This window comes from Halosolutus sp. DAT137 (genome assembly GCF_059736405.1).
Window position 1 is genome coordinate 447,332 of record NZ_JCAQID010000001.1, and the last position, 458,480, is coordinate 905,811.

Here is a 458,480-nt window from a genome sequence, read left to right on the forward strand (position 1 = left end):
TGGGCGACATCAACGTCGCCGCCTACCGGACCGACGGGGACGTGACGCTGGTCGACGACGTCGAGGCGGAGGCCGAGGAGGACGACCCGGCCACAGAGCCGGACGCGATCGTCGTCGGCAAGGATGGCGAGGGGGACGGAACGATCGACCTTCCGGACGATTTCTCGGGGTCGGCCGACCTCTCGACGCTGCGCCGCGACGGCGGCGAGGGTCTCGAACGGGGCGCGTACGTACGAATTCTCGGCAAGGAGTACGAGGGATTCGCGGAGACGGCCGCCCAGGAAGCCGACCACACGATCGTCGTCGGCGAGGACTGGACGATCATCCCGCTCGAGAACCTGATCGCCCGGATCGGCGAGGAGACGGACCTGGTCGCGGGCGTGACGACCGCCGACGAGGCGAAGACGGCGTTCGAGACGCTCGAGATCGGCGCGGATTCCGTGCTGGTCGACTCGGACGACCCCGACGTGATTCGGGAGACCGTCGAGGTCCGGGACGAGGCCGAACGCGAGTCGCTCGACCTCGAGTACGCAGAAGTGCTCGATATCGAACGCGTCGGCAGTGCCGATCGGGTCTGCGTCGATACGGGCAACCTGCTCGAACACGACGAGGGGATGCTCGTCGGCTCGATGGCCCGCGGCCTGGTCTTCGTTCACGCGGAGACCGCCGAATCGCCGTACGTCGCCTCGCGCCCGTTCCGCGTCAACGCAGGTGCCGTCCACGCCTACGTTCGCACGCCCGACGGCGGGACGAAGTACCTCTCAGAACTTCAGAGCGGCGACGAGGTGCAGATTCTCGACACCGACGGTAACACCCGCGAAGCGATCGTCGGCCGCGTCAAAATCGAGAAACGGCCTATGTTCCGCATCGCACTGGAAACCGAGTCGGGCGATCGAGTCGAGACGCTCCTCCAGAACGCGGAGACGATCAAGGTCCCGACCAGCGAGGGTCGACAGGCTGTCACCGACCTCGAGGCCGGCGACGAACTCCTCCTCTACTACGAGGACACCGCGCGACACTTCGGCGAGGCCGTCGAGGAGAGTATTATCGAGAAGTAACGAGGTCTGAGAGAGTAGTCTCGAGGGCAGGAACCGTCTCACGGTCTCTCTCGAGAAATCGGCACCTCACCTCGACGGCAACGAGTCCGCTCAGTGTCGAGTCGGTTCTTCCGGTTCTGGCATATCCTCGACGTCCTCGTCCGCCGGGGGTTCGAGCCGAGTCGTACACCAGTGACAGAACGTCAGGTCTTCGTCGAGTTCCTTACCACACGCCGGACAGGACGGGCCGTCGCCGCCGTCGTTCGATCCCGGCGGAAACCCCATCGCCCGGAACGCCGAATCGATCGTCGCGAACAGCACGATAAACGAGAGCACGAACCAGCTTCGCGTGCTAATGTCGTTCGTGACGCTCAGTGCCTCCGAGATGGAGCTTGCGGCGGTTAGCTGGTCGGTCGATACGAGAAAGGCGATCGTCGCGAAGTACAACCCGGTGAAGATTATGGCGCGGGCCCAGTCACGGATGAGGGCGTGGCCCGCTCCGGGCAGGAGCACGGAGAGGCCGGCGGCGAAGAGCGCGCGGAGCCACGTCATTGTAGAAGGGTCGTGACTCCGTGCCCTTAACATTCCGATTTTCTTTTCCGTTCGCCGTACCGACTAATGGAGGATCGACAGGGTCGCGATCATCGTCACAACGTACCGCCACGTCGACTCCCTCGACGGTAGCGGCCACCTACGAGAGCGTTGCGACGAGCGCTGATAGCGTCGCCAAATCGTACTGCCCCGGCGCAGTCGCATCCGCAGCATCCACGGGCGCGTAGCCGATGTTTGACCCGTAGACGGGCGCAACCGCACGCGTATGACTTCCGATTTCGCCCATCGCCATCGTCGCAACCGTCTCTCCGTGGTACGTCAACTGCTCCGTCGCCGAGAGCAGCGCGATCGTATCCGCCTTCGATTCCGCCGTCACGGCAACTTTCGCGACATCGCCGTACTTGCCGGCTTCGGTCAGCGTTCGCACCAATTCGTGGCGGGGCGGCGTTCCCTCGAAGTCGTGAGCCGACACGACGATCGCGACGTCCCGCTCTCGAGCCGTTTCGAGGAGGGAATCGGTGTCGATCTCATCGTCGAGGATCGCCTCGAGTTCGACGTCGATCGCTTCGACGGAATCGAGCGCAGTCGCCTCGGCCAGCGCGCCCAGCCGATTCTCGTCGCTGCCGTCCCACTCGCCTCCCTCCCAGATGGCGCGATTGGTCGCCAGAATCGGCAACTCGCCGTCGTAGCCCTCGAGGGCGGCCAGTGGCTCGTCGGCAAGGTCCATGCGGAACTCGATCGCGTCGGCGTGTTCGCGGGCGGCGGGCTCTTCGCTCAGGTCGGCGGTCGATGCGGCGAGGACGAACTCGTCGAACTCGAGACTCATCGCTCTGACGTAGCGCGAAGAACGGAAAAACGGTGTCGTTTCGGTACGTGACCGCGGGTCGAGAGCGATCGACCTTACGCGAGTCCGAGCGTCTCCTCGGCTTCGAGCAGTTCGTGGTAGCGGTTCCGGATCGTCACTTCGGAGATGTCCGCAACGTCGCTGACGGCGGCCTGGGTGGTCTTCTCGTTGGTCAGCAGTGCTGCGGCGTAGACTGCCGCAGCGGCGAGGCCGACCGGCGACTTTCCGCTGTGGACACCCTTCTCTTTCGCGTTCTGAAGGAGGCCGCGAGCACGGTGCTCGGCTTCGTCCGAGAGTTCGAGTCCCGAGGCGAACCGTGGCACGTAGCTCTCAGGGTCGGCCGGCTGGACTTCGAGCCCGAGTTCCCGGACCACGTAGCGGTAGGTGCGGGCGATCTCGTTTTTCTCGACGCGAGAGACGTCAGCGATTTCGTCGAGCGATCGGGGGACGCCGGCCTGTCGCGCAGCGGCGTAGACACACGCCGTCGAAACGCCCTCGATCGATCGACCCGGAAGCAGATCCTCGTCGAGTGCTCGTCGGTAGATGACGGAGGCGGTCTCGCGGACGTTCGTCGGGAGACCGAGCGCGCTGGCCATCCGATCGATCTCGCCCAGCGCCTGTTTCAGATTACGCTCCTTGGAGTCTCGCGTGCGGAAACGCTCGTTCCACTTGCGCAGGCGCTGCATCTTCTCGCGCTGGCGGGAGCCAAGCGAGTTGCCGTAGGCGTCTTTGTTGCGCCAGTCGATGTTCGTCGAGAGCCCCTTGTCGTGCATCGTGTTCGTCGTGGGCGCGCCCACGCGGGACTTCTCGTTTTTCTCGGCGGCGTCGAACGCTCGCCACTCGGGACCGCGGTCGACGGAGTCCTCTTCGACGACCAGTCCGCACTCTTCACAGACCGTCTCGCCGTGTTCGTCGTCGACGACCAGGTTGCCCGCACATTCGGGACATGCGAGGTCGTTGGTCTCCTGCTCGGTTGTTTCCTCGGTCGATTCCTGTTCGGTTCGCCGTACTCGGGTGTTCGATGGTGCGTTTGTCATGCGGGAGCGAGTGCTGTCCGGCTAAACCAGTCGCAAAAGCCGGACGGATTCGTTACCTACGTCGTTCCGACAGCCACGGTTTAACAGTTTCGAAATTTTGTCCCGACAACGCCCGAAAACGGATAATTCGAGGGGTATGGTATGAATAACCAAAACAGTAAAGTTACCGATCGCGTTCGAGCCGTGGGAGTCAACTCTCTCCGCTGGAAAGACAGCGTATGCACGTCGCCGTTGGGAGTACGAACCCGGTCAAAGTCGCCGCCGTCGAACGATCGCTCGAGCGGTTCGAGCCGACGATCACCTCGATCGCAGTCGACTCGGGCGTTCCCGAACAGCCGTGGTCGATCGAGGAGACCGTGACGGGTGCGAAAACCCGCGCTCACCGATCGCTCGCTGAAGCCGGCGGGGAGTACGGCGTCGGGCTGGAAGGCGGGGTCGCCCGGATCGACGGCGTTTCGGGGCTCTCGCTGATCATGTGGGCTGCCGTTACCGACGGCCAGCGACTCGAGTGCGGCGGTGGGCCGACGCTTCGCCTCCCCGATCGGGTCGCGGACCGACTCGAAGCCGGCGAGGAACTCGGCCCGGTGATGGACGACGTTCTCGATACCGAGGGAATCGCCAGATCCGTGGGTGCCGCCGGCATCCTCACCGACGGCCTCACCGATCGGACCCAGGCGCTGGGCGAGGCCGTCGCGTGTGCGTTCGGGCCGTTCCGTCAGCCAGAGTACGACGAGTAACCCCTCCCACCGGCCGGGACTGCCGCTTGCGAGCCGTTCGGTCGCGATCCGGAAATCCGGTAGGCAGCCATTTGCCCCGAAACAGTCACCGCTTCCGGACCGTCACCCGATCGGACGAATTAACTGGACGTACCAACGCTCGCTTTCCCCTCGGTTATTCCGCGATTACTTTCCGAGAAAACCGCACGACTGCGGAGGGTTAGCCACGCGTACCAAACCCCCTAAGCATGGCGCTGTCTACTGGGTGAGTATGAGCACTGCAATGGCGCCCGACCTCACGAGCAAACAGCGGCGGATTCTCCGATACCTCCGGGAGAACGCGGCGACGAAGACGTACTTCAAGTCGCGTCTCATCGGGAAGGAACTCGGGATGACGGCCAAGGAGGTCGGTGCGAACATTACCGCCTTGCAGGAGGGTGACTTCGACGTCGACATCGAGAAGTGGGGCTACTCTTCGAGTACGACCTGGAAAGTCGACATCTGAGCGGGCGATTCGAGGACTTTAGTGGTCCTCACGTCCCGTTCGACTCACCCACACCTCGTCAGCCTCTGCTCGTTCGCGGACGTGTACTTTCAACTGGCGACAGCCGGCACCGCCGATCGCTCAGCCGCTGTACTCGAGATACCCGTCGGCGTCCCGTGCGAGCGTCATCGCTCGCTGGCCGAACGAGTCGGCGTGGCGGACGATCAAGAGCAACACCGTCGCGGGACGTTCGACGGCGTAGCCGTCTTCCCTGGAGAGCAACCCCGCCGCCTCCAGTTCGCCGGCGTACTTGCTCACGGTCGGTGGCGACACGTCGAGTGCATCCGCGAGGTCGCCAGCGGTTGCATCGGGATCGAAGAGGAGTTCGATCAGCATCCCGCGCGGTGTGGATCGACGGAGGTAGCCGAGGGCGTCTTTTTCGAACTCGTCGAACCGGTTCGCCGGGACGAACCGCTTGTAGTCACCGTCGCTGTAGCGCTCGATCGCGCCGGCGTCTTCGAGCTGGCGTAGGTGGTGTTGGGTCTCGCCGGTTCCGAGCTGGAGGTCGTCCCGTATTTTCGAGAAGTGAGCCCCGGGCGTCGTCGAGAGGTAGCCGGCGATCGCATCCCGCGCGTCACTATCGCCCGTGTCGGCGGCAGCCGTCTCGGAGAAGCGAGCGAGCGGCGCGGCCGCACCCAGTGCGGCAAACCGGCGAAGGGTCGCGCGCTTGCTGTCGTCGACTCCATCGGACGGGCTCATCGTGTGTCTGTATTCCGAAAGGGGACGCGACCTAAAACCGGTTTCGTTACAGTTCCATCACTGTACTGAGACATTCAGCGGTCCCAACAGGCGATACCGCGCGGTTTCGCGGACCGTTCGACACGGGACGATCGATCAGCGATGCCCCGACTGTGTCGGTCCGTTCGCTGGACGATCAGTTCGTCTCGGTGTCGCCGTCGCTCGCGGCGGTGTCGGCGTCGGCACCGCCGTCGGTCTGGAACTCCTGGTCCATCTCTTCGATCACTTCGTCCGGATCGGCGATCTTCGCCGGATCCTTTCCTTCCTTGATCGCCTGGGCTTCCTGTTCCATCGCCTCGACGTCCATGTCGGCCTCCTGGTCGATCTCGCCGATGATCTCGGCGATGTCGTCGAGACCGATCAGTTCGCGCGTCTCCTCGTCAAACTCGAGGCTCTCGAGTTGCTTGCCGTCTTCTTTGACGTCGCTGCCCGAGAGGTGTTTGCCGTACCGGCCGACCATCGAGGTGAGTTCCTGTGGCATCACGAAGGTGGTCGATTCGCTCTGGCCGATCTCGGTCAGGGCATCCATCCCCTTGTCGATGACGGCGCGTTCGCCCATCGATTCGGCCGATCGGGCGCGCAGAACGGTCGAGATGGCGTCACCCTGTGCTTCGAGGATCTGGCTCTGCTTTTCACCCTGGGCGCGGATGATGTCGGACTGTTTGTCACCTTCTGCCTTCTCGACGGCGCTGCGGCGTTCACCCTGCGCTTCGAGGATCATGGCACGGCGTTTTCGCTCGGCGGAGGTCTGTTGTTCCATCGCGCGCTGGACGTCTTTTGACGGGTTGACCTCGCGGACCTCGACCGATTCGACGCGGATCCCCCACTCGTCGGTCGGTTCGTCGAGTTCCTGGCGGATCTTCGCGTTGATCTCCTGGCGCTTGTTGAGCGTGTCGTCGAGTTCCATGTCACCCAGCACGGCACGCAGGGTGGTCTGGGCGAGGTTCGAGACGGCCTTCTTGTAGTCGTCGACCTCGAGGAAGGCCTTCTTCGCGTCCATCACCTTGATGTAGACGACGGCGTCGGCGGTGACCGGCGAATTGTCCCGCGTGATCGCTTCCTGGCGGGGCACGTCGAGCGTCTGCGTTCGCATATCGAACCGATACGTGTTCGAGACGAACGGCGGCACCCAGTTGATCCCGGGTTCTAACAGCTTTCGGTACTCACCAAAGACGGTCAGGGCACGCTTTTCGTACGCGTCGACGATCTCGATCGCACTGAGCAGTGCGGCGATAACGACGACGAGGACGAGGGCCCCGATAAACAGCAGGGCACCACCGGTTTGCATGGGGAGCAATTCCATACTCCGATGTTACGGTGGCGTCATGAAAAGCGTTCCCTTGTCGTACTGACATTCGGGAGGGAATATCGCCTCCTCGAGTGCGATCGCCTGCGTTCGCGAGGGATAGTTACCCGGAACTACTCGATTCGGTTTCAGTCATCGAATCGTCTGGTTCCTCCGATGTGGCCGGGTCATCGGATTCCGTTTGCGGGGCTGACTCGTCCGACTCGGACTCGGTCGCCGAGTGCTGGGCGAGCGCGCGATCGATCTCGTCGTCGCCGATCGCACCGAGGGATTCGACCGTCAGCACGTTCCCGCCGCCGGGATCGAGGACGATGATCTCCTCGCCCTCTTCGATCGTGCCACTGGTCGATCGCGCGCTGTAGTAGGGCGCGAAGCCGCCCTTGTCGAGTTTGACCTCGCCGCCGCGGCTGGTGACGGTTTCGGTAACGTAGCCGGTCGTGCCTGCGAGGGAGTTCGAGTCCGAGGTCTGTGCCGTTCCCTTCCCGCCGTAGAAGTCGAATTCGCGGTAGACGTACGTCGCGGCGATCCCGATTCCGAGGGTCAGCGCGGCGAGTACGAGCACGTTGGCCGCGGGCGGGAAGAGCATTCCGACGACCCCCGCACCGACCAACGCGACGCCGATGACGATGAGGTGTGCCCCGGGCGACAGCGCTTCCAGGCCCATCAGGACGAGGCCGGCTGCCAGCAAGACGAGGGGCAAGTTGTCGAAGAGGAGTTCGAGCATATTGGGGGCTAGGGTCTCAGCCCGATTAAAGGTTTATTGCAGGCGAAATCGGCGTTCACCAGTTCGGTTCAGTCAGCCAAGCGGTAACGCGAGCAATCGAACGATGACGAGGATCATCGCGACCGCTCCCAGCAGGATGAAGAGGGCGTGCTCGAGGTCCGGATCGCCCGGTTCGATCGGCGTCGAACTGGGCTCGGGACCGTACTCTTGGGCGGCCGCCTCGCCCGTCTCCGCGTCGGTCTCGGTCCCGGAGATATCGATCGGTATCCGGTCGCGGAGTGGTGATTCGTCGTCGGTCGCCCGTACATCGGTAGCTCGGTCGTCGCTCGCGCGGTCGGTACTCGTGGCGTCCGACGACGGGGCCGGCTGGCTGTCCGGCCTGTCGTCGCTGTTCCGTGGCCCGTCGTTGCCGTTCCACGATCCGTCGCCCCCCCATCGTTCGTCACGGTGGTCGGCTCCGTCGCCGGACGCGTCCTCTGGCATACGCAGGTCTAGCACAGCCGTCGTCAAAAGTCCGCGGTCCGAGCGCGATCCGATCGTCGATTCCGGAGTCTCGCGTCGCTCGGTTACTGGCGCTCGACGCTTCGGTCTCGGGTATCGCCGCCGTAGACGACGCCGCGTTCGGCGTCGAGCGTGACCGTCAGTCCGTCCGCTTCGTCCGTGAGGTCCGCGCCGCTGATCATCGGAATCCCCATCTCGCGGGCGACCAGCGCCGGATAGCCCGTCATCCCTCGCTGGGCGTCGACGATACCAGCGACTTTCGAGAGGTCGCCCTCAAACTCCGTCTCGAACTCGGCGGGTAGTGCGAGCACCGCGCCTTCGGGAACGTCCGAGAGGTCGCCGTCCTCGACTACCACGAGCGGACCGGATGTCCGGCCCTCGACGACGACACGGCCGGTCGTCAGCGCTTCGGCGGCCACGTGGACCTTGAGCATGTTCGTCGTGTTCGCGCCTTCCAGTTCGGTCATCATTCCACAGAGGACGACGACCGTGTCGCCGCTTTCGGCCACGCCGGCATCCAGCGCCGCCTGGACCGCTTTTTCGACGACCGCACCCGCTCCCTGATTGGAGACGTTCGCATACAGCGGCGTGACGCCCCAGGAGAGTGCGAGCTGGCGGCGCACGCTGTGACTCGGCGTCGACGCCACGACTGGGACGCCAGGCCGGTATTTCGCGGTCTTCAATGCCGTGTAACCGGATTCGGTCGCGGCGACGATCGCGTCAGCGCCGATGTCCCGGGCCATGAACCGGGCCGATCGAGCCAGCGCGTCCGTCCGCGCCTCACCCGAGGCGGGGACGCGCTGTTCGAGCAGCTCGGCGTACTCCTCGGAGCGTTCGACCTGGCGAACGATCCTGTCCATGGCGCTGACAACCTCTACGGGATGGTCGCCGATCGCGGTTTCCGCCGACAGCATCACGCCGTCGGTGCCGTCGAGGACGGCGTTGGCCACGTCCGAGGCCTCGGCCCTGGTCGGGCGGCGCGCGTGGACCATCGAGTCGAGCATCTCCGTCGCCGTGATGACCGGCTTGCCCGCCTCGTGGCATTTGCGGATAATTCGTTTCTGGACCATCGGCACGTCCTCCATCGGGCACTCGACGCCGAGGTCGCCGCGGGCGACCATCACGCCGTAGGAGGCGTCGATAATTTCGTCCAGATTCTCGACGGCACCGGCCCGTTCGATCTTCGAGATGATCGGAATCTCCGCGCCGAGTTCTTCGAGCACCTCGCTGACCTCGTAGACGTCTTCGGCATCCCGGACGAAACTCGCGGCAACGAAATCGACCTGTTTCCGGGCCGCGAGTTCGAGATCCTCCCGATCGGAATCGGTGACGATGTCGAGGTCGAGATCGACGCCGGGTACGTTGACGCCCTTGCGGCCGCCGAGGTCGCCGCCGGTGTCGACGTGCGCACGGATGCTGTCGTCGTTTCTTTCCAGAACCGTGGTTTCGATCAGGCCGTCATCGAGCAGGATTCGATCGCCCTTCTCGACGGCGCCGATCGGGAGCGAGAGACCAACTCGCTCCGGCGTGACGTCGTCACCCTCTGCGAACTCGATCTCGGAACCGGTTTCGAGCGCGACCGTCTCGCCCTCCGGAAGGGGCGCGGTCCGGATTTCGGGTCCTTTCATGTCGAGCATGACGGCGACGGGTTCCTCGCGTTCGTCGTCGACATCTCGAATTCGATCGATGAGTTCGGCTCGATCCGTGCGACTTCCGTGGCTCGCGTTGAGCCGGGCGACAGACATCCCGGCGTTGGCGAGGCTGCGAATCGTCGATCTGGTGTTCGACGCAGGCCCCAGCGTGCAGACGATTTTCGCGTTTCTCATGTCGAGAGCTATCGGTGGCACCGGCAAAAAGATAGGTGATTTACTCGGTGACGAGTTTTCGTTCGTTTAGGGCACTATCCCGTCCTGTGCCACGTCAACCGTTTTGCATGCGGCCGTCAACGCGTGACGTATGCCCACCTACGCCTCATTCATTCGACTCACCGATCGAGACATCCAGAACGCCCAGGAGATGGCGTCGACCTGGGGCGAGATTCGAACCGAATTCGAGCAACACAACGCCGAACTCCTGGATTCGTACGCGGTGCTCGGCGAGCACGACTTCCTCGTTCTCTTCGAGGCGGGCGACCACGAGGCGGGGTTCAAGTGTGCGTTGACGCTCTGTCGCCACGGACTCGACGGCCAGACCATGGAACTCATCGATACCGACGACTTCTCGAACTTCGTCGACGAAATCTGAAGGAGCGTCGGCGTTCGGTCCCGATCGACGACCCGCGCGTCGATCGCTTCGATCCGGCGGTCTGTGCCTATGGCGTTATTGTACTTTCTCACCGATCGCGGCGTCCCCGTGGGTCGTCAGCAGGTCCGCGTCGTCGCCGGCGGCGAGGATCATCCCGTTGGATTCGACGCCGAACAGCTCCGCGGGTTCCATGTTCGCCAGCAGGATGCACTTCTGGCCGGGGAGTTCGTCGAGGTCGTGGAGCTGTTTGATGCCGGCGACGACCTGCCGGGTCTCGAAGCCGATGTCGACTTCGAGGCGTGCGAGGTCGTCCGCACCTTCGATCCCTTCTGCGACTTCGATCCGGCCGACGCGCATGTCGACGTTCTGGAACTCCTCGAAGCCGATACGATCCTCGGTTAGCGGCTGGAGGTCGTCCGTGTCGGCATCCGTCTCCGTCATGTCGTCGACTTCGTCCGCCCCGGTGTCGTCGCTTTCGGTTTCAGCGTCGTCGGCTTCGTCCGCGTCGGTGGCCGCGGCCGCGATGCGGTCTTCGAGTTTCGCCTCGAGTTCTGTGACGCGATCGTCCTCGATCTTTTCGAAGAGTTCGCCGGGTTCGTCGAAGTTCCGCGGCGGCGCATCGAGTGCCGCTTCGAGGTGGGCGTCTGCCACCGCGCCCTCTTCTCCCAGCTGTTCCCACAGGAGTTGGGCCTTGTCAGGCGCGATCGGTTCGAGCAAGACGCCCACCGCCTTGGCGATCTGGACGCAGTCCCGAATCACCTGTGCGGCTTGCTCTGGTTCCTCGTCGGTGAGCTTCCAGGGTTCGTTGCGCTGGATGTACTCGTTGCCGAACTGTGCGAGTCGCGTCGCCGCGTGACCGACGCCACGAAGCGAGTAGTCGTTGACGCTCTCGCGAACCTTGCCGATTGCATCCTCGATCCGTTCCTGGACGTCATCGGAAACATCGGCGTCCGGCGTCCCCTCGTAGTTCCGGTAGGCAAAGAGCAGCGATCGGTACCAGAAGTTGCCCACGGTGCCGACGAGTTCGCCGTTGACCTTCTCCTGGAACGCCTCCCAGGTGAAGTCGACGTCCTGTTGGAGACCGCCGGTCGTCGTCAGATAGTACCGCAGCAGGTCGGGGTGGAACCCTTCGTCGAGGTACTCTTTCGCCCAGATGGCGCGGTTGCGACTCGTCGAGAGTCCCTTGCCGCCGATCGTGATGAAGCCGGTCGCGGCGATTCCACGCGGCGCGTTGTAGCCGGCCCCTTCGAGCATCGCGGGCCAGAAGACCGTGTGGTGCTGGATGATGTCCCGGCCGATGATGTGGACGATCTCTCCGTCATTTTTCCAGACCTGTTCCCAATCGTACTCGTCCGCGCCGACGCGCTCGGAGTACTGCTTCGTCGAAGAGATGTACTCGATCGGGGCGTCGACCCAGACGTAGAGCACGAGGTCTTCGGATTCGCCCGCATCACCGTCGGCTGGGTAGTCGATCCCCCAATCCATATCGCGCGTGATACACCAGTCTTGCAGGCCGTCTTCGATCCACTGGCGGGGCTGGTTACGGGCGTTCGAGGTCCCCTCTAGAGTGTCGAGAAAGTCGGTCAGGTAGTCGGCAAACTCGGAGACCGCGAAGAACTTGTGCGTGCGCTTGCGGTACTCGGCGGGGTTCCCGGTGATCGTACTCTCCGGGTTCTTGACCTCGCCGGGTTCTAAGTGGCGCTGACAGCCCTCGTCGCACTCGTCGCCGCGGGCCTTTTCGCCGCAGTAGGGACAGGTGCCCACGACGTACCGATCGGGGAGGTACTGATCGGCGTCGGGATCGTAGGCGACCTGAATCTCCTTCTCGTAGACGTACCCTTCCTCGTCTAGCGTCCGGACGATCTCCTGGGTCGTCTCGACGTTCGTCTCGTCGTGGGTGTGGCCGTAGTTATCGAATTCGACGTTGAATTCGGGGAACGTCTCCTCGTACTGGCGGTGCCATTCCAGTGCGAAATCTTCCGGATCGACGCCTTCCTGTTCCGCGTTGACGGCCACCGGGGTACCGTGCATGTCCGAGCCGCAGACGTACGCCGACTGCTGGCCGAGCGTCTGAAGCGCGCGGTTGAACGCATCTGCACCGATATAGCCCCGCAGGTGACCGATGTGGAGATCGCCGTTGGCGTAGGGCAATCCACAGGTCACGACGGCGGGACTGTCCGTCGGAAACTCGTCGTTGCTCATACTCGCCACGATGGGACCGTGGGCGTAAAACCCGCCGGTTTCGATCGCCGCTGGCAGTATCTCGGTGGCACCGCACCTCGCCGAGGACGGCTCAATCGGCACCGCCTGGATCTGGGCGGTCCGGATTCCCGTTGTCCTCGCGCTGTTCGCGGCGCTATACCTCGGCATCCTCGAGTACATCGAGTCCCTGCAGGAGGGGTTCTTCCCGTGGCTCGAAGACGAGTTCTAACCATCCCTCTGTGAGGACTCTACGAGCCGTCGACGGTCCAGACATCGACGAACAGGCCCGATCGACTACCAAGCAACAGAACGAGCCCGACGAGTAAAAAGCCGAGAAAGGCGGTCAGAAACAGCGCGCTCCCGCGATCGAACGCCAGCGAGACGGCCGCGCCGACCCACGCGAGCCAGCCCAGCGCTTCCCAGGGCCGGCCGCCGTAGAGCCGCCAGAGCGCGATCGAGAGCAGGAAGCCGCCACCCATCGCCGCGACGACGATCCCGTCGAGGACGAACGCGGCTGCCACCAGGCAGCCGATCCCGGCGATCGCGACGGCATCGAGTCGATCCATCGCCATAGCTGACGCTTGCGGTGACGCGTCAAACGGGTATCGATTCGATCGTCAGTCGTCGCTCGCGATCGGCACGCTCGCACGGACCTCGAGTCGATCGAGGTCACCGATGAAGGAGGCGAGCATCTGTCGGGTTACGTGGGGCATACAGACAATCCGAAGTTCCCCGGATGCCGTCCGCGAGATACGCCACCCCTGATCGCGAAGCGTCTCGAACGTCGATCGGGGAACGTCGGCCGCGACCAGCGGGAGGGTCGGATCGACGACCTCGTAGCCGCGTTTCTCCAGGGCGTCGGCGAGCCAGTCGGCGTTGTTCTGCGAGCGGACGTACTGCGCCCGATACCCCGTCGGCCACAGTTCCTCCATCGCGGCGACGGCGCTCGCGACGCCCGCGCCCGACCGGGTTCCCGTCAGCGTCGCTTGGGCGGTCGACTCGAGATACGGCGTACTGACGGCGAGTTCGTCCAGCAGGTCCGCAGATCTGACGAGCAACCCGCCGGCCGGGACCGCGGCCTGTCCCATCTTGTGGGGGTCGATCGCCATCGTGTCGATCGGCGCGTCGGCGAAGTTCCACTCGTGGTCGGTAAAGGGGAGGACGAAGCCGCCCCACGCGGCGTCGACGTGACACATGGCCCCGACGTCGTGGGCGATCTCTGCGAGGTCCGGAATGGGATCGACGCGGCCGTACTCGGTCGTGCCGGCGACGCCGATCACCAGCGCGGTTTCGTCGTCAACACAGGAGCGGACGGCGTCGAGCGCCGCACGGTGGTCGTCGTCGGTCGGAACGATTCGGAGGTCGACGCCGAGCACGTCGGCGGCCTTCTGAAAACTGAAATGTCCCGACTCGGGCATGACGACGTTCGGCGTCCGCGTCCCGGCCCGTTCACGGGCGATCCGGACCGCCTGAAGGTTCGCTTCCGTTCCCCCGCTTGCGACGTATCCCGTCGGTTCGTCGAGACCTGCAATCTCGCCCAGCAACGCGATCGCGTCGTCTTCGAGGGTGCTGACGGTGGGATAGGTTCCGGGGTCGCCGGGGTTCGTCGCGAGAAACCGCTCGGCCGCAGTCCGTGCGACCGGGTGTGGCTCCGTACACATCGAAGAGAGCACCCGATCGAACGTCTGCGGCTCCGCGTGCATGTTCCGGAAATCGTGCGGTAACGATTTATTAGTTGCGTTTACTACTGGCTCGAAGCGTACGCAATAACGATTCGACGAAGTCGGAATTCGTTGAGGTGGCTGTGACTTTTTGAGGGACCGGATTTCCGCCGGGTATCGCCTCCGCATCCCAGTCGTCCGTCATAACGAAATATTGATAGCCCGGTATTCGAAACGCTCGAGTATGCGTTTTGTTCCGTCCCGGCTGCTCGAACAGGGTGGAACTGCCATCGGGGTCGCCGTCCTGTTGGCCGTCGGATTCGTCCACGGGACGGAGGTTCAGACGCTGACCGTCGACTTGCTTATTATGACCATCCAGTTCGTCTTCCTCGAGGCACTCTCGTCGGTTGTCGTGTTCACGGGATTCGTCGCACTCACCGGCGGGCTGTTGGTTCGGGAGGTCTGGACCCCAAGGAATGCGATCGATCCGGTCACCGACGGCCCGACGATCACCGCAGTGGTGCCGGTCTACCGCGATCACGACGTGATGGCGACCAGCGTCGAGAGTCTTCTCGAGAGCAAATACGAGAACCTCGAAATCGTGATCGTCGCCGAGCCTGGCGACGAGGCGACCGTCGAACGAGCGCGCCATCTCGCGCGGGCATACGACTCCGTCGACTACACGATCAACGGCTGCCCAGGCTCGAAGGCTGGCGCGGTCAACCACGCGGTTCGTGAGTACGACGCCGCGTACGTGGCGGTATTCGACGCAGATGAGTGGATCGCTCCCGAATTCCTCTCGATCGCGATGGGATCGTTGCTCGACGGCGCTGACGTTTTTCAGGGCCGGCGAATCCCGCGCCCGACGGGCGTCGTGGAGACGATCGCCTACTGCGAGCGCATCGTCTTCCACGCGAGCTACAAACTCGTCGAACTGTTCGGCTTTACGAACTGCCGGAGTTCCTCGACGGTGATCAGTCGGCGCGCCTTCGAGCGCGTCGGCGGCTACGACGACAGGCTTACCGAGGACCTCGATTTCGCACACGCTTGCTACCGCGAGGGCCTCGACGTAAGGCAGGCCCGACAGTGTACGAACACCATGGAGGCCCCCCACACGATGGGCGACCTCTGGGGGCAGCGAAAGCGCTGGCGCGTCGGGCAGATCGAAGTGTTACACGCGACCGCCGTCGACGTGCTTCGCGGGCAGGCCGGACGACGCGGTCTCATCTCGATCGGACGGATGTGCTCGAGCCTGTTCGGAAGCCTCGTTACGCTCGCACTCGCGTCGAAACTCCTTTTGTTGCTCGTTCTCGATGTCGAATCCGCGTTCCTGATCCCCTCGGCCGTGTTGCTCGCGACGATCGGTCTCGTCGCGTGGCGAGACACCAGAGACGACCGGATCGACGGCCTCTCCTGGAGCGTACTGTTGGTCCCCGTACTTTACCCGGTCTTCGGCGTCCTCACGCTGAAATCGGGACTCGAGTACGGCCTGAGCTGGGATGGAAGCTGGTATCGAGTCCAAAAAACCGGGGCGTGACGATCGATCGGTAGCAAAACGGTTCGTAACGGGGTCGGCTGGTAGTTCGTTACCGCACCGAGTCGAGCAGCAGTTTCTGCTCGACCCGTTTCACTTCGTGCTGGACGTCACGGACGGCGTCGATGTTCGCGGAGATCGAACTCACGCCCTCGTTGACGAGGAACTGGACCATCTGGGGTTTGGAGCCAGCCTGCCCGCAGATACTCGTGTCGACGTCGTGTTCGCGGCAGGTTTCGATGACGTCACCGATCAGTCGCAAGATCGCGGGGTGGAGTTCGTCGAACCGATCGGCGACGTGCTCGTTGTTGCGATCGACCGCGAGCGTGTACTGGGTGAGGTCGTTCGTTCCGAAGGAGGCGAAATCGATGCCAGCACCGGCCATCTCTTCGACGGACAGCGCGGCCGCGGGCGTCTCGACCATCACGCCCCACTTTCGCTTCTCGGGGTCGATTCCCGCCTCTTCCATCAGGGCCTTCGCCTGATAGACGTCTTCGGCGTCGTTGACCAGCGGGAGCATGATCTCGACGTTGTCGTAGCCCATCTCGTAGAGCCGGCGGAACGCCTCGAGTTCGTGGGCGAAGACGTCCGCCCGATCGAGCGATCGACGGATGCCCCGGTAGCCGAGCATCGGGTTGTGCTCGTTCGGCTCGTCCTCCCCGCCCTCGAGCTGGCGGAACTCGTCGGTGGGGGCATCGAGCGTCCGCACCCGAACGGGTCGCGGGTAGAACTCGTCGGCGACGGACCGGATTCCCTGAATGAGTTCTTTCGTGTAGGCGTCCGCGCCGTTCTCCTCGATGAAGTTCTCGGGGGTCTGGTTCAGCGAGAGGATCATGTGCTCGGTCCGGAGGAGGCCGACGCCGTCGGCACCCGTCGCCGCCGCGCGCTCGGCGGCTTCCGGAATCGAGACGTTGACCTTGACTTCCGTCGCGGTCATCGGCTTGATCGGCGACTGCGGTCGGACCTCCTCGACCGGTTCGGTTTCCTCCTCGGGTTCGACCGCTTGACCCTCGAGAACCCGTCCCTTCTCGCCGTCGAGCGTGACGACCTGTCCGTCTCGCAAGACCGTCGTCGCGTTCGTCGTCCCGACGATCGCCGGGACGCCGAGTTCGCGGGAGACGATCGCGGCGTGGCTGGTCATGCCGCCCTCGTCGGTGATGATCCCCACCGCGCGTTTCATCGCTGGCACCATATCCGGCATCGTCATCTCGGTGACGATGATGTCGCCCTCGCTGACTTTCGCGAGATCGTCGAGCTTTTTGACGATCTTTGCGGGGCCGCTTACCGTGCCCGGACTCGAGCCGAGACCGTCGACGATGACCTCGCCCGATGCCTCCGCCCCGGTTTCCGCCGTCGCGTCGCCCTCGTCAGCTTCGGCCTCGGCAGCTGTGACGCTCCCGCTGCCGTCAGTCAGACCCGTCGTCGCGTCGAACCCATCCGCCGTTGGCGTCGATTCGGCCGATTCCTCCGTGTCGTCGATCGTCGTAATCGGCCGGGACTGGAGCATGTAGACCACTCCTTCGACGATCGCCCATTCGACGTCCTGTGGCTGGTCGTAGTGATCCTCGACGCGTTCCCCGAGGTCGAGCAACTGCTCGATCTCCTCGTCGCTGATGACGCGAGCGTTTCGTTTGTCCGTCGGGACCTCGCGTTCGACCGTCCGGCCCGTCTCCTCGTCTTTGACGTGCATCACCTTCTTCTCGGCGATGGTCACGTCGATCGATCGATCCTCGCGATCGACGACGTAGTTGTCCGGGGAGACAGCACCGGAGACGACGGCTTCTCCGAGGCCCCATGCGGCCTCGATGATCATCGTCGGATCGCCCGTCGAGGGGTGGCTGGTGAACATCACGCCCGATTTCTCGGCGTCGACCATCTGCTGGACGACGACCGCGATGTTGACTGACGCGTCATCGAACCCCTGTTCCTGTCGGTAGTAGATCGCTCGCTGCGTAAAGAGCGACGCCCAGCACTCTCGGACGCGATCGAGCAGGTCGGTCTCGGTGACGTTGAGGAACGTCTCCTGTTGGCCCGCAAAGGAGGCGTCAGGCAGGTCCTCGGCCGTCGCGGAGGAGCGAACCGCGACGAACGCCTCGTCGCTTTCGGTCCCCCCGTCGGAGCCACCGTCCTCGGACGAATCGTCTCCGTCCGTCCCGATCTCGCGGTAGGCCTCGAGAATCTCCTCGCGCAACGCCTCGGGAAACGGCGTCTCCATGATGAGTTCCTGTGCGCGAGCCGCAGCCTCGGCGAGCGCGCTCGAATCGTCGACGTCGATGTCGACGGCATCGAACAGCTCCTCGTCGATGTTCGCCCCTTCGATGAACGAGCGGTAGGTCCCGGCGGTTACGACGAATCCGGGCGGGACGGGTAGCCCAGCGTCGGTCAACTCGCCCAGGGACGCGCCTTTCCCACCGACCGTTTCGAGGTCGTCGGCGCTGATTTCCTCCAGCCAGAGTACAGCCATTGGTATCTGGGTGGTCACCAGAGCGAATAAAAAGGGTTGCGAACAGTTCCCACGAATCACAACTCGGCATCGAATGAGTTTTCGGGAAACGGCGTCCATTTTTGCCCGTCAGAGGCGCCGCGAACGCGGCAGAAAATCGCACCGAGACGCTCTACAGCGGCTGTTTACCGATCGGTTCGACTGCTAGAGCGTCGATCGAACTTCACATCTAGAAACGAGATAATCTTCCGTAGCGACTTTACAGTGTGGCTGACTGAATGGGGGTATGAATCTCGACCTTCGAAAGCCGTTCAGGTGGGCCGTCCTCTATCGCGCGTTCGCGACGGCTGCCCTGGGTCTCGGGTTCGTGCTGGTCGTCCTCGGCATCGTCGCCGGCTTCGGAAGCGCCGCCACCCAGCTCCTTACCAATCCGCTCGATCCCGGACCCGCGATCGAACAGGCGAATCCGATCGTGACGCTTGCCTTCGCCGTCGTCGCTCTCGTCGTCTGGCAGATCGGCAAGACCTACGCCCTGTTTATGACGCTGCCCCGCGCCGCCGGTCGCTCCGCGGCACGACAGATCGACACGGCGAAACTGCGAAGCGAGGTTCTCGACGGACTCGACGATCGTCTCGCGGATATGCAAGCCGACATCGAGGAAACCCGACGGAGCGTCCAGGAACTCAAACGAGCCGATCACGCCCAGCAGTTCGACGAGAGCGAGTACATCGAACGGGACGACGGTCGGAATCGAGACCGATCGAACGGCGGGACCGACGGCGGTCACAGTGCGATCGATCGACCGGACGCTGCCGTGACGGGGACCGTCGCGGATGGGACGTCCACCGAAACGGGAGCGTCGTCTCAGTCCGCAGCCTCCCGATCGGAGCCAGAAGCCGAATCCGACGACGACCCGCTCGCCTGATCAGGCTTCGATGATCTCGTCCGCGTCGTCCTCGGGGACGACCATCGTTCCGTCGAGGACGGTCACGCCCCGGCCGCCGACGCGGACCTCGCTCCCCACGCGGACGAAGACCGTTCCGGGACGGTCGACGTAGTGGCCCTGTTCGAGACGCAGTTCCTCGGGCAGGTCGCCGTCGAACGCCCCGAAGCGATCGAGGTAGGCACCGACGGCACCGCTTGCGGTTCCCGTCACGGGATCTTCCGGCACGCCGGCCCCGGGTGCGAACATCCGACCGTGGGCCGTCGACTCGGCGTCGAGCGCGTCGAACGTGAAACAGTAGATCCCCGTCGCGTCGACGTCGTCGGTGAGGGCTTCGATCGCCTTCAGATCTGGCTCGATGCTTCCGACATCCGAGAGGTACGTGATCGGAACGATCAGGAACGGGAGTCCCGTCGAGGAGACCGCCAGCGGGAGGTCTCTGCGCGCACCCTCGAGTGCGGCCTGATCCACGCCGAGTGCGTCCGCGACGCGATCGTAGCCGACCTCGACCTCGCGAACCGTCGGCGCGTCCTGGGTCATCCAGACCGTTCCGTCGGCGTCGATCTCGATCTCGAGGACGCCGACGTTCGTCTCGAGCGTCGTCGTTCCCGCGTCGAGTCCCTCGTCGTAGAGGTGGGCAAAGGAGCCGATCGTCGCGTGGCCACAGAGGTCGACCTCCTGCGTGGGGGTGAAGTAGCGTATGCGTCGATCGGCGTCCACGCTCGGGCGGAGAAACGCCGTTTCGCTCAGCGACAGTTCGGTCGCGATTCGCTGCATCTGCTTCTCAGAGAGCCCCTCGGCGTCGGGGACGACGCCGGCCGGGTTCCCCGCCAGCGGTTCGTCGGTGAACGCGTCGACCTGGAGCGCGCGAACCGTGTTCATACACTCGCCGTTGGCCGGCGGCGGCATCAATCCATCGTCGGCGCTGGGGCGGTCACCCCCGCGGGTTTTCAGCCCACTTATGAGGGACCCAGTCCTGCCCCCGAGTAGGTGCCACCATGTCCGACCTACCGGACGATTTCGACTGTACGATCACGAACTGGGAGTACATCTACGGTCTCTGTCGCGACGTCAGCGAGGACGTTCGACGCGATGACTTCGAGCCGGATGTCATCGTCGCGCTCGCCCGTGGGGGGTGGTTCGCGGGGCGGTGTCTCTGTGATTTCCTCGGTCTCGACGACTTGACGAGCCTGAAGATGGAACACTACGTTGGAACCGCCGAAAAAAGCGGCGAACCCACAGTACGCTATCCGATGCCGGAAGGCAGCGTCGACGGGAAAGACGTGCTCATCATCGACGATATCGCCGACACCGGCGGCTCGATCGAGCGGGCCTTCGAGTACGTCGACGATCGAAACGCCGGCGAGGTTCGGACGGCGACGTTACAGTTGCTCGGAACCAGCGAGTACGAACCTGACTACGTTGGCGAGCACCTCGAGGACTGGACCTGGATCGTCTATCCCTGGAACTTCATCGAGGACATGATCGACCTCGTCTCGGGAGTGATGGCCCAGGCCGACCGGGAGACGTTCGCCCAGAACGACATTCGCCACTTCCTCGCGGAATTCCACGGCATCGATCGCATCGAAATGGAAATCGCCCAGCCCGATCGGCTCCCGGAGGTTCTCTCCGAGATGGAACGCCGCGACGTCATCGAGTCGGACGGTCCAGGCGAGTGGACGCTCGCTGAGAACTGATAGTCGCCGGCCGAGTGTTCGACGGCGAATTGACCGTTCGCGGGCCAAGACGGCCCTTGCTCGCACACCCGCAGTCGCTTATTCTGCGGTGACCGTCTCTTCCGATCGCTCTCGGTCGCTCCCGGACTCGCCGCCCTCGTCGACGATCGACTCTTTCCAGGTTCCTCGCGTGAACCACGCGACGGCCGCGATCGTGCCGACGACGTCGCCGACGACGACACCCGTCCAGATGCCAGTCGTTCCCCACCCGGCGACGAATATGAGGTAGTAGGTCACCGGCACGCGGACGACCCACAGTCCGAAGACGGCGAAGGCGAGCGCGGTCTTCGTGTTCCCGGCCCCGCGAAACGCGCCCAGAATCACCTGCAACACGCCCATGAAGACGAACGCGAGCGCGGCGAATCGCAGGTAGGTGACGCCGTAGTCGATCGTCGCGGCCCGTCCTTCGGCTTCGGCCGTGAGAAACACCGAGACGAACGGTTCGGGAAACAGGAAGGCGATCAACGCGGCGACGAACATGATCGCACCGATCACGCCCGAGGCGATCCACGTCGCACGCGCCGCCCGATCGGCCCTGTCTGCCCCGAGATTCTGGCCGACGATCGTATCCGTCGCCTGTCCCATCCCGAGCGCCGGCAGGAAGGCCAGCGAGATGAGCCGATTCCCCAGCCCGTAGGCCGCGACGACCGCCGGCGGGAAGGTGACGACCATCGCGGTCATCGCGATCAGCGCGAGCGCGGTCATCGACTGCTCGAGAGCGGTCGGGACGCCGAGGCGAGTGATCTTCGAGACGTACTCGAAGCGCGGTGTGAGGTGTTCGGGTCTGATATCGGGACCGACGTCCGTGAAGTAGAGGACGTAAAACCCGATCACCGTCGCGAGACCCCGCGAGATGACGCTCGCGACTGCAGCCCCCTGAACCTCGAGTCGGGGGACCGGACCGAGTCCGAAAATGAACACCGGGTCGATGGCGAGGTTCACGACGACGCTGACGAGCATCACGACCATCGGCGCACGCGTGCTGCCGTATCCACGCATCAGCGCGACGAAGACGAAGAACCCGAAGAGGAAGGGAAGCCCGAGGAAGAACACCCGCAGGTACTCGGCGGCAAGCGGGATGATCGCCGCCTGGGTCTCTCCCTGAGCGGGGAGCAACGCGAGCATCGGATCCGTCGCGAAATAGCCGACGATTCCGAGTCCGATCGCGACCAGCGAAACGAACGAAATCGTCTGGCCGGCGATCAGCCCGTCGTCGCCGCTTTCGGCACCCGTGTGCTGGGCGATCAGAATCGCCCCGGCGGCGGTGAAGCCGCCGCCGACCGCGATCAGGAGAAACAGGAGCGGAAAGGCGAGGCTCACCGCGCCGACGGCGTCCGGCGAGAGCGCCCCGAGCCAGAACGTGTCGCCGACGTTGTACGCGACCTGCAACAGCTGGATGACCACGAGGGGCCACGCCAACCTGAACATCGGACGGAGAAGCGCACCCTCGGTGAGACTCCCAGTCGTTTCCTGCTCCGACATACCAGTATCCTTCCCGTGGAGACACTTGTGTTCTCCTGAGCGATGGTAGCGCTACCCACTCTAACCAGGCTCCGAAGGCTCGTAGACGGACGATTCCGAATCAGAACCGTCGAACGGCAACCGCGACCATACGCGGGCCTCGTCCGTCCCCTCCATTCCCCTCGTTTGACTCCGTTATTCCCCCTCGACTCCGTTATTCCGACTCGAACGCGCGCTCGAGTTCGATCGCCGTTCGATCGTCGCTCGGGTCGAGGCGTGTGACTGGCCTCGGCAAGGCCGAGTCGTTTCGGGCCGGGGTCTCTCCGGACGGCGGCCGGTTCCGGCCCGTTCCGGCTGCCGTTGCGGTCCGATCGCGCCGCGTCGGTTCGTCGTCCCCGTGCGAGCCGATCGTCTGCGTCGCGGAGTCGACCGTCTCCGAGGCTGCGTCCGCCGCTGTCGCCGCGGATCGCCGTGCCGTTCCGGCCGCGGCTGTCGCGGATCGCCGCGCACTTCCCGCCGCTGTGGTCGTCGTCTCCCGCGTTGCGTCAGCCGTCTTTCGCGCCACACCAGCCGTACTCGCCGCGGATTTCTGGGCCACTTCGGCTGCCCCTGCGGCCGTCGATTTCGCAGTTGCGGCGGCGTTCGCCGCTCGCTGACGATACGTTGGCGGCTCGTACCGGGTTTCGAGACAGGCGTCGCAAAAGTCGTTCTCGCCCCACGCGATCGTATAGAGGGGGATGCCGAGCACGACGAACTGGCGGGCGTACCGACGGTTCACGCCGGTTTCCGTCTCCGTCTCACACCGCACACAGCACCGCGGGTCGTCTCCGAACGTCGACTCCTCGACCCGGTACTCGATCCCGAACGTGTGCGCAGGGTATTTTGGCAACTCGCTTATCGTCCGCAGTCCAACCAGACTGGCCAACAGGAGTCCCGCCGAGAGCCACATCGCCTCGATCGGCTCGAGAACGACCAGCGGCCCGACCAGCGCGCCCGCGACGATCGCGATCGGAAGCAACGCCCGGAGCAACGCGAAGACGTGAATGTAGACTCGAATCGCCACGTCGTCAGGCCTCGCCATCGACCTCACGTTTCGGGGCTCGCCGCTAAACGTTTGTGGCACCCCGGAAGAAGCCGAGGCGGTCGGACGATCGCGTTTTCATCGGGGACTCCCGGCAGTCGAACAACCGCGTCTCAGTCGGCGATCGCTTCGAACGTCTCGACCTCGACCGACGCGTCCTGTACCCAGAGATCACCGAACAGTTCGTCCTGTTCGAGACGGATGCGACCGCGGTGAGCCAGAAAGAGCAAGGCGAGATACGTCATCACGCGCGACCCGCCAACCTGGTCGATCTCGGCGTACAGAACCTCCTCGCGCCCCTTCTCGTACTGTCCCGCGAGCGTCGTCTCGACGTCGTCGATCACCGTCTCGATGTCCTCCTCGTGGGTCGTGTGGGTCACGTCATTGCTGGTCGGTTCGTCGGCGACCCGAACGCCGTCGTCGGCGTGATAATTGAGTTCCTGGATGCCGCGATCGTAGCCCCGCGGCGAGTCGCTCGTGTCGTAGCTTCTGGAGTTTTTCCACCAGCTTCCCCGTTCGGCCTCCCTGAGGTCCCGAACGAGTTCGTCGAGCGTTTCGGGCTTTCCGCGGGCGTGTTTCCGATCGAGTCGTCGCTCCATCTCCGCTTCCAGCCCCTCGACGGGGTCGAATCCGGGTGCCGGTCCGTCGCCGTCCGCACCGTCCATCGGCCCGTCGTCGACGAAGGGTGCCTCCCAGGGCGGGAGTTCCTCGTCGTCGGGTTCGTCGGGTGCGAACAGTTCGTCGCTTTTCATCCGCAGGAGGACGCTCGCGTAAAACAGCGCCCGACCCGAGGTCCGCAGGTCGGCGTCGTCCAACGCCCCGAGGAACTTATCCGTCACGCGGACGACATCGATATCCCACGGATCGATCTCGCCGTCCTTTGCGAGCTGGACGAGCAGTTCGACGGGTTCGACTTCCTCCTCACCGTCTTCGGATTCGCTCCCTGTACCGTCGATGTCGGGGTCGCCCCCGTCGTCCGAAAACTCGAGGACTGTCCCGTCATCACCCGGTCGATTGCGATCCTCGTGGCCAGCGATGTCCAGCGGGATTTCGTCTGCTCGCGAATCAGGTTGCTCCTCGCTCGCTTCCTCCGAGGGACGCGGACCCTCGCTGTCTCGCGGGTCGTCACCGGGTTCCTCCCCGCTCGACTGTCTGGAGCCCCGTGGCGGCTCCTCTTGCTCACGGGTCGCTTCGCTCCCCGTTCGCGTTCCCGAGGACTCCTTCGTCGCCTTCGGCTCCTCGGACCCCTCGCTAGTCATCAGCCGGCACCTCCTCACCACTCAGATCGATTCCCGTCACCGCGCTCACGTTGTCCTGTTGCATCGTCACCCCGATCGCCCGCTCGGAGCGATCGAGCATCGCGCTGCGGTGGGAGACGACGACGAACTGGGCCTTCTCGGAGAGTTCGTCGACCATCTGGCCGATCCGCTCGGCGTTGACGGCGTCGAGGAAGGCGTCGACCTCGTCGAGCGCGTAGAACGGGGCCGGGTTGTGGCGCTGGATCGCGAAAATGAAGGCGAGCGCGGTCAGCGACTTCTCTCCGCCGGACATCGCGTCGAGTCGCTGGATCGGCTTGTCGCCAGGCTGTGCCTTCATCGTGAGTCCGCCCTCGAACGGATCGTCTTCGTCTTCGAGGTGGAGGGTGCCGGTCCCCTCCGAGAGCTTCTCGAAGATTTCGGTGAAGTGTTCCGATATCGCGTCGTAAGCATCCATGAACGTCCGCTTTTTCTGAGTCTCGTACTGCTCGATCCGATCGCGGATCCCCTCCGCTTCCTCGACCAGCGTCGCCCTGGCGTCTTCGAGGTCCTCGAGTGCGTCTCGGACCTCGTCGTACTCGTCGATCGCGAGCATGTTGACCGGCTCCATCGCCTCCATATCCGCCTGGAGCAGGTCGATCATCTCGAGGACGATCTCGTGGTCCGGCACGTCCTTGGGGTCGTAATTGCCGACCTCGGCCTCGAGGGAATCGACCTCCCACTCGAGGCTCTCGGCCCGCTCGCGGCCGTCCTCGAGTTTGCTCTCGACGGTTTTGACGCGATCCTGTTGTGCGTCGCGGTCCGTTCGCGCGTCGGTGAGCGTCTCCTTCAGGTCGCTGCGATCGGCTTTCAACTCGGCGAGTTCCGTCTCGAGTTCCTCGACGGCCTCGTGTTTCGCCTCGAGCGTCTCTCGCTTCTCGCCGATCGTCTCCTCGTACTCGCTGATCCGCTCTTCGTGTTCGGCCTTGCGATTCTGGGCCGTCTCGATGTCGTCGTGAAGGTCGTCGATCGCGTCTTCGGCGTACTCCTTTTCTAAGGTCAGTTCGTTGAGCGTACCGTCGATCTCCGCGATCCGGTCCTCGCGGTCGTCGATCTCACTCTCCAGATCCTCGATCTGTGCGGTTAGCTCGGGAATCTTCGAGTCGGCCAGTTCGCGCTCCAGGTCGTCGATGTCGGTCTCGATCGCCTCGATGGCGGCCGTTTTCGTCTCGATCTCCTCGCCGATTTCGGTCATCCGCTCGTCGACCGACTCCCGTTCCTCGCGGAGGTCGTCGAGTTTGCCCTCGAGCCTCTCGATCTCGCTCTCGATCGAGTCGCGTCTGTCGTCGAGTTTTTCGATCTCGCTCTCGATCGATCGCACCTCGTCGGCCGCGTCGGTCTGTCGGTCGCGGGCGTCGTCGAGTCGCCCCTCGAGGTCCCGGAGGTCCTCTCGGAGCGACTGGCGTTCCTCCTGTAAGTCGGTGATCTGCGTGGCGACGCGCTCGAGTTGGCCCTCGCCCCCGCCGGTAAAGGAGTATCGCGACCCCTTTCGGGAGCCGCCGGTCATCGCGCCGCTTTTCTCGACCAGATCGCCGTCGAGGGTGACCATCCGGTAGTCGCCCATGTACGATCGGGCGGTCTCGATGTCCTCGACGACGAGCGTATCCCCGAGCACGTAGGAGAAGACGCCCGCGTACTCCTGATCGAAGTCGACGAGATTGTACGCGAAGCCGACGACGCCCGGATCGCTCGGGGCGTTCGGGAGTCGACGCTGGCTCATCTGGGTCAGCGGCAGGAAGGTCGCGCGGCCGGCGTTGCGGGATTTGAGGTGTTCGATACACTGCTGGCCGACCACGTCGTCATCGACGACGACGTTCGCTAAGCGACCGCCCGCGGCGGTCTCGCAGGCGACGGCGTACTCGCCGGAGACGGTCCCGAGCTGGGCGACGGCCCCGTGGACGCCGTCGATCCCCGAGTTGAGGATCGTCGTCACGGAACGCCCGAACGAGGAGTCCCCGCTCTCGCCCGCCGTGGCCTCGAGTTCGGCGTACTCCTGTTGTTTCGCCTGAATCTCGTCGTCGAGGTCGTCGACCTCCGACTGGATGTGGCGCTTCTCGGTTTTCAGGTCGTCGACCACGTCCGCGATGTTCTCGCGGTTCGTCTCGGCCTTTTGCAGTTCTCGCTCGAGATCGTTTCGCTCGCTTTCGATCTCGGGAAGTTCCTCGCGTCGCTGTTCGATCGTCGCCTCTTTCTCGCTGATTGCGTTCGATCGACGCCGGGCTTCGTCCAGAAGCCGATCCTGTTCGCGTTGCAGGTCGTTTTTCTCGGTTTTGGCGTCTTCGAGGTCGTCTTTGCGCGCGGTGAGATCGGCTTTGAGTTCGTCGAACTCGGTGTCGACGGCCTCGATTTCGGCTTCGAGGTCGTCGCGTTCTCCCTCGCGTTCTTGGATCTCCGTCTTGACCTGCGCTTTCTCGAGTTTTTGCTCGCGGATATCGTCTTCCAGATCCGCGATCGTTTCCTGTTTCCGATCGATCGTGACGAACGCCTCTCGCCGGGTGGCTTCCGCGTCCGCGATCTGGTCGTCGCTGGCTTCGATCTTGTCCTCGAGTCGCGAGATGTCGCCTTTGATCTCCTCGATTTCGCTCTTGATTCGGAGCTGTTCGTCCTCGCCTTTGCGTTCGATTTCCGCATTCAGGTCCTCGAGGTCCTCTTCCAGGCGCAGTACCTTCCCTTCGCGTTCGTCGAGTTCGCGCTGGAGATCCGCGAGTTCCGTCTCGAGGTCGTCGACGCGGGTCTTGGCGGTGTCGAGTGCCGCCCGTTTCTCCTCGAGTTCGCTCGCCTTCCTGTAGCCCTCGTACTCCTCCTTTTCGCGGCGGAGTCGGCGGTAGCGAAGTGCCTGCTGGCGCTCGTCTTCCAGTTGCCCGAGTCGATCGCGTTTCTCCTCGATCCGTAACTCGGCTTCGTCGATGCGTTCCTGGACGACCTCGAGTTCCGCGAAGGCGTCTTCCTTTTTGGCGTCGAACTCGGCGACGCCCGCGATTTCGTCGATGATCTCCCGGCGAGCGTGGGGCGTCATGTTGATGATCTCAGTCACGTCGCCCTGCATGACGACGTTGTATCCTTCCGGCGTAACGCCCGCCTGTGCGAGCAGGTCCTGAATGTCCGAGAGGTTGACCGATCGATCGTTCAGGTAGTAGTAGGAGTAGTAGTTGTCCTCGGTTTCCTTGACGCGCCGGCGGATACGGATCTCGTCGACATCGCCGACATCCTCGCTGCCGGCGGCGTTGACGACCTGCGATCGGTCGAGCGTGCCGTCGGCGTTGTCGAGGATCACTTCGACGGTCGCCTCGCGCGGGCCGCCGGACGCGGATTCGCCCTCGTGACCGGGGTTGTAGATGAGATCCGTCAGTTTCTCGGCGCGGATGCCACGGGTGCGGGCCAGTCCGAGCGCGAAGAGAACAGCGTCGATGATGTTCGACTTGCCGGAGCCGTTCGGCCCGGTGACGACGGTAAAGTCCTCGTAGAACGGAATCTTGGTTTTTCGGCCGAAGCTCTTGAAGTCGTCCAGAACGAGCGCCTTGATATACATACCCTTCTCGAACCCTCCGTCGGCCGAATCGCAGTCATCGTGGTGTGGCCGCGGTGCAGTCGTGCGGTTATGCGACTATGATGTCGTCGCTACCTGAGTCTTCCGCTTCGTCACCGCTTGCGGACTCTTCGGCGTTGGCCGTCGCCTCGGCGACCTCTTCGGCTTCGGCTTCCGGAGTTCCGTCGGCGGGGGTCTCAACTGCCGCTGTCGTGGTGCGTCGTTCGGGGACGCGCGTCGGCGTATCAGCGTCGAGTTCGGCTTCGAGAACGCGGATGCGTTCTTTGGCTTCGATGAGCTCGTCCGTCAATCCCTCTACCGTCGACTCGAGTTCCGAAACCGTCGATTCGAGCTGCTCGACGCGGTTTTTCGACATACCTTCTAGGGACCTGTCCGGACACATAAACGTACGTCAGACACTACTAGTCATACTGATACGTGTGCCGGGCTGAGCACGTTGTCGCGTCGACCCGGCGGGATGAGCGGACTCATACGGTCTGTTGTCATTCGTTACTGGTGACCGCCCGACCGGGGCGGAAGTACCGGTAACACGGGATACCGATCCGTATCAGAGCCACGTTCGGAGACGGGTTCGAACGGGCAGCCTCAGAACTCGTCGGCGTCGTCTAGTCCGTCGAGTGCGTTTAGCGCTGACTTCAGGATTTTGCGCTCGCCGCGCCGGAGATTCATCGACACGCCCGTTTTGGAGATGTCGAAATGGTCGGCCAGTTCCTCGAGCGTCGTCTCTCGTGGCGTCTCGTAGTAGCCTCGCTTCGACGCGACCTCGAAGGTCTCGCGTTCGGTCGCGGTCAGCGAGCGACAGCCATCGAGCAGGTTCATCGCGCTGTCGGCGTTTTCGAGCAGATCGAACAGCGTCGTCGCCCCGAACCGATCCCGGCCGTCGACGGTATACTCGTTGTGACGATCGAGTTCGGCCAGCGTTCGATCTTCGGCGTCGTCGCTGTCGAATCCGACGTGCCAGTGTTCTCGCCCGTTCTCGATCTGGAAGGGACCGGTGATGTACCCGCCGTTTTGCTGGATCGTCCGCATGGCGTTCGTTTGCTCGATCGTCGTCCCGATCTGGGCGACGGTACCCTGTTTCGAGAGAATATAACAGTCCGTCATATTCGGATGGTGCCGGAGCTGGCGTAATCCGGCGTCGAGAGCACCGGTCGAATCTCCGCGTGCGATGAGTCGTGTCTCGAGTTTCTCGGCGTCGGTGTCGAGTTGCCACTGGACGGCTGAAAACGCGATGCCGACGTCGTCCGTCGTGTCGATAAACGGACAATCGTACTGGCGCATATCGAGATCCAGATCGATCATCAGTTGTGTGCGTCACACTGTGACGAATCGGATTAACTGTTCTCATCGGATCACGGCGATCGCAAACGTATGGGACCCGCAAATGAACTCATAAACGGACACTCGCGTCGCCGGCCGCTTTCGTTCTCTCACCGGTGAACCGCCGAAATTGGCCAGCCCATCGTGGTTCCCATTGCTATGTTAACATACCCGTTTTAGCGTGTTGCGAGCGAACAGTTCGCGTGTTCGAGCCATGTCTCAGGATCAGGTTACGCCGCCAACTGTTTCACGGGACGATATACACAGAATCGACGACGACGCCTTCACCGATCGCAACGTCTGTCTCGTCACGGGGGCCGGATCGGGAATCGGTCGCGCAACCGCGCTCGCGGCCGCCGGGAACGGACTCACCGTCGCGGCGACGGACATCGACGAGGACGGCCTCGACGCCACGGTCGATCGCGGGGCAGACCTCGACCTTCCGGGGGCGATCGAACCGATCGCGGGGAATCTTACAAGCGACGACGATATCGAACGGATCGTCGGGGAGGCCGCCCAACTGGGCGACATCAAGTACCTCGCAAACGTCGCGGGGATGCAACACATCGACTCGATCGAGAACTTCCCGATGGACGCCTACGATCGGATGCACAGGGTAATGCTTCGGGCACCGATCTACCTCTCGAAGCTGTGTATTCCTCACTTCCGCGAGACGGAGGATGGCCGCGGCTGCGTCGGCAACATGGCCTCCGTCCACGGCCACTACGTCACCAGCGACAAGGTCGGCTACAACGTCTCGAAGTTCGGACTTCGCGGACTCACCCAGTCGATCGCCGCGGAAGGTGACGGCGAGATCCGGGCGTTCTCGATCAGTACGGGCTACGTGAAGACGCCGCTGGTGACGAACCAGCTCGCGGATACCGCCGAACAGCGCGGGATCAGCGTCGACGAGGTGGTCGAGGACGTGATGCTCGGCCAGTCGCGGGTCACAGAGATGATGGAGCCGATCGACGTCGGGAACCTCTACCTCATCGGCTTTTCGGATCTCGGCCGACATCTCGACGGCGGCGACCTGTTGTTTGATGGTGGCATGACTCTAACCTACGAGTGACAATGTCCGGAACATCCAGCCTCGAAGACGTCGACGAGATCGTCCACGAACCCGACGAGGCGTTCGTCGAGTCGACGAACGTCGCCGCGTTCATGCGCGAGTACGGGATCGACAGCTACGAGGCCCTCATCGAACGGACGACGACGGAACTCGAGGACGAACCCGAAAGCGGGGTCGACTGGTTCTGGGACGAACTGGTCGACTACCTGGGTATCGAGTTCTACGAGGAGTACGACCGGATCAGAGACGATACTGACGGACCGCAGTTTACGGACTGGTATCCCGGCGGCGAACTCAACGTCGCCCACAACGTCTGCGATCGACACGCAGCCGTCGACGCCGAGCGACGAAACACGGTCGCGACGATCTGGGAGGGCGAAGACGGCGAGATTCGGGAGACGACCTACCACGAACTCCACCGTCAGTCGAACAAAGTGGCGAACGCACTCGAAGCCCGCGGCATCGAGACGGGCGACACCGTGGGTCTCTACATGCCGATGGTCCCCGAAGTTGTCTCGATTCTCTACGGCTGTTTCAAGATCGGCGCGATCGCGGTCCCGATCTTCTCCGGCTTCGGCGTCGACGCCGCCGCCACCCGGATCGCGGATTCGGAGTGTTCGGTCCTCGTTACGGGTGACGGCTTCTACCGGCGGGGCGATCCGATTTTTCTCAAGTCGGCAGCCGACGAGGCGATCGAGGAGGCGGGGTACGTCGAGCACACGATCGTCTTCGACAGGTTAGGGTCCAGCAGTCGCGAGAGCGAGCACGAAATTCCCTGGAACGATCGCGACGAGTGGTGGGCCGACGCCGTCGAAACGCAGGACGACGCCTACGAGACGAAATCGCTCGACTCGAGCCAGGAGTCGATGCTCCTCTATTCGTCGGGGACGACGGGCAAGCCGAAGGGAATCGTCCATACGCACGCGGGTGTCCAGATGCAGTGTGCCAAGGAACTGCACTTCGGGTTCGACCTCAAGCCCGCAGACCGCTTTTTCTGGGTGAGCGACATCGGCTGGATGATGGGGCCGTGGACCCTCATTGGCACCCACACCTTCGGCGGCACCGTCTTCATGTACGAGGGCGCGCCGGACCACCCACAGCCCGATCGTTTCTGGTCCGTGATCGATCGTCACTCGATCACGCAGTTCGGCATCTCGCCGACGGCGATCCGTGCGCTGCGCAAACACGGGAACGACTGGCTCTCCGGTCACGATCTCTCCTCGCTCCGAATTCTTGGCTCGACGGGCGAACCCTGGGACCCCGAATCCTGGCGCTGGTTCTACGAGCACGTCGGGGGCGGCGAGACCCCGATCATCAATATCTCCGGGGGGACCGAAATCTGCGGATGCTTCCTGATGCCGATGCCGTCCGAACCGCTGAAACCCTGCACGCTCGGCGGTCCCGGCCTCGGGATGGACATCGACATCGTCGATTCCTCGGGCGAGTCGATCGCGGAGAGCCACGAACGCGGCTTCCTCGTGGCGCGGGACTCCTGTCCGTCGATGACCAGATCGCTCTGGTCGGGTGACGAGCGCTATCTCGAGGAGTACTGGTCGTCCTTCGAGGACCCGCCGATGTGGGACCACGGCGACTGGGCCCAGAAAGACGAGGACGGCTTCTGGTTCCTCCACGGCCGCGCGGACGACGCGCTCAACGTCGCGGGCCGGAAAGTCGGCCCCGCCGAAGTCGAAGGCGCGCTCATCGACCACGACGCCGTCAATCAGGCCGCGGCGATCGGTGCGCCCGACGAGACCACCGGGACGGCGGTCGTGACCTACGTCATCTTGGAAGACGGCTACGACGAGTCCGACGAGTTGCGCGAAGAGTTGCGCGCTCAGGTCGGGGAGGAACTGGGCAAACCCTTCCGTCCGCGGGAGGTGCTGTTCGTCGACGAGTTCCCGAAAACCCAGTCGGGGAAGATCATCCGACGGGCGATCCAGGCAACTCACACCGGCGAGAATCTGGGCGACATGAGCAGCATCGAGAACCCCGAGGCGCTCGAGAATCTCGAAGACGCGCGGTGACTCGAGGCCACACGACGACCCGAGAACGCAGTTCGTCACCACGTCGGCGGGTCTCTCACCGGGACGTCCTGTCGACGGTACGGTCTCTCCCGCCGGCGTGAAAAACCGTTATGATCTGGCCGAGCGTACGAATACGTGATTCGGGTCGCCCGGAACGAGTCGGCATTTTTCACGCCGTCGTCAGACGGCCCATAATCACCGCGGTGAACAGTCATGGCAGCAACACCCAAAAAGCAACCAGAAGAGTCTCGAGTCGTCGACCTCGACCAGTTCGACGGGACCGACGCGTACCAGACCAGCGACGACCGCGCCCGGGTACGCGCGTACTTTCCGCTGACTCCCGGGATGCCGAACGGAGCCGACGCTGGGGCATCGGAGACGATGATCGTCAGCATCGAGATCGAACCCGGCAACCACCTCCCGATCCACCGGGATAGCAACGAGGAACTCCTCGTGGCAACCGCCGGACACCTCGAAGCGACGATCGGCGACGAGACGATTTCCCTCGAGGCGGGTCAGTGTGCGGTCGTCCCCGAAATGGAACCGCACGGACTCAGGAACGCCGGCGACGAAACCGCCACGGTCATCGGATTCTTCCCGGCCACCGAACTGACCGCGACGTTCGAGGAGACGATGGAACCGTTCGGAACGGCAACCGTGACGATTGGGCCGGCTCCGACCGACGAGCCACGTGGCGAGTAGTCACGCACGCCCGTTCACTTCCGCCATTTTTATCGATACTTGTCAGCGGAGCCGCGATCGCGGATCGAGTACCTCGATCGGATGAGTGGCCTCGCGGTCGAGTAGATCCCCGAGCTGTTCCTCACAGGAAGTGCCGCTGGCGACGGCCAGCCGATCCCGCGTTTCGGGTTCGGTGAACTGGGCCGCGAGTCGATCGCCCACGTCCATGCTCAGTTCGTAGTACTCGCGTTTGTAGCCGAAGGAGCCGGCCATTCCACAGCACTCGACGTCGCTTTCGACGATATCGTAGTCGAGGTCCTCGAAGACGGCTCTCGTGTACCGATCGAGCCCGAGCGTGCGCTGCTGGCAGTGGGAGTGGTAGGCGATGTCGGGACCGTCCGCTCCAGACTGAAGGGCAGACGGGTCCGCGCCGTTTGCGAGCAGCCCGTAGACGTACTCACAGACCTCATAACTCCCCTCACTGAGGCGGTCGAACGATCGCTCGGGCAGCAGTTTCTCGTACTCTCGCTGGAACATCGCGAGGTCGCTGGGTTCGATTACGACGACGTCACGGCCAGCGTCGAGGTGTTCTGCGAGGCCGGCGTAGACGCGACTGGCCTGTTCGTCGGCCGTCGCGATCATCCCCTGAGAGAGCGGGGCGCGCCCGCTCTCGCCGACGTCGGGGATTCGGACGTGGACGCCGAGCGCCTCGAGCACGCGGACGGCCGCCTTCCCGCGATCGACGTCGACGTAGTTCGTGTAGGTGTCGGGGTAGAGGACGACCTCGCGGTCAGCGTCGGCGGCGGTGACCCGAGTCCCGCGCGCTTCGTACCAGTCCCGAAGCGTCTCGCGCTGGAACGCGGGAAGCTCACGGCGACTGTCCACGCCGGCGACTCGTTCGAGGGCCGTCCGGACGGAGCTGAGCGACCCGATCCAGTTCGAGACCGGCGCGGTCGCGGAGCCGAGTTTCGCCAGCGTCTCGTAGTTGCCGAAGAGCCGCTTCTGGAGGTCGACGCCGCCCGGCTCCTCGTCGGGCGTCAGCCCCTCGACCAGGAACTCGAACTGGCCCTCTTCGCCCTCGCGATTGACTCGATCGCGAACCACCGTGTTGATCCAGGGAATGTCGATTTTCACCGGGCACGCGTTCACACAGCGCGAGCAGCCGGTACAGAAGTCGTTGAACTCGGCGGCGACGTCCTGCCCGTGGACGCCGGCCTCCCAGCCGGTCGCGATGCCACCCGAGTAGGTCTCCCCGCCGAAGGCGTGGCCGCCGACTGACTGGAAATTAGCACAGGAGTTCGCACACGCAGAACAGCGGATGCAGTACAGCGTCTCCCGCAACTGGTCGTCCTCGCGCATCGCCATGCGGCCGTTGTCGATCAGGACGAGGTGGAACTCCCGATCGTCGTCGCGCTCTGCGAACGCCACCTCGGGCTCGTCGAAGTCGACGACCGGCGAGTCGACCGGCGGCGTCAGCAGCGAAATGTAGGAAGTGATGTCTTGCCCGGTGCCCGATCGGCCGATGAGTTCGATGAAGGGAGCGAGGTCCTCGACGGACGGAACGATCTTTTCGACGCCCGCGACGGCGACGTGAGTGTCCGGAACCACGGCGGACTTCCGGGCGTTGCCCTCGCTCGTGACGAGCATGATCGACCCCGAGTCGGCGGTGATGAAGTTGGCACCCGTCATCCCCACGTCGGCCCCGCGGATGAGTTCTCCCAGTTGCTCGCGTGCGAACATGGTCAGTTCCTCGGCTGTCTCCAGTGGTTCCTCGGGGTCGAACTGCGAATTGAAAAGCTGGGCGATCTCCTCGCGGGACTTGTGGATCGCGGGCGCGACGATATGAGATGGGGCGTCGTCTGCGACCTGCAGGACCCACTCACCGAGGTCGGTTTCGACGACGTCGACGCCGTCGGCTTCGAGGGCAGCGTTGACCTCGAGTTCCTCGCTGGTCATCGATTTCGATTTGACCAGTCGCTCGGCGTCGTTCTCGGCCGTGACCTCGCGGATGTAGCGGTTTGCGTCGGCGGCGTCGTCAGCGAGGTAGAGCGTGCCGCCGTTTTGCTCGACGGTGTCGCGAAGCTGATCGATCAGGTCCGGCAGGCGCTCGATCGCGTCCTCCTTGATCGCGCGAGCCTCGTCTTTCAGCGCCTCGTAGTCCTCGAGATCGGCAACGGAGTCGTAGCGTCCCTGGTTGAATCCGAGCGTGTTCGCCTCGACGGCGTCGCCCTCGGTGTCGAGGAGGTGACGAATGCGATCGGCTTTGGCCTCGCGATCGGTCTTACTCATCGGCCTCACCCGTCTCGAGGACGACGACGTGGACGTCTTTCGGGCCGTGTGCGCCTTTGACGAGCGACCCCATGTCGGCGGTGGCGCTCGGGCCGGTGGCGACGATCGCGCTGGTGCCGTCCCGAAGTTGGGGTCCCAGCGCGTCGATCGCCGTCGGCATATCGGCGACGATATCCGCCTCGCGGAGCACGGGAACGTGCAGGTCGGGGAAGAGGCTCACCTGTTCGGCACCCGAGGCGGTTGCCGGGAGCACGACGCTGCCGTAGTCGGCAATCCCGATCGAGGCAGCCGTAATACCGGTCGTAGCCGACTCGAGGGTCGCGGGGGTCGGCTCGTCGTCAACCCAGTCGGGAAGCGAGATCGACTCGAATGGTAGTGAAGTCCCGACGGCGGGTTCGCGGGCGATCGACCTGAGTGTTCGATCGAACTCCGACGGTTCGATAGTGGTAACCGGAACGTCAAGCTCCGCGAGTGCGACTTCGAAGTGGTCCGAGACAGCCCCTGTTTCGACGCTCATGGAACGATGCTACGACCGTGCCCATTTTACTGTTCTGTTTGTTCACGCACGCCACACCGCGGTTCGGGACAGTTGCGGTGTAGTAATCCAGAACCTGTCAGTTGTTTGTCGGTGAGACGGTTTTTACTGAGGAATTCAATAGGGTGGTTCGGTCGACGCCGCAAGCACCTACTCGCCAATCCGGATCGGTTTGAGGCCAAGCCTGCGGTTCGGTTTTGAGACCGATCCTGTAGTAGTCGGGACCGCGCGCCAGCCGATGTGGCCTGGTTAGTCGACTACAAAGGCCTTTACCGTTGTCTGTATATCCTCTATAGACGTCTGTACAGGTGAACCGATCACGATACAGTGAGTGGTGTTCACAGACGACTCGGACTCATCGTGGGGGAGTTGGTACCAAAAATCGAAAGACACAGCCAAGATAGTTGACTATAAAGGTAACTCCCGGTCGGTGTACACCACCGGCGAACAGGTACCGAGACGGTGAATCGTGGTCCCGTACCGCACATTCCGTCTTATTTTCTCACCACTCGACTCGAATCATTACAAGATAGGGAGAATAATACGGATTTGAGGGGTCAAAAGACCCAAACGGTCGAAGGGTATAAGTACTGATTCGACAGCCCTGATTCCATGCCAGTTCCGATTCCAAATGGCATCGATCGCACCTGCATATCACCACCGACCGGGACGAGATCAGGAGGTGAGTTGCGTGGCTAGCCCGATCGAGATCGCGCTCGCAGCGATACCCCTTCTTCTCGCCGGCGTCTTGCTCGTCGGGTTCCTGTGGCCCGCGACGCGGGCGATGCCGATCGCGTACCTCACTGCGGTGGTCGTCGGCCTCGGCGTCTGGGGTATGCCGTTCGAGTACGTCGCTGCAGCGTCGATCGTCGGGGTGATGACGGCGATTCAGATCCTCTGGATCGTCTTCGGCGCACTGTTCTTGTTATACACGCTCATGCAGGCGGGGGCGTTCGACAGGATCAACCAGGGTTTCGCGAGAATCAGCGACGATCGCCGCGTACAGATCGTGCTGGTTGGCTTCTTCCTCGCGGCTTTCATCGAGGGCGCAGCCGGCTTCGGGACGCCGGCAGCGGTCGTCGCACCGCTGTTACTGGCGCTCGGATTCCCGGCGCTCGCCGCGGTGATTGCCGGCCTGATCGGCCACGTGCTGGCGGTCACGTACGGTGCGGTCGGGACGCCGATCATCGTCGGTATCGAGAACCCGCTCGGCTCGACGGCGGCGACGGAAACGGCGATCACCGACGCCGGCTTCACCGTCCAGGCGTACTCCGTCGAGGTTGCCGTCTGGGCCGCGACCTACCACGCGCTGGTCGGGTTCGTCATGCCGCTGTTCGCCGTCGGGATGGTCGTCTATTTCTTCGGCGACACGGAAGAACGGAGCCTCGAACCGGCGTGGGAGGTCGCACCGCTGTGTCTGTTCTCCGGACTCGCGTTCGTGATCCCCTATTGGCTCTCGGCCCAGATCAGCGCGGAGTTCCCCTCGCTGATGGGCGCGATGGTCGGCGGCGCGATCGTCATCGGCGCGCTCAAAGCCGGCTACTTCGTGCCGGACGAGGAGTGGGAGTTCCCGGATCGCGAGGAGTGGCCCGCTCACTGGGTCGGGACGATCGAACCCGGACAGGCGAACGCGCCCGGTGTTGGCAGCAGTGACGGCGACGCGGTCGCTGCTGACGGCGGCGTTGGGACAGCCACCGTCGGAACCGCTAACATGTCGCTGCTTCGCGCCTGGGCGCCGTACATCCTGCTGGTCGCCCTGCTGGTCGTCACGCGCGTCGTGGATCCGCTCCCGACGATGTTGCAAGAGAGCATCCTGAGCGTCGGTGACTTCTCGATCCTGTTCGGAACCGCGTGGCCGGACATCTTCGGAACGGGTCTCGACGGCGGCATCGACTGGGTCTACGTCCCAGGGTTCTGGCTCGTCCTCTGTGCGCTGATCGCGATCCCGCTGTACGGCATGGACGGCGAACAGATAACGGCTGCCTGGACCGAGACGGTTCAAAAGCTTGTTGCGCCGCTGATCGCGCTGGTGTTCGTCATCGCGATGGTGCAGGTGATGCTTCAGTCGGGCGCACACGCCGAGAGCACCGAGAGCATGATCTTCGTCCTGGCACAGACGACCGCCAACATCGCCGGTCCGGCCTATCCGTTCATCGCCGCGCTGATTGGCGCTCTCGGGGCCGCGATGGCCGGCTCGAACACGGTCTCGAACATCACCTTCGGTGGCTTCCAGTTCGAGGCCGCCACACAGCTCGGCCTGCCGACCCAGCTGATGGTCGGCGCACAGGCCGTCGGCGGCGCGATCGGAAACCTCGTTGCGATCCACAACGTCGTCGCCGCGCTGGCGACCGTCGGCCTCGTCGGACAGGAGGGCCGCGTGATGCGACTGAATCTGATCCCGCTGCTCTACTACGCGATCGGCGTCGGTATCGTTGCAACGATCTTTAGCTACGTCCTGTTCCCGGGCCTCTTCTAGAAGCCCGGTCGCCGCCCCCTATGGCGGTGGACGGCCACATCCATTCGAGAGACACAGATGCCAACCGAAAACGACTCAATCGAACGACAGTACGGCGACGAGACGTCTGCCGCCGTCGCGATCGACGACGAGTATCGGGTTTCCGTGGTCGATCCGGGACGCGTTCTGGCCCGGTACGGGGAGATCGATCAGTAGTGCAGCCGTCGATCGATCGTTGGAGCCGGGTACTGCAGGCCGGTCTGTCAGTGATTGGGATCGCCGTACCGGTGGCGGTGATCGTCGGTCAGGAAGCGGTGGCGATCGTCGATCGGGCGCTGATGTGGACCGAGTTACCCGAGCGTCGGCGTAAACCGGTCCTTGCCGAGGAAGTTCCAGATGTGGCCGCGTTCTTCGGGTGGGTCGACCCCCGGCAACTGCTTGAGTGCGGGTTGGATGGCGTTCCACCAGCCTTCGTCAGTCTCGAACTCCGCCGGATACTCCGGATAGACGTTCTCGAGAAAGTCGGACTTGCGCGCGCTAGGGTGGTCGATGAGATACTGGTAGGAGGCGAACAGTGCCTCCCGTCGGGCCTCGAGAATCGAACCGGAGCCGGGAAGGTCGACTGCTGCCATCGCCTCCTCGACCGCGGGCGGGGGAGACCGGGAGTCGGACGGATCCGCCGCCGACTCGGGTTCGGGTCCGGGGTCGCGCTCGCCCGTCATCGGAACCCACCAGACCCGCCCGCGAGCGCCGACTTTGCGCGTTTCGAGGGTCCCCTCCTCGACCAGTGTGTTGAGTTTGTTGTGTGCGGTTCGCCGCGCACAACCGAGGTGGTCCATGACGTCGGCGGCGGTCAACGGACGACCCAGATCGTCTCGCTGTTCGAAGGCCTCGAGGGCAGCCTTCGGGGGGATCCGATCGGCGTACTGACCGTGCCTGTTTCGATCACGATCGTTACTCATAGTGTGTGCCAGTACAGTCGACTGTATATGTCTTTACATTGGGGTGTGTTCTCGGCCGGACGTGGGCGAGACGCGACGGTGGCGGCTTCGGTTCCCGGTCTGAGGACGTCGATTCATCGGCACGTCCGGCGCGACCGCGCCGCCGTGGTACGGACCTCGGTCAGATATCTGTCGCGAACCCGGAGGGCAAAATCCGCTGAGACGGTTGATGCTCTCGTCCGATATCCTACAAATGACAATTGTCACAAAGTTATTAAACAGTCCGCTACTTATGTCCGAGATATTACCCGAGGTGTCTCGTAGCATGATCTACCCACGGTTGTGTTCGTCGAGGTGGCTCGCTGTGACGGGTGGAGCTAATGGGTGATGCGATCTCTGTCGTCCTCGCGGCGGTACCGCTTGTCGTCGTCGGCGTGTTGCTCGTCGGCTTGCTCTGGCCCGCGACGCGAGCGATGCCGATCGCGTGGCTCGCGGCGCTCGTCGTCGGCTTCCTCGCCTGGGAGATGCCGATCGCGTGGCTGGCCGCCGCGACGATCGAGGGGGTGCTCACCGCGGTCCAGATACTCTTCATCGTGTTCGGCGCGCTCGTGTTGCTGTACACGATGTTGCGGGCGGGTGCGTTCGACGTGCTCAACAGCGGCTTCGCGACGATCAGCGAGGATCGACGGGTCCAGATCGTCTTGGTCGCGTTTTTCCTCTCGACGTTCATCGAAGGCGTCGCGGGGTTCGGTGCGCCCGCGGCCGTCGTCGCCCCGCTGTTGCTCGGTCTCGGCTTTCCCGCGCTTGCGGCGGTCGTCGCGGCGCTGATCGGCCACATCATCGCCGTCACCTACGGGGCCGTCGGAACGCCGATTATCGTCGGCATCAGGGAGCCGATGGCGGGCGTCTCCAGAATTCAGGCTGCGATCCAGACGGAGGGGCTGACGGCGACCGAGTTTGCGGTCAACGTCGCCGCGTGGGCGGCGACCTACCACGCGCTTGTCGGCTTCATCATGCCGCTTTTCGTCGTCGGGATGATCGTCTACTTCTTTGGCGACCCGGCGAACCGATCGATCCGACCGGCACTCGAGGTGTGGCCGCTCTGTCTGTTCGCAGGGGTGGCCTTCTCGATTCCCTACTGGCTGTCCGCGTGGTTTCTCAGCGCCGAGTTTCCCTCTCTGGTAGGCTCGATGGTCGGCGCAGCGATTACAATCGCCGCGCTCCGGTCGGGCTACTTCCTCCCCGAAGAGGAGTGGACGTTTCCGGACCAGGAGGAGTGGCCCGACCACTGGGTCGGTTCGATTCAGCCGGCCGATGCCAGCAGCGTGCTGGCACGGACCCACGACATCTCGCTGTTGCGGGCGTGGTCGCCGTATCTGCTGTTGCTCGTGCTCTTGCTCTGTACGCGCATCTTCGATCCGCTCCCGGCGTTGCTTCAGGGAGAGCCGGTCCAGCTGTTCAGCAGGCAGATTTCGCTGACGTTCGGGACGATCGCGACCGGAGCCGGCGAGTTCACCGTCGGTCTGCTTCTTTTCGAGTGGACGAACATTCTCGGAACCAGTCTCGGTACCGGCGTCGATTTTATGTACGTCCCCGGATTCTGGTTGCTGGTGACCGCAGTCGTGGCGATCGGTCTGTTCGATATGGACCGCCGACAGGTGACCGAGGCCTGGCTCGGCGCGACGACGAAGCTCGTCTCGCCGCTGATCGCGCTCGTGTTCGTGCTCGCGATGGCACACGTGATGCTCCAGTCGGGGTCGCACACCGAAGGCACCGAGAGTATGATCGTCGTCCTCGGAACCGCGACGGCGAACGTCGTTGGGCCGGCGTATCCGCTGGTCGCCGCGCTCGTCGGTGCGCTGGGGGCGACGCTGGTCGGCTCGAACACGGTTAGCAACATCACGTTCGGGCCGTTCCAGTTCATCGCCGCCGAGCGCCTCGGTCTCTCGCGAGAACTTGTCGTCGGCGCACAGGCCGTCGGCGGCGCGATCGGAAACCTCGTTGCGATCCACAACGTCGTCGCCGCGCTGGCGACCGTCGGCCTCATTGGCGAGGAAGGACGGGTGATCCGGCTCAATCTTCTCCCGCTGCTGTACTACACGCTCTTCGTGGGTATCTGGACCGTGCTGTTTACGTACGTCTTCTTCCCGGAGGTGTTCTGATCACGGATTCGGGGGCTTGCGGGCGACGACGGTGGAACCCACGCACGGGTTCGGCAGCGGACGACGACCGACACGCAACGAGCGACCGACTATACCCGACAACCGACAGCGTACACCTATGGCAACAGACCCCATCGATTTCAACGACAACGCGGCAACCGTCTCGGACCCTGCACTCGATCCGCAGGCGAACTACGACTATCAGAGCGACGCCGTCGAACGACCGCGACTCGTCGACGACCTCGAGAGACTGGTCGCAGGCGAGGTCCGTGCGGACTCGTACTCGCGACAGCTGTACGCGACCGACGCGAGCATCTACGAGATGACCCCGATCGGCGTCGTCTTCCCGCGATCGACCGCCGACGTGGCCGCAGTCGTCGAGTACTGTGCCGACCGGGGGATCCCAGTCCTCCCGCGGGGTGGCGGGACGAGTCTCGCCGGCCAGACGGTCAACGAGGCCGTCGTCCTCGATTTCACGACGCACATGGACGGCGTCGTCGACGTCGATCCCGACGACCGACGCGCGACGGCCCAGTCCGGAATCTACCTCGGAACCCTCAACGAGGCGCTCGAACCGCACGACCTGAAGTTCGCACCCGACCCCGCCTGGGGCGACAAGAGCGCGCTCGGGGGCGCAATCGGGAACAACTCGACGGGCGCCCACTCCCTGCAGTACGGCAAGACCGACGCCTATGTCGAAGAGGTCGAAGCCGTCCTCGCCGACGGCACCGTCACGACCTTCGGTGAGGTTTCCCTCGAGGAGCTTCCGGATCTCGCGGCTGGCGACGACCTCGAAGCCGCGATCTACGCCGAAGTCGCTCGCATCCTCGACGAACAGGGGGACCTGATCGAAGCGCAGTATCCTGATCTCAAGCGCAACGTTTCGGGGTACAACCTCGACTGGCTGGTCAGCGAGGCGCGACGCGGCACGGGAGATACGAACGATACAGCCGTGAGCGACAACGCCCGCAGCGGCGGTCGCGGGGTTGCCAAACCTGACACTGAGGGCGGGACGATCAACCTCGCGAAACTACTCTGTGGCAGCGAGGGCACCCTCGCGATCGTTACCGAGACCACCGTCTCGCTCGAACCCATTCCCAGCGAAAAGAGCATGACGCTGCTGGCCTACGACAGCGTTCTCGACGCGATGGACGACGTCGAGCCGATCGTCGACCACGACCCGGCCGCAGTAGAAGTGTTAGACGACGTGATGATCGACCTCGCGCGGGACACGCCCGAGTTCGCCCCCGTCACGAAGATGCTACCCGACGGGACGACCGCCGTTCTGATCGTCGAGTTCTACGCCGAGGACGCCGCCGACGGGAAACGCAAGGTCGCAAACCTGCTGGCCGATCGCTGTCCGACCGTCGATCCAGAAGGCGAGGACGACGACGAGGCCGACCGGGTCGTCAGCGATCGGGAGGTGCTCGCCTTCGACGCGATCGAAGCCTACGACGACGAGAGTCGGTCGAAAATCTGGAAGCTCCGGAAGTCCGGGCTCCCGATCTTGCTCTCGCGGACGACCGACGAGAAACACGTCGCGTTCATCGAGGATACCGGCATTCCGCCGGAAAACCTCCGGGCGTTCGTCGAGGACTTTCAGGAGGTGCTCGAAGACCACGAGACGTACGCGAGCTTCTACGCTCACGCCGGGCCGGGGGTGCTCCACATTCGCCCGCTCGTGAACACGAAGACCGAGGCGGGTCTCGAGGCTATGGAGTCGATCGCGGACGCCGTAACCGATCTGGTCGTCGAGTACGACGGCTCCGTTTCGGGCGAACACGGCGACGGGCGCGCCCGGACCCAGTGGAACCGCAAGCTCTACGGCGAGGAACTCTGGGAGACGTTCCAGGAACTCAAGTCGGCGTTCGACCCCGACTGGCTGCTCAACCCCGGTCAGGTCGTCTTCCGTGACGACAATCCGACGGACATGACGGAGAACCACCGATTCGGTCCCGACTACGAATTCGACGCCGGTTTCGACCCGGTGCTCGAGTGGGACAACGACCAGGGCTTTCAGGGGATGGCCGAACTCTGTCACGGCTGTGGGGGCTGTCGCGGCGAGCAGTCGACGACCGGCGGCGTGATGTGTCCGACGTTCCGGGCCGAAGACGAGGAGATCCTCTCGACGCGCGGGCGGGCGAACGCGCTTCGCCAGGCGATGAGCGGCGACCTCCCGGACGACCCAACGGACGAGGAGTTCGTCCACGAAGTCCTCGACCTCTGTATCGGCTGCAAGGGCTGCAAACACGACTGTCCGAGCGGGGTCGACATGGCCAAACTCAAAGCCGAGGTGTCCTACGAACACCACCAGCGCCACGGGACCTCGCTTCGCGATCGGTTCTTCGTCAACTTCGAGACGCTCGCGAAACTGGGCAGTGCGACCGCGCCGGTCTCGAACTGGGTGTCGACTCTTCCGGGCAGCGACGTCCTCGCGGAAAAACTCCTCGGCATCTCCCGGGAGCGGGACCTGCCGACGTTCCAGCGAAACACGTTCGCAAAGCGCGTTGCAGGGCACGAACCCGCAAACTCGGCCGCGGATGCCGATCGCCGCGTCGTCCTCGTCCCCGACGTCTACACCAATCACGAGTACCCCGAGGCGGGCGAGGCGGCCCTCGCCGTGCTCGAAGCGGCCGGCGTCCACGTCGAAGTTGCAGCGCCGCGAGACGTTGGCCGGCCGGCGTACTCGAAGGGATTGCTCGATCGAGCCGCGAAAGACGCGAATCAGACCGTTCACGACCTCCTCCCGTATGTCGAGGACGGCTACGACGTCGTCCTGATCGAGCCTTCCGACGCCGTCATGGTCCAGTCCGACTACCTCGATCTCTTCACCCATTCGCAGGTCGAGGCGGTCGCGGAGAACACCTACGGCGTCTGTGAGTACCTCGACGTCTTCGGGCTGGACGCCGAGATCGAGTTCGACGCGCCGGCGACCCACCTCACCTACCACGGCCACTGTCACCAGAAGGCCCACGCCAAAGATCACCACGCCGTCGGCGTCCTCCGCCGGGCCGGCTACGCCGTCGATCCGCTCGACTCGACGTGCTGTGGCATGGCCGGCAGTTTCGGCTACGAGGTCGAACACTACTCGATGAGCAAGGCGATCGGGCAGGTGCTCTACGACCAGGTCGAAGACAGCGAGGGAGACCGCGTCGTCGCGCCGGGCGCATCCTGTCGGAGCCAACTCGGTGATCGACCCGGCGCGGTCGAGGAGCCGCCGACGCCGATCGAGGCTCTCGCGGACGCACTCGAATAGCGCGAGCCGGAAGCGTCGTCGTCACGGCCTGTCGTTGCGACGAACCGCCGTCGCCACAGCGCGTCATCCTCGGGGAACGTCGTCGCCAGTCGTTACGCTTTACCCCCGCCGGCCCGAACCGAGGCGCAATGACTGCCCAGACCGTCCAGCAGGGTGATCTCGTGACCGTCATCGGTCTCGAGGTCCACGTCCAGCTGGAGACCGACACGAAGATCTTCTGTGGCTGCTCGACCGACCAGACCGACGAGCCGAACGAACACGTCTGCCCGGTCTGTCTCGGCTTGCCGGGTGCGCTGCCGGTTCTCAACGAGGCAGCCGTCGAAGCCGCCGTCAAGATCGGGAAGGCGATCGACGCCGACATCCCCGAGGAAACCCGCTTTCACCGGAAGAACTACTACTACCCCGACCTGCCGAAGAACTTCCAGATCACGCAGTACGACGAGCCGATCTGTGCCGACGGAGACCTCGAAATTTCCGTCGAGGGCGATCGCCGGACGGTGACGATCGAGCGCGCCCACTTAGAGGAGGATCCGGGTAGCCTCCAGCACGTCGGCGGCGGTGGCGGGATCGATTCGGCCGACTACACGCTCGTCGACTACAACCGCGCCGGGACGCCGCTGATGGAGATCGTCACGGCACCGGACTTCCGGAGCCCCGACGAGGTGCGGGCGTTCCTCGCGGAACTCGAGGAGGTCCTCGAGTATCTGGGCGTCTTCGACGCCGAACGCGACGGCAGCCTGCGTATCGACGCCAACCTCTCGATCATCCCCGAGGAGGAGATCGAAAGCGACGACGTGACCGAGATCGGTGAGGCGGCCCTCGCCGCGGCCAACCGGACCGAGGTCAAGAACATCTCCAGTCACAAAGGAGCACAGAAGGCCCTGGCCTACGAGGAGACCCGCCAGAAAAACGCCGTCCGGCGCGGCCGCGCGGTCGAACAGGAGACTCGCCACTGGGACGAGTCCCGCGGAATCACCGTCTCGATGCGATCGAAAGAGGAAGAAAAGGATTACCGCTACTTCGAGGAGGCCGACCTGCCGCCGCTTCGCGTCTCGGGCTGGAAAGACGAGATTTCGATTCCGGAACTCCCGACCGCCCGCCGCGAGCGGTTCCAGGCGGAGTACGGCCTGAGCGAGGAAGCCGCCTCGAAACTCACCTCGACGAAACAGGTCGCGGACTTCTACGAGGAGGTGGCGGGCGAGTTCGATCCGGATCTGGCCGCCACGTGGGTCGCGGACGAACTGCTTGGCGAACTCAACTACCGCGACATGGCGATCACGGACCTCGAAGGCCGACTCGCGGAGGTTCACCGACTGGTCGAACTCGTCGCCACAGACGAGATCACAGCCAAAAACGCGAAAGAGGTCGTCCTCCGATCGATGCTCGACGACGACGCCGACCCGGACGCGATCGTCGAGACCGAAGGGCTGGGCAAGACGGGCGAGGACGAAGTCCAGCAGGCCGTCGTCGAAGCGATCGACGAAAATCCCGACGCCGTTTCCGATTACGAGTCGGGCGACGACGGCGCGATCAACTTCCTGGTCGGGCAGGTCATGCAAAAGACCGGCGGGAGTGCGGACCCGGGCGACGTCAACCAGCTTCTGCGGGCAGAACTGGATTGACCGCCGGGCGAACGAGCTTCGACGGCGGATCGTCCCTCGTTTCTCACTCTACCCGTCGTAACCGGTCTCTTTGTCATCCATCGTGATCGATTGTTCCGTCTCCCAACCGTGGTCGATTTCACTACAGTCGTATTCTGTACGACTTCTCCGCACAGCACGTTAACACAGTAGCACCAGCATACCCGGCTGTTTAATATTGCTCAGGCCGTCCCCGGTGAGCATGGACCGGATCTCGCTGGGGAACGACGAATTCGAGGGGCGAAACAACGCCTACGTGCTCGCAGACGACGATCGAGACGAACTCGCACTCGTCGACACGGGGATCGCGATCGACGGCGTCCGATCGGAATTGCGGGCAGGATTGGCAGAGCGAGGGTACGCGTTTGCGGACGTCGACGACATCGTCCTGACGCACCATCACGTCGATCACGCGGGTCTCGCGGGCGAAATCCAGGCCGAAAGCGGGGCGACGGTGTACGTCCACGAGGCGGATCTTCCCCTCGTGGAGGGCGACGAAGACGCGAAAGCCGCCGCCCAGCATCGCCGGAACGCGATGCTCGATCGGTGGGGCGTTCCCGACGACGCACAGGAGGACCTCCGCGCGTTTCTCGAGAGCGTAAGCCACGTCGACGGCGAGCCACCCGAGGCGACGCCGATCGAGGATGGGACCGTTCTGGAGGTCGGCGGATACAGGCTCGAGACGGTCCACACGCCCGGCCACGCGGCCGGCCTCTGCTGTTTCGAGACGACCGGTGCGTCGGAGACGCGACGAACGGGCGGCGATCCCGCCAGAGAGGGACGCGAGGCGTTCGTCGGCGACGCCATCCTGCCGGTGTACACGCCGAACGTCGGCGGCGCTGATCTCCGCGTCGAACGTCCGCTCGCGACGTATCTGGACTCGCTTTCCCGAATCGTCGATCGCGACTACGATCGCGTCTGGCCGGGCCACCGCGAGCCGATCGCGGCGCCGACCGATCGCGCTCGGGCGATCGCTGACCACCATCGCGAGCGAACCGAGACGGTTCTCGAGGTCGTACGCGAGATCGAACCGGTAGACGCCTGGACCGTCAGCCAGCAGTTGTTCGGAGACCTCGCCGGGATACACGTCATCCACGGGCCGGGAGAGGCCTACGCCCACCTCGACCATCTTTACCACGAGGGCGTTCTCACTTTCGAGGACGGAAACTACCGCCTCGCGGACGCTTCGCCCGACGCGATCGGCAGTGAGGAGGAACTCTGCAAAGCGGATGTCGACGGTCGGTGACTGCGAGAGGAACGTTGGCCGTTGGTGACTGCGGTCTCTGTCCGTCGCTGGTTGTCACCCACCTGTCGTTGTTGATCGTCTACCGTCGTCGCCCGGCGATCGCCGTTACAATCCATCCTGAAGCGCTGTGAGATCTTCGGCGTCGTGGCCGCAGAAAACCCGGGCGTCGTCACGGCGCTCCTCGTCTTTGAGCAGGCGCAGGCTCTCGACCCACGCTCGCTTGCTCCACAGTAAACTGCCACCCATCGGGTGTTCGTCGTCGTAGTTCGCCCGAACGTAGGCCTGGTCGCCCGCGAGGATCACGGTCCCGGCGTCGTCGAGATCGAGTCGCACGCCGAGCAGACCCGGCGTGTGCCCCGGCAGGTGGAGGAATTCGAGGCCCTCGAAGTGTTGTTCGCGCTGGCCGTGGACGATCTCCCAGTTGAGGTCTCGATCGAAGTCCCCTGGGACGTAGGCGACGCTTCCCTGATCGGTCTTGGCGCTGTAGTAGGCGTACTCGAGTTCGCGCTTGTGAACGAACACGGGAACGTCCGTGTCCTCGAACGCGTACAGGCCGCCGGCGTGGTCGAGGTGGAGATGTGTCTGGATCACGGCGTCGACGTCCGAAATGTCGTACCCAGCGTCGGCGAGGTCGTCCTCGATCGGGCGCAGGCCGGTGTGCTCGAAGGCGGCGTACAGTTCGGCCGGCCAGTGGCCCGCGTCGGCGTCGGGGTGGGACCCGGTGTCCCAGAGGATCGTTCCTTCGGGGTGGTCGATCACGAGGTTGTAGACGGGGCCGTCTCCCATCGTGACGTCCGGGTTCGGGTCCGCGGCCGTCCCGATCGAGTGGCCCTCGATGATGTGGTTGAAGTCGGTGGTGATGGTGCCCCGATCGATCGGCGTGATGGTTGCGTCGACCATATCCCGAGCACGAGGTGAGGGGGGTTATACGTGGCGGACACATTGACATGTCTGTCCTGCGACTGCCGGCCGTGCCACTACCAGTTCGCAGCCCGACGGACGCACATGGTCAGAGCTTCGACGATCGTGATCCTCCTCGGTATCGGCTTGCTGTTCGTCCCGATTCCACCGATCGCGACGATTCTCGGCGTGCTCGTGATCTTCCTCGGGGTCGCGCTCAGAGTGCTCGCTGGTATGTGAACGCCAGGCCGATCGGCGGCCCGTCGATGGCCGAATCGACCGACGACTACGATTCGGCGCTGGCGAGCATCTCGGGTTCGTCGAGGTACTCCTGAATCCCCTCCGCGGCGCGGAACGCGAGCGCGCCGACGGTCCCCGTGGGGTTGTAGCCGCTGTTGTGGGCAAATGCCGACGCGCCGGGGATGAACAGGTTCTGGGCGTCCCAGCACTGGAGGTAGTTGTTCACGACCGATTCCTCGGGACCGGCTCCCATGATCGCGCCGCCGGTGTTGTGCGTCGACTGGTAGGGCGTAATGTCGAAACTCCCCTCCAGCGTCGTTGTGGCGTCGACCGTGTCTGCGCCCATTTCCTCCATCAGTTCCTCGAGTTGCGGACCGATGTGCTCGACGAGGTTACGATCCTGCTCGCGCCAGTCGAAGGTCATCCGGAGCAGCGGCTGGCCGTACTGGTCGGTGTAGGTCGGATCGAGGTCGAGGTAGTTCTCCCGAAACGGGAGCACCGCACCCTGGGCCGACACGCTGATCGAACTGTGGTAGTAGTCGATGCTCTGTTCTTTGAACTCCGAGCCCCACGACGGCGTGCCCTCGGGAACCGGATTGTTGGCGATCGGTCGATCGCCGGTCTGGTTGATCGCGACGTTGCCGCCGTGGAGAAAGTCGAGGTCCTCGTGATCGAAGTTGTCGCCGTTCAGGTCGTCGAACGACGCGCCGAGCGCGCCCGCCCCCATGTAGAGATTCCACTCCTCGTCGTCGAAGAAGCCGCGGGCGCTGGCACCGAAGTTCTGGTAGCAGTAATTCTTCCCGACGACGCCCTCGCCCGTTTCGGGATCGTACGGCTCACCGATGTCCGACAGCAACAGAAGCCGGACGTTGTTGAGGACGTACGCGGTCAGCGCGACGACGTCCGCCGGCTGTTCGTACACCTCGTCGGTCTGTCGATCGACGTAGCGGACACCTTCGACTTCCTGTTCGTCCTCGTCGTAGAGCAGTTCGACGACGTCAGAGTGAGTCCGCAACTCGAAGTTCCCGGTCTCCTGGGCCGCCGGCAGGACGGTGGTGATCGGCGACGCCTTCGCACCCCACTCGCAGCCGAATCGCTCGCAGTAGCCGCAGTACTGGCACTGGCCCTGCTGGATGCCGTCCGGATTCGTGTACGATTCGGTGAGATTCGCGGAGGGTGCCTGGAACGGCTCGAAGCCGAGGTCGTCCGCGGTCTCTTTGAATCGCTCGAGTACCGGCGTCTCGATCATCGCCGGCAGCGGGTACTCCCGCGATCGCGGCCCCTCGTAAGGGTTGCCGTCGTCCTGGGTCTCTCCCTCGATGTTGCCCGCTTCGCCCGCGATACCGGCGGTGTACTCGAACTCGTCGAAGTAGGGTTCGAGTTCCTCGTAGCTGATCCCCCAGTCTTGCAGTTGCATGTTCTCGGGAATCTTCTCCTCGCCGTACTCCTCGATCGTTCGCGATCGGATCTCGAAGTCGTAGGGGAGAAAGCGCCAGGTCTGGCCGTTCCAGTGGACGCCCGCGCCGCCCTCGCCGCTTCCGGGGAGGAACGCGCCGTACCGGCGCATCGGCAGGGCGGGCTCGTCGACGCTATTACGGAACGTGATCGTCTCCTTCGAGAGGTCCTGCATCAGCTTGTACCGCAGCGCGTAGCCGAGCTCGTCGTGAACCGTAAAGAAGTTCTCCGTCTCGCGCTCGCCGCCGCGTTCTAAACTGACCACCTCGTAGTCGTTCTGTGCGAGTTCCTTCGCGACGATGCCGCCGGTCCAGCCCGCGCCGATCGTGACTACGTCGACGGGGTCGAGTTCTTGCACCATTCTCACTCACCTCCGTCGGCGTCCTCCTCCTCGAGATCGACGCTCGTTACCTCGGCTTCGGTCTCGCCGCGAGCGGCCGCCTCGTCGACGACGTGGGGATACTCCGCCTCCGCCGCGTCGTGAACGTGGGCGTGGCCCTCCTCGCTCTGGTCGTTTGCCGGCTGTTCGTTTTCGTCCCCGATGCCGAGTGACTCGATGTCGTCGGCCAGCTTGCGGTAATCTCCCTCTTCGAGTTCGATGTACTCGCCGTCCTCGAGCGACCCCCGGTAGCTGCCGAGGGCCCCTGGCGTCCCCGGGAACCCTTTCAGCCGCCAGCCGATCATCTCTCGATTGCCGCCGTACATCGGATCGGAGAACATCCCCTCGAGCGTGTTCTGGCGAACCAGGAGAAAGAACCCGCTCGCGTCGATGTCGGTGTCGTCGAACTGCTCGATCTCGTCGTTCTCGAGCGCGGACACGACCTCTTCCTGCTGGTCATCCTCGAGGTTCGCAAACGAATCCGCGTCGTACGCCGATTGCGTGTACTCCTCGATCGCGTGGATGCCCTGATCGTAGGCCTCGTTCGGAGTGAGCGCGTACTGCCAGCCCTGGGTCTCGGACGCGTTCTGCTCCGCCCAGGAGACCTCCGTCTCCGGGTCGACGTCCTCGGGCTGCTCCGCCTCGTCCTCGAACGGTTCGGTCGGGTCTTTGCCGGCGAACGGCCCTTGCATGTACCACCGCTCGCCCCGCCCCCACGCCGAATTCATCTGCCCGTCGATGAAGTAGACGACGCCGGCTTCCGGCGCGCCCGGACCGTTGTCGTCGGACGGGTAAATCTGCCCCGTCAGGTCGTGGACGACCCGCGCCTGCTGGATGGTAAAGTACTCGAGTCCCTGTTCTTCGACCTCCACCTCGTCGACCTCCTGCATCGGTGCGACGTCGAAGTCAGCCGCGTCGAACGTGCCCTCCGCCGGCGCGGCGATTCCGAAGACGGCCAGCCCGCCCCCGACCTGCATCATCTTCCGCCGCGAGACGTCCCGCGTGAAATCGACCTTCGCATTGGTATCGTCTCCCATACAGCGGTTGAACTTCGAAACGCGAGTTAGTCGATATCCCTGCACACGACGGCATCACCCGCAGTCGCCTCGACGAAGCGATCGATTCCCGAACCGACGTCGGTCGATCGATTCCCCTGTGCGGGCGACCCTCGCGGCCGCGTGTTTGCCGTAGCGTTCAGGATTTTGTGTCCCCCCGCCGAACGGACGCCTATGACAGAGACGCCCCGAGTGGTCGTCGTCGGTGGAGGACTCGCCGGCCTCGTCGCCGCGCGCCACCTCGCCGCCGGCGGTGTCGACGTGACGCTGTTCGAACGCAACGAGGAAACCGGCGGTCGCGTCCGAACGCGCGACCGGGACGGCTTCCTGCTCGATCGCGGGTTCCAGGTGCTGTTTACCGCCTATCCGGCCGTCAGGCGGGAACTCGATCTCGACGCGCTCGAGTTGCGCCGGTTCGCGCCGGGGGCGACGATCGCCCGTCCGGGCAGCCGATCGACGCTCTCCGATCCGGTCCGCGATCCGACGGCTCTTCCTGCGACGCTGTTCAACACCGAGGTCTCGCTTGGCGACAAACTTCGCGTCGCACGGCTCCGATGGGACCTGCTCCGAACCGATCCGGAGACGATCTTCGACCGCCGACATGGCGGGAATTCCACCGGCTCGGACGACATCTCGATCGGCGCGTTCCTTCGCAACCGCGGCTTCTCCGATCGCTTCGTCGAGCGCTTCGCCGCTCCCTTCTACGGCGGGATTACACTCGATCGATCGCTGTCGACTTCGGCGCGCGTCTTCGAGTACACGTTCCGATCGCTCGCGGCAGGTGAGACGGCCGTGCCCGCCGCCGGAATGGGGGCGATTCCCGACCAGCTCGCGGAACACGCCCGCGACGCCGGCGCGACGATCGAGACTGACACCGAGGTGACGGCCGTCTCGCCGGAGGGAGACTCGACGAGCAACGGCGGCGGTGCGACGATAACTGTAGGGGACGAGTCGATCGACGCCGACGCAGTCGTCGTCGCGACGGACCCCCCGACGGCTCGCGACCTCACGGACGTCGAATCGATTCCGACCGAGCCCCGCTCGTGTGTCACGCAGTACTACCGGCTCCCCGGCGAAGCGGATCTCGAGACGGGGACGCGACTACTACTGAACGCCGGCGACGCGGGGCCGAATCACGTCGTCCCACACAGCGCCGTCGCACCCGAGTACGCCCCGGCGGATACCACACTGTTGAGTGCGACGTATCTGGGCCAGCGCGAAGAAGACGACGAGGAACTGGCCGACCGAACCCGCGAGACGCTCGCAGCGTGGTATCCGGAGCGCCGGTTCGATCGACTCGAGGCGATCCACACCGATCGTATCGCGTTCGCCCAGTTCGCCCAGCCGCCGGGCATCCACGATCGGTTGCCGGACCCGCGCGATTCCGCCGGTGCGGTCTATCTCGCCGGAGATTACACCCAGTGGTCGTCGATCCAGGGCGCGATGGAGAGCGGCCGAACGGCGGCGAAAGCCGTGATCGACGACCTCTCACGGTGAGGTGTGCGTGCATCTCGTAATCCTCGATCACAGTCGCTATTCGGCGGCCGGCGATCACCCCCGTTGTTCGGCGGCCGGGGATTTGTTACCGGTCGAGCCGGGTCACAGTAACCGGCGACACTCTCCTAATGGCGGAAACCACAGCGGTCCCTCGCTCGCCCCGTCCCAGACCGCCGGGTAGAACGCGTCGACGTCGGTGATCAGCGGCGACTGGAAATCCTCGGCGGACAGTCGATTGACCGTCGATCCCCGTGCCAAACGGGTAAATGCGGGGAGGACGAGAACGTCCGCCCCCTCGTACGTCCCCGGCCCGTAGAGGAAACACGGCCGCTTGCGCCCGTCGATCGACAGCGCCGGGTGGTCGTGGCCGATGACGTACCGATCGACGGCTCCGTCGGGACCAGGAGGCTGTTCGTGGCCGTGACAGACGATCGTCGTTCCGGGGTCGGTCGGGGGACCGATCTCGATCCGGTGGGCGTCGACGCACTCGCCGTCGAAAATCGACTCGAGCATCGCGTCGTGGTTTCCGCGCGTGACGACCAGCGACGCGCCGGCACGATCGACGGCCGCAACGAGCCGGGAGAGGTCGTCTTCGATGCCCCGCGGAACGCGGGAAAACGAGTGCAGGAGGTCGCCCGCGACGACGACCGTTTCCGGCGTCGTTCCCTCGAGGACGCCCTCGAGTCGATCGATCGCGTCCGTACCGTCTTCGATCGGTGCCTCGACGCGCGAGGCTGCGCCGCGGCCGAGATGGATGTCTGCGAGGACGAGCATTTCTCCGTCGGGCAGGTAGACGGCCCGATCGCGGATCGAGAACGGGACGTCGACTGCGGTATCGCTCATCAGTCGGGCTTCGATCCCGACGCCGAAGCGTCTTCGGTGGAAGTCGACTGTCCGCCGGTCGAACTCGGCTGGCCGCCGTCGGTTCGCGCGTTCGTTCCGAGGGCCTCGTAGAGGTCGTACTCGGAACCGGTGAAGATGAAGAGCGCTTCCTCCAGGGGCTTGAGAATCTCGGGGAGAATCCGGATCAGGAGCAAGGTGATTCCGATGAGGGCGACGACCGACAGCAACTGAGCGATGTAGTTGTGCGCGACGAGGAAGGAGACCCGGTTCGCCTCGGCACCCATGTACGTCGTCATAAACGAGACGAGCCACTCCTGTTGGAACCAGCCCCACGGCGACGCGAGACCGATGAAGACGTTCCGAACGAGGTTGAGAAACCAGATGATTCCGACGGCCGCGACGAACGCGATCGCTTTCCGTCGGAGCGGGGCTTTCACCGAGGCGATCAGGCCACCGAAGATCGCCATGCTGCCGATGCCGGTGCACGCGAGGATGATGTAGGTGGTCCGCCCGGTTACCGTTTCGTCGGGATCGAAATTGAACCGACTCTGGTAGCCGTCTACCCCCTCGTTGATGCCCGGGCTGTATCCGAGCAGTTCCATGCCGTAGTGGGTCTGTGCGGCGGTCGTCTCGATCAGCCACGTCCGGACGAACGGGATCATCTCGGCGGGCAGGTAGATCAGCCCCATGAACATCACCGCTTTCGTGAGAAGCATAAGTGAGTCCCGACCGCCGTAGAGGAGATAGCCGGCGTACACGCACAGCGGGAGCGCAGCGAGCGCCAGCACTGTCTGTAGCGGACTCTGGACGTCGGTGTAGTAGTACGGCACCATCGTCAGCCAGAACACGCCGAAAACGACCCACGCGCCCGCGGCGACGTGGCGGGCCCGTTCGGTCGCGCCGCGCCGCTGGAGGAGAAGTGCAACCAGGAACGCACCGATCGCGATCCAGGCAAGCCCGTCCGTCAGTCCGGAACTGAGAAGCGTCGGCGTCAACGTAACGGCGTCTGCGGCTTCGACGCCGACGATCGAAGACGCGCCTGCAGTCGTTACAAGCGACGACATTGTCATGCAAATCCGACGGACTCTCGGGCTATCAACTTGACGCCTCGCCGCGACCCGTGGATCCGCCCCTCCTGCGCCGATCGAATTCGCCACTCCGGAACTGATCGCGATCGGATACCTTTTTGCCGCGCTCGTCAAACGTGATCGTATGGTCGATGTCCTCGACAACAAGCGCTCGGCGACCCGGTTCCGGATTCTCGTCCAGATCGCCGAACGCCAGCCAGCGGTCAGCCAGGGGGAGATCGCCGAGGAGGTCGGCGTCACGAGCCAGGCGGTCAGCGAGTACATCCGCGAACTCGTCGACGACGGTCTCGTCGAAAAAGAGGGACGATCGCGCTATCGCGTCACGAACGAGGGCGTCGACTGGCTCTTTCGGGCCGCCGACGACGTTCGCCGGTTCGCAGACCACGTGACCGGCGACGTCCTCGGTGCGATGAGCGAAGCCGCCTACATCGCCACCGACGACATCGAGGAGGGCAATACCGTCACCCTCTCGGTGGAAGACGGATTGCTCCACGCGACGCCGGGCGACGACGGGCCCGCAACCGGCGTCGCGACGACCGACGCCGAAGCCGGCACCGACGTCGGCGTCACGAGTTTCGAGGGCGTGATGGACCTCGAACCCGGCTCCGTCACCGTCTTACAGGTACCCTCGGTACGATCCGGCGGCAGCCGTGCGATCGACGATGTGACCATTACCGAACACTGTGCGAACGCTGATCGCGTCGTCGCAGCTGGAATCGAAGCGATCGTCGCCTGCCGGGAGGCGGACATCGAACCGGTCGTCACGTTCGCGGCCGGCGAGGTCGCCGCCGACGGTGCCGAGCGCGGTCTCGAAATAACCGCCGTCACGACGACCGACGAAGTTGGGAGGGTGACCGATCGGCTCCGGGACGCTGGCGTCTCCTACGAAGTACTCGAAGGGTGAGCCGCGCCGCCCCGGATGGAGAGGATTCCCGATCGATGTCGGAATACTATGGTTACTCCTCTCATCGGTGCATACCTGATCGTGCGATGGGAGCGCTGTTCGGAACGAGTGCGACGCGGTAGGCTGTTCTGAGTTGTGGAAGTACCGGCGGGCTTCAAAGCCATCGTTGGCCTATCTATCGTATTTATGCTAATACTATCGGCCATTAATATTGTGGAGAAGATACAATGATCCCTGAGTCGAACTTGGAGGTCGATACTGCAGTCTTCAGACGAGAGGGAATCGGTCCAGCCGCTGCAGTCGTTCACAGAGTGGCCGAGAATGCGACTTCTCCGTGCTGTGTTTCTGGTTGATTGCGACGGAACCCTAAATTCTCTTTCTCTGTCCGATTTGAACGAGTAACTTCACTATATCGTACGAAACCAGATTTCACGCCCACAAAATGCGCGTCCGCTTCCATAACTCGTGGTCGGCCAATGAGGTGAACGTCCGAATTAGTATTGTGATTGTTAAACACTATTACTGCCCACTTTTGCTATAATACTAAATTAAATGGTGTTTATTCCAGAGGTGCTAAACGAGATGACCTCCGGGAACGATACCGCTCTGATCGGTACCCGAAACATCGTGGCCGCGGACACGTGCTGTGAGAGATCACTTCCACAGTTCTCGGTTCAGCGCGATTCCACGAGCGAGACGACGGCGTGGAATCTGTCATCGGTCATCGGTTGAGCGTGTGGATGGCTTCGCCGCGGGCGTTTGCGACTGCCTCCATAACAGCCTCGTTGAGGGTCGGGTGTGTGTGAACTGTTGTCGCAACGTCTGCGAGGGTAGCTTCCATCTCGATCGCCAACGTGAGTTCAGCGACCAGTTCTGCGGCGTCGGGACAGACCATCTGGGCCCCGAGGATGGTCTCTGTGTCACCGTCTGCGACGATGCGCACGAAGCCGTCGGTCTCACCGAGTGTCAGTGCACGGCCCGACGCTCGCATGGGCATCCGTCCAACGACAGGTTCGTGACCAGCGTCCCTCGCTTCGGCTTCGGTCATCCCGACCGTAGAGATTTCAGGGTCGGTGAACACGGCAGCGGGGATCGCCCGAGAGGAGCGTGTAACGGACTCCCCAGCGATCGCGTCGGCGGCAACTTCACCCTCCGTACTCGCCTTGTGAGCGAGGAGGGGCTCTCCGGCAACGTCACCGATCGCAAAGATGTGCTCGGTGGCAGTCCGTGTCTGGTCGTCGGTCGGAATGAACCCCTGTTCGTCCGTTTCGAGCCCTGCTGCTTCCAGGTCGAGCGTCTCAGTAACTGGGTTGCGGCCGACGGCGACGACGAGGCGGTCGGTGTCGTACTCGAACTGTTCGCCGTCTTCAGTCCCGGTGACGAGGCGGACACCGCGGTTCGTCCGCTCCCAACTGTCGGCTGCTTCACCAAACCGGAAGTCGATCCCGAGGGCTTCGCCACGTTGCCTGACAACGCGAGCGATATCCCGCTCGTACCCTGGCAGTACCTGATCGAGCATCTCGACGACCGTCACGTCGACACCCAGTTTGGCGAACACCGTCGAAAGCTCCATGCCGATGTACCCGGCCCCGACGAGAACCAGTCGTTCGGGGAGCGATTCGAGTTCGAGTGCGTGTGTCGACGAGAGGATGTGCTCCCCGTCGAACGGAAATCCGGGGAGTTCGGTCGGGCGCGATCCGGTGGCGATGATCGCGTTGTCGAACGAAATCGATCCCTCGTTTGTCCCGTTTCGAGTGATTCGAACCGTGCTCTCGCCCGAGAACGCTGCGGTACCGTCGACCAGCGTCACACCGTTTGCCTTGCAGAGTTTCTCGACGCCGCCGGTGAGTTGGGTCACGACACTGTCTTTCCACCCGATCATCCTACCGAAATCCACATCGAGGTCATCGAGGTCAGCGCTGATACCCATCTGCTCGGCAGTGCTGGCTTCGTGTGCGATCTCAGTCGCCGTAATGAGCGCTTTCGAGGGAATGCACCCCACGTTGAGACAGGAGCCACCGTACGCGTCTTTCTCGACGAGTGTCACATCGAGGTCGGACTGGGCCGCACGGATTGCGGCGACGTATCCGCCAGGACCAGCACCGATAACGAGGACATCCGTCTCTGTTGGAAACGAGTTTGTAGGCATCTTCTAGCGCTATCAACCGGGTGGATAAAAAAGAGTCCCATTTCTGACCCTCCCGCACGGACCGCTGTACGTATCGCCCACGATCGCGGCGTTGTGAAAGGTACAATTATACTGTTCTATGCGAATAGTGTACCAGAGGCAATGTCATCGACGCTCAACTCCCAAGTCGAGGCGTATCTCCACGGGCTCTCGGACCAGGGGCTCCCACCGCTGTACACGCAGTCACTGGCGGATGCCCGTAAAACGTACCGCGATCTCGCTGTTCCCGACGAACCACCGAGTCCCGTCGCGGCTGTGTCAGAACGCACCGTGCCGGGCCCGGAAACGGATATCCCTATCCGAGTTTACACGCCGGATGCGGACGGCCCACTACCACCACTCGTGTTTTTCCACGGCGGTGGGTGGTTGCTCGGCGGTCTGGAGACACACGACGCCCTCTGTCGAGAACTGGCGAACGCAGCCGAGTGCGTCGTCATCGCAGTCGACTACCGACTCGCCCCCGAACATCGATTCCCGGCCGGCCTCGAAGACTGTTATGCCGCGACCCGCTGGGTGGCCAACAACGCCGAAGCGGTGGGTGCCAGACCCGATCGGTTAGCGATCGCTGGAGACAGCGCCGGAGGTGCCCTGGCGATGGGTGTTGGGCTCCTCGCACGAGATAGAGACGGGCCGAACATCGATTATCAGGTGCTCGCCTACCCCGCTACAAACTACGCGTTCGATACGGACTCCTACGAGGAGAACGCCCAGGGGTACTTCCTCACGCGAAAAGACATGGAACGGTTCTGGAATGGGTACCTGCGGAGTGAACTGGACGGAAGACATCCATACGCATCACCACTTCGGACACAGAACCTGGACGGACTCCCACCGTCGTTCGTCCTGACGAGCGGGTTCGACCCGCTTCGCGACGACGGACGCAACCTCGCAAACCGCCTGTCCGAGGCTGGGGTCCCAACACAGCACGTCCAGTACGACGATATGATCCACGGATTCCTGACGATGCTCGCCGACCCGGAACTCGATCGGGCCCACGAGGCGATTGAGGCGATCGGTGAGGCGGTGCAAAACGAGATCCAGTGAGATCCCGTAGCCACTGACCGTCAGTACGCACCGAATCGATCATCGAGAACCGGCTACAGCGCTTCGATCACTCACCGGTGAACTGAACGATCGCTCCTCGTCATCCGATAGTGATTCGGAACGCACATCTCTGGAGCCAGGGCATCAAACTGAGATTGAAAACTCGATGAACTTCAAGAGATACGTTTTAGTAGGCTGCCACACATCACTATGCTACATGGCAGTTATTATCAAGATGCCCAAGCTCGGGCTCGAGATGGAACAGGGGACCGTTCTGGAGTGGTTCTTCGAGCCGGGCGACGAGGTGCCGGAAGGCGACAAGATGACAGAAGTCGAGTCCGAGAAAAGTATCGGTGAGGTCGAAGCACGCGAAGACGGTACCCTTCGGCGCATCTATATCGAGGAGGGCGAGGCCGTTCCGCCCGGCACACCGATCGGGATCCTTGCGGAGGCCGACGCCGATATTTCCGACCTCGAGGCCGAGGCCGAAGCCGAACTCGAAGGAGAGACGAACGACGAGACCGCAGAGCCCGAACCGTCGGGTGCGGACGCCGACGCCGGTGCGACCGACGAGCACGCGGTTGCCTCCACCACCTCGTCCAACGGCGGGGCGGTCGAAGTGAAAGCGTCCCCACGTGCACGGAAACAAGCGGAAGAACTCGGCGTCGATCTGACAACCGTCGACGGAACCGGGCCGATGGGGTCGATCACAGCCGACGACGTCGACGCAGCCGCTGGCGGCGCTGGAGGAAGCGCGGAACCAGTCAAAGCCTCGCCACGGGCGAAAAAGCGCGCAGACGAACTCGGCGTCGATCTCGCGACGGTCGACGGAACCGGACCGATGGATTCGATTACGGCGGACGACGTCGAGGTTGCCGCTGAAACCCCGCCGGCGGCCGATGCCGCGGGAATCGAACAGACTGGATCACTCCGGTACCAACGAGCCACGACCGTTGGGGACCCTGCGGCAGGGGCGGCGTTGCTCGAGACGACCGAAGCGGTTCGATCGGCGTTCGAGGAGCGCGTCACGATCACCGACGTGCTGCTCGTCGTCGCTTCGGCGGCGCTCACGGCGCAGCCAGTCGTGAACGGAACGTACGCGGAATCGACTCATCAGCTCCAGGCGAGTCACGACATCGCGCTCGTGACCGAGTTTGACGACGATCCTGACTCGACCGTCATTCCGACCGTCGACGACAAGTCACTGACCGAAATTGTCGAGGCACGCGAGGAATCCCACGGCGCAAGCGGCGAGCGCCCGTCCTTTACGCTCGCAAACACGACCGAGACGGAGTCGGCGACAGTTCTCGTCAATCAACCGGCCGTCGCAGCGCTCGAAGTCGATCCGTCGGGCCAGCGGGCCGTGCCGACTGACGACGGCGTCGACCTACAGCCGCTCGTCACCGCCAGCCTGACCTACGATACACGCGCGATCGATGGCTCCGACGCCGACGCGTTCCTGGAGCAGTTCTTCGACCGAGCCGAACGGGCATCCGAGCTGATCCTCGGCTCGTATCACGGAAAAGAGTAAACAACCGGGGTACAGGCTGTCTCCGACTGGTACTGGTGTGTTACTTTCCAGCTGAAATACTATTCTGGACGCCGCCGAACTGCCCCGGAGCGATCGCTCGAATAGGGCGGACGGGTACCGCAACCGACGGACTCTCTTGTGGAAAACCAAACGGAGAGTTATAGTAGCAACTGAAACGATTTACACACTGATCGCACAGCCATCCTGCGATCAGGTGTGCATTGACTTTCAGTTGCTACTATAGCCGTCGTCGATCGGTTTCCTGTCGCTGTTGCTGACGAGTGAGCCTGCCTCCGGAGCCGTCCTCAGCGCAGCTTCCACATCGACGAGACGCGGTCCGTTCGCGGTGGGCGTTATATCGACGGTGGCGTCGGTGAGTTCGAGTTCGCGCTCACCGTCTGCACCGATGACACCGTCTTGCACCTCGAAAGTCGCTGGCTCGTCCCAGTCGAGGGACTCGTACGATTCGAGACCGACCGTCGTCGTCATTCCGGGGGCGAGGATCGAACGGACAGACTGGGGGGTCTCGTCGGGGTCGCCGAGGCGGAGCGCGACACCACCAGGCGCATCCGGGGCCAGTGGTTCGACGCTCCCTGCGACGCTTGTGAGTCCGATTTCGGCGGGGTGAGCGCGCGAAACGACGCCACCGAGCAGTTCTGACGGATCGATGATGGCCCGCGTCCCGACGAAGGGCCGATCGGTAATACCGATCGTCGCCAGGCCGGTGAGTTCTTTTTTTCCGGACACGTCATCGGCGTCGACGTCGATTCGTCCGTGACGGTAGGTGACGGCCTCGGTGTCGACCACGCCGGTTGCGATCACGGAAGCGGCTGCGCCGGCGACGGTCCCGTCGACAGGGGTCGGGACGACGTTGTTCGTTCCCGTCGAGACGGACACGAGCGGGACGTCTCCGAGTTCGAGTGCGGTGTCTCGGCTCGTTCCATCGCCACCGAGGACGACCACGACATCTGCGTTCTCGCGGAAGTATGCTGCAGCCCGTCGCGTATCCGCAGCGGACTCCTCGATCGGCATCTCCACCTGTTCGGCGGCTATTTCCGGGGATGCCTCTTCGATCGCGTGTGCGGCGATTCCAGCCTTATCCGGCATGACTTCGACGCTGGGTGGAGTAGCGGTGACGCTCAGACCGCCGATAACACACTCCGCAGTGCGGCGTTTCGCGTAGTTGTCTACGACGCTCGCGCCGCCGGTCAGACGGCGGATATCACGACCAGCCGACGGGTTGACGATAAGTCCAACGTGGCCCACGTCTGGTTAGTGTATCCGCTGGATGGCGTTCTGGACATCGTCACCGTCGGGAAGGACCTCCTGTTCGAGCGGCGGACTGAACGGCATGTGCGTGTCAGGGGTTCCGACACGCTGGATGGGTGCATCGAGGCTGAAGAACGCTTCTTCCTGTACCCGGGCGATGATTTCCGCGTGGGTACCGTACGAAAGCGGACTCTCATCGGCGACGACCATCCGTCCCGTTTTCTGGACGCTCTCGACGATCGTTTCGGTGTCGAGCGGATAGAGCGAGCGCGGGTCGATGACCTCGACGCTCACATCACCGGCCAGGTTTTCTGCGACCTCGAGCGATTCACCGACGAGTCGCTGCGTCGCAACGACGGTGACGTCCTCGCCCTCGCGTTCGACAGCGGCCTCGCCGATCGGGATGACGTAGTCCTCGTCGGTCGGGACTTCACCGCGTTGCTCGTAGATCATCTTGTTCTCGAAGATGAAGACGGGGTCGTCCGATCGGATGGCAGCCTTCGTCAGTCCCTTCGCAGATGCGGCAGTACCGGGTGCGACGGCTTTCAGTCCCGGGAAGTGTGAGATCCAGGTGTGGACCGTCCCGGAGTGCTGGCTGGCTGCACCCATTCCGCCACCTTCGGTTGCCCGGATAGTGACCGGCATCTCGGTCTTCCCGCCGAACATGTACCGCATCTTTGCCATCTGATTCATGATCTGTTCCATCGAGACGCCCATGAAATCGGAGAACATGAGTTCTGCGACCGGTCGGGTTCCGGTCGCGGCAGCACCGACGGCCGCACCGACGTAGCCGGCCTCGGCGATGGGCGTGTCTCGGACCTGTTCCCCGCCGAACTCCTCGTAGAGGCTGCCGGTCACTTCGAGGACACCGCCGAACGCACCAACGTCTTCTCCCATGATGTAGACGTCCTCGTCGCGGGCCAGTTCCTCCCGGAGGGCCTGGCGGATGGACTCCCGGACCGTCATCGTCTCCGTTTCTTCCTGGCCGAGTTCTGCCTGAGCGCTCATCGGGAATCACCTCCGGTGGAACCGCCGTCAGTGCGGAGACGGGTCGCAAACTGTTCGATTTCGGGAACCGATTCGTTGAACATGTCGTCGTATGCTTCTTCGGGCTTCGGGTAGGCAGATTCCTGCGCAAAGTCGACCGCATCGTTGATCTCTTCTTCGACCGCAGCCTGCATCTCCTCGAACTCCGCCTCGGTGAGTTCCTCGCGGTCGATGAGTCGCTGTTTGAACGCGTCGATCGCGTCTCGCTCCTTCCACTGTTCGAGTTCTTCGTCAGTCCGGTAGTTCTGTTCGTCGCCCTCGTAGTGACCGTGATACCGGTACGTTTCGGCTTCGATCATCGTGGGTCCGTCACCGGCTCGTGCCCGCTTTCGCGCCTCTGTGACGGCCTCGTTGACGGCCGTTACATCCATCCCGTCGACGGTAACGCCGGGAATATCGTACGCCTGTGCGGTGTCACTGAGTTGGTTGACGTTGTGTTGATTCTCGACGGCGGTTGCCTCTCCGTACTGGTTGTTCTCGATGAGGAAAATTGCCGGGAGATCCCACGTCGATGCCATATTTACGGCTTCGTGAACCTGACCCTGTGCGACCGCACCGTCGCCGAGGAACGCCAGCGCGACTTCGTCGCGACCCTGGTGGTCGATCGAGAGCGCCGCACCGGTCGCCAGCGGCGGACCCGCACCGACGATACCGTTGGCACCGAGCATCCCGGAATCAACGTCGGCAATGTGCATCGAGCCACCCTTGCCGTTGCAGTATCCATTTTCTTTGCCGAACAGTTCGGCCATCATCAGCTTGGTATCCAGTCCTTTGGCGATACAGTGACCGTGTCCTCTGTGCGTACTGGTGATGTAGTCTTCAGGTTCGAGCGCAGCGCACGTTCCGACACCAACTGCTTCTTCACCGATGTACAGGTGGACGAACCCTGGAATTTCACCGTCTGCAAAGTACTGCCCGGCTTTCGTGTCGAATTCACGGATAGTCAACATTCGACGCAGGGCTTCGAGTCTCCCGTCTTCGGTATCTAGCGAATAGTCTGCCATACTCCGTTAGTGTCTATCATGCATTGTCGTATAATATTATCGATTTATTATGTGGTACTACCTCGTTGTGATTATTACAGTGTATATTCATGCGCAGTATTATACTGTTCGCGTACAGGCCGGCATGTGTCCGGCAACGCGTTCCTGGTGACACCGGATCGAAACCAAATCGTTCGTGATCTGCGGCGTGTTCAGGTCTGTGTATTTCAAATCCGGCGTCTTCCGTTGTAACGGGTAATGTACTCACCGGCTCATTCCTGCTGAGATCCGAGACTGCCGACAGAATGTGTCGTCTACATCGGTCGTTGCCGCTGATCCTCGCGACGTTCGAGTCGGTCGTCACGTCACCGATCCACCCGAGAAAACGCTGATTGGCTACTCTTCGGTCAGTATTCGAGGTTCCCCTGAATGATATCCGCATATTCTTGCACTACCGACGGGTATTCGTCGAAGAACATCCGATCATCGAGGCGATTTGGCGGACCATAAAGCGCGATTCCACCGATGAGATCATCCGTCTTACTGATGATTGGTACGCCGACACCTCGCATTCCGTCGAAGCACTCCTCATCGTCGAGAGCATATCCTCGTTCACGAACGCGATCCATCTCCTCTAACAGAGGGGCGAGTTCGGTTATCGTATTATTTGTTCTCGGGTGAAGTCCGTATTGTTCTGTCACAGATTGAATTTCTTCGTCGGATAATTGAGCCAGAATCGCTTTTCCGTAGGCTGTCGTATTCAGCCGTGACTTGACCCCCGGATACGTCCGATTGACCTGCAGTCGCTTCACTTTCTCTCCTTTCTTCATCGACAATAACACGCCAAGATTGTTTTCTTCGATCATCAACCCTGCAAACTCCCCCGTTTCCTCGACTAACCGACGGATTTCTGGCTCTGCCTCGTTATAAATATCGTAGTTGTACCGGACTTGATTGCCGACCTCGAGGAAGTGTGAACTCACACGATACCGGCCGTCTGAACCCCTGGTAATATGGTTAATCGTTTCCAGGGTGTTGATGTATTCGTACATCGTACTCAGCGGCATATCAAACTCAGTAGCGAGTTCACGAACAGTCGCTGCTTTCATTTCGACGAGGCGCTCTCGGATACGGTTCGCACGGCAAAGAGACTTGAGAGGTGTCGAGGACATGCTACAGTGGTTGTGCGGCAATTGGCATTATAGTTCCGGTTATTTCGGAAACGGGGAAAGAGGGAACGGCTGTCTATTCGTTCTGGGGGTGTCTCCGCCGGGAAGACGAACGCCACACACGCCTCATTCGAGATGCTCGGAATCACCGTGGGATTTGCCATCGCAGCGTGGTATGAGACGGCAACGCAGAATCAATCATTATGATTATCTCGAATCCGCTAAAATAGCGGGCTCTGACCGGTAGTGGCACTAGCCGGTTATCCCACCGAGACCACCAGTCGGCTCAGTCCCCGCCGCAACCAGCTCTGTTGCCGTGAAAACCGATCGACCGGACGGAATCTCGGCGAGAACGGTACCGGGCGAGTTTTCAGTACGACGAAGCCGTTGCAGGTCGAGTTCGGTCTCCATCACACACGCAGGCATCTGTGGGTCGGGCTCCGTTGAGAAACGACACCTCTCGATGAACGATCCGTTTGATTACAATCGTATGGGTGTAATTATCTGCGTTATCGATCGCGGAACTGTGAACACGAAATTACGTACGTGCGACTGTAATATATTTCGGCAGTGAACGGAGGGCGCCGGGAGAACTATCCGTTTGCAGGACACAAACGGAATCAAAACCAATCGCGAACAGGGAGGGATTTTCGATCATAGTGTTTGTACACTACAAACGCTACCGCACCTGTGCCGCGTTCACTTCGATCACGTTCGAGGTGTGCTGGACCATCTCCGCGACCTCCTTTTCGAGTCGGTCTCCCTGCATTCGGCTGGTCGGCCCGGTGACGCTGACCGCCCCGATAACGTCACCGTTCCGATCGAGAACGGGTGCCGCGACACACTGCAGTCCCTTGAAAATCTCCTCTCGATCGAACGCGAGCCCCCGTTCGCGGACGGTTTCGAGTCGAGAGAGGAGTTCCTCACGATCGGTGATCGTATTCGAGGTCTTCGCCGGCATTCCGTGGCGATCGATGATCTCTTCGACGCGCGATTCGGGGAGGTGGGCGAGGATCGCTTTCCCGAGAGCGGTACTGTGGAGGGGGTTACGACCTCCGACGTACGAGGCCGTCTGAACGGCGTTTTCGCCTTCCGCTTTGTACAGGTAGACGCCTCGACCGTGCTGTTCGACCATGAACTGCGCAACCTCCCCGCTGACCTCGGCGAGTCGTTCGATTTCCTCTTCGACGACGTCGTAGATTTTGATCTGTTCGCGGACGTACTTGCCGAGGTCGAGAAACCGGAGACTCAGCCTGTATTCACCGTCGCGATTGACGACGAGCTCGTTGGCCTCGAGCGTGGCCAGGTGCGTGTGGACGGCTCCCTTCGAGGCGTCGACGTAGTTCGCGATTTCGGTGACTCCTGCGCCGTTCAACTGCTTGAGGGCGTCGATGATGTCACAGGAGAACTGGACCGCGTTTACGGTCCGACCCGCGTTGGCGGCGTTTTGCTGATCGTTCATATCACGTGATGATAGCACCGGACACATAATTGTTTGCATCTGGAAAACAGGAGCCGACTTACCGGGATGCGTCTCGATCCGTCGTCGCAGTTATTTCACCACGTCACTGGGAGCAAAATGCCGATTTTGACGGTTTATCCGGGTTCGAAAACGATCGCAATGGTCTCCGGAGGACCCGTATTTGTTCACTACTCGCAAACAGGGCTTCCGTCGGTGCTCGAACGCAGACGCGTCTTTCCGTTCTCGAGTGAGCGACCAAGTCCGAACGAAACGCAGCGAAAAAAGACGACGTCAGTTCGACGGCGTGACCATGTGTTGTTCGAGGTCGTCGCCTTCAGCGATCGCTTCCCGGTTTTTCACCGCGTCGCCGGTCGCGCGATCGAACAGGTGAATCCGGTCGGCGGGGAAGATGACGTTGATGTCCTGGTTGGGGTCGATGACGAGTTCGCCGCTGACGCTCGCCGTCAGCGTCTGATCGCCGATATCGAGATAGAGGTTGGAGATTTCGCCCATCGGCTCCATGACGCTTACCTCCGCGGCGATCGCGTTCTCGACGGACGGCTTGGCGAGTTCGATATCCTGTGGACGAATTCCGAGCGTGAGCTCCCGGTTCGCGTCCTCGAGTTCCGCGGTGATCTCCTCCGACAGTTCGTACTCGAACGTCGGCCCGACGAGGGTGCCATCCTCGTGTGTGACGTCGATGAAGTTCATGCTCGGTGACCCGATGAAGCCGGCGACGAACTTGTTTGCGGGCCGGTGGTAGCACTCGAGTGGCGTTCCGATCTGCTGGAGCTGGCCCCCGTCGAGGACGGCGATCCGATCGCCCATCGTCATCGCTTCGGTCTGGTCGTGGGTGACGTACACCGTCGTTACGTCGAGATCCTGCTGGAGTTGCTGGAGTTCGGTTCGCATCTGGGAGCGAAGTTTCGCGTCCAGATTCGAAAGCGGCTCGTCCATCAGAAAGATTTCCGGGTCGCGGACGATCGCCCGTCCGAGTGCGACGCGCTGTTGCTGGCCGCCGGAGAGTTCTTTCGGTCGTTTTTCGAGCAGGTCGCTGATGCCCAGAATCTCGGCCGCTCGATCGACCTTCTCGTTGCGCTCGTCTTCCGAGAGATCCGTCGTCATCTTCAACCCGAACGACATGTTCTTTCGGACGTTCATGTGTGGGTACAGCGCGTAGTTCTGGAACACCATCGCCACACCCCGTTCTTTGGGCCGTTTCCGGGTAACTTCCGATCCGTTGAGACTGATGGTCCCCGCGGACGGCATCTCCAGTCCGGCCAGACAGCGCAACGTCGTGGACTTCCCACAGCCCGATGGGCCGACGAGGACGAGGAACTCGCCATCTTCGATCGTGATATTCAGTTCGTCGACAGCAACGATCGTGTTACTGTTCCCATCGTCGTACACTTTCGTCAGTTCGCTAACGTCAACCTGTCCCATGGATGTGCTCTTGCTATGCGGCTTTGAGTGGATTGCTAATAAATCCCGTGGTAACGGTATTCGATCGCTGAAAAAACAGTTCGGGCCGGTCTACTCCACGATCAGTCGAACGGTCTCGCCGTCGATCGTCCACTCACCCGCCTCTGGCCCCGATTCGACGCGTTCGAGCGTCGCCCCGGCCGCCGTCACCGTCTCCGGGAGGTTGTCGAATCCCTCGACCACGTACTCACAGACTGGTGACGTCGAGTCGGCATCGACGACGAGCGCGCCTGCGTCCGCATCTGCGTCCGTTTCGACGTGGATCTCGATCTCGGCCAGTTCGTCGCGCGCTTCGTCGTAGTACCGGCCGCCCGCAGCGCCGTCCGCAAGGGTGGTCTGTAACGTCAGTCGCTCCGGCGGTCCCTCCTGGACCGTCTGCGCCGGCTCGCGAGTTGGCAATACAGAGCCGGCACGGACGTACAGCGGGATGCGATCGAGCGGCACGTCGACGTGTAACGTCTGTTCGCCGGCGTATCGATCGCCGGACCACCACTCGATCCACTCGCCCTCGGGGAGGTAGACCGATCGCGACTCGCTGTCGTCGAAGACGGGCGCAACGAGTAGCGATTCCCCGAGCAGGTACTGGTCGTCGATCTCGTGCGTTCGCGGGTCGTCCTCGAACTCGAACAGGAGCGGGCGGACGATCGGGTAGCCCGTCCGGCTGGTCACCTCGGCCTCGCTGTAAATGTACGGCAGGAGTCGGTAGCGAAGGCGGGCAAACTTGCGGAAGATGTCGACGGCGTCCTCACCGAAGGCCCACGGTTCGCGCGGGGTCGTGCCGTGACACCGGGAGTGACTCGACAGCAGGCCGAACTGCGACCAGCGGATGTAGACCGCCTCGTCGGGTTCGCCCTGGAACCCACCGATATCGTGGCTCCAGTAGCCGATACCCGACAGCGACGCGCTCAGACCGCCCCGTAGGGCGGCCGACATACCGTTGAACGAGGTCTGGGGATCGCCGCCCCAGTGAACCGGGAACCGCTGGCTGCCGGTCCAGCCGGCACGACCCCAGACGAGGGCCTCGTCGTCGCCGTTGACCTCGCCAACCGTCTCGTAGACGGCCTCGTTGTACAGGTACGGGTAGAGGTTGTGCATCGCTTTCCCGGAGAGGCCATTGTCGAAGACCGCGTCTTCCGGAACGTACTCCCCGTAGTCGGTTTTGAACGTGTCGACGCCCATCTCGAGCAGGCGGCGGTGTTTGTCCTTCCACCACTCGACGGCGTCGGGGTTGGTGAAGTCGACGATCGACCCGCGGTAGTCGCCCTGACAGGTGCGTTCCATCACGTAGGGCTTGCCCGTCCCGTCCTCGATGAAGTACCCCTCGTCGCGGGCCGTCTCGAAGGCCTCGGTGCCGACCGGAACGTGGGGGTGTTCCCACAGCGACAGCCGAAAGTCGTTCTCGTGGAGGTCTTCGAGCATCCCCTCGGGGTCGGGGAACTGTTCGGTGTCCCAGACCAGATCCGTCGACTTGTTCTCGCGCATCCAGAACGGATCGAGGTGGACCACGTCCGCCGGAATCTCTTCCGCTCGCAGGCGTCCAGTGATCTCCTCGAGTTGTTCGCGCGATTCGTAGCCGAGTCGGGACATCCAGACGCCGAAACTCCACTTCGGCGGCCGACCGGGACGGCCGGTCAGTGCCGTGTACTGGCTGTGGATCTCCTTGATCGACGGCCCGTGGAAGAAGACAAACGCGAAGGTATCGTCGTCGACGGCGACGGTCGCGCTCGCGGTCGACTCGTTCCCGAGGTCGTAGTTTACTCGATGGGTCGTATCGACGAGCAGGCCGTAGCCTCGCGTCGAGATATGGAACGGGATGTTCTTGTAGGCCCGCTCGCTTTCGGTTCCGAGGGGTTCGACGTGCCAGGACTCGACTTCTTGTCCGCGACGATCGAACCGGGTAAACTTCTCGCCGAGGCCGTAGATGCGCTCGCCGGGATCGAGGGCGAACGCGGTCCCGGTTTCTGTCACCGGGTGTGGGCCGTGGTTGATCTCCTCCTCGCTAAAGCCGAGGGGTTCGACTCGATCGTTCGCACGGACGTCGAGATCGTCACGCTGTTCCTCGAAGAGCACGTCGCCGTCCATATCCTCGACGCGGAACGACCACGAGTCGAGACCGATCTGGAGCCGGAGTTCCCCGGTGTCGATCGTCAGTTTACCATACCGTTCGGTTACGTCCAGTTCGACGTCCTCCCGAAGCGCGTCCTCGTCGAAGATGGGGTACTCGTTGCGATCGCTCCCCGCCTCCGGGTTCGCGCGCAACTCGAAGCGGAACGTCGAGGGGTCGAGAAAGCGGATCGTAACCGGAACCGGTCGATCGTCGCTGCGGGGTTCCTCGAGGCGTCGCTCGACGTCACAGGTGAGCGTGATCGTGTCGCTGGTCCGTTCGTACTCCCGGACCGCGCTGACGGTTGTTCTGACCATTGGTTCTCTCTCGAGAGAGTCGGGCTGAGACTATTAAATCTATTCACCGCGGCCGGTGCGCCGTAGCCGCCGGTGCGCCGTGCCTGCCGCCGGGCGAGGGGTTCTGGTCGCCCGGCTGCTCGACGCTCCGCGTCAGTACTCTCTGCAACCGCAACTATTATCACGATATTGTGACTCCTGTCGAGTGTACTCATGGACACGAACGACGAGCCGGACTACCGGATTCCGCAGGGCGGCGGCGTGCCGTGGCGAGACATGGGTCTCGAAGAGACCCACAGACCGCCCGAACGCGACATCGAGATCACCGATATCAAGACGATGGCGATCGCCGGGAACTTCACCTGGGGGATCGTCAAGGTCGAGACCGACACCGAACACTACGGGCTCGGGGAGACGTTCCGGGCCGAGGCCGCTCTCGACATGGCCGGGCGGATGGACGTCGATCTGGTCGGGGAAAACCCGCTCGACACCGATCGCATCGTCGAGTTGCTCAACCAGCGCTACACCGGCTGTGGCCGCATCGGGCAGGCCGCGTTCACCGCGATCGAGACCGCCTGTTACGACATCAAGGGCAAAGTTTTCGACGTGCCGGTGTACGAACTCCTCGGGGGCAAGTACCGCGACGAGATCAAGATCTACTGTGACACCCACGGCGGCGAATCGCTGGGGGAAGCCGGGAATCACGATCCGATCGACGTCTATACGCCCGAATCCTACGCACGGGCGGCTCGCGAGGTCGTCGACGAAGGGTTCGACGCGCTGAAGTTCGACCTCGACGTGCCGACCCACGCCAGCTACGACGAGGCCAACCGGCGGATGGACAACGAGGCGCTCGAACACAAGGTCCAGCTCGTTGAGGCGGTGCGCGACGAGATCGGCTACGACATCGACCTCGGGATGGACCTCCACTGGAATTTCACGAAAGAGACGGCGATCCGTCTCGGAAAGAAACTCGAACGCTTCGACCTCGCGTGGCTCGAGGACCCGGTCCCGCCGGAGCGACTCGACGCACAGCGCCAGGTCACCGAAGCCCTCGACCTCCCGGTGCTGACGGGCGAGAACCTCGTTACCCCGCCACAGTTCAACAAGTACGCCCGCGAAGGAGCGATGGACATCGCCGCCCCGGACGTCAACAAGTGTGGCGGCCTCGGCGAAATGAAGAAGATCGCGACGATCTGTGACCTCTACGGCATTCCGATCGCCTCGCACAACATCTCGAGTCCGCTCGGAACGGTCGCCGGCGCACACCTCTCTGCGGCGGTTCCGAACTTCCTCTGTATGGAGTGGCACTCGCGGGACGTGCCGTGGTGGAACGACCTCGCGATCAGAACCGGCGGGAGCGGGCCGATCCTCGAAGACGGCTACATCGACGTCCCCGAAGGCCCCGGACTCGGCGTCGAGATCAACCGCGACCTGGCCGAACAGTATCTGACGGACGGCTCGGAACTCATCATCTAGGGCGATCCGCGGCTTCGATCGCACCGATCATCTCCCACTTCGGCCGCCGACGACCGATACCTTTTTTGAACGCATCTCACCACGTTTCACTGTATGTCACCATATACCGTCGTGGTCAGCGACCACGATTTCACGGATCTTTCGATCGAACGGGACGTTCTCGACGGCGTTGCCGAGGTTCGCGACGCCGGCGGAGACCTCGACGACGACGCGAGCGTTACCGACGAACTGCTCGACGCCGACGCCGTTCTCAACCTCCGCCACGAGATCGACCGCGGTGCGATCGAGCGACTCGAGGACTGTCGGATCATCGCCCGGTACGGGATTGGGGTCGACAACGTCGACACCGAGGCAGCAACCGAGCGCGGCATCTACGTCACGAACGTTCCGGATTACTGTCAGGAGGAGGTCGCAACGCACGCGCTGTCGCTGCTGTTATCGCTCAACCGCGAACTAACGCGCTACGATCACTCGGTCACCGGGGGGCAGTGGGATCGGGACGTCGCGACGCCGATTCACCGGCTCTCGACTCGGACGCTCGGCGTCGTCGGCTTCGGCGCGATCGGCCGTGCGGTCGCGGATCGTGCGACGGCACTCGGCTACGATGTCGTCACGAGCGATCCGTTCGTCGACGAGGAGACGGCCGCCGACCACGGCGCGGAACTCGTCGAGTTCGAGTCGCTGCTCGAGCGATCGGACGCGGTGACGATCCACTCGCCACTCACGGACGGGACGCGAGGGATGTTCGACGACGACGCGTTCGCACGGATGCGGGAGTCGGCCGTGCTCGTCAACGTCGCACGCGGGCCGATCGTCGACGGCGACGCCTTGCTCGCCGCCCTCGAAAACGGCGAGATCGCGGGGGCCGGCCTCGACGTCTTCCCGGATGAACCGCCCGCGAGTGACGATCCGCTGCGGACGCACGATCGCGTGGTCGCAACGCCACACGTCGCCTGGTACTCCGAGGAGGCAAACGACGAGCGGCGTCGCAAAGCCGCCGAAAACGTACGGGCGGCGCTGCAGGGCGATCGGCCGACGAACGTCGTCAACGACCTGTAAGCAGCGAGTTCCGCCGTTCTCTTATCGTCCGCCGGCTCTCGGAGACTGCGCTCTCCGGGCTATCCCGTGATTGCTACAAAAACGATCGCAAAAACGCGGTCGAACGCCGATCGGTCGGTCGATCCAGCGATTAGGCCTTTCCGACGCCGGCGGTCAGTCCTTCGACGATCTTGCGCTGGAAGAACAGCATGAGCAAGATCAGGGGGATGATCGACATGAACACCGCCGCGGAGATCGTCGCCCACGGGTAGGTGTACTCGCCCTGATAGAGGGCGATTCCGACCGTGATCGTTCGCATCGAATCCTCGGTCATGAACGTCAGCGCGAACAGGAACTCGTTCCACGCGTAGATGAAGACGATGATCGCCGTCGTCGCCATCGCGGGCGCGGAGACGGGGAGGATGATCCGGAACAGCACGCCGATATGCGAGAGCCCGTCGATGAGTCCCGCCTCCTCGAGCGAGTCGGGGAGTTCCTTGAAGTACGCCTGGAAGATCCAGATCGCAAACGGCAACTGGAACGCCGAGTAGGGGATGATGAGTCCGAGGTAGCTGTTGAGGAAGCCGGTCGATCGCGCCAGATCGAACAGCGGGATCAGCCGGCCGAAAAACGGCAGCATGGCCGAGACGAGGACGATCATCAGCACGTGAAGCTTGAACCGGAAGTCGAGCCGGGAGAGCGCGTAGCCGGCCATCGAGCCGAGGACGACGCAGACGATCGCGGTTCCCGAAGCGACGATGAAACTGTTGATCAGGTATCTGAGGAACGGTGCCTGCTGCAGCGCGATGACGTAGCTGTCCAGCGTGACCTCCGTCGGGAGATACTGCACGGGGAACTGGATAATTTCCGTCGATGGCTTGATCGAGGTCAGGAAGATCCAGATAATCGGGAAAAAGGAGACGAGACACAGCAGAGCGACCGAGCCGTAGAATCCCAGCTTCTCGCCGACTCGCTGTGGGTTGTACTGCTCGAACACGGACTCGTCCTCGGTAACCGATTTCGTCGGATCGTGGGTTTCGGAACTCATGTTAGCGCACCTCGGGTTCGTACAGCGTTGCGACGTAGATCAGGCAGATAAGCATCGCGACGAGGGTAATGATCGTCGCAGCGGCAGCCCCCTCACCGAACTCGAGTCGGGTGAAGGTGTGGCTGTGTGCCCACAGGACCATCGTCGTGGTCGATTCGCCGGGTCCGCCGCCGGTCAGCCCGTACGGCAGTCCGAAGGCCTGAAACGCCGGCAGCGTCCGGAAGATCAATGCGACGAGAATAACCGGCTTCAGCAGGGGAAGGGTCACGTACCAGAACTGTTTGATCTTCGACGCGCCGTCGATACGTGCGGCTTCGTAGAGGTTGTCGGGAATGCTCGAAAGGCCCGCAATCAGGATCAGCGCGACGAACGATGTCGTCTTCCAGATCGTCACGAACAGCATCGATGCGAGCGCGATGTCCGGGTCCGAGAGGAACGGGTACGGCGACTCGAGGATGCCGACACGGATGAGCAAGTCGTTGATGACGCCGTACTCGCCGTGGAACAGCCAGGCCCAGATCCGCGCGTTGATGATCGTCGGCAGCGCCCAGGGAAACAGAATCGCGACGAGGGCGACGTACTTCCCCCAGAATTTTCGGTTGACGAGCAACGCGACGCCGAGTCCGAGTACCATCTCGATCGGGACGCTTACGAAGGTGTAAATGAGCGTGACCCAAAACGAGTTCCAGAACGACGAACTCGAGACCACCGATCGGTAGTTCTCGAGACCGACGAACTGCTCTTCTCGGGTCGGCAGAACGCTTCCCGAGTGGAGACTCGTCCACACCGTATCGAGAATCGGGTAGTACGAAATAACGAAGAGGTATGTCAACACTGGGGCGAGCAACAGCGCGGCCATCTCGCCGTCGGTAAAGCGGAGCTGTCTATACCGTCTGTACCGCTCTTGTAATCTTGCATCCGCCAGACGTGACGTTCCGTCTGACGCATCTGGTGCTTCAGCAGCCATCTATGGACATGAAATGCCATACCATGTATATAAAATTACGGTCTCCCGCGCGCGGCGAGACGATGCTTCGTAACCCGATGATCCGGGCGGTGTGACTTCACTCGACGATCCGAGTGGAACCTCTCCCGGTGGCCCGAACGAGCAGCGTCGCCCGGATTGAGTCAGGCCGTATCGGATTGGGTCGAACCGGGCCGGACCGTATCGGATGGGTGGATCGGGTCGGGACCGGTTGGGGAAGAATCGTCCTCCGACGGTCGGCAATTCTTAAATAGTGGCCGGGCAGTACACACAGATACGCACAATGGGAGACGCAACGCCGCGCGTCACCGACTGGTATCGACTCCGGAAGAGGCTCGTTCAGTGGTGGCTGACGCTCGATACCGACTGGAAGAGTCTCGTCTGTGGAACCATCATCGTCGGACTCGTGCTTGGTTTCGACGTCCCGCTGCCAGGGTAATCGATGGGAAGAACGCCCTCGCTCCGCCGATCGATCGTCGACTACGTTCCGGGCGTCGCCGTGCTGGTAGCCGGTGCGACCGTCGCCTGGACGTTCGGTTCGTTGTTCTCGAGCGTCGATGCGTTGCTCGTAGCGATCGTTATCGGCGTCGTCGTCACGAACACGGTCGGGGTTCCGGAGTGGGCCGGGTCGGGAGTTCGAACTCACAAGATCTGGCTCGGAACTGGCATCGTTCTCATGGGCGCGTCGCTGGCGCTCGATCAACTGATCGACAACGGGGTAGTCGTCTTGCTGTCTGTCGTCACCGTTACGGCGTTTACGATCCTGTACGTCGAGACCCTCTCGCGAGTCGTCTTCGGACTCGCCGACCGTTTCGCCTCCGTTCTGGCGGCCGGGGCGAGTATTTGTGGCGTCTCGGCCGTCGTCGCCGTCGCCGGCAGCACGAACGCGAGAGAGGAACACATCGCCTACGCCGCGGCGACGGTGTTGCTATTCGATGCGCTTACGCTCGTGGGGTACCCGATCGTCGGTCGCGTGCTCGATCTGCCGGCGCAAGTGTTCGGCATCTGGGCCGGCGTGAGCATGTTCAGCACCGGGCCGGTGGTCGCTGTCGGCTTTGCACACTCAGACGCCGCGGGCCAGTGGGCGACGATCACGAAGCTCACGCGAAACGCCTTGATCGGGTTCGTCGCCGTCGGCTACGCGGCTTACTACGCGCGCCGTCGACTCACAGATGGTGGCGACACGAGTACCGTACGCTGGCGAGAACTCTGGCACCGGTTCCCCAAGTTCGTCGCCGGCTTCCTCCTGCTCGCGGTGTTGGCCAGCGCCGGCCTCTTTTCCTCACAGGAGATCGCGGTCTTCGAGAACGCCTACAACTGGCTCTTTTTGATCGCGTTCGTCGGCCTGGGAACCGATCTCGAAGTCGAGAAACTTCGCTGTGCCGGCGTCCAACCGATTCTGGTCGTGTTGATTGCGTTTCTCACGGTCAGTACGATCTCGTTGCTGGTGTTGCTGGCCGTCCTCGGCTGAACTGAGTTCTACTGTACCGGTCGTGCGTGACCGGTTTCAGTCCCGCGAAGGTGAACCGACGGGAATAGGATCGCGAACGCGCCACCCCGGACCGATACCGCCGGTATGGTAAGCTATTTCAACTGAGAGTCAGTTGCGTTTTCCTATGGGTGATTCCCACATCGTAGCGGTAGAACCAGCAGACAACGTTGCGACCGCCATCCGTGAACTGGAGGGTGGCGAAACAGTGACCGTCGACATCGGCGACGAGGAGGTCACCGTCGAGGTGACCGAGGACGTCGGCTTCGGGCACAAGATCGCACTCGCGGAGATTCCCGAGGGCGAAACCGTCCGCAAGTACGGCCTCAGCATCGGCAACGCCTCACAGACGATCGCACCGGGCGATCGCGTCCACGTCCACAACGTCGACAGCAACTACGGTCGCGGCGACCTAGCAGAAGAAACCGCATAACATCACTACACGTTTCACACTATCATGACTGACTTTCTCGGATACGAACGAGACGACGGCAGTATTGGCATTCGAAACTTCGTCCCGATCATCGCGACGGCACCGTACGCGAACGATACGGTAAAACGAGCGGCGGACATCGTCGACGACGCGATTCCGATCACGCACCCGCTGGGTCGGTGCCAGACGAAACCCGACGTGTTCCAGACCTACCGAACGCTTCTGGGATACGCCACGCACCCGAACACCTACGGCGCGGTGATCGTCGCCCACGCCGGCGAGATCGTCGACGGTGACGAACTCGCAGCGGACGTCGCGGAGACGGGCCGCCCGAGTGCGAGCGTCAACATTCACGACGAGAAGGGCGTCATGAACGGTCTCAAGGCGACGGTCGACGCCGCCCAGGAGATGGTCCAGGACGCGAGCGCACAGCAGCGCCAGCCCCACGACGTCTCGAATCTCACCTTCGGGATCAACTGCGCGACCTCCGACACCACGAGCGGTCTCTGCCAGCACAAGGCGACCGCGGGCGCTGCCTGGCGACTGATCGACGAGGGCGGCCGCGCCGTCTTCGCGGAAACGCCGGAGTTCTTCGGCGGCGAGGAAGGACTGGCCGAGCGAGCCGTCAACGACGACGTCGCCCAGAAGATCCTCGACTACGTCGAAGGCTGGGACGAGCGCCTGCAGGCGACGGGCTTCGACGTTCGCGGCGCACAGCCGACGCCCGACAACATGGACGGCGGCCTGACGACGATCGAGGAGAAGGCCCTCGGCGCGCTCGTCAAGTCCGGCGACGGCCCGATCCAGGATCTGGTCGACTACAGCGAGAAGATTCCCGAAGAAAGCGGGATGTACATCATGGACACGCCCGGCCACGGCGCGGAGTCGGTCACCGGGATCGGTGCCGGCGGCGCTCACTTCATGATCATCTCGACCGGTCAGGGCCACACGCTCTCGAACGCGGTCATGCCGACGATCAAGATCACGGGCAACCCCGGCAGCGCAGAGCGCGTGCCCGAGGAGACCGACGTGGACGTCAGCGAGGCACTCGTCGGTGATCAGACGACCGAGTGGGCGACCGATCAGCTCTGGGACGAAATCCTCGACGTCGTCAACGGCAAACTCACGCTGAGTGAAGTCCTCGGCGAGAGTCAGTTCGCGATCCACCGCATCGGTCCCTCGACGTAACACGATGAACGTAGACAGAGCACGCGCTCGAGAGGTTGCGACCGAGGCCTTCGAGGCCCACGGCATCTCACCCGAGGATGCGGCGGCGACAGCGGAGATGCTGGTCACGGCCGAAGCGCGCGGCAAGTCCTCCCACGGACTGATCCGCCTGCCGCGCTACCTCCGCGGGGTCGAACACGACAACGTCGACCCCGATGGCTCGATCGAGGTCGTCCGCGACGCCGGCGCAGCGGCGACAATCGACGGCGGCGCGCGCTTCGGTCCCGCGGTCGCAGACCACGCGATCGAGGAGGCCACGCGTCGAGCCGACGCCCACGGCGTCGGACTGGTCGGCGTTCGAAATACCACCCACCTGGGGATGCTCGGCTACTACACCGATCGCCTGCGACGAAGCGGCTACGTCGCGGTCGCGATGACCAACACCGAGCCTGCGATGCCGCCATACGGCGGTTCCGAGCCGGTACTCGGGACGAACCCGATCGCGATCGGGCTTCCGACAGATCCGCCGTTCAATCTCGACATGAGTACGTCGGCGATCGCTCGCGGCTCGATCGATCGCGCGGCAGAGCGCGGCGAGTCGATTCCCGAGGGTGTCGCGCTCGACGCCGACGGTGAGCCGACGACCGATCCCGAGGCCGCACTGGAGGGAACGATCCTTCCCTTCGGCGGGCCGAAAGGCTCCGGGCTGGCGATCGCCGTTGAAGTGCTGGCCGGCGCGCTCGTCGGCGCGGCGACGGGGACCGACGTGACGGGGACCTACCATACGGAAGATCCCTGTACCAAGGGCGACCTCTTCGTCGCGATCGATCCCGGAGCAACGGCCGGCGAGGAATTTACCGGGGAGACGAACGCGTTTCTCCGATCACTGAAGCGGATCGAAACGGCTGCCAACGCCGACGAAATCCGCCTGCCGGGCGAGACATCGCTTACCGGGGAGTCCGAGGAGACGATCGACGTCGACGAGGAAACCTGGAACCGCGTCTGCGAGCTCGCCGGCGAAGACTGAGCAGCGGTCGATCCGCGGTGCTCACTTCATTTCTCACCCTCGTTCTGGCTATAATTGGAAAGATTATTATAGTACCCTCCTAATATGTCACGTGTGCCAATGCAACGCAGACGGACTTTTGTCAAGGGTGCAGCGATGGCCGGCCTCGCCGGTCTTGCAGGATGTCTCGGCGGCGACGACGGCGACGGTGACGGTGGGTTGAACTACGTCCATCCGAGCTACTTCGGTGCCGACGCAGAGGACATCGTGCCGATGTTCGAGGAGGAAGCGGGGGTCGAGGTCTCGACGCAATCGTCGCCCGGTGAGGCGACGTCGACCCGCGAGTACTACGTGAACCAGTTCGTCGCAGAGAGCGGCGATTTCGACATCGGGAACATGGACATCATCTGGCCGGGCGAGTTCGCAGGACTCGGCTGGGCCGCAGAGATGAACGATCCGGAAGGCCACACCGACAACATGCTCGAGACGCCGGTCAACGCGGTGACCGTCGACGGCTCGATGTACGGAATGCCTCTCCACACGGACGCCAACGCGCTGTACTACCGGACCGACAAGCTCGAGGAGTACGGATACGACGGACCGCCGGAGACCTACTCCGAACTCGTCGATATCGCACAGGACATTCTCGATCAGGACGACGAAATCGAGAACGGCTACGTCTGGCAGGGCGGGACCAACGAGGGTCTCACCATCATGTGGCTCAACTGGGTCTGGGGCATGAACGGTCAGGTCTACGACGGCGACGAAGTGACCGTCAACAGTGAGGAAGGCGTTGCGGCGCTCCAACACGCCGTCGACCTGATCCACGAGTACGAGGTGACGCCGGAACACATCCCGTCGAGTGCGACCGACGAGAACCGAGAAACGTTCCAGCAGGGGAACACGCTGTTCATGCGCAACTGGCCGTACGCGGTCTCGCTGATGAACGAGGACGGCTCGGACGTACAGGATAACTTCACCGTCGCACCGCTGCCGACCCACGAAGACCACCCGGACGCATCGAACTCCTGTCTTGGCGGCTGGAACCTGTTTATCAACTCGTACTCCGACAACCAGGAACTCGCCCAGGAGTTCGCCAACTACATGGCCTCACTCGAGATTCAGGAACACCTCGCACTCGAACACAGCCGCCTCCCAGTCCGTCAGGAGGTCTACGAAAACGACGAGATCCGCGACGAGTTCGAGGAGCTAGCGCTGTTCGAGGAAATTCTCAACCGAACGGAAGCCCGTCCGGCACTCGAGAATTACCCGACGTTCTCGGAGATCGTGTTCACCGAGGCCAACAACGCGCTCGTCGAGAGCAAAACGCCACAGGAGGCACTCGACGACGCACAGGAAGAGATCGACTCGGAGATCAACGGCTGATAACGAGTCCGATCACCGATCGCCCGACGGCCGGCTAGCCGCTGACGCTATCGCCGTCTCGATCGTCGCTTCCCGCCGAGCAACTGCTTTCTTTTGACCGAAATTGCTTAAAATGAGTTCGACCCCGAGGATGACAGTCGAACGGTCAAAAATCGAATCGTCGAGTCGCCGCGATCAGACGGAGACGGTCATCTGGACCGAGTCGTAACATCGATCGAGCGCTTCGCGCTGTCGATCGGAGAGGCGTGGGAGCGGCGGCAGCGGTTCGCCGATATCGTATCCGCGCCGATTGACGAGGTGCTTGATCGCTGCCGCCGTCGGTGGATTGTTCGTCGCGCTGACGATCGGATTAACGACCTCGCGCATCAGCTGATTGGTCCGATCGTGGTTCTCACGTCGGTAACTCTCGTACAGCTGGACGACCGCGCCCGGGAACACGTTTGCAGGGCCGGCGATCATCCCGTCAGCACCGGCATCGAGCGAGGCGACGGCGAGTTCCGTTGCGCCCTGGAAGACGGAAAACGACGAGGGCGTCGCTTCGATGACGTCGTAGAGGAACGTGAGGTCTCCGGAGGTGTCTTTGAGTCCGACGATGTTCGGATGCTCTGCGAGTCGACTGACAAGATCGAGGTGAAGCCCCTCGCCGGTCAGACCCGGAATGTTGTAGAGCAGGATCGGCAGCGGGCTGTCGTCGGCGACGGTATCGAAAAACCGGTGGATCCCTTCCTGCGTTGTACTCAGGTAGTAGGGTGTGACGACGACGGCCGCGTCCGCACCCGCGGCGACGGCGTCCTCGATGTGGGCCGCCACTTCCGGGGTGTTCGTATTCCCACAACCGGCGAGAACGGGCACGTCGCCCGACTGCTCGGAAACGGTTTCTAGCACGCGACGGCGCTGTGCTCGCGTACAACTGGAGAATTCGCCGATCGATCCACAGGGAAAGAGCCCGTGAACGTCGTTGTCGACGAGGAACTCGGTATACGCTGCGAGCGTTTCCGTATCGATGCTCCGGCCGCTGGTCGGGGTCGGCATAGGACAGACTGTCCCCTCGAGTCGCATGCGTAGTTGGTTGCATATCTGGAATAAAAACGTTTGGGAAAACGCAAAGAAGACCACGAGTCGGCCGGTGGTCCCTGCCCTCGGGGACGGTCGAATCGGTGACTGGTCTCTGGAGTCGACGCTACACCCAATTCCGAACTGCTTCCCCGGGATTGTATTGTGGTCTGTCGGTCCCGTGTCGGCTCTCGCAAGGGACTACCGAACGGATCGTCAGCGCCCGATCGCGTCGCCTGCGACGCCGGGTCGTTTCTCGAAAGACTCTCGCTCGTCCCTCAATACAAACGTTTATCACGTCCGCTGAATCATGCTGTAGACGAGAGCCAATCATGAGCGTCGAGATCGAACTCCACGACGAGGAGATGCTCGTCGACGGCGAGTGGATCGATGCGGACGAGCGAGCGGACGTGATTCATCCCTACGACGGCGAGGTCGTCGGGTCCGTCCCCGTTGCGTCCGAAACACAGGTACGCCGCGCCGTCGAGGCGGCCGATCGAGCGGCCGAAGCGTCCGAACTCTCCGCCTATCAGCGGTACGAACTGCTGTATCGGGCGGCCGAACTCCTCGAAGAGGAGGCGGAGGACGTCGCCCGACTGATGACCGCCGAACAGGGCAAACCCATCACCGAGTCCCGCGGCGAGGTCGACCGAGCGATCCAGACGCTGCGCCTCTCCGGCGAGGAAGCCAAGCGTCTGTTCGGTGAGTACGTCCCGATGGACGCCCAGCGGGGATTCGATCGGACCCACGCCTTCACCCAGCGAGAGCCACTCGGGGTCGTCGCCGCGATTACACCCTTCAACTTCCCGTTGAACCTGATGGTGCACAAGGTCGGCCCCGCGCTCGCGGCGGGCAACGCCGTCGTCGGCAAACCCGCCACAAATACGCCGCTGGTCTCGATCAAACTCTTCGAATACCTCGATCAGGCGGCCCGGGAACTCGATGCCCCCGACGGACTGGTCAACGTCGTTACCGGCAGCGGGAGCACGACCGGCGACGTCTTCCTCGAACACGACGCGGTCGAGGCGATTTCCTTTACGGGCAGTACGGGCGTCGGCAAGTACATCGCCAACAACAGCGGCATGAAGGAGGTCACGCTCGAACTCGGCGGAAACGACCCGACGATCGTCTGGCACGACGCCGACGTTGATTCGGCGGCCGCACAGCTAATCGGCGGGGCCTGCTCGAACGCCGGGCAGGTTTGCAACAGCGTCGAGCGCGTGCTCGTCCACGAGTCGATCGAGGACGAACTCGTCGACGCGCTCGTCGACCACGCCGAGTCGCTGACCATGGGCGATCCGTTCGACGAGGAGACCACTATCGCGGCGCTCATCGACGACGGGGCCGCAGAGAAGGTCCAGCGGATCTTCGAGGAAACCGTCGAGGCCGGCGCGACGGTCGAATGCGGCGGCGAGTACGACGGCCGGAAGTTCGAGCCGACGGTCCTCTCGGGGGTCACTCCAGAGATGCCCGCCGCCAACGAAGAGGTGTTCGGTCCGCTCGTTCCCGTTATCAGCGTCTCGGACTTCGACGAGGCGATCGAGGAGGCGAACAATACCGAGTACGGACTCGAGGCGGGGCTGTTCACCCAGGACATCGATCGGGCGAAACGCGCCGCGAACGCGATCGACGCCGGCGGCGTCAACGTCAACACCGTCAGCGGGTTCCGCACCGACCACATGCCCTACGGCGGCTTCAAGGACAGCGGTGTCGGGAAGGAGGGAATCAAGTACGCGGTCAAACACTTCACTCGCGAGAAGCTGGTCGGCTTCCACGCCGGCAAGAACGCCTGACCCGGGCAGTCTGCCGTATTTTGTAGTTTCAGCCGATAACGTCCGAATTCAGTAGCTCCTTCGCGGTTTCGCTAGGCGCTCGAGTTTCGGGCCGCTCGTGTCTCACTCCACCTCGGCGCGTCCGACGTGGGCCCGCGTCTCGACGATCGTTCGCTCACCGACGACCTCGAACGACCCCGTTTGTCGTACGTCGGCCGCTGAGGCGCCGACGCGCACCTCGAACGTGCCCGGTTCGATAACCGGCTCGCCGTCGCGATCGTAGAAGGCCAGTTGCTGGGTCGGAACGGTACACGAGACGGTTCGGGTTTCTCCCGGCTCGATCGTCGCCCTGGCGAAGCCGACGAGCTGTGAGGCAGGTCGGACGCGGCTCGCGACGGCGTCGGTCGCGTACACCTGGACGACCTCATCACCGCGTCGAGAGCCGACGTTCTCGACGTCGACGGCCACAGTCACCTCCTCGCAGGGGGCGGCCGACTCCGGCGAAATGTCGAGGTTGCTGTAATCGAACGAGGTGTAGCTCTCGCCGTGGCCGAACGGATACAGCGGCTCCGGGTCGGAGAACGCGTACCCTTGCTCGCGTTCGGCGGGTGTCTGGCCGTGGTAGACTGGCAGCGAGCCAACGCGTCGAGGAATCGAGACGGGAAGTTTCCCGCCGGGTGTGTAGTCGCCAAACAGCACGTCAGCGATCGCCGTCCCGCCCTCTTCGCCGGGAAGCCAGGCTTCGACCACTGTCGGAACGTTCTCTGCGATCCACTCGATCGCGAGCGGGCGGCCGTTGATCAGCACCACGACCAGAGGCGTGTCGGTGTCGTGGAGCGCCTGGACGAGGGCCAACTGATCGCCCGGCAGATCGAGTGCGGCCCTGTCGATTCCTTCCCCGGCGGTGGCCGCCGAATCGCGTTCGACGTCGATGCCGGAACTCCCGCCGACGCAGGCGACGACCACATCCGCGTTCTCGGCAGTCTGGACGGCGTCAGCGATTCCCGCCTCGTCGTGGTCCACAGCTACACTCTCTGCATCGGAATCGTCCATACTCGCGCTTTCAGGGTCCAGATCGTCCCTGCCGTCGTCTCGGACGGGACACCCCCTCGCGTAGGTGACGTCGACGTCGTCGCTGACCCGTCGCTCGATCGCCTCGCGTGGCGTGACGATCCGAACACCGCTGTCGCGGGACTCTGCGGCGGCGTACGCGTAGTTGCCGAGCAGGTGTCGTGGTTCGTCGGCGTTCGGCCCGACGACGGCGACGCGCTCGACGTCGTTCGACAGCGGAAGGTGATCGTCATGGTTCTGTAGCAGGACGATCGACTCGCGGGCTGCCTTTCGTGCAAGAGTACGTGGTCGCGTCGTTATCGTATCTGTTTCACCCGCGTCCGTCCCCGAAGTTGTTCCGGCGCGCTCGAAGGCGTCGTCGACCGTATCCTCGCCGGCGAGCCCATCGCGTACTCCGGCCCGCACCTTCTGTCGAAGGTGTCGCCCGACCGCGCGATCGACTGCCGCCTCGTCGACGTCGCCGTTCCGGACCGCGTCACGGAGTCGCTCGCCGAAACAACACGTCTCGGGCAGTTCGACGTCGACGCCCGCCTCGATCGCCGCCACCCCGGCTGCCTGCTTGCTCTCGACGACGTTGTGGGTCGTTGCGAGCAGTTCGATGCCGCGTCCGTCGGAGACGACAGTCCCGTCGAACCCCCACTCGTCTCGCAGCAGTTCGGTGAGTAACTGATGCGAGGCGTGACAGGGAATGCCGTCGATATCGTGATAGGCGGCCATGACCGAGGCAATGTCGGCGTTTCGCACCGCCGCCTCGAACGGGAACAGGTGCGTCTCCCGAAACACCCGCCCGGAAAGATTCACCGAGGCCCTGTTTCGACCGCCCGCGGACGCGCCGTGGCCGGCGAAGTGCTTGATCGTCGCGTCTATTCCGGTCCCGTCGGGTTCGCCCTGGAGGCCGTCGACGTACGCTGACGCCATCGACGCGACCAGCAACGGATCTTCGCCGTACGTCTCCTCGATCCGCCCCCACCGCGGATCGCGAGCGACGTCTGCGACGGGGGAGAGCGTCACACCGATACCGAGCGCCGAAAGCTGATGACCGATCGCGCTCGCCACCTCGCGGACTCGCTCTGGCTCCCAGGTGCTCGCCATACCGATGCTCTGTGGAAACACGCTTCCGCCGCGTCCCGCGTAGCCACAGAGACTCTCTTCGCGAACGAGAGCCGGAACGCCGAGGCGCGTCTCGGTCCGAAGAAACGTCTGTGCGTCTGCGACGACCTGCGCCAGTTCTGCCGGTGGCAAGTGACTCTCCCGACCGACCCGCGTGATCCGGCCGATCCCGTGGGGAATCCGATCGCGGGCCTTCCGTTCCGAGAACGACCCCTCTTCCAGAAGCGTCCCGATCCGAACCGTTCCGAGCTGTGCGACTTTCTCCTCGAGGGTCATCCGGTCGATGAGGTCTCCGACCTCCTCGACGGACGAGACCCACGCCGTGCGATCGTCCATTACCTCGTGGATTCGCGCGGGGGCTAATCAGGGTTCGGGCGAGCGGGATAGAGAGGGACGAACGCGAAACCGGAAGAGTACGGTAGTCGACCCGCTCTGTGATTCGCTGGGACTGAGAAACGGGCAGCGACGCCAGTCTTACAGCGAGACCCACTCGCGTCGCTCGGCCGATCGATACACCGCTTCCATCGCCTCGACGTCGACGAGCCCGTGTTCGCCATCGGGAAGAATCGAGCCGTCCGACCGGATTCGATCAGCGAAGTAATCGAACTCCTCTTTCATCTGGTCGACCGTCTCGAGGTCGACCGACATGCGCCCGTCGCCGCGAGAGACGTGCAAGGCTCGCTGCTGGTCCTGGAAGAACGCCGGTTCGATCGCGACCTGCCCGTCGGTCCCCGTGATCCGGAGGGTACTCGACTGGCGCGCGTTGTGACTCGCCGTACAGGTAGCGTACACCTCGCCGGGGAACTCGATCGTACACGCAACCGTCTCGTCCACGTCGGCAAAGGCGTCGTGCGTGCTCCTGGTTCGGCCGACGACCGCGACGGGATCCTCACCGAGGACGAACCGGGTCGTATTCAGCGGGTAGAGACCGATGTCGAACAGCGCGCCGCCGCCGGCGAGTTCTTCGTCGAGTCGCCACTGGTCCGGGTTCGGATTGACGCGATCGAGCAGGCGCTGGCTCATCGAACCGTACACCTCGACGGGGTCACCGATCAGTCCGGCGTCGACGATCTCACGGGCGCGTCGGACGGCGGGTTCGGTGTGCATCCGGTAGGCGATCATCAGGGGGACGTCGTGGTCGGCACAGACGTCGATCAGTTCCTGCGAGCGATCCGAATCGCGTTCCATCGGTTTCTCACAGAGGACGGCCTTCCCGAACTCGGCCGCCGTCTCCGTGTAGGGGAGGTGCAACGCGTTCGGCGTACAGATGTAGACGGCGTCGTACAGATCGGTCGCGGCACCGGCGTGGAACTCGTCGTAACTGATTCCACGCGCCATTCCGTCGACCGTCGCGGCGACGCCGGCCGCTTTTTCAGTCGCGCTGCTCACCGCCACCGTCGGCTCACAGAACTCGCTGTCGACGAGGGCCGGCAACGCACGCTCGCGCGTGAACCACCCGATACCGATGACCGCGAACCGAACCGGCTCGATCGTTTCGGGGTCCGTCCGCTGCCAGTCTCGACGACAGCCGCTATCGAGTATCGACTCGAGTTTCATACTCGACCACTCTCACTACCGGGAAATGAAACTACCGCTCCCCGTTCTATTCTCTCGCGGACTCGATCGTCGGGAACGGGGCTTCCGACTTCGTCGTCGGTGCGTGTGGAACGATCGCGTCGGTCTCACGGAGACGTCGTCATACAGTTCAAATAGCAGATAGAAAAGAGAACATGTTTGAGTACAAATAAATACCTCGTAGAGGTAGTTATCCGCTAGTTGTGGTTCCCTTCTCGTTCCATAGTTCTACGTACAGTTGTTATCACGCGTTGCACGTAGATAATTGTCTGTTTTAATCCGGAGATCGAGTTTTATTTTGCCAAAGTTTCAAAATCCATCTCTTATTCGGTTCGGAACTGCACTCTGACCGCTCGCACGTTCGTTCGAGTGAGAGAAATACTCGTCTGGGCCGCCAAACACCCGTCTCTGGCATCGAGTCACGGGTCGGTGTCGGGCAGTTCGTTTCGTTCTGTTCGCTTCGTGTGGTCAAACATATCGTTAATGATACAGTACTATTCAAATGGTATGTAAGCGGGAGTGTTAGACCGATTAGCTGGAACGAAATACGGGTCTGTTTCTGAAGGTTATTCTCTGACTGTCCCTTCAGATCACGCTACTATTGCTTCCGTGCCGTCTTTCTTTGTGCACCTGCTGTCGACAAAGACTTCTTTCGATAGCTGTCCAAAAACTACTGTTCGTTTATATCGCCACTCCAGTTCGCTACTCGGCTACCGAACCGGCGGCGATCGTCCTCCGTTCTGGAGTGGACAGCAAAAACGAGCGGATCGATCGATCGCCACCCGTTGCGTTCCACCGACGTGGCTACCCGATATAGCGCAAGTCGTCGTCGGTCGGGACGTCCATCTGCTGTTGTTGTTCCATCTCCTGGATCTTCCCGATGACGTCTTCCATTTCTTCTGCTCGTTCGTCGAGGGTCTCGTAGTCGAGTTCGAAGCCGAGCACCGCTTCGAGCACCTCGAGCACCGCGCGAGCGCTCTTCGGATCGACGAGATAGCCGCTGGTTTCGCCCATGAGACAGACGGCATCGAAGCCCCGGCGTTCGCCCAGACCGAGAATGAGCCCAGAGACGCCGACGATGCCGCCGGCGGGTTCGTCCTCGCGGAACTCGACGCCGGCCTCTTCGTGGGTCTCGCGGAGCGACTCGTCGCTGACCGCGCCGACGACGGTGTACTCCTCGATGAGTTCGCCGGTGGGTACGCCGCCCAGCGCGTACGCCTCCGTCGCGCCGAACTCCTCGGCGATGTCGAGGAACGCACTCGTCAGCACGTAGTGGCCCTCATTGGTCTGTGCCTGGTGGTCCCCCGTCAGCAAGAGCATGTCGCGACCGTCGGGAACCGAGACGGCGTAGAGTTCGGCACACGTCAGTTCGGAGACGCCGTCTTCGACGCTTACTTTCGGCGGAAATTCTCGGGAGTAGACCCGCCGTACCAGCGTGCTCTCGGCTTCGAGTTCCTCGAGCAGGTGCTCGACAGCGAGGGTTCCGACGTGTCCGACACCCGGCAATCCCTCGATGAGAACGGGGTCGGTGAGGTCGACTTCGGCGACCGCGTCGATCTCGAGTTCGTCCATACCGTATCAGCGGTTGCGACGTTTAAGAGACCGTCGGTACTCGCCGTAGGGGTCTTCGGGATTGAACGGTGCCGGGGCGCTGTTTTCGGCGTCGGCATCGCACTCCGGACAGCGCTCAGAAAGGGTATACACCGGGCGATCGTGGGTTTCGCGCCACTCCGAACACACCCGGATGTCCGATTTCATTACTCGTCGTCCGTGTGGCGTTCGCGGTGGTAGGTACCGGAGCCGCCTTCCACTTCGATCGCGGCGATCGCGCGGTCGGCGCTTTCTTCGAGGTGGGACTCGGCGGTCTTGTAGTTCGGTGCCTTTACTTTGATCCGGTACTCGGGTGCACCGACGTAGCTTACGTCGAGTTCGACTTCGTCGGGAATCTCGCCGTTGCCTTCGGCGGCCGTAAGCGCGTTACGGATGCCGTCGACGCCGCTTTGCGATGGGTTTTCGAGGTCGACGTAGCCGGTGACGTTGACGTAGGGCACCGAGACGTTCTCGCGAGCGGTGTCGACGATCGCGTCGATCTCGTCTTCGGAGAGGTCAGTTCCCTCGAGTGCTTCCTCGCCGTGGATCGCGGCCTGCTTGAAGCCGTCGTAGAGGCTCCCCTGGGCACCGATGAGTTCGTTTGCGATCGCGGTGTACTCCTCGTCCTCGATATCCTCCCCGAGGGCGAGAGCCATCCAGTTGTCGGCCTTCTGCTCGTTTTTCCACTGCTGGATCTTCTCCGAGCGCTGGTGATCGTTGACGTCTTTCAACGAGAGGTCGATCTGCTGAGAACTCTCGTCGACTTCGAGGACCTTACAGACGGCGATCTGGCCTTCTCGGACGTGATCGCGGACGTTTTTGATCCAGCCGCTTGCGACCTCGGAGATGTGAATCAGGCCGCGTTTGTCCTGGTACTCTTCGAGATCGACGAAGACGCCGAAGTCCTCGATCTCGTCGATCTTGCCGACGACGAGTTCGCCGGGGTCGGGCCAGCCGCTGTATTTCATCGTGACTCGACTGTTTCTACGATTTCGTGGTCGATCTCGGCTTTCCCGCCGGTGGGTCGGGCGAGCGTCGTTCCGCAGACGGCACACGAGACCTCCGTAGCGGCCTTGCCGAAGACGATCTGTTCGTTCTCGCAGTCACCGCATCGAACGCTGTAGAAATTTCCTGCCATTGAAATCACTCCTGGAACTCGAGTCGGCCGGCGCGCCATCCCTCGCGGAGGTGGGCCTTGCCACATTCGCCACAGCGATACTTGAGGTCGGTCTTCTTGGTCGGCTTCTCGCCACCGGGCACTTTCGAGAATCGACCGGAGTTCCCGATCGTCGAACTGTTACGCCGGGTGCGGCGAGCGTCCCACTTCATCCCCGACGAGCGGCCGGTTCGAGTCTTTTCGACTTCGTGCTCGTGGTGTTCGTTACAGTGCGGGCAGTAGGTGTTGAATCGGCGTGGCATCTGCATGGGTTATCTCACTTGGCGTGGGCTAAGACAGCCCTGTTTAAAACCCGTTTGGTTCGCCGGCGTCGATCGCCAGAGGCGAAACCGTCGGCTCGGCGTCGGGGTCGCAATCACTTCGAGAGTCCGAAACGCTTACTCCCCTCTCACGAGAAGTCGCCGGTATGAAGCGGCTCATCATTCACGGGGACCCCGGTATTCGGAAAGGGGCAATCATTGAGTACGACGGGGCGGAAGTGGTCTGTTTCGCCATCAGCCGCAACGGCGAGTACCACGGTCCCGACGAGGTTCAGCTCTGGTGTACGGTCGGCACCGACGACGAGTTCGAGGACTTCGAGAAGCGCAACTTCCAGCCCCACTTCCTCGACGTCGATCGCGTGGACGCGGACGAAGTCGACGTTATCCGGCCGAAAGGCGAACTCGCTCTGTAAGGCTCTCGTCGATCGACGATCCGGCTGATCCGTCTCCGAACGTTTTTCTTCCCGTCGAAAAAGAGTGTGGCACAATGGATAGAACGATCTGTCGAGTCGCTTCAGTGGGTTGCCCGGTCAGACCGTTCGTCCAGCCCCAGAGACTCGGTCGGTCGTCGCAACATCTAATCGATCCCCTGCGGGCGTACACGGGGATGGCTTATTAATGACCGATTCGCTTTCGGAAGCCATCCGAACCCGGCTTCGGGCGCTGCAGTCGACGGCCAGATTCGGCCAGTTCGCCGGCGTCGGCGTCGTCGGTGCGACAATCGACATCGTCTCGCTCTGGCTGCTGGTCGAGTTGACCGTGCTCGGTCCCGTCGTCGGGAAAGCGATCGCCTGGGAACTCGGGATTATCGTCATCTTCGCGATCAACGAACGCTGGACGTTTTCCGGACACGGCGACGACGGTCGTCGGGCGCTTTTGCGACGCTTTCTCCGATCGAACGGTGTTCGGTTCGGGGGATTTCTGGTGACGCTGTCCGTGCTTGCTGGCTTATATTACGGCTTCGGGATCTGGTATCTGGCGGCAAACGTCGTCGGCATCGCTATCGGCTTTTTCGTCAACTACGCCTGCGAGAGCCTCTATACGTGGAAGGTCCACCGGGACTGACGGTAGAAACCCACACACGGCGGTCGAATCACAACCCTTAACTAGTGCACTCGGGTATGAAGAGATAGCGGGATGGGATAGCCAGGAGATTCCGGCGGGCTCATAACCCGCAGATCGGTAGTTCAAATCTACCTCCCGCTATACTTTTGCTGCGAGCAAGTTCGTGAGCAGCAAGTATGGCACGTGGTAGTTTGAACCAGACGGCTCCCGAACGCAGTGAGGGTGACGGCGTGGTTCAAATCTACCTCCCGCTATTTTCGAGACGAACAACAACGAAGAACGAAGTGATGAGTGTTGTGAGCGTCGAAAATCGTTTAGAGTGGATTTGAAGTAGACGATGAGCGATCGGCGGAAGCGAAGTAAACGTGGTTCAAACCTTCCCCGGGTCCGTAGCGGAGTACGCACTATGAGACGCGATCGGCTCGGGATCGGCGTCAGTCGATCAGCCCCGAGTCACGTCCGAATGGGGACTGTCGACCCCCCGATGTCGACGGGTCGATCGCCCGGTGCGGTCGTTTGTGATCGGTAATTACTGACAACTATCTAGAGTGCGTTTACTGTCCGGATAACTGCAGTATGTCGGCAAAAGCCGCGGTGACGTAATAGATCCGATCGCTCCGCGTCTACATTTCATAGAATTATTGATAGTAGCTAAACACTGACTGTCACCCCCATCGGTAAATATATATGGTGCTGATCATGACCGACTATCATGTCGAATCGTTTCGCGACGAATAACCATCGGAAAACTCCATCACAGAGTTCCCGCCGACGAGTCCTCCAGACGGTCGGGATCGGTGCGACTGCTGCACTCGCAGGCTGTTTTCGGTCCGATACTGACGACGATGCGGATCCGGGAGCGGGCCTCCCCGAGGTCGAACTGTACGGGGCCGACGGCGATCGGATCGCGCCGACGCTGTTTTTCGATCAGGGGAACGATACGGATGGTGATATTGCGTCCCAGATACAGACCGACCTCGAGCGGATCGGTGTCGATTTGCAACTGGAGGCCAAGGCGCAACTCGTCGCGGATCACTTCGGTTCCGAACCGCTGCCGGGCGAGGATCCGGCGGCGTTCGAGTACGCGCCGGGACTGTTCAACGCCGGCCCGCCGGACCGGACGCGAACCCTCTCAGATTGGGATTTGCTCTACGGAATCTCCGCGAACTCCTATCCCCGAACGCCGGGAAACACCGACGCGTTCTGGCTCAAAGACTCGGGTGCAAACGCGATCGGTTACGTTCCCGAGGTGGATATGGCGGGGCTGTACGACGGGTTTCGGAACGCACAGACGGAGGCCGAACAGCGTGAGTACCTCGGAGAGATCATGGGTGCGCTGACCGAGGAGTTGCCGGCGAATTTCATGTCCGAATCGTTGCGGTTCTGGGGCTTCGAAGACCGCATCAACACGTCCGAGGGGTTCGAACGGTACGGCTACACGCCCGCCACCATCCATCGGTATCGGGACGGCCAGTCGGTTGGCGGTGATTACGTCTGGCTGACGAACACCCAACTAAACGAGCCGTATCTGCCCGAACAAGAGGATACGGGGTCGAGCGACAGGACCACACTCGTCTCCGATTACTCCTATGCGATCGATACGAACGACGAGGTGTTTCCGTTGCTTATGGACATCGAAGACAGCGGAGACGGGCAGGTGTGGGTCTGTACCCTCCGGGATAATCTCGAGTTCGGAACCGACGCCGACGGCACGCCCTACGGGCAGATGACTGCGGCGGACTGGGTCTACCAGATCGAGTACGTCCACGGTGTGGCCGACGACGCGGGGGACGTCTGGGACGAGACGCAACCGCCGGGCCAGCCCGAACAGTGGGCGGACGTCGAGACCGTCGAACAGACGGGGCCTCTCGAGTTTCAGCTCGAACTCGACGAGCCGGACCCGCTGTTTCCGGTCCGGCCGCTACTCTGGGACGAGTATTGCTATCCACAGGCGCTGTACGAGCAGTACGCGCCCGATGCGACGGCGCTGCGGCGATCGGCGGAAGTACAGGAATTTACCTGGACCGGCAACCTCGGTCCGTACACGTACGACGAGTGGACGCCCGGACAGACTGGATCGTTCACGGCCGTTCGCAACGACGACTATTACATGCGCGCACACACCGAGGACAGCAACGTCCGGGTGATGGACGATGCGTGGGCGGACGCACCCTACTTCGATCGGTTCCGGATCGACGTCGAGTCGGAGCAGTCGACGCGGGTCGAACGGTTCCGCAACGCGGAGGCCGATCAGATGAAACTCCCGAGCGAGAACGTACAGGAGTTTCGGGACGCTGTCGACGACATCCGCGTCGAAGCGCAGCAAGATCCCTTTATTACGTTCCTCTTTTTCAACCATCGATCGAACGGGAGCATCCTGACCCGCGAGCGGGACGGCCGAGAAGCGATCGCGCGCGTCGTCGATAAGGAGACGATTACGCGAGACATCCAGCGCGGCCAGGCCGAACCGGCGGTTACGTTCCAGCCGACGTGGTCCGAGTGGTACGACGACTCGGCCGTCACCGTCTACGGTATCGATATCACGGAAGACGATATCGTCGCAGCACGCGACCTCCTTCGTGCAAACGACAAGTTCCGACTCGAAGAGCGGTGAGCCGTCGGTAGCCGATCGCCCCCACGACAGCATCCATGCTCTGGTACGTCACTCGCCGGATACTCTGGGCCGGTTTCGCGTCGGTGCTCATCCTCACGATCACGTTCGTATTGATGGAGCAACTGCCGAACCAGCAGCTCATGCAGGCGGAGTTTCAGGCGGCCGTACAGGACGTCGACGTCGAAACCGCCGTCCAGGCCGAGGTGGAGCGGCTCGGCCTCGATCGGCCCGCTCACGAGCGGTACGTCGATTTTCTCACGAACGTCGTTCAGGGCGACTGGGGCTGGTCGTACGAGTACAACCAACCGGTCGTCGACGTCGTCCGTGAAACGGTCCCCTACTCGCTGCTGTACGGGGTCCCCGCGATCGTTCTCTCGACGGTTATCGGGACTGCGATCGGACTCTACTCCGCGGTCAACCAGCACACGAAGACGGATTACGCGGCGACGATGATCGCCTTTGTCGGGATCAGCATTCCCAACTTCTGGTTCGGAATTATCCTCCTCGTCGTCTTCGGGGGATGGCTGGGCTGGGTGGATATCGGCTGGAACGCCGCGCTCCCGAAAGCGGCCGACGGAAGCTGGACGCTGCTCGAGACGGCCGGGTCGGATCATCCGGCGTTCTTTCGCGAGGAGTTCGAAGGCGAGCGCTACGTGGGCATCCTGAGTCCGGCAAATCTCGTACAGCTCGTGTTGCCGACGGTCGTGCTGATGACCGGTGCGATCGCCTCTGTCATGCGATACGCCCGCGCGGAGGCGCTCGAGTACGTCGACGCTGAGTTCGTCAAAACCGCGAAATCGAAAGGTGTCAGCACGCGGCGGATCGTCGCAGTGCACATTTTCCGCCCCGCGTCGATCCCGCTGATAACGATTCTGGTCGGGCGGATTCTCGGCCTCGTCCTGTTCGGGTCGTACCTGATCGAGGTGGTGTTCGGAATCCCCGGTATCGGACTGGCGTCGTTTCAGGCGATCGTGAGCCAGGACACTGATCTGGTCGCGATAACGATCCTCCTCCCGACGTTCGTCGCGATCGTCGGCAACCTGATCGAAGACGTTCTGTACGCGGTACTGGACCCGCGGATCGAGTACGGTGATCGCTGATGAGCGAGCGGACGGATCGCCGGGGAGAGACGAGATCTGCCGCCGAGCCGAAGACGGATGCGGACGTCGAACGGACGGACGCGACGTTCGAGCACGTCGACTGGGAGGAGATCGACGCGGATGGGATGGGACGATCGAGCAAACAGACGGTCTGGTTCGCCGTCGTGGGTCTGTGGGCGATCGGCGCAGCGGCAGACCTCTACTCCCGGTTCGTCGCCGGAAGCGGCCCGGCGGCGATTCCGGTTCTCGGCCCGGTTTCGGCCGTCGATTGGTTGTGGTCGATGACGCTACTCGTCGGTCTCTACTACGGCGTCGTCCCGCTATACGAGAACCGTCGGCTGACTCGGTACTACTGGCGGGAGTTCGAGCGAAACACGGCAGCGGTGCTCGGCGGGGCGTACCTCCTTGCCATCTTCGCGATCGGGATCGTCGGCTCTCGCGTTCTTCCCGCACCGGAGCCGACGCCGGGCCTCGAGAATCAACCGCCCGTCTGGGGATCGATCGAGACCTATCACACCGGTCGGCACTGCCCCGGCGGGACGACGACGGTAGACGGCGTGACGATGTGTCAGGGAAGCTGGCAGCATCCGTTCGGGACGACCTCCTCGGGAGAGGACGTCCTGCTTGCGAGCGTTTACGGGATGGAGGTGAGCATGCAGGTCGGACTGATCGCGACCCTGATGAGCATCGCCGTCGCGGCGGCGGTCGGTCTGACGGCTGCCCACTACGGCGGCATCGTCGACGAGGTGTTGATGCGGTACGTCGACCTTCAGATGACGTTCCCGACGTTCTTTTTGTTCTTGTTGCTCGCGTACACGATCGGGAGCAGCCTGTTCGTGCTCATCCTCATCTTCGGGCTGTTCGGATGGGGGTCGTCCGCCCGAATCCTGCGATCGGAAGCGCTCCAGCGCCGTCAAGAGCCGTACATGCGGGCCGCGAAAAATGCCGGCGCGTCGGGCGTCTGGACGATCAGGCGACACCTCTTGCCGAACGTCTCGAACAGCCTCATCACGGCCGCGACGCTGACGATTCCGTCGATCATCCTGGCCGAGGCCGCGATCGCGTTCCTCGGGCTCGGGGATCCGTCGGTCCACTCGTGGGGGCGACTGATCGCGGGCGGCCGCAACCAGCTCGCCACCGCGTGGTGGATTTCGACCATCCCCGGTGTGTTCTTGTTCTGTACCGTTCTCGCGTTCAATTTCCTCGGTGACGCGCTCAGGGATGCATTAGACCCGAGACACGGCGGACATCGGGAACACGGAGGACAGGAGGAGAGAAGACGATGAATGGGAGAGAGCGAACGACGAGTTCACGAGACGGTGGTCCAGCCCAGCAAGGCGACAGCGGAGCCCAGCAAGACGGTGCCATAGGCCGGCGAGACGATGACACGGCCCGGCGAGACGGCGACCCAGTCCAGACCGGGCCCGAATCCAACCGCCAGCACGATCGCCCGCTGCTCGAGATTTCAGGCCTGCACACGTATTTCCGGACCGACGGTGAGGACGTGAAAGCGGTCGACGGCATCTCCCTGACCGTCGAGGCTGGCGAAACCGTCGCGATCGTCGGGGAGAGCGGCTCGGGAAAGACCGTCGCCGGCGAAGCGATTACGAGACTGTTCGACTCCCCGCCCGGCTACATTCCAGAGGGATCGATCAGGGTCAACGGCCGCGAAACTACGACCATGTCCGAGCCGGAGCTTCGCCGTGTCCGGGGGAGGGACGTCAGTCATGTCTTCCAGAACCCGGACGGTGCGTTAAATCCGGTGTACACGGTCGGCTGGCAGATTCGCGAAGCGATCCAGCTTCACGCGGACGTCTCGAAGAGCGAGGCTCGCGAACGCGCCGCCGAGTTGCTCTCGGAGGTCGGCATTCCCGAGGCGAGATCCCGGCTCGACGACTACCCCCACGAGTTCTCCGGCGGGATGAAACAGCGCGTGCTCATCGCGATTGCGCTGGCCTGCGACCCAAAACTGTTGATTGCCGACGAGCCGACGACGGCGCTTGACGTGACCATACAGGCCCAGATTCTGACCCTGCTCGACGAGCTTCAGGCACGCCGAGAGATGGGACTGCTGTTCATCACGCACGATATCGGGGTCGTCGCTGAAATCGCCGATCGCGTGGCGGTGATGTACGCCGGCAAGATCATGGAGGCGGGACCGGTCGAAGCCGTCCTCGAATCGCCAGCACATCCCTACACGCGGGCGCTCCTCGAGTGTCTCCCGGGACGAGGATCTCTCGGTGGCATCCCCGGAGCGCTTCCGGACTCCCGATCGCCGCCGGCCGGCTGTCGGTTTGCCGATCGCTGTCCGGACGCCGTCGACGCCTGTCGGCGCGGCGAGCAGCCGCCGATGTACGCAGTTGACGATTCCCCCGAGCACGCGGCGTCGTGTCTCCACCTCGAACCCGAACGCGGTGATCGGGGATGACTCGGTCCGAGGCGCCGCTGTTCGCCGTTGACGGGCTAAAAAAACACTATTCGATCACCGAGGGAATACTGAATACCGACGTCGGCCGGGTCCGTGCGGTCGACGGAATCAGTTTCGAGATCGAACGCGGCGAAACGTTCGGTATCGTTGGCGAATCCGGCTGTGGGAAATCGACTGCGGCGTCGTCGATGGTTCGCCTCGAAGAGCCGACGGCGGGCGAGATCCGATTCGAGGGCGACAGCGTTCTCGCGTACGACACGGCGCAACTCCGGCGGTTCCGACGGGACGTCCAGTTGCTCTTTCAGAACCCGGATTCGAGTTTCGACCCCCGGATGAGCGTCGGTGAGTCCGTCGCAGAACCGCTCGTTGTCCAGGGAATGGCCGATCGAGCACGCCGTCGATCGATCGTCACCGATCTCCTGGAGCGAGTCGGCCTCTCGGCGGCGGATACGAAGCGGTATCCACACGAGTTTTCCGGCGGGCAGAAACAACGAATCGCGCTCGCTCGTGCGCTCGCGGTGAACCCGAAACTCCTCGTCGCGGACGAACCCGTCTCCGCGCTCGACGTGTCCGTCCAGTCGGAGATTCTGCGACTGCTCGAGGAGTTCCAGCGGGAACTCGGACTGACGGTGGTGCTCATCAGTCACGACCTCGGCGTCGTCCGCGAGGTCTGTGACCGGGTTGCGGTGATGTACCTGGGTGAGTTCGTCGAAGTCGGTCCCACCGAGGAGCTGTTCTCGAATCCCGGCCACCCCTACACGCAGGCGCTTCTCTCCGCCATCCCGACGCCCGACCCGACGGGTCGAGGGGTCGGCGTCGAACTCACGGGCACCCTTCCAGATCCGGCAGACCCGCCGTCCGGCTGTCGGTTTCACACGCGATGCCCGGCGGTCATTCCGCCGTCGGGAATCGATCTGGAACAGGAGACGTGGCGCTCCATCCACCAGTTTCACACCGCCGTCGAGCGCGAGTCGATCGATATCGGGCGAATCGTCGAAGTCGAACCGTCAAGGACGGACGGCACGGGCGAAACACAGATTGGCGGCACGGACGAGGCGCTGGCGAACGGAACGGCCGAACCGCCCTCGGAGGGAGTCGGCAACGCGGATCACAAACGCCGGATTCGATCCGAGTACGGCATTCCCGCTCGACTCGGAGATCCGCGCGCGGAAGCGGCGATCGACGACGCGCTCGATGCGCTCCTCGACGCCGCGGACGATCGCGCGAAAGCGCGTCTCGCGGAGGTGTTCACGAGCGTTTGTGAGCGCAAAAAACCGGCTCTCGAAAGGTGTGGCGACGGGCGGGCCGCATCTTGTCACCACCTCACAGAAGGGCGCACCGTCGATGAGCCGTAACCGAGAGCGGCGATCGTTCGGTGCTGACGGTGGTCAATCGTCGCCGTCTTCGTCGATGATGACGACTTCGCCGTCGACGACGTCGACGTTGATCAGCGTCTTGACGTGGTATTCTGCGTCGTCGACTTTGTTCTCCCCACCGACCTTCTTGATGACGGCGACGGTGTCGATGACTTCTGCGCCGATTTCGTCGAGCGCCTCGAGGACGGACGCGAGCGTGCCGCCCGTCGAGAGAACGTCGTCGAGGACGAGCACGCGCTCGCCCTCGCGAACGTCGTTGATGTACATCTCGTTCTCCGAGTAGCCCGTTTTCTGAGAGATGGCGACCTCGTCGTCGAGGCCGTACTGGCGCTTGCGGATCACGGTCAACGGGATGTCGGTCATCAGCGAGACCGCAGTCGAGATGTGGATGCCCATCGCCGCGGGCGTGACGATTCGATCGACCTCTTCGAGTTCGGCTTTGCGAATAATTCGGATGACGATTTCGCGAAGCAGTCCCGGATCGAGTTTCGGAACGCCGTCGCTAATGGGGTGAACGAAGTAGTGATAGCCGTTTTTCTCGATAATCGGGGCCTCGAGAAGCGATCGTTTCAGCTGATCCATGCCGTGGGTCGGTGGGTATCGGAGTAAAAGTTGACGATACGTCGGAGCGAGACGGGCAGTCGCCAGCCAGCAGGTCAGTCGTCGGACCGGTAGCTGAGCTCCGGGGGCTGTTCGCCGTGGCCGAGGCGCATGTTCCGTTCGTGGTAGATGTGAACCGCTGCAGTCAAGGTGAACGTCACGGCGATGAGGCCAGCCCACGCCAAATCCGAAAGGAGCGTCATAGGATAGATTCCGAGCCACAGCGCGGCGACGAGCGCACAACTAATCGCCCCCAGCGAGAGGTACAGTTCGCGCCAGGCGAACTCGCTTCCCGGCACGATTTCGAGATAGATACTGATGTCGCGCGTCCGATCCGTCGGTTCGATGAGCCCCTGATCGGAGTCAAAAACGAGAATGCCGGCCGTATCCATCTTCGGAAGGTGGGTCTGCTGGAGGGTCGTGTAGACGCGTTTTCGCTGCTCAGACGTGACGCCCTCGAGTGTCGTCTCGTACTCCCAGGCGGCGACCTGCTGGGCGAGATCGCCGAGTTCGACGGGCCGGCCGTCCTGTTTCAAAAACTGGAGAACGTAGCGCCGCCGCTGGTTCCTGAGAACCTCGAATATGTCACCTTTCGAGAGGGGGGCGTCGGGTTCGGTGCGTTGTTGCTGGGCCACCACAGATCACCTCATTTCGTCGTTCTATCTCGGCCGTCCGGCCGTTAATTTGTGGCAGGAACGCCACCTATATAATTCCCGTGACCGGTCAGTTTCACTGGGAATTTGCTACTGGCTCGTAGACAGGTCTGCACCGAGCACCGCCGCGATCGAGGCCGCGATCTCACCACCGAGACCGAGTTTCGTCCCCTCGTACCGTGCGGCGTTGTTTTCGTGGACCAGAAGCGCGCGCGTCCGGTCTTCGCCCATGACGCTCGCATCGTTAGCGACGACGAACGCGAGTCCGGCCCGTTCGAGGGTCGTCCGCGCGGCGTCGATCATCTTCTCCTCGTCACCCGACGTCTCGGTTTTGAACCCGACGATCGGCAGGTCGGGGTAGCGATCGCGAACCTCGTCGATGACCTTCGGCGTCGGTTCGAGGTCCAGCGTGAGATCCTGACCAGACCGGATCTTTTCGGCGCTGGCTTCGACCGTGTAATCGCCGATCGCGGCGGCCGACACCAGCGTCTCGGCGTCGTCGCAGGCGTCGATCGTCGCCTCGAGCAGATCCGCGGCGGTCTCGACTTCACGGACGTCGGCGTACGGGAGATCACCCTCTGGAAGCCCGCCGCCGCCCGAAACCGGGTGCGGACCCACGACCCCGTGGACGAGCGTCACGTCGGCCCCGCGGGCATAACAGGCCGTCGCCACGGCACGGCCCATCCGCCCGGAGGATCGGTTCGTCAGCACGCGGACGGGGTCGATCGACTCGGCCGTCGCCCCACTCGTGACGACGACGTGCTCGCCGGCAAGCGGGCTCTCGCCGGTGGCGCGGGCGACGTCGCAGACGATCGCCTCCTCGCTCGCGATCTTGGCTTTCCCCTCTTCGATTCTGGGATCGACGAAATCGACGCCCCAGCCGGCGACGGTGTCGATCGCCTCGAGCACGCCGGGGTGATCGTACATCGGTTCGTGCATCGCGGGCGCGATGACGACCGGCGTGTCCGCGCCGAGTGCGGTCGTCGCACAGGTCGTCACGGGCGTGTCGTCGACCGCGTTCGCGATCTTTCCGACCGTGTTCGCCGTCGCCGGGGCGATCAGGAGGACGTCCGCCCAGCCGTCGTACCCGCACAGTTCGACGTGTTCGACGCTGCCCGTAATTTCGGTGACGACGTCGTTTTCGGTCGCGAACTCGACGGCCCACGGGTGGATGATCCCCCGGGCGCTCCCGGTCATCACGCCGCGGACCTCGGCTCCCTGGCGTCGCAACTCGTGGGCCAGTTCGACCGTCTTGACGGCCGCGATCGAGCCCGTCACCCCGAGTGCGACGTTGACTCCCTCGAGCATACGATCGTGTTTCTCACGACGGGGAGTTAACTTCGCCGCTCCGGCGGTTTCGGTCGGGGATCGATCGCGACAGCCCGATTCGGTCGACGGTCGGAGTCGTTACTGGGAGTCGACAGTCAATTCGTTACTTCGACTCGACGCTCGGATGCATCGTCGGCTGCTCGTCCAACGGGTCTGCGAACGCATCGAGCATCGTCTGCCGAGCCCGCTCGTCCCGCGTCCGGCGTTCGTCGTCGTCGATCTCCTCACAGCCTGGGGGAACCTCGCGGCCGCGCCCGGTGAAGTAGCCCGCCGGCGCGACCCAGTCGTGATAGAAGTTCGCGTCCGAATCGTGGATCACCGCGAGGGCGACTTTCGCGCCGTGGCCGGCGGCCACGATCGCCTGGTGGGGTTCGTCCGCGATCCGGCCGGCCGCGTAAACGCCGTCGACTGCCGTCCGCCCGGCCTCGTCGACGGCGACGAAGTGCTTGCTGCCGCGCTGTTTGCGGCCGACGTCGAGGGGCACGAGGTAGTCGCTGTCAGACCACGAGGCGGCGATCACGCGCCGAGCTTCGATCGGCTCGCCGCCCGCCGTTTCGAGCGAGAATCCCTCCTCGAGTGCACCGTCCGCGATCGGTTCGGCGCTCGTGACTCGCCCGAGTTCGAAGGTCGCGCCCGCCGCACGAGCCTGGTCGCGAACCAGTTGCAGGTACCGGCGGGCGTCGACGCCGTTGGGAAAGCCGGGATAGTTTTCGAGGCTCGCGTTGCGCGCGAGGATCGATTCGCCCCCGTCGACGACGAGGGTGTCCAGTCCGGCCCGGGCGGTGAAGATCGACGCGGCGAGTCCGGCGACGCCGCCGCCGACGATACAAACGTCTCGCATATTCCTCAGTTGTCAGTCGCGGGTATAGAAGCGTGTTGACTCGTGTCGACTCTCGCGGCTCGCGAGGGGGAATCCTTACTATCGAACCGTTCGTATCTGTCCGTCGTGGATAGAATTCTCCTCAGCACGCTCGCCTACCGCTCGCCCGAGGAGGTATTCCCGTACGTCCGATCGTTCCGGGACTACACCCGGTATACTGACCACCTTCGGGAGGTCCGGGTTCACGGAGAAGGTGGCGTCGGCTCCGTCTACGACCTGGTCCTCACGTGGTGGAAACTGCGCTACACCGCCCGATCGAAGGTGACGGCGATCGCTGCACCCAACTCGTTGCAGTGGCGACTGACCAACGATATCGACGCGCGGGGAGAGTGGCGCGTCGAACCCGAACCGGAGTCCGCTCCCGAGGGTGAGCCGACGGCCAGCCGAATCTACTTCGAGGCGACCTACGATCCGTACTCCGCGGACAAAAACGCCATCTCGCTGCCCCGATTCGTCTCGCTCGACTGGGTGATCGACAAAGTCGAGCCGCGACTCGTCGACGAGGCCGAGACGGTCGTCGAGCGACTGGTCAGCGACATCGAGGGACAGCGACGGGACGTGGAACTCTCGATTCACGAGTTGCCCTGACCGCCACCCGTCGATCCGCTCATCCTGGTCCCGCCGACTCGGTGTGCGTCCCGACCTGCGTCGTCTCGACGGCCGCCGGGCGGCATCCGGGTCGACCGCGATCGTTCGGGTTCCCTGCGCGTTCCACGCAAACCGACTTCCTGTTCGGCGTCGTTGGTCGGTTACATGCGCCCGACCGGGCTTTGGCGAGACCGACTATCGAACGATCGGCGGGTGGTCGATCCGTGCACGTAATCGTCGTCGGTGCCGGCGAGGTCGGCACCACGATCGCCGAGAACCTCGCCAGTTCTCACGACGTGGTCGTCGTCGACCGGGACGGCGATCGCGTCGAATCGATCATGTACGCACACGACGTGCTCGCGATCGAGGGCGACGGCATGTCGGCGGACACGCTCGCGGAAGCGGGAGTCAACCGTGCGGATATGCTCATCGCCAGTACGGACGTCGACGAGACGAATATCGTCACCTGCGGCACCGCGGTCGCCGTGGGCGACCCGTTTACGATCGCGCGGGTCAAACAACCGACCCTGTTTCAGACCTGGGCGGGTTCGGAGCGGGCCTTCGGCGTCGATTTCATGGTCTGTACCGATCTCGAGACTGCCGAGGCGATTGTCCAGATCGCGGGGTTGCCGGGTGCCCGCGCGGTCGATCGGTTCGCGGGCGGTCTCGTCACGATGGCCGAATTCGCGGTCCCCTCCGAGAGTCCGGTTGCCGGTGAGACCGTCGCTGAGGCCGATCGCTACGAATCGTTGACGTTCGCGGCGATCATCCGGGAAGACGAGGTCGCGATCGTCCGGGGGGAGACGACGATCCGCCCCGGAGACGCCGTGGTCGTCATCGGTCCCGAAGCGAGCGTCCGCACGTTCGCGGGGTCGCTGACGCCCACGCCGACGCTCGAGGATGCAGACGAGATCGTGATCGTCGGCGGAACGGAGATCGGTGCCCAGACCGCCCGACTTCTCGAAACCCAGGGGCTAAAGCCGCGACTGGTCGAGGAGAATCGCGACCGTGCACGACACCTCGCCGAGCGACTGCCGGGGACGCTCGTCCTCCAGAGCGACGCGACCGATATCGATTTTTTAGTCCGCGAACACGTCGGCGAGTCGGATATCGTCCTCGCGACCCTCGACAGCGACGAGCGGAATCTGCTCGTTTCGCTGCTCGCAAAACGGATCGGGGTCGAACGAACGATCGGTGTCGTCGAAGCCGCGGATTTCGTCGACCTCTTCGAGACCGTCGGCATCGACGTCGCGGTCAATCCGCGGCTGGTCACCGCCGAGGAGATCACCCGATTCACCCGCGCACAGCGCACCGAAAACGTCGCCATGCTCGAACACGATCGGGCGGAGGTACTCGAGTTCGAGGTCGAGGAGACGAGTCGGCTCGCGAACAGCCAGATCGCGGACGTGATGGCGGAGTTGCCCAATCGCGTCGTCGTGGGCGCAGTTTCCCGAAACGGCGAGTTGATCACGCCGCGCGGCGAGACGGTGCTCGAGGCCGGCGATCACGTGGTCCTGTTCGTCGACACCGAGGTACTCGATGCAGTCGTCGCGTATCTGTGAGTTTCAGAACGTGTACTCGCGTTCGCCGTCCTCGCTCTCGAGAAACGCCGCCAGGAGATCGATCGTCGCCGCGACGTCGTCGACGTGGGCGGTCTCGGTGACGGTGTGGAGGTAGCGCGTCGGGACGGAGATCGCGCCGACCGGTTTTGCGCCCGCGCTGTGCTGGAAGCCGGCGGTATCGGTCCCTCCCGCAGGGAGGATCTCGCGCTGATAGTCGATCCCCTCGGCCTCGGCGACGGCTGCCATTCGACGGTGGACTTTGGGGTTCGTGATGACGCTCGAATCCTTGAGTTTGATCGCGGTCCCCTCACCGAGTTCCGTGACGTGGTCGCCGTCGTCGAAGCCGGGAACGTCGTTGGCGACGGTCACGTCCAGTGCGATCGCGAGGTCGGGATCGACGTCGACGCCGAGTGCCCGTGCCCCTCGAAGACCGACCTCTTCCTGGACGGTCGCACAGCAGTGGATCGTCACGTCGGGGTCGTCGATTCGTCGGGCGGCTTCGAGCATCGCGAACAGGCAGACGCGATCGTCGAGCGCCTTACCCGTGATCGTCTCGCCGACGCGTTCGGTCGTCTGGTCCATCGTCACGAGGTCGCCTGGCGAGACGCGCTCGTCGACCTCCTCGTAGGGGAGGCCGACATCGACGGCCACATCCTCGACCTTCGGCGTCTTCTCCCGGTCGTCCTCGTCGAGCGTGTGGGGCGGAGGGGAACCGATGACGCCCGGCAGGTCACCATCCTCGGTGTGGATCGTCACCCGCTGGGCCTTGAGCACGCGGGCGTCCCAGCCACCGAGTGCGTCGAGTTCGAGGAAGCCAAAGCCGTCTTCGGACCCCTCGACGTGGCGTACCATGAAGCCGATTTCGTCCATGTGGGCCGCGACGGCGACCGAATACTCCGAGTCGCCCTCGATCGTTCCCACCACGTTCCCCATCGCGTCGGATCGGATCCGATCGACGCTCTCTTCGAACTCGCGGCGGACGATCGCGCGAACCCGGTCCTCGTAGCCGGGGACGCCGCTCGTCTCGGTGAGTTCGGTGAGCAATTCGAGGTCGAACGGAGGCGGTGACATACGCACGTTTGTTCCCCGTTCGGTAATAAACTCGCGGGAGGTCAGAGCGGTCCGGGTCGAACCGTCCACACTCTCGTCGACGTGTCCCGTTTTCGATCGATCGCGATGAGATGGAACCGATCGTGAGTGTGTGAACGCGAGTGTGTATATGTGAACCACGGAGTATTAGCCCATCCGCCTGCTAGTGTTGTCTATGAGTGACGTACGCGTGGCAGGTGTCGGCTTGACATCCTTCGGGAGCGCTCCCGAACGGACGAGTCGCGACCTCTTCGCAGAAGCGAGCATCATCGCGTTCGAGGACAGCGGCGTACCACGGGAGGACGTCGATGCACTCCTCTATGGCAATTTCATGGGCGAACTCTCGGAACACCAGGGCCACCACGGTCCGCTGATGGCCGAAGCCGCGGGCGTACAGGCTCCCGCCACCCGGTACGAGTCCGCCTGTGCCTCGAGCGGCGTCGCGGTTCGGGACGCGGTCAAACGAATCCGAAACGGCGAGGAGGACGTGATCCTCGTCGGCGGCGCGGAACGAATGACGAACCTCGGCACCGCGGGCGCGACCGAGGCGCTCGCGATCGCCGCCGACGACCTCTGGGAGGTCCGGGCCGGCGTGACCTTCCCCGGAGCCTACGCCCTGATGGCTCAGGCCTACTTCGACGAGTACGGCGGCGAACACGAGGACCTGGCCCACATCGCGGTCAAGAACCACGCGAACGCGCTGAACAACGACAAAGCACAGTACCAGCGCGCGATCGAAGTCGACGACGTTCTCGAGGCCCCGCAGGTCTCGAGTCCGCTCGGACTCTATGACTCCTGTCCGATCTCCGACGGGGCGGCCGCCGTCGTCCTCACGAGCGAGGCGTACGCCGAGGAACACGACATCGACGCGCCCGTCGCGATCACCGGCACCGGCCAGGGCGGCGATCGAATGGCGTTGCACGATCGAGACTATCTCGCGCGCTCGCCCGGTGCCCGCGAGGCCGGCACGGAAGCCTACGCCGAGGCCGGTATCGACGCCGCGAACGTCGACCTCGCGGAAGTCCACGACTGCTTTACGATCGCCGAGGTGCTCGCGATCGAAGCGCTCGACCTCGAACCGATCGGTGAAGGCATCGCGGCCGCCCGCAACGGTCGAACGACGGCCGACGGCGAGACGCCGGTCAACCTCTCGGGCGGGCTGAAAGCGAAGGGGCATCCCGTCGGAGCGACCGGGGCCTCCCAGATTGCCGAGGTTGCCGACCTCCTCGCGGGCGAGCATCCAAACAGTGAGCACGTGCCAGATGCGAGGGTCGGGGTCGCCCACAACGCGGGTGGCACCGTTGCCAGCGTCACCGTTCACGTACTGGAGGTGGTGGAATGACCGACGCCGAACCGGGCGTCCAGGACGCCGGCTTCGACGACTGGATCGACGCCGCAGAGGAAGGCCAGGCGTACTATCTCGAGTGCCCGGAGGGGCACGGCTCGCTGCCGCCCCGGCGCGTCTGTCCCGACTGTGGTGCGACGGACCTCGAACAGGTCCCGCTCCCCGAGACGGGCGAGATCGAGACGTTCACCGTCACTCACATCCCGACTCCGGCCTTCGGGGAGGACGCCCCCTACGCGACGGCGATCGCGGACTTCGGTCCCGTCCGCCTTACCGGCCAGGTCGTCGGCGTCGACCTCGAGACGATCGAGAACGGACTCGAGGTCGATATCGAGATCACCGTCTCGGAGACGACCGGCGAGCGCGTGCTGGCGTTCTCGCCCCAATAAGCTGCCAACTCGATTCTGCTGACTTCGGGATGTTTGGCGATTCTTCACGGCTCGAGAAGCGCCGTTAGCCGCGACGAGAGCGCCGAAAACCCCTCGTCAGTCACCGCGTGTCTTGCCCCCTCGGCTACTCGAACCGTCACGTCACCGTCGAGCGCCTCGAAGACGCGAGCGCTCGCTCGGACGCGATCGATCGAGAGGTACGGATCGTCGTCGTGACACTCGATCCAGACCGGCGTTCCCGCTAGGGACGGTTCCGTCAGCGACGCGCCGGCGTGCGGAGACCGTCCGCCGATCGAGGGGCCGGGAATCGTCCCCGAGAGGACGAACAGACCCCCGTAGCGACGCGGAACGCGGCGCGCGAACTCGGCCGCGACGCAGGCCCCCTGCGAGAAGCCCGCGATCGCGGTTCGATCGGCGGGGACGCCCGCTTTGCGCGCCATCTCGAGGGCGGCGTCGACGCGATCGACGGCCGAGGAGAGCCACGGCTCGTTGGTCTCGATCGGCGCGTCGGCGGGGTTCGCCAGCCACCGACTGCGTCGGCCCTGCGGGGCGAGTACCGCGAGTCCGTGCTGAGAGACGGGTTCGAACAGGTTGATAACGCCCTGCGCGGTGGCCCCGCGCCCGTGGAGAACGACGAGAGCGGCTTCCGCGGCCGCGGCCGGCGCGCCGGCCGTCAGAATCGGCTCAGTTCCGTGGGGGTCGGCGGTCTCACCGGGATCACTCATCGTCTGACTCGTAGCAATCACTCATCGCCGGTTGATCCCTCGTTCCCGTCGGGCGATCGAATCGGCGGCAGTTGGCTCTCGATCAGTTCCCGATCGTCCTCGAATCGCGGGGGGAGGTACAACGAGTCTCCCGTCAGATCGCCGCCGGATGCGGCCAGCCCCGGCGTCTCCGTCGCCAGCTCGAAGAGGATACCGCCGGGGTCGCGGACGTACAGCGAATGAAAGAAGTGCCGGTCTTTCACCCGAGACACGTCGTCGTCGCGCTCCCGGAACAGGTCGTGCCACGCGTAGAGGTCGTCGACGCTCGGGACGCGCAGGGCGACGTGGTGGAGCGCTCCCGCCCCCTCCCTGCCGAATTTCGGGGGCGATCGTCTTTCTCCCTCTTCCGCTTTCCCTCCCGACCTCGGGTTCGAACCGGCTCCACGATCGAGAACGTCCACGACGGTTGCTCGATCGCCCCGGGCGCGATACCGGACGCGATCGCCGTCCTGACCGACGCGATCGAATCCGAGCGTTTCGAGCGTGGCCGCCGTCGCGTACGGGTTCAGGGAGTCGAGCGTGACGCCGGCTATCCCACGAATTGCGGCCGACTCGGGAACCGAGGCGGTCCAGGGGTCGGTTCCCGCTGTCGCGACACCCGAGCCGGCAACGAGTTCGATCGGGGTTCCGTCCGGGTCCGTAAACGCGAGCACCCGCTCGTCGAATCGACTCGCCGGCGTTCGCGACGCGAGGTCGACGCCGCGATGCTCGAGTCGGTCGGTCCAGTAGTCGAAACTTCCCCCGGGGACGGCGAACGCGACGGCCGATGGTTGAGGAGTGCCGACACGTCCCGGATCGCTATTGGTGGCTGGAAAGAACGTGACGACGGTGCCCGGCGTGGCCGCCGCGTCGCCGTAGTAGAGGTGGTAGCCCAGGATATCCTCGAAGTTCACCGTTCGCTTACAAAAGCGAAGGCCGAGGGTGCCGGCGTAGAAGTCCGCGTTCGACTGCGGATCGCCGGCGAGGCCGGTGACGTGGTGGAGTCCGGGCGGGTCCGTGCGATCGCTCACGATCGAACCGAGGCGAAGCGAGTGCAAAACGGTTGCGGGCGGTTCGGAGGTCCCCGGTACCGTCTCGTCAGATTCCGCGTTCGCGCCTCTTCACGCCGTGCTACCGGTCCGTTCGCGGTTACCGCTCCGCGCGCGGAATTTCGGCGGTGAGATACTCCACGAATTTCTCGGGGTGTTCGGCGTGGGGGAGCAGCGTCGAGTAGTCGATGACGACGAGTTCGAGGTCGGCCGCATCCGCGAGCGTTCGACCGTCTCGAAGCGGAACCAGTTCCGCGTCTCGTCCCCAGACGAGCGTCGTCGGCGTCTCGAGGGCGGCGAGTTCCGTCTGGAGGTCGAACTCCGGATCGAGCGTCCCAGACGCAAACGATGCGGGTGCGTACCGCGCACCCGGCTGGTGGGCGCTTTGCCAGGCGTATTCGACCTCGTCCTCGCTGATTCGATCGGCGTCGTAGTAGCCGTCTCGATCGTAGAAGTATCGAATCGAGGGTTTGCTCGCGAGGAGGTTGAACAGCGTCGTGCCGACGACCGGTGTCCGAAGGAGGGTCCGGACCCAGGGTCGCTCGTCGGTGGTCTCCTCGGTCGGACAGATCAACACGAGGTGTGCGAAATCGCTTTCCCCGGCGGCGTCGGCGGCAAACGCGCCGGTCAGTGAGGAGGCGACGACGATCGGTTCGGCAGTGACGTCCGCGGCGAAATCACGGAGAAACTCGGCGTAGAGGGTTGAGGAGTAGACCAGCGGCGGGCGGTCAGATCGTCCGAATCCCGGCAGATCGACGGCGATCACGCGGTAGTTCTCCGCGAGCCGTTCGAAGATCGGCCGGAACTCGTGGCTGCTCGCCCCGGCGTGGATCCCGTGACAGAGCAGCATATCCGGGTCGTCCGGATCGCCCGCCACGGTGTAGGACACTTCGATGCCGCGCCATCGGTAGGTGCGTTCGACGCCCGGAAGCGGCTTCTCCAACTCGCTCGCACGGCTCTTGAGGACGCGGTTCCCGAGGACGGCACCGCCGACGATTCCGGCGGCTGCGCCGAGGACTGTTCGGGCTTTCATACTCCCTTCGTAAGGTGTCTATCGTCTTAGACCTGCGGTTCGGACTCAGACTGTGTGGTCCGAACGCGGCGGCTCCGTTCTCCGCGTGCGAAACGGAAACACTCCCGGTGACGACTGTCGACCCAGCGGTCAGTTCGATCCGGTGACGTCTCCGTCGAGATCGTCGAGACAGCGTTCGACGGGGGCGAGAAGGTCGTCTACGATCGTATACGGGTCCGTCTCGCCAGTCCGAACCGCGTCCGCGAGGTGGTCGATACCGCCGGCGCGATCGAGTTCTTTCTCTAAGATCGTGTGGATGTCCTCGCGAAGCAGCGCCCGAATCTCTTCAGCGTAGCGCGTTCGGACCATCTCTGACCGGGTTCCGGAGGCGACCAGATGCCGCTGGTGGGCGGCGAGTTCGTCGATGAACGTCTCGACGCCGTCACCCGTCGTCGCAACGGTTTCGACGATCGGTGGACTCCAGCGTTCGATCCCCCCGTCTCCGTCGGCTTCTTCAGGGCCACCCTCGTTGCCACCCTTGCCCCGATCGAGCCCTCCTGTACCCGTCGTGTCGCCACCGTGGTGGCCGCTGTCAACGGTTGCTGTCCCCTCGCCCAGATGGATCATCTCCTTGAGTTCCTGGATGGTCCGGTCAGCACCGGGCCGATCGGCCTTGTTGACGACGAACACGTCGGCTATTTCGAGAATGCCGGCTTTCAGCGTCTGGATGTCGTCGCCCGATCCCGGCGGAACGAGGACCGCGACGGTGTCGGCGGTTCGGACGATGTCGATCTCGTTTTGCCCGGCACCGACGGTTTCGATGATGATCTTGTCCTTGCCGAAGGCGTCCATCGCTTTGACGGCGTCGGCGGTCGCCGTCGAAAGCCCGCCGAGAGTGCCGCGGGCGCTCATCGATCGGACGAAGACGTCCATGTCGCCCACCGTCGACGCCATCCGAATGCGATCGCCCAGCACCGCGCCGCCGGTAAACGGCGAGGAGGGGTCGATCGCGATGATGCCGACCGTCTGGCCGCGATCGCGGTAGGACTCAGCGAGTTTGTCGACCAGCGTCGACTTACCCGCGCCGGGGCTGCCCGTGATCCCGATCACGTCGGCCTCGCCCGTGTGGGCGTACAGTGCCGAAACGAGGTCGCGGTAGCCCGGTGACCGGTTCTCGATCTTCGAGATGACCCTCGCGAGCGCGCGGTGTTCGCCAGAAAGCAGGGCCTCGAGGAGTGCGTCGTCGTCGCCGCTCATCGCTCGGGTGCGTTCTCGCGGACGAAGGCGATCGTCTCCTCGATCGAGGTTCCGGGGCCGAAAATCTCCGCAACCCCCAGCGCTCTCAGTTCCTCGCGGTCCTCGTCGGGGATGACGCCGCCGGCGAGGACGAGCGTGTCCGCTTTGGCACCGTACTCCTCGAGACCGTCCATGATCTTCGGAACGAGCGTGTCGTGTGCCCCGGAGAGGATCGAAATTCCGAGGACGTCGACGTCCTCCTGGACGGCCGCCTGCACGATCTCCTCGGGGGCTTTGTGCAGCCCGGAGTAGATGACCTCGAAGCCGGCGTCGCGAAACGCACGCGCGATGACGTGGGCACCTCGATCGTGACCGTCGAGACCGACTTTGGCGACGAGACACCGAATCGATTCCTGACCCTGTTCGCTGCTCATACCACTCTCTTTCGGTGCCGGCTGTTTGACTTTAACGGAAGATGTTCACATTTCGAAGGGGCGAAAATTCCACTGCGGGGCGCGTACCCGCCCCGTCCAGATTCGAATTCGATAGCTGTCATCTGTGGCCGGCTTTGGTTGCTACCGACCGGATAGTGTACCGTCGTCGATCGATCCGGGACCTCCTGAGGCGTATCGGTCATTTTCCCACGGACGGACATCGCGAACTAGACGGTGCCACCCTGAACCAAAGGCCTAAGAGCGAAACTACCTTACATTCCCGTAATGACTACCGTTCATCTATTGCGGAGGGATCTCTCGTGGGCGTCGAAATAAAAGAAAACAGGGTATCCGACGCCGAGTTCGAGGAAATGAAAGGGTTCGTCTTCGAGTATCTCGCGGCCAGCGTCAAGAAGGAAGACGAGGGCGGCCGGATGCGCTGGTACCCGTGGCACTCAGCGGAGTACAGACACAACCACATCCTCAACGTGGTCGAACTCGCCGAAGAGATCGCCCACAAGGAGGGTGCCGACATCGACGTGACGCGTGTCGCCGCGCTCTTTCACGACGTCGCCAAACTCGAGACGGATCAGGAACTGCACGCCGAGGCCGGCGCTCGCATCGCTCGCGAGTACCTCGAATCCCGGTCGGAGTATCCCGAATCGTTCATCACACAGGTGTGTCGAGCGATCGAACACCACTCCTACCAGGGTGATCTCTCCGACGTCACTCTCGAAACGCAGTGTCTGATCGAAGCCGATATGCTCGACAAGGTCGGCGCGAACGGTACCGCATTGATGCTGTTGCGAATGGGCTACGAGGCCCGCACTCATATGGATGCCGACGAGATGGTTGCCCGCGTCCTCGAACGCGGGTACGACGCCGCCTCGCGCGTTCAAAGCGAGACGGCCGAGAGCATCGCTCACCAGCGCCTGAAACGGGTCACGTGGTTCCGTGAGTGGCTCGAAGACGAAATCGCCGCGATGGGCGAGTAACCGATCGACGAGCGGCGACGAAAGCGAAATTTCCTAACCGTCGGGAGTGGTGGGGGTAGGTATGCACGCCGTTCCCGAAGTCACCGTCCTTCGACTCGGTCACCGGCCCGGCCGGGACGAGCGAATGACGACCCACGTCGGATTGACTGCGCGAGCGCTCGGTGCCGACCGCGTCGTCTTCCCTGAAAACGCCGGCCAGTCAGAGGAGACGGTCGCGGACATCACCGATCGATTCGGCGGTCCGTTTACCGTCGACCGCACCGACTCGCCGTCAGGGATGATCCGCAACTGGGAGGGGCGGGTTGTCCACCTCACCATGTACGGCGAGCGGGTCCAGGACGTCGAAGCGGCGGTTCGCTCCGCGACCGTCGACGGCGACGACCCGCTCCTGATCGTTGTCGGCGCGGAGAAAGTCTCCTTCGACGTGTACGAGAACGCCGACTGGAACGTCGGCGTCACTAACCAGCCCCACTCCGAAGTGGCGGGGCTTGCGGTCTTTCTCGATCGACTCTTCGAGGGCCGGGAACTGGAACGGGAGTGGGAGGACGCCGATCGTCGAGTGGTGCCGATGGAGACCGGGAAACGCGTCGAGTCCGTCGAGGAGAACTGACTCGGGATCGATCGACTGCCGACGACAGCCGACGACCGCCGACGACAGACGACGACCGCGACGGATCGCGCGAGTCGATCGCAACTGGTGGCGTGGTGGTGCGTAACGTATATCCGGTCCCTGAAAAAACTCCAATGTAATGACTCGCGAGGGATCACCGTGCGCGTAATTATCGTCGGTGCCGGCGAGGTCGGACGGACGATCGCTGCCAATCTCGAGGATTCACACGACGTCGTCGTCGTCGACCGCGATCCCGACGTGGTCGAGGATCTGACTTACTCGATGGACGTTCTCGCCGTCGAAGGGGACGGGACGGACATCGAGACGCTCGAGGAGGCCGGACTCGGGAAGGCCGGACTGGTCATCGCCTGTACCGACGACGACGAGGTCAATCTCGTCGTCTGCGGCGCGGTAAAAACGAGAACCGACGCGTTCACGATCGCACGCGTCAAGCGCCGGACGCTGCTCGAGACCTGGCAAGGCTCCGAGGGTGCCTTCGGCGTGGACTTTATGGCCTGTACGGACCTCCTGACCGCGCAGGCGATCTTCCGCATCTCGGGGTTAGAGGCCGCCCAGGACGTCGAGATGTTCGCCGGGGGACTGGTTCGAATGGCGGAGTTCGACATCCGACCGGAGAGTCCGGTCGCCGACAAGTCCGTCCGCGAGGCCGACCAGTACGACTCGTTGACGTTCGCCGGCATCTTCCGGAACGGCGAAATGATGGTTGCGACCGGTGACACGATGATTCGCGCCGGGGACAGGGTGGTCGTCATCGGCAGTCCGGAGTCGGTTATCGGATTCGCGACCGACATCGTGAGCAAGCGACCGTCCGACGACAAGGAGGTCGTTATCGTCGGAGCCAGCGAAATCGGGTTCCAGGTCGCGCGCCTGTTCGAAGAGCAGGGGAACTACCCGCGGCTGATCGAACGGGATCACGATCGCGCCCGAGAGGTCGCGGAGGCGCTGCCACACACGATGGTCATGGAGAGCGACGGGACGGACGCGGAGTTTCTCGCCCGCGAACACGTCGACGAAGCCGACATCGTCATCGCCGCCCTCGACAGCGACGAAAAGAACCTGCTCGTCTCGCTGCTGGCCGGTCGACTCGGCGTCGATCGAACCGTCGCCGTCATCGAGCATCCGGAGTACGCCGACGTCTTCGAGACCGTCGGGATCGACGTCGCGGTCAACCCGCGCGAGGAGACTGCAGAGGACATCATCCGCTTTACTCGGGCCGACCACACCGAGAAAGTCGCGATGCTCGAACACGATCAAGCGGAGGTGATCGAAATCGAGGCTGGCGTCGAAAGCGCACTCACCGGACGCCAGATCGCCGACGCGATGGGAGAGATGCCCGACGGCGTCGTGATCGGAGCGATTTCTCGCGGCGGCAACCTCATTACTCCCCGCGGGACGACCGTCGTACAACCCGGCGATCACGTCGTTCTCTTCGTCGATGCCAACGTCCTCGACGAGGTCGTCGACCTCCTGTGACCGACGCCGTCTCGATCCGTTCACCGAGTCGCACAGTTTGCGGACCACGGGATAATCGTGCGATCGGTTCTCACGTTGCACCGACCGGAGGTAGATTCAAGTCGATCCGTGAACCAGTTACATACAGGATGGGGGTCCTCGATACAATTCGCACGATCGTCGACGACGGTGTGGTAGACCTGTACGAGTGTCGGGACTGTGGCGCACAGTTCGACCACACCGTCGAGGAGTGTTCCCGGTGCGAGTCGACGGAAATCTCTCACTACGAGTTTTGAGCGGTCGTCGACCGAGGTAGCGAGATTCGGTGTCGTGTCTCCTGCCCGCTCCGGCGAGTGCCGTCTTCGCGCCTGCGTCTCGCTGAGGTTCGGTGAGGGCGACCGGTACCCGTGTATCCCGGGTTCGGGAACGACCAAGACAGCAGAATTATGTGGGAAAGCGGGAGTATTGAACGCAACTATGAATCACAGTTCGGATCCGGCAGCATCTGTTATATATCGGTTTGCGATTCGGTTACGACCGGCGTCGGCCGGTCGACGCTCGCGGAGGTCTCTTCGGTGATGATCGGGTTCGATCGGGAACTCGCCGGCGACCTCGGTTGCGTCGAGGGTGGCGCGCAGGGATGTGGTACACCGGTTGGCGGAGCGATCACCCTGCGGGGCCCGCTTTCGTTCGCCGCTGCTCGGTCAGGTCGTCCGTTTGACCGATCGACCGAGAATCCGATCGACCGCCCACACCGCCCAGGCGAAGACGAGCAACACGAAGACCAGCATCTCGTACCGAACGATCGTTCCGTGCCAGACGCTCACCACGGCAGCCATCAGCCCGACCGAAATGACGATGATCCCGAATACGTCGAAAAATGTCCGGGGGTGACGGAGGCTTGGCACTCGGCGGTCCATGGTAGGTGTCAGTACGGCACGAGCGTTCTTAGCTCTCTCCCCGGTCACGTGGCCAAGTGCAGCAGGGGTGTGATATTGCGATCGGTGCCGTCGATCGATCGATCGGAGGTGTGGCGCTGATGGTCCGCATCGACTGGCGGGCGAGCCTCTCGCTCACCGGGACGATCATGAAGTACCTCGCAGTGACGATGTTCGTCCCGCTCGTCGTCGCACTCGTCTACCGGGAAGACATCCTCGTCTTTGCGGGGACGATCGCCCTCACGGTCGGACTCGGGATCGCACTCGAGCGATTCGACCCGGATCCGGATCTCCAACCCAGAGAGGCGTTGTTGCTCGTGGCTGTCACGTGGTTTAGCGTCGCCGTCGTGGGTGCGGTTCCGTACGTGCTCGCGGGCTACGGGACGGCCTCGACCCTCTCACACCCGGTCAACGCCCTGTTCGAGTCGATGTCCGGATTCACGACGACCGGGGCGACCGTCCTCGGGGAAATATCGCTCGAACGCCACTCCCACGCGATCCTGATGTGGCGCCAGCTCACACAGTGGCTCGGCGGGATGGGTATCATCGTGTTGATGATCGCGATCCTCCCCGAGCTGGCGGTCAACGGCGCACAGCTCATCCGGGCGGAGGCTCCGGGACCGGAACTCCAGAAACTCACGCCGAAGATTGCCGAGACGGCCCGGATTCTCTGGCTCGTCTACTTCGGCTTTACCGTGCTGTTGATCGGGCTCCTCTACGGGCTCCACCTCCTCGGGTTCGCGCCCAACATGGGATTCTATAACGCGGTTGCCCACGGGTTCTCGACGCTGCCGACCGGCGGATTCTCCCCGGAAGCCAACAGCATTGCGGCGTTCTCCGCCGCCGTCCAGTGGATCATCATCCCGTTCATGGTCGTCGCCGGAACCAACTTCGCGCTGTTCTGGTTCCTCCTCCGGGGCGAGCCGAGACGGTTCCTCCGCAACAGCGAGTTCCGCGCTTACGCCGGTGCGATCGCCGTTCTGGTCGGAATCCTCGCCGCGCTCCTCTACGGCGGAGCGGCACCGGCGCTGGGTGCACTCGGCGGGACGACAGAGGGGACGACCGAACCGGCGCTCCGTCAGGCCGCGTTCCAGATCGGCTCCCTGATGAACTCGACGGGATTCGCCACGAGCGACTTCGCCCAGTGGGACACGAACGCGCAAGTGCTCCTGTTGTTCGCGATGTTCATCGGCGGCAGCGCCGGTTCGACCGGCGGGGGTATCAAAGTCATTCGGTGGCTCATCATCCTCAAGGTCGCGCGCCGAGAACTCTTCACGACCGCCCACCCCGAGGCCATCAAGCCGATCAGACTCGGCGGCATCGTCGTCGACGAGGACGCCGTTCGCGGCGTGCTCGGCTTCACTATCATCTACCTCCTCGTCTTCGCCGTCGCGACCGTCCTGATCGCACTCGATGCGGCCCGCGTCGACACCATCGAACTGAGCGCGATCGACGCGGTCAGCGCGTCCATTGCGACGGTCGGGAACATCGGGCCGGGATTCGGCGAACTCGGCCCGTTCGGCGGCTACAACGGGTTTCCGATGACCTCCAAACTTCTGATGATATTCCTCATGTGGATCGGCCGTCTCGAAATCATTCCCGCCCTCGTCGTGTTTACTGGAGCGTTCTGGAAGCGGTGATCAGGGACGAACGGTCAACAGAACGATCGCTCGAACGAACGAATTCCGTCGTCCGTGCCGACGACGACGAGTTCGTCGCCGGGCCTGACCTCCGTCTCCGGCCCGATATCCGTGAGGACATCGCTCCCCCGCCGAATCGCGATCACCGTACAGCCGGTTTCGTTGCGGATATCCGCCTCGGCGATCGTTCGCCCGACGATGGTCGGGGCGGGCGTCCTGATAACCTCCATTCGTTGTTCGAGTGAGAGGACGTTCCGGCCTTCGAGGAGATGTGACGCGGCCATGCGGCCGGTTACCGTCGCCAGCGACAACACGTAATCGGCACCGGCGCGGAACGTCTTCGAGACGTTCGCATCCTCCTCGACGCGACCGATAATCTCCGTGTCCGGGGCCAGATCGCGGATTACGAGCGTTGCGAACTCGGTCGTAGTATCGTCGGGCAGCGCCAGAACGACCGTCGCAGCGTCCTCGACGCCGGCCGCAGCGAGCGGTTCCGTTTCGGTCGCATCGCCGACGATATCCACGCCGTCCATCTCGCTCCGATCGAGGACCGTGTGCGAAATGCCCGCCGAATCGAGTTCGGCGGCGACGGTTTGCCCGACCTGCCCGTAGCCGACGACCACCGTTTCCCCGGTTTCGAACGTTCGAACCGTCGACTGCGTCATCCCGACGAGGCGATCGAGTTGGTCGGACCGACCGGCAACGAGCAACACCGTTCCAGCGGCGAGGGTCTTCTCGGGCGGGACCGAGGTCTCGAAGCTGCCTCGAATCCACGCGCCGACCACGTTGACCCCCGATCGCTCTCGAATGGTGCTCTCGGCCAGGGTCGTCCCGGCCATAGCGCTCCCGTGGCGGATCGGCACCTCCGCGAGCCGTAACTGATCGCTGATCTCGACCGCTTCGTCGATCTCCGATCGCAACGCGGTGGTCACTTTGGCCGCGAGACTCTCACCGAGCAACGGCCGCGGCGAGAGGACGTGATCGGCGCCGGCTAACCGATGGTACTTCGCCCGCTCTGGGTCCTCGACGACGCTGACGATCGACACGCTTTCGGTGAGTTCCCGTGCGGCGAGGACGATACTCGCGTCCACCTGATCGGACACGTCCGCGAGCAGCGCGCGGGCCGAGCGTAGTCGTGCGGCTTCCAGCCCCGCGGTCGATTCCGGGTCCCCCCAGATCACGCGATGACCATCCTCGAACAGTTCGTCCGCTCTGTCGCGGTCGGACTCGACGATCACGTACGGCACGTCCCGAGAGTCGAGTTCGTCGATCAGTGTTTCGGCCCGTGTCGTGTACGAACAGATCACGACGTGATCCGAGAGGGGGCTATCGAGTTTCCGCGGCGCAGCCGTAGAGAGAAAGGTTTCCAGTAACGGCGTCGCCACCACCGGTAACGCGCCGACGAGCGCCGCCATACCGAGCAGATCCGTCACGGTAACGAATAATTGCATCTCCGGACTCTCCCAGGGAGCGTCGCCCCCGAACCCCGTCGTCGTAAACATCTCGACGGCAAACTGGAACGAGTCGAGAAACGTCCGCGGTCGTCCCTCGTAGACGGTCATTCCCCACTGATACCCGAACGCAGTCGCCACCAGCGCCACGCCCAAAAAAACAAAGTATGCGATAACGCGCCGCTTCCATCCGTCCATACCCGTAGACAAACACGGCGCTCACAAAAACGTACAGTTGCCGACGCTACCGGTCGCTCGACGGCCGATCCAACGACGGGTGAACCCGCTGCATCCCGGCCGTGCTCTCAGCGCCGTCGCTCAAAAGACTTAATGGCGAGATGGCGTTACGGATAGGTAATGGCTTTTGAGGACCTGCTCGAGGACCCGGTAATTCAGAAGTACTTGCACGAGCTGGTCGGTCCCAAGGGGATGCCCGTCGCGGCGGCACCGCCGGACGGGGAAGTGACCGACGAGGAACTCGCCGAGGAACTCGACCTCGAGTTGAACGACGTTCGCCGGGCGCTGTTTATTCTCTACGAGAACGACCTGGCGACGTACAGACGGCTGCGCGACGAAGACTCGGGGTGGCTGACCTACCTCTGGACGTTCGAGTACGACAACATCCCGGAGAATCTCGAGTCGGAGATGTACCGCCTCCACGAGGCCCTCGAGGCCCGTCGGGAGTACGAGCGCAACCACGAGTTCTACCTCTGTGAAATCTGCTCGATCCGCTTCGAGTTCGGGGAGGCGATGGACTTCGGCTTCGAGTGTCCGGAGTGTGGCTCGCCGGTCGAATCGATGGACAACGATCGACTCGTCACCGCGATGGACGACCGACTCGATGCCCTCGAGGACGAACTCAATATCGACGCGGAAGCCTGATGGTCGTCCTCGCAACCAAACTCTACGTCGAGGGCGACGCCCGCGAGCGATCGCTCGACTCGCTGCGATCGCTCGTCGACAACGAGATCGGCGACCTCGACGTGGAGTACGAGATCGGCGTCCGCCACGACGACTTCCCGTCGGTGACGATCGACGGCGACGACGCGGTCGTCGCGCGAAACGTCCTGGGCGAGGCGTTCGGAGAAATCGTCCCGACCCTCGAGGCCGGCGAACCCTACGTCGGTACCCTCGAATCGTGGGACGACGACGGGTTCGTTCTCGACGCCGGCCAGGGAGACGGCGTCCGGATTCCGGCGGACGAACTCGGTCTCGGTCCCGGAACCCCGGCACAGATTCGCGATCGGTACGGGCTGGTCCAGCACATGCCGCTGCGGTTCGTCTACGGCGGCGACCGTTCCAGCGGCGACGCGGACGCCTCGCGGCTTGCCGACGAGGAAGTCGATCGCCTTTACGAGTGGACCCGCGGACGCGGCCGACTCAACGTCAACAGCGCGACTCGGGGCGAGGTCCGCGCCACGCTCAACCGGGCGGGACACGCACAGGATTACGTCACGATCGAGCGACTCGGACTGCTCGAACAGAGCGTCATCTGCGGTGACGAAACCGATCCGCCGGGACTCCTTTCGAGCGTGGGGTCGTATCTGCCGGCCGAACTCCGCTGTGTCGTCCCCTGAACCTTCGTCTCTACGTATGAATCGACGGTTCGTCCTCGCGGTGGTCGCGGTCGGATTCCTCGTGGCGTTAGCCGGCTGCTCGGCAATTTTCGGCGGCATTTCCGACGAAGAACTCGATCGCGAGCAAGAGTACGACGATTTGCGTGAGAGCGACGCGGACGTGGCAATCGACATCCAGGGTGGCGGGCTGCTCGGAAGCGGCGAGTTCCGGGCGGTCTACGATCTGAACGAAACCGAGGAACTCTCGTTGTACCGTTCGAGTTTTTACCGCGACGAAGCCCTCGACATCCACAGCGTCCGGTACTGGCATCCCGATGGGACCGAAGTAACGGGGTCGGAGCTGGACGTCGACCAGAGTCGATCGAGTACCGAAATTCGCGTCCCCGACGGGAACGGCACGCTCGCGTTCTCGGGAAGCGCCGGGAGCAAGACGTTCCGTCTGCCGGCGTTCGTGGCAGGTTCCTACGAGGTAACGCTCCCCGAGAACCACCGGAGTTCGAACTTCCTGTTCGGTGATGTTACTCCCGGAGGATACGAGCGCGAAACGGTTGCGGACGGCGATCGCGAACGGCTGATATGGTCGGATGTCGACAGCACGCTCTCGATCCGGTTCTATCACACTCGGGACATCGCGCTGTTTGCCGGGCTCGTGGGAACGGTCGTCCTGCTCGGCGGTGCCGGCGTCGGCTACTACTACCGCCAGGCAAAACGACTCCAGAAACGGCGAGAAGAGATGGGAATGGACGTCGACATCGAAAACGATTCGCGCGACGGGCCGCCACCCGGAATGCGGTAGCCACCCCGTCTGGTCGTGCCCTGGCAGTCACGTCGAGGAGCCGTGCATCGCGGCGTGGTCGAGCCAGACCACGCCCTTACCGTCGATTTCGAGACGCCCGTTGATGTGTCGGGTAGCTGTTGCCGATCGCGTGGGTTCGAGACCGTCAGTCCGAACCGTTCTGGTGACGTCGACGTCGTCGACGAGCCAACCGTAGTAGTCACCGTCGTCGTCGGTGCGTCGAAAGACGAGGAGTTTCGGCTCCGCGATTCGCGAGACGGTCCGCATCGACGAAGCGAACAGTCGCGGCAGGTCGATGACGCGAACCCGATCGGTGCCGACCGTGACGGTTCCGGCGTGCCACGGATCCGCCGTCGATCCGAGCGTTTCGTTCCCGGTAACGCTTACGACGGACGCGACGGCGTCGGCGGCGACGCAGAACCGCCGTCCGTCCAGATCGAACGAAAGAATCGTCACTCGTTCGGACTCGTCTCCGTCATCGCTGTCGTCGTCCGCGTTCAGCGCCGACATCGTTCACTGAATTCAGTGGATCGATTTTGAGATAACCCTTTCGGAGAATTGGGATGAAGAGGCCATACGGGATCCCACGCAGCAGCGATCGATCCTGCCACCAGTACGGGGCTGGAATCGACTGTTTCGTCGGCATGCGATCGGTCTGGGTGATCAATCCGAGAGTCAATGTTTTAGTGGTGGAATGTGATAGACGAATAGGAACATGGCCCCGGATCTGCCCGACAAACTTCTCGGAATTGGTAACGACGATGCAGACGCCCGGCGGGAAGCGTCGGATGGGGCGAACGACGAGGAAGAACGCAGGCAGTTCGTCGTCGTCGGACTCGGAGAACACGAACTCGCGATTCCAGTCGACGACGTCAAGACGGTCACCGAAATACCGGCAAACCCAACCCGAATCCCCCGTTCGCCGGCCGCGATCGAGGGCGTGACGGACCTTCGGGGGGAGATCACCGTCGTCGTCGATCCGACCGTTCATTTCCCGACGACGGAAGATCGACGGGATCGCGAGCGACTGCTCGTGTTCGATCGATCCGCAGATCAGCAGTCAGCAGCCATCAGGGTCGACGAGGTGATCGGCGTCGAGACCGTCCCGGAGGGAGACATCCTCGACGAGGGAACGATCGAAGACCGATCGGTGTCTGGTGACGCACTCGAGCATCCGCTCGTCGTGGCGCTCCTCGAACAGGAGCACGAACCCGAGCGTGATACCGTGGTCGCCACGGAGTCGACGGACGTCGACGGACCGGGCGTGGGTGGGGACGTTTCGAGCCGAGCGGGTGGGCTAACGACGGTATCTTCGACGGGGCGAACCGCTGGATCCGGGTTCGGTGCCGTCGGCGAAACGTTCGAGATCGATACCGAAGACGAAACTGACGGCGTAGAGCAGTCGGACTCGTCGGATGAGCCTCGAGAGATCGTTGTCGAACTAACGGCAGTCCTCGACGTCGACAAATTACTGTTGGCGTCGGGTCACAGTATCTGATCGCTCCCGTCTGGACGAGTCAGACTGTCGAGTAGCGTTTGTTGTCCGGGATCACGGTGTGTAATTGATTTTCACGCAACTGCGTATGTCGGGGTTTTAGCCCGCTCTCTCCCTCGTATTCGTCACTTATCATGACTGATAATCGAGAGACAGCATTTATGGTAGTTGTATTTCTATCAGCGGTTGGTGTACTACTGAATGTCGACAGGGGTGCTCATCGTGGACGACTCTCATTTTATGCGGAACTTACTGCGGCAAATCCTCGAACAGGATTACCGCATCCTTGGAGAGGCGTCCAACGGCGCTGAAGCGGTCAAACTGTACAAAGAACACGATCCCGACATCGTCATGATGGACATCGTGATGCCCAAGTGTAACGGTATCAAGGCGACGGCGGCGATCAAAAAACTCGATCCCCGCGCACGCGTCATCATGTGCACGAGCGTTGGACAGCGTGAGAAAATGAAACTCGCCGTGAAAGCTGGCGCGGACGGGTACGTCACGAAACCCTTCGAAGAACCCAGCGTCAGAAAGGCCCTTTCAGACGTCGTTGCTGCATGACGCGAGTACTCGTTGTCGATGACTCGACGTTTATGCGGACAGTCATCGGCAACGCACTCTCCGAGGCTGGCTACGAGGTCGACACCGCAGCGGACGGCTCGGAAGCGATCGCCGCCGTCGCGGCGTCCGACCCGGATATCGTCACCATGGACGTCGAGATGCCCGAACTCGACGGTATCGACGCCGTCGAACGGATTATGGCGACGAACCCGACGCTAATTCTCATGCTCAGTGCATACACTGAATCGGGCGCGGAGGCGACCCTCGACGCGCTCGAGCGGGGTGCGGTAGATTTCATTCACAAGCCCGGTCCCGACGACGCGGCGTCACGGAATATTGCAGACCTCGCAGACGAGGTCGTCGACGCGGTTCACGACCTCGCCAACGCGAACATCTCTTCCCATGCGCTTGCACGCACCACGGCGAGTGCTCGCTCTGTGGGCACCGACGGATCGAGCGCGGCACGCAACGGCGAACCGATGCGAGAGACAGCCGGGACGATCGCCGGAAACGGCGCGGTTTCCGAACTGACTGGGCCGGACGCGGCGACTGGGGCGGAGCCGACGCTGACGCCGAACTCGATCGACAGTGGCGACCAACCGGTCGAGATGCAGTGCGATGTCGAACCAGTTATCGTCGTTGGCGCGTCGACCGGTGGGCCAAAACTCATCGAACGACTGCTCACGCAACTTCCCGGAGCACTCGGCGCGAAAGTCCTCGTCGTCCAGCACATGCCGGCGAGTTTCACCGGCCGGTTCGCCGAACGGCTCGATCCGTTGAGCGAGTACGACGTCTCAGAGGCGAGCGATGGTGACCGGCTTCGAGCCGGCGACGCGGTCGTCGCTCCCGGCGACCGGCATCTCGAGGTCGCGGCCAACACGAACGGAACCGTTCGGCTCCGCCTGACCGATGGCGATCGCGTTCACGGCGTCCGTCCCTCGATCGATATCACGATGAAAACCGCGGCTGCAGTGGTCGAAGACTCGCTCTGTGGCGTCGTGCTAACCGGAATGGGACGGGACGGCGCGGCCGGCATCGAAGCGATCGCAACTGCCGGTGGCCATACGATCGCTCAGGACGAGGCGACGAGCCCGGTGTTTGGCATCCCCTGTCAGGCGATCGAGACGGGTTGTGTCGACGCGGTCGTCCCTGGCGAGGAGGTTCGCAACGCGATCGTCGCCACGTATGCAACGGACGGTGAGAACGATGACTGATTATGTGACCGACTTCGTCCAGGAGAGCGACGAACAAATCACGGAGTTGAACAACGCCCTGCTCGCGCTGGAGCGAGACCCCGACAGCGACGAGGCGATGGAGAACATCTTTCGCATCGCACACACACTTAAAGGAAACTGCGGTGCGATGGGCCTGGAGCCGGCGAGCGAACTCGCACACGCGATCGAAGACTTACTCGACGCGGTTCGCAGCGACGATCTCGACGTCTCGCCCGCGGTGATGGACGTCATCTTCGACGCCGTCGACGAACTCGAGACGATGGTCGCGGAGGTCGACGCAACCGGCGAGATCGAAACCGATCCGACGGCGACGATCGACGCGCTCCGAGACCCCATCGACGCGCCGGCGAGTCCGGCGTCGATCGCGCCGCCGACCGAGCGCGAACTCGACGCCGTCGTCGATCGATTCGACCCACCTGCCGACGGTCACGAGGCCTACTTCGCGCGTCTCGCGATCACTCCCAACGAGGAGGTCAACAACGGTCGACTGGTCGTCGAGGCCCTGATCGACGCGTTCGATCTGCTCGGAACCGACCCGCCACGGGATCGGATCGACGCGGACGAGTTCGGGACCCGCTTCGACGCCGTCTTCGGCAGCGCCGTCGGCGTTGGGGCGATCGAGTCGGGGCTCGAACCGGTCGACGAGGTCGACGAGTTCGAGATCGTCACCGTGACCGATCGGTTCGAGGCCGCAAGAGCCGACCGGGAGAGCGCGCCGGACTCCGGGAGCGGGGGCGAATTCGAGGTCGGTTCCGCCGACGCGCTCTCCGGTGAGGAAGCTCAGGATTTGGACGTCGACGAACTGCTCGACGAGTTCGAGGAGTTCGATAATCTGGACGAGCGAGTCGAGGAACTCGCGGACGACGATCTGGAGGCCTTCGACGACATGGGCGAGGCCGGCAGTTTCGACGACTTGCTCGGTGGCGCGGCCGGCGGCGAACTGGACGACGCCGTGTCGATCGACGACGGCGGCGAAGACGAATCGACAGCTGTGGACTCCTCGTCGACCCAATCGGAGCCGGCCGCTGACGACGTCGACGACGCCAGCGCGGTTTTCGACGAACTCAAAGACGAAGTCGAGATGGTCGGGTTCGACGAACTGCAGGACGAACTCGACGAACTCGAATTCGACGAGTTTGACGACGAGGACGAAGTCGACATGGACGAACTCCTCGGAGACGATGTCGACCTCGAAGACGACTCGTTCCTCGACACCGACGTGAGCGAGGCGGATGTCGACGCGATCGTGGCCGGCGGCGAATCCGATCTCGACTCCGACGTGGAAACCGCACCAGCCGGCGAGTCGGGTTCTTCGGAGCCACGCTCGGAGGCAGCGAGCGCGATCGACGCCGGTGCAGATTTCGATCCCGTGGCCGACGAATCCGAATCCGAACCCGAACCCGAACCGGCGTCCGAAGACTCAGACGACGACAGCGAGGACGCCGAGACGGCCACGTCCGCCACAGCAGCCGAGTCGACAGCGAGACCGGAACACGACGACGTTGCAGACGACGGGGCCGCTGCCCGCTCCAAGGCGACTGCCGATGCAGATGAGGACGACACGATTTCCGCGACGGATTCGGAGTCTCCGAATTCTGAGTCGGTTGCCACGGAGACCAATGATCTCCCCGAAAAAGGTGAGGTGGCCGTTGATAGCGAGGACGTCGAAACGCAGATCGACGATCCGGCCGAAGATGACGCCGAGGACCTGACAGCGGAGGCGATCGACGCGAACGATGGTCTCGATAACGACGAGGTGGCGGCTGGTCTCGATGAGGTGGATGATGGCGGTGCCGTCGACGACGGATCTGAAGATACCGGCGTCGCTGACGTTGGGTCCGGATCCGTAAACGACGAACTCGATTCTGACGACGGCTTCGGAACGGGCGACGAACTCGATTCTGACGACGGCTTTGCAAACGATGCGTTGGACATCGACGACGAGTTCGGCGCAGATGACGGGGTCGCTGACGAGTTCGGGGACGACTCGTTCGGTCTCGACGATAACGTCGAAGACGACGGCTTCGAAGAGCAGGCGACCACGGACAACGCATTCGGTGACGATGACAGCAGCGTTGCGTTCGATGACGTAGTTTCCGAAGCCGACGAGAGTTCTGGGGACGAGTTCGACGACGGGAACGCAAGCATCGACGACGAGTCGTTCGAGACCAGCGAGATCGACTTCGATGACACCGACATCCCGACGAGCGACCCTGTTGATTTCGCAGTGGATGACGACGAGGCGGATTCCTTCGCAGACGCGTTCGGTGAGGACGTGCTCGACGACGAGACGACCGACGAATCGATCGTCGACGAGGAGTTTGCCATCCCGGATACGTCGTTCGATCAGGGCGAGGACGCGGTCGACTCCTTTGGCGATGACGCCGTCGAGACGAGCGACGACGAGGACGCCGTCATCCGAACGTTCGACGAACCGTCGATCGAGATTCCGGATATTACGCTTCCGGACGGTCTCGATCGGCCGGACGCCGACCAGCAAACCGACGAGATTCAGTCAGTGCGGGTCGACGTCGAACAGATCGATTCGTTACTTACCCTCGTCGAGGGGCTGGTTACGAGCCGCGTCAGGCTTCGTCACGCGATCGAAACCGGAGAAGACCTCCAGACGATCGCGAGGGAGCTGGACGACGTCGAGGACCTGACGACGGATCTTCAGGAAACGGTGATGGACGTCCGCCTCGTCCCGCTACAGACGGTCGCGAACCGACTCCCACGGGTCGTCCGCGACATCGCCCGCGAGCAGGACAAAGACGTCTCCTTCGAGATGACTGGCGAAGACGTCGAACTCGATCGCAGCATCCTCGATCGCATCGGCGATCCGCTCATCCACCTGGTTCGAAACGCCGTCGATCACGGGATCGAATCACCAGAGCAACGTGAGGACACCGACAAACCCCGAGAAGGGACTGTCGCGATGATCGCCGAGCGATCGCGCGATCAGGTCCGAATCACGATCTCGGACGACGGGAGCGGACTCGATCCCGATCGGTTGCGATCCGAAGCCGTCGACGCCGGCGTACTCACCGAGGAGGAGGCAACAGCCCTCTCGGAGGAAGACGCGTACGAACTCGTGTTCCACTCCGGTCTCTCGACGGCCGACGAAGTGACGGACGTCAGCGGCCGCGGGGTCGGCATGGACGTCGTCAAGCGGACTATCGAAGACCTCGAGGGTACGATCGAAATCGACAGCGAGCGAGGGGCCGGTACGACGGTCACGATGTCGCTGCCGGTGTCGGTTGCGATCGACGATATCCTCTTTTTCGAGTGTGGCGGCGAGGAGTTCGGCGTCCCGACGAACGCTGTCGGCGACATCGAAACCGCCGCCGCGATCGAAACCGTCGACGGCCAGTCGGTTCTGCCCGGCGGAGAAACCGACTCTCGGGTCGTCGACGTCGCGGAGGTCCTCGAGACCCCACGCACGGGTGCCAACGGCGACGGAATGGTCGTCCGAATTCGCGACGAGGTTCGATCGATCGCGTTGCACTGTGACTACGTCCACGGGCAACAGGAGGTCGTCGTCAAGCCCTTCGAGGGGTTCATGCGTGATATTCCTGGACTCAGTGGGGCGACGGTGCGGGGTCGGGGAGAGGTAGTCAACATCCTTGACGTGACGACACTATGAACGAACACGAACACCCACGGAGGAACTAATGACGATGAAAATCGACATTCGGAAGCTAAGCTTTATCAACGAAATGGCAAAAGTCGGGACGAACGGCGTCGCCGACAACATGAGCAAACTGACCGGCCAAGACGCCCAGATGGAGGTGACGAAGACGAACTTCATCGACGTCGACGATATCGAAAGTCAACTCGACCCCGGAAAACGAGTCGGCGTTCGGGTCCGTCTGCTCGACCCCCCACACGGCCACATCCTGATCCTCTTTCCCGAAGCCAGTGCGAAGAAGATCACGGCGATCATGCTCCGTGACGTCGTCGACGACATGGGCGACGTCTCCGGGAAGATGGCCCGCAGCGCCGTCGAGGAGATGGGGAACATGATGGCGAGCGGCTTCATCGACGGCTGGGCGGACGTGCTCGGTCGCGCGATCGACATCGCCGCCCCGCAGCTCGTCTACGCGCCCGCAGGAGACATCGTCGTCCGGACGGCCGGTCTCGGCGGCGACGACCTCGCGTTGTTTTTCGACTCCGATCTGACGGTTCCGAGCTATCAGATCGAAGCGGAAATCTACGCGTTCCCCGACCTCGAGGAGTTCGTCGAAATGGTCAACGGCATCGAAGTCCACCCCGCATGAAACTCGACGTCAACGCACTCGGAACGTTCTACCGAATGGCCCGCGAAGGTGCGGGACTGGCCGCAGGTAGACTGACACACATGACCGACGTCGAAACGCGGGTCGGCGTCACGAAACTCAACTTCATGCGGGGCCGCGAGATTCGGCGCGATTTCGACGACTCGATCGACAAGGTCGGCGTCCGCGTCAAACTCACCGGCGCGATCGAGGGGTACTCCGTCGTCGTGTTCGAGCGGGAGAACGCGCTTCGGATCGTCGGCACTCTGCTCTCGGAGAGCGATACCGACGAGTTCGACGACATGACCCGCAGTGCGGCGACCGAGGTGGGTCACATCATGAACAGCGGCTTCGTCGACGGCTGGGCCGACGTGCTCGAAGCCGTAATCGACGTTTCGACGCCGGAGTTCATCGAGGGGCAGTCGGCCGAACCGTTCTTCGGAGACATCGAGGAAGCGCCCGACGACGACGACCTCGCCTTGCTCTTCCAGAGCCAGATCGAGATGGTCGGCACCGAAGTCGGCTTCAGCCACTATCTGTTCCCGAAACCACAGTCGATGTCTCAGCTGTTAGAACAGCTTCGGACGAGCGAGGGAATCCCCTACGACAAACTCGACGGCTTCGATCGGATGGCAGAACGCGGTGCCGAGGAGGTCGCCAAGACGGCGACGACGCTCACCGGAATCGAGACGAGCGTCGACATCCGGCGGCTCAATTTCGTTTCGCTCGAGACGATCCCCCAGCAGGTCGCAGACGAACGCCTCGTCGGCGTTGCCTTCGAATTCGACGGGATGCCGAGTGGCTATCTCCTGTTCCTATTCGACGAGGAGTCGGCACACGAAGTCGTCGACGCGATGGTCCCGATGGAAATCGACGAGGACGGGTTCGGTGAGATGGGAATCAGCGCAATCAAAGAACTCGGAAACATCATGGCCAGTGGCTTCCTCGACGGCTGGGCGAACGTCCTCGATACGACGATCGATCACTCCACGCCCGAGTTCATCCACGATATCGGTGCCGCGGCGGTCGACCCCGTCATTATCCAACTCGGTGAACACCAGGACTTCGCGTTCGTCTTCGACACCGTGGTCATGGCCGACGGCCGCGAGTTCGACTGTGAAGTGTACGCCATCCCCGACGAAGACGACCTCGAGCGGGCGCTAAACGACCTCGACGTCGATCGGATCGAAGAGACGCCGACGACCGCGGAGTTTCAGGAAGTCGATAACGCATGAAGACCTACGGTACAGAACCTGGCCTCCCGACGCCGGTCCAGGTCGGCATCTCCGAACTGGCGGTCAGCGAGGGTGAGGACACGCTCAAATCGTACGGTCTCGGCTCCTGTCTTGCGATCGCCCTCTACGATCCCGACACCGAAATCGGCGGGCTCGCACACGCGATGCTTCCCGATGGAGACGCCGCCGACAACAGCGACGTCAAACCCGGAAAGTACGCCGATACGGCGATTCGAGCGCTGCTTCGGCGGATGGTCGAGCAAGGAGCCAGCTACACGACGGTCGAAGCCAAGATCGCCGGCGGCAGCGATATGTTCGAGTTCGAGAGCTTCGGTGACGGCGTCGGGCAGCGAAACATCACCGCCGCCAAGCAGGAACTCGAGAAACTCGGCGTTCCCCTCGTCGCTGAAGATGTCGGCGGAGAACACGGCCGCACCGTCGAGTTCACGCCCGGATCCGGGGTACTCGCGGTCAAAACCGCCGCAGACGACGTTGATGGAGTAACGGAGTTATGAGCGACGACCGCGGCAAGGCCTTTGCCGACTTGCTCGAGTTCGTCGAGGCGGAACTCGCGTTCGCGACGAGCCACTACAACGACAGCTACCTCGATCGACGGATCTCCTCACGGATGCGCCGGATGCGAACCGAGACGTACGACGCCTATCTGGAGCTGTTGCGGGAGGATCCGGAGGAACAGACGGCACTGCTCGACTCGATGAGCATCAACGTGACGGGATTCTTTCGCAATCCGGACGTCTGGGAGGGGATTCGCGAGGTGCTTCGATCGCTGTCGGGGACCGAATCAGAGATTCGCGTCTGGAGCGCCGCCTGCGCCGACGGTCGCGAGCCCTATTCGCTCTCGTTGCTCGCCCATACGGACCCGGAAATCGACGAGTCGGCCGTCGAGATACTCGGCACCGATATCAGCGAACCGGCCCTCGAGACGGCACGTACTGGTGTCTACGAAGAGTCCAGGACCGTAAATCTCGGTGATCAACTCGAGTTTCTCGACGACCACGCCGAGTACATCCACAGCGACGATCGACGGTACGAAATCGACGCCGCCGTGCGACGAAACGTCCAGTTCGAGCGACACGACCTGATCAACGACGACCCCAAATCGGGGTTCGACCTCGTGGTCTGCCGGAACCTGTTCATCTACATCGACAACGCGTACAAGCAGCCGATACTCCAGACCATCTCGAGATCGCTTCGCCCCGCGGGCTATCTCGTCATCGGCAAGGCGGAGACGATACCACCGACGCTCAAATCGGCGTTTACCGTCCGCGATCCGAGACTTCGGATTTACCAGCGAGACACACCGGACGCGGATACCGACCCGAGCGCTAGTCGGGTCGACACCAGTTCCCGCTCCTGATTCTTCTCGAACGGTCCTGGCAGCGACTCACGGGACGCCCCGATTGTGACCTCGAACGCTCGTCGATTCGATACCGGTAGCGTCGTCTTCTGGCCTCGCGTTTTCGCGATCGGATAGGTAACCGGACCTTACATAGTGGTGAAACGAGTACGTCCGATCGATGGCCGATCTCGACCTCCACGCGTTCGTGGCCCGTACGCGGGCCCTGGTCGGTCGCGCTCCGCCGACGACGCGCGGAGAAACCCGTACCTGGATCGTCGACCCGCTGCTCGAAACGCTCGGCTGGGACGTCCACGAGAAGGCCTGTCTGGCCGACCGGTGCGTCGACGAAACCCGCTTCGAGTACGTCTGTACGATCGATTCGATTCCCGCCCTGTTCGTCGCCGTCGAACCGTACGAAGCGGCGCTCGATCGCGATCGGGCGTCGGGGATCTGTCGCACCATGGCCTGGACGGGCGTCGACCGGGCGATCTACACGAACGGTCGACAGCTGCTGTTTCTCGCGGGGACAAGCGACGTCGAATACGGGAGTTGCGAACTCACCGCGATCGACGAGCACGAGGCCTCGATTGTGCGATTCACGAAGGCAAGAATCGAACGACGTCTCGAACGCCACGACCGAACGCACATCGCCCGACAGCTCGCAGTTGACCAATCGGGCCTCGTCGATGCGATCGTCGAGCAGCTCACGACCGCCACTGACGGCGCCTACGAGAACGAGTTCGCCTCGGCAACCGATCGATTTCTCGAACACCTCGTCGCGTCGTTCACGACGGATACGCACGCGTTGCCCACGGACGACGAGGGGGGCACAGGCGACGACTCGGGGGTAGCAGTCGAGTTTACAGACGGGGCGACCACCGACTCGGCCGGGCCCGCTGACGACCCGATGGACAGTTCGACCGACTCGTCGTCCGCCGAGTCCGGAACGATCGATCGACCCGAGACGGAGCCGTCGCCGGCGGCCACAGACGAGCAGGCAGGCGATCCAACCGCAGCCGAGACCGACGTCGATAGCAGTGGTGACGACGATCGAGACGAGACCAGTACGGCTGGGGCGGAGATCGATCGCAGCCGTGGTGGCGATCAGGACGACGGAACGGAGACCGAGACCGGTGAGTACGTCGTCCGCTTTTTCAACGACCGGACCTCGGTCGGCGCGATCGGTCACGGAACGTCCGCACAGGCGCTGGCGTCCGCCGCGGAGTACTGTTTCGATCGCGGACTCTCGGGCGTCAGGGTTCCCTGGCCCAACGAGGAAGCGGAGACGAGAGAAACCGACCAGAACGACACCGTCCTCAACGAGCGTCCGGTTCACGCCGACGGGATGCCAATGGGGGACATCGAGCAACTGTCGAACGGGCTCTATCTAAACACTGACGGGGACGTCGGCGACCATGCGGCTCGCGTCGAAGCACTCGCCTCGCGTGCGGGGTTCAGAGTTATGCTGTCCGGTGACTGGGAATCCGAACAACGCTAACGTGTGCAAGCCGTGCAGGAGCGAGATGGTGGGAAGAACGATCGAGCAACGGACGCGTTTTCTGGCCCCATACGGATTCATGTCCGTTGGTACCGCCGGACGGCGAACCGTCCTGGCCGATCGGCGGTAATTGATGACACGAATCCGTATCAGTAGTCGATTTCGGCCGTGACGATCTGCATTTCGACGTCCGCGACATCTTCGCACGTATAGGTGTTGGAGCCCTCGTCGGTCCATCCGTTGCGTTCGAGTGCCTGGCCCCAGCCGTTTTCATACGGCGTGTCGTCGGGGTTCCCGATCGTGATCGTCACGTTGCCGTCCGGCTTGTGATCGATTTCGGGTATTTCAGTCGCCCGCGTCGTGTTTTGCTCTTCGATCGTCAACCCGATGCCGTCCGTGCTCTGGAACGATCGCTCACCGTCGTGATCGAGTTCCAGAATCGAAATGACGACCGTCCCGTCAGTAGCGCCGTCTCCGTGGGTGCACTGGAGGGGGGGTTGCTTGACGACGACGCTTCCCTCCCCGCTGGCGCGAAACACGCCGCCGCCTTCGTAGGCGATGCTGTCCGAGCCAGCCTCGTACGTGAGCGAACCGAGTTCGATCTCTCTCTCGTCTCCATTGCTGGGATCAGTATCGACCGTGATCGTCGTGCTCTCCCCACCCGTACTGACCGTTCCGCCCCGGAGCGTGAGTTCGCCGTAGCGGCGCTCGACGCCGTCGTAGCGCACGACGTCGTTGAAGTTGTCGGCCAGCGATACCAGCCCGCGTTCTGCGTTGTTGAGTTGCTCGATTTCCTGATAATCGCTCATCGCCTGAAACCCGGTCGTATACAGCAGTGCGACCGAGCCGAGGATCGTCGCGAAGACGAGAATAAACGCGATTATCTCGGTAATCGCCCGATCGGTTTCGCGGTCCGACCGTGCCTCGGTCGTCGATCGCTGTCGACCTCGTGGATTCGTCATTGTCTGGCACTCCCGATGGAGAGGGTGTCCCCATCGTAGCTAATTTCGATGACGCCGCCGGGTGCCGAACTGTTCTCGACGGATTCGTCGAGTGCCACCGGAACGTAGACGGTCACGTCGGAACCGGAGGACGTCAGTCGGAGACAGTCCGTCTCGTCGGTTGTCAGCGGCCCCTCGGCACACTCCGCGCGTTGCAGTAACTCGACGGTGTATCCCGACCCCGCGACCGATCGTGGATGCTCGACGGTCAGATTCACTGTTTCGTTGCCCTCGGTAACGATCGCGTCGACGTTTGCGACCTCGCCGGCGAGCCGTTCACCGACCGTCTCGAGGGACTGCTCGGCGCTCCGATCGGTCTCCGTGTCGAGCATCCCGCCGGAAGCCGTCAACAGCAAGGCGATGAGAACCGTCGTGATCCCGATCGTCAGCACGTGGGTGACGGCGATCGACATGCCTCGATCGGTCACGGTGCACCACCCGGACACGCGTTCCGATCGTTCAGCTGTGTCACACGTACCGTCGTCGTCCGACTGTAACTGATATCCTGCGAGTGGTAGTCGACGGAGACGTCGAACGCGGTCACGTTTTCGCCACTCGTCTCGAAAGAGTCGCTGTCGACGTCGATGTTCGTTACCGCAGGCTGAGAGTTCGCAGTCGAATTGCGGTAGGCATCGTTGAAGTCCTCGACTTCGGTCACGACATCGCTTTCTACCGCCGAAGCGTTGTCGTGTCTCGCGTTTGCATACTGAGTGAGACATCCGAGGCCGTACGTTATCTCCTCGCCCATCGTGCCCGCGTTCGAGGCACTCTGGCTCGTCGCCGTCGACGACAGCGTCTCTGTGTAGAGCACGCCGTTAAAAACGACGACGACGCCGAGAATGATGAACGCGATCGCGATCGCACCGATGAGGATCACCTGTGCGCGATCGCGCGGGTTCGTGTCGTCATCACGGGACGCTCGGTGGTGATCGCTTACCACAGGATCACCCGCAGTTCGACGAGGTTGTAGATGTAGTCGCTGTCGTTATCAGCGGGTGGAACGGGATAGCCGTCCCCCCCGTCGTAGGCATCCCTGAGGGTCGGATTGGTTCCTTCCGTTGTATTGTCGTCCTCGTACAACGTGACCATCTGGCTCGCAGTGAACGCGTCCGACGGCGGCGACCCCTGATAGACCAAATAGGTGCTGTTGAACCCGGCTCCATCCTCGTATATCAACTCGATGTTGTAGTTCCAGCCGTCGTTCGTGTACCGCTCTCGGAGGATCTCGCCGAGTACCGACTCACTCGCAAAGCGTTCCGCACTGTAGGTCCGTTCGCTCTGTACGGGTGGATCCTCGTCTGTCCTGTGAAATCCGTTCTCTCCATCATCCCAGTTGCGAACCGTCTCCGAGAGGTTGCCGTCCTGACCGGCGACTGAGAGGGCGTCCGAAGCCTCCTGTTGAAGCTGTGCCTGGACGGTTCGATCGGCCAACCCACCGGTTGTCGGCGTGATCACGACCGCCTGCAGGGCAAAGAGGACCGCGAGCAGGAGAATCATCGATCCGATGAACCCCTCGAGCGTGTACGCCTGGGCGCGGTCGGTCGGTTCGCGGCCACGATCGGGCGTTCCAGACATGGGATCACCACACCCTCACGACCAGTCGACAGGCCGGATCGCAGTCCCCAGTCTCGAGTTCGGAATCCGCCGGGTCGGGGTCGACCGTCACGATCCGAGCAGCGCTGGCTGTCGTTTGGTTGTCGTACTCGTGCCCGCCATACCAGTCGTTGTCGACCGGCGTTTTGTCGAGCGCTTCGAGACGAACGTTCACCCGATCGAACGTGACGTCGTCATCCGCGCTGGCACGAAGACCGACCTCGCTAACCAGCGCTGACGGGGGAACCACGAACGTTTCGTTGTACCGTGTTTCGTTGATCTCGTTCGGTACTGCCGGATCGGTCGCATTTTCGACGATTCTATCCACGATTCGATCGGCCTGGGCAGTTTCTGCACCGCCGACCGACGAATCGTACGGCGTCGTCAGCGACGGCACGTACGTAAAGACGAACGCGACCGTCAGCAGAAAGATACCGATTCCGACGGCGAAATCCTGTGTCGTCTGTCCGCGATCCGATAGCGATACCGACAGCGTTCGCGGGCGCGTAGATGGCGACCCGCTTCGCGATCGGGAAGTGTGTCGTCGAGTCATATTATGCCACCAACGTCCAGGCGACCAGCGCGATCGTCGCGAGCACGATCACGTATTTCAACCCGCTGAGCAAGTCGGCATCACGGATGTAGCCGGAAATAAACCCCGAGATGATCGCTTGCAGCGTCACGGCGTGGAAGAACAACATCGACAGCATATCGACGTCGATATTGTCGCTGAGATTGGCGTCCGCCAGCGCATCACCGCCCGCTCCACCGGTATCTGCACCACCGCCGGTGGTTTCGAGTCCTGCCATCGTGTCGATAAACTGGGTCTTCAGGATCGCGATCACGGCCAGGACGGTCATGAACGTCATGATGATGATGACGACCTGCATCCGGGTCCGGGACTTGCGGTCGCGTTCGAGGTCGTCGTGGTTTTCACTGGCGCGGGCGGCGGTCCGAAGGACGTCGGAGATCTGGTTCGAGGCTTCCTGTGCCTCTGTAATCAGCCGGGTCGTTCTGGCCAGTCGCGGGATGTGGTATTTATTGTTGAACTCGATGAGCGACTGTTTCAGGCTCATTCCGTAGTTGACCTTCGTGTGCATCATCTCGAACTCGCGTGCGAGTTTTCCGCTCGTCGTATCCGAAACCGACTTGAGCGATTCGAGCAACGTGAGTCCGGTGTCGTTAGCACTCGAGAGCTTCCGGAGGTCCTCCGATAGCTTGTCGACGACGGCGTTACGGTGTCGAACGTTCCACTCTCGGAAAATCGACAGCGGAACGGCGATGACGTACAGCGGGACGTAAACGTAAATAAACGTCCCCCAGACGGGAGCGGCCATCATCCCGCTCAACGAAGTGGGTGCTGAACCGGTTACCATCGCCGTCACGACGATCACCGTCGCGATTGGCCCAGTCAACAACAGCGTCAGCAACGGATTGTCCCGGAAGAAGATGTGCGGGCGTTTCAACACGTTGACCGTCTCGTGGGTCCCTTCACGGTTTTTGATCCGGTCGAACACGCTGTGTTCGCCCGTGAACTGTTCGATCAGTCCGAGATTGAGTACGCTGTTCTGGTTGCCGCTCTCGACTCGTTGATGAGTGCTACCGAGCGAGAGGTATCCGTCGCCGGGTTCGTCGTGTTTGACCGTCGAGACGAGGACGATGAACCCGATTCCAGTCAGCGGGATCAGCGCGTAGACGGTCATATACAGCATCTGGTTGGTCACGTCGGCTCCAGGAATCATCTGCATAATGACCATGATGATGATCAGCAAAAGCGGGAACAGTGACAGCGTCATGTACATCTCTCCGAAAAGTTCGAGGGTTTCGAGAGTCAGTTCCTGTTCCTGTTTCGCCGTCCGCATGTGCATCTCCTTTTTGTCCTCGAGAAAGCTCTCCATGTCACCGCCGCTGTTGACGATCGAGAGCATGTCGGTCAAAAACTGCGAGAGTTCGTCGCTGGGCGTCTCCAGCGCCTGCTTTCGGATCGCGGTCCGGTAGTCGACGTCGAAATACTCGGTCTCCTTGACGATGCTCTGGAACTCCATTGCGACCTCGCCGTAGGTATCGTCGGCCTGTGCCATCGCGTCGATGATCTCGAGTTGGTTCAGGCCGCCAACCGACAGCGCGTACATGAACGAGACGGAGTCGGTCAGGAGCATGTTGATCTCGCGCTTGCGGGCTGAGGCACGCGAGTACGGCACCGCGACCAGCGATCCGAAGCCGATCGCGAACCCGATCGCGCCAAGGACGAGTCCGGTAAACAGGATAAGCGCCGGAATCCGAAGCTGAATAACGAGTTCACGCAGCGTCTCGTTCCCGATCGGAATTCCCAGTAGTTCGTCGATCTGGACGAGTCCGGTCGCGAAAATTCCGTATCCGAGCATCAGTCCGAGCAGCCAGAGACCGAGGCCTGCAATAAAACCGACACCGAGGGCCCGGGAGAGATAGAGTTCGACGGTGTCGGTCATCCGAGCCTGTGCAAGTTTCTCCTCGAGGTCCGCAACGAATTCGCTGTCCTCACCGAACAGCCGGTCGTAGAGCGGATAGAACGTCTGACCGAGCGCGTCGGAGCCAGCCGAGAGACCAGAGGCGCCGGAATCGTCCGTCTGCAGACTCATGAGTCGGACTCCTCGTCGCTATCGCTGAAGATACCGTTGCCAGGATCGTCGTCGGCGTCGGCGTCGGTGCTCTGGAAAATCGACTCACCGTCGTCGGCGTCGTCGAACATCGACTCACCGTCGTCGGTGTTGTCAAACCCGTCAGCGGATTCGTCGGTGTCGACGTTGTCGCCACCGAATAAGGATCCGTCGTCGTCGGTCGCTTCGTCCGTCTCGTCGCTGAAAATCGAGCCGGACTCCTCGCCAAATATCGAATCGCCACCGGACTCGGACGTTGCCGATGCGTTTTTTGGTGAGTCGGCTGCCGGCTCATCAGCGTCGGCGTTCGGCCGATCGTCTTCTCCCTCTGGCGCGGCATCTGAACGTGCCATATCCTTGCTGGTGTCATCCGGGGGTCCCACGTCGATCGACGGGACGGGGTCCTCGGGAGCCGTCTCAGACGGCTCCGGTTCGCCGGCGTCTTGCTCGCCGTCGGTTCCCTCGCTCAGCTGATCGCTGTTGTTTACTGCCGTGCGGTCTTCGGTCTCATCCGTCTCCGAACCTCCGTTTCCGGGTTCTGTGTCTCGTTCGTCCTCGTCCGCGATCGATTCTGACTGACGAGACGCGTCTGCCGGGTCTGTCGCTGCGTCGCCCTCGTGATTCGGTGCCGTCGACTCGCCAGCGTCGTCGGTCGCTTCGTCGTGTGAGCCGTCGAGATCGATCGTCGGTGGAGTGGGCTCAGCCGCGTTCGACTCGGCGGATGCGCCGGAATCGCTGTCCGAGTCAACTGCTGTGTCGGGTTCGGACGCGGCATCGGGGACCACATCCCCGACGTCGATCGTTACGTCTGCGGGAGCCTCGACGGTGCCCGACGATTCAGATTCGTCGCCGCCTGTGCCGTCTGGTACCTCCGTCGTCGAGGAGCCGCCATCGGCGTTCGGATCGAAAATCGAGTCCAGATCGTCGTCGGGGAACATCGAGTCGAACCCGGACGTATCTGGCTCGGGTTCCGTGGCAGCCGACGGTCCGTCGGGCTGGGCGTCGCTTTCCATCCTGTCTAAGGTTTCACCCATATCGGTGAACAGCCCGCCGAGGTCGCCGTCCTCAGCGTCGTCCGACGGCATGAGTGTGGGTTCGTTCTGGTCCGGGGCGTCGTCGATCGTGGCCGGTTTGTCGGTTACGCCGACAGGCGGTCCGGCTTCCTCGGCAGACGTCTCTCGATCCGTAGCCGAGCCGCCACTGGCTAGCTCCGTGGCGCTTTCGGCGTCGCCACCGATGCTCGATGCCGCCTCGGTCCCGGCTGGGTCCGGGTCAGCGTCCGAATCGCTCCCGTCGATCTCGAAGCCGGTATCGTCGCTGAGCCATGCCGGCTCCTCGTCGCCTCCCATCGGGTCGTCCGTACCGGTCTCAAACGTCGTCGAACTGTCGCCGAGTTCCCACTCGTCGTCCTCGATGTCCTCGTCGACGGCACCCTGAAAGTCGAACTCGTCGGCATCCACACGATCGACCTCGATCGTCTCCTCCGATTCGATGTCACCGATGGCGCTAGCGAGGCCACTCGGGACCTTGCCGCGGTACTCCTCGAACAGCGACTCCTCGGCCCGTTCGAGGATATCCATCGAGAGGTTGTACGTTTCCGTCGTCGCGTCCGGCCGCGGGACGAGTTCTTCTTTTTCCGGGTCGACGTCGATCAGCACGCTCTCCATCTCCCGGAGATCGTCGAGACTGTCCTCGAGTTGATCGTTCGCGATGAGGGTGAGAATGGTCTCGGGGTCGTTGACGAACGCCTGGACCGTCGCCGCGACCTCGGCGTAGGTGTTGAGTCCGTTCTTGATCAGGTACGCCAGGATAACCTCACGCTGGAAGAGTTCTTCCTCGAGTTTGTCCGTACTCCAGCCGCGATCGAACTGGATCTCGTCGAGGGTGTTCGAGTCGCCCATCTTGAGGAACTCGTCCGTTTCGGCCTGCCACTGGTAGACGTCCTGAACGTTGATCTCGTCGTGTTCGGCCTCGTAGTGGTTGATCTCGGTGAGCGATTTGTTCCGGCGGACTTTCGATCCTTGCACCCGCGTCTGGGTCTGGATCGACACCAGATCCAGCGCGGTGAACATCGTCTTCGAGACGTTGATCGGATCCGTGGTGAACCGCTTTAGAACCTCGTCGACGGAGTCTGCGTGGAACGTCGTGTAGGTCGTGTGACCGGTCGACATGACCTGGAACAGCGTCCGTCCTTCCTCGCCACGGATCTCACCCATGACGATGTAGTCGGGACGCTGGCGCAGTGCGGCTTCGAGCAGGTCGAACTCGTCGACGTCACCCTGTTCGTCGTCAGAAAACGACGGCCGGGTGACGCTCGCGATCCAGTTTCGTTGTGGCAGTTCGACCTCGCGGGTGTCCTCGATCGAGACGATCTTGGCGCTGCTCGGAATGAATAGTGAGACCGCGTTCAGGGAGGTCGTCTTCCCCGAGGCCGTCCCGCCGGCGAAGATCAGACTCTTGTGATTCTCGATCGCCAGCCAGAGAAACGCCATCTCGTCCAAACTGAACGTGTTCCAGTTGATGAGGTCGATCGGCGTAAACGGCACGTCCTTGAACTGACGGATGGTGTAGTTGGTCCCGTGATCGGAAACCTCGTTGCCGAGCGTCAACTGAGCACGCGATCCGTCCGGGAGGGTGGCGTCAACCTGGGGTAGCCGTTTGCTGATCCCTTTCCCCGATCGCTGGGCGAGTTTGACGACGAAATCGTCGAGTTCTTCTTTGCCGTGGTAGATGTTCGAGATGATCTGTTCGTACTCCGAGTGGTAGACGAAGACGGGCGAGTTGTAGCCGTCGACGGAGATGTCCTCGACGTTGATGTCGTGTTTGATCCCGTCGATGCGCTCGTAGCCGATGAAGTTTCGCTTGAGCTGATAGAGGAGTTTTTCCACCTGATACTCCGACAGCGTGTCCGGATCGTCGGCGAGGATCGCCGGCTCGGGTCTCACTTCGAGTCCCTCTAGCTGGCTCGGTCCCTCCTCGTCGTCCTCGTCGTCCTCGTCGTCGAGAAGCCCTCGGAGCGTCTCGAGAAGCCCGGCTTTCGTCGCGTTCGAGGATTTCTCGAAGAGGTCGTATCGCCCCAGTAAGCGCCGCGTTTCGTCTTCGATGACTTCCCGTCGACCGTCTTCGGTTTCGGTCTCTTTGATCCCGTCTTCGGAGTACTTGATCGCCGTCCTGAGTTTCCCCGAGAGGAACTCCTGCAGTTCGAGTTCGATCTCGTTCAGGTACGGCTCGATCATGTAGTACTTTTTTTCGTTTTCTTTCTCCGAATGGAAGATGACGACGCAGGCGTAGGGCTTGTTCACCCAGTAGCGCTCGATTTCCCTGAAGTGCGTCTTCTTTTCGAACGGAACAGCCTTCTCGAGATCGTACCGGTTGGTGACGGTCGTGTTGCCCGCCGCGGTCGAGAAAAACTCGTCTTCGTCGAGGTCCTGCTGAACGTTGACCGTCCGTTCTTCGATGACATCGTCGAGTTCCATGGCGATGTCGTCACCGATCGAGAGCCGCTGTTCGATCGTCTCGGGATCGAACCCGAGCGCGTCCGCCTCGTCGTGGCGGACGATCTCACCGTCACCGTCTCGCGGGCGACTCCCGTCGTCGTCGTAGTAGTACTCCCACTTGTAGTGTTCCCAGGTGTAGACGTCCTTCGTGACCGGCGTCGTCTCCGGATCGACGTACTCGAGAAAGCGGTCCCAGAGTCCCTCTGCATTCGGTTTCGCAGGGTCTGCGATTACCGATTCGAGATAGTCGGGGTGGATCCCGAGATACGATTCGGGATCGAACTCGACTCGGGTCCAGTCGTCTCCGCTCGGAACCGAGGGCTCGATCGATTCGTCGGTGTCGAGACCGAGCTGGTCTTCCGTTTCTGGCTCGGGATCGGGATAGAGCGTAGAGACTTCCTCCCCGTAGCCGTACTCCTCCATGAAATCCGCCCACGTGTACGCACCGACGCGGACGTCCGCGTCCGTTTCGTGGGATCGTTGGCCCTCCGACCCAGGTTCGGACCCCTCGCCATCAGAATAGTGCCCGGCATCCGATTGGTCGGCCTCATCAATAGCCATTGGAATTTAGCTATCCTTCACCATTCAAAAAATTCACGTACTCATTACCACTTCTGATAATCCCGGTGCCGGGTGGGTGTCCGTACACTTCGTCGGGCTCTCGTGTGAGGACCTGTCACGCAACGTCGAGAAGCATCCACCACGTCGATCGATATTTTAGGTAATTGAAACCATAAGTTCCACACCGCCTCTGTCAGATATTCAATCCAGTGGAACGAATCTTCCGTGCCAAGCCTCGCGACCAGATCAGATTTGGCGGGTTCGAAACCGTCGATCGTGTCGGCGCTAATCCGGATACTCGACCACTCGCACAGGAACACCCAGATACGGCTGACGGAAGACTCTTCCAGTAAACACGTTTTGTGACGTCCGGTCGAACATTGGTGTCGATAATGGCGATTACAAAAACCAGAATGAGTTGAAAACCACCATATCCCTTCACCTGGAACGGCAAATATACCCGTCGAGGACGCAAACCGTGTTGGCGTATGAGATACGATGACTCGGAACGGGCCCAGGAACTCGCCCAGCGCGCACGCGACCTGATGGAAACGGTCGTCCTCCCCGCCGAACGAGAACGTCCCGGCGGCATGGCCGTTTCGGGCGGAACGATCGCCGAGGTACGGGACGCAGCGCGCGAGTACGGCGTTTACGCCCCACAAATCTCTGAGGAGTACGGCGGCATGGGTGTCGACTTCCGGGACGCCTTGCCCGTCTTCGAGGAGGCGGGTCGAAGCATTCTCGGGGCGACCGCCATGCGAGTCGACGCGCCCGACGAGGGGAACATGCATCTCCTCGAACTCGCCGGTGATGATCTCCAGAAGGAGCAGTATCTCGAACCACTCGTCGATGGCGACATCGCGTCGGGGTTCTCGATGACCGAACCCATGCAGGGTGCCGGCTCGGACCCCAAGATGATCGAGACGACAGCGACGAAAGACGGCGACGAGTGGGTCATCGACGGCCACAAGTGGTGGACCACGCAGGGCGTCGAAGCGGATGTCCTGTTCGTGCTCGCCCGCACGGACGAGGACGCCCATCCGTACCAGGGCTGTTCGATATTCATCGTCCCGGCCGACGCTGACGGCGTTGACGTCGTCCGAAACATCCCCCACATGGGGGGTGGTTCCCGTAACGTCTCCCACGCTGAAATCCTCTACGACGGAGTCCGCGTCCCCGAAGAACACCTGCTGGGCGAACTGAATCAGGGCTTCGTCCACGCACAAGAACGCCTCGGACCCGCCAGACTCACCCACTGCATGCGCTTTTCGGGAATGGCCCAGCGATCGCTCGACATCGCGAAAGCCTACACGAGCGAACGACAGGGCTTCGACTCGTCGCTGTCGGACAAGCAAGCGCTGCGCCACCGCATCGCTGACGCCGAGACGCGTCTCCACGTCGCTCGGACGGCGATCCGCGACGCGGCCGATCGGATCAGCGCCGACGAGCAGGCCCGCGTACCGGTCTCGATGTGCAAGGTGTTTACCGCGAACGTCACCCAGGACGCGATCGATCTGGCGGTCCAGTGCTGTGGCGCGAACGGCGTCGGGAAGGACCTCCCGCTGTCGGATTTCTACGAGTCGGTCCGCCAGTTCCGGATCGTCGACGGCGCGGACGAGGTCCACCGACGCGTCATCGCTCGCGACGCCTTCGAGGACGTCGACGAAGCTGAACTCGAACCCGTAACTCGGTTCGGCGAACCGAACAGGCGAGGCGGTAACGGTCACTGACGCGACCGACAGACCAGCATCGTTCGCTCTCGAATCGATCGTCCCCATTTTCCGAATCATCCATACTCGTTAGGTGTGCCGGTTAGGTTCCTCGCGCCCTGCCTTCCTGATAATGACCGAGGTTGCAGTCATTGGCGGCGGCGTCGGCGGTCTCTCGGCGGCCCACCACCTGGCCGAGCGCGGCGTCGACGTCACCGTCTTCGAGGCGAACGATCGGTTCGGCGGCAAGGCTCGATCGATGCCGGTGTCGGACGAGCCCGCGTCGCTGCAGGGAGAACACGGATTCCGATTCTTCCCGGCGTTCTACCGGCACGTGATTGATACGATGGGTCGGATTCCGGACGGACACGGAACCGTCGCGGACAATCTCGTCGAAACCGAGGCGACGCTCATCGCCAGCACCGAGGGTCCGGGACAGATCGCCGAGACGAGCACGCCCGATTCGATTCGGGGCTGGCTCGAGGCGTTCCGTCCGGCGTTCGCTGAAGACCTTCCCGCAGAGGACGTTCGCTTCCTGCTCGAGCGACTGTTGTACCTGCTGACGGCCTGCGAGCAGCGCCGCGAGAACGAATTCGACGACATCTCGTGGTGGGAATTCATCGACGCCGAGGGCCGCTCGCCCGAGTTTCGCGATCGCCTCGCCTTCGCCACCCAGTCGCTGGTCGCCCTCCGGCCACAGGTCGGCAGCGCCCGAACGATCGGGACGATCTATCTCCAGTTGCTGTTCGGCCAACTCGACCCCAACCGGCCAACGGAGCGCGTTCTCAACGCCCCGACGAACGAGGCCTGGGTCGACCCATGGACTCGCCACCTCGAAGACCTCGGTGTGGATCTCCGCCTGAATACGCCGGCTCGGAGACTTGACGTCGAGGGCCGGCGGATTGCCGGCGTCGAACTCGCGAGCGGCGAGCGAGTGACGGCCGACGAGTACGTCCTCGCCGTGCCGGTCCACGTCGCCCCCAAGTTCGTCACGCCGGACCTCGCCCGCATCGCCCCCGAACTGCGCGGCATCGATCGACTCGACACTGCCTGGATGAACGGCATCCAGTTCTACCTCGCGGAGGATGTGGAACTGAGCCGCGGCCACCAGGTCTACGCCGACGCTCCCTGGGCGCTCACGTCGATCTCTCAACGCCAGTTCTGGACCGGCTACGACCTCGACGAGCACGGACCCGATGCGGTTTCGGGCGTTCTCTCAGCGATCGCCTCCGACTGGGACGCGCCGGGAGTCGTCTACGGCAAACCGGCCAGAGAGTGTACCCGCGCGGAGGTCGCGACCGAAATCTGGGAACAGCTCAAAGCACACGTCAACGGCGACGAGGTGCGCTTGCACGACGATCTGCTCGTCGACTGGTTTCTCGACCCCTCGATCGTCGAGACCGACGACGGCCTGGAGAACCGATCGCCGCTGTTGATCAACACCGTCGGCTCGCTGCGCAACCGACCGCCTGCCGACCCCGCCGTCGAGAACCTCACGATCGCGGGCGAGTACGTGCGAACGAACGCCGACCTGGCCTCGATGGAATCGGCGGACGAAGCCGGCCGGCGGGCCGCAAACGCCATCTGCGATCGCCACGGGATTCGCGGCCCGCGCGCCCAGCTCTGGGCGCTCGACGAACCGCGGGTATTCGAGCCGTTCAAACGACAGGATCAGATTCGGTATCGCCTCGGACTCCCGCACCCGGCGGAAGTCACCCACTCCTTGCGGGCGTTTACGGCCCGCCTCGCGAGTCGCGCCTGATCGTCGGTCGGCTGCGATCGATCGCCGCGGCCGATCGGGTCGTCACTGGCTGCGATCGAAAAGAGCGTGACGGGACTCGAAGCAGGGAGCTCGCACGCAACGAAGTGACCACATCCTCGACCTGGTTCGAGTCCCGCAGTGCTGTCCGCACGGCTCACTGTCGCTCACAGGAAAACGGGCGTGACGGGATTCGAACGACGCCCGAGAACCTGCTCGCTTTGCTCGCAGAACCTCGGTCTAGTTCGAGTCCCGCAGTGCCGTTCACACCGCTCACTATCGTTCGCGGGTGAACGGGCGTGGCGGGATTCGAACCCACGATCAGAAGGTTAGGAACCTCCTGCCCTCTCCGCTAGGCCACACGCCCCGGCAAAAACTGGTCAGTTGGATTCGGTCTCGGTTTCGGTCTCTTCCTCGCTGGTGACCGGCTCCGTATCGACGAAGTCGGTCTCCTCGTCCTCTTCGTCCTCCTCGAATCCTCCTTCGCGCATCTCTTCCAGTTCCGTTTCGACCTTTTCACGCCCCTTCTGGAATTCGCCCATGGCCTCCCCCGTCGATCGGGCCAGCTTCGGGATCTTGTTCGCCCCGAACAGCAAAATGGCGATGAAAAGGATGATCAGTAGTTCCGGACCCCCAGGTGCCCCGGGGATGAACAGCGGTGCGATTTCGGCTACCATCTCTATGCGTGGCTTACCGGCTGGCAATTATAACCTTTTTGGACCACTTAGCTAGGAGGCGGTACAGCGACGCCCCGTTTCGCAAACATCGGCAATCTACGACCACAGTGTGCCCCATCCTCCGCGTCGATCATCGATCGCTGACGGACACCCATTCGACGCAGTCGTCCGACGATACCGCATACGTCCGCCCGCGGACGGCGTTCACCGGTGTCCGTCCCGGTGACGGCTCCCGATCGCCGCGTTGGCGAGCGTTTCTCGGCAGGCATAACAGACCCCGAGTTGTTGGTCCGTCGCCGATCGTTTCTTGTGGCTACAGCGTCGCCCCCTGTCCGGATCGTCGCGATCGAGTGGTCGGCGGTGTTCGGTATTGAGATCCATCGGTACTAGATGCCAGACCGACGGGCTTCAGTCCCGCCCTTGAATTCGTCTGTCGCTCGATCGTTCGTCACCCAGTTACGTCCATTCTGGGCGACAGCTCACTGCATCAGACGGGTTTCGAAGACGGGCGGAGCGAGCCGAACGCGCCGGCGATCGTACTTGCCTCGATCATATCCATCCGCGAACGAAACAGTCTTTCCGGGTTATCCGTAAGGTCTCAATGATGGTAACTACCGGAGACGACGCACCCGATTTCACCGCACCGCTTGCAACCGGCGACGTCGAATCGTTCACGCTCTCGGAGCGTCTCGACGAGGCACCGATCGTGCTCGCCTTTTTCCCTGGAGCGTTCACCAGCGTCTGTACGACCGAGATGTGTGCGTTCCAGGACCGGTTGGGCGCGTTCAACGATCTCGATGCGGCCGTCTACGGCGTCAGCCGAGACTCTCCGTTCGCGCTCAACGAGTTCCGCGCACAGAACGATCTCGAGTTCGGACTCATCAGCGACTATAACAAGGAGATCATCGACGACTACGACGTCGAGATGGACTTTGCCGACCTCGGCGTTTACGGCGTCGCGAAGCGATCGGTGTTCGTCGTCGACGCCGACGGCGAGATTACCTACGCGTGGGTCAGCGACGACCCCGGCGTCGAGCCGGCGTACGACGAAATCGAGCAGGCGGTCGCTGACGCCGCGTAATCAACGGGTCGCAGGGCTTTTTTCGTTCGGCAACGAGGTGCGCGTATGAGTGATGCTGCCGAGGAAGAGCCAGCAGGCCACGTCTTCGATCCGGATGCCGACCACGATTTTCCCGACGACAAACTCCGTCGCGTCCTCGCGTTCGTCGACGACGACGCGGAAATCCAGACCTATCTCGAGGCCCAGAACGTCAACGCCGTCGATCGAATGCAGTACAACGACCACGGCGCGAAACACATCGAGATCGTCCGAAGCCGCGCGCTCTCGCTGTACGAACTACTGAAAGCCGGCGACGTGGATTTCAACGGTGCGCGCCAGCAGGGACTCCCCGAAGAAGACGAGTCGGTGATCATCGCCCTGGCGGCCATGCTCCACGACATCGGTCACGTCGTCCACCGCGACGAGCACGTCTACTACTCGATCCCACTTGCAGCCGACATCCTCGATCGCATCCTGCCGGAGTTCTACGATATCGTAGCTCAGGTCCGGGTCAAAGCGGAAGTGCTCCACGCGATCCTCTGTCATCACACCCCCGAGAATCCGCTGACGACCGAGGCGGGCGTGATCCGCGTCGCCGACGCACTCGACATGGAGAGCGGCCGATCGCGCATCCCCTACGAACACGGCGGTCGGGGCATCAACACGCTGTCGAGCCAGGCGATCAGTCGCGTTTCGCTCGAGCGAGGGGAGACCCGTCCCGTGATGGTCGAAATCGCGATGACGAACGCCGCGGGGGTCTACCAGGTCGACAACCTGCTCAAGGCCAAACTCCGCGGCTCGGGACTCGAAGACAAGATCCGGATCGTCGCGGTCAACACGAACGAAAACCGCGAGCAACTGGTCGAGCGAATCGAACTCTGACGGCGACGCCATCCGCGGCAGCCGCCAGATCGAGTCCACCCTTCGGCGGTCGTCTCCCTACTCGACGACGTGGTATCCGTCGTCCGTCCGTTCGAGGTGGCCTTCGCCGCGGAGCGTCCCGGTAATCGAAAGCACCGTCCCGCGGCTCAGATCCAGCTGTGATTGAATCTCCTCGGCTGTCGCGCCGTCGTTGAGCGCAACGTAGAGGTAGACGAGTTTGGCACGAGCCGAATCGAGATCCGACGGAATCGAGATATCGTTCCCCCCTGCCGGTGTCGGTGTCATATGCGATCGATTCCGTCCCGTCACATTATAACTTCCCCGGGGCGGGTCACGATATCGCTTCCCACACCGGTACCGGTCCAGCGCCGACCGCCCCCCAGACGAGGCGCTTTTGTACTCGCCACAGAGAGTCTGTACGGAAACGATGTCGACGCACATTACCGTCCTCGCACTCTTGACTGGCTTGCTTACCGGTGCCCTGTTTCGGTTCCTCAACATCCCGATCCCAGCACCACCGGAACTGCCCGGTATCATGGGAATCATCGGTATCTATATCGGATACAAACTGATCGCGTATTTCGACGTCGGGATCGACCTGCTCGAGATACTCGGCGTCTGAGTTCTCGAACTGATCGAAAAGCGGCACGAACCTGGGGAGAGCAGTCTCGGAATCGATCGAAAAGCGCCGCTGAGAGTTCGAGACGACAAAGAACGGGTAGAGACGACCGGTGTCAGTCCCGAATGCGGTCGAGAATCGAGGCGCGGCGGTCGTCGGGTTCGACGGTGAACGAGCCGTCGCGATCGAGACACCCCAAACGCGTTCATAGGGATTATCGTAGGAGTTCATAGTTTGCCCGCGGAGGACCGGGATACAGCGCCGAAGGAGGGGCTTCAGAACCTCCGGTTGGCTACGATAATCCCTATCAGTAACTGCGCTCTTTCGGCTCGTAGGCCTTGTTTTCGCCGTCGAGGATGACGGGGCGGTAGAAGACCGACGGCTCGCCGTCGTCCCACGAAATCAACGTGTGCTTGAGCCAGTTCTCGTCGTCGCGGATCTGGTTTTCCTGTCGCCAGTGAGCACCGCGGAACTCGTTGCGCACGAGCGCGCCGAGTGCGATCGTTTCGGCGACGTCGATCAGGTTCCGCGTCTCGTAGGTCATCTGGAGGTCGGTGTTGAACGTCCGGGAGGGGTCGTCGACGTAGACGTCCTGGTACTCCTCCCGACACTCGCGAATGATCTTCAGGGCCTTTTTGATCCCCTCTTCAGTCCGGAACACGTTGACGTAGTCGGTCATCGCGTTCTGGAGCTTCTGGCGGATTTCGGCGTGCTGGACGCCCGAATCTTTGTTCATGAGCCGATCGACGCGGGCGCGTTCCGTTTCGACGGCGCGTTCGAGGAGACCTTGGGCGTCAGCAGTGACTCCACCATCGGCAGCGACGCCGTCGTCGGTATCGATTCCCGCACTGCCGGGTGCAACGGGGAAGTCGACGCCGTCTTCGTCCTCGACGTCTGCGCCGTAGCCGGTTTCGATCTCGGCTGCGCCCAGATCGTCGCCGGCGGCGTGGCGACCGGCGCGCTTGCCGAAGACGATCAGTTCCGGCAGCGCGTTGCCACCGAGGCGGTTGGCACCGTGGACGGAGACGCAGGCGCATTCGCCGGCCGCGTAGAGGCCGTCGATACAGCTCTGACCGTTCTCGTCGACTTCGATGCCACCCATCGCGTAGTGCTGGCCGGGCTTGACCGGCATCGGTTCGACGAGCCCGTCGACGCCCTCGAAGTCCTCCGCGAGGTGGAGGATGTTCTCGAGGCGATCGAGGATTCGCTCTTCGCCCAGATGGCGCATGTCGAGGTGGACGTACTCGTCGTTGACGCCGCGTCCCTCGGAGACTTCGGTGAGTTCCGCGCGGGCGACGACGTCCCGCGAGGCGAGTTCGCCGTCGTTGTTCGCGTAGCCGTACTCGAACATGAAGCGCTCCCCGTCGTTGTTGAAGAGGATTCCGCCCTCGCCGCGGACACCCTCACTGATGAGGACACCCGTCGACGGAAGCGAGGTCGGGTGGAACTGGATGAACTCCATGTCCTCGAGCGGCGCCCCCGCGCGGTAGGCCATCGCGTGGCCGTCGCCGGTACAGGAGACGGCGTTGGTCGTGTGGTCGAACGCCTGTCCGGGTCCGCCGGTCGCGAGGACGACGCCCTTGTTCGCTTTGAACCCCTCGACCTGACCGGACTGGACGTCGTAGGCGACGACGCCATGGCACTCCCGATCGTTCGGGTCGGCCTCGTCGGTCGTCGCGAGGTTCATCACGTACCACTCGTCGTAGACCTGAATGCCCCGTTTGACGACCTGCTCGTACATGACGTGCAGCAGGTGGTGGCCGGTTTCGGCCCCGGCGTAGGTCGTTCGCGGGAACGAGAGGCCACCGAACGGGCGCTGGGAGACGCGGCCGTCTTCCTCGCGGGAAAACGGCATCCCCCAGTGTTCGAGGTTGATCGTCTCCTCGGGGGCGTCCTGTGCGAGGGTCTCGACAGCGGGGGCGTCACCGAGATAGTCGGAGCCTTTCATCGTATCGTAGGCGTGAAGCTCCCAGTCGTCGCCCTCGCGGAGCGCGGCGTTGATTCCACCCTCCGCTGCGCCGGTGTGGCTGCGGACGGGGTGTAGTTTCGTGACCATCGCCACGTCTGCGCCCGCTTCTTCCGCTGCGATCGCAGCCCGGAGGCCGGCACCGCCGGCGCCGACCACGATAACGTCGTGTTCGTACATGATTACCAGAATTTCAGGTTTTTCTTGACGGCCTCACGCTTGAGCTCCTGAATGTGCTCGGTGAGGGGGATGTCTTTCGGACACACCTCGGTACAGGAGAACTGGGTCTGGCACCGCCAGACGCCGTGTTCCTGTTCGAGAATGCGGAGTCGGTGCTCTTTGATCTCCTCGCCTTCGCGTTCGTCCATCGCAAAGCGGTAGGCTTTGTTGATCGCCGCCGGGCCGAGATACTCGTTGTCGCCGGCTGCGATATTACACGAGGACATACAGGCGGCACACCAGATACACCGCGTCGACATCTTGACCTTTTCGCGGTTCTCGCGGGTCTGGCGCTGTTCTTCGAGGTCGCCGTCGGGGAGGTCTTCGTTCTGGAAGTACGGCTCGACGGCGTGCATCTGGTCGTAGAAGTGGTCCATGTCGACGACCAGATCCTTGACGACCTCCTGGTGTGGAAGCGGCTCGATTCGGACGGGGTGTTTAAGATCCGAGATCTGGGTCTTACAGCCCAGTCGCTGTTTCCCGTTGACGAAGAAGGCGTCCGAGCCGCAGACGGCCTGTCGACAGGAGTGTCGGAAGGTCAGCGACGAATCGTACTCGTCGCGGGCGTACATGACCGCGTCGAGGACGGTCATCCCCTTCTCGAAGGGGACGTAGAAGTCGTCGAAGCGCGGTTCCTGTTTCCCCTCGACTTCGGGGTCGTACCGGAACACTTTGATGAGGACCGTCTCACCCTCGAGTTCGGTGTCGTCGATCGCGGTCTGGTCGATCTCACCGCCCGATCGTTCGCGCTCGTCGATCGGTGACTGTGCCCCTCGCATTTCGGGGTCCTCCGGTGCCTCTTGACTCTCCGGCTGTTCGGGTTCGTGTTGTTGCGTGCTCATGTTAGGTCCATCCTGCCATAGCGAGTGCGACGTAGATTCCCTGTACGACGAGTGCAACGCCGGCGACGACGAGCACCGCCAGTACGGCCTTCCGCTGGGTACCCTTGAGCCCCTGGTTGACGAGGGCGTTGTAGACGCCGTTGAGCCCGTGGAAGGCACCGGCGATCAGGAACAACACCATCGTCAGGAAGTACCCGACGTATTCCATTCGGGCCTGCGTCCCCGCAAAGGTTACGTCCGCCGCGTGGTTGACGAAGTGGAGTTGGAAGAAGTGGAACGCGAGCGTAACGATTAGAAACGCCGCTGTAATCCGCTGCAGGAGCCATCCGGTTCCGCCCGGCGTGAACGAGGAGTAGCGTTCCGCCATCAGAAGCCCACCCCGATCAGGAACGTTGGGACGCTCGCGACGGTGATAGCACCCGTCAACACCAGCGAGGCGTAGAAACTCTTGTCTTGCGAATCGAGGCCGATACCGAGGTCGACCATCAACAGGCGAAGTCCGTTCAGGATGTGGAAGACGGCCACTGCGAGGAGGCCGACTTCGAGGATTCGAATAATGAAGAGTTCTTCGAGTCCCTGGATCGTCGTCGTGTAGACGTCCGTCTCCGCTTGAATCGCCGATACATCGCCCGCTGCGCCGATAGCAGTACTCAAGACGGCGATGTGGGTAAACAGGTAGCCGATCAGCATCCACCCGGTGAACTTGTGGAAGATCCACGCCCACATTCCGGCCGAGAACTCCTTCCAGCGACCGAAGTCCTCGATGAGACCGCGATTGTAAGACTGACTCATGCGCTCATGTGGACCGTTTGACCGTGGGGGTATAGAAGTTACTTTTGTCGCCCCGAGTTTCCGATTACGCCGATCGTTGTCACGGAGACACACACCGGATCACTGATGGCTTTCCGCTTGCCAGACCGGCCTGGATGTGGGATGGCCGATCGCGATCGACACAGCGGCGGCGCGCGTCGGCCGCGCTCGTTGCGATCGGTCGGTCGTCTCGCAGTCTAGTGATCGATCCCGCGACGGCGTCAGTCCCGCAGCGGCTCTCTCGACTGGTCGACGGTACGCTCGCGTTCGAGCGCCGTGTGGGTATCCGGTGAGAGGCCGACGAGATGACAGAGCGGGTTCCCCGGATACACCACGGGGTTTTCGAGCACGCCGACGATCAGCCCCGTAAACGGCGCTTCGACAGTGACGATGTCGTCTTCTTCCTTGAACGGGTTGGTGATCGTACAGATCACGTCGCCCTCCTCCGCGAGTGTGCCTCGGCCGCGTTTCATGTCGACGATGCCGCCCGCGTCCGCCCGGAGCCACGTCTTCTCGTCGTCGTCGTTGATCACCGTCCGCCAGCCGGGCCAGTGGACCGACGAGTCGGGGTGAAGGCCGAACTCCGCGAGGACGCTCGCGACGCCGGTCAACGCCCGATCGATCAGCCGGCGCTGGAACCGGTGGGCTTCGCCCATCTCGATCGTGATCGTCGGCACGCCGGCGACGGTCGCCTCGCGGCGGAGCGTTCCGGAGGGGCCCTCGCCGGCGATGATAACGTTGGAACTGAACGCGTACGCGAGTCGTTCGACCGACGGATCGGCCATGTCTGCCCGGACGTGAAGCATGTTGGTCCGGCCGCGCGTCGACGTATGAAAGTCGAGCCCCAGATCGCATGGTTCGATGAAGTTCGTGAAAATCTGGTGGGCCATTCGCCGGGCGCTGGTCGATCCCTCGCGGCCGGGAAACGATCGGTTCAGATCCCGATCGTAAATCGGGAGGTATCGCTCCTGTGCGAGAAAGCCGGGAACGTTCATTACGGGAAGACAGATGAGGGTCCCGTGGAGGTCGGCGTGGTTCCAGTCGTGGGCGACCTCGCGGACGACTTCGATCCCGTTGAGTTCGTCACCGTGGGCCGCCGCAGAGAGAAATACCGTCGGCCCAGGGTGCTCGCCGTTGATTACCGTCACGGGAATCCGAACCGGGTCCCCGAGGTAGGTCTCGCTAATTCCGTACCGAATGTTCGCCGATTCGCCGGGGTCGACTCGTCCCCCGTTATACGTAAACGCGTCATTGATAGGGTCCGAGTCGTCCCCGCTCGAAGGCGGGTCGTCCACGTCGCTCATGTACGGCTCTCGGTGCCCATCACAGAGAGTCTTTCCGGTCGATGCCTACTCCGTGGGGTAAGCCCCATGTTGGGGAACGACTGGCAGGCGCATCCGTCCTTGTCACCGCCCCAGTAACTCTCGTCGATCGGTCGGCCCGACAGCTGCAGCACTGGGCATACGTTTAGTACGATGGCGTGCTAAAGAGGGGCATGGACGTACGACAGGCATCCCCGGACGATAGTGAGGCGATTCGCTCGATCGCTTCCCGATCCCTCGGTTCGAGCTACACGGATTTTCTAGACGAAGAGACGATCGAGGACGCGGTCGCACAGTGGTACGGCGACTCGCTGGCCGACGCGATCGACGCCGAGCACACCCTCTTTCTGGTGGCCGAACGCGACGGTGAGGTCGGCGGGTTTTCACAGAGCGAACTGGTCGGACAGCAGTACGATACCGGCCAGATCCGCTGGCTCCACGTCGATCCGAATCACCGCGGAAGCGGGATAGGGGTGCGACTGCTGGTACTGACTCGCGAGAAACTGCTTGAGATGGGCGCAGACCGGATACAGGGGTTCGTCCTCGAGGACAACGAGGACGGAAACGAGTTCTACGAGGGCAACGGCTTCACGCGGGCCGGCCAGCGCGAGGTAGAGATCGGCGACGAGACGTTCACCGAGAACGTCTACGTCGAGGGCGAAATCGACGACGGCGACTGGAGCGTCATCGACGAACTCGAGACCGAAGACGAGACGATATACGTCAGCTACGGGGAAGCTACTCGGGGGTCTAAATCGCCGTTTTACGTCGCCTACGAGACGGCGGACCACGCGACGCTGTACGGCTGGTTCTGTGGCAACTGTGACTCCCTCGACAACGCGATGGACACGATGGGCCGAATCAAGTGTAACGTCTGTGGCAACCAGCGGAAGGCGACCCGGTGGGACGCCTCGTACCTCTAGACCGCAATTTTTCCCAGAGAGCGTCGTTTTGCTGGTACTCTCCGACTTCCAGTCAGTCTCCCGTGATCGACACCGCCGAGTACGATGCCATTACGCCGACCGTTCGCCGTGACTACCGATGGCCTTCGTTCCGTGAGGACCGTACATCCCGTCGTTGTCACGGCCGTTGACGATCGTCCCGTTCACCGGCGCAGTGTCCCGCCGCTGTCGACTGTTGTGACGGGCTTCTTCGTGTTGTCGCTGCATTACAATTGTCCGTTCGGTCCACGTGAGTGACGAGGCTGTTGCCACCGACCGCGCTATCGGTCCCGGCCGCCCGTGCGTTTCGTCGCCGCTTTCCACGGGAGCGGACCGACCGTTCGAGACGGGGACACACTCACCCTCGCGACCTTCCGATACATGAACAGACAGGATCACATCGTCCACGGGTTCAAAGCAACGCTCGTCGCTCGGGCCATCTACATGGTTTCGAGCGCACTGTTGATGTTTCTGCTCGCGCGGTATCTTCTCGACCCCGACGGCTACGGGGCGCTCTACTGGGCGATCGGTATCCTCGCCGTCGTGCAACTGTTTGCGGACCTCGGTCTCGGGAAGTCCGCCGCGCGGTACATCTCGGAGTACCGGGAGGCGGATCCGGGACAGCTCCCGCACCTGATTCGGACGACGATCGCGGTCAAACTCGGCTTGCTCTCGCTCGTCGCGGGCCTGCTTCTGATCTTTCACGATCGGATCGCGATCCTGCTGGGCGATCCCGAGGTCGCTCCCTTTCTCGCTGCAGGCGTGCTCTACGTCGTCGTTTTCTCGTTTAGCACGTTCACGCAAGTCGCCTTCCAGGGGTTCAATAACCTCGACTACAGCGCGGCGGTGCAGGCGATTAGCGGAGCCACGCGACTGCTCTTTGCCGTCGCGTTCGCTCTACTCGGACTCGGGGCCCTCGGCGCGTTCTTCGGCTACATCGTGGGGTACGCGATCGCCGCTGCGGTCGGCCTGACGATTCTGTACCTCGAGTTCTACCGGGACTACGAGCCGGCGACCGAATACGAGGAGGGACTCTCGCGCCGCCTGCTCGAGTACAGCGTTCCGCTCACGGCGACCCGAAGCGCCAACGTTATCGACAAACGGATCGACGTCGTCCTCGTCGGGTTCTTCCTCACGCCCGTCGCCGTCGCCTTCTACACGCTCGGCAAGCAAATTTCCGACTTCGTCCTCGCGCCTGCGGAGTCGCTCGGCTTTACGATCTCGCCGAACTTCGGCGAACAGAAGGCCGCGGGCCAGCTCGACGAAGCCCGCCAGATCTACGAGACGGCGCTCGAACAGACGCTCTTGCTCTACATCCCCGCAGCCGCCGGCCTCGCGATCGTTGCCGACCCGCTCGTGACTATGGTGTTCGGCTCCGACTACGCCGGCGCGGTGCCCGTCTTGCAGATTCTCTGTGCGTTCATCGTGCTCATGGCGATCACGAACCTGACGAGCGACGGACTAGATTATCTCGGGCGCGCACGGTCGCGAGCGATCGCCAAGGGAATCGCCTCGACCGCGAACTTCGGGCTGAATCTGGCGTTGATCCCGACGATCGGCGTCGTGGGGGCCGCCGCCGCGACGGTCGCCACGCATTCGTTTTACGTGGGAGTGAACCTCTACATCGTCCACAGCGAACTCTCGTTGCGAGTCGAGCGACTCGCGCGCCGGATCGGCACGATCTGTGGGATCACCGGCGTGATGGCGGTGGCCGTCTTGCTCGTCTCGCCGCTGATCTCGAACGTGATCATGCTCCTGGTGGCGATCGCATTCGGGGCCGGGACCTGGGCAGTGCTGGCCGTCGCGAGCGGACTGGTCGACCCTCGCGAGGTTCGATCGGTCGTCACGTGAGGCCGGACGTCAGGTTCGATCGGTCGTCACGTGGTTCGGTTCTGACACGAAGTCAGTGAATCACCGCTGTGGAGTGCGATTGATTGTTAATACTTATCTGCACAGTTGCCGTGGGGCGTGTATGGCCGCCGATCCCGTCACAGTCGGTGTATTGAGTCTTCATACGAGCAAGGAAACGAAAGCAATACTCAACGCTGTCGAGGCACTCGGACACGACACGGAGTGGCTTCGCAACGAGAACACGTCGATCCACGTCAGCGACGGGAGCGTCGTCATCGAACCGCAGGTCGACGTGATCGCAAACCGGATGCTCCTCTCGAAAACGGAACAGCCGGCCGAACTTCTCGGGCTTGCGAATACGTTCCGGAATCTCGTGCCGATGCTCAACCAGCCCAGTTCGGTGCTGACGGCCGTTCACAAACTCTCGACGGCCACGGCGCTCGCGGCAAACGACGTTCAGACGCCCGACGTTACGCTGGCGCTCAGCAACGAGAACTTAAACGCCGTCCGGGATCGGTACGGCGAGGAAGCGGTGTACAAGACGGCGATCGGCACGCACGGTGGCGGCACGTGGAAAGTCGGCCCGAACGAACCGGTCAACGCGAAGGTCGGGAACCGGTACGCCTTCCTGCAGGAACTCGTCGATCGAGACGACGCGCGACACCGCGACGTGCGGGTCTACGTCGTCGACGGCGAAATCATCAGCGCGATGTATCGCTACGCGCCGGACAACGACTGGCGAACCAACGTCGCCCTCGGCGGTTCCGTCGAGGACGCGACGGCGGACCTCCCCGAAGCGGCCCGCGAGATGGCTCGCCGCGCCGCGACGACGGTCGGGCTGGATTACGCGGGCGTCGACCTCGTCGAGAGCGACGAAGGCTGGTTCGTCCTCGAAGTTAACCCGACGGCGGGATTCAAGGGGCTCTACGAGGCGACGGACGTCAGCCCGGCCCCGTACATCGCACAGCTCGCGATCGAACAGGCCGGCGGGGAGGTCGATGCCGAACGCGTACGGGAGCTTTCCGCGGTGCTCGACGACTCACAACCGACTGCGCGTCCGATGGAGGCGGTGACGACGGACGAGCAGCCGAAACTCATCGGCTACACGGAAGAGGTCGTGCTCTCGGGAACGAGCGGTTCGAAGTCGGTGATCGCCAAATCCGACACCGGGGCGACGCGGACGAGTATCGACACGTCGCTCGCGGCCGACATCGGGGCAGGACCGATCAAGTCGATCACGAAGATCCGCTCCGGAAGCAGCAAGACCGCAAAGAGCCGTCCGGTCGTCGACGTCGTCGTCGGCGTCGGCGGCACCCAGCACACCGTCACCGCGAGCGTCGAAGACCGCAGCCACATGGACTACGCCGTCTTGCTCGGGCGGGACATCCTCGAGAACTATCAGGTCGACGTGAGTCGACGCGTCGACGGCGACGTTCGCGACACGCCCGAAGAAGAGGAGTAATACCGTCAATCTGCGATCACCGTCACGGACTGGTACACCACCTCCTGGTGGCGATGCAGGTCTCGTCGATGCAGATGAGGGCACACTGGACCAGCACGGCACTTCGATCGTTGGAAATGTTGCTTGGGCTGCAGCGAAGACTTCGTTATCAAATTAGGCAATCTTCACACGAAAATAGACAACATTGGTTTTCGATAGACAATCTTATTATCTGGAAGCAGCATTCCCCCTGATGATGCAAAGGTCTGACCAAGACTGGTGGCCGGATACGCTGAACCTGGACATTCTCGATCGGAACACTCGCCCGTCCGATCCGATGGATGAGGCGTTCGATTACGCCGAAGAGTTCCAGAAACTTGACCTCGACGCGGTGAAGGCGGACATCGAAGACGTGATGACGACGTCCCAGGAGTGGTGGCCCGCCGATTACGGCCACTACGGGCCGTTGTTCATCCGGATGGCCTGGCACAGTGCGGGTACCTACCGTACCACCGACGGCCGGGGTGGTGCCTCGGAGGGTGCCCAGCGGCTGGCACCGATCAACAGCTGGCCCGACAACGCGAACCTCGATAAGGCCCGGCGGCTGCTCTGGCCGGTCAAACAGAAGTACGGCCAGAAACTATCGTGGGCGGACCTGCTGATCCTGGCCGGGAACTGCGCCCTCGAGTCGATGGGGTTCGAGACGTTCGGCTTCGCCGGCGGCCGCGAAGACGCCTACCAGCGCGACACGGCCGTCGACTGGGGACCCGAAGACGAGATGGAAGCGTCCGATCGCTTCGACGACGACGGGGAACTCATCGGATCGCTCGGCGCGACCGTCATGGGACTGATCTACGTGAATCCGGAGGGACCGGACGGCGAACCGGATCCGGAGGGGTCGGCGAAGAACATTCGAGAGTCCTTCGGCCGCATGGCGATGAACGACGAGGAAACGGCCGCGCTCATCGCCGGCGGTCACACGTTCGGCAAAGTCCACGGTGCCGACTCCGGCGACAACCTCGGAGCGGTGCCCGAAGAGGCCCCAATCGAGAAGCAGGGCCTCGGCTGGGAGAGCGAGCACGGTTCCGGAAAAGGGCCGGACACGATCACCAGCGGGATCGAGGGACCGTGGAACACTACGCCGACCCAGTGGGACATGGGGTATATCGACAACCTCCTCGAGTACACGTGGTGGCCGGAAAAGGGACCCGGCGGTGCGTGGCAGTGGACCACACAGAACGGCGAGCTGGACGACGCCGCACCGGGCGTCGCGGATCCGTCGGGGAAAGAGGACGTCATGATGTTGACGACGGACATCGCCCTGAAGCGTGATCCCGACTACCGGGAGGTCCTCGAGCGCTTCCAGGAGAACCCGGCCGAGTTCCAGCAGGCCTTCGCGAAGGCGTGGTACAAGCTGGTTCACCGTGACATGGGACCGCCGTCTCGGTTCCTCGGTCCGGAGGTCCCCGACGAGGAAATGCTGTGGCAGGACCCGCTGCCCGACGTCGATCACGAGCTAATCGGAGACGAAGCGATCGCGACGCTCAAAGCGGATCTTCTCGATTCGAAGCTGTCTCTCTCTCAACTGGTCACGACCGCCTGGGCGTCGGCATCGACCTACCGCGATAGCGACAAACGCGGCGGGGCCAACGGCGCCCGAATTCGCCTCGAACCGCAGAAAAACTGGGAGGTAAACGAGCCGGAGCAACTGGAAACGGTGCTTTCGACTCTCGAAGAGATTCGAGCGGAGTTCAACGGTTCGCGATCCGACGACGTTCGCGTCTCGCTTGCCGACCTGATCGTGTTGGGCGGCTGTGCAGCCGTCGAGCAGGCGGCGGCGGATGCCGGGTACGACGTTGAGGTTCCGTTCGAACCGGGCCGAACCGACGCCTCGCAGGAGCAAACTGATGTCGAATCCTTCGAGGTGCTCGAACCGGACGCCGACGGGTTCCGGAACTACGTCGGCGGCGACCACGACCAGCCGCCGGAGAACCTGCTCGTGGACAAGGCTGAGCTGCTGAATTTGACCGCACCCGAAATGACGGTGTTAGTCGGCGGGATGCGAGCGCTGGACGCAAACTACCAGGACTCTGACCTCGGCGTGTTCACCGACCAGCCCGAAACGTTGACCAACGACTTCTTCGTGAACCTACTCGGCATGGACACGGAGTGGGAACCGGCTTCGGACGACGAGAACGTGTTCGAGGGATACGATCGCGAGACCGGCGAACTGAAATGGAAGGGAAGCCGCGTCGACCTCATCTTCGGCTCCCACTCCCGGCTCCGAGCCGTCGCAGACGTCTACGGCGGTGCCGACGCCGAGGAGAAATTCGTCCACGACTTCGTCGACGCGTGGCACAAAGTGATGAGCCTCGATCGCTTCGACCTCGAGTAATCTGAGCTGAGAGTACGGGTCGGGACCGTGGACGGCGTCTCGACGGCGTCTATCTACGGTCCCCGCTTCGGCCTCAGTCTCGCCATCGAATCGGTCCTCGATGACAAGCTGCGTATCGTCGAAGACGAGCATCTCGATTTCCGGCTTCTATTGCGAAACCGTAATCACGACTTGCACACGGGGATTCCAGCCGCCCAGCACGCGGAGACGGGAAATAGTCGATTACTGGTTTCGGTTCTGATAGAACGACCGTCGGCGACGGGACGTCGTCTCGCGGGCGCACCGTCGATCGTGAGGGGCCAGTACCGGTTTCGGATCGATTTTCTCGCGACGCTATCGTTCGTACGGACTACTGGGACGGTTTCCGGGACAGCCTGAACCGTCTGCAGTTGTACCGCTCAACGGTTACGCCAATCCGCCTCGAGGTGATCGGGATTTCGTCGACCGAAACGCCGTCGCTCATCGACGGCAAAAAACAGGAAAACAGAGGCGGATTAATCGAATATTCCGTTGCCGTTTTCTCCGGATTCGTTGTCTGCAGTGTCGTTGCCGACAGGTTCGTCGTCTGCAGTTTCGTTGTCTGCAGGCTCTTCGTCTTCCGGTTCATCCGCTGCAGGTTCGTCTTCCGTTTCGCCTCCGTTGGTGGTGACGTCCACCTCGAGCAGGTTGGCTTCCGCGTCGCGGAAGGAGGCGTTTCCGTTCATCGTCCCCGAATCGCCCTCACTGAGGTCGGCCTCGTCTTCATCCACGAAGAAGTACCCCAGTACGCCTCCGGTTCCGACGTCGAAGGAGACCGCGTACGCGTCCCAGTCACTGATAGTCTCGAACTGGTCGTCGTAGCTTTCCAGGATGCTATCTCGGGTGCCCGACTCGAACTCGGCGAGGACGTCGAAGTCCGCATCGGGGTAGTAGTCCTGCCCGGAGACGACGACTTCTCCGCCTCCACCTTCCGCGTCGTCTTCCTGTGCAGTCACACTTCCCGCGGTAGCGCCGGCACCGACTGCGAGTGCAGTCGCGGCCAGCGTGCCCTTCTTCATGAACGTGCGGCGTGAGTCGCCGTTGTGATCGTCGTCCATCATGCCTCGGTCTCGTTCGTGTCTCCGTTTTCGGTCTCGTTCATGTCTTCGTCGTCCGTTTCTTCGTCGTCCGTTTCTTCGTCGTCTTCTTCTTCGGTGTCCGTTCCGCCACCATCAGTGGTGACATCGACGTCGAGCAAGTTGGCTTCCGCATCGCGGACGGAAGCAGATCCGGTCATCGTTCCCGAGCCGCCTTCGCTGAGGTCAGCATCGTCGTTGTCCACGAAGACGTATCCCAGCACGCCACCCGTCCCAACGTTGAAGTTGACCGCATACGCATCCCAGTCACTGATTGTCTCGAACTGGTCCTCGTAGCTCTCCATGATGCTATCCCGGGTGCTCGACTCGAATTCGGCGAGGACATCGAAATCCACGTCGGGATAGTAGTCCTGCCCGGACACGGTGACTTCTCCATCGCCTTCTTGCGCTGCTGTACTCCCCGAGGCAGCGCCAGCACCGACTGCGAGTGCGGTCGCGGCCAGCGTGCCCTTCTTCATAACCGATCGACGCGTGTCTCCGTTTTGATCTTCGTCACTCATATCTCTCATGCCCTGCTGGGCAACGGCGCTTGGCTGACAGTTCGCATAAAGAGCCACGTCCGTTTCAATTTCCCAGAGAACCATTTCACGGATTAATGCCGAGAAACGGTAGCTGCGACCGAAAACGCCACTGTGTTCCTTGATTCACCCACATTCTCTAAAAGACATGATTGCCGCATCGGGTCGCTTCAGCATCCAGTCAAATATCTTATTTATGTACTGCTATTACGATACGATTCGTGCTTGATTCGGTGATCCACGGCCGGAAACCGAACCGGTGTCGTCCACCTCGTTGCATCTTTCATTACCCGCCCGCCATCTCGAGTAACGACCGAGGCCCCCGTTTCCGGGGTCGTTTCTCTTGTTTCGCCGACGACTTGTCCGGAGGACGGTGCTGCGGATCACGTCGTTTCCGCGCCACGCCTCCGGGGTAACAACCAATTTCGACCCGGTTTCGAGTCGGCGGTCGGTCCCACCACCATCGAACCCGACGGGAGCCTATCCGCGCAGGGGCCGCGGAACTGCCGCCTCGGCCGACGTGCCTACGCGGTCGATTCGTACTCGGCCCAGATGTACCTCGTCGCGATCGACCGGTACGGTTTCCACCGATCTGCAATCGCTCGCATCTCGGCTCTCGACAGTTCGTTTCCGTCGCCGTACAGCTGCTCGATTCCCCGGCGGACGGCGAGGTCTCCGAGCGGCAAGACATCGGGGCGGTCCAGAACGAACAGGAGGTACATTCGGGCCGTCCACTCGCCAACGCCCGTGATCTCGGTGAGGCGATCGACGACCTCGTCGTTGGAACACTCCGCGAGTCCCTCCCTCGTATAGTCACGTTCCTGAAACGCCCGCGCAGCGTTCCGAATGTACGCGACCTTGCTCTGGGAGAGGCCCGCATCTCGCAGGGCGGCTTCGTCGGCGGTCAGAACGGTTTCGGGCGTTACGTCCCCGCCGAGGTAGTCGAACACCCGTTCGCGGACGGCGGTCGCACTCGCCGTCGAGAGTTGCTGGTTGATAATCGAGATGCAGAGGCGTTCGTACTCCTCCCAGTCCGGTTCGACGTAGGGGTCGTGTCGATCGATCAGCTTCGCCATCACGGGATCCTCTCGCAGGACGGAATGTGCTGCCTCGTTCATCATCGTTCGTCGATACTGGGAGACGGGGCCGGGAATGCATAGGCGTCTCGGTTGGCGAACCGTGAGGTGGGTAGCCGTGACGGTCACTCGAGATGGTGGTAGTCGAGTTCGTACCCTTCCTCGAGTGCCTCTCGGACCCCTGGATTCGGCTCGGAGACGCCGCGGCGACGGATCGAGAGCCCGCTTTCGTCGGCGGAGACGAGCAGGTTCGCCCGCCAGTCGCCGTCCGTCTCCGGGGCGTCCGTCCGGTAGTGTGCGCCGCGGGACTCGGTTCGTTCGAGTGCGGCCCGGCACATTGCCTCGGCGACGGTCAGGCTGAACGAGAGATCGACCGCGAACTCGAACGATCGGGACGTTCGATCGCCCTCGACGCGGAGGTCTGCCGTCCGATCGCGAATCCCGGCGATCTCGGCGAGACTCCGCTCGAGGCCCTCGGCGTCACGGAGGATGCCAACGCTGTCCCACAGGACTTCCCCGAGGTCCGCGAGGAGTTCCGAGGGGGTGACGCTGCCGTCCGAAGCTGCCAGGTCATCGAGTGCGTAGAACTCGCGCTGTGCGAGGGCGCGGTGGCTGCCCGTGAGTTCGGGGGCTTCGTCCGCGGCGGTGAGTTTGCTCACGACGTGACGGCCGACGAGCGGGGCGATCGCGACGGTTTCGGCCAGCGAGTTGCCACCGAGTCGGTTCGCACCGTGGACCCCTGCGACCGTTTCACCGACGGCGTAGAGACCCTCCACGCCGGTTTCGCCCGTCTGGAAGTCGATGTCGACGCCACCCATGGTGTAGTGGGCGGTGGGGCCGACTTCCATCGGTTCTCTGGTGATATCGACGCCGAGCGATTCGAAGCGCTCGACCATCGTCGGCAGTCGATCGCGGATGTAGTCAGGATCGCGGTGGGAGATATCGAGATGAACCCCGTCGTGTTCGGTGCCACGCCCTTCGCGGACCTCCTGGGCGATCGCTCGGGCGACGACGTCCCTGGCGTCGAGTTCCATCTGGTCCGGCGAGTATCGCTCCATAAAGCGCTCGCCGTCGCTATTGTAGAGTCGTCCGCCTTCGCCGCGGACGGCCTCTGTGACGAGCCGGCCGTCCCACTCCTCGCCGTAGCGTTCGCCGACCATCCCTGTCGGATGGAACTGGACGAATTCGAGGTCCATCAGGCGAGCACCCGCTTCGAGCGCGAGCGCTTGCCCGTCGCCGTTGTTCTCGTCGTCGCGCGAGGAGTGGCGGTGGTACGCCGCCGAGAAGCCGCCGGCCGCCAGCACGACGTGGTTCGACCGGAACAACAACCCACGCCCGGTCTCCATATCGAACCCGACTGCGCCGTCGATCCGGTCGCCGTCCGACAGCAGCCGCGTGATCATGACGTTGTCGCGGTACGGAATCTCGAGTGCCTGTGCGCGATCGACGAGCGTTTCGAGCATCGCCTCGCCGGTTCGGTCCCCCACGAAACACGTGCGGCGGTAGGACTGCGCCCCGAAGTATCGCTGGTTGATCGCTCCGTCTTCGGTTCGATCGAACGGCATCCCCCACTGTTCGAGTTCGCGGATTCGATCGGGCATGTGCCTCGCCGTGAGTTCGACGGCCTCGGGGTCGTTCAGGTGGTGGCCCTCGTTCAGGGTGTCCGCGGCGTGAATTGTCCAGTCGTCGTCGGGATCGAGCGACCCGAGCGCGGCGTTGATCCCGCCGGCAGCCCAGGTCGTGTGCGCATCACCGTGGTCGCTCTTGCCGATGACGAGCGGTTCGACACCGGATTCAGCGAGTTCGATCGCGACACGGGCCCCCGCCGCGCCGGCCCCGATAACGAGGACGGGTGACGTGACGACTTCGTATTCACTGTCGTCGGTCGTTTCTTCCGCTCCGTCCGCCGCGTCGAGTCGACCTTCGACACCGCTTGCGTGGTCAGTCGTCGATGCGCGCTGGTCGCTGGGCGGGTTTTGCCTCATAGTAGACTAGGGGGACCAGACGGGTATAGGCACCATCCCAAACGACGCAGGGCGGTCATAGGACAGGGTGGTCACGGGACGGAGACGGGATAGCCACAGGGCTTAGAACGAAGCGATCGGGGGTTAGTCCGAAATTCCCATGGTGCAAAAGAAGTTATATGTCTCTTGACATTCGGTCTGCCTGTAATGGATACCCCACACGATGTCGGTGATACCCGGACGATCGGTGACGGATCGACCGCGACGGTAGAAACGGAGTACGAGACCGCAGAGGATGCGCTTGGATCGCTGCGTGCGATGACCAGACTGTTTCTGGATGCAGAACACGGCACACTAGACGGTGTGTCCAGAACGGTCGAGGCTGAGTTCCCCGGCACCGATGACTTCGAGGGGAAAGCGAAGGCCCTCGGTCACGCACGGAACGCAAAAGACATCATCACCGAGGACAGCGGCGGGTCGATCGACGTGAGTCTGCAGTACGTTGGGCCACTGGACGACTACGACTCTCACCGGATTCGAATTCACATCAACGGTGGCGAAGTGTGACCGAACTCTCGCGCCTGGACACGGTTTCGACGGCGATCACACTCGTTCGGCGGCACCGACCATGACCGAAACGATTCCCGTCGGACGACAGCCGGATTTGACCACCGACGACCCGTTCCCGAAAGCCGTCTTCCGGTGCGTGTACGAGTGCCTGGATTCGCTGGGGTACGATGTTCCGAGTCACGAGGCGTACGCGGTTCCGGCCGGCGCGGAGGGCCTCCGAGCCGACGCCGGTATCCTCCCGGAGTTCATGGTCGGGGCGCACAACGACATTCCCGATCTGATTCGGACTGGCATTCTGTTCCCGTTCGATCTCGAAGCGACACTCGACGAACAGGTGGCCACCGACTCCGACGCACACGTCACGACACAGTTCGTCGACGGTGAACTGGGGCTTGTAGACGCGCTCCGAGCGCTTCAGACGCGGAACCAGATCGATCTCGCGGTGCACAACGTTCGGCAAACCGTCGAGAAGAATACTGATCATCCGCCGTCGGAAATCGTAGCGTACGCACTCGCAACGTACGCCAAAGGGTGGCTGGTGGAGTCCGTTCTGGCTGCACACGATCGGTTCTCGAAGGGGGACGACTCGGACGATACGGACGGAAAGGATCTGTTCGATACGATCGCCAATGAGTGGGTACAGGTAAAATCCGTAACGAGTATGGCGAGCAAGAGTCGGAAGAAACTGGACGCACACGACGTCTCGTACCGGTATTACCAGTTCGATTGTGCGGGGAATATCATCGTCGGTCGGGATCCCAACGAGGTAAACGGCGAGGCTGCGGACGTGAAGGGAATGCCGAAAACGCTCATCAAACGGTGCCATTCAAACTACAAATTTCAGGGACGAACCTACAGATATCTCTGGTGGTGAGCGAGCGTGTGGTATTCGACTACCGAGGAGTGGTGGCGACGCGTTCGGCCTACTGACTCCGGTTAGAAAAAGCATTAATACCGCGCTCAGAAAACGAATTCTACTGATGCCTCAGTTGATAACTCGGCACTCGGAGGCGAGTTCCTCGTGACGGATCGATCGCTGCCGACGCGAGTCCGATCGCTGCTCACTCGGAATCGTCTTCGGATCGTTTTTATTGCCGTTCTTCTCCTTTCTGCGGCCGTACTCGCGGCCGCGGCGTCAGACAGTCTCTCGACGGCGTCCGAAGACGACGTTCCGACTGCACCCGAAACGGACAATCATACAGTCATCACTGAATCGGGGCGTGCGGGAACGATTACCGCGTACGCGCCGGACGGCGAGGTCATGTACTACGATAATACGCGAACGAAGTACTTCGATGTCGACCCCGTCGAAGACGATCCGCTAACCGTCGAGTACGTAGCGACGGACACCATCCACAGCGAGGGACCGACCTGTAGCAACCCGCCGTGTGCGAAAAACGTCCTCGAGCGGGTCGACCTCGAGACCGGCGAGGTCGAGGTACTCTACGAGCGTTACGATTACAAGGAGACTGCTGGCGAGTGGCACGATGCGGACCGTATCGACGACTCGCGCGTCCTGATCGCCGACATCGTCGCGGACCAGGTGTTCATCGTGAACACCGAGACGGAGATCGTCGAGTGGCTGTGGGACGCCCAGAGTGACTTTCCGGTCGAAGGCGGTGGTCCGTATCCCGGAGACTGGGCGCACATCAACGACGTCGAATACATCGAGGAGGGCGTCCACGACGGCCACGTGATGGTCAGCCTTCGGAATCAGGATCAGGTCGTCTTCATCGATCCCGACGAGGGACTGCTGGAGGAGTGGACCCTCGGCTCCGAGGACGACTACGACGTCATGTACGAACAGCACAACCCGGATTACATCCCCGAATCGAGGGGTGGTCCGGCAGTCATCGTCTCCGATTCCGAGAACGGACGCGTCGAGGAGTTCCAGCGCGAGGACGGCGAGTGGACCCGTAGCTGGGAGTGGGCGGACGATCGAATGCAGTGGCCGCGGGACGCCGATCGGCTGCCGAACGGGAACACGCTCGTCACCGACACGCACGGAAATCGCGTCATCGAGATCGATCGAAACGGCGAGATCGTCTGGCAGGTCGCATCGACGCTTCCCTACGAGGCAGAGCGGCTCGAGACGGGTGACGAGAGCGCGGGTGGGGCCAGCGCCGACGCACTCGGCCTCGAATCCCAAACGGCCGACAGCGCCTCCGGGGACGGCGGGTTCGGCGTCCTCGCGGCGGTCAGCGATGTCGTCGATTCGGTCGTCCCCCATCGGGTCAAGAACGGAATTCTCTTCGCGACCCCAGTGTGGATGGGACGCCTCGAGTTCGCCGTCGCTGGCGTCGCCCTCCTGACGGGTCTCAAATGGATCGGTCTCGAGATCGGGTGGCGTCTCCGAGACAGCGGACTCGGCTTCCGGCACCCGGTTTACCGCCGAGGCGAGGAGTAAGGTGGCCAGGCAACGGACCGGCGGCTCCGTGCGACCCACTTGCGGACGATTCAGCGAGCGGTACGACGGCGATTGCTCATAGGGATTATCGTAGGTGTTCATAGTTTTCCTCTGAAGGACCGAGACACAGCGCCGAAGGCCCGGTTTCGAGATCTCCGGTTGGCTACGATAATCCCTATCAGAAGAAGACGAGTAAGTGGCCGCCCAGCAGGTAGAGGGCAGCGAGAATCGACTGGAAGGACAGCGATCCGATCGCCGAGAGAACGACGAACGATCGGCCGTCCATTTCGGAGAGTCCCGCCGGAACGGTAAGCACCCCTCTCACGAAGAGCATCGTATTACTGGCGGCGACGGCGATTCCTCCCCACCGGTCGAACCAGCCGTCGAACCGCTCGAGTCGCGATTCCGTGAGTGGGAACCATCGCTTTTGCAGGACGTATTCCCGGCCGACGCGGCGGACGAGACAGAACAGGACGAACTGACCGATCGTCGTCCCGACGACTGCGATGGTGACGATCGTGATCGCAGACGGGATCGAGGAACCGATTAGCGCCAGCGCCCCCGGAACGACCAGTTCGCTCGGCATGAATCGCAGCATCATCGCGCCTTCGAGAATGCAGATCCCGAGCAAGACGACGAACGCGAACTCCGAGGTAAACAGCGACTCAAGCCAGGGAGGAATGGCGTCGAGTTGCAGCGGTTTCATTGGTGGCTGGTACGACATCCTGAATGTAAGTGTTGGCGGTTCGACGGTCTACTGGTTCGTGAACGTAGTCTGATGCTATCGACGGGGAACGAAACTGCACAACGCTCTGTGTGACACACGACCCCAAGATATGTGCACCTGGCGTCCGAACGGGCGTCCGATGGAGCCGGACCGAACGCTGTTTCTCGCGGGCGCGATTTTCACGCACGCCGTCGTCGGATACGCACTCGTTCGTGGATTCACCGACGCAGATCCGCGGATCGGGATTCTCTTTGGAATTGCTCCGGACGTGGATTTTTTGTTTCCTGCTGCGTGGGGGTGGCCACTGGTTCACCGTGGACTCACTCACACACCAGTTTTCGCGATTATCGTCGTCGTTGGAACGTACGCGATCTTTCGCAACCGAACGATCGCACTCGGGATCGGGTTGGCGTCCGGGTCCCATCTCGTCATCGACTCGCTTTCGCCGATGGGTATCGCGTGGCTGTTCCCGCTCCAGACGAGCGCGAGTCTCGGGGTTCCCGTTCACGGACCGGTTGCGACAGCAGGACTGTGGTGCCTCTCGATCGGAATCATCGCGAGGGACGCGGGTGCGGTCCCGTCGATTCCGTAGCCCGAATCCGCGATCGGTCCGGGCCGCGCGTCGAGAAACGGACGACTACGTCCCGAGAATCACAGCGGCCACCGGCCCCGCGGAATCGAAACGGCCACGATCTCTCGGAGAACCTGCCCGGTACCGACGTTGTGCGACGGGTGTCAAATCGCGAAAGCAAGCGAGGCGAGTAACGTTCCCGAGCCGACGATCAGGAGCACTCGATTGACCTGCGAATTCTTCGATTTGAACAGGTTGAAAGTGACGTGCTTCCGCGACAGGGGTGCCAGGGGGCTGATCCCCATCGGTGTCACGATGTCACCCGCGAGGTGAGCGAGAATGCTGCAGGTTCCGACGATAAATCCGAATCGAAACGCGGGACCGGAATCGAGGAGTTGGCTCGCTCCGAGACCCGCGACCGCTCCGACGAGGAGGGCAAACCAGACCGTGTGGGTGGGACCGCGGTGGCGAAGCCACGGAAGTGGCTCGTCGATATCCGGCAGGTTCGCGAGTCCGATGGCGAGTCCCGCGCCCACCACCGCCATCTCGAGCGACCAGTAATAACTCACCAGCGGCAAGAACGGGGCATACAGCAACGCGTTGAACCCGGCGTGACCACCTCGGTACATGACGGCTGAATACGTGATCGTCGGGGGCGAACGGGGATTAACCGCTCGGTCTCGTCGAGAGCCGATCGATCACTCGAGTGTCCGGACGCCGAACGCCGAAACCGAGACGCCGCCGATCAGGACCGGCATCCAGTAGATCGCCCCGCGAAAGATGAGGACGGCCGCGGTGACCGCCGATGCGGCGACGCCGGTCGTCGGGACGAGCAGCGCGACGAACGCGGCCTCGATACCGCCGAGTCCGCCCGGGAGCGGCGCCGCACCGGCGAGATTGGCTAGCGGAATCACGAACAAGAGGACGAACGGCGAAACGCTGTAGCCGATCGCGGCGAACGCCGCCGAGAGCGCCGCTACCTGGAAGAGCCAGCCGGCCATCGAGAGGCCGATTACCGCGAGGAGGCGGTAGCGATCCGTCGCGACGCGCTCGACGTTCTCGAAGAACCGCTCCAGTCGGTCCGTCAGATCCGCCTCGAGCGTTTCGGGGTCAAGTCGAGCGAGTCCGACCCATCCGACTCGCGACGCGAGGGCGGCGGGAAGCCGATCGACGACTGCGTGTCGGTTGCGCCAGACGAGCGTCATTGCGAAGGCGATCGTTACAATCAGCGCGACCGCAGCGCCGACGGCCATCTCGAGGCGATCACCGACGGCGGCGGTGGTCCCGTAGTAGCCGACACCGACGAGGATCAGCGAAACCGACGGCACGACGTTGAGCACGTCGACGGTTGCGATCGCCGCGAGTCCGGTCTCGTAGCGCGCACCAGAGACCTTCGAGACGAGTAAGGCCGCGACGGGTTCACCGCCGGCCTGACCGAATGGGGTGACGTTGTTGGCGAAGACAGCGCCTGTGTAGACGAAAAACGCCGTTCCGACCGGAACCTCGACGTCGAGAGCGAGGAGGATCTGTCGCAGCATCAGGCTCCAGGCGGCCAGCCAGCACAGCGCGAAGACGACGGTTACCGCGACCAGCGAGGGTGTAGCCGACCGTAGCGTATCGACGACGTCGCGCGTCCCGACGGCGAAAAGCAGGACGGCAAAGACGGCGACCGTCCCGAAAACGCCCAGAAGGAGGGCGCGTCTGTTTCGCTCTTTCATAGCAGATGTGGAGCGTCAGCTGCCTTGAAATGTCTGATTGCAACTGACTGCCGGTTGAGGACTCGTCGGCGCTGTGGTCAGGGCCTCGAGATGGTTCAGTCGCGTTCGGAGCACCCCTCGAGGCTTCGGAGCGCCCCCCGAAAAGATTGTACCGCGTCCGGGTCCCGCTTCGAGAAAACGGGTCTCGGAGCCGGGTTGTGGAGGACGTCGGTGGTACGGTGAGTCACAACGGCGCGGAGACGGTGACGCGTTTTATCTGGATGGACTCATTCGGTTTCGGTAATGGAGGAAACGCAACAGTCGAACGTGCTCTTCGTCGTGCTGGATACGGTCCGAAAGGATCGACTGGGTCCGTACGGCTACGAGGGGGAGACGACACCCGAACTATCGCGATTCGCTACGGAAGCGACCGTCTTCGAGTCCGCGATCGCTCCCGCTCCGTGGACGCTGCCGGTTCACGCGTCGCTGTTTACCGGGCGGTATCCGAGCCACCACGGGGCCGATCAGGGGAGTCCGTACCTCGAGGACGTGACGACGCTCGCGTCGATCCTGTCGGCTGCCGGGTACGACACGGCGTGTTACTCCTCGAACGCCTGGATCACGCCCTATACGGGCCTTACCGACGGATTCGACGAGCAAGACTCGTTTTTCGAGGTACTCCCCGGCGACGTCCTCTCCGGGCCGCTTGCCAGCGCGTGGCAGACCGTCAACGACAACGACACCCTCCGCGAACTGGCCTCGAGACTCGTCAGACTCGGCGCACTGGCACACGCCAAATTCGCGAGTGGGGAAGGCGCAGACTCGAAGACGCCCTCGGTGATCGATCGAACGAGGTCCTTTATCGACGACAGCGACGACGGCTGGTTCGCGTTCATCAACCTGATGGACGCTCACCTCCCGTATTACCCGCCCGAGGAGTATCGACAGGAGTTCGCACCGGGGGTCGATCCCGACGCCGTCTGTCAGAACTCCAAGGAATATAACTCGGGCGCACGCGAGGTCGATGCAGACGAGTGGGAGGCGATCCGCGGCCTCTACGACGCCGAAATCGCGCACATGGATGCCGAACTCGGGCGTCTGTTCGCGTGGCTCCGCGAGACCGATCGCTGGGAGGAAACGACGGTCGTCGTCTGTGCCGACCACGGCGAACTCCACGGCGAACACGACCTCTACGGCCACGAGTTTGCGCTCTACGACGAACTGATCAACGTCCCGCTCCTGGTCAAACACCCCGACATCGAGGCCGATCGACGGACCGGCCTCGTCGAACTGCTCGACTGCTATCACACGATCCTCGATACCCTCGGCGTCGATCCGGAGACCGCCATCGAGGCATCCGGAGATGACGGTACCAGTTTCGACCCGACTCGATCGCTGCTTTCGAGCGAGTATCGATCGTTCGACGACAGCCCGGTTCGAGACCCCGGACAGCGCGCCGCTCTCGACGCCGACGGCGACTACGCGTTCGTCGAGTACGCCCAGCCGGTCATCGAACTCCACCACCTCGAGCAGAAAGCGGCCGACGCCGGTATCGACCTTCCCGAGGACCACCGCGCTTACTCGCGGTTGCGGGCCGCCCGCGGGACCGACGCGAAGTACGTTCGTGCGGACCGCATTCCTGACGAGGGGTATCGCCTCGACGAGGACCCTGGAGAGACGTCACCGATCGACCCGTCCGGGGACGACGCCGTGGCCGCGGCCGAGCGGGCGCTGGCCTCCTTCGAGGACGCCGTCGGCGGTGCGTGGGACGATCCGACGGAGACGAGCGGTGACGAGCGCGAGGCCCTCGCCGACGCCGACGAGAAGACGCGCGATCGATTGCGAGAGCTCGGATATCTCGAGTAAGAGCCGGGATTTCGTCCGCGACGGCCCGCCCGCGCCGGGAGCTACAGATACGGTTTACAGACGCGCTCGATACCCGTCCGAAGCGAGACCTGTGGTTCCCAGCCGGTCGCCGATCGAAGTTTCGAGGCGTCGGCGCACGTGTCGTGGACGTACACTGATTCGGGGATCGGGTTGTCGACGTACGTCGGGTCGATATCGGTCCCCAGTTCGCGATTGAGTAACTCGACGACGCGATCGAACGAGTGTCGCTGCCCGGTACCGACGTTGTAGGCGCCGGATAGATCGTGTTCGGCCGCCAGAATCGTCGCGCGAACGATGTCGTCGATGTGCGTAAAGTCTCGCGTTTGCGTGCCGTCCCCGTACAGCCGCGGCGATCGGCCGTTCGCGATCGCATCGGCAAACTGTGCGATCACGTTCGCGTACTCGTCTTTGTGTGATTCGGCCCCGTCGTAGCCCTGGTACACGGAAAAGAAGCGAAGCCCGGCCAGCGAGAGGCCGTAGTGCGTGGAAAAGTACTCCGCGTACCGCTCGCGTGCGAGCTTCGAGGCCTCGTACCCGGTGTTTGCCGTCACGTCCACGTCCTCGCTCGTGGGCTCCGTGCGATCGCCGTAGATCGAAGACGTCGACGCGTAGACGATCGTTTCGCAGCCGTCGGTGCGGGCCTGCTCGACGACGTTGACGAATCCCTCGACGTTCACCCTCACACCGCTCGTCGGCGTCTCTTCGTGCATCGCGTACGACGACAGCGCCGCGAGGTGGAACACGACGTCCACATCGGTCGGCAGGTCGTCCTCGAGGACGCTCCGCCGGGCGAAGGTAACGTCGTCCGAGAGGTTCGCGGGCGAACCGAGATAACAGTCGTCGACGGCGATCACGTCGTTCTCCGCGGCGAGTCGATTCGCGAGGTTCGATCCGATAAATCCCGCACCGCCGGTGATCAGGATACGTGCGTCCTTCATCGTCGGTCCTCTGTGTGTCTCCCGTACCGTCTCCGCCCATGTGTACTCTGTGCCATCGGAGCAGCGTCTGTGAGAGAACGCACCGGATTCTTACGAGTTTTCTCATTGCCAGGTGCTCGACCGCCTCGGTGAGCGAGCGAATGTGACTGTCGAGGCTACGGCGTGCGTCAAGCCCGCGCACGAGCCCGATCGGGGACCGGGGTCGTCCCACCACGTACACGTAAACCAGTTCGGGCCGTAGTCGACCACACGCATGTTCGACCGCATTCTCGTTCCCGTCGACGGGAGCGATCCCGCATCGGCGGCGCTAGATCACGCACTCGAGATCGCCGGCGATCACGACGCGACCGTGACGATCCTCTACGTCGCGGACACGAACGAACCGAGTCAGACGCGGATCGGGACGGACGTCGTCGACATCCTCGAGCGGGAGGGCGACGAGATCGTTTCGGCGGCCCGCGATCGGGCGGCGGACCGCGACGTTCCCGCGACGACGGACGTCGTACAGGGTGCGTCTCACGACGCGATCGTCGACTACGCCGAGCGCGAGGACGTCGACCTCGTCGTTATGGGGACACACGGCAGAGACGGTCTCGAACGACAGGTGATCGGAAGCGTCGCGGAACGCGTCGTCAACGCGGCACCGATGCCGGTGCTCACGGTTCGTGCGACGCCCGAGACCCCGACCTATCCGTACGAGTCCGTCCTCGCTCCGACGGACGGAAGCGACCACGCCTCGGTCGCGCTACGCCTGGGCGCGACTCTCGCCGCGCAAACCGACGCGACGCTTCACCTCCTGTCGGTCCTCGAGAACAACCTTCTGGGCGCGTTTTCCGATCCAAGCGAACGTGAGGCCCGAGCCACCACTATCCTCGAAGACGCCGAATCGACGGCGACCGAAACAGGAGTGGACGACGTCGTCACCGCCGTCGAATCCGGTTCGGTTCCGCGCGAGATCACGACCTACGCGGAGGACCACGGGATCGATCTCATCGTCATGGGCACGCACGGTCGAACGGGTCTTGACGAGCACCTCCTCGGCAGCATCTCCGAGCGGGTTATTCGCACCGCGTCGGTCCCGGTCGTGACGACGAATCGCCCCGTCTGAACCCTAAATCGAACATCGTGACGGTGGACGGCCGGTCACTTCTCGCCTCTGTCCCGTGGGGGGAACCGTCAGTCGATTGGGTCCCGCGAGTCCCCGCCGAATCCCCACTTGTCGTCGGCGTCAGTCGGGACCTCGTCGGTCGACGATTGCACCCCCCGATAGAGGTGTTCGAGGTGATCCAGCGTTCGATCGACGTCGTATCGTTCGACTGCCGCCCGCGTGTCGGTCGTCGTCTCGAGACAGGTGACGATCGCGTCGACCATCTCCTCGTGGTCCTCGTAGGTGAACCGTTCGCCGTTGTCGGGCCCGATCGTGCGATCGAACGGCGCGACATCGGCCGCGGCGACGGGCGTGCCACAGGCGTTGGCCTCGAGCGTCGAGAGGCCGAGCGTGTCGGCGGTCGAGGCAGTGACGAAGGTATCGATCGACGAGTAGAACGCGGGTAACTCCTCGCGGGGGAGGAAGCCACGGATGTCGACGTTTTCCGGGGCATCGCGCTCGAGACGATCGCGGTAGGGACCGTCACCGACGACGACGAAGTCGTACTCGGGGAGTTTCTCGGCGGCCCGAAGGATCTCGTTGACGTTTTTTTCCATACTGAGTCGCCCGCTGTAGCCGATCACCGTCCGATCGGGGTACCAGTCCACCTCCGTCGGCTGGAAAAACTCCATGTCGATCCCGACCGGGAGGGGGACGTGTTCGACGTTCCGATCGATTCGGCCAGTCGAAGCGGTCACGATGTTGAAACTCCGGAGGAACGTGTTCTCCAGTGGTACGTACAGTTTCGCGAGTGCGTCGGCGACCGACTGGAACATGACGTTCTGGTGGAAGTACTCCTCGAGCGGTGTGTGATGGGTGTACACCGCGGGTAGATCGTGTTTCTTGGCGTAGTACCGGCCAAGAATGCCGATCGGCGCCGGACCGTGGCAGTGGACGACATCGAGGTCGGGGAGCGTCGACGGTCGCCTGAACAGCGGAACGCGGTAGCCGGGGTAGAACGGATTCGGGACCGATCTGACGGGAATTTCTCGCTCACCAGGGTCGTAGTCACCGTCCGGATACACGACGTAGACGTCGTGTCCCTGCCGTTCTAACTCCTCGCGCCAGAGCTTGATCGTGTACGTTACGCCGTCGATTTCGGGGAAGTAACTATCCGTAAAGAATCCGATGTTCATTTACACCATCTCCTCGTATAGTGCCCGGTACTGGTTCGCGACCGCCTCGAGCGAGAACGACTCGCTTCGGTCGGCCGCGTTCGATCCGAGTCGACGCCGACGATCGGGCTCTCTGAGTTCCTCGAGAGCGCCGACGAACCCGTCAATGTCCGACTCCGGACCGTCCGACGCGTCCACTTTCAGACAGTCCGTGCCGTCCTCGAGCCACGAGAACGTCTCGATGTCACGAACGAGAACCGGTTTACCCGCGGTCATCGCTTCGAGCAGGGCGATCCCTTCGTTCTCCTCGTGGGTCGGGAAACAGAAGATGTCACCCGCCGCGTACGCACCGCGGATATCGTCGATAAATCCGGTGAACGTACAGTTTTCGGGGGCCTCTTCGATCAGTCGCGTCGTTTCTCGACCTTTCAACGAGAGGTCCAGCGGGCCGAACCACGCGAAGTCCAGCTCGGGCAACCGACGGGCGAGTTCGACGAACGTCTCCAGTCCTTTGCGCTTGATGACGTGGCCGACGAGGAAGACCACGGGTGACTCGAGATCGTATCGCTCTTTGTACTCCGCTTCGAGCGAGTCGAATCCCGCGAGTTTCTCGCGATCGACGCCGTTCGAGATGACGGTCGTCGTCGCGTCGGTGTACGTCTCGATTAGCCCCCGGTTGTATTCCGACGGACAGACCAGTCTGTCGGCCAGCCCGTACGCCCGCTCGAGGTACGGTTTCAGCGGCCTGGCGAGCGCGTTCGTAAATCGAAAGCTGTCTCCAAAATCCTCGGCGGTAACGTGGGTGTGTGCGACGACGGGGACCCCGCGAGAGCGCGCCCGCCTCGCGTACCAGACCGATCGCGGCCCCAGTAAATTACAGTGAAAAATATCGGCGTCCAGCGTCGGCTCCGTCGTATACTGGAGTTTCAGTCGATCGAGGATCTTCCGCTGGTGGGCGACCGACTCGGCGATGCCGCCGGTGACGTGCGATTCGAGTTCGAAATAGTGGCTGATTTTCATCGCGAACGCCTCGTCGGTGCGGTGGTCGGGTGGTGGGTTGGTCGATCGGTCGAACGAGACGGGCCGTGGGTGACCGAACGAGCGAGACGCTCGACGGGGATCGACCAGCGTGCTACTCGACTTCGAGCCACGGCACCTCCATCAGCGGTGGAATGTGCGTTTCGATGTGGTGTTCCCAGACGCCTTGCTCGCCGAACGCTTCCCCGTGATCTGCGGTCACGACGACCCGCCCGTCCAGTTCCGGTACCAGATCGGCAACCTCCTCGAGTGCGATCCGGAGGTTTTCTTCGTACAGTTCGAGGGCGGCCTCCCGAGTCCCGTTTTTGACGAGGCCCGCGGGATCGAGTTCGAGCCAGAGTCCGGCCTTTTGAGCGAGTTCGCTGTCCTCGAGTCGCCGCTCGACTTTCGGCCGGATCGTGTCACCGAGCGACGAGAGCGTCCCGCCCCCGTCGGCCGCCGCCTTGGATTCCGCTTCTTCCTCCTGTCGTCGAATGCCTTTCTGTATCTGCTTGAGTTTCTGACCCGTGCCGCGTGCGAGGTACGGCGCGTGTGGCTGCATGTAGTGGAGCACCGTTCGATCGGCCCGATCGACCGCGTCGGAGTGCTCGTAGAACGCCTCGGCCAGGCTCTCCGGCGGGACCGTCCCCAGGTCGTCGTCCCATCCGGTTTTCCAGACGTCGAAGACGTTGCTGATGTGTGCAGACGCCGTCCAGTCGTACTCGCAACTGGCACCCCATTTCAGTTCGTTTAGCGGAATCCCGAGGTCGTTGATGAACGGGTTCCCGGAGAAGTACGCGAGGTCGTGACTCCCGGTGAACGTTCGATACGCCCACTCCGGCGTCGAGGAGCCGGTACTTCGGCGCTTTTCTACTGTCCCGTCCAGGTACTCGTCGTACACGTCGCTGAACACGTCGTACCGGCACGCATCCAGGACGATACAGTAGTCCCACTCCGATTCCAGAAACCGGTGTTTCTCCATCGATCGATTGACCGTTTCGAGTCGATCACTGTATTCTTATTGGTAACAGACAGTCACAGTTTTTGGTCTATCGGACGCCGTATGAATCCTCGATCCGAACTTCGAGGTCCTAATCGGTTGAATGGCCCGAAGGTGTAAAAAATTGCCACCCAGTAAGGGCGTTTTACCACCGAACGCCGCATCAGATGGCTGATATTGACGTTAGGCGGTAGGTACTACGTACCGGCGTTTTTCCGTCCACTCGACGTCGATCGTCGACGCGCTGGTCGCGGTGCTCGAGCCCTCGCGAGATCGGCACCGGACTCGATCGTCGCCACCGGCAGTTTGCGCCCGGAAGCGACCGATCGCGGCCGCGGGACCGTCGTCAGCGATCGAGCACGCCCCCGTCGACACAACCGAGCGATTTGTGCAGACAGTCCTGGCAGTGCGGGCCGGCGTCTACAGCGTCGAACTCGCTTTCGTCTGCACGCCGAAGATCCGCCGTCAACTGAGGACGCATGTCGAGTAACTGCTCGGCGGTGAACAACTGTACCTCGGGCCCGTTCGACCCGACGTAGACGTACCCCACCTTCCGGATCGTGGCCGAAAATACGTCGCGAGCGGCGAGCAGGTAGACGAGCAGCTGATAGCTGTCGCCCAGTTCCTTACGCTGGCTCCCGGTCTTGTAGTCCAGAATCACGACGTCACCGCTCCCGTCGCGTTTGATCGCGTCGATCTCGCCGACGATCGAGCCCGCGACGCTCGCGTCGTACGCCGAAAGCTCGAAGGGAATCTCCGCGCCGAGTGGCTCCCAGTCGGCGGCTTGCGTCTCGAAGTATCGTTCGATACAGGCGATCGCTCCCGGAACGGCGGGCTCGCGATCGTGAAGTCGCCCGAGACGCTTACAGGCGTCGACCCACTCCTGGGGCTCGGTGTACTCCCACCAGAACGCCTCCTCCGCGACGTCGTGGAACAGCGTCCCGATCGCGATCGGTGAGGCACCCGCCGAATCGGTCGCGCCCGGGAGACTGTATCCGAGCGGGTCCTCGAACGCCCCGACGACGTGGTCGAGGACGTGGCGGCGCTCGCATCGCTGGACCGCTTCGAGGGACGTGTGGCTGTGTCGCCGCTCGAGTTCACGACTGACCGTCGTGCCGAGGGCTGTCTCGAACCCGATGCTCGCAGGATCGACCGGGGAGAGCGACCCTGCCCGGAGGTCGCGGGCCAACTCGAGCGCGTCGTCGATCGCCTCGTCGAGGGAGACGGGGGTCTGGAAGTACTGCAGCGAGACCGTATCCCGATCGAGTCCGGCGTCGATCTCGTCGGTGAGGTCGATTCGGGACCGGTCGTCCAGCCGCTCGTAGCTGTCGGTGATCCGGCTCCAGATATCCATGTGCGGACCGGCGAAACGCCACTCGATTTCGGGGGCGAGATACTCGTCGAGCTGGCTGGCGGGAACGTCCGGCGGATCCGGCTCGCTGCCGAACAGGAACAGCCGCTCTTTCGCACGGGTGATGCCGACGTGGAGGACGCGCCACTCCTCGGGGACTTCGCGGACGGCGTGGTCGGTCCACAGCGAGGTCGCCCGATCGCTCCCGGCGAGGTCGACCAGCGCCGAAAACGAGTGGGTCGATCGCGGGTAGGGGTTGGGGAACCGGCCGGGGGGCAGCGGCGGCCAGTGGTCGCTGCTCAGGAACGGGAGCATGACCACGTCGAACTCCAGCCCCTTCGCCTGAAAGACGGTCATGACGTTGATCTTGTCGGCCGTCTTGGTCGCCGACTCGATCTCGCCGCCGGTCTCCCGGGTGGAGAGGTCGCCCTGGAGTTCGAGATACGAAATGAAGGTCTCGGTGAGCGTCGACTGCGTGACCCGGCCTTCGTCGAAGGACTCGATCAGGCGCTCGATCTGTGCGAGATCCCGGCGTTCGTCGGCCGTCAGGAACCACTCGAGATGCGTCTCGCGTTTGAGTTCGCCGTAGAGTTCCGAGATCGACAGCCGATGGCGCTTCGATCGGAGCGCCTCGATGTCCGATCGGGCGCGCTCGAGTCGCGCTGGTGCATCGAACGCTCCGTCCGACACCTCGTCGAGCGCCCGGTACGTACTCCGAGAGCCGCGATTGAGCCGGTTCAGGTCGGCTTCGGGAACGCGGTAGCAGGTCGCCAGCACCCGGCTGAGGCTGACGTCGTCGTGGGGGTCGACGAGCACCCGGAGGAACGCGAGGACCGTTTCGATTCCCGCCGCGGTGCCCGCACCCGCGTCGTGGGCCAGTTCGTAGGGGAGGCAGGCCTCGTCGAGCTGACTCGCGATCAGATTCGCCTGCCGTTTCGTTCGGACGAGAACCGCGATGTCGCCCAGGTCGGCCGCTCCGATCGACGCGAACTCGTCTTTGATGAGCTTCGAGATTGCCGTGCTGACCTGACTCGCCTGCTCGTTGTCTTCCTTGGCCGCCTCGACCCTGACGACGGCGTTCTCGACGTCGTCTTTGAACGCAGACAGACCGTGCGTGTCGGCCGGCAACCCGGCGGCCAGATCGAGAATCGCGTCGGGCGATCGAAAGTTCAGATCGAGCGTGTATCGCTCGAAGCCGTCGAGTTTTTCGGTGACTCGATCCATGTTCTCTGGGTGGGCACCCCGCCACTCGTAGATCGCCTGGTCCTGGTCACCGATGACGAACAGTTCCGTCTCGGTCCCGAGCGTGGCAATCAGATCAAGCTGTGCGTCGTCGGTATCCTGAAACTCGTCACAGAGGATGATGTCCCACTGGTCGACGATACCTGACCGGACGGCCTCGTCGTCGAGCAACGCGGTCGCCCGTCGGATGAGGTCGTCGTAATCGAGGGCCTGCTGGAACTCCCCGTCGCCGCTCAGCTCCCGCTCGTAGGCCCGGTAGCCGGCCAGGAAGTCGTGGCTCTCTTTGAGCATCTCGACGTAAGCGACGAGTCGTCCGATCGGCGTCTGGTGAGTGTCGCCAAAAAACGACGGGAGGGTGCCGACGAAGACGGCCTGCGGGACGAACCGCTCGTACCAGCTCGAAGAGCCATTCAACAGCAGCTCTTCGAGTTCGTCGACGAGGTCGACCATCGAGTCCAGATACTCCGCAACGTCGGCTTCGACCGGTGTGCCGGACGCTAACTCCCGTCGTTTGTGCTCGACGACCAGCCGGTACTTTCGGAACCGATCGCGAAACGCGAGCGGGTCGTCTTTGAGGAGAGGGTTCTGATCGGTATCGAACAGCGTCCGTCCGAGCTGGTGGAGTTCCCGTGCCAGCGTCGACAGCCGGTCGATCGTCTCCGTCTCGGGGAGCGTCGCTGCAATGTCGTCGGGTGTGAGGCTTGCCCGCTTTGCCTCCTCGATGAATCCGATGAGATCGCGCTCGATCCGGTCGGCCCCGGTACGGGCGTCGATCGGTTCGACGAATCGGTACTCGAGGTCGTCGACGATCGACTGGACGATCGCCCGTCGGTCGTCGTCGGTGACGAGGTCGAAATCCGGCGCGAGACCGAAGTGGTACGCGTACTCCCCGAGCAGTCGCTGGCAGAACGCGTGATAGGTGTAGGCGTCGACGTCGTAGCCCCGGCCGTTTTCGAGGAGGTCTCCGAGGTCGTCCTGAATCGCGTGGGCGGCCTCGTTCGCGAACGTCAACACGAGGACGCGCTCTGGCGAGACGCCGCGGTTCTCGATCGCATCTTCGATTCGCCAGGCCATCGTCTGGGTCTTTCCGGTCCCTGCGCCCGCGCTGACGATGATGCGATCGTCCGTCGCCTCGACGACGTCGCGCTGGGTGCCCAGTGGACTGATCTCGTCGACGTCAGCACTCTCTCGTGACGATCGATCGGTCATCGAAAGCGCACCTCCTCGTTGATCGCGTCCAGACACATCGATCGGTATGTACACCGTCGACAGGAGTTTGCGGTAATTTCGGCCCACCGATCGCCGGCCGGACTCCAGTCCTCGCCGGTGATCCCCGACGCAGCGGTGGCGAGAACCGTGGGACACACCTCGCCGGCCTCCCAACAGGACTCCGTTACGTCCCGCCTGGCCGAGATCACCGCGGGACCGCCGGCGCTTCTCTGGTCCCCTGCTCCGCTGCCTGGACTTTCTGTTTCGCCGCCTGGACCTTCTGTCTCGCCGCCCGGATAGGTCTCCTCGGCGATCGCGTAGTACCGATACCGGACGTTGTGGACGTCGATCTCGTGGGCCGTCGCGACGGCGTGGATCGTCGCGTACGCCCGGAGCACGCTACCGACCTGCCGCGGGTAGAACCCGTCGCGATCGCGGTAGCCCGCGACGGGATCCCTGTAGGGATTCTCCCAGACGATTCCGTCGAGGCTCGTTACGAACCGGGCGATCTCGTAGGTGTCGCCGTCGCTCCACAGACAGTCGACCGGACACTCGAACGTGTAGCCGCCCGTTTCGTACGTGTACGTTTCGTCGATCGCGATCGCGCCCTCGACGTGCTCTCGTCCGTACTCCTCGACGTAGTTCGCGATCGCGTTCCGGACGCTCGCCTCGTCGTACCACCGGTGTGGGGAATCGGTGGCTCCCGACCGGGCGGCAGAATCTGCCCGTGACGCGCCCTCCAGACGCTCTTGTAAGGCGTTCGTGGCTGTGTCGTGGAGTTTGGCAGTCGTCTCGCTCCGGCCGTCGGCGGTCGTTCCGCTCTGACGGCTGGCGATCGTCTTGCCCTGGCCGTCGGCAGTCGCCCCCTGCTGGTCGAACGCGGCGAGCGCCGCAGTGATCACCTCGCGGTAGAGTCGGCTTCGCTCGTCGATCGCGTCCTGTGTCGTCTGCGTCCGAATGTGCTGGTCGTGTTCGTACTGGTGTCGGCGTGGACAGCAGAGGTAGGTCTCGATTGCCTCGAGATCGATGGGGGCGGGTCCAGTTGCTCCTCCGTCGGTGGTGGGAGCGTTCGCTACTGTGTCCGCGCGATCTGCCCGCTCACTGGTCACCGCGTCCCACCTCCCCGAGCGCCCGATCGATCTGGGCGTACACGGCTTGTTCGAATCGCGGGTCGAGTTCGTCGTCGTCGAGCAGCGTCTGAATCGCGCCGAACGTTCGCTCGGCGTGTTGGAGATCGTACTCGGTGCCCGTGCTGGCCGCCTGCTGGATGCGTTCGAGTTGCTCCCAGGGCTCTGACAGCACCGCCGCGCTCGCCTCGCCGTGTGTGTACATTCCGCGCTCGGCATCTTCCGAGCCGATTTCGACGACGGGGACCGCCTCGCGTTCGACGAGATCGGTGAGGTACCGCGATCGATGCTGGCGTTTGCCGAGCGTCGACTCGTTCGTTCGCGAGGTACAGAAGTAGAGCCGGTCGCTGGCCGCGCGAGCACCGATCGCCAGTTGGCGTCTGGCGAGTTCGGCGTAGTAGGCTTCGTCGGGTTCGCGGATCGTCTCGGGTGCGGTCGCGAACGTGTCGCGCACGTCCTCTGCAGTCGGCGTCGTCACGCCGGGATACCCCGGCATCTGTGTGACCCACTGGCGCGGAAAGAGCTGCGTCAGCTGTCTGGATTCCGGATACCGGCCCTCGTGAACGTTCACCAGAAACACCGCCTCGCGCTGCTCGTGCTTGCAGATGCGGACGGCGTCGACGAGCACGCCGTTTTCCTCGACCTCGACCGCCGTCGAGTAGGTGTCCGAGGCGACGTACGTGATCGCGCGCTCGAGAACCTGCAAAAAACCGTCCCACGAGTTCGGGAGGTACTCTGCGGTCTCGACGAACGCGGCGATATCGAGAACCCGGCGAACGTGGTGAAACTGGGCGCGCGCCTCCACCGGCTCGCTCGCCGCGATCCGCCGCTTGAGATCCGTCTCGAGGATCCAGCGGCCGAGTTTGTCCCGGACGCCGGACTCGCTTTCGACGGCGTCGATCGCGGACCGGGGCCAGCCATCGAGCCGATCGGTCAGGATTCGTTTCGCGCGCTCGCGCTCCCGGCGATCGGTCGCAACCTGCGAGGCGGCCAGCGCGTGGAGTTCCCGAACCGTCCGATCGCCGCCGAGTCCGTTCACCGTCGCGGATGCGGTCGGGATTCCGGCTCGCTGGAGCGTCTGTCGCGCAGTCTGGATCGGTCCCGTCGAGTCCTTGACCAGCACGGCAACGTCATCGTACGTAAGGCCGCACTCGGCTCTGAGGTAGCCGATTTCGTTGGCGATCGTCGAAAGCTGATCGTAGAGCGTCTCCGCTGCGATCGTATAGACCGGGTCGTCGAGTCCCACGAGGACCGATTCGTCGTCAGTCGCGAGATACCGGCTGACGCGTTCGGGCGTCGTCGCTCGGTCTCGGCCGGTCACCGATCGGACGGCGAGTCCGTTCCCGATGTCCGCGACCCAGCCGGGTTCGTTCCAGACGCGCGCGATGGCGGCGTGGGCCTCCCCGAGACAGACGAGGTCGGCGTTCTCGCTGAGCGAGGCGAGGTACGCGCGTTCGACCGTGCCGTACTCCTCGAAGCCGACGGCGACGATCGCCTCGAACTCCTGTTCGATCGTTTCCCGGACTGTCTCGTCGTCGAGGGCTGTGATCGCCCGCGAGAGCACGTCGGGGCGTTCGACCCACCCCTCCGTCGCGAGCCAGTCGTGAAAGCGCTCGCGGACGGTTTCCAGTTCCTCGAGCAACGCGGCGTGCGGGCCGCGCTCGGCCGCGTCTTCGGAGATCGGAAAGCCGCCGCTGTAACTCGCGGCGAGCAACACCCGACCGACGTCGCGGCGAAACGAGTCGTGTCCCGCTGCGGACGCCAAGTAGTCGTGGTCCCAGGTGTGGCCGTCGAGGACCATCGAAAGCGTCTCGATTCGCTCGACATCGGAGAGCACTCGCGTTTCCGGCGCGTGTTCCGAGACGACCGTCGATGCGTGCCGAGAGACGGTCTTGACGTTCGGCCGACAGAGGAGATCCAGTTCCGCGACGAGCGCCTGGGCGAAGTCTTCGATCCCCGTCGGAAACCGTTTCAACACCAGCACGTCGGTCGCGTCGTAGCCGCGATCGTCGAGCAGTTCCTCGTAGACCGACGCGACTCGTGTCGACAGCGGATCACCTTCGAACGGCAACACGCGCAACTCCCCGCGTAATGACGCCGCCTCAGCGTCCATCGCCACCGGCTCTCGATCGGCGGTTCGTGTCAATCCACGGATGGTACATATGACTCAGAGTCGGAAGGTCTCGATAAATAGTTTGTGGGGCCCTCCGACTGCTGGTCGAATGCGGTGGATAGGTCTCCACCGCGGTCTCGTCCACGGTGTCACGAACGGGCATTCGTCGCTGGTGGTGCTCGCCTCGGACGGCCTACAGCAACAGCGAGATGACGGCGAGCACCAAAAACAGGAGGACGAGCCACTTCGCGATCGTCATCGAGAGGCCGGCGACGCCGCCTGCGCCGAGTGCTCCTGCGACGAGCGCGATCACGAAGAACAGGATTGCAAGTTCTAACATGTCTCGAAAAACGGCCGTTCACCCGAAACGAGTTGGGCCTTCATACGCCGTCTGGCCCCGCCCTGGTCGTCCGAAGCAGTGTCTCGAATCACAGCCGTGGCAACTTGATGAAATGGAACATCTACGACGGCGAGCGTCGGGCCGTCGACCTGTGGGTGCCCAGTAAAAATCAAAATGCATCGATCGCGAATCAGTGCGATCGCGACGCGTTATTCGTTTAAATGTCCGCGATACCCCTTCGGCTCGAATCCGCGCCGACAGATCACGCGCTTTCGGCCGACGGTGATGGCGCTGACCTGATTGTCGGCTTCCATTCGATCGACGACGCTCTCGAGGTGGTCGGCCGACCAGCCGGTTTCCTCTCGGACGGTCGACTCATCGACGCGGCCGCCGCGTTTGACGAGCAGTCTGAGCACGAGATCCTCGTCGGGGAGGTCGCGTTCGTCGACCCCGTACTCGATCTGTTCGGCATAACTGAGCGTTTCGTCGCCGGCCGCGTGCTCGGACGTGCCAGCCGTGGAGTCGGTCGATTCATCCTCCTCAGCGGTTCCTGATGACCAGAGGGACGAAAGTCGGTTTCGAAGTGTGTCAAATACCATCTGTTGGTCACCCGTGTGTGAAACTATCGCTGCTTGAACGCGCTCCTACGTTGATTTTATGTTTCATATTTTATATATTTGCCCTCGGGACGGTTCGGGTATACGTATCGTGATGCCACCGCCACCGAATAGCCCCGGCCTTGCGACCCGCAAGTTGGTTATTCCCTCACCATTCCGACACGCGCGGAACGAGCAAAGTACCGTCGGTTTCTGTCTGCGAATTTGTCCTGTCGATTCCAGGCTGCCGGCCGGACCCGCAGTCCCCGATCGATCGTCCGTGTCCTGCGGTACATCCCACACGCTACAGCCGCTCCCGGACGCGCCGAACGATTGCGTCGACGTCGTATCGATCGTCCTGTTTGTCGAAGACGACGGCACCATCCACGCGAACGACGAAGATGCCGTGATCGCCCGTTGCGAGCGTGACGGCGTCTAAGTCGTCCTCGAACGTCGTCAACAGTACGTGCTGTACGTCCTCGGCACGACCCAGAAAGCCACACGGAACACAGTACTCGATTTCGACCGTCGTCACACCCGACGATTCAATCCGCTAGTACAAACCATCCGGGGTCGGGGAAACCGCTGCAATAGCATGCGGCGGGACGACGGTACACCGTCGCCCGTCAGTGCTCGACTGCACCGACTCGGTCCCGATACTCGTCGAGAAGGTCGTCGAGGATCCCGTGGTTGTTCGTCGCGTGCGGTGCCGACAGCGGCGAGACGCTGATTCGCCCCTCGACGACGGCCCGGCGATCGGTTCCCTCGGGATCGGGAAGCGTCTCCGGGTCCATCGATTCCCAGACGCGATCCGCGAGATGGATCGCGTCGCCGTTTCGAACGGCATCCATTTCGTAGCGCTTCGAGGGCTGGGTGATTTCGATCGGCGCAGGCTCGTCTCCCGGCAGCGGGACGTTGACGTTGAGATACGTCCCGCCGCCGAAGACTCCCGACCCGAGCGCGTGTTCCACGAGGAACGTCGTCACGCGCGCCGCCTCTGCGAACTCGGCCGCCGACAGGTTGACCTCGTGAAACGGCGTCTCGTCGTCGACGGGCACGTACAGCGAGGTCGCGATCGCGGGAACGTCGAAGAAGGCGGCCTCGACGGCGGCGCTGATCGTCCCCGACCGTCCCAGAACGTACTCGCCCAGGTTCGCGCCCCTGTTACAGCCCGCGACGACGAGGTCGGGGACGGGCCCGAGTTCCGCGAGTCCCGCGACGACGCAGTCGGCTGGCGTTCCCTCGACGGCGTAGCCCAGTTCGTGTTCCCAGACATCGACCTCGTGTGAAATCGAGCGGCCGCAGGCGCTTCGATCGTTTGCCGGGGCGACGACGGTCACGCTGGCGTGTTCGCTCAATGCGTCGTACAGCGCCCGAATCCCGGTGCTGTGGATCCCGTCGTCGTTGGTCAACAGGATCTCCGTGTCGTCGCTCATGTCGGTTCGGTTAGTGTCGGAGCCGAAAAGCCCACCGTTTCCGGAGACACAGACCCACCATTTGCAGGGTGCCCCGTGGCCAGTTTTCGACCGCTATCCGGCCCGATCGACGATCGTCTCCTCGTCGACGACGAGGTTGTACGCCTCCTCGTCGTCGTTCCAGAGTGCGAGAACGCGCTCGAACGCCAGCAGGTCGCCGTAGTCGGCCTCGAGTAGCGCCCGGTTGAGCGACGTTTCCCTGGTGAGGACGGCGTAGTGATCGATCGACTCGCTGCCGTCGCTGATCTTGAACAGCGGATTCGACCGGCCCGGAGCGCCGTCGTCGTCGTGGTCGCTCAGCGATCGGCTGAGTTTGGCCGCCACGAGATCAATCCGGTTCGTGACGTGACGATCCATCTCCGCCATCGCCGCCCACTCGTCGCGATCGAGGTCCACATCGATCCGCCGGCGGCCGTCGAGGCGAAGGTGGGAGTAGGCGAACTGGACATCGACGTTGACGAACTCGCCGGGTGCGTGCTCGTCGTCGTCCGCGGGCGTGGCGTCGTCCAGTCGGCGCTGGAACGACGGCACCGCGAGGTCGGGACGGGCGTCGAACGACCAGCCCCGATCGGTCGGCGTTTCGCCGGCCCACAGCCGAACCGTCGGCCCGTAGACGGTGACGGTGCGTTCGTCGGCCGCTTCGGGACCGGAAAGCCGCCGCCCCTCAAGCGCGCGTTCGACCTCGCGCAACCCGATCGCAGTGTTCCTGTCCGCGGGTGCGATCGCGAGCACCGTCCCGTCGGATGCGAGCAGGTCGAAGTATCGCTCCACGACGATTTCCGGGTCGTCGAGTTCGCTCAGCACGTTCGCAAACAGGATCAGGTCGAAGCCGTCTTCCGGCGCGGTCGGATCGCCCCCTTCAGGCGCGGTCGGATCGAACGCCTCCGCAGTCGTCCGGTGGATCGTGGAGTGAACGTTCCGTCCCGTCTCGGCCAGCAGCTCGTCGAGGACATCCGCCGCTGCGCTCGGTTCGATCGCGTGGTAGTCGACCAGTGCGTCCTCGGGCAGGTAGTCACAGAGTCCGAGCGCGGGACCGCCGACGCCCGCCCCGACGTCGAGGACGCGCAGGTGCCGCCCGAGAAGGCCCTGCTCGGCCAGATCGTCCAGTGCGTACTGGACGGCCGCGTAGTACGCCGGGAGATGATAGATCGCGTACCCTGCTGCCACATCCTCGTCGTAGTCGACCGGCCGCCCGTCGAGGTACTGCTGTTTGAACCGCCGGATCGTCGATCGGAGCAGATCGGCCGAGACGCCGGTCTCCCAGCCGACGCCGTAGCGATCGACAAGCAGGTCCTCGACACGCTGCTCGTAGTCGGCGGGGAACCGTTCGACGGGGCCGCGCCGGGGTGAAACCGGCTCGTCGTCGACGGGGACGAACGTCCCGTCGTCACGTTCGCGCAGGCCGAGGTCGACGGCGTCCTCTCGCAGGTGCTGGCGGACGACCGCCGGATGCGGCGTTCCGGACACGTAGTCACAGATCTCCTCCGGGTCGATCGGGCGGACGTTACGCAGATACTTCGCGTTCGATCGAATCGCCTCGCGCTGGTCGGTCATGGGTTTTCACCGTCGATTTCGTCCGGTTCTCGATCCGCCGTGTGCCAGTTAGCCGCTGCCTCCTGGTACAGTGCCGCGAGTTCCGCGTCGTCGGCAGCGGCGATCTCCGCGGCAGCGTCGGCGACCCGCTGCGCACCGGCGAACGTCGCCTGAATGTCCGCGTAGACCCGTGGGGTCCCCTCGGTCATCGTCTTCGCGAGGTCGCACAGGCCAGCGTATATCGGCGTCTCGAACTCCTCCGGAACGGACTCGGCTACGAGGGCGAACGAGAGGACGGCGGCGTGAGTCGCCGCCTGTACCGACTCCATGGCATGGTCGTGCTCGCTCGCCGTCGTTTCCGCGAGGTTGTTACCTCGCGCCGCGAGTGCGTCGAGCACCGCGTCGGTCGCCGGTCCCGGTTCATCGCGGACGACGGCGATCGAACCCGGTGCACGTTCAGGGGCAAACAGCGGGTGGAGACTCACCCGCTCGAGCGCCGGTGCGTGACGATCCATCGCGGCGAGCGGGGCGTCCATCACGCCAGAAACGTCGACGATCGCCCGGTCGGCCCGGTCGGCGTGAGCCGCGATCGCGTCGACGACGTGGGTCATCGGCACCGCGAGGCAGACGACATCGTAGCTGTCGTTCCCCTCGAGCGTCGTGACGCCGCCGCCGACGGCCTCGGCAGCCGCGCTCGCGGCGTCGGGATCGACGTCGGTGAACGTGACGTCGGCGTCGACGGCACTCCCGAACCACGTCCCCATCGACCCCGCACCGACGATCAGTACCTCCATCGGCCACGACTACCGCCCCGTGTCGCAAAAGCCGTTCGATCGATCGTCTGCGACCGACGGCCCTCGGCGTACGACGGCCGGCTCGACCACTTCCGGTTGGCACCGGTCGACTCGGCCACGATCGATCGTACTCGAGTCTCGATCGCACCCTCGCCACCCGACACTGTTTGCACGTAGGTTCTTCAGTCGCCGGACCCGAGACGACCTATGACACGGATCGGAATCGTCGGCGCGGGTGCGGCGGCCGCAGCCGCGACGTACGTACTCGAGGAGACGATCGACGACGCCGAAGTGACGGTCCTCGAAAAATCGCGCGGACTCTGTGGGCGGGCGGCGACCCGTCGTCGCGACGATGTCGTCTACGACTACGGCGCAAACTACGTCAAATCCGCAGACGATCGCGTGGTCGACCTCCTGACCGAGACGCTCGACACCGACGGGCTGGTCGACATCGAGGAACCGATCTGGACGTTCGACAGCGAGGCCACCGTCTCGAAAGGGCGAGACGCCGACGAGCACAAGTGGACCTACCGGCAGGGGCTGACCCAGATCGCAAAGCGCCTGTTTGCACGAACCGACGCGACGATCGAACGAGAGACGCGGGTAGAGACGATACTTCGAGACGGTGAGAACGGGGGCGGGACCGAGAACGGCACTGGTGACGGGGACGAGTCACAGTGGCGACTCGAGGACACCGACGGCCGGACCTGGGGTCCCTTCGACGTGCTCTGTCTGAATCCGCCGGCCCCACAGACTGCCGAACTGCTCCGATCGGCCGAGTGGGACGCCGAGATACGCCAGACGCTCCTCGAGACGATCGACGCAGTTCCCTACCGAACGGTCTGGACGGGAATCTTCCATTACCCCTTCGAACTCGAGAAACCCTACTACGCGCTCATCAACACCGACAAGGCCCACGAAATCGGCTGGATCGCCCGCGAGGAGTGCAAACCGGGCCACATCCCCGCCGGCGAGTCGCTGCTGATCGTCCAGGCCGGCCACGACTGGTCGGTCGAGCATTATGACGCCAATCCTGACTCGAATCTCGAGGATCTGGCGGTGATGACCGCGGACGTGCTCGACGACGATCGGCTCGCAAAGCCCGACTGGACCGACCATCAGGGATGGCGGTACGCACAGCCCGAGGAGGGGGTCTTCGAGGGACCGCTTGGAACCGCCGAAGAGGCGAATCTCTACTGTCTCGGTGACTGGGTCGCCGGCGAGGGACGACTCCACGCCGCGTTGCGAAACGGACTCGACGTCGGCGAACGGATCGGCCGTTCTGCGTGACGCGATCGAATCGGAGTCCGAGCCAGCGATCGCCGCGGGCATCCTGATACTGCGTCGACCATCCGTCGATCAGTTCCCGTCCTCGAGGCCTCGACTCACACTCCCGTAGCGCTCCAGCAGTTGCGAAAAGACGGCCCGCTCGGCGCGGCGGAGCAACACCGAGGCGGAACTCTCGGCAATCCCGAGGGAGTCCGCAACCGCTGCAAGCGGTGCCTTCCGTGGAACGTCGTAGTAGCCGCATTCGAGAGCGACCGAAACGGCCTCGCGCTGTCGATCGGTGAGCACGCCCGCGAGCGGGCCGCCGCGGCGATCGTAGGTCCCGATTTCGGTGACCGTGACGGTAATCTCATCGGGCATGGATTCGAGCAACTGCTGGATGTCGTCTCCGTCGCCGACGATCGAGACGCCCATTACGCCGTCCGCATCGTACCGGATCGGCGGCACGACGATCAACTCGCGACCCGTGAACGCGCCGCGCCAGTCGGTCGTTTCGGAGCGCGTCTCCTCGCAGACGTAGAGGTGAAAGGAATCGTCGTCGATCGGCACGATCGAGTACCCCCGAATCGATTCGACCTCGTCGAGCGCGTTGCGGTAGGGCTGGCGATCGGCTTCGACGTAGAACAGTTCGTACTCGACGCCGGCCTCGCCGTGGAGGTTCCAGGCGAGCAGTTCTTCGTACCGGACGGCGTCCGTCCGGCGGATAAACCGCTGCATCGGGTGGCACAGTCGATCGGGCAGACGCACCCACACGTCGAGATACCGCATCGGCATCGTTCGGAATTCGGCCGCCGAATATAAAAATGGGCTAGGAGCGTCGGGGAAACGTCGAACTGTTGTCTCCGAGAAGGATCGAACATGAGCCACGATGCGTCTCTCGGTGCGAGCACCGACCCGGAGTCGTCCGGGGCGGTCGAGGCGAGCGTTCCGCCGGGACCGGACGGCTATCCGATCGTCGGCAACACCCCGCAGATCGTTCGGGAGCCGATCGGATTTCTCGAGGGGCTCCGGAGCTACGGCGACGTGGTTCGCTACCGGATCGCCGGCAATACGGTCACGGCGCTGCTCCACCCGGAGTACGTCGAACGGGTCCTGGTCGAGGAACCGGACCGGTTCGAACGGTACCTGTTCGCAGATCGGGGCTTCGACTTCGCGCCGGAGGGGATCCTGTTCACCGACGGCGAGCAGTGGCGAACCCAGCGCCGGATCATGCAGCCCGCGTTCACCATCGATCGAATTCGATCGTACGCCGAGACGATGAGCGGCGTCGCGGACGCGACGGCAGATCGGTGGGCCGACGGCGACGAAATCGCGTTGAATCGTGCGTCGTCGAGACTGACGCTCGAAATTCTCGCGTCGACCTTGTTCGACGTCGAGATCGATCCGACGGGCGACGACGAAGCGATCGCGCGGGCGGCACGGATCATCAACGAGCAGGCGAACAGCCGGAGCGTCGCGTCGTACATCCCGGAGTGGGTTCCGACGCCGGGGAACCGCCGGTACCGGCGAGCGATGGCCGACTACCGCGATCGCGTGACGGAGTTGATCGATCGCCGTCGCGGAGGTGGCGAGAACGCCGACGACCTGCTGTCGATTCTCCTGTTCGCGGCAGGGCCGGATGGACAGACGCTGTCGGAAGAAGAGATCCGGGACAACCTGCTCACGTTCGCGTTCGCCGGCCACGAGACGACGTCGCTCGCGCTGACGTACACGTTCCTCTTGCTGTCCCAGCACGAAGCGGTCCGGTCCGAACTCGATGCAGAACTCGAGGGGGTGCTCGATGGCTCGACGCCTACCTTCGCTGACGTTTCCGAACTCGAGTACACCGAGCGAGTCATCAACTAGGCCATGCGTCTCTATCCGCCGGCGTTTCTGATGCTCCGGAAGGTGACCGAGGATGCCGTGATCGGCGGCTGCGAGATTCCGGCAGGAACGATCGTGTCGCTTCCACAGTATCTACTGCACCGCGACGAGCGGTTTTACGACGAGCCGGGCGCGTTCCGCCCCGATCGCTGGCACGACGAGTTCGAGGCACAGCTTCCGGACTACGCGTACTTCCCGTTCGGAGGCGGTCCGCGACACTGCATCGGCATGCGATTTGCGATGCTCGAACTCAAACTGGTGCTCGCGACGCTGGCCCAGCGCTTCGAGTTCGAACTCCTGAGCGACCCGGAGCCGAAACTCGCTCCAGGCGCAACCCTCCAGCCAGCGGAAGGCGTTCGGATGCGAGTTACCGAACGGAACTGACGACGATCCGGGCTTTCGATCGCTTTCAACCGGTGATCGCTCCGCAGGCGACCGCCTCTGACGATCACTCCGCCCTCGGCTCGAGTCCGACGCGGTAGTCGGTCAGGTTCTCGGAGCCGTCGTCGGTGACGACGATCAGGTCCTCGATTCGGACGCCGCCAACTGCTGGATCGTAGAGTCCCGGCTCGATCGTGATCACGTGGCCGGGCTCGAGTTCGCCGCCGGAGGGGGATACGCGGGGCTGTTCGTGGATGTCCAACCCGACTCCGTGTCCGGTGCCGTGAATGAAGCCCGTCTCGGCGTTCGGATCGCTCCGAAGCGTCTCGTATCCCGCGTCCTCGATTACGTCGCAGGCCACGTCGTGAACGTCCGCACCCGTTACGCCAGGTTCGACGGCGTCGAGCGCGGCCTCGTACGCCTCTCGCGTGACCGCGTACCGCCGTCGAGCCTCCTCACCGGGGTCGCCCCGAGCGAACGTCCGCGTCATGTCCGCGAAGTACTTCGTCTCCTTGTCCCGCGGGAAGATGTCGATCACGATCAGTTCGTCCGCCCGAAGCGGGCCGCTGCCTCGATCGTGCGGGTCGGCGGCGTCGGCTCCGCAGGCGACGATCGTGTCGTCGAGCGCACAGCCGTGGCGAACGAGGGTGATCTCGATCTCCTCTTTGACGCGTTCGCTGGTCAGCGCCTCGCCGTCGTGGACGAGCACGCCGTCGTCGATCTCGGCGGTCGCGATTAGGTTCTCGGCGGCGGCCATCGCGGCCTCGTTAGCCCGCTGGGTCGCCCGGATCTGGTCGATCTCCCAGTCGGTTTTCCTCGCGCGAACGTCCTCGACGATTCCCGCGGGTTCGACCGTGACGGTGACGCCGTGTTCTCGGAGGCCGTCGGCGGTTCCCGTCGGGAAGTTTCGGGGCACCGCGATCGATTCGACGCCGTGTTCGTCGAGAAACGCGGCGATCGTGCGAAGTGCCCCTTCGCTGGCGCCGAACTCCGCGACGAGTTGCTGGTAGTCGTAGGCCGCCCGTCGAGTGACGGTGTTGGCGTCCGAGTCAGAATTCGCTCGGCCGTATTCGAGCCCCGAAACCAGCAGGTGGACCGCCCCGTCCGCAGTCACGAGGGTCTGGTAGGCGTCCGGTGCGTCGAAGCCGGAAACGTACCGCTGGTCCGAATCCGAGGCGTCGTCGTCGATGAGATACGCGTCGATCGAGTTCGCCGCGAGGAACTCGACGAGTGGCGAGAGATCAGCGTCCATGTCCGTGACTGTACGGAGCGGTGGTCATAATCCCGTGGGTCTCGGCGGGATTCGATCGATCGGCGGATTCGGTTAGCTACCGAATCCGATCACCGGCCGGACCCCAGGGTCGGCAGGTCACGGTTATATCCAACTAAATTGGCTGTTCAGTGTCGGTGGAGCAGCGCCTGCTGATAGCGTCTTTTCACGATAGCGCTACCAGTTATGATTTAGTCCTTGCCTTAGATGATCCGCATATGAGTCGGCAATCTACGGAATTACAGGAAACAATTGCGATGGATCCGGAGCCGTCGGATTCGTTTACCGATTTACCACGGAACGAGTGGCGAAACGTGTTCTTCTCACTCTCCGAAGACGTGAAAGAACACCTCATCGCTGACATGAGTCGGTCGGAACTGGAGGCGTTTATCGACCGGTTGGATCCGGACGAGGTGACGGACGTTCTCGGGTATGTTGACGAAGGGACACGTGAGGCGCTGCTCGCAACGATCGATCGCCAGCGTCGCGAGAAAATCGACTTCCTACTCTCGTTTGACCCTGAAAGTGCGGCTGGGGTGATGAGCCTCGATTACGTTACGGTCGATGAGACGCGAGACTTCCCGGACGTGATCGAACGCGTTCGTCGGTTCGAAGAGGGAACGGGACAGGTTCCGACGATCTTTGTTACTGCAGACGGAGAATTACAGGGCGAACTCCCCGGCGCGGCGCTGTCCGTGGCTGATCCCGAAACCGAGACGATCAGCGACTACGTCCAAGAGACACCGCATGTCCGGTACGACCGGGACGACGAAGAGGTTCTTGAGGTGTTCAAGCAAAACCGCGAGCGTTCCGTTGCTGTACTCGATGAAGAGGAAGACATCCTCGGCGTGATCCACGCCGAGGACTTGTTACGGCTGCTCGAAGAGGCGCAGGGTGAAACACTCTACGAGTTCACCGGCGTCGCTGAAGAAGAGAGTGTTCTCGACGGTCCGGGAACGAAGGTACGGCGACGATATAAGTGGTTGATCCTCAACCTCGGAACGGCGTTTATGGCTGCAGCGGTCGTTGGGCTGTTCGAGTCAACCATCGCTGCCGTCGCCATCTTGGCAGCATACATGCCGGTCGTCGCCGGGATGGGTGGAAATGCCGGCACACAGGCGATGGCGGTCACTGTTCGTGGGATTTCACTCGGTGAGGTGTCACTCAACACCGGCAAACGTATCATCTTCAACGAAGTCGTTGCCGGTGCCGTCAACGGGACCATTACCGGTGTGCTCGTCGCCGTGATCGCGATCGCCTTTTCGTTTGGCGAGTTCGGACTCTTACTCGGGGCCGTCATCGGCATCTCGATGATCGCGAACCTCGTGATCGCGGGCTTTTTCGGTGCCATCACGCCGCTCTTGCTCGATCGAGCGGGATACGATCCGGCCACGTCTGCGACGATCTTCATCACGACGGCGACCGATGTGCTGGGCTTTTTCGTCTTCCTCGGCCTGGCCCAGGCGGTCCTGTTGTAAGCGCCGCTGATACACTCCTGTCATTGGCTGTGTATGATCGATCTGGGAACACCAATCCGACTGCTCTCTATGCGAGCTACGCGCCCTGTATGTAGCACCCTGTTCGTATCACGATTGAAGGGGTTCAACAGAGCCTGCTGGACGGAACTGTCGTAGCACTCGCGCTTTCGTCCGACGGATCCTCTTCACCCGCTTCTGTCCGACAGTATCGTTCCACAGATCGGTATCGGTAAGGGGGGCCCGCTCCACAGGGCGACCATGAACGTCACGATCACCCCCTCGAGCGTGCGAGGGCGGGCCCGTGCACCGCCGTCGAAGAGCTACACTCACCGGGCGATTCTCGCCTCGGGATACGCCGACAGCGCGACGGTCCACGACGCGCTCTGGAGTGCGGACACGCAAGCGACCGCCCGTGCAGTAGAGTTGTACGGCGGCGACGTGAGCCGGGCCGGCGACGGAACCCTCTCCATCGAGGGCTTCGATGGCCGCCCGGACGTGCCGGCGGACGTTCTCGACTGCGGAAACAGCGGGACGACGACGCGACTGGTCACCGCGACCGCCGCGCTGGCCGACGGCACGACGGTTCTCACGGGCGACGCCTCGCTGCGATCTCGGCCGCAGGGACCGCTCCTCGACGCGATCGCGGACCTCGGCGGCGAGGCCTTCAGCACCCGCGGAAATGGCCAGGCCCCGCTGGTCGTCACCGGTCCGATCGCCGGCGGTACGGTGTCTATTCCCGGCGACGTCTCCTCGCAGTACATCACGGCGCTGCTTATGGCCGGAGCCGTCACCGACGAGGGGATCGAGATCGACCTCGAGACGGAACTCAAGTCCGCACCCTACGTCGACGTGACGATCGAGGTGCTCGACGCGTTCGGCGTCGAGACCGAGAAGACGGAAACCGGCTTCACCGTGGCCGGCGATCAGCCGTACCGCCCCGAGGACGGCGAGTACCGCGTCCCCGGCGACTTCTCGTCGATCTCCTACCCGCTGGCAGCGGGTGCGATCGCCGGCGACGAAACCGTGACGATCGAGGGCGCACAGCCGAGCGCGCAGGGTGACACCGCGATCGTCGAGATCGTCGATCGAATGGGGGCTGAGGTCGACTGGGACCGCGAGGCCGGCACGATCGACGTGACGGCGGCACCGCTGTCGGGCATCGAGGTCTCCGTCGCTGACACGCCGGATTTGCTGCCGACTATCGCGACCCTCGGTGCGGTCGCCGAGGGCGACACCCGCATTTTCGACGCCGAACACGTCCGGTACAAGGAGACCGATCGCGTGAGCGCGATGGCCGATGAACTCGGGAAGATGGGCGTCGAAACCACCGAGGAACACGATTCGCTGACCGTCCACGGCGGGGACTCCACCCTCCGGGGCGCGACGGTCGACGGCTGTGACGACCACCGGATCATCATGTCGCTCGCGCTGGCCGGACTGGTCGCCGAGGGCGAAACGACGATCGAGGGTGCTGACCACGTCGACGTCTCCTTCCCCGGCTTTTTCGAGCTGCTCGAGGGGCTGGGAGTGGCGATCGATCGGTCAGATTGAGGATATCCAACGGGTGTACTGCGGACACTCCAGCGTCTGCGCCAGCGACGAGATTCTGCTAGTGCGTGTTGTCCCGCACTCGCACTCGGACTCGATCGTCGGTCGCCCCGGGTGTGAATGGCACGCTCGGGAGATACTTTACACCCACGAGTTCGTAGACGAGATCATGCTGCAGGACCGCATCGCGGCGTCGTTCGACGATCGGGCGGACGGCGACTACTGGTTCCCGTCGTACGAGGACTACTGCTTCGCGAACGTCCCCGAGACGGCGCTGTCGGTGCTCGACGACGGGTTCGATCGCCGGCTCCCCACCGGCGTCTTCGACGGCGTCGAGACGGCCGTCGACAACGTCGTGCTCTTTCTGCTGGACGGGTTCGGCTACGAGCACTGGCAGCGGTACCACCGCGAGTACGAGTTCCTCTCGGCGCTCACCGATCGGGGAGCGGTGACGCCGCTAACGTCGATCTACCCCTCCGAGACGGCGGCGGCGATCACGACCATCCACACCGGTCGTCCACCGATCGAACACGGGTTGCTCGGCTGGGACCAGTACCTCGAATCCGCCGGGCAGATCGTCCAGACGTTGCCGTTTACGACGCTCGAAGGCGATCCGCTCGAGACGGCGTCGCCGTCGTCGTCGGCACGAGAGTTGTTCGAAGGCGAGTCGCTGTACGGCCGCGCTCGAGCGACCGGGATCGACTCCGTTGCGATCCAGCCGTCGACGTTCATCGATTCGGGCTACACGCGAGCGACGACCGAAGGTGCAGAACGCATCGGCTACGACACGGTGGCCGACCTCGCGCTGTCGATCCGGCGAACGCTCGAGGAGTCGTCGGGGCGGACGTACGTCTACGCGTACGAGCCGACGATCGACTCGATCTCCCACGCCGAGGGGACGGGGACCGAACGATACGAGACGAACCTCGAGGCCATCTGCGATCGCCTGCGGCGAGAACTGGTCGTCCGTCTCGACCCCGCCGTGGCGGAGCGAACTCTGCTGCTGGTGACCGCCGACCACGGAATCGTCGATACGGTTCCGAAGGAGAACGTGCGGGTGAGCGAGTGGGACGACTGGGGCTCGCTCCGAGAATTCTTCCGGCGCGACGACGAGGGAAACCCGCGCCTCCCGACCGGCAGCCCGCGAAACATCCACTTTCACGTCCGCTCCGACCGACTCGAAGACGTCCGGGACCGCCTCGAGTCGCGCCTCGACGTCCGGACGTTCACCCGTACGGAAGCGCTCGATCGCGGGCTGTTCGGCCCGGGGACGCCATCGGAGACGTTCGACCGTCGCTGTGGCGACCTGATCGCCGTCCACCGTAACCGGGGGGTGTGGTGGGACTCCATGAGGTCGATCGGGATGCACGGCGGGCTCACCCGCGAGGAGATGCTGGTACCGTTCGCGGCGTGTCGGATGGATCGGCTGCGGGAGTGATCCGATCAGAAGATTGCGGGGCCGACGAAACCGGTATCACGGAATGGCAGCGCTGAAACACCAGTGCCAGCGCTGAAACTCACAGCTTCAGCTGCGGGTAGCGGCGTAACCGGGAAGGGGCGCCTCTCCGCGAGCGGTTCACCGCCGGAGCGGGCGACGTTCGCGGAGGCGGCCTTTTCAACGGCGCGAGCGATCCCGCGGTGGAAAAAGGGACGTGAGAATCCTGCAGTGCTAAGTGTCCGCGTCCCCGAGAGGGCCGTAATGAACGGCAATCGCTTCGGTCGTCTCTTTCAGGTGACCACCTTCGGTGAGAGCCACGGAGAGGCGATGGGCTGTACCGTCTCCGGCTGTCCGGCCGGTCTCGAACTGTCCGAAGACGACATTCAAGGAGACCTCGATCGCCGGAAACCCGGCCAGTCGATGATCACCACCTCTCGCGGCGAACCCGACGCCGTCTCGATCAAGTCGGGCGTTCAGGACGGCTACACGACCGGAACGCCGATCGGGATGGTCATCCAGAACAAGGACGCACGATCGGGCAAGTACGAACCCTTCATCACCGCGCCGCGGCCGTCCCACGGCGACTTCACCTACTCGGCGAAGTTCGGCACGCGCAACTGGGGCGGCGGCGGGCGATCGTCGGCCCGCGAAACGGTCAACTGGGTCGCGGCGGGCGCGGTCGCGAAGAAACTGCTCTCACTCGAGGGAATCGAACTGAAAGCGCACGTGAACCAGATCGGAGACGTGGAGGCCCCCGAGGTGAGTTTCGAGGACCTGCTCGAACACAGCGAGGAGAACGACGTCCGCTGTGCCCACCCCGAAAGCGCCGCGGCGATGCAGGACCTGATCGAAGACTATCAGGAGGAAGGCGACTCGATCGGCGGGAGCATCTACTTCGAGGCCCGCGGGGTCCCCGTCGGTCTCGGTGCCCCTCGTTTTGATTCCCTCTCTGCGCGACTCGGGCAGGCGATGATGGCGGTGCCGGCGACGACGGCTTTCGAGTTCGGTCTCGGAACCGAGGCAGCGGAGTGGACCGGCAAAGACCGAAACGACGACTGGGAGTTCGATTCGGAGGGGAATCCGACGCCTGTCGAGAACGACCACGGCGGCATTCAGGGTGGCATTTCGAGCGGCGAACCGATCTACGGCGAGGTGACCCTGCACGCCCCGACCTCGATCCCGAAGACCCAGCAGACCGCCGACTGGGAAACCGGCGAACTCAAAGAGGAGAAGGTCATCGGCCGCCACGATCCCGTCCTCCCGCCGCGTGGCGTCCCCGTCGTTGAAGCCATGCTCGCGCTTACCCTCGTCGACTTCATGCTGCTGTCAGGTCGCATGAACCCCGATCGAGTCGACGGACAACCCGGCGAATATGATACTGACTACCACCCGAGCAATCCGCGAAACGAGTAAACAGCGTTCCCAGCGGTAGCCGGCCTGGTAACGGGTATCAACCGACGCGTTAATCCGGTTTGACCAGAATTTTTACGTGATCGCTCTCGGGATCGATCAGCCGCTCGAATCCGTCGTCGACGATCGCGTCGAGACCGATTCGCCCGGTGATGAACGGTTCCGGATCGAGCCGTCCGTCGGCGAGCATGTCGATCACCATGCCGTACTCCTCGTCGGCGCGCGGGCCGCCCAGATACGCGAGCGTTCCGGTGACGGTTCGTTCGCCCAGGACGAGGGTGTTCAGGTGGGTGTTCACTTCCTCCTCCCAGATGCTCACGACCGTCGTTTTGCCGTTCGGAACTGTACTCTCGACGGCGTCGTTAAACGACGCCTCGACGCCAGCGACCTCGAACGCGGCGTCGACCCCGCCGTCGGTGTTCGAGGTGACGTACTCCACCGCGTCCGTCGTCGAGGGATCGACGAGTTCGTCCGCACCGCAGTCGGCGGCGCGTTCGCGCCTGGCGTCTCGCGGTTCGGAGACGAATATCGTCCCCGCACCCGCCGCCCGAGCGCACTGGATCACCGCGAGTCCGATCGGTCCGCTGCCGAACACAGCGACGGCGTCGCCGGCCTGAAGCCCCGACCGACGGACCGCGTGTAGGCCGACGGCCAGCGGTTCGACCAGCGCCCCGTGTTCGACCGGCACGTCGTCGCCGAGCGGAACGGCGTGTTCCGCGTCGAGGACGGCGCTCTCTGCAAACCCGCCGTTGCCACCAGAGAGACCGACAAATCCGATCGAATCGCAAATATGGTAGTGTCCTTCCCGGCACTGTCGACACTCTCCACAGTAGAGAATCGGGTTGATCGCGACGGCGTCGCCCAGTTGGAGGTCCGTTACCGAGTCACCGACTTCGGAGACGAGTCCGCTGAACTCGTGGCCCATCCTGATCGGTGCCGTCTCCTGGGAAACTGGGTGAGGATCGTCTTCGGGAACGAAAATCGGACCGGCGGCGTATTCGTGGAGATCCGACCCACAGATGCCACACGAATCGATGTCGATTCGAACCTGTGTCGCGCCGACGCCCCGTTCGTCGATGTCTTCGACGCGGATGTCCTCGCGTCCGTGATAGCGTGCTGCGAGCATGTCATCTGCCCTCACACCAAGCGAGATATTAAATGAGTCCTCGCTAGCAGAGGCGGTAACCGGGTGCTCATCAGAGTAATGCCGAATTAATCGTTATCATTATACCGTGGTTCGTGGTAACGTGTGGCGCATGTCTGAGTACACGCTTGACACCGAAGACGGGAGACGAGAGGCCCTCCGTCGGATGCTGACGATACGCGAGTTCGACTCGACCGCGGGGGACTACTTCGCAGACGGCGAGATTCCGGGCTTCGTCCACCTGTATATCGGTGAAGAGGCGGTCGGCGTCGGGACCTGTGCGGCACTCGAACCCGACGATTACATCGCGAGCACACACAGGGGCCACGGCCACTGCATCGCCAAGGGGCTGGACCCGAAATTGATGATGGCCGAACTGTTCGGCAAGGCCGACGGCTACTGCAACGGAAAAGGCGGTTCGATGCACATCGCGGACGTCGACTCCGGAATGCTCGGCGCCAACGGTATCGTCGGCGCGGGGCCGCCGATGGCGACCGGTGCCGCGCTTTCGATCGACTACCAGGATCGCGATCAGATCGCCGTCGGCTTCCTCGGCGACGGTGCCGTCGCACAGGGACAGGTTCACGAGGCGATCAACCTCGCCTCGACCTGGGACCTGCCGGCGGTGTTCGTCATCGAGAACAACCACTACGGCGAGGCGACGCCGGTCGAAAAACAGCACAACGTCGACAGCCTGAGTGATACCGCCAGCGCGTACGATATTCCCGGCGTCACGGTAGATGGCATGGACGTCACCGCAGTCGCTGAAGCCGTCGAACAAGCCCGAAAGCGCGCGCAAAACGGCGACGGGCCGACGATCGTCGAGGCCAAAACCTACCGCTATCGCGGCCACTACGAGGGCGACGAGGAACCGTACCGAGACGAAGACGAACTCCAGACGTGGAAAGACCGCGACCCGATCGACCGCTTTGCCGATCGACTTATCGATCGCGGCGAACTGACTGCGGACGAACTCAACGACCTGCGCGAGGAGGTCGAAGTCACGATCGACGACGCGATCGCCTACGCACAGGACGCCCCGCTGCCGGAGCCGAGCGAGGCCTACGAGGATATGTTCGCGGAGATGCCCCCCGAAATCGAGCGCTTTGCCAGTCAGGCGCGTGCCGACGGCGGGTCGCTCGGAGGTGACCGACGATGACCGCACAGGCACAACTCGAAGAACTCGGCGAGACAGAAGCGATGACCGTCCGCGAAGCGATCAGGCTGGCGCTTCGCGAGGAACTGCGCCGCGACGAGGATGTCTACGTGATGGGCGAGGACGTCGGCCTGTTCGGCGGCGTCCTCGAGGTCACCGGCGATCTCTACGAGGAGTTCGGAGAGGAGCGCGTTCGAGACACGCCCATCAGCGAGGCCGGCTTCGTGGGTGCTGCGACGGGTGCCGCTGCAACGGGTACCCGGCCGGTCGTCGAGATCATGTTCTCCGATTTCATGGGCGTCTCGATGGAACAGATCATGAACCAGATGGCGAAGATGCGCTACATGTTCGGCGGGAAGACCGAGATGCCCGTCACCGTCCGTACGACCGAAGGCGGCGGCATGGGCGCAGCCAGCCAGCACTCCGGGACGATCCACGCCTGGATCGCCCACTTCCCCGGACTGTACGCCGTCGCGCCGGGAACGGCCGCCGCCGCGAAGGGGCTGACCAAAGCCGCGATCCGGTCGGACGACCCGGTGTTCGTCTTCGAGAACAAGATGATCTACGAGCAACAGGGCGACGTCCCCACCGACGAGGAGTTCACGGTTCCGCTCGGGGAGGCCGCGGTCGAACGCGAGGGCGAGGACGTGACCGTCGTCGCGACCCAGCGGTTGGTCGGGGAATCGCTGCAAACCGCCGACAGCCTGGCGAACGACGTGAGCGTCGAGGTCATCGACCCGCGGTCGCTGTACCCGCTCGATACGGAGACGATCGTCGAGAGCGTCCAAAAGACCGGACGCCTCGTCGTCGCAGACGAGAGCCCGCTCTCGTACGGTACCCACGCGGAGATCGTCAGCCGCGTCCAGGAGGAAGCCTTCTTCAGCCTCGACGCGCCGATCCAGCGAGTCGGCACGCCGGACACGCACATGCCGTTTAGCCCCCCGCTCGAGCAGGAAGTTCTTCCCGACGGCGACGACGTTCGGGACGCGATCGAGCTGATCACCTAATAATGGGCGCGACGACCGAGTTGCGTGGCGGGGCCGGCGCGTGAGCCGCGTCGGACTCGTCGTGAATCCGGCGGCCGGCCGCGACATCCGCCGCCTCACCGGCGGTGCGAGCGTCGTCGACAACTACGCCAAGCGCCGCGTCGCCGAGTGCGTTCTCGAGGGTCTCTCCGTCGTGGCCGACCCGCCCGCCGTCGCGATCATGCCCGACAAAACCGGCATTGCAGAGCACGCGATCGCTGAGGCTCCCGACGAGGTCGCGATCGAGCCAGTGGAGATGCAGATCGAGGAGTCAGCCGCCGACACCCGTCGAGCGGCCGCGTACTTCCGCGAGCACGCTGACGCCATCGTCGTCCTCGGCGGTGACGGGACGACCCGCGACGTCTCACTCGAAGCCGGCGACGTCCCGATCGTCTCCGTCTCGACGGGAACGAACAACGTGGTCCCGACGCCCGTCGATGGGACGGTTGCCGGGGCGACGGCAGCCGCGGTCGCGACGGATGCCGTCGGTGTCGAGGGCGTTACCGATCGCCACGGCAGAATCGAGGTTCGAGCGGACGACGTCACCGGCGAGAAGCGTCTCACCGGGCTGGCGGCGGTCGAGATCACGGACCGTCCGTTCGTCGGCACGCGTGCCGTCATCGACCCGTCCGAACTGATCGGCGGCGTCGTCTCCCGGGCCCATCCGAGCGACATCGGACTCGGCTGTATCGCGGGCAGTCTGGGGCCGCTCGCCCCCGATGCACCCGGCGGTGTCGCACTCCGACTGGGTGATCCGGAAACGACCGATCGATCGGTGTCGGCTATCGTCGCACCCGGAATGACGGCGTCGATCGGCATCGCCGCCTACGAGCGACTCGACTGGGGTGAGCCCGTCACGTTCGAGGTAGCCGACGGCGTCGTCGGCGCGGACGGCGAGCGCGAACTCGAACTCGTGGACGGGACGGTCGAGATCACGCCGCTTCCGGACGGGCCGCGTCTCGTCGACGTCGACACCGCACTGGGCGCGGCAGCCGAGGCGGGCGTGCTGGCTCGGGGGGCGGCGACGGTCGACGAGTTCTAACCCTCTCTCGCGAGTCGCGGTCCCGATACGGTCCCGTGCTACTCCCGGCCGCGATACGACTCGAGGACGAGTTCCGACGCGTTTTCGGCCCGCTTGAAGAATCCATCGAGGAAGGCGGTCGCCTCGGTCGCCCCGATCGCGCGGGCGTCGTACGTTACCGTCGCCACGACGAGCGGTTGGAAGGTGACATCGTCGCCGCCTGGAACCGCCCGCTGGCCCGTCGGATCGACCTGCAACGTCGCGACGGCGGGTGGATTGATCAGTCGGCCATTGCCGTCGGTCTCTGCCGCGTTTGTGACGGTGAACGTCGCCCGCTCGTGTTCCGTCGTCGGGTCTGCGCCGCTACCGCCGTCGACGTCCTGTCTCGCCTCGAGGACGTCCGTCAACGATCGGTTCTGGGCGTCCGAAATCACGACTGAAACCGGCTCGCCGTCGGTATCTGCGACGAGCGCGATTTGTTGGTCCGCCCTGACCTGGTGGGTCGCCTCCGCGTACGTGCCGTTCAGTACGGCGTGGTCGGCCAGCGTCGCGGCTGCGAGAACGACGAGCACGTCGGTCATGGTGACGGACTCCTCGAAAGCCGATCGAATCGCCTCGATCGCCTCTACCAGTGCGGTCGCGGCCGCCGGCGGTGCGACGGCGCTCGTCCGGTGATACTGGTCCGTTAGCGGATCCCCGGGACTGATCCACCGGACACCCGCAACGTCCTCGGATTCCGGCGGCAGTTCGACGCGGGGTTCTACACCGCTCGGAGCGGCTTCGGCGGCGGCTTCGACATCCGACTCGGAGATCGATCCCATCGGTCCCGTTCCGTCGACGGTCGTCAGGTCTACCCCGAGTTCTTCCGCCCGCTTTCTGGCGCGGGGAGAAGCTTTGACTTCCTCGCTCGCGCCGGACTCGGCGGCTCCCGTCTCCGTTTCGCCTGCGGACTCGGCGGCGGCTTCGACATCCGACTCGGAGATCGATCCCATCGGTCCCGTTCCGTCGATCGTGGCGAGTGAAACACCGAGTTCCGTCGCGCGCTTTCGCGCACGAGGCGAGGCCTTGACGTCTCCGGCTGCCTCCGATCTCGTTGGCTCGCCTTCCGCTCCGATCGTCCTCCCTTCCGTGCCGGTGGCTTGTGCGGGACTCTCTCCAGTCGCTGTCTCGGCAGTCGCCGTCTCAGCACCACCGGTCTCGGCGGCGGCCTCAGTCTCGCCTTCCACAGTCGCCCCCGTTTCTCCGGCGGCGGCTTCGCCCGGTGCTAAATCGGGTGCCGCGTCCGCGAGTTCGCCCTCGGCCTCGTCTTCGAGCGCCGAAACGTCCTCGTCCGCTGGCGCGAGGATGCCGATCGGCGTTCCCGGCGGTACCTCCTCGTCCTCCTCGACGTAGATCCGCCGAATTTCTCCGGCCTCGCGAGCGTCGACCTCACCGATGCTCTTTTCGGATTCGACCTCGACGAGGGAGTCGCCCTCCTCGACGGCGTCGCCGGCGGCGACGTCCCACCCGAGAACGACGCCACGTTCCATCTCGAGACCAAGTTTGGGCATCTTGATAACGTACCCCATGATACCAGTACGGATCACGCGCCGTCACTAAAGCGTATCTCCCGTCACCCGGTTTCCGCCTGGTTTCCGCCGACTCGGGTTTCGTTCGGCGTGGGGTAAACCGCGCCAAACCGGGGCGGACCGAATGTGGTACCCGCGGCCATCTGGAAGGCCCTCAGATACCGTTCTGGAGGATTCCACCGTCAACGACGATGGACTCGCCCATACTGTTCCGGTTCTCCGCCAGGAAGACCACGGCCGACCCATGTCCCCGGATCCTGATCGCGCCCCATCGGAATCGCCGCGTCGATCGATCTCCTCGTACGACTGGTCGAGCGCCGGCGTCAGCGTGTTCTCCAACACCGGCGTCTCGACGATCCCTGGACAGACCGGGTTCACCGTAATGGGTGTGCCCTGCTGCGCCGATTTCGCCGGCGATCGACGGCCGCCTGTACACGAGTGACGCCGCCGATTTCCGTCGGGGACTGCTGGTTGTGCTCGGTATCGAATGCGTTTACCCAACCGCGTTCCGAATCTCATCGCCGATCGTCTCGATCGCCTCCCGTGCGCGATCGAGTTCCGGATCGATCAGCATCGGGAGGAAGCCGTGGATCATCTCGTCGTATTCGGTGAGGGTCGTCTGGACGCCTGCGCTTTCGAGACGGTTTGCGAACGCGCGTCCGTCGTCGCGGACGGGATCGAACCCGGCGGTGACGATGAGCGACGGTGGCATATCGTCGAGGCGATGTGCGCGAAGCGGCGACGCGTACGGGTGGCGGCCGTCCAGTTCGCTCCGAAGGTAGCCGTTCCAGAACCGCTTCATGTCCTCTCGGGTCAGGAAGTATCCCTGAGCATTTTCCTCGTAGGAGTCCGTCTCGAACGCGTAGTTCGTCGGCGGATAAATGAGCGTCTGCTGGTCGATCTCGGGCCCGTCTCGATCGCGAGCGAGCAGTCCCACCCCCGCAGCGAGCGTTCCGCCGGCGCTCTCCCCGCAGGTGGCCAACGCTCCCGGCGTGGCATCGATCGTCTCGGCGTGATCTGCGATCCAGCACGTCGCCGCATAACAGTCCTCGAGTGCCGCGGGAAACCGATGTTCGGGTGCAAGTCGGTAGTCGACTGCGACGACGACGCACTGGGTCGCGTTCGTGAGCGCTCGACAGAGCGCATCGTGGGTGTCGAGGTCTCCGAGTATCCATCCGCCACCGTGGAAGAACACGAGCGGCGGGAACGGTCCCGACCCCGCTGGCGCGTATATCCGCACGGGAATTTCGCCAGCCGGTCCCGGAATCGTTCGATCCGTTACGGAACCGACCGAATCGGTGAAGTCGTCGTAAACGGTAAGCTGGCGGTACGTCCGACGAGCATCCTCGAGCGGCAGTCGATACAGCGGCGGTAATCCACGGTCCGACAGTTCGTGGAGGAAGGTTTCGACCTGTGAGTCGAGCGTGATAGACATGGTATGAGCACACTAACCACACGCGTCGGCATAACTCTCCGGTCGTGTTGGTCAAGGCGATCATGCTCTATTGGGACGGGCAACGGAAAAATTCGTCAATTTACGGTCGTGTCGTGCGATCCGCCCTGATCGCCCCAGCCGAACGGCCCGATCGGTGATCGCACGAGTTATTAATGATCATTGAGTGCAAATTCGTGCTGACACTCCCGAAAATTGGATGGTTGTTCATTCTTCACGATAGATGCATGGTAATGTATAGCAAAGGCTTTAGGTTCGGTGGCCCGAATTTTGGGTACAGTTGGCCCACCGGCCACAGATTTACCCATGAGCGACGAACTCATCTGGCGAATCGCAGGGGGTTCCGGAGACGGAATCGACTCGACGAGTCAGAATTTCGCAAAAGCGCTGATGCGTTCGGGGCTCGACGTATTTACACACCGCCACTATCCATCGCGGATTCGCGGTGGCCACACGTACGTCGAAATCCGAGCCGCAGCGGACGAAGTACAGTCACGAGGAGACGGTTACAACTTCCTGCTCTCGCTGGGTGACTCCTTCGCCCGGAATCCACAGGAAGAAGCCTTCTACGGCAACGAGGAGATCAAACCGCTCTCGGAGAACCTGGACGAACTCCGCGAGGGCGGAATCATCGTCTACGACGAAGGGCTCATCGACGAGGAAGACGTCGAAGCGCTCAATCTCGAGGAGCGTGCCGAGGAGAACAACTGGCACGTGTTCCCGATCGATCTGCGCAGTCTCGCCAAGGAACACGGTCGCGAAGTCATGCGCAACACGGCCGGCGTGGGCGTCACGGCGGCCCTGCTGGACATGGACCTCGAGCACATCGAGGACCTGATGGAAGACGCCATGTCCGGCGACATTCTCGAGGCGAACCTGACGATTCTCCACGACGCCTACGAGATGACCAAAGAGGAGTACGACTTCGAGCACGACCTTCGTGCCCCAACGGGCGAACACGAGACCGAGCAGGCACTGCTCTCGGGCTCGAACGCGATCGCCTACGGCGCGATCGACGGTGGCTGTCGCTTCATCGCGGGCTACCCGATGACGCCGTGGACGGACGTCTTCACCATCCTCAGCCAGAACTTCCCCGACATGGGAGGCGTCTCCGAACAGGTCGAAGACGAGATCGCCGCCGCGGCACTCGCACTCGGTGCGAGCCACGCCGGCGCGAAGGCCATGTCCGGATCCTCCGGCGGTGGCTTCGCGCTGATGAGCGAACCGCTCGGTCTCGCAGAGATGACCGAGACGCCGCTCGTCCTCGTCGAGTCGATGCGCGCCGGCCCGTCGACCGGGCTGCCGACCAAGCCCGAGCAGGGCGACCTCGAGTTCGTCCTCTATACGAGCCAGGGCGACTCCTCGCGAGTCGTCTTCGCACCGGGTAACATCGAAGAGGCGTACGAACAGACGCGCCTCGCCTTCGACATCGCCTGGGAGTACCAGATCCCGACGATCATCATCTACGACCAGAAGCTCTCCGGCGAGAACAAGAACGTCGACGTCGAGTTCTTCGACCGCGATCCGGAACCGGGACTCGGAACGACGCTCACCGAGGAGGAACTCGAAGAGGCCGCCCACGACGCGAGTGGGAAGTTCAAGCGCTTCCAGTACGGACCTGACAGCGACAGCGGCAGCAACGTTAGTCCGCGATCGCTGCCCGGCCAGAAAGGTGGACGCTACCTCGCGACCGGGAACGAACACAGCCCGGTCGGACACATCGAGGAGGACCCCGACAACCGGGTCTTCCAGATGGAGCGGCGAATCGAGAAACTCGACGATATCCGCGAGGCACTCGACGAGGAGTACCCCTCGAATCAGACCTACTACGGCGACGACGACGCCGAGTACGGCATCATCACCTGGGGGTCGAGCCACGGCGCGGTCGCCGAGGCCGTGTCCCGCCTGAACGAGAACGGTCACTCCGTCAAAGGAATCACCGTCTCCGACATGATGCCGTTCCCCGAAGCCGAGATGACCGAATTCCTCGAAAGCGTCGACGAGGCGATGGTCGTCGAAATGAACGCCACCGCCCAGTTCCGCGGCCTCATCCAGAAGGAACTCGGCCGCTTCGGCGAGAAGATGACCAGTCTCCTCAAGTACAACGGGAACCCGTTCGAACCTGCAGAGGTCGTCGAAGGCTACGAGGTCAACATCGCCGACGAGGACCGCGAACCGTCCGCACAGGTACGAATCGAACCCGCAGCAGGTGACTAATCCATGAGTGCATTCAACGCGATCGGAGAGGAGCGAGAGATCGACCGGGACGAGTACACGCCCGGTGTCGAACCGCAGCCAACCTGGTGTCCGGGCTGTGGCGACTTCGGCGTCCTGAAGGCGCTGAAGCAGGCGCTGCCGGAAGTCGGCAAGACGCCCGAGGAAGTGCTGACGGTCACCGGGATCGGCTGTTCGGGCAAGTTGAACAGCTACCTCGACACGTACGGCTTCCACACGATCCACGGCCGATCGCTGCCGGTCGCCCGCGCGGCAAAGCTGGCGAACACCGACCTCGAAGTCATCGCCGCCGGCGGTGACGGCGACGGATACGGGATCGGCGGCAATCACTTCATCCACACGGCCCGGGAGAACCACGATATGACCTACATCGTGTTCAACAACGAGATCTTCGGCCTGACGAAAGGCCAGACCTCACCGACCAGTCCCAAGGGCCACAAGTCAAAGACCCAGCCGTCGGGAAGCGCGAAGACCCCACTGCGACCGCTGTCGCTGTCGCTGACCTCCGGTGCGAGCTACATCGCCCGCACCGCCGCGGTCAACCCGAACCAGGCCAAAGAGATCATCAAGGAAGCGATCGAACACGACGGCTTCGCACACATCGACTTCCTGACGCAGTGTCCGACCTGGAACAAGGACGCCCGACAGTACGTCCCCTACATCGACATCCAGGAGTCCGACGACTACGACCACGACATCCACGACCGCCGCGAGGCGGCCGAGATGATGTACGAGACCGAAGACGTCCTCAACGAGGGGACGGTCCTGACCGGTCGGTACTACGTCGACGAGGACCGCCCGTCCTACCAGGAAGAGAAGTCCGCAGTCGGCGAACTGCCCGACCAGCCACTCGCCGAGCGCTACTTCGACGACGACGCCGAGTGGGAGCGCAGCTACGACCTGTTCGATCGACACAAGTAGCGCGTTCGGCTTCACCTGCGACGGAATCTCTGTTCTCCTCTTCGCTCTCTCGTTACCACCAACCAGCGATCGGGTCGGTGCGCGATCGAGAGATTGCGTTCGATCAGCGTGCAGCGGTCGGTCAGGAGTCCGACTCGTCCGGACCGCGGTAGCCGACGCCGCGGGCGAACAGTTTGCTGACGTAGCTCAGGACGAGTAGCGTGACGACCAGTCCGCCGAGGGCGAACGGCTGGAACCCAAAGAGCATCTCGCGGACCGCGTACGCGACGGTGAGAATCCCCATCACCATCGCCGTCCCGCCGGCCCACCGCGAGACGTACGTCGGATCGACCGACTCGTCGTAGTGAGAGTGGAGGTCCGCTCGGCCGCGAACGCCGATTAGAAACGCGAGATAACAAATAAACAGCCCGCAGACGAGCCAGACGCCACCGCTGATGAGATTGAAATCGACCATTTCGTTTCCGGGTACTCAGTCGAGTGAGCGAATAAGTCCGACGATCGGACGGGGAGAGGCAGCGACTATCCGATCGAGGCGCAACACCGCAAGCGGCCACCGAGAAATTAACCTGACGACACCGGTGAAGATGGACCGGTCATCAGCGAAGCCTGGCTGGCCGTCGGTCGGGGTACTGGGACTGACACTCGAACGTGACCCCCTCGTTTTTCCAGCGCTATTCCGGTCTCACACGCCTGCCTTCGGTAGGAGATCCGACGTTTTCGTATACAAAAGATATTTTCCCGTCCGAGCAAAACTAGATGATATGAGCACCCAGGCAACGGAAGATCGCATCCTCGAAGTTCTCGAGGAGGATGCACAGGCCTCCTATTCCGAGATTGCCGATCGGGCGAACGTCTCGAAACCGACAGTCAGAAAGTACATCAACCAGCTCGAATCAGAGGGCGTCATCGTGGGCTACTCGGCCGATGTCGACCCCAAGAAGCTATCGAGCAAGACGATCGCGCTCGTCGGAATCGACGTCGCCAGCGAGCGCTACGTGGAGGCGACGAAAGCGCTCAAGGAACTCGACGAGATCGAGGCGTTGTACAGTTCGAGTGGCGATCACATGCTGATGGCCGAACTCCGGGCCGCAAACGGCGACGAGGTCGGCGAAATCATCTCGAATGAACTGCTCGAAATCGACGGCGTAACCGCAGCACACCCGTCGTTCTTGCAAGAGCGGCTCAAGTAGTAGTGGTGCGCGATCGGCGTCGACCGGCATCCGATCCCAGTTCGTACACCATGGGTCCTGACCCGTTTTTCCTCGTGTTTCGGGACGTCCCCCCTGTCGTGGACGACTCCCACGACGACGGATGCGATCCGTTGCCGGGAGAATCAGTTTCGATCGACGTATGAAGCCCGCGGTCTTTTCTGACCTGCCAGCGTACCAACGGGTATGCCGTCGTACGACCGCGAGACGATCGTTAGAGCGCCACTCGAAGAAGTCTGGGAGTTTCACGCCGGGATCGACGGACTCGAAGCGCTGACGCCGTCGTGGATGGGACTGCGCGTCGAGTCGGTCATCGGCCCTGACGGGGAGTCGTGGCCCGATCGGCTCGAGGCAGGATCGGAGATCGATCTTTCGATTCGGCCGTTTGGCGTCGGGCCTCGCCACCACTGGACGTCAGTGATTACGGAGCGCGAACGCGAGGTGGGATCGGCGTATTTTCGCGACGAGATGGTTCACGGGCCGTTCGACCGGTGGGTCCACACCCATTCGTTTTTCTCCGACGGAGAACGGACGGTCTTGCGTGATCACGTCGATTACGAACTGCCACTCGCCGCTCGTCTCGGCGGAATCAGCGTCGCGGCGACACCGTTTTCACAGGTCGGTTTCGAGAAGATGTTTCGCGAGCGCCACCGGGCCACTAAAGCGCTGCTCGAGTGAGCAGTGGCTGCAGGATCGCCAGCTCACGCCATCTGAACGGCACCGAGAGAGACACGGGCGACCCAATTCGAAAACCGAACCACGGCCGTTTTGACGCCGTAGCCGCTAGCCTCGAACGAGATGAACGAACACGAGAGACAGTCGATCGATCGCCGCCGGTTCATCGGCGTCGTCGGAACCGGATCGGCGATCGGCCTCGCGGGCTGTCTCGGTGGCGACGGCGGCGACGCGAGTGAGCAGGGGTCGAACGGTGGTGCGAACGACGACAGCCATCCGTTCGAGACTGACCTCGAGCATCCCGGCGACGAACCGCTCGAGTTTACCGGAGAACACAACTGCCCGGTCTGTAATATGATTCCGAGGGACTACCCCCAGTGGCGGGCCCAGTTGGCCCACGACGACGGCCAGGGTGCGGCGTTCGATACTCCCGGTTGTCTGTTCGCGTACTACGTCGCGCCGCCGACCGAGTCGGAGATCACCGCCGCGTGGGTGACCGATTTCGGATCGGGGGACCTCGTCGACGGGTTCGAGGCGTCGTACGTCCTCGTCACCGACGACGAACCGGTCCCCGAGGAGGTCATGGGCCTCAACCCCCGGCCGTTCGAGGACCACGACGACGCCGTGGCCTATCTCGACGAGTGGGACGCCGAGGACCTCACCGAAGACGACATCGTCGACCTCGAGTCCGTCGATCGGGAGATCGCCGCGATCTACCGCGGTAATCGGATTCCCGAGGAGTAGCGGGCGGTAAGCGGCGGGCCGTGACCGGAGTGACAGGGGAGGAGTGCCAACTGGAGTTGCGGGCGACGGGTGGCTGCTGTTCGATAGCGCCACGAGTTTCGGAACGCGTTTGCCCGATCGCTGTGTTGAGCGAGGCGTGAAGCAGTTGGATCTCGACGTGACCCCGGTCGCCGCACTGGCGATCGCCGTCTTCGCCGCCAGCACCGGTGCGATTCTCGTTCGCTGGAGTACGGCTCCGAGTTCCGTTGCGGCCTTCTATCGGGTGCTGTTTACTACGGCGCTGGTCGCGCCGGTCGCCCTGGTGTTCCACCGGGAGGAGTTCGGTCGGCTCTCGAGGACCGACCTCGGGTTTGCGATCGTCGCCGGCGTTGCGCTCGCGGTTCACTTCGCCGCCTGGTTCGAGAGTTTAAATCACACGAGCGTCGCCGCGAGCGTTACGCTCGCTCAGAGCCAGCCGATTTTCGTCGCGCTCGGGGCCGGACTTCTCGTCGGAGAACGCGTCTCTCGGGAGACGATCGCCGGCATCGCGATCGCGATCGTCGGAGCCACGGCGATGTCGTTCGGCGGGGCCGGCCAGGCACCGATCTCGGACGCGACGCTGTACGGTAACTCCCTGGCGTTGCTCGGCGCGCTCACCGTCGCGGGGTACGTCCTCGCCGGCCGATCGATCCGCCAGCGCGTCTCGCTGTTTCCGTACGTGACGGTCGTCTACACGGCCTGTACGCTGGCGCTCTGTCTGCTCGTCGGTGTGCAGGGTCACTCCTATCTCGCCCATCCGCCCCGCGAGTGGTTGCTCTTTCTCGGACTGGCCGTCGGTCCCGGTATTCTGGGCCACACGATCATCAACTGGGTGTTAGAACACCTCGAGTCGGTCGTCGTGAGCGTCGCGTGGCTCGGCGAACCCGTGGGTGCGACACTGCTCGCGCTCGTCTTGCTTGCCGAAATGCCCGACACGATCACGGTACTCGGCGGCCTGATTGTCCTCGCGGGAATTTACGTCACGACGATCGAACGGGAGCGACGGCGTGGGCCGGACGACGCGTCGGCGCTGGATGACTGACGGGCCTGTCGTCACACTGGTTCGTCGGGTCCCCCTCGATCGATTGACGTCACCTCTTATTCGTCGACGTACGACGGCCGCTCGGCGTATTCGATCGGATCGCGAACCCCGATATTCTGGAACGCCTGCAGTCGGTACGCACACGAATCGCAGGTGCCACAGGCGGGTTCGTCGTCACGGTAACAGCTCCAGGTGTATTCGTAGGGAACGCCGAGGTCGACGCCGTGGGCCGCGATGTCGGTTTTCGACCACTCGACGAACGGGGCCTCGATCGTGATCTCGGTCTCGGGTTTCGTGCCGACGTCGACCACCTGCTCGAAGGCCTCGAAAAATGCGGGACGGCAGTCGGGATAGCCCGCGAAATCTTCGCTGTGGGCACCGATGAAGACGGCCTCGCAGTCGTTGGCCTCGGCGTAGGAGACCGCCATCGCGAGCAGGTTCGCGTTCCGGAACGGAACGTACGAGGTGGGTATCTCGTCGGCGTCCATGTCCGCGTCTTCGACGGCCATCTCCTCGTCGGTGAGACTCGAATCGCCGATCGCAGAGAGGTGACCCGTCTCGATCTGCAGAAAGTCCGCGGCGTCGAGTTCGTCGGCGAGTCGGCGGGCACATTCGAGTTCGCGGTCCTCGGTCCGCTGGCCGTAGGAGGTGTGCAGGGCGTAGATCTCGTAGCCGCGATCGCGGGCTTCGTAGGCGGCGGTGGCGCTGTCCATCCCTCCCGAAAGGAGGACGACGGCGCGGCGGGTGGCGGGCGGTTCGTCGATCGAGGTGTCGGAATCGGATGCGTCGGTCATTGGTGTAAAGGCAAACGAATCGTTCGTCGGCGTTACGTCTCGGGTGCGTCGTTCCAGAGATCGACGTGGAGCCGTGGCGTGTACCGGAAGCCGTGATCCATCGCGAGATCCGCGACGCGCGATCGCGTCTCTGCGAGGCGATCTCGAGTCGCCCCTTCGGGCATCAGGAGTACGTCCTCGTTGCCGACCGGGGCGTCCGCCGCCTCACGAAGATCTGCGAGCAACTCGTGAATCTCCGGGAGGTCGCCCTCGTCGGTGACGACGAACTTCAGTTGAAACGGGTACGCGTCGACGAGGGCCGCGAGCGCGTCGAGGTCGATACGGGCGCTCTCGTGGCGCGTTTCCCATTCGCCGTCACCCGTTGGGTCACGCTCCGAGGTTGGCGTACTGCTCGCGAGTTTCGGGCTGATCGAGGCGAGATCGATCGGCGCGTCGCGATAGATCGTCCCGTTAGTCTCGACGGTGGTATGGTAGCCACGCTCCGCGAGCGCGTCGAGGAGCGTGACGCTCGCCTCGTGGAGCATGGGTTCGCCGCCGGTGAGAACGACGTGATCCGCGTTCTCGAAGGACTCGACCTGATCGACGATTTCCTCGACATCGAGCCAGGCGTGGGTCGGTTCCCAGGAGGTGTGATAGGAATCACAGAACCAACACCGGAGGTTACAGCCGCTGGTCCGGACAAACACGGAGGGAACGCCGGCCAGCGTTCCCTCGCCCTGAAGGGAGTAGAACAGTTCGTTGATCGGGAGGGCGTCGGTCGAACCCGCGGGCGCGTCGCGGTCGTCGACCGTTTTGCCGTCGGCGCTTGCGCCGTCTCGATCCACCGAATCCGAGACCGGCATCTCAGAACGCCCTGCCCCCGCAGAGTTCGCTCGTTTCGTTGACCTGAACGGCAACGTCAGTGACGGTGTCCGGAAGCGCCGCCAGCAGTTTCTCCTCGAGGATGACGCTCATCACCTCCGCAGTCGGCGGCTGCTCGAGGACGACGAGTGCGTCGTCGTCACCGGCCGCCTCGAAGGCGTCGATCAGCGGATCACCCGCCTCGAGGAGGAACATGTGATCCCACTCGTCGATGACCTCGGTAATATCGCCTTTGTCTGCAACCCAGCCCTCCTCGGTGAGTTCGCCCGTTATCGTGACGGACACTTCGTAGTTGTGCCCGTGCGGTCGCGAGCACTTGCCGTCGTGGTGGAGAAGCCGATGGCCGGCACTGATTCTGATCGGCCGATCGCGCCCGACGTAGAGCACTCGCCGTCGACCGACGACGTCGTCGGCGTCGATCGAATCCTCCGCACCGCCGTCGTTGATCATACTCAGGTATTATCGAGGGAGTACTTAACCCTGATCGATCGGCAGTCCGCAGTGTGTGCGCTATAGTAACAACTGAAACGAGTTACACACCGATCGTACCGCTTTCGTGCGATCAGGAATGCAGTGGTGTTCAGTGACTACCATCGTTCTCTGCGGTCTCGGAACAGCAAATAAACGAGAAAACGGAGGGTGACGGTCCGTCTCTCGATGACGGGGGAATCAGTCTTCGAGTTGGTCCTGGAGTCTGTTCTTCGCCTCGGTTCGCCGCTTGCGCGAGAACGCCGGCCGATCGGTCGAAAAGTCGATTTCGATCTGGTCGACCGTTCGTCGGTAGATGTTCGTTCGTCGCCCCTCCTCCGAGAGCTGTCGGCCCTCGCAGGTTAGCAGGCCCGCGTCGACGAGTTCTTCGATGCGGCGATAGCACGTTGCGATCGGGATTTCGATGTCGTTGCTCAGCGCCTGTGCGGATTTCGGCGTGCCTGCCGCACAGAGAATCTCCGCGCTGTACTTGCTCCCCAGCGCCGAGAGGACCGTCCCGGAATCCGGACCGTCAGGTTTCATTCCTCCGCGTGACATAATCGCATCGTTATCAATTATCAAAATTGAATCTTGTGGTTGTGCGGACAGTCCGAGAGCCGTGACAGCCCCGATCGTACGACTCTCGGCTGACGGTCGTCTGACGCGGTCGTCGGGGTCACCTGACGAAGCCGCCGGACGAGAGCCATTTTACCTCCCGGTTCGAAGCGACCAGTATGAACGTCGCGGTGGTTACCGTCGGAGACGAACTCCTCGCGGGACGAACGGCGAACACGAACGCTACGTGGCTCTGTGACCGCCTTGCCGAACGAGGAGTCACCGTCGAGCGCGTGACGACGGTTCCGGATCGAATCGCCGACATCGCACGCGTCGTCAACGAGTACCGCGCCGAGTACGACGCGGTGATCGTCACCGGCGGCCTCGGCCCGACCCACGACGACCTCACGATGGAGGGTGTCGCTGCCGCACTGGGACGCGGACTCGAAGAACACGAGGCAGCCCTCGCCTGGCTCGAAGAGGACGGCTACTCGCGTGCGGACCTGACCGAGGGGACGACGGAACTGCCAGCAGGTGCGCGGGCGCTGCACAACGAGGCCGGCGTCGCACCTGGTGCCGTCCTCGAACGCGTCTACGTCCTTCCTGGCGTTCCCGCGGAGATGAAAGCGATGTTCGAGACGGTCGCGCCCGAGTTCGTGGGCGAGCGAACGTACCGGGAAGAAGTGGTCGCCGCCGAACCGGAAAGCGCGTTGCTCGATCGCATCGCGCAGTTGCGCGAGGAGTTCGACGTCGCCGTCGGGAGCTATCCCGGCGAGTCGGTTCGGATTTCGATCGAGAGCCCGGACGAGTCGACGACGACGGCGGCCGCGGCCTGGCTCCGACAGCGCGTCGAGTCGCCGGAGTGAACTCAGCGGTACAGATAGACCAGCCAGAGCAGCGTCACCAGCAGGCCGAGTGCCAGCACGCCCCAGCCGGTGATCGTCATCGGAAGCTCCGTCTCGAGCACGTAGTGCAGTTCGTTCATACTCGGCGGTCCGTACCCTGTCCTCTTAATATTTCAGAAACCGAGCGGCTGTCAGGCGGTCCCGGCGATTCTTGCGATCGTCCGCCCGTCGCCAGAGCGGGGGCGTAAGGACCACATCGTCCCCGTCGACCTGTCAGTCATCCCCGTCGACCTGTCAGCACCGCCATCCAGCCCGGTCCCTCGATTAGCAACAGAACATGAACGGGTAGATCAATCCCACTCGATCGCCTGCAGTGAGTTCCGTCTCGAATCCCTCGTAGTGTTCGTTGAACCGACCGTTGATCGTGACGCGGGCGTAGGGGCGCGTCTGCTCGCCTTCGGGGTTCTTTCGCCAGGTTCCGGGGAGTTCGTCGGGAACGGGTGCCCAGCCGCTGTGGGCCGCCTCGGCCTCAGTCTCGGCAATGAGCATCTCCTCGACGTCGTATTCCGCGAAGAACGCTTCGAGGAACTCCCGGAGCGTGCGTCCCTCGAACGTGTACTCGAGGTCGTGGCTCCCGACGGCGTCCCGGACGTGGCCGGTACACCGAACCTCGACGGTCGTTTGCTGTACCTGCTGATCTCGCTGGATCTGCTGGTCTCGCTGTGCCTGCTGGTCGCTCTCGTGGGTCGCAGTCTCGGCGGTCACGAACCGACGTACGACGCGAACGGGCAAACAGTCCGTTCCGAACGTGTTCGGGTACAGTCAGACGGACGTCGGGACGGTACGATCGAACATGACCCAGATTCCGGGTGGACTGCGGACCGACCAGCAGCCGCCGATGGCGATTCCGCTGTGCCACTTCGTCGTCGCGCTCGGTTTTCTGGTCGGCGGTATCGTCGGGACGATCGCGATGGCCGTCACGTCGGTTCCGGGACTCGCGAATCTCGCCCAACTTCACGCGCTGTTGCTCGGCTGGGTCGGGCTGACGATCATGGGTGCGATGACCCAGTTCGTCCCCGTCTGGTCCGGCGTCACGATTCACTCGCGCCGGCTCGCGATCGCACAGCTGTGGCTCGTCACCGCCGGACTGGCCGGCTTCCTGGCCTGCCTCCTCGCCGGCGCGCTCGCGTGGCTGCCGGTCGTCGCCGCTGCGATCCTGGCTGGACTCCTGGTGTTCGTCTACAACGTCGGCCGGACGCTGTGGGTTGCCCGACCACTCGACTGTACCGAACGGCACTTCGCGATCGCACTCGGTTCCTTCGCCGTCCTCGCACCGCTTGGCTACCTCCTCGCGATCGATTTCACCACGTCGGTGTTCGACGGAACCGGATTCGCGGGAGGCGACGTACTGCTCGTCCACGCGACGCTGGCGCTCTACGGCGCGATACTCGCGACGATCGTCGGCGCGCTCGCCCAGCTCGCCCGGATGTTCACGCAAGCCGAGTTCGACCGACTCGACGATCGGCTCCTCGCGCTCGAACGGGTCCTCTTTCCGGCGGGGCTCGTCGTCTTCGCTGCTGGGAGGGGCTTCGGGTCGGAGCCAGCCGCTCGAGTTGGTGGGCTGGCGCTGCTCGCCGGCCTCGCGGCGTTCGCGATCGTCGTCGTCCGCTTGCTGCTCCACTCGACGATGGACCAGTCACCAATGACGAAGCGCTACTGGGTCGTCGCGGTCTCGATGATCGCGTGGCTTTCCCTCGCCGTTCCGGCGTGGTGGCTCGACCCAGTCAGTTACGGGACGCTCTTTGGCCACCCCGACGGGACGAACCTGCTGTTCGTCGGCGTCTTCGCGTTCGTCGTCGTCGGCTCGCTGTATCACATCGTCCCCTTCATCATCTGGCTCGATCGCTACAGCGATCGCCTCGGCTTCGAGCAAGTGCCGATGATCGACGACCTCTACGACGATCGCCTCGAACGGGCCGACTTCTGGCTGACGCTGGCGGGCTTTCTCGGACTGGCAGCGGGGCCGCTGTTCGCCCTCCCGACGGCGGTCGCGGTCGCCGGTAGCGTCCTCGTGACCGTCGGCCTCTGTCTGTTCGTCCTGAATATGCTGATAACGATCCAGCGCCACGGCCCCGGTGGGATCGCCAGCGTGTTCGTCGCTGGTATCGAATCCGGGGACGATGCGGGGTCCAGCGGCGAGTTCGAGGACGTCGAACCCGATCGATCCGGGCCGTAGCCGTTCGGAGAGACTCCTGCAACCGTTCCGGATCACCGTTACTCGCGCGGCGAAACGCCGACCTCGGGTGGGTGACGCTTCGAATTGATCGTCTCTTTGACCAGTTCGCCATACTCCCTGGCCGAAAGGTCACCCTCGTTGTACCGTTCGGCCCACTCGGCATCGATCTCAGCCGCTCCGAACGACGCCGGGGCTGCGTCCAGAACCGTGATCCCGAGTCCAACCACGTCGTATCCGGAGTCGACCAGTGCCGCGAACGCGCCCGCGATCGGGCCGATATCGTGGAGGTTTCCCTCCGCGTACAGCTCCGTGTTGATGTACTCGATCGTCAGGACTCCCTCCGATCGATCGACGGACTCGACTTCGAGCGCGTAGTCGTCGAAGGCGTCGGCGAACTCATCTTCGTGGGTGATCTCGGCGTCGGCCAGTTCCTCGATTCGTTGCTCGAGTACGGCTGTCTGCTCGGTAACTGGCAGTTCCGGCGTCAGCTCGGACGTGGGCCAGTTCCGGTTCGTCGGCAGTTCTTCGCCGATGTCCTCGGTGCAGCCGCTCAGCGCAACGATGCCCGAGAGCCCGCCCCACCGGAGCAGACGGCGTCGTGTTGCTGTCGATCGCCGCCCGTCGTCGTTTGCGGGTGGCTTTGCGTTCATACTATTCGTTCGTCGCTCCACAACCATACGGGTTAATTCTGCAAACGCCGGCATCGCACTCAAGGACGGCATTATCCTTCGTTCGAAGACATCGATGGCGCTGGAGTTGTACGACATCTTGCTGGTCCTGCTGGGGATCGTCTTGTTCGGCGTGGCCGTGCTACCGCGGGTCGCCTCCGATCGAGCGATTTCGCTCCCGATGTTCTTCGTCGCGTTCGGAATACTCGTCTACGGTCTTCCGACCGGTCTTCCGCCGCCGGACCCGCTCGAACAGGGTCACACGACCGAGCGACTCGCGGAGTTCGGGGTCATCATCGCACTGATGGCGGTGGGACTGAAGCTCGATCGCATCCCCGGGATACGGTCCTGGATGTCGACGTGGCGGCTGCTCGCGGTTACGATGCCGCTATCGATCGCCGGCGCGGCTCTGCTGGGCTGGTGGTACGTCGGCCTGTTCGTTCCGACGGCGGTACTGCTGGGTGCCTGTATCGCGCCGACCGACCCCGTGCTCGCATCGGCGGTGCAGGTAGAAGATCCCGGGGAAGGAACCGAAGCAGAGGCCGTCCCGGGTCGGGAGGGGAGAGGGGACGAGGTCCGGTTCGCGCTCTCGTCCGAAGCGGGACTGAACGACGGCCTGGCCTTTCCCTTTACCAACCTCGCGATCGCGATCGCGCTCATCGGCATCGCCCCAGGCAACTGGATCGGGGAGTGGCTGCTGATCGACGTGATGTACAGGATTGCTGTCGGCGCGATTCTCGGGATCGGTCTCGGCCGGATAATCGCCTGGGCGGTCTTCCTGACGAATCCCGACACCCGGATAGCCCGGTCGGTCCAGGGACTCGAGGCGGTCGCGGGAACGCTGTTCGTCTACGGCATCACGGAACTCGCCGGTGCGTACGGCTTCATCGCAGTGTTCGTCGCTGCGGTGGCGATTCGGGACTACGAGCGGTCACACGACTACAACGAGTCCTTACACGAGATCAGCGAACTGGCCGAGCAGACGGTGATGGCCGTCATCATGGTGTTCTTCGGCGGGGCGATCGCCGGCGGCCTGCTCGCGCCGCTGACGTTCGAGGGCCTGCTGGCAGCCGTGGCGATCGTCTTCGTCGTGCGTCCGATCGCCGGGACCGTCGGCCTGCTGTGGTTCGATCGAGACTGGAGCGAGCGAGGAACCATCGCGTTCTTCGGTATCAGGGGAATCGGCTCGTTCTACTACCTCGCACACGGGCTGAACGAGGGCGCGTTTGCCGACGCCGACCTGTTGTGGGCGCTGGTCGGGACCGTGGTCGTCATTTCGATCGTCGTCCACGGAGTCACGGCAACGCCGGTCGTGAATCGCCTCTCCGGCGACTGACGACACGCGGCCGGAGCGACCGATTCAGACCGGTCGCTCGAGAAACACCGTCGCGACGACGATCGCGTACAGGATCGCACCGATCGCCGCAATCGTCCGTCCAAGGTCCACGAGCGAGGGAGTGCCTCCGAGCAGGCCGGTTACCTCAAGACCCATTCCGGCGAGGAGTGCGATCGACGCCGCGGCAGCCGCCCGCTCGTCGACGAACCGTCGCGACGAGACGGCGGGCGGATAGAAGTGGTAAGAGACGCCGACGATCGTAAGTCCCAGAAAGCCACCCACAGCGAGTCGGTAGTGGGCCTCGTACGCGTCCGAGCCGTCGAGAGGGAGCCAACCGGTCGCGAACGAGAACCCGAGCGCGACGGCGAGGACGCCAGCGATTGCACCGGCCAGAATCGTCAAGCCGCCGACGCGACGGCGCTCGCTCCGACCATAGAGGTCGGCGTAGGAAACGGCGAAGCCGACGACCGCGAGAGCCAGTCCCGTCGCACCGAGTCGGAAGCCGAGTCCACCGCGAACGCCGTGGAAGTCGATCGCGAGCAACGCCGGTGCGATCGCGCCCGCGGGGAAGACGACGGCGACCAGTGCCGGTCGCGGCGAGACGACCAGGAGCCGAGGGAGCAGCCTGAATCCGATCGCGAACACGAGCAGCGTCGCCGTCCCGGCGGCGAGCACGTGCGTGGTCGCCGGGCCGCCCCCGACGAATGGGGCGCGAACACTCGCGTGCTCGAGAACCAGCAGCGTCGACCCCGCGAGCAAATAGAGTGCGACGACTGGGACCAGGGCGTTCGCACGGCGATCGATCGCCGTTCGGTGTGCGTCGACGCTCCCGGTTCCCGTCTCCCGTCCGGAGAGGTTCCCGCGGACGGTCCAGGCGAGACTCCCCACGAAGACGAGCGTCCCGAGGAGCCAGCACGCCGCCCCCAGAACGCCGGAAGCGTCGGGGGTCGGGCCGATTCCACCACCGCTCGCGAACTGCCCGACGGTTCCGACGATCGCCAGCGGGAGGTGGACCTTCGGCGCAGAGGGCACGGCGAGTTCGCGGGCGAAGTACGAGGGAATCAGCTGGTAGGCCTTCCCGAAGACGACGTGGAAGACGAAGCCGTAGAGACCGAGCGAGACGGTCGCCGATCGCGGGTAGCCGGCGAGAACAGCGAGGTGCCACGCGAGAAAGAAGCCGACGCCGATGCCGACGAACGCGCGGGACCAGCGGGCGATCGTCACCGAACTGCTGGCGACCATGCGATCTCAGAAGGGTGCCGGTTCGCCGTCTCCCGGGTCGTCTGTGCCGGGGTCGGCCGACTGCCCTTCGGCGGGTGCGCTACCTGATGCACCCGGAACGACCCCGGTCTCGCGGAACTCGTTTTCCAACCGTTCGAGGGAGTCGTTCAACGGGCCTTCCCGGTGGTGGGAGGGGTGGACGCGAACGCGAACCAGATCGTACTCGTGACGATCGCGACAGCCGTTCCAGGCCCGAAACGCCCCCTTGACGAGGGCGTCGGCCTGTGGACAAAACTCGGTGGTCGGGGTGAACTCGGCTCGCAACACGGTCGGGTCCTCGGCGTCATCGGCGTACCGAAAGCCGGCTTCGGGGTGGCGACGATCGAGATTGAGTTTCGCGAGGTTGTAGCCGAACGTCGCGTCGTAAACGCCGCGTTCCTCGAAGAGTTCGCGGGTAAGCGCGTGGAAGGCCGCGTGTCGCCGGCCGGAGAGCACGTCGTGGTCCGCCAGAAACGGGCCTGGGTCGGGAACGAAGTCCGCGACGAACGTTCCCCAGTCGTCGAACCCGCGATCGGTCGTCGAGTTGTCCGCGTCCCGTCCGCGTGAAAATGGGTTCATACGTGCACGTACGGACGAGCGTTCCCAGTACCCCATCCCGAACATGTGCCCGTTCTCGTTGCGGTCGCTCACTCGATCGACTCGTCGAGTTTCGTTTCCCCCGTGACGGCGTCGACGGTGACCTCGATCGGACCGGCGTCGCTTTCGAGGGAGACCGACCACGATCCGCTCGTTCGATGCGGAGTCCCTGCTACAGAGATGTCTGTGTAGCCGGCTTGTGCGGCCGCCTCGCGTGCGATACGCGTTGCCTCGTCGGCGTCATCGATCTCGATCTCGTCGGTGAGCCTGAGGGTGACGACCGGGACGTCGGCCATCCGGACGAGTCGCTCGGTGACGCTTCCGACGAGGACGCGATCGAGTCCGGTTCGTCCCTGTGTTCCCATGACGATCATATCGATGCCCTCCGCGTCCGCATACTCGAGAATCGCCTCGTGGGGCACCCCGTTCCGGATCGCGGTGGTCGCGGGAACCCCAGCGTCTTCGGCAGCGGCCTCGAGTCCGGCGACGGCTCGCTGTGCCGCCCGAGTCGCCTCGTCGCCCTCGAGAGTCCCCAACGGTCCCTCCGGAACGATCGACAGCGCGTGAACCGTCGCGCCGAAGCGGTCGGCGATCGTCAACCCGTGGTCGATCGCCCGGCGCGTGCCGTCGCTTCCGTCCGTCGGGATGAGCACGTCGTCGTACATCGTCTGCAGATCGTTGGGTCGCCGGGGGTAAATATACTCGAGTCCACACACCGTACGGAAAATCGGGCTGGCCGCCGCCGCATCGGCGACGCCGCGCGATACCCGCGTCGTCGTCCGCCCTCTCGAAAAATTACACTCGGTAAGCGAGAGTGCCAATTTACTCGAACAGTGTAAACCTTTTTTAAGATACACGGCAACGTGGATCACAGGACATGGCAAACCTTGTCACTACCGTCGCCACAGCCGTCGAGGAGCACGGGGAGAACGCCGCGATCGGATTCCAGGGTGAAGAAACCACCTACGAGGAGTTCTGGGCGCAGACCGGAGCGTTCGCCGCCGCACTCGAAGAGCGGGGGGTGGGGGCGGACGATCGCGTCGCGATCTATCTGCCGAACGTGCCGCCGTTCGTCATCGCGTTCCACGGAACCCTACGGGCCGGCGGCGTCGTCGTGCCAATGAATCCCCAGTACAAGGCCCGCGAAATCGGACACCTGCTCGCAGATAGCGAGGCCAGAGTCGTCGTCGCACTCGCGGACCTCGTTCCCTTCGTCACGGAGGTCCAGGACGAGACGTCGGTCGAGCACGTCGTTAGCGTCGGCGGCGAGGCCGAGGGCGCAACGCCGTTCGAGGAGTTCCTCGTGCGCGGCGCGCCCGGTATCATCGATCGCGCCGACGACGATGTCGCCGTCCAGCCCTACACCAGCGGGACGACGGGGCAGCCGAAGGGCGTCCAGTTGACCCACGAGAACCTGGCCTCGAACGCGAACATGGCGAACCAGCTCATCCCGGACGGCGTCCGCCCCGACGATAGCCAACTCGGGGTCCTCCCGCTCTTTCACATCTACGGGATGACCGTCGTGATGAACGCGACGCTGTTCAACGGCGGGACCTACTACGCGGTCCCGCAATGGGACGCTCAGGAAGCCGTCTCGATCGTCGAAGACCAGGAACTCACCCTGATGCACGGCGTTCCCGCGATGTACAACGACGTGATCAACCAGCCCGACGCCGAGTCGTTCGACCTCTCCTCGTTGCGACTCTGTGGTGTGGGCGGCTCCGGCATCCCCGTCGAAGTGCTCCGCCGATTCGAGGAACGCTACGATGTCAAGCTGTACGAGGGGTACGGGCTGACCGAGACCAGCCCGATCACCCACTTCAACAGCCCAATAGAGGGCCGCCGCGTCGGCAGCGTCGGCAAGACGGTTCCCGGCGTCGATTCGCGCGTCGTCGACGACGAGTTCGAAGACGTGCCGCCAGTCGAGGAGGGGCCGGTCGACGAAGACGAGGCGGATCTCGAGGAGATCACCGGCGAGATCGTCGTCGCCGGGCCGAACGTCATGAAAGGCTACTACGGCCTTCCGGAGGCAAACGAGGAGGCGTTCACGGAGGCCGACGGCAACCGCTGGTTCCACACGGGCGATCTCGGCTACCACGACGAGGACGGCTTCTTCTACGTCGTCGATCGCGAAAAGCACATGATCGTCACCGGCGGCTACAACGTCTACCCGCGGGAAGTCGAGGAATTACTCTTCGAGCACGAGGCCGTCGCGGACGCCGCCGTCGTCGGTATCCCGGACGATCGACGGGGCGAAACGGTCAAAGCTTACGTCGTCCCCACGCCCGGCTCCGATACCACGCCGGAAGAGATCAAACAGTACTGTCTGACCAGCCTCGCGGAGTACAAACACCCCCGCGAGGTCGAGTTCGTCGAGGAACTCCCGCGGACGACGACCGGCAAGGTCCAGAAGTTCAAGCTCCGCGGTCGCGACGCGTCGGCGTCGGAGGCCGAGTGATGGCACTCGGTGACGCAGTGCTCCTCGAGATCGAACCGGAGGGAGTCGCGACGATCACGCTCGACCAGCCAGACCGGCGAAACGCCCTCTCGGCGGAAATCGGCGCGGGAATCGACGATGCACTCGACGAGATCGAAGACAGCGACGCCCGCTGTGTCGTCGTCGAAGGCTCCGGCGGCGCGTTTTCCGCCGGCGGCGATATCGAGGCGATGATCGAGGGTATCCAGCGCGACCTGTCGATCGACGAGCGCGTCCGGTACCTCGAACGGACGACCAACGAGACGATCGCGCGGCTGGTCGCGTTCCCCCTGCCGACGATCGCGATCGTCGACGGGCCGGCCGTCGGCGCGGGTGCGAACCTCGCGCTAGCCTGTGACGTACAGCTCGCGACCGAAGACGCCGTCTTCGGGTTCGTCTTCCGGCAGGTCGGCCTGAGCGTCGACGCCGGCACGTCGTATCTCCTGCCGCGAGTCGTCGGTGAGAACGTCGCCCAGGAACTGGTTTTGACGGGTGACATCGTCGGTGCCGATCGCGCGGACGACCTCGGTCTCGTAAATCACGTTTACGCCGACGACGAGTTCGACGAGCGGGTCGAGGAGTTCCTCGAGACGATCGTCTCCGGCCCACCGGTGGCGATGCGACAGATGAAACGCCTCATCGGTGAAGGATTGGACAAATCGATCGAGCAGGCGCTGATCGACGAGGCGACCGCACAGGGGATCGTTTTCGCGACCGACGACCACGAGGAGGGTGCGACGGCCTTCTTCGAGGATCGCGATCCCGAGTTCGAGGGTCGGTGAGGGAGGAGAACGCGCAACTAGGATTTTATTCCGGGATGGCCTACAGACGGTATGACGACCGCAAAATGGCTGTTTTCAGCGCTTCTGCTAGTACAGGCCCACTTTGCGGCTTCGTATCTCGTTCCGCTGGAGGGAGAGGCCCAACAGGAGTTCGGCGGTCTCCTGCGGTGGGTCTGGCCCTGGAGCGATGGCGATAGCGGGCTGTTAGGCCAGATTACGATCTCGTCGGACCTGCCGCTTATCGGATTATTCCTCGCCATGATCGCGGGAACCCTCTTTTTTTGCGCTGCCCTCGCAGTAGTCGAGATCTGGGTTCCGTTCGGCTGGTGGAGACTACTGGCCGGGAGCGGAGCCGTCCTGTTGATCGTACTGATGGGGGGATTCTTTGGAGCCACGAAAGTGATGCCGATGGCTCTCAGCGTGGCCGTTTTGTGGGCCGCTGCAACCGACTGGCTCCAGTTCCTCGGGTGATGCGATAGCACCCACCCCGTGATGGTGACACTCTCAGTATGCGAACTGTGCGCTGGTACTTTCGGATCTCCTGGCGATCGCCGGCACGTGAGTACACCGATCCGTATCAGTCGCCGCCCCCGAACGGGACGAGCGTCGAGACACGCGCGTTTTCTTTGAGATCGAGACCCCCGTCGGGAACGGTCAGCGGAATCAGCGGCAGATGGGAGACCACCTGCACGGTCGGGTGAGAGCCACCGCGTGCGAGCAGTTCGTTTCGGGGCTGGAGGAGCAGCGGCCGATCGGGGTCGGTCAGGAACTCGTTGTGCTGGATCACGTAGGTGCCCTCATCGAGTTCCCACCAGCCGTACTCGTCGGCGGCGTCGCGGCGGTTGGTCGGCACCGGTTCGAGGTCGGCGTCTTCGAGTTCGTCACCGCCGAAGTCGATCTGACCCGACGCTGCGACCTCGTAGACGGCGCTCACCGTCAGATCGACGCCGTGTTCGTGGACCTGTACCGGTTCGTACACCAGATTGTCGACGATCGCCGCGAGGGGATTCTCGGCGGGCATATCGAGTGGAATGACGATTCGGAACGGGAAAAAGGATGCGTCGTGGACCGATCGATCCGGGCCTGGCGGCCGGTTACCCGGTCTGGTGATCGTCCATCGTGACGTTTCGGAACTCGAATCTGGCACCGCCGAGCGATCCCTCGGTCACCGAGACCGCCCAGCCGTGACTCGACGCGAGGCGTTCGACGATCGCCAGCCCGAAACCGGTTCCCCCGCTGTCGGTCGTGAACCCGTACTCGAACACCTCACCGCGTTGGTCGGCCGGAATGCCGGGACCGTTGTCCTCGACGAAAAAACCGTCATCCAGCGAGCCGACGCAAACCTCGACGCCCTCGCCGCGGACGGGTTCGGTTGCCGTTCGATCGCTCGCGCCGGAGTCGGTTACGGTGCCCTGATCCACGCTGTCCTGCTGAACCCGCGAAGCAGGGCTTGTCGACCCGTGGTCGACAGTGTCGTCGGCCCGTGGCCGACTGCTCGTGGATCCGTGATCCACGGCGTTCCGAAACAGATTCTCTAACAGTTGCGTAAGCGTCGATCGATCGGCCAGGATCTGCTTCGGGTCGACATCGATCGACAGCGACGCACGGCCGATATCGGAGGTTTCCCAGGCTTCTCTGGCCGTCACCTCGAGATCGAGTGGCTCGAGTGAGCCCTGTCCGTTGCCTTCGCGGGCGATCGTGAGCAGGACTTCGATCTGTTCGTCGATTCGATCGAGTGCGTGGGTCGTCTTCTCGAGGTGCGAGAGGTCGCCGGTTTCGACGGCGAGATCGGTGTAGCCGCGGGCGACCGCTACGGGGTTCCGGAGGTCGTGTGAGACCAGACTGGCGAACTGTTCGAGTCGTTGGGTCTTCGCCTCGAGTTCCGCCGCGTAGGATTCGAGCTCGGTTACGTCCCGGACGATGACAACGAATCCGTACCGCTGTCCACCGCGTTCGATCGGCGTCTCCTCGATGACGATCTTGCGATCGAGTCCGTTTCGGTGGACCGTCATCGACGGGGAAAACGAGCCGGAGTCGTCGACGATGTCGGGATAGCGGTTCGGAAGCGGTGTTTTGCCGGGAGAGGCGAGTTTCGGGAGCAAGTCGGTCGCTCGGCTGTTGTAGTCGACGATCGTCAGCGTCTCGTCGACGAGCACGATTCCCTCGCCGACGACCTCCAGTGCGGCGTCGCGGGCGAGCGGTGCGACGGCGAACAGACGGCTGTTGAACAGCGCCCACGCGACTCCGCCTCCGAACACGACCGCACCGAGGGCCGTATACTCCACGCCGGGCGCAGGAAGCACGCCGGCGATTCTCGCGATGTTCAGTCCGACGGGAAACAGGGCACCGACGAACAGCGCCGTACTCTGGACTCGCGAGACGTTTCGCGAGCGGACGACCAGCAGTCCGATCGCGGTCAGCCCGCCGAAGAGGTAGACGTACAGAAACGAAAGCAAGAACAGGTACTCGCCCGAGACGGTCGTGACCAGATGTGGAAACGGTTCAGTGGTCCACTGCGGATTCCTGCCGATCAGCCCGTGATAGCGATCGGTCATCAGGAGCGCCGGTGGAACGATCGTCGAAAGCCCGATGCCGGCGAGCGCCGGTCGCGTGAGCCAGTGATCGCGGCCGGTATAGACGATGGTAAAGACGAACCAGACGGCCGGAATGGCAAACGAAACCGGTATCCATACCAGCACCCAGAACTCCTGCCACCAGATCGCTGGGACGGAAAGCTGGACCGCGATGGTACCAGCCCAGATCGCATCGAGAATGAGTAACAGGACCATCATTCGCCCTGCGCGGTCGTCCGATCGTCGTCGGACCCACTCGGCGATTCCGAGACAGATGAGCGCCGTCACGCCGAATAACAGGACGTGGATCCAGCGTATCACAATCCGCACATCTCAAGGCGGCCTAAAGAGAATTGTGGCACCGATCGCATCCGCTGGTCGCGATCAGGATGTGCGCAACCCGGAACGCTATGCTGTTCGAGACGGACGGTCCGCTATGGACGGCGTTCTTTCCGCAGACCTCACCCGCTTCGTTCGCGCGATCGGACCCGACCCCGACGAGACGCTTCGCGAGATGGACGAATATGCCACAGAGGAAGGGTTCCCGCACGTCGGTCCCGAGGTCGGGGCCGCCCTCCGGATCGTCGCTCGGCTGGCCGACGCCGAACGGATTTTCGAGTTCGGATCCGGCTACGGCTACTCGGCGTACTGGTTCGCTGAGGCGCTTCCCGAAAACGGCGAGATCGTGCTCACCGAAGTCGACGAGGATGAACTCGACCTCGCCCGGGAGTACATGGCTCGCGGCGGCTACGACGATCGTGCTCGGTACGAACTCGGTGACGCGATGGCGACGATCGAGCGGTACGACGGCCCCTTCGAGGTCGTCCTGATCGACCACCAGAAACATCGCTACGCGGATGCCTTCGAGGCGGTCAGGTCGAAGATTCCGGTCGACGGCGTTATCGTTGCCGACAACGCGATCACGGCCGGGCCGATCGAGTTCGAGAAACTCCTGGCGCTTGCAGAAGGCGAGACGCCGGAAGCGGTCAACGAGCACACGCAAGGCATCGCGGACTATCTCGAGCGCGTCACCGCCGATCCGGCCTTCGAGACGATCGTCCTCCCGCTGGGCGAGGGGATTGCGGTGAGCTATCGTATCGAATAGGTGAGCAATCGCGGCGGATGCGCGACAGAATCAGTATTCGGTGGGTGTCTCACCGTCGAGAACCCGTTCTTCGGGGGCCTCACTCCCGGTCTGGGAGCCGTACTCTCGAAAGCCGAGAAACAGTGTCGCTCCGCAGGCGGACAGGAACGTCCCCCACGTGGTTGCAGAGATGATCAGAACGGTTGCAGTCGCCGGGCCGGGCGCGATCGCTCCGAGCGTCTCGAGTCCGATTCCGTGAAGACCGGCCACCGGAAGGAACGCGAACCAGCTGCCGAGTGCGACGAGAGCGAGTGCTCGCCGGGTGACGGCTTTCGCGTACCTGGCGAGGGCGTAGACGCCGACGATCGCCAGCACCGTCGCCCCGACCGTCGGTACGAGGGCGTCGAGTGTCCCGCCTGCGACGCCGGCAACGGCGAAACAGGCGAACGAAATGGCGAGCAGGTGTCGAACCGGACGGCGAGCGTTTGGGATCACGTCAGGCTCCGTTTGCTGGGAAGAATGTGCGATCGTACATATACCTGTTGGGCCGCGATCCGTTCCCGTGTTCTCGCGGTACACATCACGTTACTCGTCTTTGACCCGTTCCTCGGGCGACGGTCGTCCAGGATGGATTCCGTAGCTGGCGAATCCGTACAGTACCGTCATCGCGACGGCACAGCAGACCGTCCCACCGGCCACCGACTCGACGACGAGTCCGGCGGTCGGGCCGGTAAACGCGGCCCCGACGGCCGCGGCGGACTCGTCTGCGGGGGCTGTTCCCAGCGCGTACGGTAGAAACGCCGCGATCGCAACGGTCCACCAGCGTCGCGTCTGGTTGCGGAGTCGATCGACGGAGCCGTCACGGGCCGAATTAGCGACGCCGGCTACCCCGGTGGCGATCAATATCAGCGCGGGTGCCACCCGGTATGGCGACTCCAAGCCGGTATTAATTGCGACACCGACGATGACGGCAGCGACGGAACCGGCGAACAGCGGGGACCACCGAGGGGCGGACGGTCGAAACATCATCGACGACCGCTAGTCGGCTACTGTACAAAACGCTCGCGAACCGACGGCGTCGATACGTCGGATTCGTGAACGATTGTCCGTCGCGGCCGATAGCAAAGCGTGTATTACCAGTGCCGACAAGACGAACGTGAGCACGAATGCGGAACCTGACACTGGTCGAGCGGTCGATCGCGATTGGGCTGCGAACGAGTACGACAGCAGTTTCGGGGACGTCGAGATCGAACCGCTCGCCGCAGGATCCATTGGAGGAATCCTCGTGCAGTTCCTGAAGGTCGTGCAGTCCCTGAAACGACGCTGGAACCGACACGTCACGAGTCGTCCCGATCGATACCGGGCCTACGTCTCCCTGCCGACGGTGAGTGACGGGCCGTCGTCTGAGCCTCTCCACGATTGCATCGAGGCGCTCGAGTTCGTCTTCGAGGGACGAATCGATGTTTACGCCCGAATGCGCGGTCTCGCGGTCGTCTCGGATTCCGTCCCCGCAGACCAGTTCGACGAGGACGCGTTCGAGACCATCCTCGACGATATCGAGGACTGGTATCCGGAGACGTACACCGTAACCCGCCTCGAGAAGTGTCGGCCATCGAACGGCCAGCTCGTCGCGTCGTATGTCGTCGTCCCAATCAAACCGCTCTTTCCGCACACGTCGATCGATCGACAAAATAGGGTTCGAGCCGCGACGGAGTGACGGCCGCCTGCTACCGATCAGTCGTCGTCGCTCGGACCGGGACCCGGTTCGGAGCCGGGATCACGATCGGTCCGGCGAGACTGACTGCCACTCGGCTGTTCGGCACCGGTCGTTTCGGAACCGCCTCCGCCCGGTGCGACGGCGTTCGTCCGTCCCATCCACCGATCGATGTTCTCTGCGACGTAGTCTTTGCCGCCCCAGCCGAACGCGACGCCGGCACCGATCGCGACGGCGGCCGCGAGGCCCCACGCGAGCGCTCGCGCGAACACGTAGAGAATGCCCACGTCGATTCCCATCGTGTCGAGGCCGATCACGATCGCCGTAAAGTAGAGGAACATTCGGGCACCGTTGGCGAACCAGCTCGCGTAGGCGGTCTCGGTCGCTGCGCGCGTGCGCTCGATGACGTCACCGATGAAGTCGGCCACGACGAAGCCGAGAATGATGACGAGCAACCCGGCGATAAACGCCGGCAGGTAGGAGACGGCCGTCGAGACCCACTCCGATAGCGTCGGAATCGCGAGCGCGTTCGCGGCCGCGAGGATTGCCAGACCGTAGACGAACCACTTCGCGAGCGATCCGAACGCGCTGGAGACGGCCCGTTCCGTGCCGCCGAGTATGCGCCCGATCGGCGTTTCGAGGACCAGGCGATCGAGTTCGATACCGTCGGCGAGTCGTCTGACCGCGCCCGCGGCGATCCGACCGATAATCCAGCCGATGAGGAGGATGACGATCGCACCGACCAGACGCGGGAGGAAGACGATGAGTTCTGCGACTGGGTCCTGAAGCCAGTCGGGGACCTGTACCTGTTGGGCGGGTATCGGGTGTACCATACATGGAACCGGTGTCCCGCACCGGGCTTTGTAATTGAGTGGCTATTAAAGTGTCGTGAAAATAACCTATCGTGGCTGAAGACGACGGCTCGATTGAAGTGTCCGTTAACCCGAATTGCGCGTCGTGCGTACCGTGGCGGATCGATGGCGGAGGCGATTCTCCGGCGAGTGAGATTCCAGTGGCGAGTCGCGACGACAGTCTCGCCTGCTACCGATAAGCGACAGTTGGCAGTCTCGCTGCGATCCGTGCGTACGGTCACGCCACGGCGGTTCGCAACGCAGAGACTGCACTTCGTCGTACGTACCGAGTTTCATTCATAACCCGCAGGCGACCGATCGCTCTCTCACCGTCCGTAGCGAGAGGGGAACTCCCCGGTCAGCCCCTCCGGACGTCCGATCGCTCCTCGGGTGACGGCTACCGCGGCAGAACCGACGATACGACGTCGGAATCGATCGAACTGGGGACCAGACGGCACAGAGACAGTCCGACGAGTGTCGCCTCTCCTCGCGTTCTCCGGTCATTCCGGTAATGAACGGTTAGCTCACCGGTGCCTGCAGCTTCCGGGAGCGGACCTATTCACGCCGCTCGGACCCCGAGTCGACGCGCGACGCCGGAACGAGATCCGCGGTCGGCTGTGCGTCGAGCCACTCGAGTAAGGCGACGAGTTGGTCCGTCGCGGCCTCGAAGAGCCGCTGGCCGATTTCGGGCGTCGCGTCGGTCTGGTCACCGAAGACGCCGTTCGGACTGTTCTCGATGCAGTCGTAGAACGTGTGTGCACCGTGGACCCGTTCGGCGTCGTCGTCGAACACCGCGCCGCCGTCGCGGGCCTCCTCGAGTCGATCGTCTCGGACGAGGTCCCCAGCGATGTGCATGATCATCGCCGTCTCCTTCGGGCCGCCGTGGGGACCGGGCGTCTCGAACACCTCCTCAATGAGGTCCGGAATGGACTCGTCCCACATCCACTCGATCGCGTAGGCCGTCTCGTCCTCGTACAGTCGCCGTCCGACCTCCCGGAGGTGGGCGACGTTCCCGCCGTGGGCGTTGACGTAGACGATGCGATCGATCCCGTGATACGTAAGATTTCGCGAGAAGCTCTCGACGAAGTCCCGGAAGACGGGCGCGTCGACCCACATGGTCCCGGGAAACTGCCGGTGGTGGGAACTGACGCCAATCCGAAGCGGCGGCGTACAGAGGACGCCGGTGCGATCGGTCGCTTCGCGCGCAAGCGCTTCGGCGATCAGGTGGTCGGTCCCTTCGGGGAGGTGGGGACCGTGCTGCTCGGTCGATCCAACGGGAACGACGGCGAGCGATTCGTCCGCAGCCGACTCGGCGAGATCGGGCCAGGTCTCGTGTGGAAGGTACATACGTTTCGATACACCCGCGTTCGCAAAACATCGGTGGCCGATCGCCACTCTCGAGACTGACGCGAGGGTGGGTCGCGACCGCGGTCTGCACGGCGTTCGGACCAAACCGCGGCGGCCTCGAACCGACGGCTGCGAGACGTATGATAAACCTTAATAGATTTAGGCAGTTGAGTTATTATATGGCAGTCGTAAGCGTCTCCATGCCCGACGAACTGCTCGAGCGACTCGATCAGTTCGCCGACGAGCACGGGTACACCGGCCGAAGCGAAGTCGTCAGGGAAGCCTCGCGAAATCTGCTCGGCGAGTTCGAGGACACCCGACTGGAAGACCGCGACCTGATGGGCATCGTCACCGTCCTCTTCGACTACGAGACCACGAGCGTCGAAGAGCGAATGATGCACCTGCGCCACGAACACGAGGATCTCGTCGCCTCGAACTTTCATAGCCACGTCGGCGATCACTACTGCATGGAACTGTTCGTCCTCGAAGGCGAACTAGAGGACATCTCGACGTTCGTCGGCAAGATCCGCGCGACCAAAGACGCGCTGACCGTCGACTACTCCGTCACGCCCGTCGATAGCTTCGATCCGATTTCTCAGGACGCCTGAGAGGTACGCTTATACCGTGGTACCCGCGATCGATCGCGGACACCCGAGCAGCATAGTTTTACTGTCGTCGAGACGAAGAGGCCAGTATGTCTTACCGGAAAGTCAACTACGAGGAGGTCGATCAGGTCTCCAGTGCGATGCACTTTCTCAGCGAGCCGCTCGAAACCGAACGCGTCGGTGTGACGGTCGCTCGTTGCGATCCCGGCTGGAACAGCAAACCCCACGACCACACCGACAACGACCACGAAGAAGTGTACGTGCTAATCGAGGGGGACGCGACGGTGATCGTCGACGACGACCCCGTCGAGATGGAGACCGGCGATGCGCTGTGGATTCCGCCCGAATCGACGCGACAGATCCAAAACGGCGATCGAGAGAGCGCGTTCGTCCTCGTCAGCGCTCCCAGTATCGGGGACGACGACGGCGACGGCGACGAGTGGCTCCTCTCCGGATTCGCCGGCTAGGTCGGTCGCGCCCCGACGGTTTAGTAGCCGCCCGTCGTGGTCGGTGACGGGTGAGCGTCGATTTACTCGAAACACCACGCGGTCATCTCGCTTCTCATTTCGATTCTCGCCGTCTACGCACTCCCACCGATCGGCGTCGGTGGAACGATCGTCCCCGGTACGATCGTCGTCGCCTACGGAACCGCCCTCGGCGTGTTCGTCGATTTCGATCACTTCCTCATCGCGCGGTTCAAAACGGGCAGCTGGGACGCGCTCCGGTTCTGTCTTCGGACGCCGACCGCGGCCGTCAGCGACCAGGACCGGATCTTCGACCCCGGGGACGTTGGCGTGCTCTCGCGGCTCCTGAGCCACCTCGTGATCGGCGGTGTCGTCGTCGCCCTCGCTGCCGCGGTGAGCGTCCCGCTCGCGATCGTCACGGGCCTCGTACTCTACTGTCACCTTCTCTGTGACGTCGCCTGGGACATCTGGCGACTGGATCAGCACGCCGACTTGCCGACGGACGACCTCCTTCGAGCGCTCAGATGAGCGGCACGGAACCGTAAAGCGATCACCCACTGACGACGGCCGGCCTTGCAACGTTGCCCACCGGCTATACAAACGCTGACACCAACAACCGTGATATGGACCTGCTCGACGACAGCATCGTCCCGGAGCACGCACACGACATCAAAGCCGAGGCCCGCGAGTTCGCCCGCGAGCACATCGAACCTAACGCCCAGGAGTACTTTCAGGCGGGTGAGTACCCTCACGACATCCTCGAAGCGGGTCAGGAGGCAAATCTGGTCGCTCAGGATATCCCGGAGGAGTGGGGCGGTCGAGGTCTAGATTTGCCCCAACTGCTCGCGCTCACCGAGGAGTTCTACCGGGCGGATGCGGGTATCGCCTTGACGCTCCAGCTCGCGAGTTTCGGCTGTGAGATCACCTACGAGTACGGCTCCGACGAGCAATGCGAGGAGTACATCCGGCCGGTTGCGGCGGGCGAACAGATTTCGGGACTCGCGGTCTCCGAACCCGAGACGGGAAGCGACCTCGCGGGGATGCAGACGCGTGCCGAAAAGGATGGCGACGAGTACGTTCTCAACGGCGAGAAGTACTGGATCGGTAACGGGGTCGAAGCCGACTGGATAACCCTCTACGCGCGCACCGGCGACGACGAGGACAACCGCTACGGGAATCACTCGATGTTCATCGTCCCCACCGACACGAACGGCTACGAGGCCGAACACATCCCCGAGAAGATGGCGATGCGCGCCTCGAAACAGGCCCACATCACGTTCGACGACTGCCGGATCCCCGAGGAGAACCTGATCGGCCACGAGGGGGCCGGGTTCATGATGCTCGCCGATTTCTTCAATCACGGCCGCGTCATCGTCTCCGGCCACGGTCTCGGGCTTGCCGCGGCCGCGATCGAAGAGGCCTGGGAGTTCACCCACGACCGCGAGGAGTTCGGCCGGACGATCAACGAGTTTCAGGCGGTACAGCACGGACTCGCGGACATGCTCATCGAGTTCGAAAGCGCCCGCGCGCTCACCTGGCGCGCTTGTGAGAAGGTTCACAACCGAACCAACGCCGGCTACTGGGCCGCGATGGCCAAGACGAAGGCGACCGAGACCGCCGTCGAGGTCTCGGAACAGGGGATGCAGTTCCACGGCGGTCGATCGATCTTAGACGAGCGCCGGATCGCCCGCGTCTACCGAGACGCACGGATCCCGGTCATCTACGAGGGGGCGAACGAAGTCCAGCGAAACCTCGTCTACGGGCAAGCGAGGTGAAGACGCGGACGGCATTCCGCCGCCTGTCAACCGATTGGTCGAAAGAACAATCAGTCACCCCGTCATTCGTGGACGTAGACGCAAGGCTGCTGCAGTGATGGAGGTGTCTGACTATATCGAACCCGACTCGTATGAACCGACCGCACGTCCTCTGTGTGAGCAGTGACCGCTCGACGCGGGCCTCGGTCACGCTGGCACTGACGGAGACGCCGGCCAACGTCGTTATCGCCCAGGAGACGGCGACGGCGGTCGACCGACTGCAGGAGGAGGGAGAATCGATCGATGCGATCGTTGTCGACGCAGGGACGATCGAGAACGTCTCCGAACTCGTCGACGCAGTCGAGTCGACGGCACCGGAGACGCCGACGTTCGTCCACTGGGGCGACGAGACCGCCGACTCCGTCGACGTACTGACGGAAGTGGTCGCACGCGCCGACGGAGACGATTCGATGGGCCGACTGGCGGCTGCGGTAACCGACGGGATCGAAACCGATGGCGACACCAATGGAGGCACCGAAACCGCCAGCGGTGAAGACGCGATCGTTCGCGGCGGCACCGCCGACCTCGACACCCTCGTCGGCTCCGTCAGGCGACGAGTGGCGGACGCGACCTCGCCGTTGACCGTCGAACAGGTACTTCGCGGGGAGTTCACCGACAGCGATCGGTTCACGTTCGCCTGGGTCGGCGAGTACGACCGCGGCGAGCGCGAGGTCGTCCCGTGGCTGACCGACCCCGACGCGATGGTGTGGCCGATGCAACGGACGTTCAGCATCGGTAGCGGGCGCTATCCACCGCTCGAGCGAACGATGCGTAGCCGAGAGTTGCAGGTCTGTTCGGACGTCGTCAGCAATCAAAGCGCCGTTCCGTTTGGCGACCATGCGGCCGACCACGAGGTCGAATCCGTCGCCGTCGCGCCGCTCGCCTCGGACGACGAGTTCTACGGCGTGTTCGTCATCTACGCCCCCGGACCGCTGTCCGCACCCGAGCGAGACGCGATCGCCTCCGTGGCCGACACCGCCTCACACATCCTCGATTCGATCTCGATTCGCGGCCGTATCGACCAGCAAGCGCGGACGCTTCACCGGTACGAGCGACTCGTCGAGACTGCGGGCGACGGCATGTACGTCGTCGACGCCTCGGGACATCTCATGACGGTCAACAACGCGCTCGTCTCGATGACTGGCTACAGCCGGGAAGGCCTGCTTGGCGAACACGTCTCGTTGCTGTTCGAGCAAGAAGACATCGAGGCCAACGAGGAGACGACACAGCAACTGCTCACGGGCGACGACACCACGGCAGTACTCGAGATGACTCTTGCCACGAAATCCGGCTCGAGGATTCACTGTGAAGTCCAACTGGCCGTCCTCGATCGAGACGGCGAGTCTCTCGGCTCGGTCGGGGTCGTCAGAGACATAACAGAACGCAAACGCACCGAGCGACGACTCCGCGAGCAAAACGAGCGTCTGGACGCGTTCGCATCGATCGTCAGCCACGACCTTCGGAACCCGCTGAGCGTTTCGCAGGGATACCTCGAACTGCTCGAAGAGACCGGATCGATCGACCACGCCGCGGACGTTCGGGACGGGCTCGATCGGATGGAGTCGATCATCGACGACGTCCTCGCGATCGCCAGAGACGGCGAGTGGGCGACCGACGTCGAATCCGTCGACCTCGAGACGATCGCAACCGAAGCGTGGGAAAACGTCTCGACGGAGGAGGCGACCCTCTCAGTCGAGGAATCGATGACGTTCGACGCCGATCGATCGCAATTCCTGCGGCTGCTCGAGAACAGTTTTCGAAACGCAGTCGAACACGGCGGGAACGATCTCTCGATCCGTCTCGGTCCGATCGACGAAGCGTCGGGCGGGACGGACACGAACTCGGCTGCGGTCCCTGCCGGTTTTTTCATCGAAGACGACGGGTCAGGACTTCCCGAGGAGATGCGTGGCCGCCTCTTCGATCCGTCGGTCTCTTCGTCGTCGTCTGACGGACTCGGGATCGGTCTCTGGGTGGTCAGAGAGGTCGCCACCGGCCACGGCTGGTCGGTTACGGCGACAGAAAGCGAGACGGGGGGTGCGCGCTTCGAGTTCGAACGATAGCCAGACGAGACCCTTCAGGTGTGAGAGAACGTCGGATGGGACCGTTCCGGGTATCGAGTGAAAGAGACGAAGTTAGCTCTCGGGTTGGAGGTCCTCGAAGGCACCGACGAAATCGTCGTGGGAGGTCATCCCGGAGATGCTATCGTCAACGCGTTTGCCGAGTTCTGCAACGCGATCGCAGAGGTCCTGATATTCCTCGTTGTCCGCGAGTTCGCGCTCTGCCTTTTCGGATTCCAGCAGCACTTTCTTCGAGACGAGCGCGTAATACTCCTGGATGTCCGACTCGTAATCCGATCGATCCGAAACGTCCTCGACCATGTCGACGAGTTCGTCCTTCGAGACGGGTTTGACGAGATAGTCGTCGAACCCCATCTCGATGATGTCGAAATCGGGGTCGACCGCCGTCACCATGACGACGCGACAGTCGTACCCGTCTTCGCGGATCTGTTCGAGGACTTCGTCACCGGAGAGCCCCGGCATCCGTCGATCCAGCAACACGACCTCGACGGAGTCAGTCATCTTTTCGAGCGCTTCTGACCCGTCGTATGCCGTTTCGACAGTCCAGTCAATGCCGAGCCACGCTGCAAACAGATCTGCAAGACGTGATTCGTCGTCTACGACGAGCACGTCCGGCCCGTCACTCATTGGCTGGCCCCTCTGTTCTCATCATCGATTACAGCCACGGCTCACACATTGTTCCTAGGGGTGATAAATCTCGCGACCACATCTCAAATTAATTATAATTTATCACCGACCGATACTGTCACAGGAAACGAAATGGTGACGCCACGGATGACTCGAAATCGAGTCGAGTTCGCACCGATTCGGCTGCGGCCGTTTATCCCGGCGGAGATACAGCAATCCTGGCTCGGTGGGAGTCTCTCAGCCGTCGCAGCCGGAGTACGTCCTCGTTGGCGCGTCCAGAGTCTCGAACGCACCCGTTTCGCGCTCCAGCCGCGCGGAACGGCCAGGTAATTGAGCGGGCCGCCCGCGGCAACGATAGTCGTCACTGAACGTCAGTGCGCACCCGATCGGACGATGGAAGCGTGGTTCGGAGCGAGCGTGGTTCGGAGCGAGCGTGGTTCGGAGCGAGCGTGGTTCGGAGCGAACGGAGTGAGCGAGAACCACGGATAGCGAGCGGGGAACGGATGTGACCCGCGAGCAACGGAGTGAGCGAGAACCACGGATAGCGAGCGGGGAACGGATGTGACCCGCGAGCAACGGAGTGAGCGAGAACCACGGATAGCGAGCGGGGAACGGATGTGACCCGCGAGCAACGGAGTGAGAACCGCGGACAGTACGATCGGTATGAAACCGTCTCAGTCGGTACTATCTCACTTGCCCTGGAAATCAGGATCTTCGTCGCCCATGAAGGCGGTAATTCCCTCCATCAGGTCGTCGGTCGCCATGAGCTGACCGAATGCGGCGGCTTCGTACTCGAGGCCGGCGTCGGTGTCGTGGCGGCCGGCGAGCATCGCGCGCTTGGTGTATTTCGTCGCGATCGGCGGCCCGGCGGCGAGATCAGCGGCGAGGTCGTGAGCCGTCTCCTCGAACTCGTCTTTGTCGACGACCTCCGTGACGAAGCCGAACTGCTCCATTTCGTCGGCGTCGTAGCGCTCGGCGGTGAGGATAATCTCCTTCGCCGGTCCCTCACCGATGACGTTCGCGAGGCGCTGGGTGCCGCCCCAGCCGGGGATCAGCCCGAGATCGAGTTCTGGCTGGCCGAACTGCGATCGGTCGGTCGCGACGCGAAGATCCGCACACGTCGCGAGTTCCATCCCGCCGCCGAGACAGTAGCCGTCGATGCCGGCGACGACGGGAAGATCGGAGGCCTCGAGTTTGCCGAACGTCTCCTGCCCGTTCTTCGAGAGTTCGACCGCGCCCAGTGGGTCGGCCCCGCCAGCGGCCATGCTCTGAACGTCGGCACCCGCGGAGAACGCCTTCCCGCCTTCGCCGGTGAGGAGAATCGAGCGGACCTCGTCGTCCTCTTCGAGTAGGTCGATCGCCGCCGACAGCTCTTCGAGCAGTTCGTCGCTGATCGTGTTCATCCGGTGGGGCCGATCGAGGACGACGTGGCCGACCATGTCTCCGGGGTACTCGACGCGGATCGCGTCGAACTCGACGCCACCGGCCTCGTCATCGTCAGCGTCGTAGAACGACCCGACCTCGTCGGCTCGTTCGCGGAGGTAGTCGGCGGGCTCGTAGCGATCGTGATCGGTCGCTTCGTGGGCCTCCTCGAGCACGTCGAGAGCGTTCTCGAGGCCGAACTCGTCGGCCATCGCGACGGGACCGTCGGGGAAGCCGGCACCGAGTTTCGTCGCCTCGTCGATCGACTCGGGCGGGGCGACGTCGCCACCGATCAGTTTGGCAGCCTCGTTGGCCATCGAGGCGATCAGGCGCTTCTCGACGAGTTCGGACTGGGCGTCGGTCGGAATGTCCGCGCCGTCGCCGTCCTCGTAGTCGTAGAAGCCCTTCCCGGTCTTCTTGCCGAGTTCTTCGTTCTCGACTTTCTGTTCGAGAAGGGGACACGGCTCGTAGGCCTCACCCAGCACCTCGTGCATGTACTCGAGGACGTGGTAGCTGATGTCGTTGCCGACCTGGTCGCCGAGTTCGAAGCTGCCCATCGGGAGTCCCAGCCCATACTTGGTCGTCGAGTCGACTTCAGCGATCGTCGCCTCGTCGTTGTGGACGAGCCAGCAGGCCTCGTTCATCAGCGGAACGAGAATGCGGTTGACGATGAAGCCGGGCGAGTCCTTGTGAACGCGCACGGGCGACTTGTCGAAGTCTTCGGCAAGTTCCTCGATCACGTCGAGCGTTTCGTCGTCGGTGTCGGCTCCCGAGATGACCTCGACGAGCGGCATCCGCACGGGCGGGTTGAAAAAGTGCATCCCACAGAACTGCCCGGGGCGATCCGTGAACTCCGCAAGGTCGGTAATCGAGAGGCTCGAGGTATTTGTCGCGAAGATCGCCCGATCGGGCGCGACCGACTCGAGTTCCTCGTAGACGTCCTGTTTGATCTCCATCTTCTCGGGAACGGCCTCGATGACGATGTCGGCGTCGCCGCAGGCCTCGCTCATATCGACCAGCGGCGTGACGCGGTCGAGCGCAGCGTCGGCTTCGTCCTGGCTAAGCTGGTCGTTTTCGGCCAGTTTGTTCAGCGACCACTCGATCTGGTCGTAGCCGTTCTGGACGAACTCGTCGTTGATATCGCGCATGTTCACGTCGTAGCCAGCCATGGCCGCGACCTCCGCGATGCCGTGGCCCATGTTCCCCGCGCCGAGAACTGCGATGGTGTTGATATCTTCCAGATCCATGGTAACCTATCCTATCGGCACCTGTTTCAACGTTTCCCTCTTGGGTTGAAAAAACTACAGTTTTGTTTACTACTGGTTACAAAGGACTTTATCGCCGGAAAGATAATGAATGTGCATGGAGTTCGGACTCAGCGACGAACAACAACAGATTCGCGAGGAGGTACAGCGGTTTGCGGAGAACGAGATCGTTCCCGTCGCCGAGGAGTACGACACCGAGGAAAAGTATCCCCACGACGTGGTCGACGAGGCCGCCAAAATGGGGCTAACCGGGGCTTACATCCCGATGGACTACGGCGGTGCGGGCTACTCGATTCTCGACACGGCGATCATCACCGAAGAACTGTTCTCCTACGATCCGGGTATCGCCCTCTCGATCGTCTCGACCTCTTTTGGCTGTGAAGCGATCATGAACTTCGGGACAGAAGACCAGAAAGAGCGGTTCTTGGAACCCGTCGCGATGGGCGAGATGATCTCCGGGGCCGCGATTTCGGAACCGGATTCCGGCTCTGACGTTTCTTCTGTATCTACGCGCGCGGAAAAAGACGGCGACGAGTGGGTCATCAACGGTAACAAGATGTGGATCACCAACGGCACCGTCGGCGACTTCTTCGTCGTGCTCTGTAAGACGAATCCCGACGCCGAAGGCCGGTACAACGGCTTCAGCCAGATCATCGTCGAATCCGATCGCGACGGCTTCTCCGCCGAGAAGATCACCGGCAAACTGGGTATCCGGGCCTCCGACACCGCCGAACTCATCTTCGACAACGTACGCGTGCCGGAGGAGAACCTCGTCGGGACCCGGGACGCTGCGTTCATGCAGCAGATGCAGTTCTTCGACGAGACGCGAACGGCCGTCGCTGCACAGGGCGTCGGCATCGCGAAGGGGGCGACCCGTGCCGCCCTCGAGTACGCCCAGGATCGCGAGCAGTTCGGCAAGTCGATCAGCGAGTTCCAGGCCATCCAGCACAAACTGGCCGAGATGGCGACCGACACCGAAGCCGCCCGCAACCTGACCTACAAGTCGGCCTGGAAGGTCGATCAGGGCGAAGACATCACCAAACTCGCCTCGATGGCCAAGGAGTACGCCTCCCGCGTCGCCGTCGATGTTGCCGATGAAGCCGTCCAGATTCACGGCGGTGCCGGCTACGTCAACGACTTCCCCGTCGAGCGGTTCTACCGCGACGCCAAGATCACCCAGATCTACGAGGGAACGAGCGAGATCCAGAAGAACGTAATCGCCCGCGAGATGCTCGGTAAGGGGTTCTAGGGAACCGGGGTCTGGTCCGCAGTCGTTCGCGGACTAGGTGCTCACTGCACGCATCTTCTCCGTTTTCGACCGACCCGTTCGCGAATCCGTCTTCTCACTGATCGCTGTCGGAATCCGTCTTCTCACTGATCGCTGTCGGAATCCGTATCTCCGTCATCGCTGTCGGAATCCGTATCCCCGTCGTCGCTGTCGGAATCCGTATCTCCGTCATCGATCGCCGTCCCCCGATCGTTTCGGACTGACTGCTCTCGGGGAGCCTGCGGGGTCTCCGAATCGCGGGATTTCGACGTCTCTGCTGTGGGGTCTGAGGCGGGGACAGCATCGGGATCGAAGACGTACAACGCGATCGGCGGGAGGACGTACGACGCGATCGCGAGCACCGCAAACCAGGGGTCGACGAAGACGAGAATTCCGAAGATCGCGAGCGTCGCGGCCGCAGCGGTGTGAATCGCCGTGTTCGTATACCGCCTGTAGAACGACCAGAATTCGACGATCGGGGGGGAGAGCGTCGATGTGAGCATCACTATCGATAGGGCGTCCACAGAGAAACCATTTGGTGGGTTTTCCCTCGTGGCTACGTGCTCTCCAGGGGATCATCACACTGGCTGTATTTTCACCATTCGCGGGCGTGAATCCGATAGTCGCGATCGCCGTTCGCCGTTCGTACACGAATACTGTCGTATGATAACAACTAACGTTGTTGCGATCGACAGTAGAATTGCCGTTCCCGGCGGGACGATCACGGCGTCTCGACGCCGCCCGTCGGGACGTACACCGAGGTGTTTCCCATGGCAACGACAGACGCATCCACGACCGACATCGTTCGGCGCTATCTGAACGCGTTCAACGATCGCGATCGGGAGACGATGACCGACCTGCTGGCAGACGACGTCGTCGAGCACAGCATCCACGACGAGTTACACGGTGTCGACGAAATCCTCGACTATCTCGACTCCCATTTCGAGGCGTTCCCGGACTACTCCGGGACGACGGACGTGATGGTCACCGAAGACGATACCGTCGCCGTTCGGTATACGGTAAGCGGAACGCATACAGGCGAATACCAGAACGTAGAGCCAACGGGCCACGACGCCGAGTGGACCGGAATTGCGATGTATCGGGTCGAAAACGGCGAAATTACCGAGGTCTGGCTCGAAGAGGACCGGCTCGGTTTGCTCGAGCAACTCGAGGTCGTCGATCCGCCCGCTCACCTCCGAATCTAGCGGTGCGATCAGCGTCGCTGCCCGCTCTCGTTTTCGCTGCCATCTCCCGCCGTTGTCTTCCCTGTCGCTTCTCCCGTCGTCGCGGTCGCCAGTTGGACCGGGAAGCCCTTTGTCGCTGGCCCCCTCTATAAACGGCATGAGAGAGTTCGTCTTCGCACTGGAACACGAAGCGGGTGCAAATCCCGTCGCGGACGTGCTTGCGGCGTACCCGCAGACCTCGATTCGATCGCTGTCGTGTCACGTCACGAGCGACAGCCTCTGGCGAGTAGACCACGCCGAGGGGTCCGCGGAGGCCATAGAAGCGCTCGAGCAGGCCTACGAGACGGCCGACTATTTCGCGGACTGTCTGGTCAAAGACGACTGTGGCGCAGAGTGTGAAGTGCAGGTGCTCGATCGATCGCCCGACACGCTGGTCGTCTATACCTACTGGGAGCGAACGCCGGTTTGTACCTCGGTTCCCCACATCGCACTGGAGTACCTCGGAGAGGGGCTGCTGTTCGAGACCTACCGCGAGGGGCGGCGCTACCGCTGGCGCATCGTCCTCGGAAGCGACGCCCCGGTCTCCGACTTTTTCGACGCCCTCGGCGACGAGGTTGGCGAGTGTACGGGGATCGAGGTGCTTCGACTGACCGAACTCGACCCCGATCGTCACGCGACCGGGGCGGACGAGTCCCTCCCGAGCGAACAGCGAGCGGCGCTGCAGGCGGCCGTCGAATACGGCTACTACGAAACGCCTCGGCGGATCGAACTTTCCGAACTCGCCGGGCGACTCGAAATTCCGCGATCGACGCTCTCCTATCGGCTCCGCCGAGCCGAAGCCGCGCTCGCGACGACGTTCGTCGAGGGAGAGGAATCGATCGAGACGATTGCCGCGAATCTATAATCGATTGACGATTGCAATGATGGGCGTTGTGATCGGCCGCCGATAACGACGCGCGTCCCCGTGGAGCGGCAGAGTTGGCGCACGCCAAATAACCCGTATGTGGATCGACTGACTACCGGGAGATAATGAGCGATTCTCCTCACTCTCCCTCCGGGTCGGCGGATTCGAGTCGGATCCTCGAGTTGTGCGTGCCGGAGATGGACTGTCCATCTTGTGCAGGCAAGGTGACGAACAGCATCGATCGACTCGACGGAATCGATCGTCTCGACCCGCAGGTGACGAGCGGGCGACTGATCGTCGAGTACGATCCGACGCGAACGACCGAGCAAGCCGTTCGCGAACGCGTCCGTGCGGCGGGCTACAGCATCGAACCTGCGATAGCCGAACTGTCGATCGCCGTTCCCGACATGGACTGTGCGTCCTGTGCGAGCAAAGTCGAGAACGCACTCGAGCGGACGCCGGGCGTGAGCGAGATCGAACCCAGGTCCGCGTCGGGGCGAGTGATCGTTACGGTAGCCGACGGAACGGACGCCGAAACGGTCGTCGCCGCGATCGAAGGAGCGGGCTACGACGCGGAGCCAATCGAGACCGACGACGAACAGATCGGTTCCAAGCGAGCCGTCTGGCGGAGTCGTCGCGCCGTCGGGACGGCGATCGGTGGCGTTCTGGTGAGTGTCGGGATGGCGCTTCAGTTTCTGGTTCCAGCCGCCGATCCCGCGCTGTTCACGGTCCTCGATCGAACCTATGCGCTCTCGCACCTGGTGTTCATCGCAGCCGCGGCGATCGCCGGCACCCCGATTCTCCGGAACGGCTACTACTCGGCGCGCAACCGAAGTCTGGACATCGATTTCCTCATGAGCGTCGGGATCGTCGCCAGCGTGGCGGCCCACCATCCCTTCGAGGGAGCCATGCTCGCGGTCCTGTTCTCGATCGCGGAACTGCTCGAACGGTTTTCGATGGATCGCGCGCGCGACTCGCTGCGGGAGTTGATGGACCTCTCCCCAGAGACGGCGACCGTCAAACGCGAGGACGGCTCTGAGGAGACGGTTCCCGCCGACTCGCTCGAACCCGGCGACCGCGTCGTGGTCCGACCCGGTGAGAAGATCCCTGCCGACGGGGTGGTCAGCGAGGGCGACAGCGCGATCGATCAGTCGCCGATCACAGGCGAGAGCGTGCCGGCGGACAAGACCGTCGGCGACGAAGTCTACGCCGGAACGATTCCCGAGTCGGGCTATCTCGAGGTCGAGGTCGAACGCGAAGCCGACGAGTCGACGATCGCCCGGATCGTCCGCATGGTCGAGGACGCCGAACGCGAGAAAACCGAACGCGAGCAGTTCGTCGATCGGTTCGCGAGGGTCTATACGCCGATCGTCGTCGCGCTCGCCGTCGGGGTTGCCGTCTTGCCGCCGCTGATCGCGGGCTGGTCGTGGAACACGTGGTTCCTCCGCGGGTTGACGCTCCTGGTCGTCGCCTGTCCCTGCGCGTTCGTCATCTCGACGCCCGTCAGCGTGGTGTCGGGAATCACGAGTGCCGCCCGGAACGGCGTCCTGATCAAGGGCGGTCGCTACCTCGAAGCCGTCGGCGAGAGCGACGTGCTCGCGATGGACAAGACCGGGACGCTCACCGAGGGCGATCTCTCGGTGACGGACGTGATCCCGCTCGAAGGGGCCGACGAGGATGCCGTCCTCCGACGCGCGAGCGCCGTCGAACGGCGCAGCGAGCACCCGATTGGCCAGTCGATCGTCGGCTACGCAACGGAGGTCGGGGTCGACGCCGACGGGTCCGAGGTCTCGAACTTCGAGGCGCTAACCGGAAAGGGCGTCCGCGGTGACGTCGACGGAGAAACACACTACGTCGGCAAGCCGGAGCTGTTCGACGGACTCGCGGATCTCGAACACGTCCACGCGACGACTGACGGGGGCGTCTCGCTCGCGGAGATGGGGTACGGATCTGACCCCCAGTGCGATCGCGAGGGCTGTCTCGACGTCCTCGCCGAGGTCGTCCCCGATCTGGAGGCCCAGGGAAAGACGGTCGTGATCGTCGGCACCGAGAACGGCCCGATCGGTGTTATCGGCGTGGCCGATGGCATCCGTGCCGAGGCGAAATGGGCCGTCTCGCGGCTACAAGACCAGGGCGTCCGCGTCGTCATGCTCACCGGCGACAACGAGGGGACCGCCCGAGCGATCGCGAGCGAGGTCGGGATCGACGAGTACCACGCCGAGTTGCTCCCTGACGAGAAAGTCGAGTGGATCCGGCGTCTCGAGGGACACTCAGCCGGCGACGACGAGAGCGACGACCGCGGTCACGTCGCGATGGTCGGCGACGGAATCAACGACGCACCGGCACTCGCGACGGCGAGCGTCGGTATCGCAATGGGGGCCGCGGGAACCGACACCGCCCTCGAGACGGCCGACGTGGCACTGATGGGTGACGATCTCACTCGGCTTCCGTATCTGTACGACCTTTCGCGAACGGCGACCGGCGTTATTCGACAGAACATCTGGGCGAGCCTCGGCGTCAAGGCCGTGCTCGCCGCCGGCGCTCCGTTCGGAATTGTGACGGTGATCCACGCCGTCGTCATCGGTGACATGGGGATGAGCCTCGGCGTGACGGGCAACGCGATGCGACTCGCGAGCGTCGAACCCGAGACGCCCGCGGACGTCGGTCGCGGCAACAACGAGCGATGACTATTGCTCGTCTCTACCTGCGCGTTCTCTTCAGCCCGGAAGTCGTTCGGTACGGGCGAAAAACGACCTTCTTCCCCGGCGACGACTGGTGGCAAGTCCCATATCAAAGCCCCAACTGCTTACGGGCCGCAGGCCCGTTCGCATGATCCGTGGGACGGACGGTCCACGCTACCCTCGACGAGCGAACCCGTCAGGGTGAACTACTTCGGTCATCCTCGTGGCGACACACACCGAAATACCCTCCTCGAGCGATTTCCCGTTCCGCTCGATCAAGCTGTCAGCGAGTACACCGTTCTGGTACAAGCGGGCGAGCCGCGAGCACGTCATCATCGCCGTGCTCTGGCACACCGGGATTCGCCTCGGGAGCCTTCGAGCGATCGATCTCGACGACTACGAGCCTGACAAGCAGTGTGTCTGGCTTCGTCATCGACCAGACACCGACACACCACTGAAGAACCAGGGACCAGCGGAGCGACCGCTGGCGCTCGACGACTACTACTGCGACGTCGTCGACGAGTACATTCGCTTCCACCGGCACGATGTCGTCGACGAGCACGGTCGCGAGCCGCTCGTGACGAGCGATCGAGGCCGATTGAGTTCGGGGCAGGTTCAGATCGGAGGTGTACCGGCTCACGCAGCCGTGTCTCTACCGTGAGTGCCCCCACGATCGCGATCCCGAGGACTGCGAGGCGCGAATGTACGGCCACTACTCGACCTGTCCGAGCAGCCTCTCGCCGCACGCGATCCGGCGCGGCTCGATCACGTACCAGCTACGCGAAGACGTCCCCGAGGAGATCGTCAGCGATCGCTGTGACGTCTCGTCTGACATCCTCGATCGACACTACGACCGACGCACAGACCGCGAGAAGATGGAACAGCGACGCGACTTCATCACGGATATTTAGGTAACCAATGACCCAGAACGAGCGCGGAGAACGCACTGGTAGACGGAGAGACATCGAAAACCCCCGAGGGAACGGAATTCGGGCGTTAGAAGCCCTGAAACACTTTTTTACGTATGGACTCGCCGGGATTTGAACCCGGGGCCTCTCCCATGCCAAGGGAGTGATCTACCACTGATCTACGAGCCCTCGTTCGCATCTCTTGTTTTCGCACACTCGAGTATAAACCCCTCGATATCCGGCGACGGCGACGGGAACGCATGTCGTGGGTCGCGTTCACGGGCCGCCTCGACGCCCCGATCGCGCGGGCGTGACGCAACGTTTTAGTCGCTGCTCGCGGTAGCATCGGTGGGAACCGCACGGCCGCAAATCTGACGCGCCGCCGATTCTGGCGGCTTGGGATTGCGGAAGTGCACGGCAAGCGCCGACGACTGTCGGACGACAGGACTCCTCCCGATCGCTGCAACGATCGTCGAATCCGGCGACCGCAGCCGAGCTATCGGAGGATAGCGTCCGTTGGTCGACACGAGACACGACGCGGTCAGTGCGTTTCCTATCCTCACTAATGGCACGAATGCATACTCGCCGCCGAGGCTCGTCCGGTTCGGACAAGCCGGCGGCAGACGAACCCCCGGAGTGGAGCGACGTCGACCCCGACGCGATCGAACAGCGGGTCGTCGAACTGGCAGAGCAAGGTCACGACCCGAGCCAGATCGGGATCAAACTGCGCGACGAGGGCGTGACGGGCACGCCCGTTCCGGACGTCAAACTGGCGACCGGCAAGAAGATCACCGAGATTCTCGAGGAGAACGACGCGAAAGCGGACATTCCCGAAGATCTCTGGAACCTGATGGAACGCGCCGTGCGACTGCGCGAGCACGTCCAGGCCAACCAGCAGGACTACCAGAACAAGCGCGCCCTGCAGAACACCGAAGCGAAAGTGCGCCGTCTGGTCAAATACTACCGCGGCAACGAACTCGAGGCCGACTTCACGTACACGCCCGAGATGGCAAAAGAACTCCTCGAGGAGTAAGCAGCCGTGTCTACCGGGAGTCGTACCGCCGAACCGATGTCCGCCACCGCCGCACTCGAGAGCGCCAGCTTCGTCCGACTCGTCAGTCGCGCCGACGGTGACGCGCTCGCGGCTAGTGGACTCCTCGCGCGGGCGCTTGCCGATCGACAGACGCCGTTTCAGGTGACGGTCGAGCGGACCGTCGCAGGACGAACCGAGCGTGCGATCGGGGATACCGAAGCCGAACGCGGTTCGGATGTCACCCTCGCTATCGGGCCGACTGATACGGATTTGCCTGAACTCGGCGCGACGGATCGACCCGCGACGCTCGAGGCCTGCGAGATCCTCCGGGAGTTCGGCGCGACGCCGGACCCGGTGCTTGCACTCGCCGGCATCGCGGCTGCAGGAACGGACCCCGGAGCCGGCGAAAGCGAGTGGCTCCTCGAGATGGCCGAAGATCGAGGCCTCCTCGATCGACGCCCGGGACTCGTCGTTCCGACGGCGGACCCGATCGAGGGAATCGCCTACTCCACGCGCGTTCTCACGCCGTGGTCGGGCGACCCGGATGCAACTCGCGAGGCGCTCGACGCGGTCGTGGCTACGGACGCCGACAGTGGTGATTTCGACGTGGCCACACTCGACGCCGACGATCACCGCGCGATCGGCTCTGCCGTCGCGCTCGACGCTGTCGGAGCCGAGGACGCGACGTCGACCGCTGCGGCGGCGATTCAGCGCGTCTTGCACCCCTATGGGACCCATGAAGGGCCGTTTGCGACCGTCGGCGGCTACGCCGACGTGCTCGAGGCAACGGCACGGACCGAGCCCGGCACCGGCGCTGCGCTCGCGATGGGCCACGAGGCCGGCGAACCGGCGCTTTCGATCTGGCGTGACTACGGCCGGCGGGCCCACACCGCACTTGCGACCGCATCGACCGGTCGATACGACGGGCTGTTCGTCGTGACTATCGAGGACGGCCCCGTCGAGGCGATCGCTCGGATCGTCGCGGGCTATCGGTCCCCCGAGCCGGTCGTCCTCGCAGTCGGCGACGGCGAAGCGGGACTCACGACTCGCGACGAGTCGATCGGCGCGACCGTCGAAGCTGTGGCCCGCGAACTCGGCGAGGAGACCGACCGCGGCGTCGAGTACGACGCGGCCCGGACTCGCGGCTACCTTCGGTACGACCCGGACGTGGACGAATCGACGATCATCGCGACAGTGAGGGCGTTCCAATGAGTCGGCGCGCGACCGCAACGATTCGGACGGAACACGACGATCCGGAGCGAATCGCACGGGCGCTTCGTCCGGACAACACCGACGAGATGGAGACGACGGTTGCCGACGACGAGACGAGTTCGGGGACGGTCGTGACGCGGATCGATCGCGAGTCGACGAGCGGTCTCCACTCGACGGTCGACGACTACGTCGTCAATCTCGATGTCGCGATTCGGGTGACAAAGCACGCAGAACCGACGAAAACACAGCACGCAGAACCGACGAAAGCACAGCACGCAGAACCGACGGACACGGGACCGGTGTCCGACCCCAACACAGATACCAACAATGAGTGAACGATCAGTTTCACGCGCGAAACAGGAAAAGCGGTGGTACACCGTGCTCGCACCGGAGCAGTTCGACCGGAAAGAGCTCGGTGAAACTCCCGCTGACGAACCGGAAAAAGTCTACGGGCGAACGATCGAGACGACGCTCGGAGACCTGACGAACAACGCGAGCGAGAACAACACGAAACTCACCTTCAAGGTGACCGACGTCGGCAGCGACTCGGCATACACGGAGTTCGTCGAGCACTCGCTGACGCGGGACTACCTGCGATCGCTGGTCCGCCGCGGTGCCTCCAAGGTCGAGGCTTACGTCACCGTCCTCACGACGGACGACTACCGCGTGCAGGTCCAGCCCGTCGCGTTCACGACGAAGAAGGCCGACGCCAGCCAGGAGAAGGCCATCCGCGAGCGAATGGTCGAGATGGTCGAGGAGGCCGCAGCCGAACGGACCTTCGAGGAACTCGTCGACAGCATCGTCGAGGGCCGCCTCTCCTCGGGCATCTACGGCGAAGCGAAGACGATCTACCCGCTGCGCCGCGTCGAGATCCAGAAGACGACGCTCGAGGCACACCCCGAAGAGGTCGCCGAGGAAGAAGCGACCTCGGTCGACGTCGACGACGAAGACGTCGCGACGAGCGACTGATCGCGACCGGCGTCGACAGTTGTCGACCTTCGACGACGGTCGACCATCGACGACGCGTTTTTTGTGGTCTCTCGATCAGCGACGGCTAACCGATCGACCGAGCCGAGGCTCTCACGTTGTCCGCAAAAAATGCCGCATACCTCGTGTACCCCTACCCGAGGTGGTTTACAAATTCGACGCCGCTCATAAATACTTTCTGCAGAGAGTGTCACTCGGTGACGACAACTCGTCCGATCATCCCCGCTTCGACGTGGGGTTCGCAAATGTACAGGTACGTACCCGGTACCTCGAACGTGTGTTCGAAGGTTTCTCGGGTCCCCAACCGACCGCCGCGGTGGTCGTGCCAGGCCTCGATCGCCGTTTCCTCGTCGTCGTACCCCCCGGTTGCAAAGTACTCGGCACCTTCCGGAAGGCTATTTTCGCGGGCGGTGATCGTGTGATCTGCGCCGCTCGTGTTCTTCCAGACGACCGGGTCACCGACGGTCGTCTCGTAGACAGCGGGGAGGAACTCGTTTCGCGTCATGCCGATATCGCACTCGCCGCCACTGCAGGGGTCGTCGTCAACGATATTGAGAACGGACGAACAGCCTGCCAGTCCAGCACTCGCACCGGTTCCGAGGGCTGCGAGTAGGACGCGCCGGTTCATACGTGGGCGTTAGGACAGTCGGAATATAACCGGCCCGGTTCGAAATGTCAGCCACAGGGTGTGACTGTCGATGGACACTGCCGAGGCTTCGCTGCGATCCGAACAAAAACACGTAAGGTATCGGCCGGTCGAAACCGGGAGTATGCTCCCCCGGTTCGTCGGTCGGCTGGGCGTCGCCGACGCGGTGACGATCGCCAACGCCGCGCTCGGTTTCGTCGCCGTCGTCGTCGCGTTCGTCGATATCCACCTGGCCGCACGACTTATCTTGCTCGCAGCCATCGCCGACGGGCTCGACGGGATCCTCGCGCGACGGTACGGCGGTACGGACGCCGGCCCGTTTCTCGATTCGCTGGCCGACGTGGCGTCGTTTGCGATCGCGCCCGCGGTGCTCGCGTTCGTCGTGGTACGCGACGGCCTCGGTATCGGCTTCGAGACGATCACGGCCGAACTCCTGCTCGTGACGGCGGTCAGCGCGCTGTTCGTCGCGATGGCCGTCGCTCGGCTGGGACTGTACACGGCGTACGATACGACTGGCGGCTACACGGAAGGCGTTCAGACGACGCTCGCGGCGACCATCATGGGCGCGGCAATCCTCGCGGGCGTCGCGGACCCCTGGCTCGTGCTCGCAGTCACCGGTGCGTTCTGTTATTTGATGGTCTCGCGCATTCAGTATCCCGATCTGCTCGCACGCGACGCCGGAATCATGGGCGTCGTCCACGCCCTCGCGATCATCGTCCCGAATTTCGCCGGGCGCACGTTCCCCTACGCACTCGTGATGCTCGGCATCGCGTACATGACGCTCAGTCCCTGGTTCTACTGGCGAGAAGACGAGCCGGTGCCAGCAGAGACTGGGCTGCATGGAAACGCTTAGGAACGTGCTGACACGACCTGTAGGTATGAGCACTGTCACGCGTCGGTACCGTCACGAGGTGGGAGTATGAGTGACGAGGAGACCCCTGGCGACGACGCCGAAGGCGACGCGGAGGCCGAACCGATCGATCTCGACGCGATCCGGACCGAACTCGCGGCTCGCGAGGACGACCTCGAGGCGCTCGCGAGCGATCTCGAGGCCGCCGAGACCGAAGACGACCTCGACGTCGTGGAGGCGGACATCGAATCGTTCCGCTCGGAACTCGAAACGATCGAGATCCCGGAACCGCCGGAAGAAGACGAAGACGAGGAGGAAGACGACGAGGAAGAGACAGTCCCACCGGAGGAAGAACTCCAGGATCGTTACGACGACATCGAGAGCGACGTGTCGGATCTCGAATCCGATCTCGAGGACCAGCGCGGTCCCTACGCCGAAGACATCATCAGCGAAATCGAGAGCGCGAGCGGGACGATCACGGGAACCCGCTGGACCGAGGAAGGGAACGCGGAACTGATCGAGGCGGTCGACGACTTCCTCGACGCGTGCAACGAGATCCTCGGAAGCGCGGTCACGCTGAGTAACGAGGGCGAAGGCGTCCCCGAACAGCTCGAAACGACGCTCGAGCACGCAGTAGATTCTGTCGACGACGCGAATCTAGACCCGGACGACGACGCCGAGACGATCGCAGAGCTGCTCGAAGCCACCGACGCGCTCCAGTCGGACATCGACGACGCGACGGAGTGGACCGACCTCCAGATCCGCGAACAGATGCGACGCGAGGGATTTTACGACGTGCTCGATCACGTCAAGGACTTCCCGCCCGAGTGGCACGCACTCAAAGTTCACGAAAAGCGTGGCAACGTCGACATGATCCTGCTGGCCCTGGAGACGTTCGACTCGGACTTCATGGAGGAACACTGCATGGAAGCCTTAGAGCGGATGGGGCCCGAGGAGGCGATCGAGCCGATGCTCCAGAAGGCAAACCGCCGCGATACGGCGGCGATGTCGATCCTCGGGAAGATCGGCGTCGATGACGAGGAGATCGTCGAGACCTTGCTGGATTACGTCGACTCCAACCCGAACCTTCAGGGACCGGCGTTCCGGGCGCTTGGCGAAATCGGTGCCGAGGACGCCGTCCAGCCGATCGCCAACCAGCTCGTCGAGGACAACCCGGACGTCCGAAGCTGGGCCGCCCGCGCGCTCGGCCTGATCGGTGACACCCGCGCGATCGCCCCCCTCGCGGACGTTCTCGACGACGACGAGTCCGATCGCGTCCGGGCAAGTGCTGCGTGGGCGCTCACCCGTATCGGTACCCGTGAAGCCCTCGAGACCGTCGCGGAGTACGAGGACGATCGCGCGTACCTCGTTCAGGCGGAAGCCGAGCGCGTCGACCTCGAGCCGGCAACCTGATTGCATTCGGCGGCTGATTTTCCCACGGTTTAAATACGAACGGGCGGCCAGACGCTCTGATGGCCGGCCGAGGACGAGCAGTCGTCGTACTAACGCTTCTGGTAACTGCGAGTCTCGCGACCGCAACGCCGATCGGAGCCGTCGCGCTGGCGATACCGGGAGCCGGAACGGCCCAACCGGACGGAGACCATCGATCGACGACACCGGCAAGCGAGGCCACCGATGAACGAGTCTCGTCCGTGTCTCCGGAGGCGTCGCTCGACTGTCCGTCCGGGCATCACGGCCGCGCCACGACCAACCCGCCACCGACAGCCGGCACCGCGCGCATCGTCGAACTCTATCCGAACCCTACGGCGCACGGAAACGTCGGCGAGTATCTCGTCCTCGAGACGCCGCCGGCAACCCGTCTCACGAACTGGACGATCACCGACGGACACACGACCGCGCGCCTCCCGAACGAGACCGTTTCGGGCCGAATCGCGCTCAGTACCGATCCTGACGCGACCGCGGAACTGACCGACGGTCCGATCGTCGAACTCGACGGAGCGCTTCGTCTCGCCGTCGACGGCGACGAACTGACACTCCGCAACGGGACGGAGGTCGTCGATACCGTCGCCTACGACCGAGCGCCGCTCGCTCAACAATGGTACCGAACGGCCGAGGACGATCGCGAGGCCGAGTCTACGACCGGTTCGAGTTGGGAAGCGGACGGAGACGGGGAGTGGTGGCCGAGAGGGGCGACCTGTCGCCCCGTCTCGACGTTCGACATCGACGAGGCGACGGCGTTCGTGCTTCCGGACTCGCCCGACGTACCACTGGAGACGATCCGGGACGCGGAGGACCGACTCCTGATTGCGGGGTACACGTTCACCGATCGCGAGATTACGGACGCGCTCGTCGACGCGTCCGCCCGTGGCGTCGACGTGGCCGTTCTCATCGAATCCGGGCCGGTCGGCGGGACCCCAGCACGGACTCGATCGCGCATCGACACGCTGCTGAAGACAAACGTCGACGTTCGCGTCATCGGTGGTGAAGGGGCCCGGTATCGGTTTCACCACCCGAAGTACGCCGTGGCGGACGATGCGGTGCTCGTAACGACCGAGAACTGGAAACCATCCGGCGTCGGCGGCGAATCGAGTCGCGGGTGGGGCGTTCGCGTCACCGACGCCGATCTCGCGACCGACCTCGCCACCGTGTTCCGGGCTGACTTCGAGGGCTGGGACACCAAGTCGGGGGCGGCCCACCTGGCCGACGCGTCGTTCGTCGAGGACGACGCCCCGCCTCCGCGGTCGTTCGATGCCGACCACCAACCGGTCACCGTCTCGATCGAATCGGTCGAACTCCTGCTTGCACCCGACAACGCCGAGTCTCGGCTCGAAACGCTCATCGAAGACGCCGACGAGGAACTGCTCATCAAGCAAGCGAGCGTCGATCCGGACGTCTCGGTACTCGAAGCGTCGATCGCGGCCGCCCACCGCGGCGTCTCCGTGCGACTCCTGCTCGATTCCTCGTGGTACGTCGAAGACGACCACGACAGACTGGCGGCCGACCTCGAACGAACCGCCGAGCGAGAGGGGCTCGATTTTGAGGTCAAACTCGTCGCCGACACCGACGCCTTCGAGAAGATCCACGCGAAGGGAGTCGTCGTCGATCGCGAGGCTGCGATCGTCGGCAGCGCCAACTGGAACGACAACTCCCTCCAGCACAACCGGGAGGTACTCCTCGCCCTCCACGGCGACGACGCAGGCGCCTACTACGCCGCCGTGTTCAAGGACGACTGGGAGGGAGACTCCTGGACGCTTCCGCTCGGACTATCCGCGACGGTCGTCGCCGCACTCTCGGCGGCGGCAGTTCTCGGACGGCGGTACGTCCGATTTGGCGACGAGTCGCCGGCCGTCCCAAAAAATAGACGCTGATTTGGATACCCCGGTCGTGGAGACTACTCGTTCATCGAAAACGGGGTCGCGGACGGCTCATACGGATTCGTGCCCGTAGGTACCGCCGAACGGCGAACCGTGTTGGCCGTTCGGCGGTCATTGATGACGCGAATCCGTATCAGTCCGCACAGTTGCCGACTTCGACCAGCAGTTCACAGCAGTCTCGATCGGGGTCAAAGCAGTCGGGACACTGTGCGGGGCGATCGATAATGGTATCCAGACGCCCGGCGACGGTGTCGTCGATGACGCTCTCGAGAGCGCGGGCTTCCTCACGAAACTCTTCGACCTCGAGGACGTTCGCGAGAAACCGTTCGATGATGCAGTACGTCTGGAGCGCGTTGTGTGCGCGCTCGAGACCGTCATCGGTCAGGCTGGCCCCCTTGTACTTCTCGTGTTCGACGAGATCGCGCGCTTCGAGTTTTCCAATCATTTCGTTGACGCTTGCCGGACTGACCTCGAGCAGGTCAGCGAGCGTCCCGGTCGAGGCGGGGCCGTCTTCGATACGCTGGGCGAGATAGATCGCTTTGAGGTACTGGTCTGCAGTGTTCATTGGGTCCCTCCGTCGGTCGGTGCAGTCTGTGCGGTCTGTGCAGTCGGTTCGGACCGAGCGATCGACGTTGTGGTCGACTCGTCTTCGACGGCCGTCCCCTGGCTCACGGGCCGGATCATGCTCTGTGCTCCATGACCTCGGTCACTTCTTGAACGCCTTCTTTTTCCTCTTCGCGGATGGCTGATAGCGTCTCGAGTAGTCGATCGCGGTCGATTGCAAACGCCGAGTCGGAGGCCTCGATCGCCTCGATCAGGTCGTCGTAGAATTTGTAAGCCGTCTCCTCGTTGGCCAGTTGGTCGTAGAGCACGCCGTCCGTGTCTTCGGGTGGCCCGTACCTCGCGTCGACGAGTGCGTTAATTTCCTCGTAGGCGACCGTCTCGGCGTCGAGTTCGTCGATTAGCGCTTCCAGCCGATCGCGGTGGTCGGCTGACTCCTCTGCGGCGTCGGCAAGCAGTTCGCACACCTCCTCGTCGACCGCCGTCCGTTCCGCCGCCGGCAGCGAGTCGAGGTGGTGGGCTGCGCGCGACTCGACGACCTCCTCCAGTACGACCCCAATCTGGAGGAGTCGGGCGAGCTGGTGATCGCTCGAGACGCGCTGTCCCAGACTCATACCATCCGTTCGGAGGGCATGCTACTTAACTTCCAGCATCTCTCGGAGACCGACGAGCCACCTTGGAATCCGGCAACGGGACCAGTCTTCTCACACCTTGCAGCGATCGATCCCCCGGTCGCGATCGAAGAACGGGTCGAACGGTTCCCGCCCCACACCGATGGGGCGGTTCCAGCGAAAAATGGATTCCGTGCGGGTTGCGCTCGCGTCGGTTCGAGCGTCGCGTTAGTCGCGCTGGCGCAGTCGATCGTGAACCAGCGTTTCGAGGTCCTCGCGCAGTTCATCGACGGCGATTTCTTCGAACACTGGCACGAAGAACCCTTCGACGAGCATATTACGCGCCGAGCGCGGATCGATCCCGCGAGAGGTCATGTACAGCAGGTCCTCCCGGTCGATCTGGCCGACCGTCGCCGAGTGGCTGGCTTCGGTGTCGTGGTTGTTGATGATCAGCTTCGGCGAGGCGTCGGCTTCGCTCTCATCCGAAAGCATGAGCGTATTCTCGCGCTGGTAGGAGCTGGTGTCCCAGGCGTCCTTGCCGACGTCCTGGACGCCCTCGTAGACCGATCGGGCGACGTCGTCGGTGACGCCGCGAGTGACGAGGTCTGCGGTGGTGTGTTCAGCGCGGTGCCAGACCCTCACGTCGAGGTCGAAGTGCTGGTCGTTGTGGCCGTAGAACGCCCCGACGATCTGGGTTTCGGAACTGTCACCGGCGAGTTTGGTCTCGACGCTAGTTTTGGTTAGCTGCGTTCCGATGTTCCCCTCGATCCAGTTGATCGTCGCGTAGGTGTCGGCGACGCCGCGTTTGTGCGTGAAGTTGTAGGCGTCTTCCGAGAGGTTCTGCAGGCTGCCGTACTGGACGTAGCTGTTCTCGCCCGCAACAACCTCGACGATGCCGCTGTAGTACTGCTCGCCCTGTGTCCCCGTCTCGCTGTCCTCACCGGTGGACTGCCGTTCGAGAATCGTGACCGACGAGGACTCCTCGGTGATGACGAGCGTGTAGTTGAACAGCGATCGGGAGTTCTGTTCGGTTCGGATCGTAACGTCTTCGGCGTCGACGCCCTCGGGAACGTAGACGACAGTCCCGGTGCTAAACAGCGCCGTCGAGAGGGCTGTCAGATAGTTCTCCTGCGGATCGATAACCGAGCCGAAGTGCTCTTCGAGGAGGTCCTCGTGTTCGTCGACTGCCTCGGCCCATGGCAAGACGTCGACCTCGTCGGGACCGACCTGGTCCTTGTCCTCGGCCGTGTTCAACGGGTCGACCAGCGACTCGTAATCCAGCTCGTGGAGATTCGTCCAGTCGCGTCCGGGGGTCCGAATGACTGGCGGCATCTCGAGTTCGTCGAGGGCCTCAAGCGCTTCCAGCCGCGTTTCGGTGAGCCACGCTGGCTCGTCGAGGCTCTCGCTGATTTCGCGGACCTGTGCTTCCGTCAGATTGGCGTGAACCTGTGTTCCTGCGCTCATATTATCCGAGGCTTCCCTCCATCTCGAGTTCAATGAGACGGTTGAGTTCGACGGCGTATTCGATCGGCAGTTCCTCCGTGATCGGCTCGATGAAGCCGGCGACGATCATCTTCTTGGCGTCGTCGTCGTCCAGCCCGCGGCTCTGAAGGTAGAAAATGTCCTCGTCGCCGATCTTGCCGACGGTCGCCTCGTGGGCGACGTCGACTTTCGACTCCTCGATCTCCATGTACGGCATGGTGTCCGACGTGGACTCGTTGTCGAACATCAGGGCGTCACACTCGACGGCGGTGCTCGAATTCTCGGCACCGTCCGCGATGTGAACGAGGCCGCGGTAATTGGTGCGGCCGCCGTCCTTGGAGATCGACTTGGATTCGATCGTCGATTTCGTGTTCGGCGCGTTGTGGTAGACCTTCGCGCCGGTGTCGATGTCCTGGCCCTCGCCGGCGAACGCGATCGTGATGTGGGTGTCCGTCGCGCCGCGGCCCTTGAGGATCGAGCAGGGGTAGAGCATGGTGGCCTTCGAGCCCATCGAGCCTGAGATCCACTCCATCGTTCCGTTCGATTCGACGATCGCCCGCTTGGTGTTGAGGTTGAACGTGTTCTTCGACCAGTTCTGGACGGTCGAGTACTGGACGTGAGCGTCTTCTTTGACGAAGACCTCGACGCCGCCGGAGTGGAGGTTGTGGGTGCCGTACTTGGGTGCAGAACAGCCCTCGATGTAGTGGACTTCTGAGCCCTCCTCGGCGATGATGAGCGTGTGCTCGAACTGGCCCATCCCTTCGGAGTTCATGCGGAAGTACGCCTGAACCGGCATCTCGACGGTGACGTCCTCGGGGACGTACACGAACGAGCCGCCGGACCAGACGGCCCCGTGGAGTGCGGCGAACTTGTTGTCACTCGGGGGGACGCAGGTCGTCATGAAGTACTCTTTGACGAGGTCAGGGTGTTCCTGGACCGCGCGGTCCATGTTCATGAACACGACGCCCTTCTCCTCCCACTGCTCTTGCATGTTCTGGTAGACGACCTCGGACTCGTACTGGGCACCGACGCCGGAGAGTGCGTTCTTTTCGGCTTCCGGGATGCCGAGTTTATCGAAGGTGTCTTTGATCTCCTCGGGCAGTTCGGTCCAGTCGTCGACGCCTTCGCGCTTGTCGACGTCCGGGCGGATGTACGGGATGATCTCTTCGACGTCGAGTCCGGAGAGGTCCGGCATGCCGGGCCAATCCGAGGGCATCGGCATGTTCTGGTACTGCTTGAGCGCGCGCAGACGGCGCTCGAGCATCCAGTCGGGTTCGTCTTTGTCCTCGGAGATCATACGGATGACCTCCTCGGTCAGTCCCTTGTCGGATTTCACCGCGGCGTTCTGGTCTTTCTTGAACTCGAACCGCGCTTCGGTGTCAGTTTCTTTGAGGTGGTCTTGTTCGGAACTCATAATGTGATTGTGTATATGGTTACGGCTGTAGGGTTATTACCGTTGTTCTAGCCGAATCCGGTTACGCGGTCTCGTAGACCTCTTCGCGGACCCAGTCGTACCCCTTGTCCTCGAGTTCTTCTGCGAGCGAGGCGTCGCCGCTCTTTGCGATCTGCCCGTCGAGCATCACGTGGACGTGATCGGGTTCGACGTAGTCGAGGATACGCTGGTAGTGGGTGATCTGGAGGATACCGGTTCCCTGCTCGTCACGGAGTGCGTTGATTCCCTGTGAAACGTCCTGGAGGCGATCGATGTCGAGCCCCGAGTCGATCTCGTCGAGGACGGCGATCGAGGGTTCGAGGATGGCCGCCTGGAGCACTTCGTTCTGCTTTTTTTCCCCACCGGAGAAGCCGGCGTTGAGATAGCGCTGGGCGAATCGTTCGTCCATGTCCAGCTGTTCCATCTTCTCCTGGAGGATTTTCTGGAACTCGGCGACGCCGACCTCGCCGTCGTCGGCCGGTCCCTCCATCGGGGAGGTCTCGAATCCTTCGTCCTCCGCCTCAGCCTCCGCGTCGTCTTCGTCCTCGAAGAGCTCCTCTCGCTCCTCGATTTTGGCGTTCAGCGCCGTTCGAAGGAAGTTCGTCATCGTGACGCCCTCGATCTCGGCCGGGTACTGGAAGCCGAGGAACACGCCGAGTGCGGCACGTTCGTTGGGTTCGAGATCGAGCAGATTCCAGGTTCGCTGGTCCTCGTCGATCTCGATGCCGTCACCGAACTCGTCTTCTTCGAGGTGCAACAGGACCTCGCCGTCGGTGACCTCGTAGGCCGGGTGGCCGGCGATGACCTTCGCGGTCGTCGATTTCCCGGAGCCGTTCGGACCCATCAGGGCGTGAATCTCGCCCGATTTGACTTCCAGGTCGACGCCGTCGAGAATCTTCTCGCCGCCTTCCGCCACTTCCGCGTGCAGGTTGCGTAGTTCGAGACGTGCCATAGTTCTCTGTCGTTTGGAGGGTAGGTCGTATCACTGATAACGGTTTCGTATCCGATTGCATACGATTTTCCATCACCAAAATAATTTTCCGTATGGTGAACCCAACGAGTGGTAACGAGAAGTTATCTGCGTACTTGTCGAGAGGTTCGGAAACCAACAACATAAAAAAGCGGCACTACAGGGCCTGGAAACTGGAGATTAGGCGGAATTAGCACGGTTTGGTTGACGCCACCGGTGAGCGCTGTGTGAATACGGCGGTTCGCGGCTACCAGTACTGATCCAGTCCGGTCTGTTCTTGCCCGCTTTTGACCTCTTCCCAGGAGACGTCGAGGGCCTCGAGAATTCGCTCGATCGGTCCCTGCAGCGTCTTCTCTAACATCTTGTCGTAGTCGACCTCGAACTCGTCGGGAATCTGATCATCGTACTCGAAGCAGATGACGTCGGGATCGCGCTTGAACGCACCGTAGAGGGGATCACGTTGGGGATCGAACCCCTCTTCGTCCTCCATGCGCCGGAAGAACGCGGGGTCGACCCGATCGAGGTAGAGCCGCTTGGGTTTGCTCCCGCGTTGGAAATTGGTCCCGAGCAGCAGGTTGGCGTACTTCGCGCCCCGGACCTGTGCCGTGTCGGTGTCGTAGTTGTCCAGGCGCTTGCCGATTCCGCCCGGAATACCGATCTCTTCGAGCGAGGCGTTGCCCGCGAGCACGTCTTCGATGACCCCGTTGACGTACTCCTTTGCCCCCTCGATATCGCCTTCGCGGACGATCATCTCGATGACGCGATGTTGGACCTCCTTGGTGATCGGGGCGATGTCCGATCGCTTGTACTCGAAGCCGGTGATATCGACGTCGTTGACGTCTTTCCCTTCCTTCCAGATGATGTGCCCCGCATAGCGTTTCTTCGTGCCCGCCTGGAAGAACCGGCGGTAGAGTTTCTCGAACTCGATCTGAAAGCGGTGCTCGTCGGCGTTCAGATCCTCGCGCGCGAAATCGTCGTACCGATCGTTGAGGTACTCCTCGATAGTGAAGGAGTGCTCGATCGCTTCCGCTTTCGACACCTCGGGACCGAGTTCGAGCATGACGCTGTCGGTGTCACCATATGCGACCTGATAACTCAGTTCGTTTGCAGCAGTCTCCGTAAATTTGATGACCTCGCGCCCAGTAGCGGTGATTGCGGATGCTGCTTCTTTGTCATAAAGGCGGAACTGTTCCCATCCGGACACTCCGTAGAGCGAGTTCATGATGACCTTCACCGCCCCCTGCTGGCGATCGTACTGTTCGTACTCCGGCGCACCGGGTTCGTACTCGTTGCGCAGCGATTTCTTCTCCTCCCGCTCGGCGAGCAGTTCGGTGATCATCTCACGCATCACGCCGTCTGGCTCCTTGCGGAAGTGAATCGGCTCGGGTTCCGTGGGTGCGATGTAGGTTTCGCCGTCGTACTCGTCCGGATCGACCCGCGTCTCCGGCGAGGCGTTGATCGTCGTCATGCACATCGGGTACAGCGACTTCAGGTCGAGCACCGTGATGTTCTCTTTGACGCCCGTAATCGGCTCGAACACTGCCCCGCCCTCGTACTCCTCGCCGGCTTCCTGTTGGCCCTTCGACGGCAGCGCAAAGCGGCCGTGGGCCTCGTGGAGGACGTACATGTCGACCGCGTCGCCCGGCGTCGGTGCGTCCTCGAGCTTACAGCCGACGAACGCGCGCACCTCGTCCCAGAAGGGGATAATTTCCTGTTGGCGATCGAGTTCGACGCAGATTTCGACATCCCGGAGGTTGTACGCGAGCAACTGCGTCGGATCGTCTTCCCAGAGATCACCGATATCACCGGCGTACCGTTCTTTCCCGACGCCTAACTCGGCCTCGCCAACCGCATCCAGGCGGTAGGAATCGAGTTCGGAGAAGACCATCCGCTGGTAGCCATACAGCAGGTCGAAGACGACTCGCCCTTTGATATCGGGACCGCCCCAGTTGCTCCGCCAGACTTCGTCGACCCGCGAGAGTCGATCGATCGAGAGGTCGTACTCGTGGCCACCTTGCAGTTCCTCGAGTCGGTCGAGGAGGTACGGCGCGTCGAAGTCCTCGAAATTCCAGCCCGTAAGGACATCTGGATCAGTTTCTCGGATGTACTCGATGAAGGCGTCGAGCATCGCTTCCTCTCGGTCGAACGACCGAATCTCGTGTTCGATCGGTCCCTCGATCGGGTCGTAGTCACTGATCTCGGTGGGGATTTCGCCGTCACCAATCGGGGCCTCGTAGAGCCACATGATGTACTCGTCGTCGTAGGAATCGTGGCTGGTGAGACAGACGATCGGCTCCTCGCCGTCTTCGGGAAAGCCCGACCGATCGTCGACCTCGATGTCGAACGTCTGGACGCGCGGTATCGCGTCGATGGGGGCCGCCTCGACTTCGTCGTGAGGGACGACGATCGAGTCGTCGTCGGCGCGTCGCTCCGGAAGCCGAATCCCGCTGCGAATGTCCTTGTCGATCAGGAACCGGTTTGGAAACAGGATGTCGGCTTCGTAGTGTTCGAACTCGTCGCGAACCTGCCCGACGTCGCGAGGCGTTTGTCCGAAAATCTTGGTCAAGCGCTCTCCCCGGATGCTTTCGTAGTGGTTGCCGTCCGCGTCGACTTCCTCGCTCCCAGTCAGTCGATCGTACGCCTCCTCCGGCGGACGATCGACTGTCTCCGTCGGGGCGTAGAAGTACGGCTGGAAGCCCACGACCTGGACGTGTTCGAGTTCCCCGTCGGGCGTTCGTCCGAACACGTGCATGATCGGTCGTTCCTCGTCGCCGTAGCCGGCGATCGTGTAGTCGACCTGCATAACGGCGAGTTCGAGTTCGCCGTCAGCGGCCGGAAGCGTCTCTTCGACGACATCGATCACGTCGGCGGCGCTCGTCCCGCCGTTGCCGGCGACGGCGACTGCCTCTTCGTCCGGCCGGTCTGTCGACTCCGAAGAAAAGTCCGAGAGTCCGGCCTGTCCCGCCTTAGTCATGGTCTCGAGATTGGGAGTGGGCAAATAAAAACCCCAGTACTCCGGTCCCAGAGCGCCACCGAATTCCTATCATCTGTGAGGATACTTCGAGTCAACTGATCGTCATCGACAGGTACAACGTGATATTGTAGAGGCAACAAGACATATAATGTGGTAACACTTAGCATACAGTCAGGTGATCGAAGTGTCCACCAGCGTAAACGGCGACGATACGACGGATAGTAGTGAACCACGTCGCGATCCCGAGGGCACCGCGACGATCGAAGCCTACGAGACGGAAGACGGTGTCGTCTTCTACGACGCCGAAAACCCCCTGGCCTGGGTAGAAACCTCCCAGACGATCGAACTTTCGGAACTCGCCTGAGGCGACGACCGCCCGCCGACGCCGGATCGACTCGAACGCGAACCCTTTTGCGCCCGCTTCTCGTCCTCACTGCTGTGGTGTTCGATCGGACCGAGCACGAACCGGAGGAGTACGATCCCGAAGCGGAGTTTCGTGACCCGGACAGCGACACGCTGACGATTCCGGACGTTACTCGCGAGACCGACGAGCCGCCGTCGCCGACGGTTCCCGACGGTTCGTCCGTCGAAATGGACGTCTCTGCGGACCTGCTCGAACACTTCTGGTCGCTCGTCCTCGTCCTCAATGGTGCAATTCTCGCCCTGGCGCTTGGGATTCTCTTTCTCGCCTTCGAGCAGGGTACCACGCGGAGTGTCGCCTTGCTCATAGTATCCGTCATCCTCTTTGGGTTTGCCTACCGTCGGTATCGATCGTACGAGCGGCGTGACACCGACGACGAGCCCTCCGAGACGACCGCCGACGCTGATCCAGATCGCGACGGGGACGCAAACGCCAATGCGCCGAATTCCGAGGCGAGGAGGCGGAACGATCGCTGAACGCGGAGCGACCACGAGAGATGGGGAGACGACTTCACGAGCGAGGAGACCAGCGGTGAGAGCGAGAGGCGACCCTCGGACTGAACCGAGGAGTTCAATTGACGGCACCGGCGAGTATCGATCGTCGCAGCCGAACGAAATCTACATGAACGATCATCGACGAATATCAGTCACCGGACGATCGAGTTCACCATGAAAACCGTACGCGACGACACCGGGAAACGCTATTTGTTGCTCAAGTCCTCCGACAGTGCGAGTCTCGTCCGCGATCCCGAAACCGGAAACGAGTGTTACGTCCAGAACGATCGCCTCGAATCGATCGACGAGTCGGTCCTCGAGACGGCAGCAAGAACGGTTTCTGCGCCCGTTCGGACCCTCCTGACGACGGTTCACGACGAGGAAACGCTCGGATTGCTCGTCGAACTCGACGAACGAGGATCGCTCGACATCCGCACGCTCTTAGAGAGGTACGACTTCTGTGAGAGCGACCTCCACGGCCGTCTCACGGTGCTGTCGGCGGCCGACCTCATCACCGAAACCGACGTCGCCGGCGAACGCGGCTACCGACTAACCGAGCGCAGCGAGCAGGCGCTCGACGTTCTCCGCGGCGGCGGAGAAGTCGCGACCGCAGGCGACGATCGATCGACCGTCGGTTCCTGAGTTCGGTCCCGGTTCGACTCGCCTATACGGATTGTTGTCCCGTGTTACCGGTGATCGACTGCTCCAGCCAGGCAATCTCCGGTATCGAATCACAACGGACCGTATCAGTCGGACGCGAGCAACGCCGACTCCGGCGGCTCGCCCCGCTCGAGTTGCGATCGGTTCGAGGTCGCATCTTTCTCGACTCGCACGAGCGAATCGGCCGCACCGACCAGTTCCTCGTCGTGGCTGACGACGACGATCTGTTCGACGCCCAGATCCCGCATCGACTCGACGAGCGAGACGAGTTGCGTGACGTGGCCCGAATCGAGGAAGACGGTCGGTTCGTCCAGAATCAGCGGTGGCATCGGTGCCGTGCCCTCGACGCCCTCTGCGAGCAGGCGGTAGATCGCACACCGGAGACTCAGGTTAAACAGCGCCCGTTCACCACCCGATAGCTGTTCGGGTTCGAGGGGTTCGCCGTCCTTCTGGTAGACCGTCAGCCGGTACTCGCCGTCCAGGTCGATCCCCGCGTACGAATCGTTCCGGTACACCAGCTCGAACGTCTCGTTCAGAAGGCGATCGAGCGTTTCGACGTTGCGCTGGCGCAGTTCCGATCGCAGGTCACCGTAGGTCGCCTGCAGCGTCTCCGTCTCGTCGTAGAGCGATTCGAGGTCCGCACACCGATCCTGGACGGACTCGAGTTCCTCGCGTCGAGCCTCGAGTTCGTCGATCTCGTTTTCGACCGCCCCGATGGCGTTCCCCAGTTCGTCACGGCGTTTTTCGAGCTCCGCAAGTTTGTCGTCGACGTTCTCGATGTAGTCCGCCGCGTTCCGCTTGTTGTCCCGTGCCTTTTCGACCCGTTCCTCGTCGAACGCCGACTCGAGTTCGCGCTTGCGATCGCGCTTGGCCGACAACTGCTCCCGGCGTTCGTCGTTCATCGTCTTCCAGTCCGATCTGCGCTCTCTGTGCGTCTCGATGCGGCCCGCCAGTTCGTCTCGTTCGTCGGTAATCTCGACGATCCGCTCGAGTGCCTCCAGTGACGCCTTGATTTCGCCGCGTTCGGTGTTGATCGCACCGAGTTCCTCCCGTGCGGTGTCGACTTCGTCTTCGATCTCGTCTGCCTCGTCGCGTTTCGTCTCGGCCTCGGCCTCGTACTCGTCGGCCGACTCGCGCAACTGATCGCGCTTTTCTCGGCGTTCCGCGACCGTTTCACGCTTCTCGGTGAGTAGCTGGTCGACGTTCTCGCGATTGGTCTCGAGCGTCTCGACGGTCCGTTCTGCCTCGCGTAACTCCTCGGCGTCGTCGAGTCGTTCGTCGATCGCGTCGCGTTCCGTCTCGAGGCGCTCTCGATCGGCCGCCAACGACTCGAGTTCCTCGCGTCGATCCTCGAGCACGTCGACGTGGGGCGACTCTTCGACCGGTTGGCCACATTCGGGACAGTTCCCTTGCTCGAGCAGCGCTTCGGCCTCCTCGATCGCGTTCTCTGCGGCCCTGATGTCGGCCGTCACGTCGCCGATCTCGTCGGTTAGTTCCCCGCGATCGGCTTCCAGCGTGGCGACGTGGTCGACCGCCTCGCCGAACGCGATCGGGACCTCCTCGAACCGTGTGCGGGCGGTCTCGATCCGATCGTCGAGTTCGTTCAGGTTCGCCTCTCGATCGGCGATCGTTTCCTCGTCGTCTTCGAGTTGAGTTTCGAGCGCGTCCGCCTCCTCGCGGGCTTCGGTTGCCCGTGATTCGAGGTCAGTAGCCTCATTACGTAGTTGCGTAACGGTCTCGTTTTTCTTCGTGATCGTCACCCGAATGTCCTCGAGTTCGTCCCGGAGATCGTCATCCCGTCCCTCGAGGGTCTCGATCCGGCCCTCGACGGTCGCCCCGTCGGTCCCGTCGAGATCGGTTTCGGACAGCAACTTGACGCGTTCGTCTGCCAGTTCCTCCCGCCGGTTTTGTAACTCGCGAACGTCGTCTTTTGCGTCTTCGCGCTTGCGTTCGGTCTCGGAAATCTTCGATCGAAGCTCGTCGATCTCCTCGCCGAGCGTTTCGATCTCCTCACGGGTTTCCTCGTGCCGTTCGAGCACTTCCTCGGCATCGTCGAGCGTCGACCGGGCCTGCTCGCGCTGGGATTCGTAGTGATCGATCTCGTCTATCGTCTCTTGCTGGCGGGACTCGAGCCCGTTTAGCCGCTCGTGGAGGTCCTTGGCTTCCTTCTGTTCGATCTGCTCCTGGAGGCTCTTCACCTCGCCGCGGACCTCCCGTAGTACGTCGTCGACACCAAGTCGAGCATCGCTCGCCCGCTCGCGGTACTCCTCGAGCGCACCGAGTTGCAGGAGATCGTCGATCATGTCCTGTCGATCGCTCGGTGAGGCGTGGATGAGCTTATTCACCTCGCCCTGACGGACGTACGCGCAGTTGACGAACGCGTCGGCGTCCATCCGCAGGAGCCGGGTTACCTCCGCACGAACGTCGCGTGCGCCCTCGATCGTCTCCGTCGGCGTTTCGAGGACGCACTTCGTGGTCGTCGCCCGATCGCCGCGCAGTTTGAGATGACGTTCGACACGGTAATCTCGCCCGTCGTGGGCGAACCAGAGTTCGACCTCGGCCTCCTCCTCGCCGGTCGTGATGACGTCGTCGAGGGTCCGATCGTCCAGCGCTTTCGATCCGTAGAGCGCGAAAAAGACCGCTTCGAGCAGCGTCGACTTCCCGCTCCCGTTGACCCCGTGGACGACGGTAACACCCCGATCGAGCGAGAGGTTGGCGTCGCCGTAGCACTTGAAATTTCGCAGCCTGACGCGATCGACCCTCACGCGAAATCACCCAACGAAGTGTCGGCCGCGTCGTTTTCCTCGTCGGCGCCGGTTTCTGACGCTCCGGCGCCACCGTCCACCGCTGCCGTTTCCGGGACTTCCGCCGGGTCTTCGTCACCAGCCGGCGTTTCGTCTTCGGTTCCAGCCGTTGTCTGTTCTGTCACGGCTCGCTCCCCAGCATCGTCGTCGGTCTCCGTGACTCCGTCGCGTTTGGCGATCGCGTCGGCAACCGTCGTCGCTTCACTCGCGCCGTCAGTCTCGGTCTGCTCGCCGTCGGCCGCGGGCGCGAACGACGCGCGATCCTCTTCGACCAACTCGCGAACGCGGCGCTCGACGGTTTCGCGGACGTTCGCGTCCGCAAGATCGTCGTTGCGGACGGTCTCGTCGAGGTCGCGGGCGGCGCTACTGAGTCCCAGTTCGCGAACGCGTTCGCGGACTACCTCGTCGGGGTCGGCAAAACTCACCGAGACCTCCTCGGCGTCCTCCGGGAGGTCCCGCCGATCGTTGACGCGGGCGACGAGCGCCCCGCGATCGATGGCGAGTTCCTCGATCGTCGCCGGCGTGATCGGATCGCCGTCGCCCTCGATCGTGACGATGACGACCGCGTCCTCGAGGTCGTACTGGCGGACGCGCTCCCGGACGCGATCGACTCCCTCGTCGGCTTCGAGGTCGCAGTCGACGAAGACGAACTCGCGGGTGGCGTCGAGTCCACGACGGCGGATCGTCACCTCTTCGCCCTCCTCGAAGCGAACGAGGTTGTAGCCGCGAGCCTCGCGTTCGCTCGCGCTCGCACGCTCCGTCGACCCGCAGTAGGTTACCCACGCGTCCTCGACCTCCGCAATGTCGGCCTCGTGGTTGTCGCCGAGCAAGACGGCGTCGAACTCGACGGTCGATTCCGCGAGGAGGCGTTTGGTGTCCCAGTCGGCGTGAGCGAACGGTTCGAAGAGTCCGTGGCTTACGAGCGTAGCGTGGTTGGCTTTCCCGGGGACCGGAGCGAACTCGTACTCGAGGTCGTCCCGACGCGATCGCGGGACGAAGTCCAGTCCGTAAAACGCCACGTCGTCGATGACGTGTGGCCGGTCGTCGAGTCGCGTTGCGAGACCGAGATCCGCGAACAGATCGAGCCACTGGGCGTCACGTTTGCCCTCGTGGTTGCCGACGACGGCGAGAAAGGGAATGTCCGCGTCGGCGAGGGTCCGGAGGATTTCGACGGTTCCCTGCAGATCGATCAGGCCGGGGCGGCGGTCGTGAAAGAGGTCGCCGGCGTGGATCACCGCGTCTACGTCGTCGGCTACCGCGTCGTCGACGACCTGTCGAAACGCCTCGAGAAAGTCCCGGCGTCGATCGGGCGCGTTGTACTGCTGATACCCGATATGGGTGTCGCCCGTGTGTATCACCCGCGTCATTGGACGATCGTTCGAGTGGCTGCCCTAAAGGGGTTGTGCGATCGCGGTGAAAGTGAAATCGACCGCTCGATCGACAGAGATCGGCCGCTGGTCGACGGTGTAAGTATCAGCGCTGACGGAGTATCAGTGTTGACGGCGCTGAATATCGCGCAGTTGCGCGACCCGCGCTCCGGTCGGCGGGTGCGTCGGCGGTCGCCACCCGAGTACGCGGCGGATCCGCGCCGTCAGCGGGACAACGGTGCGGACGTAGACCCACCCGCCCAGGCGAATCAGACCCTTCTCCAGGGCGTTCGGTTCCACGGGCCCCTCGAACGAGAGCTTCGGAAAATACCGCTCTGCCCAGTGCTGGCCGTCTGATTCATCGTTCGACTGGAACGACAGCGGCTGGGCGACGATGCCGAGCGTCGCGGTCGCGTCCAGTCGTGCGTCGCGTCGCGCATCTCGCGTCGGCCGATCGTTCTCGAGGGTCTCGAGTGCGCTCGCCAGCGCGGCCGGGTTACCGGTGAGCCGGCTTGCACCCCGATCGGCGGCGTACTCGCGGGTCTTCGCGAACAGTCCGAGCGCGATCGCGTTTACGGCGAGCAAACTCCTCGAAACGGCGCTCACGACGAGATACACGATGACGAGTAGCAGGATAGGGAAGGCAAAAATAATGACCCCGATACCGGTGACGATCGCGATCAGCACGGTCGTCTCGAGTACGCGACGAAGCCGCCGCTCGCGTTCGAGCAATCGATCGCCGATCGCGACGGTTGCGGCGACGGCGGTGACGACGGGGAGGTCACGGTTTGCGACGTGGGCGACTTCGTGTGCGAGCGCCGCCTCGAGTTCGTCATCGTCCAGTCGGTCGAGCAAGCCGCTGGTGACGACGATCGTGGGCGATCGCTGGGTTCCGACGGTCAGACAGCCCGGTTCGGGACGGTCAGCGACGGCAACCGACGGAGCCGGGACGTCCGCCTGGGCCGCCAGCCGTCGGACTCGCCCGTCGATGCCGCGGGAGTCTGTCCCGTCGATTGCGTCGAGATCGAGTCCGGAGACGACCGTCCGCGAACCGTATCTGGCCTGTAGTGCGACGAGGCCGACCGCACAGAGGAGGATCGCACCGACGGAAACAGATAGTCCGAACTCGGTTGGAACCGATCGACCACTTGCCGATAAGACGCGGTGGCCGCTCCAGGCCAGCACCGAGAGTACGACACCGTTGACCGCGACCACTAACGCGAGCGCACCGGCGATTCGAAGCTGGAGTCGTCGATCCGGTGACAGTGGCATACGGCTGTATTAGGCTCCGATTCCTAACAGTGTTGTGAACAGTTTCGATCGTCGGGCAGTAGACGATCGGTATGACACTGAAAGAAGGGACTGAACGAGGGAAAGCGCCCGTGTCGGGGTGGAAACTGGTAGGCGTGAGACTGGCGGTTACGTGTCGATGTCGAGCGTGTAGAGGCGTTTGCGGGCGTCCGAGAACGAGAATCGGGAGTCGATGACGTTCTCCTCGTCCAGTCGATTCAGCGCGTAGCGGACCGTTCGGGCCGGCAGCAGCGTCTCGTCGGCGATCTGTTGTTGGGTCATCGTCTCGTTGTACTCGAGCACTTTGGCGACGAGTTTCGCGCTCGGCGGCAACTCGCGCACGTCGTCCCACGTCCCCTGCTGGCTGGTCTCTTGCTGTACTGATGTGCTCATCCTACCAGTCTATTCCGAATACGAGGTGATAATATTTTCTGTTTAATTTTATTCATCTCAGTTATACTCCCGCAACGGTGCATCTACCCGAAGCCTCTTATGAGCCAACACCCAAACCACGGGTAATGAGTGACACTGTGGACGACGTCGACCTCCCGTACGACGAGGACGAGGCGTCCCAACAGGAGAAAATCCAGTCGCTCGAGGAACGGCTGGAAATCCTCGAGACGCAAAACGAGGAGATGCGGGACAAGCTCCTCGACGCGAACGCCGAGAACAACAAGTACCAGCAGAAACTCGAGCGGCTCACCCACGAGAACAAGAAGCTCAAGCAGTCGCCGCTGTTCGTCGCCACCGTCCAGGAGATTACGGACGACGGTGTCATCATCAAGCAGCACGGAAACAACCAGGAAGCCCTGACGGAGGTCACTGAGGAGATGCGCGATGACCTCGAACCCGACGCCCGCGTCGCCGTCAACAACTCCCTCTCTATCGTCAAGCCCCTCTCGAGCGAGACGGACGTGCGCGCCCGTGTCATGGAAGTCACCGAAAGCCCGGACGTCAGCTACGAGGACATCGGTGGCTTAGAAGAGCAGATGCAGGAGGTCCGAGAAACCGTCGAGATGCCCCTCGAAAAGCCCCACATGTTCGAGGACGTGGGTATCGAACCCCCGAGTGGCGTCTTGCTCCACGGTCCGCCCGGAACCGGGAAGACCATGCTCGCGAAAGCCGTCGCCAACCAGACCGACGCCACCTTCATCAAGATGGCCGGCTCGGAACTGGTCCACAAGTTCATCGGTGAAGGCGCGAAACTCGTCCGCGACCTCTTCGAGGTCGCCCGCGAGCACGAACCCGCCGTCATCTTCATCGACGAGATCGACGCGATCGCCGCCAAGCGAACCGAGTCGAAGACCTCCGGTGACGCCGAGGTCCAGCGAACGATGATGCAACTGCTCTCGGAGATGGACGGCTTCGAGGAGCGGGGCGAGATCCGCATCATCGCCGCCACCAACCGCTTCGACATGCTCGATCGCGCCATCCTCCGTCCCGGCCGGTTCGATCGCCTCATCGAAGTGCCCAAGCCGAACCAGGAGGGCCGCGAAATCATTTTCGAGATCCACACCCGCGGCATGAACGTGGCCGACGACGTGGAGTTCGGACAACTGGCCGAAGACGCCTCCGAAGCCTCCGGTGCCGACATCAAAGCCGTCTGTACGGAAGCCGGCATGTTCGCCATCCGCGACGATCGCACCGAGATTCGGATGGAAGACTTCCTGAACGCCTGGGAGAAAGTCCAGGCCGAAACCGACGAAAACGACGAGATTTCGAAGACCTTCGCCTGATCGCGATCGGTTCGTCGTTTTGCGATCGACAATACCAGCGAGTACCAGCGACCGCTTCCGCAGCGATTCCACAGAAACCGACCCAACCGGTCCTGCCCGGAGTCCGACAGCGTGTCAGTTCGGGGCTACAGCGTCGCAAAGACGAGCCACGGCACGACGAACAGGGCGACCGTCAACACCGCGAGGATCAACAGATAGCCGATGCCGGTTCCCGCAGCGGTGATCCACGCCGGATGCTCGAATTCAGTGAGATCGACTGCCATACCGGTATCGTCCCCCGAGGAACCCATAAACGTATCGCAACGATGACCCGTCCCCGGCCGATTCGGCGTTTTGATCGGTGCCAGCGGCCGACGTTTGGAACCCGCGATGGGGCCGCACGCTCTCGGCGTCCGACCGAGTGTGCCGAGATCGGTTTTCGGACCGTTTTTACCGGGTGAGCAGCTACGAACACCCAATGACGAGAATCGTCGTGGTGGACAACCACGGGCAGTTTACGCACCTCGAACACCGGGCGCTTCGCGACCTCGGCGTCGACACGGACCTGATCGACAACGAAACACCCCCCGAAGACGTCGACGCGGACGGCGTCGTCCTCTCGGGTGGTCCCGATATGGACCGCATCGGCCGATCGGCCGACTACCTCGAGGCGGACGTGCCGGTGCTCGGCATCTGCCTGGGGATGCAGTTGATCGCAGAGGAACTGGGTGGCCGAGTCGGAAGTGGCGAGTACGGCGGCTACGCCGACGTAAACGTCGACATTGTCGACGAAGACGACCCGCTCACCGGCTCGCTCCACCCGGAGACTCGCGTCTGGGCGAGCCACGCTGACGAGGTCAAAGAACTCCCAGACGGGTTCGAACTGACCGCACGGAGCGACGTCTGTGACGTCGAGGCGATGAGCGACACCGATCACGACCTCTACGGCGTCCAGTGGCACCCCGAGGTCGCCCACACCGAGGAAGGCGAGGAAATCTTCGAGAACTTCCTCGCTATCTGCCGATCGTAGCGGGTGCTGTGGGTCCGGTTCTGCAGTTCTCTACTCACTGTGTTATCGTTGCAGCTGTTGCGATAGCGTCCGTCCCGTTTTCCGTAGAATAATTGTCAAGAACGAGTAGGATCCGGAAATTCGGGCGATCGATCGGTCGCACACGCAAGGGAAACCACCACAACGTTGACGCTCGTCTGTTTTCTCGAATTATGACAGCAGGGCTAGGAGATGGCGGCATCGAGGAGTGTCCGGGGTCGGTGATGGTCGGTCCTCCTGCGGGCCGCTCGTCGGGCGACGATCGGCGGCGGGCGCAATCGGCACGGCGGGTGATGACCGACGGTGGACAGGCACAGGCAGAAATGGAAGCGGAGGACGAGGAGAGCGAGGGAGAACAGGGAGTCGAAGACGAGGACCAGACTGAAGAGAGCGACACGGAGGAGAGCGAAACCGAGGAACAAGAAGAAGAGCGCGAAACCGAAGAACAAGCGGAGGAGAGCGACACAGAACAGATCGACGACGAAGACGAAGCGGACGAAGAAGCCAGCGAGGCTAAAGACGAAGACGAAGCGGACGAAGAAGCCAGTGAGGCTAAAGACGACGGAGACGAAGCGGACGAAGAGGACGGTGAGGATACCGGAGATCTCACCGAGGACGATCGCGAGGAGGGCCACGCCGATGACGCCGAAGACGTTTACGAGGGTGAGGATGCCTCCGGCGTAGTACACCTCGATCTCGACGGGCTGTTTCTCGATCTCCTCGGACTCGAGGTCAACTTGAACCCGGTCACGCTTGACGTGTCGGCTCGACCCGGGGAGAACAACTTGCTCGGAAATCTGCTGTCTGCGGTGACCGGACTGCTCGACGGCACGAGTGCGCTGCTCGACAAACTCACCTCACTGCTCGGCAAGCCAGGTGAGTGGCTCGGCTCGTTGACCGATCGGGTTCGATCGGGGCTCAACACGATAGTCAGCAAGCCGGGAGCTTTCCTTCGGAGTCTCTTCGGCAGTGCCGAAGAACCCATCGAGGATGTGGGTGAGGAGGAAGCAGGAGAAGAAGAAGAAGCAGCAGGAGAGCCTGGACGGATCAGTGCGGCCGTTGAGTGGGTTCGATCGAAGCTTTCGGGTGCGGCTAGCTGGCTGAAAGAACGACTCGTCGGGCTCGTTCCGGGACTCCCGATCGAAGAACTCATCGCGACGATCGTTCGCACCGCGATACAACAGCTACTCGAACAGTTCGAACCGGACGAGCGGGGCGAAACGGGCGACCAACAACAGGACGGCGCACAAGCGGAGGCCTAACTATGAGTCAAGAATCCGAATCGATGACCCAGCGTATCGACTACGAAGCCATTACCGAGAGTATCGACATCCAGGACCTCATCTCGGGCACCCAGTGGGAGGACCAGATCGACGAAGACCAGCCCCTCGGGGAAGCACTCGGAGCCCAGATCGGTGCGATCGTCGGTCGCAAACTCGGTGAGACGATCGGGCGAACGATCGGGCAACTGGTCGTCGAGGAACTCTTCAGCACGAAAGACGACGCAGAAGATGCCGACGCTGAGGACACAGAGGAGGGAGAAGCTACCGAGGAAGACGACGAGACCGAGGAGGAGGCGGCCGACGAAGAAGACGAAGAAGACGAGGGAGAATCGCCGGAGGCGGAAGGCGAGGGCGACGAGCCGAAAGAGGGCGACCAGGAAGCAGCGACCGCCGAGGAAGACGACGAGGCCGAGTCGGACGATGCCAACGGCGACGGTGAGGAGGCCTAATCCCGTGACGGCGCATCCGCCTACCGACGATCGATTGCGGGGAGGTGCCTTCGATGAGTGACGATGGCGGGTTGACCGCGGCCGTCACCGAGGAAGTGACGAATCAGGTCAGCATCAGCGAATTGCTCGGTGACGGCGATCTGAAAGACGAGATCGACGGCGGCGAACTTGGAGCGGCGGTCGGTCGAAAATTCGGTGAGCAGACTGGTCGGGAACTCGGTGGCGCGGTCGGCCGGGAGGTCCACGAGGCGCTCGCGAGGGGAGCCGAGGAGGGCCACACGCTCACAGAGCTTCGCGCTGCCGTGACGTCGGCGGTCCGTGCGGGACTCACGGATGGGATCGACGAACTCGGCGGGCGGCAGGCCGTCGAGTCACTCGCCCAGCGGGCGACCGACGGCAGTCCGATCGAGGGCGTGCTCGATCGCGAGGAATCCGACGGAGAAGCGGACGACGCGGCCGACGACGAAGCGGACGAGACAGACGAGGCCGAGGAAGACGTCGGAGACCAAGATACCGCCGTCGAGGAGGGAGACGACGACACAACAGACGAGAGTGTCGAAGCAGCGGACGAATCTGAGTCCGATCTGTCGGGCGAGGACATCGAAGATCTCAGGCGCGACACGCTGGCGGACTTCCTCGGGGTGATGTCCTACAAGGATCTCCAGTCGATCGCGAAAGACGTCGGCGTGAAAGCAAACCTCAGTCGGGAAGAAATGACCGATCGGATCGTCGAGACCGTCACTGACGAGGGAGACGAGTCGACGGACGATGGGGAAGAGCCAGCCGAAGCCGAATCGGCGTCGGCAGCGAACGAGGCGACGCAGGAAGCGAAGTGATCTGCCAGTTTCGATTTCGAATACGACACACGCGCAGCGAGACCACCAATGAGCGATCATATTCAGAACCGAGTCGACGAACTGCTCGCACAGGCTGCAGACGCCGGGGGAACTGCTCTCTCGACCGCAGAGTCAGACGACGATCCATCGGCAGTGGGGTCGCTTCGCGAGACGGCCCGTGAGGCGAGCGATCTCCTCGACTCGTCGGAGCCGGAGGACCTGCTCGCCGCGGCCGGTCTCGAAACGCTTCCCGACGGGACCGAGCCGGCGTCGATTCCCGAAGCGATCGCGAAGGGCGACCCCGACCGCGTCGACGACCTCAGGCGATTGTTGAATCTTGCGAAACTTGCCGATCGAGCTGACGACGGCGTGCTCGACGAAGCGACCGATAGCCTCAGGGAATCGATCGACGCTGAAGCAAGCGAGGGGGCGATTGCATCCGGCGAGCAGGTGGCCCGAGTCAGTGACGAGACAGAGACTGACGAGACCGCCAGCGAAACCTCGTCGGAGTCAGCGCCCTCGGACGCAGAAGAGACGGAAACAGCGAGCCTCGAAGACCGGATGCGATCGACGCTGTCCGATCGGTTCGAGCAGTTTGGCGACGACGTGTCGCAACTGCAGGACCGACTGGAATCGGTAGCTGCGACCGCGACGGGGGACGAATCGAAGGCGGACGGCGAGAGCGACGAGACGACCGACGCCGAGGATGGGGGTGAGAAGGCCGACGACGGTGAAGACGACGGTGGGGTGCTCGACACCGAGCAAGAGGGGCGAGCGGGAGGTCTCGGTTCGAGCGACTCGTCGCGCTTCTCCACGATGGCACCACCCCCGTCGGAACGGGCGGACATGCGCGCCGTAAAGCGCTACTCGACGATGCCGAAGAAGGACTGAGGATACCGAAGAAGGACTGAACAGGGCGGCTTGAAGCGGGCAGACGGTGGGCGTCTACGGTGCGAGCACGTTCGCGTTCGGTTCGTCAGGTCTCCTCGGCGTCTGCTCCGTTCGCGGTTCGCCAGTCGTCGATGAACAGCCGTACGCCCATGACGGGGATGAACAGGAAAAACGCAAGCATCACTGCCGAAGAGATAACTGCGTTGAAATACTGGATCGAGAAGGCAGGAGACAGCAGTACCGACGAGACGAGAACGCCCCCGAGAAGGGAGACCATGACGAGAACGAGGAGATCGCGACGCTTGACTGGGACCTCATCGGCCATGTCGTGAGATTGGAGTCGAACACGTTTAACGTCACGATTCGCTGTCGAGCAGCGAGTCGTCTCGGCACCGATCGCGAAGGTCGAAACCGACGAAAGCCAGCCCCGCGCCGGGAAGCGATCGAGTACGTGGTCAGTCGATCGAACGCGCCGTCGTCGACCGAGTACGTGAGCGGTAGCTTGCAATCGTTCGTGCTGACCTCGTATCAGGTATAGTTCTTTGCCGTCGCGACGAGTACGGTTGCGTATGTACGAGTCGATCCTCGTCGCGACCGACGGCAGCGATGGCGCGAAGCAGGCGATCGACCACGCGATCGAACTAGCCGCCGAAAGCGAAGCGGCGTTCTACGGCATCTCCGTCGTCGAAACGCGACGAGCGTACGACAACGCGATCGTCGACCCGGAGGAGGCCGAGCGGACCCTCCGTGAACGGGCGGCAGCGTCACTCGACGTGCTCGACGCCGCTGCCGGGGACGCCGGAGTACGGGTCGAGACGACGATTCGATCGGGCGTGCCCTCCAATGAGATTGTCGCGTACGCAAACGAATGCGACGCCGACCTCATCGTTCTCGGTGCGAAGGGGGGATCGGACCTACGGCGGGCGCTGCTCGGGAGTACGGTCGACGGCGTTCTCAGGCACGCGGATCGCTCGGTTCTCGTCGTCGGACCGTGACAGCCGCGGTGACGGGTGTCACTCAGTTCGTGCCAGCAAGGGCGAACATTTACCACCACTCTCGTACGAAATAGCGCTATGACACTGCTCGTCCCTTTCGATGGATCGGATCTCGCGATGAACGCACTCGAGAGGGCGTCGACGTTCGGTGAACTGCTGGATCAAGCTGTTGTCGTTCTGACGGTGATTCCCGACGACGGCGAGTACGCCGTCGATCGCGGCTGGATCACCCAGGGTGAGCCGTTCGATCCGGAAGGGATCGCTGCTGGAATCCAGACGCGGGCCGACGAGGTCGCGCCGGAGGCGACGTTCCGCGTCCAGCGGGTCAGCTCCGACGAACCGACCGCGACGGCGACCACGAACGTGGTTCGCGAGATTCGTCGGGTTGCCGCGGAGGTCGAGGCCTCGGTCGTCTTCATCGGCTCGGAGAACGCTGGATCGGTGATCGCACCGCAGTCGAGCGTCGGCAGCCCCGTCGCGAACGACCACCGGTACGACGTGTACGTCGTTCGCCACCCCGCCGCGGAAGTCGACCCCGACGAGATTTCTGATATCGATTCCACGGGTCAGTTCTAGGTATGTGGGCGGCACCCGCCCGTAGCCGTCTCACAATCGAATAGGCGACAATCCGAACCGCGTCTTCGATGAGCCAGCACGTGTCGATCGACGAACTGGAACCGCCGCCACGCAGGAGCCGATGCAGTCGCTGACGCTGCCCGTCGACGATCCGGTCCTCATTTTCGGGCTGGCGATGCTCGTGTTTCTGACCGCGCCGTTGGTGTTACAGCGCTACCGGGTTCCCGGCATCGTCGGGATCATCCTCGTCGGCGCGGCGATCGGACCCAACGGTCTCGGCGTGCTCGAGCGCGACGAGACGATCGTCCTGCTCGGGGAGGTCGGCATCGTCTACCTGCTGTTCGTCGCCGGACTCGAGATCAACGTCGACCAGTTCGTCGCGTACAAGGATCGAAGCATCGTCTTCGGGGTGCTCTCGTTTGCGATCCCACAAGCGATCGGAATGGTCGTCGGCTACACCCTGCTCGGGCTATCGATCGGGGCTGCGGCGTTGTTCGCCGCGATTTTCGCTTCCCACACCCTGCTGGCCTATCCGATCGTCAACCGCTTTGGCATCGCGAAAACGGAGAGCGTCACGGCCACGATCGGCGGGACGATCGTCACGGACACGCTCGCGTTGCTGGTGCTCGCGGTCGTCGTCGCCGCGGATGCCGGCGAGATCGGTCCCGTCTTCTGGGTCGAGTTGACCGTCGGGTTGAGCGCGTTTCTGGTGGGCGTCTGGGTACTCGTGCCCAGGATCGGCCGGTGGTTCTTCCGGACTGTCGACCAGGAGAGTTACTTCGAGTTCCTGTTCGTGATGGCGATCCTGTTCGGCTGTGCGTTTCTCGCGGAACTCGCGGGCGTCGAGCACATCGTCGGCGCGTTCCTCGCCGGTCTCGCCCTGAATCGACTGATCCCCGAGAGCGGGCCGCTGATGAACCGAATCGAGTTCGTCGGGAACGCGCTGTTCATCCCGTTTTTCCTGCTCTCGGTCGGGATGCTCGTCGACGTTCGCGTCCTCGCGGCGGGGACGGAAACGCTGTCGATCGCGGCCGCGTTCGTCGTGCTCGTCGTCGTCACCAAGTATACCGCAGCCTGGCTCACCGCGGCCGTCTACGACTACCCACGCGAGGAACTGCTAACGATGTTCGGTCTCTCGCTGGGGCAGGCCGCGGCCGCGCTCGCGATCGTCCTGATCGGCTTCGATCGCGGGCTGTTCGGGGAACCCATGCTCAACGCGACGATCGTGTTGATCCTCGTCGCCAGCGTCCTCAGTCCGGCGATCGTCGATCGCTACGGACGGGCGATCGCCCGCGCCTCGGAGCGGGCCGCCTACGACCCGCTGTCGGCACCCCAGCGGATCATGATCCCCTTCTCGCGCGACTCGGTGTTCCGCGCGAAACTCCTCGATCTCGGCGTCTACCTCCGCGAGGAGGCCAGCGCCCAGCCGCTGTACCTCCTTACCGTCGCCAATCCGGACGGGGACGCCGACGCCGCGATTGCAGACATCGAGCGATCGACCGAGGAGAGCGCGGCCTACGCCGCCGGGGCGGAAGTCCCCGTCGAAGGCCAGACGCGCCTCGATCGGAACGTTGCGGCGGGGATCGTCCGCGCCGCCTACGAGAACCGGATCACGACCCTGCTTCTCGGCTGGGACGGGACGGCCTCGCGCCGCCAGCGGGTGTTCGGTGACGTGATCGATCAGGTGCTCACGCGGACGACGCAGCTGGTCGTCGTCTCGCACGTCCGCAACCCGCTGAACACGACGGCGCGACTCGTGGTCGTCCTCCCGCCGGGAATCGAGTCCAACGCCGGCTTCCCGGAGGCGAGACACGCGATCGATCGCCTCGCGGCGCAACTGGGTGCGTCCGTGGAGGGACTCGTCGTCGAGGACCGGCCCGGCCAGTTCGAACGACTGTTCGAGCGCTCCGACGCCGATGTGGAGGCGACGTTCGAGCGCGTCGGCGGCTGGAACGCCCTTCGCCAGCGCCTCGCTGACGACGTGGCGGGCACCGATCTGGTCGTCATCGCGAGCGCGCGCCAGGACACGATGGGGTGGCACCCGGCGTTGCAGACGCTGCCCGCGTTCGTGGCGCGGGAGACGGACGGAAACTTCCTCGTCGTCTACCCGGCGGTCGGTGCCCCCGGCGACGATCGCCGGTTCCTCCAGTTTCGGTGATCGATCGGCGTCGGTCGGATTTGCTCGCTTGAGGAACGTTTATTCGTCCGACTGTCCACGTTCGAGACGAGATATGGACGATCGGAACGGGTGGGGACGGGACAGTGTCGTCCCCACCGGATCGCCTCGCCGGCCGCCCGCGTCGTTCGTCGAGCAGGCGAACGTCACCGAAGACGGGATCGCTGACGCGTTCGAGACGGAGTGGCCCGAGTGCTGGGAGCGTGCCGCCTCGTTGCTCAGCTGGGAGGCGTCCTACGACGCCGTCCTCGACGGCGAGGACGCCCCCTTTTACCGCTGGTTCGACGGCGGCCGGCTGAACGCGTCGTACAACTGCCTCGATCGGCACGTCGAGGCGGGCCGGAAGACCCACACCGCGATCAGGTGGGAGGGCAAACGCGGCGGGCGCGAGACCGACACCTATCAGGACCTCTTCGTCGAGGTCAACGAACTCGCCGCGGCGCTGCGCGATCTCGGCGTCGAGGAAGACGACGTGGTGACGATCTATCTGCCGATGATCCCGGAGCTACCGGTCGCGATGCTCGCGTGTGCCCGCATCGGAGCCCCCCACTCGGTCGTTTTCGCGGGGCTGTCGGCCGACGCGCTCGCGACCCGGATGGACGCCGCCGACAGCGAGTACCTGCTCACCTGCGACGGCTACTACCGCCGCGGCGACGCCTTCAACCAGAAGAGCAAGGTCGACAACGCCCGCCTCGCGCTAGACCAGGACGTGAGGACGGTCGTGGTCGATCGCCTTGGGGACGATCTGCCCCACGTGCTCGGGGACGACGAGTGGGATTATCACGACCTCCGGGAGCGGTTCGCCGGGGAAACCGTCGACCCCGTTCCGCGCGAGGCCGAGGACATGCTGTTTCTGATGTATACGTCGGGGACGACGGGCGAGCCGAAAGGCGTCGTCCACAGCACGGGCGGCTATCTCGCCCACGTCGCGTGGACGAGTCACGCCGTGTTGGACGTCAAACCCGAAGACACCTACTGGTGTGCGGCCGACATCGGCTGGATCACCGGCCACTCCTACATCGTCTACGGCCCGCTCGCGCTCGGAACGACCACCGTCATGTACGAGGGAACGCCCGACTACCCCGATCGAGATCGCCTCTGGGAGATCATCGATCGAAACGCCGTCGACGTGTTCTACACCGCGCCGACGGGGATTCGGGCGTTCATGAAATGGGGTGAAAAGTACCCCGACCGGCACGACCTCTCCTCGCTTCGACTGCTCGGGACCGTCGGGGAACCCATCAGTCCGCGCCCCTGGGAGTGGTATCACGAGCACATCGGCGGCGGGGAGTGCCCGATCGTCGACACGTGGTGGCAGACCGAAACCGGAGCCATCGCCGTCTCGACGCTTCCCGGCGTCGACGAGATGAAACCCGGCGCGGCGGGGCCGGCGCTGCCCGGCATCGACGCTCGCGTCGTCGACGAGTCCGGCACCGAAGTCGACCCCGGCGAAGCGGGCCACCTCGTTCTCGCCCGTCCGTGGCCCGGAATGGCCCGGACGCTGTACGACGGCGACGATCGGTTTCTCGCGGAGTACTGGAAACGCTTTTCGAACCCCGAGACTGGCGAGTGGCGGTACGAAAGCGGCGACGCCGCCCGGATGGACGAGGACGGCTACCTCACCGTCCTCGGGCGGGTCGACGACGTGATCAACGTCTCCGGGCGGCGACTCAGCACGACGGAGATCGAGTCCGCGATCGCGGGCGTCGACGGCGTCGCGGAAACGGCTGTCGTCGGCCGCTCGAACGAGATCAGCGGCACCGACGTCTACGCCTACGTGACCACGGAGGGCCATCGCGACGCCGGGGACGACTTTCGACAGACGATCGTCGACGCCGTCGAATCGACGATCGGCCCGATCGCCAGCCCCGCCGAGGTAGTGTTCACGCCGGAACTCCCCAAGACGCGATCTGGGAAGATCATGCGCCGCTTGCTGGCCGACGTCGCCAACGGCGAGGAACTGGGCGATACGAGTGCGCTCCGGAACCCCGAAATCGTCGGTGAGATTCAGGCTGAAATCCGCGACACCGAGCAGACATTTCGGTAATTCAGCGATCGCGAAACGGAATTTCGGGCCGAAAAATCGACTGTTAACCCCTCCGTTTCGAAGCCGGTCCGCGCTGCGATACAATTATGTTCGCGTCGCCTGAAAGAGCGAACTATGAGTTCCGAGGAGGCCGACGCGTCGGGGCTGTCACGTCGTCGGTACGAATCGCTCCTCGACGCGGCCGAGACCTACCGCGAGGCGCTCGTGGTGCGCCTCTGTGGCGAGGTCGGGCTCAGGCCGGCGGAGCTGACTCGGCTCACCGCCGACGGGATCGACCGAGTCCAGTCCGAGCCGCCGCGGTATCTCCTGTGGGTTCCGTCCGAGGACGGCGAGGCCGATCGCGGCGGACGCGATCGAGGCGATCGCGACAACGGGACCGGCCGGGAGGGCGGAACCGATCTGCACGACCGAACTGATCGCGATGGTCGCGTCGCGTACCTGCCGTCCCACGTCGAACGCGATCTCCGCCGCTACACGAGAAGCAACGGGCTCGACGGGGGCGATCGCGTGTTTTCCGTGACGGCGCGACGGCTCCAGATGCTGGTTTCGGCGGTTGCCGATCGGGCGAGCGAACGGGTCGACGAGCCGTCGCTGTCGGGCGCTTCGACGAGTGATTTGCGGCGGTACTTCGCCGAATCCGCGCTCGTCGGCTACGAGATCAACCCGCGGGTCGTCAAGTCGATCGGCGGGTGGCAGAGCTTCGAGGCGCTCGAACCGTATCTGGCCGATCCGACTGACGACGAAATCGTCGTGGCGTGTGCCCCGCTCGAGCGACCGGGGGCGGGGACGCGGACGCGATCGCAGGCGGGCCCCAGCGACGCGGTCGGGACTGACGCCGTGGTCCGGTCGCTGCTCGGAGCGACCGATCGCTGTGCGATCGTCCGACTCGACGGCGAGGGGTACGTCGATCGGTGGAATCGGAGCGCGGCCTCGACGTTCGGCCACCGGGCCAGCGAGATCGTCGGGACTCACGTCTCGACGCTGTTTACGGCCGAGGCCGTCGAGCGCGGCGTTCCGGACCACGCTCTGGCGGCCGCCGAAACCGAGGGAGGGTACGAGGACGATCTGGAACTGGTTCGGGCGGACGGCACGCGGTTTCACGCGGCGGTCGTCGTCTCGTCGATCGAAACGGCCGGGACTCGCGAAAGCGGGTACGCCGTTTTCGTCGACGACGTCTCGAGGTACCAGGATCGGCTCCAAGCCGTCCGGTCGTCCCGCGAGGATCTCGAGGAGGAGTGTGCGATCGCTCGCTGTCACCGCCGGCTCACCGAGTCGCTGCTCTCTGCAACCGGCCACGAGGAAGTCGAGGCGGAAACCTGCCGAGCGCTGACCGCGGGCGGGGCCTACGCCTTCGCGTGGATCGATCGGACGACAGTCGCGGAGGGGGCTCGCGGACTACGAACCGCGAGCGGAATCAGTTCGGCGGCGGCCGATCGACTCGTCCCCGACGACTGGTGTGACGGAGAGTGGACGACGGACGCCGCGTCGACCGTTCGAATCGCCCGCGGGCGCACGGCGTCGCCGGAGGAACCGCTCGCAGACGGGGCGCAGGCGAGAGCGAGCGCTGGCGAGCGGGTTGACGGCGGGGGGAACGACGGCGACACGAGGGCCGACGAGGACGGTACGAGAGCCGACGACGACCCGTTCGAGGGATCGATCGCCCGCGTCGCGCTCTCGTACGGTGAGACAAGCTACGGGACGGTGACCGTCGCGACGGATCGCGAGGAAGCGTTCGACGAGTCCGAGCGGGCGTGGCTCGAGACGATCGGCCAGCACGCCGGGTACGCGATCGCGGCGGTTCGCCGCCGGAACCTGTTGCTCTCCGATCGCGTGCTCGAAGTCGAGTTCCGCTGTCGAGACGATCGGTCGTTTTTCGTCGACACAACGCGCGCGCTCGACTGTCGGTTCGAACTCGATTCGCTGGTTCCGATTTCGGAGTCGACGAAACTCTACTACGTTCGTCTCGAGGGGGCCTCACCCGCGGCGGTCTTCGACCGGGCAGCCGACGATCCCGGAATCGTCGACGCCCGGTTGATCGAAACCGACGCCGAGGGCTGGCGGGTCGAGTTCGTCGTCGAGGGCTCCTCGCCCGCACTGACGCTCACGGAGTACGGCGTCACCGCCCTCGAAGCGACGGTCGAAGACGGCGTCGCGGCGATCACGGGCGAGTGTGCGGCCGGAACCGACCTCCGGACGATCGTCAACGGTCTTCGGTCGGCGTTTCCCGACTCCGCGCTGGTCGGGAAACACGAGACCGAGCGGGCGGCCCAGACGGCCCGCGAGTTCCGGGAGGGACTCGAAGATCGGTTGACCGATCGCCAGGAGGCGTCGCTTCGCGCGGCGTACTTCGGCGGCTACTACGACTGGCCGCGCGAGAGTACGGCAGAGGAAGTGGCCGACGCGATGGGAATCTCCTCGCCGACGCTGCACAACCACCTGCGGAAGGGCCAACACGAACTCCTCCGGACGTTCTTCGACGATCCGGGCGCGGAGCCGTGATCGGTATCGCAACCGAGACGGAACCGCGGAGTGGTCCTCGACTCTTCAGCGTCGCGTTCGAGCCTCCGATGTCGGATCTAAGCCTCTAGGGCGGCGCACGCAGGAGAGGCGTACTCCCCGATCGTTTCGCCGTCGATCGTCCGCGTTCGGTTCGGTCGCAGCGGTCGAAATCGGTTCGTGACCGTGAATTTCGATCGTTTCAGAACAACGGTAATAAAATACGAGTTCAAAATATACGGATTAAAAATTCGTTTTGTACACCTAGAGAGTTGCTTTACTACTGTTGTTGTAGACTGGTCTGTTGTACCATGTCACAGGATGACGCGACCCTCGAGGCGCGACTCGAGGAACAGGAGGCATTCGAGCCACCCGAATCGTTCGTCGAGCAGGCGAACGTCAGCAACCGGGGGATCTACGAGGAGTTCGAGGAGAACTGGCCGGAGTGTTGGGAACGAGCCGCCGACTTGCTCACGTGGGACGAGGCCTACGACACCGTCCTCGAGGACGGCAACGCGCCGTTCTATGAGTGGTTTACCGGCGGCCGGCTCAACGCGTCGTACAACTGCCTCGATCGACACGTCGCGGACGGTGCCGGCGACAGCGTCGCGATCGAGTGGGAAGGCGAACTCGGTGAGACCCGCACCTACACCTACGAGAAACTGCTCGACGAAGTCGAAGATTTCGCCGCGACGCTTCGGGACCTCGGTGTCGAGGAGGACGACGTCGTCACCCTGTACATGCCGATGATTCCGGAGTTGCCGATTGCGATGCTCGCCTGTGCCCGCATCGGTGCACCGCACAGCGTCGTTTTCGCCGGCTTCTCGGCGGACGCGCTCGCAACGCGGATGAACTCGGCCGACAGCGAATACCTGATTAGCTGCGACGGGTACTACCGGCGCGGCGACCCGCTCGACCACATCTCAAAGACCAACGAGGGACTCGCGGGCGTCGACCACGAAGTGTCCGACGTCGTCATCGTCGATCGGCTGGGTGACGAGTTAGAGCACGACCTCGCGGACAACCAGCACGACTACGACAAACTGGTGGCAGACCACGAGGGCTCGACGGTCGAGCCGGTGTCGCGGGACGCCGAAGACATGCTGTTCCTGATGTACACGTCGGGAACGACGGGCCAGCCGAAAGGCGTCAAGCACACGACCGGGGGTTACCTCGCGTATGCGGCGTGGACGAGTCACGCGGTGCTGGATATCGAAGCCGACGACACCTACTGGTGTTCGGCGGATATCGGCTGGATCACCGGTCACTCCTACATCGTCTACGGCCCGCTCGCGCTGGGGACGACGTCCGTCATGTACGAGGGGACGCCGGACTACCCCGACAAGGACCGCCTCTGGGAGATCGTCGAGAAGAACGAGGTCGACATCTTCTACACCGCACCGACGGCGATCCGTGCGTTCATGAAGTGGGGGTCCGAGTACACGGAGAACCACGACCTCTCCTCGCTTCGCCTGCTCGGCACCGTCGGGGAGCCGATCAACCCGCGAGCCTGGAAGTGGTACTACAAACACATCGGCGGCGAGGAGTGTCCGATCGTCGACACCTGGTGGCAGACCGAAACCGGCGGGATGATGATCACCACGCTGCCGGGGATCAACACGATGAAACCCGGCTCCGCGGGGCCGCCGCTGCCCGGCATCGACGCCCGCGTCGTCAACGCGGAAGGCGAGGAGGTCGAGGGCGGTCAGGCCGGCTACGTCACGGTCAACAACCCGTGGCCGGGGATGTTGCGGACGCTCTACAACAACGACGAGCGGTTCATCTCGGAGTACTGGGCGGAGTACTCCGACGAGGAGGCCGACGAGTGGGTCTACTTCCCCGAAGACGGCGCGGCACTCGACGACGACGGCTACATCACCATCCTCGGCCGGGTCGACGACGTGATCAACGTCTCCGGCCACCGGCTCGGTACGATGGAGATCGAATCGGCCGTCGTCGGCGTCGAAGGCATTGCCGAGGCCGCGGTCGTCGGCGGCGACCACGAGGTCAAAGGCGAGGCGGTCTACGTCTACGCCATCCCCGAAGACGGCTACGAAGGCGACGACGAACTCGAAGAGCGGGCTATCGAAGGCATCCTCGACTCCATCGGGCCGATCGCAAAGCCCGAAGAGGTGCTCTTCACGCCTGAACTGCCCAAGACGCGATCGGGGAAGATTATGCGTCGTCTCCTCGAGGACATCGCGAGCGGCAACGAACTCGGCAACACGTCGACCCTGCGGAATCCGGAGGTCGTCGACGAGATTGCTGACCAGGTCGAAGGCGAGTAATCGCCTTCACCGTTATTTGAGACAATGGCACAGGACCACGCACGCACACAACCATAACGGACCAACATATGGGAGATAATAACAGCCACGACACGAACGACGAATCGACCGAACTCCAGACGGACGGAGGCGTCTCGGATGTCGAACGCGAGGAGCAGATCGACTACCTGGACGTAGAGATCAACCTGCTGAAGCCGGCGACGCCGTTTATGCGCGATCACAACCGGGTTATCCTCAAGGGGTTCGCACTCTGGGCCGTCATCGTCTTCGGGCCGATCACGTTGACGCGGCTCTTCCCCGACGTGATGACGACGACGATGCCGGCACTCGGCTTCCCGCTTCACTACTTCCTGATCGCGATCGGCGGGCCGGCCGGCGCGCTCTTGCTGTCGGTCTGGTACGTCCGCAAGCGCGACCAGATCGACGACAAGTACGACATCGAACAGCTGACCGCAACCGGCGCGGGACCGACCGAAACGAGCGGTCAGGAGCCGGCGGCGACTGACGGGGGGGCCGACCGATGAGCGGCCTCGAGATCGCCGCGATCGACACCCTCGCAGCGGCGGGCGACGCGGCCATGCCGCTCCAGGCAGACGAGGAGTTGCTCCCGGAGGGGCTGAACATCGGCTTCAAGCCGGCCCCTGCGATCATCGTCATCGCCATGATGGCCCTGTTCCTTGCGGCCGGGGTCTTCTACAAGGTCGCCGACACCGCCGACATGTGGGTCGCCGGTCGCTCGATCGGGAACGTCGAAAACGGCATGGCGATCGGCGCGAACTGGATGTCCGCCGCCTCCTATCTCGGGATGGCGGCGCTGATCGCGCTGTCGGGCGTCTACGGGCTGGCGTTCGTCGTCGGCTGGACGACCGGCTACTTCGTTCTGCTCATCTTCCTGGCCGCCCAGATGCGCCGGTTCGGAAAGTACACCGCACCCGACTTCGTCGGTGACCGGTTCAACTCGGACGCCGCCCGAGCGATCGCCGCGATCACGACGTTCCTGATCGGCTTCGTCTACGCGCTCGGCCAGGCCCGCGGGATGGGACTGGTCGGTCTGTACATTCTCGGTGATCCCAACAACATCGTCGCGCTACCGGGCCTGAGCGGCTACCAGGCGATGATGGTCATCTTCATGGTCATCACGATCGCCTACCTCGCGCTATCGGGGATGCTCGGCGCGACCAAGACGATGGTCATCCAGTACGTCATCCTCATCAGCGCGTTCCTGATCGGACTGTTGGTCACCGGCTACGCGAGCGGCTACTCGACGGTCCTGCCGCAACTCGAGTACGGCATGCTGATCAGCGAACTCAGCGCCGAATTCTCCGATCCGTTCGCGGGCGGGAGCTACTACCTGTGGATCGCGACGGCGTTCAGCCTGATCTTCGGGACCTGTGGCCTGCCACACGTCCTGGTCCGGTTCTACACGGTCGAGAACGAGCGAATCGCCCGCTGGTCGTGCACCTGGGGGCTTGGCTTCATCTGTCTGCTGTACCTGTCGGCACCCGCCTACGCCGCGTTCGGAACGGACCTCTACAGCAACGAGGTTGGCCCGGCCTACGGCGACCCGGGTATGAGCGCGGAAGCCGGTGACGTCATCGTCGTGCTGGCGTCGCAGCTGGCCGGCCTGCCTTCCTGGCTCGTCGGCTTCGTCGCGGCGGGCGGTATCGCCGCGGCGATCGCGACGACCGCCGGACTGTTCATCGCCGGTTCGTCGGCGATCTCCCACGACATCTACGCGAACATCATCAACGAGGACGCGACCCAGCAACAACAGGTTCTGGTCGGTCGACTGAGCATCATCGCGCTGGGCGTGCTCACGATCATCTTCGCGCTGGACCCGACTGCGCCGATCGCCGCGCTGGTCTCCTTTGCGTTCTCGCTCGCGGCCACCGTCCTGTTCCCGATGTTCTTCCTCGGACTCTGGTGGGAGAACACGAACCGACAGGGCGCACTCGCCGGGATGATCACCGGGCTGGTCGTCTGGCTCATCCCGATGTTCAACGAGGGCCACTTCGGACCCGGCTTCGGAATCGGATTCCTCGAAACGTGGATGCCCGCGATCGGCTCCGGACTAATCGGCGTCCCGATCGTCTTCGCCGTGACGATCGCCGTCTCGCTGGTCACGCCGGAACCGCCCATCCAGACGAAACAGATGGTCCGGCAGTGTCACAGCCCGGACCCGATGCCAAAGGACAAGACGGCGGCCGACGTGGTCGCAGAAAAGAACAGCGGCGGCCCATCCCCTGCTGACGACTGATCCATGTACGAACGCATACTCATTCCCACGGACGGAAGCGACGTCGCGGAACTGGCGGTCGAACACGCACTCGACATCGCAGCACAGTACGATGCCGAGGTCCACGCGCTGTACGTCGTCGACACCGACGCGGTCGCCTACAGTCTGGGCGCAGAACAGGTCGATCGGATCAGACAGGGGAACTTCCAGGGCATGACGGAGCTCCGCGAGGACGCCGAAGACGCGACCGGGTACGTCCGCGATCAAGCGGATGCACGCGGGCTCTCGACGGTCGAACACATCTCTGGGGGCCAGCCCCACGAGATGATCGCCAACTATGCCCGGGACCACGATGTCGACCTCATCGTCATGGGAAGCCACGGTCGCTCCGGCGTGCGGCGGGCGCTCCTCGGCAGCGTCGCGGAACGAACGCTCCGGTCGACGACGATCCCGGTTCTCGTCGTCGACGCTCGAGCGGATCACTAACCGACGGCGACTTTTTTTTGGTCGATCGATCGGCCCGCTACGGATTGTTGAATCGTGGCCGATCGAGGAGGCCGCTCCCGGACGGCGGAGCCGTTATTGGCGCTCGTTTTGCTGAGCGATCGCCAGTTTGAAACTCCAGATCAATCCGAAATAAGCGACAATCCCCGTAAGCATGAACAGATAGTACGCCCACGTTGGGCCCTCGACCAGCGAAAAGATGATTTCGACGATCGTAACCCAGATGATCGCAAAGGCCAGGTCCGCCAGGATTCCCCACCGCTCTTCGCGGGCGGTCACGACCCACTCCCGGAAATCGATCACGATTCACTCACCCGCTGGATCGAGGCGTCGGCCATCGTGTAGCCGTTTCTCGAGTACCCGAAAAAGCCTATCGGGGGAAGGCCGAACGCGCCGACCACCGGTAGCCGACGCGTGCGGCCGGTGCGATTCGGGAAAGGGCTGCAGTTTCGTCACCAGATGGAACTACGCCACCACACCACGTGCACAGTGGCGGTGATCTCTAGTATGGGCGACACGCAATCGTCTGGCACAAACGACAACTCGAAAATTCACCGTACCAGATCCGCCGACGAGACTGAAATCGCCGGACGCGTGCACGGAGCAGGGCCGCCGCTCGTTCTCGTTCCCGGCGCGATGGCCGACGGCGAGTTCGTCTGGGAGTCGCTACTTCCGACGCTCACCGACCGGTTTACGTGCTACGCGATGAGTCCACGAAGCCGCGGATTGAGCGAGCATAGCACCGACCTCGCGCGCGAGCGACGGCTACAGGACGTGACGGCATTCGTAGAGAGCCTCGGGGAACCGGTTTCACTCTTCGGCTGGTCGCAAGGCGGCCTGCTGGCCCTCGGTACAGCGGCGCGCACCGACGCGGTCTCCGCCGTCGCTACCTACGAACCACCCGTCTTCGAGGTGATGGGCGATGACGAACGCCAGCGGTTGTCGAACCGGATCGACCGCATGATTCGACTGCTTTCCGATGATCGGGCTCTCGACGCTGCCGAAACGTTCCTCGAATGGGTCGCGACCGAAGACGAGATGGCCGACGTGCGAGCGTTCGACTTCCCGGAACGCTGTGCACCGAACGTCCCGGTGTTTTTAGAGGAAGCCCAGCTACTCGGGGACCCCGACGCGCCCAGCCCGACCGAGCCGTCGGCACTCGCAACGATTTCGGTCTCGGTGTTGCTCCTTCGAGGAACCCGATCGATTCCGGATCCCTGGCTGGTCGATAGCGTCGATCACGTCGCCGAGAACGTCGCGTCCGCGACGATGCGCGAGATTCCGGGTGCCGGACACATGGGTCCCGCCAGCGATCCGGACGCCGTCGCCGACGCGCTTATCGAATTCTTCGCCGAAACGCCGGAACCAGCCTGACACGCCGGATCGTATTTTGGTCGCCTCGTCGCCTCGGGTCAGCTCACGCCGAGGAGGCCGACGACGAGAAAGAGCAGGCCGAAGCCGGCCAGAACGACGGCGCTCAGGCTCGCGACCACGGGTGCGAAGGCGTCGACGCGGCGACCCGCCGCGACCAGCGTCGCGGGGTAGGCGACGATCCAGATGGCGATCCCGGCGAAAAAGCCGAGCAGGAGCGCGGGCGACCCGGTCTGGACGACGAGCGTCCCCTCGAGCAGTGTATTTGCACCGGGAGCGTGTGCAAAGACGTCCAGATTTCCGGGCTGGAGCAACCCGACGCCGACGGTCACCCAGAACCCGATCTGATACGGGTTCGTCAGCGACAGCGCGAACGTCTTCCGAAACCCGTTCGTTGCGGCCTGATCGCTGGCGGTGAACGAGGCGGTCGATCGAGCCTCGCGGATCGCGCCGACGGCGAAGTACCACATGAGGAGGCCGCCGGTGAGATAGAGGGCCGGCCGAACGGCCGGGTAGCGATCGATCACCGTGACGACCCCGCCGAGTGCGAGGACGAAAAAGACCACGTCGGCGGCCATCGCGCCGAGTCCGGCCCAGAAGCCCGCGGCCCAGCCCCGGACGACGCTCTCTTCAGCGATGATCGCGTTCATCGGTCCCGGAGGGGCCGCGAGTGCCAACCCGAAGACGACGCCGGCGATTGCCGTGATGGGGGCGCTACTCACTGCTGATCGAGTTCGTGTGAGCGGGCTGTGACAGTAAATCCCGGTGATTTCGAGCGGTTCCTGACGAACGAACCAGTGACCCTATTTTTAATCGGCCCGTAGGTCGGGTATGGCCGCTTTCCAGGCGTTCGGCATCGAGACGGTACGATCGCCGTGTGCGTGCGCCCTCGTTCCGGAGATGAGAAGGCGATGAATCGTCGACGCCTTCTCGCTATAACGGCTGGGCTCACGGTGAACGCCGGCTGTCTCGACGCGGTCCGCGACGACGGGTCGGACGCCGAATCCGAGACGCCCGATGACGACGCGCCGGCGGAGGACTCGGGGCCGCCGTTCGAAATCGAGACGATCGACGCACCCGGCAGCGAGGCGGGGACCGTTTCCATCCCCCAGTCGGGGCAGGTCGCGCTGATCAACTTCACCCGGCAGTTTTGCCCGACGAGCATCGGCTATCTCGAAAACGTCGGCGAGGCGTACGATCGTCTGGCTGCGGAGTTCGACGTCGGTCCCGAGGCCGACGTCTTCGTCGTGTCGGTCATCGACTGGACCCAGGGGGCGACACCCACCAACGAGGAACTGGCGGAGTGGTGGCGAGAACACGACGGCCACTGGCCGATCGCGATCGATCGATCGGGCGAACTTTTCGACGAGTACCACGACGATGACTTCCCCGGCACAGTCGCACTCGACGGCGATGGCGAGGTTCACTGGCGCGACGGAGGCGGGACGTCACAGTCGAATATCATCTCGGGAGTCAGAGCGACTGTCGAAGCCGAGCGAGGCGTCGAGCCGGAGTCGATGGACGAGACCGACGAGTGACCCCTGTGGATGTGACGGACGACGAGCGATCGCTGACGGGACTGACCGATCGGCGTGGTCGGAGCGATCGACCACTTCGGAGTTCAGTCTCCGCGTCACGAGGTCTTTCTCTCCGTGTCACGGGGTTTTTCTCTCCGCGTCACGGGGGTTTTCTCTCCGCGTTACGGAGTATCCGTCTCGGCACGATCGGCAAACGCCGGATACGACTGCGCCCCGCCGGTCGACTTCCGCGCGACGAGGGTCGCGACCGCCGCGAGGCCGCCCGGAAGCGGCCGCCGTCGCTCCTCGTAGGACAGGATCGTCAGGTCGAGACACGCCCGCAGGAGATCGTTCGATCGGTATCGGTGGCGCTCGCTCGTCGGGCCGATCTCGACCGAGTCGGTCGTCCGCAGGTGGTGGTCGTAAACCAGGACGCCGCCCGGCGCAAGAGCGTCTTTCAGGTCCGGTAGACGGTCGAGCGCCGCAAAGAAACTCACCGTGATGAGGTCGTAGCGCTCCGTCCCGAAATCGAAGTCAGCGATGTCGCCCCGGTGCCAGGTTATCGCCCCGTCGACGCCGCGGGCGGTTGCCCGCTTGCGGGCCTGCTCTATCGCTTCGTCCGCGATGTCGATCGCGTCGACCGTATAGCCACGGTCCGCGAGAAAACAGGCGTTGCGTCCGGTTCCCGTCGCCACGTCGAGTGCCCGCCCCGTCGGCAGCGTCTCGATCCGGCGGGCGAGTTCCGGAATCGGCGCGTCCGGCAGTTCGAACTCGACCGATCGGTACTTCTCGTTCCACCGCTCGCGCTCGTCGGTCACGGTCGAGGACACGGGCGGCGATCGCTTGGGTGTTCCCCTCGGGTGGGTGATCAGCACTGGTGTACCGCTTCCCGAGGCCGAGTGGTGGCTCAGGCTTCGGCCTGCCAGTCTCGAATCCGATCGGCGCTGACCCCCTCGACGTCTGCAGCGACGTCGTCGGGGTCGCTCTCGGTCAGGTCCTCGATGCTCTCGATGCCAGCGGCGGCGAGCTTTTCGACGGTTTTCGCACCGACGCCGTCGAGGGACTCGAGGTCGGAGTCCGTCTCGTTCTCGCGGGCCTGGAACTCGCGGTAGTTACAGATCGGACAGCCCAGTTCCCAGGGCTCGTCGCCGCTGTGGACGACGAGTTCGGGGAGGTCGTGTTCGTCGCAGTGCTCGTCGGTGACTTCGATCTCACCGCGGCGGGGCAGCGGCAGGGAGTACTCACAGTCGGGGTAGCGCGTACAGCCGACGAGCCGAGAGCCGCTCTGGAGGGTCTTGATAGCGAGTTCGCCATCTTCCTCGGAACCACAGTCGGGACACGCACCCAGAACCGGCCCCTCGCCGGCGTCTTCGGCCTTGCAGAGCGGACAGCCGTGGACGAACGTCTGGCGGCCGGCCAGCATCTTCACCTCGTTCAGCCCGTGGTCCTCACACTCGCTCTCGAGGATGAGCGGCTTCCCGGTCGAGGGTAACGGGAGCGTGTTTTCACAGTCCGGATAGCCGTCGCAGCCGATGAAGTACGACCCGTGGCGGCTCCGGCGCACGAGCAGGTCCTCGCCGCACTCGGGGCAGGGACCGAGCCGTTTGTCGTCTTTCAGCGACTTCCGCAGGTGGTCACCGATCTCGTCACGGGAGTCCGCGAGATTCGCAAAGATTTCCTCGAGCATCTCTCGAGAGTCGTCGGTGACGTCGTCGAGGGTCGCCTCGCCGCTCGCGATCGCGTCCATGTCCGCCTCGAGTTGGGCCGTCATCTCCTCGCTGACGACCCGGTCGGCGTAGTTCTCCGCGGCGTCGACGACCGCCATCGCGAGTTTCGTCGGTCGCGGCGGATCGCTCTCGATGTAGCCCCGATCGTATAATTTCTCTAACGTGTTATGCCGGGTACTTTTTGTTCCCAGCCCCCGATCCTCCATGGTCTCGATCAGCCGCGACTGCCCGTAGCGACGCGGCGGCTGGGTTTCCTTTTCTTCGAGGTCGACGGTCTCGATCGCGAGTTCCTCGCCCTCGTCGACGTCCGGGACGAAGTTCTCGCTGGTGTTGAAGTACGGATAGACGTCGTGGTAGCCGGGTTCGACCAGGCGTTTGCCGTTGGATTTCAGTCGGCAGTCCTCGACCTCGGTGACGACCTTGAGGTGTTCCCAGACGGCGGCGGCGGCGACGGTCGCGAAAAAGCGCCGAACGACGAGTTCGAAGACCTCCCACTCGTCGTCGCTCACGTCGCCGCGGGTCGGAATCTCGCCCGTCGGATGGATGGGCGGGTGGTCGGTCGTCTCCTCGTCGCCCTCTGTCGGGACGATCTCGTCGGCTTCGAGCAGCGACTCGGCGGACTCGCCCAGCGTCGAGTGGCCGACGAAGTCGTCGAGCAGTTCCTCGGGATCGAGATCCTCGGGGTAGACGGTGTTGTCCGTCCGCGGGTAAGTGATGTAGCCCGCCGTGTAGAGGTCTTCGGCGATCGACATCGCCCGTTTGGCCGAGTAGCCGATCGCGCTGGCCGCGCGAATGAACTGGGTCGTGTTGAACGGCGTCGGGGGCGTGTCGGTTCGCGTCCGGCGGTTGACGTCGACGACGGTTGCGCTGTCACGTCCGGTGAGCGTCTCGTAGACATCTTCGGCGGCGGCTTCTTCCCAGACGCGTTCGGCCTCGTTGTCGTCTTCGTCGCGGTAGAAGTACTGGGCCTCAAAGGTGGCGTCGGCGGCGTCACCGCCTCGCTTGGTCAGATCCGCGAACAGTTCCCAGTACGTTTCGGGGTCGAAGGCTTCGATCTCGCGTTCGCGATCGACGATCAGTTTGAGCGTCGGCGACTGAACGCGGCCCACCGAAATAAAGTCGTTCCCGAGTTGGCCGGCCGACAGCGAGAGGAATCGGGTCAGGGCGGCACCCCAGACGAGGTCGATAATCTGGCGCGCCTCGCCCGCGGCGGCCAGATCGAAGTCGAGTTCGTCGGGTTCGTCGAAGGCGTTCTGGACCTCGTTTTCGGTGATCGAGGAGAACCGCACGCGACGGATGGGGACCTCCTCGTTGACGTCGCGAACGATCTCGTAGGCTTCCTTCCCGATGAGTTCCCCTTCGCGATCGTAGTCGGTCGCGATCGTCGCGCGCTCGGCGCGGCGGGCGAGAATCCGCAGCGTGGCGACGATGTTCTCTTTCGTTGGCGTCTTCTCGACGCTCGCGTCGATCAGTTCGACGGGTTCGACGTCGCGCCAGTCGGAGTACTCGGGGGGGAAGTCGACGCCGACGACGTGACCCGACAGGCCAACACAGCGCTTTCCGCCCCATTCGTAGACGTTGACGCCGTTTTCGCGGCTCGAGTCGAACGTCCCGCCGCTCAGAATGTCGGCGATCCGCCGGGCGGCGTTATCCTTCTCCGTAATAATCAGTTCCACGGCGGCTCACCTCCGTGCGGACGATCGATCGATGGGCGAGGAGTATCGTTCATGATCGGTCGGTACGATTGACCGTCGCATAATCCTTTCGCCAAAACCGGCAGACAGCGCAGGTGTGCGTGCGTTCGCGGGCGTCGCGAGCGCGTGCACGTGAGGACCACACCGTACTGTGTACGTGAGGACTCAACCGTCGTGCGTACGGGGGACCACCCAGTGCCGGCAAGCGACCGCCGTGAGCCGAGTCCTTTTGCCGGGTCCGAGCGAGAAGCGAACGTGGCCGAGACGGACGCCTCCCCCGATCGCAAACGGGTCGACATGACGTCGGGGGCAATCCCGCCGAAACTCCTGACGCTGGCCTGGCCCCTCGTGCTGGGAAACCTCCTCCAGACGGTGTACAACCTGGCGGATATGTTCTGGGTTGGCCGCGTGAGCAGCGAGGCCGTCGCCGCCGTCTCGCTGATGTTCCCCCTGTCGTGGATGTTCGTCTCGACGGCGATGGGGATCACCGCGGCGACGATCGCGCTCGTCTCCCAGTACGTCGGAGCCGACGACGATCGGATGGCCGACAGAGTGGTGGCCCAGACGATCCTGCTCGCGATGGTCGCCTCGACGGTGCTCTCGGCGGTCGGACTCTACTTTCGGCGGCCGTTGCTCGTGCTCATCGGGGCGCGCGATCAGGTGTTCGTCGAGGCGCTGGCCTACATCGAGGTGATCTTCCTCGCGCTTCCGCTGACGTTCCTCTTCTTTGCGTTTCGATCGTCCCTGCAGGGTGCCGGCGATACCAAAACCGCGATGTGGCTCGTCCTTATCTCGGCGGGGATCAACGTCGTCCTCGACCCCTTCTTCATCCTCGGCTGGGGACCGTTTCCGGAGATGGGTACCCGTGGAGCGGCCGTCGCGACGTTCATCTCTCGCGCGTTCGCCACGGCGGCGGGCATCTACATCCTGCTCGACGGGGGATTCGGCGTTCGGCTTCGCGTCGGTGACCTCGTCCCCAATCTCGCCATCCAGAAGCGACTCCTCGACATCGGCTATCCGGCGACGATCGACGGCTGGGCGCGAAGCTTCGCTGCGGTGGCGATGGCCGGCTTCGTCGCCCGTTTCGGCGCTGCGCCCACGGCCGCCTACGGCATCGGCGTGCGCATGATGTCGGTCACGTGGGCGGTCTCGGGAGCGGTCGGGGACGCCACCGCGACCGGCGTCGGCCAGAACCTCGGGGCGAAGACGCCCGATCGAGCCGCGGCGGTCGCTCGCTGGGCGACCGCGTCGACCATGGTGTTCATTTTCGCGGTTGCGGCCATCATCCTCGCGTTCCCGGCCCAGGCGATGGGTGTCTTCGTCACCGATCCCGAAGTGATCGCGGAGGGCGTCGTCTTCCTGCGAATCGTTGCTCCCTTCTGGGCGTTGTTTGCCGGCGTGATGGTCATTCAGGGGGCGTTCCGGGGAGCTGGAAACACGAGAGAGGCGATGATTCTCTCGTTCCTCTCGCGGTGGGTATTCCGGATTCCCATCGCGCTCGTGCTCGCTTTTACCGCCGTGACGGTTCCATATCTCGGGATCACGATCCCCACCGTGGCCGCGATCGATCTCGGCATCGTCGGCATCTGGTGGGCGTTCGTGTTCGGGATGGTCGCCTCGTTCGTCGTCGCCGTCGCCTGGTTCCGACTGGGAACGTGGCGCGAGGACGTGATCGACGACGAGTCTGAGGGAGAGCAGCCACCACGGGACGATCGCGATCGACCGGCCGCTGGGAGCGATCCTGATCTCGTCGACGACTGATCGAGCGCGGTCGAGTTCAGCGCCGACGGGAGGTGTTTCTCAACACATATATCCTCGCTGTGAGATCGTCGAGTATAGCGCAGATTACGATGACAACACAGTCTTCTACGAGAACCGACGAGAACGTCGCGGCGTCGACCACCGACCAATCGGACCGCGACGCCGGCCCGACCGATCCGAGCGAACGAATCCAGAGCCTCGACGTGCTTCGCGGCTTCGCCCTGCTCGGCATCCTCGTGATCAACATCTGGCTCTTTGCACTGCCGACGATCGGGTGGGTCAATCCGACGCTATACGGGGATCTCTCGGGTTCGAACTACGCAGCCTGGTTCGTCAGTCACGTCTTCTTCGAACAGAAGTTCGTCACCCTGTTTACGTTCCTGTTCGGGGCCGGACTCGTGTTGTTCATGGAGTCGAAAGAACGCAAGGGCCAGCCCGCACGCCGGTTGCACTTTACGCGCGGGTTCTGGCTGCTCGTCATTGGTCTCGCCCACGCCTATCTGCTGTGGCACGGCGACATTCTCGTCACGTACGCGCTCTGTGGATTCGTCGTCATCTTCGTACGCAACTGGCGACCGAAGCGGCTGCTCATCCTCGGGCTAATCATGTTTTCGCTCCCGTTCCTGTTCTACACGGCGACCGGCGTCGCGTACACCGCGGTGGACGCGGACGTACAGACCGAGATCGAGAGCGCAATTCTCTCGGGGTACGGTGCGGACCAGAACGAGATCGACGCCGAAATCGCTGCCTACCAGGGAAGCTGGACCGGGCAGGTGACCTACCGGGCTCCGGTCGTACTCGCAGGACAGACGATCGGGTTCGTTTTCGAGTTGTTCTGGACCGTCGGCGGGCTGATGGTCATGGGGATGGCCCTCTACAAGTGGGGCGTCCTCTCCAATCAGCGGAGTACGAGGTTCTACCGGCGACTGTTCGCCGTCGGATCGGTAGCAGGACTGGCGTTGATCCTCTCGGGGGTCTGGTACCGCGAGGCCGTCGGCTGGGACACCGGACAGGTGCTGTTGCTCGCGCGGCAGTTCAATTACTGGGGGTCGTTGTTGCTGGCGCTCGCGTACGTCTCGGCGATCATGCTGCTCTGTCGGGCGACGGCTGGCGAGCGGGTGCGAACCGCACTCTCCGCCGTGGGCCGAACCGCTTTCTCGAACTACCTCCTCCAGACAGTACTCGCGACCACGATCTTCTACGGGCACGGCCTCGGGTTGTTCGGCACGATGAGCCGGGTCGAACTCCTCGGCGTCGTCGTCGCGATCTGGCTGCTCCAGATTCCGCTCTCGATCGCCTGGCTAAACCGGTTCCAGTTTGGGCCCGTCGAGTGGCTCTGGCGGACGCTGACCTACGGGCGGCGGCAACCGATGCGCCTCGAGTGAGGTCCCGTCTCGTCCCGACCCGCCGACCCAACGCTGTCCGTCCCCGACTGTTACCGGTTTAGCAAACTCGCCGGGAGCCACTTCTGGAGCGCCGGGCTGAACTCGGCGGCCATCTGTGCGTCTTCGGCGGTGAACGCATCGGTTGCGACTAGTGTCGCCAGATAGATTCCGACGACGACGATCGGAAGGGAGACGACGACCAGCAGGTCCGACTCGACGAACAGGACGATCGGGACGCCGACGATCGACGCGGGGATACCGGCGCCGACGATCTTCGCAAAATCGCGAGTGAACGGGTGGATGCCATCGAGATAGTATATCTCGACGAGAGTCAACCCGCCGACGAGGAACAGCGCCACCGCGGAACCGATCGCCGCGCCCTCGATGCCGACGATCGGAACGAGTGCGAGCGAAATGAAGAAGTTCGCGCCGAAGAGGACGAGCGTGTTGGCAAAGACCATTCGCGAGTAGCCAAGCCCCTGCAAGAGAGAGCCATCTGGGCCGCCGAAGGTGACGTTAAAAAGGAACGCACCCGCCAACAGAACGACGACGAGGTTCGCTTCGGCGTACTGTGGCGTGTAGAGCACTGCGAGGAACGAACTCGCACCCAGTGAAAGGATGATGGCAAACGGCAGCGTAATGGCGACGATCCAGCGGGCCATGATCTGAAACCGGCGTTCGACCAGCGTGATGTCCTCGCGAGTCTCAGCGATCAGCGGCTTGAACACCGGCGACAGAGAGTTGAAGATGATCATCAGCCCGGAGCCGAGCATGTAGCCGACGCGATAGATGCCAACGTCGTCGGAAGAGAGGAAAAAGCCGAGCACGAAGTAATCGACGTGACCCATCAGGACGAAGACGACGCTGGTCATCGCCAGTGGCACGGAGTAGCGCACGAGCGGGGCCGGCGCGACGAATTCGAGATCTTCGGTCAGGAGGTCCCACGCTTTGTACGTAAAGATCATCGCACCGACGGTGATGGCGACGAACAGTCCGACGACGTAGCCGGCGATTAGTCCTAGCAACCCGAACCCAGCGAGCAGCAATCCTGCCGTAGTGGTAAACCGGACGATCGGGCGCACGAGGTCACGCATAATCACCCGGTACTGCAGCTTCTTGATGCTGTAGTAGGAGGTCAAGAGGACGTTGTAGATCGCCAGCATCGGGATCGTCACCGAAAGAAACAGGAGCGCGACCTGCATCGCTGGCTCCTGAAAAAAGTCACCGATCCGCCCAGTACTGAGCGCGAGGAGTACCGCGACCAGCGAAGAGGTGACGAGGACCGTCGCCGTCACCTGGACAATCACGCCTTTGGCCTTCCCGTATTCGCCGTTGTCTATGTACTGCGGGACGAAGTAGTCGATCGCCAGCGGCAGCCCGAGGTTCGCAAAGACCTGCATGAACAGGATGACCGACGTTGCGAGGACGAACAGGCCGTACACCGAGGGGCTGACGAACCGCGTCATCAGCATGACGATCGCAAAGCCGAGCGCCCCGTTGACGAGATTGCCAACGAAGGTGATACTCCCCTGTTTTGCGAGGGTCGAGACGCCCTCGTCGTACTCAGTCATGGCGACGGGGTCTTGCTCATTTGGCTTTTCGGCGTTCCCAGCCTCCGCCAGCGGTGACCGGGCGACTCCATGCGATCGATCGGTTCTGGTATCTCGGCGGCCAGTGGTGGTATCCTCTCAATTGTAGTGGCATCCGGTCAGACCCCCGTGGCCGGTTCGAGTTCGTAGCGTTCGACGGCGGCCGCTCGTTCACCGAAGTGGGGGAATTCGACGTCGAAGGGCCACTCTTCACCGGAGCTAACGTCTTCTTCGACGTTTTCGATAACGCTTTCGAGCTCTTCGCCGTCGGCGTCGAAGAACGTCGCCCGAATCTCGATGTAGTGTAGTTCTCGATCGCCGACGTTCCTGACGACTCCCCACACGTAGACGCGCTCGTCTTCGGTTCCCGGATTGTCCCGGACGAGGTCGTCCCAGACGATTTCGACATCCGGCGGCTCGGTAATCTCCTCGCTTTCCCCCTCGAAGTAGTCGAGACAGCCAGCCAGAGTGGAAACCGCAGCGAGTCCGAGGAAGCCACGTCGATGCACGGCCGCCGATAGGTCGCAGTGGGCCTTCAGCGTTCGGGAATGCTCCTGACAGCATCAGCAGGCTATTTGGTCGGTCCACGGCCACGTGATCGATCGCTACGGGCCTGTAGCAACGTTGATTCTTCGTTCACACCCGCGTCGATCGTCGCGATAGTTTTTTCACCACTGGACAATACCACCTAGTTGTATGAGCGACTTCGATCAGTTTAGCAGTGTTGGTGAAGCCGACGTAACGCGTGCGATCGGACAGGAGTGGACCGAGGAGTTCATGGACTTCTCGGACTCAGACGTGATCGTCGTCGGCGGCGGGCCGTCCGGCCTGACGGCGGCGAAAGAACTCTCCGAACGGGGGGTCAAGACGATGGTCGTCGAGAAGAACAACTATCTCGGCGGGGGCTTCTGGCTCGGCGGGTTCCTGATGAACAAGGTGACGGTGCGCGATCCGGCCCAGCGGATCCTGGACGAACTCGACGTCAGCTACAAGCAATCCCAGGACTCCGAGGGGCTCTACGTCGCCAACGGTCCGGAGGCCTGTTCAGGCCTGATCAAGGCCGCCTGCGACGCCGGCGCGAAGATGCAGAACATGACCGAGTTTACGGACATCGTCATCCGTGAGAACCACCGGGTCGGCGGCATCGTCATGAACTGGACGCCCGTCCACGCGCTGCCCCGCGAAATTACCTGCGTCGATCCGATCGCGGTCGAGGCAGATCTGGTTATCGACGCGACCGGTCACGACGCGATGGCGGTCAAGAAACTCGACGAGCGCGGCGTTCTCGACGCGCCCGGTATCGGTGAGGCCGAGGCGTCGGCGACCGGGATGGACCGGACCGACGACGACCAGTACGGCGCGCCGGGCCACGACTCGCCCGGTCACGACTCGATGTGGGTCGGCAAGAGCGAGGACGCCGTCGTCGAACACACCGGCCTCGTCCACGAGGGGCTGATCGCGACCGGGATGGCCACCGCGACGACCTACGGCCTGCCCCGCATGGGGCCGACGTTCGGGGCCATGCTCGTCTCCGGCAAACGCGCCGCCCAGGTCGCCCTCGACGAACTCGCAGTCGACGCAGAGCCCGTCGACATCACCAGCCGCGCGACGGTTGCCGACGACTGAGACCGACTGCTGTACGTCGTTCCCGGCGAATCCGCGCCCCCTCCGCGGCATAATCGGCAACTCGTCACCACAGCTCGGACGAGCGCCGATCGGCGCAATCGCGGAGCCGAGCAGTCGTCGACGCGAGGAGTTTTTCCCCGCTCGGACGAAGGCGTGGGACATGACACTCGTCGTCACCGGCGCGACCGGCGCTGCGGGGAGCTGGATCGTCGATCACTTCGCGAGCGAGGGACACGAGGTCGTCGGCCTCGACCTCGATCGACCGACGCGAGAACGCGAGAACGTGACCTTTCTCGCGGCCGACCTCACCGAGCAGGGACAGGCGTGGGACGCAATTCTCACTGACGAGCCGGACGCGGTGATTCACGTCGCGGGGATTCCGCGGATGGGAATCGCGCCCGGCACCGAGACGTTTATGACCAACGTCGCGAGCGCGTACCACGTGTTCGAGGCCGCGGGCCGAGCCGACGCGGACGTGGTCTGGACCTCGAGCGAGAGTCTCTACGGCATGCCGTTCGCAGCGGAGCCGTTCCTACCGGACTCCCTGCCGATCGACGAGCGCCATCCCCAGCGGCCGGAAGACGGCTACGGAGCCTCGAAGCTCGTCGGCGAGGAACTCGCCAAGAAGGCGGTACGGCGACACGACATCTCCGTTGCCTCGATTCGGCCGTCGTGGATCCAGTACCCCGGCGAGTACCGGGCCACCGACGGGCAGGCATCATTTGATCCCGAGTCGGCGGCCCCGAGTGGCAACTTTTGGTCGTACGTCGACGTACGGGACGTCGTCTCGATCGTCGACACCGCCCTCCACGCCGACATCGACGGTCACGAAGCGTATCACGCGATGGCCGCGGACAACTATCTCGGTCGTCCCACTGTCGACGTGATCGAGGCGGTCTTCGGCGGCCTTCCGGACGAGTGCGAACTCGAGGGAGAACAGTCGGCGTTCTCGACGGCGAAGGCCCGGCGGGAACTGGGTTGGAAGCCGACCCATACCTGGCGCGAGGCCGAAAACGAGCTCGTCGAGCCACCCGTGTTTTTCGAGGAATAGCGCCACGCCGGTTTTTACTGCCGCGAAGGACACCCACGGGTAGAGCGAACAGCGACCGTAACGGATTCCCAGGTGGTACGACTAGGTCGTACATGGTCCGCAGCGTCACGCTCTACCGCACCCCGACGACCGAAGCCGAGGTGGAGACGATCGCAGACTGGCTCACGACACGCGTCGACGCGGACGTTTCGGTCCGCGACCGGTTTCTCGAGGGTCACCGCACCGACGATCTCGCCGAACGGTTCGCCGAGGCGCGTGTGTGCTCCCCGTACGATCGCGAAACCGGCAACACGATGCTGGGGACGATCCGGTACGAAGAACGTGCCCTCGAAGATCCTGCGCGGGAAGGCGGCGTTCTCTACGACGGCGCACAAATTCAGCGCGCGCTCAATAGTGCCCTGCCAGCCGACGAACGTGCCCTCGAGACGCTGCACGTCCCGATTCTCGATCGCGCGATCGGGACGTGGGGCGACCACGACGGCCGCTGGCACAAACGCGTGACCGTCCTCGGTCAACCTCCGCTGGTATCGGTACCCGGCCTGTACGAGGCCCCAGCGAAGCCCGAGGAATATTACAAGGAAAAGCAACGCCACTCGCTCCTTTCGGGTGACACCCCGCCTCGTGAAGTGCTCGAGAACCGCGTGGAGGGCGAATTCCTGATCGAAGACGATCCCCGGACGACCGATGCGATGAAGGGGTACGTCCTCCAGGCGTACCACTACCTCGAGACGGGTGAGCCGTTTTGCGATCGGGAGGGCTGTCGCCTGTTCAACGCCCACTACCACGAGGACCTGATCAACGCACAGCTACGCGAACCGGAGTTTTGTAGCGAGCACGAGCGACTGTATGGGACGAGATGACTCGGGAGTCGGCGCAACCTCGCGCAACGTCGCTGGGTCGGTGGGTGCATCCAGCCAGACACCGTGGTCGAATCACAGCACAATTCGCCGGGAGACGGCGATAGGACGCCAATCGAACTTCTGAATGTCGATATCGGGAGAAAATCGGTCAAAATCGACGACAATCGGCGACAGTATCTGGTCGGTTAATGATCGATCTACCCCTCCGGTCAGTCGTCATGAGACGACACGCACTACTCGCGGTCATGATCAGTATCGGACTGTTGATCGGCACGGCCGGAACGGCCGCCGCAACACCCGGCGAAGGACCACCTGGCGAACTGCCTGATCCAGTACCCGACTTCGTTTCGGACCTGCTCGGTGCGATCAGTAGCTTCGTCAGCGGCACGGCCGACGCGCTCGGAAGCGTCGTGTCCGCACTCACGCCCGGAACGACCACACTCCCGTCAGCGATGACGTGATCGCGGCGTTCCTGCTCCGACGATCGTCTCTCCGGTCCTGGGACGGTCGTCCACCGTTCGGACGACCGGCTCGCAGTACCCGCCCCGTGATGGACGGAGACCCAAACGATCGAAAAGCGTATGAGAATACTGTCGCAAACTGAATTTCGTGATTCGATGGATGATTTTACACGATCTCTCTGCCATGGCCGGCAACCGTATCGCCTGCATGCCGGCCGGTCCTGGCGGTTATTTGGGCGACTATGACCAGACGTAACCCGACTCCATTCGCTCGACTGCTACTCGTTGCGCTTGCACTCTCGGTTGCCGTTTCCGTCCCGCTCTCGGTCACTGGCGTCGCCGCCGACGGTCCCCCGTCCCAGTACGACTCCGCCGAATCGACGGACGTGTTCTCGGCGGGGCCCGAAGACGTCGACCCCGACCAGGCCCGGATGAACGTGGACCTGGCAGCCAACGGCTCTGCCGAGTGGACGATCGAGTTCTGGGTCAGACTCGACGATAGCGAGACGACAGCGGCGTTCGAGTCGATCGAGGCCGATATCGAGGACGACCCCGAGCCGTACCTGACGCGCTTTGCCGACCGAATCGATTCGACCGTCGCCGTGGCAAGCGACGCGACGGACCGGGAGATGTCGATCGACGGTTTCGCGGTCGAGACGGAACGCCAGTCCCTCGCTCGTGAGTACGGCGTCATCAGATACACGTTCGACTGGGACGGCTTCGCTGCCGTCGACGGCACCGAACTGCGTGCCGGCGACGCGATCGAGGGACTCTACCTCGACGACGGGACCCGACTGGTAATCACCTGGCCCGAGGACTACGACCTGACGAGCGTGAGCCCCGACCCGGACGATTCCCGCCAGAACGCGGTCATCTGGCGTGGCTCACAGACCGAGTTCGTCTCCGGCGAGCCACGCGTCGTCGTCTCGAGCGGGGCGACCGGACTCTCGCTTTCGTCGATCGCGCTGGGCAGTCTCGCACTCGGTGCGATCGGCCTCGTCGTCGCAGTGTGGTATCGACGGCGTGGGAGCGGGGATCCAGTTTCGGTCCCGGACGTCGGTGTCGGAGGTGGTGGAGATGATCAGACCGGCGCAGCGGCATCAGCGACGGCCGACGACAATGCGGGCGGCGAGCGGGGCGTGCCGGAGGAGTTCCTGAGCAACGAGGAGCGCGTCCTCCGGCTGCTCGAGGAGCGCGGCGGCCGCATGAAACAACAGGACGTCGTCTCGGAGCTCGGCTGGACCGACGCGAAGACGAGCAAAGTCGTCAGCACGCTCCGCGAGGACGGGAAGCTGGACTCGTTCCGGCTGGGTCGCGAGAACGTGCTCACGCTACCCGACCAGACTGACGCGGTACTCGAACCCGGAGAGCGTACCGACTGACGCGAAAGCCTGGAAAATCGCACGACTGCGTCGGATCGTTTCAGCTAGTTTACGATCGTTTTCGACTCTTGATCCCGGTCTCAACGGTCCGCAAAAGTCGTTGAATCGGAGTGATAATCGATCCGATATATGGGACGATAGCTCCAGGTACCATTCGTCATGAAGCGAACAACGACGATCGCACTTGCACTGGTACTCGCCGTCTCGATGGTGGCGATGCCGCTTGCAGCTGCCGACCTCGACACGGCGGCGAGCGCTCAGGACGAGGACAGTGAAGACGACGAAGGTATCGCACCGGGCGAACAGCTCGCCGGCGTCGTCGGCGTTCAGGAAGCCGAACTCGACGGTGACCTCGCGGAGCGTACGTACGGTATCAAAGTCGCTCAGGCACAGAGTGACGACGCCAAAGCCGACGTCGTCGGCTCACAGCTTGCCGACGTCGAAGCGCGAATCACGGAGCTAGAAGACCGAACCGAGGAGTTAAACGAGTCCTACGAGGCTGGCGAAATCAGTAAGGGACAGTACGAGGCCAGGATGGCGTCGATCGCCGTCGAGAAGCGGACGGCACAGCGGCTGGCTAACGGGACTGCAGCGACTGCAGGCGAACTCGAAAACCCCGAGGAGCACGGGATCAATGTGACCGCGATCGAAACGCTTGCCGATCGCGCCGCCGAACTCGGCGGGCCACAGGTTGCCGAGATCGCACAGTCGATCGCCGGCGCGGACGTCGGTCAGGCGGTCGGGCTGGACCGCGAGCCCGGTGCACCGATCGAACGCCCCGGTGCGGGACCCGAGACGCCGGGTAACGAGGGTAGTGGACCTGACGATGCTGGAGGCGAGACAGACGCAGCGGACGATGAAACCGACGCTGACGATGACGACGAAACGGACGCCGAGGACGGCGAGACTGACGATGACGCGGGAGCAGCGTCCGACGGTGACCAGAACCAGAGCGACGCCGGAACGCAGTAATGGGACGGATACTCGTCGCAGTGAGCGCGTTCGTCGTCCTTGCGGCGCTGCTAGTTGCACCGGCTGCCGGGGCTGGAACGACGGCCAGCGAGCCAGCCAACTTCGAGGACCCGACGCTACACGTCGAACTGACTGCCGACGGTGACGCCACCGTCTCGCTCGTCAGCGTGTACGACCTCGCCGAGGATGACGAACGCGACGCGTTCGAGACGCTCGAAGCGGACGACGAGGCGCACGAAACCCTGCTCGATCGGTTCACGAACCGAACCCAGTCGGTCGCTGCGAACGCGAACGAGGACGTCGACCGCGAAATGACCGTTACGTCAGACTCTGTCGACGTCTCCACCGACGATGATCGCGGCATCGTCGTCCTCTCGGTCACCTGGGAGGGGCTCGCCGCAGTCGAGGACGATCGGCTGATCGTGAACGAACCGTTCGCGAGCGGCTACGAGACCGACCGGACGGTCGTGGTTGCCGGACCGGACGGGTCGACGATCGAGACGGCGACGCCGGAGCCGGATGCAGAGATCGACGGGCAAGCAAGCTGGGAGGCTGGAACGACCTTCGAGGGCTTCGAGGCGACGTTCTCGCTGTCCGACGCGGGAACCGACGGCGACGAACAAGACGCCAGCGAGGCAGGCGACGACTCGTTACCCGGGTTTGGCGTCGGGGCGGCTGGCGCTGCCCTGCTCGCGCTGTTCGGGACCGCGCTTCGTCGGGACTGATCGCGATCGAGCCTCGAACAGGCAGACTCGCACACTATCCAGTTCCAATTTTACCGCCCGTCAATCGAACGACCCCGAAGACGTGCGTCTCGTCCGCGATCGCGCTCGATCGCTCCCGAAGCCGGTTGTGAGCCGCGTCGATCTTTTCGTCGAGTCGCAGGTGTGGCTCGTTTTCGTAGCGGAGCTTCGTCGTGGGTGGCGTCGAGAGGACGACGATCGCCCGGAAGACCGCGTTGACCGGCGGCGCGTACCGTTCGTCGCTGCGGGCGGCGTTCGCGAGGACGACGTGGCCACCGGGACCGACGAGGTCACACCAGTCGTCGACCGCGCCCGCCGGGTCGGCGAGCATTCCGACGACGAACGTGGCGAGGATCGCGTCGATCTCGTCTGTCTCGCCTGCGCCGTCCGCAACGCCTCCGACTGGTGGCCGCGTCGCATCGCCGCGGACGACGTGAACGTTGTCGTACTCGGCCGTTAGTTCGCGGGCTCGATCGAGCACCGGGCGGGTGAAGTCGACGCCGACGACGGTTCCGTCGGGACCCACCTCCTCGCGGAGGTAGGGCAGGTTCGCCCCGGTTCCACACCCCATCTCGACGACGGTATCGCCACGGTCGAGCCGACAGGCCGCGGCGGCACGACGGCGAAGCCGTGGAATACCCGGCGTCCGGCGGGCGATCACGTCGTAGAGCCGTGCCCAGCGGCCGTAGAACTCCTGTGCGGTTTCCGAAGTCATAGGTTCGTGTGTCACCGTTCGTGGCGCTCGATCACGGCGTTTTGGGTCGCGTCAGGGCGCAGTCGATCGTCCCACAGCGTGCGAGACGGTGCGGTGATCGGGACTGCGCGGTCAGACGAGTCCTCTCGTCGTATCTGCGACCGATTCGGCGTCCGGGCCGAGTACGTAGATGAGTGGCTCGATCCCCATTCCACCGGTCTGATAGAGGACGGTCGCCCCGGGATCGCTCTCGAGGGCCGCAGCGACGCTCGAAGCGACGTCGTCGCTCTCATCGAACTCGGCCGTAACGTGGTCTCTATCGACCAGTTCGGCGAGCAATTTCGGGTCGTATCGGATGTTGATCGCCGCGGAAGCGTCCGCACCCGATCGCCGGACCGAAAGCAAGACGCTCGCGACGTGTTCGGAGACGCCGAACTCCGGGTCCGCAGGGACTGTCGCCCGCCCTTTTACGTCGAAGATACGCCCCGGGACGCCGGCAACGTCGTCGATGTCCTCCGCGTCGGGGGTACAGGCCACGAGGTTCGAGCCGACGGCGGGGATGAGCCCGGCGAATCCACTCGCGTTCTCGAGAAGGCGCAGTCCCCGGCGGAGCGAGGAGAGGACGCGTTCGCTGCTCCGGAGGTCGCTTTCGGGGTCGTGAACGCGAAAGCTCGCGCCGTGGTCGGCCAGTTCCGGAACGGACTCCTCGTGAAGCTGGGCGAGTAGATCGCCGCCGGTTTCGAGTTCGCGGATCAGGACTTCGATCTCGATCAGCGCCCGGACCGGCCTGACGTCGCCGGAGGCGAGGCCGTCTGCGAGTTCCTCGACGAGCGCCTCGACGCGTTCGTCCGTCGCGATTCGTTCGTTAATCGTTACGTCTCCGTGGGCGTACTTCGAGACGGCGCTCTGGCTGATCCCGAGGACGTCCGCGACGTCACTTTGCGTGAGTCCCCGCTCGCGGAGCGCTCCGGCGAGCAACGACCTGACGGTCGGCAAGAACTCGTCGACGACAATCTCTTCGACGAATCGCATCTGTTTGCCGGATGTAGGCGTGCCCGTCGGATAACTGTAGTGAACCACGATCGGAGTGAGACGAATACGCACGGCCAGGATCGGACGAATACGCGGGATCGATCGCCTCCCGGCGGCCGGCCGCTTTCGAACACGATCGATACTTCCGGGAGAACCACGTAGCCGACGGCAATGAGACGATCGGAGCGCACGTCGGCGTCCGTCGTGGAGGGACTCGTCAGCAACCGCTCATCGGTCACGTGTCACGAACCAGCCCGCGCACGCACGACCGACACGGGTCGGACCAGTAACCGACGAGGGGACTCACTATGAGCCGAGAAACCGATCGCGCGGCCGGCGGCGCATCCGACGACGAGATCGACGGCGGGTCGGTCGCCCTCGCGATCGCATCCGGCTTCGCGACGTTTTTGATCGTCGGGATCGGAATCTCCGAACTCGCCCATCAGTGGCTCCCCGCTCCGTTGCTCGTCGGGGTCGTCGTCGGTGCCACCGCGGGGGCGATCGCGACGGCCACCGTCACCACCGGACTGACGGGCGGCGTTCCGCGCCGCCAGCGTCGGTTCACGGGCGGATTCGCGGGCTACACGGTCGGCTTCGTCGTCGGCTTCGTCCTCCTGTCCTGGCTCCTGAACGCCGGCGTGGGACCGTCGATCGGCGGCGGCGTCATCGTCGGCTTCCTCGTCGCGGGGTGGGGAGCTCGACAGGGGACACGGGCGACCGTAGACGCCGACTCGTAATCGCCACACGAGTTCAATTCGCGGCCGCCTGCTCGACAGGTTGCGTTCGACCGTCCCGTCGCGTTCAGTCGTCGCTTCTGTTCAGTCGTCGCGTCCGAGCTGATCGCCGCCGAACTCGTCGTCGCTCTGGATACGGGAGGCCTGCGGGCCGTCCTGATCCTGGTACTTCGAGCCGCGATCGCTCCCGTAGGGCCGCTCGGCCGCGGTTTTAAGTTCGGTAAAGGTGAGCTGTGAGATGCGCATTCCCGGCGTGAGCGCCACGGGAGCCGACCCGAGATTGGAGAGTTCGAGGGTGATCTGGCCGCGGTATCCCGGGTCGCAGAGACCTGCTGTGGCATGTACTACCACGGCAAGTCGTCCCAAGGACGATCGACCCTCGACGTGGGCGATCAGGTCCGCCGGAATCTCGACGCGTTCGTGGGTCGTTCCCAGCACGAAGTCGCCGGGGTGGAGAATGAAGTCGTCGCCGTTCTCGACGATCGTTTCGGTGACGTACTCGTCGACTTCGCGTTCGGAGTTGGGATGGATGCAGGGGATGTTCGTCCGCTGGAATTCGAGGAACTCGCGTCCCAGCCGGAGGTCGATGCTCGCGGGCTGGACCTGCAGGTCCGGATCGTCGAGCGGGTCGACGACGAGGTCGCCGGCCGCGAGTCGATCGAGGATGTCCGTATCCGAGAGGATCATTACGCGCTCAGTGGAAGCGGTCGCTCCTAAAACCCCCGGAACACGGCAGCGGTCCCGAGACAGATCACCGAGATTATAGGCTGCCATCACGTCTCTCACGCCATGAAACAGGCCATCGTCGCCCGCACGGACATCGGGATGGGACAGGGAAAACTCGCCGCACAGGTCGCCCACGCGTCGCTGTCGGCCTACGAGAAAGCGGATAGTCAACTGCAGGGCCAGTGGAAACAGAATGGGCAGAAGAAGGTCGTCCTCAAAGGCGAGAGCGAACGCCAGCTGCACGAACTCTCGGCGATCGCGGACAGCGAGGGAATTCCGAACGCGATCGTCCGCGACGCCGGCCACACGCAACTCGAACCCGGAACCGTCACGACACTCGCCGTCGGGCCGGCCGCGGACGATCGCGTCGATCGCGTTACCGGCGAACTCTCGCTGTTCTAACGGCGCAGCCCTCGGTACCCCTCGGATTCGCCGGGTTACCAACGCCTTTTCCATCGGCACTCGTGGCTACCGCTATGGCACCCGGCCCACACGTAGACCAGCCGATCGAACGCGCCGGCGCAGACCTCGCGGACGCCTCGACAGCCATGATCCTCGTCCACGGCCGCGGCGCACGCGCCCGCGGAATGCTCGGCATGGCGAACGAAATCGGCCACGACGACGTCGCCTACGTCGCACCACAGGCCCAGCGAAACACCTGGTACCCCAATTCGTTTCTCGCGCCGATCGAGGACAACCAGCCCCACCTCGACTCTGCGCTCGCGTTTCTCGATCGAATCGTGAACGATCTGGTCGCAGGCGACCTCCAAGACGGGGCGGGCGGTGACGGCATGCCCCTCGATCGAATCGTGCTGCTCGGATTCTCACAGGGCGGCTGTCTCGCTACCGAATACGCCGCGCGAAACGCCGATCGCTACGGCGGTGTCGTCGCGCTCAGCGGCGGACTGATCGGTCCCGAGGGAACGCCGCGGAACTACGACGGTTCGATGGACGGCACCCCGGTGTTCATCGGCTGTGGAGACCAAGATCCGCACATCCCGGTCGGCCGAGTCGAGGAGTCGGCGCGGGTCTTCGAGGATCTGGACGCCGACGTGGAGAAGCGAATCTACGAGGGCGTCGGTCACACCGTTCTCGAGGACGAACTCGAGTACGTTCGGGAACTGGTGGCGGCGATCGCGGACTGACGAGAGTCGCGCGGTCAGACGGCGTGGCACCAATACGTTGGTGCAACACCTACCTCGATCCCCGACGTAGGATGCGTATGAGTCGATCACAGAGGCGACATTCTACCGTGAGACTCGGCGTCGGTCGAGCGCGGGGTGGGACTGATGACTGACGTGGGAGCGGGCCGGAGGAGGGACGAACGAACTGACACGGCCCCCGAAGAGCGCACGAGCGAGCGACGGCGGGTTGCGTTCGAGACCCTCGATAGAGAGGTTCGAGAGCGACCCCTCAGCGTCGAGGGGACGATTCCAGCGTGGATCGAGGGCACGCTGCTCCGAACGGGACCGGCGAAATTCGAGGTCGGCGATCGTAATCTGCGACACTGGTTCGACGGGCTGGCGATGCTCCATTCGTTTGCGATCGCGGACGACGAGGTTCGCTATACGAACAAGTATCTCGAGAGCGACACGTACGAACACGCGATCGAGGAGGGTGAACTCGGTTACGCCGAGTTCGCGACCGACCCCTGTCGCGACATCTTCGAGCGGTTCTTTTCGCTGTTCTCGCCGTCGGTTACCGACAACGCGAACGTCAATATCTCGAAACAGGCCGAGGCGTTCGTCTCGATGACCGAGACGCCGATTCCCGTCGCGTTCGATCCGGAAACGCTCGAGACGATCGGTCTTGCCGATTACGAGGACGACCTCGGCGGTCACGTGACGACGGCCCATCCACACCACGACGACGGCGACACGTACAACTACGTCACGGAGTTCGGTCGGACGAGCACCTACAGCGTCTACCGGATGCCCGACGAGACGGGCGATCGCGAGGTGATCGCGACCATCGACAGGAAACGACCCGCGTACATGCACAGCTTCGGGCTGACGGAGACCTACGTCGTCCTTGCCGAGTTCCCGTTCGTCGTCAACCCACTGGAGCTACTGGCCCGTGACCGCCCGTTCGTCGAGAACTACCGGTGGAAACCGGAGCGCGGAACGCGATTCCTGCTCGTCGATCGTGAAACGGGTGACGTGGTCGCAGACCCGGTGGCGGACCCGTTCTTCGCATTCCACCACGTCAATGCTTTCGAGGACGGCGATGAGGTCGTCGTCGACATCGTTACCTACGACGACGCGTCGATCGTCGACGCGTTCTATCTCGAGGAGTTGCGATCGCCGGAATTTACCGTCGAGGGCGGGACGCTCCGTCGGTATCGAATCGATTCGGATGGCGTCGAGAGCGAACGACTGACCGACGAAGCGGTCGAACTCCCACGGATACACGACGCGGAGTCCAACACGCAGCCGTACCGCTACGTCTACGGCGTCGGAAACCGACACCGGCCCGCCGCCGACGTTCCGAACCGCCTCGTCAAAGTCGACGTGACCGACGGAACGACGACCGTCTGGGAAGAACCGGGAACGTACCCCGGCGAACCCGCGTTCGTCGCGACACCGGGCGCAACTCGTGAAGACGACGGCGTCATCCTGTCTGTCGTACTGGACGCCGACGCGAGGCGATCGTTCCTCCTCGTTCTGGACGCCGGGGAGTTCACCGAACTCGGGCGCGCGACGGTCGATCATCACATCCCGCTCGGGTTCCACGGCGGATTCTACGACGTCTGAACTGGACGTATTTCGACGAACCGATCGCGTCTCTCATTCTGGCTCGCTCCCGAGTGACGGAGCCAGATCCCAGAGGTCTCGGTCACGGATTCCCAACAGCAGTTGCGAGACGACGCTCAACAGCGGCAGTTCGACCAGCGGACCGACCACCAGCGACAGCGGGATGAGCGGTTCGTGGGGAACGGCGACGACGGCGATCGCGAGCGCCAGAAAGACGATCTGTACCGGACCGAGCGCCGGCAGGAGCGTCCGCTGGAAGTACGACTTTCCCAGCAGTCTCGGCAGTGTGGCCCGACCGATCGCGGCGGCCACCAGCGGGACGACGAGGACGAGTCCAATGCTTTCGAGAAGCGTCCGAAACGGAAGGACGACGAGTTCGCCTGCGACGACGTAGAGATAAACCGGCAGGAGCACCAACTGGAGAACGAGGTTGTAGGGTAACAGTGAGGTCGCGAGGGGGACGTTCCCCTTCGCGATGTCGGTGAAAATGAGATACCAGTCGGTACACGGCGTCACCATGAGCATGATTAGGCCGACTCAGAGCGCCGGCTGATCGCCAGGTACATGCTCAAATACGGCGAGCAGGACCGATCGTTCTCTGATATCGTATCGAATTTCGAGAACGACCCGTTCGCAACGCTCGAAATATCAATAACGGAGACAGATAAATAGACTCTCTTTTGATACCGAAAGAACGTGTATCTCTCCGCCTGAGTGATCTTCCGGTAGGGAACGGCGAGTAGATTTATTATCATTTGCTGTCAGTTGGTGTCTATGGGATTGATACGCGACATATTCCTGTTGCAGGCGCTTCGTGATTCGAGCAAGAAAGAACTCGCCGCCCGCGACGCGGACGGACAACCGATCTGTGGCGGCTGCCGTAGCGTCGTCCACGGAGAAGCGACGGCGTGCCCGAACTGCACGGCCGACCTGTACACGAAGCGCGGAAAGTTCGGCAGACGGCTGGGCGGGTTCTTCGGGTTCTCGTTCCTGTTGATGGCGGTATTGCCGAGCGGCGAAGGTCCCGGTGTCGGACTCCTCGGATCGCTCGTCCTCGCACCGATCGCCCTCGTACTCCTGTTTCTCGCGATACAGTGGTACCGAAACAGACCGGTTCGGGAACTGAACACTCGCGAGCAGTTGCCGTTCTAGCCCCGCTCGGGCAGACGAACCCGCCCACAGACCGCGAGAACGAACCGATTTACGTTCGGCACTCGAACCCGCGCCCAGCACATGCGCCCAGCCCATCCTACGGAGCAGGCCGTCGGGATCGACCACTACGTCACCGACACCGACGGCGTCGGCGGCCGTCTTCGAGCGGAGGACGACCACTTCCGGGTTCGCGAACTCGAACGGTTCGACACCCAGCCGATCGATTCGGGAACCGACGCCTACCCGCACCTCGTCTTCCGGGCGACGCTCTCCGGGTGGGACACGAACGACTTTGCGTCCCGACTCTCCGACGCCCTCGGAATCTCCCGAGAGCGAGTTAACTGGGCCGGCACCAAAGACAAATACGCGGTGACGACGCAACTGTTCTCGGTCTACGGTGCCGACCCCGAGGACCTCCCCGAGGTGACCGGAGCAGACCTCGAGGTCCTCGGGCGGGCGGGCCGATCGATCGAGTTCGGTGACCTCGCGGGCAACGCTTTCGAACTCGTCGTCAGCGATCCCGAACGGCCCGAAAACGCGAACGCGATCACCGACGAGTTGCGGGCGTTCGGGGGTCTCGAGAAGGGTCCAAACGCCGGCGGCCGCGACGTCGGAGACGATGGGCGTGACGACGGAGACGGCAATAGTGGCGCGATTCCAGTCGGCGTTCCCAACGTCTTCGGCCAGCAACGATTCGGGAGCCGGCGACCGGTCACCCACCGGGTCGGCCTCGCGATCGTTCGCGGCGACTGGGAAGAGGCGGTGATGGCCTACCTGGGGGACCCGGACGACGCGGAGCCGGCGGACACGCAGGACGCGAGAGCCTTCGTCGAGGAGACGCGAGACTGGCAGGCGTCCCTCGATCGGTTTCCCAACCGGCTGCGCTACGAGCGATCGATGCTACACGAACTGGCCGAATGCGAGGCTGAGCCAGGCCCCGAGACGTTTCGGGCCGCACTCGAGCGGGTGCCATCGAACCTCCAGCGGCTGTTCGTCCACGCCGCCCAGTCCTACGCGTACAACTTGATGCTTAGCGAGCGCCTCGATCGGGGGCTGCCGTTCGATCGGCCCGTCGCGGGCGACGTGGTCTGCTTTGCGGACACGGACGCCCCCGAAGGACTCGTCCTGCCCGACACCGATCGACTGCAGCAGGTCGACGAGCGCCGCGTCGACTCGGTGACGCGCCACTGCGAGCGCGGCCGCGCGTTCGTCACTGCACCGCTGGTCGGAACCGAGACCGAACTCGCTGACGGCGAAGTGGGCGAGATCGAGCGAGAGGTTCTCGGCGACCTCGATCTCGAACAGGGGGATTTCGACCTCCCCGGCGAGTTCTACTCGAGTGGAACACGGCGGGCGATCCTCGTCAATACGTCCCTCGATGTCGAACAGGACCCACTCACGCTTTCGTTTGCGCTTCCAAAGGGCAGCTACGCGACGGTCGTCCTCCGGGAATATCTGAAGGTCGATCCGATCGATCTGGGATGAGCCTGGCTTTCGAGGCCGGGTCCACGATCGACTGCAGTAGGTTCATGTCGGTATCGCGAGTAGATTGCCGACGAACCGTGACGAGACCTCCATTTCACGTATGATCGGACCGAACGGCGATTGCGACCTCGTCGACTGGCGGAAACTGACGATCGACGGGGAGACGGTGTACGAACTCGAGTACAGCGACCCTGTCTCGAAGCCGGTGAGTCGATCCAAGACACTGTTCGGTGCCAGCAGCGGTGGAACGGTTCCGTCCCACGAGCAAACGATTCGGTTGCCGGACGGCGAACGGATTCCCGCGACTGAAGTGGCGTACGAGACCGACGGAACGACGCTCCGAATCCGGCGTCGGGACCCCTCCCTGCTGCGTCGAGTTCGGCGCTACCTCCCGTTGTGACGGCTCCGTGTGCGGACGATCGGACGCGAACGTACCCAGAGTTCTGGACACAGTTCCGAATCGGACTCTGTTCGGATAGCTTCGGTAGCAGACCAGAACCGGACTCAATCCAAATAGGTCCGGATTACCGTCCCGAACCCGGTCGCACCGATCGCGAACGCGACGATCCCGCCGATCCCGGTTAGTGCGAGCGCACCGTTGATCCCCGCCCCGACCAGCAACGGTTTCAGCCATCCATCCTCGCGGCCGACCAGTCGCTCGCCGATCGCGAGGTAGGCGATCGCCGATCCGACCGCCCACATCAGGGAGGCGACCAGCACGAGCGGGATCGCGACGATGAGACCGATGATCGTGATGAACAGTACGAAAGCCACGAGCAGGACGGCGATCAGCGAGAGGAAGCCGTAGAGAAACGAGTCGACGGGTTCCTCGAGGACGACCGTCGTCATCTGGTCCGTGTAGTCGGGGACGACCGCGATCATGATCGCCCCGACGACCAGCGTCGTCAGAAATGCGCCGATCGCACTGCCGACGAGGCTGCCGGTCGCGCCGATACCGATATCGATATTTAGGCCATCTGTCTGTGCGACCAGCGTGACTGTCACGAGCGACTGAAGGTATTCGAGCATACTCTCCCTCTCGGACTGGAGGGATTATAGTAGCGACTGAAAGTCAGCACACACACACGATCGCACGAGGGCCGCACGATCGTGCAGAATCCGTTTCAGTAGCTACGATAGCCACACGTCTCGATCGGCGAGTGGCGAGTCGTTAGTGAACACGTCTCAGCTGCGTTGAACTGTCATTCGAGCAAGAAGCTTATCAGCGACCGTCGCTTCCAGACAACAGTCTATGACAGAGAACGTATTTACAGCCCCCGGAGAAACCACTGAGAACTGGGTCGATGTCCGAATGACCGAGCCGGAACACGAGGAATGGGACGTCGACGTCGTCGTCGCCGGCGGTCGCGTCGAATACGTCGACCTTCGACTCAAACCCGAACTCCTCGGCGGCTTCATCGGCTGCCTCGTAGACGACGTCGACGACGATCGCGCTGCGTCGATCCTGCGGGGAGTTGCGGATCGGCGGGAGATCGATCTCGACGCGGGATCGGACGACGAGTAGGGTTCTTTTTCACTGTGTCGGTTCGACGTGCAGATCGGTTTTGTCGCCGAGCGTGACCGTTTCAAATACCGAGACGGACACGTTTTGTCCGTTCGAGTCGTATATCCGCGTATGCGAAGCAAACGCCTGCAACGGAAGATCGACGATCTCGTCGCGCAAGGCTGGAAGATCGAGGAAGAGGCCCCCGATCGAGTGGTGATGGTCGATCGCGAATTCGGCTCGATCGCGTCGCACGTACTGGTCGCGATTCTGACAATCTGGTGGACGATGGGGCTGGGAAACGTCGTCTGGGGTGCGTACAACTACGTCTCGCGATCTCGCCGGCAGGTACTCTGGGAGCAACAGGGGAGTTGTCCCGACTGTGGGGCGACGGTGTCGGAAGACGCTGCCTACTGTCCGTCCTGTGGGACGGATGTCGAGAAAGTGCCGGAGGCCGGCACCAGCAGCGTCTGTCCGGAGTGCGAGGCGATCGTCTCCGAGGGATCGCGGTACTGTCGCGCCTGCGGCGCGAAACTCGCTGACGTGATGGACTCGTCGAACTAGCGGTCTCTCGGTCAGTACGATCGACCGATCGGCGCGACGGTGCGATCGGTCAGAAAACACGGCGGTTTTACCGTCCGGCGGCTAACGTCCGATATGGAGTGTCGCCACTGTGCATCACCCCTCGAGAAACCCGGTGACTTCTGTCTGGTCTGTCGAGAGACCAACACCGACGCCGTGGTACTCGACACGGCGCGAGACCGGGCCACGGTGACGATGCTCTCGAGTGGCGACGCGAAGCGAGCCCCGGAGGAGGACGCGAGCGACGAGATCATCGGTGAGACGACGATCACGACGACTCCAGAAGACGGCGAGAACGAACCGATCGAACTCCGAAACTTCGCGGGCCTGATCGCCGACGAAATCCGACGGAAACGCCCTGAAGAGGTCTACGCAGGCGGAACACGACGCGTCATTCGCGCCGTCCGTGACGACATCCACCATCAGTTTTACCGCGTCGACGACGAGGAGCCAGTTCAGTCGGTACTCGATCGTCGCGGCCGTCGCGCACTCGACGTCGTCGAGGTGCCCCCTGCCGAGAAAATCGGCGGGAGTCACACCACGCTCATCGGCGGCCGGACCGGTATGCGGGCCATCCAGACGGTCGCTGGCCACCCGCACGTCAAGAAGGTCATTCCCGGCCCGATCGACGCCGGCGGGAAGGGGTCCCAATCGGGACTGCGGGCGAAGGTGACTCGCGCCGACGATGGCGGCAACGTTCGCATGCTCTTGCGCGACGGCTCGAGCGTCCAGGAAAACCGCATCGTCACGACGGCTCGCGATCGCGAGATGGGCGAACGGATTCGCGCCGATCTCAACGAAGTCCTCGAGTCCGCCGAGTTTCAGTAATCCGGACCCTCGCCTCGCTGCGTTCCGTCGATTCTCACTCCCGTCCTTCGTCCGAAACTCGCGACAGGTATTGTCACGAGTCGATGGAAGTGGCACTGTCTGCTGGTTGTCAGGCATTTACCCGGCTTCCGATAATGAGATATAATTAGCCATGCTCGAGCATCCGGATCTCGTTCTGGCCGCGATTCCGCTCTTGACGGTCAGTGGACTCGCTCTTCAGTCGGTGATCGTCGCCGGAATCGGAACGGGGCTGCTTACGGCTCCGCTCGCGGTCGCTGGATATCTCGCTGCGCTCGCGGTCGTCTTTCTGGAACTGCTCGCAGGTCCAGTCACTCGACGGACCGCAGAGTCGTAACTCAACAGGTTTAAGAATCCGCTAGCAATACAAAGCAGTACTATGGCCGAGAAAGGAACAGTCGGTAGCGCGGGCCGGTTTGGTGCCCGGTACGGTCGCGTTGCACGACGTCGCGTCAGCGAGATCGAAGACGGCATGGAACACGCACAGGTCGACGGTGACGACGTTACCCGCGTCGGCACCGGCATCTGGAAAAACGAGGAAACCGGCGAGGTCTTCACCGGCGGTTCGTTCCGCCCTGAAACCCCTGCCGGACGGACGGTCAAGCGATCGATCCGCGCGGCACTTGCCGACGACGAATAACCCGCACCACTACGAATTTCACGAATGAGCTACAAGTGTTCTCGCTGTAAGCGCGACGTCAAGATCGACGAGTACGGCGGTGTCCGGTGTCCCTACTGTGGTCACCGCGTGCTCCTGAAAGAACGCAGTCGCGACGTCAAGGAAGTCGGCGTCAAGTAACCCGCGTGTCTTCTCACGGCGCGACCCTCGAGTTCGAATACGAGACCGCGTCCCGCGCACGGATCGTCACGGAGAGCGTCGCCCGCGAAATCGGTGAAATCGACGACGATCGCTCCCGAACGACGATCGAACGGGACGACGACCTCGTTAGAGTCGAGATCGACGCCGCAGACATCGTCGCACTGCGGGCAGCGCTGAACACCTGGTTCTCGCTGATCGACGTGGCGGAACGGACGGCAGACGTCGGGAGTGCAGCGATGGCCGGTGGCGATCGATCGTAGCCGATCGACCGACGGCGATTGCCGATCGACTCTCCGAGCGATGGTCCTGAGCGATAAAGCTGGCCTTTATCAGTGCGGAGGGACACGGTCGAAGTATGCAAGGAAACCTGCCGCCGGAAGCACAGGAGAAAATCGAGGAGTTGCAGGGACTCCAGGAGACCGCACAGGAAGTCGCCGTCCAGAAACAGGAGGCCGAATCGAGCCTCACCGAGGCCCAGAACGCCCTCGACGAGCTCGATAATATCGACGACGACACGACGATGTACCGCAACGTCGGGGAACTGTTCGTCGAGACTGACTACGACGAGGCCGAAGAAGACCTCCAGGACAAAGTCGACACCCTCGAGATTCGCCTCGAGACACTCGAAAAGCAGGAAGACCGCGTCCAGCAGCAATTCGAGAGCATTCAGGAGGAACTCGAGGGCCTGCTCGGTGGCGGCGGCGCAATGGGCGGCCCGGCCGGCCCTGGCGGCCCAGGTGCAGGCGGCGCGTAAATGACTGCGGCAGAGCCGTCCGACGAGACCGTCGTCCAGACGGCAGCCGACGCTGCGGAAGGGCACATCTTTTCGCAGTACAAGCAGTCTGCGGTGCGTGACTTCGACGTCACCGTAACCTTCGAGGACGGACTCCTCGACGTCGACGTCTACCTGAACGCACCCGAAGACGTGGCCGATCCCGAACAGGTCGCAGACGACGCCGCCCTCGCCGCACGGGAGGCCGTCGACGAGCTGTTTGCGGAGTAATCGGTTCGGTCTCGCGTTCTCGAGACCTCGTTTTCACACTGAGAGCGACTGCAGTAGTTGCGACGACAGGTCAATATTCCGCCGATCGTCGGATTCACGCGCGGCGTGAACGCCGGGATTCTTTCCCTGAAGAAAGAGAGTTCTGTCCGACGATATCACTGCATCGCTTTGACCCAGCCCGGCACCGAGGCCATCCCCTCCTTGTCTTCCCAACCGTTTTCGCGGAGGTAGGTCTCGAGATCGGTGAACTCGAAACCGAAGCGGTCTTCCAGACCGTCGATGTCGGCGCTGTAGCCGACCTCGTTGAACCACTCGCACATCACGGTGAACTCTTCGCCAAAGGAGTCGTAGGCGTCTTCGATCGGAACGTGGACGGGTTCGACCTCACGGCCGGTCACGTTGGAGAGGACGTCGGCCGTCTCGGCTAGGGTCTTCTCATCGCCCGCGAGTTCGATGCGCTCGCCGACGTACTCGTCGGGATTTTCGAACGCGACGGCAACAGCGTGGCCGACGTCCTGCGTGTCGATCATCTGCAGGGAGACACCCTCCTCGAGGGGCAGTGCAATCTGGCCGTTTTCGACGACGTCTTCCGCGAAGGCCTCGAAATTCTGGAAGAAAAACACCGGGCCGAGCACCGTCAACGGCAGATCGAGTTGCTGGGCGTACCGGTCGATCTCCCAGGCGGAGTCAAAGTGCGGAACGCCGGTGTCTTTTTCGTGGCTCCCGACGCCGCTAAAGACGAACTGGTCGACGCCCGCCTCGGCCGCGACGTCGGCGAGATTCTTACCCTGTTGGACCTGCGTCTCGTAGCCCTGCGTCCAGAAGTTCGTTACCGCGAAGACGGCGTCGACGTCCGCGACGTGGGGCGCGAGCGACTCCTCATCGTTCAGGTCGCCTTCGACCATCGTTACGCCGCGATCGGCGAGTTCCTGTGCCCGCTCACCGGAGCTGTCGCGCGTCAGCCCGTAGATATCGAACTCGGTCTCGGAGGCGAGCAGGTGATCGATCACTGCACCGCCCTGGTTTCCGGTCGCGCCGGTGACGAGGATGCTCTCGACCATATTAGTTCGCCTCCGTGAGGACTGCGGACGTGGTCGGGGTCGATACCGTCGGGATCGTCGCGTCGGTAGCTGATTGCATTACGTTATCTGGTTCGATCTGTAACCTATATATCTGTTTGGTGACAAGAGTGCAACCACGTTACACCGACGTAATCGGTTCGCCGTCCGTATCGGTCGTGGTTTCTCCGGTGTCCGCTTCGTCGTCGGTCGACTCCGTTTGGAAGCCGGCCGTCGCCTGTTCGACCTCGAGATCCGCCTTCTCGGCGTAGGCAAGGGTGTAGTAATCTCGCTCGTCGATCGTCGCCGGGTCGTCGGTAACGATCGTCTCCCCCTGTTCCATGAACAGCCGTCGGCCGTAGGTCACGTCGTAGCCGGCTTCGACGAGTCCCTTGTGGGTCGCTGGTGCGTCGGTAACCTTGAACAGAATCATTCGATCGGGACCAGTCGGACTCACACCGTTTGCGACCTCGCGAAGGGAGAGTCCCGCACCGGCCTCGATTTCGACTCCCATCGCGGTCGCGAACGCGGTGACGGCGCTCACGCCGGGGATGATCTCGAGTTCCACGTCCGGATGGAAGGCATCGATCGTCCGGCGCAAGTGACCAAAGGTCGAGTAGACGTTCGGATCGCCAAGCGTGACGAACGCGACGTCGCCGTCGCGTGCGTTCGGCGCGATTTCGGCGGCAGCGGCCTTCCACGCGCGTCGAAGCTTCTCCTCGTCTTTCGTCATCGGGAACTCCAGATCACCGATTTTCGATTCGTCGACGTGTTCGAGCGCGACGGATCGCGAGAGGCGGCCGGGCGAGTAGACCACGTCCGCGTTCTCGAGGACCCGTTTTCCACGGACGGTCACGAGGTCCGCCTCGCCGGGACCGAGACCGACGCCGTAGAGAGTCATCGCTTCGCCCCTCCAGAATCGTCCGCCGCGAGGTTCTGTTCGGTCCTCTCGAGTCGCTTCGCGTACCGTTCCAGGGCGGTCACTTGCCCCGCTCGCGGTGCCGTATCGATCGTGACGGTCCCGGTACAGGAGGCAACCTCCGCGAAGTCGTCGTCTCCGGGCGGTGCGCGTTTCGACTGGACGACGGCGCGGACCTCCGACCTGGTCGGACCGGTCGCCACATCGTGTAGTAACGCGGTGGGTGGCATCACCCGTGGGAACGGCACCCTCCCGTAAAACAATTTTTTGAGTCGAGCAAGTTCGATTGCGGGCTAGCCCCGCGTCGACTCGACAGCAACGTCGAACTTGTCGCGCCACCGGTACCGACGACCGCCCCAGACGAACGATCGACGGAGCAATCCGTACACCAAGAGCGGGAGGGCCGCAAGGACGACCGGATACCCCATCAGGAACGTCCACCGGCGGATGTCGAAGGCGGCGTAGACGCCCGCCATCGCGAGCGTTACCAGCGCCAGCGACGGAAGCGGGAACAGAATACACCCGGCAGCCAGCACTGCACCAACGGCAGCCTGAACGGCCAATCCTGCCGGGTCGTGGTGGCGAACGATTTGCGTGAATCGGACCTGATTTTCGAGAGTTTCGCGGAACGAGCCGCCGATCTCGACCGTTCGCGTGCGCTTTTCGGTCGTGACGTCAGTGTACTCCACGAGGAGGCCGTCATCGCTTACCGTCCGACGTAAGTCTGCGAGAAACGCCGCCTCGTCGTCGAGATCTCCACGCTCGAAAATCACGGAGCCGCCCCACGGAATATTCGCGAGATAAACGGCGAACGTCCCGCTGATGGCGTGAGTCGGTTCGAACACCGTTGCGAGTGGATCCTGTCCGACGAAAACCGGCAGTTCGGACGTCGGGCCCTGTCGATCGTAGTCGGCGCGCAACCTGGAGAGCCAGTCCGGTGGGTGGTGGTAGTCGTCGTCCGACCAGACGATCCGTTCGGTTTCCGCCGCTTCCATCCCGGCCGCGATCGCGTTCGCCTTCCCGGAGCAACCCTCGGGTTCGCCCGCGACGACCAGTCGGACGCCGTCGGGATACTCGTCGACGCGATCGGCAACCGACGGAACTGCGGTGTCACAGACGATGAGGAGTTCGTCGCCGGGCTGAAGTTGGGCACCGATCTCTTCGCAGACGTCGGTCCAGCCCGTCGTCGGTAGAATGACGCTCACCGACCTGTGGCCAGTCATACGTATATTTATTGGCAGAACAACATAAAATGTGAGCATTCGATCGACAGCGCCGCGACTCAACCGTCGATCGACTCGAGGAACCGATCGAACGCGCCGCTTTCGGGGTGGACGTGGGCGTAGGTGCCGAGCGACTCGTACTCGGTGAGACCGTCGTGGTCGCCATCGATGCCGTCGCCTCGATCCGTCTCGAAGGCGAACCGCACATCCCCGTCGACGTCGGCGCTGGAGTAGTGGAACTCGTGGCCGCGGATCGACTCGCCGGCACGGGCGGTCAGCGTGTCGCTGGTCGCCGCAAGTTCGACGTGATCGAGCGCCTGGTAGCGATCGTGCATCGTCACGTCCGCCGGCAAAATACCTGCCATCTCGCTGCGATCGCCCTCGGCCGTCGTCAGCGACTGGCTCATCGCCATCAGCCCCCCACACTCACCGAAGACGGCCAGCCCCTCACTCGCGCGCCTGCCGAGTTCCGAGAGCGTCCCCGCCGACGCCAGTTCCGTCGCGTGCAGTTCGGGGTAGCCGCCGGGAAGGTAGACCCCGTCGCAGTCGGGAACGGGGTCGCCCGCGACCGGCGAGAACGTGACGAGATCGGCACGCTTGCGAACGCGCTCGATCGTCGCCGGATACCGGAAACAAAAGGCCGCGTCACTGGCGACGGCGATCGTGGCGTCGACCGATTCAGCCGACACGACGGGTCGTTCAGGTTCAGGGGCTTCGCTCGCGATCGCGGCGAGTGCCTCGGCCTCGATCGTCTCCGCGGCCGCTCGCAACGCATCCGTGGGCAAGGTCGCCTCAGATCCCATCTCCAGCCCGAGGTGGCGATCGGGGATTTCGAGGTCCTCCGACGGCGGGATTCGGCCGAAAAACTCGAGATCGTCCGGGAGGGCGTCGCGGATACCCTGCTCGTGGCGGCCGCCGTGGGCGCGCTGGGCGACGATCCCTGCAACGTCGATCTCCCGGCCGATCGCGTCCGCGTACTCCTGAAAGCCGAGGGCCGTCGCCGCGACGCTTTCCATCCCCGCCTTGGCGTCGACGACGAGCACGACCGGAACGTCGAGCGCCTCCGCGATCATCGCGGTACTCGAGCCGTCGCCATCGTAGAGACCCATCACGCCCTCGACGATGCAGATATCGCCCTCGCCACGGTGGTAGTTCCGCCGGAGGCCGTCCTCGCCTTCGAGCCACAGATCGAGGGTGCGCGAGGGGTGACCCGCGATCGCCTCGTGGTGGCCCGGATCGATGAAGTCGGGACCGGCTTTCGCGGGCTGGACCGCGTAGCCCACGTCTTGGAGTGCCTGGACGATCGAAAGCATCGCGACCGTCTTGCCGACGCCGGAGCCAACGCCTCCGAGGACGATCCCCTTCATCGGTCTCGCCCCCGCGGAGCAGGCCGGCCGGAGCCCGGCTCGCCTCTCCCGAATGCGGTGATCGAACTGCCCATCATCATTATCGTTGCGTTACCACAAGTAGACTTGAACCCGTCGGTACGATCGATCGCGGTCGACGCCCCACCAACGCGTTTACCCGTTTCAGTCGCGTACCAGCGTCTTCGATCGTCATGACCGAAGCATCCACCCACGAGACCGAGTACCATCTCCGGAAAGCGCTTCGGCACCTCGGCACGGCCCAGGAGAACGGTGATCTCAGAAAGACCAACGCCGTCGCGATCGAAGAAGTATCCCGGACGATCGCGACGGTCCTCGACGAACACGTCCGCGACGAGTAGCGACGCGTCAGTCCACATTCGTCTCGTATCAGTTCCGACTCGCTGCAATCGCATCGACGAACGCTCTCAGACGCGATCAGTTTCCGGAACAGCATTCGGGTTCGTCGGGGACGACTAGCCGGGCGCTGGGGGTGCCATAGAAGTTTTCTCACAGCGTGATGACGGTACGTCCCGGATTGTCTCCGCGTTCGTAGTTAGCGATAGCGACAACGAGACGCAGACACAGCGCTGGGGATACCTGTGCTCGTGCATGGACGCGGCCTCGGGCGTGGGTGCGCCCGAGGCCGCAGTCGCGACTGCGTCGTTGGTTCGTTCGACGCGCGAGTTAGAAGCCGACGACTCAGGACAGTAGCGACACCCCTTTTCGGAATCGAGACCTCGGTGTCAGCGTTTCGTCGATCGCGTCGAACCCGGCGAACAGAACATTACGATTAGCGCCGACGCCGTCCGGAACCTCGGAACCGTTCGGTAGAACCGCTCGATTCGAGCTGTCGTTAGCGCCCAGGGGTGTCATAAAACGCTTCTCATACTTTTTCGCGACTACTCAGCGAACAGTAAGGACAGGTGGGCGATGTATCACAATACAATATGACCCATACGTCAACTGGCAAAAACGGCGTGCAAGATTCAGAGGATATGTTGCTCACTCGTCAAGCGTAATTGGGAACAGACTCTAGCTGGTTATGGTCGGCTGTATCACGGTACAAAGAGGACACTGTCGAACCAAAAACGCCATGTTGAAAGATCAATGATTAGATCCTATGACTGACGGACGGAAGAACATGACATCAGGTGTTACAAACCGAATCCGTCCTAATCGTAGACGCTTTCTACAGGCCGCAGTCGGAATATTCGGGTTGAGTTCAATTTCTAACGCGGAGTCTCAGCCTGCACAGGGAGTTACGGGGACGACAGAGGATAACGAGGGCGGGTGGCCGATGTTCGGATACGATTCGACCAATACGGCCTCGGTGACAGGGGGATCAGGCCCGAAAAAGTTACAAGAGACTTGGCGTTACGACACTCGATTTGAGATTGACTCGTCGCCGGTGGTCGCAGAAGGAACGCTATATGTCGGGAGTGACGATCGGCATCTATATGCGATAGATAGTTCGACTGGTGAACTGGAATGGGCGTTCGAAACCGAGGAGGAAGTAGGCCGGTCTACTCCCGCAGTGAGTGATGGAGTTGTCTTTTTTCATGCTATGCGCGAGGCACTGTATGCCTTTGACGCGAATACAGGTGACAAACTCTGGTCTGTCGGGTCACGGTGGCCGGGGAGTTCGGTCACCGTGAAAGATGGGACAGTCTACTATGGACACCATCATACCCTGTTTGCGAGGGACGCGAACAACGGTGATCAGCAATGGGAATTTTCTGCTGATGGACGGGTGATGGGTTCCCCTGCGGTCTCAGATAGTACGGTGTATTTCGGAACGAGTACAGGGAATACAGTTCACGCGGTAAATACTGCAACAGGAGAAGAAAAGTGGCGGTTCGAACCTTTTGATTCCGTGTGGAGTTCACCCGCAGTGTACGAGGATACTGTATTCGTTGGAAGTGACGATAGCCATCTATACGCACTCGATGCCGAAGACGGTACAGAACAGTGGCGATTTGAAACTGAAGGAACGAACGTCCGATCCTCACCCGCAGTTGCCGATGGAACAGTATACTTTGTTGGTTCGAGGAAATTGTACGCAGTAGATAGCAGTACTGGAACACAGAAGTGGGCGTTTGAGGAGTTACACGCGCTAAATTCGTCCCCTGCCATTGTAGGAGATGTGGTTTATGTGGGCGGAGGCGGCGATGGTATCGTTTATGCAGTTGAAACAGATACTGGTGACAAAATTGCTACTTTCGAGACAGGAGGCACTATATGGAACTCCTCCCCCGCAGTGACTTCAAAAAAAGTTTTCATCGGTAGTTATGACTATTCGATCTACGCCCTTTCAAACAAACACACCTACGAAATCCGGAATCTCGACACCCCGGCTGAAGTTATTCAGGGTGAAGATATCTCGGTTACAGTTGGTATTAAAAACACCGGAATACGAACAGGGAGTCAAGACGTTGTTTTTGAAGTTGATGGGGCACGAGAAAATGTAACGACAGAAGAAGTAGGAAGTGGTGAAGCAGGAGACCTGACTTTCTCATACGAAACGGATAGAGACGATTCCCCATCAGTCACCGTTTCTATCGCTACCGAAGACGACGAAGTCAGTACCGAGGTAAGAGTGTCTGAAGCGGAGGATGCAGTAGACGAAAATGATGAGGATAGCGATTCAACATCGGAAGAGGAGGAAGACGATTTCGAGAATAAAGAGGGACCCGACAATCCAGACGACAAAGTGGCTACGGGCGATTCGAACGACGAGCTTCCGGGGTTCGGTGTCGGTACAGGACTCGCCGGCCTCGGCGGCACGGGATACCTACTAAAACGCCGACTTCTTGATAACGAGACACGAACCGGCTGATAATTAAAGCGCGCGAATATAGTACAAGATTCGGCTCAATTTGCGACAGTGGTGATCGCTCAGTACAGGTGAAGTGGGTAACGGAGCGGCGACTGATTTATTTGGGAGATAGCAGAAACTGCGTGCTGAATACAGAGGATAGATTGATCAACAGTTGAACTGGCTTCCTATTCGGGTGTGATACGCTGAGTCCGTAGCCATTGACGGGTTTGCTTAATCAGGAATGAGAGATTCGGTTGGCGACCGCTTTTCGGAGTTATGCTTTGATTGCTACCGTTTGGAGATACTCATTCTCGACGATTGCGGTCCCATCAGTCGTGCGATTGTATCGACTCATGATGGTATTGAGATCGTCCAAGAGGCTCTCTTGGTCGACAGGATCGATCTCCTCAAGTGCTCGAATCGTCGGACCGAAATATGTGCTGAAGGCCCTGTTGAAATCCTTAGTGAGTTACAGATTCAGCCGGTAGTTTGAGTAGATGCAGACCCTCCCAAAGTCTCGGTTGCTCCGATTTGTCGAGGAAGCATTTCAGTTAGCCCAACGTGCTGTAGCTCGATACTCATCGAAGTTCTCGAAACAACGCTACTCGCTCCATCAGCACATCGTTCTCCTCTGTCTCAAAGTTCGGAAGAACACAACGTATCGTACACTCCTCGACGAACTCATCGAGATGCCCCGCATTCGGAGTGCGATCAACCTCACTGAACTACCTGCGCCGTCTACGCTATGCAAGGCGTTCGACAGGCTCGATATGGCTGTCTGGCGAGTGCTGCTCAATCTCTCTGTTTCACTGCTCCCGACTACCGGTATTGCGGGGATCGACGCCTCGGGGTTTGACCGAAGTCACGCCTCAAAACACTACACGAAACGAGCCAAACTCACGATTCAACAACTCAAAGTAACACTGCTAGTCGATTCCAAAGTGAACGCAGTCCTTGATTTACACGTGACGACGACACGAAAACACGATAGCCAGATCGCTCCGTCGTTGATCAAACGCAACCCCGAGACTATCGACATCCTGCTCGGGGACAAAGGCTACGACGACCAGAAAATCAGACGGCTTGCCCGTCAACACGAGACTCGTCCACTAATAAAGCATCGTGAGTTTGCATCGCTTCACAAGGCATGGAACGCACGCTTAGACGCCGACCTCTACGGCCAACGGAGTCAATCAGAGACAGTCAACTCAACGCTCAAGCGGAAGTACGGCGCGTTCGTCCGTTCACGACGCTGGTGGAAACAGTTCCGTGAACTCGCTCTTGTGTGTACCGTCCACAATCTTGACCAAGCAATCTAACGACCAATACAGAGGCAGTGGGAAACGATATCCGGACAGTCAGGCGTCCGGGGACGGTAGCCGTCCTGAGCCTGTTATAATTAGCCATAGCCTTTAGAGCTGGAAACCCACGGGACAGACGATGGCTACTGAGGCGACGTTCACGGTTCCGTCAGACCAGTTCCCCTTGGGAACAGTGTTCAACCAACTGCCGAACGTAACGGTCGAGCTGGAGCGAATTATCCCCGCGGGGGACGTGGTGATCCCCCACTTCTGGGTACGGGGAACCGAAGTCACCGACATCGAGAGCGCGTTCACCGAGCACCCGGGCGTGATGGAGATTCGGCTCGTTGACTCCGTCGAGGACGAGTACCTGTTGCGCGTCCAGTGGACGCTGGACTACCACGACGTGCTCACCGTACTGACGGAGACAGCGGTGCCACTCATTAAGGCCATCGGCACAAATCAGCAATGGACGTTCGAAATCCGCGGCAACAGTAGAAGCGAGGTCGCAGACTTTCAACGACGCTGTCGAGAGCTGGACATCCCGATCACGCTGACGGAGCTACACGCGCTCACACCGGTTGAGACGACAACTGAAGCCGCCCTCACCGACACCCAGCAAGAAGCACTAGAACTCGCTTACGAGCGCGGCTACTTCGAGTCCCCGCGGCAAGTTACGTTGGAAGAACTCGGCGAGGAACTCGGCATTTCACAGCAGGCCGTTGGTTCCCGGCTCCGGGGTGGGATCAACCACGTCCTCGGGAGTACGCTCTCGGCTGTCGCAGTCCAATCCTGATCGGCTGTGTAAAAAAGCGGTTTGTGCATGAAAAAGTCAGCGTGATTTTCGTCGAGCGCCTGCACCGCAGATAATGAGGGAGCCATCCACTTCTTTTGACTCGGTACTCGACCTGTGTCAACACCAGCATCGTCGGATCGTCCTTGCAATACTCGCAGAAGAACGGCGGTCGTTGACGCTCAATGACCTCACACAGGCTATCCTCAAGTACAATCATCAGACACCAATTACAGAGGCGTCTGAGGATGTGATAGTAGAGATTCGTCTCTCACTTCAACACGTACACCTCCCGAAGGTAGCCGCAGAAGGGCTCATCACCAATTATCCAGACCAACAGCTCGTGGAACCGACCGAACAGTTCGAGCAGGTACAGCCGACCGTGTCTACGATCATCGAAGCTGATCCCACACTCGAACCGCCAATAGAACTATAGTGTCGACCCACTGCTTTCCTTTCTCGTCGATATCTTCGTCTGGTGGCAGCTCAGCTCATTGAGGGAATAACGACGACGAACAATATGCACGTGTAGTGAACGGATAGTTCAGTTCAGATAGAAAAGGAACGCCATACGAATCATTCTACGACACTCTTGCTAGCGCCACTTGCTTTCGATCGACGTTCGATACCGGAGTCCGATCACGGACGTGTTCGCGATCGCCTGGATGGTCTCGGGATCGAACTCGCCGCGGGCGTCGTCGATGCTCTGTTCGGATTCGACCAGATGGGTCAGCACAGCGTCGAGGACGACTGACATCGGCGGGTCGTCGTACTCGTCTGCGGCGACGATCGCGCTGGCGCGGTCGAGCTTTCGCTGCCGTTCGTCGGTGAGTTTCGGACTGGTTCGCTTGGTCATACTCGAACAGGTGTATGCACGGAGGGTCGGTTCGCGTCGCTCGCGGGTGAACGATCCGTTGTTTGTTAAGTAGGCGGGTCCGACCGTCGCGGCGATCGGCGCGGCGGCCGGGGCGATCGGCTCCGATTTGATGTACCTCGCGAGCCCATAGCCCACGGCAGGGTGCATACATCGAGGCCTTCGAATACATCTGCGCGCAATCCCCAGGGGTCGGACCTGAAGACCCGGTTCGACGGTCTTGTAGGCGTCGAGTAGGTCGTCAGGTGGTGCGACGGCCGGGATGTTCCGATCGGTGATCCGTTCGACGGAGTCCTTCGGATAGCGAACGACGCCGTAGACCGCCGCGTCGTCGAACGGTTCGTAGCTCGGAAGCCGCCCGAAGTATGTCGTGTGGACGGTCAGTGCTGACCACCGTCCTTGTGGCCTGTTTCCGAATGTAGTTGTCTCGGGCCTTGAATCTCCGAATCATGCTGACACGCAGGTGCGTGCAGTGAACACATGATTTTGCCCGGCCGTAGAGTAAGGCTGCCGGTCGGTAGCTCAGACTGGACAGAGCGCCTGGCGTCGAACCGGGTAGTCGGAGGTTCGAATCCTCCCCGGCCAGTACCGCCCGCAGAGTGGTCACCGGCCGTCACAGCCGGTCACCCACGGTTACCGCAGGATCGACGGTTGTCGGATCGATCACGTGCGACCAGGCGAGTTTGGCGACCTCCCGTTCCGATCGATCGCCATCGACCTCGTACCAGCGGCCGGCCAGGGGTTCGTCGAGGATCGACGCGGGCACGATCGCGCGGGCGACCTGGGGCAGTCCCGGTCGCGGCAGGTAAACCACGATCAGGTACATCCCGGCCGCGTTGAGCAGTTGTTCGTGGGCCGCCCGTTTGACGTAGACTCGGCCGTGAGTCGATCCGCTCCCGTTGCTCGTCTCGAGCTGGCAGTCTCGGATTTCTATCTTCGTCCTGCTATCATCAACCGGAGCGGAGTGCTCAACGTAGCGATCATCGTCGTCGGAATCTTCGGCGGCATCGTCCTGTTTGGGGCGATGGGACTGTTCGTCGGGCCTGTCGTGCTCGGTGGAGCAAAGGTTGTCCTTGACCTCTTTGCTCAAGAACGAGTGGAATCGTCCCCGCTCCCAGGCTTGTGACTCGCTTAATCAAAAGTTCGAGGCGTGTGAAAATGCCGCTACTTCATGAAGAGAGGGGCGTGTTACTAAATACTATGACTGAACACAGTCTCGACGCGCTTCTTCAACTCGTGGCCGATCGACGCCGGCGGCTGGCAATCCACCATTTGCGCCACGAAGCTAACGGTAAAACGATGATCGACGACCTCGTCGATCAATTATACAACGGTGGATCGGATGCCGATGACCGCCCGACCGACCGGAAACAGCTCGCCATCCAATTGTGTCACGCTCACCTACCAAAGTTAGCCGACCACGGCGTCGTTGAATTTGAACCCGAAAACGGGGCCATCTGGTATCAGCCCGACGAGCAAGTCGAGACAGTACTGGACTCACTGCCCGATGAACTGTCCATAGCCAGCTCGTAAACATTCACGACGTATCGAGGAAGCGTGCCTGGAATCGGCCACCCGCTTCTTACAGCGTAATTCTCAGTCCCTCACGAAGCATCCACATCCAACTATGTCTGAGGTTTGCGTTCTGCGTCATGTCTTAGCGTTGTGATTCGCGGAGGATCAGCGGCTCGATGGCAAGTGTCCGTTTTGCTATGGTGACGATGCGAAGGACGTACGAGACGAACAGCATGAATGGAACGAGCGTCACCGCAAACGCACCGCCCACGACGAGGATGATGTGATCGAAACCAAGTGTGCTTCCCGGGAACGTCCCCGCACCGACGATTGCGACCATGATACCCGCAACGGCCAATGCTGGGACGGCAGCATAGAGAATCATCTGAGACAAGTTGATGAGTGCCCATTGGAAGTACAGCGTCTTGATGTGTTCGCGCGCCGGAGCAAACAGAGACAGCGCTGTTTTGAGGTCGTCAAGCAAGCCGTGTTCTTCCTCAGTGAGGCTCTCTTCGTATTCGTTCGCGAGACGTTCAACTTGGAATATTTTCCAGCTATAGTTGAAATTTAGTGCAGCGAATAACACATCGAACGAGCCGAACTGCGCACCCTCAAGTTGGTCACGTACCGTGTCGGCGTTCCCAGTGACGCTTTCAGTGAATTCATCGACCTCTTCTCGGAGGTTCTCGTCATCATTCTTGCCAATAGACTCTCGAAGAGCGGTCGTCCGTTGTGCCGTGATTCCGATGATCTGCCGGAGGAATTCGGATGGGTCGGCAGGACTCGGAGACCCGATTAATTCTTCAGTAAAGCCCCGAAAATCCATTGAACTAGCCATACGCTCACGTTGATCGCCGAGCGGGCCGTTCTCCTGGGAGAGGACGAGCTGACCGATCGTAACGACGAGTGTCGTCCCAGTCACGATGACCGTGATCATCGTCGAGAACATCGTGTCGATCATGTCGCCGGACGCAATTTGCTGTGAAAACGGTGGATCGAGGACAGCGACGGCGATCACGAATGCGACGAACACGGCACTGGTCAGGACACTGGAAACGAGAAGGCGGTTCGCGCGCAGCAGCAACCAGAGTTTTATCCGACTCTCGCCCGAGCGCTCACGCATCGTGTTGGCCGTACTGATGTCGGTCTCGTCAGTCATACTGGCTCACTCGATTGGGCAGGTCGCTTGAAAACAAGGTACTTGGTGCCGCCTCCCTCGTAGTCGATCGTTTCCACAAACTCCCAGCCCTCTGCACCGAGTTGATTTAACTCTACTTTCGGATCCTCTGCTTCTTTTTTGCTCTCATCGCGCGGCGGGCGAAGCGTCTCGTACTCCCAGTGGGTCGCTTCTGATTCGGACATCACTCCTAATAGGTACTGCAGCCCTCTATATCCCGTTCCACTACCGAGATGGTACATTATACGGAGAACGGATTTATCGGTCCGTCTCTTTCCAGTCGTCCGGATCACCCTCACGGAATTCACCCTTAGCATGGCGCTCGCGGGGCCAAAAAGTGACGCCCAGCAGTACGACGTAGAACACACCCACAACGGCAATCACAACAATCCCGGGGAGACGGGCGATTCCAGCGGCTGTCAGCCAGTCTTGGCGCGGCGCGAACGCTGTAATCCTGAAGACCCACGCGACCAAGAGGACACTGAGCAGCGCGAGGTAGACACGCCGGAGCCGGTTTGCAAGTGCTTCGTAGAACGAGACTTTCAGCGTCGGCCTGCGATAGTCCCTGCTCAGTTCCGCTCGCCAGTCGTGACTTTCAGTGCCTTGTGACGGATCGAGGGCGTTTGCGAATAAGTTCTCTTGGATGACTCGAGCACGAGAGCGAAAGACATCGTAATCCCGGTACCGCCGTGCTTCGATGCCCAGAAATATGGTGACGACAACGATCCCGATTAGCAAGATATAGTGTGGGTTGTCGGTACTCGAAAACCCCCACGTCAAGATTGCTGCCATCAGCGTCACCGCCCACGTCGTCGTCTCGTCGAGGCGCTGCCGCCACGTCCCCACTCGGTCTATCTCTCCGCGATAGGCGTGGGCCATCACCGAACCGAGTCCCGTACTGTCGTCAACCATTTCGCGGCCGATCTCCCGTTGATCTGGTGCTGTTGGGTCGAACTCGTCGCTACCCGAATCGGTCATAAAGGATAGACACCTCCTCGCTCCATAAGCAGTGATGATGACGGCGTAATCTGAGTGCTAGTACTGGAGAACATCGAACAGTACGCAGGTGTAGTGAGCGAGTAGATCACCGGTTTCGACGTGAAACAAACGGAGTCGTTGTGCTAAACTCATCCTCTAAGTCCTGCACGCCGATTTCAACAGATTTGTGATCTACTACACTGGAAAGTATGAGGCTCAACGCTTATCCCTATCAGTCCACTGCTGGATCGTCGATATCTCTTTCGTGGACCCATACCGTCGAAATTCGGGTCCCCTCGACGCTCGTTACCTCAACGGCGAGACCGTCGATCTCTACGCGGTCGCCAGGTTCTGGCGCGCGGTTGAGTCGTCCCAGCACCAGCCCACCGATCGTTTCGACCGCTTCGCTATCGAAGTCGCCATCGAGGGCGTCGGAAACTTTCGACAATGGGACTCCGCCGTCGATGTCGTACCCTTCATCGTCCCGCGGGCGTATCGAATGTTCGCGCTCATCGAGGTCGAACCCGTCTCGAAGGTCTCCGACGAGGGCCTCAACGATGTCTTCGACCGTCGCAATCCCCTCGAACGCCCCCCACTCGTCGATGACTGCGGCCATCTGCTGGCGATCCTCCCTGAATTGTATCAGGAGATCGCTAATTGACATGGTCTCCGGGACGATGAGAATTTCGCGGGCGATATCACCGACTACCTCGGCATCCCCATCGTCCACCTCTGCTCGCAATACGTCCTTGACGTCGACGAATCCGACCACCTGGTCACCGTCGTTGGTATCAAGAACCGGATAGCGCGTGTGTCCGGCCTCTAAGACGGTCGAATGTAGTTCGGAGAGCGTGGCATCCGCCGGAACGCTCACCACGTCCGGCCGTGGGACCATGACCTCCCGCACCACGGTGTCGTCAAGATCGAAGACGCGCTCGATCATCGTCACTTCTGTCATGTCAATGTCCCCGCCCTCGCCGGATCGTGTTAGTACCCGAAGGAGTTCCCGCTCACCGAGTGTCTCATCCGTTTCGGACGCGGGTGGCACACCGAGCGACCGCGTGAACGCGTTGGCTGCCCCGTTGAAGACGACAATTCCCGGATAGAGTATGTAATAGAAGGCCTTCATTGGCGGGGCGAGGAACAGTGAGAGTCGCTCGGTTTGGGCGATTGCGAGCGTCTTCGGCGCGAGTTCACCGAAGACGACGTGGAGAAACGTAATGATACTAAAGCCGATTGCGAAGGCGACGAGATGGATGAGATTTGCGGGGAGAACCGGTTCCAGTACGGGTTCGATGAGTGCCGCCACGGCGGGTTCGCCGACCCATCCCAACCCGAGCGAGGCGATGGTGATACCGAGTTGCGTCGTGGCGAGGTAGTTGTCGAGGTTCGTCATCACTTCTTGGAGCGTTCCCGAGCCGGGCCGCCCCTCCTCAACGAGTTGGTCAACCGCCGTTCCCCGAATCCGAACGAAGGCGAACTCTGCTGCGACAAAAAAGCCGTTGAGCACCACGAGAAACAGCGCTAAGACGATTTGTGCCGCCGAGAGCGCGACGTTTACCATCGGTACTCCCGGATCGTACTGCCGTTCGATTGTAGCGTGTCCATATTCATGCATCTCGTTCCATCGACTAAAACCATCTAATGAATTCGCGGGTGACTGACTGCTGTCAGTAGTGAACTGGTTCTGTGGATATAGAGGCCATCAACTGTCCTCCTCGTTCTGCCGACTGCCTGCGAACATGGGCTCCGTCATTTAGTAGGCGCATCAGTGTCGGGTCCTGCTGAAGAGACGCTCTGTATTCAGCACGACGTTCTTAACAGAACATGGTCAAATTCTGGATCTAGACACCTATACAGAAAGGGACTGACCATCAATCGGCTATTGATTTTCTCTGTTGCCGCCAGTTTGGACGTACGCGAATGCCCGTGGACACCACTCGCCTGCTTGCCCATCGAACGAAAGCAACGGCGCTGCATTCGATCGGACGGCTACCCCGCCGCTGTCGGGCGGTTACACCCTTCGAAAATATGGGCGCTGCAGGCTCCGGTTCGACTGTCGAACGAATCGACCTTTGAGGCGTGAGGCGGCCGAATTCGACCGTATTAAAATCGCCGTTTCTGACAGCTAATCGAGAAGTCTATACTTCCGGTGCAAGATACGGTGCGCGTATCTGGCACGAATGCAGTTCGATGTCCGGAAGAACCATCTCCGAGTAGGGACGATTCTCCACTACTCAGTCATGGAGAGGGACCCACTATTTCGTGAAGTACAGCGGTTTCGCCAGTCGTGGATTTGGGCACTGCTTGGAGGTATCGCGCTTCTCATGCTCGTGTTAGGGCCCATCGCGTGGGGAGGACTCGTCGTCCTCGGCACGTTCGCTGGCCTCGTCTACAGTCTCCGTCTTCAGACCGAAGTGCGAGCCGACGGCATCTATCTCAAAATGTGGCCCCTTCACAGGTCGTTCCGCCGAATATCGTGGTCGGAGATTGAGCGATACGAATCCAAACAGTACGGGCCACTGCGTGAGTTCGGCGGCTGGGGAATCCGCTGGGCACCGGGGAGGATCGCATACAACGTCAGTGGGAATCGGGGGGTCTGGATCGAACGGACAAACGGGCGTGCAGTTCTCGTCGGATCACAACACCCTGAAGAGTTCGTCAAGGCTATAGATGAGGCAGCACAGTAGCAGTCCTAGGTTTGCGTCTTGACCGTAAAGAGTGAACACAAGAATCACCCTACAAAATTACATTCTTCGACACGTACTCCACGTATGAGGCCAGAACACGAGTGGTTCAAGCCCAAGAAACTGAAAGCGTACTTCTACCTCTACGAGGTCCTGACCTTCGTCATTCTTGTTGGTGCTGGAGGGCTCTTCGCTGTACTCGGCGTCCTCGCTGAGGCACCACTGTGGGTCGTAGCGCTCGTCGTTGTCCCCCCACTGGGGGTGTTTGCATTTCTCACCTGGTGGATCCCAGCGTTCTATCGGACGGCCGCCTACCGACTCACCGACGACGAAATTGAGTATCGGCGCGGCGTCTTCTTCCAACAGAAAACAACTGTCCCGTATAACCGGATCACCAACGTCAACGCGTCTCAGGGGCCGATCCAACGACTTGTAGACGCGGGTTCTGTCGGGATTCACACCGCAGGATACGGCGGCCAGATGGGCGCAGAACTCTCCATCAGTGGCGTCAGCGACTACGAGGAACTCAAAGACCAAGTGTTGGCGAAGGTGCGCCGACGGCGTCCAGCAGCTACAGAGAGTGGTGACGAATCTTACGATGACGCACGTCCACCAGCAGGTCGCCAGGCCGATCGGCCACCTGAAGAACTGACTGAACTTCGCCGTATCCGGGAACTCCTCGAACAGCAATTCACGGAGTGAGTATCCGGGACTGCTCCACGAACCGTCGGGAAGTTCAGCATCGAACGAATATATACGCCTTGCTCATACGAACGTCAACCGTATGTCCTCACATCAGAAGAGGCAGAAAAGCCTTTTTCGCCGGATTAGTACCGGGATTGTCGCGGGGACTCTCGTATCGTGTGTGATTCTGATCGCTGTGGATACGGTAAAACCCGCGACTGAAGGCGTTTGTCAGCTACCTCTCTTGCCGGTACGGTTCGCGTCGCCGACGCCCGTCTCAATCCCCAGCAAGAGTAGATGCTACACTGGTGAGTTCAGCGCGCCGAAGTAGACTTGCCAAGCCAGCAGCGACTTCGCCACGAGGCTCAACACGATGTACGCCCGTTCACCGTACAGGTAGTCTTTCCACTTCCAGACCCCGAGATACTGCAACAGCATGTTGATCGCAAAGAGGTTGAAGAGGACAAATAGCGAGATGTAAATGACGATCACGAAGTCCGGTGGGCTGCCGCCAGCGTTGAACGTACCAATAATCGAGACGGCGATGACAATCCACGGGACAACACCGGCGATCGAACCAACGATGAACGAACTCCAGTCGGGTTTCTCAGTCAGACGATTGTGACGCTCCATAACCAGTCCACAAAGATTCATCACTGCAACAAGGCCGAACAGTGCGATCAGCGTGCCCAGATCCCAGACGCCCGCAAGCATGGCGATCAGGACAATCATCACCGACGCGCTGACTGCGTACTCGTACCACCGGTAGGGGTTCATGCCCTGCCCGAGATAGGTGACGTAGCGATCGTAGAGAACCGTTGCGATCAGTACATGAGCGATTGCAGAGATGAAAAGGAACGCAACCGCCAGATACGCCAACTCGATCGTCCCGATCGACTCCATAACGGGTACGAGTTGCTGGCTTTCAGTGTCGAAATCAAGACGCGTCGCGGTGACCGTCCACTCCCGCGAGGAACTCAGATAGAGCATTACCGCGCCCTGGAGGAAGTGTAGAATTCCCATGATAGCGTTGAACCGCCGGAGATTCCAGTCACTCGGGGTTGTTTTTCCCATAGCACGGTTTTCGAAAGCATTTGTAATCGTCTTTTGCCAAGACTTGGAACGAGTAGACCGATACTTGACTTACACCGGAAGTAATCGAGCAGCGAAACCCGTCCACCAACTCACTCCCGATACCCGAGTAACCGAAGCCCGTTCAGCGAAACGAGAACCGTAGAGCCCTCGTGGCCAACGACTGCCAGTGGAAGCGGGATACCTCGGAGGAGAATAGTGCCGACCATGAGTGCAATCGCGCCGAACGCGATGGCGAGATTGACCGTAAGTGTCCGACGCGTCTTCCGCCCCAGTCCTAGGACGTAGGGAATCTTGCTGAGATCGTCGCCCATCAGCACCACATCGGCGGTTTCGAGCGCGACGTCGGTCCCCGCGCCACCCATCGCCACACCGAGGGTCGCTGTGGCGAGCGCCGGTGCGTCGTTGACACCGTCGCCGACCATCGCCACGTTCTCATATCGCTCAACCAAGTCCTCGATAGTCGCCACCTTTTCCTCTGGCAGGAGTTCAGCCTGTACTTCGTCGATGCCGACTTCGTCGGCGATTTGCTGTGCGACGCGCTCGTTGTCGCCTGTCAGCATCACGATGTGCTCAACCCCGAGTGAGCGGAGGTCATCAATCATCTCGGCAGCGCCCGGTCGAACCGTGTCAGTGAACGCGAGCCATCCCAACACGGTGATGTCGCCATCGTACTCTCGGGCGACCAAGACGCTCGTTTTTCCCTCTGACTCTAGTGCTCTGAGTCGGTCTAACCCTGGTTCGAGACCGTCGATTGGTGTGTTACCGACCACGGTCTCGAAGTAACTTCGATTTCCGATGTGGATGCTTCCGTCTTCAACATCGGCTTGGACTCCTTTCCCGGCGACTGACTGAAACCCCTGTGCGCTGGGTACGTTCAATGACTGCTCTTCTGCCGCCGTCACAGTCGCGCGAGCGAGATGATGCTCCGACCGGGCTTGCACCGCGGCTGCAAGTGAGAGCAAATCGTCGTCAGTTATCGCACCGTCATCCACGCCCTCACGGGCGAACACGTCGGTCAGCTGCGTATCGCCCTTCGTGAGCGTTCCAGTCTTGTCGAACGCGACCGCGTCGATATTCGCCGCCGCCTCCACATGCTCACCGCCCTTGAATAGGACGCCCTGCCTGCCGCCGGAAGCAATTGCTGAAAGGACCGCCGCGGGCGTCGAAATGATAACTGCACACGGCGAAGCGGCGACCATCAGCGTCATCGCGCGGTAGAACGTACCGGTGAACTCGCCACCGAGCGCAAGTGGAATCGCAATCGCTGCGATGGTGAGCGCGAACACACCGAGGACGTACGGTTGTTCGAGCCGGTCGATGAGTCGCTGTGTCGGGGCCTTCTCGCCCTGCGCGCGTTCGACCATGTGGATGAGGCGGCTGATCGCCGATTCGTGAGCCTGCCGAGTGACTTCGATTTCGAGACTTCCGCTCTCGTTGATGGTCCCACCGAATACCTCGTCACCGCGTTCCTTCGGAACAGGCACCGACTCACCGGTGAGCGACGCTTGATCGACTGTCCCCTCACCGGACGTGACGACGCCGTCGAGCGGGATTTTGTCGCCGGGCCGGACGACGAACACGTCACCGACGGCGACGTCGTCGATGGGAACCGTCACTTCCTCGCCGTCGCGCAGGACCTGCGCTTCGTCCGGTCGCATCTCAATAAGAGATTTGATCGCCTGACGCGAGCGCCCGATCGCGTAGTGTTGGAGCGTGTTCGACAGCGAGAACAGGAAGAGGAGCATCGCGCCCTCGAACGGGGCCCCGATCGAGAGCGCACCGAGCGCTGCGACGATCATCAACAGGTCGATATCGACGGCGCGGTGGCGGAGCGTCTCGATTGCGCCTTTGAGCCCGTACCAGCCGCCGAAGACGTACGCGACACCGTAGCCGGCCCACATGAGAAGTGGCGGGCCGTTGAGCCACCCCGTCAGGAGACCGGTCACCATGCCGAGCAGCGTCAGACCGACGAACACCGCCTCCCGTTTGAGCTCCGAGCGAGAGGTCATCTCGTCGGGTGCCGTGTCGGGCTCGTCCTGGATCGAGACGTCACGCTCACGGACTGCCTGTCTGAGCGTTTCCTCGGAGGTGACGCTCTCGTCGTAAGTGATCTGAGCACTCCCCGTTCGGAACGAGAGATCAACGTCGTGGACACCAGGTGTCTTCCGGAGGTACCGTTCGAGTGCTCGCGCCCCCGCTTCGCCACGACCGCCTCGTCGTTCGATCTGGACAGTACACGTCGATAACGGGGGTGATTCAGTAACAGTCACGTGCGCTCTCCATACTCCATGTGTTGATTTTGCATTGTCAGTATTTTACTGTATCCTCGTCTGACCGCACGCGAGAGCGTATTTTCGGCCCACTGGAGCGGCCTCCTGTCTGTCTGGTCCGAACCACTCAGCTGATGATCGTCACCGGAATCCGTGCTCGGCGGGTAACTGTCTCGGCGACGCTTCCGAGAATCGCACGATCGATTCCAGATCGGCCGTGGCTTCCCATGACGATTTGATCGATGTCGTGTTCCTTAGCATATTCGACAATCTCTCGCGCCGGCTTGCCGACTTCCGTGACAGTCTTGAGGTCGATATCTTGATCTGCTGCGAGATCCGTGGCTGTCGTAAGAACGGCCGTTGCTCGCTTTTGAGCATTGTCGTGCCAGTCATCTGTGACTGGAAGGCCGCCAGCCTCAACGTCAATAACCGAGTCAATCGGATTGATGACGTACATCGCAGTGATGGTTGCGTTCGGGAAGTTCTCAATCGCATATGTGAGCGCACGCTCGGAGAGGGGTGACCCATCAAACGCGATGAGAACGTTATCAGGCATATTGATAGAGTATGTGGTGGATTGAAATGGGGGTACTGTTCTGGACACGGAGGCTCTGTTGAAATCATCTTCTGTAGGCATATGCCGGCGAGAAACAGCTGATCGCTGAAGACTACGGGTGAATCATTCGGCTGTTACAGTCTGATAGACAGCGGCCCCGGAAACGAGTGCGATTATCAATCCAGCACCCGCCCCAATTGTGATTCCTATTGAGATCTCTCCGTCCATGATCAGCGCCATCACTATCCCCCATCCGGCCCCAATACCTACCCCGATACCGATTCCCGCACCAATCGCCTTCGAGCGAATCGATTCATCTGCTGCACTCATCGTAGAATAACCTACAGTCCCTGCAATTTTCACTGTTCCGCACAGATCACAGTCCGAACTGTGTCTTACCGGCTCTGTTGAAATCCTATTAGTTCGATAATTCTGGCGCTGAAACAGCCGTTAGGTAGATATGCGTATTGAACAGCCCATTCACTCTACGACAAGGCGAAAATATCTGCACGCCAGTCGATCTCTGCAGAGGCGATACTTACCAGTGCTCTGACGATGTTTTCACCTCTAACGAAGGCGCTACTGGCGTGAGTAAACCCGTTCTTCCATTTCAATAGCATCGAGATATCCGTCTATCACCTCGAACTTCTGGTGCTCTACATGGAGATGGGAGCGGACGTGGTCTTGATGCTCACATCTCTTTTGACAAAGTGGGCAGATGCTGTCGGTGTTCATCGAACCGATGTATTGGTGAACTGGGTTTCATTGTCTCGCCTAAGCACGTTGGGACAGACGGAGAGCGGGTTGCAGGTGTTGATACTGGGCAGTCTAGGCGGTGTTCGGTTCCGCTCTGGTGGATTCTATTCCGACCTCAACCGGTTATACGTATTCTCCAGGTTTTTCTTCGAACTCGTCTCGATGGTCGATCGAACAGAAGTGGTAATTCTTCCCCTGATAGAGAGTTACGATCTGTTCATCCCGGCCCTCATAGAGTTCCTCGCCACAGACGGGACACTTTTCCATGTGAATTACTCTATTACTGGATTCGTGAACTGTGGCAAGGAGAGTTTTCCCTGCAACCACAAGGGGTTCGTAGCGATCGGTCACTACACACGGGTACTGAGCGATCACCACCGTCACAAATCGGGCCCGATCTCATGTGACATTCGCGCTGTGTATTCAGTAGTGGCTGATTGAATTACCAGATTTTCTTCAGAAGCGGCGTGCTGAATACAGAGGATGAGTGCAACACGACGACTCCGTTTGTTTCACACCGAGGGCGGTGAACCATCCGCTCACTACACGTGCGAACTGAGCACAGACCCATTTAACGAAGCAGTTTGTTATAGCAAGAGTACCGATATAATTAGACAAAGACGCTTTCACTAAACCACGCATCCTAAAACTATGGATCAATTGGAAGCAATTCATATTCTTGCCAGTGCTGATCGGCAGATTGTACTCCGGAAACTATTTGACCGGGAAGGAGAGGCCTCTATAACGGAGATTTCAAAACAGGTAGCCGCTGAAAGACATCAAACTTCTCCTGATAGCATTAGCGATAATACGATTGAACGTGCCCAAATTCGGTTGGTTCATAATCACCTCCCACGGATGATTGAAGCAGGCCTTATAAATAAGAATGACAATATGGTATCGCTTATTAATGGAGAAGGTATTGAGAAGGTATCAGAAGTCGCTGAGGAGTTAGAACCTTGGGATTCTGATGATTTGCTGGAACATTAGTCCCAGAACAACGAATCAGGGGTGGTACCTCAACTGTATCTTGCACACCGTATTTGATAGATATTGGAGGGTTTGATTGCGTCTCCGTTACCTGCTTGACCTGTATTGACCACAACCGGGTCAGGGCTTATCACACGCTGAGGACTTCAACAGAGCGGGCACTGTCTAGTTAGGCCAGCTTAAAATTATATGAGCGACCACGTTTCGTATTAGGAAGTATCCTTGAGAATAGTGGTGTCAACGGAGAGATGTCGTTATAGTCGCCCCCAGCGTACTGTCGGTTCATGACCAGAGTGGGTTTCGTCCTCCTGGGACTCGTCATGGCCCTGTTTCCAACACGAGTTCGAGAAACGTTCGAGCAACTCAGCCTCAAGAACCCCGGAGAAATGAGCGCCAAGTCTTCGTTCACGCCAGCGATTAGGGCAGAGGGAATTCTCTTCGTGTTCGTCAGTGTCCTGGGAGGAACGGTGTATCGTGTGTCGATGTACCTTCTAGGACTGGCCGGTGCCGTCGCGCTCTTCGCTCCGAAGCAGGCACTCCGGTTCAGCATGAACACCTCGTACGAAAACTCAGAGGCAATCGAATGGAAAGATGGGCTGGTTCCAGTAATCCGCGGGTTTGGCGTACTGTACCTACTCATTGCGTTCAATGAGGTCAAAAACCGGAACCAGGAGACGTGACGGTAGTTTCATGTCAGCGACTTACATATTCGACCCCGAGGGTGAATCCGATCCGGGCTCAATTTGCGCGTACAGGTAGTACGAGTACACGGCAGTAATCCCGGCTGTCAGGAGCGCTGGAATGAGAAGGAAGTAGATTGCATAGTCGCCGAAGAAGAGACCGACAAGCGTGAGAACAGCGGTGAGTTTGAACAGCCGGCCGCCAAGCGCGTGGGTCCGGGCCCAGACCTCGTCGCTGCTGAGCGTCCACGGCGTCCGAATACCAGCGAACCAGTTCCGCTCGGCGTGTGGGAGGAAGACGCCGACGTAGTAGAACAGGCCAGCCGCGCCAAACAGAATCAGGGCCGTGAAGTCGAATTCGTACCCGAGGTTGAACGCGATGATCCCGACGTGGACGAGAAACATATACCCCATGAAGACGACGACGAACCAGTCGTAGTAGGCTCGGAACTCGGCGATGTTCTCTCGAAGTGGATCAATCCGGGGAATCGCGGCGAACATGGCGAGTAGTCCCGCCGTCAGAACAGGGAATAGCCAGAGTGCAACTTGCTTCGACATGGTGCCGTCCGGTTCTCCGGCAGCGTTCCAGTGCGAGACGAGCTCGGCAGGGAGCGACGGAGCTGCGAGCAGGCTCACGACGCCCGAGAATACCACGAAGCCACCCGCTAACCCGAACCGGTGAATTGTCTTCATACACGACGATACGGTCTGTTCCCTGATGAATCAGTAGGAAAGCGCCGGTGAACTGGTTGCGGACGATACTGACGACTATATTGAGCACTCAGTGAGGACTACTTCTGGAGTATCCCTATGCAAGATATACGCCCTTTACTGACCGCAACCAGACCAGAGTATCCAATCTGTGGAGGAGTTTAACAGAATTAAGGAGGGGGCTTTTGAGATTAACTTCCAGGACGCTGAGTCACCCGGAAAGCCACTCATCTGAATCGTAGCGGCAACTCATTCTTTATGATCGGGTGCTCAACAACCGATAGCACCAGTCCCAGACATGCGAGGAGAGATCAGCGTCTTCCGACCGGTCGAAGCGTACGCAGAGACCGGCTCTTCCAGAGCTCATGGTATCGTCGCAATCATCTCGTTCTGTGTGTTCGTCGGAACGATCGTCTTTGGCTTCGTCCCGGTCACGAGGGAGATCGAGACCTCCGGTTATTCGACCGCAGATCTACAGGAGGCAACAACTCGGACTGAAGTAGACATCATCCTACAGGCCTTCGAACCGGTCATGGATTCGGTTGTACTCCTTTCTGTGCTGGATTACCTCTTCATCGTCGCTGGGTTCTTCCTCTTTTTCTCGCTTCACTCCATAGCGATGAAGCGACTGTCGTTCGACGATCGCCTAGTTCTGGTTCCGAAGCTCGGGATGATGCTGACCGTCTGTTCACGGCTTCTCGATTCGCTGGAAAATCTCTGGGTTATCCTAATTTACTCAAACCCCGATAGCTATTCCACCACTCTCATCAGTTTGATGAACACCACGCAATCAGCGAAATGGCTGGTGGTCGCGGTCGAATATCCTGCCCTCGGACTGGCGATCGTCCTAGTTCTTCTGGCCCAATTCACACCTCTTTTCGACGTTAAGACGTCCCGGATGTAATCTCAGGCCTGGTCTGACCGAGTACGAGACTACTGTGTCAATCGGCGATTGATTTTCTCTCTGGTGGCGAGTTTGGCTGTACGCGAATCCCAGTGGAAACCACTCCCTCCTTCGTCCATCGAACGAAAGCAAAATCAGGCCCGTTCGACAGATGATCGCCACGCCGTCTGGTGATTATCTCACACCAAATGTATGGGCGCTGCAGGATTTGAACCCGCGACAACTTGGTCCGAAGCCAAGCACTCTGTCCAGACTGAGCTAAGCGCCCGTACCCGTGTTTTTCGGTCGGCCAGGTATAAGTCACTCGATTTTCAGCGGTTTCGATACACCGGCTCATACCACACCGACACACCCTCCGGAAGTTCTCAGCCGCTGAAAATATCCTCATCAGTCATCACGATCGCCCGACACAAATAACGTATTCATGAGACCATCTGAAACCCCGGTGACTCCGGACGATCGGTCTGGAGCACCACCACTCGAGTTGCTCAGCGAGGATGGGGAGTGCTGGACGGTCGTCCCCACCACTGCGACTGGCGACGATCGAATTACCAGGTGGCTCTCGGTCGAGACAGACGATCTCCGTGATCTCGAGGAGTGGCGGTAGCCCGAGTTCGGAGATCCGCTCGGAGGCGCTGGCAGCGGACCCAGCTGTCGATACAGACGCATGAACTCAAATAGTGCGCGGAGGTGAATTCTGGTGGCCACGCGTCGCCCGGCAGATCGCACCGTTTAACCCCGACCGTTGAGCATCCACGGGTATGACAGCGGGGGAGACGATCCGTGGGATGGTCGAGTTACTGCGTCCGGTGAACGTACTCGCGGCCAGCGTGTTGACGTTCATCGGGGCATTCGTCGCGGGCGGCGTCACCGAAGCCCCGATGGCCGTCGGCGCAGCGGTCGGAGCGACCGGGGTAGCCGTCGGTGCCGGAAACGCGATTAACGATTACTTCGACCGAGAGATCGACCGGATCAACCAACCCGAGCGACCGATACCCCGAGAGGCGGTCAGTCCCCGCGGGGCACTGGCGTACAGCCTCGTACTCTTCGGTGTCGCAGTCGCGTTTTCGATTACGCTCCCACCGCTGGCGATCGCGATCGCCGGGATCAACCTCCTCGCGCTGGTCGCGTACACCGAACTGTTCAAGGGGCTGCCGGGGGTGGGGAACGCGCTGGTCGCGTACCTCGTTGGAAGTACGTTCCTGTTCGGGGCGGCAGCAGTTGAGAACGTGAGTTCGGTCGTCGTCCTGTTCGTCCTGTCCGCGGTGGCGACGCTAACGAGAGAGATTATCAAGGACGTCGAGGATATCGCTGGCGATCGCGAGGAGGGGTTGAACACGCTCCCGATTGCGATCGGCGAGCGTCGGGCACTCATCGTCGCGGCCGCGTTGCTCGTCCTTGCGGTGGTAGCCAGTCCGGTGCCGTTTCTGCTCGGGTATTTCGGGGTGGCCTACCTGCTCGTCGTGATTCCAGCAGACGTGTTGATGTTGTATGCGGCCTACGAGAGCTTCACGGAGCCGGCGGCCGGCCAATCCCGTCTCAAGTACGGAATGTTTCTCGCCGCGGCAGCGTTCGTCGTCGGCCGGCTAGCCGTCGCGTTTCCGGCAGTAGTGTGACTTTCTTTGTGGCTGGTTACCGCCAGTGCGGTTGTTCCCGGCGGAGATACTGGATCGTGAAGATACCTAATGAAAAGTATTATAACCTCAATACTGTATTTTCATACCAACGTTGGAATCGTCAGCGCGACTAGCAGCGAGTGATGCGACGCTGCAGATGGATGTGAGTATCTGGTATGTATGACCTCGCAGACGTCCTACCGGACGCCGAAGTCGATCCTGGGACGAACGTACTTATTGCCGGTCCGCCACTGACGGGTAAGCGGCGAATCGCACTCGACATTCTCGCAAGCGGCGCGAACAGAGGCGATGGATCGATCATCGTGACGACGAAAGACAGCGCGGACAAGGTGCTCGGGGAGTTCACCAGGCGCGTCCATACCGACGACGCCGATATCGGCGTCGTCGACTGCGTTACGAAACAGCGCGGCATCGGGACGGTCGACGACGATTCACGAATCAAGTACGCCTCGTCCCCGGTTGATATGACCGGGATCGGGATCAAACTCTCCGAGTTCCTTCAGGAGTTCTACGAGGTCCGAGGGCGGACGGAAAACCGCGTTCTGTTACACTCGGTTTCGACCCTGCTCATGTACTCGAATCTCCAGACCGTGTTCCGGTTCCTGCACGTCTTTACCGGGCGAATTCAGAGTGCGGACGCCATGGGTGTCTACGTAATCGACTCGACGGCACACGACGATCAGACGATGAACACGCTCAAACAGCTGTTTGACGCCGTCATCGAAGTCGAGGAGGGGGAGTCCCAGGACGAACCCACGATTCGGACCGCTGGACTGTCGACGTGAGACGCGACAAGTGGACCGCCGCTGACCGATCGGTTTCAGGTTAGTTCTCGGGGCGATCCGAAACCGTAACCAGTCGATCAGGAACCATTTGCCGCTCGAGTTCGTAGCCTCGCGTATGCCGATCGATTCCGATGCGGACATCCGAGAGATACTCGAGTCACGAGCGACGACGATCGCCGTCGTCGGCTGTTCGAGCACGCCGGGGAAGGCGGCTCACGGGGTGCCGAAGTACTTGCTCGATCAGGGGTACGACGTGATTCCGGTGAATCCGTTTGCAGACGAGATTTTCGGCCGCCCCGCGGCGGATACGCTATCGGACGTTCGCGCCGAGATCGATCTCGTCTGTATTTTTCGGCCGAGCGAAGAAGTAAGCGACATCGTCGATGCGGCGATCGCGCGCGAGGACGTCGACGTCGTCTGGACACAGTTGGGGATTCGTGACGACGAGGCGGCTGCACGCACGGAGGACGCAGGGAAGGACGTCGTCCAAGATCGCTGTATGAAAGTGGAATACCAACGGCTCGTCGCCTGAGCAAAGCGATAGAACGGGTAAAATCCGGCCGCAACTGCCGATTCAGTTGGTGCTCGCGTCGGTGGGTTTACCCGCCCCCGGCTCTTCGGACGCGGCTGCGTCGCCCGCCTCGGTCTCGGTGGTGTCGTCGGCTTGCTCCGTGGCCGCGAGGTCGTCCGCTTCGTCGATCGCGGCTTCAGCGAGGATCTGCTCGCCGTCGAGACCATGTTCGTCGGCGATCGCGAGGAGTAACTCGCGCTGGTCGGACAGCTGGTGGTCCATCCGCTTGACGGTATCGTGAGTATCGTCGACCTCCTGTTCGAGGTTCGTAATTCGCTGCTGAAGTTCCTGTACCTGCTTGTACATCGCTTCGGCGCGGTCGGACAATCCTTGAAGCTTCTTTGCCGTACTGCCAAGTCCCATACCCGTGGGATGTATCGACGGCCTAATGGGCCTTTTCCTCCGCCGAACTCGATCGAGGGCCTCGAAGGCCGAGTAATCGCTCGCGTTTGGCCCGGTCGGGGGATGCCACTTGCCGACGACGTCGATCTAAACGACTCGCCGCCGAGACGGACGGATTCGCCGGGACCGATATCGAGTCCGTCTGTCGCGAAGCCGCGACGATCGGCGTCCGCGAACACGTCCACGGCGAGACGGCTGGCGAGGAGAGCGACGTGGAATCGATCGAACTCACCGCCGACCACTTCGAGGCGGTGATCGACGAGACGCTTCGACTCTACCCGCCAGTCCACACGATTCCTCGCGTGACGACCGATCGCGTCGAACTCGGTGAGACGTCCTGCCGGCGAACGCCGGGGTTCTGATTTCGACCTGGAACACCCACCGTGATCCCCGGTTGTACGACGATCCGCTCGCGTTCGCCCCGAGCCGGTGGGACGAAACAACGCCCCGCGAGCGCGGATTCGAATTCGTCCCCTTCGGTGCCGGTCCGCGGATCTGCATCGGGCGACACTTCGCTCGGCTGGAACTGAAAGCCGTCCTCGCCGCGGTCGGCCGACGGTACCGCCTCCACGCCGAATCCGGACTCGAGGTTACACCGAAGATGACGACCCAACCGGACGGACCCGTCAGGACTCGTTTCTCTGCGCGGCGTCGAACTCCTGGGACTGACTTTCCTACTCGCCGGTGGGGGCTGGCGATCCTACTCGCCGGTGTTGGTCGACGGTCCGGGTCGGTCCCCGCCGTGAGTCCGTCACCTCGCCGCCTCGATCGCGAACATCCCCACGCCGTCGCGCGATTAGGAAGGCGAAAGGTCCTTAAGTGCCGATCGGTTAGGTTCGAGTGGATAGGTCGGGCAGTTTGGCCCTGCTCGTTACCCGCGCTATGGTCATTAGCGGGGACCGAACGCCGCGGGCGTCCGGTCAGACCGGCCGGGGCCTCGGGAGCCAACGTGGAAGCCTCGTCCGTCGGGGGCAGCGGTCTACGGTGGCCGTCCGCAGGGACGTCCCATCGTAGTTAACCGGCGACAGCCCATCAGGCGCGGAAGCGAGCAGTGGACCGCCGGACACCTGTCGCTCGACGGGTCGCGGGGTGGAGGAGGCAACCGGGATTCCCCCGGCCGGAACGCCGGGCAATCGCGGGTTCCACATTCATAACCATCACTTTTCGATTCGAGCAGTGCCGATGTCTGTCGATACTGCTGGCACCTGCCCGTACTGCTGAGGGCTACCCGTACTGCTGAGACCTACCTGTGTCTGGGACCTGCCTGTGTTACTGCGAGAGAATTCCCAGAACCTTCCCTACTTGCGGGGAGTACTCCCGTCCGAACGTCTGAAAAACGAAATCGCCAGCACTGCGTTTCCGCGGGAACTGCGCTTATTCGGCCGGTTGGACGACACCCGGGGTGTCTTCGAGTGCGAGACCGCCTTCGAGCGTACGGATGGGGTACGGGATGTCGATTCCCTCGTTGTCGAACCGCTTTTTGACAGCGGTGACGTACTCGCTGCGCGTTCGGACGAAGTCGGCCCGTGACGGGTCCGAAATCCAGATTCGCGACTGGAGACCCACGTCAGAGTCACCGAGTTCGGTTAGCCGAACCGACGGTGCGGGGTCGTCCATAATTCCGGGGTGGCGCTCGGCCTCCTCGACGATGATTTCGGTGGCTCGTTCGATGTCGTCATCGTAGCCGATGCCGAAGACGAACTTCAGCCGCAGTTTGTTGGCGTCGACCGGGTTCTTGAGGACGCCGTCGGTGAGTGCGGAGTTCGGGACGGTCAGCAGTTCGTTGTCGAACGTGCGCACGCGGGTGACCCGGAGGCTGATGTCTTCGACGACGCCGGAATAGGTGCCGTCTTCCCACTCGATCCAGTCGCCCATCTTGAACGGCTTGTCGGTGTAGATGAAGACGCCGGCGACGAAGTTCCGAATCACGTTCTGCATGGCGAGACCGATCGCGAGCGCCCCTGCAGCGGCGATGCCGGCCATCGAGACGAGGAAGTTACCGTAATCGGCAGCCCCGAAGGCGACGGCGACGGCCACGAACAGAATCAGGAAGTTTGCGATCATCACCAGCGGTTTCTGTGCGTGGCGATCGAGCTCTCGTCGATCGAACGCCCGTTTGAGCAGCGGGAGCACCACGGTCTTGCCGATCAGGTAAATCGCGAGAAACGCGATGACGAACATGACCACCCGCTCGGCGCTTGCGGCCTGGGTGGCATTGAGTCCGACGTCTTCGAGCAGGCTGCCGACCAGTCCGAGATCAGGCCCGGGATCGCCGTTTGCCTGCAATGGCGCGTACGGCTGTGTCGCCGTCATCGGTACATCACTGCCGTGTGTCCGCGCGTGTCAACGAGAGTACCGTTGACTCGGTCAGCCAGTTCGGCCGCCTTCTCGTCGGTCGAACTCCCGGCTCGGGCGGCACGAAGGAATTTGATCTTCACGATGTCGCGGTCGGCTAGCTGGTCGTTCAGTTCGTCCACGACGGCGTCGATACCGCTTTTGCCGACCCAGACGGTGACATCGAGGTCGTGTGCGCGTTGCTTGAGCGCTGTTTCGTCCATGGCCCCGGATAGCAGTGCGATGGGTTTCAATCTTCCCGAAACGGAATGTCATCAGCGAGTAGATGGACCGAGTCCGTAAGATGGTCGGGATCGGTAGTAGTCTCGCTTCGCACCCGAGGACCCCTCCCGTAACTGGTGGTCACTCCCGGTACGGATACCGCGCCTGTCCACCACAGTCGCAGGTGACGACGACGTGGCCGTTCTGAAGCCTGACGCGGGTGTTTTGTCCCGGCCGAAGGTACGCGTCGCAGTCGTCACAGGTGAATCGACGGAACCGTTTCGGCAACTCGAGTCGGTTGCGCTCTGCGACGCGTCGAGCGAGGCGGACGTACTGTCGGGCACGGTCCTGATCGCCCTCGATCGCCGCCGCTCGAGCGAGGTCGTGGAGCCGATTGATCCGCTCGGCGGCGATGGTCATACCCGACACTTTCGTCGGTCGCCCTATTGCTGTTGCGCTCTCTGTCCCTGGCGGTCGATTCCGAGGTTTGGATCGAGAACGCTCGAGTTCAGAGGGACTACTGTAGTCATGTACCATCGATCGCTGACTCGCTGCTGGCGATCGGTGGTAAATCGTTACAACAATCCCGATCAGTATCCCTTCGGTGGGACACACTGTGTCACCCCATTCTCTATACTCGACGATAGTACACAAAGTTGTTATATATTCAACCCGAATTCCACCGATAGATTCGAATGAATCGACCTCCCTCCAGTTCCGTCGACGATGTCAGTCGACGGTCGGTCCTCGCCGCAGGTGCCGCCGGCATCGCCCTCTCGACGAGCGGCTGTATCGATCGCGTCCGAAGCGTCGTCGACGAAGACGTAGACAAGCAGCTATCGATCTCTATACTGACGATTCCGGCCGATAGCGACAGGGAAACCGTCCAGATTGCCCGCCATCTCAAAGACCATTTGGAGGCAATAGGCGTGGATGTCTCTCTCGATATGCGGTCGCGATCGGACCTTCTGGAAGCGGTGCTCCTCGATCACGAGTACGATTGTTACGTGGGTCGCCATCCCGGCGGGACCGACCCGGATTTCCTGTATGAAACACTTCACTCCGCCTACGCCTGGGAGTCGGGATGGCAGAACCCGTTCGGGTTCAATACGAGCATGCGAATCGATCGCCTGCTCGAACGGCAACGACAGGCCGACGACGACAAGCGTAGGTCACTCGTGGCAGACCTGCTGCGTGCCATTACGAACCGGCAGCCGCTCGTTCCGATATGCGTTCCCGACGAGAATCGAATGGTCAGCGATCGGTTCGAGGGATGGGAGAGAGACCACATCGCGACGCGCCACGGCTACCTCGGCCTCGACCCGCAGGAAGCGGATATCGAACGCCTCCACGCGCTAAGCACCGACGCACGAATCTCGCAAACGCTCAACCCGGTCTCGGCGACGCGGCGGGAGTATGGGCCGATCATCGACCTGCTGTACGATTCGCTGATGACCGAACGAGACGGCGAATTCGAGCCGTGGTTGGCCGAACGCGTCGAGTGGGTCGACGACGGTGAGGACGCTCCGATCGCAGAGGACAAGGCCGCGACTGCAGACGGCGACGAAACCGCGACTTCGGACGACGAGCGTGAGGACCAACCAGCCGAAGACGACGAGGCCGCGACTGCAGACGACGAAACCGCGGTCGCGGAGATCACGCTCCGAGAGGACTGTTACTTTCACGACAGCGATCCCGACGACAGAACGCCGGTCACCGCCGCGGATGTCGCGTTCACCTACGAGTTTCTCGCGGACACGTCCCTCGGTATGGCAGAACTGTCGTCACCAGCACCGCGATACCGGAGTCACGCCTCTGCGATCGACACCGTCGAAATCGACGACGTCCACCGGGTGACGATTACCACGACGACTGGGAGAGCGGCCGGTCGGCGGGCGCTGACGGTACCGATACTACCCGAACACCGTTGGCGCGATCGGGTCCGTGACCGGGCCGAAAACGACGAGTTCGAGCCTGAACAGGGAGCGTGGGGACTCGTCACGATGGGCAACATTCCGCCGATCGGAAGCGGCCCGTACGCCTACGCAGATCACTCGGAACGCGAACACCTCGCGCTCGAACGATACGACGACCACTTTACGCGGCGCGACCCCGACCTGTCCGAAGCGCCCGTCGAAGAACTCCGGTTCAGCGTCGATCCCGGGAGCACCTCCGCCGTCAACCGGGTTGCGAGTGGCAACGCGGACGTGACGGCGTCGATGGTCGGATCGGCTGCAGTCGCTGGCATCTCGAACGAAGAACATGTTAGACAGCCGTCACGGACGTTCTACCACGTGGGGTTCAACACGCGTACCCCGCCGTTCGACAGCTTCGAGTTCCGTCGTGCGATTGCGCGTCTGATCGACAGGGAGTTTCTGGTCGCGGACGTGTTCGATTCCCACGCAACTCCCGTCGCGACGCCGATGACCGGCGAGTGGGTGCCGGAAGATCTCACCTGGGGCGAGGATCCGCCCGCGGCGCTCGACTCGGAGAAGTTGCTCTTTGCCGGGTCCGAGGGTGACCTGGACGTGGACGCGGCAAAGGGGGTCTTCGAGACCGTCCCCGGCTACCGGTACGACGACGATGGGCGGTTGCTGGTGCGACACTGATGTTGGCGGCCGTGTTGCGACAGGTCGTCGTCGCCGTCGCGCTCGCGTTACTGGTCTCGACGATCGTGTTCATCGGACGCGATCGACTCGCCGCGACCAGACGCGAGTGGCGATCGAGACTCCGAACCAGCGCGCCGGCCATCGGGATACTGCTCGTTGCGCTCACCGTCAACCGTCTCGTACGCTGGAGCGAGCCGGCGACGCTCGAGGAGTTCGGGATCCACATGACGTCGGCGTTTTACGACGCCGAGGGGGAGTTCGTTCTGCTCTTCCAGCGCGTCGCGTTCCCGGAATTGACGGCGTACCTGTCGGTGATCTACGTCTACGGATACACGTTCCTGCTGGTGTTCCCCATCGTCGCGTACTTCGCACTGTCGGAGACGCACCCGTTTCGCCGGTTGGCGACGGCGTACTCGTTCAACTACGCGATCGGTTTGGTCTTTTATACCCTTATCGTCGCGTACGGGCCGCGAAACGTAATGCCCGAACTGGTCGGTGAAACGATGCTGTACGACAACAATCCCGAGTACCAGTACCTCACGCGGCAGGTCAACCGCAACGAGAACGTCTTTCCGTCGCTACACACTTCGCTGGCAGCCACTGTTGCCATCTTCGCGTACAGAACCCGCGAGCAGTACCGGGCGTGGTTTCCCGTCGCGACCGTCCTCGCCGGCAGCGTCGTCGTCTCGACGATGTACCTGGGCATCCACTGGGCAATCGACGTGGTCGCCGGACTCGCCCTCGCCGGCGTGGCCGTCTGGCTGGCCGATCGGGTCGTCGGCCGCGGGACGCTTGCGGGCGTTCGGGCCGCACTCGAACGCCGTCTGCAGTGGCGGTCGGGAGAGCAGTGAGCAACGGGACGCACTCGAAAAACAGTAGCACAATACTGTTATATCGCCGCCCTCGAAGTGCAGGTGTACCTGAAATGACCGGACACCGGACCGGTTCGGAACGTGGCGGACAGCTCGGCCGACGAGCCATGCTCGCGACGACTGGCGGGCTACTGACCGCGACGAGTGGCTGTGTCAGACAGGTCCGCAGCGTTGTCAACCGAGACGACGTCGACCAGCTCTCGCTGACGATCACGACGGTACCGGCCGACGGGGACAGAGAGAGTATCCGTCTCGCACGGGACCTCGCTGCTGTCTTCGAAACTGTCGGCATCGACGTCGCGATCGAGATGCGAGCGAGCGAGGAGTTCCTGCGGGCCGTCCTGATCAATCACGACTTCGACGTCTGCGTCGGTATCCACCCCGGCGGGACCGACCCGGACTTCCTCTACGAAGCGCTGCATTCGAGGTTTACCGACGAATCGGGGTGGCAAAACCCGTTCGGCTATACGAACCTGCAAGTCGACGAAATGCTCGAACGCCAGCGGACGGTCGACTCCGAAGAGCGCGCCGACGCAGTCGGGGAGTTGCTCGAAACGCTCGCGATCGAACTCCCGTTCGTTCCGATCTGTGCCCCCGAAGATCACCGACTCGTCCGGACCGATCGCTTCGACGGCTGGGGCGACGGCCACCCGGCACTGCGACTGGGCTATCTCGGCCTGGAGCCGGCCGACGGCGTCGAACGCTTGCGTCTGGCCCACACTGACGCCCGTCTCTCTCAGAACGCGAACCCGCTCATGGCTGAATACCGTGATTCCGAGACGTTCGTCGATCTGCTGTACGACTCGCTGGCGACCGAGCGCGACGGCGAACTCGAGCCGTGGCTGGCCGAGAGCTGGGAGTGGACCGACGGCACGCTCACAGTGATGCTTCGCGAGGACTGCCACTTCCACGACGGTGAGCCGTTGACCGTCGACGACGTGGAATTCACCTACCGGTTCCTCGCAGACACCGCTCTCGGCGGGAGCGAAACGCCGTCACCGTCGCCGCGGTATCGAGGTGCGGTCAGCGCCGTCGACGACATCACCGTCGAGGGCGACCGCCGACTCGCGTTCGCCGTCGGGACGAACGAACCCGTCGCCGAGCGCGCACTGACCGTTCCAATCCTGCCCGAACACGTCTGGAAGCCGCGATCGGAACCGGCCACCGTCCTCGGCGTCAGCGTCGCACAGGGGACGACCGAAGCCGTCGTCACCGACAACTGGCCGCCGATCGGCAGCGGACCGTTTCGGTTCGACGATCGCGCCGAACGCGACTCCGTCACGCTCGCTCGATTCGAAGACCACGTCTCGCTTCGCCCGTCGGTCGACCTTCCCGAACCGACGGTCGAGTCGATTCGTATTCGGATCGAGCCACGGAGCGCATCAGCGATCGAATCCGTCGAGAGCGATTCGGCGGATATTACGAGTAGACCGCTCGAGACCTACGTCATCGACGATATTACGGATGGGTCAGATACGCGGCTCCTCGAGTCCCCGTCGTGGGCGTTCTACGTCCTCGGATTCAACACGCGCGTCGCCCCGTTCTCGAACCCGCGGTTCCGGCGGGCGATCGCCGCGTTGGTCGACAGATCGTGGCTCGTCGAGGAGGTTTTCGACGGCTACGCGACGCCGATTTCGACGCCGGTAACCGACGACTGGACGCCCGAGGACCTCGCCTGGACCGGCGAAGACCCGACGACGCCGTTTCTGGGAACGGACGGCGATATCGACGTCGACGCGGCACGAAACGCCTTCGAGGACGCCGGGTACCGATACGATAGCGACGGGAAACTCCGGGTGAGAGACTGATGCTAACTGGCGTACTCACCCAACTGGTCGCGGTCGTGACGATCATGACCGTCGTTGGAATCGCGGTTTTCGTCGGTCGCTACCGGCTCCGAGACACGCGCCGGGAGTGGGTCGATCGCGTTCGGGCCGTGCTTCCAGTCACTGCCTTGCTCGCGTTCGTTCTGCTGTTAAACAGCTACACCAGACTCACGGCGCCCGAGGTGTCGTGGATTATCGACTGGAACGTCACCTGGGCCATCTACGATCTCGAGGGGCAGTTTCTTCCCTGGCTACAATCGTACGCGACCCCCGAAGCGACGGCGTTCTTCTCGTTCATCTACATTTACGGATACGTCTTCTTGCTCGCGTTTCCGGTAATCGCGTACTTCGCCCTCTCGAACACCAGGCCGCTTCGGGAGCTGTTAGCTGCCTACGCGCTCAACTACGTCTTCGGCCTCGTTCTCTATACGTTCATTATCGCCTACGGGCCGCGCAACATGATGCCCGAACTCGTCGACGCGTTGCTGTACGATACGTACCCGCAATATCAACACCTCACGCGCCAGGTCAACCGCAACACGAACGTCTTCCCGTCGTTACACACCTCGCTTGCGGCCACCGTCTCGTTTCTCGCCTACCGAACGCGAGCCGTGTATCCGAAGTGGGCTGCCGTCGCGATCTTCCTCGGCATCTGCGTCGCGATCTCGACGATGTACCTGGGCATCCACTGGGCGATCGACGTGATCGCCGGCATCGGACTGGCCTACGTCTGCGTCGCCCTCGCGACGCTGCTCGTCGGCCGCTGGTCGCTGTCGGAGTACGTCCCCATCGATCGCCTGACCGGGACCACTGGCCGTCGGTAATCGATCGGTCCCGATCGGTGTGCGCCACTCCCGGACGAAAGCGGCTCAATTCGGCTAAAAAAACCGGATCGTCGGTCGGTTGAACGGTGTCGGTCGGGTCGGCCGAGTTAGTCGTCTTCGAGCGCGTCCGCGATGCGTTTGAGCGCGCGCGTCTGGTCGCGCATCTCGTCGCGCAGTTGGCGGACCTCGCGGACGAGTTCCTCGTTGCCGACGCTTTCCTCGCCACGGCCGCCTGGGCCGCCCGGACCGCCGGGACCGCCAGGACCACCGCCCATCATACCGCCCATCATCTGTGCGAACGGGTTGCCGCCACCGCCCATTCCACCGGGACCGCCGCCGCCGAACGGACTTTCAGGTGGTTCACCCTCTCCTTCTCCCTCTTCGGCGCGCTTTTCTCGGATTTCCTCGACGCGCTCGCGGAAGGATTTCTCTTCGCTTTCGCCCTCGCCGTTTTCCGGTTCGCCGTTGGCTTCGTTGTCGTCCGACATGCCTCCGGCTTCTGTTCGACCGGGGAAAAGGATTGCCATATTTCGAATGGATCGCCACTCCGCCGCTGCGATCGATCGGCAGCGCTCGCGCATTCGATCGGAACTCAGCCGAACGAGCCCAGTGAGGACTGCAGCCGCCGATCGGGCGCGCCGTCGTCAAGTTCGTAGCCGACGAGATCGCGCATGTCGACGGCGTAGGTCGTCCCGTTCCGATCGAGGACGAGCAGTCGGCCTTTCACGCCGAGGACCGTGCCCGCGGCGATCGTCTCGCGAACCGGTTGTGACGCACAGTCGATCCCGTACTCGAACGCGTAGCGATCGAGTACGTCGAACTCGGAGCGGACGTCGTTCCAGGCGTCCTCGTCGACCTCGCTCGCGAGCGACCGCACTTTCGCGTCGGTCCGGACGCGATCGACGAGCCGGGTTGCGATCTCGGCTTCGATCTCGCGAGCGATGCGTCCGTTCGAGACGGTGTGAACGTGGGCCGCCCGGTCGGCTCCCTGCTCGCGCAGGCGGGTTTCGAGCCGCCGCAGTTTGGTGACGCCGACTTTGAACGTGTCCGGGGCGAACGCCGCGATGTAGACGGCGTGGTCCTGGTAGCAGTCCATCTCGTCTTTCAGGCAGGTTCCGGTACAGCGGGCACAGACCCAGGTGCTGGTGTGAAACTCGCAGTAGGGCGTTCCAGGTCGATCGCAGGCGATGTGGTCGTCGCCGTCGAGCACGCCGGCGCAGTGGCGCGTCCCGAGAGTGTACGAGAGGGTGGTTCCTGGTTCGAGCGGAATCGCGTCGACGGCGTTGCCATCGCTGACGAGCAGTGCAGATCCCCGCCCGCTCGGAACGTAGCCCACCAGTTGCACGGATCTGGGTTGGGCTCGGTGCGTGAAAGTCGTAGCGCTCCCGGTCGATCGCTACCGATCGATCGACGGCGAGCGATCGACGACCGACGGCTGAGGTTCGAGGAGTGCCGTGCCGGAGCGATCGCCGCGGAAAACGTATCCCTCGCGAAAGCAAAATCCACCCATGGCGCTCGAAGGCGGACTCGACGTAACGGTCTCGGAGAGCGCGGGAACCGAAACGGTCGCGTTCGAGTTTTCGGTGACGAACACCGGTCCCGAACCGATCGAGGTGCAGTTCCCGAACGCCGGCAAAGCCGAGTTCGTCGTCGAACATGCGGGAGAGGTGATCTGGCGGTTCACAGACGGCCGCGTCTTCGCACAGGTCATCAGTTCAGAGCGACTCGGCCTCGACGAGACGGCGACCTACGACGGCGAGTGGACCGACCCGAAGCCGGGATCGTACACCGCTGTCGCGACGCTTCGCGCCCGCGGATCGACTTGTGAGGCGCGAACCGTGTTCGAGGTCTGATCGGATCTTTCCGGACGTCCCTATAGCGTTGTTACGCTGTCCGTGATTCGACTCATACCGATCGGTATCCCGTGGTACCGACGAGCCACCCCGTTCGAGCGATGGCCGATGCGTGACGATGGACCCGACACCGTCCAGACGATGGGCCCAACATCGTCTACGGTCAATCAGTGCGAGGTCCGGGAAACAGGCGGGGTGATTTGTGTCGGGAGAGAATACTGGCAGCATATGGAACCGAAGACGGAATCGTTGCTCGATCACGTCTCACCTGAGCGGCGAGGCGAGATTGAAGCGCGCGTCGAGACGTTGCTCTCTCAACTCACGCTGGAACAGAAAGTAGGGCAACTGAATCAGTTGAACGCCGGCTTCGTGACCGGGACCGACGTCAGCGACACCGACATCGAGACCCAGGTTCTGAATGGCGACGTAGGGTCAATTCTCAATTTCGAGGACCTCGAGGAAGCCCGGAGATTACAGGAACTCGCAGTCGAGGAGTCAGATCACGGGGTTCCGGTCATGGTCGCACTGGACGTTATCCACGGCTACCGGACGATCTTCCCGATTCCGCTCGGCGAAGCGGCGTCGTGGAATCCGAAGATTGCGGAACTGTCAGCTTCCGTCGCCGCGTCTGAGGCAGCCGCAAGCGGGATCCAGTGGACGTTCGCACCGTCGGTCGACGTCAGTCGCGACCCGCGTTGGGGCCGTGTCATGGAGGCGGCGGGTGAGGACCCGTACCTCTCCGGTGAGATTTCGAAAGCACGCATCCGTGGGTTCCAGGGAGAGGATCTCGCTGCCGACGATACCGTGCTCGCGTGTGCAAAACATTACATTGGTTACGGTGCCGTAGAGGCCGGTCGCGAGTACAACACCGTCGATATCTCCGAGACGACCCTCCGTGAGATCCACCTCCCACCATTCGAGGCCTGCCTGGAAGCGAACGTCGGCAGCGTAATGAACGCCTTCAATACCTACGAGCGCATCCCGGCCAGCAGCAACGAGCAACTCGTCAACGGGCTACTGCGCGACGAACTCGGGTTCGAGGGGCTCGTCGTCTCTGACTGGAACTCGTTCGGTGAGCTCCGCGCCCACGGTGTCTCTGAGGATCTCCGTGAGGTGGCGCGGGCGTGTATCGAGGCCGGCTCTGACGTCGACATGGTCAGCGGTGCCTACGCGACTGAACTGGTCGAACTGGTCGAAGACGGCGTCATCGACGAGTCACTCGTCGATCGATCGGTCCGACACCTGCTGACCGTCAAAGGCGCACTGGGGCTGTTCGAGGACCCATACCGGTACTTCGACGAGGAACGTCAGTCCCAGCGAACCCTCACCGACGAGCACCGCGAGGCCGCTCGCGAGGTCGCCCGCGAGTCACAGGTCCTGCTGCAAAACGAGGGTGACCTCCTGCCACTGGACGAAGGCGACAACGTCGCACTCGTCGGCGGATTCGCAGACAGCGCCACGGATATGCTCGGTGCCTGGCGCGCCGAAGGCGAGCCAGCCGACGTGACCACGCTCAGGACGACACTCACGGACCGCATCGAGGACCTGACGTACGTCGAAGGCTGTGACCGACGCGGCACCGCCACCGACGAGCGACTGGAAGCGGCAGTCGAAGCCGTCTCGTCCGCGGACGTCGCCGTCGTCGCCGTCGGCGAGCGCTACGACCAGAGCGGTGAGGCGGCGAGTCGCGCACACATCGACTTGCCCGGCGATCAGCGGACGCTGCTCGATGCCCTCGTCGAGACGGGGACCCCCGTCGTCGCCGTGTTGTTCAACGGTCGGCCGCTCGCGATCGACTGGGCGGCCGAACACGTCCCCGCGATCCTCGAAGCCTGGTTCCCCGGTATCGAGGCCGGCCCCGCGATCGCGGACGTGCTCCTGGGCGAGTACAACCCGTCGGGTCGCCTGCCCATGACGTTCCCCGTCACCGAAGGGCAGATACCGATCTACTACAACCACCTGAAAACCGGCCGACCGGCCGAAGACGCGGACGTAGACCTGACGGAGCCGCCGGCAGACCACGCCGAGAAGTACCTGTCGCGGTATCTAGACGTCCCGAACGACCCGCTGTACGCCTTCGGCCACGGCGAGAGCTACACCACGTTCGCGTACACCGAGGTCGCTCTCGGTGCAGCGACGATGGCGGCCGGAGGGACCGTCTCCGTCGACGTAACTGTCGAGAATACCGGCGATCGGGCCGGAACCGAGGTCGTTCAGGTGTACCTCAGCGATCCGGTGGCTAGTCGCGCGCGCCCCGTCAGCGAACTGGTGCGCTTCGAGAACGTCGACCTCGACGCCGGCGAATCGACGACGGTCACGTTCGAACTGACGACAGCCGACCTCGCGTTCTGGACGGCCGACCGGGAGTACGCCGCGGAACCCGGCGAGTTTGCGGTGCACGTCGGCCACGCGGCCGACGACATCGCCGCAGTCGAGACGTTCGAACTCCTCGAGTGAGGTGTCGTCTCCGTACTCACCGCTCGAAACGCCGTTCTGACGGGTATTCGTGAGATCGATCGACGACACCTCGGCAACGCCGGTCGATCGCGGAGCACCGGCGACGCGGACCGGCAGCGAAGTCGATAAACCGTCCCCCTCCCAACGGGCGCGTATGCAAGCGCTGGTCATCGCGGCCCACGGCTCACATCTGAACCCGGACGCGTCGGACCCGACCTACGCCCACGCGGACGCAATCCGCGAGACGGGTGCGTTCGACGAGGTGCGCGAAGCGTTCTGGAAGGAAGAACCGCACTTTCGCGAAGTGATCCGCACTCTCGAGTCCGAGGAGGTGTTCGTCGTCCCGCTGTTCATCAGCGAGGGCTACTTCACCGAGCAGGTGATCCCGCGCGAACTCCGGCTCGAGGAGTGGGACCCCGACCTGTGGGACTCGGACGGCACCGACGCCTCACAGGTCACGCTCGAGGCGACCGATGTCGACAAGACGGTTCACTACTGTGGCCCGACGGGAACCCACGACGCGATGACGGACGTCATCGTCGGGCGGGCCGAATCGGTCACGGGCGATCCCGGAGTAGGCGACGGCGTCGGCCTGGCCGTCGTTGGCCACGGTACCGAACGCAACGAAAACTCCGCGAAGGCGATCGAATACCACGCCGATCGAATTCGCGATCGCGATCGGTTCGACGAGGTGCAGTCGCTGTTCATGGACGAGGAACCGGAGGTCGACGACGTGACCGACTACTTCGAAAGCGAGGACGTCGTCGTGGTCCCGCTGTTCATCGCGGACGGCTACCACACGCAAGAGGACATTCCCGAGGACATGGGGCTGACGGAGGACTACCGACTCGGCTGGAACGTCCCGGCCGAGGTCGACGGCCACCGCATCTGGTACACCGGTGCCGTCGGCACGGAGGATCTGATGGCCGAAGTGATCCTCGAGCGGGCCGCCGACGCCGGTGCTGACGTGGGAGACGCGCGGGCGGCGATCGAGCGAGCCGCGAACGCGACCGTCTCAGCTGAGGAGCCAGACGCGGCCGCTGGTCCGGAGGCGGGGGACTGACCGTGACGGTTACGACGACCGAACTCGACGCCCTACGCGTCGCACTCGAGTCGGTGGACGCGATCGCGTTCGACGGCTTCCGACTCGAGCAGGGCGAGGGTGGGTACGCGCTCGAGACGCCCGAGACCACCCGAAGCGATCTCACGGATGAAGGCCTCCACGACGCCCTGGAGTCGGTTCCCGAGTACGTTACGAACTGGCGCTACTGGGAGGAGTCGGTCGCGGGCCACGAGACGGCCCGCCGGGCCTTCCTCCGGTGGTGTGAGCGAGCGCCGATCGCATCCCGCGGTTCCAAGCCCGAGTCTGAGTCTGCGGAGGTAGACGAGACAGAATCGACAGATCCGGCCTCGGGCGACGCGACGCTCTCCGTCCCCCAGCGGTACGAAGCACTTCGCGAGGGACTCGATCGCGAGTGGGGACAACTCTGCATCACGACCCGACTCGTCGACCACGACGACGTCGAGGAGCCGGCGGGAGAACGAGTGTACGACCTCTGGCACGTCGCCGACGCCGACACCGACCTCGCGGACCTCACTGTCTACGACGATCCGCGTGACGCACGCGAGATCGCGACGTTCGACGAGGACGACCGGTACCGCCCGCTCAAGACCGCCCCAACGCTGGTCGGCGGCTGGGCGTTTACGGGTCTCTCCGGTGGGGAACTGGTCGAGACCGTCGACTCGTTTTACCCGGCCACGATCGCCAACTGGCACCGCGAGCGCCGGGGTGAGTTAGATGTCGATCACTGGCTCGAAACCGCCGAGCGCCAGACGGGTATCTACGACGTGATCGACGAACTGCCGCGAGAGGCCGTCGACTGGATGGCCGAAGCTTGCTGTGTCGACTCGCAGTGTCTCCGGCGTCGAGAGTGGCACCACGAGGACGGCGACCACCTCGACGTCGAGGGCGGTGACGGGGTCTTCCCCTGCCGGGAGCCCTGCTCGCTCGTCGTCGCGGCCGCGCGCAAGTGGACGGTCCTCGAATCCGAGGCGGAACGAACCTACCAGCTGGAGTTGACCACCAGCGAACTGAATCAGCTTGCCGACCTGATCGACGCCGTCGCGGACGGACGCATCGACGAGATTCGCGAGGCGGACGTGTACGACGGAGCTAACCGATATCGTGCGCGCTACCTCCGGGCGAAGCGACTCGACGAGGAAGGGAATCTGCACGCCACGCAGGCCGACGAGTAACCGATCTGTCTCGGGGGTGACCGCTCTCACGGGCCGAGTTCGCCCAGAAACTCGTTGTCGATCCGGACGCCGGAACACAGACCTAGTATTCCACGAGCAACCAGATTCCGACGGCGACTCCCACAATGACGACTGCGAAGCCGACGACGGCTACGAATCCGCCGATCGTCGCCGCTGTCGCGGTTGCGATCGCGAGTGTCAAGAGGCCCAGTGCGACGACCGCCAGAGTCCCGGTGTCCATCCCCGTGGCCCCGACGAGTCGGTTTGCCGCTTGTTGTGCCGGCGTCGGTTCGGGCGGTGACCGATCCGGTTCGGCCAGCGAATCGTCGACGTCGACCCGCGGGGGGCCGGCCGTGACGGTCACGTCGATCTCGATCGACTCGGCACCGTAGCCGGTGAGCACTTCGATCGATCCCTCGACCGGCCCGTCGATGCCGGCGGTGTCGACGGCGACTGGAACGGACGTTACGTCGTCGGCTTCGACGTAATAGTTCGATTCGGGAATCGAGGCGACTCGATCGAGGTGCCCCTCGAGTCGACAGTGGACGTGTGCCGGGCCGTCGTGTCCGCACAACAGCAGGTCGAACGATTCGCAGGTTTCGATCGTGCCGATCTCTGTCTCGAGGTGTGGCGTTGACCCGCGATTGACGTGGACCGAGACCTCGAGCGAAGACACGGTCGATCAGGCCGGTGTTTCCCCGCGCATATCCGGCGGCAGCAGGTTCGGGATGCCGTCTTCGATCGGATAGCGTTCGCCACACTCAGAGCAAACCAGGGTGCCCGCGACGATTTCGTCGTCGTCGTACTCGGCGTCTTCGAGAGAGAGTTCGTGTTTATCTAGTGGACAGCGAAGAATCTCCAGCAGTGACTCGTTCATACTATACAGCACCGCCGCATCCAGCAAAAGGCTTCGGGAACGAGCCAACGCTTCGGTGGGCGGTAGCCTCGTCGATCAGTTCGACTCTGATCCGTCGCGGGCGCTATCCGATGTGTCGTGAATGCGATCTGACTCGTTCCGGACGCTATCCGGTTCGTTTTGGATGCTATCCGGTTCGTTTTGGATGCTATCCGGTTCGTTTTGGATGCTATCCGGCTCAGTCCGGACGCTACTTCCGACGACGAGTGCCGCCCCGATGATCACGAGATTTTTGATGATGTACTGTCCTTCGACAGTCAGTCCGTAGGGGAACGTCGTAAACACGACCTCCGGGAGTACCACCAGCGGCAGGAAGGTACCGGGCATCTGGAAGAACAACAGGAAGATCCCGACTCGGATCAACGGCCGATAAAGCAGACACACTCCGATGAGGACCTCCCAGACGCCAAGGACCGGCACGAACAGTTCCGCGGGGACGAGATACACCGTTGCCGCGACGAGACCCGCCGCGGGGCTTACGCCGACCACCTTTAACGCGCCGAACCAGATGAAGACGACGCCGAGTGCGATCCGGAGCGTCGGCAGGCCCCAGCGCCCCATCCACCCGGCGATCGCTCGATCGACCGCTTCGATTCGGTGAGCGGTCTCTGCGGGAATGCTGACTGTCGATTTGAGCCGACGACTGAGCGTCGAACGTGGATCGGTCATCGAATCGATCTCCGATCGCGTGTACGGACCGAAGACGCAAAAACTCGGTGCGCACCGGGAATCCACGCCGGGCGCGGATTACTCGTACGGGTTCTCGACGACGACCGTTTCCTCTCGGCCTGGGCCGACGCCGACGGCGTAAATCGGCGTGTCGAGTTCGTCCGCGACGTACTCGAGGTAGGTACGGGCGTTCTCCGGAATCGCCTCGTAGCCCTCCTCTGCGATCGCTTCCCAGTCGACCTCGGGCCAACCATCGAAGCTGCGGAAGGTGGCTTCACAGCGAGCCCACTGCTCGGTCGTCGGCGGCATCGTGTCGATTTCCTCGCCGTCGAACTCGTAGCTGTGGCCGACTTTGATTTCGTCGAGGCTGGCGAGGACGTCGATGTGGTTGATCGCGAGGCCAGTAAAGCCGCTCGCCCGGGTCGCGTGGCGAAGCATGGGCAGGTCGAGCCAGCCGACGCGGCGCGGTCGGCCCGTGACGGTGCCGTACTCCCCACCCTCGTCGCGGATGTAGGTCGCGAGTTCTTCTTCGTCCTCACTCGCGCCCTCGTCGGCGTCGTACTCAGGTGTCTGTCCTTCGACCCCACCCAACTCTGTCGGAAGCGGCCCGGTGCCGACGCGCGAGAGATAGGCTTTGACGATTCCGACGACCTCGCCCTTGCCGATGACGGTCGGGCCGAGTCCCGTTCCGATCGTTGCCCCACCCGCGGTCGGGTTCGAGGAGGTGACGTACGGGTAAACGCCGTGGTCGATGTCGAGGGAGGTTCCCTGTGCTCCTTCGAGCATGACGTTCTCGCCGGCGTCGATCTGCGCTTGCAGGAAGGTTCCGCAGTCGACGGTCATCCCCTCCTCGGCCAGCCGTTCACCGTACTCGCGGTAGGTCTCGTAGAGATGATCGATGTCGAACTCCTCGCCGGGTTCTGCGTCGAAGACCTCCTCGACGAGCGACCGCTTCTGTGGGACGACGTACTCAAGTCGGTCGCGCAGTACGTCGGGGTCGAGCAGGTCACCGATCCGAATACCGCGTCGACCCGCCTTATCCTCGTAGGTCGGTCCGATGCCGCGTTTGGTCGTCCCGGCGGCGAGGTCCGCCTTCTCGTCTTCCTCGATACCGTCGAGCACCCGGTGGTACGGAAGAATAACGTGTGCGCGCTCGGCCACCCGAACGTCCGGCTCGAGGCCGCGATCGCGGAGGGTATCGATTTCGTCGAACAGCGTCTCCGGATTGACGACACAGCCGTTACCGAGGACGCCGACTTTCCCCCGAACCGCGCCGGAGGGAACGAGCGATAATTTGTACTTCTCACCGTCGTAAACGACGGTATGGCCTGCGTTGTCCCCGCCCTGATACCGGGCGACGACGTCGGCAGCGTCGCCGTAGAGATCGACGACGCCACCCTTGCCTTCGTCGCCGAGTTGCGCCCCGACGATTGTGACGGTCATAACAGCGGCGGATTCTTGCCCTGCCGATAAACAGATTACGGTCTGGCCGGCGATCCGGCCGGTGTGTATACACGAACGTGGGTATCTCACGCATCACGATCTATCATCCGCGTGTGCGGTTCCCGTCGACGCCATCTCGAGTCGGATCAACGACAGATATGCGCGAAAATACCGACCCAGCGGCGACTCGTAGCGGATTCGACCCTCGCTGGCGTGTTCCGGGAGCGGAAACGTTAACTACTGACAGGAACGAGTGTACGTCGACTGCTGTCTTTTCACTCCTCGAGAGTAACCTTTAAAAGGCATAAAGACAAGTTAACAAATGCCATGATAGACCGACTGGAGAAGGAAGTTGATATGCTGGAACGACATCTGCAGGTCCTGAAGATGGTTATCGAGAACGAACCGATCGGGATCGTGAAGATGTCGAACGAGACCGGATACCCACACCACAAGGTACGGTATTCGCTGCGCGTCCTCGAAGAGGAGAACCTCATCGAGCCCTCCAGCCAGGGCGCGATCAAGACCGAGCGCACCGCCGAGTTCGTCGACGAACTCGACGGTAAACTCGACGACATCGTCGACAAGCTCGACGCGATGAAAATCGAAGACGTTGCGGAGATCGAAGGCTAGGCGTCGCTACCGCTTACAGCTCGGGAACGTTCATGTGGAACCCTTCTGAACGGGATTCCACCAGACAGAGATGATATCCGACTTTCCGTGAGAGATTCACGTAACTCAGCTTCGAGCCGCGACTAAGGAATCCGCTGCTCGTCGCCTGTTCTGCAACCTCGAGAGCGCCGGGCTCGAAGTAACTCGAGGTGACGACGATCGCCGCCGCGAGGTCGGGATAGTTCGCTTTTACCGCGGAGGCTGCCTCCTCCATCTCCGAAAGCATTCCCTCCGTCGCCGGGCTTCGGGAGTCGTTCAAGTTCGCGAGGATCAGCGGATTGCCCATCTTGTCGTAGGCGACCACGTCGAACGTGACCTGCTCGGGAACGTCCTCGGTCTCGTCGTCCGCGAGCGAGATCGACGCCTCGAGTTCGGCCCGATCGATCCGGGGAATCGCGTCGTAAAGGTCACCAAGCCCGTTCGCGTGGCCGGTGTCTCGAATCTCGTAGAGGAGGCGTTCGGTGAGCCAGTGGATAAACCGGTAGGCCATGGTCGACTCCAGGAACGCTTCGTACGGCGACCCGCTGACGACGACATCCGACGCGTCGAACTGCGTGTGGTGTTCGAGTCGCAGGTTGCCGGCGACCTCCTCTCGATCGGCGTCACCGGCGTGGGCGGTTTCGAGCGTGGGCTGGCTCTTCGAGCCGTACCTGACGAACAGGTTCGTCTCGGAAAGTGCCCGTCGAGGCTGGAGTTCGGTCTCGGCATCGACACTAGTCGCGTCCGCCGCGTCAGCTTCGGCCTCGGCCGCGGCGGCCGCTTCGCGTGCCCGTTCGAGTTGGGATTCGAGTTCGTCGATCCGATTCTGTTGTTGCTCGATCGTCGCGGTGAGATCCTGCGCGTTCGACCGAAGCTCGTCGCGTTCGGTTTCGAGCTCCGCGGCGTGATTCCGGAGCGCATCGCGTTGCTCTTCGAGCGTCTCGATGCGATCGGTTAGCTCTTCGATGCGCTCGCGCGCCTTCGATCGAATTTGTGCGAGGGTCTGGGAGCGACGCCCTGTGGAGCCGTTGCCCGCCGTCTGGGTCGATCCGCGCTCGGACGGGCTGGAGGATACCCTCGACTCGCTTGTCCCTCTCGATCGCCGCTCAGCACCGTTTTCGATGTCGTCGGCCTCAGTCGCGTCCGAGCCGGCAGCGGCCGCCGAGGAGGCGTCGGTGGTCGACGATCGATCCGGCGTCTCGGTGTTATCCGGGTCGATCGAAGGAATGCTTCGGGCCTCTCGCCACTGTTCTTCCTGCTGGAATCGCTCCTCGAGATCGTCGTCCGCAGTCGGAGCGTCGTCGTCCGCGTCGGTCTCGGCGTCGGAAGCCGTGTCGGTCTCGTCTTCGACCCAGGTAATTTCGTTTCGATCGAGTTCCTCGGCTGCCGCCTCCACCTCCGCGAGGTCCGGGTTCGGCGCGTCGTCCTCGTCCGCGGCGGACTGTCGCTCTCCGGACGCGTCGGTCTCCGTACTCGACGCCGATTCGGATCTGGTCGTCGATTCATCCACCGAGTCGGTCGCCTCGATCGCGGTCGCATCGGTCCCCGTCTTGCTCTCCATATCCGCCGCCTCGGCCGTCTCGGTACCGGCGTCTTCGACTGCCCCCTCCGAAGTGAAGGATCGTTCCTCGCCCGTAGTGTCCGCGGGGGTGGGTTCCGGGTCCGTGTTCGTCTCCGCCGTAGACCCAGGTGCCGTGTCGGCAGTCGTCCCCGCTTCCGACTCCGCGTCCACGGGTTCGTCGGACGCCGACTTGAGTCCCACATCCGTAATTCCCGCCGATGTCGGCTCCGTCTCGCTCTCGTCGCCCGCCGTGATTCCGGTCGCCTCGTTCGTGAGATCGATCTCCGATGTCAGCGGCGACTCCGCGGAGCCGTCGTCCGATGCGGTTGCCGGTTCTGTCTCCGATTGCCCGGTGAGATCGATCGATTCGATCGACGAGGATGCCTCCTCGTTCGCGGTCGGATCGGTCTCGGGACTCGGATCGTCGGCCTGTGTCGTCTCGCGCGCCTGGGATGATACGTCAGCGGCCGCCGGTCGATCGTCTGTCGTTGCCGACTCGGTCCCACTGTCGTCTGCGGATTGCCCTGTCGCTGTCGCGCCGAGGTCCGACGCCGCTCCGGCGTCGTCATCAGTCCCCGGCACGTCGGTCACCTCGACGTCGACGTCGGTCACCTCGTAGATTCCGACTTCGTCGGCGGCCCGATCGAAGGCTTCCTCGCCGGTGAGCAGCCGTTCGGCGCTGCCGATGTAGGCGGCAGCCATCCGGCGGCCACCGTAGTAGACGGCGTAGTAGTCCCCGGAGAGGACGTTCTCGCTCAGTTCGATGTAGCCGGTAAACGAGCCGTTCTGAAGGGTGCTGTCGACGTCCCGAAGGGGCGTGTCGTTCGTGTAGTAGTTCGCTCTCGTCTCGCCGCCGCGTTCTTCCATCGAACAGAGCAGCGGAAGCGACGGGTGCGGGGCGTCGTAACGGGTTCCTGACGCGTTTTCGAAGCTCTCGATGTCACCGTCGAAAACGCCGACGACGCGGCCGTTCAACATGAACAGCCAGGTGCCGGCCGCGGTCACGGCACCCGAAAAGTCCGACGTGGCGAGATCCGAAAGGCCGTCGAATCCGCCACTGAACGGGCGAGAATCCCATCGTTCGACGCGCTCTTGCGTGCGCGAGTCCATACGCCAACAAGCGGGAACCGCACCAAATACGTTTCGCCTAGATTTCCGGTTCGTCTTGTGTTCCTGTTCGAGAAAATTTCAGTTCGCGGAACCGTTTCCGGCTCTCGCCGGATTTGGCGCGCTAAATTCGGCCTTCGCTAGATCTTCGACTCGGCGTCGTCAGCGAGTTCTTTCATCCGCTTGCCGATTCGGCCGGCACTCGAGAACTCGTCTTCGCTCATCGCCTTCGCCAGCGCGTTCCCGAGGACGAAGACGGCGTGTTTGTGCTCGCTTTTGGACTTGTGGACGTGAGACGGGTCCACGTCGAGTTCCCGGTACGGATCGAACAGCGCGGCATCGACCTCCTCGCGGTCCGAAAAGTACTCCATGATGATGACGAGTTCTTCGTGGAGTTCGAGAAGTTCGTCTTTATGCATGAACGCGTGTACGGACGGTTCTGGTTTAAGCGTTGTGTGGCGATCGATCGCAATACCAACTGAGCGCGCTCAACGAGACGATATCACACCGAATTCGACCACCAGCGATCGATCGACGGCGACGACGAGGATCCAGACGCCGAACGCGAGAGCGGCGACGAACTCGGGGACGGCAAACCAGGCCCACAGGTCGTCGCTCTCGACGCGAAAGAGGAGCCACGCGAGCCAGGCCAGTGGATGAACGAGGCCGAGCCAGATCGAGACGAGTCCCAGCATGCGATCGCCCGCGAGTATCTGTCCCGACCCGTACAGCCACTGTGCGAACGGTGCCAGTCCGAAAAACACCAGCGCGGCCGAGAAATGGAGGTCCCGACTCAGGTAGAACGCCGTGTGCTCGATGAAAAAGACGCCGACACCGGTCATCCCAGCGACGGTGAGCACCACCAACACGACGCCGACTCGTTCCACAACGTGTCGACTCTCACTCCAGAGGTGCCACGCAAACGGCACGCCGAGTGCACCGCCGAGGATCAACCCCCCGTTGAACAGCCAGAACGTCTCCGTACCGTAGCGACCCATATCGGAGAGCGCCCGGCCGTGCCAGGTAAACGTCTCGGGGGACGCGACGATCGTCGCGAGTACGAGCGAGCCGAGCGCGACGATCGGTGCCGCGACCCCGCACCGTGCGGCGATTCGATTCCAGTCCTGCACAGCCATTACCGTAGGCTGCTCGATGACTGGACAAGAACGTACTCATTCAGGTTCGATAACTGGTCGAGACACCGTTGTGATCGGGACGCGCCGACTGCTCGCAGTTAGTCCGCCGCGACCTGTGATGCCCTGCTCCGTTGTCCGGCGGGGAACCACGCGAGTTCGTGGTCTGCCGTGACGCGGACACGGACCCGTTCGTCGAGGTCGATCCGATCGGAGTGATTGTGCATGCACTCGATCGTCTCGCCGGAATCGAGTTCGACCCGGTAGAGGACGGTCGGTCCGAGATAGCGCCGATAGACGACGGTCCCGTCGGCCTCGGCCTCGGTGTCGGCAGGGAAGGCGGTTACGTCGTCGGGGCGAACCAGCAGGTCGATGTCGGTCCCGTCGTACTGGTGGGCCAGTCCGTTGACGCTGTCACGAAGAACGCGCCCGAGGGCGGTGTCGACGTGATCGCCCTGGACCGCTCCCGAGAGAAAGCTCGCGTGGCCGAGAAACCCGGCCACGAACCGGGATTCGGGCTGTTGAAATACCCGTTCGGGTGTGTCGAGCTGCTCGATCTGTCCGTCGTTCATGACCGCAACCCGATCGGAGATCGAGAGCGCCTCCTCCTGGTCGTGCGTGACCGAGATGGCTGTGACGCCCGCCTCCTTGATGATGCGACGGACCTCCTCGCGCATCTCGACGCGCAGATCGACGTCCAGGTTCGAGAACGGTTCGTCGAGCAACAACATCTCGGGTTCGGGGGCGAGCGATCGGGCGAGAGCGATTCGCTGTTGTTGGCCGCCGGAAAGTTCGTCCGGATAGCTGTCGCCGTGGCTGGCGAGGCCGACCATTTCGAGGAGGTCCTCGACGCGGGCCTGGCGGTCGGTCTCGCTCCACTCCTGCAGTCCGAACGCGACGTTTTCCCGTGCGGTGAGGTGGGGAAAGAGCGCGAACTCCTGAAAGACGACGCCGACGCCTCGGTCTTCTGGCGGGACGAACCGTCCGTTTCCGGCCACGGAGTCGTCCCGGAGGTGAATGTGGCCGCCGTTCGGTTTCTCAAGTCCGGCGATTAGCCGCAGGGTCGTCGTCTTCCCACAGCCGGAGGGGCCGAGCAGGGTGAGGATTTCGCCGTCGTGAACGGACATCGACAGGTCAGAGATGACCGATTCACTCCCGTAGCGCTTGGCAACGCCGTCGAGTTCGAGCACCACGTCGTCCGCCGTGGACGGGGTCGTCGGTTCTCGAAACGGTTCGTCAGCCATCGTCGTGTGTAGTTGTCCGTTCGACATTGTCGTTCCCCGGGTACCGCTGCCGGCGCTCATTCGGTTTAGGCGGCCCTAAATAACTTATAACTGCCGGTCGATTCCAGCGAGACGAGAGGACGGACGAAGCGGGTCGTGGCCGATCTGGCACCCTAGAGTTCGACGCCGCTCGGGATCAGACTGTGCTGTCGAAGCAGGTTTCCGTCGTCGTCGTAGACCAGAAACATCCGCTTGTCGAATGTGACGAACGGCTCTCCGTCGAGCGTGATCTCGACATCGTACCGTCCCTCGTCTTCCGAGGCGTCCTCGCCGTAGCCGCGGGCGGCCCGGATGAATCGGAGCACGTCCTGTGCGTCCTCGTTGAGTTCGAGGACGTACTCCCCGGTGATGCGGTTGGTCACGCTCACTACTCCCGCCGCGTCGTTCCCGAGTGGTTCCTGCAAACGAAGCGCGGTGTCGGTCTCGCTGGCGTCGAGAACGTCCCCGTCGGGACCAGTGAGGCGCTCGCGAAGCTCTGTCGCCGGGCCGGTGAAATCGATCGCTACCGAGGGCTTTCGTGGATCCCCGTCGGTCTCAACCCAGTCGACATTACTGACGTCCAATGTGAAGTGCTCGCGCCTCATTCCGTATCCGTCGGTTAGCACTCACACGGTATGAACGTAACGCACGACGAACTGAACCGCCGGGATCGGCGTTCGGCAGGTGGACCGGCCATCTGATTTATCTGGATGGGATTACGAAATACGGTCGTACCGTTTCGCGTTCGGTTACGCTGGCCCGCTGGCAACGTGAATGATAGATGTCCGACCAATCATCGTCAGGGACGAACGAGAGTGCTCGATCGAGCGGTGAGTCCACCGTTCGGCCGCCGGACACGTCTGCAAACGACGACCGGGCCGCTGGGAGTGCAATCGCCGGTCCACGAGGCCGGATCGCGTCGACGCTCGATCAGGCGCGAGAAACGATCCGACGCGTCATCGACGTGCTTCAGGGATCGACCATTCAGCTCACCAGCTACGACCCGTCCGCCCACGGGCCGCTACTGGAGTTCGACGGCCCCACGGAGTTCGAGGAAATCGATCGCTACTGGGTAAACGCCCCCTTTTCGTTCGTCTCGATCCGTCACGACCCGGAGACGAACCAGAATCGGTATTACACCGTCGAACCGACCCTCCGGGACGACGAGCACGCGCTGCTCGAGACGCTGTTCGAGGACGTTCGCGACCCGTTGTTGTACCGGGAAACTGATACCGACGACGTCGAGACGCTGTTGTGCGAGACGATCCACGAATACCTCGAACGCTACGGCGCGGAGATCGATATGCCGACGTTCTACCGGCTCTTTTATTACATTCACCGAGATTTTCGGGGGTATGGGCGGCTCGACCCGATCATGCACGATCCCCACGTCGAGGACATCTCCTGTGACGGGTACGACCTTCCGATCTTCGTCTACCACGACGAGTACACCGACATCGAGACCGACGTCTCGTTCGCGAAAAAAGAACTCGACCGGTTCGTCGTCCGGCTGGCCCAACACTCCGGCCGACACATCTCGATCGGAGATCCGATGGTCGAGACCACCCTGCCCGACGGCTCTCGAGCCGAACTCGCCCTCGGGGAGGAAGTGACGCCGCGGGGCTCCGCGTTTACCGTCCGGAAGTACGCCGACGAACCCTTCACGCCCGTCGACTTGCTCGAGTACGGCACCTTCAGCGTCGAACAACTGGCCTACCTCTGGCTGGCGATCGAACACAACCGGAGTCTCATCTTCGCCGGCGGAACCGCGTCGGGGAAGACCACGAGCATGAACGCCATCTCGATGTTCATCCCGCCTCGATCGAAGGTGTTGACGATCGAGGACACCCGCGAACTCCAGTTGTATCACGACAACTGGCTCTCCTCGGTCACGCGCGAGCGCATCCACGAGGGCAAAGACGTCACGATGTACGACCTCCTCCGGTCTGCGCTGCGCCACCGCCCCGAATACATCGTCGTCGGGGAGGTCCGGGGCGAGGAGGCGATGACGCTCTTCCAGGCGATGAACACCGGCCACACGACCTACTCGACGATGCACGCCGACTCCGTCCAGACAGTCATCAACCGCCTCGAGAACGACCCGATCAACGTGCCGCGATCGATGGTTCAGAGTCTCGACATCCTCTCGGTGCAGACGCTCACGCGACTCGACGACGGCCGCGTGCGCCGGAACAAGGTGCTCGCGGAGATCGACGGCATCGACCAGCGAACGGGCGAACTCGATTACTCGACGACCTACACCTGGGACAGCGAAACCGACGCCTTCCAGAGCAGTGGCAGTCACGTTCTGGAGGACATCCGCGACGAGCGCGGCTGGACACAACAGGAGTTGCTCACAGAACTCGACAACCGCGAGCGATTCCTCCGGTATCTCCGAGAGAACGGCATCTCCGACTACCGTCGGTTCACCGCGCTGGTCAACGAGTACTACACGGACAAAGCGAGCGTCCTCGACGTACTCGGTGAAGACGGCGAGGAGCGCCGAGACGACGGGACCAGCGACCGAAACGACGGCGACGAGGAGCAGCCCCCGGCCGACCGCGATCAGCCCCCAGCCGACGACCGAGACGCCGCGACAGCCGATCGCCAGGAGACCGCCAGCCGGGCCGACGAGACGCTCGGAACCGACTGATCACGATGGCGCTTTCGAACTTCCTCCCGCTCGCGATCGTCCTCCTGTGTTGTTCGCCCATCGCCGTCGCCAGGTGGAGCGATCGCGTCGATCGCGTGCTCACGCGAGCGGCCGTGCAAGTCTTCGGCGGGTACGTGGACGAATTCCGGAGCGAACATCCAGACCGGCAGTCCGCCCTCCGGGCAGCCCACTTCGCGACGACCTACCGGGAGTACGGCGCGAAAACGTTGCTGTACGCCGGCGTCTGTGGCGTCGTCGGCTCGGTACTCGGCATCTACGTCATCTGGGGACTCCTGCTCGTCCTCGCGATCGACCCCGAGACCATGCGCGAGGCCCTGCCGAGCGCGCTCTCGTTTCTCGCCAACATCGGCGGCGTGCCGGCGCTGTCGCTCGGGGAACTGTTCGTCCTGCTGTTGGTCTCCTGTCTCACCCTCGGTGCGATCGCCGGCGGCGGCACCTACTGGCTCCGGTGGTGGTATCCGACCTACGCCGGAGACAACCGGGCGCGGCGGATCGAAGCGGGACTTCCCTCGACGGTCGCGTTCATCTACGCGCTCTCCCGGAGCGGGATGGAGTTCCCGAAGGTGATCCGCATCGTCTCCGCACAGGGCGACACCTACGGTGCGCCCGCCGAGGAATTCGCGGTCGCGGTCCGGAACATGGACACGTTCGGTATGGACGTCATCTCGGCCGTCCAGGAGATGGGACGACGAAGCCCGAGTCCGCAGTTTCGCGAGTTCACGGAGAACCTCGTCAGCGTCCTCCAGAGCGGCCACAGCCTCTCGGAGTTTCTCGAACGGCAGTACCAAGACTACCAGGAAGAAGCCGAATCCCAGCAAGAGCGGATGCTCGAGTTGCTCGCAACGCTCGCGGAAGCGTACGTGACGGTCCTCGTCGCCGGCCCGCTGTTTTTGATCACGATTCTCGTCGTCATCGGCATCGCCGTCGGTGACACCCTCGAACCGCTGCAGGTACTGATCTACCTGATCCTCCCCTTCGGCAACCTCGCGTTCGTGATCTACCTGAGCATGATCACCGACTCGATCAATCCGGGCGATGCGAGCGACGGCGAGTCCTCGACCGCCCCGTCGGAACCCGAGACGCCGGTAGCCACCACCGACGGCGGTCAGGTGCAACAGGTGCAGTCGCGGCGGACCGAAACCGTCGATCGACTCAGATACTATCGGCTGCTCGAAGGGGTTCGCGGCCGAATTGCCGATCCCGCGCGCACGTTTCTGGATCGGCCCGTACTGACGTTCGTGATCACGGTTCCGATCGCCATCGGGGCGATTCTCTGGCGACTTCCCGCCGCGTTCGGCGCGAACGGGTTCGACGCGACGGCGATCGACGACACCGTCGCCCTCGGGCTGTTACTCGTCCTCGCCGTGTTTGCGGGCTTTTATGAACTCCACCGTCGCCGGATCGACGCGATCGAAGCCGCGATTCCGGACCTGCTCGATCGCCTCGCGAGCGTCAACGAGGCTGGAATGCCGCTGATTACGGCGATCGATTACATCCGAGATTCGGATCTCGGCCCGCTCGGCATCGAACTCGATCGCGTCTGGGCTGACATCCAGTGGGGTGCCAGCCTCCAGAAGGCGCTCGGGCGGTTCGAGAGTCGTGTCAGGACGCGATCGACGAGCCGGGTCGTCACGCTGCTGACCGAAGCGATGAACGCCAGCGGTAACCTCGCGACGGTGCTCCGGATCGCCGCCCGGCAGGCCGCAGCGGACCGCCGGCTCAAACGCGAGCGTCGCCAGGCGATGGTCGAGTACATGATCGTTGTCTACGTCTCCTTCTTCGTCTTCCTGTTCATCATCACGGTCCTCGCCGCGTATCTCCTGCCGAACCTGCCGACGGAGACGGCCAACGCGGCGAGCGGTGCCGGAGCCGACATCGACGGGCTGGGCGGGCTTTCAGCCGGCGAGGGCGTCGCCTACGGGACGCTGTTCTACCACGCGACGCTCATCCAGGGGCTCCTGTCGGGCCTGATCGCCGGCCAGCTCAGCACCGGCGATATCCGGGCCGGCGCGAAACACGCGGTCGTCCTCGTCGGCCTCTCGTTCCTCCTGTTCGCGGTCATCGTGTAACCGATCGTCGCGATCGTCGTCTGGCTCGGTCGCGATCGCCGTCGTGGCGATCGATCGCGAACGCTTTTTGGGCCGTCCCCGCCGACTCCCACGCGATGACCCGCCGGGCAGCCGTCCGCGACACGTACGATCGAATCGCGACCCACTTCGCCTCGACTCGCGAGTACGCCTGGCCCGAAGTTGAGGCGTTCGTTGAGGACGTGATCGACGGGAGCGAGCGCGTCGGTCTCGATCTCGGCTGTGGCAACTGCCGCCACGCCCAGTTGCTGGCCGACGCCGGCATCGATCGCGTCGTCGGGCTGGACGTCAGCCGCGGGCTGCTCGAGACGGGGCGCGACCGGGCAATCGATCGCGGCTTCGAGGTCGCGCTCTGCCAGGGCGACGCCGCACGGCTTCCAATCGCGGCCGACACCGTCGACATCGCGATCTACGTCGCGACACTTCACCACCTGCCGACCGCCGACGCCCGCCGGGCGAGTCTCGACGAACTCGCGCGCGTCCTCGCGCCGGGCGGCCGTGCACTCGTCAGCGCGTGGTCGACCGCCCACGATCGGTTCGACGAAACCGAGGGGTTCGACACCACCGTCGAGTGGACGCTGCCAGGCGGCGAGCAGGTCGATCGGTTCTACCACATCTACGCCCCCGACGAGTTCGAGCGGGATCTCGAGGCGAGCGCGCTCGAGGCGATCGAGTGGGAGATTTCGAGTGGGAACTGTTACGCGACAGTGACCGCGCCGTAGTGAACTGTCGTTTTCGTCGGGTTCGGGGTGTGTTGGTGAGTGAGGTTGAGGGGGATCCGATCGTGTAAATCGCCACACGGGAGACCCGTTCCGAAAAGCAAGTGTCTTAATGGTGGAGCCTGAAAGGAAAGATGCGCGCGGATGGTCTAGTGGTAGGACCTGAGCCTTCCAAGCTCATGGCCCGGGTTCAAATCCCGGTCCGCGCACTCCACACGCCTTCTCTCGTTGGTTTTCCGGGTTTCCAGCAATGACCCGACCATGCCAATCGAAGCTTACAACGTGGGTTGGTGTATCGCACCCCGGAGCCGTCCTCGGGTTATAAAAAGTTTCAGGCTTACTAGACCTAGAGTCAGCGGTTCCCCTGTTTTCGTGGAATTGGAGGTGAGGGCTTATGCAGGATAAGCGTGACAAGGTCGATGGAATCGTTGTGGTTCCGGAACAGTCGGAGAAATACTTGAACCAGCGACAGCTCGAGGACTACACCGGTTTCCGGAAACAGCTACTTAAGTGGCTTCTCAACCTGGGGAAGGATCCGGAGAAGGCTGAAGGGTACGCATTCGACACGGTGCGGCAGAGAAGCTACAAACTCGATCAGTTCTACCGGTGGATCTGGAGACAGGAAGACGGGTACACACTCCACGTCACAACCGATCACGCGGACAGTTACTGCAAGGAACTGGTGTACGAGGAGCTGTCGAAGACTCACAAGGCCGCCGTCCAGAAAGCCATCAAATCACTTTTCAAGTACTTGAACCATGAAAGAGGACGAAGTATCGACTGGGAACCGAGTATCAAGTTCTCCAGTGGCGGAGCCACACACCAGATAAGAGACTTCCTGACAGGGGATGAACGGAGGAAGATCAAACAAAGCAGTCTCGAATACGGATCCATACCCCATTACAACTCCCTGGATCCACGGGAACGAGATAAGTGGAAAGCTCACTTGGCGCAACGGTTCGAAAAACCGAAGAACGAGGTGACTAGGGGTGACTGGGAACGGGCGAACGGCTGGAAGTATCCCTCCATCGTCTACACATCGATGGACGCAGGACTAAGACCCAAAGAGGTCGGACGTGCCAAAACAAGTTGGTTGGATCTCGAGAACGGGATGCTCCGAATCCCGAAGGATGAGTCCACGAAGAATAAGGATAACTGGCACGTTGCACTCAGCGAACGCACATCGAACATCCTCCGGAAATGGGTGAGCGAACGCGAAAACTACGACAAATACCAGGAGACGGAAGCACTGTGGCTGACCAAGTACGGAAACCCGTACAGAAGCTCCTCGCTCAACCGGTTACTGGATAAACTGTGTGATGAAGCAGGTATTCCGGTGGAACACAGAGACATGTCCTGGTACTCAATTCGACACTCAGTCGGGACACAGATGAGCCGTGACCAAGGACCCGCCGCAGTACAACAACAGCTTCGACAGAAAAGCTATGAGATGGCTATCCGGTACGACCAAGCACCTGTAGGCGACCGCCAAGAAACAGTCAACAACTGGGACTAAACTCTCCGATCCGGGTAGCTCCCTATTTTCGGCTACAGTAATATAGTCGTTCGTGATTTCAAGACTGGTTCTTCTGAGAAATGGGGATAACGGCTATAGTTTCTTACCGGTGATCGTTTACTGACTCTATTTTCCAAATCTGAGTGGCGACATCGGCGAGGTATTCGGTTCGTTTCTGTATCTTTTCGATTGACCAGTTGCTGTTTTGGTCGGCGATATTCTGCGTCATTTTGTAGTCTGAAGAAGCATATTCTCTCTTCTTCTGCTGGAACGGGTTGGTTCCGGAGGCCGCATTGTTGCGGCTTTCAAGGAGAGTGAGGTTCCCGATCTTATCTCGGTACTGTTCGAAGATTTCCTCTGAGACCCCGAGGTGACCCGGCCATGTACTATACTTCTTCGCTGAAAACGCTGCACGAGGACTAATGTGTTCAATTTCGGCGGTCTTTCCGCTTTCTACCTCAATACCATGGAAATGGTCGGCCTCTATCCGCCTAAGCATATAACGTGTTTTCGAGTTGAGAGTCATCCGTTGTTCCTTGATACTGGTTCGGAACTCCGTGTCACTCGGGATATCTTCAAGGAACCGCTGCTTAATCTGTTTCACAGGATTGTCCTGATCGAAGGCGTTTGAACACAGACGTGCGTACAGCCTATCAAGCTGTCCTCCTGTGGAGTATCCCGTTATTTTCCGTCTCAAAGTGAACACCTCTAACAGTTGGAGAACTTCGAAGGCTTTGTTTGGGTTGTCCATTTCCTGGAACAGTCGTAGCAGAAGTGTCCCTGATTGGCCCATTCCAACTGCATGAATATCTTCAAGCTTCCTGTTTACCGGATTGTTTGATGAGTCGTTGAACCGTTGAATATTTGCTGAGTGGATGGAGGCATAGAGACTGGACGCCTCTGCCATATCTAGGAGGAAATCTTCGAGGGATAGCTCGGAACGAGGAATCTTTTTGTCGACAATATCACGGACTTTCTTGTAAAGGGTGTACTCCGTGACTGAATCGTCAATATCAAAGAGCGACGTGGACATAAGGTAGTGTCTGAAAAAATGACTTGGTTTGATCTGCAGCGGGATAATATTCTCAATAATTTGCAGCCACTGCTCCTTCACGTACTCATAATCTATCCCTCTATTACTTGAGGCAACATTGAACAAATGGTTTTTGATAAGGTCGTCTGCGGTAAGCTCCAACCCGCGGTTGTTCAAAGTCTCGAACAGACGGAACGCGGAGTGATCGCTGTTACACTCGATCGAAACCAATGTAAATGATCTCAAAAGCTTCTTCCGAAGCGTATTCAACTCATCAATAGTCACCTCACTAACTCTGCTGTTGAAGAACTGCAGACCCGACTTCAACAAACTGTCCTGGGAATGGCCTACACCATCGACCAGAAGGGTGCGATAACACTCATTATCAAACGTATTGAGCGTAAGATTTTGATGTTCGTTCTGGTCGAGGTCCGATGCCCAGAGATAGTCCTCTGTAATCGCTCTAGCATGTTCGATCTCTCCTTCCTCTCTGTACCGATCCCTCATCGCTACGAGTAGTAGAGAAATAGTTGCGAGTCGTTGCTGCCCATCGACAACATCCAACGTGTCAAGATTGTTTAGTCCACCTCCGGTCTCAACAACCACAATCGCTCCGATAAAATGGGTCTGACTCTCTTCCAACGCTTTCAGATCCTTCCATAACTCTCTCCACTGCTTCTTCTTCCAGGAGTACCGTCGCTGGTAATCCGGGACACGGTACTTGTAACTCCTTTTCAAAGCGCTCTCTATCGAATCCTCATTAGCAGAGATCCCCAGTACGCCTTCCATGCACCTTGATACCATAACCCCCGAATTAAAATCGGTGTGTGGAAAGACTGTAATCTCACGAAAGGAACTATAGTCGAAGCTAATAGAAAAGATATCTCCAGTGGGCATCCCCTATTTTGACCTGAAGACTCTCTTCTGGGATTCACTGTACGGTGTACAGTCGTTCCCCTGTTTCAGGGCTGATTCAGGGCTGTTTTTCAGGGCTGCTCAAGTATTTCTGACACTGATTTCAGGGCTGGTTCAGGGCTGGTCACCTACAGATGGCTTGGAATAAGAGGACAGTTCATCGCCACACGGGGAGTTGACCTCTCCTCGAATAGAGAAGTGTACTGGAAAGGTGACCGAGTCAAAACCGTACTCGACAAAGAACTCGGCCCCGATAACTATCTACACTGTGAAACCGGCGAGATTATAGACGGGAGGTTTGACGCTGCTGCCGTTGCAGGAAACTCAGAGGATAACTTCATCTACACCGTCAAATTCGACAACGGCGAAGTACCTAAGCTCAATTTCCGGAGACACGACTTGGAACTCATCGAGTAGAGTGAGTCCACCGTTTTATTATAGATAAGTATCAACTGTCTTGTTAATGCGTGCGTGTTCAGCTTGTGGTGCTGAAGTCAGGACAGGGGACAAATACTGTAGCGACTGCGGCGCAGACCTCTCTGAACCCGACGCTATCGATTTTGACGTTGATTCAAGCAGGATTCTGAACGGGCTACGGGAGATGGACGAGATCGAGTTCGAGCATTTTGTCGCTGATCTCTGGCAGAAACTGGGGTGGGAGACCGAGGTTACACAGGCTTCAGCTGACGCCGGGATCGACGTTGTTGCCGAGAAGGAGAAGCCGTATCCGCAGAAGCAGTTGATCCAGGCCAAACGGTACTCCGAAGGGAACACGGTCGGCAGCAGCGATGTACAACAGTACTCGGCTTTGAAACAGCAGAAAGATGGTGTGGATGCCTCAGTAATCGTTACCACAAGCTCGTTTTCACGTAACGCGGAGAAACGAGGACAAGAGCTGAACGTCAAACTGGTTGATGGAAACCAGCTTCTGGATATTATCGATGATTTGGATGCTTACGGCTTACTTGAGGAATACCTCGACCTCTCAGAGGAAGAGACAGAGGAGGCGGAAGAAGCCTTAGAGACAGTTGGAACACCTGATAACGTTGCTGAACAGGTCTCACCTTCAGAAAGTACTACCGAAACAACTACTGCTGTTTTAGAGAAAACCTCTCGCTCTCACACTCAACTCGAGGAAGAAGTCGGTCTACCGGATACGAAGTGGCGTAAGGGTGTGATGGCGGCTACAGGCGGATGGATAGTCGTATTGTTCGGTCTCAGTGTGCTTCCTGATGTTTTAGGCGGATTCCTTGTCCTGTTTTCCTGGATCCTGCTTCCTATAGCGCTCTACAAAGATGCAGCAGAAGTCCAGCAGTACACGGACTGGCCGAAATACAGATGGGCGTACATCCTTTCGTCGCTGGTCTGGATCATCGCAGTAGTTCCAGGCCTCGTATACCTCTGGAAACGCCGTAACCTCAAGCCGTCAGCATCAGCCGATCTATCGGTAGGAACTACGTTGGAAGGTTCTAATAGTATCGAGTCCAGCCAGGACCAAGAAGAAGCCTCGGTAGTCGAAGACTCTGTGGATCCTGAACCAGATCCGGGGTTCCAGATCAACAGTCTGGAGTACAACGGTCATAGGTACCACTCTCAGTATAACGACTCACCTAACGGTCGGTGGAGTGCTGCGTACGGCCGCTCACATGATACAGACGATCGTTTCTTCCTTTTTGAGGGAGACGAGATCCGTGTTACAGAGCCTCTTGAAAACGTGGGTACATTAGGCGGACAAGCCGCAGTCTCAAATAACGGTGTGGCGGCTGTCATCGATAACCTGGATCAGGAAGAGCTGTCCGGCAAACTCTACGTATTCGATTCCTCCGGTGAACAACTATTAGGCCATTTCCTTAACGCGAATGTGGAGGCGTGCGCCGTTTCTGAGGACGGTAGGTATGCAGCGGCAGCAACCTTGAACCCTGACTGCAGCACCTATATCATCGACGTAGAGAAAGGAGAACAGGTTCTGAAACACGAGAACCTTGATGGGAACAAGACGGATATCGAGTTCCGTGATAACGGACACGGTTTACACCTGTATCTTTTCGAAGGCGATGGCGAAGATCCATTATACAGTATCGGTTTAGAAGGCGAAGTGGTTTGGAAGAGCGATGAGTTACAGCGGCAGGAACGGCTGCAACAGTTGATGGAAAGCAGTGAGACAGATGATTTAGAGGAAGCACTCAATCTACTGGAGGAGGCTTACGAACTAGCTGAGGAAGAGAATGAACAGAAGAACGTTGCGCGGAAGCTGGCGGACACCTACTGGTCGCTAGCACAAAACACTGAGTATGATACGGATGAATGGCGGCAGCATTTGAACCAGGCTAAAGCATACTACACTGAGATCTTGCCGTGGTACGATGGAAAACATGGAGTGGCGAAAGTCGCAAGGAAACAAGGAAAGTACCACTTAGATCAAGGCAACGAGGAAACAGCACTGGAACTCTTCCGGTCTATCGCAAAACTCGAGGAGGAGTACGATGTCCAACTACTGACAGACGCCGACAAGAAACGGCTCAAACAACTATCTGGAGAGAAAATAGAATAGACTATTCTGTTTATGTGATTCTCTCAGCGAATAATGTACTCTCTTTAATGATTGTATTTCTATAAAGGGGTAGAATTATATGATTTCTCTATACATTCAGGAATATGGACAGGACTCCCGTGTCTTCTAGCAACCTGAGAAGCGTAGGATATGATCAGGACTCCCGTATTTTGGAGATTGAGTTCAATAGTGGCGGAATCTACCAGTATCACGATGTTCCTCCCAGTATCCATACAGATCTGATGAACGCTTCATCCCACGGGAAATATTTCCATAGAAAAATCAAAGACGTGTACCGATATGAACAGGTTCGATAGTTTTTAGGCGAGGATCAGTATGAATATAGAAAAACTTGAAGTGAAAAACCATCGTTCAATAAAAGAACAGTGGGGAGAGAACGCGATCAAATTTGAGGGTCTTAACTGTCTTGTAGGGAAAAATAATGTTGGGAAGACCAACATCATGTCTTCTATTAAATATCTTCTTGAAGAGGAAGATAAGCCGAAGGATGATGAACTTTACTGGGACAAGGATACTTCACGAACGGTTAAGGTAAGAGGATATTTTGAAGTCTCTGAGGAAGACCTGGACCGTATCCAAGACGAAAATAAGCGAGAGCAAATCAACGATCTACTCCTTGACGAAGGCGAGTTCGAGAACCATCTTGGTATCTGCCGAATCACTGAACCTGAAGAGAAAGGGGGCCGGACCCGTCTTAAATTGATGCAGTTGAGGCCTGTTGATGAACATTTGAGCGAAGACACATTTGAGAGGTTCCGAAACGACCGGTGGGAAGATACGGATGAGGACGGTTTCACCGCAACCGATTACCGGGAGGCGATGCGGGACGAGTATCCTGAAGTAGCGGAATATGTTGAAGATGGCAAATTAACGCAGAAAGGAGCATGGATGGATGGCTACAGAGATTATGTTGCTTCAAGTCCTGAGGGGGTCGAGTTCGAACCGAAGCCTACAGACTTCCCCACAGGTACGAAACAGGTAATCAGAGATGCTGTACTCCCAGATGTTATTAAGATTCCAGCTATCAAAGAGGTTGAGGACGCTACACAGGCTTCCGGCGAGTTAGGAGAACTAACGGATGCACTGTATAGCGAACTTCAAGAAGACGTAAATGAACAGCTTGATGAAAAATTAGATGGTGTTTATGAAAAGCTAGACAATGAGTCTGAATCGTTCCAATCGCAGATAAGCGGTTATCTTAGAGAGGCTTTCAGGGATTATTCAGTGAAATTGGATTTCCCTCGTCTTGAAAGCCGTCAGTTGTTCAGAGATGTAGACATTAGAATTGATGACGATCAGCTTGGGGACACATTGTCTCCAGAGAATGTTGGAGAGGGAATGAGACGTGTTCTCATATTTAGTATGCTTCGTACTATCGCTGATCTTCGGGATGGATCACTGTCCATTGCTGACGGAGATGGTGATGAAGATGAGCAACAACCTCTGTTAATTCTCTATGAGGAGGCAGAGCTGTTCCTTCATCCGAATTTACAGAAGAATCTTCTACGAGTTTTCAGCAGTCTTTGTGAGGGACAGACCCAGATCATCTTTAACACCCATTCCCCTCTTCTGATCCAAAATCAGATAATTGATACTATCAATATTGTACGTAACAACTCTGGGACAGAGGTCACACAGTTCCACACAGTCCTTAATGAAAGAAGTCCGCGTGAACAGTCGCGTCTAATGGATTTACAGAAAGTTTCTTCTTACATTTTCTCCGGTAGAGTTGTTCTTGTAGAAGGCCCGTCTGATGCGATTGTTTTGAAAGAGGTGTCTTCAACACTCAACTCAGACTGGAAGTTTGAGAGTCAAAGCATCCCGATCCTTCCGGTAGGTGGGAAGACCAATTTACCGCTATTCAAGGGTTTTCTGGAGGAGTTAGGTATTGATGTCTTTGCTATCGCAGATATCGATGCTCTCAATTGGTCTGTTCCCCAGATCGTGAGTGATGAATCTCTCGAAAACGATATTGAGGAACTGAAAGAAACATCTGACTCGCTTGTTGAGGACGGTGAAGTAGAACACACTTGGAACAGCAGTGATATTGATAGCAAAGTTTTGAATGCCAGTTGGGAAAAGACGTTTGAGAGATACGAGGAGTTACAGACGAGACTTGAAGAGGGAGATGAAGTTGAGCAGAAGCATATTGATAGCATTAAGAAACTGCTGAATAAAAAATCAGAAGCTGCGTGGAGAAGAGCGATAACACTCGATCACGAAAGAATCAATCCAGACCGTTTGGATCTAAGACGTAAGTTACTCGAGGAAAACATCTTACTCTTGAAAGGCGACATCGAGGATTACTACCCGGATGTTGGAGCCAGCAACAAAACAGAAGCAGCGCTAAAATTTTCGGCTGACGACTACAGCGTTCGTGAATTACGAGAGCAATTTGTAGAACTCCCAGACAGATCTAATACAGATGTCGAGGTCTTCCTAAGTAAGGTGTTTGAGACATCATGAGTTTGGAAATGGATCACTGCATGTCCAAACATACAAAACATCACAGGAATATAACAAGACAACTAAGGAGATACTGACTATGCCCCAATCTAGTTACAATCCGAAATTCATCCACTTTTCAGACGCTCATATAGGGCACCGGCAGTACGGTGTGAAGAAACGCCGGGACGATATGTACATGTCGTTCAAGTCGACGATCCTGGACGCGGTCGATGAAGGCGTTGATTTCGCGATCTTCAGCGGCGACCTATTCCACAACAAGGACGTGAACGCACGGGCCTTGAGCGATGCCGAAAACGGTTTGGAAGAGTTCGATAACGCGGGTATCCCTGTCGTCGGTATACAGGGAAACCATGACGCCAACCTGTACAAGGAAGATCTGAACTGGCTAGAGTACCTTCACAGCCGTGAACGTTTGATCCTGTTGGAGGCGGATCTAAAGGGGGAAGGACCTGTATTCGAGAAACATGATTTTGAGGAACCCGGGACCTCGTCAGGATACGTCGATATAGACGGTGTCCGTATCTTCGGTCTTCAGTACCTCGGGCAGCGGACAGGCGACTACCTCGAGGAAGTGGCCGAAGCCATCGAAGAAGTGAACGAGGAGAATGGTGTGCCGGAGATGACCGTCCTACTCGGCCACTTCGGTATCGAGGACCACGTCCCGGGGATGGCGGGCGGTATCTCGTTCAACCAGTTGGAACCGTTGGAAGAGGTTGTCGACTACATCGGCCTGGGCCATCTCCACAAACAGTACAGCCACAGCGACTGGATCTTCAACCCCGGCTCCCAGGAGGCCCACAGCACACGTGAAGCACGGTGGGACCACGGCTACTACATCGTGGACACCGGAGAGAACGGGTTCGAGTACGAGTTCAACCACTCCAAACGGAGACCGTTCTTCCGTATCAAGTTCGTTGTCGACGACTACAACACGCCTGAACAGTTCGAAAACGGGTTTGAGAAGAAGGTGGATGAAGCTCTGCCGAAGCTACGGAAGAAACAGCAGAAGGAGAGGTACAAAGCCGGGGACAGTGTCCGGGAACCGGTGATCGACCTCCACCTGGAAGGCCTTCTCCAGTTCAGCCGTTCACAGCTCGATATCGACCGGGTACGGGAGCTGCTCGAAGAGAAAACGGACGCGCTGTACGTGAACATCAGCGACGGAACAGAGTCGAAGGAGACCGCCAGCATACTCCAGGATCTGGACGGTGGAGAAGACGAGGTCCGGAACGAGGACGGACAGATCGACCGGGACAAGCTGGAGTCAGCCGTGTTCCGGAAGCTGGCAGGACAGGACTCCCGTTTCCGTGACAGGGAGAACGAGGTCGCTGAAACCCTGTCAGTAGTCAAGAGCAGCGTGCTGGAGGACGAATCACCGGAGTCGGTCGCTGAAACGGTGAAGAACCGTCGACGAAACCTTTTCCCAGACATGGGAGGTGACAGCTGAGATGAAGATAACAGAAGTCGAACTTTCGAACATCAAGAGCTACGACGACGATATCAACAGCATCGATCTTACCGAAGGGATCAACGCGGTCATCGGACAGAACGGTGCAGGAAAATCAACTATACAGGAAGCGGTCGGGTTCGCACTTTTCGACTACCTCGGGGTTTCACAGGGTGACTTCATCCGTGACGGGGAGAACAGCGGATCCGTACGTGTCACGTTCACCTCGAATAAGGACCAGGAGAAGTACTCTGTCGAGCGGTACGCAGGACGGTCACGTTTCCGTATAATACGAGAAAAAGACAACAAAGAGATCCTGGACACACGATCGGACGCCGATAAAGACGACATTGTCACCTGGCTGAGAGACCACCTCGGTGTTCCGGAGTCGACAGAACTGGAGACGCTGTGGAAGTCCAGCATCGGCGTGCCACAGACACAGTTCACGGATGATTTCGCCAAGACACAGAGCAACCGGGAAGACGTCTTCAACCCTCTTCTAGAAGTCGATGTCTACGACGAGGCCTGGGACAACCTTCTGGATGTAAACAAAGCGATCAAACAGGAGAAACAAGACCTGAAAGAGGACATCGAGAACCTGAAAGGAAAGGTCGGGAACCTCGACGACAAACAAGACGAACTCGAGGAACTGGAAGAAGAAGTCGAGGGACTACAGGAAGAACTCGAAGACTTGGAAGAGGAGAAGGAGGAGCTGGAAGAACGTGAAGAGGACCTTTCCGACTTAGAAGACAGGATCTCCGAACTGGATAACGAGATAAGTCAGAAAGAGAACAGTATCGAGAACAAGGAGGACGCCCTGACCGACGCGGAAGAAGCGTTGGAAGAGGCAGAAGACGCCCAGGAAACCATCGAGGACATCGAAGAAGAGCATGAGGAGTACGAGGTAAAGTCGGACAAGCTCGGCGAGCTCCGTGATAAAGAAGATGAACGGGCCGAAATCAAGGAGGATCTCAACGAGTTGGAGAAGAAGCAGACAGGCCTTGAGAAAGAGAAGGAAAGCCTAGAAGAAGATGTCGAGGCCGCCGAGGATGCAGAGGAGAAGATGGAAGAGCTGGAGGACGACGTCGAACTCCAGGAAGAGTTAGAAGAGAAGCTGGACGACATAGAGGATAAAGAGGATGAGATCGAAGAGCTTCAAACCGAGGTCGAAGAGACTGAGGAAGATCTCGACGAAGTTGAAGAAGATGTCGAGGAAATGGAAGAAGAGATCCAGGAGATCGAGGAGTTGGAGGAAAAGGCCGACCAACTCGACGACCTAGAAGAGGAAGAAAAGGAGCTCCGGGACGAAAAATCAAGGCTTGAAGGCCGTATAGACGACCTGGAAGAAGCGATTAAGACCTTAGAGGATACCGACGAGGCCAACTGCCCTACATGCGGCCAGGACCTCGACAAGGAGCACCGCAGAGATGTCCTGGAAGAGAAACATAACGGTGTAAAGGAAAGCAGGGAACGGATCTCCGAAATAGAAGATGAATTGGACGACCTTAAGGACAGTATCGAGGAGGCGGAAGAAGCCGAGAAAGAGGTCAACCGTCTTCCGGACCTGAACGACAAACTCGACAGCCTCAAACAGGACCGAAACGAGACCCAGGAAGACGTTACGGAACTACAGGACGAAATCAAAGGTTTGGAGGAAAAGGTCGAGGAGAAGGACGAACTCAGACAGGAACTGGACGACCTCGACAACCCGAAGAAAGAGTACCGGTCCGCCGAGACCACGTACGAGAACAACAAGGACGCCGAAGAAGAGCTTGAAAAGAAGGAGGAAAGCCTCGATGAGATAGAAGACGAGATAGAAGAACTGGAAGAGGAGTTAGAACAGTTCGAAGGCCTTGACGACAAAATAAGTGAATTAGAGGAACGTCTGGACGAACTGGAGGACGCACACCAAACATATCTAAGCAAGAAGGAGACTGCCGAAAAGGTCGAGGAACGCCAGGAAAAGGTCGAGAACCTGGAAACCGAAATAAACGATTTAGAGGACAAAGTCGAAGAGTTTGAAGACGAACTCGACGACCTCGAAAAAGAGTTCGACGAGGAAGAGTACGAACAGGTGCAGGACCGGTTGGAACAGCTTCAAGGAGATATCGGCAGCCTCAACGGAAAAATCAGTACCAAGGAAGAGAACCTGTCCAGCCTAGAGGAAGAGATCGATGAGATGGAGGAACAGAAGGAGGAACTGGACAGCAAACAGGACGAGTTCAAAGAACTGGAAGCCGACCTGGAGTTCGGCGAGTTCATCCGTGAGAGCATCGACGATGCCCGACCGCTGATGACCGAGATACTGGTCAAGGAGATCTCCGCGGAAGCGAACAAGATCTACCGCCAGCTCCGTGGAACCGCCACAGAGGAACTCGAATGGAGGCCGGACTACAAGATCGTCGTGAAAGAGAACGGAAACGAAAAAGCGTTCCAGAAGCTGAGCGGAGGAGAGCAGATGAGCGCCGCTCTCGCTGTCCGACTTGCCATCCTCGAACTGTTAAGCGATGTCGACATCGTCTTCCTCGACGAGCCAACCACCAACCTGGATGAAGGAAAACGCCGCAACCTTGTGGACCAGATACAGAACCTGGAAGGGTTCGAACAGCTGACAGTGGTCAGCCACGACGGCACCTTCGAAAGCGCGACGGAACATGCCATCACCCTGGAGAAGATCGACGGGACAACCGAGGTGAAAGCTGAGTAGAATGCCTCTTTACAAGGACCGCGTTGCCAAGGAGCTGGAGGAGAAAAAGAAAGATTTCAACGGTTCAGGATTCAACAAGGCGATAATCGAACAGTTCCGGGACGCAGCAGAGAAGCTGGTTTCAGAACCTGGTATCGTTGAAAGGTTGGAGGGACAGCAGTACCCCGGTGCAGAGCCTACGGAGGAGTTCTTGGAAGAGGAGGAATGGGTTGTCACCTTCGAGGAGAGCAGTTCCTGGAGGTCACATGAAGCAGTCAACAACTGGTCAAGAGGCCATCTGGAAAACGTTACTACGGTAGCGGCGGACGGCTCCCAGATCGACCCGGTAGAAGAGTTTGAGAAGCCAGTAGGACTGGTTCAAGTGGTTTCTATAGCGAATGATCACACCGAGACCGGCGATTACGAGGAAGATGTCAAAGTAGAGGTCTTGACACCTGAAAACATCCTGTACACGGATGATGAGGGCCGGAAACAGATCGATGATCAGGAGGTAGATACGAAACGGTTCGAGACCGAAATGCAGGTCTTAGAGAAAAAGATAGAGGAGTACGGTGGCAGGGAACACCCGCCTGTTGTGATTTACGATGGCTCTCTCCTCCTATCGTTTACAGGAAGGTTTGACAGCGATATCCAAAATCGGTATGCAGAGGCCATGTCCCGCCTACTTGCCGCCAGTAGATACCACGGAGTCCCTGTAATTGGTTACATCTCCGGGTCGGTAGCCACTGACCTGGCGAAGATGATCGACAGCTTAGGAATGGTGGACACTGATCAGACGGTACGAGACCATCAGATACTCCAAGCTTTTACCGGGAACTGGGGTGACCGTACCGCACTGTTCAAGTCAAGGAGGGACGACACGCTTGAAACACTTCACACCGGATACAGGGGTGAGGAGTACGACTTTTCGGACAGCCTTCTGTTCACTTACCTGGATGTTGGTAATGGTCCGCAGATGGACCGTATCGAGCTCCCTCAGTGGGTTCACGAGGAAGGTTTCTTTGACCATGTAATGTCTGTTATCCGTGCTGAAGCCGGTATCGGGAGGGGTTACCCGGAGATACTTCAGGCAGTGGATGCGGACGCGGTCATCAGCCGTCAGGACCGGCAGAAGTTCCTGAAGATGTATCAGGAGTTCTCGAAGGAACACGGTATTGAGTTACAGTGGAACAACAAGGCTCTCAGCAAGAAGAGGAGGCGTCGATAAAGACTATGAATGAAGATGACACGGAACTCGGGAAGATAATCGGCTCAAAATCACATATAGACTACGTCTTTGAGGTCTACAACGAGGGTATGCGTGAGAAACCTCCAGACCCGACGGACTACGAGTTCGGACAGTTCGTCTACATACAGAAAGAGGTCCAGGGACAGAGATGCTGCTTCATCGGGGTAATATACGATACACAGATCGTGGATCCGGACCAGGGACGGACCGGTCCACGGCTTGCACAGCCCGAGGAGCAGAACGTCTTCCAGCCCAGCTACGTCGATGAGAAACAGGTCCTCGCGGGAATCGCTCTGCTCGGCCACGTCACCGTCGAGGACGGAGAACTCGTTGATACGGACCACTCGATCCCACGTTGGACACTGGAAGTCGATGACGTGGTACGGAAGCTTCCTGACGAGGAGATGGTGGAGTTCCACATGGTCGATGGAGAGGTCAAGCTCGAGTACTTCCAACGGATCGTGGACGTGGCTGGAGGCTTTGCAGAAGACATCCTGTCACAGATACTGGACCGTCTGAAACAGGAAAAATCCGGTGAAGCGGATGCTTTAGACGTGATTCAACGAAACCTGGAGTGGCAGACCAGAATGGAGGGGATGTAAAAAATGGTTGATGGAATCGTATCCGAGCCAGGAGACGAAGCCAACGAGTTTATCTTCGTCACACCTGATGACACCGAGATCAAGAACGGCGAGTTCATCTACTACACAGGTACCGTCAAGATCGAGAACAGCGACGGCGAACTGGAGAGGCAGAAAAGGAAGATCTTCGCCCGGGTTACGGGAAGGGAACAGAAGAGAGGGTATCCGGACCGGTTCATGTCAGACCCCGGTGTTTCACCTGAAGCCGTAGCCGGCAAGCTCGGGATAGCCACGGAAGGTGTCGATCTATACAGGATCACCGCATCAGTCATAGGGTACTACGACCACAAACTGGACGACTTCACCAACCCCCGTATCGTTCCCAAGCCAGGTACGGAGATCGAACTAGCTTCGGACGACGACCTCGAGGAGTATCTTACCGAGGCGGATGAAGAGGTGGACGGATCCGCCTACATCGGCGATCTTCTTCACAGACCGCCTGGAAGCACGGATATCCATCTACCGATAGACAACTTCGCCTCAACACATCTCTCCATACTTGCTTCGACAGGCAGCGGGAAGTCGTACACCGCTTCAGTCCTGATAGAGGAGATGATGCAGCCGGACTCCCGTGCAGCCATGCTTATCGTCGATCCACACGGAGAGTACGGCTCTCTCAAAGAGATGGAAGAAGACCCCCGGTTCAGTGATGAAGGAGACGGTTACTCGCCGGAGGTAGAGATCCTTTCGCCCAAGGATATCAGGATAAGGATCTCAGAGCTCTCACTGTCCGACCTGTTCTCCGTGGTTGACGACCCCTCGGATGCACAGGAACACGTCCTCTCCGAGGCCTGGAACTCCTTGAAGAATGACGGCGACGTGGACTTTGAGTACGTCACACTTCAACAGATCAAGGACAGATGTGAACAGGTTGCGGACAATGACAGTACCGCGAACGCGCTCGAGTGGCGTCTGGACAAGGCGTTGGACAGGGATCTTTTCGATCCGAATAAGCACCTGTCGCTTTCCGAGCTGTTGGAGCCGGGGAAATGCACCGTTCTCCAGCTGGATACGATGAGTCTGCGGGAGCAGCAGATGCTTCTCTCCGTGCTGTTCCGAAGGATCAACAGGGAACGTGTGAAACACGAGAAAAGCGGTGAGGGAGAGCTTGACTTCCCTGTTTTCAGTTTGCTTGAGGAGGGTCACCGTTTCGCACCTGCAGACGGCGATGCACGATGTCTCGGTGTCTTGAGCACGATCCTAAGCGAGGGACGTAAGTTCGGTATAGGGATCGGGATTATCAGTCAGAGACCGAGCAAGATAGACGACGACGTTCTGTCACAGTGTAAGACACAGATCATAATGCAGATCCAGAACCCCTTGGATCAGGACGCTGTGAAGAAAGGTGTTGAGGACGTCGGCGAAGACCTGCTCTCAGAGCTTCCGGGTCTGACACCAGGCCAGGCGATCATCGCCGGTGACAGTGTGAACACGCCGTTCCCGGCACGGATCAGAGAACGTTACACGACCCATGATGCGGAGAGCCTGCCCGCTACCGAGGAATGGCAGAAGTCCTGGAGGAAGAAAAGTAGTAGGGAGACGGATGGAAGGGCCGACCCTGATCAGGAACAGGGTGTAGAGGACAGGGAACAACGGCTATAACTCTTCTTCCTCAAATTTCTTCAGCAACTGTCTTCGCAAAGCCTCTATACTCTTTTCTAAGTCTTCAACCCTGTCTTCCAGGCTTTGTACCTTTTCCACGAGCTCGTTGTGGCTTAGATCCTCGTACCTAGTGTCTTCCTGTTCAATCTTTTCTACGTACTGGCGGCCTTTCTCGGTGAGTTCGCCTTGTAAAGGTGATTGGAAGACCCGTCTCTGCCCGTCTACAATACGTTCTACGTTTCCGTCTTGTTTCTCGAGTTTGAGGAGGTCGAGGCTGTCGAGCTTCTTCAAGCTGTACCGTATCCGGTGGGTTTCGAACGTAATGGCTTCCGAAATTCTATGTGTGGTGTCTGCTCCTTCGGCGACTTTCTGGAGGACGACTTGATCGATCTCCCGGAGCTGATCCTTTTGTTCAGTCATCGTTCTCTATGATGACACACTGTGTTTCGAGCTCTGTACAGTAACCATCCTTGTCTCGGTAGAGACAGAACCGTTCCAGGTCTTCCCGGTCTTGGTGCTCGAGCTCCGGACACTCCATCTCTTTGTTGTGGACAGTGAGATCGTTCTCATTGATCTCGATGATGCGGTACCCTCCATCTAGGATCAGTTCGGTATCGGTGAACTCGTCTCTGTCGTCGGTGTAGTAGCTGTAACTTCCGTACTCATCTCTGTGTTCGTCTCCGTTACGGTTAACCGGGTCCTCGACGATGCTCCGTAGCTTAGCTGCGTTGCCCTGTTCGACGACGAAGATACATTCTACGTCATTGTTGATCGCTCTCCGGAAGTTTTGAAGGACTTTGGCCGGCTTCGTCAGTGTGGTGTGTTCTGCCTCGAGGTAAGCAGTTCCGTTTGGCAGGTGTACGTGGCCGTCTGGCTTGCCTTCCCCTTCGCCTTGGTAGAGAAGATCGACCTTTATCCCTCGTTCCTCGAGCAGCTGTCTCGATCTTCTTAGAAGTTCTGCGTGTTTTTCTCCTCCTGCATTGGTTCCCTGTCCGAGCGACTCCTCCAGTCGGACCTCTGTGTCTGTTCCCGTGACCGCCCTCCGTTTCTTCAGTTCCCGTGCTTGTTCGGGGTCTCCGTCCCAGGGAGGGTATGTGTCGACGATGGTGGCTGACCGTTGTCTCCGTTCACCCGGTGTCTGGAGGACGGCGCGGTACCTGCCGAGGCCTGCCACCTGCTTCTTGTTGACGCCGTTGAGAAGGTTGAGAAGTCGGCGTTCGTTTTCGGATCCGAGAGGGGAGAACACGATCTTGGTCCGGCAGTTGTTGATAACCGCCTCCCTCATCGTGTTCGAGTCGAGGTTGGAAAGGTACTGTGTCGAGAGCCAGCAGCCAAGCTGGTACTCCCGTGCCTCGCTCAACATCTTTGCCACCGCTGATCCTTCGGAGGCGAAGTTCTGCAGTTCGTCAACGTACAGATAGAACGGCGCTCTCTCTTCAACCGGTTGTGTGATACGACTCTGTGCTGCTGCCCAGATCTTGGTGATGATGATGCTTCCGACGAGCTCCGAGACGGTGCCTCCGACCTCTCCCTTCTGGATATCTACGAGTATGATCTTTCCCTGGTTGACGGCTTCACGGAAGTTGACCGCGGACCTTTCCGAGGAGACGATCTTTCGTATGGTCGAGTTCATCACGAAGTCGTTCAGCCGGCGTTGAAGCGGTTCCAGCTGGTAGCTTGACGTGTCCTCCCTCACACGGACGAGCTGTTCTCTGACAACGGTGTCTTCTGTCCTGTCGATGAGTTCTGTAAGCCGGTCCTGGTTGATGACACAGCGGAAGACATCTATCAACGAATTATATTCATTATTCTTTATGTTTAGGTCGATGTGTGCACGGAGCAGGACTTCTAAGATCCTGCCGAACTGGTCGCCCCAGTTCTCGCTCTGGCGTTTGAACAGTTCGATGAGGTCGGAGACGATGATCTCCTTCTGGTTCTCTTTCTGTGCCTCGGTCATTCCCCGACTGATGTATGGCTCTAATACGTTGACCGCGGGTACTTGGTCGCCGGATGGGTTGATGTAGAGGACGTCGTCGAAACGGTCTTCGGGTAGCTTCCCAAGTACTTGACTGACTGCACCGCCTTTTGGGATCACCATGCAGACACCTCTGTCTTTGTGAATGTCCTGTAACGCTGCGTGAACCATTAGCTGGGTCTTGCCGTAGCCGGTCGGACCTGTGTTCAGGACGTGGATCAAACGTTTCTCATCGGGTATTCCGATGTTTTCCTCGACGCCGAGTATACTGGTGTGTGTTCCGACGTAGGTCGTACCCGTACCGTTGTTCTCGACTAGTTTCCGTGCTTCTTCAGGAGTCATAACGCTGTCTTCAGGTTTTGCTGGTCTCGGCTGGGCACTGTTACGAGTCCGGCGAGTTCCTCTGTCGAGGCGTGGAAACGGTGGCTGTAACCTCCGAACTCTCTGTCGGCGATGGCTTGGTTAAGGCCTAGAAGGTGTTTCTGCCGCCGGCTTTTGACCGTGTAAGCGTCGAGGTACTGCCCGCTCTCCGAACTTTCGTACGTGTTGAACGGTCCAGCCAGTTCCTTGACCCGTGAAGCCGTATATTCTCCACCGCCGATCACCGCGAGACGTATCGATACCTGGAATCCTCTTGTCTCGGCTTTCCTTTCCACCATGTCTGCCTGGCTGCGTTCACGGGGTGTGGCCGAACGTTTTCCCCATAGCTTCTCTTTCTCCTTCCGGAGAAAACCTGCTGTCTGGTACGCCCGTCTTTTCCGCCACCACTGTTTCAGTGACTTTCCTGCGATCGGCCGCCAGAGGATCTGGACCACGATACGGGTTTTCCTCATCGCGTGGCGGTGGAGCGCTGCGACAAGGCTGTTGATCGGCGGTGAGTCGAACTCTGTCCTGAGAGGATACCTGTCTTCACGGCCTGTCGTAAGTATCCCTCCGCCGACCGTGTCACCGGGAAGTACAGGAAGGCCATTGACACCGGTTTCGAACCCTATACCTGGGACGGTGTCGGAGAGCTGTGTCCGTATCTTCCTCACCAAACGTTTCGTAGGGGCGCAGAACTGGAGCCGTAATCGGTCGGGGTTTGGACGCCGTATCTCGTAAGCAATCAATGGGGAGGTGTTCTTGGTCTTCAGCAACGTTGTCTGTATCTCGAGTACACCGCGGACGAAGCCCTCAACCGTTGAGGGAACGTCCCTGTCCCGTGGCGGATGGATCTCAACGGGGTAGTAGCAGTCAGGATCCGGATGCTGCAACTGTTCCGCCTGGTCCTCGTCGACGACTGTGTAGCTCCGTTTGAAGAGCCTCACCGAACCACCTCCAAACTTGTTTCCTGTTCTCCCTCTATCACTCGGTGTTCCAGGTCGGTGGAAGGTATCCGTATCCGTGTGTCGATGACGTCGGCGACGTGGAGCAATGCCTCTCCGACCGCTGCGTCTTCACCGATCCGCATGTTCTTCAAACGCCATATCTTCTCGTTTGATAGGTTGTAGTAGTCGATCATCGAGTCACTGACCACCTTCTCACGGAAGAACAGCTCACCGACGACCTCGTTCAGCATCTCCTTTCCCTCCTGGTATTTTGTGAAGTGCGACGAGCTTTGACTAATCATATGCACAGCGGTATCAATGTCTCGGGATTCGAGAACGAACCTTCGGAGAACGGTCCGACCCCTGTCATCGTCCAGTATGTTGTGCGCCTCATCGACCACCACTAGTGTCTTCCTCTGATCTTTCGACACTTCGGAGTAGATCTGGCTGAGAAGTTCGACAAGAGCCTCTACGTTTTCGAACTCGCCGCGTTCAACGGGTTCGAAGCTGACGATATCACGGTCGAAGCTGTACTCTCTCCCCTGTTCGAGAAGCCGTTTTTCACCGCCCAACGCCTCGACCGTGGAACCGTACTCTTTCTTCGGATCAACAACGATGACTCGTAGATCAGGGTATACGAGAGCTGAACGAATGAGTTCGATGTGGGCCATATAGCTCTTGCCGGAGCCGAGAGTTCCTGTCACCGCCATCGAGTGCGAACTCCAAGAGAACCGATCGAGAAGAATCGGAGTTCGGTCTTCAGCGTCAAACCCGTATAAAACCCCGTTCTCAGCTTCTAATGGCTGTGTTCCGAAGGGAAAGCCTGCGGCCGTGGAAAGCGACGGCATAAGCCGGGTCTCGTCCAGACGGTCGGGATAGAAGACTGAGTCCGTGCGGTAGGCGTAGTCGTTCCGGAACCCGGGCTGACTGAACTTGAGTCGTAACCCTCGAAGCTGTGACACCAACTTTCTGAACGTTTCACGTACCTTCTCCCGTGTCTCTCCGTGGACAGTGATGTATACGCCGCAACGGACAGCGCCGCACCTCTGATCCGCTAGGAGATCGAGGAACCAGTTGACGTCGTCCGCCAACCTTTCCCACTTGTTCACACCATGGCGTCCGGATCCAAGTGATGCGGCGATCTCCGCCTCTAACTTGGTCGAGTACCGTTGCAGCGTCCGTGTCGCCTCACCAACACCGACAGGACTCACTACCTGTGTGACGTCTACCAAGCCGTCTACGCGGAGAAGCTTCAGCGGCCAGCCCACGTCAAGTGTCGAAGGGTATCCCGTGATGTAGACAAGTTTTCTGTAGCCTTGAGCCGTGTTGTTGGCCGTGCCGCAGAACTCCTGTGTCACCACCGGCCTGGGATCCATCTCCCGCCTAACAAAGCTCAGTAGGTCATCTCCGGTGACGTGGACTACGCCAAGACTGCTGCCAGCGATCACCGAAGCCAGTGTCTGAAGACGGCGGTACAGCCTTTGAAGCGACCTATTGTCTACCTTTGATACACGGACGACGAGGAAGTGCTCTGTATCGATTATGCCGTCCTGGGAGAGCTGCCGACAGAACTCCACATACTCCACCCGGAACCGTTCCAACCCTTCACCGGAACGCACCTTGTCAATATACGATTCAAGGTTTTTCCGCATCTGCCTCGAGAAGATCTGCACAGGGAACGTAACCGTGTCAAACAGCTCCTGATAGAACTGACGCAAGGCGTACTTCCCATTCTCCGATTTGAGCTCGAAGTTGACGGGGAACACCTGGAGAACACCTACCAGTGCGTTTCCATCGACCGAAACATAGGTACGGTCGACTTTCAAACCGGGCGACCGGATACGTTTCTTCATGGAACCACCTTTGAAACGGTCCACCGCAACACGTGGTATAGCTGTACCTCGACAGGGTCGTTGTACGGCCGCCACAGGAACCACAACGAACTGACAAGCCAGCCCGCGAAGAGAAGTGCTATAGTGCCTCTTCCAGAGGCATCGACCTGTTGTGACAGCTGCCACATCAACCCTAAGGGGATGCCGAGGCGGATGAGATCTTTCCATGTGAACCAGCCGAAGAAACGAACCGGTTCGTCGAAGTCACCAGGTATACGAGTCATAGGATTACCGCCCTCTCCTCCTTCGTCTTCTCTCGTCTCTTCGACGCTGTCCACGGCTCCTTTCATCATCCCAGTCACCGCCGTCGTCTGGACCGGCACCACCACCGCCACTTCCACCACGTGGAGGCTTCCCTCCGAACTGGGATGCGATACGGTTCGCCCGGAAAACAGCCGACTGCGAAACGCCGTACAACTGGTAAGGAACCCACAGCATGAGGCTGAAACTTGCGACACCTAGGATCCAGTTCGAAACCGGTTGCATACCAAGTACGCCGCTGGCCTCCAGCATCGTCATGCTAAATCGAAGTACCAAGACGTCTAGAGGTGCAGCCGCCAGAAGAGCCCACCAACCACTGATGAACGACTGAGCATAATATCTGGTGTTCGGCAGGACCCAGGCCAACGCTAGTAAAGGCGAGATCGCCGCTACAAACAAGAGGTACGCATCTCGGAGAACGAAAAACACGACCAGAGCCAGCAACAGGGTCGCATTTACCACCCAGACAAGGACGAGCGACGTAGTCAGCCCTGCCAACTGCTCAAGCTCTATAGGATCTTGAGGACGGAACGCCTCAACAAACGCATCACTAGCCACGGAACCAAACTGGAGGAGTTGAAGCGAAACGGCGGAAAACAGTAACGCAGCTATGAGACGTGGAAGGATCCTACGGACCTCATCGTACGGAACACCGACTTCCAAGCCGATGATGTAATGGAGGCCTGCAGCCATCACCACCAGTCCCGCACAGGCGAACGTCACGATCAACGAAAGCCCGTGAATCTCCTGTACCGGTGGATTCGGATAGATCGTCGGTGTATTCGCCAGTACCGAAACCAAGGCATCGATCAGAACTTCAGCCAGCCGACGGAACGGAGAGAACAGGGCTTCAGCCAGTCCTTCGCCGCCCTCAGATCCCTGACCACGAACCGTTTCCGGAACCGCCACGGCCAGGACCAGGCCAGGTGCTAAGAGTTTCCACCGCATCCCTTTTTTAGACACCTCCGTTACAGTCAACACCGAGGTTGACAGCGAAGAACACTATCACAGAGTTCGCCATCAACACGATGACCACGCCGATCAGCACGGAACGCACGCGGCGTTTCGCTTTTTGTATCTGTTCCTCCGTACCGAAAACATATGCCAATCCTGCGTACGTCAACGATAGAACCGCGGCGGAAACCGCGATAAAAACACCCAACTGAGTCAAGGCGTCGATCAGGCTAAACAAAGGTTCGAACTCCGGAGACGGACTGCACGGAAGGACATCGAAGACGGACACCGCAGGGTACACTGTTTCTACAGACGGTTCAACTATTGGGGACAGTGTCGCCACTATCCGAATAGGTTCTTGTCTCATCGTTCTTACTGTGGATCTTGAAAGAGGCAAAGAGGATGCCTGAGCAACTGTTCCTCTCTTCGCCTCTCACACGATCGCATGCTGTGAAAATCGACGACAGGGTTAATCAGCTCTGGACGGTTTTTACCAAGAAAAGGTGAGAGAAAATGACTGACTTAGAATTTGATGTGAAACGCTACAATGTCGGTCTGAAAATTAACCCAGAGGGAAATCGAAACTACCGTTCGTATCTTCCAGACACTATTGAAAAACTGGGTTTCTCAGAGGGAGACATAGCGAGGGAAGAACTGAAAGAAGATCCGAAAGACGAAGTTCCCTATATCCATGTCACGAAATGCGAGTACGACGAAAAAAGACATGAGAACGACTATACAGTCTCTAAAGAAGGATCATATCTTCTGACCATTAATTCAGACTGGAAAGACCTGTTCGTGAAGTATGATGGTAAAGACACTATGACTGCGGAGGTAAACCTCTTAGAAGACAGCCATCTTAGAATCTATCGAGCTGAAGACTACTACTGCAAACGGTTACAAAGTCTGAAGGATGAAGGCCATGACCCAGAAGTAGGTGATCACATCCCTGTCGTGCTCGGTCTCGGGAGCCTAGAAGATGCTGGTACAGAAATCACGGACCTTGCCTCTGAAACCCCGTTTTCCGGGCAGAAGTTCCGGCTTATCCCGTATGACACACAGCATGAGGTCTTCCAAGAAAGGACGTTTCGGACGCTTACTGACACCGCTACTCCACGTCCATCTATCCTTCAAGAGGTCATCGAAGAAGGAAAACTTCCACGTTGTGAACCAGAGACACTGGCCATCGAATGGATGCCCAAACCTGGTTCTGATCTCCCTTTTACACCTGAAAATTATGTGGAAAATAAGTATCTTCTCTACACCAGTAAGAGAGTTGATGACACAGAGCTGGTTCTACCGAAGAAAGATCGTTTCTCAATATCCACCGAGTCGCCTCAGGGTTATCAAGGCACTTTGATTACCTATATGGAAGATGAACCATCCAAAGACGACTCCCCTGTTGTCGACGGGTGGAGAGGAACCTTCCTTGAGGAATCAGAAGATGAAGACTATATCACCGCCTACATTCCGGTACAGACCACGTCCTAATAAACCAGAGATCGATCCCGATGACCTGCGATTTGCTGTAACTGACGCAGCGGATATACAACACTTCACATATAGATATAAGCTGCAAATCACATCTCTAATTAGCAAGAGGTGAATCTCTTATCGATCATTCTGACCGCGACTTTGTTTCGGAGACCCTGAAGGATATGCGGACGGCTGCGGAAGCTATGAAAGAAAGAGGCTACAAGCTGCACAGCTACAGGTTTAGAACCCCTGTGGATAACAGTCCGCAGACCTGGGATGAGAACGATCCGGAGCCCGCGTTAGAAGAGTTCCTGCAGGAGCTGCAGTTGCCGGACGACACCTACTTCAATACGAATATCCGTGGCCGAACGTTCACAGACCTAGTCACTGAGAACTCTGAGGAGGACTGGGAAAACGCGGTCAACGAAATGCTCAGCCAGTTCCGTGGACTGGTAAATATGGGCGATCCTTCCGCAGACCGTCCACTGCACCAAGAGGTCGATATAAGATACAGGCTCAACACCCGGGGAAACTACTTCGATGTCGCGAACTTTGACGGCTACGAAGGAGAAGAGTTCAAAGAAGAGGTCATAGAGATACTTCAGGACGAAGGCTTCGAAGCCAAGTCCCACCTTTGAAACTTCTCAAAGCTTGCTCCTTTCATTCTATTGTACACTCCATGTGAAACACGGTGTCCCGTCGTGTATAACCCGTTTCCCTGAACCCCGTTTCAGGAAGGGTGATACGTTATTTCGGAAGAACTCTACAGTTTCAAAGATTTGGACGAGCTCTACCAAACCAGTGAAAAGGTTCCTGAGGTGGATCGCCACGAGGTCTACGCACACCACGTGGAGGAGGATGAATGGGAGGAAGTCCCGTACAGAGATAGTCTGTGGACGGACGATATGCGGGCGACCGGCGTAGTCTCCTCCTCGAAAGATTTCTACAACATCATACAGTACGGAGATATCCTGGAGACGGTGGGAGATGCCATAGAACAAAACGGTTTAGACGTAGAGGGAACGGTCTCTCTTTCACCGACAGCCCATAAAATGACCGCTAGTATCGACTTCACTGGAAACACGGTTTACGCTGGTGAAGACGACCCGATCAGTCTCGGACTCCAAGTCCAGACAGGGCATTCGGGCTTCCACGGTTTGAAGTACGATGTCGGCGCGGAACGCTTGGTATGCAGCAACGGGATGACCGCCTTCATCTCCGAACTCAGCTTCGATCAAACCCACCAGGAACCGTTCCAACCCGGTCTCGCGTACAACGCAGTGGACGCTGTAGTTGAAAGCCCGGAAAAGGTCGAGCAACGATTAGAACAGGCACAGGAACAGAAACTTTTGAACCAGGACGAAGCACTCCTCATACTCCTCGAAACAGGGATCGACTCATACCTAGAACAACCGGTACCCGACCTCTTGAACGCGTTATACGACGAAGTCGAAGACCCGGAGAACCCGTCGCTCTGGGAGACCTACAACGCCGCCACACGCGCACTAACACACTACACTGAAAACACTCCGAGCTACGAACTCTCCAAAGGATACGAACAGGCAGCTACGCTCCTGGAAAACGGAGACAACCAGATACCGGAACCAGAAAACTTGGGAACACAAGCGGTCGAAGACAGAACACGGCAACTGATCGAACAGGAAGACACCGAACCCTACTGGGAAGACGAACCAGACGCACTACAACAACTAAGGGAACTCCACGAAATCCAAGCATAGAGGACCTAAAAGCCTCGAGGAAGATGGATATAAGAAAAAGGAGAGCGGTCAGAACCCGCATCTCCATCTTTTCCCTTATTCCACTGATCAATGAGCTTTCAGAGGTTACCTGAAATGCTTCTTGATGTACTTGTCTGTGTCTCTGGAGCTGAGCTGCATGGTTTCGTCCCCGTCCCGGATATAGAACCCGTCCTCATTGAACCGGATAGGTTCATCGCTGGGCTCTGCCTTTATTATACAGATCGAGGTTTCTCCGAACGTGTTGAACCTGACTTCTGTCTTCTGTGAGGCAAAGGTCTCACCGAGATACTCGGCTAACGCATTATGGATCTGCTGCTGGAATCCTTCCTGGCCTTTCTGCACGGCTTTGAAGTCTTTCTCCAACCCGGTGATGTTGCCTTCCTTGTCGACGCCGAGTATGAGGTGGCCGCCGGCGGTGTTAGCGAACCCGCAGATATGTTGAGCGATCCTCTGTTTCGCGGTCTTGTCCGATTCTTTTGAGGGCAGAAGGTGTTCCTCGAACTCAATGGTTTTACCCCGGCCTTTTTCGATGAGGTCCCTGCTGTCCCTTTTAGATGAGTTGACGAACTGGTTGAACAGCCAGCTGTGGAAGACTTCTGCGAACTCGTCGTCGTTCGTGGCCTTGTTGAAGAACTTGGTGTTCTGATCGATCAACTCCAGCATCTCCTTCCGTGTCACGTTCTGGAACTTCATCTGGGCCTTCTCTGCGTTGTTCTTCTCCACGGTCTCCTTCAACGCAGTATTTTCTTCCAGCCGTTCTTTCAGATGCTTGATGAACGTCTTGTCCTGCTCATCCATCTCGTAGCCGAACTGCTGGTTAAGCATCTCGACGATGTTCTCCAAGGGTGATTTATGCTCCTCCGTCTTCTTCGGGGCGTCTTTCGTCTTGTGTGTAGGTCCGAGCTCGCCTTCTGCTTTTTCGAGCGATCGGTCTTCTTCGGAGGAGACCTCTTTGATGTGGTACTGGTCGAGGTCGACGTACTGTTTGACCTCGTTCGGCATCTTCCCTCTTTCCACGGGCAGCTTCCTGTACAGGACCCGGGAGAACTGGTAGAGCTTGTGGAGTTCCTCGTCCCGAAAGTTGACGACCTTGATGAGGAACGAGTACAGCTGTATGAAGTCCTTCAGCTTCTTTCTGAACTCGTCCTGTTTCTCCTCATCCGCATCTTCGTACCGGTCCTTCACAGGGTCGAGTACCGCGCTTAATTGATCCTGGTCCGTTTCCTCGCTGTACCAGAGATCTGAGAACTTCTCGACCTCGTTATCCTTGAACAGTCTGAAGTCACGGAGTTCGTCTTCGAGGTCGTAGACAAGCTGGGGGTTGGTCCCTTTCTTGACCTTGGTCTTGGTGTAGAACCTTTCGAACGCTTCCTGGATGTCCTCAGGGTCGTTCTTGAAGTCGACGACCATCGTGTCCTCCTTGTCAGGATGTGTCCTGTTAAGACGGGAAAGGGTCTGAACGGCTCTTACACCGCCCAGCTGCTTATCGACATACATCGTGTGTAGGAGAGGCTGGTCGAAACCGGTCTGGAACTTGTTGGCGACGATGATTATACGGGAGTCGTCCTCCTCGAACTTGTCCTCGACCTTTGTATCCAGGTCCTGATTTACATCCTTCTCTGTCAGCTTTTCCCCTTCGTATGTAAACGGTGAGAAGGCAGCTAAGGCCTTGAAGTTGTAGTTATTATCTGAAAGATACTCGTCGAAAGCCCGCTTATACTTCACCACCTGCTCTCTCGAACCGGTGACCACCATCGCCTTCGCCTTTCCATCGATACGGTGCATCACTTCCTCGACGAAGTGTTCGATGATGATCTCGGTCTTCTTCGATATAACCAGGTCGTGACTGTCCACGAACGATTTCAGCAGTCTTTTCGCCTTCGACTCCTCGAACTCCGGATTATCCGTTATCGTCTTTAACAGGTTGAAGTAGTCCTGGTAGGTTGTATAGTTCTGAAGTACGTCGAGGATGAACCCTTCCTCGATGGCCTGCCGCATGCTGTACAGGCTGAAAGGCTCGTAGCCGCCTTCCTCCGTCTCCTCCCCGAACATCTCCAATGTCTTTTCCTTGGGCGTAGCGGTGAAGGCAAACGAGGAAACGTTCGAGAGGACACCACGGCCCTCCATATCTTCGTTGAGGCGTTCTTGAACAGACAACTCCTCATCGCCGCTGTCTTCCACGGAGGACTCTTCTGACAACGCTCTTGTCTGGCTGTCCTTCAGTTCCCCTGTCTGGGAGGAATGGGCTTCATCGATCAGGACGGCGAAGTTCCTGTCGGAGAGATCCTCCATCTCCTCGACGATGTAGTCAAACTTGTGTATCGTGGAGACGATTATCTTCTCACCGCTTTCCAGCGCCTCCTTCAACTGTTGAGAGTTGTCCTCCACGTTGGCCACAACACCGTCGACCTGTGAGAACTGTTTCAAATGGTGTTGAAGCTGGTCGTCAAGCACCCGCCTGTCGGAGATCACAATCACCGAGTCAAAGATCGGCTTGTTCTGACTGTTGTGGATCTCCGCCAACTGGTGTGCAAGCCATGAGATAGTGAAGGTCTTGCCGCTGCCCGCGCTGTGCTGTATGAGGTACCGTTTCCCTGTACCGTTCCGTTCAACATCGCTGGTGCTTCTTCTTACGGCCTGGAGCTGGTGGTAACGTGGGAAGACCAGGAACTCGTCATCCGTCAGATCACCTTGGTCGTCCCGTTCACGGAACTCGGTGATAAAGTTCTGAACGATATCGAGGACGCTGTCACGGCTCAACAGGTACTTCCAGAAGTAGCTCGTTCTGTAGCCCGACGGATTTGGCGGATTACCTGCTCCCTCTCCATGGCCTTTGTTGAACGGCAGGAAGTTAGTGTCCTGACCGTCAAGCTCGGTAGTCATATACACCTCTTCCGGATCGACAGCGAAATGGGCCAGACAACGACCGGGACGGAACAGCTTGTCCCTCGGATCTCTGTCCGTCTTATACTGGTTCTTCGCATCGGTCACGTCCTGACCTGTGAAGTCGCCTTTGACCTCTGTCGTGAAGACCGGTATACCGTTGAGGAAGATCACGAGATCGACGGAATGTTTAGTATCCTTGTACCGCAGCTGACGGATGACAGAGAAGATGTTCTTCTCGTAGTTCTCCACCGCCCTCTTGTTCCGGTCGGTAGCAGGCTTGAAGTACGCGAGCTGTTCGAACCTTGCACCGCTAAGCCTCAAACCGTTTCTGAGTACATCGATACCGCCCTTCTTCTTGATCTGCCTGTCAAGTGTCTGTAGGAACTGTTCCTCAGCGTCATCGCCATGGAAATCCTCCAGCTTCTCCCATTCGCTAGGCTGAGTCTTCTTAACAAACTCCAGAACGTCCTCAGGAATCAAACAAAGATTCGTGTCGAAATGGCGGTTCTCCCGTTCACGGTAACTACCCGGATCAAAACCCTCGTAAAGCGGCTCTAACTCACCTTCCTCCCAGCTCGTGTCTTTCGAGGTAAGATCCCGTACGATGATATCTTCAAACTCCTTCTCAGAAAGATCGCCTGCCATTCACACCTCACCCCGGACATCAATCTTCCCGGTAACCGTCTCAGTGATCAACGCAGTCCTGTACTCCTTCAACCGCTCTATGCCCTCCTGGATTTTCTCAATGCTATTATCGAACTTCTCCAACTCTTCATTTAGATACTCGACAATTTCTTCCTGTTCCTCGATTGGAGGAAGCGGCATCTTGAGCTTCTTTATATCCTCCATTCCTACGGTGGAGATTGTAGCGCCCATTGTGAGCCGATCAAGTTCTTGATCCATCGCTTTCGTCACGTTCAGCAGGTATTCCGGGAGCAAGTTGTCTTCACAGATCCAACCGATAATATGCTGGGAGACCGCCATCTCACGAGTCGTTATCGCACAGAGTCCGACAGTTGCATCTCGAGTGAAAACCATGGTCTCTGGCGGTAGAATCCGTGCAGAGGAATTGGCAAGCCCTGCCTCACTAATGGTCTTATCAGTTTCACTAATATAATCATACTCTCTCAGATGACCAGAATCAGCCAAAGAAACCCAAGGAATCTCTCCATCCCAATACTCATCCTCAGACTTACTCGGCGTATGACCGGATTCCATACGGGCAACAAAACGGATCCGCGGCACATTCCAGTGTTCCGGTACCCTTCCCAACCATTCAACACCACTATCATTCATATATACATCAGGATCAAGGCCTCTTTTCACCGCACTTTTGATTAGTGATGTACGCTTTTCTTCAAGAAGATCAATTAATTCTCTCTTCTTTTCTATTAACTCATCAATTCGCTTTGTTTTTCTGTCAAGGAACCCTATAATGCCTTTTTGCACGTCTTTTTCGGGTAAGGGAATCTTGAGTTCCTTATACTTTTCAGCACTGACGTTCTCTATTGTTGACTGGATCAAGTATGTGTTTATCCATGTCCAATAATTATCAGAATGGGTAAAGTATTCGAAAAACTCTGGGATGATTTGATCTTCCAATCTAACTCGGATTAGATAGCCTGCAAAACAGGCTTCTTTTTCATCAACTCCTTGATATAGAGTGGTTTTCCCTACAGTAGCCCCGCTTCTTGCTAATAATAGGTCTCCTTCTTGCAATAGATAGTCCTCAGCTAAATCGGACGACAGAGACTTTTTAGTATCATCTCTAAGATCACCGTTCTCCATTATATCTGTTATTCTAATATACCGTGGTTCACTAGAGTTATACTCTTCAGGAGACTCATTTGCCCCATATTTCAAACCCCCCTGAATAAGGAATTTTAGTTTCGTTATATCCCAATTCTGTGGGATTTTTCCCAACCATGCCTCGCCAGTATCCCAATATTCCGTATATGGAATATAATCTGCATCAGTGTTATCACTCTTGAAACTCTCCAAAGTAGTAGGCGTTTGACTTCCCATTACTCGGTCACCTCTTGGATCATGTCCACGATCTGTTGTTCGACCTCTTCGATGTCTTCCTCTATTTCGCCGAGTGGTCGTGGTGGTTCGTATTCGTAGAAGTACCGGTTGAAGTTGATTTCGTATCCGACTTTTCCGAGTCCGCCGTCCTGTAGATCGGTCATGTCTTCGTTGATCCAGGCGTGAGGCACGTACGGCTTGACCTCTTCCTCGAAGTACTCTTGGACGTCTTTGTCGAGGGGGACGTACTCGTAGTCGGTTAGATCTGTGTCTCTTTCTGGGTTGCCGTTTCCGTCTCGTACTATCTCGGCATCAGGATCTTTTTCTCCAAGCGCGTTGAAGATGTTTCCTCGGACAGACTTTTTGAGATCGAGTCCTGCTTCCTCTACAGATTCATTGAGTTTTTCTTCGAACTCCTGTTTGTCTTTGTAGAGTTCGTCGTTCATTCCGTGGAGCATCTCGATGATGGCGTCCTGTTTCTGTTCTCCTTCTTCGCTGCCGGAGAGGTTCTGGAAGGCTCTTTCATCCTTGATCCGTTCTATCCGTTCCTCGGAGGCTTGGAAATTTTTACGTAGAGGACGTTCTATTCTGACTTTTCTGTAGCCGAACCCGCTTACAGGATGTGTCTGGACGTTCTCGGAGTCCTCGTTTTCTCTGTAGAGTTTGAGGATGTCCTGTATCTGGTCCTCTGTCAGCTCCTTTCTTTTGTCGCCCTTGTTTTCGTCCATCAGGGTCCAGAACTCTTCGCCTGATGCGTCTATCAGTTGGACCTTGTCTTTCCGTTCTTCTGGTTTGTCGTTGGAGAGTACCCAGACGTAGGTGGTGATCTTGGTGTTGTAGAACAGTTCATCTGGGAGTCGGATCAGTGCTTCAAGCCAGTCATTTTCCAGTATCCATCTCCGGATGCTGCATTCATTTTTGCTGTCTGAGACGTTGGGGTCTGCTGTGAATAATGGTGATGCGTTGGAGATGAACGCGATCCGGCTTCCGCCGTCTTCTGGCTCCTGTCTTTTGGACAGCATTGTCTGTAGGAAGAGGAGCTGTCCATCGGTTTTACCTGGGAGTCCTGCGCCGAATCTTCCTCCCCAGCCCTGTTCGTATTCTTTCTCTACGGCTTCTTTGTCGCTTTTCCAGTCCTTCCCGTATGGCGGATTGGCGAGCATGTAGTCGAACTGTTTGTCGGGGAAGGCATCGCCGGAGAGTGTACTGCCGTCCTCAATGTTGTTGGCGGCCTTCGCCTCCTCACCTTTGATGAACATGTCTGACTTGGCGATGGCGTGTGTCTGAGGGTTCACCTCTTGGCCGAAGAGCCAGACTTCGACGTCTTCGTTGAACTGTTGGATCCTGTCTTCAGTCTGGGTGAGCATCCCGCCTGATCCACAGCAGGGGTCGTATACGTGGAGGATCTCGTTCTCTTCGAAATCGTCTTTATCCGGTTCGATAGCCAGTTCTGCCATCAGGTCGACAACTTCTCTCGGTGTGAAGTGTTCTCCCGGGTTCTCGTCGAGAGACTCGTTGAACCTCCGGATCAGTTCCTCGAAGATATCGCCCATCGTCCCGTTATCAACTCTGTCCGGATGTAGGTCGACCTCGGGCTGGGTGAACCGTTTCACGACCTTGTACAGGAGGTCGTGTTTCGCGAGTTCCTCGATCGTGCTTTCGAACCCGAAGTTGTCGAGGACCTCCTGCATCTCAGGGGAGAAAGAGTGCATATACTCCTTGATGTTCCGCTCAATATCGTTTGGCTCGTCAAGAAGTGTTTCTAATGTGTATTCAGAGTAGTTGTAGAAGGGTGCGTCTGCAGCTTCTTTCAGAACTTCCTGCAGCGCTTTCTCATTCAGTTCGTCACTGTACTGTTCATATTTCTCTCGGACCTCATCGTTTGTAGGCTCTAGTACACAATCTAAGCGTCTTAATACTACAAAGGGGAGAATAACCTCTTCGTAGTCACCTCTCTTGAATTTATCGCGGATTAGATCGGCTGTCCCCCAGATAAAGTTTGATATCTCGTTAAAGTCAGACATATCTCTGTATTAATACCGTGATGTTAAAATCCTTTCCATAGGTTCAGGAACCACCTCTACGCCGTACAGCGTTTTTCAAAAGTTTTCAACCGAAACCGGGTGTCCCGGTGCGTATTTCTGAGTCGGTTCCACCCGAGGTTGGCATGGGAGGTGTCCTCAGAATGATCGATATCGACTACAGTACAGGCTATTTCGAACTCCCTCTGAATACGGATGATTCCGTATTGGAGGGTAAAACCGTTGATGCTACTGTAGAGGTCAAGCTTTACGAGGTGGAGCTTGCTGCCCACTCGGGAGCGACCTGGTGACGGAGGTGGTCGAAGTTGTATGACGGATGGGTTCCGGTTCTACTACGGCTGTGCCTCGGGCAGCGCACGGAAAGCTTTGAGGAAGATGGAGGAGCCAAACGTGATGATCAGTTATGCCACATCGAACAACAAGCCGTTTCAGACGATCGAGAACCTCTTCACTGATTCAGGTGGCTACAGCCAGCTCCACACCCACCGAGAGTACCAGGATTCCGACAGACAGTATCTCTCCTACCTCAAAGAGTACGAGCCAGAGCTGTTCGCTCTCAGGGACTACCCGTGTGAACCCGGGCTCTTGTGGAAACTCAACCGAACCGTCAAAAATCATCAGCAACGGACCACCCGTCACCACAGAAAACTCCTCGAGATGTACAAAGACACTGATATAGATTCGGAGCCGATAGCGGTTCTCCAGGGATGGAAGCCGAAACAGTACCTTTCACACCTCGACGATCTCCGGGAAGAAGGCGTGCTCACACGGTACGTGGCGATCGGCTCACTCAACAACCGTAACCCAAAAACGGTTGCCCAAATCATCCACAGAGTCAGCGACGAACTCCCTTCCAGACACCGACTACACGCATTCGGCACCGGGACAAATGTCCTTCAACTCCCTCGAGTCGTTCAAGCACTGAACTCAGCCGATTCAATGGCGTATGACTTCCGGACACGGATACAGGAGCCACGACAGACATGGCAGAACCAGGTCTACCACTACCTCTGTATGAAGCAGCAGATCGAGGAATGCATACAGGATTCAGGCGGCCAGCAGTCTCTTCACCAGTCACTCCTGCAGTAGGACTCTCCCGAACAAATAGAGAGACAACAATAGCTGGTAACACGCACCCCTTCCAGATAATTATAATGAGTTAAGAAGCAAGTCCGGTAAGTCCGTGAAAATATTATTCACCGCACACGATCAAGTACTGCATCGGCCGTACTTGAACCAACACCACGGATAGACTCGAGTCGTTCGCGGTCAGTTTGTTTTAAATCGGCGAGGTCCTCGTACTCTTTGGCGATCGCTTCACTCGTAGACTCACCGACGCCATTGATATCCTGAAGGATAACTTTGATACCCGCATTCTGACCGGAGAACTGGCTTTCGAACTCAAATGCGCTAATCTGACCTTGGTCAAATTTGTTCTTAAGGCTCTCCTCTTTTTGCTTTTGAGCGCTTCTTTCTATTTTCTTAACAGATCTATCCACTTTATCTACTGTCCGTTTCACCTTACGTAGGTCACTAAGGAAACCCATGAGAATTACTAACACGAGCATAGTGAAGAATCCCAATTAGGAACTGCCATTATTGTCACCCTATCATACTATTCTATCTGCTACTAATAAGTAAAGGTAGTTCCATAGACAGGTAAGAGAAACAGAGTGTCGACAACCACGTTCTAAAATAGTCCTCCAGAGGATGATCTATGTCTTCTCGATCTATAGACCGGAGCTCTCTTCTCCAACTGCTCGAGGAAGAAGAACTGAAGGATCCACGTATACAGAGGCTGTTGCTGTACAACACGTTTGCACCGGAACCGGTTCAGGCGAAGGGCCGTCAAGCACTTGCAGCCACCTTAGCACACAAACGCATACACCCGTTCAAAACGCCGACACGTGGTCCTCTTACCTCCAGAGGTATACGTCTCGGGACGACCGTCTCCGGACAAAACTACAACCTCGGTGAGTCGGTGCTCTCGAAACATTTCTTGGTTATCGGGCAGTCAGGCTCCGGGAAAACCACGTTGTTCTACAACCTTCTGTCCCAGCTGGAGGTCCCATTCTGGTGTTTCGATCTCAAAAGGGACTACCGCCATCTCATCCAGGACAGAAGCGAGTTACTGGTTTTGCCGTGGACCGAACTCAAGTATAACCCGTTGGTTCCACCACCAGGGGTCAAACTTCGGCGGTGGGCGCAGGTCGTCAGCGAGATCTTCGGCCACGCAACAGCATTACTGTCCGGGTCGAAGAACCACTTACTGAAATCGATCCTCGAACTCTACCGCTTGTACAACCTTTTCGAAGAACGGTCTCCACCGTACCCCAGCCTCCATGAACTCGAGCAGTACCTTGTCTCCGACCCCATTAACTACATGCGGAAGACCTCGAACTACCGGGACACCGTTTTAAATCGAGTGGAGGCGATGAACCTTGGAGCCGGAACCATCTTCGACTGCAGCACGGGCTACACATTCGAAGATCTTCTCGAGCGGAACACTGTTTTCGAGTTCGACGGGTTAAGCCGTGACACACAGAACTTCCTGATGGAGATCCTCCTCGCCGCTGTCTACGAGCACCGACTCGCCAAGACTCACCGTTCAACGGATCTCAATCATGTGTTCGTACTTGACGAGGCGAAGCAGGTCTTCAGCGTCTACAAAGAACGTCAATCGGAGTCTGGTATTCCGGCGGTCGACGAACTGACGGCGAAGATGAGGGAGTTCGGTGAAGGACTAATCGTAGCGGATCAGGAAGCATCGAAGCTGACCGATTCGATCAAGGCTAACACATACACCAAAGCCCTTCTCCCCACGGGCGACCGGAAACAGTTCACAGCGGTCGCAGAGTCGATGAACCTCACTGAGAGACAGACAAACGCCGCCAAAGACCTCGATACCGGGGAAGCAATTGTTCAGACAGGAAACAGTGACCCGGCACGAGTAACGCTTGACACGTACCAGTTATCGAAGACGGTGACAGACTCGGACCTACAGAAAAGACAGGGACAGCTCTGGAACCAATTAACTAGCGAGCCACGTGAACAAACAGATAGGTTTGTAGAATCTGTACAGCATGGAAACACCGAGGAAACGGAGGTACTCGATGAGAACAAGTCCGAGGTCACAGTCTCTGACGACGCAGAACACCTACTGAAAGGATTGATTGAAGATCCGTTCATCCCATTGACCCAGCGATACGAAACCTTTTCCAGCCGATACAAGGGCAACAAGGCCAAATCCGAACTGGTGGAGACGGGCTTAGTCACAGAACAGTCCACACGGACGGAGACAGGCGCACGAAAACTACTGGAATTAACGGAGAGAGGGCGCAGCTACGTCGAAAAACAGCTCGGCCTCGACCCGAGCCAGGAGGGACGTGGTGGTATCGTCCACAGGTACTGGCAGCACCAGGTGAAAAACATGTTCGAGGAGGCGGGCTGGGCCGTGAAACTCGAGCTATTCGACGCAGACGTCTATGTCAACACGGGAAAGCTTGAACTCGCTATCGAAGTCGCGATGGAAAACACTCAGCGAGAACAGGAACACGTAGAGAAACATCTTGATTACGGGTTTGACGTGATCTGGATTGTATGCCGCACAGAAAAAGTACGGGATGGCTTGAAGCAACGGCTCGAGGAATCCGGTATTGATACGGACCAGGTCGTATTTCACTTGGTACAGGACGTTTCCGATGCCCTCTCCGACTGGCCGTAGACTCAAGTGTTACAAGGCATTTCGACCCTTTCCTCTTGGACAGATTTTTCGTCTAATACCAAGTTCGTGGATTGAGCAGCGAGAAGGGAGGAAAAGCGGCGTAGTTCGGCCGCTTCGGCAGGAAATTAACTCAAACTGGTTCGATCGGAGGGGTGTTAGGGGTATTCGACAAAACGGAATATAGTAGCTCTGTCGACCTCACTCCATTAGAGAAAATGATTCTGTGATTCTTGGTGAACCTGATTTCTCATGACCGAAGAGGATTCAGTGTAAGCGAAGTAGAGTGTCCTCTCTTCCTTCTTGTGTCTTTTCGTGAGGTCGACAGAGCTTTACTGAGGGTTGTGGGTTGTGACCCAGAGTTCTCCCATGGTGGATAGCTGGGTTTCGTAACTGTTGTTCTTTTCAACCCGTTTGATATAGCCTTGTTTCTCGAGCTGTTTGACGTTGTACTGTATCTTGCTCCGGAAGGAGTCGTCTGACTCATCTCCTCGGTCTTCTGCCAGTTTTTTAGCTAACTTGGATGTGGATTCGACCTTTCCATAATCATGAAGGAAGTGGAGGATTCTTTTTTCAAAGTCGCGTAGCTCGGAGAGAGGTGTTGCAGGGAACTCGACATGAAGTTCTCCGGTTTCTTCGTTCAGGACCTTTGCTCCTTTAGTGATTCCACGTTCCTCTACATCGGAGAGTATTGTTTCGATGCGGTCGATTCTTTCTTGAACACCGTCTGTGTCTTCCGGGAGGGAGTTGAGGAAGTTGAGTTCGGATTCGAGTTCCTTTCTCATCTCGGTAGAGAGGTACTCCTGGGGTGAGACGTAGTAGGTGTGTATCTGGTTACGTAGATCTGGGTTTTCAACGATGATGCTGTTGGCTGCGGTGGCAAATGCGAACGCCACGGTACGTGGCATTGAGGAGATGTTTACCCAGACGTTTTTTTCATCGCCTACTTGTTCGTTGATCCGTCTGTAGGCTTCTTGGTAGACCTTTTTGTAGTCATAGATCTCTTCGAGGCGGTCGACTTCAGCGTCTATGCCGAGAGCGGTTTGGAACATGTACTCGAGCTTCTCGGTCATGCTGCTGGCTAGATCTTGTGCGCCATCTTCATCATCCTTGGAAGAGTTGATGAGGATTACTTTGTCGGCTTCAAGATTTCCTTGTGTGATTGGTAGGAATAGTCGTTCATAGTCGAATCCTACTGGTATTATGTGGATGTCTTGGCTCATTTTCTGGACGACCCCTTTATAGTGGACATAACCTCGGTGTTTGTAAAAGGTTGTGTCTCTCCCTCCCGGCTTGTGCAAAATATTTTGCTCAAGATAGGGTAGCGTTCGACAGTAGATTTATAACAATGGGGAATCATGTAATCAATAACCTACCACGATTTCGGGTGGACTCCAAAGAATGATCCCCAACGAAAAACACCAGGGATTCCGAGCAGCACAGCCGTCAGAAGCACCAAGAGGGAGTGTTCTCCTTGTAGAACCGCAGCGCGCCCACGAGAAATTCCTTCAGGGCAACCCCTACTCCAATACCGTCCTACTACGGGTGAACCACATCCAAACCCTGCTGAAACGTGGCGAGACAGCAGACACCTACTTCGGAGAGGATTCAACAGTCATCACAACCACTACTATAAACGATAAACAGCTTGCCGAGCTTGACTGGCAAGAAGAACGTGACCTAGTCAAAACGTTCCAGCCCGACTACCACATACCCTGCGACTACCCGGTATACAAGGCATGGTCCCCGGAGAAACGCAGGGAACACGTTTTGTCCTGTCTCGAGGGCACCATCTGGATGGCCTCAGAGCTGCGAGACGTAAAAACACAGACCATACCTTTAGTCAAAGGAGAGACATACGAGGAACGAAGTTGTTGCTACAAAGTCTTCCAGGAAGTACTCGACACGAACTACTGCATCTTCTACGGAACCCAGTACTTCACATCCGGGAAAGGCTTCAAACCCCTTCTATCGGATATACGTCAGATCGTCTCTGAAGCATCGGATCTGAAAATCATGTTAATCGGCCTTCAAGCGCCCGACTACCTCGAAGAGCTACCGCCTCAAGTGGTGGCTGCAGCAGGCCAAAGCAAATGGATCCGTGAAACACAGCTCCGGGAAATCTCCTGGAAAGCATCCCAAGAAAAGTACGGAGAGCTTCACCGCGAAATCGAAAACTCGCTCGAAGCAGGGCAAGTCCCGCTTGGAGCTTGGACCCAGTCCGAGGTGACCGCATAACCATGGGAGGAGGATACAATACAACTCAAGACACGTACTCGCACAGCTCACGAAAACCTCAAAGCACTGACGGAGCCGGTCAAACACTCCAACAGGCTCTATCCGACAAAGACGAGGTCGAAGAAAGTTATGAGGAGCACGTCGAGGAGACCGGTATCACCGATCGACAAGCAGAGAACATCTCTGACCGGCGGGACGTACTCGTCGATATCCTAGGCGAGGACATGGAGATCGAGGACAGCCAGCTTATCGGCTCCTATACTCGAGACACGATGGTTGGCCCGTTGAAACAGGATTCGGACGCTGACGTCATGGTGGTCCTCGATGCCGACAGTCACCGGCAATGGATCCAACAAGAGAACGGGCCACGGAACTGTCTCAACGCGATAAAACGGCGTATCCAGAACGATCCACGGTTCTCGGAAACAGAGGTCAAGGTCGACCAGAACGTGGTGCAGGTGAAATACCACGACTCGACGATCGAGATCGCACCCGCATTCAGGTACAACGAAGTACCTCACGCAGACCACCCAAAAAGCGGGTTCACCCTGTTTAACGACGCAAGCGACGGCTACGCCATCCCAGATACACATGGCCGCCAGTCGTGGCAAGGCACGAACCCGCGACGGTACAAACAGATGTTCGATGCCAGAGACCAGTCACACGACGGGAAGGTCTCCGGGCTCACACGGGCGATGAAAAAATGGTCGGAGAACAACGATGTTCCTGTCCGCTCCTACCACATGGAGACGATGGTCTACAACTACTTCGAGGAGAAAGCCCGGACAGGCGAACCGGTCCCCGACTCGTACGAAGAACTGACTCGAGACTTCGTTAGAACCCTCCCCAACCGGGTGCAGAGCACCACTCGAGAACCCGTCTACGACGAAGCAGTAGACAGCGGAATGGACCGCGAGGACAGAAGGAAAGCTGCCGAAAAGGCTCAAGAAGCAGATAAGAAACTGGAGGAAGCCAAAAGGCTGAAGCAACAAGGCAGGGCGGAGGAAGCCAAACAAAAGCTGAAAGAGATCCACGGAGAGGGCTTCAACTAATCTAATATTTTTTCAAGTGATTTCGATGACAGAAGACGACTTTGACTACGAAGCACATGAACGTCTACGGGAAAGGGTAGCGAACGAAGCTGACAGCGTTCTCTGGACTTTCAAAGCCTATTACGTCGGAGCGGACTGGTACTCAAAATGGGACCGCCGTTTCGACTGGACGGTTTTCGTGATAGCAGGCCTGTTGACAGTAACCCTTATCTGGAACTCTGCACCAACCATTCTCCCGATTTCCTTGGCGATCGCCACAGCGGTCATCTCCGGGTACCAGAGGATGGCAAACCCCGGCGACACTGGTGAGAACTACTACCGTGCCGCTCACGCCTATCAACGTCTTTTCGACGATTTCCGCGACTTCATCATGCTAGAGCTGGCACAGAAAGAGACCGGCTTAGAAGAGATGGAGGAGAGATACCAGGAGCTGGCAGCAAGACGCAGAAATCTCAACGAGGACATGCCAGAGGTAACCAGCAAATGGTACGCCGAACTAGACGACTCGATCTACGACCAGGTAGGCACCCATGAGGAAGCCAAGAAGCGGTTGACAGGAGACGCCAAGTTAATTGACAAAGCCTCTGATCGCGATCTCACCGACTCTGTCACTGACCGTATAGCCGGAGAGGCAAAACTCAAAGACGAAGGCGGAAAACCAGAGGAGGTTACTCAATGAACTACGTCCTCGGGATGTTGAAGTACATAGTGAAGGGGCCTTTCACCAGCACTCCTTCGCCTTCTACGTCTATGGTGCCGGAATACTGGCAGTACTAAACGCGTTCCCACCACGTCTTCGACAACAACTTTGTGATGATGGCCATCGACTACTTTACCACCAAGCATCTTCCTCCGTCCTCAATAGATCAGATAGTCGTTCAAACAGTTCTAGGCTCATCAGTAGCCGGAGTGAAATAGTTCTTCGTTACACATCGGTATGCCCCAACATTACCTCCCTATCTAAAACATAGATACTTCTGGTTACGACACATATTCCTGTGACTGGAACTACACCACTCAGGATGGAGAGGTAAGCGCAAAAGGAGAGGTAGTAGAGTTACACAGCCGCCGCAGCATCCAGAATCAGCTGCCGGAAGAGTACAGCTACTCAGCAACAGATGTACGTCAGAACTTTATCGAAAAGTACTCAGGATTAAACAGCAGCTATGATGCTGGAAACTTTATATATCAGATGCAGGAGTGGAACTAAAGAACTCTTGAAAAGGAAAAAGAAATAGAGGGAAGACAGATTTTTCTTATTTCCTTTATCCTCCCTAAAGCGCTCCTTCGATTATTGTTTCTGTGTTTTGGAATTCTGGGTTTTCTTTGATTTGTCTGTTGGTTTCTGGGTTGTTTGTTGCTAGGAGGACTGGTTCTTCCGGAGTTCCGAGGATTGAGATGTTTTTGCCTGTTTGTCTGTGGTGTTCTGTTGCTATGTCGTATGCTGGCATGATTTCTTCTCTGTCTGTATTGTCTTGTATCAGTTGGATTGCTCGTGTTCCGAATTCGTTTGTGCCCATTACGTCGTCGTCTACTGTTTCTTCGTAGTTGGACTGGGTTCTGAGGAAGCTGTTCATGCTATCCATTTTTTGTTGGTGGCTGATTCCTGCTACGTTTTCTTGGTGGAATTCTCCGGGTATTGATGCGTATCCGCTGTTTGTGCCGGTTAGTACGGTTTCTATGTTGTCTACGTGTGTTACTGTTGCTTTTGTGGTTTCACTGTGGTACCAGTCTCCGTCGATGTAGAACATTTTGGTTCCGTGGTATCCTTGTTCTTCTCCTGCTTTTCCTGGGTTGTTGAATCCGTTTGCGTATATTTCGTCGTAGTCTGTGAAGTGGCGGAGTGCTATTTCTTCTGTTGCTGCTTGTTTGTATGCGTGGCTGGAGTGGTTTCCGATTAGGTCTCTTGAGTCGATTCCGACGTATCCAATTAGTCTTCTTTTTCTTTCTTTTTCTGATAATTCTTCGTTTTCGATCGCTTCTTCGAGTCTTTGTTCGTTTGTGTTTTCTATTGTTTCACTTCTTGCTCGGTTTTCTTGGTGTTCTACTCTTTTTTTCTCGAATTCTTCCGTATCCAGATTATGTGTGTCGAATTGGTATGGTGAGCTGTAGGAGGTGATTCTTTCTCCATCGACTTTTCCTTCAATTAGGTATCCGTCCGGTGTCTTTTTCTCGGCGGTATCTGTACTGGTTGCTACTGTTTTTCCGTCTTTTTCTGCTTTTGCTGTTACTGTGTTTTCTCCTTCTAGTAGTTCGTAGCAGGGTATTTGGTAGCCGTTGTCTAGTTCTGGTCCTAGTTCGACTGTGTTCTGTTCTCCGTTTTCTCCTTCTAGCATTAATTGGATGTGTTCTGCTTCAACTTCTTCCTCTCCGTTCTCTAGAAGATTGTATTCAAACTCTACGTAGTCCTGGCTCCGGATATCGTCGAAAGTACTCAACTCGGACGTAGGGAGATCTGTGAGATCGACTTCATCATTGATGGAGAACTCGAGTTCGTACTCAGGTCCAGAATCACTGTTTTCGTAGTCGTCGGGTCCGTCGTTTTCCGTATTTCCAGAGCTGTCTGTTCTGTTACAGCCTGCGAAGATGCCTAGTGCTGCTGTACCTGCTGCGGCAAATCTGCGGCGAGAGTATAGATCTTCCTCGTTCATACCGGTTATTTTGATTATTTGAAAACCAACTTTCAAATAATTACCGGAAGGTAAACACAAATCGGTTTCGAATGAAACTACTTCACTCTCCCATCTAGTTCCTTTTAAACCTCAAACTGTAATAGGTACTTACAAAAACCAAACGAAAGGAGGAGAGACGGAAAGAAAGACAAGGAAAGGCTACGAACTGTTTAGACGGTGCCCGCGCTCCGCGTACTACCAACGGTTCACTGTCCTTTCTACCGAAACTCGGTGTTCGAGCACATACGAAACACAACGTTCCCTGCTCTCCTTCTAAACCAAGATGTGAAAAACAAGGTATGGCCACACGAGACAGAGCAGACGTCCAAAGAACCCTGAAAAACCTGGAGAACTCGCTTGACCCGGAGAACTACAGATCGATAAAAAGGTTTGTCGACAACTGCGCCGCGGAAGACATCAGCGAACTAAGACAGCAGAGACATGCACAATCCCTGAAAAGCCTGTTAACCAATTTCTCACCTCCAAAGTTCCAACTAAAGGATGCGACCGAGGAAGAACTGAAAACAGTGATTGCCAACCTGAACAGAAGCGAATACGCCGATGCCACGAAAAGGACGATGCAGGGAACCGTCAAAAAGTTCTACAAAGTCGAGAACGGGGGGAAAGAACACCCTGAGAAAGTTGATTTCATCGACCTGACACGGAAGAAGGATACACAGGTCACACGTGACGACCTCTTCACTGAAGACGAGCTGAAACAACTGTTCAAATCTTTCACCAGTACACGGGACCGCGCCTTTACACTGACTCTGTACGAAAGCGCGGCACGCCCCGGAGAGATGCTTGAAACCTCTATAGGAGACTTCACATCAAACGGGAAAGGCGACTTCATCTTCCTCGAAGGACTCAAAGGAACACCGGACAGGACCAACCAACTCGTCCGTTCAGGAAGGACACTGAGGGAATGGATCAGTCAACACCCGTTAGGCGGAGAAATCGGTGATATAGAGGATCCTTCAGCACCTCTTTGGGTGAAGACAGAACAACAACGATGTTCTAAATGCGGTGAAACACCTCAGACACACCCCGATTCATGTGAGTACAGCCCTGAAAAAGCTGATCCTCTGCGTTACGATGCGTTCCGTCGAAGGTTCAAAGCCGCATGCAGAAAGGCAGAGATACCCGACAACAAGACACGGCCATACAATTTGAGGCATACACGACTAACGGAAGTAGCGACGTTCATGGGTTACGAGCAGTTGAACAAGTTCGCCGGCTGGAAACCCGGTTCAGACCGTGCCAAAGTGTATGTCCATCTCAACAACGACGATGTGAACAAAGCCATTAGAGAAGAGTACGGCATAGAGGGTGGAGAGGACCAAAGTCAGCCAATCAACTGCAGCTTCTGCGGAACCGAGAACCAGTCAAAGGAGACAGAGTGCAGGACATGCGGACGACCACTCTCCCTCGAGAAGGAGACAGAGAAAGAGGAGAAAAAGGAAGTTCTGGAACGTCTGAACGAGTTGGAGGAGAAAGGCGTCCTCGAACAGTTGGATGCATTCACACAGTCAAACGAGATGGAGAATACCGGTTGAGGACGAAAATGATCGAATGTTTAACGGGGCAGCCGTGTTGATCGGTCTTCCAGGTACCTTCTACGCTGCTCCATCTTCGTCTCCTCACTTCTCTTGTCGTAATGTATCTCCAAGACCCTGGGGCTTACATTCATGCGGTTGCTGACGACCTCTGTCGGAACGTTCTTCGTAAGATGGTATGTGATGGATCCACGTCGGACCGCATGGGGTGCCACCGAGGATGGGCAAAGACTGGCCGACTTCCGGTTATCGTTCAACGCCTCACACTCAGAAAGGTTTCTTCCGTGTGGACAGGAACCTGTGTAGGTGCATGGCCGTGTCCAACGGTAGACCGTCATTCTCAACGTGTTTTTGTGGGCGCGTCCATGGACCGTTGTCAGCAAAGGTTCCCGTCCATCGTCGTCCTGTGTATCCGGCCGTTGACTCCAGATCCAGTCAGTGAGGACTTCACAGCTCTCCGGATCCAGTGCAACGAGGCGTTCACCTTCCTCCTTGTTCTTCAAAGGCGTTGACTCCCTGTGACGTATCTCGAGATACCGGTCGTCCGGGTGGTAGTCCTCGACGTCGAGCGCGTGGGCTGCACCGACACGCATACTGGTTGTCCACAGAAGACGGATCAGGACGTGGGCGAAAGACGCGTACTCGAACCGGTAGAGGTAGTCCAAAAGATTGTGTGCAGCGTCCTCTGTAAGTATATCCGCTTTCTGGTTGTCACCACGGTTAAGCTTCGGAGACAGTACCTTTTCGTGTAGGTTCGGTGTGACCGCGTCGATCGACTCACAGAACTTGATGAAGACACGGAGGGTGTCCATCTGAGTCTTTATTGTAACGTTGTTCAGATCTCCTTCTTTTCTCCGCCAGACCTTGTACTCATGTAACTGACGGCCTGTCAACGTGTTCAAGTCAGTAATTTCTCTCTGTTCGCACCACCGGAGGAAATGCTGGATACGGTAACGGTGTGCTTGAAGCGTGTTTGGAGTTACTTCAGCACGTCTTTCATCAAGGTACAGTTCGAACGCGTCTTCCGGACTGATCGGCTCAAGTTCAGTCATTAGAATCCACTCTGCAAAGAGCCACCACCTCTTCAGACACGATAGTTCTATCACCTCTCGTAGTTCGTACTACTCGTTGATCACCCACTCAGTCATCTGGATGTCTTAGCGGTGGACTCATACTGTTGGGACCTCCAAAAGATGATCCAATGAACGGTGTTCCTCAACCATCCACCGATCCGTACACCGTCGGTGACCGGGTACGGATCTACGTCGGTTCCGATGATCCAGACTCCCGGCACCACGATAAGATCTGTAAGGTTGTCGAGGTCCTCGAAGACGATCTTGGTATAGAAACCGGTCGAGACACAGACGGATACTCGTACATACTCCGAGATCTGGAAAACAAGAGGAAACTCCCTATTTCGTTTCGCCACCGCGACTTGGTGCCTGTGGAAGATGGACCGTAATTCACATGAAGCAACCGTAAACAGGGGTTCTGAACCATAGACAAAGCTGCACCTAGTGTTAACTACGTGATGCAGAATGGGTTTCTACGAGATCGGTGAGGCGGAACGTTTGCTTGAAAAAGTTGAGAACTGGTCGGAGAAAGAAATTCAAGAGCTACCCCGGTTCTACCGTAAAAAGGCGGAACAGTACCGAGAGCTACGGAAACACGGCGAGCCCTAACACCTGTAGCACTGGAACCCAGTTATTCTATAGGAAATGGTCTACGAAGAGTACGTCGAGCTGCTGAAACCTCATGCTACTGATGAGATACTCAGCCATGGCAGGGAAACGTACGGTGAAGAGAGTATCGAACAACTGCTGACCGAAATCCATAGAGAGGAACGTAGACGTGTTGAAAACTTGCTCGAGGAAATCGAGGAACAGATCCGGGAACGAACCATTCTACACGAAGACCTGGTCCACGAACTGGAGAGGGAAGTACAGCGGTATGAAGAAAAATTGGAGCAGTTGCTCAGACAGTTCGGCACCGGGAGCCGAGACAGGAAAGAACATAATAAAAGCCGTATACGGGATCTCAGTCAGGAAATTCGGGAGGAACGTCGGCGGCACTGGCGTGACCGACAGAGACTCGAACAGGAGCGTCGTGAGGTCCGCCGTGAGTTAGACGCACTCGATGACGACCTCTTACTCGGCCTCCTCTGAACGGTTGTTCCAGTCGCTCAGTTTGATCTCACGTGTCTTCCCTTTCGACCCTCCGTAGTGGTAGGCTGCCTCGATCAGGTCAAGCAGCTCCAAATGGGTCAGGAAGTCGCTTATGCGGCGTTCACTGAGTGGTGCGACAGCCGCTGTCTCACACCGTCTGCTGTACTCTCTGTAGACGGTTCCAGTCGTGAGAGGAAGCTCTTGCTCTTGGTCGAGACGGCTGATAGTGTTGTACAGACGGCGGTGATGGGTGGTAAACTGGTTGAGAAGCAGTTTTACGTACTCATGGTACCCTGTCACCTCTACCTCTTTCACAAGTTCAGCCGTAATCTGTTCTTCAACGGTTTCAGCGGCTTCCCGTAGCCATGTGAGTCCGATGGAGATGTTCTGTGTTGTCGCCGTAATATGTGTCAGTGCGTCTCTCTCCAAGGACTGTGGATGCAGGGCTTTCCGTGCGCGGTCGGCGAGTATCTGACGTGCCGCGTTAGGCGTGTACCTGTTCAGCGTCAATTGCTGTGGCTGGAACGAGCTGTACGTCCTGTCGTCCACGGCTTCCTCGACTGTCGGATGGTTGGCGGAGACCGTGACGATCGCAGTGTTCTCGAGGCGTGTGAGGAAGTAGAGGAGATCGTCCCCATCATCCAGGAGAAGGAAGTCGATTTCGTCGACCACGATCACTGTTGGCAGAGTTAGTTGTTCCTCAACCTTCCGCTGGATGTCAGCGATGTGGTGGCCGGTCCCAAGTGATTCACCGGTCAGAAGCTGGTAGAGCCGTTCCAAGGCCTTGTACTGTGTGTCCTGGTGGATACCGGAGATATAGCAGGTGGTGAACGTCGGCGGAAACGTTGTTAGAAACCGTTGGAGGAGATGCGTCTTTCCCGTGCCGCGCGGCCCGTACACATGGAAGTTAGGGAGACAGCTCTCGTCCTCCACGCTGAAAGCATCGTTGAGAGCGTCCTGTTCAGCTTCTCTCCCCACGAACTGAGCCGGGAGATGTGAGAGTTCCAGAGGTGTCCGCGTATCGATGAGGGTTGACATATCATAGGTTTTTGGGAGAACCTCTACACAGGTTTTGACACACCCGTATTCGTTTGGAATTGACTTCCTCAACGAATCCGGGTTCCATACAGTTGTTCGACATTGAACCTTTTCGAGGATGAATGCAGTCTTCTACATACGAAACAGCGTCCGCGGCCCCGCTTTTCAATGAGGACCGACATGTGTGAGAAGTGCAGAGGTGAGATGGAAAGAATGTTTGATACTACATCTAACAACGGTATTATCCGGTCTGAAAAACTCCTCAACGCGGAGTCCACTCCTCCGGACATCGTGGGACGAAGGCGTGAGATCCACGGTATACGGGACGCATTCCGGCCTCTTACAAAACAGAAAGCTCCGGAAAATCTTCTGGTGTACGGTCCGCCGGGAAGCGGGAAAACCGTCTGTGTCGACCACGTCTTCAACGCACTGGAGAACGAGACAAGAGTGAGAACGGTCCGGATCAACTGCTGGCAGTACAGGACACGGCCTTCACTCCTCACAGAACTCTTGATCCAGTTAGGATATCCTGCTCCACGGAAAGGAAAACCCGTTGACTCACTCCTCAAGATCATAAGTTCATGGCTCGACAAGAACCGGTGTATCGCGGTCACCCTCGACGAGTTCGACCGTTTCGAGGACAAGGCCGAGATCATATACGACCTCCACATGCTGAACCAACAGTCCGAAAACAAGGTTGGACAGGTACTGATCTCGAACCGGCCGCCCGGAAAGATCTTCCTCGACTCACGGAGCAGAAGCCGGTTGAACTGCCGGGCCATAGAGTTCAAACCCTACACCGTTGAGGAGTTACAGGATATACTGGATGACCGTGTTGAGAAAGCGTTCCAGCCGGGAGCAGTACAGCCCGAAGCCATACAGAAGGTCGCTGAAGAGGTAGCCGAGTCAGGCGGCGACTGCCGGAATGCATTAGAACGTCTTCTCCAAGCCGGACGCCAAGCCAGCCAGGAAGACGTCCAAGAAGTTACTCCACGGTTCCTGGAAAAGATCAACGGGTGATCATTGTCGAAAGGACAGAACATGACCCGGTTAGACATATCGAGGAGTACCTAGACTTCTGCGGCCTTGAGAAAGACCAGGTCGGACTCGTCATAGGACCCCGACTATACGAAGAATCTGAAGTAGAACTAGAGGTGAACGTCCGTGTCCTCGACGACGAAGAAAAAGACTACGAGATCGATGGAGTATACACGTACAGCGAACTCACACCCGAAGAGTTTCTAGAAGAGGTCTACTCGGTACACATCACAAGGTTCGAAGACAAATTCGAAGACGCAGAACTCCAGTACTACCAACCGTAAAGAGAGAGTTGGAGATCCAATCCTAGAAAGAAGACTATGTGCGGAGAAATTAACGATATCCTATATTTTATGTGATGGCGCTGTGACAGCATCATCAATCAATGCGTCGACTAATCGGGGTTGTGTTGACCACACTCGTTTTCATTTCAGTACTGGCGGCTGGCTTTGGAATAGGAGCGGTAACGGCACAATCCAGAGACACAGTATCCGGGATTTCGTACGGACCTGTTGCAGATAGTGATGTCGAGAATCTCGATGATATCGAATCTACGCTCGAGAGCTTCGGAGTTGATCCGCCAAGTGAGACGACAACAGTAGCTGATTCGGACGGCGACAACCATATCGTCTTCAGCTCTGAACCGATTCCCGCTGGTAAAGCGACCATTGAGGGGAGAGAATTTTCAACAGGCGAGGTATCCGGCAGTATTGTCGTTGCAGATGATTTCGAGGTCGAGACAGAGGGAGAGCCAGTCTCGTTCAATGAACTGAAGAATAATCCGCAGCAGTATGAGTATGAGGTCATCCGGTTCAACGCTGCGACAACAGTTGGTTCGGTCGCTGCTAAACCTTCGTCAACGGTTTCAAGCCAGCAGGCAGTGGCGAACTTCAATGAACCCGGTGATCTTCCAGGCAGTGTTTTCGATGAACAACCTGGAGAACTCGCTAGTTGGGGCGTGACGAACCTTTCGGACAACGAACTTGGTCAAAACAGTGAGTTCCAGGACCGTTTCCCTGACTCGGGTATGCAAGGCTTCTCGTTCGGCCAGCAGTTCTGGGGTGAAGGCGATGCATCTGTTGATGCGGCGGTGATGCCGCAGTATGGAGGGATGTCCGGTGAAGAGATGGAGGTGATCGGTTACGATCTGTTGATTGTTGATGTGAACTACGAGGGAGAACAGCTTGATTCGCCAGCCGATATTCGGGGAGGTGGTTACGAGGGCGAGGTTGTGACCATGGAATCCGGTATGGTTGGGGTGTCAACATCTGCGCAGGAATATCTCACGTCGGTCGCATCATGTGGTGATAAGTCGGTCACTGTCCCTATGTCGCCGCCTATCTGTGTACCTGTCACCCATGATCTCGTCGTCCATTCCGGTGTGTTAGTCGATGATACTAGTACTGGAGAGGTCCCTGTCACTTACGCAGGTGTCTCAAACGAAATCCAGAGTGTTCCTACAGAAACCGAGACAGGCAGATACGAAATAACCGGGAAAGTTGTCAGTACCGCCGAGATCGACGGTTCGCTTGAGGATGGTTATGCGCTTCTCGTGTACGATATGGAGCGTGTCGGCGATATGAATGCGGCAGGAGGATTTGAGAGCATTGCCGATCAAGTCGAGCAACGGATTAAAGCGCAGATCGAGCTTGAGGAATCAGAGTGGGAGAGTGTATCCTCGGACGAAGAAAGTTCGGGAGGCAACGACGGTTCAGGTAGCAGTAGTTCCAGTGAACACACTTTCACAAAACAGTACGATTTCAGAGTAGGCTCTATCGAGGATACAGAGATAGAAGTCGGTGAAAAATCCACGGTGACAGTAACGATTGAAAGCCATCACTCTAGAGAGACAGAGTTTCCTGTTCTACTCTACCGTGACGGTGAACCTACGACATCGCTGGAGATAGTCGAACTCCAGCCTGGTGAATCGAAATCAGTCGAGCTCCCGTACCGCGCGTTTCAGGCAGGAGAGTTCGAGGTTTCTGTGAATGGGACTGTAAGCGAAGGACATCACACGATCGGAACGATCACAGTTGAAGACCAGGATCACAGCTATGGACAAGAGGCTTCCAGCGGAGACCCGGATAGGGGAAGTGACGAAGAGACGGATGGAAGTGTTCTAAGCGCTATCAGTAGTCCGTTTAACTCACATCCGGCAGATGCGGTTGGAGGATTTCTCGCTTTCATCTCTGCAGGTATTCTCCTACTGGGGATAGGGTTGGAAGCGGCAAGACTGCTTAAACGCGGATTCAGTGATGAGAAGCCGAACCTCAGTGAGCAGATGACTAGCTTGATTGTTGGTTGTGCGTCAGCCGGGTTCCTGGTTAGTGGAGTGTTGCTGGATAATGATTGGAGGTTTTTACTGCTATTATTTGGTGGTGTAGGCGTTCTCACGTTTATTGGAGACTATCTTGTGAGAGAGGTTTCCCTTCCTACTCTCCAGCGGTTACTTGATCTTGAGGACCAGCAGTCGAGGACTGTTCTCATCGTTGGCTCGGTCATCCTCGTTCTTGGAAGCCTAGCACTCAGCTCGATTCTCTCCGGTATCGTCCTTCCCGATTCGCCACTTTCAGTTGTGATTCAATTCACAATGGGTGTTTTCTCCTTTTTTGCAGTGGTTTTTGGCTTAGTGACCGGAGTAGCTAGATTATATAAAAAACACTTCGCAGAAGAAACGCCGAATACTGGCAGTGACATCGGGCTTGCAATCACATTTACCGGTGCAGCCGGTCTGCTTACAGCAGGTGTGTTAGCACCTATGAGCGTTGGAGAGATACTGATTTTACCGGGTATGATCGTCCTCCTACTCTGCTGTCTGTATATGGCTGGAAAAGGAATCTACAAAATCGCATGAGCGTCACGTTTTATGAATTTAAGCCCTGAAGCTCACTCCCTGGGTCTTTATAATATCCTAGATAGTATTACGAGCCGAGGAAACCGGGAACGCTAACGAGGGAGAATGCAAGACGGAGACGGGGTGACTGTCGAAGTTGGTGTTGGATCTGTGTTGTCCAGTGTCGAACTGAACCCTGTTTGATGGATGAAATCACACGTTTTGTGATATAAGCCTTCCAAGCTCATGGCCCGGGTTCAAATCCCGGTCCGCGCATTTCTGTCGCGAGCAACACCGCGAGCGACAGAAATCGTATGAGGGATTTGAAGCACGCGAGTCGCAGCGGCCGAACGACGTGAGGACGATCGTCTCGCAGTCGGGTTCAAGTCCCGGTCCGCGCACTTCTCGGCGTCGTGAGCCGACGAATCGAAAATCACCGACCAACTGTTGCCCGTTCAGGCCCGAGTTCGGGCCGGTTCCGGAGCGGCCCGGCGGTGTTTTACCCACGATCCGATCGCGCCACCCAGCGCGCCCGGGATGGCGTAGAACGTGAGCAACATGACGCCGAGGACGAACACGCTAAACGATGCGACGAGCCCCGCAAAGAGCAGGGTCGTAACCGTCGCGAGGACTAACAGGACCAGCGACCCGAAGACGGTGGCGAGACCGCCGTGGACCGCACCGGACCCCATGGTCCCGGAAGCGAGGTATCCGGCGGTGAGACCCCCGAAGAGTCCGATTCCACCCCAGTACAGGAACACGGCCGAGGCCTCCGATCCGACGTAGACGAGGCCGCTGATGAACCCCAACGCGAGGGTTACGACGAATCCGCTGATGACGGCTGTCCAGTTTATTGCCATGATCAATTGTTACTATGTTGTCGATGATAATAACGCTCGTTTCAGGGAATCCAGATTGTAAAATTACACGGACTGGTCAGCCCGTCGCGCTCGGCCGGCAGAACGGAGCTGGAGTGCGTAACTCACGCCGTCGGATCGCCCTCCGGCCCGAGATCGGAGCGGTCCGCATCTGATGGACGCTTCCCGTCCTGGTCGGTGACGCTCTCGGCGTACTCGTCCAGCGTGTGCTCGGATTCGACAGCGACGTGCTCGCGCTCTGGATTGACCAGCGCCGGAAGAATCATTCGAACGAACGTCACGATGAACACCATCAGGAACGGCCCGAGGAAGATCCCGTACCAGCCGAACAGCGGCGGGCCGAAGAGGTACGCGAACATGACAAGCCCCGTGTTGAGCAGTCGTCCGGAGAGGTACGGTCGGATGTACGTCCGGACGAGGTTGTCGAACGCGACGATCATGACCGCGAGGAACACGATCGGGAACCACAGCAGTCGCGGATCGACCGTCGCCGCCTGAACGGCGAGGATTCCAGCGATCGCGAGGTAAACGATCGATCGGCCGACGAGCGGAACGAGCGTGAAGATGCCGGTGACGACGGCGAACAGCACCGCCGAGGGAATTGCCAGTTCGCCGGGTGCAACGAAATTAAACACCGCGTAGATGATCGCCGAGAGGATGATCACCGCGAAGATCGTCATCGTGTAGCCGAAGTAGATCGAACCCAGTCCGCGATCGACGGTCGAGAGATAGTCGGTCGCCAGGCTGTCCTTGCCGAATACGTTCGATTCGAACCAGTACGCGAGAGGTCGGTCGCTGACCAGCAGAAAGAACGCGATCAACAGCGAGATGAACATATTGAACAGCACCGCGCTGACCGCGCCGATCATCTGGCCGACGGTGCCGAGCACGGTCTGAACTGACGGGTCCTGGACCAGAACGACCGTCGTGTCGTACACCTCCGAGGGCGTGTTCGGAAGGTCGGAGACCGGGAACGGCAACTGGGCGAGGATTCTATCGACCGGCAGCTCAGCGATCGACGTCACCAACTGCCCGAGTGCGACGAGTAAAATCGCGCCGAGCATCACCACGATCGGGACGACGATCAGGAGCAGCGTCAGCGCCGCGACGAGGGTCGGAGAGCCGATACGCTGCTCGAGTCGCCGCGTGATGGGGCGTGCGACGTAGTAGATGAACAGCCCGAAGACGAGCCACGGGAGGTACTGATCGACGACGAGTCCCAACACGGCCAGTAACACGAGTCCAAGAATCCACCACCCGAGGCGTTCGTGAGCCGCCCAGATTCGGACGTTCCGTACCGGCGAATCGGTTTCATCCATGAGTAGTGATACCAGGATAACACTATTAACGAAATTGCACCCTCGTCCTGAATTACTGGGAAACGGACCTCGAGACGGCACAGCGGGAGACCTGCTTCGACCGCACCGGACACCGACTCGGGCAGACGGTAAACAGCCCGAAGACGAGCCATGTGGCGGTCCGCATCCGCTCCGAACCGCTCTCGAAGGCAGTGTCGAGGGTCGTACGATCAAGAAGTTCGCCACCGTTCGCTAGCGAAGCTGCGGAGTTCACTCGGCGCTGAGGAGCAGTACGAGCGGAACGACGGGCGACCGTGATGAGGGGACGACGGGCGACCGTGATGAGCATCGTAACGAGCGCACGACGTTCGACGCCGGGAGCTACTCGCCGCCGGCGTCCGCTGTGCTCGATTCCGCGGCCACGTCCCACTCGAGTTCGATCTCCAGTTCGATTTCGTCGGTGTCGTCCTCGTCCTCGCTCGGCTCTCGCTCGACTTCGAGTTCGAACTCGAGGGTCTCGTCGGGGCGATCGATGGTCACCGACTCGCCGTCGCCGGCGACGGTCAGGTCGCCGGTTCCCTCGAGATCGTCTGCGAACGCACGGAGCCAGTCCGCGACGTCGGCCGGTGTCTGTTCTCGTTCGACTTCCAGCAGTTGTTCCTCGGACATCGATCGCCGCTACCAGCCACGGCGGCAAAAAGCGTCTCCCGGGATGTGCCACCCGAGGTCGTCGCCGGGTACACCGATCTGTATCACGCCACTCACCGGAGCGTCGGTCCTCGCGTCGTCAGTCCTCGAAGGGTGTCGTTCCCGGCCGATCGCGGAGGTCGACGGTCGTCCCGAAGACGAGTCCGAGGACGGTCCCGAACAGGAGGTGGCCGACCAGGCTTTCGACGGCCGCGGTCGGAAACTCGCCCGCCGCGTCGGTACCGATCGCCTCGACCCAGACGGGGAGGACGAGCACCGGCAGGATCGCCCAGATGGCGAGGCCGAAGACGAAGCCGGCACCGGCCAGCCGGAGCCACATTCCTGTTCGCGAAATCGCCTCGGTCTCGGGGCGCATCCGGATGGTTCCGAGGACGGGCCCGCGAGTGACGAGGAATCCGAAGACGAGTCCGAGAACGATTCCGTGGGCGATGTGAATCGCCCAGCCGGCAATACCGACGGGGTCGAGACCGTAGATCGACGGGATTGCGGAGGCCACGACCTCGGGATCGAACAGCCAGATCAGGACGCCGAACGCGACGGCACCGAGCGCACCCCCCAGCGCGCCGCCGATCGTCCAGTCCAGCGGGCTGCCGACGCCGAAGACGGACGTACTCTCGGTCTCGGTACTCATATGGTGGACGTAGGGCAACCGCTGGGAAAAGGATTCAGCCGGCACACTCCTCCCACCGACGGAACAGATGGCACTCACGAGGCGTAGCCGGGACGCGAATTCGCGGGGGAAGCGAGGCGTGATGCTTAGTAGCCGGCGCTCGAAGAACCACCGTGGAGTACGACCTGCTGGGATGGCCCGCGGACGGGCCGCGGCTCCGACTCGATCACGAGCGGTTCAGCTACGCCGGAAAGTTCGTCATGACGAACACGGGAAAGGCGATCGCGAGAGACGAGACGGAAGCGGGAACGCCGATCGTCGCCGCCGTCGCGTTCAACGAGGACCGCACCGACTCGACGACGCTGTGGCTTCGCTACGTGACGGTCGCGCGCGATCGCCGCGGGGAGGGGATCGGTCCGCAACTGCTCGGCCGCGTCCGCGATCGGGCCGTCGAACGGGGGTACGATCGACTCCGGATCGCGGTCAACAACCCCTTCGCCTACGAGGCGCTGTATCGAACCGGGTTCGCGTACACTGGCGAGACGACGGGTCTCGCGGAACTGATCCTCGAGTACGAAGCGGCTCCCGAGTGCGACGCAAGCCGCGATCGCGAGCGGTACCAGACCGGTCTCGACGCGTTTCGCGATCGCGATCTGTCGGCCGAAGAAGAGACGTTTCTCGACTCGCGACGGGAGAGCGAGCTTCCCGAGCGGGTTCGGTGAGTCGCGGCCGGGTGCCGTCGATTCGCGGTTGAAGGCGGCGATTCGCGTCGGAGTGCGTCAGGTCGCGGCGGGGTGAGTCGAACACGCCGCGACTGGTCATCGAATCGACCGGGAGCGATCCGGAAGCCAACGATTCAAACCCCGGCCCTGACAACTACCAGCTAATGGGTAACGCTGCACTTCGGGATATCGCCGTCATCGACGAACTCCCCTTCGACGAGATCGAAGGCGTCATCGCCGTCGACGCGCACAACTGGTTGTACCGGTACCTGACGACGACGGTCAAGTGGACCAACAGCGGTATCTACACGACCGCCGACGGGACCGAGGTGGCGAACCTCGTCGGCATCGTTCAGGGGCTTCCAAAGTTCTTCGAGAACGACGTCACGCCGGTGATGGTCTTCGACGGCGGTCCCTCCGAACTCAAAGCCGACGAGATCGAATCCCGTCGCGAGCAACGCCAGACCTACGAGGAGCAACTCGAGGTCGCCCGTGAGGAAGGCGACGCAGTCGCGATCGCCCAACTCGAATCGCGAACCCAGCGCCTGACGCCGACGATCCAGGAAACCAGCCGGGAACTCCTCGAGTTGCTCGACGTGCCGATCGTCGAAGCGCCGGCCGAAGGCGAGGCACAGGCGGCCCACATGGCGCGTCGCGGTGACGCCGACTACGTCGGTTCGGAGGACTACGATTCGCTCCTCTTCGGTGCGCCGCTGACACTTCGGCAGTTGACCAGCAAGGGCGACCCCGAACTGATGAATCTGCAGGCGACGCTCGATCGTCACGGACTCACGCTCGAACAGTTAATCGACGCGGCGATTCTCATCGGGACGGACTTCAACGAGGGCGTGACCGGAATCGGTCCGAAGACGGCGATCGCGGAAATTACCGAACACGGCGACCTCTGGAGCGTCCTCGAGGCACGCGGCGACACCGTCGAGTACGGCGATCGAGTGCGGGAACTCTTCCGTAACCCGAACGTGACCGACGAGTACGAGTTCGACACGTCGCTCGATCCCGATCTCGACGCGGCGCGGACGTACGTCACCGACGAGTGGGGTATCGACGAAGACGAAGTCGCCCGCGGCTTCGAGCGCATCGAGGAGAGCGTTACCCAGACCGGACTCGATCGGTGGACCTGATCCCGCTGCGACTGATAGGGATTATCGTAGCCAACCGGAGGTTTCGAAGCCCGTCTTTCGATGTGGTCTCTCGGTTCTTCGTGGGAAAGCTATGAACTCCTACGATAATCCCTATGAGCACGTACAGCCGAGAGCCGTTGCAGCCGACACCGTGGACGCCCTCACTTGTGACGGAGTGACCGCACGTCCCGGTAGGCCAGTTCGGCGGCGTTTCCGATCGCACCGACCGAGGACAGATAGCCGACGCCGACGGTCGCTTTCAGGGCCTTCGCCGCGCGGCCGGTGAAGACGGCGGGACCGACCTGGGCGACGGCGTCGTCGCCGACGCTGACCAGCCATCCCGGCGAATCGAAGGAAAACGAGTCGAGTTGCGGTTCTGGAGCGTCGTGTCCGACAGTTCTGGCCTCGACGAGGCGTTCGATGTTGGTCGCTGCCGTCCGGGCTTGGCGGACAGCCGACTGGGCGCTGGCCGGGACACTCTCGCCGTCGGCGTCGACGACCCGCGCGGCGTCACCCAGTGCGAAGGCGTGTTCGTCGAGTCTGAGATCGCCACTCACAGTAGGTCGATCGCCGGAAAGCGCGTCCGGTCCACTGATACCGCCGGCCCAGACGAACAGGCCGTAGTCCAGACTGTCCCCGGATTCGAGTACGATCCGCTCGGCGTCTGCTTCGACGACGGTCGTTCCCGTCCGAATCTCGACGCCGCGGTCCTCAAGCGATCGCCTGACTGCACGCTGGAAGTTCGCCGGAAACCCCGGCGCGACTCGATCGAACTGCTCGAGCAACGTCACCGACGCAGCGCTTCCCTCCTCGTCGGCGAGGGCGGCGAGTTCGCCCGCGACCTGAATCCCGGAGAGGCCGGCTCCGCCGACGACGAGTCGCGCGTCGGTACGTCGACACGCTTCGAGTGCGCCCCGTCGAATCCGGAACGCATCCGAGAGTCGCTTGAGCGGAATGCCGTACTCGGGAATCCCACCGAGCCCGTAAAAAGCGGTTTCCGCGCCGAGACAGATCGCGACCAGGTCGTATTCGAGATTGCCACTGGAGAGAGAGACGACTCGGTCGTCCCGATCGATCGCCTCGACCCGTGCGACGCGAACGGCTGCTCGATCGAGCGCGGCAGGGAGCGACACCGTAATTTCGTCGGCCAGTTCCGGACGGCGAATCACGCGGTGGAGTTCGTGTTGCACGAGGTGGTCCGGAGTCTCGTTGACGATCGTGATCTCGGCATCGTCAGGAAGGTTCCGTTCGAGCAATCGCGTGAGTGTCATTCCGGCGTAGCCCGCACCGAGCACGACGACGTGCATACCGGTCAGTACGGCTGCAAGCGGTATATGCGAAGTGGCCCCACACGGTACGACAGGTCGTCGTCAAAACAGGTGGTCGTCCTCGTCGAGCAGGCGGGCGGGACCGCCGACGTTCCAGACGGTCGTGGAGACGCCGCAGTCGGCAATTTCTTCTTCGACTCTGTCGGCGTGTTCGTCGGTCGTGTTGACGTAGACGCTGGCCCCGGTGTCGGTCGAGAAGTAGACGGGAATGTCCTCTTCCTCGCGGAGTTCGCGAACGCGGTTGAAGATGGCCAGCGTCGCGGGTTGCCAGTAGATCCAGCCGGAGGGCCCGGTCATGGTCGTCGCGGCGAGCGAGAGGGAGTCGTGTTCAGCGAGTTCGAAGGCCCGATCGAACTCGTTGTTCCGCAGCGCGTCGCGCATCTCCGCGATCTGGCCGTGGATGTGGGCGTTACGGGCCTGGAACATGTGGCTATCGGCGGCCTCGTCGTGGGCATCTTCGGTCTCTTTGTGGTAGGGTACGAGACCGACGACGATCTTCAGGTTCTCGTGGAGGTCCGAGGGGAGCCGACGAGAGCGACAGTCCTCGTCGTTGAGTCCCGTGTGAAGCTGGGAGAACGCGCCCGTGACCGCACGCGCTGCGGATGCGGAGCCGACGCGAGCGATCGTCGAGATATCCTGTTTGGAGGCGTCGAGGTCGGCGGCCTCAGCGAGGGCCACCGCCGCGGCCGCAAAGCCCGAAGACGACGAGCCGAGACCGACGTTCGAGGGGAAGCTGTTCTCGCTTTCGAGGCGAACGGGGTAGACGGTGTGAGCCGCATCCGACATGCCGCGTGCCTTCTCGACGACGGCTTCGACGCGTTCGTACGCGCGGCCGTCGAGTTCCTCGCCGTCGACGACGAACGTGTCCTCGTCGTAGTCCATCGAGAACTCGACCGTCGTTCGCGTGTGACTCGGGGCCGTACAGACGCTGATGCTGTCGTGATACGGCAGCCGTTCGATGTCGTCGCGCATCCCGTGGTACTTGACCAACCCCTGAATCGGGTGGGCCATCGCCGTCGCTTTCATATCCGCATACGCGCATGATGGCCGCTTAAAGGTCACGGCATCCGGGCCGCTCACGCGGGCGCGATCGCCGGGTGCTGGCGAGCGCCGTTACGGTGGGGAATCCGAACCCTCAACACACGACGTTGCGATGACTCGCGCATGGGAACCCCACTGGAAGCGCGGAGCGAACAGACGGCCGAGGTCGTCGATCGACTCGAGGCGGCCTACCCCGACTCGACGATCTCGTTGCGGTACTCGAATCGACTCGAGTTGCTGATCGCGGTGATTCTCTCCGCGCAGTGTACGGACGAACGGGTCAACAAGGAGACGGAGACGCTCTTTGCGAAGTACAACGGCCCGGAAGAGTACGCGGCTACAACGCAAGACGAACTCGCGGAAGATCTGAACTCGATCACCTATTACAACAGCAAGGCCGGCTACATCCAGAGCACCTGCGAGACGATCGTCGAGGAACACGACGGCGAGGTTCCGGATACGATGGACGAACTGACCGACCTCTCCGGCGTCGGTCGAAAGACGGCGAACGTCGTCCTTCAACACGGCCACGACGTCGTCGAGGGGATCGTCGTCGACACGCACGTCCAGCGACTCTCGCGTCGACTCGGACTCACAGAGGAGAAACGCCCCGAGAAAATCGAGCGGGAACTGATGGAGGTCGTCCCCGACGGCTACTGGCAGCAGTTTACGCACCTGTGTATCGACCACGGTCGCGCGACCTGTACGGCCCGGAACCCCGACTGTTCGGACTGCGTGCTCGCGGATATCTGCCCCTCGGAGAAGGGCGACAGCGAGATCGACCTCGCTTCGGGGGAGCCCTGGTAGTCGACGCGATCGCTGGTCTGGAGCGCGGTGCCGACCGTCGCAAGCCCAACGCCTTTTCGGAGACCGCTGGTAGCGCCGGGCAGGATCACGATGGCCAACGACAGCGACGAGCGCGGCGAGACCGGCAAGGAAGAACACGGACGGGACATCGAACTCGAACACGAGGATACTGAGGACGACGAGGAGGGATTGACCGAAGAGGAGATGGAAGCACGAGAACGACGGGACGAAGAGGAGAAGAAACAGGACATCGACCAGAAGTCCGTGCAGCGAGAGACCGACGCACTCGAGCAGGAGAACCCGGACCACCACCGGGACGAAGAGCCGTACAACAGCTAACCGGTGCTCGGAGCGCCTATCCTCGTGCGCCATCGATCCGACCGCCGGGAAGGGCCAGCGTCGAGAGCACGCCGTCGACAGCGATGCTGACGGGGTCGCCGGAAGCGACCCTGCCGAGAGTTCGATCGTCAGCGAGCAGACACACGTCGCCTTCGTCGCGCTCGACGGTGAGCGTCAGTTCATCCTGGGGAACCACCCATCGCCGGGTCGACATCGCAAACGGCGCGATCGGGGCGACGGCGACAGCGTCGACGGCCGGGGAGAGGTGCGGCGCGTCGACGGTGGCAGCGTAGCCGTTGGTCCCCGCCGGTGTCGCGACCACGACGCCGTCGGCGCGAAACCGGGCGACAGGTTCGCCACGACAGTCGACGCTGTACTCTGAGATTCGGGCCGGCTCCTCGGTGACGAGCGTCACGTCGTAGAGCGCTCGTTCCCTCCCCAGCGGCAGCGACGCCGACCCGACGTCGACGCCGAGCAACGGCTGTTCGCGTTCGATCGCGTCCCCGTCGAGAACGGCTCCGACGGCAGGTTCGAGGTCGTCGATCGGGACTGCGTCGATTCCAGGCACGGAGTCAACTGCCAGGACGGGACTGTTCGTTTCCGCGCGAGCGACGGCCGTCATCCCTTGCTCACCGATCGCAACGAGCAGGGACGGCTCCGATTCGAGCACAGTGTCCGGGTCCCCGGTTACGATCGACACCGATCGATCGCGGTCGCTGAACGCCGCGTCGATCGCCGCGGACGGATCGGCGTCTCCGCCGCGATCGCACCCTCGGCCCTCGGGGTCGACGACGCCGACGATCGGCGTCTCGTCTGCGAGCCACCCGGCGGGGTCCATACGCCTCAGTTCACACGGCCCGGTCAAAAGCGTGCGGTTGTCCCGCGGGTTGCGATTCGCTCACTCGTCGTAGGGCCAGTCGCCCGTAATTCGCATTCCCGTCGCGAGATCCTGAGCCTCGAGATCGGCCGCGATCGCGTCCGGTTCGCGGCGATCGATCGTCGTCTCCGTAGCTGCGAGTTCGACGACCAGTTCGGTCAGGAGGATCGCCTGTTCGCGAAACGTTCGCGAGTCGAGTTTCTCGAGGGTGTCGGCGTGGGTGTGGCCCCAGCCACGACCGACATCGTCCGAGGTCGATCTCGCGTAGACGCCGGGGACGCCTCGCTGGACGAACGGCCAGTGATCGCTGTGTGGCTCCAGAGTTGGGACCGTTTCGATCGGGTGATCGTACCGATCCGAAACGGCAGTTGCGGCGGTCTCGAATCCGTCGAACCCGTGGATCGTCAGTGACAGCGTCCGGCTCCCGACGACGCCGTCGTTGTTGACGACCGCGGCGACTGACTCCAGATCGGTCGTTTGGGCGTGGTGGCTCGAACCGACGAGGCCGACCTCCTCGGCACCGTAAGCGACGAACTCGACGCGCGTCTCGAGGTCGTCCTCGCGCGCAGCGAGTGCGTTCGCGAGTTCGACGACCATCGCGGTCCCGGCCCCGTTGTCGAGTGCGCCCTCGGCGATGTCGTGGGCGTCGACGTGGCTCGTGACAAGCACCCGGTCGTCGGTATCGGGACCGAGTTCGGCGTGAATGTTCTGGCTCTTGGCGGGGTGAATATCGGCATCGACCGACACTGCCACGTCCTCGCTCTCGTACCGGCGGGCCAGCCGTGCTCCGACCTCCGCGGAGACGCCGACCGCCGGAATGTCGCCGACAGGGTCCGCCTCGGTTCCGACACTCCCCGTTGGGGGCAGACAGCCCTCGACGTGGTTGCGGTAGACGAACGCCGCCGCCCCGTTGTCGACCGCGTGGTAGTACTTCTCTCGCCGGTGGACGTACCGATCGGCGTAGTCGGGAATGTCGCTTCGGACCATCACGACGCGGTTTTCGACGTCCGTCGACTCGAAGTCCGCCGGCAGTCCGTAGCCGAGGTCGACCAGCGGCGCGTCGACGCGATCGGCGGGACTGCGCGGGAGGGCGATACAGTCGAGTTCCTCCTCGCCGGCGACGATCGCGCTCTCGCCGCGGGTCCAGCCCTGAATCCCGAAGGATTCGAGTCTGGTGTCGCGCGCGCCGGCGTCGGCGAGCGCGGTGTGAGTCAGTTCAGCGGCCGTACGTTCGCCGTCGCTGCCGGCCATTCGGTTGCCGACGTCGACAAGCCGCTCGAGGTGGGTCCAGCCGACGTCGCTGGTAAAGACGTCTCCGATCCAGTCGGTCATGCACGTGTAGTCGGTCCACTTCCGGGTAACTGTTGGGAACCGGGTGCCTCGACACGGATAACTGAATCTTTTTGAGGGCGCTCTGTCTCAGCACGTGTATGCGGGAGACGCTTGCCGAGTGGCGGCCAGCCATCGACGAGGCGATCGCGGACCTCGTCCCACGGGAGATCGACGCCGACTACCTCGCGGAGTTTTTCGGCGAGCCGACCTACGAGTACGATTCCGACGGGATTCAACGGGCGCTGTCGGATCCGCTCTGGGAACTGCTCGATCGAGGTGGCAAACGGTGGCGTGCGGTGCTCTTTCTCGTCTTCATCGAGGCGTTTGGCGAGGAGCCGACGGACTATCTGCCCTACGCGTGCATCCCGGAGATCCTTCACAACGGGACGATCATCGTCGACGACGTCGAGGACGAGGCCGCGATACGCCGCGGGGAATCGGCACTCCATCACATCTACGGACAGGACGTCGCGCTCAACGCCGGAAACGCGATGTACTTCCTGCCGTTGAAAATCCTCACGCAGGACCCAGGCGATCTGCCGGCCGAACAGCGACTGGCCGCCTACGAGATGCTGATGGCCGAACTCAACCGAACCCACCTCGGGCAAGGGATGGACATCTGCTGGCACAACGAACACGACGTCGAAGTCACTCCCGAGGAGTACCTGGAGATGTGTGCGTGCAAGACTGGCTGTCTGGGGCGGATCGTCGCCAGACTGGCCGCGATCATCACGGACCAGCCCCCCGAGGTCGAGGCGGCCGTGGCACGCTACGCGGAACTGACCTCCGTCGCCTTTCAGATCGGTGACGACATTCTGGACGTCGAGAATTCGCTGGGCCGGGCCGGGGCGTTCGGCAAGGAGTTCGGCAATGACATTCGCGAAGGAAAGAAGACCTTGCTCGTTATCCACGCGTTAGAAGAGAGCGACCCGGAACAGGCAACTCGGCTCCGAGAGATTCTTCAGGCCGACACGAACACCGACGAGGAGGTCCTCGAAGCGCTCTCGATCATCGAAGACGCCGGCAGCCTCGCGTACGCCCGCGATCGTGCCCTCGCACTGGCCGCCGAGGCGCGCGCCGAACTCGACGGACTGGCGATCGATTCAGACGTCGTTACAGAACTCGAAGAGTTTACCGAGTTCGTCATCGATCGGGACGTTTGACATCCACTCATGACTGAAGTCGTGGGCTTTCTCCTCGACCGTCTGTAATTCGACGGCCAGACGGGCTGTCGTCTGTCAGTTTCGCCCCGAACGCGAAGCGTCTCAGTCGGACCGGTAGATCGGTACAGCGGACCGTCTCAGTCGCCTCCGGCCCGGTCTGCGATTTCGTCGACCACGTCGGGATTCCGCAACGTCGACGTATCGCCGAGGTCGTTCCCGCTCGCGATGTCTTCTAACAGCCGGCGCATGATCTTGCCCGATCGCGTTTTCGGCAGTTCCGGCGTGAAGATCACCTGTTCGGGCCGGGCGATCGGGCCGATCGTCTCCTCGACGCCGTCGACGATCCGCTCGCGCAGGTCCTCGTCTGGCTCCTGCCCGTCTTCGACGATGACGTACGCGTAGACGGCCTCGCCTTTGATGTCGTGGTCGCCGCCGACGACGGCGGCCTCGGCGACGCCGGGAACGCCGACGATCGCGGACTCGATCTCCATCGTTCCCAGCCGGTGACCCGAGACGTTGATCACGTCGTCGACGCGTCCGAGGACGGTGACGTAGCCATCGTCGTCGATCTTCGCGCCGTCTTCGGGGAAGTAGACCCACTCGTCTGCCGCCTCGTCGGAATACTCGTCCCAGTATTCCGCGAGGAACCGATCGTCGTTGTTGTACAGCGTCCGCAGCATGCCGGGCCAGGGGCGCTGGACGGTCAGATAGCCCGCATGACCGGCCTCCACGGCGTCGCCCTCCGCGTCGACGACCTGCGCGTCGATGCCGGGCAGCGGCGGCCCGGCTGAGCCGGGTTTCATCGTGTTGATCCCCGGCAGCGTGGTGATCATCATCCCGCCGGTTTCGGTCTGCCACCAGGTGTCGACGATCGGACACTCCTCGCCGCCGATGTGTTTGTAGTACCACTTCCAGGCCCGCGGGTTGATCGGCTCCCCGACGGTTCCCAGCAGGCGAAGCGAAGAGAGGTCGCGGCGTTCGGGGAACTCTTTGCCCCACTTCATGAACGCCCGGATCGCCGTCGGTGCGGTGTAGAAGATATCGACGCGGTTCTTTTCGATCAGTTCCCAGAGCCGATCGCGATTCGGATAGTCGGGTGTCCCCTCGTACATCAACGTGGTCGTCCCGAGCGCCAGCGGCCCGTAGACGATGTAAGAGTGGCCCGTGATCCAGCCGATGTCCGCTGCACACCAGTAGGTGTCCTCGGGTTCGATATCGAGGACGGCGTGGGAGGTCCACGCCGCATACGAGAGGTAGCCGCCCGTCGTGTGCTTGACGCCTTTCGGCTCGCCCGTCGTCCCTGACGTGTACATCAGGAACAGCATGTCCTCGGCGTCCCGCGAGACTGGCTCGACCGACGCACCCTCGTGGTCGTCGACGAGATCGCCGTAATCGTGGGCGTCGGTTCCGAGGAAGTGTTTCAGTTCGTCGCCCAGCCGATCGACGACGACCGTCTGAACGTCGTGGTCGACGCCCCGCAGCCCCTTGTCTGCCTTCTCCTTGTGGTTGAGCGCGTCGCCGCGGCGGTAGTAGCCGTCACAGGTGACCAGATACTCGCTCTCGGCTGCGTTCATCCGCGTCGCCAGCGCGTCCGCGGAGAAGCCCGCGAAGACCACCGAGTGGGGCGCACCGATGCGGGCACAGGCGAGCATCGCGATCGGGAGCTCCGGAATCATCGGCATGTAGAGGGTGACGACGTCGTCTTCCTCGACGCCCAGATCTCGGAGAGCCGCCGCGAACGCCTCGACCTCGTTCAGCAGGTCGCCGTACGTGTACGTCCGGGTTTCTCCGAGTTCGCCCTCCCACTTGATCGCCGCGCGGTTTTTCGCGCCCTCCTCGACGTGTCGATCGAGGCAGTTGTACGAGGCGTTGAGTTCGCCGCCGGTGAACCACTCGTAAAACGGCGCGTTGCCGTCCTCGAGGACGGTCTCGTAGTCGGACTCCCACGAGAGGAGCTCTGCGGCTCGCTCCCAGCACTCCGGCCAGTTCTCCTCAAACGCCTCGTGAACGTCCGGATCGCTGACGTTCGCCTGCTCGACGAACGACTCCGGCGGCTCGAACGCCTCCTGCTCTGCGAGTCGCGCCTCCAGTTCCACCGCCGGCTCTCCATCGTCGGCTTCGTCAGTCATGGATACTGGAAGTATTGCTTATGATCGAAATAAACGTTCCCCCGATCGGCGCGTCGTATGGTAGTTTCCGCCTGACGGTGACCCCGTTCGCGCCCGTCCTTTCGCCCTCGAACGTCGGTATCCCAACAGTTAGCAATCAAGATTGATGATAAGTATTCGATGAAACGCAGAGCGATTCTTGTCGGGGTGACTGCGACGACGCTCGGTCAGGCTGGTTGCCTCAATTTCTCGAGTACCGACGACTCGTCGACCGACGATGGGTCTGACGACGAGAGGACCGACGACGACGCGACAGCGGAAGCCGATTCGGACGACGCCGCGTCCGACGATCGCGATTCGAGTACCGACTCGGTAGCCGACGGGCCGGAAACGGTCGTCGAGCGGTTTCTCGACGCCGCGGCAACCGGTGACGCCGAGGACATCAATTCACACATCCATTCAGACGGCGAACTGGAGGAACTGACACCCGAGGACGCGGCCGAGGCTGAAGCGTATTTCACGGAAGAAATCGACACGGTAACCGTTGAACTGGACGAGGCGAGTGACGAGATGGCGATCGTCCGCGTCACGTTCGAGTCCAACACGCAGTCGGAGTCGGTGACGGACGAGTACCGCCTCCGCACGCACGGGGGCGAATGGAAACTGTGGGACATCGAAAATGGCGGAGACGAGGTCGGCGAGGAAGCACACGCGGGGGCCGCGATCGATGTCGACGACGACGCGGAGACCGTTACTGTACTGTATACGGCGAGCGGGAACGCCGATCGACTCCTTGTCGACGGAACGGTCGACGCCGGCGATCGCGTTGGCGGGGAGAACGAATCTGCGAACGAGATCACACTCGACGCCGTCGGTGAGGCTGTGGAGTTGGGGCTGGGCGAGGGCCTGAGCGCCGACAGCGGCGAGGTTATCGTCGTCGCCGTGATCGACGATCCGGAGACGCAAACTGTCGTTACACGGTCGGCGTACGATTTTACTTCCTGACGCGGTTTTTCTCCACAGTTCCGGCTTTCGAGCGGCCGGCTCCCGACCGCCGAGGGCCAGTTTTCGAGTGCCCCCGCTCCCGACCGTCGTGTGCTTCCGGAACCGAACGAGAGACTACGCCAGCCCGATCTCCTCGCTGTAGGTCCCATATTCGGTCTCGAAGACCTTCATGATCTCGCCCATCGTTGCATACGCTGTCACGGCGTCGACGATCGCCGGGAGCGTGTTCTCGTCGCGATCGATCGCGTCCCGAAGCGCGTCGAGCGCGTCTTCGACGGACTCGTCGTCCCGGTCAGCTTTCACGTCCTCGAGTCGTGCGAGCTGGCGCTCGGTCGCGGTTTCGTCGACGCGGAGGATGTCGGGACTCGTGTCCTCTTCGAGCGTGTATTTGTTGACGCCGACGACGACTTCTGCCTCGCGTTCGACGCGTTCCTGGTACTCGTAAGAGGCGTCCTGAATCTCCCGAAGGAAGTAGCCGTCATCGATGCCTTGCAAAACGCCGTCGCGAACCGAGCCGTCGCCCATGTCGCGGATCTCCTCGAGGTAGCGCATCGTCCGCCGTTCGGTCTCGTCCGTGAGCGCCTCGATCGCGAAACTGCCGCCCATGGGGTCGACGATGTCCGCCGCGCCGGACTCCTCCGCGATAATCTGCTGGGTCCGCAGTGCGACCCGGACTGCCTTCTCGGAGGGCAACGCGAGCGCCTCGTCGAAGCTGTTGGTGTGTAACGACTGGGTCCCGCCGAGAACGCCGGCCAGCGCCTGGATAGTCACGCGAACGACGTTGTTCAGCGGCTGCTGGGCGGTCAGGGACTGTCCGGCGGTCTGCGTGTGGAACTTGAGCCGTTTCGACGCCTCGTCCTCGGCGTCGTACCAGTCGTCCATCACGCGGGTGTAGAGCCGCCTCGCGGCGCGGTACTTCGCGATCTCCTCGAAAAAGGAGTTGTGGCAGTTGAAAAAGAAGGAGAGTCGGGGCGCGAACTCGTCGACATCGAGTCCGCGATCGATCGCGTCCTCGACGTAGCCGAAGCCGTCCGCGAGGGTAAAGGCGAGTTCCTGAACGGCGGTCGATCCCGCCTCGCGGATGTGATAGCCCGAGACGGAGATGGGGTGGAATTTCGGCGTTTGTTCGGTACTGAACTCGACGACGTCCGTCACGAGATCCAGCGAAGGCTCAGGAGGGATCATCCATTCCTTCTGGGCGATAAACTCCTTGAACATGTCGTTCTGGAGCGTTCCTCGAAGGTTTTCGCGGGGGACGCCTCGCTGGTCAGCCAGGGCGACGTACATCGCGTAGATCACCGGTGCGGACGGGTTGATCGTGAAACTCGTCGAGATCTCCGCGAGATCGATTCCGCCGAAGAGAATCTCCATGTCACGAAGGGTGTCGACGGCGACACCTTCCTTCCCGATTTCGCCCTCGCTCATCGGATCGTCAGAATCCAGCCCCATCAGCGTCGGCATGTCGAAGGCCACCGAGAGTCCGGTCTGTCCCTCGTCGATCAGATAGTGAAACCGATCGTTGGTCTCTTCTGCGGTCCCGAAGCCGGCGAACTGGCGCATCGTCCACGGCCGACCGCGGTACATCGTCGGGTACGCTCCTCTGGTGTAAGGCGCTTCGCCGGGAAACCCGAGATCCTCGAGATACTCTAGATCCGCGATATCGTCGGGCGTGTAGAGGCGATCGACCTCGACGTTCGAGACGGTCGCAAAGCGGTCTCGACGCTCTCCGTAGTGGTCGAGTGCCGGTTCGAGCGTCTCCGCTTCCCATTCCGCCGAAGCCTGGCGGATCGATTCGAGGTCCTCCTCGTCGTACATGCCTGCAATTTTTGCCGGCCCGCTCATTAAGGGTTCCGGGGAGCGGTCCAGGCAACACGGACGACCGTCGGCAAGAGGACGTTACGAAGACGGTACACAGTCCGATCACGAGCGCGAAGACGACGCTCCGCCCTCTCAGAGCTTCATCCGATCGCGATCGGCCTGCACCCGATCGAACGCCCAGTCGATATCGACGAGATTCGACGGCGTCCCCTCGAGTCCGTTCCGGCTGACGACCTCGACGGTTCGGTTGCGCGCATCCGGCGTGAACGGCGCGGCGGCCATGAGTCGGGCGACATCGATTCTGGCGATCGATCCGGACACCGAGTCGCCGCCCTCCCCGACGAGCAACTCGGCACACGGCGGGTCGTTCGTCAGTTTGCCGGGTCGCACGATCGTATAATCCAGCCCAGACCGGCGGATCGCGGCTTCAGCGTCCTGTTTTGCCCGCAAGGATCCGCGAAGGAGGAGTCTGGCGGGAAGGGGCATTCCCGGCTTCGAGTTCCCAACGCCGATCGCACTCGTGTGGACGAGATGTGAGACCCCCGCTCCCACCGACGCCGTCACCAGGTTGAACACGCCGGTTCGATCGACGAGTTTGCCGCCGATCGTGTGGCGGTAACTCGGCGGCGTTCCGAGCGCACAGTAGACGATATCGCAGTCGCCAACCGCAGCGACGGTGTCGCCCGGATCGAAGAAGTCCGCGACGACGACTTCGTCGGCACCGAGGCGTTCGAGGGTGTCGACGTCCGCGTACGACCGGGTCGTCGCGCGCACGGTCAGATCGGTCGGGCGAAGCACCGACAGCAGTTCGGTACCCGTATCGCCGGTTCCGCCGGCGATCAGGACTCGGTGGGCAGTCGCTCTGGACGTAGTCATTAGCGAGGGTACTCCGCGGGAGGGCAAAACGCTCTCTAGTGGTCGGAATTCCTGATCGTCGGATCACTCGCCGGACTGTAGTCGTTTCGTCGTCTGGACCAGCGGGTGGCGGGCGTAATCGACGACCTCGATGTCGTCGATCCGTTCGAGGTTTTCTTTGCGTGCCGTCTTGGCCATCCCGAGGTCGATATCGTCGTCGACGACGATGACGTACGCGTCCATCTCGTCGATTTTCAACCGATCGGCGGCGAGCACCCGATGGTGTCCGTCGGCGAGCAGGAGGGTGCCCCTGTTGTCGATAACGACGAGGGGTTCGGCGAGTCCGTGCTCCAGTTCGTACCGCCGTCCTTCGAGTTCGTCGGCGTAGACTCGCCCCTGCGTCGGCGTCAGTTCCCGAATCGGTACGGTTCGGCGCTCCTGGTGCAGTTCGATTCCATGAATCTGCTCGAGCGTCCTGATGAGCTTCCCGACCTTTTCGGGCGTCGCCCGTTCGATCTGGCTGCGGATCACGTCGGCGTTCGAGATGATCCCGACGAGATTTCCCGCGTCGTCGACGACCGGGAGCTTCTGGATGCCCGATCGGAGAATGACGCGGGCGGCGTCGGTCACCTTCATCTCGGGGTGAGCGACGAGCAGATCGGTCGTCATCACCTTGAAAATCGGGTCGTCGTCGTCGGCCAGCAACAGGTCCCTGGCGCTGATGAATCCCTCGACGCGACGGCGTTCACAGACCGGAAAGCCGCTGTGTTCGTCACTCTCGGCGATCCGCGTCGCGACCGTGCCGACGGTCGCATCAGGTGACACCGTCGCCACGTCTCGCGTCATGTACTCCTCGACCTGGGGCTTGCTCCGCTCCGACCCGACGTCCATGGGGCGAAGTTAGGGGGCCGCGAGCAAAAGTACTACCCCCGATCGTCCCCCTCGACCGCGAACAGCCACTCGCTGGTCTGGCTGTAGGTCCCGACCGGGATGCCAGGCTGGGTCCGAATCGCCTCGAAAAACCGGTTCGAGATCACCTCTTCGACGACGCTGACGATCGAGTCGATCTCCTGTTCGTCGTCCGCGCTGGCGAGAATGCCGAGTTCGAGCTGGGCACCCGCCATGTCGGCGTGACCGCCCGCACTCCCGATCTGGTCGAACCCGTCCCGCAGCGTCTCGCCGAGGTCGACGGTCGGGTCCCGCGATCGCGCCGACAGGAACACCATCTCGTCCATGAACCCGAAGACGAGCGTCGTCTCGACGCCATCCATCGCGAGCAACTGATCGGCCGCCTGGGGCAAGGCATCGCGGTCGGTCATCCGACCCACGCTCGCGACCACGACGGTGTCGCGCTGTTCTCTGTTCTTGATCGCTCGCGCGATCGTCTCTAAGGTGTCACCCTCGACGGTCGGCTGTTCGATTCGGGCGAGGACGGCGGTATCGACGTGCGGCCAGAGCCGCGATGCGGCGTCGAAGTCCGCGGCGGATACTTCGCGGGTAAAATCGTTCGTGTCGACGCGAATGCCGTACAACAGCGCCGTCGCCGTCGCCTCGTCGAAGGGCACGCCGAACCGATCGAGGTACTCGGTCAGCATCGTACTTGTCGCGCCGACGTGCTCGCGGAGATCGACGAACTCGGCCGGCACCGGACCGCGAGGCGGATGGTGGTCGATGACGATATCGACGTGGAGTTCCTCGGGCAACTGGTCGTTGATTCCGGGTCGAGAGTGGTCGATCAGGGCGAACGCGGCGTAGGTCCCCAGCGAATCCGCCACGTCGAGCGTGTGTAAATCCAGTCCGAGCAGGTTCACCATCGCCCGATTCTCCTGGTGGGAAATCTCGCCGTAGTAACAGGCGTCGGCGGCGACGCCGACCGACTCCGCGATGTCGACCAGCGCAACCGCGCTCGCGATCGCGTCCGGGTCGGGGTTGTCGTGCATCACGACCGCCAGTCGGCCGTCGATCGTCTCGAGGTGCTGGCGGAGTTCGATCGCGGCCTCCGCAGGCCGACTCGCGGTTCCGTCGAGGACCCACTCGACCATCGCGTCTTCGGGATCGACCACGTGGTCGGCCAGATTGTGACACTCGCTTCGATCCGAATCGGTGGCGTTACCGCCCATATACACGACGATCGACGACGACGGAAACGCCCGCCGAGCGTGCTCGAGTGCGGTGCGGTTGACGTCAGTTCGATCACCGGCGACGAAGATTACGTCCGGCGGCTCGAGATTCGCGAGAACCGATCGGTCAGTCGGATCGTCACGGCGGGCCGGCACGCTCTCGTCGCGGAGGCTTTCGACAGTGCTCTCGTCGTCGTCGATCACCAGTAGTCGATCGTCGCCGGATGGCAACCGCTCGACCACCTGCCGACCGACGGTCCCACAGCCGAGCACCAGCCGGAAAACCATATGGCGGCTTGCGACTACGACGGGTAAAAACTACCGGGTCGACGGACGCGATTTCATACGGGCTGTTGTGATTCGGTACCGGTGATCGTCCGTCCGGGACAGCGATCACCGGTAACACGGTACACCGACCCGTTTCAGGCCAGAACGTTTGCCGCAGCCTCGAGTGCCGCGTCTGCGACCGGCCCGAAGCCAGGTAGGACGAGGACGGTCATCACGGCGGCGAAGACGATCGCCGCGTAGAGGCCGGTCGGCTGGGCGAGCGCGTCTCGCGTGGCGATCGGTTCCTCGATCCAGAGGGCCTTCACCAGCCGCGAGTAGTAGTACAGCGAGAGTGCGCTGTTGACCACCAATGCGGCGGCGACGGCCAGCATGGCACCACTCCCGATACCGATCGCGCCGGTGAACAGGAAGTACTTGCTGAAGAAGCCGCCAAACGGTGGGATACCCGCGAGGCTGAACATGAACACCGTCATCGCGACGCAGGCGATCGGGGCCCGGTTTGCGAGGCCGTTGTAGTCCGCGAAGGTGCGACCGACACCCCAGTGTTCGGCCAGCGCGACGAACAGGAACGCGCCCGTGTTCATGAATCCGTAGACCAGCAGGTGCATCATCGCTGCACCCATCACGAGCTCGCCGCCGCTGCCGGCCGTCAGACCGGCGAGGCCGATCAGCGCGTAGCCGGCGTGCCCGATCGAGGAGTAGGCGAGCATTCGCTTGACGGTGTCCTGGGTCGCCGCCGCGAAGTTGCCGACCGTCATCGTCACGATCGCGAGGATGACGAAGGCCCAGGTCCACTCGACGCCGATAACGGCCGTCGTCGCGTCGAGGGGGAACGCCGTGGTGAACACGCGGAAGGCGATCACGAAGCCGGCGGCCTTCGACGCCGAGGAGAGGAACGCGCTGATCGGCGCGGGCGCGCCCTCGTAGGCTTCGGGTGCCCAGAAGTGGAACGGAACGCTCGCGGTCTTGAACGCGAAGCCGCCGATGAGCATCAGGATGCCCAGCCCGAGGAGGCCGCCGTAGTCGTCGGTCTCGCCCGCGTTTACGGCGTCGGCGATCGCGTCGAGTTGCATGCTCCCGGTCGCGCCGTAGACGAGGCTGATCCCGTAGACGAAGATGGCCGAGGAGAGCGCGCCGATCAGGAAGTACTTCAGCCCGGCCTCGACGCTCCCGCGGTTGTCCTTTAAGATCGCGACGAGTGCGTACGACGGTAGACTCGCCAGTTCCAGTGCGATGAAGATCGTCACGAGGCTGTTTGCCGCGGCCATCGTCGCCATCCCGGTCGCTGCGAGTAGGACGAGCGAGTAGTACTCGGCCTGGTAGGTGTGATCTTGCAGATAGTCGTAGCTCGCAACCGAGACGAGCGCCGTCACGACCGCGATGACGATCATGAAGAACAGCGCCAGCTGATCGACGACCAGCTGGCCGTCGAACAGGTCGATGACGCCCCGACCCTCGAAACCAGGGGTTCCGACGCCCGCCGCCAGGAACCAGACGGCGACCGCGAGCGAAGTCAGCGAGCCGACCGCCGCAGTACCCGCAAGGAGTTCTCGGTTGGTCGATCGTGGATTGATGCTGTCGAAGACGAACAGCGCCATTGCCGTCCCGAGAAGTATCAAGACGGGTGCAAGCGCCGCCCACTCGGGCAGTTCAACCAGCGCCATTACAGTCCACCTCCGCGCTCGACGATGGGATCGATTGCATCGGTTATCATCTCGAAGATCAGCTCAGGGGCAACACCGAGTGCGATGATCAGTCCGAGCAGGACGAACATCGGCGCGACGTCGTGCAACGGCGCGTGGCCCACCTCGTAGTCGGTCTCGAGGTGGTACGGCCCGAAGACGGTCTGCTGGAGCGCAAAGAGCAGGTAGCCGGCGACGATGACGATGCCGAACATCGCCAGTCCCGTCGCCAACGGTGCGTACGGGAAGTCGGCACCGAACGAGCCGAAGAAGATGAAGTACTCGGCGGCGAAACCGGACATGAGCGGCAGCCCCATGTAGCCGAAGGCCCCAGCAACGAGGATGCCGACAGCGACGGGCATTCGATCGGCCATGCCGGACATGTCCGTCACCATCCGGGTGTGGGTCGCGTTGTAGATGACGCCGACGGCCATGAACATCAGTCCCGAGATGAGACCGTGACTGACCATCTGGAAGGTCGCACCGCCGACGCCGAACTGGGTGTAGGCGACAAGCCCGAGGATGACGTAGCCCATCGAGGAGACCGAGGAGTAGGCGACGATCCGCTTGAGATCGGTCTGGGCCAGCGCGAGCATCGCCCCGTAGATGACGCTTACCACCGCGATCGCGGCGATCGGAACGGCGTAGGCGTCGACCTGTGCGGGGAACATCGTGAAATTAAACCGGAGCAAGGCGTAGGTCCCCATCTTCAACAGGACGCCGGCGAGCAACACCGAGGCCGGTGTCGGTGCTTCGACGTGAGCGTCCGGGAGCCACGTGTGGAACGGGACGATCGGCACCTTCACCGCGAAGCCGATAAACATCGCGATGAACACTACCGAGGCGAGCGTCGTGCCACCGACGCCCATGAAGCCTTCAGGGCCGCCAGTGAGCATCGCCGTCGCGATTTCGGGGAGCGCAAAGCTCGTGACGGCGTCACCGAGGCCGAAGACGAGCGCGATGAACGCCCCGAACATCAACAGTGAGGCGACGTTCGTGTAGACGAAGAACTTGATCGCCGCGTACTTTCGGCGCGGGCCGCCCCAGATGCCGATCAGCAGGTACATCGGGATCAGCACCGCTTCCCAGAAAATGAACCAGACGAAGAAATCGAGCGCCGCGAAGACCCCGATCAGGTTCGCCTCGATGAAGAGGACGAGTCCGTAGAACTGGGACTCGCGTTCGTCGATCGGCGTCCACGAACTCACGATCGCGAGCGTACACAGGATCGTCGTCAGGACGACCAGCGGCAGGGAGATGCCGTCGAGTCCGACGAACCAGGAGATTGCGTAGTCACCAAACTGGATCCACTCGACCTGAGACTCGAAGGCGAGTTCGCCGTCGAGTAACGCGTTCCCGCTGCCGTCGAAGGCGGCGAATAGCCAGACGCTGAGCGCCGCGGGAACGAGGCTGATGGCGAAGGCCAGTTTACCGGCGATGCGATTCGGCGCGAGGAACGTGACGAGCGCGCCGACCAACGTCACAGCGATCAGTGCTTCGATCATCATAGGAACCACCCGCCGAGAAATCCGAGCACCAGCAGTAACAGGATAAATCCTGTCACCAGCAGTGCCGCGTAGTTCGTCACGATACCCGTCTGCAGTCGCTTCATCCGACTGCTACCGAACAGGCTCGCCGTCGAGGTGCCGTTGACGACGCCGTCGACGACGGTCTGGTCGAACCGATCGGCCGCGCGAGAAAGCGGGAGCGTCAGGCCTTCAGCGAGCCAGACCTGATACTCGTCCTGGTAGTAGTTCGCTCTCGCAACGTCCCCGAGGCGTCCGAGCCGTTCCGTGTGTGCGACGGGTTCTGGCACGTTGTAGAGCTTCCAGGCGAGGCCGGCACCGGAAAACGCAAGCAGCAGCGAGAGGCCCGCGGCGACGAGCACGGTCGTCTGCTCCGTTCCGATCGCGCCCGTCGCGTAGACGGCGTCGATCGATCCCGAGTAGGCCTCGTACGTCGTCCCCTCGACGCCGCCTTCGAGCCAGGATTCGAGGAACGTCACGTCGAGTCCGGCGAGTTTGTAGACGGGCGCGAGGTTGGCGAGGCCGGCGACCGTCGCCAGCGCGCCGAGCGTAAGGAGCGGGAGCTTGATGCTCCAGCCGACGCCGTGTGGGTCTTCGGCCGCTTCCGATCG

The 458,480-nt window shown here is 61.6% G+C and carries 418 protein-coding genes, 6 tRNA genes, 1 other RNA gene and 6 pseudogenes (2 of these 431 running past the window's edge); 224 read left to right on the forward strand and 207 right to left on the reverse strand.

Annotated features, from left to right (window positions below):
- Window positions 1–1,058: the 3' portion of a 3-dehydroquinate synthase II gene (locus AC6I6L_RS02265; RefSeq protein WP_497916091.1), read on the forward strand. 139 nt of this gene lie to the left of the window's left edge; 1,058 of the gene's 1,197 nt are visible here — the last part of the coding sequence; its start codon lies off the left edge, out of view; it ends in the stop codon at window positions 1,056–1,058.
- Between the two features lie 90 nt (window positions 1,059–1,148).
- On the opposite strand, the gene AC6I6L_RS02270 is transcribed toward AC6I6L_RS02265, so the two are convergent.
- From AC6I6L_RS02270 to AC6I6L_RS02280, 3 genes are all read right to left on the reverse strand, one after another.
- On the reverse strand, window positions 1,149–1,589 hold the full coding sequence (locus AC6I6L_RS02270; RefSeq protein ID WP_497916092.1) for a DUF7575 domain-containing protein: 441 nt from the start codon (window positions 1,587–1,589) through the stop codon (window positions 1,149–1,151).
- Window positions 1,590–1,728: 139 nt separating this feature from the next.
- The gene (locus tag AC6I6L_RS02275; RefSeq protein ID WP_497916093.1) at window positions 1,729–2,415 is read right to left on the reverse strand and encodes a type I 3-dehydroquinate dehydratase; all 687 of its coding nucleotides are present in this window, start codon (window positions 2,413–2,415) and stop codon (window positions 1,729–1,731) included.
- Between the two features lie 74 nt (window positions 2,416–2,489).
- Window positions 2,490–3,470, reverse strand: a complete 981-nt coding sequence (locus AC6I6L_RS02280; RefSeq protein ID WP_497916094.1) for a transcription initiation factor IIB — start codon at window positions 3,468–3,470, stop codon at window positions 2,490–2,492.
- Between the two features lie 218 nt (window positions 3,471–3,688).
- Here AC6I6L_RS02280 and AC6I6L_RS02285 point away from each other — a divergent pair, with 218 nt between their 5' ends.
- Together AC6I6L_RS02285 and AC6I6L_RS02290 are read left to right on the forward strand one after the other, a co-directional pair.
- Complete coding sequence (locus tag AC6I6L_RS02285; RefSeq protein WP_497916095.1) at window positions 3,689–4,207, forward strand: DUF84 family protein; 519 nt, start codon at window positions 3,689–3,691, stop codon at window positions 4,205–4,207.
- Between the two features lie 262 nt (window positions 4,208–4,469).
- Window positions 4,470–4,691, forward strand: a complete 222-nt coding sequence (locus AC6I6L_RS02290; protein ID WP_497916832.1) for a DUF7123 family protein — start codon at window positions 4,470–4,472, stop codon at window positions 4,689–4,691.
- Window positions 4,692–4,811: 120 nt separating this feature from the next.
- Here the strand turns inward: AC6I6L_RS02290 and AC6I6L_RS02295 are convergent, their stop codons facing one another.
- The 5 genes from AC6I6L_RS02295 to pyk form a co-directional block, all read right to left on the reverse strand.
- On the reverse strand, window positions 4,812–5,429 hold the full coding sequence (locus tag AC6I6L_RS02295; protein WP_497916096.1) for a winged helix-turn-helix transcriptional regulator: 618 nt from the start codon (window positions 5,427–5,429) through the stop codon (window positions 4,812–4,814).
- A 175-nt stretch (window positions 5,430–5,604) separates the two neighbouring features.
- The gene (locus AC6I6L_RS02300) at window positions 5,605–6,756 is read right to left on the reverse strand and encodes an SPFH domain-containing protein (protein ID WP_497916833.1); all 1,152 of its coding nucleotides are present in this window, start codon (window positions 6,754–6,756) and stop codon (window positions 5,605–5,607) included.
- Window positions 6,757–6,877: 121 nt separating this feature from the next.
- Complete coding sequence (locus AC6I6L_RS02305; RefSeq protein ID WP_497916097.1) at window positions 6,878–7,498, reverse strand: NfeD family protein; 621 nt, start codon at window positions 7,496–7,498, stop codon at window positions 6,878–6,880.
- 72 nt (window positions 7,499–7,570) lie between these two features.
- The gene (locus tag AC6I6L_RS02310; protein ID WP_497916098.1) at window positions 7,571–7,981 is read right to left on the reverse strand and encodes a DUF7312 domain-containing protein; all 411 of its coding nucleotides are present in this window, start codon (window positions 7,979–7,981) and stop codon (window positions 7,571–7,573) included.
- 83 nt (window positions 7,982–8,064) lie between these two features.
- On the reverse strand, window positions 8,065–9,825 hold the full coding sequence (gene pyk, locus AC6I6L_RS02315) for a pyruvate kinase (RefSeq protein ID WP_497916099.1): 1,761 nt from the start codon (window positions 9,823–9,825) through the stop codon (window positions 8,065–8,067).
- 130 nt (window positions 9,826–9,955) lie between these two features.
- Between pyk and AC6I6L_RS02320 the strand changes: the two genes are divergently transcribed.
- The gene (locus AC6I6L_RS02320) at window positions 9,956–10,243 is read left to right on the forward strand and encodes a GYD domain-containing protein (RefSeq protein ID WP_497916100.1); all 288 of its coding nucleotides are present in this window, start codon (window positions 9,956–9,958) and stop codon (window positions 10,241–10,243) included.
- Window positions 10,244–10,318: 75 nt separating this feature from the next.
- On the opposite strand, the gene metG is transcribed toward AC6I6L_RS02320, so the two are convergent.
- Window positions 10,319–12,445, reverse strand: a complete 2,127-nt coding sequence (gene metG, locus AC6I6L_RS02325; protein ID WP_497916101.1) for a methionine--tRNA ligase — start codon at window positions 12,443–12,445, stop codon at window positions 10,319–10,321.
- 64 nt (window positions 12,446–12,509) lie between these two features.
- Here metG and AC6I6L_RS02330 point away from each other — a divergent pair, with 64 nt between their 5' ends.
- Window positions 12,510–12,674: a hypothetical protein gene (locus tag AC6I6L_RS02330; protein ID WP_497916102.1), complete on the forward strand. Its 165-nt coding sequence runs from the start codon at window positions 12,510–12,512 to the stop codon at window positions 12,672–12,674.
- 19 nt (window positions 12,675–12,693) lie between these two features.
- On the opposite strand, the gene AC6I6L_RS02335 is transcribed toward AC6I6L_RS02330, so the two are convergent.
- On the reverse strand, window positions 12,694–13,017 hold the full coding sequence (locus AC6I6L_RS02335) for a hypothetical protein (protein WP_497916103.1): 324 nt from the start codon (window positions 13,015–13,017) through the stop codon (window positions 12,694–12,696).
- A gap of 45 nt (window positions 13,018–13,062) precedes the next feature.
- The gene (gene mfnA / locus AC6I6L_RS02340; RefSeq protein ID WP_497916104.1) at window positions 13,063–14,148 is read right to left on the reverse strand and encodes a tyrosine decarboxylase MfnA; all 1,086 of its coding nucleotides are present in this window, start codon (window positions 14,146–14,148) and stop codon (window positions 13,063–13,065) included.
- Between the two features lie 202 nt (window positions 14,149–14,350).
- Between mfnA and AC6I6L_RS02345 the strand changes: the two genes are divergently transcribed.
- The gene (locus tag AC6I6L_RS02345) at window positions 14,351–15,643 is read left to right on the forward strand and encodes a glycosyltransferase family 2 protein (RefSeq protein WP_497916105.1); all 1,293 of its coding nucleotides are present in this window, start codon (window positions 14,351–14,353) and stop codon (window positions 15,641–15,643) included.
- A gap of 49 nt (window positions 15,644–15,692) precedes the next feature.
- Here the strand turns inward: AC6I6L_RS02345 and ppsA are convergent, their stop codons facing one another.
- The gene (gene ppsA, locus AC6I6L_RS02350) at window positions 15,693–18,104 is read right to left on the reverse strand and encodes a phosphoenolpyruvate synthase (protein ID WP_497916106.1); all 2,412 of its coding nucleotides are present in this window, start codon (window positions 18,102–18,104) and stop codon (window positions 15,693–15,695) included.
- A 265-nt stretch (window positions 18,105–18,369) separates the two neighbouring features.
- On the opposite strand from ppsA, the gene AC6I6L_RS02355 reads away from it, so the two are divergent.
- A complete protein-coding gene (locus AC6I6L_RS02355; RefSeq protein WP_497916107.1) occupies window positions 18,370–19,008 on the forward strand; it encodes a hypothetical protein in 639 nt (212 codons plus the stop codon).
- Here the strand turns inward: AC6I6L_RS02355 and AC6I6L_RS02360 are convergent, their stop codons facing one another.
- Window positions 19,009–19,908 carry a PhzF family phenazine biosynthesis protein gene (locus tag AC6I6L_RS02360; RefSeq protein ID WP_497916108.1) on the reverse strand — a complete coding sequence of 300 codons (900 nt, stop codon included), beginning with the start codon at window positions 19,906–19,908 and terminating at the stop codon, window positions 19,009–19,011. It lies immediately after the preceding gene.
- Between the two features lie 116 nt (window positions 19,909–20,024).
- Here AC6I6L_RS02360 and AC6I6L_RS02365 point away from each other — a divergent pair, with 116 nt between their 5' ends.
- On the forward strand, window positions 20,025–20,723 hold the full coding sequence (locus AC6I6L_RS02365) for a phosphoribosyltransferase (RefSeq protein ID WP_497916109.1): 699 nt from the start codon (window positions 20,025–20,027) through the stop codon (window positions 20,721–20,723).
- Between the two features lie 78 nt (window positions 20,724–20,801).
- Here the strand turns inward: AC6I6L_RS02365 and AC6I6L_RS02370 are convergent, their stop codons facing one another.
- The 6 genes from AC6I6L_RS02370 to AC6I6L_RS02395 form a co-directional block, all read right to left on the reverse strand.
- Window positions 20,802–22,244 (reverse strand): MATE family efflux transporter, encoded by a 1,443-nt coding sequence (locus tag AC6I6L_RS02370; RefSeq protein WP_497916110.1) that lies wholly within the window; start codon window positions 22,242–22,244, stop codon window positions 20,802–20,804.
- A 193-nt stretch (window positions 22,245–22,437) separates the two neighbouring features.
- A complete protein-coding gene (locus tag AC6I6L_RS02375) occupies window positions 22,438–23,304 on the reverse strand; it encodes a DUF8108 domain-containing protein (protein ID WP_497916111.1) in 867 nt (288 codons plus the stop codon).
- A 113-nt stretch (window positions 23,305–23,417) separates the two neighbouring features.
- On the reverse strand, window positions 23,418–24,563 hold the full coding sequence (locus tag AC6I6L_RS02380; protein ID WP_497916112.1) for a segregation/condensation protein A: 1,146 nt from the start codon (window positions 24,561–24,563) through the stop codon (window positions 23,418–23,420).
- Complete coding sequence (gene smc, locus AC6I6L_RS02385) at window positions 24,556–28,128, reverse strand: chromosome segregation protein SMC (RefSeq protein ID WP_497916113.1); 3,573 nt, start codon at window positions 28,126–28,128, stop codon at window positions 24,556–24,558. The genes AC6I6L_RS02380 and smc overlap by 8 nt, the downstream gene beginning before the upstream one ends.
- 67 nt (window positions 28,129–28,195) lie before the next feature.
- Window positions 28,196–28,501: a DUF7518 family protein gene (locus AC6I6L_RS02390; protein WP_497916114.1), complete on the reverse strand. Its 306-nt coding sequence runs from the start codon at window positions 28,499–28,501 to the stop codon at window positions 28,196–28,198.
- Between the two features lie 230 nt (window positions 28,502–28,731).
- Window positions 28,732–29,448, reverse strand: coding sequence for a helix-turn-helix domain-containing protein (locus tag AC6I6L_RS02395; RefSeq protein ID WP_497916115.1), 717 nt, complete (start codon window positions 29,446–29,448; stop codon window positions 28,732–28,734).
- 232 nt (window positions 29,449–29,680) lie between these two features.
- Here AC6I6L_RS02395 and AC6I6L_RS02400 point away from each other — a divergent pair, with 232 nt between their 5' ends.
- The 3 genes from AC6I6L_RS02400 to AC6I6L_RS02410 all read left to right on the forward strand — a co-directional run bounded on the left by AC6I6L_RS02400 (window position 29,681) and on the right by AC6I6L_RS02410 (window position 33,264).
- The gene (locus AC6I6L_RS02400) at window positions 29,681–30,538 is read left to right on the forward strand and encodes an SDR family NAD(P)-dependent oxidoreductase (protein ID WP_497916116.1); all 858 of its coding nucleotides are present in this window, start codon (window positions 29,681–29,683) and stop codon (window positions 30,536–30,538) included.
- A gap of 2 nt (window positions 30,539–30,540) precedes the next feature.
- On the forward strand, window positions 30,541–32,562 hold the full coding sequence (locus tag AC6I6L_RS02405; protein WP_497916117.1) for an AMP-binding protein: 2,022 nt from the start codon (window positions 30,541–30,543) through the stop codon (window positions 32,560–32,562).
- 213 nt (window positions 32,563–32,775) lie between these two features.
- A complete protein-coding gene (locus AC6I6L_RS02410) occupies window positions 32,776–33,264 on the forward strand; it encodes a cupin domain-containing protein (RefSeq protein WP_497916118.1) in 489 nt (162 codons plus the stop codon).
- A gap of 42 nt (window positions 33,265–33,306) precedes the next feature.
- On the opposite strand, the gene AC6I6L_RS02415 is transcribed toward AC6I6L_RS02410, so the two are convergent.
- On the reverse strand, window positions 33,307–35,532 hold the full coding sequence (locus tag AC6I6L_RS02415; protein ID WP_497916119.1) for an LUD domain-containing protein: 2,226 nt from the start codon (window positions 35,530–35,532) through the stop codon (window positions 33,307–33,309).
- Window positions 35,525–36,049, reverse strand: coding sequence for an LUD domain-containing protein (locus AC6I6L_RS02420; RefSeq protein WP_497916120.1), 525 nt, complete (start codon window positions 36,047–36,049; stop codon window positions 35,525–35,527). Before AC6I6L_RS02420 ends, AC6I6L_RS02415 begins: the two co-directional genes overlap by 8 nt.
- Window positions 36,050–36,758: 709 nt before the next feature.
- Between AC6I6L_RS02420 and AC6I6L_RS02425 the strand changes: the two genes are divergently transcribed.
- Both AC6I6L_RS02425 and AC6I6L_RS02430 read left to right on the forward strand, forming a co-directional pair.
- Complete coding sequence (locus AC6I6L_RS02425) at window positions 36,759–38,543, forward strand: L-lactate permease (protein ID WP_497916121.1); 1,785 nt, start codon at window positions 36,759–36,761, stop codon at window positions 38,541–38,543.
- A gap of 57 nt (window positions 38,544–38,600) precedes the next feature.
- A complete protein-coding gene (locus tag AC6I6L_RS02430) occupies window positions 38,601–38,738 on the forward strand; it encodes a hypothetical protein (protein ID WP_497916122.1) in 138 nt (45 codons plus the stop codon).
- Window positions 38,739–38,872: 134 nt separating this feature from the next.
- Here the strand turns inward: AC6I6L_RS02430 and AC6I6L_RS02435 are convergent, their stop codons facing one another.
- Window positions 38,873–39,484, reverse strand: a complete 612-nt coding sequence (locus tag AC6I6L_RS02435) for a helix-turn-helix domain-containing protein (RefSeq protein WP_497916123.1) — start codon at window positions 39,482–39,484, stop codon at window positions 38,873–38,875.
- Window positions 39,485–39,843: 359 nt separating this feature from the next.
- Between AC6I6L_RS02435 and AC6I6L_RS02440 the strand changes: the two genes are divergently transcribed.
- The 4 genes from AC6I6L_RS02440 (at window position 39,844) to AC6I6L_RS02455 (ending at window position 47,767) form a co-directional block, all read left to right on the forward strand.
- Window positions 39,844–41,625: an L-lactate permease gene (locus AC6I6L_RS02440; protein WP_497916124.1), complete on the forward strand. Its 1,782-nt coding sequence runs from the start codon at window positions 39,844–39,846 to the stop codon at window positions 41,623–41,625.
- A gap of 118 nt (window positions 41,626–41,743) precedes the next feature.
- Window positions 41,744–44,881, forward strand: a complete 3,138-nt coding sequence (locus tag AC6I6L_RS02445; RefSeq protein WP_497916125.1) for an FAD-binding and (Fe-S)-binding domain-containing protein — start codon at window positions 41,744–41,746, stop codon at window positions 44,879–44,881.
- Between the two features lie 128 nt (window positions 44,882–45,009).
- Window positions 45,010–46,503, forward strand: coding sequence for an Asp-tRNA(Asn)/Glu-tRNA(Gln) amidotransferase subunit GatB (gene gatB, locus AC6I6L_RS02450; RefSeq protein ID WP_497916126.1), 1,494 nt, complete (start codon window positions 45,010–45,012; stop codon window positions 46,501–46,503).
- 220 nt (window positions 46,504–46,723) lie between these two features.
- Window positions 46,724–47,767: an MBL fold metallo-hydrolase gene (locus AC6I6L_RS02455; protein ID WP_497916127.1), complete on the forward strand. Its 1,044-nt coding sequence runs from the start codon at window positions 46,724–46,726 to the stop codon at window positions 47,765–47,767.
- A 105-nt stretch (window positions 47,768–47,872) separates the two neighbouring features.
- Here the strand turns inward: AC6I6L_RS02455 and AC6I6L_RS02460 are convergent, their stop codons facing one another.
- Entirely contained in the window at window positions 47,873–48,667 is a 795-nt protein-coding gene (locus tag AC6I6L_RS02460) for an N-acyl homoserine lactonase family protein (RefSeq protein ID WP_497916128.1), read from the reverse strand.
- A gap of 105 nt (window positions 48,668–48,772) precedes the next feature.
- Here AC6I6L_RS02460 and AC6I6L_RS02465 point away from each other — a divergent pair, with 105 nt between their 5' ends.
- Window positions 48,773–48,907, forward strand: a complete 135-nt coding sequence (locus tag AC6I6L_RS02465; RefSeq protein WP_497916129.1) for a transporter — start codon at window positions 48,773–48,775, stop codon at window positions 48,905–48,907.
- 46 nt (window positions 48,908–48,953) lie between these two features.
- Here AC6I6L_RS02465 and AC6I6L_RS02470 read toward each other — a convergent pair whose 3' ends face one another.
- Together AC6I6L_RS02470 and AC6I6L_RS02475 are read right to left on the reverse strand one after the other, a co-directional pair.
- Window positions 48,954–50,723, reverse strand: coding sequence for a GMC family oxidoreductase (locus AC6I6L_RS02470; RefSeq protein ID WP_497916130.1), 1,770 nt, complete (start codon window positions 50,721–50,723; stop codon window positions 48,954–48,956).
- A gap of 2 nt (window positions 50,724–50,725) precedes the next feature.
- Window positions 50,726–51,778 carry a gluconate 2-dehydrogenase subunit 3 family protein gene (locus AC6I6L_RS02475; protein WP_497916131.1) on the reverse strand — a complete coding sequence of 351 codons (1,053 nt, stop codon included), beginning with the start codon at window positions 51,776–51,778 and terminating at the stop codon, window positions 50,726–50,728.
- Window positions 51,779–51,970: 192 nt separating this feature from the next.
- On the opposite strand from AC6I6L_RS02475, the gene AC6I6L_RS02480 reads away from it, so the two are divergent.
- A complete protein-coding gene (locus AC6I6L_RS02480; protein WP_497916132.1) occupies window positions 51,971–53,293 on the forward strand; it encodes an NAD(P)/FAD-dependent oxidoreductase in 1,323 nt (440 codons plus the stop codon).
- A gap of 102 nt (window positions 53,294–53,395) precedes the next feature.
- Here the strand turns inward: AC6I6L_RS02480 and AC6I6L_RS02485 are convergent, their stop codons facing one another.
- Window positions 53,396–54,136: a metallophosphoesterase gene (locus AC6I6L_RS02485; protein WP_497916133.1), complete on the reverse strand. Its 741-nt coding sequence runs from the start codon at window positions 54,134–54,136 to the stop codon at window positions 53,396–53,398.
- Complete coding sequence (gene artA / locus AC6I6L_RS02490) at window positions 54,136–55,200, reverse strand: archaeosortase A (protein WP_497916834.1); 1,065 nt, start codon at window positions 55,198–55,200, stop codon at window positions 54,136–54,138. The genes AC6I6L_RS02485 and artA overlap by 1 nt, the downstream gene beginning before the upstream one ends.
- A 148-nt stretch (window positions 55,201–55,348) precedes the next feature.
- Here artA and AC6I6L_RS02495 point away from each other — a divergent pair, with 148 nt between their 5' ends.
- Window positions 55,349–56,128 (forward strand): DUF7839 domain-containing protein, encoded by a 780-nt coding sequence (locus AC6I6L_RS02495; RefSeq protein ID WP_497916134.1) that lies wholly within the window; start codon window positions 55,349–55,351, stop codon window positions 56,126–56,128.
- A 721-nt stretch (window positions 56,129–56,849) separates the two neighbouring features.
- On the opposite strand, the gene lpdA is transcribed toward AC6I6L_RS02495, so the two are convergent.
- Window positions 56,850–58,277, reverse strand: coding sequence for a dihydrolipoyl dehydrogenase (gene lpdA / locus AC6I6L_RS02500; RefSeq protein WP_497916135.1), 1,428 nt, complete (start codon window positions 58,275–58,277; stop codon window positions 56,850–56,852).
- Between the two features lie 141 nt (window positions 58,278–58,418).
- On the opposite strand from lpdA, the gene lipP1 (AC6I6L_RS02505) reads away from it, so the two are divergent.
- Together lipP1 (AC6I6L_RS02505) and AC6I6L_RS02510 are read left to right on the forward strand one after the other, a co-directional pair.
- Entirely contained in the window at window positions 58,419–59,360 is a 942-nt protein-coding gene (gene lipP1, locus AC6I6L_RS02505; protein ID WP_497916136.1) for a LipP1 family hormone-sensitive lipase, read from the forward strand.
- Between the two features lie 217 nt (window positions 59,361–59,577).
- Window positions 59,578–60,891: an E3 binding domain-containing protein gene (locus AC6I6L_RS02510; RefSeq protein ID WP_497916137.1), complete on the forward strand. Its 1,314-nt coding sequence runs from the start codon at window positions 59,578–59,580 to the stop codon at window positions 60,889–60,891.
- A 228-nt stretch (window positions 60,892–61,119) separates the two neighbouring features.
- On the opposite strand, the gene AC6I6L_RS02515 is transcribed toward AC6I6L_RS02510, so the two are convergent.
- The 7 genes from AC6I6L_RS02515 to yicI form a co-directional block, all read right to left on the reverse strand.
- Entirely contained in the window at window positions 61,120–62,157 is a 1,038-nt protein-coding gene (locus AC6I6L_RS02515) for an NAD(+)/NADH kinase (protein ID WP_497916138.1), read from the reverse strand.
- Window positions 62,158–62,163: 6 nt separating this feature from the next.
- Window positions 62,164–63,168 carry an alpha-ketoacid dehydrogenase subunit beta gene (locus AC6I6L_RS02520; RefSeq protein WP_497916139.1) on the reverse strand — a complete coding sequence of 335 codons (1,005 nt, stop codon included), beginning with the start codon at window positions 63,166–63,168 and terminating at the stop codon, window positions 62,164–62,166.
- Window positions 63,165–64,211: a thiamine pyrophosphate-dependent dehydrogenase E1 component subunit alpha gene (locus AC6I6L_RS02525; RefSeq protein ID WP_497916140.1), complete on the reverse strand. Its 1,047-nt coding sequence runs from the start codon at window positions 64,209–64,211 to the stop codon at window positions 63,165–63,167. The genes AC6I6L_RS02520 and AC6I6L_RS02525 overlap by 4 nt, the downstream gene beginning before the upstream one ends.
- 386 nt (window positions 64,212–64,597) lie before the next feature.
- Window positions 64,598–65,362: an IclR family transcriptional regulator gene (locus AC6I6L_RS02530; RefSeq protein WP_497916141.1), complete on the reverse strand. Its 765-nt coding sequence runs from the start codon at window positions 65,360–65,362 to the stop codon at window positions 64,598–64,600.
- Window positions 65,363–66,038: 676 nt separating this feature from the next.
- Window positions 66,039–66,821 carry an IclR family transcriptional regulator gene (locus AC6I6L_RS02535; RefSeq protein ID WP_497916142.1) on the reverse strand — a complete coding sequence of 261 codons (783 nt, stop codon included), beginning with the start codon at window positions 66,819–66,821 and terminating at the stop codon, window positions 66,039–66,041.
- Between the two features lie 291 nt (window positions 66,822–67,112).
- On the reverse strand, window positions 67,113–68,264 hold the full coding sequence (locus AC6I6L_RS02540) for an ABC transporter ATP-binding protein (protein WP_497916143.1): 1,152 nt from the start codon (window positions 68,262–68,264) through the stop codon (window positions 67,113–67,115).
- A 90-nt stretch (window positions 68,265–68,354) separates the two neighbouring features.
- Window positions 68,355–70,724 (reverse strand): alpha-xylosidase, encoded by a 2,370-nt coding sequence (gene yicI / locus AC6I6L_RS02545; RefSeq protein WP_497916144.1) that lies wholly within the window; start codon window positions 70,722–70,724, stop codon window positions 68,355–68,357.
- A gap of 192 nt (window positions 70,725–70,916) precedes the next feature.
- On the opposite strand from yicI, the gene AC6I6L_RS02550 reads away from it, so the two are divergent.
- Complete coding sequence (locus tag AC6I6L_RS02550; RefSeq protein ID WP_497916145.1) at window positions 70,917–72,182, forward strand: mandelate racemase/muconate lactonizing enzyme family protein; 1,266 nt, start codon at window positions 70,917–70,919, stop codon at window positions 72,180–72,182.
- A gap of 93 nt (window positions 72,183–72,275) precedes the next feature.
- Window positions 72,276–73,241: a C-terminal binding protein gene (locus AC6I6L_RS02555; RefSeq protein ID WP_497916146.1), complete on the forward strand. Its 966-nt coding sequence runs from the start codon at window positions 72,276–72,278 to the stop codon at window positions 73,239–73,241.
- Between the two features lie 130 nt (window positions 73,242–73,371).
- Here AC6I6L_RS02555 and AC6I6L_RS02560 read toward each other — a convergent pair whose 3' ends face one another.
- Complete coding sequence (locus tag AC6I6L_RS02560) at window positions 73,372–74,268, reverse strand: carbohydrate ABC transporter permease (protein ID WP_497916147.1); 897 nt, start codon at window positions 74,266–74,268, stop codon at window positions 73,372–73,374.
- Window position 74,269: 1 nt separating this feature from the next.
- Window positions 74,270–75,235 (reverse strand): carbohydrate ABC transporter permease, encoded by a 966-nt coding sequence (locus tag AC6I6L_RS02565; protein ID WP_497916148.1) that lies wholly within the window; start codon window positions 75,233–75,235, stop codon window positions 74,270–74,272.
- Between the two features lie 301 nt (window positions 75,236–75,536).
- On the opposite strand from AC6I6L_RS02565, the gene AC6I6L_RS02570 reads away from it, so the two are divergent.
- From AC6I6L_RS02570 to AC6I6L_RS02595, 6 genes are all read left to right on the forward strand, one after another.
- A complete protein-coding gene (locus AC6I6L_RS02570) occupies window positions 75,537–75,692 on the forward strand; it encodes a hypothetical protein (protein WP_497916149.1) in 156 nt (51 codons plus the stop codon).
- 3 nt (window positions 75,693–75,695) lie between these two features.
- Complete coding sequence (locus AC6I6L_RS02575; RefSeq protein WP_497916150.1) at window positions 75,696–76,724, forward strand: YeiH family protein; 1,029 nt, start codon at window positions 75,696–75,698, stop codon at window positions 76,722–76,724.
- Window positions 76,725–76,869: 145 nt separating this feature from the next.
- Complete coding sequence (locus AC6I6L_RS02580; RefSeq protein WP_497916151.1) at window positions 76,870–77,175, forward strand: UxaA family hydrolase; 306 nt, start codon at window positions 76,870–76,872, stop codon at window positions 77,173–77,175.
- Between the two features lie 24 nt (window positions 77,176–77,199).
- On the forward strand, window positions 77,200–78,363 hold the full coding sequence (locus AC6I6L_RS02585; protein WP_497916152.1) for a UxaA family hydrolase: 1,164 nt from the start codon (window positions 77,200–77,202) through the stop codon (window positions 78,361–78,363).
- A 4-nt stretch (window positions 78,364–78,367) separates the two neighbouring features.
- Complete coding sequence (locus AC6I6L_RS02590; protein WP_497916153.1) at window positions 78,368–79,369, forward strand: Ldh family oxidoreductase; 1,002 nt, start codon at window positions 78,368–78,370, stop codon at window positions 79,367–79,369.
- A 99-nt stretch (window positions 79,370–79,468) separates the two neighbouring features.
- The gene (locus tag AC6I6L_RS02595) at window positions 79,469–80,734 is read left to right on the forward strand and encodes an ABC transporter substrate-binding protein (RefSeq protein WP_497916835.1); all 1,266 of its coding nucleotides are present in this window, start codon (window positions 79,469–79,471) and stop codon (window positions 80,732–80,734) included.
- 174 nt (window positions 80,735–80,908) lie between these two features.
- Here the strand turns inward: AC6I6L_RS02595 and AC6I6L_RS02600 are convergent, their stop codons facing one another.
- Window positions 80,909–81,793: a dihydrodipicolinate synthase family protein gene (locus tag AC6I6L_RS02600; protein WP_497916154.1), complete on the reverse strand. Its 885-nt coding sequence runs from the start codon at window positions 81,791–81,793 to the stop codon at window positions 80,909–80,911.
- Between the two features lie 326 nt (window positions 81,794–82,119).
- Here AC6I6L_RS02600 and AC6I6L_RS02605 point away from each other — a divergent pair, with 326 nt between their 5' ends.
- On the forward strand, window positions 82,120–83,580 hold the full coding sequence (locus AC6I6L_RS02605; protein WP_497916155.1) for an aldehyde dehydrogenase family protein: 1,461 nt from the start codon (window positions 82,120–82,122) through the stop codon (window positions 83,578–83,580).
- Window positions 83,581–83,682: 102 nt separating this feature from the next.
- On the opposite strand, the gene AC6I6L_RS02610 is transcribed toward AC6I6L_RS02605, so the two are convergent.
- From AC6I6L_RS02610 to AC6I6L_RS02640, 7 genes are all read right to left on the reverse strand, one after another.
- Window positions 83,683–86,076 carry a glycoside hydrolase family 3 N-terminal domain-containing protein gene (locus AC6I6L_RS02610; RefSeq protein ID WP_497916156.1) on the reverse strand — a complete coding sequence of 798 codons (2,394 nt, stop codon included), beginning with the start codon at window positions 86,074–86,076 and terminating at the stop codon, window positions 83,683–83,685.
- Between the two features lie 138 nt (window positions 86,077–86,214).
- A complete protein-coding gene (gfo6, locus tag AC6I6L_RS02615; protein WP_497916157.1) occupies window positions 86,215–87,297 on the reverse strand; it encodes a D-xylose 1-dehydrogenase Gfo6 in 1,083 nt (360 codons plus the stop codon).
- 822 nt (window positions 87,298–88,119) lie between these two features.
- The gene (locus AC6I6L_RS02620; RefSeq protein WP_497916158.1) at window positions 88,120–88,887 is read right to left on the reverse strand and encodes a proteasome assembly chaperone family protein; all 768 of its coding nucleotides are present in this window, start codon (window positions 88,885–88,887) and stop codon (window positions 88,120–88,122) included.
- 6 nt (window positions 88,888–88,893) lie between these two features.
- On the reverse strand, window positions 88,894–89,073 hold the full coding sequence (locus AC6I6L_RS02625) for an RNA-protein complex protein Nop10 (RefSeq protein WP_497916159.1): 180 nt from the start codon (window positions 89,071–89,073) through the stop codon (window positions 88,894–88,896).
- On the reverse strand, window positions 89,073–89,873 hold the full coding sequence (locus AC6I6L_RS02630; RefSeq protein ID WP_497916160.1) for a translation initiation factor IF-2 subunit alpha: 801 nt from the start codon (window positions 89,871–89,873) through the stop codon (window positions 89,073–89,075). Before AC6I6L_RS02630 ends, AC6I6L_RS02625 begins: the two co-directional genes overlap by 1 nt.
- Window positions 89,870–90,043, reverse strand: a complete 174-nt coding sequence (locus AC6I6L_RS02635) for a 30S ribosomal protein S27e (RefSeq protein ID WP_497916161.1) — start codon at window positions 90,041–90,043, stop codon at window positions 89,870–89,872. The genes AC6I6L_RS02630 and AC6I6L_RS02635 overlap by 4 nt, the downstream gene beginning before the upstream one ends.
- A 5-nt stretch (window positions 90,044–90,048) precedes the next feature.
- Entirely contained in the window at window positions 90,049–90,330 is a 282-nt protein-coding gene (locus tag AC6I6L_RS02640) for a 50S ribosomal protein L44e (protein ID WP_497916162.1), read from the reverse strand.
- A 158-nt stretch (window positions 90,331–90,488) separates the two neighbouring features.
- Here AC6I6L_RS02640 and AC6I6L_RS02645 point away from each other — a divergent pair, with 158 nt between their 5' ends.
- The 8 genes from AC6I6L_RS02645 to AC6I6L_RS02680 all read left to right on the forward strand — a co-directional run bounded on the left by AC6I6L_RS02645 (window position 90,489) and on the right by AC6I6L_RS02680 (window position 98,904).
- On the forward strand, window positions 90,489–90,755 hold the full coding sequence (locus tag AC6I6L_RS02645) for an HAH_0734 family protein (protein WP_497916163.1): 267 nt from the start codon (window positions 90,489–90,491) through the stop codon (window positions 90,753–90,755).
- Window positions 90,756–90,960: 205 nt separating this feature from the next.
- Window positions 90,961–91,407, forward strand: a complete 447-nt coding sequence (locus tag AC6I6L_RS02650) for a GtrA family protein (RefSeq protein ID WP_497916164.1) — start codon at window positions 90,961–90,963, stop codon at window positions 91,405–91,407.
- A gap of 66 nt (window positions 91,408–91,473) precedes the next feature.
- A tRNA-Met gene (locus AC6I6L_RS02655) sits at window positions 91,474–91,548 on the forward strand.
- Window positions 91,549–92,119: 571 nt separating this feature from the next.
- Entirely contained in the window at window positions 92,120–94,021 is a 1,902-nt protein-coding gene (locus AC6I6L_RS02660) for an ABC transporter substrate-binding protein (protein ID WP_497916165.1), read from the forward strand.
- 35 nt (window positions 94,022–94,056) lie between these two features.
- Window positions 94,057–95,121, forward strand: a complete 1,065-nt coding sequence (locus AC6I6L_RS02665; protein ID WP_497916166.1) for an ABC transporter permease — start codon at window positions 94,057–94,059, stop codon at window positions 95,119–95,121.
- Window positions 95,121–96,407 carry an ABC transporter permease gene (locus AC6I6L_RS02670; RefSeq protein ID WP_497916167.1) on the forward strand — a complete coding sequence of 429 codons (1,287 nt, stop codon included), beginning with the start codon at window positions 95,121–95,123 and terminating at the stop codon, window positions 96,405–96,407. The genes AC6I6L_RS02665 and AC6I6L_RS02670 overlap by 1 nt, the downstream gene beginning before the upstream one ends.
- Entirely contained in the window at window positions 96,404–97,549 is a 1,146-nt protein-coding gene (locus AC6I6L_RS02675; protein WP_497916168.1) for an ABC transporter ATP-binding protein, read from the forward strand. Before AC6I6L_RS02670 ends, AC6I6L_RS02675 begins: the two co-directional genes overlap by 4 nt.
- Window positions 97,546–98,904, forward strand: a complete 1,359-nt coding sequence (locus AC6I6L_RS02680; protein ID WP_497916169.1) for an ABC transporter ATP-binding protein — start codon at window positions 97,546–97,548, stop codon at window positions 98,902–98,904. Before AC6I6L_RS02675 ends, AC6I6L_RS02680 begins: the two co-directional genes overlap by 4 nt.
- Window positions 98,905–98,937: 33 nt before the next feature.
- Here AC6I6L_RS02680 and hpt read toward each other — a convergent pair whose 3' ends face one another.
- From hpt to AC6I6L_RS02700, 4 genes are all read right to left on the reverse strand, one after another.
- Window positions 98,938–99,507 carry a hypoxanthine/guanine phosphoribosyltransferase gene (gene hpt / locus AC6I6L_RS02685; protein ID WP_497916170.1) on the reverse strand — a complete coding sequence of 190 codons (570 nt, stop codon included), beginning with the start codon at window positions 99,505–99,507 and terminating at the stop codon, window positions 98,938–98,940.
- A gap of 74 nt (window positions 99,508–99,581) precedes the next feature.
- Complete coding sequence (locus AC6I6L_RS02690; protein ID WP_497916171.1) at window positions 99,582–100,160, reverse strand: DUF7344 domain-containing protein; 579 nt, start codon at window positions 100,158–100,160, stop codon at window positions 99,582–99,584.
- A gap of 108 nt (window positions 100,161–100,268) precedes the next feature.
- The gene (coaBC, locus tag AC6I6L_RS02695; protein ID WP_497916172.1) at window positions 100,269–101,486 is read right to left on the reverse strand and encodes a bifunctional phosphopantothenoylcysteine decarboxylase/phosphopantothenate--cysteine ligase CoaBC; all 1,218 of its coding nucleotides are present in this window, start codon (window positions 101,484–101,486) and stop codon (window positions 100,269–100,271) included.
- Window positions 101,487–101,610: 124 nt separating this feature from the next.
- Window positions 101,611–102,348 carry an NAD(P)/FAD-dependent oxidoreductase gene (locus AC6I6L_RS02700; RefSeq protein ID WP_497916173.1) on the reverse strand — a complete coding sequence of 246 codons (738 nt, stop codon included), beginning with the start codon at window positions 102,346–102,348 and terminating at the stop codon, window positions 101,611–101,613.
- Window positions 102,349–102,453: 105 nt separating this feature from the next.
- On the opposite strand from AC6I6L_RS02700, the gene AC6I6L_RS02705 reads away from it, so the two are divergent.
- Together AC6I6L_RS02705 and trkA (AC6I6L_RS02710) are read left to right on the forward strand one after the other, a co-directional pair.
- Window positions 102,454–102,975, forward strand: coding sequence for an SRPBCC family protein (locus AC6I6L_RS02705; RefSeq protein WP_497916174.1), 522 nt, complete (start codon window positions 102,454–102,456; stop codon window positions 102,973–102,975).
- Window positions 102,976–103,199: 224 nt separating this feature from the next.
- Window positions 103,200–104,537 carry a Trk system potassium transporter TrkA gene (gene trkA / locus AC6I6L_RS02710; RefSeq protein ID WP_497916175.1) on the forward strand — a complete coding sequence of 446 codons (1,338 nt, stop codon included), beginning with the start codon at window positions 103,200–103,202 and terminating at the stop codon, window positions 104,535–104,537.
- Between the two features lie 3 nt (window positions 104,538–104,540).
- On the opposite strand, the gene AC6I6L_RS02715 is transcribed toward trkA (AC6I6L_RS02710), so the two are convergent.
- The gene (locus AC6I6L_RS02715; RefSeq protein WP_497916176.1) at window positions 104,541–105,608 is read right to left on the reverse strand and encodes a M42 family metallopeptidase; all 1,068 of its coding nucleotides are present in this window, start codon (window positions 105,606–105,608) and stop codon (window positions 104,541–104,543) included.
- Window positions 105,609–105,801: 193 nt separating this feature from the next.
- On the opposite strand from AC6I6L_RS02715, the gene AC6I6L_RS02720 reads away from it, so the two are divergent.
- Both AC6I6L_RS02720 and AC6I6L_RS02725 read left to right on the forward strand, forming a co-directional pair.
- Window positions 105,802–106,968, forward strand: a complete 1,167-nt coding sequence (locus AC6I6L_RS02720) for a thiolase C-terminal domain-containing protein (RefSeq protein ID WP_497916177.1) — start codon at window positions 105,802–105,804, stop codon at window positions 106,966–106,968.
- The gene (locus tag AC6I6L_RS02725; RefSeq protein ID WP_497916178.1) at window positions 106,965–107,360 is read left to right on the forward strand and encodes a Zn-ribbon domain-containing OB-fold protein; all 396 of its coding nucleotides are present in this window, start codon (window positions 106,965–106,967) and stop codon (window positions 107,358–107,360) included. The genes AC6I6L_RS02720 and AC6I6L_RS02725 overlap by 4 nt, the downstream gene beginning before the upstream one ends.
- 44 nt (window positions 107,361–107,404) lie before the next feature.
- On the opposite strand, the gene AC6I6L_RS02730 is transcribed toward AC6I6L_RS02725, so the two are convergent.
- The 5 genes from AC6I6L_RS02730 to AC6I6L_RS02750 all read right to left on the reverse strand — a co-directional run bounded on the left by AC6I6L_RS02730 (window position 107,405) and on the right by AC6I6L_RS02750 (window position 111,834).
- Window positions 107,405–108,085 (reverse strand): alpha/beta hydrolase, encoded by a 681-nt coding sequence (locus AC6I6L_RS02730; RefSeq protein ID WP_497916179.1) that lies wholly within the window; start codon window positions 108,083–108,085, stop codon window positions 107,405–107,407.
- A gap of 17 nt (window positions 108,086–108,102) precedes the next feature.
- Complete coding sequence (locus AC6I6L_RS02735; RefSeq protein WP_497916180.1) at window positions 108,103–109,134, reverse strand: VOC family protein; 1,032 nt, start codon at window positions 109,132–109,134, stop codon at window positions 108,103–108,105.
- Window positions 109,135–109,252: 118 nt separating this feature from the next.
- Window positions 109,253–110,185, reverse strand: coding sequence for an alpha/beta fold hydrolase (locus AC6I6L_RS02740; protein ID WP_497916181.1), 933 nt, complete (start codon window positions 110,183–110,185; stop codon window positions 109,253–109,255).
- A 129-nt stretch (window positions 110,186–110,314) separates the two neighbouring features.
- Window positions 110,315–111,421 (reverse strand): methylmalonyl Co-A mutase-associated GTPase MeaB, encoded by a 1,107-nt coding sequence (gene meaB, locus AC6I6L_RS02745; RefSeq protein ID WP_497916182.1) that lies wholly within the window; start codon window positions 111,419–111,421, stop codon window positions 110,315–110,317.
- Window positions 111,418–111,834 carry a cobalamin B12-binding domain-containing protein gene (locus tag AC6I6L_RS02750; RefSeq protein ID WP_497916183.1) on the reverse strand — a complete coding sequence of 139 codons (417 nt, stop codon included), beginning with the start codon at window positions 111,832–111,834 and terminating at the stop codon, window positions 111,418–111,420. The genes meaB and AC6I6L_RS02750 overlap by 4 nt, the downstream gene beginning before the upstream one ends.
- 320 nt (window positions 111,835–112,154) lie before the next feature.
- Here AC6I6L_RS02750 and AC6I6L_RS02755 point away from each other — a divergent pair, with 320 nt between their 5' ends.
- From AC6I6L_RS02755 to AC6I6L_RS02770, 4 genes are all read left to right on the forward strand, one after another.
- Window positions 112,155–112,829 (forward strand): HD domain-containing protein, encoded by a 675-nt coding sequence (locus AC6I6L_RS02755; protein WP_497916184.1) that lies wholly within the window; start codon window positions 112,155–112,157, stop codon window positions 112,827–112,829.
- A gap of 61 nt (window positions 112,830–112,890) precedes the next feature.
- Window positions 112,891–113,439, forward strand: a complete 549-nt coding sequence (locus tag AC6I6L_RS02760) for a tRNA (cytidine(56)-2'-O)-methyltransferase (protein WP_497916185.1) — start codon at window positions 112,891–112,893, stop codon at window positions 113,437–113,439.
- A 159-nt stretch (window positions 113,440–113,598) separates the two neighbouring features.
- Entirely contained in the window at window positions 113,599–114,933 is a 1,335-nt protein-coding gene (gene trkA, locus AC6I6L_RS02765; protein ID WP_497916186.1) for a Trk system potassium transporter TrkA, read from the forward strand.
- Window positions 114,934–115,061: 128 nt separating this feature from the next.
- Window positions 115,062–115,208: a hypothetical protein gene (locus tag AC6I6L_RS02770; RefSeq protein ID WP_497916187.1), complete on the forward strand. Its 147-nt coding sequence runs from the start codon at window positions 115,062–115,064 to the stop codon at window positions 115,206–115,208.
- 408 nt (window positions 115,209–115,616) lie between these two features.
- Here the strand turns inward: AC6I6L_RS02770 and AC6I6L_RS02775 are convergent, their stop codons facing one another.
- Entirely contained in the window at window positions 115,617–115,832 is a 216-nt protein-coding gene (locus tag AC6I6L_RS02775; protein WP_497916188.1) for a hypothetical protein, read from the reverse strand.
- A gap of 116 nt (window positions 115,833–115,948) precedes the next feature.
- On the opposite strand from AC6I6L_RS02775, the gene AC6I6L_RS02780 reads away from it, so the two are divergent.
- Entirely contained in the window at window positions 115,949–117,490 is a 1,542-nt protein-coding gene (locus AC6I6L_RS02780) for a TrkH family potassium uptake protein (protein WP_497916836.1), read from the forward strand.
- A gap of 14 nt (window positions 117,491–117,504) precedes the next feature.
- Here the strand turns inward: AC6I6L_RS02780 and AC6I6L_RS02785 are convergent, their stop codons facing one another.
- Window positions 117,505–119,139 carry a potassium channel family protein gene (locus AC6I6L_RS02785; protein ID WP_497916189.1) on the reverse strand — a complete coding sequence of 545 codons (1,635 nt, stop codon included), beginning with the start codon at window positions 119,137–119,139 and terminating at the stop codon, window positions 117,505–117,507.
- Between the two features lie 159 nt (window positions 119,140–119,298).
- On the opposite strand from AC6I6L_RS02785, the gene AC6I6L_RS02790 reads away from it, so the two are divergent.
- The 3 genes from AC6I6L_RS02790 to AC6I6L_RS02800 are packed head-to-tail and all read left to right on the forward strand — an operon-like array spanning window position 119,299 to window position 121,314.
- A complete protein-coding gene (locus AC6I6L_RS02790; protein ID WP_497916190.1) occupies window positions 119,299–119,823 on the forward strand; it encodes a transcription factor in 525 nt (174 codons plus the stop codon).
- Window positions 119,823–120,518, forward strand: coding sequence for a DUF2110 family protein (locus tag AC6I6L_RS02795; protein ID WP_497916191.1), 696 nt, complete (start codon window positions 119,823–119,825; stop codon window positions 120,516–120,518). The genes AC6I6L_RS02790 and AC6I6L_RS02795 overlap by 1 nt, the downstream gene beginning before the upstream one ends.
- A 16-nt stretch (window positions 120,519–120,534) precedes the next feature.
- Window positions 120,535–121,314 carry a DUF5803 family protein gene (locus AC6I6L_RS02800; RefSeq protein WP_497916192.1) on the forward strand — a complete coding sequence of 260 codons (780 nt, stop codon included), beginning with the start codon at window positions 120,535–120,537 and terminating at the stop codon, window positions 121,312–121,314.
- A 27-nt stretch (window positions 121,315–121,341) separates the two neighbouring features.
- Here the strand turns inward: AC6I6L_RS02800 and AC6I6L_RS02805 are convergent, their stop codons facing one another.
- On the reverse strand, window positions 121,342–121,824 hold the full coding sequence (locus AC6I6L_RS02805; protein ID WP_497916193.1) for a chemotaxis protein CheW: 483 nt from the start codon (window positions 121,822–121,824) through the stop codon (window positions 121,342–121,344).
- 205 nt (window positions 121,825–122,029) lie between these two features.
- Here AC6I6L_RS02805 and AC6I6L_RS02810 point away from each other — a divergent pair, with 205 nt between their 5' ends.
- From AC6I6L_RS02810 to AC6I6L_RS02850, 9 genes are all read left to right on the forward strand, one after another.
- The gene (locus AC6I6L_RS02810) at window positions 122,030–122,812 is read left to right on the forward strand and encodes a chemotaxis protein CheW (protein ID WP_497916194.1); all 783 of its coding nucleotides are present in this window, start codon (window positions 122,030–122,032) and stop codon (window positions 122,810–122,812) included.
- 198 nt (window positions 122,813–123,010) lie between these two features.
- Window positions 123,011–123,373, forward strand: a complete 363-nt coding sequence (gene cheY / locus AC6I6L_RS02815) for a chemotaxis protein CheY (RefSeq protein WP_497916195.1) — start codon at window positions 123,011–123,013, stop codon at window positions 123,371–123,373.
- On the forward strand, window positions 123,370–124,587 hold the full coding sequence (gene cheB / locus AC6I6L_RS02820; protein ID WP_497916196.1) for a chemotaxis-specific protein-glutamate methyltransferase CheB: 1,218 nt from the start codon (window positions 123,370–123,372) through the stop codon (window positions 124,585–124,587). Before cheY ends, cheB begins: the two co-directional genes overlap by 4 nt.
- Window positions 124,580–128,251 carry an Hpt domain-containing protein gene (locus AC6I6L_RS02825; RefSeq protein ID WP_497916197.1) on the forward strand — a complete coding sequence of 1,224 codons (3,672 nt, stop codon included), beginning with the start codon at window positions 124,580–124,582 and terminating at the stop codon, window positions 128,249–128,251. The genes cheB and AC6I6L_RS02825 overlap by 8 nt, the downstream gene beginning before the upstream one ends.
- A 28-nt stretch (window positions 128,252–128,279) precedes the next feature.
- Complete coding sequence (locus AC6I6L_RS02830; protein ID WP_497916198.1) at window positions 128,280–128,885, forward strand: chemotaxis protein CheC; 606 nt, start codon at window positions 128,280–128,282, stop codon at window positions 128,883–128,885.
- Window positions 128,882–130,117, forward strand: coding sequence for a chemotaxis protein CheC (locus AC6I6L_RS02835; protein ID WP_497916199.1), 1,236 nt, complete (start codon window positions 128,882–128,884; stop codon window positions 130,115–130,117). The genes AC6I6L_RS02830 and AC6I6L_RS02835 overlap by 4 nt, the downstream gene beginning before the upstream one ends.
- Window positions 130,114–130,632: a chemotaxis protein CheD gene (locus AC6I6L_RS02840; RefSeq protein ID WP_497916200.1), complete on the forward strand. Its 519-nt coding sequence runs from the start codon at window positions 130,114–130,116 to the stop codon at window positions 130,630–130,632. The genes AC6I6L_RS02835 and AC6I6L_RS02840 overlap by 4 nt, the downstream gene beginning before the upstream one ends.
- Window positions 130,629–131,495, forward strand: coding sequence for a CheR family methyltransferase (locus AC6I6L_RS02845; RefSeq protein ID WP_497916201.1), 867 nt, complete (start codon window positions 130,629–130,631; stop codon window positions 131,493–131,495). Before AC6I6L_RS02840 ends, AC6I6L_RS02845 begins: the two co-directional genes overlap by 4 nt.
- Before the next feature lie 160 nt (window positions 131,496–131,655).
- Entirely contained in the window at window positions 131,656–132,975 is a 1,320-nt protein-coding gene (locus tag AC6I6L_RS02850) for a hypothetical protein (RefSeq protein ID WP_497916202.1), read from the forward strand.
- A 149-nt stretch (window positions 132,976–133,124) separates the two neighbouring features.
- Here the strand turns inward: AC6I6L_RS02850 and AC6I6L_RS02855 are convergent, their stop codons facing one another.
- From AC6I6L_RS02855 to AC6I6L_RS02885, 7 genes are read right to left on the reverse strand one after another with little or no spacing between them, the layout of a single operon-like run.
- The gene (locus AC6I6L_RS02855) at window positions 133,125–133,937 is read right to left on the reverse strand and encodes a DUF7289 family protein (RefSeq protein WP_497916203.1); all 813 of its coding nucleotides are present in this window, start codon (window positions 133,935–133,937) and stop codon (window positions 133,125–133,127) included.
- Entirely contained in the window at window positions 133,934–134,389 is a 456-nt protein-coding gene (locus AC6I6L_RS02860) for a DUF7266 family protein (RefSeq protein WP_497916837.1), read from the reverse strand. The genes AC6I6L_RS02855 and AC6I6L_RS02860 overlap by 4 nt, the downstream gene beginning before the upstream one ends.
- Window positions 134,390–134,400: 11 nt before the next feature.
- Entirely contained in the window at window positions 134,401–134,916 is a 516-nt protein-coding gene (locus AC6I6L_RS02865) for a hypothetical protein (RefSeq protein ID WP_497916204.1), read from the reverse strand.
- The gene (locus AC6I6L_RS02870) at window positions 134,910–135,551 is read right to left on the reverse strand and encodes a DUF7288 family protein (protein ID WP_497916205.1); all 642 of its coding nucleotides are present in this window, start codon (window positions 135,549–135,551) and stop codon (window positions 134,910–134,912) included. The genes AC6I6L_RS02865 and AC6I6L_RS02870 overlap by 7 nt, the downstream gene beginning before the upstream one ends.
- 4 nt (window positions 135,552–135,555) lie before the next feature.
- The gene (locus tag AC6I6L_RS02875; RefSeq protein WP_497916206.1) at window positions 135,556–136,122 is read right to left on the reverse strand and encodes a DUF7287 family protein; all 567 of its coding nucleotides are present in this window, start codon (window positions 136,120–136,122) and stop codon (window positions 135,556–135,558) included.
- Window position 136,123: 1 nt separating this feature from the next.
- A complete protein-coding gene (locus AC6I6L_RS02880; protein ID WP_497916207.1) occupies window positions 136,124–138,187 on the reverse strand; it encodes a type II secretion system F family protein in 2,064 nt (687 codons plus the stop codon).
- Window positions 138,184–142,263 carry a type II/IV secretion system ATPase subunit gene (locus AC6I6L_RS02885; RefSeq protein ID WP_497916208.1) on the reverse strand — a complete coding sequence of 1,360 codons (4,080 nt, stop codon included), beginning with the start codon at window positions 142,261–142,263 and terminating at the stop codon, window positions 138,184–138,186. The genes AC6I6L_RS02880 and AC6I6L_RS02885 overlap by 4 nt, the downstream gene beginning before the upstream one ends.
- A 488-nt stretch (window positions 142,264–142,751) precedes the next feature.
- On the opposite strand from AC6I6L_RS02885, the gene AC6I6L_RS02890 reads away from it, so the two are divergent.
- Both AC6I6L_RS02890 and AC6I6L_RS02895 read left to right on the forward strand, forming a co-directional pair.
- Entirely contained in the window at window positions 142,752–143,993 is a 1,242-nt protein-coding gene (locus AC6I6L_RS02890; protein ID WP_497916209.1) for an acyl-CoA dehydrogenase family protein, read from the forward strand.
- A gap of 112 nt (window positions 143,994–144,105) precedes the next feature.
- The gene (locus tag AC6I6L_RS02895) at window positions 144,106–145,734 is read left to right on the forward strand and encodes a hydroxysqualene dehydroxylase (protein ID WP_497916210.1); all 1,629 of its coding nucleotides are present in this window, start codon (window positions 144,106–144,108) and stop codon (window positions 145,732–145,734) included.
- 291 nt (window positions 145,735–146,025) lie between these two features.
- Here AC6I6L_RS02895 and AC6I6L_RS02900 read toward each other — a convergent pair.
- From AC6I6L_RS02900 to AC6I6L_RS02910, 3 genes are all read right to left on the reverse strand, one after another.
- A tRNA-Arg gene (locus AC6I6L_RS02900) sits at window positions 146,026–146,098 on the reverse strand.
- 13 nt (window positions 146,099–146,111) lie between these two features.
- Window positions 146,112–146,408, reverse strand: coding sequence for a twin-arginine translocase TatA/TatE family subunit (gene tatA / locus AC6I6L_RS02905; RefSeq protein WP_497916211.1), 297 nt, complete (start codon window positions 146,406–146,408; stop codon window positions 146,112–146,114).
- A 204-nt stretch (window positions 146,409–146,612) separates the two neighbouring features.
- A complete protein-coding gene (locus AC6I6L_RS02910) occupies window positions 146,613–146,789 on the reverse strand; it encodes a hypothetical protein (RefSeq protein WP_497916212.1) in 177 nt (58 codons plus the stop codon).
- A gap of 223 nt (window positions 146,790–147,012) precedes the next feature.
- Here AC6I6L_RS02910 and AC6I6L_RS02915 point away from each other — a divergent pair, with 223 nt between their 5' ends.
- Both AC6I6L_RS02915 and AC6I6L_RS02920 read left to right on the forward strand, forming a co-directional pair.
- Window positions 147,013–147,489, forward strand: coding sequence for a redoxin domain-containing protein (locus tag AC6I6L_RS02915; protein WP_497916213.1), 477 nt, complete (start codon window positions 147,013–147,015; stop codon window positions 147,487–147,489).
- Window positions 147,490–147,534: 45 nt separating this feature from the next.
- Window positions 147,535–148,350 carry an HD domain-containing protein gene (locus AC6I6L_RS02920; protein WP_497916214.1) on the forward strand — a complete coding sequence of 272 codons (816 nt, stop codon included), beginning with the start codon at window positions 147,535–147,537 and terminating at the stop codon, window positions 148,348–148,350.
- 57 nt (window positions 148,351–148,407) lie between these two features.
- On the opposite strand, the gene AC6I6L_RS02925 is transcribed toward AC6I6L_RS02920, so the two are convergent.
- Window positions 148,408–148,635, reverse strand: a complete 228-nt coding sequence (locus AC6I6L_RS02925) for a MarR family transcriptional regulator (RefSeq protein ID WP_497916215.1) — start codon at window positions 148,633–148,635, stop codon at window positions 148,408–148,410.
- 142 nt (window positions 148,636–148,777) lie between these two features.
- On the opposite strand from AC6I6L_RS02925, the gene AC6I6L_RS02930 reads away from it, so the two are divergent.
- On the forward strand, window positions 148,778–148,972 hold the full coding sequence (locus AC6I6L_RS02930) for a XapX domain-containing protein (protein WP_497916216.1): 195 nt from the start codon (window positions 148,778–148,780) through the stop codon (window positions 148,970–148,972).
- A gap of 304 nt (window positions 148,973–149,276) precedes the next feature.
- Here the strand turns inward: AC6I6L_RS02930 and AC6I6L_RS02935 are convergent, their stop codons facing one another.
- The 5 genes from AC6I6L_RS02935 to AC6I6L_RS02955 all read right to left on the reverse strand — a co-directional run bounded on the left by AC6I6L_RS02935 (window position 149,277) and on the right by AC6I6L_RS02955 (window position 154,110).
- Window positions 149,277–151,115, reverse strand: a complete 1,839-nt coding sequence (locus AC6I6L_RS02935; protein ID WP_497916217.1) for an FAD-binding protein — start codon at window positions 151,113–151,115, stop codon at window positions 149,277–149,279.
- A gap of 2 nt (window positions 151,116–151,117) precedes the next feature.
- Window positions 151,118–151,996 (reverse strand): succinate dehydrogenase/fumarate reductase iron-sulfur subunit, encoded by an 879-nt coding sequence (locus AC6I6L_RS02940; protein WP_497916218.1) that lies wholly within the window; start codon window positions 151,994–151,996, stop codon window positions 151,118–151,120.
- A gap of 1 nt (window position 151,997) precedes the next feature.
- Window positions 151,998–152,363 (reverse strand): succinate dehydrogenase/fumarate reductase transmembrane subunit, encoded by a 366-nt coding sequence (locus AC6I6L_RS02945; RefSeq protein WP_497916219.1) that lies wholly within the window; start codon window positions 152,361–152,363, stop codon window positions 151,998–152,000.
- The gene (gene sdhC, locus AC6I6L_RS02950; RefSeq protein ID WP_497916220.1) at window positions 152,363–152,788 is read right to left on the reverse strand and encodes a succinate dehydrogenase, cytochrome b556 subunit; all 426 of its coding nucleotides are present in this window, start codon (window positions 152,786–152,788) and stop codon (window positions 152,363–152,365) included. Before sdhC ends, AC6I6L_RS02945 begins: the two co-directional genes overlap by 1 nt.
- A 239-nt stretch (window positions 152,789–153,027) precedes the next feature.
- Window positions 153,028–154,110: a succinylglutamate desuccinylase/aspartoacylase family protein gene (locus AC6I6L_RS02955; RefSeq protein WP_497916221.1), complete on the reverse strand. Its 1,083-nt coding sequence runs from the start codon at window positions 154,108–154,110 to the stop codon at window positions 153,028–153,030.
- A gap of 191 nt (window positions 154,111–154,301) precedes the next feature.
- Between AC6I6L_RS02955 and AC6I6L_RS02960 the strand changes: the two genes are divergently transcribed.
- On the forward strand, window positions 154,302–155,051 hold the full coding sequence (locus AC6I6L_RS02960) for a GNAT family N-acetyltransferase (protein WP_497916222.1): 750 nt from the start codon (window positions 154,302–154,304) through the stop codon (window positions 155,049–155,051).
- Between the two features lie 90 nt (window positions 155,052–155,141).
- Here the strand turns inward: AC6I6L_RS02960 and AC6I6L_RS02965 are convergent, their stop codons facing one another.
- Window positions 155,142–155,297: a hypothetical protein gene (locus AC6I6L_RS02965; protein WP_497916223.1), complete on the reverse strand. Its 156-nt coding sequence runs from the start codon at window positions 155,295–155,297 to the stop codon at window positions 155,142–155,144.
- Window positions 155,298–155,450: 153 nt separating this feature from the next.
- Here AC6I6L_RS02965 and AC6I6L_RS02970 point away from each other — a divergent pair, with 153 nt between their 5' ends.
- From AC6I6L_RS02970 to katG, 3 genes are all read left to right on the forward strand, one after another.
- Entirely contained in the window at window positions 155,451–156,920 is a 1,470-nt protein-coding gene (locus AC6I6L_RS02970; RefSeq protein WP_497916224.1) for an oligosaccharide flippase family protein, read from the forward strand.
- A 121-nt stretch (window positions 156,921–157,041) separates the two neighbouring features.
- On the forward strand, window positions 157,042–158,382 hold the full coding sequence (locus AC6I6L_RS02975; protein ID WP_497916225.1) for a RimK family alpha-L-glutamate ligase: 1,341 nt from the start codon (window positions 157,042–157,044) through the stop codon (window positions 158,380–158,382).
- Between the two features lie 235 nt (window positions 158,383–158,617).
- Window positions 158,618–160,756 (forward strand): catalase/peroxidase HPI, encoded by a 2,139-nt coding sequence (gene katG / locus AC6I6L_RS02980; protein WP_497916226.1) that lies wholly within the window; start codon window positions 158,618–158,620, stop codon window positions 160,754–160,756.
- Window positions 160,757–161,250: 494 nt separating this feature from the next.
- Here the strand turns inward: katG and AC6I6L_RS02985 are convergent, their stop codons facing one another.
- From AC6I6L_RS02985 to AC6I6L_RS03000, 4 genes are all read right to left on the reverse strand, one after another.
- Window positions 161,251–161,832 carry a calcium-binding protein gene (locus AC6I6L_RS02985; protein WP_497916227.1) on the reverse strand — a complete coding sequence of 194 codons (582 nt, stop codon included), beginning with the start codon at window positions 161,830–161,832 and terminating at the stop codon, window positions 161,251–161,253.
- Entirely contained in the window at window positions 161,832–162,371 is a 540-nt protein-coding gene (locus AC6I6L_RS02990; RefSeq protein ID WP_497916228.1) for a calcium-binding protein, read from the reverse strand. Before AC6I6L_RS02990 ends, AC6I6L_RS02985 begins: the two co-directional genes overlap by 1 nt.
- A 542-nt stretch (window positions 162,372–162,913) precedes the next feature.
- Window positions 162,914–163,507, reverse strand: a complete 594-nt coding sequence (locus AC6I6L_RS02995) for a DNA-3-methyladenine glycosylase family protein (protein WP_497916229.1) — start codon at window positions 163,505–163,507, stop codon at window positions 162,914–162,916.
- An 83-nt stretch (window positions 163,508–163,590) separates the two neighbouring features.
- The gene (locus AC6I6L_RS03000) at window positions 163,591–165,450 is read right to left on the reverse strand and encodes an L-aspartate oxidase (protein WP_497916230.1); all 1,860 of its coding nucleotides are present in this window, start codon (window positions 165,448–165,450) and stop codon (window positions 163,591–163,593) included.
- 186 nt (window positions 165,451–165,636) lie between these two features.
- Here AC6I6L_RS03000 and AC6I6L_RS03005 point away from each other — a divergent pair, with 186 nt between their 5' ends.
- The 3 genes from AC6I6L_RS03005 to AC6I6L_RS03015 all read left to right on the forward strand — a co-directional run bounded on the left by AC6I6L_RS03005 (window position 165,637) and on the right by AC6I6L_RS03015 (window position 168,406).
- A complete protein-coding gene (locus tag AC6I6L_RS03005; protein ID WP_497916231.1) occupies window positions 165,637–165,996 on the forward strand; it encodes a hypothetical protein in 360 nt (119 codons plus the stop codon).
- A gap of 61 nt (window positions 165,997–166,057) precedes the next feature.
- Entirely contained in the window at window positions 166,058–166,873 is an 816-nt protein-coding gene (locus AC6I6L_RS03010) for a hypothetical protein (RefSeq protein WP_497916232.1), read from the forward strand.
- A gap of 147 nt (window positions 166,874–167,020) precedes the next feature.
- Window positions 167,021–168,406, forward strand: a complete 1,386-nt coding sequence (locus tag AC6I6L_RS03015) for an arylsulfotransferase family protein (RefSeq protein WP_497916233.1) — start codon at window positions 167,021–167,023, stop codon at window positions 168,404–168,406.
- A gap of 178 nt (window positions 168,407–168,584) precedes the next feature.
- Here the strand turns inward: AC6I6L_RS03015 and AC6I6L_RS03020 are convergent, their stop codons facing one another.
- A complete protein-coding gene (locus tag AC6I6L_RS03020; RefSeq protein ID WP_497916234.1) occupies window positions 168,585–169,112 on the reverse strand; it encodes a DedA family protein in 528 nt (175 codons plus the stop codon).
- Between the two features lie 160 nt (window positions 169,113–169,272).
- Here AC6I6L_RS03020 and AC6I6L_RS03025 point away from each other — a divergent pair, with 160 nt between their 5' ends.
- On the forward strand, window positions 169,273–169,725 hold the full coding sequence (locus AC6I6L_RS03025; protein WP_497916235.1) for a metal-dependent hydrolase: 453 nt from the start codon (window positions 169,273–169,275) through the stop codon (window positions 169,723–169,725).
- Window positions 169,726–169,868: 143 nt separating this feature from the next.
- On the opposite strand, the gene AC6I6L_RS03030 is transcribed toward AC6I6L_RS03025, so the two are convergent.
- Together AC6I6L_RS03030 and AC6I6L_RS03035 are read right to left on the reverse strand one after the other, a co-directional pair.
- Complete coding sequence (locus AC6I6L_RS03030) at window positions 169,869–170,333, reverse strand: metal-dependent hydrolase (protein WP_497916236.1); 465 nt, start codon at window positions 170,331–170,333, stop codon at window positions 169,869–169,871.
- Window positions 170,334–170,402: 69 nt separating this feature from the next.
- Complete coding sequence (locus AC6I6L_RS03035; protein WP_497916237.1) at window positions 170,403–171,422, reverse strand: lysylphosphatidylglycerol synthase transmembrane domain-containing protein; 1,020 nt, start codon at window positions 171,420–171,422, stop codon at window positions 170,403–170,405.
- 282 nt (window positions 171,423–171,704) lie between these two features.
- Between AC6I6L_RS03035 and AC6I6L_RS03040 the strand changes: the two genes are divergently transcribed.
- Entirely contained in the window at window positions 171,705–173,267 is a 1,563-nt protein-coding gene (locus tag AC6I6L_RS03040) for a sulfatase (RefSeq protein WP_497916238.1), read from the forward strand.
- Window positions 173,268–173,308: 41 nt separating this feature from the next.
- On the opposite strand, the gene AC6I6L_RS03045 is transcribed toward AC6I6L_RS03040, so the two are convergent.
- Window positions 173,309–174,226, reverse strand: a complete 918-nt coding sequence (locus AC6I6L_RS03045) for an NAD-dependent epimerase/dehydratase family protein (RefSeq protein WP_497916239.1) — start codon at window positions 174,224–174,226, stop codon at window positions 173,309–173,311.
- Between the two features lie 253 nt (window positions 174,227–174,479).
- On the opposite strand from AC6I6L_RS03045, the gene AC6I6L_RS03050 reads away from it, so the two are divergent.
- Window positions 174,480–175,334, forward strand: coding sequence for a universal stress protein (locus AC6I6L_RS03050; protein WP_497916240.1), 855 nt, complete (start codon window positions 174,480–174,482; stop codon window positions 175,332–175,334).
- Window positions 175,335–175,402: 68 nt separating this feature from the next.
- Here AC6I6L_RS03050 and AC6I6L_RS03055 read toward each other — a convergent pair whose 3' ends face one another.
- From AC6I6L_RS03055 to AC6I6L_RS03110, 12 genes are all read right to left on the reverse strand, one after another.
- Entirely contained in the window at window positions 175,403–176,509 is a 1,107-nt protein-coding gene (locus AC6I6L_RS03055; RefSeq protein WP_497916241.1) for a glycosyltransferase, read from the reverse strand.
- On the reverse strand, window positions 176,510–177,508 hold the full coding sequence (locus AC6I6L_RS03060) for a glycosyltransferase family 4 protein (RefSeq protein WP_497916242.1): 999 nt from the start codon (window positions 177,506–177,508) through the stop codon (window positions 176,510–176,512).
- Window positions 177,509–177,620: 112 nt separating this feature from the next.
- Window positions 177,621–178,487 carry a hypothetical protein gene (locus AC6I6L_RS03065; RefSeq protein WP_497916243.1) on the reverse strand — a complete coding sequence of 289 codons (867 nt, stop codon included), beginning with the start codon at window positions 178,485–178,487 and terminating at the stop codon, window positions 177,621–177,623.
- 364 nt (window positions 178,488–178,851) lie between these two features.
- Entirely contained in the window at window positions 178,852–182,307 is a 3,456-nt protein-coding gene (locus AC6I6L_RS03070; protein ID WP_497916244.1) for an ATP-dependent helicase, read from the reverse strand.
- Window positions 182,304–183,416 (reverse strand): hypothetical protein, encoded by a 1,113-nt coding sequence (locus AC6I6L_RS03075; protein WP_497916245.1) that lies wholly within the window; start codon window positions 183,414–183,416, stop codon window positions 182,304–182,306. Before AC6I6L_RS03075 ends, AC6I6L_RS03070 begins: the two co-directional genes overlap by 4 nt.
- Entirely contained in the window at window positions 183,406–185,547 is a 2,142-nt protein-coding gene (locus AC6I6L_RS03080; protein ID WP_497916246.1) for a PD-(D/E)XK nuclease family protein, read from the reverse strand. Before AC6I6L_RS03080 ends, AC6I6L_RS03075 begins: the two co-directional genes overlap by 11 nt.
- A 193-nt stretch (window positions 185,548–185,740) precedes the next feature.
- Window positions 185,741–185,887 (reverse strand): DUF1328 family protein, encoded by a 147-nt coding sequence (locus AC6I6L_RS03085; protein ID WP_497916247.1) that lies wholly within the window; start codon window positions 185,885–185,887, stop codon window positions 185,741–185,743.
- A gap of 209 nt (window positions 185,888–186,096) precedes the next feature.
- A complete protein-coding gene (locus AC6I6L_RS03090) occupies window positions 186,097–186,486 on the reverse strand; it encodes a helix-turn-helix transcriptional regulator (protein WP_497916248.1) in 390 nt (129 codons plus the stop codon).
- A gap of 301 nt (window positions 186,487–186,787) precedes the next feature.
- On the reverse strand, window positions 186,788–187,018 hold the full coding sequence (locus AC6I6L_RS03095) for an Rdx family protein (RefSeq protein WP_497916249.1): 231 nt from the start codon (window positions 187,016–187,018) through the stop codon (window positions 186,788–186,790).
- A 91-nt stretch (window positions 187,019–187,109) separates the two neighbouring features.
- Complete coding sequence (gene surE / locus AC6I6L_RS03100; protein WP_497916250.1) at window positions 187,110–187,919, reverse strand: 5'/3'-nucleotidase SurE; 810 nt, start codon at window positions 187,917–187,919, stop codon at window positions 187,110–187,112.
- A gap of 93 nt (window positions 187,920–188,012) precedes the next feature.
- Entirely contained in the window at window positions 188,013–189,512 is a 1,500-nt protein-coding gene (locus AC6I6L_RS03105) for a small ribosomal subunit Rsm22 family protein (RefSeq protein ID WP_497916251.1), read from the reverse strand.
- The gene (locus AC6I6L_RS03110) at window positions 189,509–190,285 is read right to left on the reverse strand and encodes a prephenate dehydrogenase/arogenate dehydrogenase family protein (protein ID WP_497916252.1); all 777 of its coding nucleotides are present in this window, start codon (window positions 190,283–190,285) and stop codon (window positions 189,509–189,511) included. Before AC6I6L_RS03110 ends, AC6I6L_RS03105 begins: the two co-directional genes overlap by 4 nt.
- Before the next feature lie 207 nt (window positions 190,286–190,492).
- On the opposite strand from AC6I6L_RS03110, the gene AC6I6L_RS03115 reads away from it, so the two are divergent.
- Window positions 190,493–191,575, forward strand: coding sequence for an NAD(P)/FAD-dependent oxidoreductase (locus AC6I6L_RS03115; RefSeq protein ID WP_497916253.1), 1,083 nt, complete (start codon window positions 190,493–190,495; stop codon window positions 191,573–191,575).
- Between the two features lie 69 nt (window positions 191,576–191,644).
- On the opposite strand, the gene AC6I6L_RS03120 is transcribed toward AC6I6L_RS03115, so the two are convergent.
- Window positions 191,645–192,346 (reverse strand): helix-turn-helix domain-containing protein, encoded by a 702-nt coding sequence (locus AC6I6L_RS03120; RefSeq protein WP_497916254.1) that lies wholly within the window; start codon window positions 192,344–192,346, stop codon window positions 191,645–191,647.
- 84 nt (window positions 192,347–192,430) lie between these two features.
- Between AC6I6L_RS03120 and AC6I6L_RS03125 the strand changes: the two are divergent.
- Window positions 192,431–193,819 (forward strand): annotated as a pseudogene (locus tag AC6I6L_RS03125) (cytochrome P450).
- A gap of 64 nt (window positions 193,820–193,883) precedes the next feature.
- Here the strand turns inward: AC6I6L_RS03125 and AC6I6L_RS03130 are convergent.
- Window positions 193,884–195,068, reverse strand: a complete 1,185-nt coding sequence (locus AC6I6L_RS03130; protein ID WP_497916255.1) for a M24 family metallopeptidase — start codon at window positions 195,066–195,068, stop codon at window positions 193,884–193,886.
- Window positions 195,069–195,304: 236 nt separating this feature from the next.
- Between AC6I6L_RS03130 and AC6I6L_RS03135 the strand changes: the two genes are divergently transcribed.
- From AC6I6L_RS03135 to aroC, 4 genes are all read left to right on the forward strand, one after another.
- The gene (locus AC6I6L_RS03135) at window positions 195,305–196,564 is read left to right on the forward strand and encodes a magnesium transporter (protein ID WP_497916256.1); all 1,260 of its coding nucleotides are present in this window, start codon (window positions 195,305–195,307) and stop codon (window positions 196,562–196,564) included.
- Window positions 196,565–196,822: 258 nt separating this feature from the next.
- The gene (gene aroA / locus AC6I6L_RS03140) at window positions 196,823–198,115 is read left to right on the forward strand and encodes a 3-phosphoshikimate 1-carboxyvinyltransferase (protein ID WP_497916257.1); all 1,293 of its coding nucleotides are present in this window, start codon (window positions 196,823–196,825) and stop codon (window positions 198,113–198,115) included.
- Between the two features lie 166 nt (window positions 198,116–198,281).
- Complete coding sequence (locus tag AC6I6L_RS03145) at window positions 198,282–199,550, forward strand: alkaline phosphatase family protein (protein ID WP_497916258.1); 1,269 nt, start codon at window positions 198,282–198,284, stop codon at window positions 199,548–199,550.
- A 261-nt stretch (window positions 199,551–199,811) separates the two neighbouring features.
- Window positions 199,812–200,963: a chorismate synthase gene (aroC, locus tag AC6I6L_RS03150; protein ID WP_497916259.1), complete on the forward strand. Its 1,152-nt coding sequence runs from the start codon at window positions 199,812–199,814 to the stop codon at window positions 200,961–200,963.
- A gap of 49 nt (window positions 200,964–201,012) precedes the next feature.
- Here aroC and AC6I6L_RS03155 read toward each other — a convergent pair whose 3' ends face one another.
- The gene (locus tag AC6I6L_RS03155; RefSeq protein ID WP_497916260.1) at window positions 201,013–202,086 is read right to left on the reverse strand and encodes a 2,3-butanediol dehydrogenase; all 1,074 of its coding nucleotides are present in this window, start codon (window positions 202,084–202,086) and stop codon (window positions 201,013–201,015) included.
- Window positions 202,087–202,216: 130 nt separating this feature from the next.
- Between AC6I6L_RS03155 and AC6I6L_RS03160 the strand changes: the two genes are divergently transcribed.
- From AC6I6L_RS03160 to AC6I6L_RS03170, 3 genes are read left to right on the forward strand one after another with little or no spacing between them, the layout of a single operon-like run.
- Window positions 202,217–203,263, forward strand: a complete 1,047-nt coding sequence (locus AC6I6L_RS03160) for a thiamine pyrophosphate-dependent dehydrogenase E1 component subunit alpha (protein WP_497916261.1) — start codon at window positions 202,217–202,219, stop codon at window positions 203,261–203,263.
- On the forward strand, window positions 203,260–204,267 hold the full coding sequence (locus AC6I6L_RS03165; protein WP_497916262.1) for an alpha-ketoacid dehydrogenase subunit beta: 1,008 nt from the start codon (window positions 203,260–203,262) through the stop codon (window positions 204,265–204,267). The genes AC6I6L_RS03160 and AC6I6L_RS03165 overlap by 4 nt, the downstream gene beginning before the upstream one ends.
- Window positions 204,268–204,307: 40 nt before the next feature.
- Window positions 204,308–205,327, forward strand: a complete 1,020-nt coding sequence (locus tag AC6I6L_RS03170; protein WP_497916263.1) for an NAD(+)/NADH kinase — start codon at window positions 204,308–204,310, stop codon at window positions 205,325–205,327.
- A 38-nt stretch (window positions 205,328–205,365) separates the two neighbouring features.
- Here the strand turns inward: AC6I6L_RS03170 and AC6I6L_RS03175 are convergent, their stop codons facing one another.
- Both AC6I6L_RS03175 and lipP1 (AC6I6L_RS03180) read right to left on the reverse strand, forming a co-directional pair.
- Complete coding sequence (locus tag AC6I6L_RS03175; protein ID WP_497916264.1) at window positions 205,366–206,874, reverse strand: E3 binding domain-containing protein; 1,509 nt, start codon at window positions 206,872–206,874, stop codon at window positions 205,366–205,368.
- Between the two features lie 493 nt (window positions 206,875–207,367).
- Entirely contained in the window at window positions 207,368–208,309 is a 942-nt protein-coding gene (gene lipP1, locus AC6I6L_RS03180) for a LipP1 family hormone-sensitive lipase (protein ID WP_497916265.1), read from the reverse strand.
- Window positions 208,310–208,633: 324 nt separating this feature from the next.
- Between lipP1 (AC6I6L_RS03180) and AC6I6L_RS03185 the strand changes: the two genes are divergently transcribed.
- Together AC6I6L_RS03185 and AC6I6L_RS03190 are read left to right on the forward strand one after the other, a co-directional pair.
- Window positions 208,634–210,544, forward strand: a complete 1,911-nt coding sequence (locus AC6I6L_RS03185; RefSeq protein WP_497916266.1) for a 2-oxoacid:acceptor oxidoreductase subunit alpha — start codon at window positions 208,634–208,636, stop codon at window positions 210,542–210,544.
- Between the two features lie 3 nt (window positions 210,545–210,547).
- Window positions 210,548–211,483 (forward strand): thiamine pyrophosphate-dependent enzyme, encoded by a 936-nt coding sequence (locus tag AC6I6L_RS03190; protein ID WP_497916267.1) that lies wholly within the window; start codon window positions 210,548–210,550, stop codon window positions 211,481–211,483.
- Between the two features lie 121 nt (window positions 211,484–211,604).
- Here AC6I6L_RS03190 and AC6I6L_RS03195 read toward each other — a convergent pair whose 3' ends face one another.
- Window positions 211,605–211,937 (reverse strand): hypothetical protein, encoded by a 333-nt coding sequence (locus AC6I6L_RS03195; protein ID WP_497916268.1) that lies wholly within the window; start codon window positions 211,935–211,937, stop codon window positions 211,605–211,607.
- 307 nt (window positions 211,938–212,244) lie between these two features.
- Here AC6I6L_RS03195 and lrpA1 point away from each other — a divergent pair, with 307 nt between their 5' ends.
- The 4 genes from lrpA1 (at window position 212,245) to AC6I6L_RS03215 (ending at window position 215,170) form a co-directional block, all read left to right on the forward strand.
- Complete coding sequence (gene lrpA1, locus AC6I6L_RS03200; RefSeq protein WP_497916269.1) at window positions 212,245–212,673, forward strand: HTH-type transcriptional regulator LrpA1; 429 nt, start codon at window positions 212,245–212,247, stop codon at window positions 212,671–212,673.
- A gap of 204 nt (window positions 212,674–212,877) precedes the next feature.
- Window positions 212,878–213,369, forward strand: a complete 492-nt coding sequence (locus AC6I6L_RS03205; protein WP_497916270.1) for an SRPBCC family protein — start codon at window positions 212,878–212,880, stop codon at window positions 213,367–213,369.
- Window positions 213,370–213,489: 120 nt separating this feature from the next.
- On the forward strand, window positions 213,490–214,110 hold the full coding sequence (locus AC6I6L_RS03210; protein WP_497916271.1) for a nitrous oxide reductase accessory protein NosL: 621 nt from the start codon (window positions 213,490–213,492) through the stop codon (window positions 214,108–214,110).
- Window positions 214,111–214,246: 136 nt separating this feature from the next.
- Window positions 214,247–215,170 carry a DMT family transporter gene (locus tag AC6I6L_RS03215; RefSeq protein WP_497916272.1) on the forward strand — a complete coding sequence of 308 codons (924 nt, stop codon included), beginning with the start codon at window positions 214,247–214,249 and terminating at the stop codon, window positions 215,168–215,170.
- 56 nt (window positions 215,171–215,226) lie between these two features.
- Here AC6I6L_RS03215 and queC read toward each other — a convergent pair whose 3' ends face one another.
- The 4 genes from queC to AC6I6L_RS03235 form a co-directional block, all read right to left on the reverse strand.
- Window positions 215,227–215,964, reverse strand: coding sequence for a 7-cyano-7-deazaguanine synthase QueC (queC, locus tag AC6I6L_RS03220; protein WP_497916273.1), 738 nt, complete (start codon window positions 215,962–215,964; stop codon window positions 215,227–215,229).
- 32 nt (window positions 215,965–215,996) lie between these two features.
- On the reverse strand, window positions 215,997–216,806 hold the full coding sequence (locus tag AC6I6L_RS03225; RefSeq protein ID WP_497916274.1) for a 7-carboxy-7-deazaguanine synthase QueE: 810 nt from the start codon (window positions 216,804–216,806) through the stop codon (window positions 215,997–215,999).
- 1 nt (window position 216,807) lies between these two features.
- Window positions 216,808–217,275, reverse strand: a complete 468-nt coding sequence (locus tag AC6I6L_RS03230; RefSeq protein ID WP_497916275.1) for a 6-pyruvoyl trahydropterin synthase family protein — start codon at window positions 217,273–217,275, stop codon at window positions 216,808–216,810.
- Window positions 217,276–217,494: 219 nt separating this feature from the next.
- The gene (locus AC6I6L_RS03235) at window positions 217,495–217,851 is read right to left on the reverse strand and encodes a helix-turn-helix domain-containing protein (RefSeq protein ID WP_497916276.1); all 357 of its coding nucleotides are present in this window, start codon (window positions 217,849–217,851) and stop codon (window positions 217,495–217,497) included.
- A 176-nt stretch (window positions 217,852–218,027) separates the two neighbouring features.
- Here AC6I6L_RS03235 and AC6I6L_RS03240 point away from each other — a divergent pair, with 176 nt between their 5' ends.
- Complete coding sequence (locus tag AC6I6L_RS03240) at window positions 218,028–218,714, forward strand: competence/damage-inducible protein A (protein ID WP_497916277.1); 687 nt, start codon at window positions 218,028–218,030, stop codon at window positions 218,712–218,714.
- Between the two features lie 303 nt (window positions 218,715–219,017).
- On the opposite strand, the gene AC6I6L_RS03245 is transcribed toward AC6I6L_RS03240, so the two are convergent.
- On the reverse strand, window positions 219,018–219,401 hold the full coding sequence (locus AC6I6L_RS03245; RefSeq protein WP_497916838.1) for a MoaD/ThiS family protein: 384 nt from the start codon (window positions 219,399–219,401) through the stop codon (window positions 219,018–219,020).
- 145 nt (window positions 219,402–219,546) lie between these two features.
- Here AC6I6L_RS03245 and AC6I6L_RS03250 point away from each other — a divergent pair, with 145 nt between their 5' ends.
- Window positions 219,547–220,929: a hypothetical protein gene (locus AC6I6L_RS03250; RefSeq protein WP_497916278.1), complete on the forward strand. Its 1,383-nt coding sequence runs from the start codon at window positions 219,547–219,549 to the stop codon at window positions 220,927–220,929.
- A 38-nt stretch (window positions 220,930–220,967) separates the two neighbouring features.
- On the opposite strand, the gene AC6I6L_RS03255 is transcribed toward AC6I6L_RS03250, so the two are convergent.
- Window positions 220,968–221,579 (reverse strand): DUF8159 domain-containing protein, encoded by a 612-nt coding sequence (locus AC6I6L_RS03255; RefSeq protein WP_497916279.1) that lies wholly within the window; start codon window positions 221,577–221,579, stop codon window positions 220,968–220,970.
- 94 nt (window positions 221,580–221,673) lie between these two features.
- Between AC6I6L_RS03255 and AC6I6L_RS03260 the strand changes: the two genes are divergently transcribed.
- Complete coding sequence (locus tag AC6I6L_RS03260; RefSeq protein WP_497916280.1) at window positions 221,674–222,933, forward strand: cation:proton antiporter; 1,260 nt, start codon at window positions 221,674–221,676, stop codon at window positions 222,931–222,933.
- A gap of 24 nt (window positions 222,934–222,957) precedes the next feature.
- Here the strand turns inward: AC6I6L_RS03260 and AC6I6L_RS03265 are convergent, their stop codons facing one another.
- From AC6I6L_RS03265 to AC6I6L_RS03275, 3 genes are read right to left on the reverse strand one after another with little or no spacing between them, the layout of a single operon-like run.
- The gene (locus AC6I6L_RS03265) at window positions 222,958–224,175 is read right to left on the reverse strand and encodes a hypothetical protein (RefSeq protein ID WP_497916281.1); all 1,218 of its coding nucleotides are present in this window, start codon (window positions 224,173–224,175) and stop codon (window positions 222,958–222,960) included.
- Between the two features lie 6 nt (window positions 224,176–224,181).
- Window positions 224,182–224,817 carry a DUF7998 family protein gene (locus AC6I6L_RS03270; RefSeq protein WP_497916839.1) on the reverse strand — a complete coding sequence of 212 codons (636 nt, stop codon included), beginning with the start codon at window positions 224,815–224,817 and terminating at the stop codon, window positions 224,182–224,184.
- 23 nt (window positions 224,818–224,840) lie between these two features.
- Window positions 224,841–225,455, reverse strand: a complete 615-nt coding sequence (locus tag AC6I6L_RS03275; protein ID WP_497916282.1) for a universal stress protein — start codon at window positions 225,453–225,455, stop codon at window positions 224,841–224,843.
- Window positions 225,456–225,667: 212 nt separating this feature from the next.
- On the opposite strand from AC6I6L_RS03275, the gene AC6I6L_RS03280 reads away from it, so the two are divergent.
- The 3 genes from AC6I6L_RS03280 to AC6I6L_RS03290 are packed head-to-tail and all read left to right on the forward strand — an operon-like array spanning window position 225,668 to window position 228,519.
- Window positions 225,668–227,248: a long-chain-fatty-acid--CoA ligase gene (locus AC6I6L_RS03280; protein ID WP_497916283.1), complete on the forward strand. Its 1,581-nt coding sequence runs from the start codon at window positions 225,668–225,670 to the stop codon at window positions 227,246–227,248.
- Window positions 227,248–228,048, forward strand: coding sequence for an enoyl-CoA hydratase-related protein (locus tag AC6I6L_RS03285; RefSeq protein WP_497916284.1), 801 nt, complete (start codon window positions 227,248–227,250; stop codon window positions 228,046–228,048). Before AC6I6L_RS03280 ends, AC6I6L_RS03285 begins: the two co-directional genes overlap by 1 nt.
- A 51-nt stretch (window positions 228,049–228,099) precedes the next feature.
- A complete protein-coding gene (locus AC6I6L_RS03290) occupies window positions 228,100–228,519 on the forward strand; it encodes a hypothetical protein (protein WP_497916285.1) in 420 nt (139 codons plus the stop codon).
- 106 nt (window positions 228,520–228,625) lie between these two features.
- On the opposite strand, the gene AC6I6L_RS03295 is transcribed toward AC6I6L_RS03290, so the two are convergent.
- A complete protein-coding gene (locus tag AC6I6L_RS03295; RefSeq protein ID WP_497916286.1) occupies window positions 228,626–229,069 on the reverse strand; it encodes a dCTP deaminase/dUTPase family protein in 444 nt (147 codons plus the stop codon).
- A gap of 73 nt (window positions 229,070–229,142) precedes the next feature.
- Window positions 229,143–230,942: a sensor histidine kinase gene (locus AC6I6L_RS03300; protein ID WP_497916287.1), complete on the reverse strand. Its 1,800-nt coding sequence runs from the start codon at window positions 230,940–230,942 to the stop codon at window positions 229,143–229,145.
- A 115-nt stretch (window positions 230,943–231,057) separates the two neighbouring features.
- On the opposite strand from AC6I6L_RS03300, the gene AC6I6L_RS03305 reads away from it, so the two are divergent.
- Window positions 231,058–231,726 (forward strand): O-methyltransferase, encoded by a 669-nt coding sequence (locus AC6I6L_RS03305; RefSeq protein ID WP_497916288.1) that lies wholly within the window; start codon window positions 231,058–231,060, stop codon window positions 231,724–231,726.
- A gap of 30 nt (window positions 231,727–231,756) precedes the next feature.
- Here the strand turns inward: AC6I6L_RS03305 and AC6I6L_RS03310 are convergent, their stop codons facing one another.
- The gene (locus tag AC6I6L_RS03310) at window positions 231,757–232,200 is read right to left on the reverse strand and encodes a hypothetical protein (protein WP_497916289.1); all 444 of its coding nucleotides are present in this window, start codon (window positions 232,198–232,200) and stop codon (window positions 231,757–231,759) included.
- Between the two features lie 90 nt (window positions 232,201–232,290).
- A complete protein-coding gene (locus AC6I6L_RS03315) occupies window positions 232,291–232,731 on the reverse strand; it encodes a DUF1467 domain-containing protein (RefSeq protein WP_497916840.1) in 441 nt (146 codons plus the stop codon).
- A 130-nt stretch (window positions 232,732–232,861) separates the two neighbouring features.
- Between AC6I6L_RS03315 and AC6I6L_RS03320 the strand changes: the two genes are divergently transcribed.
- Entirely contained in the window at window positions 232,862–233,422 is a 561-nt protein-coding gene (locus tag AC6I6L_RS03320; protein ID WP_497916290.1) for a hypothetical protein, read from the forward strand.
- Between the two features lie 17 nt (window positions 233,423–233,439).
- Here the strand turns inward: AC6I6L_RS03320 and AC6I6L_RS03325 are convergent, their stop codons facing one another.
- Both AC6I6L_RS03325 and AC6I6L_RS03330 read right to left on the reverse strand, forming a co-directional pair.
- Window positions 233,440–234,252: a mechanosensitive ion channel family protein gene (locus AC6I6L_RS03325; RefSeq protein WP_497916291.1), complete on the reverse strand. Its 813-nt coding sequence runs from the start codon at window positions 234,250–234,252 to the stop codon at window positions 233,440–233,442.
- Between the two features lie 573 nt (window positions 234,253–234,825).
- Window positions 234,826–235,617: a creatininase family protein gene (locus tag AC6I6L_RS03330; protein ID WP_497916292.1), complete on the reverse strand. Its 792-nt coding sequence runs from the start codon at window positions 235,615–235,617 to the stop codon at window positions 234,826–234,828.
- A gap of 179 nt (window positions 235,618–235,796) precedes the next feature.
- Here AC6I6L_RS03330 and nikR point away from each other — a divergent pair, with 179 nt between their 5' ends.
- From nikR to AC6I6L_RS03355, 5 genes are all read left to right on the forward strand, one after another.
- On the forward strand, window positions 235,797–236,225 hold the full coding sequence (gene nikR / locus AC6I6L_RS03335) for a nickel-responsive transcriptional regulator NikR (protein ID WP_497916293.1): 429 nt from the start codon (window positions 235,797–235,799) through the stop codon (window positions 236,223–236,225).
- A gap of 86 nt (window positions 236,226–236,311) precedes the next feature.
- A complete protein-coding gene (locus AC6I6L_RS03340) occupies window positions 236,312–236,689 on the forward strand; it encodes a cupin domain-containing protein (RefSeq protein WP_497916294.1) in 378 nt (125 codons plus the stop codon).
- 96 nt (window positions 236,690–236,785) lie between these two features.
- Window positions 236,786–237,214, forward strand: coding sequence for a hypothetical protein (locus AC6I6L_RS03345; RefSeq protein ID WP_497916841.1), 429 nt, complete (start codon window positions 236,786–236,788; stop codon window positions 237,212–237,214).
- 95 nt (window positions 237,215–237,309) lie between these two features.
- Window positions 237,310–238,461: an acyl-CoA dehydrogenase family protein gene (locus AC6I6L_RS03350; protein WP_497916295.1), complete on the forward strand. Its 1,152-nt coding sequence runs from the start codon at window positions 237,310–237,312 to the stop codon at window positions 238,459–238,461.
- A 131-nt stretch (window positions 238,462–238,592) separates the two neighbouring features.
- On the forward strand, window positions 238,593–240,560 hold the full coding sequence (locus AC6I6L_RS03355; RefSeq protein ID WP_497916296.1) for a PAS domain S-box protein: 1,968 nt from the start codon (window positions 238,593–238,595) through the stop codon (window positions 240,558–240,560).
- A gap of 72 nt (window positions 240,561–240,632) precedes the next feature.
- On the opposite strand, the gene AC6I6L_RS03360 is transcribed toward AC6I6L_RS03355, so the two are convergent.
- Both AC6I6L_RS03360 and AC6I6L_RS03365 read right to left on the reverse strand, forming a co-directional pair.
- A complete protein-coding gene (locus AC6I6L_RS03360) occupies window positions 240,633–241,205 on the reverse strand; it encodes a HalX domain-containing protein (RefSeq protein ID WP_497916297.1) in 573 nt (190 codons plus the stop codon).
- A 689-nt stretch (window positions 241,206–241,894) separates the two neighbouring features.
- Window positions 241,895–243,874, reverse strand: coding sequence for a 3-hydroxyacyl-CoA dehydrogenase/enoyl-CoA hydratase family protein (locus tag AC6I6L_RS03365; protein WP_497916298.1), 1,980 nt, complete (start codon window positions 243,872–243,874; stop codon window positions 241,895–241,897).
- A gap of 115 nt (window positions 243,875–243,989) precedes the next feature.
- Here AC6I6L_RS03365 and AC6I6L_RS03370 point away from each other — a divergent pair, with 115 nt between their 5' ends.
- Window positions 243,990–245,141 carry an acyl-CoA dehydrogenase family protein gene (locus AC6I6L_RS03370; protein WP_497916299.1) on the forward strand — a complete coding sequence of 384 codons (1,152 nt, stop codon included), beginning with the start codon at window positions 243,990–243,992 and terminating at the stop codon, window positions 245,139–245,141.
- 122 nt (window positions 245,142–245,263) lie between these two features.
- Here AC6I6L_RS03370 and AC6I6L_RS03375 read toward each other — a convergent pair whose 3' ends face one another.
- Complete coding sequence (locus tag AC6I6L_RS03375) at window positions 245,264–245,662, reverse strand: hypothetical protein (RefSeq protein WP_497916300.1); 399 nt, start codon at window positions 245,660–245,662, stop codon at window positions 245,264–245,266.
- 267 nt (window positions 245,663–245,929) lie between these two features.
- Between AC6I6L_RS03375 and AC6I6L_RS03380 the strand changes: the two genes are divergently transcribed.
- The 4 genes and pseudogenes from AC6I6L_RS03380 to AC6I6L_RS03395 form a co-directional block, all read left to right on the forward strand.
- Window positions 245,930–246,364, forward strand: a complete 435-nt coding sequence (locus AC6I6L_RS03380) for an ester cyclase (protein ID WP_497916301.1) — start codon at window positions 245,930–245,932, stop codon at window positions 246,362–246,364.
- A 136-nt stretch (window positions 246,365–246,500) separates the two neighbouring features.
- Window positions 246,501–247,247, forward strand: a complete 747-nt coding sequence (locus tag AC6I6L_RS03385) for a helix-turn-helix domain-containing protein (protein ID WP_497916302.1) — start codon at window positions 246,501–246,503, stop codon at window positions 247,245–247,247.
- 125 nt (window positions 247,248–247,372) lie between these two features.
- Entirely contained in the window at window positions 247,373–249,934 is a 2,562-nt protein-coding gene (locus AC6I6L_RS03390) for a heavy metal translocating P-type ATPase (RefSeq protein ID WP_497916303.1), read from the forward strand.
- 298 nt (window positions 249,935–250,232) lie between these two features.
- Window positions 250,233–250,839: pseudogene (locus AC6I6L_RS03395) on the forward strand (site-specific integrase); the annotation flags it as partial.
- Window positions 250,840–250,953: 114 nt separating this feature from the next.
- Here the strand turns inward: AC6I6L_RS03395 and AC6I6L_RS03400 are convergent.
- Window positions 250,954–251,025: transfer RNA gene (locus tag AC6I6L_RS03400), tRNA-Ala, on the reverse strand.
- Window positions 251,026–251,401: 376 nt separating this feature from the next.
- On the opposite strand from AC6I6L_RS03400, the gene AC6I6L_RS03405 reads away from it, so the two are divergent.
- From AC6I6L_RS03405 to AC6I6L_RS03420, 4 genes are read left to right on the forward strand one after another with little or no spacing between them, the layout of a single operon-like run.
- Window positions 251,402–251,869 (forward strand): 30S ribosomal protein S15, encoded by a 468-nt coding sequence (locus tag AC6I6L_RS03405; protein ID WP_497916304.1) that lies wholly within the window; start codon window positions 251,402–251,404, stop codon window positions 251,867–251,869.
- A 6-nt stretch (window positions 251,870–251,875) separates the two neighbouring features.
- Window positions 251,876–253,081 (forward strand): exonuclease, encoded by a 1,206-nt coding sequence (locus AC6I6L_RS03410; protein ID WP_497916305.1) that lies wholly within the window; start codon window positions 251,876–251,878, stop codon window positions 253,079–253,081.
- Window positions 253,078–253,416: a KEOPS complex subunit Pcc1 gene (locus AC6I6L_RS03415; protein WP_497916306.1), complete on the forward strand. Its 339-nt coding sequence runs from the start codon at window positions 253,078–253,080 to the stop codon at window positions 253,414–253,416. The genes AC6I6L_RS03410 and AC6I6L_RS03415 overlap by 4 nt, the downstream gene beginning before the upstream one ends.
- On the forward strand, window positions 253,409–254,050 hold the full coding sequence (locus AC6I6L_RS03420; protein WP_497916307.1) for a 30S ribosomal protein S3ae: 642 nt from the start codon (window positions 253,409–253,411) through the stop codon (window positions 254,048–254,050). Before AC6I6L_RS03415 ends, AC6I6L_RS03420 begins: the two co-directional genes overlap by 8 nt.
- Window positions 254,051–254,258: 208 nt before the next feature.
- On the opposite strand, the gene AC6I6L_RS03425 is transcribed toward AC6I6L_RS03420, so the two are convergent.
- Window positions 254,259–254,696 (reverse strand): cupredoxin domain-containing protein, encoded by a 438-nt coding sequence (locus tag AC6I6L_RS03425; protein ID WP_497916308.1) that lies wholly within the window; start codon window positions 254,694–254,696, stop codon window positions 254,259–254,261.
- Window positions 254,697–254,838: 142 nt separating this feature from the next.
- Between AC6I6L_RS03425 and AC6I6L_RS03430 the strand changes: the two genes are divergently transcribed.
- The 3 genes from AC6I6L_RS03430 (at window position 254,839) to AC6I6L_RS03440 (ending at window position 258,893) form a co-directional block, all read left to right on the forward strand.
- Complete coding sequence (locus AC6I6L_RS03430) at window positions 254,839–255,567, forward strand: protein sorting system archaetidylserine synthase (RefSeq protein WP_497916309.1); 729 nt, start codon at window positions 254,839–254,841, stop codon at window positions 255,565–255,567.
- Window positions 255,568–255,633: 66 nt separating this feature from the next.
- Window positions 255,634–256,977, forward strand: a complete 1,344-nt coding sequence (locus AC6I6L_RS03435) for a HEAT repeat domain-containing protein (RefSeq protein ID WP_497916310.1) — start codon at window positions 255,634–255,636, stop codon at window positions 256,975–256,977.
- Window positions 256,978–257,036: 59 nt separating this feature from the next.
- Window positions 257,037–258,893, forward strand: a complete 1,857-nt coding sequence (locus AC6I6L_RS03440; protein WP_497916311.1) for a phospholipase D-like domain-containing protein — start codon at window positions 257,037–257,039, stop codon at window positions 258,891–258,893.
- 139 nt (window positions 258,894–259,032) lie between these two features.
- Here AC6I6L_RS03440 and AC6I6L_RS03445 read toward each other — a convergent pair whose 3' ends face one another.
- From AC6I6L_RS03445 to AC6I6L_RS03470, 6 genes are all read right to left on the reverse strand, one after another.
- Window positions 259,033–259,464, reverse strand: a complete 432-nt coding sequence (locus tag AC6I6L_RS03445; RefSeq protein ID WP_497916312.1) for a metal-dependent transcriptional regulator — start codon at window positions 259,462–259,464, stop codon at window positions 259,033–259,035.
- A 115-nt stretch (window positions 259,465–259,579) separates the two neighbouring features.
- A complete protein-coding gene (locus tag AC6I6L_RS03450; protein ID WP_497916313.1) occupies window positions 259,580–260,074 on the reverse strand; it encodes a ferritin-like domain-containing protein in 495 nt (164 codons plus the stop codon).
- 225 nt (window positions 260,075–260,299) lie between these two features.
- The gene (sufD, locus tag AC6I6L_RS03455; protein ID WP_497916314.1) at window positions 260,300–261,535 is read right to left on the reverse strand and encodes a Fe-S cluster assembly protein SufD; all 1,236 of its coding nucleotides are present in this window, start codon (window positions 261,533–261,535) and stop codon (window positions 260,300–260,302) included.
- A 1-nt stretch (window position 261,536) separates the two neighbouring features.
- Window positions 261,537–262,967: a Fe-S cluster assembly protein SufB gene (gene sufB / locus AC6I6L_RS03460; RefSeq protein ID WP_497916315.1), complete on the reverse strand. Its 1,431-nt coding sequence runs from the start codon at window positions 262,965–262,967 to the stop codon at window positions 261,537–261,539.
- Between the two features lie 61 nt (window positions 262,968–263,028).
- Window positions 263,029–263,937 carry an ABC transporter ATP-binding protein gene (locus AC6I6L_RS03465; protein ID WP_497916316.1) on the reverse strand — a complete coding sequence of 303 codons (909 nt, stop codon included), beginning with the start codon at window positions 263,935–263,937 and terminating at the stop codon, window positions 263,029–263,031.
- Between the two features lie 265 nt (window positions 263,938–264,202).
- The gene (locus AC6I6L_RS03470) at window positions 264,203–266,929 is read right to left on the reverse strand and encodes a DNA-directed DNA polymerase (protein ID WP_497916317.1); all 2,727 of its coding nucleotides are present in this window, start codon (window positions 266,927–266,929) and stop codon (window positions 264,203–264,205) included.
- 175 nt (window positions 266,930–267,104) lie between these two features.
- On the opposite strand from AC6I6L_RS03470, the gene AC6I6L_RS03475 reads away from it, so the two are divergent.
- The 3 genes from AC6I6L_RS03475 (at window position 267,105) to AC6I6L_RS03485 (ending at window position 268,486) form a co-directional block, all read left to right on the forward strand.
- Window positions 267,105–267,293, forward strand: coding sequence for a DUF7331 family protein (locus AC6I6L_RS03475; protein ID WP_497916318.1), 189 nt, complete (start codon window positions 267,105–267,107; stop codon window positions 267,291–267,293).
- A gap of 74 nt (window positions 267,294–267,367) precedes the next feature.
- A complete protein-coding gene (locus tag AC6I6L_RS03480) occupies window positions 267,368–267,826 on the forward strand; it encodes a DUF7322 domain-containing protein (RefSeq protein WP_497916319.1) in 459 nt (152 codons plus the stop codon).
- Between the two features lie 192 nt (window positions 267,827–268,018).
- Window positions 268,019–268,486, forward strand: a complete 468-nt coding sequence (locus AC6I6L_RS03485; RefSeq protein ID WP_497916320.1) for a DUF7346 family protein — start codon at window positions 268,019–268,021, stop codon at window positions 268,484–268,486.
- Between the two features lie 104 nt (window positions 268,487–268,590).
- Here AC6I6L_RS03485 and rad50 read toward each other — a convergent pair whose 3' ends face one another.
- The 4 genes from rad50 to AC6I6L_RS03505 form a co-directional block, all read right to left on the reverse strand.
- Complete coding sequence (gene rad50, locus AC6I6L_RS03490) at window positions 268,591–271,269, reverse strand: DNA double-strand break repair ATPase Rad50 (protein WP_497916321.1); 2,679 nt, start codon at window positions 271,267–271,269, stop codon at window positions 268,591–268,593.
- Window positions 271,266–272,675, reverse strand: coding sequence for a DNA double-strand break repair protein Mre11 (gene mre11 / locus AC6I6L_RS03495; protein ID WP_497916322.1), 1,410 nt, complete (start codon window positions 272,673–272,675; stop codon window positions 271,266–271,268). Before mre11 ends, rad50 begins: the two co-directional genes overlap by 4 nt.
- A gap of 123 nt (window positions 272,676–272,798) precedes the next feature.
- Window positions 272,799–273,947, reverse strand: a complete 1,149-nt coding sequence (locus AC6I6L_RS03500; RefSeq protein WP_497916323.1) for a M56 family metallopeptidase — start codon at window positions 273,945–273,947, stop codon at window positions 272,799–272,801.
- A 147-nt stretch (window positions 273,948–274,094) separates the two neighbouring features.
- Window positions 274,095–274,358: a MarR family transcriptional regulator gene (locus AC6I6L_RS03505; RefSeq protein ID WP_497916324.1), complete on the reverse strand. Its 264-nt coding sequence runs from the start codon at window positions 274,356–274,358 to the stop codon at window positions 274,095–274,097.
- A 125-nt stretch (window positions 274,359–274,483) separates the two neighbouring features.
- On the opposite strand from AC6I6L_RS03505, the gene pan1 reads away from it, so the two are divergent.
- Window positions 274,484–275,701: a proteasome-activating nucleotidase Pan1 gene (gene pan1 / locus AC6I6L_RS03510; protein ID WP_497916325.1), complete on the forward strand. Its 1,218-nt coding sequence runs from the start codon at window positions 274,484–274,486 to the stop codon at window positions 275,699–275,701.
- A gap of 125 nt (window positions 275,702–275,826) precedes the next feature.
- Here pan1 and AC6I6L_RS03515 read toward each other — a convergent pair whose 3' ends face one another.
- Complete coding sequence (locus AC6I6L_RS03515) at window positions 275,827–275,964, reverse strand: hypothetical protein (protein WP_497916326.1); 138 nt, start codon at window positions 275,962–275,964, stop codon at window positions 275,827–275,829.
- 194 nt (window positions 275,965–276,158) lie between these two features.
- On the opposite strand from AC6I6L_RS03515, the gene AC6I6L_RS03520 reads away from it, so the two are divergent.
- The 5 genes from AC6I6L_RS03520 to AC6I6L_RS03540 all read left to right on the forward strand — a co-directional run bounded on the left by AC6I6L_RS03520 (window position 276,159) and on the right by AC6I6L_RS03540 (window position 280,187).
- Window positions 276,159–276,710: a GMP synthase subunit A gene (locus tag AC6I6L_RS03520; protein WP_497916327.1), complete on the forward strand. Its 552-nt coding sequence runs from the start codon at window positions 276,159–276,161 to the stop codon at window positions 276,708–276,710.
- A gap of 191 nt (window positions 276,711–276,901) precedes the next feature.
- Window positions 276,902–277,990, forward strand: a complete 1,089-nt coding sequence (locus tag AC6I6L_RS03525) for a hypothetical protein (RefSeq protein ID WP_497916328.1) — start codon at window positions 276,902–276,904, stop codon at window positions 277,988–277,990.
- Between the two features lie 2 nt (window positions 277,991–277,992).
- Window positions 277,993–278,460 (forward strand): hypothetical protein, encoded by a 468-nt coding sequence (locus AC6I6L_RS03530; RefSeq protein WP_497916329.1) that lies wholly within the window; start codon window positions 277,993–277,995, stop codon window positions 278,458–278,460.
- 53 nt (window positions 278,461–278,513) lie between these two features.
- A complete protein-coding gene (locus AC6I6L_RS03535; RefSeq protein WP_497916330.1) occupies window positions 278,514–279,296 on the forward strand; it encodes a hypothetical protein in 783 nt (260 codons plus the stop codon).
- 48 nt (window positions 279,297–279,344) lie between these two features.
- The gene (locus AC6I6L_RS03540; RefSeq protein WP_497916331.1) at window positions 279,345–280,187 is read left to right on the forward strand and encodes a hypothetical protein; all 843 of its coding nucleotides are present in this window, start codon (window positions 279,345–279,347) and stop codon (window positions 280,185–280,187) included.
- Window positions 280,188–280,272: 85 nt separating this feature from the next.
- On the opposite strand, the gene AC6I6L_RS03545 is transcribed toward AC6I6L_RS03540, so the two are convergent.
- On the reverse strand, window positions 280,273–280,512 hold the full coding sequence (locus AC6I6L_RS03545) for a hypothetical protein (RefSeq protein ID WP_497916332.1): 240 nt from the start codon (window positions 280,510–280,512) through the stop codon (window positions 280,273–280,275).
- 244 nt (window positions 280,513–280,756) lie between these two features.
- On the opposite strand from AC6I6L_RS03545, the gene AC6I6L_RS03550 reads away from it, so the two are divergent.
- The 9 genes from AC6I6L_RS03550 (at window position 280,757) to AC6I6L_RS03590 (ending at window position 293,487) form a co-directional block, all read left to right on the forward strand.
- Window positions 280,757–281,182: a universal stress protein gene (locus tag AC6I6L_RS03550; protein ID WP_497916333.1), complete on the forward strand. Its 426-nt coding sequence runs from the start codon at window positions 280,757–280,759 to the stop codon at window positions 281,180–281,182.
- A gap of 78 nt (window positions 281,183–281,260) precedes the next feature.
- The gene (locus AC6I6L_RS03555) at window positions 281,261–281,758 is read left to right on the forward strand and encodes a universal stress protein (RefSeq protein ID WP_497916334.1); all 498 of its coding nucleotides are present in this window, start codon (window positions 281,261–281,263) and stop codon (window positions 281,756–281,758) included.
- A 121-nt stretch (window positions 281,759–281,879) separates the two neighbouring features.
- A complete protein-coding gene (locus AC6I6L_RS03560) occupies window positions 281,880–283,916 on the forward strand; it encodes a cation:proton antiporter domain-containing protein (RefSeq protein WP_497916335.1) in 2,037 nt (678 codons plus the stop codon).
- Between the two features lie 73 nt (window positions 283,917–283,989).
- The gene (acs, locus tag AC6I6L_RS03565; RefSeq protein ID WP_497916336.1) at window positions 283,990–285,981 is read left to right on the forward strand and encodes an acetate--CoA ligase; all 1,992 of its coding nucleotides are present in this window, start codon (window positions 283,990–283,992) and stop codon (window positions 285,979–285,981) included.
- A gap of 114 nt (window positions 285,982–286,095) precedes the next feature.
- Complete coding sequence (locus tag AC6I6L_RS03570) at window positions 286,096–288,480, forward strand: bacterio-opsin activator domain-containing protein (protein WP_497916337.1); 2,385 nt, start codon at window positions 286,096–286,098, stop codon at window positions 288,478–288,480.
- Between the two features lie 308 nt (window positions 288,481–288,788).
- Entirely contained in the window at window positions 288,789–290,765 is a 1,977-nt protein-coding gene (gene acs / locus AC6I6L_RS03575; RefSeq protein WP_497916338.1) for an acetate--CoA ligase, read from the forward strand.
- 68 nt (window positions 290,766–290,833) lie between these two features.
- On the forward strand, window positions 290,834–291,289 hold the full coding sequence (locus AC6I6L_RS03580; RefSeq protein WP_497916339.1) for a DUF4212 domain-containing protein: 456 nt from the start codon (window positions 290,834–290,836) through the stop codon (window positions 291,287–291,289).
- Complete coding sequence (locus AC6I6L_RS03585; protein ID WP_497916340.1) at window positions 291,286–293,022, forward strand: sodium:solute symporter family transporter; 1,737 nt, start codon at window positions 291,286–291,288, stop codon at window positions 293,020–293,022. The genes AC6I6L_RS03580 and AC6I6L_RS03585 overlap by 4 nt, the downstream gene beginning before the upstream one ends.
- Before the next feature lie 3 nt (window positions 293,023–293,025).
- A complete protein-coding gene (locus AC6I6L_RS03590) occupies window positions 293,026–293,487 on the forward strand; it encodes a universal stress protein (RefSeq protein WP_497916341.1) in 462 nt (153 codons plus the stop codon).
- 93 nt (window positions 293,488–293,580) lie between these two features.
- On the opposite strand, the gene AC6I6L_RS03595 is transcribed toward AC6I6L_RS03590, so the two are convergent.
- On the reverse strand, window positions 293,581–293,808 hold the full coding sequence (locus tag AC6I6L_RS03595) for a DUF8119 family protein (protein WP_497916342.1): 228 nt from the start codon (window positions 293,806–293,808) through the stop codon (window positions 293,581–293,583).
- 204 nt (window positions 293,809–294,012) lie between these two features.
- Between AC6I6L_RS03595 and AC6I6L_RS03600 the strand changes: the two genes are divergently transcribed.
- On the forward strand, window positions 294,013–294,879 hold the full coding sequence (locus AC6I6L_RS03600) for an alpha/beta fold hydrolase (RefSeq protein ID WP_497916343.1): 867 nt from the start codon (window positions 294,013–294,015) through the stop codon (window positions 294,877–294,879).
- A 38-nt stretch (window positions 294,880–294,917) separates the two neighbouring features.
- On the opposite strand, the gene AC6I6L_RS03605 is transcribed toward AC6I6L_RS03600, so the two are convergent.
- The gene (locus tag AC6I6L_RS03605; protein WP_497916344.1) at window positions 294,918–295,598 is read right to left on the reverse strand and encodes a LysE family translocator; all 681 of its coding nucleotides are present in this window, start codon (window positions 295,596–295,598) and stop codon (window positions 294,918–294,920) included.
- Between the two features lie 189 nt (window positions 295,599–295,787).
- On the opposite strand from AC6I6L_RS03605, the gene AC6I6L_RS03610 reads away from it, so the two are divergent.
- Window positions 295,788–296,414 carry a peroxiredoxin family protein gene (locus AC6I6L_RS03610; protein WP_497916345.1) on the forward strand — a complete coding sequence of 209 codons (627 nt, stop codon included), beginning with the start codon at window positions 295,788–295,790 and terminating at the stop codon, window positions 296,412–296,414.
- A 161-nt stretch (window positions 296,415–296,575) separates the two neighbouring features.
- On the opposite strand, the gene AC6I6L_RS03615 is transcribed toward AC6I6L_RS03610, so the two are convergent.
- Complete coding sequence (locus tag AC6I6L_RS03615) at window positions 296,576–297,211, reverse strand: class I SAM-dependent methyltransferase (RefSeq protein ID WP_497916346.1); 636 nt, start codon at window positions 297,209–297,211, stop codon at window positions 296,576–296,578.
- 89 nt (window positions 297,212–297,300) lie between these two features.
- A complete protein-coding gene (locus tag AC6I6L_RS03620) occupies window positions 297,301–299,796 on the reverse strand; it encodes a DNA topoisomerase I (protein ID WP_497916347.1) in 2,496 nt (831 codons plus the stop codon).
- A 315-nt stretch (window positions 299,797–300,111) separates the two neighbouring features.
- Between AC6I6L_RS03620 and AC6I6L_RS03625 the strand changes: the two genes are divergently transcribed.
- Window positions 300,112–301,575, forward strand: coding sequence for an MATE family efflux transporter (locus tag AC6I6L_RS03625; RefSeq protein ID WP_497916842.1), 1,464 nt, complete (start codon window positions 300,112–300,114; stop codon window positions 301,573–301,575).
- Between the two features lie 89 nt (window positions 301,576–301,664).
- A complete protein-coding gene (locus tag AC6I6L_RS03630; RefSeq protein WP_497916348.1) occupies window positions 301,665–302,960 on the forward strand; it encodes a DUF418 domain-containing protein in 1,296 nt (431 codons plus the stop codon).
- Between the two features lie 50 nt (window positions 302,961–303,010).
- On the opposite strand, the gene AC6I6L_RS03635 is transcribed toward AC6I6L_RS03630, so the two are convergent.
- Both AC6I6L_RS03635 and AC6I6L_RS03640 read right to left on the reverse strand, forming a co-directional pair.
- Window positions 303,011–304,531, reverse strand: coding sequence for a flippase (locus AC6I6L_RS03635; protein WP_497916349.1), 1,521 nt, complete (start codon window positions 304,529–304,531; stop codon window positions 303,011–303,013).
- A 137-nt stretch (window positions 304,532–304,668) separates the two neighbouring features.
- Window positions 304,669–305,058 carry an FxLYD domain-containing protein gene (locus AC6I6L_RS03640; protein ID WP_497916350.1) on the reverse strand — a complete coding sequence of 130 codons (390 nt, stop codon included), beginning with the start codon at window positions 305,056–305,058 and terminating at the stop codon, window positions 304,669–304,671.
- 187 nt (window positions 305,059–305,245) lie between these two features.
- Here AC6I6L_RS03640 and AC6I6L_RS03645 point away from each other — a divergent pair, with 187 nt between their 5' ends.
- The 7 genes from AC6I6L_RS03645 (at window position 305,246) to AC6I6L_RS03675 (ending at window position 311,626) form a co-directional block, all read left to right on the forward strand.
- Window positions 305,246–306,175, forward strand: a complete 930-nt coding sequence (locus tag AC6I6L_RS03645; RefSeq protein ID WP_497916351.1) for a sulfide-dependent adenosine diphosphate thiazole synthase — start codon at window positions 305,246–305,248, stop codon at window positions 306,173–306,175.
- Between the two features lie 160 nt (window positions 306,176–306,335).
- Complete coding sequence (locus tag AC6I6L_RS03650; RefSeq protein WP_497916352.1) at window positions 306,336–307,226, forward strand: NAD-dependent epimerase/dehydratase family protein; 891 nt, start codon at window positions 306,336–306,338, stop codon at window positions 307,224–307,226.
- A 92-nt stretch (window positions 307,227–307,318) separates the two neighbouring features.
- Window positions 307,319–308,086 (forward strand): DUF7001 family protein, encoded by a 768-nt coding sequence (locus AC6I6L_RS03655; protein ID WP_497916353.1) that lies wholly within the window; start codon window positions 307,319–307,321, stop codon window positions 308,084–308,086.
- Between the two features lie 218 nt (window positions 308,087–308,304).
- Window positions 308,305–308,547 carry a hypothetical protein gene (locus AC6I6L_RS03660; protein WP_497916354.1) on the forward strand — a complete coding sequence of 81 codons (243 nt, stop codon included), beginning with the start codon at window positions 308,305–308,307 and terminating at the stop codon, window positions 308,545–308,547.
- A 242-nt stretch (window positions 308,548–308,789) separates the two neighbouring features.
- Entirely contained in the window at window positions 308,790–309,929 is a 1,140-nt protein-coding gene (locus AC6I6L_RS03665) for a DUF7345 domain-containing protein (protein WP_497916355.1), read from the forward strand.
- 159 nt (window positions 309,930–310,088) lie between these two features.
- Entirely contained in the window at window positions 310,089–310,901 is an 813-nt protein-coding gene (locus AC6I6L_RS03670) for a hypothetical protein (RefSeq protein WP_497916356.1), read from the forward strand.
- A complete protein-coding gene (locus AC6I6L_RS03675; RefSeq protein ID WP_497916357.1) occupies window positions 310,901–311,626 on the forward strand; it encodes a DUF7345 domain-containing protein in 726 nt (241 codons plus the stop codon). The genes AC6I6L_RS03670 and AC6I6L_RS03675 overlap by 1 nt, the downstream gene beginning before the upstream one ends.
- A 34-nt stretch (window positions 311,627–311,660) precedes the next feature.
- Here AC6I6L_RS03675 and AC6I6L_RS03680 read toward each other — a convergent pair whose 3' ends face one another.
- Together AC6I6L_RS03680 and AC6I6L_RS03685 are read right to left on the reverse strand one after the other, a co-directional pair.
- The gene (locus AC6I6L_RS03680) at window positions 311,661–312,359 is read right to left on the reverse strand and encodes a class I SAM-dependent methyltransferase (protein WP_497916358.1); all 699 of its coding nucleotides are present in this window, start codon (window positions 312,357–312,359) and stop codon (window positions 311,661–311,663) included.
- Between the two features lie 111 nt (window positions 312,360–312,470).
- A complete protein-coding gene (locus AC6I6L_RS03685) occupies window positions 312,471–313,370 on the reverse strand; it encodes a thiamine-phosphate synthase family protein (protein WP_497916359.1) in 900 nt (299 codons plus the stop codon).
- Window positions 313,371–313,678: 308 nt separating this feature from the next.
- Between AC6I6L_RS03685 and AC6I6L_RS03690 the strand changes: the two genes are divergently transcribed.
- A complete protein-coding gene (locus AC6I6L_RS03690; RefSeq protein ID WP_497916360.1) occupies window positions 313,679–314,107 on the forward strand; it encodes a DUF8147 domain-containing protein in 429 nt (142 codons plus the stop codon).
- Window positions 314,108–314,188: 81 nt separating this feature from the next.
- On the opposite strand, the gene dcd is transcribed toward AC6I6L_RS03690, so the two are convergent.
- On the reverse strand, window positions 314,189–314,791 hold the full coding sequence (gene dcd / locus AC6I6L_RS03695) for a dCTP deaminase (protein WP_497916361.1): 603 nt from the start codon (window positions 314,789–314,791) through the stop codon (window positions 314,189–314,191).
- A gap of 102 nt (window positions 314,792–314,893) precedes the next feature.
- Here dcd and pth2 point away from each other — a divergent pair, with 102 nt between their 5' ends.
- The 3 genes from pth2 to AC6I6L_RS03710 all read left to right on the forward strand — a co-directional run bounded on the left by pth2 (window position 314,894) and on the right by AC6I6L_RS03710 (window position 317,583).
- Window positions 314,894–315,232, forward strand: a complete 339-nt coding sequence (pth2, locus tag AC6I6L_RS03700) for a peptidyl-tRNA hydrolase Pth2 (RefSeq protein WP_497916362.1) — start codon at window positions 314,894–314,896, stop codon at window positions 315,230–315,232.
- Window positions 315,233–315,306: 74 nt separating this feature from the next.
- On the forward strand, window positions 315,307–315,975 hold the full coding sequence (locus AC6I6L_RS03705; RefSeq protein ID WP_497916363.1) for an alpha/beta hydrolase: 669 nt from the start codon (window positions 315,307–315,309) through the stop codon (window positions 315,973–315,975).
- Window positions 315,976–316,119: 144 nt separating this feature from the next.
- Window positions 316,120–317,583, forward strand: a complete 1,464-nt coding sequence (locus AC6I6L_RS03710; RefSeq protein WP_497916364.1) for a carotenoid oxygenase family protein — start codon at window positions 316,120–316,122, stop codon at window positions 317,581–317,583.
- A gap of 33 nt (window positions 317,584–317,616) precedes the next feature.
- On the opposite strand, the pseudogene AC6I6L_RS03715 reads toward AC6I6L_RS03710, so the two are convergent.
- Window positions 317,617–318,120, reverse strand: a pseudogene (locus AC6I6L_RS03715) (arsenic resistance protein); the annotation flags it as partial.
- A 237-nt stretch (window positions 318,121–318,357) separates the two neighbouring features.
- On the opposite strand from AC6I6L_RS03715, the gene AC6I6L_RS03720 reads away from it, so the two are divergent.
- The 3 genes from AC6I6L_RS03720 (at window position 318,358) to AC6I6L_RS03730 (ending at window position 320,620) form a co-directional block, all read left to right on the forward strand.
- Window positions 318,358–318,735: a hypothetical protein gene (locus AC6I6L_RS03720; protein ID WP_497916365.1), complete on the forward strand. Its 378-nt coding sequence runs from the start codon at window positions 318,358–318,360 to the stop codon at window positions 318,733–318,735.
- Between the two features lie 81 nt (window positions 318,736–318,816).
- Entirely contained in the window at window positions 318,817–320,220 is a 1,404-nt protein-coding gene (gene truD / locus AC6I6L_RS03725) for a tRNA pseudouridine(13) synthase TruD (protein ID WP_497916366.1), read from the forward strand.
- 100 nt (window positions 320,221–320,320) lie between these two features.
- The gene (locus tag AC6I6L_RS03730) at window positions 320,321–320,620 is read left to right on the forward strand and encodes a hypothetical protein (RefSeq protein WP_497916367.1); all 300 of its coding nucleotides are present in this window, start codon (window positions 320,321–320,323) and stop codon (window positions 320,618–320,620) included.
- 104 nt (window positions 320,621–320,724) lie between these two features.
- Here AC6I6L_RS03730 and AC6I6L_RS03735 read toward each other — a convergent pair whose 3' ends face one another.
- Complete coding sequence (locus tag AC6I6L_RS03735) at window positions 320,725–321,249, reverse strand: DUF8173 domain-containing protein (RefSeq protein WP_497916368.1); 525 nt, start codon at window positions 321,247–321,249, stop codon at window positions 320,725–320,727.
- Window positions 321,250–321,472: 223 nt separating this feature from the next.
- Between AC6I6L_RS03735 and AC6I6L_RS03740 the strand changes: the two genes are divergently transcribed.
- The 9 genes from AC6I6L_RS03740 (at window position 321,473) to AC6I6L_RS03780 (ending at window position 324,975) form a co-directional block, all read left to right on the forward strand.
- Complete coding sequence (locus AC6I6L_RS03740) at window positions 321,473–321,745, forward strand: hypothetical protein (protein WP_497916369.1); 273 nt, start codon at window positions 321,473–321,475, stop codon at window positions 321,743–321,745.
- A 111-nt stretch (window positions 321,746–321,856) separates the two neighbouring features.
- The gene (locus tag AC6I6L_RS03745) at window positions 321,857–322,288 is read left to right on the forward strand and encodes a zinc ribbon domain-containing protein (RefSeq protein WP_497916370.1); all 432 of its coding nucleotides are present in this window, start codon (window positions 321,857–321,859) and stop codon (window positions 322,286–322,288) included.
- A 93-nt stretch (window positions 322,289–322,381) separates the two neighbouring features.
- Window positions 322,382–323,134 carry a DUF2103 domain-containing protein gene (locus tag AC6I6L_RS03750; RefSeq protein WP_497916371.1) on the forward strand — a complete coding sequence of 251 codons (753 nt, stop codon included), beginning with the start codon at window positions 322,382–322,384 and terminating at the stop codon, window positions 323,132–323,134.
- A gap of 151 nt (window positions 323,135–323,285) precedes the next feature.
- Window positions 323,286–323,489, forward strand: a complete 204-nt coding sequence (locus AC6I6L_RS03755; RefSeq protein ID WP_497916372.1) for a hypothetical protein — start codon at window positions 323,286–323,288, stop codon at window positions 323,487–323,489.
- A gap of 42 nt (window positions 323,490–323,531) precedes the next feature.
- Window positions 323,532–323,792, forward strand: a complete 261-nt coding sequence (locus AC6I6L_RS03760) for an eL43 family ribosomal protein (protein WP_497916373.1) — start codon at window positions 323,532–323,534, stop codon at window positions 323,790–323,792.
- 24 nt (window positions 323,793–323,816) lie between these two features.
- The gene (locus AC6I6L_RS03765) at window positions 323,817–323,951 is read left to right on the forward strand and encodes a DNA-directed RNA polymerase subunit P (RefSeq protein WP_497916374.1); all 135 of its coding nucleotides are present in this window, start codon (window positions 323,817–323,819) and stop codon (window positions 323,949–323,951) included.
- Window positions 323,952–323,956: 5 nt separating this feature from the next.
- Window positions 323,957–324,232 (forward strand): KEOPS complex subunit Pcc1, encoded by a 276-nt coding sequence (locus tag AC6I6L_RS03770; protein WP_497916375.1) that lies wholly within the window; start codon window positions 323,957–323,959, stop codon window positions 324,230–324,232.
- Between the two features lie 95 nt (window positions 324,233–324,327).
- Window positions 324,328–324,726, forward strand: coding sequence for a prefoldin subunit beta (locus AC6I6L_RS03775; RefSeq protein WP_497916376.1), 399 nt, complete (start codon window positions 324,328–324,330; stop codon window positions 324,724–324,726).
- Window positions 324,727–324,975, forward strand: a complete 249-nt coding sequence (locus AC6I6L_RS03780) for a DUF3194 domain-containing protein (protein WP_497916377.1) — start codon at window positions 324,727–324,729, stop codon at window positions 324,973–324,975.
- Between the two features lie 155 nt (window positions 324,976–325,130).
- Here the strand turns inward: AC6I6L_RS03780 and AC6I6L_RS03785 are convergent, their stop codons facing one another.
- The 5 genes and pseudogenes from AC6I6L_RS03785 to AC6I6L_RS03805 form a co-directional block, all read right to left on the reverse strand.
- Window positions 325,131–326,036 carry an NmrA/HSCARG family protein gene (locus tag AC6I6L_RS03785; protein ID WP_497916378.1) on the reverse strand — a complete coding sequence of 302 codons (906 nt, stop codon included), beginning with the start codon at window positions 326,034–326,036 and terminating at the stop codon, window positions 325,131–325,133.
- Between the two features lie 139 nt (window positions 326,037–326,175).
- Window positions 326,176–326,934, reverse strand: a complete 759-nt coding sequence (locus tag AC6I6L_RS03790; RefSeq protein WP_497916379.1) for a cobalt-factor II C(20)-methyltransferase — start codon at window positions 326,932–326,934, stop codon at window positions 326,176–326,178.
- A gap of 14 nt (window positions 326,935–326,948) precedes the next feature.
- A pseudogene (locus AC6I6L_RS03795) lies at window positions 326,949–327,182 on the reverse strand (class I SAM-dependent methyltransferase); the annotation flags it as partial.
- Between the two features lie 63 nt (window positions 327,183–327,245).
- Window positions 327,246–328,175, reverse strand: a complete 930-nt coding sequence (locus tag AC6I6L_RS03800) for a glycosyltransferase family 2 protein (RefSeq protein ID WP_497916380.1) — start codon at window positions 328,173–328,175, stop codon at window positions 327,246–327,248.
- Between the two features lie 59 nt (window positions 328,176–328,234).
- Window positions 328,235–329,542, reverse strand: coding sequence for a cobyrinic acid a,c-diamide synthase (locus AC6I6L_RS03805; protein ID WP_497916381.1), 1,308 nt, complete (start codon window positions 329,540–329,542; stop codon window positions 328,235–328,237).
- A 191-nt stretch (window positions 329,543–329,733) separates the two neighbouring features.
- Here AC6I6L_RS03805 and AC6I6L_RS03810 point away from each other — a divergent pair, with 191 nt between their 5' ends.
- Window positions 329,734–329,901, forward strand: a complete 168-nt coding sequence (locus AC6I6L_RS03810; RefSeq protein ID WP_497916382.1) for a hypothetical protein — start codon at window positions 329,734–329,736, stop codon at window positions 329,899–329,901.
- A 148-nt stretch (window positions 329,902–330,049) separates the two neighbouring features.
- Here the strand turns inward: AC6I6L_RS03810 and AC6I6L_RS03815 are convergent.
- A pseudogene (locus AC6I6L_RS03815) lies at window positions 330,050–330,219 on the reverse strand (IS5/IS1182 family transposase); the annotation flags it as partial.
- A gap of 620 nt (window positions 330,220–330,839) precedes the next feature.
- Here AC6I6L_RS03815 and AC6I6L_RS03820 point away from each other — a divergent pair.
- The 4 genes from AC6I6L_RS03820 (at window position 330,840) to AC6I6L_RS03835 (ending at window position 334,890) form a co-directional block, all read left to right on the forward strand.
- Window positions 330,840–332,378 (forward strand): outer membrane protein assembly factor BamB family protein, encoded by a 1,539-nt coding sequence (locus AC6I6L_RS03820; protein ID WP_497916843.1) that lies wholly within the window; start codon window positions 330,840–330,842, stop codon window positions 332,376–332,378.
- Between the two features lie 479 nt (window positions 332,379–332,857).
- Complete coding sequence (locus AC6I6L_RS03825) at window positions 332,858–333,679, forward strand: IS5 family transposase (RefSeq protein WP_497916383.1); 822 nt, start codon at window positions 332,858–332,860, stop codon at window positions 333,677–333,679.
- A 121-nt stretch (window positions 333,680–333,800) separates the two neighbouring features.
- The gene (locus AC6I6L_RS03830) at window positions 333,801–334,457 is read left to right on the forward strand and encodes a helix-turn-helix domain-containing protein (RefSeq protein WP_497916384.1); all 657 of its coding nucleotides are present in this window, start codon (window positions 333,801–333,803) and stop codon (window positions 334,455–334,457) included.
- A 73-nt stretch (window positions 334,458–334,530) separates the two neighbouring features.
- Window positions 334,531–334,890: a DUF7344 domain-containing protein gene (locus tag AC6I6L_RS03835; RefSeq protein WP_497916385.1), complete on the forward strand. Its 360-nt coding sequence runs from the start codon at window positions 334,531–334,533 to the stop codon at window positions 334,888–334,890.
- A 159-nt stretch (window positions 334,891–335,049) separates the two neighbouring features.
- On the opposite strand, the gene AC6I6L_RS03840 is transcribed toward AC6I6L_RS03835, so the two are convergent.
- Complete coding sequence (locus AC6I6L_RS03840) at window positions 335,050–335,310, reverse strand: DUF7386 family protein (RefSeq protein ID WP_497916844.1); 261 nt, start codon at window positions 335,308–335,310, stop codon at window positions 335,050–335,052.
- A 529-nt stretch (window positions 335,311–335,839) separates the two neighbouring features.
- Here AC6I6L_RS03840 and AC6I6L_RS03845 point away from each other — a divergent pair.
- Window positions 335,840–335,914, forward strand: a tRNA-Arg gene (locus AC6I6L_RS03845).
- 27 nt (window positions 335,915–335,941) lie between these two features.
- Here AC6I6L_RS03845 and AC6I6L_RS03850 read toward each other — a convergent pair.
- Window positions 335,942–336,418, reverse strand: coding sequence for a PD-(D/E)XK family putative nuclease (locus AC6I6L_RS03850; protein ID WP_497916386.1), 477 nt, complete (start codon window positions 336,416–336,418; stop codon window positions 335,942–335,944).
- A 110-nt stretch (window positions 336,419–336,528) separates the two neighbouring features.
- Here AC6I6L_RS03850 and AC6I6L_RS03855 point away from each other — a divergent pair, with 110 nt between their 5' ends.
- Entirely contained in the window at window positions 336,529–336,861 is a 333-nt protein-coding gene (locus tag AC6I6L_RS03855; RefSeq protein ID WP_497916387.1) for a DUF7344 domain-containing protein, read from the forward strand.
- 124 nt (window positions 336,862–336,985) lie between these two features.
- Here the strand turns inward: AC6I6L_RS03855 and AC6I6L_RS03860 are convergent, their stop codons facing one another.
- The 4 genes from AC6I6L_RS03860 to AC6I6L_RS03875 form a co-directional block, all read right to left on the reverse strand.
- Entirely contained in the window at window positions 336,986–338,002 is a 1,017-nt protein-coding gene (locus AC6I6L_RS03860; RefSeq protein ID WP_497916388.1) for a DUF7972 family membrane protein, read from the reverse strand.
- Window positions 337,999–338,205 (reverse strand): Sp36 family protein, encoded by a 207-nt coding sequence (sp36, locus tag AC6I6L_RS03865; RefSeq protein ID WP_497916389.1) that lies wholly within the window; start codon window positions 338,203–338,205, stop codon window positions 337,999–338,001. Before sp36 ends, AC6I6L_RS03860 begins: the two co-directional genes overlap by 4 nt.
- Before the next feature lie 73 nt (window positions 338,206–338,278).
- Window positions 338,279–338,998, reverse strand: coding sequence for a DUF2270 domain-containing protein (locus AC6I6L_RS03870; protein ID WP_497916390.1), 720 nt, complete (start codon window positions 338,996–338,998; stop codon window positions 338,279–338,281).
- A gap of 232 nt (window positions 338,999–339,230) precedes the next feature.
- Complete coding sequence (locus AC6I6L_RS03875) at window positions 339,231–340,562, reverse strand: hemolysin family protein (RefSeq protein ID WP_497916391.1); 1,332 nt, start codon at window positions 340,560–340,562, stop codon at window positions 339,231–339,233.
- Window positions 340,563–341,181: 619 nt separating this feature from the next.
- On the opposite strand from AC6I6L_RS03875, the gene AC6I6L_RS03880 reads away from it, so the two are divergent.
- Window positions 341,182–341,688: a DUF6141 family protein gene (locus tag AC6I6L_RS03880; RefSeq protein WP_497916392.1), complete on the forward strand. Its 507-nt coding sequence runs from the start codon at window positions 341,182–341,184 to the stop codon at window positions 341,686–341,688.
- An 84-nt stretch (window positions 341,689–341,772) separates the two neighbouring features.
- A complete protein-coding gene (locus tag AC6I6L_RS03885; RefSeq protein ID WP_497916393.1) occupies window positions 341,773–342,387 on the forward strand; it encodes a PH domain-containing protein in 615 nt (204 codons plus the stop codon).
- Window positions 342,388–342,669: 282 nt separating this feature from the next.
- On the opposite strand, the gene heR is transcribed toward AC6I6L_RS03885, so the two are convergent.
- The 4 genes from heR to AC6I6L_RS03905 all read right to left on the reverse strand — a co-directional run bounded on the left by heR (window position 342,670) and on the right by AC6I6L_RS03905 (window position 346,620).
- On the reverse strand, window positions 342,670–343,443 hold the full coding sequence (gene heR / locus AC6I6L_RS03890; protein WP_497916394.1) for a heliorhodopsin HeR: 774 nt from the start codon (window positions 343,441–343,443) through the stop codon (window positions 342,670–342,672).
- 110 nt (window positions 343,444–343,553) lie between these two features.
- Window positions 343,554–345,734 carry a heavy metal translocating P-type ATPase gene (locus tag AC6I6L_RS03895; protein WP_497916395.1) on the reverse strand — a complete coding sequence of 727 codons (2,181 nt, stop codon included), beginning with the start codon at window positions 345,732–345,734 and terminating at the stop codon, window positions 343,554–343,556.
- 127 nt (window positions 345,735–345,861) lie between these two features.
- Window positions 345,862–346,290, reverse strand: a complete 429-nt coding sequence (locus AC6I6L_RS03900; protein ID WP_497916845.1) for a universal stress protein — start codon at window positions 346,288–346,290, stop codon at window positions 345,862–345,864.
- Window positions 346,291–346,413: 123 nt separating this feature from the next.
- The gene (locus tag AC6I6L_RS03905; RefSeq protein ID WP_497916396.1) at window positions 346,414–346,620 is read right to left on the reverse strand and encodes a hypothetical protein; all 207 of its coding nucleotides are present in this window, start codon (window positions 346,618–346,620) and stop codon (window positions 346,414–346,416) included.
- Window positions 346,621–346,950: 330 nt separating this feature from the next.
- Between AC6I6L_RS03905 and AC6I6L_RS03910 the strand changes: the two genes are divergently transcribed.
- The 3 genes from AC6I6L_RS03910 (at window position 346,951) to AC6I6L_RS03920 (ending at window position 348,716) form a co-directional block, all read left to right on the forward strand.
- Window positions 346,951–347,487 carry a hypothetical protein gene (locus tag AC6I6L_RS03910; protein ID WP_497916397.1) on the forward strand — a complete coding sequence of 179 codons (537 nt, stop codon included), beginning with the start codon at window positions 346,951–346,953 and terminating at the stop codon, window positions 347,485–347,487.
- Window positions 347,488–347,697: 210 nt separating this feature from the next.
- Window positions 347,698–348,036 (forward strand): DUF7344 domain-containing protein, encoded by a 339-nt coding sequence (locus AC6I6L_RS03915; protein ID WP_497916398.1) that lies wholly within the window; start codon window positions 347,698–347,700, stop codon window positions 348,034–348,036.
- 284 nt (window positions 348,037–348,320) lie between these two features.
- A complete protein-coding gene (locus AC6I6L_RS03920) occupies window positions 348,321–348,716 on the forward strand; it encodes a hypothetical protein (protein WP_497916399.1) in 396 nt (131 codons plus the stop codon).
- A 21-nt stretch (window positions 348,717–348,737) separates the two neighbouring features.
- Here the strand turns inward: AC6I6L_RS03920 and AC6I6L_RS03925 are convergent, their stop codons facing one another.
- Window positions 348,738–349,409 (reverse strand): SdpI family protein, encoded by a 672-nt coding sequence (locus AC6I6L_RS03925; RefSeq protein WP_497916400.1) that lies wholly within the window; start codon window positions 349,407–349,409, stop codon window positions 348,738–348,740.
- Between the two features lie 316 nt (window positions 349,410–349,725).
- Here AC6I6L_RS03925 and AC6I6L_RS03930 point away from each other — a divergent pair, with 316 nt between their 5' ends.
- A complete protein-coding gene (locus AC6I6L_RS03930; protein ID WP_497916401.1) occupies window positions 349,726–350,331 on the forward strand; it encodes a hypothetical protein in 606 nt (201 codons plus the stop codon).
- Window positions 350,332–350,524: 193 nt separating this feature from the next.
- Here the strand turns inward: AC6I6L_RS03930 and AC6I6L_RS03935 are convergent.
- Window positions 350,525–350,599 (reverse strand) — tRNA-Arg (locus AC6I6L_RS03935).
- Between the two features lie 156 nt (window positions 350,600–350,755).
- On the opposite strand from AC6I6L_RS03935, the gene AC6I6L_RS03940 reads away from it, so the two are divergent.
- From AC6I6L_RS03940 to AC6I6L_RS03955, 4 genes are all read left to right on the forward strand, one after another.
- Window positions 350,756–350,938, forward strand: a complete 183-nt coding sequence (locus AC6I6L_RS03940; RefSeq protein WP_497916402.1) for a DUF7511 domain-containing protein — start codon at window positions 350,756–350,758, stop codon at window positions 350,936–350,938.
- A 154-nt stretch (window positions 350,939–351,092) separates the two neighbouring features.
- Window positions 351,093–351,947 (forward strand): geranylgeranylglycerol-phosphate geranylgeranyltransferase, encoded by an 855-nt coding sequence (locus tag AC6I6L_RS03945; protein ID WP_497916403.1) that lies wholly within the window; start codon window positions 351,093–351,095, stop codon window positions 351,945–351,947.
- A gap of 176 nt (window positions 351,948–352,123) precedes the next feature.
- On the forward strand, window positions 352,124–352,753 hold the full coding sequence (locus tag AC6I6L_RS03950; protein WP_497916404.1) for an RAD55 family ATPase: 630 nt from the start codon (window positions 352,124–352,126) through the stop codon (window positions 352,751–352,753).
- Window positions 352,754–352,868: 115 nt separating this feature from the next.
- Window positions 352,869–353,285, forward strand: coding sequence for a CoA-binding protein (locus tag AC6I6L_RS03955; protein WP_497916405.1), 417 nt, complete (start codon window positions 352,869–352,871; stop codon window positions 353,283–353,285).
- 42 nt (window positions 353,286–353,327) lie between these two features.
- Here the strand turns inward: AC6I6L_RS03955 and AC6I6L_RS03960 are convergent, their stop codons facing one another.
- A complete protein-coding gene (locus tag AC6I6L_RS03960; RefSeq protein WP_497916406.1) occupies window positions 353,328–353,687 on the reverse strand; it encodes a DUF5798 family protein in 360 nt (119 codons plus the stop codon).
- 86 nt (window positions 353,688–353,773) lie between these two features.
- On the opposite strand from AC6I6L_RS03960, the gene AC6I6L_RS03965 reads away from it, so the two are divergent.
- The 3 genes and pseudogenes from AC6I6L_RS03965 to ffs all read left to right on the forward strand — a co-directional run bounded on the left by AC6I6L_RS03965 (window position 353,774) and on the right by ffs (window position 354,875).
- Complete coding sequence (locus AC6I6L_RS03965) at window positions 353,774–354,088, forward strand: cytochrome P450 (RefSeq protein ID WP_497916407.1); 315 nt, start codon at window positions 353,774–353,776, stop codon at window positions 354,086–354,088.
- 32 nt (window positions 354,089–354,120) lie between these two features.
- Window positions 354,121–354,276 (forward strand): annotated as a pseudogene (locus AC6I6L_RS03970) (cytochrome P450); the annotation flags it as partial.
- A gap of 287 nt (window positions 354,277–354,563) precedes the next feature.
- Window positions 354,564–354,875, forward strand: an RNA gene (gene ffs, locus AC6I6L_RS03975) — signal recognition particle sRNA.
- Between the two features lie 225 nt (window positions 354,876–355,100).
- Here the strand turns inward: ffs and AC6I6L_RS03980 are convergent.
- From AC6I6L_RS03980 to AC6I6L_RS03990, 3 genes are all read right to left on the reverse strand, one after another.
- A complete protein-coding gene (locus AC6I6L_RS03980; protein ID WP_497916408.1) occupies window positions 355,101–356,039 on the reverse strand; it encodes a mechanosensitive ion channel family protein in 939 nt (312 codons plus the stop codon).
- Window positions 356,036–356,284: a YhbY family RNA-binding protein gene (locus AC6I6L_RS03985; protein WP_497916409.1), complete on the reverse strand. Its 249-nt coding sequence runs from the start codon at window positions 356,282–356,284 to the stop codon at window positions 356,036–356,038. The genes AC6I6L_RS03980 and AC6I6L_RS03985 overlap by 4 nt, the downstream gene beginning before the upstream one ends.
- A gap of 139 nt (window positions 356,285–356,423) precedes the next feature.
- Entirely contained in the window at window positions 356,424–356,702 is a 279-nt protein-coding gene (locus tag AC6I6L_RS03990) for a ribonuclease P protein component 4 (RefSeq protein WP_497916410.1), read from the reverse strand.
- Between the two features lie 275 nt (window positions 356,703–356,977).
- On the opposite strand from AC6I6L_RS03990, the gene AC6I6L_RS03995 reads away from it, so the two are divergent.
- The 4 genes from AC6I6L_RS03995 (at window position 356,978) to AC6I6L_RS04010 (ending at window position 362,413) form a co-directional block, all read left to right on the forward strand.
- Complete coding sequence (locus AC6I6L_RS03995; RefSeq protein WP_497916411.1) at window positions 356,978–358,891, forward strand: ABC transporter substrate-binding protein; 1,914 nt, start codon at window positions 356,978–356,980, stop codon at window positions 358,889–358,891.
- Complete coding sequence (locus tag AC6I6L_RS04000; RefSeq protein WP_497916412.1) at window positions 358,891–359,742, forward strand: phosphatase PAP2 family protein; 852 nt, start codon at window positions 358,891–358,893, stop codon at window positions 359,740–359,742. The genes AC6I6L_RS03995 and AC6I6L_RS04000 overlap by 1 nt, the downstream gene beginning before the upstream one ends.
- A gap of 74 nt (window positions 359,743–359,816) precedes the next feature.
- Complete coding sequence (locus tag AC6I6L_RS04005; RefSeq protein ID WP_497916413.1) at window positions 359,817–361,571, forward strand: ABC transporter substrate-binding protein; 1,755 nt, start codon at window positions 359,817–359,819, stop codon at window positions 361,569–361,571.
- Window positions 361,571–362,413 (forward strand): phosphatase PAP2 family protein, encoded by an 843-nt coding sequence (locus AC6I6L_RS04010; RefSeq protein ID WP_497916414.1) that lies wholly within the window; start codon window positions 361,571–361,573, stop codon window positions 362,411–362,413. Before AC6I6L_RS04005 ends, AC6I6L_RS04010 begins: the two co-directional genes overlap by 1 nt.
- A 107-nt stretch (window positions 362,414–362,520) precedes the next feature.
- Here the strand turns inward: AC6I6L_RS04010 and AC6I6L_RS04015 are convergent, their stop codons facing one another.
- Window positions 362,521–362,940 (reverse strand): hypothetical protein, encoded by a 420-nt coding sequence (locus AC6I6L_RS04015; protein WP_497916415.1) that lies wholly within the window; start codon window positions 362,938–362,940, stop codon window positions 362,521–362,523.
- 65 nt (window positions 362,941–363,005) lie between these two features.
- Entirely contained in the window at window positions 363,006–363,758 is a 753-nt protein-coding gene (locus AC6I6L_RS04020) for a DUF2797 domain-containing protein (protein ID WP_497916416.1), read from the reverse strand.
- Window positions 363,759–363,921: 163 nt separating this feature from the next.
- On the opposite strand from AC6I6L_RS04020, the gene AC6I6L_RS04025 reads away from it, so the two are divergent.
- The 4 genes from AC6I6L_RS04025 to AC6I6L_RS04040 all read left to right on the forward strand — a co-directional run bounded on the left by AC6I6L_RS04025 (window position 363,922) and on the right by AC6I6L_RS04040 (window position 368,979).
- Window positions 363,922–364,266, forward strand: a complete 345-nt coding sequence (locus tag AC6I6L_RS04025; protein ID WP_497916417.1) for a BsuPI-related putative proteinase inhibitor — start codon at window positions 363,922–363,924, stop codon at window positions 364,264–364,266.
- 228 nt (window positions 364,267–364,494) lie between these two features.
- Window positions 364,495–366,723 carry a glycoside hydrolase family 3 N-terminal domain-containing protein gene (locus AC6I6L_RS04030; protein WP_497916418.1) on the forward strand — a complete coding sequence of 743 codons (2,229 nt, stop codon included), beginning with the start codon at window positions 364,495–364,497 and terminating at the stop codon, window positions 366,721–366,723.
- Between the two features lie 154 nt (window positions 366,724–366,877).
- Window positions 366,878–367,786, forward strand: coding sequence for a CbiX/SirB N-terminal domain-containing protein (locus AC6I6L_RS04035; protein WP_497916419.1), 909 nt, complete (start codon window positions 366,878–366,880; stop codon window positions 367,784–367,786).
- Between the two features lie 2 nt (window positions 367,787–367,788).
- On the forward strand, window positions 367,789–368,979 hold the full coding sequence (locus AC6I6L_RS04040) for a DR2241 family protein (protein ID WP_497916420.1): 1,191 nt from the start codon (window positions 367,789–367,791) through the stop codon (window positions 368,977–368,979).
- 82 nt (window positions 368,980–369,061) lie between these two features.
- Here the strand turns inward: AC6I6L_RS04040 and AC6I6L_RS04045 are convergent, their stop codons facing one another.
- The 4 genes from AC6I6L_RS04045 to AC6I6L_RS04060 all read right to left on the reverse strand — a co-directional run bounded on the left by AC6I6L_RS04045 (window position 369,062) and on the right by AC6I6L_RS04060 (window position 372,007).
- Window positions 369,062–369,655, reverse strand: a complete 594-nt coding sequence (locus tag AC6I6L_RS04045) for a DUF7524 family protein (protein ID WP_497916421.1) — start codon at window positions 369,653–369,655, stop codon at window positions 369,062–369,064.
- A 6-nt stretch (window positions 369,656–369,661) separates the two neighbouring features.
- On the reverse strand, window positions 369,662–369,856 hold the full coding sequence (locus tag AC6I6L_RS04050; protein ID WP_497916422.1) for a methytransferase partner Trm112: 195 nt from the start codon (window positions 369,854–369,856) through the stop codon (window positions 369,662–369,664).
- A gap of 75 nt (window positions 369,857–369,931) precedes the next feature.
- The gene (locus AC6I6L_RS04055; RefSeq protein WP_497916423.1) at window positions 369,932–370,564 is read right to left on the reverse strand and encodes a hypothetical protein; all 633 of its coding nucleotides are present in this window, start codon (window positions 370,562–370,564) and stop codon (window positions 369,932–369,934) included.
- Window positions 370,565–370,642: 78 nt separating this feature from the next.
- The gene (locus tag AC6I6L_RS04060; protein ID WP_497916424.1) at window positions 370,643–372,007 is read right to left on the reverse strand and encodes an adenylosuccinate synthase; all 1,365 of its coding nucleotides are present in this window, start codon (window positions 372,005–372,007) and stop codon (window positions 370,643–370,645) included.
- Between the two features lie 327 nt (window positions 372,008–372,334).
- On the opposite strand from AC6I6L_RS04060, the gene AC6I6L_RS04065 reads away from it, so the two are divergent.
- Window positions 372,335–372,640 (forward strand): hypothetical protein, encoded by a 306-nt coding sequence (locus AC6I6L_RS04065; protein WP_497916425.1) that lies wholly within the window; start codon window positions 372,335–372,337, stop codon window positions 372,638–372,640.
- Window positions 372,641–372,653: 13 nt separating this feature from the next.
- Here the strand turns inward: AC6I6L_RS04065 and AC6I6L_RS04070 are convergent, their stop codons facing one another.
- The 5 genes from AC6I6L_RS04070 to AC6I6L_RS04090 all read right to left on the reverse strand — a co-directional run bounded on the left by AC6I6L_RS04070 (window position 372,654) and on the right by AC6I6L_RS04090 (window position 378,326).
- Window positions 372,654–375,329, reverse strand: coding sequence for a DUF7527 domain-containing protein (locus AC6I6L_RS04070; RefSeq protein WP_497916426.1), 2,676 nt, complete (start codon window positions 375,327–375,329; stop codon window positions 372,654–372,656).
- A 137-nt stretch (window positions 375,330–375,466) separates the two neighbouring features.
- Window positions 375,467–375,745 (reverse strand): UPF0058 family protein, encoded by a 279-nt coding sequence (locus tag AC6I6L_RS04075; RefSeq protein ID WP_497916427.1) that lies wholly within the window; start codon window positions 375,743–375,745, stop codon window positions 375,467–375,469.
- A gap of 69 nt (window positions 375,746–375,814) precedes the next feature.
- Entirely contained in the window at window positions 375,815–376,462 is a 648-nt protein-coding gene (locus AC6I6L_RS04080; protein ID WP_497916428.1) for a DUF998 domain-containing protein, read from the reverse strand.
- A gap of 98 nt (window positions 376,463–376,560) precedes the next feature.
- The gene (locus AC6I6L_RS04085; RefSeq protein ID WP_497916429.1) at window positions 376,561–377,730 is read right to left on the reverse strand and encodes an ABC transporter ATP-binding protein; all 1,170 of its coding nucleotides are present in this window, start codon (window positions 377,728–377,730) and stop codon (window positions 376,561–376,563) included.
- A 125-nt stretch (window positions 377,731–377,855) separates the two neighbouring features.
- A complete protein-coding gene (locus AC6I6L_RS04090; protein ID WP_497916430.1) occupies window positions 377,856–378,326 on the reverse strand; it encodes a DUF5793 family protein in 471 nt (156 codons plus the stop codon).
- Window positions 378,327–378,502: 176 nt separating this feature from the next.
- Here AC6I6L_RS04090 and AC6I6L_RS04095 point away from each other — a divergent pair, with 176 nt between their 5' ends.
- From AC6I6L_RS04095 to AC6I6L_RS04115, 5 genes are all read left to right on the forward strand, one after another.
- Window positions 378,503–380,374 (forward strand): type II/IV secretion system ATPase subunit, encoded by a 1,872-nt coding sequence (locus AC6I6L_RS04095; RefSeq protein WP_497916431.1) that lies wholly within the window; start codon window positions 378,503–378,505, stop codon window positions 380,372–380,374.
- Window positions 380,375–380,379: 5 nt separating this feature from the next.
- Window positions 380,380–382,464: a type II secretion system F family protein gene (locus AC6I6L_RS04100; RefSeq protein ID WP_497916432.1), complete on the forward strand. Its 2,085-nt coding sequence runs from the start codon at window positions 380,380–380,382 to the stop codon at window positions 382,462–382,464.
- 95 nt (window positions 382,465–382,559) lie between these two features.
- Window positions 382,560–383,204: a class I SAM-dependent methyltransferase gene (locus tag AC6I6L_RS04105; protein WP_497916433.1), complete on the forward strand. Its 645-nt coding sequence runs from the start codon at window positions 382,560–382,562 to the stop codon at window positions 383,202–383,204.
- A gap of 135 nt (window positions 383,205–383,339) precedes the next feature.
- Window positions 383,340–383,410 (forward strand) — tRNA-Gly (locus AC6I6L_RS04110).
- Between the two features lie 185 nt (window positions 383,411–383,595).
- Entirely contained in the window at window positions 383,596–384,717 is a 1,122-nt protein-coding gene (locus tag AC6I6L_RS04115; RefSeq protein WP_497916434.1) for a tyrosine-type recombinase/integrase, read from the forward strand.
- Window positions 384,718–384,820: 103 nt separating this feature from the next.
- On the opposite strand, the gene AC6I6L_RS04120 is transcribed toward AC6I6L_RS04115, so the two are convergent.
- Window positions 384,821–386,539, reverse strand: a complete 1,719-nt coding sequence (locus AC6I6L_RS04120) for a DUF262 domain-containing protein (RefSeq protein ID WP_497916435.1) — start codon at window positions 386,537–386,539, stop codon at window positions 384,821–384,823.
- Window positions 386,540–386,863: 324 nt separating this feature from the next.
- On the opposite strand from AC6I6L_RS04120, the gene AC6I6L_RS04125 reads away from it, so the two are divergent.
- From AC6I6L_RS04125 to AC6I6L_RS04165, 9 genes are all read left to right on the forward strand, one after another.
- Window positions 386,864–387,082, forward strand: a complete 219-nt coding sequence (locus AC6I6L_RS04125; RefSeq protein ID WP_497916436.1) for a DUF8139 family protein — start codon at window positions 386,864–386,866, stop codon at window positions 387,080–387,082.
- Between the two features lie 184 nt (window positions 387,083–387,266).
- A complete protein-coding gene (locus tag AC6I6L_RS04130; protein ID WP_497916437.1) occupies window positions 387,267–389,216 on the forward strand; it encodes a restriction endonuclease in 1,950 nt (649 codons plus the stop codon).
- A 104-nt stretch (window positions 389,217–389,320) separates the two neighbouring features.
- On the forward strand, window positions 389,321–389,533 hold the full coding sequence (locus tag AC6I6L_RS04135) for a KTSC domain-containing protein (RefSeq protein ID WP_497916438.1): 213 nt from the start codon (window positions 389,321–389,323) through the stop codon (window positions 389,531–389,533).
- Between the two features lie 19 nt (window positions 389,534–389,552).
- On the forward strand, window positions 389,553–391,703 hold the full coding sequence (locus AC6I6L_RS04140) for an AAA family ATPase (RefSeq protein ID WP_497916439.1): 2,151 nt from the start codon (window positions 389,553–389,555) through the stop codon (window positions 391,701–391,703).
- A gap of 79 nt (window positions 391,704–391,782) precedes the next feature.
- On the forward strand, window positions 391,783–393,153 hold the full coding sequence (locus tag AC6I6L_RS04145; protein ID WP_497916440.1) for a metallophosphoesterase family protein: 1,371 nt from the start codon (window positions 391,783–391,785) through the stop codon (window positions 393,151–393,153).
- 1 nt (window position 393,154) lies between these two features.
- Window positions 393,155–395,860, forward strand: a complete 2,706-nt coding sequence (locus AC6I6L_RS04150) for an AAA family ATPase (RefSeq protein WP_497916441.1) — start codon at window positions 393,155–393,157, stop codon at window positions 395,858–395,860.
- Window position 395,861: 1 nt separating this feature from the next.
- Window positions 395,862–397,067 carry a DNA double-strand break repair nuclease NurA gene (locus AC6I6L_RS04155; RefSeq protein ID WP_497916442.1) on the forward strand — a complete coding sequence of 402 codons (1,206 nt, stop codon included), beginning with the start codon at window positions 395,862–395,864 and terminating at the stop codon, window positions 397,065–397,067.
- A gap of 5 nt (window positions 397,068–397,072) precedes the next feature.
- Entirely contained in the window at window positions 397,073–397,690 is a 618-nt protein-coding gene (locus AC6I6L_RS04160; RefSeq protein ID WP_497916443.1) for a DUF8166 family protein, read from the forward strand.
- A gap of 3 nt (window positions 397,691–397,693) precedes the next feature.
- On the forward strand, window positions 397,694–399,331 hold the full coding sequence (locus tag AC6I6L_RS04165) for an ATP-binding protein (RefSeq protein WP_497916444.1): 1,638 nt from the start codon (window positions 397,694–397,696) through the stop codon (window positions 399,329–399,331).
- On the opposite strand, the gene AC6I6L_RS04170 is transcribed toward AC6I6L_RS04165, so the two are convergent.
- The 5 genes from AC6I6L_RS04170 to AC6I6L_RS04190 form a co-directional block, all read right to left on the reverse strand.
- Window positions 399,326–399,751, reverse strand: coding sequence for a hypothetical protein (locus AC6I6L_RS04170; protein ID WP_497916445.1), 426 nt, complete (start codon window positions 399,749–399,751; stop codon window positions 399,326–399,328). The two genes, AC6I6L_RS04165 and AC6I6L_RS04170, sit on opposite strands and share 6 nt — an antisense overlap.
- The gene (locus tag AC6I6L_RS04175; RefSeq protein WP_497916446.1) at window positions 399,744–401,648 is read right to left on the reverse strand and encodes a type IV secretory system conjugative DNA transfer family protein; all 1,905 of its coding nucleotides are present in this window, start codon (window positions 401,646–401,648) and stop codon (window positions 399,744–399,746) included. The genes AC6I6L_RS04170 and AC6I6L_RS04175 overlap by 8 nt, the downstream gene beginning before the upstream one ends.
- Window positions 401,645–402,613: a DUF8128 domain-containing protein gene (locus AC6I6L_RS04180; protein ID WP_497916447.1), complete on the reverse strand. Its 969-nt coding sequence runs from the start codon at window positions 402,611–402,613 to the stop codon at window positions 401,645–401,647. The genes AC6I6L_RS04175 and AC6I6L_RS04180 overlap by 4 nt, the downstream gene beginning before the upstream one ends.
- Window positions 402,610–404,466, reverse strand: coding sequence for a helicase HerA domain-containing protein (locus AC6I6L_RS04185; RefSeq protein WP_497916448.1), 1,857 nt, complete (start codon window positions 404,464–404,466; stop codon window positions 402,610–402,612). The genes AC6I6L_RS04180 and AC6I6L_RS04185 overlap by 4 nt, the downstream gene beginning before the upstream one ends.
- Window positions 404,467–404,733: 267 nt before the next feature.
- On the reverse strand, window positions 404,734–405,747 hold the full coding sequence (locus AC6I6L_RS04190; RefSeq protein WP_497916449.1) for a TrbL/VirB6 family protein: 1,014 nt from the start codon (window positions 405,745–405,747) through the stop codon (window positions 404,734–404,736).
- A 486-nt stretch (window positions 405,748–406,233) separates the two neighbouring features.
- Here AC6I6L_RS04190 and AC6I6L_RS04195 point away from each other — a divergent pair, with 486 nt between their 5' ends.
- The 3 genes from AC6I6L_RS04195 to AC6I6L_RS04205 all read left to right on the forward strand — a co-directional run bounded on the left by AC6I6L_RS04195 (window position 406,234) and on the right by AC6I6L_RS04205 (window position 408,935).
- Window positions 406,234–407,211, forward strand: coding sequence for a hypothetical protein (locus AC6I6L_RS04195; RefSeq protein ID WP_497916450.1), 978 nt, complete (start codon window positions 406,234–406,236; stop codon window positions 407,209–407,211).
- A 188-nt stretch (window positions 407,212–407,399) separates the two neighbouring features.
- Window positions 407,400–407,834 carry a hypothetical protein gene (locus AC6I6L_RS04200; protein ID WP_497916451.1) on the forward strand — a complete coding sequence of 145 codons (435 nt, stop codon included), beginning with the start codon at window positions 407,400–407,402 and terminating at the stop codon, window positions 407,832–407,834.
- A 141-nt stretch (window positions 407,835–407,975) separates the two neighbouring features.
- Window positions 407,976–408,935, forward strand: a complete 960-nt coding sequence (locus tag AC6I6L_RS04205) for a DUF932 domain-containing protein (protein WP_497916452.1) — start codon at window positions 407,976–407,978, stop codon at window positions 408,933–408,935.
- Between the two features lie 105 nt (window positions 408,936–409,040).
- On the opposite strand, the gene AC6I6L_RS04210 is transcribed toward AC6I6L_RS04205, so the two are convergent.
- From AC6I6L_RS04210 to AC6I6L_RS04220, 3 genes are read right to left on the reverse strand one after another with little or no spacing between them, the layout of a single operon-like run.
- The gene (locus tag AC6I6L_RS04210) at window positions 409,041–412,487 is read right to left on the reverse strand and encodes a DEAD/DEAH box helicase family protein (protein ID WP_497916453.1); all 3,447 of its coding nucleotides are present in this window, start codon (window positions 412,485–412,487) and stop codon (window positions 409,041–409,043) included.
- Window positions 412,488–413,867 (reverse strand): restriction endonuclease subunit S, encoded by a 1,380-nt coding sequence (locus AC6I6L_RS04215; RefSeq protein ID WP_497916454.1) that lies wholly within the window; start codon window positions 413,865–413,867, stop codon window positions 412,488–412,490. It lies immediately after the preceding gene.
- Window positions 413,867–415,891, reverse strand: coding sequence for a type I restriction-modification system subunit M (locus AC6I6L_RS04220; protein ID WP_497916455.1), 2,025 nt, complete (start codon window positions 415,889–415,891; stop codon window positions 413,867–413,869). Before AC6I6L_RS04220 ends, AC6I6L_RS04215 begins: the two co-directional genes overlap by 1 nt.
- A 161-nt stretch (window positions 415,892–416,052) precedes the next feature.
- On the opposite strand from AC6I6L_RS04220, the gene AC6I6L_RS04225 reads away from it, so the two are divergent.
- Window positions 416,053–416,199, forward strand: coding sequence for a hypothetical protein (locus AC6I6L_RS04225; protein WP_497916456.1), 147 nt, complete (start codon window positions 416,053–416,055; stop codon window positions 416,197–416,199).
- Window positions 416,200–416,218: 19 nt separating this feature from the next.
- Complete coding sequence (locus AC6I6L_RS04230; RefSeq protein WP_497916457.1) at window positions 416,219–416,998, forward strand: deazapurine DNA modification protein DpdA family protein; 780 nt, start codon at window positions 416,219–416,221, stop codon at window positions 416,996–416,998.
- Window positions 416,999–417,105: 107 nt separating this feature from the next.
- On the opposite strand, the gene AC6I6L_RS04235 is transcribed toward AC6I6L_RS04230, so the two are convergent.
- Entirely contained in the window at window positions 417,106–417,429 is a 324-nt protein-coding gene (locus AC6I6L_RS04235; protein WP_497916458.1) for a helix-hairpin-helix domain-containing protein, read from the reverse strand.
- Window positions 417,430–417,626: 197 nt separating this feature from the next.
- On the opposite strand from AC6I6L_RS04235, the gene AC6I6L_RS04240 reads away from it, so the two are divergent.
- A complete protein-coding gene (locus AC6I6L_RS04240; protein ID WP_497916459.1) occupies window positions 417,627–419,633 on the forward strand; it encodes a helicase HerA domain-containing protein in 2,007 nt (668 codons plus the stop codon).
- A gap of 329 nt (window positions 419,634–419,962) precedes the next feature.
- Here the strand turns inward: AC6I6L_RS04240 and AC6I6L_RS04245 are convergent, their stop codons facing one another.
- Entirely contained in the window at window positions 419,963–420,853 is an 891-nt protein-coding gene (locus tag AC6I6L_RS04245; RefSeq protein ID WP_497916460.1) for an HFX_2341 family transcriptional regulator domain-containing protein, read from the reverse strand.
- A 178-nt stretch (window positions 420,854–421,031) separates the two neighbouring features.
- Between AC6I6L_RS04245 and AC6I6L_RS04250 the strand changes: the two genes are divergently transcribed.
- Genes AC6I6L_RS04250 through AC6I6L_RS04260 form a run of 3 tightly spaced genes read left to right on the forward strand, consistent with a single transcriptional unit; the run spans window position 421,032 to window position 423,599 of the window.
- Complete coding sequence (locus AC6I6L_RS04250) at window positions 421,032–421,868, forward strand: hypothetical protein (protein ID WP_497916461.1); 837 nt, start codon at window positions 421,032–421,034, stop codon at window positions 421,866–421,868.
- Window positions 421,869–421,870: 2 nt separating this feature from the next.
- Entirely contained in the window at window positions 421,871–422,920 is a 1,050-nt protein-coding gene (locus AC6I6L_RS04255; protein WP_497916462.1) for a CBASS oligonucleotide cyclase, read from the forward strand.
- Window positions 422,921–422,945: 25 nt separating this feature from the next.
- On the forward strand, window positions 422,946–423,599 hold the full coding sequence (locus AC6I6L_RS04260; RefSeq protein WP_497916463.1) for an SLATT domain-containing protein: 654 nt from the start codon (window positions 422,946–422,948) through the stop codon (window positions 423,597–423,599).
- Between the two features lie 595 nt (window positions 423,600–424,194).
- On the opposite strand, the gene AC6I6L_RS04265 is transcribed toward AC6I6L_RS04260, so the two are convergent.
- On the reverse strand, window positions 424,195–425,571 hold the full coding sequence (locus AC6I6L_RS04265) for a hypothetical protein (RefSeq protein WP_497916464.1): 1,377 nt from the start codon (window positions 425,569–425,571) through the stop codon (window positions 424,195–424,197).
- 320 nt (window positions 425,572–425,891) lie between these two features.
- On the opposite strand from AC6I6L_RS04265, the gene AC6I6L_RS04270 reads away from it, so the two are divergent.
- The gene (locus AC6I6L_RS04270) at window positions 425,892–427,148 is read left to right on the forward strand and encodes a tyrosine-type recombinase/integrase (RefSeq protein ID WP_497916465.1); all 1,257 of its coding nucleotides are present in this window, start codon (window positions 425,892–425,894) and stop codon (window positions 427,146–427,148) included.
- 20 nt (window positions 427,149–427,168) lie between these two features.
- Here the strand turns inward: AC6I6L_RS04270 and AC6I6L_RS04275 are convergent, their stop codons facing one another.
- Window positions 427,169–428,200, reverse strand: coding sequence for a tyrosine-type recombinase/integrase (locus tag AC6I6L_RS04275; RefSeq protein ID WP_497916466.1), 1,032 nt, complete (start codon window positions 428,198–428,200; stop codon window positions 427,169–427,171).
- A 149-nt stretch (window positions 428,201–428,349) separates the two neighbouring features.
- Here AC6I6L_RS04275 and AC6I6L_RS04280 point away from each other — a divergent pair, with 149 nt between their 5' ends.
- Entirely contained in the window at window positions 428,350–428,610 is a 261-nt protein-coding gene (locus AC6I6L_RS04280) for a DUF8139 family protein (protein WP_497916467.1), read from the forward strand.
- Between the two features lie 256 nt (window positions 428,611–428,866).
- Window positions 428,867–429,313, forward strand: coding sequence for a DUF8104 domain-containing protein (locus AC6I6L_RS04285; RefSeq protein ID WP_497916468.1), 447 nt, complete (start codon window positions 428,867–428,869; stop codon window positions 429,311–429,313).
- Here AC6I6L_RS04285 and AC6I6L_RS04290 read toward each other — a convergent pair.
- The gene (locus tag AC6I6L_RS04290; RefSeq protein ID WP_497916469.1) at window positions 429,296–430,351 is read right to left on the reverse strand and encodes a Cdc6/Cdc18 family protein; all 1,056 of its coding nucleotides are present in this window, start codon (window positions 430,349–430,351) and stop codon (window positions 429,296–429,298) included. The genes AC6I6L_RS04285 and AC6I6L_RS04290 overlap by 18 nt on opposite strands.
- 168 nt (window positions 430,352–430,519) lie before the next feature.
- Between AC6I6L_RS04290 and AC6I6L_RS04295 the strand changes: the two genes are divergently transcribed.
- From AC6I6L_RS04295 to AC6I6L_RS04305, 3 genes are all read left to right on the forward strand, one after another.
- The gene (locus AC6I6L_RS04295; RefSeq protein ID WP_497916470.1) at window positions 430,520–431,371 is read left to right on the forward strand and encodes a Cdc6/Cdc18 family protein; all 852 of its coding nucleotides are present in this window, start codon (window positions 430,520–430,522) and stop codon (window positions 431,369–431,371) included.
- A complete protein-coding gene (locus tag AC6I6L_RS04300) occupies window positions 431,368–431,673 on the forward strand; it encodes a hypothetical protein (RefSeq protein WP_497916471.1) in 306 nt (101 codons plus the stop codon). The genes AC6I6L_RS04295 and AC6I6L_RS04300 overlap by 4 nt, the downstream gene beginning before the upstream one ends.
- 125 nt (window positions 431,674–431,798) lie before the next feature.
- Complete coding sequence (locus tag AC6I6L_RS04305) at window positions 431,799–434,243, forward strand: hypothetical protein (protein ID WP_497916472.1); 2,445 nt, start codon at window positions 431,799–431,801, stop codon at window positions 434,241–434,243.
- 434 nt (window positions 434,244–434,677) lie between these two features.
- Here AC6I6L_RS04305 and AC6I6L_RS04310 read toward each other — a convergent pair whose 3' ends face one another.
- The 4 genes from AC6I6L_RS04310 to AC6I6L_RS04325 form a co-directional block, all read right to left on the reverse strand.
- Entirely contained in the window at window positions 434,678–435,082 is a 405-nt protein-coding gene (locus AC6I6L_RS04310; protein WP_497916473.1) for a DUF5518 domain-containing protein, read from the reverse strand.
- Window positions 435,083–435,204: 122 nt separating this feature from the next.
- Window positions 435,205–436,419, reverse strand: coding sequence for an AI-2E family transporter (locus AC6I6L_RS04315; protein ID WP_497916474.1), 1,215 nt, complete (start codon window positions 436,417–436,419; stop codon window positions 435,205–435,207).
- 360 nt (window positions 436,420–436,779) lie between these two features.
- Window positions 436,780–437,067, reverse strand: coding sequence for an amphi-Trp domain-containing protein (locus AC6I6L_RS04320; RefSeq protein WP_497916475.1), 288 nt, complete (start codon window positions 437,065–437,067; stop codon window positions 436,780–436,782).
- Window positions 437,068–437,185: 118 nt separating this feature from the next.
- Window positions 437,186–437,737: a hypothetical protein gene (locus tag AC6I6L_RS04325; protein WP_497916476.1), complete on the reverse strand. Its 552-nt coding sequence runs from the start codon at window positions 437,735–437,737 to the stop codon at window positions 437,186–437,188.
- Window positions 437,738–437,889: 152 nt separating this feature from the next.
- Between AC6I6L_RS04325 and AC6I6L_RS04330 the strand changes: the two genes are divergently transcribed.
- Window positions 437,890–438,438 (forward strand): GNAT family N-acetyltransferase, encoded by a 549-nt coding sequence (locus AC6I6L_RS04330; protein ID WP_497916477.1) that lies wholly within the window; start codon window positions 437,890–437,892, stop codon window positions 438,436–438,438.
- Window positions 438,439–438,602: 164 nt separating this feature from the next.
- A complete protein-coding gene (gene fen, locus AC6I6L_RS04335; protein ID WP_497916478.1) occupies window positions 438,603–439,580 on the forward strand; it encodes a flap endonuclease-1 in 978 nt (325 codons plus the stop codon).
- A gap of 161 nt (window positions 439,581–439,741) precedes the next feature.
- Here the strand turns inward: fen and AC6I6L_RS04340 are convergent, their stop codons facing one another.
- Together AC6I6L_RS04340 and mvaD are read right to left on the reverse strand one after the other, a co-directional pair.
- Window positions 439,742–440,887, reverse strand: coding sequence for an NAD(P)/FAD-dependent oxidoreductase (locus tag AC6I6L_RS04340; RefSeq protein ID WP_497916479.1), 1,146 nt, complete (start codon window positions 440,885–440,887; stop codon window positions 439,742–439,744).
- A gap of 63 nt (window positions 440,888–440,950) precedes the next feature.
- Window positions 440,951–441,934, reverse strand: coding sequence for a phosphomevalonate decarboxylase MvaD (gene mvaD, locus AC6I6L_RS04345; protein ID WP_497916480.1), 984 nt, complete (start codon window positions 441,932–441,934; stop codon window positions 440,951–440,953).
- A 138-nt stretch (window positions 441,935–442,072) separates the two neighbouring features.
- Here mvaD and nth point away from each other — a divergent pair, with 138 nt between their 5' ends.
- Both nth and AC6I6L_RS04355 read left to right on the forward strand, forming a co-directional pair.
- On the forward strand, window positions 442,073–442,756 hold the full coding sequence (gene nth, locus AC6I6L_RS04350; protein ID WP_497916481.1) for an endonuclease III: 684 nt from the start codon (window positions 442,073–442,075) through the stop codon (window positions 442,754–442,756).
- Window positions 442,757–442,846: 90 nt separating this feature from the next.
- Window positions 442,847–443,095 (forward strand): hypothetical protein, encoded by a 249-nt coding sequence (locus AC6I6L_RS04355; protein WP_497916482.1) that lies wholly within the window; start codon window positions 442,847–442,849, stop codon window positions 443,093–443,095.
- A 16-nt stretch (window positions 443,096–443,111) separates the two neighbouring features.
- Here the strand turns inward: AC6I6L_RS04355 and AC6I6L_RS04360 are convergent, their stop codons facing one another.
- Window positions 443,112–443,933 carry an NAD(+)/NADH kinase gene (locus AC6I6L_RS04360; RefSeq protein ID WP_497916483.1) on the reverse strand — a complete coding sequence of 274 codons (822 nt, stop codon included), beginning with the start codon at window positions 443,931–443,933 and terminating at the stop codon, window positions 443,112–443,114.
- A 60-nt stretch (window positions 443,934–443,993) separates the two neighbouring features.
- A complete protein-coding gene (locus tag AC6I6L_RS04365; RefSeq protein WP_497916484.1) occupies window positions 443,994–445,304 on the reverse strand; it encodes a M28 family peptidase in 1,311 nt (436 codons plus the stop codon).
- Between the two features lie 98 nt (window positions 445,305–445,402).
- Here AC6I6L_RS04365 and AC6I6L_RS04370 point away from each other — a divergent pair, with 98 nt between their 5' ends.
- The gene (locus tag AC6I6L_RS04370; protein WP_497916485.1) at window positions 445,403–446,467 is read left to right on the forward strand and encodes a polyprenyl synthetase family protein; all 1,065 of its coding nucleotides are present in this window, start codon (window positions 445,403–445,405) and stop codon (window positions 446,465–446,467) included.
- A gap of 137 nt (window positions 446,468–446,604) precedes the next feature.
- On the opposite strand, the gene acs (AC6I6L_RS04375) is transcribed toward AC6I6L_RS04370, so the two are convergent.
- Window positions 446,605–448,596, reverse strand: a complete 1,992-nt coding sequence (gene acs, locus AC6I6L_RS04375) for an acetate--CoA ligase (RefSeq protein WP_497916486.1) — start codon at window positions 448,594–448,596, stop codon at window positions 446,605–446,607.
- 159 nt (window positions 448,597–448,755) lie between these two features.
- On the opposite strand from acs (AC6I6L_RS04375), the gene AC6I6L_RS04380 reads away from it, so the two are divergent.
- Entirely contained in the window at window positions 448,756–449,580 is an 825-nt protein-coding gene (locus tag AC6I6L_RS04380; protein WP_497916487.1) for a hypothetical protein, read from the forward strand.
- 114 nt (window positions 449,581–449,694) lie between these two features.
- Here AC6I6L_RS04380 and AC6I6L_RS04385 read toward each other — a convergent pair whose 3' ends face one another.
- From AC6I6L_RS04385 to nuoL, 7 genes are all read right to left on the reverse strand, one after another.
- A complete protein-coding gene (locus AC6I6L_RS04385; protein WP_497916488.1) occupies window positions 449,695–451,395 on the reverse strand; it encodes an acyl-CoA mutase large subunit family protein in 1,701 nt (566 codons plus the stop codon).
- Between the two features lie 135 nt (window positions 451,396–451,530).
- Complete coding sequence (locus AC6I6L_RS04390) at window positions 451,531–452,274, reverse strand: SDR family oxidoreductase (protein WP_497916489.1); 744 nt, start codon at window positions 452,272–452,274, stop codon at window positions 451,531–451,533.
- 63 nt (window positions 452,275–452,337) lie between these two features.
- A complete protein-coding gene (locus tag AC6I6L_RS04395; protein WP_497916490.1) occupies window positions 452,338–453,144 on the reverse strand; it encodes a CBS domain-containing protein in 807 nt (268 codons plus the stop codon).
- Between the two features lie 32 nt (window positions 453,145–453,176).
- Window positions 453,177–454,661: a DHH family phosphoesterase gene (locus AC6I6L_RS04400; RefSeq protein ID WP_497916491.1), complete on the reverse strand. Its 1,485-nt coding sequence runs from the start codon at window positions 454,659–454,661 to the stop codon at window positions 453,177–453,179.
- A 134-nt stretch (window positions 454,662–454,795) separates the two neighbouring features.
- Entirely contained in the window at window positions 454,796–456,325 is a 1,530-nt protein-coding gene (locus tag AC6I6L_RS04405) for an NADH-quinone oxidoreductase subunit N (protein WP_497916492.1), read from the reverse strand.
- Window positions 456,325–457,851, reverse strand: a complete 1,527-nt coding sequence (locus tag AC6I6L_RS04410; RefSeq protein WP_497916493.1) for a complex I subunit 4 family protein — start codon at window positions 457,849–457,851, stop codon at window positions 456,325–456,327. Before AC6I6L_RS04410 ends, AC6I6L_RS04405 begins: the two co-directional genes overlap by 1 nt.
- On the reverse strand, window positions 457,848–458,480 hold the end of the coding sequence (gene nuoL, locus AC6I6L_RS04415) for an NADH-quinone oxidoreductase subunit L (protein ID WP_497916494.1). It continues 1,413 nt past the right edge of the window; 633 of the gene's 2,046 nt are visible here — the last part of the coding sequence; its start codon lies beyond the right edge, outside the window — the gene reads right to left on this strand; the stop codon is at window positions 457,848–457,850. The genes AC6I6L_RS04410 and nuoL overlap by 4 nt, the downstream gene beginning before the upstream one ends.

Coding starts and splice junctions, on each gene's coding strand:
- AC6I6L_RS02270 (WP_497916092.1), bottom strand. CDS start 1,589: ATGACGTGGCTCCGCGCGCTCTTCGCCGCCGGCCTCTCCGTGCTCCTG.
- AC6I6L_RS02275 (WP_497916093.1), bottom strand. CDS start 2,415: ATGAGTCTCGAGTTCGACGAGTTCGTCCTCGCCGCATCGACCGCCGAC.
- AC6I6L_RS02280 (WP_497916094.1), bottom strand. CDS start 3,470: ATGACAAACGCACCATCGAACACCCGAGTACGGCGAACCGAACAGGAA.
- AC6I6L_RS02285 (WP_497916095.1), top strand. CDS start 3,689: ATGCACGTCGCCGTTGGGAGTACGAACCCGGTCAAAGTCGCCGCCGTC.
- AC6I6L_RS02290 (WP_497916832.1), top strand. CDS start 4,470: ATGGCGCCCGACCTCACGAGCAAACAGCGGCGGATTCTCCGATACCTC.
- AC6I6L_RS02295 (WP_497916096.1), bottom strand. CDS start 5,429: ATGAGCCCGTCCGATGGAGTCGACGACAGCAAGCGCGCGACCCTTCGC.
- AC6I6L_RS02300 (WP_497916833.1), bottom strand. CDS start 6,756: ATGCAAACCGGTGGTGCCCTGCTGTTTATCGGGGCCCTCGTCCTCGTC.
- AC6I6L_RS02305 (WP_497916097.1), bottom strand. CDS start 7,498: ATGCTCGAACTCCTCTTCGACAACTTGCCCCTCGTCTTGCTGGCAGCC.
- AC6I6L_RS02310 (WP_497916098.1), bottom strand. CDS start 7,981: ATGCCAGAGGACGCGTCCGGCGACGGAGCCGACCACCGTGACGAACGA.
- pyk (WP_497916099.1), bottom strand. CDS start 9,825: ATGAGAAACGCGAAAATCGTCTGCACGCTGGGGCCTGCGTCGAACACC.
- AC6I6L_RS02320 (WP_497916100.1), top strand. CDS start 9,956: ATGCCCACCTACGCCTCATTCATTCGACTCACCGATCGAGACATCCAG.
- metG (WP_497916101.1), bottom strand. CDS start 12,445: ATGAGCAACGACGAGTTTCCGACGGACAGTCCCGCCGTCGTGACCTGT.
- AC6I6L_RS02335 (WP_497916103.1), bottom strand. CDS start 13,017: ATGGCGATGGATCGACTCGATGCCGTCGCGATCGCCGGGATCGGCTGC.
- mfnA (WP_497916104.1), bottom strand. CDS start 14,148: ATGCACGCGGAGCCGCAGACGTTCGATCGGGTGCTCTCTTCGATGTGT.
- AC6I6L_RS02345 (WP_497916105.1), top strand. CDS start 14,351: ATGCGTTTTGTTCCGTCCCGGCTGCTCGAACAGGGTGGAACTGCCATC.
- ppsA (WP_497916106.1), bottom strand. CDS start 18,104: ATGGCTGTACTCTGGCTGGAGGAAATCAGCGCCGACGACCTCGAAACG.
- AC6I6L_RS02355 (WP_497916107.1), top strand. CDS start 18,370: ATGAATCTCGACCTTCGAAAGCCGTTCAGGTGGGCCGTCCTCTATCGC.
- AC6I6L_RS02360 (WP_497916108.1), bottom strand. CDS start 19,908: ATGAACACGGTTCGCGCGCTCCAGGTCGACGCGTTCACCGACGAACCG.
- AC6I6L_RS02365 (WP_497916109.1), top strand. CDS start 20,025: ATGTCCGACCTACCGGACGATTTCGACTGTACGATCACGAACTGGGAG.
- AC6I6L_RS02370 (WP_497916110.1), bottom strand. CDS start 22,244: ATGTCGGAGCAGGAAACGACTGGGAGTCTCACCGAGGGTGCGCTTCTC.
- AC6I6L_RS02375 (WP_497916111.1), bottom strand. CDS start 23,304: ATGGCGAGGCCTGACGACGTGGCGATTCGAGTCTACATTCACGTCTTC.
- AC6I6L_RS02380 (WP_497916112.1), bottom strand. CDS start 24,563: ATGACTAGCGAGGGGTCCGAGGAGCCGAAGGCGACGAAGGAGTCCTCG.
- smc (WP_497916113.1), bottom strand. CDS start 28,128: ATGTATATCAAGGCGCTCGTTCTGGACGACTTCAAGAGCTTCGGCCGA.
- AC6I6L_RS02390 (WP_497916114.1), bottom strand. CDS start 28,501: ATGTCGAAAAACCGCGTCGAGCAGCTCGAATCGACGGTTTCGGAACTC.
- AC6I6L_RS02395 (WP_497916115.1), bottom strand. CDS start 29,448: ATGATCGATCTGGATCTCGATATGCGCCAGTACGATTGTCCGTTTATC.
- AC6I6L_RS02400 (WP_497916116.1), top strand. CDS start 29,681: ATGTCTCAGGATCAGGTTACGCCGCCAACTGTTTCACGGGACGATATA.
- AC6I6L_RS02405 (WP_497916117.1), top strand. CDS start 30,541: ATGTCCGGAACATCCAGCCTCGAAGACGTCGACGAGATCGTCCACGAA.
- AC6I6L_RS02410 (WP_497916118.1), top strand. CDS start 32,776: ATGGCAGCAACACCCAAAAAGCAACCAGAAGAGTCTCGAGTCGTCGAC.
- AC6I6L_RS02415 (WP_497916119.1), bottom strand. CDS start 35,532: ATGAGTAAGACCGATCGCGAGGCCAAAGCCGATCGCATTCGTCACCTC.
- AC6I6L_RS02420 (WP_497916120.1), bottom strand. CDS start 36,049: ATGAGCGTCGAAACAGGGGCTGTCTCGGACCACTTCGAAGTCGCACTC.
- AC6I6L_RS02430 (WP_497916122.1), top strand. CDS start 38,601: ATGCCAACCGAAAACGACTCAATCGAACGACAGTACGGCGACGAGACG.
- AC6I6L_RS02435 (WP_497916123.1), bottom strand. CDS start 39,484: ATGAGTAACGATCGTGATCGAAACAGGCACGGTCAGTACGCCGATCGG.
- AC6I6L_RS02440 (WP_497916124.1), top strand. CDS start 39,844: ATGGGTGATGCGATCTCTGTCGTCCTCGCGGCGGTACCGCTTGTCGTC.
- AC6I6L_RS02445 (WP_497916125.1), top strand. CDS start 41,744: ATGGCAACAGACCCCATCGATTTCAACGACAACGCGGCAACCGTCTCG.
- gatB (WP_497916126.1), top strand. CDS start 45,010: ATGACTGCCCAGACCGTCCAGCAGGGTGATCTCGTGACCGTCATCGGT.
- AC6I6L_RS02455 (WP_497916127.1), top strand. CDS start 46,724: ATGGACCGGATCTCGCTGGGGAACGACGAATTCGAGGGGCGAAACAAC.
- AC6I6L_RS02460 (WP_497916128.1), bottom strand. CDS start 48,667: ATGGTCGACGCAACCATCACGCCGATCGATCGGGGCACCATCACCACC.
- AC6I6L_RS02465 (WP_497916129.1), top strand. CDS start 48,773: ATGGTCAGAGCTTCGACGATCGTGATCCTCCTCGGTATCGGCTTGCTG.
- AC6I6L_RS02470 (WP_497916130.1), bottom strand. CDS start 50,723: ATGGTGCAAGAACTCGACCCCGTCGACGTAGTCACGATCGGCGCGGGC.
- AC6I6L_RS02475 (WP_497916131.1), bottom strand. CDS start 51,778: ATGGGAGACGATACCAATGCGAAGGTCGATTTCACGCGGGACGTCTCG.
- AC6I6L_RS02480 (WP_497916132.1), top strand. CDS start 51,971: ATGACAGAGACGCCCCGAGTGGTCGTCGTCGGTGGAGGACTCGCCGGC.
- AC6I6L_RS02485 (WP_497916133.1), bottom strand. CDS start 54,136: ATGAGCGATACCGCAGTCGACGTCCCGTTCTCGATCCGCGATCGGGCC.
- artA (WP_497916834.1), bottom strand. CDS start 55,200: ATGTCGTCGCTTGTAACGACTGCAGGCGCGTCTTCGATCGTCGGCGTC.
- AC6I6L_RS02495 (WP_497916134.1), top strand. CDS start 55,349: ATGGTCGATGTCCTCGACAACAAGCGCTCGGCGACCCGGTTCCGGATT.
- lpdA (WP_497916135.1), bottom strand. CDS start 58,277: ATGCCTACAAACTCGTTTCCAACAGAGACGGATGTCCTCGTTATCGGT.
- lipP1 (WP_497916136.1), top strand. CDS start 58,419: ATGTCATCGACGCTCAACTCCCAAGTCGAGGCGTATCTCCACGGGCTC.
- AC6I6L_RS02510 (WP_497916137.1), top strand. CDS start 59,578: ATGGCAGTTATTATCAAGATGCCCAAGCTCGGGCTCGAGATGGAACAG.
- AC6I6L_RS02520 (WP_497916139.1), bottom strand. CDS start 63,168: ATGAGCGCTCAGGCAGAACTCGGCCAGGAAGAAACGGAGACGATGACG.
- AC6I6L_RS02525 (WP_497916140.1), bottom strand. CDS start 64,211: ATGGCAGACTATTCGCTAGATACCGAAGACGGGAGACTCGAAGCCCTG.
- AC6I6L_RS02530 (WP_497916141.1), bottom strand. CDS start 65,362: ATGTCCTCGACACCTCTCAAGTCTCTTTGCCGTGCGAACCGTATCCGA.
- AC6I6L_RS02535 (WP_497916142.1), bottom strand. CDS start 66,821: ATGAACGATCAGCAAAACGCCGCCAACGCGGGTCGGACCGTAAACGCG.
- AC6I6L_RS02540 (WP_497916143.1), bottom strand. CDS start 68,264: ATGGGACAGGTTGACGTTAGCGAACTGACGAAAGTGTACGACGATGGG.
- yicI (WP_497916144.1), bottom strand. CDS start 70,724: ATGGTCAGAACAACCGTCAGCGCGGTCCGGGAGTACGAACGGACCAGC.
- AC6I6L_RS02550 (WP_497916145.1), top strand. CDS start 70,917: ATGGACACGAACGACGAGCCGGACTACCGGATTCCGCAGGGCGGCGGC.
- AC6I6L_RS02555 (WP_497916146.1), top strand. CDS start 72,276: ATGTCACCATATACCGTCGTGGTCAGCGACCACGATTTCACGGATCTT.
- AC6I6L_RS02560 (WP_497916147.1), bottom strand. CDS start 74,268: ATGAGTTCCGAAACCCACGATCCGACGAAATCGGTTACCGAGGACGAG.
- AC6I6L_RS02565 (WP_497916148.1), bottom strand. CDS start 75,235: ATGGCTGCTGAAGCACCAGATGCGTCAGACGGAACGTCACGTCTGGCG.
- AC6I6L_RS02570 (WP_497916149.1), top strand. CDS start 75,537: ATGGGAGACGCAACGCCGCGCGTCACCGACTGGTATCGACTCCGGAAG.
- AC6I6L_RS02575 (WP_497916150.1), top strand. CDS start 75,696: ATGGGAAGAACGCCCTCGCTCCGCCGATCGATCGTCGACTACGTTCCG.
- AC6I6L_RS02580 (WP_497916151.1), top strand. CDS start 76,870: ATGGGTGATTCCCACATCGTAGCGGTAGAACCAGCAGACAACGTTGCG.
- AC6I6L_RS02585 (WP_497916152.1), top strand. CDS start 77,200: ATGACTGACTTTCTCGGATACGAACGAGACGACGGCAGTATTGGCATT.
- AC6I6L_RS02590 (WP_497916153.1), top strand. CDS start 78,368: ATGAACGTAGACAGAGCACGCGCTCGAGAGGTTGCGACCGAGGCCTTC.
- AC6I6L_RS02595 (WP_497916835.1), top strand. CDS start 79,469: ATGCAACGCAGACGGACTTTTGTCAAGGGTGCAGCGATGGCCGGCCTC.
- AC6I6L_RS02600 (WP_497916154.1), bottom strand. CDS start 81,793: ATGCGACTCGAGGGGACAGTCTGTCCTATGCCGACCCCGACCAGCGGC.
- AC6I6L_RS02605 (WP_497916155.1), top strand. CDS start 82,120: ATGAGCGTCGAGATCGAACTCCACGACGAGGAGATGCTCGTCGACGGC.
- AC6I6L_RS02610 (WP_497916156.1), bottom strand. CDS start 86,076: ATGGACGATCGCACGGCGTGGGTCTCGTCCGTCGAGGAGGTCGGAGAC.
- gfo6 (WP_497916157.1), bottom strand. CDS start 87,297: ATGAAACTCGAGTCGATACTCGATAGCGGCTGTCGTCGAGACTGGCAG.
- AC6I6L_RS02620 (WP_497916158.1), bottom strand. CDS start 88,887: ATGGACGAACTCGAGATCGACGCGGTCGCCGAAGTCGACCTCACCGAC.
- AC6I6L_RS02625 (WP_497916159.1), bottom strand. CDS start 89,073: ATGAAATCGGACATCCGGGTGTGTTCGGAGTGGCGCGAAACCCACGAT.
- AC6I6L_RS02630 (WP_497916160.1), bottom strand. CDS start 89,873: ATGAAATACAGCGGCTGGCCCGACCCCGGCGAACTCGTCGTCGGCAAG.
- AC6I6L_RS02635 (WP_497916161.1), bottom strand. CDS start 90,043: ATGGCAGGAAATTTCTACAGCGTTCGATGCGGTGACTGCGAGAACGAA.
- AC6I6L_RS02640 (WP_497916162.1), bottom strand. CDS start 90,330: ATGCAGATGCCACGCCGATTCAACACCTACTGCCCGCACTGTAACGAA.
- AC6I6L_RS02645 (WP_497916163.1), top strand. CDS start 90,489: ATGAAGCGGCTCATCATTCACGGGGACCCCGGTATTCGGAAAGGGGCA.
- AC6I6L_RS02650 (WP_497916164.1), top strand. CDS start 90,961: ATGACCGATTCGCTTTCGGAAGCCATCCGAACCCGGCTTCGGGCGCTG.
- AC6I6L_RS02660 (WP_497916165.1), top strand. CDS start 92,120: ATGTCGAATCGTTTCGCGACGAATAACCATCGGAAAACTCCATCACAG.
- AC6I6L_RS02665 (WP_497916166.1), top strand. CDS start 94,057: ATGCTCTGGTACGTCACTCGCCGGATACTCTGGGCCGGTTTCGCGTCG.
- AC6I6L_RS02670 (WP_497916167.1), top strand. CDS start 95,121: ATGAGCGAGCGGACGGATCGCCGGGGAGAGACGAGATCTGCCGCCGAG.
- AC6I6L_RS02675 (WP_497916168.1), top strand. CDS start 96,404: ATGAATGGGAGAGAGCGAACGACGAGTTCACGAGACGGTGGTCCAGCC.
- AC6I6L_RS02680 (WP_497916169.1), top strand. CDS start 97,546: ATGACTCGGTCCGAGGCGCCGCTGTTCGCCGTTGACGGGCTAAAAAAA.
- hpt (WP_497916170.1), bottom strand. CDS start 99,507: ATGGATCAGCTGAAACGATCGCTTCTCGAGGCCCCGATTATCGAGAAA.
- coaBC (WP_497916172.1), bottom strand. CDS start 101,486: ATGCTCGAGGGAGTCAACGTCGCACTCGGGGTGACGGGCTCGATCGCG.
- AC6I6L_RS02700 (WP_497916173.1), bottom strand. CDS start 102,348: ATGCGAGACGTTTGTATCGTCGGCGGCGGCGTCGCCGGACTCGCCGCG.
- AC6I6L_RS02715 (WP_497916176.1), bottom strand. CDS start 105,608: ATGTCACCGCCTCCGTTCGACCTCGAATTGCTCACCGAACTCACCGAG.
- AC6I6L_RS02720 (WP_497916177.1), top strand. CDS start 105,802: ATGAGTGACGTACGCGTGGCAGGTGTCGGCTTGACATCCTTCGGGAGC.
- AC6I6L_RS02725 (WP_497916178.1), top strand. CDS start 106,965: ATGACCGACGCCGAACCGGGCGTCCAGGACGCCGGCTTCGACGACTGG.
- AC6I6L_RS02730 (WP_497916179.1), bottom strand. CDS start 108,085: ATGAGTGATCCCGGTGAGACCGCCGACCCCCACGGAACTGAGCCGATT.
- AC6I6L_RS02740 (WP_497916181.1), bottom strand. CDS start 110,185: ATGAAAGCCCGAACAGTCCTCGGCGCAGCCGCCGGAATCGTCGGCGGT.
- meaB (WP_497916182.1), bottom strand. CDS start 111,421: ATGAGCGGCGACGACGACGCACTCCTCGAGGCCCTGCTTTCTGGCGAA.
- AC6I6L_RS02750 (WP_497916183.1), bottom strand. CDS start 111,834: ATGAGCAGCGAACAGGGTCAGGAATCGATTCGGTGTCTCGTCGCCAAA.
- AC6I6L_RS02760 (WP_497916185.1), top strand. CDS start 112,891: ATGCACGCCGTTCCCGAAGTCACCGTCCTTCGACTCGGTCACCGGCCC.
- AC6I6L_RS02770 (WP_497916187.1), top strand. CDS start 115,062: ATGGGGGTCCTCGATACAATTCGCACGATCGTCGACGACGGTGTGGTA.
- AC6I6L_RS02775 (WP_497916188.1), bottom strand. CDS start 115,832: ATGGACCGCCGAGTGCCAAGCCTCCGTCACCCCCGGACATTTTTCGAC.
- AC6I6L_RS02785 (WP_497916189.1), bottom strand. CDS start 119,139: ATGGACGGATGGAAGCGGCGCGTTATCGCATACTTTGTTTTTTTGGGC.
- AC6I6L_RS02790 (WP_497916190.1), top strand. CDS start 119,299: ATGGCTTTTGAGGACCTGCTCGAGGACCCGGTAATTCAGAAGTACTTG.
- AC6I6L_RS02795 (WP_497916191.1), top strand. CDS start 119,823: ATGGTCGTCCTCGCAACCAAACTCTACGTCGAGGGCGACGCCCGCGAG.
- AC6I6L_RS02800 (WP_497916192.1), top strand. CDS start 120,535: ATGAATCGACGGTTCGTCCTCGCGGTGGTCGCGGTCGGATTCCTCGTG.
- AC6I6L_RS02805 (WP_497916193.1), bottom strand. CDS start 121,824: ATGTCGGCGCTGAACGCGGACGACGACAGCGATGACGGAGACGAGTCC.
- AC6I6L_RS02810 (WP_497916194.1), top strand. CDS start 122,030: ATGGCCCCGGATCTGCCCGACAAACTTCTCGGAATTGGTAACGACGAT.
- cheY (WP_497916195.1), top strand. CDS start 123,011: ATGTCGACAGGGGTGCTCATCGTGGACGACTCTCATTTTATGCGGAAC.
- cheB (WP_497916196.1), top strand. CDS start 123,370: ATGACGCGAGTACTCGTTGTCGATGACTCGACGTTTATGCGGACAGTC.
- AC6I6L_RS02825 (WP_497916197.1), top strand. CDS start 124,580: ATGACTGATTATGTGACCGACTTCGTCCAGGAGAGCGACGAACAAATC.
- AC6I6L_RS02830 (WP_497916198.1), top strand. CDS start 128,280: ATGACGATGAAAATCGACATTCGGAAGCTAAGCTTTATCAACGAAATG.
- AC6I6L_RS02835 (WP_497916199.1), top strand. CDS start 128,882: ATGAAACTCGACGTCAACGCACTCGGAACGTTCTACCGAATGGCCCGC.
- AC6I6L_RS02840 (WP_497916200.1), top strand. CDS start 130,114: ATGAAGACCTACGGTACAGAACCTGGCCTCCCGACGCCGGTCCAGGTC.
- AC6I6L_RS02845 (WP_497916201.1), top strand. CDS start 130,629: ATGAGCGACGACCGCGGCAAGGCCTTTGCCGACTTGCTCGAGTTCGTC.
- AC6I6L_RS02850 (WP_497916202.1), top strand. CDS start 131,656: ATGGCCGATCTCGACCTCCACGCGTTCGTGGCCCGTACGCGGGCCCTG.
- AC6I6L_RS02855 (WP_497916203.1), bottom strand. CDS start 133,937: ATGACGAATCCACGAGGTCGACAGCGATCGACGACCGAGGCACGGTCG.
- AC6I6L_RS02860 (WP_497916837.1), bottom strand. CDS start 134,389: ATGTCGATCGCCGTCACCCACGTGCTGACGATCGGGATCACGACGGTT.
- AC6I6L_RS02870 (WP_497916205.1), bottom strand. CDS start 135,551: ATGTCTGGAACGCCCGATCGTGGCCGCGAACCGACCGACCGCGCCCAG.
- AC6I6L_RS02875 (WP_497916206.1), bottom strand. CDS start 136,122: ATGACTCGACGACACACTTCCCGATCGCGAAGCGGGTCGCCATCTACG.
- AC6I6L_RS02880 (WP_497916207.1), bottom strand. CDS start 138,187: ATGAGTCTGCAGACGGACGATTCCGGCGCCTCTGGTCTCTCGGCTGGC.
- AC6I6L_RS02885 (WP_497916208.1), bottom strand. CDS start 142,263: ATGGCTATTGATGAGGCCGACCAATCGGATGCCGGGCACTATTCTGAT.
- AC6I6L_RS02890 (WP_497916209.1), top strand. CDS start 142,752: ATGAGATACGATGACTCGGAACGGGCCCAGGAACTCGCCCAGCGCGCA.
- AC6I6L_RS02895 (WP_497916210.1), top strand. CDS start 144,106: ATGACCGAGGTTGCAGTCATTGGCGGCGGCGTCGGCGGTCTCTCGGCG.
- tatA (WP_497916211.1), bottom strand. CDS start 146,408: ATGGTAGCCGAAATCGCACCGCTGTTCATCCCCGGGGCACCTGGGGGT.
- AC6I6L_RS02910 (WP_497916212.1), bottom strand. CDS start 146,789: ATGGATCTCAATACCGAACACCGCCGACCACTCGATCGCGACGATCCG.
- AC6I6L_RS02915 (WP_497916213.1), top strand. CDS start 147,013: ATGGTAACTACCGGAGACGACGCACCCGATTTCACCGCACCGCTTGCA.
- AC6I6L_RS02920 (WP_497916214.1), top strand. CDS start 147,535: ATGAGTGATGCTGCCGAGGAAGAGCCAGCAGGCCACGTCTTCGATCCG.
- AC6I6L_RS02925 (WP_497916215.1), bottom strand. CDS start 148,635: ATGACACCGACACCGGCAGGGGGGAACGATATCTCGATTCCGTCGGAT.
- AC6I6L_RS02930 (WP_497916216.1), top strand. CDS start 148,778: ATGTCGACGCACATTACCGTCCTCGCACTCTTGACTGGCTTGCTTACC.
- AC6I6L_RS02935 (WP_497916217.1), bottom strand. CDS start 151,115: ATGTACGAACACGACGTTATCGTGGTCGGCGCCGGCGGTGCCGGCCTC.
- AC6I6L_RS02940 (WP_497916218.1), bottom strand. CDS start 151,996: ATGAGCACGCAACAACACGAACCCGAACAGCCGGAGAGTCAAGAGGCA.
- AC6I6L_RS02945 (WP_497916219.1), bottom strand. CDS start 152,363: ATGGCGGAACGCTACTCCTCGTTCACGCCGGGCGGAACCGGATGGCTC.
- sdhC (WP_497916220.1), bottom strand. CDS start 152,788: ATGAGTCAGTCTTACAATCGCGGTCTCATCGAGGACTTCGGTCGCTGG.
- AC6I6L_RS02955 (WP_497916221.1), bottom strand. CDS start 154,110: ATGAGCGACGTGGACGACCCGCCTTCGAGCGGGGACGACTCGGACCCT.
- AC6I6L_RS02960 (WP_497916222.1), top strand. CDS start 154,302: ATGGACGTACGACAGGCATCCCCGGACGATAGTGAGGCGATTCGCTCG.
- AC6I6L_RS02965 (WP_497916223.1), bottom strand. CDS start 155,297: ATGCAGCGACAACACGAAGAAGCCCGTCACAACAGTCGACAGCGGCGG.
- AC6I6L_RS02970 (WP_497916224.1), top strand. CDS start 155,451: ATGAACAGACAGGATCACATCGTCCACGGGTTCAAAGCAACGCTCGTC.
- AC6I6L_RS02975 (WP_497916225.1), top strand. CDS start 157,042: ATGGCCGCCGATCCCGTCACAGTCGGTGTATTGAGTCTTCATACGAGC.
- katG (WP_497916226.1), top strand. CDS start 158,618: ATGCAAAGGTCTGACCAAGACTGGTGGCCGGATACGCTGAACCTGGAC.
- AC6I6L_RS02985 (WP_497916227.1), bottom strand. CDS start 161,832: ATGGACGACGATCACAACGGCGACTCACGCCGCACGTTCATGAAGAAG.
- AC6I6L_RS02990 (WP_497916228.1), bottom strand. CDS start 162,371: ATGAGTGACGAAGATCAAAACGGAGACACGCGTCGATCGGTTATGAAG.
- AC6I6L_RS02995 (WP_497916229.1), bottom strand. CDS start 163,507: ATGAACGAGGCAGCACATTCCGTCCTGCGAGAGGATCCCGTGATGGCG.
- AC6I6L_RS03000 (WP_497916230.1), bottom strand. CDS start 165,450: ATGAGGCAAAACCCGCCCAGCGACCAGCGCGCATCGACGACTGACCAC.
- AC6I6L_RS03005 (WP_497916231.1), top strand. CDS start 165,637: ATGGATACCCCACACGATGTCGGTGATACCCGGACGATCGGTGACGGA.
- AC6I6L_RS03010 (WP_497916232.1), top strand. CDS start 166,058: ATGACCGAAACGATTCCCGTCGGACGACAGCCGGATTTGACCACCGAC.
- AC6I6L_RS03020 (WP_497916234.1), bottom strand. CDS start 169,112: ATGAAACCGCTGCAACTCGACGCCATTCCTCCCTGGCTTGAGTCGCTG.
- AC6I6L_RS03025 (WP_497916235.1), top strand. CDS start 169,273: ATGGAGCCGGACCGAACGCTGTTTCTCGCGGGCGCGATTTTCACGCAC.
- AC6I6L_RS03030 (WP_497916236.1), bottom strand. CDS start 170,333: ATGTACCGAGGTGGTCACGCCGGGTTCAACGCGTTGCTGTATGCCCCG.
- AC6I6L_RS03035 (WP_497916237.1), bottom strand. CDS start 171,422: ATGAAAGAGCGAAACAGACGCGCCCTCCTTCTGGGCGTTTTCGGGACG.
- AC6I6L_RS03040 (WP_497916238.1), top strand. CDS start 171,705: ATGGAGGAAACGCAACAGTCGAACGTGCTCTTCGTCGTGCTGGATACG.
- AC6I6L_RS03045 (WP_497916239.1), bottom strand. CDS start 174,226: ATGAAGGACGCACGTATCCTGATCACCGGCGGTGCGGGATTTATCGGA.
- AC6I6L_RS03050 (WP_497916240.1), top strand. CDS start 174,480: ATGTTCGACCGCATTCTCGTTCCCGTCGACGGGAGCGATCCCGCATCG.
- AC6I6L_RS03055 (WP_497916241.1), bottom strand. CDS start 176,509: ATGAACATCGGATTCTTTACGGATAGTTACTTCCCCGAAATCGACGGC.
- AC6I6L_RS03060 (WP_497916242.1), bottom strand. CDS start 177,508: ATGAAAATCAGCCACTATTTCGAACTCGAATCGCACGTCACCGGCGGC.
- AC6I6L_RS03065 (WP_497916243.1), bottom strand. CDS start 178,487: ATGGAGAAACACCGGTTTCTGGAATCGGAGTGGGACTACTGTATCGTC.
- AC6I6L_RS03070 (WP_497916244.1), bottom strand. CDS start 182,307: ATGACCGATCGATCGTCACGAGAGAGTGCTGACGTCGACGAGATCAGT.
- AC6I6L_RS03080 (WP_497916246.1), bottom strand. CDS start 185,547: ATGGACGCTGAGGCGGCGTCATTACGCGGGGAGTTGCGCGTGTTGCCG.
- AC6I6L_RS03085 (WP_497916247.1), bottom strand. CDS start 185,887: ATGTTAGAACTTGCAATCCTGTTCTTCGTGATCGCGCTCGTCGCAGGA.
- AC6I6L_RS03090 (WP_497916248.1), bottom strand. CDS start 186,486: ATGGTATTTGACACACTTCGAAACCGACTTTCGTCCCTCTGGTCATCA.
- surE (WP_497916250.1), bottom strand. CDS start 187,919: ATGAGCGACGACACGGAGATCCTGTTGACCAACGACGACGGGATCCAC.
- AC6I6L_RS03105 (WP_497916251.1), bottom strand. CDS start 189,512: ATGACCGACCAGCGCGAGGCGATTCGATCGAACGCGAAGTATCTGCGT.
- AC6I6L_RS03110 (WP_497916252.1), bottom strand. CDS start 190,285: ATGGAGGTACTGATCGTCGGTGCGGGGTCGATGGGGACGTGGTTCGGG.
- AC6I6L_RS03115 (WP_497916253.1), top strand. CDS start 190,493: ATGACACGGATCGGAATCGTCGGCGCGGGTGCGGCGGCCGCAGCCGCG.
- AC6I6L_RS03120 (WP_497916254.1), bottom strand. CDS start 192,346: ATGCCGATGCGGTATCTCGACGTGTGGGTGCGTCTGCCCGATCGACTG.
- AC6I6L_RS03130 (WP_497916255.1), bottom strand. CDS start 195,068: ATGGACGCTGATCTCTCGCCACTCGTCGAGTTCCTCGCGGCGAACTCG.
- AC6I6L_RS03135 (WP_497916256.1), top strand. CDS start 195,305: ATGAGTCGGCAATCTACGGAATTACAGGAAACAATTGCGATGGATCCG.
- aroA (WP_497916257.1), top strand. CDS start 196,823: ATGAACGTCACGATCACCCCCTCGAGCGTGCGAGGGCGGGCCCGTGCA.
- AC6I6L_RS03145 (WP_497916258.1), top strand. CDS start 198,282: ATGCTGCAGGACCGCATCGCGGCGTCGTTCGACGATCGGGCGGACGGC.
- aroC (WP_497916259.1), top strand. CDS start 199,812: ATGAACGGCAATCGCTTCGGTCGTCTCTTTCAGGTGACCACCTTCGGT.
- AC6I6L_RS03155 (WP_497916260.1), bottom strand. CDS start 202,086: ATGCTCGCAGCACGCTATCACGGACGCGAGGACATCCGCGTCGAAGAC.
- AC6I6L_RS03160 (WP_497916261.1), top strand. CDS start 202,217: ATGTCTGAGTACACGCTTGACACCGAAGACGGGAGACGAGAGGCCCTC.
- AC6I6L_RS03165 (WP_497916262.1), top strand. CDS start 203,260: ATGACCGCACAGGCACAACTCGAAGAACTCGGCGAGACAGAAGCGATG.
- AC6I6L_RS03175 (WP_497916264.1), bottom strand. CDS start 206,874: ATGGGGTACGTTATCAAGATGCCCAAACTTGGTCTCGAGATGGAACGT.
- lipP1 (WP_497916265.1), bottom strand. CDS start 208,309: ATGTCTATCACGCTCGACTCACAGGTCGAAACCTTCCTCCACGAACTG.
- AC6I6L_RS03185 (WP_497916266.1), top strand. CDS start 208,634: ATGAGCGACGAACTCATCTGGCGAATCGCAGGGGGTTCCGGAGACGGA.
- AC6I6L_RS03190 (WP_497916267.1), top strand. CDS start 210,548: ATGAGTGCATTCAACGCGATCGGAGAGGAGCGAGAGATCGACCGGGAC.
- AC6I6L_RS03195 (WP_497916268.1), bottom strand. CDS start 211,937: ATGGTCGATTTCAATCTCATCAGCGGTGGCGTCTGGCTCGTCTGCGGG.
- lrpA1 (WP_497916269.1), top strand. CDS start 212,245: ATGAGCACCCAGGCAACGGAAGATCGCATCCTCGAAGTTCTCGAGGAG.
- AC6I6L_RS03205 (WP_497916270.1), top strand. CDS start 212,878: ATGCCGTCGTACGACCGCGAGACGATCGTTAGAGCGCCACTCGAAGAA.
- AC6I6L_RS03210 (WP_497916271.1), top strand. CDS start 213,490: ATGAACGAACACGAGAGACAGTCGATCGATCGCCGCCGGTTCATCGGC.
- queC (WP_497916273.1), bottom strand. CDS start 215,964: ATGACCGACGCATCCGATTCCGACACCTCGATCGACGAACCGCCCGCC.
- AC6I6L_RS03225 (WP_497916274.1), bottom strand. CDS start 216,806: ATGCCGGTCTCGGATTCGGTGGATCGAGACGGCGCAAGCGCCGACGGC.
- AC6I6L_RS03230 (WP_497916275.1), bottom strand. CDS start 217,275: ATGATCAACGACGGCGGTGCGGAGGATTCGATCGACGCCGACGACGTC.
- AC6I6L_RS03235 (WP_497916276.1), bottom strand. CDS start 217,851: ATGTCACGCGGAGGAATGAAACCTGACGGTCCGGATTCCGGGACGGTC.
- AC6I6L_RS03240 (WP_497916277.1), top strand. CDS start 218,028: ATGAACGTCGCGGTGGTTACCGTCGGAGACGAACTCCTCGCGGGACGA.
- AC6I6L_RS03250 (WP_497916278.1), top strand. CDS start 219,547: ATGACCCAGATTCCGGGTGGACTGCGGACCGACCAGCAGCCGCCGATG.
- AC6I6L_RS03255 (WP_497916279.1), bottom strand. CDS start 221,579: ATGAACGCAAAGCCACCCGCAAACGACGACGGGCGGCGATCGACAGCA.
- AC6I6L_RS03260 (WP_497916280.1), top strand. CDS start 221,674: ATGGCGCTGGAGTTGTACGACATCTTGCTGGTCCTGCTGGGGATCGTC.
- AC6I6L_RS03265 (WP_497916281.1), bottom strand. CDS start 224,175: ATGGTCGCCAGCAGTTCGGTGACGATCGCCCGCTGGTCCCGCGCGTTC.
- AC6I6L_RS03270 (WP_497916839.1), bottom strand. CDS start 224,817: ATGTTCGGGATGGGGTACTGGGAACGCTCGTCCGTACGTGCACGTATG.
- AC6I6L_RS03275 (WP_497916282.1), bottom strand. CDS start 225,455: ATGTACGACGACGTGCTCATCCCGACGGACGGAAGCGACGGCACGCGC.
- AC6I6L_RS03280 (WP_497916283.1), top strand. CDS start 225,668: ATGGCAAACCTTGTCACTACCGTCGCCACAGCCGTCGAGGAGCACGGG.
- AC6I6L_RS03285 (WP_497916284.1), top strand. CDS start 227,248: ATGGCACTCGGTGACGCAGTGCTCCTCGAGATCGAACCGGAGGGAGTC.
- AC6I6L_RS03290 (WP_497916285.1), top strand. CDS start 228,100: ATGACGACCGCAAAATGGCTGTTTTCAGCGCTTCTGCTAGTACAGGCC.
- AC6I6L_RS03295 (WP_497916286.1), bottom strand. CDS start 229,069: ATGCCCGCCGAGAATCCCCTCGCGGCGATCGTCGACAATCTGGTGTAC.
- AC6I6L_RS03305 (WP_497916288.1), top strand. CDS start 231,058: ATGGACGGCGTTCTTTCCGCAGACCTCACCCGCTTCGTTCGCGCGATC.
- AC6I6L_RS03315 (WP_497916840.1), bottom strand. CDS start 232,731: ATGTTTCGACCGTCCGCCCCTCGGTGGTCCCCGCTGTTCGCCGGTTCC.
- AC6I6L_RS03325 (WP_497916291.1), bottom strand. CDS start 234,252: ATGGTACACCCGATACCCGCCCAACAGGTACAGGTCCCCGACTGGCTT.
- AC6I6L_RS03330 (WP_497916292.1), bottom strand. CDS start 235,617: ATGTACCTTCCACACGAGACCTGGCCCGATCTCGCCGAGTCGGCTGCG.
- nikR (WP_497916293.1), top strand. CDS start 235,797: ATGGCAGTCGTAAGCGTCTCCATGCCCGACGAACTGCTCGAGCGACTC.
- AC6I6L_RS03340 (WP_497916294.1), top strand. CDS start 236,312: ATGTCTTACCGGAAAGTCAACTACGAGGAGGTCGATCAGGTCTCCAGT.
- AC6I6L_RS03350 (WP_497916295.1), top strand. CDS start 237,310: ATGGACCTGCTCGACGACAGCATCGTCCCGGAGCACGCACACGACATC.
- AC6I6L_RS03355 (WP_497916296.1), top strand. CDS start 238,593: ATGAACCGACCGCACGTCCTCTGTGTGAGCAGTGACCGCTCGACGCGG.
- AC6I6L_RS03360 (WP_497916297.1), bottom strand. CDS start 241,205: ATGAGTGACGGGCCGGACGTGCTCGTCGTAGACGACGAATCACGTCTT.
- AC6I6L_RS03365 (WP_497916298.1), bottom strand. CDS start 243,874: ATGGATCTGGAAGATATCAACACCATCGCAGTTCTCGGCGCGGGGAAC.
- AC6I6L_RS03370 (WP_497916299.1), top strand. CDS start 243,990: ATGGAGTTCGGACTCAGCGACGAACAACAACAGATTCGCGAGGAGGTA.
- AC6I6L_RS03375 (WP_497916300.1), bottom strand. CDS start 245,662: ATGCTCACATCGACGCTCTCCCCCCCGATCGTCGAATTCTGGTCGTTC.
- AC6I6L_RS03380 (WP_497916301.1), top strand. CDS start 245,930: ATGGCAACGACAGACGCATCCACGACCGACATCGTTCGGCGCTATCTG.
- AC6I6L_RS03385 (WP_497916302.1), top strand. CDS start 246,501: ATGAGAGAGTTCGTCTTCGCACTGGAACACGAAGCGGGTGCAAATCCC.
- AC6I6L_RS03390 (WP_497916303.1), top strand. CDS start 247,373: ATGAGCGATTCTCCTCACTCTCCCTCCGGGTCGGCGGATTCGAGTCGG.
- AC6I6L_RS03405 (WP_497916304.1), top strand. CDS start 251,402: ATGGCACGAATGCATACTCGCCGCCGAGGCTCGTCCGGTTCGGACAAG.
- AC6I6L_RS03415 (WP_497916306.1), top strand. CDS start 253,078: ATGAGTCGGCGCGCGACCGCAACGATTCGGACGGAACACGACGATCCG.
- AC6I6L_RS03420 (WP_497916307.1), top strand. CDS start 253,409: ATGAGTGAACGATCAGTTTCACGCGCGAAACAGGAAAAGCGGTGGTAC.
- AC6I6L_RS03425 (WP_497916308.1), bottom strand. CDS start 254,696: ATGAACCGGCGCGTCCTACTCGCAGCCCTCGGAACCGGTGCGAGTGCT.
- AC6I6L_RS03430 (WP_497916309.1), top strand. CDS start 254,839: ATGCTCCCCCGGTTCGTCGGTCGGCTGGGCGTCGCCGACGCGGTGACG.
- AC6I6L_RS03435 (WP_497916310.1), top strand. CDS start 255,634: ATGAGTGACGAGGAGACCCCTGGCGACGACGCCGAAGGCGACGCGGAG.
- AC6I6L_RS03440 (WP_497916311.1), top strand. CDS start 257,037: ATGGCCGGCCGAGGACGAGCAGTCGTCGTACTAACGCTTCTGGTAACT.
- AC6I6L_RS03445 (WP_497916312.1), bottom strand. CDS start 259,464: ATGAACACTGCAGACCAGTACCTCAAAGCGATCTATCTCGCCCAGCGT.
- AC6I6L_RS03450 (WP_497916313.1), bottom strand. CDS start 260,074: ATGAGTCTGGGACAGCGCGTCTCGAGCGATCACCAGCTCGCCCGACTC.
- sufD (WP_497916314.1), bottom strand. CDS start 261,535: ATGAGCGCAGGAACACAGGTTCACGCCAATCTGACGGAAGCACAGGTC.
- sufB (WP_497916315.1), bottom strand. CDS start 262,967: ATGAGTTCCGAACAAGACCACCTCAAAGAAACTGACACCGAAGCGCGG.
- AC6I6L_RS03465 (WP_497916316.1), bottom strand. CDS start 263,937: ATGGCACGTCTCGAACTACGCAACCTGCACGCGGAAGTGGCGGAAGGC.
- AC6I6L_RS03470 (WP_497916317.1), bottom strand. CDS start 266,929: ATGACTAAGGCGGGACAGGCCGGACTCTCGGACTTTTCTTCGGAGTCG.
- AC6I6L_RS03485 (WP_497916320.1), top strand. CDS start 268,019: ATGAAAACCGTACGCGACGACACCGGGAAACGCTATTTGTTGCTCAAG.
- mre11 (WP_497916322.1), bottom strand. CDS start 272,675: ATGACGCGGGTGATACACACGGGCGACACCCATATCGGGTATCAGCAG.
- AC6I6L_RS03500 (WP_497916323.1), bottom strand. CDS start 273,947: ATGCCACTGTCACCGGATCGACGACTCCAGCTTCGAATCGCCGGTGCG.
- AC6I6L_RS03505 (WP_497916324.1), bottom strand. CDS start 274,358: ATGAGCACATCAGTACAGCAAGAGACCAGCCAGCAGGGGACGTGGGAC.
- pan1 (WP_497916325.1), top strand. CDS start 274,484: ATGAGTGACACTGTGGACGACGTCGACCTCCCGTACGACGAGGACGAG.
- AC6I6L_RS03515 (WP_497916326.1), bottom strand. CDS start 275,964: ATGGCAGTCGATCTCACTGAATTCGAGCATCCGGCGTGGATCACCGCT.
- AC6I6L_RS03520 (WP_497916327.1), top strand. CDS start 276,159: ATGACGAGAATCGTCGTGGTGGACAACCACGGGCAGTTTACGCACCTC.
- AC6I6L_RS03525 (WP_497916328.1), top strand. CDS start 276,902: ATGACAGCAGGGCTAGGAGATGGCGGCATCGAGGAGTGTCCGGGGTCG.
- AC6I6L_RS03530 (WP_497916329.1), top strand. CDS start 277,993: ATGAGTCAAGAATCCGAATCGATGACCCAGCGTATCGACTACGAAGCC.
- AC6I6L_RS03535 (WP_497916330.1), top strand. CDS start 278,514: ATGAGTGACGATGGCGGGTTGACCGCGGCCGTCACCGAGGAAGTGACG.
- AC6I6L_RS03540 (WP_497916331.1), top strand. CDS start 279,345: ATGAGCGATCATATTCAGAACCGAGTCGACGAACTGCTCGCACAGGCT.
- AC6I6L_RS03545 (WP_497916332.1), bottom strand. CDS start 280,512: ATGGCCGATGAGGTCCCAGTCAAGCGTCGCGATCTCCTCGTTCTCGTC.
- AC6I6L_RS03550 (WP_497916333.1), top strand. CDS start 280,757: ATGTACGAGTCGATCCTCGTCGCGACCGACGGCAGCGATGGCGCGAAG.
- AC6I6L_RS03555 (WP_497916334.1), top strand. CDS start 281,261: ATGACACTGCTCGTCCCTTTCGATGGATCGGATCTCGCGATGAACGCA.
- AC6I6L_RS03560 (WP_497916335.1), top strand. CDS start 281,880: ATGCAGTCGCTGACGCTGCCCGTCGACGATCCGGTCCTCATTTTCGGG.
- acs (WP_497916336.1), top strand. CDS start 283,990: ATGGACGATCGGAACGGGTGGGGACGGGACAGTGTCGTCCCCACCGGA.
- AC6I6L_RS03570 (WP_497916337.1), top strand. CDS start 286,096: ATGAGTTCCGAGGAGGCCGACGCGTCGGGGCTGTCACGTCGTCGGTAC.
- acs (WP_497916338.1), top strand. CDS start 288,789: ATGTCACAGGATGACGCGACCCTCGAGGCGCGACTCGAGGAACAGGAG.
- AC6I6L_RS03580 (WP_497916339.1), top strand. CDS start 290,834: ATGGGAGATAATAACAGCCACGACACGAACGACGAATCGACCGAACTC.
- AC6I6L_RS03585 (WP_497916340.1), top strand. CDS start 291,286: ATGAGCGGCCTCGAGATCGCCGCGATCGACACCCTCGCAGCGGCGGGC.
- AC6I6L_RS03590 (WP_497916341.1), top strand. CDS start 293,026: ATGTACGAACGCATACTCATTCCCACGGACGGAAGCGACGTCGCGGAA.
- AC6I6L_RS03600 (WP_497916343.1), top strand. CDS start 294,013: ATGGGCGACACGCAATCGTCTGGCACAAACGACAACTCGAAAATTCAC.
- AC6I6L_RS03610 (WP_497916345.1), top strand. CDS start 295,788: ATGAATCGTCGACGCCTTCTCGCTATAACGGCTGGGCTCACGGTGAAC.
- AC6I6L_RS03625 (WP_497916842.1), top strand. CDS start 300,112: ATGACGTCGGGGGCAATCCCGCCGAAACTCCTGACGCTGGCCTGGCCC.
- AC6I6L_RS03630 (WP_497916348.1), top strand. CDS start 301,665: ATGACAACACAGTCTTCTACGAGAACCGACGAGAACGTCGCGGCGTCG.
- AC6I6L_RS03635 (WP_497916349.1), bottom strand. CDS start 304,531: ATGACTGAGTACGACGAGGGCGTCTCGACCCTCGCAAAACAGGGGAGT.
- AC6I6L_RS03645 (WP_497916351.1), top strand. CDS start 305,246: ATGAGCGACTTCGATCAGTTTAGCAGTGTTGGTGAAGCCGACGTAACG.
- AC6I6L_RS03650 (WP_497916352.1), top strand. CDS start 306,336: ATGACACTCGTCGTCACCGGCGCGACCGGCGCTGCGGGGAGCTGGATC.
- AC6I6L_RS03655 (WP_497916353.1), top strand. CDS start 307,319: ATGGTCCGCAGCGTCACGCTCTACCGCACCCCGACGACCGAAGCCGAG.
- AC6I6L_RS03660 (WP_497916354.1), top strand. CDS start 308,305: ATGAGACGACACGCACTACTCGCGGTCATGATCAGTATCGGACTGTTG.
- AC6I6L_RS03665 (WP_497916355.1), top strand. CDS start 308,790: ATGACCAGACGTAACCCGACTCCATTCGCTCGACTGCTACTCGTTGCG.
- AC6I6L_RS03670 (WP_497916356.1), top strand. CDS start 310,089: ATGAAGCGAACAACGACGATCGCACTTGCACTGGTACTCGCCGTCTCG.
- AC6I6L_RS03675 (WP_497916357.1), top strand. CDS start 310,901: ATGGGACGGATACTCGTCGCAGTGAGCGCGTTCGTCGTCCTTGCGGCG.
- AC6I6L_RS03680 (WP_497916358.1), bottom strand. CDS start 312,359: ATGACTTCGGAAACCGCACAGGAGTTCTACGGCCGCTGGGCACGGCTC.
- AC6I6L_RS03685 (WP_497916359.1), bottom strand. CDS start 313,370: ATGCGATTCGTCGAAGAGATTGTCGTCGACGAGTTCTTGCCGACCGTC.
- AC6I6L_RS03690 (WP_497916360.1), top strand. CDS start 313,679: ATGAGCCGAGAAACCGATCGCGCGGCCGGCGGCGCATCCGACGACGAG.
- dcd (WP_497916361.1), bottom strand. CDS start 314,791: ATGATCCTCTCGGATACGGACATCCTCGATCGACTCGCGGCCGGCGAC.
- pth2 (WP_497916362.1), top strand. CDS start 314,894: ATGAAACAGGCCATCGTCGCCCGCACGGACATCGGGATGGGACAGGGA.
- AC6I6L_RS03705 (WP_497916363.1), top strand. CDS start 315,307: ATGGCACCCGGCCCACACGTAGACCAGCCGATCGAACGCGCCGGCGCA.
- AC6I6L_RS03710 (WP_497916364.1), top strand. CDS start 316,120: ATGACTGACGTGGGAGCGGGCCGGAGGAGGGACGAACGAACTGACACG.
- AC6I6L_RS03720 (WP_497916365.1), top strand. CDS start 318,358: ATGGGATTGATACGCGACATATTCCTGTTGCAGGCGCTTCGTGATTCG.
- truD (WP_497916366.1), top strand. CDS start 318,817: ATGCGCCCAGCCCATCCTACGGAGCAGGCCGTCGGGATCGACCACTAC.
- AC6I6L_RS03730 (WP_497916367.1), top strand. CDS start 320,321: ATGATCGGACCGAACGGCGATTGCGACCTCGTCGACTGGCGGAAACTG.
- AC6I6L_RS03735 (WP_497916368.1), bottom strand. CDS start 321,249: ATGCTCGAATACCTTCAGTCGCTCGTGACAGTCACGCTGGTCGCACAG.
- AC6I6L_RS03740 (WP_497916369.1), top strand. CDS start 321,473: ATGACAGAGAACGTATTTACAGCCCCCGGAGAAACCACTGAGAACTGG.
- AC6I6L_RS03745 (WP_497916370.1), top strand. CDS start 321,857: ATGCGAAGCAAACGCCTGCAACGGAAGATCGACGATCTCGTCGCGCAA.
- AC6I6L_RS03750 (WP_497916371.1), top strand. CDS start 322,382: ATGGAGTGTCGCCACTGTGCATCACCCCTCGAGAAACCCGGTGACTTC.
- AC6I6L_RS03755 (WP_497916372.1), top strand. CDS start 323,286: ATGCTCGAGCATCCGGATCTCGTTCTGGCCGCGATTCCGCTCTTGACG.
- AC6I6L_RS03760 (WP_497916373.1), top strand. CDS start 323,532: ATGGCCGAGAAAGGAACAGTCGGTAGCGCGGGCCGGTTTGGTGCCCGG.
- AC6I6L_RS03765 (WP_497916374.1), top strand. CDS start 323,817: ATGAGCTACAAGTGTTCTCGCTGTAAGCGCGACGTCAAGATCGACGAG.
- AC6I6L_RS03775 (WP_497916376.1), top strand. CDS start 324,328: ATGCAAGGAAACCTGCCGCCGGAAGCACAGGAGAAAATCGAGGAGTTG.
- AC6I6L_RS03780 (WP_497916377.1), top strand. CDS start 324,727: ATGACTGCGGCAGAGCCGTCCGACGAGACCGTCGTCCAGACGGCAGCC.
- AC6I6L_RS03785 (WP_497916378.1), bottom strand. CDS start 326,036: ATGGTCGAGAGCATCCTCGTCACCGGCGCGACCGGAAACCAGGGCGGT.
- AC6I6L_RS03790 (WP_497916379.1), bottom strand. CDS start 326,934: ATGACTCTCTACGGCGTCGGTCTCGGTCCCGGCGAGGCGGACCTCGTG.
- AC6I6L_RS03800 (WP_497916380.1), bottom strand. CDS start 328,175: ATGACTGGCCACAGGTCGGTGAGCGTCATTCTACCGACGACGGGCTGG.
- AC6I6L_RS03805 (WP_497916381.1), bottom strand. CDS start 329,542: ATGAAGGGGATCGTCCTCGGAGGCGTTGGCTCCGGCGTCGGCAAGACG.
- AC6I6L_RS03810 (WP_497916382.1), top strand. CDS start 329,734: ATGACCGAAGCATCCACCCACGAGACCGAGTACCATCTCCGGAAAGCG.
- AC6I6L_RS03820 (WP_497916843.1), top strand. CDS start 330,840: ATGTTCGGATACGATTCGACCAATACGGCCTCGGTGACAGGGGGATCA.
- AC6I6L_RS03825 (WP_497916383.1), top strand. CDS start 332,858: ATGCAGACCCTCCCAAAGTCTCGGTTGCTCCGATTTGTCGAGGAAGCA.
- AC6I6L_RS03830 (WP_497916384.1), top strand. CDS start 333,801: ATGGCTACTGAGGCGACGTTCACGGTTCCGTCAGACCAGTTCCCCTTG.
- AC6I6L_RS03835 (WP_497916385.1), top strand. CDS start 334,531: ATGAGGGAGCCATCCACTTCTTTTGACTCGGTACTCGACCTGTGTCAA.
- AC6I6L_RS03840 (WP_497916844.1), bottom strand. CDS start 335,310: ATGACCAAGCGAACCAGTCCGAAACTCACCGACGAACGGCAGCGAAAG.
- AC6I6L_RS03855 (WP_497916387.1), top strand. CDS start 336,529: ATGACTGAACACAGTCTCGACGCGCTTCTTCAACTCGTGGCCGATCGA.
- AC6I6L_RS03860 (WP_497916388.1), bottom strand. CDS start 338,002: ATGACTGACGAGACCGACATCAGTACGGCCAACACGATGCGTGAGCGC.
- sp36 (WP_497916389.1), bottom strand. CDS start 338,205: ATGTCCGAATCAGAAGCGACCCACTGGGAGTACGAGACGCTTCGCCCG.
- AC6I6L_RS03870 (WP_497916390.1), bottom strand. CDS start 338,998: ATGACCGATTCGGGTAGCGACGAGTTCGACCCAACAGCACCAGATCAA.
- AC6I6L_RS03875 (WP_497916391.1), bottom strand. CDS start 340,562: ATGGTAAACGTCGCGCTCTCGGCGGCACAAATCGTCTTAGCGCTGTTT.
- AC6I6L_RS03880 (WP_497916392.1), top strand. CDS start 341,182: ATGCAGTTCGATGTCCGGAAGAACCATCTCCGAGTAGGGACGATTCTC.
- AC6I6L_RS03885 (WP_497916393.1), top strand. CDS start 341,773: ATGAGGCCAGAACACGAGTGGTTCAAGCCCAAGAAACTGAAAGCGTAC.
- heR (WP_497916394.1), bottom strand. CDS start 343,443: ATGGGAAAAACAACCCCGAGTGACTGGAATCTCCGGCGGTTCAACGCT.
- AC6I6L_RS03900 (WP_497916845.1), bottom strand. CDS start 346,290: ATGCCTGATAACGTTCTCATCGCGTTTGATGGGTCACCCCTCTCCGAG.
- AC6I6L_RS03905 (WP_497916396.1), bottom strand. CDS start 346,620: ATGAGTGCAGCAGATGAATCGATTCGCTCGAAGGCGATTGGTGCGGGA.
- AC6I6L_RS03910 (WP_497916397.1), top strand. CDS start 346,951: ATGGAGATGGGAGCGGACGTGGTCTTGATGCTCACATCTCTTTTGACA.
- AC6I6L_RS03915 (WP_497916398.1), top strand. CDS start 347,698: ATGGATCAATTGGAAGCAATTCATATTCTTGCCAGTGCTGATCGGCAG.
- AC6I6L_RS03920 (WP_497916399.1), top strand. CDS start 348,321: ATGACCAGAGTGGGTTTCGTCCTCCTGGGACTCGTCATGGCCCTGTTT.
- AC6I6L_RS03925 (WP_497916400.1), bottom strand. CDS start 349,409: ATGAAGACAATTCACCGGTTCGGGTTAGCGGGTGGCTTCGTGGTATTC.
- AC6I6L_RS03930 (WP_497916401.1), top strand. CDS start 349,726: ATGCGAGGAGAGATCAGCGTCTTCCGACCGGTCGAAGCGTACGCAGAG.
- AC6I6L_RS03940 (WP_497916402.1), top strand. CDS start 350,756: ATGAGACCATCTGAAACCCCGGTGACTCCGGACGATCGGTCTGGAGCA.
- AC6I6L_RS03945 (WP_497916403.1), top strand. CDS start 351,093: ATGACAGCGGGGGAGACGATCCGTGGGATGGTCGAGTTACTGCGTCCG.
- AC6I6L_RS03950 (WP_497916404.1), top strand. CDS start 352,124: ATGTATGACCTCGCAGACGTCCTACCGGACGCCGAAGTCGATCCTGGG.
- AC6I6L_RS03955 (WP_497916405.1), top strand. CDS start 352,869: ATGCCGATCGATTCCGATGCGGACATCCGAGAGATACTCGAGTCACGA.
- AC6I6L_RS03960 (WP_497916406.1), bottom strand. CDS start 353,687: ATGGGACTTGGCAGTACGGCAAAGAAGCTTCAAGGATTGTCCGACCGC.
- AC6I6L_RS03980 (WP_497916408.1), bottom strand. CDS start 356,039: ATGACGGCGACACAGCCGTACGCGCCATTGCAGGCAAACGGCGATCCC.
- AC6I6L_RS03985 (WP_497916409.1), bottom strand. CDS start 356,284: ATGGACGAAACAGCGCTCAAGCAACGCGCACACGACCTCGATGTCACC.
- AC6I6L_RS03990 (WP_497916410.1), bottom strand. CDS start 356,702: ATGACCATCGCCGCCGAGCGGATCAATCGGCTCCACGACCTCGCTCGA.
- AC6I6L_RS03995 (WP_497916411.1), top strand. CDS start 356,978: ATGAATCGACCTCCCTCCAGTTCCGTCGACGATGTCAGTCGACGGTCG.
- AC6I6L_RS04000 (WP_497916412.1), top strand. CDS start 358,891: ATGTTGGCGGCCGTGTTGCGACAGGTCGTCGTCGCCGTCGCGCTCGCG.
- AC6I6L_RS04005 (WP_497916413.1), top strand. CDS start 359,817: ATGACCGGACACCGGACCGGTTCGGAACGTGGCGGACAGCTCGGCCGA.
- AC6I6L_RS04010 (WP_497916414.1), top strand. CDS start 361,571: ATGCTAACTGGCGTACTCACCCAACTGGTCGCGGTCGTGACGATCATG.
- AC6I6L_RS04015 (WP_497916415.1), bottom strand. CDS start 362,940: ATGGCAATCCTTTTCCCCGGTCGAACAGAAGCCGGAGGCATGTCGGAC.
- AC6I6L_RS04025 (WP_497916417.1), top strand. CDS start 363,922: ATGGCGCTCGAAGGCGGACTCGACGTAACGGTCTCGGAGAGCGCGGGA.
- AC6I6L_RS04030 (WP_497916418.1), top strand. CDS start 364,495: ATGGAACCGAAGACGGAATCGTTGCTCGATCACGTCTCACCTGAGCGG.
- AC6I6L_RS04035 (WP_497916419.1), top strand. CDS start 366,878: ATGCAAGCGCTGGTCATCGCGGCCCACGGCTCACATCTGAACCCGGAC.
- AC6I6L_RS04050 (WP_497916422.1), bottom strand. CDS start 369,856: ATGAACGAGTCACTGCTGGAGATTCTTCGCTGTCCACTAGATAAACAC.
- AC6I6L_RS04055 (WP_497916423.1), bottom strand. CDS start 370,564: ATGACCGATCCACGTTCGACGCTCAGTCGTCGGCTCAAATCGACAGTC.
- AC6I6L_RS04060 (WP_497916424.1), bottom strand. CDS start 372,007: ATGACCGTCACAATCGTCGGGGCGCAACTCGGCGACGAAGGCAAGGGT.
- AC6I6L_RS04065 (WP_497916425.1), top strand. CDS start 372,335: ATGATAGACCGACTGGAGAAGGAAGTTGATATGCTGGAACGACATCTG.
- AC6I6L_RS04070 (WP_497916426.1), bottom strand. CDS start 375,329: ATGGACTCGCGCACGCAAGAGCGCGTCGAACGATGGGATTCTCGCCCG.
- AC6I6L_RS04075 (WP_497916427.1), bottom strand. CDS start 375,745: ATGCATAAAGACGAACTTCTCGAACTCCACGAAGAACTCGTCATCATC.
- AC6I6L_RS04080 (WP_497916428.1), bottom strand. CDS start 376,462: ATGGCTGTGCAGGACTGGAATCGAATCGCCGCACGGTGCGGGGTCGCG.
- AC6I6L_RS04085 (WP_497916429.1), bottom strand. CDS start 377,730: ATGTCGAACGGACAACTACACACGACGATGGCTGACGAACCGTTTCGA.
- AC6I6L_RS04090 (WP_497916430.1), bottom strand. CDS start 378,326: ATGAGGCGCGAGCACTTCACATTGGACGTCAGTAATGTCGACTGGGTT.
- AC6I6L_RS04095 (WP_497916431.1), top strand. CDS start 378,503: ATGTCCGACCAATCATCGTCAGGGACGAACGAGAGTGCTCGATCGAGC.
- AC6I6L_RS04100 (WP_497916432.1), top strand. CDS start 380,380: ATGGCGCTTTCGAACTTCCTCCCGCTCGCGATCGTCCTCCTGTGTTGT.
- AC6I6L_RS04105 (WP_497916433.1), top strand. CDS start 382,560: ATGACCCGCCGGGCAGCCGTCCGCGACACGTACGATCGAATCGCGACC.
- AC6I6L_RS04115 (WP_497916434.1), top strand. CDS start 383,596: ATGCAGGATAAGCGTGACAAGGTCGATGGAATCGTTGTGGTTCCGGAA.
- AC6I6L_RS04120 (WP_497916435.1), bottom strand. CDS start 386,539: ATGGAAGGCGTACTGGGGATCTCTGCTAATGAGGATTCGATAGAGAGC.
- AC6I6L_RS04130 (WP_497916437.1), top strand. CDS start 387,267: ATGGACGAGATCGAGTTCGAGCATTTTGTCGCTGATCTCTGGCAGAAA.
- AC6I6L_RS04135 (WP_497916438.1), top strand. CDS start 389,321: ATGGACAGGACTCCCGTGTCTTCTAGCAACCTGAGAAGCGTAGGATAT.
- AC6I6L_RS04140 (WP_497916439.1), top strand. CDS start 389,553: ATGAATATAGAAAAACTTGAAGTGAAAAACCATCGTTCAATAAAAGAA.
- AC6I6L_RS04145 (WP_497916440.1), top strand. CDS start 391,783: ATGCCCCAATCTAGTTACAATCCGAAATTCATCCACTTTTCAGACGCT.
- AC6I6L_RS04150 (WP_497916441.1), top strand. CDS start 393,155: ATGAAGATAACAGAAGTCGAACTTTCGAACATCAAGAGCTACGACGAC.
- AC6I6L_RS04155 (WP_497916442.1), top strand. CDS start 395,862: ATGCCTCTTTACAAGGACCGCGTTGCCAAGGAGCTGGAGGAGAAAAAG.
- AC6I6L_RS04160 (WP_497916443.1), top strand. CDS start 397,073: ATGAATGAAGATGACACGGAACTCGGGAAGATAATCGGCTCAAAATCA.
- AC6I6L_RS04165 (WP_497916444.1), top strand. CDS start 397,694: ATGGTTGATGGAATCGTATCCGAGCCAGGAGACGAAGCCAACGAGTTT.
- AC6I6L_RS04170 (WP_497916445.1), bottom strand. CDS start 399,751: ATGACTGAACAAAAGGATCAGCTCCGGGAGATCGATCAAGTCGTCCTC.
- AC6I6L_RS04175 (WP_497916446.1), bottom strand. CDS start 401,648: ATGACTCCTGAAGAAGCACGGAAACTAGTCGAGAACAACGGTACGGGT.
- AC6I6L_RS04185 (WP_497916448.1), bottom strand. CDS start 404,466: ATGAAGAAACGTATCCGGTCGCCCGGTTTGAAAGTCGACCGTACCTAT.
- AC6I6L_RS04195 (WP_497916450.1), top strand. CDS start 406,234: ATGACTGACTTAGAATTTGATGTGAAACGCTACAATGTCGGTCTGAAA.
- AC6I6L_RS04200 (WP_497916451.1), top strand. CDS start 407,400: ATGAAAGAAAGAGGCTACAAGCTGCACAGCTACAGGTTTAGAACCCCT.
- AC6I6L_RS04210 (WP_497916453.1), bottom strand. CDS start 412,487: ATGGCAGGCGATCTTTCTGAGAAGGAGTTTGAAGATATCATCGTACGG.
- AC6I6L_RS04215 (WP_497916454.1), bottom strand. CDS start 413,867: ATGGGAAGTCAAACGCCTACTACTTTGGAGAGTTTCAAGAGTGATAAC.
- AC6I6L_RS04220 (WP_497916455.1), bottom strand. CDS start 415,891: ATGTCTGACTTTAACGAGATATCAAACTTTATCTGGGGGACAGCCGAT.
- AC6I6L_RS04225 (WP_497916456.1), top strand. CDS start 416,053: ATGATCGATATCGACTACAGTACAGGCTATTTCGAACTCCCTCTGAAT.
- AC6I6L_RS04230 (WP_497916457.1), top strand. CDS start 416,219: ATGACGGATGGGTTCCGGTTCTACTACGGCTGTGCCTCGGGCAGCGCA.
- AC6I6L_RS04240 (WP_497916459.1), top strand. CDS start 417,627: ATGTCTTCTCGATCTATAGACCGGAGCTCTCTTCTCCAACTGCTCGAG.
- AC6I6L_RS04245 (WP_497916460.1), bottom strand. CDS start 420,853: ATGAGCCAAGACATCCACATAATACCAGTAGGATTCGACTATGAACGA.
- AC6I6L_RS04250 (WP_497916461.1), top strand. CDS start 421,032: ATGATCCCCAACGAAAAACACCAGGGATTCCGAGCAGCACAGCCGTCA.
- AC6I6L_RS04255 (WP_497916462.1), top strand. CDS start 421,871: ATGGGAGGAGGATACAATACAACTCAAGACACGTACTCGCACAGCTCA.
- AC6I6L_RS04260 (WP_497916463.1), top strand. CDS start 422,946: ATGACAGAAGACGACTTTGACTACGAAGCACATGAACGTCTACGGGAA.
- AC6I6L_RS04265 (WP_497916464.1), bottom strand. CDS start 425,571: ATGAACGAGGAAGATCTATACTCTCGCCGCAGATTTGCCGCAGCAGGT.
- AC6I6L_RS04270 (WP_497916465.1), top strand. CDS start 425,892: ATGGCCACACGAGACAGAGCAGACGTCCAAAGAACCCTGAAAAACCTG.
- AC6I6L_RS04275 (WP_497916466.1), bottom strand. CDS start 428,200: ATGACTGAACTTGAGCCGATCAGTCCGGAAGACGCGTTCGAACTGTAC.
- AC6I6L_RS04280 (WP_497916467.1), top strand. CDS start 428,350: ATGAACGGTGTTCCTCAACCATCCACCGATCCGTACACCGTCGGTGAC.
- AC6I6L_RS04285 (WP_497916468.1), top strand. CDS start 428,867: ATGGTCTACGAAGAGTACGTCGAGCTGCTGAAACCTCATGCTACTGAT.
- AC6I6L_RS04290 (WP_497916469.1), bottom strand. CDS start 430,351: ATGTCAACCCTCATCGATACGCGGACACCTCTGGAACTCTCACATCTC.
- AC6I6L_RS04295 (WP_497916470.1), top strand. CDS start 430,520: ATGAGGACCGACATGTGTGAGAAGTGCAGAGGTGAGATGGAAAGAATG.
- AC6I6L_RS04310 (WP_497916473.1), bottom strand. CDS start 435,082: ATGGCAATAAACTGGACAGCCGTCATCAGCGGATTCGTCGTAACCCTC.
- AC6I6L_RS04315 (WP_497916474.1), bottom strand. CDS start 436,419: ATGGATGAAACCGATTCGCCGGTACGGAACGTCCGAATCTGGGCGGCT.
- AC6I6L_RS04320 (WP_497916475.1), bottom strand. CDS start 437,067: ATGTCCGAGGAACAACTGCTGGAAGTCGAACGAGAACAGACACCGGCC.
- AC6I6L_RS04325 (WP_497916476.1), bottom strand. CDS start 437,737: ATGAGTACCGAGACCGAGAGTACGTCCGTCTTCGGCGTCGGCAGCCCG.
- fen (WP_497916478.1), top strand. CDS start 438,603: ATGGGTAACGCTGCACTTCGGGATATCGCCGTCATCGACGAACTCCCC.
- AC6I6L_RS04340 (WP_497916479.1), bottom strand. CDS start 440,887: ATGCACGTCGTCGTGCTCGGTGCGGGCTACGCCGGAATGACACTCACG.
- mvaD (WP_497916480.1), bottom strand. CDS start 441,934: ATGAAAGCGACGGCGATGGCCCACCCGATTCAGGGGTTGGTCAAGTAC.
- nth (WP_497916481.1), top strand. CDS start 442,073: ATGGGAACCCCACTGGAAGCGCGGAGCGAACAGACGGCCGAGGTCGTC.
- AC6I6L_RS04355 (WP_497916482.1), top strand. CDS start 442,847: ATGGCCAACGACAGCGACGAGCGCGGCGAGACCGGCAAGGAAGAACAC.
- AC6I6L_RS04360 (WP_497916483.1), bottom strand. CDS start 443,933: ATGGACCCCGCCGGGTGGCTCGCAGACGAGACGCCGATCGTCGGCGTC.
- AC6I6L_RS04365 (WP_497916484.1), bottom strand. CDS start 445,304: ATGACCGACTGGATCGGAGACGTCTTTACCAGCGACGTCGGCTGGACC.
- AC6I6L_RS04370 (WP_497916485.1), top strand. CDS start 445,403: ATGCGGGAGACGCTTGCCGAGTGGCGGCCAGCCATCGACGAGGCGATC.
- acs (WP_497916486.1), bottom strand. CDS start 448,596: ATGACTGACGAAGCCGACGATGGAGAGCCGGCGGTGGAACTGGAGGCG.
- AC6I6L_RS04380 (WP_497916487.1), top strand. CDS start 448,756: ATGAAACGCAGAGCGATTCTTGTCGGGGTGACTGCGACGACGCTCGGT.
- AC6I6L_RS04385 (WP_497916488.1), bottom strand. CDS start 451,395: ATGTACGACGAGGAGGACCTCGAATCGATCCGCCAGGCTTCGGCGGAA.
- AC6I6L_RS04390 (WP_497916489.1), bottom strand. CDS start 452,274: ATGACTACGTCCAGAGCGACTGCCCACCGAGTCCTGATCGCCGGCGGA.
- AC6I6L_RS04395 (WP_497916490.1), bottom strand. CDS start 453,144: ATGGACGTCGGGTCGGAGCGGAGCAAGCCCCAGGTCGAGGAGTACATG.
- AC6I6L_RS04400 (WP_497916491.1), bottom strand. CDS start 454,661: ATGGTTTTCCGGCTGGTGCTCGGCTGTGGGACCGTCGGTCGGCAGGTG.
- AC6I6L_RS04405 (WP_497916492.1), bottom strand. CDS start 456,325: ATGGCGCTGGTTGAACTGCCCGAGTGGGCGGCGCTTGCACCCGTCTTG.
- AC6I6L_RS04410 (WP_497916493.1), bottom strand. CDS start 457,851: ATGATGATCGAAGCACTGATCGCTGTGACGTTGGTCGGCGCGCTCGTC.